This window comes from Leisingera sp. ANG1 (genome assembly GCF_000203975.2).
Taxonomy (GTDB): Bacteria; Pseudomonadota; Alphaproteobacteria; order Rhodobacterales; family Rhodobacteraceae; genus Leisingera.
Genome location: NZ_AFCF02000006.1, coordinates 111,254 through 477,709, shown reverse-complemented (window position 1 = coordinate 477,709; position 366,456 = coordinate 111,254). Strand labels below are relative to the sequence as shown.

At 62.4% G+C, this 366,456-nt stretch carries 380 protein-coding genes, 2 tRNA genes and 1 riboswitch (1 of these 383 running past the window's edge); of the genes, 168 read left to right on the top strand and 214 right to left on the bottom strand.

The window, feature by feature from the left end:
• From paaC to GC1_RS11755, 19 genes are all read left to right on the top strand, one after another.
• On the top strand, positions 1-617 hold a 617-nt coding region (paaC, locus tag GC1_RS11845), incomplete at its 5' end, for a 1,2-phenylacetyl-CoA epoxidase subunit PaaC (protein WP_039498637.1).
• 98 nt (positions 618-715) lie between these two features.
• Positions 716-1,189 (top strand): 1,2-phenylacetyl-CoA epoxidase subunit PaaD, encoded by a 474-nt coding sequence (gene paaD, locus GC1_RS11840; RefSeq protein WP_019297025.1) that lies wholly within the window; start codon positions 716-718, stop codon positions 1,187-1,189.
• 10 nt (positions 1,190-1,199) lie between these two features.
• Positions 1,200-2,273 carry a 1,2-phenylacetyl-CoA epoxidase subunit PaaE gene (gene paaE, locus GC1_RS11835; RefSeq protein WP_019297026.1) on the top strand — a complete coding sequence of 358 codons (1,074 nt, stop codon included), beginning with the start codon at positions 1,200-1,202 and terminating at the stop codon, positions 2,271-2,273.
• 24 nt (positions 2,274-2,297) lie between these two features.
• Complete coding sequence (locus GC1_RS11830; protein WP_019297027.1) at positions 2,298-3,059, top strand: Phenylacetic acid catabolic protein; 762 nt, start codon at positions 2,298-2,300, stop codon at positions 3,057-3,059.
• 200 nt (positions 3,060-3,259) lie between these two features.
• On the top strand, positions 3,260-3,754 hold the full coding sequence (locus GC1_RS11825) for a VOC family protein (RefSeq protein ID WP_036762360.1): 495 nt from the start codon (positions 3,260-3,262) through the stop codon (positions 3,752-3,754).
• A gap of 224 nt (positions 3,755-3,978) precedes the next feature.
• The gene (locus tag GC1_RS11820; RefSeq protein ID WP_019297029.1) at positions 3,979-4,842 is read left to right on the top strand and encodes a branched-chain amino acid aminotransferase; all 864 of its coding nucleotides are present in this window, start codon (positions 3,979-3,981) and stop codon (positions 4,840-4,842) included.
• Between the two features lie 139 nt (positions 4,843-4,981).
• Positions 4,982-5,437 (top strand): universal stress protein, encoded by a 456-nt coding sequence (locus GC1_RS11815; protein ID WP_019297030.1) that lies wholly within the window; start codon positions 4,982-4,984, stop codon positions 5,435-5,437.
• A 21-nt stretch (positions 5,438-5,458) separates the two neighbouring features.
• On the top strand, positions 5,459-6,058 hold the full coding sequence (locus tag GC1_RS11810; protein ID WP_019297031.1) for a 2-hydroxychromene-2-carboxylate isomerase: 600 nt from the start codon (positions 5,459-5,461) through the stop codon (positions 6,056-6,058).
• Positions 6,059-6,127: 69 nt separating this feature from the next.
• Entirely contained in the window at positions 6,128-6,694 is a 567-nt protein-coding gene (locus GC1_RS11805) for a NifU family protein (RefSeq protein WP_019297032.1), read from the top strand.
• 21 nt (positions 6,695-6,715) lie between these two features.
• Complete coding sequence (gene tsaB / locus GC1_RS11800; RefSeq protein ID WP_019297033.1) at positions 6,716-7,312, top strand: tRNA (adenosine(37)-N6)-threonylcarbamoyltransferase complex dimerization subunit type 1 TsaB; 597 nt, start codon at positions 6,716-6,718, stop codon at positions 7,310-7,312.
• Positions 7,305-7,730 (top strand): GNAT family N-acetyltransferase, encoded by a 426-nt coding sequence (locus GC1_RS11795; RefSeq protein ID WP_019297034.1) that lies wholly within the window; start codon positions 7,305-7,307, stop codon positions 7,728-7,730. The genes tsaB and GC1_RS11795 overlap by 8 nt, the downstream gene beginning before the upstream one ends.
• 156 nt (positions 7,731-7,886) lie before the next feature.
• Positions 7,887-8,882, top strand: coding sequence for a BMP family lipoprotein (locus GC1_RS11790; RefSeq protein ID WP_029204892.1), 996 nt, complete (start codon positions 7,887-7,889; stop codon positions 8,880-8,882).
• Between the two features lie 17 nt (positions 8,883-8,899).
• On the top strand, positions 8,900-9,253 hold the full coding sequence (locus GC1_RS11785) for a nuclear transport factor 2 family protein (protein WP_019297036.1): 354 nt from the start codon (positions 8,900-8,902) through the stop codon (positions 9,251-9,253).
• Positions 9,250-10,779 carry an ABC transporter ATP-binding protein gene (locus tag GC1_RS11780; RefSeq protein WP_019297037.1) on the top strand — a complete coding sequence of 510 codons (1,530 nt, stop codon included), beginning with the start codon at positions 9,250-9,252 and terminating at the stop codon, positions 10,777-10,779. Before GC1_RS11785 ends, GC1_RS11780 begins: the two co-directional genes overlap by 4 nt.
• Positions 10,780-11,874 carry an ABC transporter permease gene (locus GC1_RS11775; protein WP_019297038.1) on the top strand — a complete coding sequence of 365 codons (1,095 nt, stop codon included), beginning with the start codon at positions 10,780-10,782 and terminating at the stop codon, positions 11,872-11,874.
• Positions 11,874-12,839, top strand: coding sequence for an ABC transporter permease (locus tag GC1_RS11770; RefSeq protein WP_019297039.1), 966 nt, complete (start codon positions 11,874-11,876; stop codon positions 12,837-12,839). The genes GC1_RS11775 and GC1_RS11770 overlap by 1 nt, the downstream gene beginning before the upstream one ends.
• A gap of 378 nt (positions 12,840-13,217) precedes the next feature.
• Complete coding sequence (locus GC1_RS11765) at positions 13,218-14,141, top strand: sulfite exporter TauE/SafE family protein (RefSeq protein WP_019297040.1); 924 nt, start codon at positions 13,218-13,220, stop codon at positions 14,139-14,141.
• 110 nt (positions 14,142-14,251) lie between these two features.
• Complete coding sequence (locus GC1_RS11760; protein ID WP_019297041.1) at positions 14,252-15,175, top strand: sulfite exporter TauE/SafE family protein; 924 nt, start codon at positions 14,252-14,254, stop codon at positions 15,173-15,175.
• 1 nt (position 15,176) lies between these two features.
• On the top strand, positions 15,177-15,962 hold the full coding sequence (locus GC1_RS11755) for a TIGR02186 family protein (RefSeq protein WP_019297042.1): 786 nt from the start codon (positions 15,177-15,179) through the stop codon (positions 15,960-15,962).
• Between the two features lie 81 nt (positions 15,963-16,043).
• Here GC1_RS11755 and GC1_RS11750 read toward each other — a convergent pair whose 3' ends face one another.
• The 6 genes from GC1_RS11750 to GC1_RS11725 all read right to left on the bottom strand — a co-directional run bounded on the left by GC1_RS11750 (position 16,044) and on the right by GC1_RS11725 (position 23,011).
• Complete coding sequence (locus GC1_RS11750; RefSeq protein WP_019297043.1) at positions 16,044-16,781, bottom strand: SDR family oxidoreductase; 738 nt, start codon at positions 16,779-16,781, stop codon at positions 16,044-16,046.
• The gene (locus GC1_RS11745) at positions 16,778-18,316 is read right to left on the bottom strand and encodes an ATP-dependent DNA helicase (protein WP_019297044.1); all 1,539 of its coding nucleotides are present in this window, start codon (positions 18,314-18,316) and stop codon (positions 16,778-16,780) included. Before GC1_RS11745 ends, GC1_RS11750 begins: the two co-directional genes overlap by 4 nt.
• Before the next feature lie 63 nt (positions 18,317-18,379).
• Entirely contained in the window at positions 18,380-19,021 is a 642-nt protein-coding gene (locus tag GC1_RS11740) for an acyl-homoserine-lactone synthase (RefSeq protein ID WP_019297045.1), read from the bottom strand.
• Positions 19,022-19,114: 93 nt separating this feature from the next.
• A complete protein-coding gene (locus tag GC1_RS11735) occupies positions 19,115-19,834 on the bottom strand; it encodes a helix-turn-helix transcriptional regulator (protein ID WP_029204893.1) in 720 nt (239 codons plus the stop codon).
• Positions 19,835-20,187: 353 nt separating this feature from the next.
• The gene (ccrA, locus tag GC1_RS11730; RefSeq protein WP_029204894.1) at positions 20,188-21,468 is read right to left on the bottom strand and encodes a crotonyl-CoA carboxylase/reductase; all 1,281 of its coding nucleotides are present in this window, start codon (positions 21,466-21,468) and stop codon (positions 20,188-20,190) included.
• A gap of 112 nt (positions 21,469-21,580) precedes the next feature.
• On the bottom strand, positions 21,581-23,011 hold the full coding sequence (locus tag GC1_RS11725) for a 1-acyl-sn-glycerol-3-phosphate acyltransferase (RefSeq protein ID WP_029204895.1): 1,431 nt from the start codon (positions 23,009-23,011) through the stop codon (positions 21,581-21,583).
• A gap of 169 nt (positions 23,012-23,180) precedes the next feature.
• Between GC1_RS11725 and GC1_RS11720 the strand changes: the two genes are divergently transcribed.
• The 3 genes from GC1_RS11720 (at position 23,181) to deoD (ending at position 26,311) form a co-directional block, all read left to right on the top strand.
• Positions 23,181-25,148 (top strand): protein meaA, encoded by a 1,968-nt coding sequence (locus GC1_RS11720; protein ID WP_019297049.1) that lies wholly within the window; start codon positions 23,181-23,183, stop codon positions 25,146-25,148.
• Between the two features lie 120 nt (positions 25,149-25,268).
• Complete coding sequence (locus GC1_RS11715) at positions 25,269-25,586, top strand: H-NS histone family protein (protein WP_019297050.1); 318 nt, start codon at positions 25,269-25,271, stop codon at positions 25,584-25,586.
• Positions 25,587-25,606: 20 nt separating this feature from the next.
• Entirely contained in the window at positions 25,607-26,311 is a 705-nt protein-coding gene (gene deoD / locus GC1_RS11710; protein ID WP_019297051.1) for a purine-nucleoside phosphorylase, read from the top strand.
• Between the two features lie 152 nt (positions 26,312-26,463).
• Here the strand turns inward: deoD and GC1_RS11705 are convergent, their stop codons facing one another.
• The 13 genes from GC1_RS11705 to GC1_RS11650 all read right to left on the bottom strand — a co-directional run bounded on the left by GC1_RS11705 (position 26,464) and on the right by GC1_RS11650 (position 36,273).
• Entirely contained in the window at positions 26,464-27,321 is an 858-nt protein-coding gene (locus GC1_RS11705; protein ID WP_019297052.1) for an urea carboxylase-associated family protein, read from the bottom strand.
• A gap of 419 nt (positions 27,322-27,740) precedes the next feature.
• The gene (locus tag GC1_RS22715) at positions 27,741-27,902 is read right to left on the bottom strand and encodes a hypothetical protein (protein ID WP_019297053.1); all 162 of its coding nucleotides are present in this window, start codon (positions 27,900-27,902) and stop codon (positions 27,741-27,743) included.
• A 129-nt stretch (positions 27,903-28,031) separates the two neighbouring features.
• Positions 28,032-28,742: a ZIP family metal transporter gene (locus GC1_RS11700; RefSeq protein ID WP_019297054.1), complete on the bottom strand. Its 711-nt coding sequence runs from the start codon at positions 28,740-28,742 to the stop codon at positions 28,032-28,034.
• Positions 28,743-28,787: 45 nt separating this feature from the next.
• Positions 28,788-29,057 carry a hypothetical protein gene (locus tag GC1_RS11695; protein ID WP_019297055.1) on the bottom strand — a complete coding sequence of 90 codons (270 nt, stop codon included), beginning with the start codon at positions 29,055-29,057 and terminating at the stop codon, positions 28,788-28,790.
• A gap of 110 nt (positions 29,058-29,167) precedes the next feature.
• On the bottom strand, positions 29,168-29,947 hold the full coding sequence (locus GC1_RS11690; protein WP_019297056.1) for a succinate dehydrogenase iron-sulfur subunit: 780 nt from the start codon (positions 29,945-29,947) through the stop codon (positions 29,168-29,170).
• A gap of 11 nt (positions 29,948-29,958) precedes the next feature.
• Positions 29,959-31,764 (bottom strand): succinate dehydrogenase flavoprotein subunit, encoded by a 1,806-nt coding sequence (gene sdhA, locus GC1_RS11685; protein ID WP_019297057.1) that lies wholly within the window; start codon positions 31,762-31,764, stop codon positions 29,959-29,961.
• Between the two features lie 19 nt (positions 31,765-31,783).
• Positions 31,784-32,155, bottom strand: coding sequence for a succinate dehydrogenase, hydrophobic membrane anchor protein (sdhD, locus tag GC1_RS11680; protein ID WP_019297058.1), 372 nt, complete (start codon positions 32,153-32,155; stop codon positions 31,784-31,786).
• Positions 32,156-32,173: 18 nt separating this feature from the next.
• Positions 32,174-32,557, bottom strand: coding sequence for a succinate dehydrogenase, cytochrome b556 subunit (gene sdhC / locus GC1_RS11675; RefSeq protein WP_019297059.1), 384 nt, complete (start codon positions 32,555-32,557; stop codon positions 32,174-32,176).
• A 194-nt stretch (positions 32,558-32,751) separates the two neighbouring features.
• A complete protein-coding gene (locus GC1_RS11670) occupies positions 32,752-33,453 on the bottom strand; it encodes a DUF1194 domain-containing protein (protein WP_019297060.1) in 702 nt (233 codons plus the stop codon).
• 124 nt (positions 33,454-33,577) lie between these two features.
• Entirely contained in the window at positions 33,578-34,609 is a 1,032-nt protein-coding gene (locus GC1_RS11665) for a MaoC family dehydratase (protein WP_019297061.1), read from the bottom strand.
• Positions 34,609-34,812 carry a DUF1737 domain-containing protein gene (locus GC1_RS11660; RefSeq protein WP_019297062.1) on the bottom strand — a complete coding sequence of 68 codons (204 nt, stop codon included), beginning with the start codon at positions 34,810-34,812 and terminating at the stop codon, positions 34,609-34,611. The genes GC1_RS11665 and GC1_RS11660 overlap by 1 nt, the downstream gene beginning before the upstream one ends.
• A 23-nt stretch (positions 34,813-34,835) precedes the next feature.
• Positions 34,836-35,384, bottom strand: coding sequence for an NnrU family protein (locus tag GC1_RS11655; protein WP_019297063.1), 549 nt, complete (start codon positions 35,382-35,384; stop codon positions 34,836-34,838).
• Between the two features lie 34 nt (positions 35,385-35,418).
• Positions 35,419-36,273, bottom strand: coding sequence for an HpcH/HpaI aldolase/citrate lyase family protein (locus tag GC1_RS11650; protein ID WP_019297064.1), 855 nt, complete (start codon positions 36,271-36,273; stop codon positions 35,419-35,421).
• A gap of 350 nt (positions 36,274-36,623) precedes the next feature.
• On the opposite strand from GC1_RS11650, the gene GC1_RS11645 reads away from it, so the two are divergent.
• Positions 36,624-36,938 (top strand): hypothetical protein, encoded by a 315-nt coding sequence (locus GC1_RS11645; protein WP_019297065.1) that lies wholly within the window; start codon positions 36,624-36,626, stop codon positions 36,936-36,938.
• Between the two features lie 77 nt (positions 36,939-37,015).
• On the opposite strand, the gene GC1_RS11640 is transcribed toward GC1_RS11645, so the two are convergent.
• Positions 37,016-37,771 (bottom strand): sulfite exporter TauE/SafE family protein, encoded by a 756-nt coding sequence (locus GC1_RS11640; RefSeq protein ID WP_019297066.1) that lies wholly within the window; start codon positions 37,769-37,771, stop codon positions 37,016-37,018.
• Positions 37,772-37,930: 159 nt separating this feature from the next.
• On the opposite strand from GC1_RS11640, the gene mdh reads away from it, so the two are divergent.
• Entirely contained in the window at positions 37,931-38,893 is a 963-nt protein-coding gene (gene mdh, locus GC1_RS11635; RefSeq protein WP_019297067.1) for a malate dehydrogenase, read from the top strand.
• A gap of 57 nt (positions 38,894-38,950) precedes the next feature.
• Here mdh and GC1_RS11630 read toward each other — a convergent pair whose 3' ends face one another.
• Both GC1_RS11630 and GC1_RS11625 read right to left on the bottom strand, forming a co-directional pair.
• The gene (locus tag GC1_RS11630) at positions 38,951-39,547 is read right to left on the bottom strand and encodes a LicD family protein (protein ID WP_019297068.1); all 597 of its coding nucleotides are present in this window, start codon (positions 39,545-39,547) and stop codon (positions 38,951-38,953) included.
• Complete coding sequence (locus GC1_RS11625) at positions 39,544-40,182, bottom strand: class I SAM-dependent methyltransferase (protein ID WP_019297069.1); 639 nt, start codon at positions 40,180-40,182, stop codon at positions 39,544-39,546. The genes GC1_RS11630 and GC1_RS11625 overlap by 4 nt, the downstream gene beginning before the upstream one ends.
• Before the next feature lie 370 nt (positions 40,183-40,552).
• On the opposite strand from GC1_RS11625, the gene sucC reads away from it, so the two are divergent.
• The 13 genes from sucC to GC1_RS11560 all read left to right on the top strand — a co-directional run bounded on the left by sucC (position 40,553) and on the right by GC1_RS11560 (position 52,632).
• A complete protein-coding gene (gene sucC / locus GC1_RS11620) occupies positions 40,553-41,746 on the top strand; it encodes an ADP-forming succinate--CoA ligase subunit beta (protein WP_019297070.1) in 1,194 nt (397 codons plus the stop codon).
• A gap of 57 nt (positions 41,747-41,803) precedes the next feature.
• Positions 41,804-42,643 (top strand): glycosyltransferase family 25 protein, encoded by an 840-nt coding sequence (locus tag GC1_RS11615; RefSeq protein WP_019297071.1) that lies wholly within the window; start codon positions 41,804-41,806, stop codon positions 42,641-42,643.
• Positions 42,644-42,661: 18 nt separating this feature from the next.
• On the top strand, positions 42,662-43,546 hold the full coding sequence (sucD, locus tag GC1_RS11610) for a succinate--CoA ligase subunit alpha (RefSeq protein ID WP_019297072.1): 885 nt from the start codon (positions 42,662-42,664) through the stop codon (positions 43,544-43,546).
• 2 nt (positions 43,547-43,548) lie between these two features.
• Positions 43,549-43,977, top strand: coding sequence for a DUF805 domain-containing protein (locus GC1_RS21945; protein ID WP_019297073.1), 429 nt, complete (start codon positions 43,549-43,551; stop codon positions 43,975-43,977).
• Positions 43,974-44,249, top strand: a complete 276-nt coding sequence (locus tag GC1_RS11600; RefSeq protein ID WP_019297074.1) for a hypothetical protein — start codon at positions 43,974-43,976, stop codon at positions 44,247-44,249. The genes GC1_RS21945 and GC1_RS11600 overlap by 4 nt, the downstream gene beginning before the upstream one ends.
• Positions 44,250-44,291: 42 nt before the next feature.
• Positions 44,292-47,243 carry a 2-oxoglutarate dehydrogenase E1 component gene (locus tag GC1_RS11595; protein ID WP_019297075.1) on the top strand — a complete coding sequence of 984 codons (2,952 nt, stop codon included), beginning with the start codon at positions 44,292-44,294 and terminating at the stop codon, positions 47,241-47,243.
• 12 nt (positions 47,244-47,255) lie between these two features.
• Positions 47,256-48,770, top strand: a complete 1,515-nt coding sequence (gene odhB, locus GC1_RS11590) for a 2-oxoglutarate dehydrogenase complex dihydrolipoyllysine-residue succinyltransferase (protein WP_019297076.1) — start codon at positions 47,256-47,258, stop codon at positions 48,768-48,770.
• 80 nt (positions 48,771-48,850) lie between these two features.
• Complete coding sequence (locus tag GC1_RS11585; RefSeq protein WP_019297077.1) at positions 48,851-49,381, top strand: hypothetical protein; 531 nt, start codon at positions 48,851-48,853, stop codon at positions 49,379-49,381.
• Positions 49,378-49,770, top strand: a complete 393-nt coding sequence (locus tag GC1_RS11580; RefSeq protein ID WP_019297078.1) for an MAPEG family protein — start codon at positions 49,378-49,380, stop codon at positions 49,768-49,770. Before GC1_RS11585 ends, GC1_RS11580 begins: the two co-directional genes overlap by 4 nt.
• A 165-nt stretch (positions 49,771-49,935) precedes the next feature.
• A complete protein-coding gene (locus tag GC1_RS11575; protein ID WP_019297079.1) occupies positions 49,936-50,205 on the top strand; it encodes a hypothetical protein in 270 nt (89 codons plus the stop codon).
• Between the two features lie 70 nt (positions 50,206-50,275).
• Positions 50,276-51,667, top strand: a complete 1,392-nt coding sequence (gene lpdA, locus GC1_RS11570) for a dihydrolipoyl dehydrogenase (protein WP_019297080.1) — start codon at positions 50,276-50,278, stop codon at positions 51,665-51,667.
• A 49-nt stretch (positions 51,668-51,716) separates the two neighbouring features.
• A complete protein-coding gene (locus tag GC1_RS11565; protein WP_029204896.1) occupies positions 51,717-52,241 on the top strand; it encodes a hypothetical protein in 525 nt (174 codons plus the stop codon).
• An 82-nt stretch (positions 52,242-52,323) separates the two neighbouring features.
• Complete coding sequence (locus tag GC1_RS11560) at positions 52,324-52,632, top strand: EthD family reductase (RefSeq protein WP_019297083.1); 309 nt, start codon at positions 52,324-52,326, stop codon at positions 52,630-52,632.
• Positions 52,633-52,816: 184 nt separating this feature from the next.
• Here GC1_RS11560 and GC1_RS11555 read toward each other — a convergent pair whose 3' ends face one another.
• From GC1_RS11555 to GC1_RS11545, 3 genes are read right to left on the bottom strand one after another with little or no spacing between them, the layout of a single operon-like run.
• Complete coding sequence (locus GC1_RS11555) at positions 52,817-53,566, bottom strand: lysophospholipid acyltransferase family protein (protein WP_019297084.1); 750 nt, start codon at positions 53,564-53,566, stop codon at positions 52,817-52,819.
• Positions 53,563-54,462, bottom strand: coding sequence for a cell division protein FtsX (locus GC1_RS11550; protein ID WP_019297085.1), 900 nt, complete (start codon positions 54,460-54,462; stop codon positions 53,563-53,565). The genes GC1_RS11555 and GC1_RS11550 overlap by 4 nt, the downstream gene beginning before the upstream one ends.
• Complete coding sequence (locus tag GC1_RS11545) at positions 54,459-55,136, bottom strand: cell division ATP-binding protein FtsE (protein ID WP_029204897.1); 678 nt, start codon at positions 55,134-55,136, stop codon at positions 54,459-54,461. The genes GC1_RS11550 and GC1_RS11545 overlap by 4 nt, the downstream gene beginning before the upstream one ends.
• Before the next feature lie 203 nt (positions 55,137-55,339).
• Between GC1_RS11545 and GC1_RS11540 the strand changes: the two genes are divergently transcribed.
• Positions 55,340-56,353: a zinc-ribbon domain-containing protein gene (locus tag GC1_RS11540; RefSeq protein ID WP_019297087.1), complete on the top strand. Its 1,014-nt coding sequence runs from the start codon at positions 55,340-55,342 to the stop codon at positions 56,351-56,353.
• Between the two features lie 63 nt (positions 56,354-56,416).
• Here GC1_RS11540 and GC1_RS11535 read toward each other — a convergent pair whose 3' ends face one another.
• From GC1_RS11535 to argH, 5 genes are all read right to left on the bottom strand, one after another.
• The gene (locus tag GC1_RS11535; RefSeq protein WP_019297088.1) at positions 56,417-59,041 is read right to left on the bottom strand and encodes a TIGR02302 family protein; all 2,625 of its coding nucleotides are present in this window, start codon (positions 59,039-59,041) and stop codon (positions 56,417-56,419) included.
• 48 nt (positions 59,042-59,089) lie between these two features.
• Positions 59,090-60,355 carry a diaminopimelate decarboxylase gene (gene lysA, locus GC1_RS11530; RefSeq protein WP_019297089.1) on the bottom strand — a complete coding sequence of 422 codons (1,266 nt, stop codon included), beginning with the start codon at positions 60,353-60,355 and terminating at the stop codon, positions 59,090-59,092.
• 566 nt (positions 60,356-60,921) lie between these two features.
• The gene (locus GC1_RS22710) at positions 60,922-61,074 is read right to left on the bottom strand and encodes a hypothetical protein (protein WP_193386815.1); all 153 of its coding nucleotides are present in this window, start codon (positions 61,072-61,074) and stop codon (positions 60,922-60,924) included.
• A 92-nt stretch (positions 61,075-61,166) separates the two neighbouring features.
• Positions 61,167-61,343, bottom strand: coding sequence for a hypothetical protein (locus GC1_RS22705; RefSeq protein ID WP_019297091.1), 177 nt, complete (start codon positions 61,341-61,343; stop codon positions 61,167-61,169).
• A gap of 35 nt (positions 61,344-61,378) precedes the next feature.
• A complete protein-coding gene (argH, locus tag GC1_RS11520) occupies positions 61,379-62,773 on the bottom strand; it encodes an argininosuccinate lyase (RefSeq protein WP_019297092.1) in 1,395 nt (464 codons plus the stop codon).
• Positions 62,774-62,795: 22 nt separating this feature from the next.
• On the opposite strand from argH, the gene GC1_RS11515 reads away from it, so the two are divergent.
• Complete coding sequence (locus GC1_RS11515; protein WP_193386814.1) at positions 62,796-63,368, top strand: TlpA family protein disulfide reductase; 573 nt, start codon at positions 62,796-62,798, stop codon at positions 63,366-63,368.
• A 2-nt stretch (positions 63,369-63,370) separates the two neighbouring features.
• On the opposite strand, the gene GC1_RS11510 is transcribed toward GC1_RS11515, so the two are convergent.
• The gene (locus tag GC1_RS11510) at positions 63,371-63,661 is read right to left on the bottom strand and encodes a hypothetical protein (protein WP_019297094.1); all 291 of its coding nucleotides are present in this window, start codon (positions 63,659-63,661) and stop codon (positions 63,371-63,373) included.
• A 157-nt stretch (positions 63,662-63,818) separates the two neighbouring features.
• On the opposite strand from GC1_RS11510, the gene GC1_RS11505 reads away from it, so the two are divergent.
• The 6 genes from GC1_RS11505 (at position 63,819) to phbB (ending at position 69,003) form a co-directional block, all read left to right on the top strand.
• Positions 63,819-64,160: a hypothetical protein gene (locus GC1_RS11505; protein WP_019297095.1), complete on the top strand. Its 342-nt coding sequence runs from the start codon at positions 63,819-63,821 to the stop codon at positions 64,158-64,160.
• A gap of 124 nt (positions 64,161-64,284) precedes the next feature.
• Positions 64,285-64,683 carry a hypothetical protein gene (locus tag GC1_RS11500; RefSeq protein WP_019297096.1) on the top strand — a complete coding sequence of 133 codons (399 nt, stop codon included), beginning with the start codon at positions 64,285-64,287 and terminating at the stop codon, positions 64,681-64,683.
• Positions 64,680-65,612: a sterol desaturase family protein gene (locus tag GC1_RS11495; RefSeq protein ID WP_019297097.1), complete on the top strand. Its 933-nt coding sequence runs from the start codon at positions 64,680-64,682 to the stop codon at positions 65,610-65,612. Before GC1_RS11500 ends, GC1_RS11495 begins: the two co-directional genes overlap by 4 nt.
• A 125-nt stretch (positions 65,613-65,737) precedes the next feature.
• Entirely contained in the window at positions 65,738-66,577 is an 840-nt protein-coding gene (locus GC1_RS11490; protein WP_019297098.1) for an EAL domain-containing protein, read from the top strand.
• Between the two features lie 316 nt (positions 66,578-66,893).
• The gene (locus tag GC1_RS11485; RefSeq protein WP_019297099.1) at positions 66,894-68,069 is read left to right on the top strand and encodes an acetyl-CoA C-acetyltransferase; all 1,176 of its coding nucleotides are present in this window, start codon (positions 66,894-66,896) and stop codon (positions 68,067-68,069) included.
• A gap of 211 nt (positions 68,070-68,280) precedes the next feature.
• Positions 68,281-69,003: an acetoacetyl-CoA reductase gene (gene phbB, locus GC1_RS11480; RefSeq protein ID WP_019297100.1), complete on the top strand. Its 723-nt coding sequence runs from the start codon at positions 68,281-68,283 to the stop codon at positions 69,001-69,003.
• Positions 69,004-69,082: 79 nt separating this feature from the next.
• Here phbB and GC1_RS22700 read toward each other — a convergent pair whose 3' ends face one another.
• Positions 69,083-69,232 carry a hypothetical protein gene (locus GC1_RS22700; RefSeq protein ID WP_019297101.1) on the bottom strand — a complete coding sequence of 50 codons (150 nt, stop codon included), beginning with the start codon at positions 69,230-69,232 and terminating at the stop codon, positions 69,083-69,085.
• A 113-nt stretch (positions 69,233-69,345) separates the two neighbouring features.
• Between GC1_RS22700 and GC1_RS11475 the strand changes: the two genes are divergently transcribed.
• Complete coding sequence (locus GC1_RS11475; RefSeq protein ID WP_019297102.1) at positions 69,346-70,293, top strand: transcriptional regulator GcvA; 948 nt, start codon at positions 69,346-69,348, stop codon at positions 70,291-70,293.
• Positions 70,290-71,153 carry an aromatic amino acid exporter YddG gene (gene yddG, locus GC1_RS11470; RefSeq protein WP_019297103.1) on the top strand — a complete coding sequence of 288 codons (864 nt, stop codon included), beginning with the start codon at positions 70,290-70,292 and terminating at the stop codon, positions 71,151-71,153. Before GC1_RS11475 ends, yddG begins: the two co-directional genes overlap by 4 nt.
• Positions 71,154-71,232: 79 nt before the next feature.
• Here yddG and GC1_RS22190 read toward each other — a convergent pair whose 3' ends face one another.
• The 3 genes from GC1_RS22190 to GC1_RS11460 form a co-directional block, all read right to left on the bottom strand.
• Positions 71,233-71,406: a YdcH family protein gene (locus GC1_RS22190; RefSeq protein ID WP_019297104.1), complete on the bottom strand. Its 174-nt coding sequence runs from the start codon at positions 71,404-71,406 to the stop codon at positions 71,233-71,235.
• Between the two features lie 234 nt (positions 71,407-71,640).
• Complete coding sequence (locus tag GC1_RS11465; protein ID WP_019297106.1) at positions 71,641-72,408, bottom strand: tRNA1(Val) (adenine(37)-N6)-methyltransferase; 768 nt, start codon at positions 72,406-72,408, stop codon at positions 71,641-71,643.
• A 10-nt stretch (positions 72,409-72,418) separates the two neighbouring features.
• The gene (locus GC1_RS11460) at positions 72,419-72,634 is read right to left on the bottom strand and encodes a putative signal transducing protein (RefSeq protein ID WP_019297107.1); all 216 of its coding nucleotides are present in this window, start codon (positions 72,632-72,634) and stop codon (positions 72,419-72,421) included.
• Between the two features lie 57 nt (positions 72,635-72,691).
• On the opposite strand from GC1_RS11460, the gene GC1_RS11455 reads away from it, so the two are divergent.
• On the top strand, positions 72,692-73,690 hold the full coding sequence (locus GC1_RS11455; protein ID WP_019297108.1) for a polyprenyl synthetase family protein: 999 nt from the start codon (positions 72,692-72,694) through the stop codon (positions 73,688-73,690).
• Between the two features lie 179 nt (positions 73,691-73,869).
• Here the strand turns inward: GC1_RS11455 and GC1_RS11450 are convergent, their stop codons facing one another.
• The 5 genes from GC1_RS11450 to soxR all read right to left on the bottom strand — a co-directional run bounded on the left by GC1_RS11450 (position 73,870) and on the right by soxR (position 79,283).
• Positions 73,870-74,691, bottom strand: a complete 822-nt coding sequence (locus GC1_RS11450; RefSeq protein ID WP_019297109.1) for a 4-(cytidine 5'-diphospho)-2-C-methyl-D-erythritol kinase — start codon at positions 74,689-74,691, stop codon at positions 73,870-73,872.
• Positions 74,681-76,396, bottom strand: a complete 1,716-nt coding sequence (locus GC1_RS11445) for a tetratricopeptide repeat protein (protein WP_029204900.1) — start codon at positions 76,394-76,396, stop codon at positions 74,681-74,683. Before GC1_RS11445 ends, GC1_RS11450 begins: the two co-directional genes overlap by 11 nt.
• Positions 76,397-76,560: 164 nt before the next feature.
• Complete coding sequence (locus tag GC1_RS11440) at positions 76,561-76,986, bottom strand: DUF1493 family protein (protein WP_019297111.1); 426 nt, start codon at positions 76,984-76,986, stop codon at positions 76,561-76,563.
• Entirely contained in the window at positions 76,986-78,635 is a 1,650-nt protein-coding gene (locus GC1_RS11435) for an electron transfer flavoprotein-ubiquinone oxidoreductase (protein ID WP_019297112.1), read from the bottom strand. The genes GC1_RS11440 and GC1_RS11435 overlap by 1 nt, the downstream gene beginning before the upstream one ends.
• Before the next feature lie 168 nt (positions 78,636-78,803).
• A complete protein-coding gene (gene soxR, locus GC1_RS11430) occupies positions 78,804-79,283 on the bottom strand; it encodes a redox-sensitive transcriptional activator SoxR (RefSeq protein WP_019297113.1) in 480 nt (159 codons plus the stop codon).
• Between the two features lie 98 nt (positions 79,284-79,381).
• On the opposite strand from soxR, the gene GC1_RS11425 reads away from it, so the two are divergent.
• The 3 genes from GC1_RS11425 (at position 79,382) to GC1_RS11415 (ending at position 81,535) form a co-directional block, all read left to right on the top strand.
• The gene (locus tag GC1_RS11425) at positions 79,382-79,762 is read left to right on the top strand and encodes a VOC family protein (RefSeq protein ID WP_019297114.1); all 381 of its coding nucleotides are present in this window, start codon (positions 79,382-79,384) and stop codon (positions 79,760-79,762) included.
• 245 nt (positions 79,763-80,007) lie between these two features.
• Positions 80,008-80,478, top strand: coding sequence for a transcription elongation factor GreA (gene greA / locus GC1_RS11420; RefSeq protein ID WP_029204901.1), 471 nt, complete (start codon positions 80,008-80,010; stop codon positions 80,476-80,478).
• A 19-nt stretch (positions 80,479-80,497) separates the two neighbouring features.
• Entirely contained in the window at positions 80,498-81,535 is a 1,038-nt protein-coding gene (locus tag GC1_RS11415; protein WP_019297117.1) for a hypothetical protein, read from the top strand.
• 146 nt (positions 81,536-81,681) lie between these two features.
• Here the strand turns inward: GC1_RS11415 and GC1_RS11410 are convergent, their stop codons facing one another.
• The 4 genes from GC1_RS11410 to GC1_RS11395 form a co-directional block, all read right to left on the bottom strand.
• Positions 81,682-83,820 carry a molybdopterin-binding protein gene (locus GC1_RS11410; RefSeq protein WP_029204902.1) on the bottom strand — a complete coding sequence of 713 codons (2,139 nt, stop codon included), beginning with the start codon at positions 83,818-83,820 and terminating at the stop codon, positions 81,682-81,684.
• Entirely contained in the window at positions 83,817-84,308 is a 492-nt protein-coding gene (mobB, locus tag GC1_RS11405; RefSeq protein WP_019297118.1) for a molybdopterin-guanine dinucleotide biosynthesis protein B, read from the bottom strand. The genes GC1_RS11410 and mobB overlap by 4 nt, the downstream gene beginning before the upstream one ends.
• Positions 84,305-84,949: a molybdenum cofactor guanylyltransferase MobA gene (gene mobA / locus GC1_RS11400; protein ID WP_019297119.1), complete on the bottom strand. Its 645-nt coding sequence runs from the start codon at positions 84,947-84,949 to the stop codon at positions 84,305-84,307. Before mobA ends, mobB begins: the two co-directional genes overlap by 4 nt.
• 61 nt (positions 84,950-85,010) lie before the next feature.
• Complete coding sequence (locus GC1_RS11395) at positions 85,011-85,886, bottom strand: sulfurtransferase FdhD (RefSeq protein ID WP_019297120.1); 876 nt, start codon at positions 85,884-85,886, stop codon at positions 85,011-85,013.
• A gap of 64 nt (positions 85,887-85,950) precedes the next feature.
• Here GC1_RS11395 and GC1_RS11390 point away from each other — a divergent pair, with 64 nt between their 5' ends.
• Positions 85,951-86,679, top strand: a complete 729-nt coding sequence (locus tag GC1_RS11390) for an AzlC family ABC transporter permease (protein WP_019297121.1) — start codon at positions 85,951-85,953, stop codon at positions 86,677-86,679.
• The gene (locus GC1_RS11385; RefSeq protein ID WP_019297122.1) at positions 86,676-87,005 is read left to right on the top strand and encodes an AzlD domain-containing protein; all 330 of its coding nucleotides are present in this window, start codon (positions 86,676-86,678) and stop codon (positions 87,003-87,005) included. Before GC1_RS11390 ends, GC1_RS11385 begins: the two co-directional genes overlap by 4 nt.
• Positions 87,006-87,029: 24 nt before the next feature.
• On the opposite strand, the gene GC1_RS11380 is transcribed toward GC1_RS11385, so the two are convergent.
• The 5 genes from GC1_RS11380 to GC1_RS11360 form a co-directional block, all read right to left on the bottom strand.
• Positions 87,030-87,647, bottom strand: coding sequence for a hypothetical protein (locus GC1_RS11380; protein ID WP_019297123.1), 618 nt, complete (start codon positions 87,645-87,647; stop codon positions 87,030-87,032).
• Between the two features lie 16 nt (positions 87,648-87,663).
• The gene (locus GC1_RS11375; RefSeq protein WP_019297124.1) at positions 87,664-87,798 is read right to left on the bottom strand and encodes an aa3-type cytochrome c oxidase subunit IV; all 135 of its coding nucleotides are present in this window, start codon (positions 87,796-87,798) and stop codon (positions 87,664-87,666) included.
• A 163-nt stretch (positions 87,799-87,961) separates the two neighbouring features.
• On the bottom strand, positions 87,962-88,414 hold the full coding sequence (locus GC1_RS11370) for a DUF6173 family protein (protein WP_019297125.1): 453 nt from the start codon (positions 88,412-88,414) through the stop codon (positions 87,962-87,964).
• A gap of 26 nt (positions 88,415-88,440) precedes the next feature.
• Positions 88,441-89,487, bottom strand: a complete 1,047-nt coding sequence (locus GC1_RS11365) for an MBL fold metallo-hydrolase (protein WP_019297126.1) — start codon at positions 89,485-89,487, stop codon at positions 88,441-88,443.
• A 4-nt stretch (positions 89,488-89,491) separates the two neighbouring features.
• Positions 89,492-91,195: an acyl-CoA dehydrogenase gene (locus GC1_RS11360; RefSeq protein WP_019297127.1), complete on the bottom strand. Its 1,704-nt coding sequence runs from the start codon at positions 91,193-91,195 to the stop codon at positions 89,492-89,494.
• A gap of 141 nt (positions 91,196-91,336) precedes the next feature.
• Here GC1_RS11360 and GC1_RS11355 point away from each other — a divergent pair, with 141 nt between their 5' ends.
• Complete coding sequence (locus GC1_RS11355; RefSeq protein ID WP_019297128.1) at positions 91,337-92,287, top strand: L-threonylcarbamoyladenylate synthase; 951 nt, start codon at positions 91,337-91,339, stop codon at positions 92,285-92,287.
• Between the two features lie 124 nt (positions 92,288-92,411).
• Here the strand turns inward: GC1_RS11355 and GC1_RS11350 are convergent, their stop codons facing one another.
• Positions 92,412-92,969, bottom strand: a complete 558-nt coding sequence (locus GC1_RS11350) for a YqgE/AlgH family protein (RefSeq protein ID WP_019297129.1) — start codon at positions 92,967-92,969, stop codon at positions 92,412-92,414.
• A 191-nt stretch (positions 92,970-93,160) separates the two neighbouring features.
• Between GC1_RS11350 and GC1_RS11345 the strand changes: the two genes are divergently transcribed.
• Positions 93,161-93,970, top strand: coding sequence for a protein-disulfide reductase DsbD domain-containing protein (locus tag GC1_RS11345; protein ID WP_019297130.1), 810 nt, complete (start codon positions 93,161-93,163; stop codon positions 93,968-93,970).
• Positions 93,967-94,428 (top strand): NUDIX hydrolase, encoded by a 462-nt coding sequence (locus GC1_RS11340; protein ID WP_019297131.1) that lies wholly within the window; start codon positions 93,967-93,969, stop codon positions 94,426-94,428. Before GC1_RS11345 ends, GC1_RS11340 begins: the two co-directional genes overlap by 4 nt.
• Here the strand turns inward: GC1_RS11340 and GC1_RS11335 are convergent.
• The 6 genes from GC1_RS11335 to GC1_RS11310 all read right to left on the bottom strand — a co-directional run bounded on the left by GC1_RS11335 (position 94,398) and on the right by GC1_RS11310 (position 101,912).
• Positions 94,398-97,793, bottom strand: coding sequence for an efflux RND transporter permease subunit (locus GC1_RS11335; RefSeq protein WP_019297132.1), 3,396 nt, complete (start codon positions 97,791-97,793; stop codon positions 94,398-94,400). The genes GC1_RS11340 and GC1_RS11335 overlap by 31 nt on opposite strands.
• Before the next feature lie 5 nt (positions 97,794-97,798).
• Positions 97,799-99,253: an efflux RND transporter periplasmic adaptor subunit gene (locus tag GC1_RS11330; protein ID WP_019297133.1), complete on the bottom strand. Its 1,455-nt coding sequence runs from the start codon at positions 99,251-99,253 to the stop codon at positions 97,799-97,801.
• Between the two features lie 126 nt (positions 99,254-99,379).
• Positions 99,380-99,922: a molybdenum cofactor biosynthesis protein B gene (moaB, locus tag GC1_RS11325; protein ID WP_019297134.1), complete on the bottom strand. Its 543-nt coding sequence runs from the start codon at positions 99,920-99,922 to the stop codon at positions 99,380-99,382.
• A complete protein-coding gene (locus GC1_RS11320; protein WP_019297135.1) occupies positions 99,923-100,543 on the bottom strand; it encodes a LysE family translocator in 621 nt (206 codons plus the stop codon). It abuts the gene before it with no gap.
• A complete protein-coding gene (locus GC1_RS11315) occupies positions 100,540-101,139 on the bottom strand; it encodes a metallophosphoesterase family protein (RefSeq protein WP_019297136.1) in 600 nt (199 codons plus the stop codon). The genes GC1_RS11320 and GC1_RS11315 overlap by 4 nt, the downstream gene beginning before the upstream one ends.
• Before the next feature lie 8 nt (positions 101,140-101,147).
• A complete protein-coding gene (locus GC1_RS11310; protein ID WP_019297137.1) occupies positions 101,148-101,912 on the bottom strand; it encodes a uracil-DNA glycosylase in 765 nt (254 codons plus the stop codon).
• A gap of 154 nt (positions 101,913-102,066) precedes the next feature.
• Between GC1_RS11310 and GC1_RS11305 the strand changes: the two genes are divergently transcribed.
• From GC1_RS11305 to GC1_RS11280, 6 genes are read left to right on the top strand one after another with little or no spacing between them, the layout of a single operon-like run.
• On the top strand, positions 102,067-103,017 hold the full coding sequence (locus GC1_RS11305; RefSeq protein WP_019297138.1) for an aspartate carbamoyltransferase catalytic subunit: 951 nt from the start codon (positions 102,067-102,069) through the stop codon (positions 103,015-103,017).
• A gap of 4 nt (positions 103,018-103,021) precedes the next feature.
• Positions 103,022-103,555 carry a hypothetical protein gene (locus GC1_RS11300; protein WP_019297139.1) on the top strand — a complete coding sequence of 178 codons (534 nt, stop codon included), beginning with the start codon at positions 103,022-103,024 and terminating at the stop codon, positions 103,553-103,555.
• A complete protein-coding gene (locus GC1_RS11295; protein ID WP_029204904.1) occupies positions 103,555-103,938 on the top strand; it encodes a hypothetical protein in 384 nt (127 codons plus the stop codon). The genes GC1_RS11300 and GC1_RS11295 overlap by 1 nt, the downstream gene beginning before the upstream one ends.
• Positions 103,935-105,245 carry a dihydroorotase gene (pyrC, locus tag GC1_RS11290; RefSeq protein WP_019297141.1) on the top strand — a complete coding sequence of 437 codons (1,311 nt, stop codon included), beginning with the start codon at positions 103,935-103,937 and terminating at the stop codon, positions 105,243-105,245. The genes GC1_RS11295 and pyrC overlap by 4 nt, the downstream gene beginning before the upstream one ends.
• Complete coding sequence (plsY, locus tag GC1_RS11285; RefSeq protein WP_019297142.1) at positions 105,245-105,850, top strand: glycerol-3-phosphate 1-O-acyltransferase PlsY; 606 nt, start codon at positions 105,245-105,247, stop codon at positions 105,848-105,850. The genes pyrC and plsY overlap by 1 nt, the downstream gene beginning before the upstream one ends.
• Positions 105,847-106,119 (top strand): hypothetical protein, encoded by a 273-nt coding sequence (locus GC1_RS11280; protein ID WP_019297143.1) that lies wholly within the window; start codon positions 105,847-105,849, stop codon positions 106,117-106,119. Before plsY ends, GC1_RS11280 begins: the two co-directional genes overlap by 4 nt.
• Here GC1_RS11280 and lfb1 read toward each other — a convergent pair.
• Positions 106,109-106,459 (bottom strand): LIC10280 family protein, encoded by a 351-nt coding sequence (gene lfb1, locus GC1_RS11275; protein ID WP_019297144.1) that lies wholly within the window; start codon positions 106,457-106,459, stop codon positions 106,109-106,111. The two genes, GC1_RS11280 and lfb1, sit on opposite strands and share 11 nt — an antisense overlap.
• A 240-nt stretch (positions 106,460-106,699) precedes the next feature.
• On the opposite strand from lfb1, the gene GC1_RS11270 reads away from it, so the two are divergent.
• Complete coding sequence (locus tag GC1_RS11270) at positions 106,700-107,176, top strand: YHS domain-containing (seleno)protein (protein ID WP_019297145.1); 477 nt, start codon at positions 106,700-106,702, stop codon at positions 107,174-107,176.
• Positions 107,177-107,248: 72 nt separating this feature from the next.
• On the opposite strand, the gene GC1_RS11265 is transcribed toward GC1_RS11270, so the two are convergent.
• The 4 genes from GC1_RS11265 to GC1_RS11250 form a co-directional block, all read right to left on the bottom strand.
• Positions 107,249-107,503: a hypothetical protein gene (locus GC1_RS11265; protein ID WP_019297146.1), complete on the bottom strand. Its 255-nt coding sequence runs from the start codon at positions 107,501-107,503 to the stop codon at positions 107,249-107,251.
• Between the two features lie 194 nt (positions 107,504-107,697).
• Positions 107,698-109,068, bottom strand: coding sequence for a glutamate--cysteine ligase (locus GC1_RS11260; RefSeq protein ID WP_019297147.1), 1,371 nt, complete (start codon positions 109,066-109,068; stop codon positions 107,698-107,700).
• Positions 109,069-109,133: 65 nt separating this feature from the next.
• Complete coding sequence (locus GC1_RS11255) at positions 109,134-109,661, bottom strand: hypothetical protein (RefSeq protein ID WP_019297148.1); 528 nt, start codon at positions 109,659-109,661, stop codon at positions 109,134-109,136.
• 162 nt (positions 109,662-109,823) lie between these two features.
• On the bottom strand, positions 109,824-110,549 hold the full coding sequence (locus GC1_RS11250; protein ID WP_019297149.1) for a 16S rRNA (uracil(1498)-N(3))-methyltransferase: 726 nt from the start codon (positions 110,547-110,549) through the stop codon (positions 109,824-109,826).
• A gap of 12 nt (positions 110,550-110,561) precedes the next feature.
• On the opposite strand from GC1_RS11250, the gene ubiA reads away from it, so the two are divergent.
• From ubiA to GC1_RS11235, 3 genes are read left to right on the top strand one after another with little or no spacing between them, the layout of a single operon-like run.
• Entirely contained in the window at positions 110,562-111,524 is a 963-nt protein-coding gene (ubiA, locus tag GC1_RS11245) for a 4-hydroxybenzoate octaprenyltransferase (RefSeq protein WP_019297150.1), read from the top strand.
• A gap of 60 nt (positions 111,525-111,584) precedes the next feature.
• Positions 111,585-113,474 (top strand): OmpA family protein, encoded by a 1,890-nt coding sequence (locus GC1_RS11240; RefSeq protein ID WP_019297151.1) that lies wholly within the window; start codon positions 111,585-111,587, stop codon positions 113,472-113,474.
• Positions 113,471-113,785, top strand: coding sequence for a hypothetical protein (locus GC1_RS11235; protein ID WP_019297152.1), 315 nt, complete (start codon positions 113,471-113,473; stop codon positions 113,783-113,785). The genes GC1_RS11240 and GC1_RS11235 overlap by 4 nt, the downstream gene beginning before the upstream one ends.
• A gap of 333 nt (positions 113,786-114,118) precedes the next feature.
• Here the strand turns inward: GC1_RS11235 and GC1_RS11230 are convergent, their stop codons facing one another.
• The 12 genes from GC1_RS11230 to GC1_RS11175 all read right to left on the bottom strand — a co-directional run bounded on the left by GC1_RS11230 (position 114,119) and on the right by GC1_RS11175 (position 123,805).
• A complete protein-coding gene (locus GC1_RS11230) occupies positions 114,119-114,565 on the bottom strand; it encodes a molybdenum cofactor biosynthesis protein MoaE (RefSeq protein ID WP_019297153.1) in 447 nt (148 codons plus the stop codon).
• A 3-nt stretch (positions 114,566-114,568) separates the two neighbouring features.
• On the bottom strand, positions 114,569-114,814 hold the full coding sequence (gene moaD, locus GC1_RS11225) for a molybdopterin converting factor subunit 1 (protein WP_019297154.1): 246 nt from the start codon (positions 114,812-114,814) through the stop codon (positions 114,569-114,571).
• Positions 114,814-115,485 carry a CDP-diacylglycerol--glycerol-3-phosphate 3-phosphatidyltransferase gene (gene pgsA / locus GC1_RS11220; protein ID WP_019297155.1) on the bottom strand — a complete coding sequence of 224 codons (672 nt, stop codon included), beginning with the start codon at positions 115,483-115,485 and terminating at the stop codon, positions 114,814-114,816. Before pgsA ends, moaD begins: the two co-directional genes overlap by 1 nt.
• Before the next feature lie 129 nt (positions 115,486-115,614).
• Complete coding sequence (locus GC1_RS11215; RefSeq protein WP_019297156.1) at positions 115,615-116,226, bottom strand: DUF922 domain-containing protein; 612 nt, start codon at positions 116,224-116,226, stop codon at positions 115,615-115,617.
• A 70-nt stretch (positions 116,227-116,296) separates the two neighbouring features.
• A complete protein-coding gene (gene uvrC, locus GC1_RS11210; protein WP_019297157.1) occupies positions 116,297-118,189 on the bottom strand; it encodes an excinuclease ABC subunit UvrC in 1,893 nt (630 codons plus the stop codon).
• A 299-nt stretch (positions 118,190-118,488) separates the two neighbouring features.
• A complete protein-coding gene (locus GC1_RS11205) occupies positions 118,489-119,265 on the bottom strand; it encodes an SDR family oxidoreductase (RefSeq protein WP_019297158.1) in 777 nt (258 codons plus the stop codon).
• Positions 119,266-119,298: 33 nt separating this feature from the next.
• A complete protein-coding gene (locus GC1_RS11200) occupies positions 119,299-120,261 on the bottom strand; it encodes a calcium/sodium antiporter (protein ID WP_019297159.1) in 963 nt (320 codons plus the stop codon).
• On the bottom strand, positions 120,258-120,461 hold the full coding sequence (locus tag GC1_RS22695; RefSeq protein WP_152610542.1) for a hypothetical protein: 204 nt from the start codon (positions 120,459-120,461) through the stop codon (positions 120,258-120,260). The genes GC1_RS11200 and GC1_RS22695 overlap by 4 nt, the downstream gene beginning before the upstream one ends.
• A complete protein-coding gene (locus tag GC1_RS11190; RefSeq protein WP_029204905.1) occupies positions 120,433-121,230 on the bottom strand; it encodes a S49 family peptidase in 798 nt (265 codons plus the stop codon). The genes GC1_RS22695 and GC1_RS11190 overlap by 29 nt, the downstream gene beginning before the upstream one ends.
• A gap of 239 nt (positions 121,231-121,469) precedes the next feature.
• Complete coding sequence (locus GC1_RS11185) at positions 121,470-122,231, bottom strand: ABC transporter permease (protein WP_019297162.1); 762 nt, start codon at positions 122,229-122,231, stop codon at positions 121,470-121,472.
• Positions 122,228-123,172 (bottom strand): ABC transporter ATP-binding protein, encoded by a 945-nt coding sequence (locus GC1_RS11180; protein ID WP_019297163.1) that lies wholly within the window; start codon positions 123,170-123,172, stop codon positions 122,228-122,230. Before GC1_RS11180 ends, GC1_RS11185 begins: the two co-directional genes overlap by 4 nt.
• A gap of 111 nt (positions 123,173-123,283) precedes the next feature.
• Entirely contained in the window at positions 123,284-123,805 is a 522-nt protein-coding gene (locus tag GC1_RS11175; RefSeq protein WP_019297164.1) for a CoxG family protein, read from the bottom strand.
• Positions 123,806-123,969: 164 nt separating this feature from the next.
• On the opposite strand from GC1_RS11175, the gene GC1_RS11170 reads away from it, so the two are divergent.
• Positions 123,970-124,644, top strand: a complete 675-nt coding sequence (locus GC1_RS11170; RefSeq protein WP_019297165.1) for an NAD(P)-dependent oxidoreductase — start codon at positions 123,970-123,972, stop codon at positions 124,642-124,644.
• Positions 124,645-124,806: 162 nt separating this feature from the next.
• Here GC1_RS11170 and pobA read toward each other — a convergent pair whose 3' ends face one another.
• Entirely contained in the window at positions 124,807-125,988 is a 1,182-nt protein-coding gene (gene pobA, locus GC1_RS11165; RefSeq protein WP_029204906.1) for a 4-hydroxybenzoate 3-monooxygenase, read from the bottom strand.
• Positions 125,989-126,056: 68 nt separating this feature from the next.
• Here pobA and GC1_RS11160 point away from each other — a divergent pair, with 68 nt between their 5' ends.
• Together GC1_RS11160 and GC1_RS11155 are read left to right on the top strand one after the other, a co-directional pair.
• Positions 126,057-126,953, top strand: a complete 897-nt coding sequence (locus GC1_RS11160) for a helix-turn-helix domain-containing protein (protein ID WP_019297167.1) — start codon at positions 126,057-126,059, stop codon at positions 126,951-126,953.
• Between the two features lie 47 nt (positions 126,954-127,000).
• The gene (locus GC1_RS11155) at positions 127,001-128,098 is read left to right on the top strand and encodes a CaiB/BaiF CoA transferase family protein (RefSeq protein WP_019297168.1); all 1,098 of its coding nucleotides are present in this window, start codon (positions 127,001-127,003) and stop codon (positions 128,096-128,098) included.
• Between the two features lie 2 nt (positions 128,099-128,100).
• Here the strand turns inward: GC1_RS11155 and GC1_RS22690 are convergent, their stop codons facing one another.
• Positions 128,101-128,268: a hypothetical protein gene (locus GC1_RS22690; protein ID WP_019297169.1), complete on the bottom strand. Its 168-nt coding sequence runs from the start codon at positions 128,266-128,268 to the stop codon at positions 128,101-128,103.
• A 63-nt stretch (positions 128,269-128,331) separates the two neighbouring features.
• Positions 128,332-129,366: a uroporphyrinogen decarboxylase gene (hemE, locus tag GC1_RS11145; protein WP_029204907.1), complete on the bottom strand. Its 1,035-nt coding sequence runs from the start codon at positions 129,364-129,366 to the stop codon at positions 128,332-128,334.
• Between the two features lie 185 nt (positions 129,367-129,551).
• On the opposite strand from hemE, the gene hemC reads away from it, so the two are divergent.
• Entirely contained in the window at positions 129,552-130,511 is a 960-nt protein-coding gene (gene hemC / locus GC1_RS11140) for a hydroxymethylbilane synthase (RefSeq protein ID WP_029204908.1), read from the top strand.
• 130 nt (positions 130,512-130,641) lie between these two features.
• Here hemC and GC1_RS11135 read toward each other — a convergent pair whose 3' ends face one another.
• From GC1_RS11135 to clpS, 5 genes are all read right to left on the bottom strand, one after another.
• Complete coding sequence (locus tag GC1_RS11135; protein WP_019297172.1) at positions 130,642-131,457, bottom strand: glycoside hydrolase family 25 protein; 816 nt, start codon at positions 131,455-131,457, stop codon at positions 130,642-130,644.
• 179 nt (positions 131,458-131,636) lie between these two features.
• Positions 131,637-132,530, bottom strand: coding sequence for an oxygen-dependent coproporphyrinogen oxidase (gene hemF / locus GC1_RS11130; RefSeq protein WP_019297173.1), 894 nt, complete (start codon positions 132,528-132,530; stop codon positions 131,637-131,639).
• A 12-nt stretch (positions 132,531-132,542) separates the two neighbouring features.
• Positions 132,543-133,346 carry an SDR family NAD(P)-dependent oxidoreductase gene (locus tag GC1_RS11125; protein WP_019297174.1) on the bottom strand — a complete coding sequence of 268 codons (804 nt, stop codon included), beginning with the start codon at positions 133,344-133,346 and terminating at the stop codon, positions 132,543-132,545.
• Positions 133,347-133,431: 85 nt separating this feature from the next.
• Positions 133,432-134,421: a methyltransferase gene (locus tag GC1_RS11120; protein WP_019297175.1), complete on the bottom strand. Its 990-nt coding sequence runs from the start codon at positions 134,419-134,421 to the stop codon at positions 133,432-133,434.
• Positions 134,422-134,433: 12 nt separating this feature from the next.
• Positions 134,434-134,757 (bottom strand): ATP-dependent Clp protease adapter ClpS, encoded by a 324-nt coding sequence (gene clpS, locus GC1_RS11115; RefSeq protein ID WP_036762377.1) that lies wholly within the window; start codon positions 134,755-134,757, stop codon positions 134,434-134,436.
• 106 nt (positions 134,758-134,863) lie between these two features.
• On the opposite strand from clpS, the gene GC1_RS11110 reads away from it, so the two are divergent.
• The 3 genes from GC1_RS11110 (at position 134,864) to GC1_RS11100 (ending at position 137,857) form a co-directional block, all read left to right on the top strand.
• Positions 134,864-135,577: an HAD family hydrolase gene (locus tag GC1_RS11110; RefSeq protein ID WP_036762323.1), complete on the top strand. Its 714-nt coding sequence runs from the start codon at positions 134,864-134,866 to the stop codon at positions 135,575-135,577.
• Positions 135,578-135,620: 43 nt separating this feature from the next.
• Complete coding sequence (locus GC1_RS11105) at positions 135,621-135,947, top strand: hypothetical protein (RefSeq protein WP_019297178.1); 327 nt, start codon at positions 135,621-135,623, stop codon at positions 135,945-135,947.
• 260 nt (positions 135,948-136,207) lie between these two features.
• A complete protein-coding gene (locus GC1_RS11100) occupies positions 136,208-137,857 on the top strand; it encodes a D-alanyl-D-alanine carboxypeptidase family protein (RefSeq protein ID WP_019297179.1) in 1,650 nt (549 codons plus the stop codon).
• 91 nt (positions 137,858-137,948) lie between these two features.
• Here GC1_RS11100 and ccoS read toward each other — a convergent pair whose 3' ends face one another.
• From ccoS to ccoG, 4 genes are read right to left on the bottom strand one after another with little or no spacing between them, the layout of a single operon-like run.
• Positions 137,949-138,107 (bottom strand): cbb3-type cytochrome oxidase assembly protein CcoS, encoded by a 159-nt coding sequence (gene ccoS, locus GC1_RS11095; protein ID WP_019297180.1) that lies wholly within the window; start codon positions 138,105-138,107, stop codon positions 137,949-137,951.
• Between the two features lie 30 nt (positions 138,108-138,137).
• A complete protein-coding gene (locus GC1_RS11090; protein WP_019297181.1) occupies positions 138,138-140,315 on the bottom strand; it encodes a heavy metal translocating P-type ATPase in 2,178 nt (725 codons plus the stop codon).
• A gap of 5 nt (positions 140,316-140,320) precedes the next feature.
• Positions 140,321-140,785, bottom strand: a complete 465-nt coding sequence (locus GC1_RS11085) for a FixH family protein (RefSeq protein WP_019297182.1) — start codon at positions 140,783-140,785, stop codon at positions 140,321-140,323.
• Positions 140,786-140,788: 3 nt separating this feature from the next.
• Entirely contained in the window at positions 140,789-142,219 is a 1,431-nt protein-coding gene (gene ccoG / locus GC1_RS11080; RefSeq protein ID WP_029204910.1) for a cytochrome c oxidase accessory protein CcoG, read from the bottom strand.
• 409 nt (positions 142,220-142,628) lie between these two features.
• On the opposite strand from ccoG, the gene GC1_RS11075 reads away from it, so the two are divergent.
• Complete coding sequence (locus GC1_RS11075) at positions 142,629-143,669, top strand: radical SAM/SPASM domain-containing protein (protein ID WP_019297185.1); 1,041 nt, start codon at positions 142,629-142,631, stop codon at positions 143,667-143,669.
• Positions 143,670-143,764: 95 nt separating this feature from the next.
• Here GC1_RS11075 and GC1_RS11070 read toward each other — a convergent pair whose 3' ends face one another.
• Positions 143,765-144,562 carry a phytanoyl-CoA dioxygenase family protein gene (locus GC1_RS11070; RefSeq protein WP_019297186.1) on the bottom strand — a complete coding sequence of 266 codons (798 nt, stop codon included), beginning with the start codon at positions 144,560-144,562 and terminating at the stop codon, positions 143,765-143,767.
• A 99-nt stretch (positions 144,563-144,661) separates the two neighbouring features.
• On the opposite strand from GC1_RS11070, the gene GC1_RS11065 reads away from it, so the two are divergent.
• Complete coding sequence (locus GC1_RS11065) at positions 144,662-145,594, top strand: LysR family transcriptional regulator (protein ID WP_019297187.1); 933 nt, start codon at positions 144,662-144,664, stop codon at positions 145,592-145,594.
• On the opposite strand, the gene irrA is transcribed toward GC1_RS11065, so the two are convergent.
• Complete coding sequence (irrA, locus tag GC1_RS11060) at positions 145,559-145,975, bottom strand: iron response transcriptional regulator IrrA (protein ID WP_019297188.1); 417 nt, start codon at positions 145,973-145,975, stop codon at positions 145,559-145,561. The genes GC1_RS11065 and irrA overlap by 36 nt on opposite strands.
• A gap of 215 nt (positions 145,976-146,190) precedes the next feature.
• Between irrA and fabA the strand changes: the two genes are divergently transcribed.
• Genes fabA through GC1_RS11045 form a run of 3 tightly spaced genes read left to right on the top strand, consistent with a single transcriptional unit; the run spans position 146,191 to position 148,773 of the window.
• Positions 146,191-146,700 (top strand): bifunctional 3-hydroxydecanoyl-ACP dehydratase/trans-2-decenoyl-ACP isomerase, encoded by a 510-nt coding sequence (gene fabA / locus GC1_RS11055; protein ID WP_019297189.1) that lies wholly within the window; start codon positions 146,191-146,193, stop codon positions 146,698-146,700.
• Positions 146,701-146,745: 45 nt separating this feature from the next.
• On the top strand, positions 146,746-147,975 hold the full coding sequence (fabB, locus tag GC1_RS11050; protein ID WP_019297190.1) for a beta-ketoacyl-ACP synthase I: 1,230 nt from the start codon (positions 146,746-146,748) through the stop codon (positions 147,973-147,975).
• Positions 147,976-147,981: 6 nt separating this feature from the next.
• Positions 147,982-148,773 (top strand): enoyl-ACP reductase FabI, encoded by a 792-nt coding sequence (locus GC1_RS11045; RefSeq protein ID WP_019297191.1) that lies wholly within the window; start codon positions 147,982-147,984, stop codon positions 148,771-148,773.
• A gap of 90 nt (positions 148,774-148,863) precedes the next feature.
• Here GC1_RS11045 and GC1_RS11040 read toward each other — a convergent pair whose 3' ends face one another.
• Positions 148,864-149,292 (bottom strand): FKBP-type peptidyl-prolyl cis-trans isomerase, encoded by a 429-nt coding sequence (locus tag GC1_RS11040; RefSeq protein ID WP_019297192.1) that lies wholly within the window; start codon positions 149,290-149,292, stop codon positions 148,864-148,866.
• 137 nt (positions 149,293-149,429) lie between these two features.
• On the opposite strand from GC1_RS11040, the gene GC1_RS11035 reads away from it, so the two are divergent.
• From GC1_RS11035 to GC1_RS10995, 9 genes are all read left to right on the top strand, one after another.
• The gene (locus tag GC1_RS11035) at positions 149,430-150,116 is read left to right on the top strand and encodes a haloacid dehalogenase type II (protein ID WP_019297193.1); all 687 of its coding nucleotides are present in this window, start codon (positions 149,430-149,432) and stop codon (positions 150,114-150,116) included.
• A gap of 7 nt (positions 150,117-150,123) precedes the next feature.
• The gene (locus tag GC1_RS11030; RefSeq protein ID WP_019297194.1) at positions 150,124-150,954 is read left to right on the top strand and encodes an alpha/beta fold hydrolase; all 831 of its coding nucleotides are present in this window, start codon (positions 150,124-150,126) and stop codon (positions 150,952-150,954) included.
• Positions 150,951-151,928 (top strand): threonine ammonia-lyase, encoded by a 978-nt coding sequence (locus tag GC1_RS11025; RefSeq protein ID WP_019297195.1) that lies wholly within the window; start codon positions 150,951-150,953, stop codon positions 151,926-151,928. The genes GC1_RS11030 and GC1_RS11025 overlap by 4 nt, the downstream gene beginning before the upstream one ends.
• A gap of 45 nt (positions 151,929-151,973) precedes the next feature.
• A complete protein-coding gene (locus tag GC1_RS11020) occupies positions 151,974-153,170 on the top strand; it encodes an endonuclease/exonuclease/phosphatase family protein (protein WP_019297196.1) in 1,197 nt (398 codons plus the stop codon).
• A gap of 70 nt (positions 153,171-153,240) precedes the next feature.
• Complete coding sequence (pcaD, locus tag GC1_RS11015; RefSeq protein WP_019297197.1) at positions 153,241-154,032, top strand: 3-oxoadipate enol-lactonase; 792 nt, start codon at positions 153,241-153,243, stop codon at positions 154,030-154,032.
• Complete coding sequence (locus tag GC1_RS11010; RefSeq protein WP_019297198.1) at positions 154,025-154,735, top strand: alpha/beta fold hydrolase; 711 nt, start codon at positions 154,025-154,027, stop codon at positions 154,733-154,735. The genes pcaD and GC1_RS11010 overlap by 8 nt, the downstream gene beginning before the upstream one ends.
• Entirely contained in the window at positions 154,735-156,072 is a 1,338-nt protein-coding gene (locus tag GC1_RS11005) for a lyase family protein (protein WP_019297199.1), read from the top strand. The genes GC1_RS11010 and GC1_RS11005 overlap by 1 nt, the downstream gene beginning before the upstream one ends.
• A 124-nt stretch (positions 156,073-156,196) precedes the next feature.
• Positions 156,197-157,303 (top strand): Zn-dependent alcohol dehydrogenase, encoded by a 1,107-nt coding sequence (locus tag GC1_RS11000; protein WP_019297200.1) that lies wholly within the window; start codon positions 156,197-156,199, stop codon positions 157,301-157,303.
• 188 nt (positions 157,304-157,491) lie between these two features.
• On the top strand, positions 157,492-157,863 hold the full coding sequence (locus GC1_RS10995) for a metalloregulator ArsR/SmtB family transcription factor (protein WP_019297202.1): 372 nt from the start codon (positions 157,492-157,494) through the stop codon (positions 157,861-157,863).
• A 76-nt stretch (positions 157,864-157,939) separates the two neighbouring features.
• On the opposite strand, the gene GC1_RS10990 is transcribed toward GC1_RS10995, so the two are convergent.
• Together GC1_RS10990 and GC1_RS10985 are read right to left on the bottom strand one after the other, a co-directional pair.
• Complete coding sequence (locus GC1_RS10990; protein WP_019297203.1) at positions 157,940-158,791, bottom strand: fumarylacetoacetate hydrolase family protein; 852 nt, start codon at positions 158,789-158,791, stop codon at positions 157,940-157,942.
• 23 nt (positions 158,792-158,814) lie between these two features.
• Entirely contained in the window at positions 158,815-161,856 is a 3,042-nt protein-coding gene (locus GC1_RS10985) for an ABC transporter transmembrane domain-containing protein (protein WP_019297204.1), read from the bottom strand.
• Positions 161,857-162,007: 151 nt separating this feature from the next.
• Here GC1_RS10985 and GC1_RS10980 point away from each other — a divergent pair, with 151 nt between their 5' ends.
• Positions 162,008-162,400, top strand: a complete 393-nt coding sequence (locus tag GC1_RS10980; RefSeq protein ID WP_019297205.1) for a DUF3307 domain-containing protein — start codon at positions 162,008-162,010, stop codon at positions 162,398-162,400.
• A 161-nt stretch (positions 162,401-162,561) separates the two neighbouring features.
• Here GC1_RS10980 and GC1_RS10975 read toward each other — a convergent pair whose 3' ends face one another.
• Complete coding sequence (locus GC1_RS10975) at positions 162,562-163,020, bottom strand: Lrp/AsnC family transcriptional regulator (protein WP_019297206.1); 459 nt, start codon at positions 163,018-163,020, stop codon at positions 162,562-162,564.
• 146 nt (positions 163,021-163,166) lie between these two features.
• Here GC1_RS10975 and GC1_RS10970 point away from each other — a divergent pair, with 146 nt between their 5' ends.
• Complete coding sequence (locus GC1_RS10970) at positions 163,167-166,589, top strand: indolepyruvate ferredoxin oxidoreductase family protein (RefSeq protein WP_019297207.1); 3,423 nt, start codon at positions 163,167-163,169, stop codon at positions 166,587-166,589.
• Between the two features lie 30 nt (positions 166,590-166,619).
• On the opposite strand, the gene GC1_RS10965 is transcribed toward GC1_RS10970, so the two are convergent.
• Positions 166,620-167,285 carry a TetR/AcrR family transcriptional regulator gene (locus GC1_RS10965; protein ID WP_019297208.1) on the bottom strand — a complete coding sequence of 222 codons (666 nt, stop codon included), beginning with the start codon at positions 167,283-167,285 and terminating at the stop codon, positions 166,620-166,622.
• Between the two features lie 423 nt (positions 167,286-167,708).
• Between GC1_RS10965 and GC1_RS10960 the strand changes: the two genes are divergently transcribed.
• The 5 genes from GC1_RS10960 to GC1_RS10940 are packed head-to-tail and all read left to right on the top strand — an operon-like array spanning position 167,709 to position 174,918.
• Entirely contained in the window at positions 167,709-169,490 is a 1,782-nt protein-coding gene (locus GC1_RS10960) for an ABC transporter ATP-binding protein (protein WP_019297209.1), read from the top strand.
• Positions 169,483-171,396 carry an ABC transporter substrate-binding protein gene (locus GC1_RS10955; protein ID WP_019297210.1) on the top strand — a complete coding sequence of 638 codons (1,914 nt, stop codon included), beginning with the start codon at positions 169,483-169,485 and terminating at the stop codon, positions 171,394-171,396. Before GC1_RS10960 ends, GC1_RS10955 begins: the two co-directional genes overlap by 8 nt.
• On the top strand, positions 171,396-172,424 hold the full coding sequence (locus GC1_RS10950) for an ABC transporter permease (protein WP_019297211.1): 1,029 nt from the start codon (positions 171,396-171,398) through the stop codon (positions 172,422-172,424). Before GC1_RS10955 ends, GC1_RS10950 begins: the two co-directional genes overlap by 1 nt.
• Complete coding sequence (locus GC1_RS10945) at positions 172,421-173,575, top strand: ABC transporter permease (RefSeq protein WP_019297212.1); 1,155 nt, start codon at positions 172,421-172,423, stop codon at positions 173,573-173,575. Before GC1_RS10950 ends, GC1_RS10945 begins: the two co-directional genes overlap by 4 nt.
• Positions 173,572-174,918: a CoA transferase gene (locus GC1_RS10940; protein WP_019297213.1), complete on the top strand. Its 1,347-nt coding sequence runs from the start codon at positions 173,572-173,574 to the stop codon at positions 174,916-174,918. The genes GC1_RS10945 and GC1_RS10940 overlap by 4 nt, the downstream gene beginning before the upstream one ends.
• A gap of 59 nt (positions 174,919-174,977) precedes the next feature.
• Here the strand turns inward: GC1_RS10940 and GC1_RS10935 are convergent, their stop codons facing one another.
• Entirely contained in the window at positions 174,978-177,455 is a 2,478-nt protein-coding gene (locus GC1_RS10935) for a mechanosensitive ion channel family protein (RefSeq protein WP_019297214.1), read from the bottom strand.
• 390 nt (positions 177,456-177,845) lie between these two features.
• Here GC1_RS10935 and GC1_RS10930 point away from each other — a divergent pair, with 390 nt between their 5' ends.
• Genes GC1_RS10930 through GC1_RS10900 form a run of 7 tightly spaced genes read left to right on the top strand, consistent with a single transcriptional unit; the run spans position 177,846 to position 184,359 of the window.
• Positions 177,846-179,072 carry a glycosyltransferase gene (locus tag GC1_RS10930; RefSeq protein ID WP_019297215.1) on the top strand — a complete coding sequence of 409 codons (1,227 nt, stop codon included), beginning with the start codon at positions 177,846-177,848 and terminating at the stop codon, positions 179,070-179,072.
• Positions 179,069-180,313, top strand: a complete 1,245-nt coding sequence (locus tag GC1_RS10925) for a glycosyltransferase (protein ID WP_019297216.1) — start codon at positions 179,069-179,071, stop codon at positions 180,311-180,313. Before GC1_RS10930 ends, GC1_RS10925 begins: the two co-directional genes overlap by 4 nt.
• Positions 180,313-181,407, top strand: coding sequence for a glycosyltransferase family 4 protein (locus GC1_RS10920; RefSeq protein ID WP_029204913.1), 1,095 nt, complete (start codon positions 180,313-180,315; stop codon positions 181,405-181,407). Before GC1_RS10925 ends, GC1_RS10920 begins: the two co-directional genes overlap by 1 nt.
• Complete coding sequence (locus GC1_RS10915) at positions 181,404-181,991, top strand: histidine phosphatase family protein (protein ID WP_019297218.1); 588 nt, start codon at positions 181,404-181,406, stop codon at positions 181,989-181,991. The genes GC1_RS10920 and GC1_RS10915 overlap by 4 nt, the downstream gene beginning before the upstream one ends.
• Positions 181,988-183,124: a glycosyltransferase family protein gene (locus tag GC1_RS10910; RefSeq protein WP_019297219.1), complete on the top strand. Its 1,137-nt coding sequence runs from the start codon at positions 181,988-181,990 to the stop codon at positions 183,122-183,124. The genes GC1_RS10915 and GC1_RS10910 overlap by 4 nt, the downstream gene beginning before the upstream one ends.
• A complete protein-coding gene (locus tag GC1_RS10905; protein ID WP_019297220.1) occupies positions 183,121-183,879 on the top strand; it encodes a polysaccharide deacetylase family protein in 759 nt (252 codons plus the stop codon). Before GC1_RS10910 ends, GC1_RS10905 begins: the two co-directional genes overlap by 4 nt.
• Positions 183,880-184,359 (top strand): class I SAM-dependent methyltransferase, encoded by a 480-nt coding sequence (locus tag GC1_RS10900; RefSeq protein ID WP_019297221.1) that lies wholly within the window; start codon positions 183,880-183,882, stop codon positions 184,357-184,359. It abuts the gene before it with no gap.
• 72 nt (positions 184,360-184,431) lie between these two features.
• Here the strand turns inward: GC1_RS10900 and GC1_RS10895 are convergent, their stop codons facing one another.
• Positions 184,432-185,574, bottom strand: a complete 1,143-nt coding sequence (locus GC1_RS10895) for an alpha-D-ribose 1-methylphosphonate 5-triphosphate diphosphatase (RefSeq protein WP_019297222.1) — start codon at positions 185,572-185,574, stop codon at positions 184,432-184,434.
• Positions 185,575-185,624: 50 nt separating this feature from the next.
• On the opposite strand from GC1_RS10895, the gene GC1_RS10890 reads away from it, so the two are divergent.
• Positions 185,625-186,308, top strand: a complete 684-nt coding sequence (locus GC1_RS10890) for a DUF1045 domain-containing protein (RefSeq protein ID WP_019297223.1) — start codon at positions 185,625-185,627, stop codon at positions 186,306-186,308.
• Here the strand turns inward: GC1_RS10890 and phnN are convergent.
• The 7 genes from phnN to phnG all read right to left on the bottom strand — a co-directional run bounded on the left by phnN (position 186,290) and on the right by phnG (position 191,625).
• Entirely contained in the window at positions 186,290-186,850 is a 561-nt protein-coding gene (phnN, locus tag GC1_RS10885) for a phosphonate metabolism protein/1,5-bisphosphokinase (PRPP-forming) PhnN (RefSeq protein WP_019297224.1), read from the bottom strand. The genes GC1_RS10890 and phnN overlap by 19 nt on opposite strands.
• Positions 186,847-187,530 (bottom strand): phosphonate C-P lyase system protein PhnL, encoded by a 684-nt coding sequence (gene phnL / locus GC1_RS10880; RefSeq protein ID WP_019297225.1) that lies wholly within the window; start codon positions 187,528-187,530, stop codon positions 186,847-186,849. The genes phnN and phnL overlap by 4 nt, the downstream gene beginning before the upstream one ends.
• Positions 187,531-187,540: 10 nt before the next feature.
• The gene (gene phnK / locus GC1_RS10875; protein ID WP_019297226.1) at positions 187,541-188,311 is read right to left on the bottom strand and encodes a phosphonate C-P lyase system protein PhnK; all 771 of its coding nucleotides are present in this window, start codon (positions 188,309-188,311) and stop codon (positions 187,541-187,543) included.
• Entirely contained in the window at positions 188,311-189,168 is an 858-nt protein-coding gene (locus tag GC1_RS10870) for an alpha-D-ribose 1-methylphosphonate 5-phosphate C-P-lyase PhnJ (protein ID WP_019297227.1), read from the bottom strand. The genes phnK and GC1_RS10870 overlap by 1 nt, the downstream gene beginning before the upstream one ends.
• A 315-nt stretch (positions 189,169-189,483) precedes the next feature.
• The gene (locus GC1_RS10860) at positions 189,484-190,584 is read right to left on the bottom strand and encodes a carbon-phosphorus lyase complex subunit PhnI (RefSeq protein ID WP_019297229.1); all 1,101 of its coding nucleotides are present in this window, start codon (positions 190,582-190,584) and stop codon (positions 189,484-189,486) included.
• A gap of 4 nt (positions 190,585-190,588) precedes the next feature.
• Positions 190,589-191,173 carry a phosphonate C-P lyase system protein PhnH gene (gene phnH / locus GC1_RS10855; protein WP_019297230.1) on the bottom strand — a complete coding sequence of 195 codons (585 nt, stop codon included), beginning with the start codon at positions 191,171-191,173 and terminating at the stop codon, positions 190,589-190,591.
• Complete coding sequence (gene phnG / locus GC1_RS10850; protein ID WP_019297231.1) at positions 191,173-191,625, bottom strand: phosphonate C-P lyase system protein PhnG; 453 nt, start codon at positions 191,623-191,625, stop codon at positions 191,173-191,175. The genes phnH and phnG overlap by 1 nt, the downstream gene beginning before the upstream one ends.
• 107 nt (positions 191,626-191,732) lie before the next feature.
• Between phnG and phnF the strand changes: the two genes are divergently transcribed.
• Positions 191,733-192,446, top strand: coding sequence for a phosphonate metabolism transcriptional regulator PhnF (gene phnF / locus GC1_RS10845; RefSeq protein ID WP_019297232.1), 714 nt, complete (start codon positions 191,733-191,735; stop codon positions 192,444-192,446).
• Positions 192,447-192,518: 72 nt separating this feature from the next.
• On the opposite strand, the gene GC1_RS10840 is transcribed toward phnF, so the two are convergent.
• Genes GC1_RS10840 through GC1_RS10830 form a run of 3 tightly spaced genes read right to left on the bottom strand, consistent with a single transcriptional unit; the run spans position 192,519 to position 194,733 of the window.
• A complete protein-coding gene (locus tag GC1_RS10840) occupies positions 192,519-193,322 on the bottom strand; it encodes a substrate-binding domain-containing protein (RefSeq protein ID WP_019297233.1) in 804 nt (267 codons plus the stop codon).
• Positions 193,319-194,029, bottom strand: a complete 711-nt coding sequence (locus GC1_RS10835; protein WP_019297234.1) for an ATP-binding cassette domain-containing protein — start codon at positions 194,027-194,029, stop codon at positions 193,319-193,321. Before GC1_RS10835 ends, GC1_RS10840 begins: the two co-directional genes overlap by 4 nt.
• Entirely contained in the window at positions 194,029-194,733 is a 705-nt protein-coding gene (locus GC1_RS10830) for an ABC transporter permease (protein WP_019297235.1), read from the bottom strand. The genes GC1_RS10835 and GC1_RS10830 overlap by 1 nt, the downstream gene beginning before the upstream one ends.
• 292 nt (positions 194,734-195,025) lie before the next feature.
• On the opposite strand from GC1_RS10830, the gene nadA reads away from it, so the two are divergent.
• The 3 genes from nadA to nadC are packed head-to-tail and all read left to right on the top strand — an operon-like array spanning position 195,026 to position 198,489.
• Positions 195,026-196,078 carry a quinolinate synthase NadA gene (gene nadA / locus GC1_RS10825; protein WP_019297236.1) on the top strand — a complete coding sequence of 351 codons (1,053 nt, stop codon included), beginning with the start codon at positions 195,026-195,028 and terminating at the stop codon, positions 196,076-196,078.
• 3 nt (positions 196,079-196,081) lie between these two features.
• Positions 196,082-197,638 (top strand): L-aspartate oxidase, encoded by a 1,557-nt coding sequence (locus GC1_RS10820; protein WP_019297237.1) that lies wholly within the window; start codon positions 196,082-196,084, stop codon positions 197,636-197,638.
• Positions 197,635-198,489 (top strand): carboxylating nicotinate-nucleotide diphosphorylase, encoded by an 855-nt coding sequence (gene nadC / locus GC1_RS10815; RefSeq protein WP_019297238.1) that lies wholly within the window; start codon positions 197,635-197,637, stop codon positions 198,487-198,489. Before GC1_RS10820 ends, nadC begins: the two co-directional genes overlap by 4 nt.
• Before the next feature lie 64 nt (positions 198,490-198,553).
• On the opposite strand, the gene GC1_RS10810 is transcribed toward nadC, so the two are convergent.
• Together GC1_RS10810 and GC1_RS10805 are read right to left on the bottom strand one after the other, a co-directional pair.
• Positions 198,554-200,539 (bottom strand): CocE/NonD family hydrolase, encoded by a 1,986-nt coding sequence (locus GC1_RS10810; protein ID WP_019297239.1) that lies wholly within the window; start codon positions 200,537-200,539, stop codon positions 198,554-198,556.
• Positions 200,540-200,734: 195 nt separating this feature from the next.
• Positions 200,735-201,838 carry a CaiB/BaiF CoA transferase family protein gene (locus GC1_RS10805; protein ID WP_019297240.1) on the bottom strand — a complete coding sequence of 368 codons (1,104 nt, stop codon included), beginning with the start codon at positions 201,836-201,838 and terminating at the stop codon, positions 200,735-200,737.
• A gap of 281 nt (positions 201,839-202,119) precedes the next feature.
• Between GC1_RS10805 and zwf the strand changes: the two genes are divergently transcribed.
• From zwf to eda, 3 genes are read left to right on the top strand one after another with little or no spacing between them, the layout of a single operon-like run.
• Positions 202,120-203,580, top strand: a complete 1,461-nt coding sequence (zwf, locus tag GC1_RS10800) for a glucose-6-phosphate dehydrogenase (RefSeq protein ID WP_019297241.1) — start codon at positions 202,120-202,122, stop codon at positions 203,578-203,580.
• A 48-nt stretch (positions 203,581-203,628) separates the two neighbouring features.
• The gene (gene edd / locus GC1_RS10795; RefSeq protein ID WP_019297242.1) at positions 203,629-205,437 is read left to right on the top strand and encodes a phosphogluconate dehydratase; all 1,809 of its coding nucleotides are present in this window, start codon (positions 203,629-203,631) and stop codon (positions 205,435-205,437) included.
• A gap of 3 nt (positions 205,438-205,440) precedes the next feature.
• Positions 205,441-206,091, top strand: coding sequence for a bifunctional 4-hydroxy-2-oxoglutarate aldolase/2-dehydro-3-deoxy-phosphogluconate aldolase (gene eda / locus GC1_RS10790; RefSeq protein WP_029204915.1), 651 nt, complete (start codon positions 205,441-205,443; stop codon positions 206,089-206,091).
• 37 nt (positions 206,092-206,128) lie between these two features.
• Here the strand turns inward: eda and GC1_RS10785 are convergent, their stop codons facing one another.
• Positions 206,129-207,157 (bottom strand): D-cysteine desulfhydrase family protein, encoded by a 1,029-nt coding sequence (locus tag GC1_RS10785; protein ID WP_019297244.1) that lies wholly within the window; start codon positions 207,155-207,157, stop codon positions 206,129-206,131.
• A 196-nt stretch (positions 207,158-207,353) separates the two neighbouring features.
• Here GC1_RS10785 and GC1_RS10780 point away from each other — a divergent pair, with 196 nt between their 5' ends.
• Positions 207,354-208,022 carry a DsbA family oxidoreductase gene (locus tag GC1_RS10780; protein WP_029204916.1) on the top strand — a complete coding sequence of 223 codons (669 nt, stop codon included), beginning with the start codon at positions 207,354-207,356 and terminating at the stop codon, positions 208,020-208,022.
• Positions 208,023-208,068: 46 nt separating this feature from the next.
• On the opposite strand, the gene GC1_RS10775 is transcribed toward GC1_RS10780, so the two are convergent.
• Both GC1_RS10775 and GC1_RS10770 read right to left on the bottom strand, forming a co-directional pair.
• Positions 208,069-209,397: an aspartate aminotransferase family protein gene (locus tag GC1_RS10775; RefSeq protein WP_029204917.1), complete on the bottom strand. Its 1,329-nt coding sequence runs from the start codon at positions 209,395-209,397 to the stop codon at positions 208,069-208,071.
• Positions 209,398-209,399: 2 nt separating this feature from the next.
• Entirely contained in the window at positions 209,400-210,176 is a 777-nt protein-coding gene (locus GC1_RS10770; protein ID WP_019297247.1) for a 3-keto-5-aminohexanoate cleavage protein, read from the bottom strand.
• 295 nt (positions 210,177-210,471) lie between these two features.
• On the opposite strand from GC1_RS10770, the gene GC1_RS10765 reads away from it, so the two are divergent.
• Complete coding sequence (locus GC1_RS10765; RefSeq protein WP_019297248.1) at positions 210,472-211,869, top strand: aminotransferase family protein; 1,398 nt, start codon at positions 210,472-210,474, stop codon at positions 211,867-211,869.
• 289 nt (positions 211,870-212,158) lie between these two features.
• Here the strand turns inward: GC1_RS10765 and GC1_RS10760 are convergent, their stop codons facing one another.
• The 3 genes from GC1_RS10760 to GC1_RS10750 form a co-directional block, all read right to left on the bottom strand.
• Positions 212,159-213,190 (bottom strand): permease, encoded by a 1,032-nt coding sequence (locus GC1_RS10760; protein WP_019297249.1) that lies wholly within the window; start codon positions 213,188-213,190, stop codon positions 212,159-212,161.
• Entirely contained in the window at positions 213,183-213,494 is a 312-nt protein-coding gene (locus GC1_RS10755; protein ID WP_019297250.1) for an ArsR/SmtB family transcription factor, read from the bottom strand. The genes GC1_RS10760 and GC1_RS10755 overlap by 8 nt, the downstream gene beginning before the upstream one ends.
• A gap of 73 nt (positions 213,495-213,567) precedes the next feature.
• The gene (locus GC1_RS10750) at positions 213,568-214,320 is read right to left on the bottom strand and encodes a membrane protein (RefSeq protein WP_029204918.1); all 753 of its coding nucleotides are present in this window, start codon (positions 214,318-214,320) and stop codon (positions 213,568-213,570) included.
• A 106-nt stretch (positions 214,321-214,426) separates the two neighbouring features.
• Here GC1_RS10750 and pdxR point away from each other — a divergent pair, with 106 nt between their 5' ends.
• The 9 genes from pdxR (at position 214,427) to GC1_RS10705 (ending at position 225,773) form a co-directional block, all read left to right on the top strand.
• The gene (gene pdxR / locus GC1_RS10745) at positions 214,427-215,887 is read left to right on the top strand and encodes a MocR-like pyridoxine biosynthesis transcription factor PdxR (RefSeq protein ID WP_019297252.1); all 1,461 of its coding nucleotides are present in this window, start codon (positions 214,427-214,429) and stop codon (positions 215,885-215,887) included.
• 266 nt (positions 215,888-216,153) lie between these two features.
• On the top strand, positions 216,154-217,926 hold the full coding sequence (gene xsc, locus GC1_RS10740; protein ID WP_019297253.1) for a sulfoacetaldehyde acetyltransferase: 1,773 nt from the start codon (positions 216,154-216,156) through the stop codon (positions 217,924-217,926).
• A 4-nt stretch (positions 217,927-217,930) separates the two neighbouring features.
• Positions 217,931-218,677, top strand: coding sequence for a sulfite exporter TauE/SafE family protein (locus GC1_RS10735; RefSeq protein WP_019297254.1), 747 nt, complete (start codon positions 217,931-217,933; stop codon positions 218,675-218,677).
• A gap of 43 nt (positions 218,678-218,720) precedes the next feature.
• Complete coding sequence (pta, locus tag GC1_RS10730) at positions 218,721-219,749, top strand: phosphate acetyltransferase (protein WP_036762338.1); 1,029 nt, start codon at positions 218,721-218,723, stop codon at positions 219,747-219,749.
• A gap of 96 nt (positions 219,750-219,845) precedes the next feature.
• A complete protein-coding gene (locus GC1_RS10725; protein ID WP_019297256.1) occupies positions 219,846-222,668 on the top strand; it encodes a molybdopterin oxidoreductase family protein in 2,823 nt (940 codons plus the stop codon).
• Entirely contained in the window at positions 222,665-223,429 is a 765-nt protein-coding gene (locus tag GC1_RS10720; protein WP_019297257.1) for a 4Fe-4S dicluster domain-containing protein, read from the top strand. The genes GC1_RS10725 and GC1_RS10720 overlap by 4 nt, the downstream gene beginning before the upstream one ends.
• Positions 223,429-224,316 (top strand): dimethyl sulfoxide reductase anchor subunit family protein, encoded by an 888-nt coding sequence (locus GC1_RS10715; RefSeq protein WP_019297258.1) that lies wholly within the window; start codon positions 223,429-223,431, stop codon positions 224,314-224,316. Before GC1_RS10720 ends, GC1_RS10715 begins: the two co-directional genes overlap by 1 nt.
• Before the next feature lie 117 nt (positions 224,317-224,433).
• Positions 224,434-224,895 (top strand): carboxymuconolactone decarboxylase family protein, encoded by a 462-nt coding sequence (locus GC1_RS10710; RefSeq protein ID WP_019297259.1) that lies wholly within the window; start codon positions 224,434-224,436, stop codon positions 224,893-224,895.
• Positions 224,892-225,773 (top strand): sigma-70 family RNA polymerase sigma factor, encoded by an 882-nt coding sequence (locus tag GC1_RS10705; protein WP_019297260.1) that lies wholly within the window; start codon positions 224,892-224,894, stop codon positions 225,771-225,773. The genes GC1_RS10710 and GC1_RS10705 overlap by 4 nt, the downstream gene beginning before the upstream one ends.
• A gap of 122 nt (positions 225,774-225,895) precedes the next feature.
• Here the strand turns inward: GC1_RS10705 and dapA are convergent, their stop codons facing one another.
• Positions 225,896-226,768, bottom strand: coding sequence for a 4-hydroxy-tetrahydrodipicolinate synthase (gene dapA, locus GC1_RS10700; RefSeq protein ID WP_019297261.1), 873 nt, complete (start codon positions 226,766-226,768; stop codon positions 225,896-225,898).
• A 139-nt stretch (positions 226,769-226,907) separates the two neighbouring features.
• Here dapA and GC1_RS10695 point away from each other — a divergent pair, with 139 nt between their 5' ends.
• On the top strand, positions 226,908-228,866 hold the full coding sequence (locus GC1_RS10695; RefSeq protein WP_019297262.1) for a lytic transglycosylase domain-containing protein: 1,959 nt from the start codon (positions 226,908-226,910) through the stop codon (positions 228,864-228,866).
• Here the strand turns inward: GC1_RS10695 and GC1_RS10690 are convergent.
• Both GC1_RS10690 and mnmD read right to left on the bottom strand, forming a co-directional pair.
• Positions 228,840-229,748 (bottom strand): DMT family transporter, encoded by a 909-nt coding sequence (locus GC1_RS10690; protein WP_019297263.1) that lies wholly within the window; start codon positions 229,746-229,748, stop codon positions 228,840-228,842. The genes GC1_RS10695 and GC1_RS10690 overlap by 27 nt on opposite strands.
• The gene (gene mnmD, locus GC1_RS10685; protein ID WP_019297264.1) at positions 229,745-230,413 is read right to left on the bottom strand and encodes a tRNA (5-methylaminomethyl-2-thiouridine)(34)-methyltransferase MnmD; all 669 of its coding nucleotides are present in this window, start codon (positions 230,411-230,413) and stop codon (positions 229,745-229,747) included. The genes GC1_RS10690 and mnmD overlap by 4 nt, the downstream gene beginning before the upstream one ends.
• Before the next feature lie 58 nt (positions 230,414-230,471).
• Here mnmD and GC1_RS10680 point away from each other — a divergent pair, with 58 nt between their 5' ends.
• Positions 230,472-231,512: an NAD(P)/FAD-dependent oxidoreductase gene (locus GC1_RS10680; RefSeq protein ID WP_019297265.1), complete on the top strand. Its 1,041-nt coding sequence runs from the start codon at positions 230,472-230,474 to the stop codon at positions 231,510-231,512.
• A 146-nt stretch (positions 231,513-231,658) separates the two neighbouring features.
• Here GC1_RS10680 and GC1_RS10675 read toward each other — a convergent pair whose 3' ends face one another.
• The 4 genes from GC1_RS10675 to GC1_RS10660 form a co-directional block, all read right to left on the bottom strand.
• On the bottom strand, positions 231,659-232,201 hold the full coding sequence (locus GC1_RS10675; protein ID WP_019297266.1) for an NADPH-dependent FMN reductase: 543 nt from the start codon (positions 232,199-232,201) through the stop codon (positions 231,659-231,661).
• Between the two features lie 174 nt (positions 232,202-232,375).
• Positions 232,376-233,035: an OmpA family protein gene (locus tag GC1_RS10670; RefSeq protein ID WP_019297267.1), complete on the bottom strand. Its 660-nt coding sequence runs from the start codon at positions 233,033-233,035 to the stop codon at positions 232,376-232,378.
• 138 nt (positions 233,036-233,173) lie between these two features.
• Positions 233,174-233,863, bottom strand: a complete 690-nt coding sequence (locus tag GC1_RS10665; RefSeq protein ID WP_019297268.1) for a helix-turn-helix transcriptional regulator — start codon at positions 233,861-233,863, stop codon at positions 233,174-233,176.
• Between the two features lie 270 nt (positions 233,864-234,133).
• Positions 234,134-235,003, bottom strand: coding sequence for a methylated-DNA--[protein]-cysteine S-methyltransferase (locus GC1_RS10660; RefSeq protein ID WP_019297269.1), 870 nt, complete (start codon positions 235,001-235,003; stop codon positions 234,134-234,136).
• A gap of 157 nt (positions 235,004-235,160) precedes the next feature.
• Here GC1_RS10660 and nth point away from each other — a divergent pair, with 157 nt between their 5' ends.
• Together nth and GC1_RS10650 are read left to right on the top strand one after the other, a co-directional pair.
• Complete coding sequence (gene nth, locus GC1_RS10655; RefSeq protein ID WP_019297270.1) at positions 235,161-235,805, top strand: endonuclease III; 645 nt, start codon at positions 235,161-235,163, stop codon at positions 235,803-235,805.
• Between the two features lie 61 nt (positions 235,806-235,866).
• Positions 235,867-236,859 carry an adenosine kinase gene (locus GC1_RS10650; RefSeq protein WP_019297271.1) on the top strand — a complete coding sequence of 331 codons (993 nt, stop codon included), beginning with the start codon at positions 235,867-235,869 and terminating at the stop codon, positions 236,857-236,859.
• Positions 236,860-236,991: 132 nt separating this feature from the next.
• Here GC1_RS10650 and GC1_RS10645 read toward each other — a convergent pair whose 3' ends face one another.
• The gene (locus GC1_RS10645) at positions 236,992-237,477 is read right to left on the bottom strand and encodes a MarR family winged helix-turn-helix transcriptional regulator (protein WP_019297272.1); all 486 of its coding nucleotides are present in this window, start codon (positions 237,475-237,477) and stop codon (positions 236,992-236,994) included.
• Positions 237,478-237,552: 75 nt separating this feature from the next.
• On the opposite strand from GC1_RS10645, the gene GC1_RS10640 reads away from it, so the two are divergent.
• Positions 237,553-238,422 (top strand): EamA family transporter, encoded by an 870-nt coding sequence (locus GC1_RS10640; RefSeq protein WP_019297273.1) that lies wholly within the window; start codon positions 237,553-237,555, stop codon positions 238,420-238,422.
• 6 nt (positions 238,423-238,428) lie between these two features.
• Here GC1_RS10640 and GC1_RS10635 read toward each other — a convergent pair whose 3' ends face one another.
• Entirely contained in the window at positions 238,429-238,944 is a 516-nt protein-coding gene (locus tag GC1_RS10635; protein WP_237754587.1) for a hypothetical protein, read from the bottom strand.
• A gap of 7 nt (positions 238,945-238,951) precedes the next feature.
• Complete coding sequence (locus tag GC1_RS10630) at positions 238,952-239,434, bottom strand: RNA pyrophosphohydrolase (protein WP_019297275.1); 483 nt, start codon at positions 239,432-239,434, stop codon at positions 238,952-238,954.
• Between the two features lie 138 nt (positions 239,435-239,572).
• On the opposite strand from GC1_RS10630, the gene GC1_RS10625 reads away from it, so the two are divergent.
• The gene (locus tag GC1_RS10625; RefSeq protein WP_019297276.1) at positions 239,573-241,600 is read left to right on the top strand and encodes an NADPH-dependent 2,4-dienoyl-CoA reductase; all 2,028 of its coding nucleotides are present in this window, start codon (positions 239,573-239,575) and stop codon (positions 241,598-241,600) included.
• A gap of 136 nt (positions 241,601-241,736) precedes the next feature.
• Here the strand turns inward: GC1_RS10625 and GC1_RS10620 are convergent, their stop codons facing one another.
• The 3 genes from GC1_RS10620 to GC1_RS10610 form a co-directional block, all read right to left on the bottom strand.
• Positions 241,737-242,081 carry an antibiotic biosynthesis monooxygenase family protein gene (locus GC1_RS10620; protein ID WP_019297277.1) on the bottom strand — a complete coding sequence of 115 codons (345 nt, stop codon included), beginning with the start codon at positions 242,079-242,081 and terminating at the stop codon, positions 241,737-241,739.
• Positions 242,078-242,413 (bottom strand): NIPSNAP family protein, encoded by a 336-nt coding sequence (locus GC1_RS10615; RefSeq protein ID WP_019297278.1) that lies wholly within the window; start codon positions 242,411-242,413, stop codon positions 242,078-242,080. Before GC1_RS10615 ends, GC1_RS10620 begins: the two co-directional genes overlap by 4 nt.
• Positions 242,414-242,489: 76 nt before the next feature.
• A complete protein-coding gene (locus GC1_RS10610) occupies positions 242,490-242,933 on the bottom strand; it encodes a DUF4399 domain-containing protein (protein ID WP_019297279.1) in 444 nt (147 codons plus the stop codon).
• A gap of 196 nt (positions 242,934-243,129) precedes the next feature.
• On the opposite strand from GC1_RS10610, the gene GC1_RS10605 reads away from it, so the two are divergent.
• Both GC1_RS10605 and GC1_RS10600 read left to right on the top strand, forming a co-directional pair.
• Entirely contained in the window at positions 243,130-244,041 is a 912-nt protein-coding gene (locus GC1_RS10605) for an AEC family transporter (protein ID WP_237754586.1), read from the top strand.
• A gap of 163 nt (positions 244,042-244,204) precedes the next feature.
• Positions 244,205-245,116 carry a LysR family transcriptional regulator gene (locus tag GC1_RS10600; RefSeq protein WP_019297281.1) on the top strand — a complete coding sequence of 304 codons (912 nt, stop codon included), beginning with the start codon at positions 244,205-244,207 and terminating at the stop codon, positions 245,114-245,116.
• A gap of 286 nt (positions 245,117-245,402) precedes the next feature.
• Here the strand turns inward: GC1_RS10600 and GC1_RS10595 are convergent, their stop codons facing one another.
• Entirely contained in the window at positions 245,403-246,194 is a 792-nt protein-coding gene (locus GC1_RS10595) for a class II aldolase/adducin family protein (protein WP_019297282.1), read from the bottom strand.
• 95 nt (positions 246,195-246,289) lie between these two features.
• On the opposite strand from GC1_RS10595, the gene GC1_RS10590 reads away from it, so the two are divergent.
• Complete coding sequence (locus tag GC1_RS10590) at positions 246,290-247,213, top strand: GlxA family transcriptional regulator (RefSeq protein WP_019297283.1); 924 nt, start codon at positions 246,290-246,292, stop codon at positions 247,211-247,213.
• A gap of 147 nt (positions 247,214-247,360) precedes the next feature.
• On the opposite strand, the gene GC1_RS10585 is transcribed toward GC1_RS10590, so the two are convergent.
• The 5 genes from GC1_RS10585 to GC1_RS10565 all read right to left on the bottom strand — a co-directional run bounded on the left by GC1_RS10585 (position 247,361) and on the right by GC1_RS10565 (position 250,907).
• Complete coding sequence (locus tag GC1_RS10585; RefSeq protein WP_052260488.1) at positions 247,361-248,284, bottom strand: OmpA family protein; 924 nt, start codon at positions 248,282-248,284, stop codon at positions 247,361-247,363.
• A complete protein-coding gene (locus GC1_RS10580; RefSeq protein ID WP_019297285.1) occupies positions 248,275-248,847 on the bottom strand; it encodes a peroxidase-related enzyme in 573 nt (190 codons plus the stop codon). Before GC1_RS10580 ends, GC1_RS10585 begins: the two co-directional genes overlap by 10 nt.
• A 5-nt stretch (positions 248,848-248,852) precedes the next feature.
• Positions 248,853-249,578 (bottom strand): GNAT family N-acetyltransferase, encoded by a 726-nt coding sequence (locus tag GC1_RS10575; RefSeq protein ID WP_019297286.1) that lies wholly within the window; start codon positions 249,576-249,578, stop codon positions 248,853-248,855.
• Positions 249,575-250,306: a competence/damage-inducible protein A gene (locus GC1_RS10570; RefSeq protein WP_019297287.1), complete on the bottom strand. Its 732-nt coding sequence runs from the start codon at positions 250,304-250,306 to the stop codon at positions 249,575-249,577. Before GC1_RS10570 ends, GC1_RS10575 begins: the two co-directional genes overlap by 4 nt.
• A 64-nt stretch (positions 250,307-250,370) precedes the next feature.
• Positions 250,371-250,907 (bottom strand): TetR/AcrR family transcriptional regulator, encoded by a 537-nt coding sequence (locus GC1_RS10565; RefSeq protein WP_029204921.1) that lies wholly within the window; start codon positions 250,905-250,907, stop codon positions 250,371-250,373.
• Between the two features lie 97 nt (positions 250,908-251,004).
• Between GC1_RS10565 and GC1_RS10560 the strand changes: the two genes are divergently transcribed.
• Together GC1_RS10560 and sfsA are read left to right on the top strand one after the other, a co-directional pair.
• Positions 251,005-251,760: an SDR family NAD(P)-dependent oxidoreductase gene (locus GC1_RS10560; RefSeq protein ID WP_019297289.1), complete on the top strand. Its 756-nt coding sequence runs from the start codon at positions 251,005-251,007 to the stop codon at positions 251,758-251,760.
• A gap of 38 nt (positions 251,761-251,798) precedes the next feature.
• Positions 251,799-252,500 (top strand): DNA/RNA nuclease SfsA, encoded by a 702-nt coding sequence (gene sfsA, locus GC1_RS10555; protein WP_019297290.1) that lies wholly within the window; start codon positions 251,799-251,801, stop codon positions 252,498-252,500.
• A gap of 21 nt (positions 252,501-252,521) precedes the next feature.
• Here sfsA and GC1_RS10550 read toward each other — a convergent pair whose 3' ends face one another.
• Positions 252,522-253,418, bottom strand: coding sequence for a mechanosensitive ion channel family protein (locus GC1_RS10550; RefSeq protein ID WP_029204922.1), 897 nt, complete (start codon positions 253,416-253,418; stop codon positions 252,522-252,524).
• 144 nt (positions 253,419-253,562) lie between these two features.
• Between GC1_RS10550 and map the strand changes: the two genes are divergently transcribed.
• Positions 253,563-254,372, top strand: a complete 810-nt coding sequence (map, locus tag GC1_RS10545; RefSeq protein WP_029204923.1) for a type I methionyl aminopeptidase — start codon at positions 253,563-253,565, stop codon at positions 254,370-254,372.
• Positions 254,373-254,444: 72 nt separating this feature from the next.
• Here the strand turns inward: map and GC1_RS10540 are convergent, their stop codons facing one another.
• From GC1_RS10540 to GC1_RS10520, 5 genes are all read right to left on the bottom strand, one after another.
• Entirely contained in the window at positions 254,445-254,636 is a 192-nt protein-coding gene (locus tag GC1_RS10540) for a hypothetical protein (RefSeq protein ID WP_019297293.1), read from the bottom strand.
• A 24-nt stretch (positions 254,637-254,660) separates the two neighbouring features.
• Entirely contained in the window at positions 254,661-255,323 is a 663-nt protein-coding gene (locus GC1_RS10535) for an HAD family hydrolase (protein ID WP_019297294.1), read from the bottom strand.
• A 154-nt stretch (positions 255,324-255,477) separates the two neighbouring features.
• Positions 255,478-255,804, bottom strand: coding sequence for a hypothetical protein (locus tag GC1_RS10530; protein WP_019297295.1), 327 nt, complete (start codon positions 255,802-255,804; stop codon positions 255,478-255,480).
• A gap of 117 nt (positions 255,805-255,921) precedes the next feature.
• A complete protein-coding gene (gene rsmD, locus GC1_RS10525) occupies positions 255,922-256,488 on the bottom strand; it encodes a 16S rRNA (guanine(966)-N(2))-methyltransferase RsmD (protein ID WP_019297296.1) in 567 nt (188 codons plus the stop codon).
• Entirely contained in the window at positions 256,485-257,696 is a 1,212-nt protein-coding gene (locus GC1_RS10520; RefSeq protein WP_019297297.1) for an NAD(P)/FAD-dependent oxidoreductase, read from the bottom strand. The genes rsmD and GC1_RS10520 overlap by 4 nt, the downstream gene beginning before the upstream one ends.
• Positions 257,697-257,791: 95 nt before the next feature.
• Between GC1_RS10520 and GC1_RS10515 the strand changes: the two genes are divergently transcribed.
• Positions 257,792-258,280, top strand: a complete 489-nt coding sequence (locus GC1_RS10515; protein ID WP_019297298.1) for a peroxiredoxin — start codon at positions 257,792-257,794, stop codon at positions 258,278-258,280.
• Between the two features lie 474 nt (positions 258,281-258,754).
• On the opposite strand, the gene GC1_RS10510 is transcribed toward GC1_RS10515, so the two are convergent.
• From GC1_RS10510 to GC1_RS10485, 6 genes are all read right to left on the bottom strand, one after another.
• Positions 258,755-259,063 carry a 4a-hydroxytetrahydrobiopterin dehydratase gene (locus GC1_RS10510; protein ID WP_019297299.1) on the bottom strand — a complete coding sequence of 103 codons (309 nt, stop codon included), beginning with the start codon at positions 259,061-259,063 and terminating at the stop codon, positions 258,755-258,757.
• On the bottom strand, positions 259,060-260,247 hold the full coding sequence (locus tag GC1_RS10505) for a GNAT family N-acetyltransferase (protein ID WP_019297300.1): 1,188 nt from the start codon (positions 260,245-260,247) through the stop codon (positions 259,060-259,062). The genes GC1_RS10510 and GC1_RS10505 overlap by 4 nt, the downstream gene beginning before the upstream one ends.
• A 48-nt stretch (positions 260,248-260,295) precedes the next feature.
• Positions 260,296-261,078, bottom strand: a complete 783-nt coding sequence (locus GC1_RS10500) for a glycerophosphodiester phosphodiesterase family protein (RefSeq protein WP_019297301.1) — start codon at positions 261,076-261,078, stop codon at positions 260,296-260,298.
• Positions 261,075-261,533 (bottom strand): RidA family protein, encoded by a 459-nt coding sequence (locus GC1_RS10495; protein ID WP_019297302.1) that lies wholly within the window; start codon positions 261,531-261,533, stop codon positions 261,075-261,077. Before GC1_RS10495 ends, GC1_RS10500 begins: the two co-directional genes overlap by 4 nt.
• A gap of 103 nt (positions 261,534-261,636) precedes the next feature.
• Positions 261,637-262,941 (bottom strand): HlyD family type I secretion periplasmic adaptor subunit, encoded by a 1,305-nt coding sequence (locus GC1_RS10490; protein ID WP_019297303.1) that lies wholly within the window; start codon positions 262,939-262,941, stop codon positions 261,637-261,639.
• On the bottom strand, positions 262,938-264,671 hold the full coding sequence (locus tag GC1_RS10485; RefSeq protein WP_019297304.1) for a type I secretion system permease/ATPase: 1,734 nt from the start codon (positions 264,669-264,671) through the stop codon (positions 262,938-262,940). The genes GC1_RS10490 and GC1_RS10485 overlap by 4 nt, the downstream gene beginning before the upstream one ends.
• 171 nt (positions 264,672-264,842) lie before the next feature.
• On the opposite strand from GC1_RS10485, the gene GC1_RS10480 reads away from it, so the two are divergent.
• Together GC1_RS10480 and GC1_RS10475 are read left to right on the top strand one after the other, a co-directional pair.
• Entirely contained in the window at positions 264,843-265,595 is a 753-nt protein-coding gene (locus tag GC1_RS10480) for an MlaA family lipoprotein (RefSeq protein ID WP_019297305.1), read from the top strand.
• 2 nt (positions 265,596-265,597) lie between these two features.
• Entirely contained in the window at positions 265,598-266,194 is a 597-nt protein-coding gene (locus tag GC1_RS10475; protein ID WP_019297306.1) for an MlaC/ttg2D family ABC transporter substrate-binding protein, read from the top strand.
• A gap of 259 nt (positions 266,195-266,453) precedes the next feature.
• Here the strand turns inward: GC1_RS10475 and GC1_RS10470 are convergent, their stop codons facing one another.
• Positions 266,454-268,664 (bottom strand): transglycosylase domain-containing protein, encoded by a 2,211-nt coding sequence (locus tag GC1_RS10470; protein ID WP_019297307.1) that lies wholly within the window; start codon positions 268,662-268,664, stop codon positions 266,454-266,456.
• A 270-nt stretch (positions 268,665-268,934) separates the two neighbouring features.
• Between GC1_RS10470 and GC1_RS10465 the strand changes: the two genes are divergently transcribed.
• Positions 268,935-269,273, top strand: coding sequence for a P-II family nitrogen regulator (locus tag GC1_RS10465; RefSeq protein ID WP_029204925.1), 339 nt, complete (start codon positions 268,935-268,937; stop codon positions 269,271-269,273).
• 26 nt (positions 269,274-269,299) lie between these two features.
• Positions 269,300-270,634 (top strand): ammonium transporter, encoded by a 1,335-nt coding sequence (locus tag GC1_RS10460; RefSeq protein ID WP_019297309.1) that lies wholly within the window; start codon positions 269,300-269,302, stop codon positions 270,632-270,634.
• Between the two features lie 145 nt (positions 270,635-270,779).
• Here GC1_RS10460 and GC1_RS10455 read toward each other — a convergent pair whose 3' ends face one another.
• From GC1_RS10455 to sseA, 3 genes are all read right to left on the bottom strand, one after another.
• Entirely contained in the window at positions 270,780-271,037 is a 258-nt protein-coding gene (locus tag GC1_RS10455) for a hypothetical protein (RefSeq protein ID WP_019297310.1), read from the bottom strand.
• A gap of 230 nt (positions 271,038-271,267) precedes the next feature.
• Positions 271,268-272,452: an amino acid aminotransferase gene (locus GC1_RS10450; RefSeq protein WP_019297311.1), complete on the bottom strand. Its 1,185-nt coding sequence runs from the start codon at positions 272,450-272,452 to the stop codon at positions 271,268-271,270.
• A 3-nt stretch (positions 272,453-272,455) separates the two neighbouring features.
• Positions 272,456-273,310 carry a 3-mercaptopyruvate sulfurtransferase gene (gene sseA / locus GC1_RS10445; protein ID WP_019297312.1) on the bottom strand — a complete coding sequence of 285 codons (855 nt, stop codon included), beginning with the start codon at positions 273,308-273,310 and terminating at the stop codon, positions 272,456-272,458.
• Here sseA and GC1_RS10440 point away from each other — a divergent pair.
• Positions 273,279-274,694 (top strand): leucine-rich repeat domain-containing protein, encoded by a 1,416-nt coding sequence (locus GC1_RS10440; protein ID WP_237754585.1) that lies wholly within the window; start codon positions 273,279-273,281, stop codon positions 274,692-274,694. The genes sseA and GC1_RS10440 overlap by 32 nt on opposite strands.
• An 11-nt stretch (positions 274,695-274,705) precedes the next feature.
• Here the strand turns inward: GC1_RS10440 and smpB are convergent, their stop codons facing one another.
• From smpB to GC1_RS10425, 3 genes are all read right to left on the bottom strand, one after another.
• Entirely contained in the window at positions 274,706-275,188 is a 483-nt protein-coding gene (gene smpB / locus GC1_RS10435; RefSeq protein WP_019297314.1) for an SsrA-binding protein SmpB, read from the bottom strand.
• A 44-nt stretch (positions 275,189-275,232) separates the two neighbouring features.
• On the bottom strand, positions 275,233-276,087 hold the full coding sequence (locus tag GC1_RS10430; protein ID WP_019297315.1) for a DMT family transporter: 855 nt from the start codon (positions 276,085-276,087) through the stop codon (positions 275,233-275,235).
• Between the two features lie 78 nt (positions 276,088-276,165).
• Positions 276,166-276,726 (bottom strand): helix-turn-helix domain-containing protein, encoded by a 561-nt coding sequence (locus tag GC1_RS10425; protein WP_019297316.1) that lies wholly within the window; start codon positions 276,724-276,726, stop codon positions 276,166-276,168.
• 105 nt (positions 276,727-276,831) lie between these two features.
• On the opposite strand from GC1_RS10425, the gene GC1_RS10420 reads away from it, so the two are divergent.
• On the top strand, positions 276,832-278,010 hold the full coding sequence (locus GC1_RS10420; RefSeq protein WP_019297317.1) for a benzoate/H(+) symporter BenE family transporter: 1,179 nt from the start codon (positions 276,832-276,834) through the stop codon (positions 278,008-278,010).
• 133 nt (positions 278,011-278,143) lie between these two features.
• Positions 278,144-279,988, top strand: coding sequence for a dihydroxy-acid dehydratase (gene ilvD, locus GC1_RS10415; RefSeq protein WP_019297318.1), 1,845 nt, complete (start codon positions 278,144-278,146; stop codon positions 279,986-279,988).
• A gap of 457 nt (positions 279,989-280,445) precedes the next feature.
• Here the strand turns inward: ilvD and GC1_RS22845 are convergent, their stop codons facing one another.
• Together GC1_RS22845 and GC1_RS10405 are read right to left on the bottom strand one after the other, a co-directional pair.
• On the bottom strand, positions 280,446-280,793 hold the full coding sequence (locus tag GC1_RS22845; protein WP_036762347.1) for a DUF6678 family protein: 348 nt from the start codon (positions 280,791-280,793) through the stop codon (positions 280,446-280,448).
• 2 nt (positions 280,794-280,795) lie between these two features.
• Positions 280,796-281,614 carry a sulfotransferase family protein gene (locus GC1_RS10405; protein WP_019297320.1) on the bottom strand — a complete coding sequence of 273 codons (819 nt, stop codon included), beginning with the start codon at positions 281,612-281,614 and terminating at the stop codon, positions 280,796-280,798.
• 142 nt (positions 281,615-281,756) lie between these two features.
• Here GC1_RS10405 and GC1_RS10400 point away from each other — a divergent pair, with 142 nt between their 5' ends.
• The gene (locus GC1_RS10400) at positions 281,757-283,334 is read left to right on the top strand and encodes a DUF5928 domain-containing protein (protein WP_019297321.1); all 1,578 of its coding nucleotides are present in this window, start codon (positions 281,757-281,759) and stop codon (positions 283,332-283,334) included.
• Positions 283,335-283,375: 41 nt separating this feature from the next.
• On the opposite strand, the gene rpiB is transcribed toward GC1_RS10400, so the two are convergent.
• From rpiB to GC1_RS10385, 3 genes are all read right to left on the bottom strand, one after another.
• Positions 283,376-283,825, bottom strand: a complete 450-nt coding sequence (gene rpiB, locus GC1_RS10395) for a ribose 5-phosphate isomerase B (protein ID WP_019297322.1) — start codon at positions 283,823-283,825, stop codon at positions 283,376-283,378.
• Positions 283,826-283,965: 140 nt separating this feature from the next.
• Positions 283,966-285,051 (bottom strand): hybrid-cluster NAD(P)-dependent oxidoreductase, encoded by a 1,086-nt coding sequence (locus GC1_RS10390; RefSeq protein WP_019297323.1) that lies wholly within the window; start codon positions 285,049-285,051, stop codon positions 283,966-283,968.
• Between the two features lie 4 nt (positions 285,052-285,055).
• Complete coding sequence (locus GC1_RS10385) at positions 285,056-286,291, bottom strand: aromatic ring-hydroxylating oxygenase subunit alpha (protein WP_029204927.1); 1,236 nt, start codon at positions 286,289-286,291, stop codon at positions 285,056-285,058.
• 107 nt (positions 286,292-286,398) lie between these two features.
• A riboswitch (cobalamin riboswitch) is annotated at positions 286,399-286,597 on the bottom strand.
• Between the two features lie 271 nt (positions 286,598-286,868).
• Between GC1_RS10385 and GC1_RS10380 the strand changes: the two genes are divergently transcribed.
• Together GC1_RS10380 and GC1_RS10375 are read left to right on the top strand one after the other, a co-directional pair.
• A complete protein-coding gene (locus GC1_RS10380) occupies positions 286,869-287,405 on the top strand; it encodes a dihydrofolate reductase family protein (protein ID WP_019297326.1) in 537 nt (178 codons plus the stop codon).
• Positions 287,406-287,408: 3 nt separating this feature from the next.
• Positions 287,409-287,960: a TetR/AcrR family transcriptional regulator gene (locus GC1_RS10375; protein ID WP_082020130.1), complete on the top strand. Its 552-nt coding sequence runs from the start codon at positions 287,409-287,411 to the stop codon at positions 287,958-287,960.
• A gap of 73 nt (positions 287,961-288,033) precedes the next feature.
• On the opposite strand, the gene GC1_RS10370 is transcribed toward GC1_RS10375, so the two are convergent.
• The 11 genes from GC1_RS10370 to pssA form a co-directional block, all read right to left on the bottom strand.
• Entirely contained in the window at positions 288,034-288,678 is a 645-nt protein-coding gene (locus GC1_RS10370) for a DUF1523 family protein (protein WP_019297328.1), read from the bottom strand.
• Positions 288,679-288,689: 11 nt separating this feature from the next.
• Positions 288,690-288,956, bottom strand: a complete 267-nt coding sequence (locus GC1_RS10365) for a hypothetical protein (RefSeq protein ID WP_019297329.1) — start codon at positions 288,954-288,956, stop codon at positions 288,690-288,692.
• Between the two features lie 149 nt (positions 288,957-289,105).
• Positions 289,106-290,467 (bottom strand): DUF6638 family protein, encoded by a 1,362-nt coding sequence (locus GC1_RS10360; protein WP_019297330.1) that lies wholly within the window; start codon positions 290,465-290,467, stop codon positions 289,106-289,108.
• Positions 290,464-291,303: a hypothetical protein gene (locus GC1_RS10355; protein WP_152610545.1), complete on the bottom strand. Its 840-nt coding sequence runs from the start codon at positions 291,301-291,303 to the stop codon at positions 290,464-290,466. Before GC1_RS10355 ends, GC1_RS10360 begins: the two co-directional genes overlap by 4 nt.
• A gap of 139 nt (positions 291,304-291,442) precedes the next feature.
• A complete protein-coding gene (locus tag GC1_RS10350; RefSeq protein WP_019297332.1) occupies positions 291,443-291,802 on the bottom strand; it encodes a hypothetical protein in 360 nt (119 codons plus the stop codon).
• Between the two features lie 3 nt (positions 291,803-291,805).
• Entirely contained in the window at positions 291,806-293,740 is a 1,935-nt protein-coding gene (locus GC1_RS10345) for an AAA family ATPase (protein ID WP_019297333.1), read from the bottom strand.
• Between the two features lie 455 nt (positions 293,741-294,195).
• On the bottom strand, positions 294,196-295,317 hold the full coding sequence (locus tag GC1_RS10335; protein ID WP_019297335.1) for a hypothetical protein: 1,122 nt from the start codon (positions 295,315-295,317) through the stop codon (positions 294,196-294,198).
• Between the two features lies 1 nt (position 295,318).
• A complete protein-coding gene (locus GC1_RS10330) occupies positions 295,319-295,654 on the bottom strand; it encodes a hypothetical protein (RefSeq protein ID WP_019297336.1) in 336 nt (111 codons plus the stop codon).
• Entirely contained in the window at positions 295,654-296,736 is a 1,083-nt protein-coding gene (locus tag GC1_RS10325) for a hypothetical protein (protein ID WP_019297337.1), read from the bottom strand. The genes GC1_RS10330 and GC1_RS10325 overlap by 1 nt, the downstream gene beginning before the upstream one ends.
• Positions 296,737-296,909: 173 nt before the next feature.
• On the bottom strand, positions 296,910-297,533 hold the full coding sequence (locus GC1_RS10320) for a class I SAM-dependent methyltransferase (RefSeq protein WP_019297338.1): 624 nt from the start codon (positions 297,531-297,533) through the stop codon (positions 296,910-296,912).
• A gap of 25 nt (positions 297,534-297,558) precedes the next feature.
• The gene (gene pssA / locus GC1_RS10315) at positions 297,559-298,305 is read right to left on the bottom strand and encodes a CDP-diacylglycerol--serine O-phosphatidyltransferase (RefSeq protein WP_019297339.1); all 747 of its coding nucleotides are present in this window, start codon (positions 298,303-298,305) and stop codon (positions 297,559-297,561) included.
• Between the two features lie 322 nt (positions 298,306-298,627).
• On the opposite strand from pssA, the gene GC1_RS10310 reads away from it, so the two are divergent.
• Positions 298,628-299,857: a 50S ribosomal protein L11 methyltransferase gene (locus tag GC1_RS10310; protein ID WP_019297340.1), complete on the top strand. Its 1,230-nt coding sequence runs from the start codon at positions 298,628-298,630 to the stop codon at positions 299,855-299,857.
• A gap of 91 nt (positions 299,858-299,948) precedes the next feature.
• On the opposite strand, the gene GC1_RS10305 is transcribed toward GC1_RS10310, so the two are convergent.
• Together GC1_RS10305 and GC1_RS10300 are read right to left on the bottom strand one after the other, a co-directional pair.
• On the bottom strand, positions 299,949-301,157 hold the full coding sequence (locus GC1_RS10305) for an aminopeptidase P family protein (RefSeq protein WP_019297341.1): 1,209 nt from the start codon (positions 301,155-301,157) through the stop codon (positions 299,949-299,951).
• A 189-nt stretch (positions 301,158-301,346) separates the two neighbouring features.
• A complete protein-coding gene (locus GC1_RS10300; protein WP_019297342.1) occupies positions 301,347-302,132 on the bottom strand; it encodes an alpha/beta hydrolase in 786 nt (261 codons plus the stop codon).
• Between the two features lie 181 nt (positions 302,133-302,313).
• Here GC1_RS10300 and GC1_RS10295 point away from each other — a divergent pair, with 181 nt between their 5' ends.
• The gene (locus GC1_RS10295; protein WP_019297343.1) at positions 302,314-303,786 is read left to right on the top strand and encodes an NAD-dependent succinate-semialdehyde dehydrogenase; all 1,473 of its coding nucleotides are present in this window, start codon (positions 302,314-302,316) and stop codon (positions 303,784-303,786) included.
• 30 nt (positions 303,787-303,816) lie between these two features.
• On the opposite strand, the gene GC1_RS10290 is transcribed toward GC1_RS10295, so the two are convergent.
• The 7 genes from GC1_RS10290 to GC1_RS10260 all read right to left on the bottom strand — a co-directional run bounded on the left by GC1_RS10290 (position 303,817) and on the right by GC1_RS10260 (position 310,698).
• Positions 303,817-304,215, bottom strand: a complete 399-nt coding sequence (locus GC1_RS10290; RefSeq protein ID WP_019297344.1) for a globin domain-containing protein — start codon at positions 304,213-304,215, stop codon at positions 303,817-303,819.
• A gap of 209 nt (positions 304,216-304,424) precedes the next feature.
• Entirely contained in the window at positions 304,425-304,889 is a 465-nt protein-coding gene (locus tag GC1_RS10285) for an Hsp20 family protein (protein WP_019297345.1), read from the bottom strand.
• A gap of 134 nt (positions 304,890-305,023) precedes the next feature.
• Complete coding sequence (locus GC1_RS10280; RefSeq protein ID WP_019297346.1) at positions 305,024-305,839, bottom strand: trypsin-like serine peptidase; 816 nt, start codon at positions 305,837-305,839, stop codon at positions 305,024-305,026.
• Positions 305,836-306,594, bottom strand: a complete 759-nt coding sequence (locus tag GC1_RS10275) for a trypsin-like serine peptidase (protein ID WP_082020132.1) — start codon at positions 306,592-306,594, stop codon at positions 305,836-305,838. Before GC1_RS10275 ends, GC1_RS10280 begins: the two co-directional genes overlap by 4 nt.
• A gap of 159 nt (positions 306,595-306,753) precedes the next feature.
• Positions 306,754-308,076, bottom strand: coding sequence for a glycolate oxidase subunit GlcF (gene glcF / locus GC1_RS10270; protein WP_019297348.1), 1,323 nt, complete (start codon positions 308,074-308,076; stop codon positions 306,754-306,756).
• Between the two features lie 3 nt (positions 308,077-308,079).
• Positions 308,080-309,207, bottom strand: coding sequence for an FAD-binding protein (locus GC1_RS10265; RefSeq protein WP_019297349.1), 1,128 nt, complete (start codon positions 309,205-309,207; stop codon positions 308,080-308,082).
• Positions 309,208-309,249: 42 nt separating this feature from the next.
• Entirely contained in the window at positions 309,250-310,698 is a 1,449-nt protein-coding gene (locus tag GC1_RS10260) for an FAD-linked oxidase C-terminal domain-containing protein (RefSeq protein ID WP_019297350.1), read from the bottom strand.
• Positions 310,699-310,778: 80 nt separating this feature from the next.
• Here GC1_RS10260 and GC1_RS10255 point away from each other — a divergent pair, with 80 nt between their 5' ends.
• Positions 310,779-311,501 (top strand): DUF599 domain-containing protein, encoded by a 723-nt coding sequence (locus GC1_RS10255; protein ID WP_019297351.1) that lies wholly within the window; start codon positions 310,779-310,781, stop codon positions 311,499-311,501.
• Between the two features lie 35 nt (positions 311,502-311,536).
• On the top strand, positions 311,537-311,893 hold the full coding sequence (locus GC1_RS10250; protein ID WP_019297352.1) for a hypothetical protein: 357 nt from the start codon (positions 311,537-311,539) through the stop codon (positions 311,891-311,893).
• 85 nt (positions 311,894-311,978) lie between these two features.
• Here GC1_RS10250 and rlmH read toward each other — a convergent pair whose 3' ends face one another.
• The 3 genes from rlmH to GC1_RS10235 all read right to left on the bottom strand — a co-directional run bounded on the left by rlmH (position 311,979) and on the right by GC1_RS10235 (position 314,426).
• Complete coding sequence (gene rlmH, locus GC1_RS10245) at positions 311,979-312,449, bottom strand: 23S rRNA (pseudouridine(1915)-N(3))-methyltransferase RlmH (RefSeq protein ID WP_019297353.1); 471 nt, start codon at positions 312,447-312,449, stop codon at positions 311,979-311,981.
• A 61-nt stretch (positions 312,450-312,510) separates the two neighbouring features.
• The gene (rsfS, locus tag GC1_RS10240) at positions 312,511-312,882 is read right to left on the bottom strand and encodes a ribosome silencing factor (protein ID WP_019297354.1); all 372 of its coding nucleotides are present in this window, start codon (positions 312,880-312,882) and stop codon (positions 312,511-312,513) included.
• Between the two features lie 167 nt (positions 312,883-313,049).
• On the bottom strand, positions 313,050-314,426 hold the full coding sequence (locus tag GC1_RS10235) for a mechanosensitive ion channel family protein (RefSeq protein ID WP_029204929.1): 1,377 nt from the start codon (positions 314,424-314,426) through the stop codon (positions 313,050-313,052).
• Between the two features lie 113 nt (positions 314,427-314,539).
• Here GC1_RS10235 and GC1_RS10230 point away from each other — a divergent pair, with 113 nt between their 5' ends.
• The 9 genes from GC1_RS10230 to GC1_RS10190 all read left to right on the top strand — a co-directional run bounded on the left by GC1_RS10230 (position 314,540) and on the right by GC1_RS10190 (position 321,852).
• On the top strand, positions 314,540-315,034 hold the full coding sequence (locus tag GC1_RS10230) for a DUF3592 domain-containing protein (protein WP_019297356.1): 495 nt from the start codon (positions 314,540-314,542) through the stop codon (positions 315,032-315,034).
• Between the two features lie 84 nt (positions 315,035-315,118).
• Complete coding sequence (locus GC1_RS10225) at positions 315,119-315,217, top strand: isopropylmalate isomerase (RefSeq protein WP_226429013.1); 99 nt, start codon at positions 315,119-315,121, stop codon at positions 315,215-315,217.
• A gap of 53 nt (positions 315,218-315,270) precedes the next feature.
• On the top strand, positions 315,271-316,674 hold the full coding sequence (gene leuC / locus GC1_RS10220; protein WP_019297358.1) for a 3-isopropylmalate dehydratase large subunit: 1,404 nt from the start codon (positions 315,271-315,273) through the stop codon (positions 316,672-316,674).
• Positions 316,675-316,690: 16 nt separating this feature from the next.
• Positions 316,691-317,518 (top strand): hypothetical protein, encoded by an 828-nt coding sequence (locus GC1_RS21940; protein WP_019297359.1) that lies wholly within the window; start codon positions 316,691-316,693, stop codon positions 317,516-317,518.
• On the top strand, positions 317,518-318,123 hold the full coding sequence (gene leuD / locus GC1_RS10210) for a 3-isopropylmalate dehydratase small subunit (protein ID WP_019297360.1): 606 nt from the start codon (positions 317,518-317,520) through the stop codon (positions 318,121-318,123). The genes GC1_RS21940 and leuD overlap by 1 nt, the downstream gene beginning before the upstream one ends.
• Positions 318,124-318,496: 373 nt before the next feature.
• Positions 318,497-319,333 carry a hypothetical protein gene (locus GC1_RS10205; protein WP_029204930.1) on the top strand — a complete coding sequence of 279 codons (837 nt, stop codon included), beginning with the start codon at positions 318,497-318,499 and terminating at the stop codon, positions 319,331-319,333.
• Positions 319,330-320,373: an endonuclease/exonuclease/phosphatase family protein gene (locus tag GC1_RS10200; RefSeq protein ID WP_019297362.1), complete on the top strand. Its 1,044-nt coding sequence runs from the start codon at positions 319,330-319,332 to the stop codon at positions 320,371-320,373. The genes GC1_RS10205 and GC1_RS10200 overlap by 4 nt, the downstream gene beginning before the upstream one ends.
• Before the next feature lie 125 nt (positions 320,374-320,498).
• Positions 320,499-321,602 carry a 3-isopropylmalate dehydrogenase gene (gene leuB / locus GC1_RS10195; protein ID WP_019297363.1) on the top strand — a complete coding sequence of 368 codons (1,104 nt, stop codon included), beginning with the start codon at positions 320,499-320,501 and terminating at the stop codon, positions 321,600-321,602.
• 173 nt (positions 321,603-321,775) lie between these two features.
• Positions 321,776-321,852 (top strand) — tRNA-Pro (locus GC1_RS10190).
• 93 nt (positions 321,853-321,945) lie between these two features.
• Here GC1_RS10190 and GC1_RS21935 read toward each other — a convergent pair.
• From GC1_RS21935 to GC1_RS10155, 7 genes are all read right to left on the bottom strand, one after another.
• Positions 321,946-323,151, bottom strand: a complete 1,206-nt coding sequence (locus tag GC1_RS21935; RefSeq protein ID WP_019297364.1) for a PAS domain-containing sensor histidine kinase — start codon at positions 323,149-323,151, stop codon at positions 321,946-321,948.
• Positions 323,152-323,245: 94 nt separating this feature from the next.
• A complete protein-coding gene (locus GC1_RS10180) occupies positions 323,246-324,166 on the bottom strand; it encodes a LysR family transcriptional regulator (protein WP_019297365.1) in 921 nt (306 codons plus the stop codon).
• 14 nt (positions 324,167-324,180) lie between these two features.
• Entirely contained in the window at positions 324,181-325,224 is a 1,044-nt protein-coding gene (locus tag GC1_RS10175; RefSeq protein WP_019297366.1) for an ABC transporter ATP-binding protein, read from the bottom strand.
• On the bottom strand, positions 325,221-326,216 hold the full coding sequence (locus GC1_RS10170; RefSeq protein ID WP_029204931.1) for an ABC transporter ATP-binding protein: 996 nt from the start codon (positions 326,214-326,216) through the stop codon (positions 325,221-325,223). The genes GC1_RS10175 and GC1_RS10170 overlap by 4 nt, the downstream gene beginning before the upstream one ends.
• Before the next feature lie 4 nt (positions 326,217-326,220).
• Entirely contained in the window at positions 326,221-327,171 is a 951-nt protein-coding gene (locus GC1_RS10165; RefSeq protein ID WP_019297368.1) for an ABC transporter permease, read from the bottom strand.
• Positions 327,168-328,148, bottom strand: a complete 981-nt coding sequence (locus tag GC1_RS10160) for an ABC transporter permease (RefSeq protein ID WP_019297369.1) — start codon at positions 328,146-328,148, stop codon at positions 327,168-327,170. Before GC1_RS10160 ends, GC1_RS10165 begins: the two co-directional genes overlap by 4 nt.
• Before the next feature lie 145 nt (positions 328,149-328,293).
• Positions 328,294-329,853, bottom strand: a complete 1,560-nt coding sequence (locus GC1_RS10155; RefSeq protein WP_019297370.1) for an ABC transporter substrate-binding protein — start codon at positions 329,851-329,853, stop codon at positions 328,294-328,296.
• A 409-nt stretch (positions 329,854-330,262) separates the two neighbouring features.
• On the opposite strand from GC1_RS10155, the gene GC1_RS10150 reads away from it, so the two are divergent.
• The 3 genes from GC1_RS10150 to GC1_RS21930 are packed head-to-tail and all read left to right on the top strand — an operon-like array spanning position 330,263 to position 333,447.
• Complete coding sequence (locus GC1_RS10150) at positions 330,263-331,570, top strand: hypothetical protein (RefSeq protein WP_019297371.1); 1,308 nt, start codon at positions 330,263-330,265, stop codon at positions 331,568-331,570.
• Positions 331,571-331,618: 48 nt separating this feature from the next.
• A complete protein-coding gene (locus GC1_RS10145) occupies positions 331,619-332,707 on the top strand; it encodes a cytochrome-c peroxidase (RefSeq protein WP_237754583.1) in 1,089 nt (362 codons plus the stop codon).
• Complete coding sequence (locus GC1_RS21930) at positions 332,707-333,447, top strand: MbnP family protein (protein WP_019297373.1); 741 nt, start codon at positions 332,707-332,709, stop codon at positions 333,445-333,447. The genes GC1_RS10145 and GC1_RS21930 overlap by 1 nt, the downstream gene beginning before the upstream one ends.
• A gap of 142 nt (positions 333,448-333,589) precedes the next feature.
• On the opposite strand, the gene GC1_RS10135 is transcribed toward GC1_RS21930, so the two are convergent.
• From GC1_RS10135 to GC1_RS10090, 10 genes are all read right to left on the bottom strand, one after another.
• Positions 333,590-333,679: transfer RNA gene (locus GC1_RS10135), tRNA-Ser, on the bottom strand.
• A 202-nt stretch (positions 333,680-333,881) separates the two neighbouring features.
• On the bottom strand, positions 333,882-334,166 hold the full coding sequence (locus tag GC1_RS10130; protein ID WP_152610583.1) for a DUF6916 family protein: 285 nt from the start codon (positions 334,164-334,166) through the stop codon (positions 333,882-333,884).
• A gap of 81 nt (positions 334,167-334,247) precedes the next feature.
• Positions 334,248-334,832 (bottom strand): GNAT family N-acetyltransferase, encoded by a 585-nt coding sequence (locus GC1_RS10125; RefSeq protein ID WP_019297376.1) that lies wholly within the window; start codon positions 334,830-334,832, stop codon positions 334,248-334,250.
• Positions 334,833-334,870: 38 nt separating this feature from the next.
• Positions 334,871-335,410 carry a phage tail protein gene (locus GC1_RS10120; protein ID WP_082008996.1) on the bottom strand — a complete coding sequence of 180 codons (540 nt, stop codon included), beginning with the start codon at positions 335,408-335,410 and terminating at the stop codon, positions 334,871-334,873.
• 75 nt (positions 335,411-335,485) lie between these two features.
• Complete coding sequence (locus GC1_RS10115) at positions 335,486-336,046, bottom strand: phage tail protein (protein ID WP_019297378.1); 561 nt, start codon at positions 336,044-336,046, stop codon at positions 335,486-335,488.
• Positions 336,047-336,087: 41 nt separating this feature from the next.
• Positions 336,088-336,666, bottom strand: coding sequence for a phage tail protein (locus GC1_RS22185; RefSeq protein WP_082020129.1), 579 nt, complete (start codon positions 336,664-336,666; stop codon positions 336,088-336,090).
• 246 nt (positions 336,667-336,912) lie between these two features.
• Complete coding sequence (locus GC1_RS10105; protein WP_152612415.1) at positions 336,913-338,529, bottom strand: tetratricopeptide repeat protein; 1,617 nt, start codon at positions 338,527-338,529, stop codon at positions 336,913-336,915.
• A gap of 14 nt (positions 338,530-338,543) precedes the next feature.
• Complete coding sequence (locus tag GC1_RS10100; RefSeq protein WP_019297381.1) at positions 338,544-340,547, bottom strand: carbamoyltransferase C-terminal domain-containing protein; 2,004 nt, start codon at positions 340,545-340,547, stop codon at positions 338,544-338,546.
• Positions 340,544-341,815 (bottom strand): cytochrome P450, encoded by a 1,272-nt coding sequence (locus GC1_RS10095; protein WP_019297382.1) that lies wholly within the window; start codon positions 341,813-341,815, stop codon positions 340,544-340,546. The genes GC1_RS10100 and GC1_RS10095 overlap by 4 nt, the downstream gene beginning before the upstream one ends.
• Positions 341,812-342,912 carry a radical SAM protein gene (locus GC1_RS10090; protein WP_152612416.1) on the bottom strand — a complete coding sequence of 367 codons (1,101 nt, stop codon included), beginning with the start codon at positions 342,910-342,912 and terminating at the stop codon, positions 341,812-341,814. The genes GC1_RS10095 and GC1_RS10090 overlap by 4 nt, the downstream gene beginning before the upstream one ends.
• Positions 342,913-343,194: 282 nt before the next feature.
• On the opposite strand from GC1_RS10090, the gene GC1_RS22840 reads away from it, so the two are divergent.
• Positions 343,195-343,341 carry a hypothetical protein gene (locus tag GC1_RS22840; protein WP_193747126.1) on the top strand — a complete coding sequence of 49 codons (147 nt, stop codon included), beginning with the start codon at positions 343,195-343,197 and terminating at the stop codon, positions 343,339-343,341.
• Positions 343,342-343,506: 165 nt separating this feature from the next.
• Here the strand turns inward: GC1_RS22840 and GC1_RS10085 are convergent, their stop codons facing one another.
• From GC1_RS10085 to GC1_RS10055, 7 genes are all read right to left on the bottom strand, one after another.
• Entirely contained in the window at positions 343,507-344,427 is a 921-nt protein-coding gene (locus GC1_RS10085; RefSeq protein WP_019297386.1) for a nucleoside hydrolase, read from the bottom strand.
• 31 nt (positions 344,428-344,458) lie between these two features.
• Positions 344,459-345,136: an aminoacyl-tRNA hydrolase gene (gene pth / locus GC1_RS10080; protein ID WP_019297387.1), complete on the bottom strand. Its 678-nt coding sequence runs from the start codon at positions 345,134-345,136 to the stop codon at positions 344,459-344,461.
• Between the two features lie 76 nt (positions 345,137-345,212).
• Positions 345,213-346,454, bottom strand: a complete 1,242-nt coding sequence (locus GC1_RS10075) for an NAD(P)/FAD-dependent oxidoreductase (protein WP_019297388.1) — start codon at positions 346,452-346,454, stop codon at positions 345,213-345,215.
• A gap of 139 nt (positions 346,455-346,593) precedes the next feature.
• Positions 346,594-347,235 (bottom strand): 50S ribosomal protein L25/general stress protein Ctc, encoded by a 642-nt coding sequence (locus GC1_RS10070; RefSeq protein WP_019297389.1) that lies wholly within the window; start codon positions 347,233-347,235, stop codon positions 346,594-346,596.
• 124 nt (positions 347,236-347,359) lie between these two features.
• Positions 347,360-348,526: an alpha-hydroxy acid oxidase gene (locus GC1_RS10065; RefSeq protein WP_019297390.1), complete on the bottom strand. Its 1,167-nt coding sequence runs from the start codon at positions 348,524-348,526 to the stop codon at positions 347,360-347,362.
• Positions 348,527-348,666: 140 nt separating this feature from the next.
• Positions 348,667-349,458, bottom strand: a complete 792-nt coding sequence (gene trpA, locus GC1_RS10060) for a tryptophan synthase subunit alpha (protein ID WP_019297391.1) — start codon at positions 349,456-349,458, stop codon at positions 348,667-348,669.
• An 82-nt stretch (positions 349,459-349,540) separates the two neighbouring features.
• Entirely contained in the window at positions 349,541-350,038 is a 498-nt protein-coding gene (locus GC1_RS10055; RefSeq protein ID WP_029204933.1) for an acyloxyacyl hydrolase, read from the bottom strand.
• A 222-nt stretch (positions 350,039-350,260) separates the two neighbouring features.
• Between GC1_RS10055 and ychF the strand changes: the two genes are divergently transcribed.
• Together ychF and GC1_RS10045 are read left to right on the top strand one after the other, a co-directional pair.
• Complete coding sequence (gene ychF, locus GC1_RS10050) at positions 350,261-351,358, top strand: redox-regulated ATPase YchF (RefSeq protein WP_019297393.1); 1,098 nt, start codon at positions 350,261-350,263, stop codon at positions 351,356-351,358.
• 151 nt (positions 351,359-351,509) lie between these two features.
• Entirely contained in the window at positions 351,510-351,887 is a 378-nt protein-coding gene (locus tag GC1_RS10045; protein WP_019297394.1) for a DUF2237 family protein, read from the top strand.
• Between the two features lie 71 nt (positions 351,888-351,958).
• Here GC1_RS10045 and trpB read toward each other — a convergent pair whose 3' ends face one another.
• From trpB to ihfB, 4 genes are all read right to left on the bottom strand, one after another.
• Complete coding sequence (gene trpB, locus GC1_RS10040) at positions 351,959-353,218, bottom strand: tryptophan synthase subunit beta (RefSeq protein ID WP_019297395.1); 1,260 nt, start codon at positions 353,216-353,218, stop codon at positions 351,959-351,961.
• Between the two features lie 490 nt (positions 353,219-353,708).
• Positions 353,709-354,362: a phosphoribosylanthranilate isomerase gene (locus GC1_RS10035; protein ID WP_019298086.1), complete on the bottom strand. Its 654-nt coding sequence runs from the start codon at positions 354,360-354,362 to the stop codon at positions 353,709-353,711.
• Between the two features lie 7 nt (positions 354,363-354,369).
• Positions 354,370-354,720 (bottom strand): lipopolysaccharide assembly protein LapA domain-containing protein, encoded by a 351-nt coding sequence (locus tag GC1_RS10030; RefSeq protein WP_019298085.1) that lies wholly within the window; start codon positions 354,718-354,720, stop codon positions 354,370-354,372.
• Complete coding sequence (ihfB, locus tag GC1_RS10025; RefSeq protein WP_272946442.1) at positions 354,720-355,031, bottom strand: integration host factor subunit beta; 312 nt, start codon at positions 355,029-355,031, stop codon at positions 354,720-354,722. The genes GC1_RS10030 and ihfB overlap by 1 nt, the downstream gene beginning before the upstream one ends.
• Before the next feature lie 505 nt (positions 355,032-355,536).
• On the opposite strand from ihfB, the gene GC1_RS10020 reads away from it, so the two are divergent.
• Both GC1_RS10020 and GC1_RS10015 read left to right on the top strand, forming a co-directional pair.
• Entirely contained in the window at positions 355,537-356,898 is a 1,362-nt protein-coding gene (locus GC1_RS10020; protein WP_237754582.1) for an ammonium transporter, read from the top strand.
• Positions 356,899-357,012: 114 nt separating this feature from the next.
• Positions 357,013-357,210, top strand: coding sequence for a hypothetical protein (locus tag GC1_RS10015; RefSeq protein WP_019298082.1), 198 nt, complete (start codon positions 357,013-357,015; stop codon positions 357,208-357,210).
• A gap of 44 nt (positions 357,211-357,254) precedes the next feature.
• Here GC1_RS10015 and GC1_RS10010 read toward each other — a convergent pair whose 3' ends face one another.
• Together GC1_RS10010 and GC1_RS10005 are read right to left on the bottom strand one after the other, a co-directional pair.
• Positions 357,255-357,698: a hypothetical protein gene (locus GC1_RS10010; protein ID WP_019298081.1), complete on the bottom strand. Its 444-nt coding sequence runs from the start codon at positions 357,696-357,698 to the stop codon at positions 357,255-357,257.
• A gap of 36 nt (positions 357,699-357,734) precedes the next feature.
• Positions 357,735-358,103 (bottom strand): antibiotic biosynthesis monooxygenase family protein, encoded by a 369-nt coding sequence (locus tag GC1_RS10005; RefSeq protein ID WP_019298080.1) that lies wholly within the window; start codon positions 358,101-358,103, stop codon positions 357,735-357,737.
• Positions 358,104-358,204: 101 nt separating this feature from the next.
• Between GC1_RS10005 and GC1_RS10000 the strand changes: the two genes are divergently transcribed.
• Entirely contained in the window at positions 358,205-358,693 is a 489-nt protein-coding gene (locus GC1_RS10000) for a MarR family winged helix-turn-helix transcriptional regulator (RefSeq protein WP_019298079.1), read from the top strand.
• 97 nt (positions 358,694-358,790) lie between these two features.
• On the opposite strand, the gene rpsA is transcribed toward GC1_RS10000, so the two are convergent.
• From rpsA to GC1_RS09985, 3 genes are all read right to left on the bottom strand, one after another.
• Positions 358,791-360,470 carry a 30S ribosomal protein S1 gene (rpsA, locus tag GC1_RS09995; protein ID WP_019298078.1) on the bottom strand — a complete coding sequence of 560 codons (1,680 nt, stop codon included), beginning with the start codon at positions 360,468-360,470 and terminating at the stop codon, positions 358,791-358,793.
• Between the two features lie 288 nt (positions 360,471-360,758).
• On the bottom strand, positions 360,759-361,247 hold the full coding sequence (locus GC1_RS09990) for a hypothetical protein (RefSeq protein ID WP_019298077.1): 489 nt from the start codon (positions 361,245-361,247) through the stop codon (positions 360,759-360,761).
• A gap of 205 nt (positions 361,248-361,452) precedes the next feature.
• Positions 361,453-362,094, bottom strand: coding sequence for an NAD(P)H-dependent oxidoreductase (locus tag GC1_RS09985; RefSeq protein WP_019298076.1), 642 nt, complete (start codon positions 362,092-362,094; stop codon positions 361,453-361,455).
• Between the two features lie 123 nt (positions 362,095-362,217).
• Between GC1_RS09985 and GC1_RS09980 the strand changes: the two genes are divergently transcribed.
• A complete protein-coding gene (locus GC1_RS09980) occupies positions 362,218-362,595 on the top strand; it encodes a winged helix-turn-helix transcriptional regulator (protein ID WP_019298075.1) in 378 nt (125 codons plus the stop codon).
• A 33-nt stretch (positions 362,596-362,628) separates the two neighbouring features.
• Here the strand turns inward: GC1_RS09980 and GC1_RS09975 are convergent, their stop codons facing one another.
• Together GC1_RS09975 and GC1_RS09970 are read right to left on the bottom strand one after the other, a co-directional pair.
• Positions 362,629-362,898: a DUF6525 family protein gene (locus GC1_RS09975; RefSeq protein ID WP_019298074.1), complete on the bottom strand. Its 270-nt coding sequence runs from the start codon at positions 362,896-362,898 to the stop codon at positions 362,629-362,631.
• Positions 362,891-364,093, bottom strand: a complete 1,203-nt coding sequence (locus tag GC1_RS09970) for a GTP-binding protein (protein ID WP_036762642.1) — start codon at positions 364,091-364,093, stop codon at positions 362,891-362,893. The genes GC1_RS09975 and GC1_RS09970 overlap by 8 nt, the downstream gene beginning before the upstream one ends.
• Before the next feature lie 194 nt (positions 364,094-364,287).
• Here GC1_RS09970 and GC1_RS09965 point away from each other — a divergent pair, with 194 nt between their 5' ends.
• Positions 364,288-365,754, top strand: a complete 1,467-nt coding sequence (locus GC1_RS09965; RefSeq protein ID WP_019298072.1) for a sulfatase-like hydrolase/transferase — start codon at positions 364,288-364,290, stop codon at positions 365,752-365,754.
• A 53-nt stretch (positions 365,755-365,807) separates the two neighbouring features.
• Positions 365,808-366,200 carry a hypothetical protein gene (locus GC1_RS09960; RefSeq protein WP_019298071.1) on the top strand — a complete coding sequence of 131 codons (393 nt, stop codon included), beginning with the start codon at positions 365,808-365,810 and terminating at the stop codon, positions 366,198-366,200.
• A 92-nt stretch (positions 366,201-366,292) separates the two neighbouring features.
• Here the strand turns inward: GC1_RS09960 and GC1_RS09955 are convergent, their stop codons facing one another.
• Positions 366,293-366,456: the end of a 2Fe-2S iron-sulfur cluster-binding protein gene (locus GC1_RS09955; protein WP_019298070.1), read on the bottom strand. The gene runs 3,034 nt beyond the window's last position; only the last 164 of its 3,198 coding nucleotides appear in the window; the start codon falls outside the window, past its right edge — the gene reads right to left on this strand; its stop codon occupies positions 366,293-366,295.

Here is a 366,456-nt window from a genome sequence, read left to right as displayed (position 1 = left end):
TCGGCCAGACCCAGATGTGGCTCGGCCTCGCCGCTGAAGTGCAGGGCGACGGCAAATCCGCCGACGATCTCGCCTTCCTGCGCGACGCCTGGGACTTCCGCAATGTGCTGCTGTGCGAGGTGCCGAACGGCGACTTCGGCCGCACCCTTATGCGCCAGTTCCTGTTCGACGCCTGGCATTCGATCCAGCTGGGCCGTCTGATGAAGTCCTCGGACGAACGGGTCGCCGCGATTGCTGAGAAGGCCTCGAAAGAGGTGGCCTATCACCTGGAGCGTTCCGCCGACACCGTGGTGGGCCTGGGCGACGGCACTGAGGAAAGCCACCGCCGGATGCAGGAAGCCTTGGACTATCTTTGGCCCTACGTCGGCGAGATGTTCCAGTCCGACGATGTGGACGCCGAGATGGTGAAGGCTGGCATCGCCCCTGATCCGGTGGCCCTGCGCGAAGAATATGACGCGCTGGTCTACCGCATCCTAAGCGACGCAACGCTGACCATTCCGGAGAGCCGCTTTGCCCACAAGGGCGGGCGCACCGGTGCAATGCACACAGAGCATCTGGGCCACCTGCTGACCCAGATGCAATGGCTGCAGCGCGCCTATCCCGGCGCCAAGTGGTAAGACCACGGCCAAAGAACTGACTGCACCCCGGCTTCATGCGGGGATGAGGCCCGCTTCCGCGAGGGAGGCCGGGCGGACCAGCCAATGAGGGTAACCGCATGAGCCAAGTGACGACTCAGCCAAGCACCACCCGGATCTGGGAGTGGCTCGACGCCGTGCCCGATCCGGAGATCCCGGTGATCTCGCTGGTGGATCTCGGCATCATCCGCGATGTGGCCTGGGAAGGTACGACCCTGGTGGTCACCGTCACCCCGACCTACTCCGGCTGCCCGGCCACGTCTGTGATCGCGATGGACATCGAAACCGCCCTGCGGGACCGCGGCATCACCGATCTGAAGCTGAAGACCCAGATCTCCCCCGCCTGGACCACCGACTGGCTGACGGAGAAGGGCCGCACCAAGCTGGAGGCATACGGCATCGCCCCGCCTCAGCCCGCAGGCGGCCCGGAAAAATGCCCGCATTGCGGCAGCCCGCATGTCACCAAGGTCAGCCAGTTCGGCTCGACCCCTTGCAAGGCCCACTGGCGCTGCCAGGACTGCCTCGAACCCTTTGATTATTTCAAGTGCATCTGAGGAGACCCTGATGGCGCGCTTTCACGACCTAGAAGTCACCGACGTCCGCAAGACCATCCGCGATGCGGTGGTTGTTACCCTGAAGCCCGTGAACGGCGCGGCTGAGGAGTTCGATTTCACCCAAGGCCAGTACCTGACCTTCCGCCGCGACTTTGAAGGCGAGGAGCTGCGCCGCAGCTACTCGATCTGCGCCGGCAAGGATGAGGGTATCCTGCAGGTCGGCATCAAGCGCGTCGACGGCGGCGCGTTCTCGACCTGGGCCAACACCGAGCTGAAGGCCGGCGACACCCTGCAAGCGATGGCGCCGATGGGCACCTTCTTTACCCCGCTCGAGGCAGGCGCAGAGAAGAACTACCTGGGCTTTGCCGGCGGCTCCGGCATCACCCCGGTGCTGTCGATCCTGAAAACCACGCTGGCGGCGGAGCCCAACTCCTCCTTCACGCTGGTTTACGCCAACAAGGGCGTGAACACGATCATGTTCCGCGAGGAGCTGGAGGATCTCAAGAACCTCTACATGGGCCGCTTCAACGTGATCCATGTGCTGGAGTCCGACGCTCAGGAAATCGACCTTTTCACCGGCCTGGTCACCGAAGAGAAATGCGCCCAGCTGTTCGAGCACTGGATCGACATCCAGTCGGTCGACACCGCCTTCATCTGCGGCCCCGAACCGATGATGCTGGGCATCGCCAGCGCCCTGCGCACCGCGGGCCTCGATGACGGCCAGATCAAGTTCGAACTGTTCGCCTCTGCCCAGCCGGGCCGCGCCAAGCGCAAGGCCACCGCAACGGATACGGCCAGCAGCGCCAACCAGACCAAGGCCGCCATCACCCTGGACGGCGCCACCCAGACCATCGAGATGGGCAAGGACATGACCCTGCTGGACGCGGCGCTGGAAAACGCCATGGACGCGCCCTATGCCTGCAAGGCCGGGGTCTGCTCCACCTGCCGCTGCAAGGTGCTGGAAGGCGAGGTCGAGATGGTCGCCAACCATGCGCTGGAAGATTACGAGGTCGAAAAGGGCTATGTGCTCTCGTGCCAGGCCTATCCGGTGACCGATAACGTCGTGGTCGATTACGACCAGTAATACCTGCCCGAGGGAGGAAAGATCATGACTGACGAAATGAGTATTAGCAGCTATCTGGCCCAGGGCGGCGTGCTGTCCAACCCGTCCAACGTGCCGCCGCGCTACCGCGCCGAGCTGATGAAGATGATGGCGACCTTTGTCGACAGCGAGCTGGCGGGTGCCGCAGGCTTTGCCGACATCATCAACGAAGGGCCAGGCATCAAGGCGCGCATCGCCGCCGCAAAAATCGTGCTGGAGAAATCCGACAGCGCCGAAAAGGTGCTGCATATCATGGGCGACTTCGGTGCTGACACAGAGCGCTATGCCGACCACCACCCCTGGACCGCGCGGCTGGAACGGGATGCCGACATCGGCCAGACCCGCAGCAAGCACGACATGCGGCTGGCCGTGTTCAACTACCCGCTGGAAGGCTGGGCCGACGCGGTGGTGATGAACCTGCTGATGGGCAGCGCGGTTGCCGTGCAACTGGAGGAGCTGAGCCATGTCTCCTACCAGCCGCTGGCCGAAGCTTTCCGCACCATCCAGCCGATTGAGGCACATCACGCGGAATTGGCAGAAGAAGGCCTGATGGTGCTGGTGGAAGCACAAGGGACAGAGGCCCTGCAGGAACTGGTCAGCTACTGGTGGCCGCGGGTCGCAGCCAGCTTCGGCTCTGAGACCTCACAGAAGTTCGAAGGGCTGAAGGCGATGGGCCTGCGCCGCACTCCGAATGCAGAGTTGAAGGCACGCTGGGAACAGACTGCCTCTGCCGTTCTGGCCAAGGCCGGTCTGAAACCCGCCGCCTGATCTCCAGTGGAAGCTCTCCCGCCCGGGCTGCCGTGCATCACAGATGCGCAGGTCCGGCTGGATCCGGCGCGCCTGAAGGCGCGCTGAAGATGCTGCGCCGTCAGGCTGTGCAAATCCACAGGGAAATGGTGCAGCCTTGCGGAATGGAACCAGCGCCGCACGGCCTCCATATTGAAGAAAAAAAGCAATTGGAGACTGTCATGAGCACCGGAACTGCCCCCCTGCCCGCAGGCACCCGCATCGGCCATGTCCACCTCAAGGTTTCCGACCTTGAACAGGCAATCGGGTTTTACAGCGGTGTGCTGGGTTTTAACGTGACCCAGCGGCTCGGCAGCTCTGCTGCCTTCCTGTCGGTCGGCGGTTACCACCACCACATCGGGCTCAACACCTGGCAGTCGCGCGGCGGCCCGGCCCCGGCACCGAACATGACCGGCCTCTACCACACCGCCATCCTGCTGCCGGACCGCAAGAGCCTGGCGGCGGTGCTGCGCCGGGTGCTGGAGTCGGGCATCGCGCTCGAGGGCGCAGCCGACCACGGCGTCTCCGAGGCCATCTACCTGCGCGACCCGGACGGCAACGGGGTGGAACTCTACCGCGACCGGCCCGAACAGGACTGGCCGCGCGGGGCGGATGGCAGCCTGCAGATGGTCACTGACCCGTTGGATTTGCAAGATTTGCTCGCAGAGGTTGAGTAGGTCAGAACTGCTGCCCGAATGTTTCGCGCGCGAAACAATTGGTCAGTCACGCTGACCTATATTTCGCTGCGTCAGATTTCGCTCCAGAACGCCAGCCAACCAACTGAAACAAAACAATTAACAGCCTTCTCGCCCCTCCTTGCCTGTATCCGGCGAGGCCTAGAAAGGTCTGGACCCCTGACCTTTCTGGGCCTACCCTTGCGGCAAGCAGAGGGAGCGAGACGATGGCTGTGGGCAGAACTATCCGCACTTATTTCAACGGCAGCTGGCAGGACGGCAACGCGGCGGTGATGCGGGCTGCAGACCATGCGATGTGGCTGGGCTCCTCCGTGTTTGACGGCGCGCGTTTCTTTGACGGGCTGACCCCGGATTTGGACCTGCACTGCGCCCGCACCAATGCCTCTGCGGAGGCGCTGCTGATGACGCCAACCCATTCCGTGGAGCAGATGGTGGAGGTCATCCGCGAAGGACTGGAGGGGTTCGCCCCTAGCTCCGCGGTCTATATCCGGCCAATGTACTGGGCGGCTGATGGCGACGAGACGCTGATCGCCCCGAAGGCGGAGAGCACCCAATTCGCCGTCAGCCTGGAGGAAATCCCGATGACGGCCCCAGATGCCGCCGCCACGCTGACCCGCACCCGCTTCCGCCGCCCGGTGCTGGAAAGCGCGGTGGTGAATGCCAAGGCGGGCTGCCTCTACCCCAACAACGCCCGGATGCTGAGGGAGGCGCGCAGCAAGGGGTTCAGCAACGCACTGGTGCTGGATGCCATGGGCAATGTGGCTGAAACCGCCACCACCAATGTGTTCATGGTGCGCGACGGCGAGGTCTTCACCCCAATCCCCAACGGCACCTTCCTGGCCGGCATCACCCGCGCCCGCCATATCAGCAACCTTCGCGCCGACGGTATCACCGTGCATGAATGCGTGCTGGGCTATCAGGATTTCGAGGAAGCCGACGAGATCTTTCTGTCGGGCAACATGAGCAAGGTGACCCCGGTCACCGCCTTTGACGAGAACCGCTATCAGGCCGGCCCTGTCGCCAAACGTGTGCGGGAGCTCTATTGGGACTGGGCCGCCAGCCAGCCGTAAATCCGTAAGCTCAACCCGAACATGCCCGGCCGGCGCAAAGTCTATGGCCAGAAATACGCAGCGTTGACGGCTCTTTGGCTCTATTGCCTGATCGCCCCGCATGCGCCATGATCCGCGGTGCAACAACGAGAGAGCGAAGATGCGCAAATTCCTTGTGGTCCTGGACGACAGCCGCGAATGCCTGAACGCCATGCGCTTTGCCGCGATGCGGGCGGCGCATACCGGCGCGGGCGTCACTATCCTGTCGGTCATTCCCCCGGATGAGTTCAACCACTGGATCGGCGTCGGTGAAGTGATGCGCGAGGAAGCGCGCGAGCGCATCCATGCCCATTTCGAAGTTTTCGCCAAATGGATGCGCGACCGCCAGAATGTGGACCCGGAACTGGTGATCCGCGAAGGCGAACCGGTGCCGGAAATCCTCGACTTTATCGAGGGCGATCCGGAAATCGGCGTTCTGGTGCTGGGTGCGGGCACCGGCCGCAAAGGCCCCGGGCCGCTGGTCACCCAGCTCACCAAGAACTCCGGCGCCCTGCCGGTGCCGATCACCATCGTGCCCGGCGACCTTAGCAAGGAAAAGCTGGAAGCAATCACCTGACCAGAAGGGACTGCAGAGGCGATGACCGGCGGGATCACATTCTGGTTCGAATTCGCCTCCACCTACTCCTATCTCAGCGTGATGCGCATCGGCGAACTGGCTGCCGCCCGCGGCGTTGCCGTTACCTGGAAGCCGTTTCTGCTGGGGCCAATCTTTGCCGCTCAAGGCTGGGACACCTCGCCTTTCAACATCTATCCAGCCAAGGGCCGCTACATGTGGCGCGACATGGAACGGATTTGTGCGGCTCGCGGCCTGCCCTTTAGCCGCCCTGCGGTGTTCCCGCAGAACGGGCTGATGGCGGCGCGGCTAGCTTTAGCTGCGGCGGAACAGGACCGCATTGAGCCTTTCACCACGGCCGCGTTCCAGGCGCAGTTTGGTACGGGCAAAGATATCGCGGATGAAACTGTCTTGCAGCGTTGCCTGAGCACGGCGGGCCTTGACCGCAGTCTGATGCAGCGGGCACAGGCGCCGGATATCAAATCGGCACTCAGGACGAAGACCGATGAGGCCATTGCGGCGGGCATTTTCGGCGCGCCCAGCTTCACCAGCGGGGCGGAACTGTTCTGGGGTGATGACCGGCTGGAGCAGGCGCTGGAGCACGCCGCGGGCGGCGCAATTTAGAATCGTTCCAAATCTTGACTTGGCGGGCCGCAAGGCGCATATCGGGGACACGCTTAACGGAGACCCGACATGTTCATTCAGACTGAATCCACGCCAAACCCGGCGACGCTGAAATTCCTGCCGGGCCAGACCGTTCTTGAGGTCGGCACCGCCGACTTCCCCAACGCAGACGCTGCCGGCAAATCGCCGCTCGCCTCCCGCATCTTTGCGGTTGAGGGCGTGACCGGCGTTTTCTTCGGCAACGACTTCGTGACCGTAACCAAGGCCGACGCGGTAGAATGGGACCACATCAAGCCCGCTATCCTGGGCGCGGTGATGGAACACTACCAGTCCGGCCAGCCGGTGATGGCGGACGGCTCTGAAAGCCCGGCCTCCGGCCATGCCGAGCATTCCGGCGAGGACGCCGAGATCGTCAACCAGATCAAGGAACTGCTGGACAGCCGGGTGCGCCCGGCAGTGGCCCAGGACGGCGGCGACATCACCTTCCACGGCTTTGACCGCGGCGTGGTCTATCTGCATATGCAGGGTGCCTGCGCCGGCTGCCCATCCTCGACCCTGACCCTGAAGATGGGCATCGAGAACCTGCTGCGCCACTACATCCCGGAAGTCACCGAGGTGCGCCCGGTTGCCGTCTGACCGCGCGCGAAAGGACATCTGATGGCTTCCGAACCGCTGGTTCTGGGTTTTGACACATCGGCCGCGCATTGCGCGGCCGCTTTGCTGCGCGGGGAGACCCTGCTGGCCTCCCGGCTGGAGGAAATGACCCGCGGCCAGGCCGAACGGCTGATGCCGCTTCTGGAAGAGGTGCTGGCTGACGGCGGTGCCGCATGGCAGGATCTTGACGCCATCGGCGTCGGCATCGGTCCCGGCAACTTCACCGGCATCCGCATTGCGGTCTCCGCCGCCCGCGGGCTGGCTCTGGGGCTGGAAGTGCCAGCCGTGGGCGTGGACGGGTTTGAGGCCCGCGCCGCCGAGGGCACCTTGCCCGCCGTGCCCGCGCCGCGCAATCAGGTTTATGCCGCCCTGCCCGGGGAGGCACCGCGTCTTATGCCGCGCCAGGAGGCCGAGGACGCCGCCCGCGGTGCCGGGCTAGCGTTTGCGCCTGAGGCAAGCCCGGCAGGGATCGCCGAAGCGATTGCGCGCATCGCAGCTGCGCGGTTTGAAACCGTGACCGAGCCGCCTGCACCGCTGTACCTGCGTGCAGCCGATGCAGCGCCGTCCAGCGACGTGCCGCCTGCGCTGATTGATGAGTGATCCCCTGACACCGGCGCAGATGGCCGCCACCCATGCCGCGGGTTTCACCCAGTCGCGGCCGTGGTCTGCACTGGAGTTCGCTGCCCTTCTGGACAGCCCGCTGATCTTTGCCGCCGGGGATGCCCGCTGTTTCGCCCTGGTGCGGGTGATCGCGGATGAAGCTGAACTGCTGACCATCGCCACCGATCCCGCCCATCAGCGGCAAGGGCTGGCCCGCGCCTGCATGGCGGAATGGGAATCACTGGCCTGCGCCCGCGGCGCCGCAGAGCTGTTTCTGGAAGTGGCAGAAGACAACGCACCCGCAAAGGCGCTGTACCGCGTCTGCGGATTCGCGGCATGCGGGCGCCGGGCGGGATATTACCGCCGCAAAGATACCAATCCGGCGGACGCAATCCTGATGAGAAAGTCTTTACGCTAGGCCAGTTGCGCGGATTTCGCACCAAATGGTCAAAAAGCGGTTGACCCCCTCCCTGCCCTGCAGGCTAAATTGCCGCACCCTCTAAGGCCTGAACGGGGCCGGGCAGCGGAAATGACCCGCTGCATCCAACAAATAATGACAGTGGGAGTTAACCTGATGACCCTGATGAAACCGCTGATGGGCGCAGCCGCGACGCTGGCCCTGACCGCAGGTGCCGCACTGGCGGAACCGGCCCTGATCTTTGATCTGGGCGGCAAGTTCGACAAGAGCTTCAATGAGGCCGCACACGGCGGCGCCCAGCGCTGGACCGAAGAGACCGGTGGAACCTACCGCGAGATCGAACTGCAGTCCGAAGCCCAGCGCGAGCAGGCGCTGCGCCGCTTTGCCGAGGCCGGCGCCAACCCGATCGTGATGGTCGGCTTCGCCTTTGCTGATGCCCTGGGCCAGGTGGCTGCTGACTATCCGGACACCAAATTCACCATCATCGACATGGTGGTTGAAGGCGACAACGTGCGCTCGGTTGTCTTTAACGAACACGAAGGCTCCTACCTCGTGGGCATGATGGCGGCCATGGCGTCCAAATCGAACACCGTCGGTTTCATCGGCGGCATGGACATCCCGCTGATCCGCAAATTCGCCTGCGGCTATGCAGAAGGCGTCAAGGCAGCTAACCCGGATGCCACCGTAATCGCCAACATGACCGGCACCACCCCGGCGGCCTGGAACGACCCGGTCAAGGGTTCCGAACTGACCAAGGCACAGATCAGCCAGGGCGCGGACGTGGTCTATGCCGCGGCTGGCGGCACCGGTGTGGGCGTGCTGCAGACCGCAGCCGACGAAGGCATCCTGTCGATTGGTGTGGACAGCAACCAGAACCACCTGCACCCGGGCAAGGTGCTGACCTCGATGACCAAGAAGGTCGGCAACGCCGTGTTTGAGGCCTTCAGCGATGGCGCCGACATGGAAACCGGCTTCTCTGTCATGGGTCTGGCCAACGGCGGTGTCGGCTATGCCATGGATGAGCACAACGCGTCGCTGGTCTCGGCTGAGATGCAGGCCGCTGTGGACGACGCTGCCGCCAAGATCGCCTCGGGCGAAATTAAGGTGCATGACTACATGTCCGACGACAGCTGCCCTGTGCTGAGCTTCTAAGAAGAAAGCCCCAGGCCATGACGGATTCACTTCATATTCTGTTTGAAGCCTGGGGCGACCCATCGCCCGAAGCCCGCGCCGAAAAGACGGACGCAGCCATCGGGTCCGAATTCTATTACTCCGATCCCAACACCCCTGCCCCCATAACCACCCGCGATGCTTACCTGGAGTACATTGCGCAGTTCAGCGCGATGATGCCGGGCGCCGCGGCCAAAGTGGTTGCCGTCTCTGAACACCACGGCCACGCACGCGCCACGGTGGATTTCGAGAAGGACGGCCAGCGCATGGTGCGCGGACAGTATTTTGCCGATCTGAAGGACGGCAAGGTGGTACGGCTGATCGGATTTACAGGCATGGGAGAGCCCGATTGACCGCCCCCGCCATCGAACTCAAAGGCATTTCCAAAGCCTTTGGCCCGGTCCAGGCAAACAAGGACATTTCCATCAGCGTTGCCCCCGGCACCATTCACGGCATCATCGGTGAAAACGGTGCGGGCAAATCGACGCTGATGTCGATCCTCTATGGCTTCTACAAGGCCGACAAAGGCGAAGTCTGGATCAAGGGCAAACGCACCGCGATCCCGGACAGCCAGGCAGCCATTGCCGCAGGCATCGGCATGGTGTTCCAGCACTTTAAACTGGTGGAGAATTTCACCGTGCTGGAAAACATCGTGCTGGGGGCTGAGGACAGCGGCATGCTAATGCCCTCGCTGCGCCGCGCCCGCAAGGAGCTGAAGGCGCTGGAAGAGGAATACGAGCTGTTCGTGGACCCCGACGCCCGCATCGACGAGATCGGCGTTGGCATGCAGCAGCGGGTGGAAATCCTCAAGGCGCTTTACCGCAAGGCGGAAATCCTGATTCTGGATGAGCCCACCGGCGTGCTGACGCCCTCCGAGGCTGACCAGCTGTTCCGCATCCTCGACCGGCTGCGCGCCGAAGGGAAGACCATCATCCTGATCACCCACAAGCTGCGGGAGATCATGGAGTACACCGACACGGTCTCCGTCATGCGCCGCGGTCAGATGACCGCCACCGTCAAGACGGCTGAGACCAGCCCCGAGCATCTGGCCGAGCTGATGGTCGGCCGCAAGGTTCTGCTGCGCGTCGACAAGGTTCCGGCCCAGCCCGGCGCCCCGATCCTGGAGATCGAGAACCTGCGGGTGGTGGACAGCGTCGGCGTCGAGCGCGTCAAGGGCATCGACCTCACAGTGCGCGCAGGCGAGATCGTCGGCATCGCCGGCGTCGCGGGCAACGGCCAGTCTGAGCTGTTGGAAGTGCTGGGCGGAATGCGCCCCGGCACCGGGAGCATCAAGCTGCATGGCACGCCCCTGCCTCTGCACGGCCAAGGCTCGGATGCCGCCGCGCGGCGCGATGCCCATATCGGCCATGTGCCGGAGGACCGCCAGCGCGAAGGCCTGATCATGGACTTCCACGCCTGGGAAAACGTCGCATTCGGCTACCACCGGGACCCGGCCTACAAAAATGGCGTGCTGATGAACAACGCAGCCCTGCGCGCCGATACTGAGGCCAAGATGGAGAAATTCGACGTGCGCCCGCCCGATCCCTGGCTGGCGGCCAAGAACTTCTCCGGCGGCAACCAGCAGAAAATCGTCGTGGCGCGCGAGATAGAGCGCAACCCCGACCTGTTGCTGGTCGGCCAGCCGACCCGCGGCGTCGACATCGGCGCCATTGAATTCATTCACAAGCAGATCGTCGAGTTGCGCGACCAGGGCAAGGCGATCCTGCTGGTCTCGGTCGAGCTGGAGGAGATCCTGTCGCTCGCGGACCGGGTTGCTGTGATGTTTGACGGCATGATCATGGGCGAACGCCCGGCGGACCAAACCGATGAGAAAGAACTCGGCCTGATGATGGCCGGTGTCGCGGGGGAGGCCGCGTAAATGGACAAGATGCCGAAATGGGCCGATGTGGTCCTGATCCCGCTGATCAGCCTTTTGCTGGCCGCAGTCCTGTCGGCCCTGGTGATCCTCGGGATCGGCGAAGACCCGGTCGCCGCGGTCAAGCTGATGGTCGATGGCGCTCTAGGCTCATCCTATGGCTGGGGCTACACGCTCTACTACGCCACCAATTTCATGTTCACCGGCCTTGCGGTGGCGATTGCCGCCCACGCGGGCCTGTTCAACATCGGCGGCGAGGGCCAGGCGATGCTGGGCGGGCTTGGCGTGGCGCTGGTCTGCCTGCTGATCCCCTGGCCGCACTGGACGCTGGCCTTGGTCTTTGCCGCCTTTGGTGCGGGCCTTTTCGGTGCCGCCTGGGCCGCAATCCCCGCCTATCTGCAGGCCAAGCGCGGCAGCCATATCGTGATCACCACCATTATGTTCAACTTCATCGCTGCGGCGGTGCTGAACTATGTGCTGGTGAACCTGCTGCGGCCCGAAGGCTCCATGGACCCGGCCACCGAACGCTTCCCCGAGGCGGTTCACTTGCCGTCTTTGCACGAGCTGCTGGCGCCGATCGGGATCGAGTTTTCGAAATCCGCACCGGCCAATGTCAGCCTGCTGGTGGCCGTCGGCGCCTGCCTGTTTGTCTGGCTGCTGATCTGGCGCACGCCGCTGGGGTATGAAATCCGCTCCCTCGGCAAGTCCGAGCCGGGCGCGCGCTATGCCGGTATCTCCTCGGTCCGCACCATCATGATCGCGATGCTGATCTCCGGCGCGCTGGCGGGCATGATGGCCGTCAACAACGTGATGGGAGAGGCAGAGCGGTTGGTTCTGAACGCCACCGAAGGCGCCGGTTTCATCGGCATCGCGGTGGCGCTGATGGGGCGCAACCACCCGTTCGGCGTGTTCCTGGCGGCGATCCTCTTTGGCTTCCTCTACCAGGGCGGCGCTGAACTGGCGCTGTGGACCTCGATCCCGCGGGAACTGATCGTGGTGATCCAGGCCCTGGTGATCCTGTTCACCGGCGCGCTCGACAACATGGTGCGGATGCCGCTTGAGCGGATCTTCCTGGCGATGCGGAAGGGGCAGAACTGATGGATTTCCTGACAATCATCCAGCTGCTGGACTCCACTGTCCGCCTGGCCACGCCGCTGCTTCTGGCCTGCCTGGCGGGCCTGTTCTCCGAGCGCGCGGGCATCTTCGACATCGGCCTTGAGGGCAAGATGCTGATGGCCGCCTTCTTCTCTGCCGCCGTCGCCGCCGTCACCGGCAATGTCTGGCTGGGGCTGCTGGCCGGCATCGGCTCCTCGCTGGTGCTGGCGGGGCTGCACGGGGTGGCCTCGATCACCTTCCGCGGCAACCAGCTGATCTCCGGGGTGGCGATCAATTTCCTGGCCGCTGGCATGACGGTGCTGATTGCCCAGGACTGGTTTCAGCAGGGCGGCCGCACACCGTCGCTGATCGGCGGCGGGCGGTTCACCCCGATCAACCTCCCCTTTGCCGAAAGCCTCTCTGGCGTGCCGGTGCTGGGTCCTATCTATGCTGAGCTGCTCTCTGGCCATTCGATCCTGGTCTACATTGCCTTCCTAGCGGTGCCTGCGACCTGGTGGGTGCTGTTCCGCACCCGCTTTGGCCTGCGCCTGCGTGCTGTGGGGGAAAACCCGGCCGCAGTGGATACCGCCGGCGTTTCGGTTGTCGGCTTGCGCTATGCGGCGGTGCTGATCTGCGGCCTGCTGTGCGGCATTGCCGGCGCCTATCTGGCCACCGCGCTGCAGGCGGGTTTCGTCAAGGACATGACCGCGGGCCGCGGCTTCATCGCGCTGGCCGCGCTGATCTTTGCCAAGTGGCGGCCCTGGCATGCCATGGGTGCCTGCCTGCTGTTTGGCCTCTTGCAGGCGATTGCGCTGCGGTTCCAGAACATCGAGCTGGGCGGCATCACCATCCCGGTGCAGGCAATGGACGCGCTTCCCTACGTGCTGACGGTGGTGATCCTGGCCGGTTTCGTCGGCAAGGCAATCCCGCCGAGAGCCGGCGGCGAGCCCTACGTCAAGGAACGCTAAACGCCATTCCAGAACCAACGAAACGCCCGGCCAAAGTGCCGGGCCTTTCTCTTTTTCCTCCTTGGTCTTTTCCGGGTCAGGGGCCTCGCAGCGGCGGCGCGGAGGCGCCGTTCACCCTTGACGCGGCAAAGACGCAAACACACTCGACCAGGCCACTGAAGGGCAGTCCTGCCCCTCAGTGGCTTCTCAGCAGAACCCCTTCGCGCCGCTCGCAGAGCGGCGCCCGGCCCAAGGCTGCCGAGGCGAAGGGCTCCGCCCATCACCTGCAGGCGCGGGAGCCTCCGCCTTTAAGTCCAGATCATGCTCCGCTGTCGGTCCTGTCTGCCGCAGTGCCGCCCGGCCGGTTGACCACGCGCACCGCAGTTGCTGTAAGACCTCATGCACATCTTCCTCCCCATCGCCGAGGTCTCGGTCAACTTTCTGCTGCTCTTGGGCATTGGCGGCGCTGTCGGGGTTCTCTCGGGCATGTTCGGGGTCGGCGGCGGCTTCCTGATTACGCCGCTCTTGTTCCTGATCGGCATCCCGCCGGGGGTTGCAGTGGCCACCTCCGCCAATCAGGTGGTGGCCTCTTCCGTATCTGGCCTGATGGCGCATTTCCGGCGCCGCACCGTGGATCTGAAGATGGGCTATGTACTGCTGGGCGGCGGCCTCATGGGGGCTGCCCTGGGAATGGCCGTTTTCAACTGGCTCAAGAAGCTGGGCCAGGTCGATCTGGCGGTGCAGCTGTGCTATGTGCTGTTCCTCGGCGTGATCGGCGCGCTGATGTTTATCGAAAGCGTCAATGCAATCCGCAGGGCCCGCCAGGCTGGCGGCGCCCCCGCCTACAAACGGCGCCAGCGGTCCTGGGTGCATGCCCTGCCCTACAAGATGCGGTTCAAAGCCTCTGGTCTCTATATCTCCGTGATCCCGCCCGCGCTGGTCGGCTTTGGCGTCGGCATCCTGTCGGCAATCATGGGCGTCGGCGGCGGCTTCATCATGGTGCCTGCGATGATCTACATCCTCGGCATGCCGACCAAGGTCGTGATCGGCACCTCGCTGTTCCAGATCATCTTTGTCGCCGGGTTCACCACGGTGATGCACGCCACCACCAATTACACCGTCGACGTGGTGCTGGCGCTGTTCCTGCTGATCGGCGGCGTTGCGGGCGCCCAGCTTGGCACCGTGATCGGCGCCAAGCTGAAGGCGGAACAGCTGCGGGTGCTGCTGGCGCTGCTGGTGCTGTCAGTCTCAATCAAGATCGGCTTTGAGCTGCTGCTGGAACCCGCCGACCTGTTTTCCCTGACCGTACTTAACTTGCCGTGACCCGCAGGATCGGCAGCAATAAGTCCAGTTTGCAACGGCAAATCAGTCCTGCACGCTGCAGAGCGGCATAGATCATTGATTTTTGATATGACTGCGGTCTAACAAAGAACATGCAGATATACCTTCCCATAGCTGAGGTCTCGGTCAATGCCTTCCTTCTCCTGGGCCTTGGGGGAATGGTCGGGGTTCTCTCGGGCATGTTCGGAGTTGGCGGCGGCTTCCTGATGACGCCGCTTTTGTTTTTCATCGGCATCCCGCCTGCGGTGGCGGTGGCGACAGAGGCGAACCAGATTGTCGCCTCCTCCTTCTCCGGCGTGCTGGCGCATTTCCGAAGGCGGACGGTCGATATCAAGATGGGGCTGGTGCTGCAGGCCGGCGGTCTGATGGGCGCGGCCCTGGGGGTTGTGGTGTTCAACTACCTCAAGGCGCTCGGCCAGGTCGACCTGCTGGTCAAGCTTTGCTACGTCGTCTTCCTGGGCGTGGTCGGCGGGCTGATGTTCATCGAAAGCCTGAATGCGATCCGCAAGTCCAAGAAAGCAGGCGGCGCTGCCCCTGCCCCGCGCCGCCAGCGCGGCTGGGTACATGCGCTGCCGTTCAAGATGCGGTTCCGCACCTCGGGCCTCTATATCTCGGTGATCCCGCCCGTTCTGGTTGGCGTCTGCGTTGGTATCCTGGCTGCGATCATGGGTGTCGGCGGCGGTTTCATCATGGTGCCTGCGATGATCTATATCCTTGGAATGCCGACCAAGGTGGTTGTCGGCACCTCACTGTTCCAGATTATCCTGGTCACTGGCTTCACCACCATGCTGCATGCCACCACCAACTATACCGTGGACATCGTTCTGGCGGTTCTGCTGCTGGTCGGCGGCGTGATCGGCGCCCAGATCGGCACCCGTATCGGGGTCTACCTCAAGGCCGAACAGCTGCGCATCCTGCTGGCGCTGATGGTCATCGCCGTCTGCGCAAAATTGGGCCTCGACCTCTTGCTGCAACCGGCTGAGCTGTTCTCGCTCGGCGACGCAGGAGGCCACTGATATGCGCAAACTTTTGCTCTCAGCACTTACAGCCGCCGCGCTGGCGCTGCTGCCCCAATCCGCAGCCCAGGCCGCCAAGGAAGAGGTCGTTCTGGGCCTCAGCCAGGACCGGGTGGCGATCACCGCCACCTTTGACGGCTCTGAAATCCTGATCTTCGGCGCGGTCAAGCGCGAGGCTCCAATCCCCACCGACGAGCCGCTGGAGGTCATTGTCGCAGTTTCCGGCCCGGCGCCCTCCGTGATGGTGCGGCGCAAGGAGAAAAAGCTGGGCATCTGGGTCAACGTCGACAGCGTTCTGGTCGACTCGGCTCCTGCGTTCTACGCGGTTGCCACCAGCGCTCCATTTGCCCAGGTGCTGAACGACACCGAAGACCTGCGCTACCGGGTGTCGATCCGGCGCGCGATCCGCTCGGTGGGTGCTGCCATGCACATCCGCGGCGCCCAGGCCTTTGCCGATGCGGTAATGCGGATCCGCGAAAGGAACGGGCTCTACTCCCTGCGTGAAAACACCGTTGCGGTCGATCAGCAAACCTTGTTTCGCACCGCGATCGAGATGCCTGCAGACTTGACCGAAGGCGACTACCAGACCCGTATCTTCCTGACCCGCGGCGGCGAGGTGGTTTCGAGTTACGAGACCACCATCGACGTGCGTAAGGTGGGGCTGGAGCGGTTCCTGTTCTCGCTGTCGCGCGAGCAGCCGTTTCTTTATGGCCTGATGTCGCTGGCGATTGCGATTGCGGCCGGCTGGGGTGCCTCTGCTGCGTTCAGCCTGCTCAGGAACCGGTAAAGAGGCGCGCTGCGCGCCAGCGCAGCGCCACGCCCAATGGGAGCGGTGCATCCTGGATGCACCAGCGACGGGCGGGAGCGCTCAGCCGCGGCCGATATAGGGCATCTTGGTCGCCATCACTGTCATAAACTGAACATTGGCCTCCAGCGGCAGATTGGCCATGTGCAGCACGGATGCCGCCGCATCCTCCACCGCAAATGTATGCATCGGCTCAGCACACGGATTGGCATCGGCGTGGCGCTGGCTCAGGTCCTCAACCATCGGGGTGCGGGTATTGCCGATGTCGATCTGGCCGCAGGCGATATCAAAGGGGCGGCCATCCAGCGACAGGCTTTTGGTGAGGCCGGTAATGGCCGCCTTGGTCGCTGCATAAGGCGCCGAATGGGGCCGCGGCACGTAAGCAGCGATGGAGCCGTTATTGATGATCCGCCCGCCCTGCGGCGCCTGGTGGCGCATCTGGCGGAAGGCAGCGCGGGCAGTCAGGTACATGCCGGTGAGGTTCACGTTCACAGAGGCGAACCAGTCCTCCAGCGGGATCTCGTCGATGGTGCCAGGCGGGGTGAAGATACCCGCATTGTTGAACAGCACATCAAGCCGGCCCGCAGCCATGGCAAAGCTGTTCACCGCATGATCGACCGCCGCAGGATCAGTTACATCGGCGGGCAGGACATGAGCGTTCGTGTGGCCCATCGCCACGTCTTCAAGCCTCTCTGCCCGGCGTGCTGTCAGACCGACCTGCCAGCCCTCGGCCAGGAATAGTTCTGCAACAGCCCGGCCGATTCCGGAGCTGGCGCCGGTGATCAGGATTGATTTGCTCATGCCGGGGTCTCCTCCTGTGCTTCCAGCGTCAGCGCCGCGGCCGGCACCGCCCTGAGGTCATCCACCTGCAGCGGGCCGGAGGGTTTGGCCAGGCGGTTTCTGACCACCCAGATCAGCCGCTCCTGCGCCCGGGTGATCGCCACATAGGCCAGCCGTTTCCATAGGGGCTGGCCCGCCTCCACCCGGCCCATGCGGGCGGCGGCATAGATGTCGGGTGCAAAGACCTGGGTGGTATCCCATTGCGAGCCTTGCGCCTTGTGGATGGTCACCGCCGCGCCGTGCAGGAACGTGGCCCCCATGCGCGCGGCAAAGGGAATGAAGGGCTCTTCCTCGTCCGGTTTCTCAATTTTCACGATTGAGGCGGCAGAGACCTGCGGGTCCTCTGCGCCCATCACATGCAGGCGTGAAAACCCGGGCTTGCGGCCTGCCCCGAGGTAGATCACCTGCGCGCCCTTGATCAGCCCGCGGGCCTCCAGGTCCAGCCGCTTCTTGCGGTGTTTCATGGGCAGTTCGATACCGTCGCAGATCAGCGGCTCGCCAGCGATCAGCTGATCCTCCGGCGCACCATAGACGGTGCGGAAGGCGTTGATCAGCCGGATGCGGGTGTTGTTGCGCCAGACCAGCACCGGCGAGCGCGCCATCAGATCGACCTCTACCCGCTGGCCCCAGACCACACGCTCATCGCGGCGCGCCGTGTCCTCGATCATCCGCTCGAAATCCTCGAACCCCAGCTGCGGGTCTGCCAGCGCATGTGCCAGATCCAGGATCGGGTTGCCGGCCTCCTGCCGGTGGATGCGGTTCAGGATCAGCCGGCGCGGCTCCGGCAGCGCATCAAACACCATTGACCCCGACTGGTTCACCGGCGCCAGCTGGGCCGGATCGCCGAACAGGATCAGGTTCGGGAAAATCTCCTTCAGGTCTTCGAACTGTCGGTCGTCGAGCATCGAGGCTTCATCGACAAAACCGATGTCCAGCGGCTCCTCGCGCCGTTTCCAGCCGGTGATGAAGTCTGAGCCTCGCAAACCCGCGGCGGCCAGTGCGCCGGGAATGGATTTGTTTTTCTCGTAAAAGGCCGCCGCGCGTGCCAGCGCCTCCTCGGTCAGCCCCTCGATCTCGGGCTGTTCGCCCTGCCCCGCCAGCCATTCGGCGATCTTCTCGAACTCCGGATCATAGACCGGAGTATAGAGAATTCGGTGGATGGTGGTGGCCGGCACCCCGCGCAGGCGCAGCACGCTGGCGGCCTTGTTGGTTGGCGCCAGGATGGCCAGAGTGCGGCGGTCGTCGCCTTTCTTGCGGCTTTCGTAGTCGCCGGAGACCACCTCGACCCCCGACTGTTCCAGCGCCTTGTAAAGCTCTGCCAGAAGCAGGGTCTTGCCCGATCCTGCCTTGCCGATCACCGCCATCACCCCGGCGTCGCCGCGGGGCGGGTGCAACAGCCCGTCGTCAAGGTCCACCCCCGCCTGGCGCAGGAGCTCGGTCACGCTGTCATAAGCAGTGGCCTGGTCATCGGAAAACTGTACGGGCAGAGCTGTCATGGCGCGACCCTACAGCCGCGGGGCCGGGTCCGCCAGAGGCACCGGCCCCGGATTCCGTGTCTATCAGGCGGTAAGCGCCAAGGGTTCAGCCGCCCGCGCTCCGCCGAACGAACGATCGAACCAGAGCTGCGAAAGCTCCGGCGCGATGCCTGCCTTGGCGGCCACGTTCAGGTAGACCTCAGGCGCGTATTCCCAAAGCCCCAGGCAGATGCGCTCCCGCCCCTCTCCCTGGGTGCCGATCACCTCAGGGCTGAAGCCCAGGCTGCGGTAGATCCGCACCATGCGGCGGTCAAAGACACCGGCGAAATGCGCCACCGAGAAGTTGCGCATGATCTCCACCCCGCCCAGGGTCAGCGCCCCGGCCACGTTGCGGCCCGCCTCGCGCGACAGGCAGAACCGGGTGCATTCCCAGATCAGCGGGCTGCAAATCGGCACCCCTCCTGCCAAGTCCAGAAACACATCATTGACCATCACCGGGCCGGTGGTCGGCAGAAACCGCATGGAGCCGCCATGGCTGCCATCAGGCATTTCCCAGATCACATAAAGCGGGTCCAGCGCGTCATACTGGTCACGCTCCTCACCGTTGCAGTCAACCTGCACCTCCCAGCCCAGCCGGGTCCTGAACTGGTCTGCCCTGTCCCTGAACATCGAATGCGCCAGAAAAGCGTGGTTGTGAAGATCGCGGCCATAGACATAACGAAGCATGATTTAGTCCCCTTCTGGTTGAACAGTGAGGACAGGGTACGGCTATTAGGCACAATCTCAGAGTGTATTTGCGGTAGCTTTTTCGCCCTACCGTTAAATCACAATCAAACCGAGCGACATCGCCCGGGCAATTGCATGGGTGGTATTGATTGCGCCCAGCTTGAACCGGGCGCTTTCGATGTAGACGCGCAGCGTGTGCTCGGAGATCGACAGGGTCTTTGCCACCTGCGCACGGCTGTATCCGATCGCCAGAAAGGTCAGCGCGTCCACTTCCCTGGGCGACAGAGGCTGGGCCTGTTCCGGGGTACGCTCAGGTTCGAACTCCAGCGCTTTACGATTGAAGTAATGCGCCATCAGGATCATGTCACGGCTGTAGCGCTCAGTCAGCCTTTCCCAGGCCTCGTCATCGCAGTTGTGGCTTACGGTGAACACCGCGAATTGCCCGTTGGGGCCCCGGATCGGAATTGAGTAGCCCTGATTGCCGACCCCGTGCTCCAGCGCGTCTTTCAGAAACTCGCGCGCCGGTTTCGGCGACCAGTCCAGCCGCTTCCAGTCCACCGGGTGAAAGCGCTGGTAGCAGCCTGCGACGACCGGATCGACGCGGACATAGGCCTTTTCCTGATACCGCTCGACCCAAGTCTGCGGATAGGTGCCGAAGTAGTAGTGGTCGCCGGCGCTGTCGACCCAATGGTACATGGCATGGTCGACACCGAAGACGGTGCAGACCTGATCAATGATCTGCTGGAGACCATCCAGGGTATCTGTGGCGTCCAGCGCCTCCAGGATACGGTCCAGTTCTGCTTTGCCTGCCATGGGTCGCTTGCCGCCGTTGTTCGCTGCCTTGGTTCGGATATCTGCAATACCTGTAGCTTCAGGCATGACATATTTGCAGGGTTTTTGCAGCGCCTGCTTCCCCGAGGTCAATGGAAGCTTTTGACTTTCAGGTCAAAAAACGGATCCACGCCTGCCCGAAAGGCGCAATAACTTGCGTAAATGACGGAAATGACGCCTTTAATCTGCAGCCGGCAGCACCCCTCCCCCAAAATAGCGAGTACGCTGCAACTAAGCCGCTGAAATAGATAAATTTATAAATAAAATTTCCCGCGAATAGCCGGAGCGATTCGCGGGACCACTGTTTCATTTCAGCCGGCTGAGCCGGTCCGCCCTCAGGCGTCGAGCACATCCTGCAGGGTGCGCAGGCCGGTCGTCGGTGCCTGCACCAGCACTGACATGTTGCCAGGCAGGTGCTCGTTGCGCAGCATCTTCATGTGCGCTTCGGGCAGGTCGGCCCAGGTGAATACCTCGGACATGCAGGGGTCCAGGCGGCGCTCAACCATCAGCTTGTTGGCAGCCGCGGCCTGCTTGAGGTGGGCAAAGTGCGAGCCCTGCAGGCGCTTCTGGTGCATCCACATGTAGCGCACGTCGAAGGTCAGGTTATAGCCGGTGGTGCCAGCGCAGATCACAACCATGCCGCCCTTCTTCACCACGAAGGTGGAGACGGGGAAAGTGCTTTCGCCCGGATGCTCGAACACCATGTCGACGTTGTTGCCCTTGCCGGTGATGTCCCAGATCGCCTTGCCGAACTTGCGGGCCTCCTTGAACCACTCGGCATATTCCGGTGTGTTCACGGTGGGAAGCTGGCCCCAGCAGTTAAAGTCCTTGCGGTTCAGCACGCCCTTGGCACCCAAGCCCATGACAAAGTCGCGCTTGCTTTCGTCGGAGATCACACCGATGGCATTGGCGCCAGCGGTATTAATCAGCTGGATCGCATAAGAGCCGAGGCCTCCCGAAGCGCCCCAGACCAGCACGTTCTGGCCCGGCTTCAGGTCATGCGGCTCATGTCCGAACAGCATCCGGTAGGCAGTGGCCAGCGTCAGCGTGTAGCAGGCGCTTTCTTCCCAGGTCAGGTGCTTGGGGCGCGGCATCAGCTGCTGGGCCTGCACGTTGGTGAACTGGGCAAAGGAGCCGTCCGGGGTCTCGTAGCCCCAGATCCGCTGGCTGGGGGAGTACATCGGGTCGCCGCCGTTGCATTCCTCGTCGTCGCCATCGTCCTGGTTGCAGTGGATGACCACCTCGTCGCCAACCTTCCAGCGGGTGACCTTGGAGCCCACCGCCCAGACGATGCCCGAAGCATCGGACCCGGCAATGTGATAAGGCGCCTTGTGGCCGTCAAACGGCGAGATCGGCTTGCCCAGCGAAGCCCAGACGCCATTGTAGTTGACGCCCGCCGCCATCACCAGGACCAGCACCTCGTTGCTGTCCAGTTCCGGCACATCGACCACTTCCTGCTGCATCGCGGTGTTCGGCTCGCCGTGGCGCTCCTTGCGGATGGCCCATGCGTACATCTTCTTGGGCACAAAGCCCATCGGAGGAATTTCCCCCAGCTCATAGAGATCTTTCTCGGGCGCCTCGTACGACATGACGTCAGTCTGGGTATCCAATGCCATGATGGCCTCCTTTGCATCCTGTTCTTTGCCGCGGTGCAGAATCGCAGCGGTTACCTGATGGATAGGATCGGGAAAGTAATATTGCAACCACTTTTGCGGCGTTTGGGTAATTTTATGACCCAGCGGATGCAGCATTGTCTTTAGCAGGTGCAGAAAAATCACTGCTTCCGCCAGGCAGATCACTGTCTTCTGGCAGCAGATGACGGATCGAATTGGCGTAAAACGCCAGCAAATCCTGGCGGTCTGCTGCGGGCGCAATCTGTCCCCCGGTTTCGATGATCAGGCCCCGCCTCTGCAAAATATTCAGCGCCATGCCAGCCGCATAAGACAGGTTTTCCTTGGGGAGATGAACATGCGCCAGCGGTACCGCCGCGATCAGATCTTCCAGCCGGTGCTCGATTGCTGCGCGGCTGAGGGGACCGTGCCGCAATAGAACAGCAGCAATCATCGGCACCGGCAGCACCGGGACAATCGCACTGATCCGTTGCATCAGCTCCCGCGCCAGCGGCTTGGTGATGTCGCCCTGCCGCCCGGCGCCAAACCCGGCGAGGCTGAGAGGCCGGCCAAAGTTCACCGCCGCATAGCCCGCCCGGCGGTAGCGGCCGGTCATCCACAGCCACAACTGCCGCAAGAGCCGCAGCGCCACCAGCCCGATCCGGGCCTTGAACCGCCGATCGCCTGCCTTGGCAGCAGAGGTCAGAATGCGGTCTTCCAGCACCCGGTCGTAATTCAGCGCCACCGGCACAAAGACCACATCACGCCGGTCCGGATCATAGCCCTCAACAATGTATTTCAGCAGCCCGAGCCGCGGCGCAGCCAGGGCGCCGTCCAAGCTAAGGCCGCCCTCTGGGAACATCGCCTGCGTGGACCCGCCGAGGGTGGCCAGACGCACATAGGCTGCCAGCACTTTGCGGTAGAGGTCGTTGCGCGAACGCCGCCGGATGAAGTAAGCGCCCATCGCCCGGATCAGGCGGCTAAGCGGCCAAACACGTGCCCACTCCCCTACCGCGTAAGACAGGGCTGAGCGTTCCGCCGCCAGGTAGGTGACCAGCACGTAATCCATGTTGGACCGGTGGTTCATCACAAAGACCACAGTGGCATTGGGATCGATGGCGCGCAGCGCTTCCTCGTCCTGGTGGCCCAGCCGCACCCGGTAGACCGCATTGGACAGGAACCGCGCCGCCCGGATCGCCAGGCTGAAATAGGCAAAGGCGGAAAACCCCGGCACGATCTCACGCGCGTAGCGGCGCACCTGCTCAAACGCCACGTTCTCCGGGATGCCTTCTGCCGCGGCATGGTCCGCCGCCGCCTGCGCCACATGCGGATCATGGATCAGCCGCTGGATCATGTCATGGCGCCGCGCCAGCTTGAACGGCTCTATCGGGCGTTCCAGCCGTTTGTTCAGCCGTGCCACTGCCCGTTCCAGCCGCCGCCGGAAGAACCAGCGCACCGAGGGGAACAGAAAATGCGACGCAAAGGTCACCGCGGCAAAACCCACGATCAGCATGAATAGCCACAGCGGCAGTTCCACGGTTTGCGTCATGAGAGAACAGTTGCGCATGGCAACCGCCTTGACAAGCACCAAGCCACCCGGGCTTCCCGCCGCAGAAGCGGAATTGCCGCAACGCAGCGAATTGACATGGGTCGAAAATTGCAGTTTACATCTGCGTGACGAAATAAAATTACCGCCACACTGACTCGCGAGGCCCGACATGCCGCAGATGCAAAAAGACCGCCCCTGGCTGATCCGCACCTATGCCGGCCATTCCACGGCATCGGCATCCAATGCGCTTTACCGCGCTAACCTGGCGAAGGGGCAGACCGGCCTGTCCGTCGCCTTCGACCTGCCGACCCAGACCGGCTATGACAGCGACCATGTGCTGGCCCGCGGCGAAGTGGGCAAGGTTGGCGTGCCTGTCTGCCACCTGGGCGATATGCGGGCGCTGTTCGATCAGATCCCGCTGGAGCAGATGAACACCTCGATGACCATCAATGCGACCGCACCCTGGCTGCTGTCGCTGTATATCGCGGTGGCAGAGGAACAAGGCGCTGATGTGTCGAAACTGCAGGGCACGGTGCAGAACGACCTGATCAAGGAATACCTCAGCCGCGGCACCTATGTCTGCCCGCCCAAGCCCAGCCTCAAGATGATCGCGGATGTGGCGGAGTACTGCTACACCAACGTGCCCAAGTGGAACCCGATGAACGTCTGCTCCTACCACCTGCAGGAGGCTGGCGCGACGCCGGAGCAGGAGCTGGCCTTTGCCCTGGCGACCGCGCAGGCGGTGCTGGACGAGCTGAAACCGCGCATCGCGCCGGAGGATTTCCCGGCCATGGTCGGCCGCATCTCCTTCTTTGTGAATGCGGGCATCCGGTTCGTCACTGAAATGTGCAAGATGCGCGCCTTTGTCGATCTGTGGGATGAGATTTGCGAGAAACGCTATGGCGTCGCCGACCCCAAGTTCCGCCGCTTCCGCTATGGCGTGCAGGTGAACTCGCTGGGGCTGACAGAGCAGCAGCCGGAAAACAACGTCTACCGGATCCTGATCGAGATGCTGGCGGTGACTTTGTCCAAGAAAGCCCGTGCCCGCGCGGTGCAACTGCCCGCCTGGAACGAGGCACTTGGCCTGCCCCGCCCCTGGGACCAGCAGTGGTCGATGCGGATGCAGCAGATACTGGCGTATGAAACCGACCTTCTGGAATATGGCGACCTGTTTGACGGCAACCCTGCAGTTGATGCCAAGGTGGAGGAGCTGAAGGACGGCGCCCGCGCCGAACTGGCCAACCTGGAATCGATGGGCGGTGCCGTCGCCTCCATCGAATACATGAAGGGCCGCCTGGTCGATTCCAACGCCGAACGGCTGAACCGGATCGAAAAGAACGAGACCGTGGTGGTCGGCGTCAATAAGTGGACCGAGGGCGAACCCTCGCCGCTGCAGACCGAAGACGGCGGCATCATGGTGGTCGACCCGGCGGTGGAGCAGGAACAGATCAGCCGCCTGAACGACTGGCGCGGCGAGCGTGACAATGACGCGGTGCAGTCGGCGCTGGCCGCCCTGCGCGCCGCAGCGCAAAGCGGCGCGAATATCATGGAACCCTCGATTGCTGCCGCCAAGGCCGGCGTCACCACCGGTGAATGGGCTGAAGAAATGCGCAAGGTCCACGGCACCTACCGCGGCCCGACCGGCGTATCAGCATCGGTGTCGAACAAGACCGAAGGCCTTGACGACCTGCGCGATGCGGTCAACGCCGTCAGCGATGTCTTGGGCCGCCGCATCAAATTCGTGGTCGGCAAGCCGGGGCTGGACGGCCACTCCAACGGCGCCGAGCAGATCGCCTTCCGCGCCCGCGATTGCGGCATGGACATCACCTATGACGGCATCCGCATGACGCCCGCCGAACTGGTGGAGGCGGCGCAAACGGACGACGCCCATGTGGTTGGTCTGTCGATCCTGTCCGGCAGCCACCTGCCGCTGGTGGAGGAGATGATGCAGCGCATGCGTGACGCCGGGCTGGCTCATATTCCTGTGGTCGTGGGCGGCATCATCCCGGACGAGGACGCGCAAAAGCTGAAATCAATGGGGGTCGCACGCGTCTACACCCCCAAGGATTTTGAGCTGAATTCAATTATGAGCGATATTGTCGACCTGGCAAAACCACCGGAACTTGCAGTGAATTGATATTATTTGGGCAGTTTTCTGCAAACCGCTAAAAAAGATGCTGAAATGCGTCTGGCATTCGGTCCATAAGAAATGACATACCGGCATTTCCGGTGTGTCATTTTATAAATGGAGTTCAGAATGACCTTCGATCTTTCGGCAATGAGCAGAAAAGAGCTTCTCCAGCTGCAAAGCGATGTTGATAAAGCATTGCAGGAAGCAGAACTGCGCGAGCGTCAGGAAGCCCTGAAAGCCGCCGAAGAAGCCGCTGCCAAATACGGTTTTTCGCTGGATGAAATCGCCAATGCATCGCGTCAGGGCGCCAAGAAGACCAAGGCAGCCCCGAAATACCGCAACCCGAACAATCCCGAAGAAACCTGGACCGGCCGGGGCCGGAAGCCGCATTGGGTGCATGCCGCGCTGACCGCCGGCATGGACATTTCCGACCTGGAAATCTGAGGCGGCAGCGGAGCAAGGCCATGACCATTCATATTGGCGCCGCACCGGGCGATATTGCCGAAACCGTCCTGATGCCCGGCGACCCCTACCGGGCAAAATGGGCAGCTGAAACCTTTTTACAGGATGCCAAGCTGGTCAACGAAGTGCGGGGGATGCTGGGCTATACCGGCACTTGGAACGGCCATCGCGTCACCATCCAGGGCAGCGGCATGGGCATGCCCTCGCTGTCGATCTACGCCAATGAGCTGATCCGCGACTACGGCGCAAAAACCCTGATCCGCATCGGCTCCTGCGGCGGCATGCAGGACAAGGTAAAGGTGCGCGATGTGATCCTGGCGATGACGGCCAGCACCGTGAACAGCCCCTCCAGCGGCATTTTCCGAGAGCTGAACTTTGCCCCCTGCGCCGATTGGGGCCTGCTGCAGGCGGCTGCAACTGCGGCAGCCAAACGCGGCTCCGCGACCCATATCGGCGGCCTTTACTCCTCGGACGTGTTTTACGACGAACGCCCGGACCTGAACGAGCAGATGGTCCGCCACGGCATCCTCGGCGTTGAGATGGAAGCCGCAGAGCTCTACACGCTTGCGGCCCGTCACGGCTGCCGGGCGCTGGCGGTGCTGACGGTCTCTGACCATCTGGGCACCGGCGAAGCCCTGCCCTCCGATCAGCGGGAGCGCAGCTTTGGCGACATGGTGGAAATTGCCTTGGAGGCAGCGTTCAGCTGACGCCACGTAATTTCGATTTACGGCTTTCCCAAGGACAGCGGTTATTCCGCTGTCCTTTTCTTTTTGGGAGCTCGGGAAATTCACAAGGTGCGATTGTTCACGCCGCCCTGAATTTCAGCAAGACCTCTGGCCAAAATAACTTTTGACCGGTTTTACTTGCACCCGTGGCTGCGGTCATACCCATTTGGAGGCGGGCTTTTCCAATCGCCAAGCGCGCCCTCTGCCGGGGCAAAAACTTCGACCAGCATCGGGTAACAGGCGGCGGTATCGCTGGAATGCTCTGCTGAACAATCCCCGCCCGGACAGGCGCTAAGGCAGCCCAAAAGGTCGATCTCGGCAAAAAACTCCAGGTAATCGCCGGGCCGCACCGGGCTGGCTTTCATGAAGTACTGGCCGGTATCGCGGGTGAAACCGGTGCACATGAAGACATTCAGGACGTCATGCACATGCGGCTCCGCCTCTGCCGGGGAGACACCCAGATGATCCGCCAGCGCCCGGGTCAGGTTGGAATGGCAGCAATGGTGGTACTGGCTGCCTGCCAGCAGATTTCCGGTATAGGGGTCGCAACGGGTGCCGATCACGTCATGCACCGAACCGCCGAACTCATCAATGCCGTACCAGCCCAGCGCGTCCTCAACGATGGTTGCCATCGGCCGCAGATGCGGGAAGCTGGTCCACATCCGTTCGCCGGTGGTGATATGGGTGCCGTGCAGGGCGCGGGTCTTGCCGGAATAGAAGCGTTCGCTCAGGTCATGCCTGTTCCACAGGTTCAAATCGCCCACCTGCGGCCCATCGATTGAGGTGATACGGAAGAAATGCCCGGCGGGCACTTCGAAACAGGCGGCATCGCGGGGCGGCACCCGTACCTCGCGGGTCTTTACCGCCCCTTCCCGCGCCTGCCTGTAGAGCGCCAGATCAGGCACCGGCAGTGTCTCGTTCGGGTAGCAGATCACTGGCTTGACGGCGCGGCGGGCATCTGCGTCGGCGGGATCAGCGGGTGTGCTGGGCATTGGGGCAAACCTTCCTGTTCGTTTGCCCCATCAAGACCGCATCGCTGACTTGGCGCAAGCCCCTCTCGGCGCAGGTGCGGAATTGGGCCGTTTCATCCGGAACTGAACAGCCAAATCCACGGCGCAGCCGGTGCGCCTGCAGGCGCGGGAGTCCCGCTTAGCCTCGACGCTGCGGATTACGGCAAATGCGGGGAGCGGCGTCACCCGGTTCAACGGCCCCGCAAGAGATACAGCGCCACTGCCCCTCGGACTTCATCTGCCGCCAGCGGCAATTGCGGGTTAGATCCATCGCGCGGTGGCGCCAAAGGAAGTAGCAAAAGACTCCAACAGCAAGGACGGCAACAAGTATCATTGGGCCTGTCTAGCCCTGTCCTGCCGCCCCTTCAAACGCAAAACCCGGCACTGCAGGGCACCCCGGATCAAGCCGCCTGATAGTATTCGAACAGCTGGTCCTGACGCCATTCCTGCACTGCTGCCACCGGCGGTTCAGGGATGTAATAGGCATAGGCCTGCTCCAGCGCTTCCAGTGCAGCGCGGGCGGCCTTTGCTTGCTGCTCTTCCAGGGTTTCAACGGGTTTCATCGGGCGGTCTCCTTACTTGCGGCACCATCCTCCCTTAGGTGGCAGGGTATCCGCTGGCGCCGCCCGGCGCACCGGATGTTTTTGCAGGCTTGCCATGCAGTTGCTGCAATCCGCTGCGCTGTCCGCGGCTCAGCCGATCAGCAAGTGCCCGGCCAGCCCCAGCGCAAACCCCGCGACCGCCCCCAGCGCCGGTGCGCTGCTGCGGCTGCTGTGCGCCTTGGGCGCGATGTCCTGAAACAGCAGGTAAAGGATGCCGCCCGCGGCAAAGATCATGATCCCGCCAAGCACCGCATGAGCTTCCGCCAGCCAGAAAAGCCCCGCAAGCGCGCAGGCAGGCCCCAAGGCAGCCAGCCCCAGAAACAGCAGCAGCACGTGCCAGGCCGGGCTGTCACCGCTCCAGACTTCGCGGAAGGCGGCAAATCCCTCAGGCAGGTTCTGCAGGAAGATCATCAGCGCCAGCAGCTTGGCAGTTGCGGCATCCGCCACCAGCATCGCCCCCAGCGCCATAGCCTCCGGCAGGTAATCCAGCAGCATTGCCAGCAGCAGGGCGCCGCTGCCGCCATGGCGCTGCAAGAGGGTATCGACCAGATAGAAAACCAAACCGCCCGCAGCAAACAGGCCAACCGCCCAGGCGGCTGGCAGCGCCCCGGCCGCTTCCGGCACCAGAACCAGCGCCACGGCTGAGGCCAGCGCGCCGCCGCCAAAGGCCGCAATAGTGTGCAGCACCCGGTTGCGCAGCACCGGGTTGCTGATGTGCTCGCACCAAGCCAGAAGCCCGCCCAGCGGCATCGAAAGCCCGGCAATACCGGCAAGCAGAATGGCATAAAAATGCGGTTGCATTGCGGCAGCTTAGGGCGGCAACTGCCGCCGCTCAACCAATTAGGGTCAGGTATTGATGCAGGAGGTCGCCTGCGCCGCCTGCGCCTCTGTCACATTTGGCCCCGGCTGCACGTTTCGCAGCACCGTTGCGCCCGCACCATGGCCCAGGAACTCAGTACTGACGCGCACCTCCCCGGTGATGCCCGCGGCCTCGACACAGCCCGGAATCCGCGCATCGGTCACCGCCAGCTGGCCGCCGATCCGGTCGTGGTCCGTTGCCGTCATGCAGCCCGCCAGGAGGGTCAGCGCGCCCGCGGCACATCCAAGAAGTCTCATGCCGTAAATCCATTTCCTGCCAAAAACACACCCCCGGTTTCGCAAGAAACCGGGGGGCATGCAATTTTCAACATTTTAAGCGGCGGATCCTTGCGGGCCGCCTGCCACGGTCAAACCGCGCGTTCCACCATCATCTTCTTGATATGCGCAATCGCCTTGGCCGGGTTCAGGCCTTTGGGGCAGGTTTTGGCGCAGTTCATGATGGTGTGGCAGCGGTAGAGCTTGAACGGATCCTCCAACTGGTCCAGGCGCTCCGGCGTGGCCTCGTCCCGGCTGTCGATGATCCAGCGGTAGGCGTGCAACAGCGCGGCCGGCCCTAGGTAACGGTCACCGTTCCACCAGTAGCTGGGGCAAGAGGTCGAACAGGAGGCACACATCACGCATTCATAGAGGCCATCCAGTTTCTTGCGGTCCTCGATGGACTGCTTCCACTCTTTCGCCGGGCGGTTGGTCTTGGTCTCCAGCCATGGCATGATCGAGGCGTGCTGGGCATAGAAATGCGTCAGATCCGGGATCAGGTCCTTGACCACCGGCATATGCGGCAGCGGGTAGATGGCCACATCGCCCTTGATCTCATCCATGCCGTAGATACAGGCCAGCGTGTTGATACCGTCGATGTTCATCGCACACGACCCGCAGATCCCCTCCCTGCAGGAGCGGCGGAAGGTCAGGGTCGGGTCGATCTCGTTCTTGATCTTGATCAGCGCGTCCAGAACCATCGGGCCGCAGCTGTCCATGTCGACGAAATAGGTGTCGACCTGCGGGTTTTTCCCGTCATCGGGGTTCCAGCGGTAGATCTTGAATTTGCGCACATTGCTGGCGCCCTCCGGCTTGGGCCAGGTCTTGCCGGTGGTGATCTTGGAGTTCTTCGGGAGGCTGAATTGAACCATGGTCTGTCTCCTTAGAACGTCCGCGCCTTGGGCGCGATTTTCTTGAGGCTGATGCCGCCTTCATCCTCGGTGGTCAGCGGATCCACGATCACCGGACGGTAGGACAGATCAACCTTGTTGCCCTCCACGCGCGACACGGTGTGGACCCGCCAGTTCTCGTCGTCGCGGGTGGCGTAATCCTCATGCGCGTGCGCGCCGCGGCTTTCCTTGCGCGCCTCGGCGCCAACGATGGTGGCCAGCGCGTTCGGCATCAGGTTGGTCAGCTCCAGCGTCTCCATCAGGTCGGAGTTCCAGACCAGCGAGCGGTCGGTCACCTGCAGATCGTCGAGCTTGGCCGCAATCGCGGTCATCTTCTCGACGCCTTCCTTCAGGGTCTTGTCGGTGCGGAACACCGCCGCGTCCGCTTGCATGGTGCGCTGCATTTCCAGCCGCAGGTCCGCGGTCGGGATACCGCCCTTGGCGTTGCGCAGGGTGTCGAAGCGGTCAAACGCCTTGTCGACAGAGGCCTGGTTCAGCACCGGGTTCGCCGCATCGGCGTCCACAACCTTGCCCGCGCGAATGGCGGAGGCACGGCCAAAGACCACCAGGTCAATCAGCGAGTTGGAGCCCAGCCGGTTGGCGCCATGCACCGAGGCGCAGCCCGCCTCGCCCACGGCCATCAGGCCCGGCACCACGGCGGTCGGATCCTCGGCGGTCGGGTTCAGCACCTCGCCCCAGTAGTTGGTCGGAATACCGCCCATGTTGTAGTGCACGGTAGGCAGAACCGGGATCGGCTCCTTGGTCACGTCCACACCGGCAAAGATCTTGGCGCTCTCGGAAATACCCGGCAGCCGCTCCGCCAGCGCCTCGGCTGGCAGGTGGCTGAGGTTCAGGTGGATATGGTCGCCCTCGGCGCCCACGCCGCGGCCTTCGCGGATTTCCATGGTCATCGAGCGGCTGACATAGTCGCGCGGCGCCAGGTCCTTGTACTGGGGCGCATAGCGCTCCATGAAGCGTTCGCCTTCGGAGTTGGTGAGATAGCCGCCCTCGCCCCGCGCGCCCTCGGTAATCAGGCAGCCGGAGCCGTAGATGCCGGTCGGGTGGAACTGCACAAATTCCATGTCCTGCAGCGCCAGGCCAGCGCGCGCCACCATGCCGCCCCCGTCACCGGTGCAGGTGTGCGCCGAGGTGGCGGAGAAATAGGCGCGGCCATAGCCGCCGGTCGCCAGCACCACCATCTTGGCGTTGAAGACATGCATGGTGCCGTCATCCAGCTTCCAGCAGACAACGCCCTGGCACTGCCCGTCCTCGGACATGATCAGGTCGATGGCGAAATACTCGATGTAGAACTCGGCATTGTTCTTGAGGCTCTGACCATACAGCGTGTGCAGGATCGCGTGGCCGGTCCGGTCAGCCGCCGCACAGGTGCGCTGCACCGCGGGGCCTTCGCCGTATTCGGTGGTGTGGCCGCCGAACGGGCGCTGGTAGATCTTGCCTTCCTCGGTGCGCGAGAACGGCACGCCGTAATGCTCCAGCTCGTAAACCGCCTTGGGGGCCTCACGTGCCAGATATTCCATCGCGTCGGTGTCGCCCAGCCAATCAGAGCCCTTGACAGTGTCATACATATGCCACTGCCAGCTGTCCGGCCCCATGTTGCCCAAGCTGGCGGCAATGCCGCCCTGCGCCGCCACAGTGTGGGAGCGGGTCGGGAACACTTTGGTCACACAGGCCGTGCGCAGCCCCTGTTCCGCCATGCCCAGCGTCGCGCGGAGGCCAGCCCCGCCGGCGCCAACCACGACCACGTCATATTCATGTGTTTCGTATTCGTAAGCAGCCATTGAAAGAGACCTCGGGGAGTTACAGGGCCAGGCGGATCAGCGCATAGGCGCTGGTCGCGGCGACAGCATAAGACAGGCAATTGACCAGGATGATCGTCAGGCGGCCTTTCAGCCCATGGACGTAATCCTCAATCATGATCTGGGCGCCGGATTTGAAGTGCATCATGCCGACCCAGATGGTCAGCGCCGCCACGAGCGCCGGGAACGGGCGGGAGTAATAGGCGGTGATCTGTTCATAGGTGCCGCCCAGCGCAGAACCGAAGGTGAAGACAAACAGCGGCACCAGGATCAAGAGAGCGATTGAGCTCACCTGCATCGACCAGTGATGTTCTGTTCCGGATTTTGCAGCGCCCATGCCAACGGCGCGCTTGCGGTCAGTCAGATATCGCATTGCGTGTGCCTCCCGGGCTTAGACGATGATGATGGTCAGAACGGTCAGAACGGCAGAGCCGATCACCACGAACCAGCCCAGTTTCTCGGCCTGCTCCAGGTCCAGCATCATGCCGTTGTCCCAGATCAGATGCCGGATGCCCGCCAGCGTGTGATACCACAGGCCCAGCGCCGACAGCGTCATCACCAGATCGCCGAACCAGCTGGTCAGCAGGCCGTTGGCAATGGCGAAATACTCGGGCGAGGTTGCGGCAGCCAGGAACCACCAGGCGATCAGCAGCGCCGAGACGATCAGCGCGTTGCCGGTGATCCGTGTCAGGATCGAAGTCACGGAGGTCAGCTGCGGCCGGTAGACCTGCAAATGCGGCGAAAGCGGGCGGTTGCCCCGATTGACATCGGCCATGTTGGCTCCTTTTCAGGTTGGCTGACGACGTTTTAGCCGATTTTTACGGCGTGTCACCCGAAGGAACGGTTAAAAACGGCAGGTTTCTCGCCTGTTGGCGCTAAAACGCCACGGCTTGTGATCACAGCAAATAATTAGTGATCACAAATCCGCCGATTGAAAATTTTTTGCAGAATCAGGGCCCCTTCTGCAAATCACTGCAAAGACGCAACTGCCCTCCCCGTGCCTTCCGGCAGTGCAGCGGTCTGCCGTGCGACCTCCCTGACCAGCTTCTTGCGGATGCGCGACGGGTAGTCAGCAAAGCTCGCGGCAGAGACCACAAAGGCCCCCTCACCGCGGATCACGTTTTCAAAGAAATAGGCGGTCAGGTCCGGCTCGCTCTGCTCAATGGCGATGGCATTCACCGTCACACCCGCCGCCGCCAGCGCGCCATGCGCCTCGCGCGGCTCGATCCCTTCGTTGGAGAACCCGTCGCCGGAGACATCAATCACCCGGCGCTTGCACTGCTCCACGGCCGGAAACTGCTCCAGCGCCAGAAACAGCGCCTCCCCCACCGCGGTGGAGTAATTGCGCCAGGGCCTTGGCGCCTGCTCGATCTGCTGCGCCAGCGCTTCCACATCCCCGAACGTCCGGATCTCGGCCCATGGCAGTGTCACCTCCTGGCGCGACTCGCCCGACCATTGCAGCAGCAGCACCTGAGCGCGCGCCTTGACCAACGCCTCAGAGACCACCCCGTCGCGCAGGCCTGCCGCCAGCCCGTCCATCTGAATGCGGTATTCCTCGGCATCAACAGAGCCGGAGACATCCACCGCCAGCACCAATGCCAGATCGCAGGCCGCTGCGCGCAGCGGCCCAAGGGAGAGCATGGAGAAAACCAGAAGCTGCAAAACCCGCATGCTGCCAGCTTATGCGGCAAACCGGCTGACGGTCATCACATTTCTGCCATCCCCCTGTTCATCTGGCTGAAAATATCCTGGGGGTGAGCAGGCACCGCCTGCGAGGGGGCAAAGCCCCCTCAGATCACTTCGGCATCAACGCCCAGTAATCCAGATCCAACAGCACATCCGGCAGATACTTGCCGTCCTCGCCCTTCAGCTCAAACGGCGCACCACCCTTGGTCGCCACCAGCCGCAGCCGGATCGCGCCGACGCCGGGCGCTGCGGTGTCGGCCTTGTCCAGCACCTCGGACCACGCCCGCACAGTGAGCCCGGACAGGCAGGGGTTGGCGTGTGCGCCGCCATTCAGGCCGACAATCATCTGCGCATTTGCGAGGCCATTGAACGACAGCGTCCGCGCCATCGAAATCACATGGCCGCCATAGATCAACCGGGTGCCGTCGGGCCGCGCGGTATTGTCGAAATGCACCTTGGCGGTGTTCTGCCACAGCCGGGTCGCCATCATGTGCTCGGCTTCCTCGATGGTGACGCCATCCACATGGTCGATGGTCTCGCCGACCTCATAGTCGCCCCAGCGGTGCGGCTCGCCTGCCAGGGTGAAATCGTAATTGCTGAAATCCAGCCCCGCCGGGATCACCAGCTGGTCCGCCGGGATCACCTTGTTCAGCTCGGGGATCACGGTCTCCGGCGCCGGGGCATCCAGGTCGCGTTTGCGCACCATCACCCAGCGCACGTACTCCATCACGCATTCATCGCGCTGGTTCAGCCCGCGGGTGCGCACATAGACCACGCCGGATTTGCCATTGGAGTTCTGCTTGAGGCCGATGACCTCGGACTCCGAGCGCAGCGTGTCGCCGGGATAAACCGGCAGCAGCCAGCGCCCCTCGGCATAGCCGAGGTTCGCCAGCGCATTCAGCGAGATATCCGGCACCGTCTTGCCGAACACTACGTGGAAGGCCGCCAAATCGTCCAGCGGCGCCGAGGGCAGACCAGAGGCCCGGGCAAATTCATCCGAAGAATAGAGAGCATGGCGCGCCGGGTAGAGCGCATGGTACAACGCCCGCTCGCCGCCAGACACCGTGCGCGGCACCGCATGGCGGATCACTTCCCCAACGGTATAGTCTTCGAAAAAGCGGCCCGGATTGGTCTTGGCCATCAGTGTTCTCCCAGTTTGGTCTCAGGGGTGTAGGTTCCGTCCACCTCCTTCACCACCGCCTGACCGCAGCGCATGATCCCCTTGACGGGATCAAAGGCCTGGGTCGGGCTGCCGTGCAGCTCCCAGCCCTTGTTCAGCGCATCGGTCACCTTGTGGCAAAAGGCAGAGGTGTCGTCTTCGGACAAAAATCGGTAAAGCTTCATGGTTTCCTATCCTGGCTAAGGGCCTAGCCGCCGAACGGCGACGGGCCGACGATGCCGTGGACGTAGCCGATCACCCCCATCAGGACAATCGAGGCGGCAAGGAACATCCCGTCCTTGGCAATCGCGCCCTTCGGCCCCGGCTGCCAGCCCGGCTCTGCCCGGTTGATCACCACTTTCTCGGTGATGGACCATGCCCACAGGCCGCCGAACAGGACAAACGACGCCGGATCCCAGTTCACCAGCAGGTGCGCCAGCGCCCACAGGCCAAAGCCCGTCAGCATCGGGTGGCGCATCTTGTAGAACAGCGCGCCCTTATGCGGGCCAGGGCTCATGAAATAGATCGCAACCAGCACCAGCAGGTTGTTGATATGCTTCAGGAACGGCGGCACCAGCGCCAAATCGAAACTCTCGGCTGAGCGGTAGCCGATCACCATCAGCGCAACGCCCGCCACCAGCACCAGCGCCACCACGCCGCGCCCGCCATTGCCCATGGAGGCACGCATATCCGGTGCCAGCCGTTTGAACAGGTGGCCGCCCCACCACAGCAGAAGTCCCAGGATCAACAGTGCCATATCAGCCCCTCTTAGATGTTAAGCTGATTAACACCTACGCGGAAACCGCAGCGATTGCATCCGCTTTTGCCAGAATTTCACGCGCCGTTACAACATGCAGGTTCTCGACTATCTTGCCATCAACCACGGCAACACCCTGCCCAGCGGCCTGGGCCTCATCAAATGCGGCAATCTGGCGGCGGGAGGTGTCGATCTCGCGCTCAGTCGGGGCAAAGGCGGCATTGGCCACCTCTACCTGCGCCGGGTGGATCAGGGTCTTGCCGTCAAAGCCCATGTCGCGGCCTTGCGCGCATTCCGCGGCCAGCCCCTCCACGTCCTTGAAGGCGTTATAGACGCCGTCGACAATCACCAGCCCCTCGGCCTTGGCCGCCAGCAGGCACAGGCCCAGACCCGCCATCATCGGCATCCGGTCGGGGCGGTAGCGGGTCTGCAGTTCCTTGGCCAGGTCATTGGTGCCCATCACCATGCCCTGCAGCTTGGGGTGCGCTGCAATCGCGGCGGCATTCAGCATGCCGCGCGGGGTTTCCATCATCGCCCACAACGGGATATCGCCGGTAATTTCCGCCAGCGCGTCCAAATCCTCCGGCGCATTCACCTTGGGCAGAAGAATCGCATCCGGGTTCATCCGCGCCGCCGCCGCCGCATCACCACGGCCCCACTCGGTATCCAGCCCGTTGATCCGCACGATTTTCATCCGCGCGCCATAGCCGCCACCCTTCAGCGCCTGGGCCAAGGTCTCGCGGGCATTGGTTTTTTCATCGGCTGAGACCGCATCCTCCAGATCGAAGATCACCGCGTCCACCGGCAGGGTTTTGGCCTTCTCCAGCGCACGCGCGTTGGAGCCGGGGATATACAAAACCGAGCGGTAGGGGCGCGTGCGCGGGTCCATGAGGCCTCTCCATAAGTTATTTTGTTGCGTAAAGCGGTACAGATTCGATTGTATACTTTCAAGTACAATTCCGCCGCAGCGCAGCGTAACCTTTCGCGCATTTGCAGCAAGCGCTTGAAAAAATGTGTGAATTTTCGGCGCACGCCTGGTTAACCACTTATCAGCACCTGACCGGCACACTGAGGGGCACCAAGGCACAGGACCACTGCCGCCGCCACAGGCCGCACCTGCTGCCCGCAGGCATGGGGCCTGCATTTCGAATTGCGTCACACACCGGCCCGAACAGGGACACCGGGGGCTGCCGTCAGGCACCCTTCCCTGTCCGGCCGTTCCGGAAAGGGTAAAACGAGATGAAAAACTCAATCTTCGCACTGCCGCTGGCGCTGGCCGCGGTGACCATGGCCGCCGCACCCGCCGCTGCCCAAAGCCGCAACTGCGCCCCGCGCGATGCGGTGATCAAAAGGCTAGCCGAAAAATACGGCGAAAGCCGCCAAAGCATCGGCATGGGCCAGCAGGGCATGGTGATGGAAACCTTTGCCTCTGCCGACACCGGCAGCTGGACCATTACGGTGACCACCCCCAACGGCATGACCTGCCTGGTCGCCTCCGGCCAGTCCTACGAAGTGCTGGCAGAGGCCCTGCCGAACACCGACAGCGACGCCTGAGCAAGCATTGAGGCAGGTTTCCGGGCTGCAGGTTAGCGGCCGGGGACGCCGCGCGGGCTGGCTGATGCGAGCAGTCTTCAGGCCAGCCCGTCCCAGATCAGCTTAGCGCCGGTCACTGTCAGCAGCACATAGGTCAGCGCAAAGAACCAGCGCTCCGGGATCGAATGGTGCAGCTTCACCCCCAGCCAGGCCCCGAGCAGCGCAAAGGGCGCCAGCATCAGGTCCAGCAGCAGGGTTTCACGTGTGAACATCCCCAGCCCGGCATAAGGCACCGCCTTGGCGATATTGATGGCCCAGAAGATCAGCACCGTGCTGGCCTGGTACTCGGTCTTCCGCAACTTCAGGCTGAGAAGATAAACCGCGGCCGGCGGCCCGCCCGCATGGCTGACAAAACTGGTGAACCCCACCGCCAGCCCGGCCAGCGCACCGGCGCCCGTTGACAGCGGCGCATCTGCCGCCAGCCGCAGCCGCAGCCGCCCGCGCAGCTGCCACAGCACAAAACAGACAGAGACCAGCCCGATCAACACCCGCATCGCATCCGCATCCACCGCCGCATAAAGCCAGGCACCCAGCGCCACGCCGGGCAAGCCGCCGCCAATCAGCAGCAGCGATGCCCGCAGGTTCCAGCGTCCCCAATAGGGTTTCAGATTGGCCACGTCGATCAGCATCAGCAGGGGCAGCATCAGCGCCAGCGCCATGCCCGGCTCCAGCACCAGCGCCAGAATCGACGCCGAGGCAAAAGCTGCGCCGGACCCGAAACCGCCCTTGGACACGCCCGCAAAAACGACCGCCGGGATGGCAAAAACGAAAAACATTGCATCAAACGCCGCCATCACCCGCCCTCCGAAATGCCCAGATTACAGACGGTTTAGCGGTATCAGCACGGTATACACAAGCATACAGCGCCGAATGCCGCAGCGCAGAGCCCTTGCACGGCACGGTTTTACGCCGTAGGCATCAGGAAATTTCAACCGGACCGGAGACATTTTCCAATGGCACGACCCAAAATCGCCCTCATCGGCGCAGGTCAGATCGGCGGCACCCTCGCACATCTCGCAGCCCTCAAGGAACTGGGCGACGTTGTTCTCTTCGACATCGCCGAAGGCATCCCAGAAGGCAAGGCGCTGGACATCGCAGAATCCGGTCCCTCCGAGGGCTTCGACGCCTCCCTGAAGGGCACCCAGTCCTACGAGGACATCGCAGGCGCCGACGTCTGCATCGTGACCGCCGGCGTGCCGCGCAAGCCGGGCATGAGCCGCGACGACCTGCTGGGCATCAACCTCAAGGTGATGAAGTCCGTTGGCGAAGGCATCCGCGACCACGCGCCGAACGCCTTCGTGATCTGCATCACCAACCCGCTGGACGCGATGGTTTGGGCTCTGCGCGAATTCTCCGGCCTGCCCCACAACAAGGTTTGCGGCATGGCCGGCGTTCTGGACTCCGCCCGCTTCCGCCACTTCCTGGCTGAGGAATTCGGTGTCTCCATGAAAGACGTCACCGCGTTTGTGCTGGGCGGCCACGGCGACACCATGGTGCCCTCCGTGCGCTACTCCACCGTGGCCGGCATCCCGCTGCCCGACCTGGTCAAGATGGGCTGGACCACTCAGGAGCGCCTGGACGCGATCCTGCAGCGCACCCGTGACGGCGGCGCAGAAATCGTTGGCCTGCTGAAAACCGGCTCCGCCTTCTACGCGCCGGCCACCTCCGCCATCGAAATGGCTGAGGCCTTCCTGAAAGACCAGAAGCGCGTGCTGCCCTGCGCCGCCTATTGCGATGGTGAGCTGGGCGTCAAGGACATGTATGTGGGCGTGCCCACCGTAATCGGCGCCGGCGGCATCGAGAAGGTGGTGAACATCCAGCTGAACGAAGAAGAACAGACCATGTTCGACAATTCGGTCAACGCCGTGAAGGGCCTGGTCGAAGCCTGCAAGGGCATCGACGCCTCGCTGGCCTGATCCGGCAAAAAGACAAGATGAAAAACGGGGCCTCAGCGCCCCGTTTTTTTTGGTTCTCTAGCTGGCAGCCTTCAGTTTGAACTGAGGGCGGTTCCCGGAAATTTCCATCGTATACCCCTCCCCTTTGCGAACAGGCGTTCCCCAGGACGGACCATAGAGAAAGGCGCAGACCTCCTCAGGCCGCGCCGGAACACGGATGGGAATGCCCTGCATTTCCGCGTCCTGCAAAGGAAAAATCAGCTCCTTGGGCACATGGATCGTGGTCGCGGGGTCGCGCCACAATCCTGCGAAATTCCACCGTTCGATCAGGTAGTCCGCGGGACTGTCGTCGTAAAAGTAGAAATCGGCGTAGGTCTTGATCCCGTCCTGCATCCGCGTGGCCTGCACAACCAGCGGCTTGCGCCAGAACTTATACCACTTCGCCCGCGGATGAAGCTCCAGCTCGAAACCGCTGCTTTCAAGCGCGGCCAGCAGCTTCTTTCTGTCCCGCGCATTCACGTAGATGTCGATGTCATCGTCATGCGGAATGATGTCGCCGTCGCGCACACAGCCCAGCAGCGTGCCAAAGAAGACAAATGCCTCCACCCCTGCCAGACGGGCAAAGATATCTCTCAGATTGTTGCGGTTAAGTTCAGCGGGAACCGGATCAATCATTGGCGCTCCAGAACCATGCGCGCAACAAAGGCATCATCGGCCTTGTATTTCGCAAAACCGAAGCCTTCTGCCAGATAAGTGCATGTCAGACCGTGCCGGCCGGCGCTGGCGATCACCTGAAGCGGCTCCACATAGCGGCGGTAGTGCTCTGATGTCACCTTGGTCTGGAACTGATCCCGCGGCGTGCGGAACTCCAGGCACAGACGGCCTCTGTCACCAACCAGCCCCGCTGCAAGACGCAGCAGGTTTGCTTCGGCGTCTTCGTCAATCGCGTGCAGAAAGAAACGCGCATAGACAATCGCGTCACCCCAATCGGCGGCGTTCTGCTCCAGGAAGCTCGAACAGGCGACGGCGTCCTGCATATCCAGCTGGCTGAACCCGATATTGTCCACACCCCGGCGTTCCGCCACAGCCTGGCACAGCGAGACCGCGGAGGCAGATCCGTCGATGCCGCGGACGGACTTGCCGTGCATGGCGAAAAAGAAACTGTCCCGGCCGTCACCGCAACCGAGGTCCACGAACCTCTGCCGGTCGGAAAATTCATTCAGCACAAAGGCTGCGAATTGCGACGGCACCGCCGGTCTTTCCTTTTTGCCGTAGTAGGCATCCCAATAGTCTTTGGTGTCGATAGTCAAAACAACTCTCCTGAGTCTCGCGCCGCGGCGCTGCGGTCCATGCGCCCTAATGCCAAAAAAGCCCCCTTCAGGCAACGTGCTCAAGCCCGCTTTCCTGCCGCGGCCTGCGGGAGCTGCCTGTTCTGAGGCAACAGCAGCAAACTGCTGCCGTCCAGCACGCGCGGCACGAAAACGGCAGATCAAGCCAAGGAATCGGCGCCGGCGCCCCAAGACGGCAGCGGCGCTATGTGATCACACGGCCAAATAGTGTGATCACAAAAGTCGAAAATCTTCCGCATTTCCCCGCAGCCAGTCAAAAAAGCCTTTAACACTTGGCATTATGACGGCCTATAAATCAGCAGACAATTGCAGCCAGACGGGACAGTTTCAAATGAACATCCACGAATATCAGGCCAAAGCCCTTCTTCGCAGCTACGGTGCGCCGGTGTCCGACGGACGCGTGGTGCTGCGGGCCGAAGAAGCCAAGACAGCCGCCGGTGAACTCGACGGCCCGCTTTGGGTCGTAAAGGCACAGATCCACGCAGGCGGCCGCGGCAAGGGCTCCTTCAAGGAAGCCGATGCCGGCGAAAAAGGCGGCGTGCGCCTGACCAAATCGGTGGAGGAAGCTGCCGAGGAAGCCAAGAAGATGCTGGGCCGCACTCTTGTGACCCATCAGACCGGCCCGGCCGGCAAGCAGGTGAACCGCATCTACATCGAAGCGGGCTCCGGCATCCAGACCGAGCTGTACCTGGCACTGCTGGTCGACCGCCAGACCTCCCGCATCTCCTTTGTCTGCTCCACCGAGGGCGGCATGGACATCGAGGAAGTGGCCGCCGCCACCCCGGAAAAGATCCTGTCCTTCTCTGTCGACCCGGCCACCGGCTACCAGCCCTACCACGGCCGCCGCATCGCGTTTTCGCTTGGCCTTGAAGGCGCGCAGATCAAGCAGTGCGTCAAGCTGATGGGCCAGCTCTACAAAGCCTTCGTCGAGAAGGACATGGAGATGCTGGAGATCAACCCGCTGATCGTCGGCGACGACGGCGCGCTGAAAGTGCTGGACGCCAAGGTCGGCTTTGACGGCAACGCGGTTTACCGCCACGCCGACGTGGCTGAGCTGCGCGACACCACCGAGGAAGACCCGAAAGAGCTGGAAGCCTCCAAATACGACCTGAACTATATCGCGCTCGACGGTGAGATCGGCTGCATGGTGAACGGCGCGGGCCTGGCGATGGCCACCATGGACATCATCAAGCTGTATGGCGCGGAGCCTGCCAACTTCCTCGACGTGGGCGGCGGCGCCACCAAGGAGAAGGTGACCGAGGCCTTCAAGATCATCACTTCCGACCCGAACGTCAAAGGCATCCTGGTGAACATCTTCGGCGGCATCATGCGGTGCGACGTGATCGCCGAGGGCGTGGTTGCCGCGGTCAAGGAAGTCGGCCTCAAGGTGCCGCTGGTGGTCCGCCTCGAGGGCACCAACGTCGAGAAGGGCAAGGAGATCATCAACACCTCCGGCCTCGACGTGATCGCCGCCGACAACCTCAAGGACGGCGCCGAAAAGATCGTGAAGGCGGTGAAGGGCTGATCCTGCTCTCCCGGGCTCAGCCCGGGAGCTTTCCGGATCAAGGACAGGTTCCAGCACATGAAACTCGCAGCCTACATGATCTCGCTCGAACGGGCGGCCGGGCGGCACGCAGCAATGCGGGCAGCACTGGCGGACGCCCGCATCGAGGCCGAGTTCGTGCCTGCCGTTGACCTGCAGACAACACCTGAATCCGAACTGCTGAAGCAATGCCGCAGCTTTGGCCCCTGGGGGGCCTTTGCAGCGGGCAACATGGCGTGCACGCTGAGCCACGCCCGTGTCTGGGAAACATTTCTGGACAGTGATGCGGATATCGCTCTTGTGTTTGAGGATGACGTCTTCATCTCGCCGGAGCTGCGTCTGTGGCTGGATGATCTGAGCTGGTGGCCGGACGGTTGCGGGCTGGTGAATATCGAATTCTGGCGCAGCGACTCGCTGCGGGTGATGCTGGGCACTGGCGGCACGGCGCGTCATGGCCGCCGACTGGCACCGATGCTGTCACGCAACCCAGGCTCAGCCGGCTATCTGGTGACACGGTCCGCTGCGGAACAGCTTCTGGCGGCGCGCCCGTTCGACCTCTCGATCGACCAGTTGCTGTTCAATCCGCTGGTTTCCCGCCTGGCAGTTTCCCTCAACCCCTATCAGATCACTCCAGCGCTGGTGAAACAGGGCAATACGCCCCCCGAAGAAAGCACTTTTCTGGGGCATGGCACCCGCCGCCCTGCTTCTGCTGTTCGCTGGCGCCAAAAACGTTTGCGGGGCATGGCTGAACTCAGTGCCTTGCCCCGGTCTCTCTTCCGCCTGATCTCCGGCCGCGCACGGCTTGCCCGTGTCACCTATGCAGATCGGGCACTTACCGACGACAACGCGGCGCGTGCCGCAAAGACACAAGCCGTTTAATCGAAAGGAAAGGACAACATGGCAGTCCTCATCGACGAAAACACCAAGGTCATCTGTCAGGGCTTCACCGGCTCTCAAGGCACATTCCACTCCGAACAGGCCATCGCCTACGGCACCAAGATGGTCGGCGGCGTGACCCCGGGCAAAGGCGGCCAGACCCATCTGGAGCTGCCGGTCTTCAACTCCGTGCATGAAGCCAAGCACGTGACCGGCGCCAATGCCTCGGTGATCTACGTGCCGCCGCCGTTTGCCGCGGATTCCATCCTCGAAGCCATCGACGCCGAAATGGAAGTGATCGTCGCCATCACCGAGGGCATCCCGGTTCTCGATATGATGAAGGTGAAGCGGGCGCTGGAGAATTCCTCCTCCATCCTGATCGGCCCGAACTGCCCCGGCGTGATCACCCCGGATGCCTGCAAGATCGGCATCATGCCCGGCCACATCCACCGCCGCGGTTCTGTCGGCGTGGTGTCCCGCTCCGGCACCCTGACCTATGAGGCGGTGAAGCAGACCACTGATGTGGGCCTGGGCCAGTCGACCTGCGTCGGCATCGGCGGCGATCCGATCAAAGGCACCGAGCATATCGACGTGCTGGAATGGTTCCTGGCTGACGACGAGACCGAAAGCATCATCATGATCGGCGAAATCGGTGGCTCCGCCGAGGAAGAGGCCGCGCAGTTCCTGGCCGATGAGGCCAAGAAAGGCCGCAAGAAGCCGGTTGCAGGCTTCATTGCAGGCCGCACCGCCCCTCCGGGCCGCCGCATGGGCCACGCGGGCGCGATTGTCGCCGGCGGCAAGGGCGGCGCCGAGGACAAGATCGAAGCGATGAAATCCGCAGGCATCGTGGTCGCCGAAAGCCCGGCCGGCCTGGGCGAAGCGGTTCTGAAAGCGATCGGCAAGTAAGCATGACGACCGAGCAAGCAGTCAAAGCTTGTTATGCCAAGTGGCGCGACCTCAAAGGTCGCGCCCAGAGAAGCGAGTTTTGGCAATTCTATATGCTCGTAACTGTCATGGTAATGGTCTCAAAAGCAGCAGATGAATGGCTTTCAGAGACCGCAGGACTTCGTTTCTCTGTTTTCTACCTTGCAGTTGTTTTAGCGACCCTGCTTCCCATAATCAGCTGCGCCGTAAGACGCTACCACGACATCGGTCTTAGCGGATGGCTATTACTCATTTGGTCGGCCGCTTTTGTGGCACCTGCCTTCAGTTTTTCTGAAGAAACCGCATTTATCGTGACCTGCGTTTTATTTCTCGCTTTTCTGATTACCTTTGCACTTCCTTCCCAACCTGGCTCCAACAAATACGGCCCCAACCCGCAGGAGGCACACCAATGACCAAGAGAATTCGCTCCTCCCGCGTCCTCAGGCCAACGTCGGCAAGTGCAAGCACACTATGCCTCGCCCTCCTCACCGCCACCTCCGCCGCGGCCATCACCGCGCCGATGCAGGGCGTGCTGAACTTCGAGCCCGGCACCAGCATCGAGGACGTCCAGGCCCGTATTGAAACCGAAATCTGCAAGGGCGCCAGTTCCGTGACCATCACGTCCGGCCCGGAACAATCGCTCGACCCGACCAAGGAACAGGTCACGTTCCAGTGCGAACCCTGACCTGCCCCCACAAACCGCATACCGACTCTTCGGGAGCTTAAGATGACCGACCAATCGCCCAACGACCTCTTTCACGCCTCCTCCTTCATGCAGGGGCACAATGCGGAGTATCTGGAGCAGCTTTATGCCCGTTACGCCAATGACCCGAACGCGGTGGATGCCGCCTGGGCCGAGTTCTTCCGCCAGATGGGCGATGCCGAACTGGACGTGAAGGCAGAGGCCAAGGGCCCCTCCTGGGCGCGCGGCGACTGGCCACCGGCCCCCAATGACGATCTGACCGGCGCGCTGACCGGCGAATGGCCGGCCCCCGCCGAGGCCAAAGGCGCGGGCAAGAAGATCAAGGACAAGGCCGCCGCCAAAGGCGTTGAGCTGACCGACGATCAGGTGCAGCGCGCGGTGCTGGACTCGATCCGCGCCCTGATGCTGATCCGCGCCTACCGGATCCGCGGCCATCTGGCGGCGGATCTCGACCCGCTGGGCATGCGTGCCGCCACCCCGCACCCGGAACTGGACCCGAAATCCTACGGCTTCACCGATGCCGACATGGACCGGCCGATCTTCATCGACAACGTTCTGGGCCTGCAGGTCGCGACCATGCGCCAGATCGTGGAGATCGTGAAACGCACCTATTGCGGCACCTTCGCGCTGCAGTACATGCACATCTCCAATCCCGAAGAGGCCAGCTGGCTGAAAGAACGGATCGAGGGTTACGACAAGGAAATCACCTTCACCCGCGAGGGCCGCAAGGCGATCCTCAACAAGATGGTCGAGGCCGAGGGCTTTGAGAAGTTCCTGCACGTCAAATACACCGGTACCAAGCGGTTCGGCCTGGACGGCGGCGAGAGCCTCATCCCGGCGATGGAGCAGATCATCAAGCGCGGCGGCGCCCTGGGTGTGCGCGACATCGTGATCGGCATGCCGCACCGCGGCCGCCTCAACATCCTCGCCAACGTGATGCAGAAGCCCTACCGGGCGATCTTCAACGAATTCCAGGGCGGCAGCTTCAAGCCCGAGGATGTGGACGGCTCCGGCGACGTGAAATACCACCTCGGCGCCTCCTCCGACCGGGAGTTTGACGGCAACAACGTGCACCTCAGCCTGACCGCCAACCCCTCGCACCTGGAGGCGGTGAACCCGGTGGTTCTGGGCAAGGTCCGCGCCAAGCAGGACCAGCTGGGCGACACCGAGCGCAGCCAGGTGCTGCCGATCCTGCTGCACGGGGATGCGGCCTTTGCCGGCCAGGGCGTGGTGGCGGAATGCTTTGCGCTGTCGGGCCTGCGCGGCCACAAGGCCGGCGGCACCATGCATATCGTGGTGAACAACCAGATCGGTTTCACCACCGCACCGCATTTCTCGCGTTCCTCCCCCTATCCCACCGACAACGCGCTGGTGGTTGAGGCGCCGATTTTCCACGTGAACGGCGACGACCCGGAGGCGGTGGTGCACGCCGCCAAGGTCGCCACCGAGTTCCGCCAGAAGTTCCACAAGGACGTGGTGCTGGACATCTTCTGCTACCGCCGCTTCGGTCACAACGAAGGCGATGAGCCGATGTTCACCAACCCCTTGATGTACAAGAAGATCAAGGGCCACAAGACCACCCTCACCCTCTACACCGACCGGCTGGTCAAGGATGGCCTCATCCCCGAGGGAGAGATCGAGGACATGAAGGCCGCCTTCCAGGCGCATCTGAACGAGGAGTTCGAGACCGGCAAGAACTACAAGCCCAACAAGGCCGACTGGCTGGACGGGCGCTGGTCGCATCTGGACAAGAAGGACGCCGACTACCAGCGCGGCCGCACCGCGATCGAGCCGGACACCCTGGCCGACATCGGCCGCGCGCTGAGCCAGGTGCCCGAGGGCTTCCCGCTGCACCGCACCGTCGGCCGGGTTCTGGACGCCCGCGGCAAGATGTTCGAAACCGGCGAGGGCTTTGACTGGGCCACCGGCGAGGCGATGGCCTTTGGCTCGCTGATGCTGGAAGGCTACCCGGTACGCCTCGCGGGCCAGGACGCCACCCGCGGCACCTTCTCGCAGCGCCATTCCGGCATCGTCAACCAGGAGACCGAGGAGCGCTACTACCCGCTCAACAACATCCGCGCAGGCCAGGCCCAGTACGAGGTGATCGACTCGGCCCTGTCAGAATACGCGGTACTGGGTTTTGAATACGGCTACTCGCTGGCCGAACCGAACGCGCTGACCCTGTGGGAAGCCCAGTTTGGCGATTTCGCCAACGGCGCCCAGATCATGTTCGACCAGTTCATCTCCTCAGGTGAATCGAAGTGGCTGCGGATGTCTGGCCTCGTCTGCCTGCTGCCGCACGGGTTCGAGGGCCAGGGGCCGGAGCACTCCTCCGCCCGGCTGGAGCGCTTCCTGCAGATGTGCGGCCAGGACAACTGGATCGTTGCCAACTGCACCACGCCGGCAAACTACTTCCACATCCTGCGCCGCCAGCTGCACCGCACCTTCCGCAAGCCGCTGATCCTGGTCACGCCCAAGTCGCTGCTGCGCCACAAGCTGGCAGTCAGCAAGGCAGAGGAATTCACTACCGGCTCCAGCTTCCACCGGGTGCTGTGGGACGACGCGCAGCACGGTAACTCCGACACCCAGCTGGTGGCGGACGACAAGATCAAGCGCGTGGTGATGTGCTCGGGCAAGGTCTACTACGACCTTTTGGAAGAACGCGACGCCCGCGGCATCAATGACGTCTACCTGATGCGGATCGAGCAGTTCTACCCGTTCCCCGCCATCTCGATGGTGAAGGAGCTGGAACGCTTCAAGCAGGCGGAAATGGTCTGGTGCCAGGAAGAGCCCAAGAACCAGGGCGCCTGGACCTTCATCGAGCCCAACATCGAATGGGTGCTGACCCGCATCGGCGCCAAGCACACCCGGCCCGTCTATACAGGCCGCGCCACTTCGGCCTCGCCCGCAACCGGCCTGGCCAGCGAACACAAAGCCCAACAAGCAGCCCTCGTGAACGAAGCGCTGAGCATCTGAGGATAAAGAGACATGACAACCGAAGTCCGCGTACCCACCCTGGGCGAATCCGTGACCGAGGCCACCGTGGCCACCTGGTTCAAGAAGCCCGGCGACAGCGTCAATGCCGATGAAATGCTCTGCGAGCTGGAAACCGACAAGGTGACGGTCGAGGTACCCTCGCCCGCCGCCGGCACATTGGGCGAGATCGTCGCCGCTGAAGGCGACACCGTCGGCGTCGACGCACTGCTGGCCACCCTGACCGAGGCCAACGGTGCTGCCGCGGCCCCTGCCGCCAAAGCGGCAGCACCGGCTCCGGCTGCTGCGCCCTCCGGCGAAGACAGCGCCCCGGTGCCGGTCATGGTTCCCGCACTTGGCGAGTCGGTCTCCGAAGCGACCGTTTCCTCTTGGTTCAAGAAGGTGGGCGACACCGTCGCGCAGGATGAAATGCTGTGCGAGCTGGAAACCGACAAGGTCTCCGTCGAGGTGCCCGCGCCCGCCGCCGGCGTGCTGACGGAGATCATGGCAGCAGAAGGCGCCACCGTACAGGCCTCCTCGCAGCTGGGCGTGATTGCCTCCGGTGCCGCCGGGGCCGCCGCCGCACCTGCCGCAGCCCCTGCCCCTGCTGCCGCTGCCGGCGGCTCCAAGGACGTCGCCAACGCGCCCTCTGCGGAGAAAGCCATGGCCGAGGCCGGCATCAGCGCCGATCAGGTCACCGGCTCTGGCCGCGACGGCCGCATCATGAAGGAAGACGTCGCCGCCGCCGTGGCCGCCGCCAAGGCAGCCCCTGCCGCCGCGCCTGCGCAGGCACCGGCCCAGGTCCGTGGCCCCGTCACCGCCGATGACGCCGCGCGCGAGGAGCGGGTGAAGATGACCCGCCTGCGCCAGACCATCGCCAAGCGCCTGAAGGACAGCCAGAACACCGCTGCCATGCTGACCACCTACAACGAGGTCGACATGACCGAGGTGATGGCGCTGCGCAACGAGTACAAGGATCTGTTCCTGAAGAAGCACGGCGTGAAACTGGGCTTCATGTCCTTCTTCACCAAGGCCTGCTGCCACGCGCTGAAAGAAGTGCCGGAAGTCAACGCCGAGATCGACGGCACCGACATCGTCTACAAGAACTACGTCCACATGGGAATCGCCGCAGGCACGCCCACGGGCCTGGTGGTGCCGGTGATCCGCGACGCCGACGCGATGTCCTTTGCCTCCATCGAGAAAGCGATTGCCGAAAAAGGCGCCCGCGCCCGCGACGGCAAGCTGTCGATGGCGGAAATGCAGGGCGGCACCTTCACCATCTCCAACGGCGGCGTCTACGGCTCGCTGATGTCCTCGCCGATCCTGAACCCGCCGCAGTCCGGAATCTTAGGCATGCACAAGATCCAGGACCGCCCGATGGCGATCAACGGCAAGGTGGAGATCCGCCCGATGATGTATCTGGCGCTGTCCTACGACCACCGCATCGTCGACGGCAAAGGCGCCGTGACCTTCCTGGTCCGCGTCAAGGAAGCGCTGGAGGATCCGCGGCGTTTGCTGATGGATTTGTAAGGCTCAGTTTGCTACAGCTTTCTGACATCACTCGGAATTGGACTAGCACCTTCAATCGCCTGGCGATTGGAGGGCTGGCATTGCTTTTCCTTAACGTGGTTGGAGTGGTAAATGCATTTCCAAAGGAACCGCTCAATGACAAAGGCATTCCATTAAATCTCGAGCTTGTTTTCTTAATGATCGGCCTTCTCTTTGCTTGCCTTCTGTTAGGTATGCTTATCATACCCCTAGGCAGGCCAACTTTTGACAAGGGGCTGTTTAGCGAGCGCAGCAAGGTGATGCTAGCCGCTAGAGTTGGCGCTACTGAAAACCCACTACTTATTGCACTTTACCGTGATGCTCAGTCAAAGGCGGAACTTGCCATGGGAGCAATTGGGATAGTTATTTTTTGTGTTGCCGTGAGCATCTTCTTAGCTTTTTGGGATCTATCCGAGAATGGCGTTTCTTTCTTTGATGCACTTAAACAATCCCCATTGAGCCAGAGCTCAGCTTGGGTAGCGGGACCCATTAGTTTTTGTTTTTCGAGATGGCTAAAGAAGGTCTCATCCGACACTCTAAAGGAGCTGGACATTCTCCTGAATGAGAGTTTTTCGGAAAAGAACGAGGCATGACCCTCCCGCTCTGGGGCCTTGTCTGCCTCTCGATCCTCGCCCTGATCCACGTGAGCTGCGACAGCTTCCTGTTGAAGCTCTCGGTCGGCAACGCCTGGACCGCAGGCCCGCGCGACACATCTGTCAGCCGCGGCGCATTGGCGGGCCGGGCGCGGCGGGCCTTTACCAACTTTCTGGAAACCGCCCCGGTCTTCATCAGCCTGGCGCTGGTCGCGGAACTGGCGAGCCTGCACAGCGCGCTGATCACCACCGGGATTTACACTTATCTCGGGGGCCGCGCCCTCTACCTGCCTGCCTACCTCAGCGGCGTGCCTTACCTGCGCACCGCCATCTGGCTGATTGCCACCAGTGGCCTTGCCGCGATGCTTGCGGGGGTGCTCCTCGCATGAGCTTTCACCTTTCCGAAAATACTCAAATTGGCTCCGCCCAAGCCGGGGGCAGCGCCGCTATTCTGCGGAAACTTCTGCGGCACACGCCTTTCTTGAGTGGAATCAAAGCGCTCCTTACCCTTACCGGGGCATCCTGCCCTCAATACGGATAAAGGAGTAACCCCGATGGCAACCCATGTTCTCTGGCAGGCCGATGTGGCCGATTTCAACGCCTGGCTCACCGTGTTCCGGCAGGACAAGCGCAACCGGCAGGCCGCTGGCATCACCGATCTGAACGTCTGGAGCGATCCGGACCGCAAGAACCACGCCGTGGCGCTGTTCGCGATCACCGATCTGGAGAAGGCCCGCGCTTTCTTCGGCTCCGAAGAACTCGCCATGCACCTTGAACGCGACGGGGTCACCAATATCTCGATCAAGATGTTGACCCCGGTCTGATCATAACACCACAATCCCCTAACGCGTGTTCCGAGAAACGGAACCGGGGAGAAACGAGGAAAACCGACCCATGTCCCAATATGACGTCATCGTAATCGGCGCCGGCCCCGGCGGCTATGTCTGCGCCATCCGCTGCGCCCAGCTGGGACTGAAAACAGCTGTTGTCGAGGGCCGCGAAACCCTCGGCGGCACCTGCCTGAACGTGGGCTGCATCCCGTCCAAGGCGCTGCTGCATTCGACCCACCTGCTGCATGAGGCAGAGCACAACTTTGCCCATATGGGCCTCAAGGGCAAAAGCCCCTCGGTCGACTGGGATCAGATGAAGGCCTACAAGGACGAGGTGATCGGCCAGAACACCGGCGGCATCGAGTTCCTGTTCAAGAAGAACAAGATCGACTGGATCAAGGGCTGGGCTTCCATCCCGGCGGCCGGCAAGGTGCAGGTCGGCGACGAGGTGCACGAGGCCAAGAACATCGTGATCGCCTCCGGCTCGGTGCCTGCCTCCATTCCGGGTGTGGAGATCGACGAGAAGATCGTGGTCTCCTCCACCGGTGCGCTGGAACTGCCGAAGATCCCGAAGAAACTGGCCGTCATTGGTGCCGGCGTGATCGGTCTGGAACTGGGCTCGGTCTATGCCCGCCTCGGGTCGGAAGTGACCGTGGTCGAATACATGGACGCGGTCTGCCCCGGCATGGACAAGGACGTGCAGCGCTCCTTCAAGCGGATCCTGGAGAAACAGGGCCTCAACATCATTCTGGGCGCCGCGGTACAGGGGGTGGAAACCTCCAAGACCAAGGCCAAGGTCAAGTACCAGCCCAAGAAGGGCGGTGACGAGGTGGTGCTGGACGCCGATGTGGTGCTGGTGGCAACCGGCCGCAAACCCTACAGCGAAGGCCTGGGGCTGGACAGCCTCGGCATCAAGATGACCGAGCGCGGCCAGATCGCCACCGACAACCACTGGCGCACCAACCTGCCCGGCATCTATGCCATCGGCGATGTGATCGAAGGCCCCATGCTGGCTCACAAAGCCGAGGATGAAGGCATGGCGGTGGCCGAAGTGATCGCCGGCAAGCATGGCCATGTGAACTACGGCGTCATTCCGGGCGTCGTCTACACCACGCCCGAGGTGGCCACCGTTGGTGCGACCGAGGACGCGCTGAAGGCCGAAGGCAAGAAGGTCAAGACCGGCAAGTTCATGTTCATGGGCAACGCCCGCGCCAAGGCCGTCGGCCAGGCCGAGGGCGGTTTTGTCAAGATCATCACCGATGCGGAAACCGACCGCATCCTGGGCGCCGCGATCATCGGCCCGGCAGCGGGCGACATGATCCACGAGCTGTGCGTGGCAATGGAATTCGGCGCCTCGGCCGAGGATGTGGCGCTCACCTGCCACGCCCACCCGACCTATTCCGAAGCCGTGCGCGAAGCGGCGCTGGCCTGCGGCGACGGGCCGATCCATAGCTGATTGCAAGAGCCCGGCCCTAAGCGGGCCGGGCCTATTTCGAGGCCAATAATTGAACCCTAAGATTCTACTGACGGTCTGCGCTGCTGGTCTCGCAGCAGGCCTGCTGCTTGGCCGGGAACTGCACAGCGAGCCTAGCCGCGCAGACCGCACCGCTCAGCTGTTCACAGAAATCTGCGTTCCATTCCACTTGGGTACACTGGATGAATCTCCTGAAACGTTCGGCCTGATCAGGAAGGATTTGATTCTGCATGAACAGCGCTGGGTGGATCCTGTTTCTGCAAGCTTCCTCCACTTGCAAGAACACTCCTGCACCATTTCCACAAATGCACCGTATTCTCTTACCAAAGCCGAAGGAGAGGTGCTGGCGGCCAAAATCGAAGAAATCGTCGCAGCCATTTTTCCGGAGCTGGCCTTTGATCCCAAGGCAACTCTGGGAGACAACGTTCTGTTTCGGGCTTGGATGCATGGAAAAGTTGCCTCCCCCCAGCGTTGGGGAGTATCCGTCTATGTGCATCCGGACTTCGGTGAGAGTGCAGGCAGCTCGGTCAGTCTGATGGGCCCGCGCTCAAGCTAAGGCTATACGCTGAATTCAGGTTGGCATTGCTCCTCATTCCCGTTCTACTGCTCCCAAGATTTCCCCAGCAGGAGACATTCCCATGCCCGTTTCATTGCAAGTCATTTACCCGGCTGGCGAAGGCAAAACCTTCGACTACGCTTACTACGCCGACACCCACATGCAGATCGTGGACCAGCACATGGGGCCGCACATCCAATCGGCTGTGGTGACCAAGGGGCTGGCAGGCGGGCCGGACATCGCGCCGCCGTTCTTTGCCATCGCCACCCTCGTCTTTGCCGATCAGGCGGCGATGGACGCGGCGATGAAGGCGGCAGGCCCGGCGCTGGAGGACATTCCGAATTTCACCGATGTGCAGCCGCAGATACTGGTTGGCGATGTGATCGGCTGACAGGGTTCCGGGCTGACAGCGTAATGCGCCGCCAGCCCGGTCCGGCCAAACCGGCCGGCCACCTGTGAGTGGTGTAACAAGCGCAGGACGAGTGCGCTTGCTGACGGCATAAACGCCCGCGGAAAGAACTTCCGTCGCTGATCTGCAGAAAATTTTTGAAGGCGTCCGGGCTGCGCCCGCCGGATCAGGCCTGAGCCGGCGCCTGTTCCGGGTCGAAACCGGCGTCGCGCATCAGCGCATCGGAGCGTGCCTCGACCCGCTCCTCCAGCTGCGTCATGAAATCCTCGCGGGTGATCCCGGGCTGCATCACTTCCAGGAACTCCACCACCGCCAGGCCGGGCTTGCGGTAGATGCCTGTGCGGGGCCAGAACACGCCGGCATTGGTGGCCGCAGGCACGCAGGGCTGCTTCAGCCCTTCATACAAAACCACAGTGCCGATCTTGTAGGGTTTCTTGGCCCCCGGTGCCACGCGGGTGCCCTGCGAGTAGATGATCAGCTGGCCTGGCTCCTTGGTCTCCTTGGCGACGTCCTTGACCATCTTGGCAATCGCCGCGCCGCGCTTGCCGCGGTTCACCGGCACGCAGCCCAGCCGCTTGGCATAGACACCGATCACCGGCGTCCACATCAGCTCCCGCTTCATGATGAACCGGGCCGAGGGCACCGCGTTGAAGATGATGATGATATCGAGGAAGCTCTGGTGCTTGGCGGCGACGATCACCTCGCCATCAGGCACCTGCCCGCGCACTTCGGTGCGGATGCCGACCATCCAGCGCGCAGTCCAGATCACCCAGCGGGCATAGGCCTTGCAGGCGGTGCGCGCACCCTTGGGGGACACCAGCGCCCAGGGCGCGAACACGATGCCCAGCACCAGCATCGCCAGATACATCTGCGTGATGAACAGCAGCGAGCGCAGCCATTGGATCGGGTTTTTCACGACAGTTCCCCCAGTCGTTTGGTGGCCGCCCGGGTGGTGGCGGCAAAGGCCACCAGCGCGCCCAGCGGCGGAATCAGCAAGGGCACCAGCCAGCCCCAGCCCTGAAAGCCGAGCCCGGTCAGGAAACCGCCCTCATCAGAGGCTTCGGGCATCAGCCAGACACCGATCATGCCCAGCACCACGCCCGCCGCTGCGCCGGTCAGTGCCCGAAGGGTGAAGCGGCGGATAAAGGCCTGGGCGATATAGCTGTCAAGCGCGCCGACCAGCCGCAGCACTTCGATCACCTGGGCGTTTGCCGCCAGCGCCGCATTGGCAGCCAGGGTGATCATCGCCGCGGTGGCGCCGCCGATCAACAGGATCGACACCCAGGCAAGGCGGCGCAGCGCGTGCGCCGCATCCACCAGAGGCGCCCGCCAGCGGGTGTGGTCATCCAGCACCGCGCCCGGCACCTCTGCCTGCAGCCGCAGCCGCAGACCCTGCGCATCATAGCCCGCATCGTCGCCGGTCACCTCGATCAGCTGCGGCAGCGGCAGGTCGCCCACCGGCACACTGGCGCCGAACCAGGGCGCCAGCAGCGCCGCCTGCTCCTCGCCCGTCAGCGCCCGCGCGGTGGCCACACCGGGGGTCTGGCGCAGGATCTCCAGCGCCGCCTCGGTCTGAGCCGTGCGCTGCTCTGCCGGGGCATTGATGCGCAGGGTGGCGGCGCGGGCCAGTTCCTCGGCCCATTGGTCCGCCAGGCGGCCAGAGGCCATCGACAGTGCCAGTGCAAAGACCGCCAGAAACGCCATGGCGCCGGAGACAAACAATGTCAGCTGGGCGGTGAAGCCGCTTGGCGGCACCACCCGGTCGGCCTGGGCATCGCCCAGGATCAGCTTGCGCAGCCTGCCCTCGCTCATAGGTCCGCCCCCGCCAGCTGCAATTGCCGGTTGGAAATCCGCAGCACCCGCGCCTGCACCTGGTTCTTGGCAGCGCGGATCAGCGACAGGTCATGGGTGGCGACCAGGATGGTCTTGCCCATCCGGTTCAGCTCCACCAGCAGCTGCAGCAGCCGCTGCGACATTTCCCAGTCGACGTTGCCGGTCGGCTCATCTGCGATGATCACATCCGGCGACAGGATCACGGAACGGGCCAGCGCCGCCCGCTGGCGCTCGCCGCCCGACAGCTCCGGCGGCAGCGCATGGGCGCGCTCGCTGAGGCCCACCCAATTCAGCAGTTCCTGCAGGTTGGCTTCCTCGTGGCTCAGCTCACGCCCGGAGACCAGCAGCGGCAGCGCGATATTCTCGATCACCGGCAGGTGGTCCAGGAACCGGCAGTCCTGATGCACAACACCCACGCGGCGGCGCAGATAGGCCATCTGGTCGCGGTCCAGCCCGTGCACATCCATGTTGAAGGCGCGCACCCGGCCCGCGGTCGGGTTCAAGGCACCGTAGCAGAGCTTCAGCAGCGTGGTCTTGCCCGCACCGGACGGGCCGGTCAGGAAATGGAACGAGCCCGGCGCCAGCTGCACCGACACCGCGTTCAGCAGCTCGCCGCCGCCATAGTTGTAGCCCACATTTTCCAGCTCGATCACTGCTGCCCCCTGAACGCGCGCGTTTTGGCGCCCGGCTGTTTTGCCCCAAGGGGCCGGCAGTTTCAATGGGGGCTCTGTTGCCGGGAAACCCGGGGCCGGCAGGTTGCGGCAATTGCTGCTTTCGCTGGATGCGGCGGATGCCTATAATCCCTTAAAAAACAACCTGCCGCCAGTCAGGGCGGCGGGAAGGTGCCGAGGAGAGCATGATGCGCCTGACCTGCCCGAATTGCGCAGCCCAGTACGAAGTGCCTGAAGATGTGATCCCGCCTGAGGGCCGGGATGTGCAGTGCTCCAACTGCGGCCAGACCTGGTTCCAGGCGGCAGCGGGCGCGGATGCGGCGGAAGATGCCGCACTTGAAAATATCGGCATCGAGGAAGCCTTTGCCCGGGCAGCCGAAGCCGAGGCAAAGGAAAAGTCCGAACGGGAGCTGGCAGCAAAGGCGGAACAGGACGCCGAACCGGAACCTGAGCCGCAGCCTGAACCTGAGCCTGAGCCTGAGCCGGAGACCGGCACATCGGAGAGACCTGCACAGGAAGCGGACCCGGAAGAGGCGGAAACCGCCGCAGAGCCGCCCCAGGACAGCACCGAAGACGACGCGGCCGGGCAGCCCGGCGCGGATGAAGACATTTCGGACGAGGCGCCTGAACCTGAGGCCGAACAGGCACTGCAGCCGCCGCAGCGGGGGCGTTCGCTGGATCCGGAAATGTCCGATATCCTGCGCGAGGAAGCCGCGCGGGAAGCGGAACTGCGCGCCGCGGAAAGCCAGAGCCTGGAAACCCAGCCCGATCTGGGGCTGGAGGAAGCAGCGCCCGCCGAGGACGAAGCCGCCCGCCGCAGCCGCCAGGCCCGCGACCGGATGGCCCGCATGCGCGGCGAGGACCCGCGCCAGATCGCCGCTGCCGAAAGCGGCTCGCGCAAGGAACTGCTGCCGGACATCGAGGAAATCAACTCCACCCTGCGCTCTGCCGGCAGCGCGGCCCCTGCGCCGCAGGCGGACCCGGAGGCGCTGCCGGTACCGCGCAAGAGCAGCTTTGCCCGCGGCTTTGCGCTGTCGGTGATTGCAGCGCTGATCCTGCTGATGATCTATGACAAGGCACCGCTGATTGCCGAGAAGCTGCCGCAGGCAGATCCGGTTCTCAGCAGCTATGTGGATTGGGTCGATCAGGCGCGGCTGTGGCTGGACAACCAGGTGAAGTCCGTCACCGCCACCCAGTAACCCGGGGTCATTTCTGAGGTATTTGCGCCGCAGGTATGCCTGCAGCACCCTGTGCTGCCGGGGTCAGAACCGGTCCAGCAGCCGTTGCAGGTAGCCGCGCTCCCGCTCGTCCCGCTCCCGCTCGCCGGCCCGGCGGCGGATGTCCTCCAGCAGGTCCCAGGCGCGGCGGTAGGCCGTGCCCTCGCCCACCTTGCCGCCGTCATTGATGCTGCCGTTGTTGCGGCCCAGCGGGTCCAGCCGCTCTCCTTGCGCATTGGCTGAGGGCTGCTGCCCGTTCTGCTGCCCCGGCTGCTGCTGCTGCGCCAGCGCCTCGCCCAGGCTGCGCATGCCTTCACGCAGCGCCTCCATGGCGTCGGACTGGCGGTCGATCGCTTCGGCGTTGTCGCCGCCGCGCAGCGCGTCCTCGGCGCCTTCCATGGCACGGCCCGCGCGGTCCAGCGCTTCGCGTGCGGCCTCACCGGCCTCACCGCCCAGATAGGGCAATCCTTCGCGCTGCTGCTGCAGCTGCTGTCGCAGCGCCTGCTGGCGGTCGGCCAGCGAGCCGCCCTGCCCCGGCTGTTCGCGGTTGCTGCCGCCCTGGCCACCCTGGCCATCCGGGTTGCGGCTCTCTGCGCCCTCGCCGCCCTGACCGTCGCCTTGGTCGCCGCCCTGCCCGCCCTGGTGGCTCTGGCCGCGGCCCAGCCCGCCGTCACGGCCCTCGTTGCCCTGGCTCTCGCCGCTGCGGGCGCCGGGGTTGAACTGCTCCTGCAGGTCGCGGAAGGCCTGATCCGACAGGCCCTGCTGCTCGCGCAGGGTCTCTGCCAGACCTTCCATCGCCTCGCGGCCCTCATTGCCCTGGCCTTGCCCCTGCTGCGAACGGGTCATCCGCATGTTTTCCATCATCTCCTGGAACTCGCGCAGCGCCTGCTCGGCCTCGGCCATGCGGCCCTGCTCCATCAGTTCCTGGATGCGGTCCATCATTGCCTGCAAGTCATCCTGGCTGAGCGTCATCATGTCTTCGGGCATATCGCCCGGGTCCATCATCTCGCCATTGTTTTCAGCCATCCGGCTCAGCTGGCGCAGATAGTCCTGGGTCGCCTCGCGCAGCTCCTGCATCAGCCGGGCAATCTCCTGCTCGCTGGCGCCGTCGCGCATCGCCTGGCTCAGCCGCTCCTGCGCCCGCTGCATCCGCTCCAGCGCGTCGCCCACGTCGCCCTCTTCCAGCTGGATCGCCAGATCCCACAGCGCGGCGGCAATCTCCTCCTGCCGCGGCTCGGGGATCGTGCCGGCAACGGTATAGCTTTCCAGCCGCCGAAGGATGGTGCGCAGCCGCAGGTAATCGCCATAGTCGCGGAACAGACCCTCTGGCCGGTGCGTCAGGGTGCGGATCACCTGCGCCACCCGCACCGCATTGGCGCGCGCCCACAGCAGGTCGCGGCGCTGTTCGATCACAGCCGCTGCCAGCGGATCGAAGAAGCGGCGGGTCAGCAGTTCGGCGCCGTAACCCGCAGCGGCCGAAGACTGCCCGGCCTCGTCGGTGGCAGAGAAGGTAAAGACCACCGGCAGGTTGGCCCAGGGGTGCTGGGCAAAGTCCTCGATCAGCTTCTCGGTGAATTCCTGGCGCGACCCGCTGAGGGGCAGCGGCAGGTCCAGCACCAGCGCCTCACGCGGATCGGGATCGGCCGCCAGCCCATGCTGACGTTCCACCGCCGCCAGATCCAATGCGATGCGCACCTGCCCGGCGGCCACGCCGTAGTCATCCTGCGCTGCAAAAGCCAGGGTGGTGTAGCCATCGTTTTCCAGTTCCGGCTCGCCTGCAACCGCCACCATGGGCGGGTTGTCGGGGATCACCTCCACCTGCCAGCTGCGCCCGCCATCGCCCTCGATGGCAAAGCTGCCGCTGCGGGTGACATCGAATTCCATCGCAGCCTGCGGCGGTTCCGCTTCGCTGCCGCCCTGGCCGGACACAGTCTCCGCCAGTTCCAGCGCACCCAGTTCGCCATAAAAGCGCAGGGTGACGCGGCTGCCCTCAGGCAGCTTCAGCACCCCTGCGTCCTGGTCATTCAGATAGAGCACCGGCAGGCGGGTATAGGCGGGCGGCTCTGCCCAGCCCTCCCAAGCCGGGCCATTCAGGGCCGCGCTGCCGCCTGTGCCCAGGTCCTTGACCGTGGCGACCTGCCAGATCGAGCCGAACAGAACCGCCACCGCCAGCATCAGCCCCGCCATATAGCGCAGGCCGTAAGCGTCGGAGGAGGCAATGTTCAGATCGGGTGCCGGCGCCTTGGCCCTTGCCGCCGCCGCGGCCATCCGGCGCTGGTGCGCCTGCCATAGCGCGGCTGAGGCAGCGTCGTCTGCACCAATCGCCTGGGTATCCAGCAAGGCTGAGACGGGGCGGCCCGGCAGGGTCTGATCCAGACGGGCCAGCGCCGCGGCCTTGCTGGGCCAGCGGAAGCGCCAGAGCCCCCAGCCCAGCGCCGCCGCGGCGGCGATCAGCACCGCCATCGCACCGGTCCAGACCAGCCGCTCCGGCAGCATCTGGTGCAGCCCGAGCATCAGCGCCGCCAGCGCTGCCATCATCAATGAGGCCAGCGGCCAGAAACTGCGCAAAGCACGCTCTGCCACGAAACCGGCCCGCGTCAAGGCCAGCGGCCAGCGCAGGGGTTTCAGGGCCGGATCGGCCTGCCGGTTTCTTTGGCGGTCAAAGGGCATACGGGCCTCATCCTCATGTGGCCCGCGCCGGTTCGCGCCCGGATCGCTTCAGAGCCACTCCGGGATGGTATCGCGGTTTATCATCTCTTCATAGTCCGGGCGGCGGCGAATAACCGCGAATTGATCCCCGTGCACAAGCACTTCGGGGATCAGCGGGCGGGAATTGTACTCACTCGCCATCACCGCGCCATAGGCGCCCGCACTGCGGAAGGAGACCAGATCGCCCGCAGCCAGCGGCGGCAGGTCGCGCTGCTTGGCAAAGGTATCGCCGGTCTCGCAGACCGGGCCGACGATGTCATAAGGCTGGCTTTCCACGCCCGCTGCGGCTTCCTCGACCGGGATGATGTCGTGATACGCCTCATACATCGCCGGACGGATCAGGTCGTTCATCGCGGCATCCAGGATCAGGAAATCGCGCCCCTCGCCCGACTTCACATAGATCACCTTGCTGACCAGCTGGCCCGCATTGCCGGCAATCAGCCGGCCCGGCTCGATCTCGATCTCGCAGCCGAGGTGGCCGAGCGTCTCCTTGACCATCTGGCCGTATTCCACCGGCAGGGGCGGTGCCGAGTTGGAGCGCTCATACGGGATGCCGAGGCCGCCGCCCAGGTCCAGGCGGCGGATATCGTGGCCGTCGGCGCGCAGGGCTTCGGTCAGCTCCGCCACCTTCTGATAGGCCAGCCGGAACGGCTCCAGATCCGTGAGCTGCGAGCCAATGTGGACGTCGATCCCCACCACCTCCAGCCCCGGCAGCGCGGCGGCGCGGGCGTAAACCTCGCGGGCGCGGGCAATCGGTATGCCGAACTTGTTCTCGGATTTTCCGGTGGCGATCTTGGCGTGGGTCTTGGCATCCACATCCGGATTAACCCGGATGGTGATGGGGGCTTTGGCGCCCAATTCCTCAGCCACGGCGCTGATCACTTCCATCTCCGGCTCGGATTCCACGTTGAACTGGCGGATACCGCCGGTCAAAGCCACGCGGATTTCCTCTGCCGTCTTGCCGACGCCGGAAAACACGATCCTGTCGCCCGGCACGCCCGCCGCCTTGGCCCGCAGGTATTCGCCCTGGCTGACCACGTCCATGCCGGCACCGGCCTGTGCCAGCGTCTTGAGGATCGCCTGGTTGGAGGCGGCTTTCATCGCAAAGCAGACCAGGTGGTCGGTGCCCTCCAGCGCCTCGTCGAACAAGCGGAAATGGCGCAACAGGGTGGCGGTGGAGTAGACATAGAACGGGGTGCCCACCGCCGCGGCGATCTCGGCGATGGGAACGTCTTCGGCGTAAAGCGCGCCGTCGCGGTAGAGAAAATGGTCCATGCCCCCGCGTTTAGGGCAAAAGGGGCAGATGGATCAAATGATTCCGCCCCGCCCGCCCTGGAGGACACAAAGCGGCACTCCCGCCCGCCGCAGACGCATCAATGATGCGCCCGCATCCGTTGGGCCGTGCGCCGCGCCATGCCCCGCCGGCGTTTCGTTCCGGGCGGCGGAGTTTGAGAATTTCGGGAAAGATGAAAACACCGGGCCTGCGCCTTCATCTTTCCCTAAATACTCACAGCGAAACAGCGGCAGCAAACGCAATGCCCAGGGTGTTGCGCACCCTGCGTACGCTGGTCTCACGGGATCTTAAGCGGCGTGCGGCATAGTTCCAATTGATCGCGGTCACCGCCGGGCCTGACACCCCCGGCACTTTGGAACAGGGCCCTTTGGCAGGGGCACGCACAGACGACGTTTCGCGTGCGGGAGCAACCCTCCCGTCCCGCCTCCGCCCCTTGGCGGCGCCGCCAACCTTAACTGCTGAAGATCAGCATATCAGATACGGAACACACAGCAGCAGGCATCAACCGGACGGGACAGGAACCCGGACCGGGTATTGCCCGTGTGTGCTAGAAGCTGGTGGACACCCCAACCCGGCCATACCCGGAGACTTTCACACCGGTTGCCGCTGGTTCTTGCTTTTGCGGCGGGCTGGACGCCGGGGCGCCGGTGTCGCAGGCGGCCAGGCCCAGGACCGCGAGAACAACGAGAGCTGCTTTCATCGCAAATTCCTCAAATGAAAACCGCCCCGGCATTACGGCGGGGCGTTTCCGAGATGGTTGTTCAGCAGCGCCGCATCAAGGGCGCAGCCCTGCTAGAAACCCAGAAAGACGCTGACCGGCCCCTTGTGCAGGCCCAAAGCGCCGCCGACATGGACACCGCCGCTGCCAACGCCGACACCGGCGTTCAAGGTCGGCTGCACCGGTTCGCCGTCCACCCCGCAGGCCGCCAGCACGGCCAGCCCAAGCAAAGCAAAGATCATGTTGCGCATTGTCTGCCTCCTTGCCGCGGCCAGCCCTTGCGGGCTCAGCCTGCCAGCACCTCTTTCCAGCGGGCCACCTGCGCGCGCACCTGGGCGGGCGCGGTGCCGCCGTAAGACATGCGCGAGTTTACCGAGTTTTCGACGCCAAGCACAGAAAAGATGTCATCGGTGATGCCTTCGTGAACGCCCTGCATATCCGCGAGGCTGAGATCCGGCAGGTCGCAGCCGCGTTGTTCGGCCATCGCCACAAGCGTGCCGGTGACGTGGTGGGCATCGCGGAACGGCACCTTCAGCACCCGCACCAGCCAGTCGGCCAGGTCGGTGGCGGTGGAGAAGCCGGAGCCCGCAGCAGCCGCCAGCGACTCGCGGTTGCCGGTCATGTCCTTGACCATGCCTTCCATCGCCGCCAGCGCCAGCATCCAGTTGTCAGCAGCGTCAAAGACCTGTTCCTTGTCTTCCTGCATGTCCTTGGAATAGGCCAGCGGCAGCCCCTTCATCACCATCATCAGCGCTGTATTGGCGCCATAGATCCGGCCCACCTTGGCGCGGATCAGCTCAGCCGCGTCCGGGTTCTTCTTCTGCGGCATGATCGACGAGCCGGTGGAGAAGCGATCCGACAGGGTGACAAAACGGAACTGGGCGGAGGACCAGATCACCAGCTCCTCGGCAAAGCGGGAAAGATGCACGGCGCTGATCGACGCGGTGCTGAGGAACTCCAGCGCGAAGTCACGGTCGCTGACCGCATCCAGCGAGTTGGCTGCCGGGCGGTCAAAGCCCAGCGCCGATGCCGTCATCTCCCGGTCGATCGGGAAGGAGGTGCCGGCCAGTGCCGCCGCGCCCAAGGGCGATTCGTTCATCCGCGCGCGGGCGTCGCGCACGCGGCTGAGATCGCGGCCGAACATCTCGACATAGGCCATCATGTGGTGGCCCCAGGTCACCGGCTGCGCGGTCTGCAGGTGGGTAAAGCCCGGCATCACCCAATCAGCGCCCGCCTCAGCCTGCGACAGAAGCGCGCGGATCAGCGCCAACAGACCCGATTCCGCCGCATCCAGCTGGTCGCGCACCCAGAGTTTGAAATCGGTTGCCACCTGGTCATTGCGGCTCCGGCCCGTGTGCAGACGGCCTGCGGGCTCACCGATGATCTCTTTCAGGCGGGCCTCCACGTTCATGTGGATGTCTTCCAGTGCGGTGGAAAACTGGAAGGTTCCACCCTCAATCTCTGACAAAACGGTGAGCAGCCCTTCCCGAATGGCCTCGGCATCATTATCCGTAATGACGCCTGTGGCGGCGAGCATCGCCGCATGGGCCCTGGAGCCGGCAATGTCCTGCGCCGCCATCCGCTTGTCGAACCCGATCGAGGCGTTGATTGCCTCCATGATCGCGTCCGGGCCAGCGGCAAAGCGGCCGCCCCACATCTGGTTCGAGGATTGATCTGTCATGGTGTGGAACCCCGGAGATAATATGCGTCTGTTTCGTCAGCTTTCCCTTTATATGGCCCTGACCTTGGGTGCAAATGCCGCCTTTGCGGCGGACCCCGCGCAGCTGGAAGGCTTGCGCGACGGCTCGATGAAAAAGCTGGTCGTGCACGCCGAGCCGCGCGATGTGTCTGCCGCCGCCTTTGATCTGGCCGACGGCGCCGGCACCGCATCCCTGGGGGATTACCAGGGCAAGATTGTCCTGCTGAACTTCTGGGCCACCTGGTGCGCCCCCTGCCGCAAGGAGATGCCGCAGCTGGCGGAGCTGCAGGAGGAGTTCGGGGGGGAGGATTTCGAGGTGCTGACCATCGCAACCGGGCGCAACTCGCCGGCAGGCATCCAGAAGTTCTTTGATGAAAACGGTATTGGCAACCTGCCCCGCCATCAGGACCCGAAACAGGCGCTGGCGCGGGAGATGGCGGTGATCGGCCTGCCGATCACGGTGCTGCTGGACCGCGACGGCAAGGAAGTGGCGCGGCTCTTGGGCGATGCCGAGTGGAACTCCGAGAGCGCCAAGGAAATCATTGCAGCGATGATTGGCGAGGCTGAGGGAAGCTAACCTCAGAGTTTCAGGAGGTGCCTCAGTTTCGGCTCCAGCACCTCCACCAGCGCGGGTTCCATGTAGCTGAACTTGTCCGGCACGCTCAGAACCACAACTTTCTTTTGGGCCAAAAGATTGCCGAACTGGCTGGATAGTTTGCTTTTCTGGCGTTTTTCCATCACAGCAATCACATCCGCCCACGCAATGTGTTCAACGGAAATCCGCTCGTCCGCATCCCGGCTCAATCCGGCAAAATCGGCTTCTACACCCGCCCAGGAAGCGGCTATATCCGCTGCAGTCGGACTGCGCATCCGCGCCTTGCCGCATACAAAAAGAACTCTGACCATGACCGGCAGATAGCATGAGACACCGGGGCCGGACAGCCCCGCGTGATCCCCGCGACTTTCGCACTACTTGTAAACCGAGGGACGTCCCCAAAAGACGCCCTGGCATAGGGTGGAGAGTGAAATGAAACCTGTTGTGTTACTGATCGGAAAGCTGCCGCATGTGATCGGCAATGTGGCTGAGGAGCTGGACCATCTGCCGATCCACTGGCTGGGCGCGCATGATCAGCCCGAGGTGGTGCGCCAGCTGGAGACCGAGCCGCGCATCGAATGCGTGATCATGGGCGCAGGCCTGGATGATCAGATCCGCGGCGACCTGATCGGCATCATCGCGGCACTGCGGCCGGATGTCTGCATCCATCTGAAAGACCGGGCCTCCGGCCCCGAAGGGCTGGTGCCCTTTGTCGAGCGGGTGGTGCAGATGCAGGTGCTGCCAAAGGCGCAGCGCGCGGCTGCCGCGATGTAGACCCCGGCTTGCCAAGGCCAGCCTGCCCTGCCCCGGATCCGGGTGCCGGGGCTGATGCGCTTGACCCCACGCCACCTTTGACAGCCTTCCGCCTGCCCGCCAATCTGCCCGCAGGAGGACGTTCATGCCGCTGGAACTGCTGCTGGCCCTGGTTGCGGGCGGAATATCGGGAATCGCCGTTCTGCTGCATCTGACCGGCCGCTCCCGGCAGAGGATTCTGGGTGCCGGCAACGCCCGTTCTGCCTGGCTGCGACATTTCCCCGAAGACAGTGTTTTCAAGGTGCTGCCTGCGGCCAGCGGGCAGGCCGCGCTGGTGCTGACCAATGGCGGCCCGGGGCTGCTATGGACCTTTGGCGCCGACACCGTTGGCCGCCATCTGGCCGCGGAACAGGTCCACGAAACGGCCACCGGGTTGCGATTTGATTTCAACGACTTTGCGGCCCCCGGCCTCTCCCTGCGCCTGCCAGAACGCGAGCGGCAGCAGTGGCTGGCGCTGATCAACACCCCGGCGGAGGCTGTATGACCGGAGAAATCTCCTACCCTGACGCGACCCAGCTTGCGGTGCCTTTCTTCATCGCCGCGATCCTGGGCGAGTTCCTGTGGATCGCGCTCAAGAAACGCGGCGGGCGGTATGAGACCCGCGATGCGGTGACCTCCCTCATCATGGGCGCGGGCAGCGTCGCGGAGGGGCTGCTGCTGGGGTTCGTCGCCTGGACGCTGTTCATGTTCCTGTGGCAGCTGACGCCCTTGGACATGGGCACGTCTGTGTGGGCGCTGCTGGCCTGTTTCGTGCTCGATGACCTGCGCTATTACTGGGTGCACCGGTTCGGCCACCGGGTGCGCTGGGTCTGGGCGTCGCATGTCAATCATCACTCCAGCCAGCATTACAACCTGACCACTGCCCTGCGGCAGACCTGGACCGGCACCTTCACCTTCATGATGGTGGTGAAGGCGCCGATGGTGCTGTTGGGGTTTCACCCGGCACTGGTGCTGTTTTGCGGCGGGCTTAACCTGATCTACCAGTTCTGGATCCATACCGAGGCCGTCAGCCGCCTGCCGCGCTGGTTCGAGGCGGTGATGAACACCCCGAGCCACCACCGCGCGCACCATGGCCGCAATCCGCGCTATCTCGATTGCAACTATGCCGGGGTGTTCATCATCTGGGACAAGATGTTCGGCACCTTCGTGCCGGAACAGGACCATGACCGCCCCGACTACGGGCTGGTGCATAACATCGCCACCTTCAATCCGCTGCGGGTCGCCTTTCATGAATGGATCGGCATTTTCAAGGACATGGCCCAGCCTGGCCTGACCCTGAAGCAGCGGCTGCTTTATGCGTTTGCACCGCCCGGCTACAGCCACGACGGCAGCCGTGACACCTCTGCCGGGATCAAGGCCGCGCATCTGGCCCGCCACCCCGAGGACGCAGGCACCCCCGGCTTCGGCGGCTAACCGCCAACTGTCCACGGGACGGATCGTTCAAATTTGATCTTTAATCCTGCCTCAACCCTTTTGCGGCAACCTGCGGGGAGCATCATACTGTCCTCAACTTGCCGCAATCAGGGTTCCAGCAGCACATGACAAACCGACATGCCAAGGCAGATCTCCCCGAAGGCGCTGAAAACCCGCTGAGCGCAGCGGTAGCCGGGCGCGACCGTTCGACACTGGACATGGTCGACGAGGCGGTGCGGCACAATCAGACCGTGCTGGCCTATCAGCCTGTCATGCAGGCAATGGCGCCGCATGGTGTCGCCTTTTACGAGGGCTATATCCGGGTTCTGGATCCGACCGGCCGGGTGATTCCGGCGCGCGAATTCATGCATGTGGTCGAAGACAAGGAAATCGGCCGCGAGATGGATTGCCTGGCGCTGCAGCACGGGCTGAAGGCGCTGGAAAAATACCCGCAAATCCGCCTGTCGGTGAACATGTCCGCACGCTCCATCGGCTATCAGCGCTGGCACAAGGTTCTGGACCGGTTCCTGAAGCGCGACGGCACCCTGGGCGAACGGCTGGTGCTGGAAATCACCGAGGCCTCTGCCATGGCCGCACCGGAGCTGGTGACCGATTTCATGGGCCGGATGCAGCAGCACGGGATTGCCTTTGCGCTCGACAACTTTGGCGCCAGCACCACTGCGATCGGCCATTTCCGCCAGTTCTTCTTTGACGCGGTCAAGATTGACGGCCAGTTCGTGCGCGGCATTCACGCCAGCCACGACAACCAGTCAGTGGTCCGCGCCCTGATCGGCATTGCCAAGCAGTTCGACATGTTCGTGGTTGCGGAATCGGTGGAAAGCCAGGCGGATGCGGAGTTTCTGGTCGAAAACGGCGTCGACTGCCTGCAGGGCTACCTGTTCGGCGCCCCCTCGGTGTCGCCGCCCTGGATCGAAGATATGAAGCAAGGCAAGAAAGCGGGCTGACTTCCGCCGCCCGCCGCCGCAATCAAGCAATACCTGTCTTTTCAACGGCTTTGCTGCCCCTGCGCGACCCGGTTGCGGCCAGCGCGGTTGCTGCTTTGCAGCATCACCGCAGCCAAGTGCCGGAAATCCTGCAGCCCGGGACGTATCTCGCGGTTGACTCTGCCGCACCCCCTGAGACAGGCTGTCAATTGCTGCACGTGCAGCAATAGATTATGTCGGTACCCGGAGTGATCGGGAAAGATTCTTGCGCGTCGGAGCGAAACGCAGGCAGCAAGCTTTCCCGGAGACCTGACTTGATGGCAGAGGACCAGAAATAATGACCAATGTTGTAATCGCATCCGCCGCGCGCACCGCCGTCGGCTCCTTTGGCGGCTCGTTCGCCAACACCCCGGCCCATGACCTGGGCGCCGCGGTGCTGGAAGCTGTGGTGGAACGCGCCGGTGTGGACAAATCCGAAGTGTCCGAAACCATTCTCGGCCAGGTGCTGACCGCGGCGCAGGGCCAGAACCCGGCCCGCCAGGCACACATCAATGCCGGCCTGCCCAAGGAAAGCGCCGCCTGGGGCATCAACCAGGTCTGCGGCTCCGGCCTGCGCGCCGTGGCACTGGGCGCGCAGCACATCCAGCTGGGCGATGCCTCCATCGTGGCGGCCGGCGGCCAGGAAAACATGACCCTGTCCCCCCATGCCGCGCATCTGCGCGCGGGCCAGAAAATGGGCGACATGAAGTACATCGACACCATGATCCGCGACGGCTTGTGGGATGCCTTCAACGGCTACCACATGGGCCAGACCGCGGAGAACGTGGCCGAGCAGTGGCAGATCTCCCGCGAGATGCAGGACGAATTCGCTGTCGCCTCGCAGAACAAGGCAGAAGCGGCGCAGAAGGCGGGCAAGTTCGCCGATGAGATCACCCCGTTCATCGTCAAGCATCGCAAGGGCGATATCACAGTGGATGCGGACGAATACATCCGCCACGGCGCCACCATGGAAGCGATGCAGAAACTGCGCCCGGCCTTCACCAAGGACGGCTCTGTCACCGCAGCCAACGCCTCCGGTCTGAACGACGGCGCTGCCGCGACCCTCTTGATGAGCGCCGATGAAGCCGAACGCCGCGGCATCGAGCCGCTGGCCCGCATTGCGTCCTACGCCACTGCCGGCCTGGACCCGTCGGTCATGGGTGTCGGCCCGGTCTATGCCTCGCGCAAGGCGCTGGAGAAGGCCGGCTGGTCGGTGAATGACCTGGATCTGGTCGAAGCGAACGAAGCCTTTGCCGCCCAGGCCTGTGCGGTGAACAAGGACATGGGCTGGGATCCGTCGATTGTGAACGTGAACGGCGGCGCCATTGCCATCGGCCACCCGATCGGCGCGTCGGGCTGCCGGGTGCTGAACACGCTGCTGTTCGAAATGAAACGCCGCGGCGCCAAAAAGGGCCTGGCCACCCTTTGCATCGGTGGCGGCATGGGCGTTGCGATGTGCGTCGAACGCCCGTAATCGGCGCAAAACCGCAAAAAATGAAGGACGCCCTCGCGGCGTCCTTTTTCTTTTACATTCCAGAGCTATAATGCAACTGCAGCAAGACCGGCGCGGCGGGTGCGACAATTTATACGCGGCACCGCAGCAAATTCACCGCGCAATATTGTTGCTCCCCGGCAGTGAAAACTGTAGCAAGATTACCAAGTGACCAATACTGGAGGATTCTCGAATGGCACGTACTGCACTCGTCACCGGCGGTTCCCGCGGCATCGGCGCAGCGATTTCCCAGGCGCTGAAGGCGCAGGGCTGCAATGTGGCTGCGACCTATGCCGGCAATGACGAAGCCGCGGCAAAATTCACCGAGGAAACCGGCATCAAGACCTACAAGTGGAACGTCGGCAGCTATGAAGACAGCGCTGCGGGCATCGCCAAGGTCGAAGAGGAAGTGGGCCCGATCGACATCGTGGTGGCCAACGCCGGCATCACCCGCGACGCGCCGTTCCACAAGATGACGCCGCAGCAGTGGCAGGAAGTGATCGACACCAACCTGACCGGCGTGTTCAACACCGTGCACCCGGTCTGGCCCGGCATGCGCGAGCGCAAGTTCGGCCGCGTCATCGTGATCTCCTCGATCAACGGCCAGAAAGGCCAGTTCGCGCAGGTGAACTATGCCGCGACCAAGGCAGGCGACCTGGGCATCGTGAAATCGCTGGCCCAGGAAGGCGCCCGCGCCGGCATCACCGCCAATGCGGTCTGCCCCGGCTATATCGCCACCGAAATGGTGATGGCAGTGCCGGAGAAGGTGCGCGAGTCGATCATCGGCCAGATCCCGGCCGGCCGCCTGGGTGAGCCGGAAGAGATCGCCCGCTGCGTGGCTTTCCTGGCGTCTGACGAGTCGGGCTTCATCAACGGCTCGACCATCTCCGCCAACGGCGCGCAGTTCTTCGTCTGATCCAATTCATCAGCAGAAACGGCAAGGGCCGGTCCAGATGGACCGGCCCTTTTCCTATCCCGTAAGGACGCTTGCGCGCTCAGGCCCAGCGGGAAACCTTGGGGCGGAGGACCGGCACCGGCCGCTTGCCGAACAGCCAGGTCCAGGCCTGTTTCAGCACCTGCCCCCGCTCGGCGTGGGCACGGGCCATCGCGGCTTTGACGGCGGCATCAGCAGTATATTCCAGCATCTTCGGCCTCCTTCTCAGATCAGTATCCTTTACCTGCAACCAATATGAGGACGTTCCGTCAAACACACAAACGAGACTTTGCAGAGGTTCAGTTAAGCTGTACTTATGCGAACATGACTGACCGCCTGCCGCCCCTCACCGCTTTGCGCGCCTTTGACGCTGCTGCCCGCCACATGTCCTTTGCCAAGGCAGCGGAGGAGCTGAACGTGACCCCGGCGGCGCTGTCCTTTCAGATCAAGTCGCTGGAGGAGCATCTGGGCCAGCCGCTGTTCCGCCGCCTGAACCGGGCGGTGGAGCTGACTGAGGCGGGCGAGACACTGGCCCCCGGCGCGGCGGAGGGTTTCCGTACCTTGGGGCAGGCCTGGCAGAGCACCCGGCGGCTGCTGGATGAGACCACGCTGACGGTGACGGCGGGGCCTGCGCTGACGGCGAAATGGCTGGCACCGCGGCTGTTCGAATTTGCCCGCACCCATCCGGAGATCGAACTCCGCCTGTCGGCCTCTCTCAAGGTGGTGGACCTGCGCCGCGGCGATGTGGATGTGGCGATCCGCTTTGGCGTGTCAGACGACGTGGGGCTTGCTTCCTATGGCACCCGGCCCGACTGGCTGACACCGGTGATGACGCCTGAGATGCATGAGCAATTCCCCACCCCGGAATCGCTGATGCACGCGCCCCTGATTTTTGACGATTCCATCAGCAAGGTGGCCCCGGGCTGCGACTGGCCAACCTGGTTCCAGGCGGCAGGGGTAGGCTTCAGCCCCACCAGCGGCACCCATTTTTCCGCCCCCGATCATGCCATCGACGCCGCCTGCGCGGGCCTGGGCGTGGCGCTGGGGCGGCGGCCGCTGATCATCAAGGACGTGCGCGAGGGACGGCTGGTGGCGCCCTTTAAGATCGCCATCCAGTCCGACGCGCGTTTCCGGTTCCTGTGCCTGCCGGAAGCCAAGGACCGGCCGCAGATTGCGGCCTTCCGCGAGTGGTACTTTGCGGAGATCGAGAAAACCGCGCATATGTGGGGCGATATCAAGATTATCCCGATTCAGGATTTGCACCCCCAATGACCAAGACCCGCGCGACCGCCATTGGCTTCATCGCTGTATTGCTGTGGGCGCTGCTGGCGCTGTTGACCGTGGGGTCGGAGCCCACGCCTCCACTGTTGCTGAATGCGCTGTGTTTCACCATCGGCGGCACGCTGGGGATCATCTGGACCGCTGCCAGCGGGAAACTGGGGCAACTGCGCCATGTGCCGGTGCGGGTCTATATCTTTGGCACGATCGGCCTGTTTGGCTATCACGCGCTCTACTTCTCGGCGCTGCGGCTGGCCCCGGCGGCAGAGGCAGGGCTGATCGCCTACCTGTGGCCGTTGCTGATCGTGCTGTTCTCCGGCCTCTTGCCCGGCGAGAAGCTGAAGGCGGGGCATCTGATCGGTGCGGTCTTGGGCTTTGCCGGGGCAGCCACGATCATTTCCGGCGGCGGCGGCGGGTTTGAAGCGCAGTATCTGCCAGGCTACGGGCTGGCGCTGCTGTGTGCGCTGACCTGGTCCGGCTATTCGGTGCTGTCGCGGCTGGTGGGCGGGGCGCCGACCAGTTCGGTTGCGGTGTTTTGCCTTGCGACCGCGGTGGCCTCCTGGGGGCTGCATTTCGCGCTGGAGGAAACGGTGTGGCCCGCAGGCACTTTGGGCTGGGTCTCCACCCTGCTGCTGGGTCTCGGCCCTGTGGGGCTGGCGTTTTACGTCTGGGATATCGGCGTCAAGCAGGGCGACATTCAGATGCTTGGCACCAGTTCATATGCGGCACCCCTGCTGTCCACGCTGATCCTGGTTCTGGCGGGGATTGCCGCGGCCTCCTGGGGGCTGGCGCTGGCTGCAGCGCTGATCACTGGCGGCGCGCTGATCGCGGCGCGGGCCAGTGCCAGCAAGTAGGGCCTGAAACGAAAGGAGGGCCGCCGCTGTGGCAGGCCCTCCTGTTGACTGTGCCGGGCTATGCCCCGGCGGGAACTCTTCAGACGGCTTCAGCTGTCAGGCGTGTGATCTCTTCCTTCAGCTTCAGCTTTTGCTTTTTCATTGCTGCGATTTCCAGATCGTCGGTACTGGGCGATCGTTGGGCCTGTTCCACTTCCATGCTCAGATGCTCGTGCTTCTTCTTAAGTTCGGTCAGATGCGAGCTGAGGCTCATGGTAACCCTCCTTCTTTGAGCTAGATGTGTTTGACCTAGAGAGTGGAGCATATGTTTCCGCGTCTGTCACGCTGCAGCCGCACGATTTTTGTCATGAAATTTTCATATCGGCTATGCGCCGCGCATTTTGCCGCAGGGCAGAGCGCGTTTTTGCAGAAACCAGCAGATTTGGATTCGCCAAAGGTTGAATCCGCCAAGCACCGCTCCTAAGTTTGCGCGGCCGGAAAAAGTGCCTCAGGCGGGCCAGGGCAAGGCCGCGCCGTCGCGCAGGATGGCACTGATTTCCGCGCGGTAGCTGTCTCCATCACGGTCATGCCGGGTGCCTTGGTGTAGAATCAGCGGCGCGTGCAGCCGGAAATCCGCCCGTCCGCCCTTGCGTGCCCGCAGGATCACCAGCTCTGCCGCACGGGCCTGGCGCGGCGCCAGCGGCAGCACCTCTATGGACCCCAGAACGCCGCTGCATCCGGCCAGCATGTCCGGCAGCCGGTCGGCCCGCTGGATCATGTGCAGATAGCCTTTGGGCGCGAGGCGGCGGGCCGCAGCGGTAATCCAGTCCGCCAGCGGCGTGCCCTCCCCCAGCGCCAGCTTGCGGCCGTCGTCGTGGGCTTGGCTGTGGGCACCCGCCTTGTAGTACGGCGGATTGGCAATGACGTGGTGAAACTGGCGCTGTTTCAATGCCTCCGGCAGGGCAGAAAGGTCGGCCTCGAAGACGTCGATATCCTGACCGTTGGCCTGGGCGTTGCGGCGGGCCAGATCCGCATAGGGCGCCTGCAGCTCCACCCCCGCCAGCGACAGCCCCGGCACCCGGTAGCCCAGGCACAGAAGCGCCTGACCGGCGCCGCAGCCCAGCTCCAGCACCGCTTCCCCGCCCCGCGCGGGAGCGGCGGCTGCCAGCAGCACCGGGTCTACCCCGGCGCGGTAGCCGCGCGCCGGTTGCCACAGCTGCACCCTGCCGCCGAGGAAACCGTTGCGGGTCAGCTCATCTTCAGGGAAGACGGTCATCGTGCAGGCCTCATCGCCCGAGCGGGATTTCGTTGTCGCGCATCACCACAAGCGCGTCGTCATAGTCATCCTCGTGAACCATCAGACGGCGCGGGAAAATTCCAATCCCGCCTTCCAGGATGCTCATATTTACGTCCATTTGAAAGCAGTCTATATCCTCTCCCTCAAGGAGGGCGGAGGCAAAGGCCATGATCGTCGGATCGGTGCTGCGCAGAAGCTCTTTCATGGGGATGGATCTAAGGGCAAGGCGTCCCCCTTGTCGAGACTTGCGAGCGGGAAAGTGATGGACCAAGTGATGACCAGGAAACCGCATGAGATGCTGGCCGCAACGCTGAGCCAGGAACTGGACGCGGTGAACACGCTGATCCGCACCCGGATGGCCTCCAAACACGCGCCGCGTATCCCTGAAGTGACCGCACATCTGGTCGAGGCGGGCGGCAAGCGGCTGCGGCCGATGCTGACGCTGGCGGCGGCGCGGCTGTGCGGTTACGAGGGCGACCATCACCTGAAACTGGCGGCCACGGTGGAGTTCATCCACACCGCGACCCTGCTGCATGACGATGTGGTGGATGAAAGCGGCCAGCGGCGCGGGCGCCCCACGGCGAACCTGCTGTGGGACAACAAGAGTTCCGTGCTGGTGGGCGATTACCTGTTTGCCCGCAGCTTCCAATTGATGGTCGAGACGGAAAGCCTGCGGGTGCTGGACATTCTGGCGAACGCCTCTGCCACCATTGCCGAGGGTGAGGTGCTGCAGATGACCGCGGCGTCGAACCTGAAGACAGATGAGGACGTCTATCTGCAGGTGGTGCGCGGCAAGACCGCGGCGCTGTTCTCGGCTGCGACCGAAGTTGGCGGGGTGATTGCCGGCGCACCGGAGGAACAGGTGAAGGCGCTGTTCGACTATGGCGACGCGCTGGGGATTGCCTTCCAGATTGCTGACGACCTGCTGGATTATCAGGGTGACAGCAAAGCCACCGGCAAAAACGTCGGCGACGACTTCCGCGAGCGCAAGCTGACCCTGCCGGTGATCAAGGCGGTGGCGCAGGCGACAGAGGAGGAGCGCGCGTTCTGGACCCGCACCATCGAGAAGGGCAAGCAGGAAGACGGCGACCTGGAACAGGCGCTGGCACTGATGGCGAAATACAAGACGCTGGAAGCCACCCGTGAGGATGCCCATGGCTGGGCTGCCAAGGCGCGAGCGGCGCTGAAGGTGCTGCCCGATCACGAAATCCGCACCATGCTGAGCGATCTGGCGGACTACGTAGTGTCGCGGCTGAACTGATACGCGGGAGGGGCTTTGCCCCTCGCGCCTGCGGCGCTCACCCCAGAGTATTTTCAACCAGAAAGAAGCGGCAAGACGATGCCGCGCTGCGTGTCAGCGCAGCGCCGGGCCCAACGGCGGGCACGCATCTTCGATGCGCCGTTCCGCGGGCGGGAGAGCCCTGTCCGCAGAGTGGCGGGTCAGGTCAGGGTGACCGCACTGCACCACCACTCGGGATGTTCCGCCCCGATCTCATAGGCCGCCATATGGGCGGCCTTTTTCGTAGGATAGAGCGCAAAGCAGGTGGCGCCGGAGCCTGACATCCGGGCCAGCAAGGCCTGGCGGGAGCTGCGCAGGTCCGACAGAACCCGGCCGATTTCCGGCGCAACGGTGATCGCCGGAACCTCCAGGTCGTTGCGCTGTTCGGCTAGCCAGGCGGCGCAGTCTTCACCTGACGTGAAAGCAGGGATGTCCTGCGGCATCGGAGCGTTGTAGCGCGAAGCAAGCGCAGAGAACACGGCCCCTGTCGGGACATGTGCGCCCGGATTGACCAGCAGCGCGTGCAGGTCCGGCAGGTCCACCGGCATCACTTGTTCGCCGATGCCCCGCATCCGGGACGCCCGTGCCGCCACGCAGACTGGCACATCGGCACCCAGTTTCAGCGGCAATTCTTCGGGGATACTGCCGCCCTGGCTGGCAATTGCGCGCAAGGCCGCCGCAGCGTCGGACGAGCCGCCGCCTATGCCGGCGCCGTGGGGCAGCTGCTTGTCCAAGCTGATCTTGCCGGTCCAGCCCGCAGCAGCGGCGGCTCTCCACACCAGGTTCCGCTCATCCGCAGGCACCCCTTCCGCAAACAGGCCGGAGACCTGCAGCGACAGTTCCTGTCCCGGTTCAAGCCGCAAGCGGTCGCCGGTGTCCGCAAAGACCACCAGCGAATCCAGAAGGTGGTAGCCGTCCTCGCGGCGGCCGGTCACATGCAGGGTCAGGTTGATCTTGGCGGGTGCCGCGACCTCAGCCGCCATTGGCGACCTTCAGGGGCTGCGCGCCTTCCTCGGCCAGCACCGCGTCCAGGCCCACCTCCAGCTTGCGGCGGATGCGCTCGGGGTCCGCTTCGCCATCCGTGTCCTCAGGGTCGATGAAGGAGAGCGCGCGTTTCCACTGGAATTCCGCCTCGCGCGCGCGGCCCACGGCCCAGTAGACATCACCCAGGTGGTCGTTGACCACCGGGTCCACCGGCATCAGCTCCACGGCGCGTTCCATATGGGCGACGGCCTCGTCAAACTTGCCCATGCGGTAGAGCACCCAGCCTAAGGAGTCGACGATGAAACCGGAGTCGGGGCGTGCGGCGACGGCGCGTTCGATCATGTCCAGCGCCTCATCCAGCTTGCTGCTTTTCTCGACCAGCGAATAGCCGAGGTAGTTCAGTACCTGCGGCCGGTTTGGATCCAGTTCCAGCGAGGCGCGGAAGTCAGCCTCAGCCTGCGGCCACTGGTCCAGCCGTTCATGGCAGATGCCGCGGGCATAGAACAGGAACCAGCGGCTGGAAGAATCCTCCGGCGTCTTGTCCAGCGCCTTGTCATAAGCGCGGGCGGCAGCGGCGTAATCCTCCTGCTGGCGCAACAGGTCGCCAAGGCTGATGTAGACGCTGGGCTGTTCCGGGAAGTCGCGGGCCAGTTTCTCCAGCACTTCGATGGCGGCGTCCGGCTTGGCGGCGCGGCGCAGGGCCTCGGCGCGGCCCATTTCGGCGGCGTGATAGTCGGGGTGGCTGCTTGGCACCTGCTTGTAGGTGGCAACCGACAGCTCATACCGGCCCAGCTGGTCCAGCAGGCCCGCGCTGAGCAGGATCGCATCCACATGGTCCGGGCGCAGCGAAGCCGCCATGCGGGCATACATCAGCACATAGTCATTGGCGGTATCGCCGTTCAGCGCCGCACCAAGGGTGAAGAACACCTCGGCAATGCCGTCCTGCGGGCTGGGGGCGATGGTATAGGCCAGGGTTTCCCCAGCGGCGAGCTGTGCATCCAGCGCCTCGAGCCCTGGATCGAGGCTGCTGCCGAAGGCGGCGGCCAGCGCCTCGCGGGCGTCATCATTGCGGCCGAGCTGCGACAGGATCTGAACCCGCGCCACCGCAGCGCGGCGGCTGAGGGTGGCCAGGCGCCCGTTCTCTTCGGCAAACAGCGCTTCCGCCCCGCCGTAGTCGCCGGCGGAGGCCAGCGCCAGGGCGCGGTGATAGAGCACGAAGGGTTTCAGGCTGCCGTCCTTGGCGAGCCGGTCAAAGCTTTCCAGTGCGCTGGAGACGGAGCCCGCGCCGACATGCGCCCAGCCTTCGAGCAGGCCATCCACCAGCGGGTGAATGGCGTCCCGTTCCAGGTCGCGGTCCAGGATCGCCTGGTAGTCACCCTTGGCGGCAAGGCCGCCGGCGCTGACGATATTGGCCACCTGGCTGCGGGCGCCGGTCTGGCGCAGCCGTTCGGCCACTGGCACGGCAAGCTCCGCCTTGCCCATGGCGAGCTGGGCGAACACCACGTTCTCCATCAAGAGCGGGTTTTGCGGGTCGCGCGCCAGCGCCTGCGTGTAATAAAGCGCCGCAGCGGCAAAGTCGCTGTCATAGGTGGCGGCCCGTCCGGCCAGGTAGGATCCCGCCAGTCCTTCGGCCTGCACGGCGGGTGCGGCGGCGGCGGCCATCAGGGCCGCACAGGACAGGGTGCGAAGAATGGATACGGGCACTGGGGACCCCCTTACGGTTTACTGCTCTTGCCTGAATTGAAGCGTAGTCCCGTGGCGGTTAACGCGCAATGGGCGTTGGGTCACGCTGCTGTCAGTTTTCAAGCCTTGTGCAATAAAATAACGCGTGCGTGAAGCCGCCTCTGCCGGTTTGCGCGACCCTTCGCCTACCAGAAAACAGCCCAGCACAGGCCAAGCAGCACAGCTGCTGCAACACGCCAATCAGGTAGAAGAGCGGCAATCCCCAAGTCCTTGATCGTGTGCTCCGGGTACGCGTAGTCCCATTTGCCAGCCAGAACCGCTTTTTCGAGCAGTTCCAAAGTGATCGGCTGGTAGGGGATGACCTTGCCAGACGCATCAAGCGGCAGCACGCGCCGCCTGCCGGGCGGCTCATCAGCGTTGTAGTGGAACTCCCAGCGAAGGCCTGACAGGTCTACGCTGAACCGCTTTGAGAAAGCCTCCAGGAATTCGTCTGCATCGTCTCCTTCCAAGCCAAAGGCGCCGAACAGATCATGCTGTTCGACGCCTTTGAGTTTCCGGCATGAATACTGCGCTGCAAAGTCGAGAATTTCCTGCTGCAGCGCAGTTCCCATTACATGTTCGGGTAGTTCGGGCCGTCGCCGCCCTGCGGCGTGGTCCAGGTGATGTTCTGGGACGGGTCCTTGATGTCGCAGGTCTTGCAGTGGACGCAGTTCTGGAAGTTCACCACGAACTCCGGCTTGCCGTCCTTTTCGACCACCTCGTAGACACCGGCCGGGCAGTAGCGCTGCGCCGGTTCCGCGAATTTCGGCAGGTTGACCGAGATCGGGGTGTCCTCATTGCCCAGGCGCAGGTGGCAGGGCTGGCTTTCCTCGTGGTTGGTCATCGAGAAGCTGACGTTGGTCAGGCGGTCAAACGACAGCACGCCATCGGGCTTGGGGTAGTCGATGGGCTTGTGCTTGGAGGCTTCCTCGGTCGACTGGGCGTCGTTCTTGCCGTGGCCCAGGGTGCCGAAGAAGGAGAAGCCAAACAGGTTGTTGGTCCACATGTCCAGGCCGCCCAGCGCCAGCGACGCGGTGAGGCCCCATTTGGACCACATCGGCTTGACGTTGCGGACCATCTTGAGGTCCTTGCCAATGGCGCCGTCGCGCACGTCCGCCTCATAGGCGGTCAGCTCGTCACCCGAACGCTCAGCCTTGATCGCGTCAAAGGCGGCTTCGGCCGCGGCCTTGCCCGACAGCATCGCATTGTGGTTGCCCTTGATGCGCGGCACGTTGACCATGCCCGCGGAACAGCCCAGCAGCGCCACGCCCGGTGCGACCAGTTTCGGCATCGACTGCCAGCCGCCTTCGGTGATGGCACGGGCGCCATAGGCCACACGCTTGCCGCCCTTCAGCAGGTCGGCAACCACCGGGTGGTGCTTGAAGCGCTGGAATTCCATGTAGGGGAACAGGTGCGGGTTCTTGTAGTTCAGGTGCACCACGAAGCCCACATAAACCTGGTTGTTGTCCAGGTGGTAGATGAACGAGCCGCCGCCCGCGTTGGAGCCCAGCGGCCAACCCATGGTGTGGGTGACGGTGCCTTCCTTGTGCTTGGCCGGGTCGATCTCCCAGATCTCTTTCATGCCGACGCCGTATTTCTGCGGCTCTTTGCCGTCAGACAGGCCGTATTTGGCAATCACTTCCTTGGAGAGCGAGCCGCGCACGCCTTCGCTCAGGAAGACGTATTTGCCGTGCAGTTCCATGCCGGGCTCATAAGCCGGGCCGGGGGTGCCGTCGGGGTTCTTGCCGAATTCACCGGCAACCACGCCTTTGACTTCGCCGTTCTCGCCATAAACCAGCTCAGAGCAGGCCATGCCCGGGAAGATCTCGACGCCCATTTCCTCGGCCTGCTCCGCCATCCAGCGGCAGACGTTGCCCATGGAGACGATGTAGTTGCCGTGGTTGTTCATCAGCGGCGGCATCGGGAAGTTGGGGATGCGGACCTGGCCGGCTTCGCCCAGCATCAGGAAGTTGTCTTCCTTCACTTCGACGTTCAGCGGCGCGCCCTTTTCCTTCCAGTCGGGGATCAGCGCGTTCAGGCCGCACGGATCCAGCACCGCGCCGGACAGGATATGCGCGCCGACTTCGGAGCCTTTTTCCAGGACCACGACCTGCAGGTCGGCGTCCAGCTGTTTCAGGCGGATGGCCGCAGACAGACCAGCAGGGCCGGCCCCGACGATCACCACGTCGTATTCCATCGCTTCGCGTTCAATCTCGGCCATTTGCGGCGCTCCTTGGCTTTCTATTCGCTACCGGCCCCACAACACACTGCGGGCGCAATTTTCTTTCGCGGTGCTTATCGTTTGGCGCCCCCATGGGTCAATCCAAACTCCGCGTCAAACACCTGTAAAACAGGCAACTGAGACAAAAAGTGCGTCCATTTTCGTCACTCAAGGATCATTTTCCGCCTCAGCCTCTGTCTCAGGCCGGTCTCCCATTAGATACCGGGGTCCCTGCCCCTTCTGTGCCGCCCGGTCTTCAGGGTTGTAAAGTTTGCAATTCGGAAGCGAAAGACAGCCGCAGCCTATGCAGCCGTCCAGATTGTCGCGCAGTTTGACCAGGGTTTCGATTCGCTGGTCCAGGTGGCTGCGGAAGTCTTCCGAAATGCGGGCCCAGTCGTCCTTGGTCGGTGTGCGGCTGCCCGGCAGGCTGCGCAGGAAGCCGCGGATTTCCGGCAGCGAGAAGCCGAACTGCTGCGCAATCATGATGAAGCTGAGCCGCCGGATGTCGGCCCGGTGAAAGCGCCGCTGGCCGCCTGTGTTGCGCCAAGGCTCCACCAGGCCTTGCGCCTCGTAGTAGCGGATCGCGGACACGGCGAGGCCGGTGCGTTCGGCCAGGTAGCCGATGGAAATGCCTGCGGATTGGGGCATGGCGCACTCCCTGAAGAAATTGCTTGAGCTAAAGTTAGGTTTAGGAATTACGGTGAGTCGCATCAACAGGTTTGCTCAAGATGAGAAGGAGATTTTCAATGAGCGCAGTTTTGGAACACGCAAATGTCACCGTGGCAGACCCCAATGGCACCGCCGCCTGGATGGAAAAGATCTTTGGCTGGCATGTGCGCTGGGAGGGTGAAGCCAAAAACAGCGGCTACACCGTGCATGTGGGCGGCGAAAACAGCTACCTCGCGCTTTACACCCCGCGCACTGCAGCAGGTCAAGCGCCGGAAAGCTATGGCATCATTGGCGGGCTGAACCATCTGGCGGTGATCGTTGATGATCTGGACGCCACTGAGGCCGCGGTGAAGGCCGCGGGCTTCACGCCGATAAACCACGGCGATTATGAGCCGGGCCGCCGGTTCTACTTCCATGACGAGAACGGCATCGAATACGAGGCGGTTCAATATGATTGATCTGCTGTGGCTGGCGGCAAGGTCCGGCTCCCCTGCCCGCGGCATTTTTCCGCGCAAACCTGTGGAAAACCCGCACAATCTGCCGCGTTAGGCGGAATTGCGTGCGGCAAAGCCCTGCGGCCACTTGAATTCAGGCGCAGGATTGGGTCAGGTATTTGTCAACCGGACCGGAGGCCCCGCGGCACATGCTGCGGGGCTGCGGTTTTCATACTGACAAGAACAATAGAGCGACCTGGACCAATCACATGGAAAAGATCCCGATGACCCCCACGGGTCACGCCGCGCTGGAAAGCGAACTGAAGAACCTGAAATCCGTCGAACGCCCGGCCATCATCCAGGCGATTGCCGAAGCGCGCGAGCTGGGCGACCTGTCGGAAAACGCCGAATACCATTCCGCCCGCGAAAAGCAGTCCTTCATCGAGGGCCGCATCAAGGAGCTGGAAGGCATCCTGTCGCTGGCCGATGTGATCAACCCCGCCAAACTGTCCGGCGCCATCAAGTTCGGCGCCAAGGTCACTGTGGTGGACGAGGACACCGACGAGGAAAAGACCTGGCAGATCGTGGGCGAGCATGAGGCCAACATCGAATCCGGCCTTCTTAACATCAAATCCCCGATTGCACGCGCCTTGATCGGCAAGGACGAAGGCGACAGTGTGGAAGTGCGCACGCCCGGCGGCGAGCGCGCCTACGAGATTCTCAAGATCGTCTATTCCTGATCCGGGAGGCCGCGAGGTCATGACAGGCTCCAGCAGCAGTCCGGGCTCTGGCCAGAAACCAGGCGGCAGCCAGCCGCTGCGCCGCCTTGACGGCCCCGCTGCGGCCAATGGCCTGGGCGGTGCGGAGCTGGCCGCCATCGGGCTGGGGGCACTGTGGCTGCTGGTGGTGACCGGGGCATTTGTGCTGGCGCCCGAAGATGCCGGGCTTTCGCAGTGGGCGGATCTGATCATCAGCGTGCTGGCAGTGGTGCTGCCCTTGGCAATGCTGTGGGTTGCGGCCTCTGCCGCGCGCTCAGCCCGGGTGATGCGGGAAGAGAGCGAGCAGCTGCAGGCCGCCATTGACGGGCTGCGCCAGAGCTATCTGGCACAGTCGCAGCAGCATGCGGCAGTGGCGGAGACCTCGGTCGCGAAACGGCTGGAGGAAATCGCCGAGGCCACCCGCAAGACCGAAACCGCACTGGCGACCTTCCACACCAGCCGCCGCGCCAATCCGCTGCGCCCGGCCATCCCGGCAGAAGCGGCAGAGATGACGGCGGCTGACCAGGGCTCGCTGGCGCTAGGCACCCAGGCCGCAGACACTGCGCCGCCCTTGCCCGCCGAACAATTCATCCGGGCGCTGAATTTCCCGGAAACCGCCGAGGACGCGGAAGGCTTTGCGGCGTTGCGCGCAGCGCTGCGCGACCGCAAGGCGGCTCAGGTGATCCAGGCGGCGCAGGACGTGCTGACGCTGCTGAGCCAGGACGGCATCTATATGGACGACCTGCGCCCCGACATGGCGCGGCCCGAGATCTGGCGCCAGTTCGGCCAGGGCGCCCGCGGCCGGGCGGTGGCTGCGCTTGGCGGCGTGCGCGACCGGACCTCCCTGGCGCTGACCGCGGCGCGGATGAAGCAGGACCCGATCTTCCGCGACGCGGCGCATCATTTCCTGCGCCGGTTCGACCAGATGTTTGCGGATTTCGAGGCTGAGGCCAGCGATAGCGAGATTTCCGCGCTTGGCAATACCCGCACCGCCCGCGCCTTCATGCTGGTGGGGCGTGTGGCCGGGACCTTCGACTGAGGGGGCGGCTCCGCCGGGCCGCCGGCTGCGGCGCGGGTATTTAGGACCAGAAAGAAGCAGCATGCAGCGGCGCGCCGCGTGCCAGCGCGGCGCCTGGCCCAACGGCGGGCAAGCATCTGCGATGCGCCGGGCCGCGGGCGGGAGCGCTACGCCTGCATCGCGAAACTGCCGTAAGGGATGAAACGGACCGGATCGCCGGGCTTGATCTCAGCCGCGCCGTCGCCGAGTTCCACCAGACCTTCGGCCCAGCTGAGGCCGCTGATCCGGCCGGAGCCTTCGGACTTGAACACCTCCGCCTTGCCGTCCCGCACCCGCGCCCGCAGGTATTCGCGGCGGCCCGGTTTCTTGCGCTTTTCGAATGCCGCCGGAACTTCAAACGCTTGCGGTTCCTGCCAGCCCGCCCCCGCCATCAGCCCCATTGCGGGGCGGGCAAAGATCAATGTGCAAACCAGCGCCGCCACCGGGTTGCCCGGCAGCCCGAAAACCGGCGTGCCCTGCCACATTCCAAGCGCCAGCGGTCGGCCCGGTTTCAGCGCGATGCGCCATTCCTGCATCGCCCCCGCCTCACGCAGGAGCGCCGACATGTGGTCCTCATCCCCCGCCGAGGCGCCGCCAGAGGTCAGAATCACATCCGTTTTTGCCGCCGCACTGTCCAAATGCCGCCTCAGGGCTTCCCTGTCGTCAGCGGCCTTGCCCAGGTCCACCGGCACAAAGCCCAGCTGACGGATCAGCGCCAGCAGCATGGGGCGGTTTGCGTCAAAAATCTGGCCCTTGCCAGCAGGTTCCCCGGCCTCGACCAGCTCATCGCCGGTGGAGAGCACGCCCACCCGCAGCGGCAGCCTCACGGTCAGCTCCGCCAGCCCTGTAGCAGAGGCCAGGGCCAGATCGGCAGGGGTAATGACCCGGCCTGCGGGAAGGATGACCTCATCCGCGCAGACATCCTCGCCTGCTTTGCGGGTGTTGGCGCCCTGTTTCAGCGGGCCATTGAAAGCAATCTGCTCCCCATCGGTGTTGACGTCTTCCTCCAGGATCACCGTGTCCACGCCCTCAGGCAGCGCGGCGCCGGTCAGCACCCGGATGGCGTTGCCTTCAGCCACGGTACCGTCAAACGGCACCCCGGCAGCGGCCCGGCCCTGCACCAGCGGCAGCACATGCGGCCCCGCTGCCCGGCCACCGGCAAAGCCGTAGCCGTCCACCGCCGTATTCGGCAGCGGCGGGTTGGAGCGTTTGGCCGCCGCATCAGCTGCCAGCACCCGGCCAAGCGCGTCTGCCAGCGGCACGGTTTCCGCGCCGGTCACTGGCCCCAGCCTGTCCCGCAGCAACGCCAGCGCGTCATCGACCGGGGTCCAGTCGACGCCCGCAGGCAGGGCAAAGCAGTCGTTGCTGAGCGGCGGCGGTGTCAGCCCGCCCGGGTCTTCCGAGGCCAGCGCGTTCAAGCGGTCTTCAAAACCCGTGCCCAATATCCAGGCCTCCTCTTGTGCTTCGTCAGGTGCAGCAGCCAGCATTGCGGCCAGCTCCTGTGCTGGCAAGCGGCTGAGCGCCTGCGACAACAGCCGCATTTGCACCCGGTCGCGTATTTCATCCCGGCCGGCAACAGCCATTGCGGCCTTGACGGCCGGTTCGATCAATCCTGGCCAAATTTCTGCAAACACAATTTGCGCGTCCGCAATGTTTTGAAAAGGCCAGACAGCAACCATGTGCCGGAGCCGCAACCGCTGCAGCACCGGCAGCCCCATCAGGACCTGGCTGCCAACCGTTGGGTTGAAGAACAGCTGGAAACAGGAGGAGGACGCCTTGGCTGCCAAGTCTGCGCGGCGCCGTTCCGCGACGTCTTCATATCTTAAGCCGACCTTGCGGTAGGGAATGTCAGGCCAGGCCTTCTCGTCCGGCTTGCCCCAGAACGGACCGGCGCCGGCAAACTGCCGGTTCATTTCCGAGGCGACATCAAACCGGTTGTTGTTGCCGTTCTGTGCGTCTTCGATCCGTTCTTCCAGCCATGCCCATAAGGCAAATGGGTCATTCGATCCGGTGATCCGGCGTGCAAGTCCGCGCGGGTATCCGAAGGGGAAATCAAAGGCTGCCAGCACCCGCCGCCCTGCGGCCTGCTCCGCAGCAAGAAAGCGGCTGATCCAAGCTTCTGCCTCAATCCGGCTGCGGCAGTAAACCGGCTGCTCTGCGATGCCGCCGCGCGCCACTCCGAGCCAGATCGCGTCCTTGCTGGGGCGCCGGGGCTTGCGCTTGGCCGCGGACCAGTCGACGGCCAGGACGGTATCAAAGGGGGTCACAGCCCCAATTCCGCCTGGATGAAATCCGCGATCGCTGCCGTGTCGTTCAGATCGAACACCGGGTGGTCCAGATCCAGCGTTGTGTCGCTGGCGATAGCGCGGATGCTGGGATCCCTAGGCGCGATCAGTTCGGTGCCTGCAGCTTGCCGGAAGGCCTCGATCTTGGGGTGCGGTTCACGCTTGTAGCCCTCCACCAGCACCAGATCGACGGGGTTCAGGCGGGCCAGCAGCTCTGCCAGCAGCGGCTCTGCCGCACCGCGCAGCTCCTGCATGATCGCGACGCGGCCAGCGGAAGCCAGCACCACCTCTGACGCGCCGGCCTGGCGGTGGCGGTGGCTGTCGGTGCCGGGCTGATCCACATCAGTGGCATGGTGGGCGTGTTTGATGGTGGAGACAGAGAACCCGCGGGCACAGAATTCAGCGACCAGCCGCTCCATCAGCCCGGTCTTGCCGTTGTTCTTCCAGCCGGTGACGCCGTAAATCTTCATTTCAAGAGCTCCTCGGCTTTAGCCAGATCTTCTGGGGTATTGATGTTGAAGAACGGGTCAAAGGGATCGGCCTCAAACAGCGCCTCGCGGCCGTTGTGCTGGTCGGTCCATAGGACCACCTTGCGCAAGCCGTCATGCAACGCGGCACGCAGGTCATCGCGCAGGGCCACGGGCCAGAGGCCAAAGGCCGGGTGCCGGTTAACGCGCTTGCCGCCGCCGGATTTCAGCGCCTCGTCGCCGGTGCGCGGGGTGGTGGCGAGGACCAGCGGTTGTTCCATGTCTTCGGACGCTGCGGTCAGCCGGGTGACCAGATCCTGCGGGAAGAACGGCGTGTCGGCAGCGGCGGTCACGATGGTTTCCGCCCCCTGCTCTGCAGCCCAGTCGAGACCTGCCAGCACGCCCGCCAGCGGGCCGGCGAAGCCTTCGATCGAGTCGGCAATGACTGGCAGGCCCAGGTCAGCGAACCGCTCTGGATCTCCATTCGCATTGAGTGCGAGGCCAGAGACCTGCGGCGACAGGCGGTCCACCACGCGGGATAGGAGGCTTTGGCCGCCGACCTGCAGCCGCCCCTTGTCGCCACCGCCCATCCGGGTGGCGAGGCCGCCTGCGAGGATTACGCCCAATGGCTTCTGGTCTGTCATCTCTTCTCCTCACGCGCCGGAAAACACGTGTTTTCCGGGACGGATTTCGCGTGAAATCCAGTTAGCCTTCCGCACTCTTGCGCCGTTGTTTCTTCTCCTCAACCGGCGCGTCTCTGGGGTCCATATCGCGCACCAAACGCTCCTCGCCCGCCAGGCAGACGAACCGCTGGCCCCGCATCCGGCCGATCAGGGTGAGGCCGACCTCGCGGGCGATCTCCACGCCCCAAGCAGTGAAGCCGGAGCGTGAGGCCAGCACCGGAATGCCCATCATCGCGGTTTTGATCACCATCTCCGAGGTCAGCCGCCCGGTGGTATAAAGAATCTTGTCCGCCGCTTCCGCCTGCTCCGACAGCATCCAGCCGGCAATCTTGTCCACTGCGTTGTGGCGGCCGACGTCCTCCATATAGACCAGCGGGCGGTCCTGACGGCAGAGCACGGTGCCATGGATGGCGCCGGCCTCCAGATAGAGCGATGGCGTGCGGTTGATCTTGTGCGCCAGTGCATAAAGCCAGGAGGATTTCACTTCCACCTGCGGCAGGCGCACGTCCTCCAGCCCCTCCATCATGTCGCCAAAGACGGTGCCGACCGCGCAGCCCGACGTGCGGGTTTTCTTCTTCAGCTTTTCCTCGTGGCTGGTTTCCACCGCGGTGCGCACCACCACGGTTTCCAGGTCCTCGTCATAGTCGACGCGGGTGACTTCATCCTCGTCGCGCAGCATCCGCTGATTGCGCAGGAAGCCGAGCGCCAGATATTCCGGGTAGTCGCCGATGGTCATCGCGGTGACAATTTCCTGCGAATTCAGGAAGATGGTCAGCGGGCGTTCCTCGACCACGGCGATCTCGCTTTGCTCGCCGTTCTGGTCGACGCCGGTGACCGCGCGCGTGAGCCGCGGGTCGGAGACACCGGGGGCGATCAGGTATTCTGACGTGATATCCATACTCACCAATTGCATTCCTTCTGCGTCCGCCGTAGGGCGGGTCAAGGCAATCTAGGACGCGCAGATGGCAATCACCACCACCAAATCAGCCTTCTGGAAAGGGTTTCGCGACAGCGCGCCGTTTCTGTTCATGGCCTCGCCCTTCGGCTTCCTGTTCGGAGTGCTGGCCGCGGAGGCCGGGCTGATCGTGCCGGAGGCCTTTGCCTTCTCACTCACTGTCTTTGCCGGCGCCGCCCAGTTCACCGCGCTGCAGCTGATGCAGGAGAATGCGCCGCTGATCATCATCCTGATTTCGGCGCTGGCGGTGAACCTGCGGATGGCGATGTATTCGGCCTCGTTGACGCCCTACCTGGGCGATGCACCAATGTGGCAGCGGGCAATTGCCGCCTATTTCATCGTCGATCAGTCCTATGCGCTGTCGGTCGTGCAGTTCGAACAGGAGCCGGAAATGCCGCTGGCGCAGCGGATGGCCTATTTCTTTGGCACCAACGGGCTGATCACACCGGCCTGGGTCATCGCCACCGCGCTGGGTGCGCTGGTTGGCACCCGCATCCCGGAGAGCTGGGGCGTGGACTTCGTGCTGCCGCTGGCGTTTCTGGCGATGATCGGCCCGATGCTGCGGACCCCTGCCCATGTGGCGGCCTGTTTTGTTGCGGTGGCGGCTTCGCTGCCGGCCTCTGCCCTGCCCTATAATCTGGGTCTGATCGTGGCGGGCATTGCCGGGATGATCGCGGGCGCGCAGGCGGAACTGTGGCTGGAGCGGCAGAAGGCCAAGGCGGAGGGCGCAAAATGAGCAGCATCCCCACACCCATCTTGTGGACCGTGATCATCGGGCTGGCGCTTGGCAGCTACGGCTTGCGGTTTGCCTTCATCGGCTTCATGGGCGGCAAGCCCATCCCTGAATGGCTGATGCGTCATCTGCGCTATACCGCAGTGGCAATCATCCCGGCGCTGGTCGCGCCGCTGGTGGTCTGGCCTGCCCCCACCGGCGGCGATCCCAGCCTGATGCATTTTGCAGCCGCCGCCGCGACCTTTGCAGCGGGTTATCTGACGCGCAATGTGCTGATCGGGCTCGGCACCGGCGGGCTGTGCCTGCTGCTCCTGTATCTCGCCGCCTGAGCGCTCTGCGCCCGGGCGGAAGAATTACTCGGCAGTGCTGAGCGCAGCGTCGCTCTTGGTGATGCCCGCTTGCAAGTCGGCGCTGTCGTTTTCGTAGTAGCGTTCCGTCACCACCCCCGACAGCTGGCCGAACTGGGCGGAGAGCTTTTCCGGATAGAAGGTACGGTCGAGGCTTTCGAAGCCCGGGATCTGCTGCAGGATGCCGATGGTGGCCTGGGCGCAGTAGGCCCCCGGCACGCGGCCGTTGGTCACTGCCAGCTGATAGGCCTTCTGGGCCTGTTCCGGCGTCACCTCAACCCGCTGCACCACCACATGGAAAGTGCTGCGCGCATGGGCGCCGCGGTAGGCCTTTTCCACTGCCGGGGTGATACCATAGAGGACGTCGTTCCGCTCCGGCACGACTGAGGCGTAGAAAGAGCCTGCGGGATCGAAGATCACCCGTTCAGACGCGTTGATCATCAGCGACGCGTGGCCGCCCTTGCCGGTGCGGTTGTTGATCATCGTGTACAGGGTGAGCGTCGCGGGGCCGGGGTGGCGGTAGGCCACCTTGGCCAGGGTTTCGGCATCCGCGTTGGGCTGCTGCGGCGCCGCGCAACCCGCAAGCGCCAGCATCACCGCGCCGAGGCAGAGCAGATTGCGCATAAGTTTGGTCCCGGGATCAGGTGGCGAAAATAGCCAGGAACAGCGCGAGGAAGACCATCGCGATGCAGAAACGGGTCACGAAGGTCATGAAGCTCGAGAACATCTTCTCCTGAACGGTGATGTCCATGGTGCCGTGCTGATGATCAGCCATGTGAGTTATCCCTCAAAATTCACGTGCGTTTTCCCGGTGATTACCGGATTTGCCGGGCCCTGTCACCACGTCATTCGGGCGCATCCCTGGGAAATGCCGCCCGAAAACCACAGAAAACCGCTGCGGATCCTGCGGCTGCGGCCCGGGCGGCGAATCGTGCGGCTCACTCCTGCTGCAGGTCCGAGGCGAGGCGGAAGCCGATACGGTTGGCGGGTTCTTCCTCGCGCGCCTTGGGCACTGCGCGCAGCATCACATTGAGCTGGCTGACATGCTGCACCAGCTGAGTGCGGGAGCCATCCGGTTCGCTGCCGTAGTAGGTGATGATATCGGGATCGAAATAGCCCATGCCCTCAATCCGGAGCACGCCGGTATTGCCGCCAGTAAAGCCCATTGCGACCTCATGCTCAGCGTCCAGCTGCTGTTCGAAATTCTGGATGTAAAGGATCAGCCGCTCATAGGCCCAGCGGGCCGGGCTTTTGGCAGCATCCGGTTTCTGCAGCTTCTCCGGCACTTTGGTGAGGCCGGCGCAGGCCTCCGGATCTGCGTGGACTTCATGCACGCAGGGCAGCACCGCCGCCTCTGCCGCCTCAGCGCTGGTGGAAATCTCGTCGCTCATGGTGCCTCCCCTTTCCGGGGTGCGGATCACCCCTTGCTTTGATAGAGCCAGGCACCGTCTTCGCGTTTCCAGCGCGCCACCTGGCCGGTGTGGTACAGGTGATTTACATGGGCTACCGCCTCGACCAGTGCAAGCCCGTACTCACCTTCGCCGATTGTGCGCTTGAACAGCGGCGCAAAGCAATCAGCAGCTGTCCGCGGCACGGAAAGGTGATCCATCAGCCGCTCCAGCGCGCCGTGGTGGTTGCCGATCAGCTGCTGCATCCTGAGCGGCAGGCGCGAGAACGGCAGCTTGTGGCCGCCAAGCGCCAGATGATCCGGACGCGCCAGTTTCGCCAGCCGTTCGCAGGCTTCCAGCCATTCGCCCAGCGGGTCGGCCATCGGCTCGGTCGCGTAAACGCCGATATTGGGGCTGATGGTCGACAGGATCTGATCGCCGGTGATCACCAGGTTATCGTCGCGGCTCCAGAAAGTCGCATGTTCCGGCGCGTGGCCGTTGCCGGTGTGCACGTCCCAGTCGCGCCCGCCCATACGGATCACGTCGCCCTGCTTGATGCGGGTAAAGCCCAGCGGCATCGGATGCACGGTGTCGGCAAAGTTGAAGGGCCGGTCATTGACGCGCTTCTCATAGACCTCAGGCGCCATGCCGGCGCTGCGGTAATAGGCCAGCGTCTCCTCCGGCCACGTCTCTTGCACATCCAGCGTCAGCATCCGGGCGAACAGCCAGGCGGTGCGGGTGGTGACCAATTCGGCGCCGTGGACGCTCTGGAACCAGCCCGCCAGCCCGATGTGATCAGGGTGGTGATGGGTGACGACCACGCGGGTCACCGGCTTGCCCTTCAGGGGGCCGGCCATCAGGTTCTCCCAGATGCCGCGGCTTTTGCGGGAGTTGAAACCGGTGTCGATCACCGTCCAGCCGTCGCCCTCATCCAGCGCGTAGATGTTGACATGGTCCAGCTTCATCGGCAGCGGCTGGCGCATCCAGAGGACGCCCTCGGCCACTTCGATCGCCTCCCCCTGTGCGGGCGGTTCTTCCCAAGGTGTTCGGGGGGAGACGTCTGGGATATCGCTCATAGGATTAGCCCGCCAGCTCATCAAGACTGAGGGCAAAGGTTCCCGCCGCGCCTGCCTGCGCATGAGCCAGCAGCGCGCTGTGCTCCGGCAGCATCCGGGTAATGTAGAAGCGGGCCAGTTTCTCGCGCGGGCCGCCCTGATCCGCCATCGCGGCTGCCAGGTGATAATGGCCGCCCAGCACCCGGGCAAAGGCGCGCAGGTACGGAACCGAGCCCGCAAAACGGTCCTGCATGTCCTGCTGCGACACCAGCCATTCGGTGGCTTCGCGCAAGGATTCGCACGCCTGCCAGACGGATTCGGCCATGTTGGGATGGGTGGCGCGGGCGCGTTCAGCCTGCTCCTCAATCTCGTCGATCAGGGCAAAGGCCATTTCGCCGCCATCCATCATCTTGCGCGCCACCAGGTCCATCGACTGGATGCCGTTGGTGCCCTCGTAGATCGCGGTGACGCGCACGTCGCGGTAATATTGCGCTGCACCGGATTCCTCAATGAACCCCATGCCGCCATAGACCTGCACCCCGGTTTCCGAGACGCGCATGCCGGTGTCGGTGCCAAATGCCTTGGCAATCGGCGTCAGGAAGGCCGCGCGGGCCGACCAGTCACTGCCGCCGGTAGCGGTGTGCATGTCGATGGCACGGGCGCAGGCCATCAGGATCGCGCGGGAGGCAAAAAGATCCGCCTTCATCTCCATCAGCATCCGGCGCACGTCGGCGTGGTCGGCGATGAAGCCGCTGGCGGTCTTGCCCTGCTTGCGCTCCAGCGCATAGGCCAGCGCATGCTGATAGGCGCCCTCACCGGCGCCAACACCCTGGCCGCCGACGCCGAGGCGCGCGTTGTTCATCATGGTGAACATCGCCGCCATGCCGCCGTGCTCTGGCCCGACCAGCCAGCCGGTGGCGCCGTCGAACTGCATCACGCAGGTGGGAGAGCCGTGCAGGCCCATCTTGTGTTCAAGGCTCACGACCTTGAGATCATTGGCTTTGCCGGGGTTGCCGTCCGCATCCGGCAGGTATTTCGGCACCAGAAACAGCGAAATCCCCTTGGTTCCCGGCACCCCGTCGGGCAGCCGGGCGAGCACCAGGTGGCAGACGTTGCCGCAGAAATCGGTGTCGCCCCAGGAGATGAAGATTTTCTGGCCGGTCACCGCATAGGTGCCGTCACCGTTCGGCTCCGCCTTGGAGCTGAGTGCGCCGACATCGGAACCGGCCTGCGGTTCGGTCAGGTTCATGGTGCCGGACCATTCGCCGGAGATCAGCTTGGGCAGGTACAGCTCCTTGATGGCGTCGGAGGCGTGGTGCTCCAGCGCTTCGATCTGGCCCTGGCTCAGAAGCGGTGCCAGCTGCAGCGACAGGCAGGCACCTGCCATCATCTCGTAGACTGCGACGGCAAGTGTCTGCGGCAGCCCCATGCCGCCGAACTCCTCAGCCGCGCTGATGCCGACCCAGCCGCCTTCGCAAATGGCCTGGTATCCATCGGCAAATCCGGGCGATGTGCGCAGCACGCCGTTTTCCAGACGTCCAGGATGCAAGTCGCCATTGCGCTGCAGGGGCGCCATCACCTCGTCGCACAGCTTGCCTGCTTCTGTCAGGATCGCGCTCACTGTGTCGGTGGTTGCCTCGGCAAAGCGGTCTGTGGCCGGGATGCTGTCATAGCCCACGACGTGGTTCAGCAGAAATTCATACTCGGAAACGGGGGCGCGGAATGTCATGGGCGTCCTCTGGCGGGGGTTTCTGGGGCCTGCGGCGCGGGCAGTCTTGGCTTCCCGGCGCTGGCCCATTATGGTCTGTGGCTTGTCCGATTACCTAACCGGGCGCTTATTTCAATCAACCAAAACGCCGCGTCACCCGGAATGCCCCAGCAGAGCACTGAAATCCTTGCCGCAACGGCAAGCGGCATCGCCCGCGCCGCCCGGCTTTTGCAGGCCGGGCAGCTGGTCTCCTTCCCGACTGAGACGGTTTATGGCCTTGGCGCTGATGCCCGGCAGGGCACCGCGGTTGCGGCGATCTATGAGGCCAAGGGGCGTCCGTCGTTCAATCCGCTGATCGCCCATGTGCATTCGGCAGAGGCCGCGCGGCGCTACGTGGCATGGAATGACGTTGCGGAACAGCTGGCAGCGGCGTTCTGGCCTGGCCCGCTGACCCTGGTACTGCCGCTGCGGGAGGGCCACGGGATCTCACCGCTGGTCACGGCAGGGCTGGAGACGCTCGGCGTGCGGGTGCCTGCGCATCCGGCGGCACAAGCCCTGCTGCGGGAGCTGGACGGGCCGGTCGCAGCACCATCCGCTAACCCCTCCGGCAAGATCAGCCCGACAACGGCAGCCCATGTGATGGCCGGGCTGGACGGCCGGATTGCCGCAATCCTAGACGATGGCGCCTGCGATGTTGGGCTGGAGTCCACCATCATCGGGCTGGCGGGGCCGGAACCGTTGCTGCTGCGCCCCGGCGGGCTGGCGGCGGAAGAAATCGAGGCGGTGCTGGGCCGCAAATTGGCAGAACGCGATGTGCACGACCCGCTGACAGCACCGGGACAGCTGCTGTCGCATTATGCCCCCGGTGCGCCGGTGCGGCTGAATGCTGACGCGGCCGGCGAGGGCGAACTGTTTCTCGGCTTCGGTCCCGGGACCTGCGATCTGAACCTGTCCGAAAGCGGCGACCTGGCAGAGGCCGCCGCGAACCTGTTCGGGCATCTCCACCGGCTGGATACCCTAGGCAAACCGATTGCCGTTGCCCCGGTGCCGATGCGCGGGCTGGGCGAGGCCATCAACGACCGTTTGCGCCGCGCCGCAGCGCCGCGGGACTGAACCCGGCAAGCCGCAGGCCCCTGCGCCCATCGCAGATGGGTGCCCGGCCCAAGGGTTTTGGGGTTATCTGTGGTAATCAGAAAACGCGCGGGAGCCCTCCCGCTGTGCATCCAGATATGCGTATTCAGGCGTGGCCTGCGCTGGCCGAGAGCGTCAGCGGATCAACCCCGAGGGTCTTGAGCGCTGCGCCCCATTTGCTGTCATCCGCAAGGTCGAATACCAGCTCCGGGCTGGCTTCTGCTGTCAGCCAGCCGTTCATGGTGATTTCCGATTCCAGCTGCCCTGGTCCCCAGCCGGCATAACCCAGAAGCACCAGCAGCTGCTCCGGCCCCTGCCCCTCGGCGATGTCCTCCAGAATATCCAGCGTCGCGGTCATTGAGAAACCGCCAGGTACCTTTAGGGAACTCACATCCGATTCGTAATCCGGCGTGTGCAGCACAAAACCGCGCTGAGTCTCTACCGGGCCGCCAAAGCGCACCGGCAGCGCCGCTGCAGCGTTGCCCTCACCGCCCAGGTCCAGCTGCTCCAGCAGATCGCCCAGCGCCACGCCGTCAGCGGGCTTGTTGACGATCAGGCCCATCGCGCCTTCCTCGCCGTGCGAGCATAGGAAAATCACCGAATGCTCGAACCTCGGGTCGCCAATACCAGGCATTGCAATCAAGAGCTTGCCAGTCAGATCCATGAATTTCCGTCTTTCTGCTGCCTCCCCCCACCATGACGCGCACCCGCTTGCCGCGCAAGGGGCGCATCGGCGCAACTCCGCGCAGGCTCCGGCAAATTTGCCGCAAACACAGGAGGATGAGGGAGATATGACCGGATCGTGACTTGGCAAACCAGGCTGGCAGGCGCATGTATTCACGTATGAAACGGACAATGCTCAAAACCGCTGCTGCCGCGGCAGCTTTGCTGGCTGCTGCAAGCGGGTTGCCTGCGTTTGCCGGCGCTGCGGACGGCGATATCGTTCAGGTCGAGGTGCTGGATGGCGGGATGACCTCCCGCGGCACGCATCTGGGTGCGCTGCGGATCACCCTGCAGCCGGGATGGAAAACGTATTGGCGAGCGCCCGGTGATGCCGGCATCCCGCCCAGTTTTTCCTGGCGCGGGGCACGCAATGTCGGCGGGCTGTCGATCACCTGGCCGTCACCAGAAGTATTCCTGACCTCCGGCTACCGCACCATCGGCTATCATGACCAGCTGGTGCTGCCGGTTGAGATCACGCCTGAAACCCCCGGCAAGCCTGTACGCCTGAAGGGCCGGATGCAGCTGGGGGTGTGCAAGGACGTCTGCGTGCCGGCCGAACTGAAGTTCGACCATGAGCTGGACAGCAGCGCCGGCCGCAACCCTGCAATTGCCGCCGCGATGGCCAGCCGCCCCTGGTCGGCCAAAGAAGCGGGCGTGCGCAAGGCCACCTGCAGCCTGCGTCCGTCGCAGTACGGCATGACGGTTACCGCACGCATCTCGATGCCCTCTGCCGGCGGCGAGGAGGTTGCGGTGATCGAACCCGGCAACCCCAAGCTTTATGCAGGTGAAACCACCACCCGGCGCGATGGCGGGCAGCTGGTGGCGGAGACCGAGTTCCTGCCTGCAGACGGCAACGCCTATGCCATCGACCGCTCGCAGCTGCGGATTACGGTGCTGGGGAAAAATCACGCGGTTGATATTCAGGGCTGCAGCGCCGGATGAGCGCAGCCAGCAGCCCTGCCCGCCCGGTTCTGGGCACTATTGCCGTGGTCTGCCGCCATTCCGGCGGGCAGGACCAGGTGATCCTGGTGCAGCGCGGCAAGGAGCCGAACGCAGGCTGGTGGGGCTTTCCCGGCGGCCATGTGGAGATGGGCGAGACGGCCTTGCAGGCCGCGGCGCGCGAGCTGATGGAAGAAACCGGCGTGGCCGCCCGGCCGCTGGAATATCTCACCAACGTGGATGTGATCTCGCGCGATGCATCCGGTATGGCGCAGCGGCAGTATCTGCTGACCGTGGTGCTGTGCGAATACTTGAGCGGTGAACCGGTGCCGGATGATGACGCCGAAAAGGCCGAATGGATTCCCATTGCAGAAATCGAATCCCGCGGGCTGCAGCTTCTGGATCAGGTCGGCGACGTGGCGCGGCTGGCTCAGGCCCGCTGGCGAGCGTTGAGCCGGTAGGCAATTCCGCCCGCGGCATAGGCCAGCAGTGCCAGTGTGAAGGCCCCCACAATGAAGGCCAGCAGCCCTGCCCGCACCGGCTCCATTGCCGCCAGCGCCGGGATCATCCGCAGCGCAGGATGCAGCGCGCCGGATGCCATCGCCCAACCCAGCGTCAGCACCAGCCAGCCCAGTTGCCCCAGAGCGGCGCCCAGTACCAGCCAGCGCAGGCGCCCAGCCCCCTGCCGCAGCGCGCGGCGCAGGGATGTCAGCGGCCGCGACAGGTCGCGCTGCATGGCCACCAGCGCTGGCACCACCAGCAGCACCAGGAACATCCCGAACCCCAGGCCATAGACAAGCGTGATCACCGTGGGCTTCAGGAATTGCGCCTGCTGGGAACGTTCAAACAACAAAGGCGCGAGACCCAGCACCGTGGTCATGGTGGTCAGCATCACCGGGCGCAGCCGGTCCGCCGCCGCGTCGATGATGGAGGGGATCAAGCCGCGGTCCTGCGCATACTGGTCGATGGTAGTTACCAGCACGATGGAATCGTTGATGATAATCCCGGTCATCCCCAACAGGCCAACCACGGTGAACATGCTCAGCGGCACCTCCCAAACGTAGTGCCCCCAGATGGTGCCGACCAGACCGAAGGGAATGATCGCCATCACAACCAAAGGACGGGTCCAACTGGCGAAAATCCAGGACAGCACCAGGTAGATGCCGGTTAGGCAGAGGATAAGCCCGGTACCCGCCTCCTGCAGGAACGTCTGTTCCTGCTCTGCCAGCCCTGACAGGCGCCATTCCACCTGCCGTTCACTGGCAATGTTCGGCAGGATCTCGTTCTGCAGGGCCTGGGTCACCGCTTCGGCGCGGGCCGGATCGTCCTCGGAGATGTCGCCAGTTACACTGATCACCCGGATGCCGTTTTCGCGGCGCACGGTGGAGAACCCGGTGCGCTGGGTGACCGAGACGATATCGGCAAGCGGCACGTAGATGCCGCTGGGGGCCCGCATCAGGGTGCGCTCCAGGAAGTCGGCGGTCAGCTCGTTTCCCGGCAGCTCCACCCGGATCGTGGCGCTGCGCGGGCCGTCGGGATAGGTCGCCGCCTCGATGCCGTTGAGCCGCGCCCGGAGCGCCTGGCCCAGGCTGCCAATGGTGAAGTTCAGCGCCTGCCCCTGCGGGGTGAGGTCGAGGATCACCTCCTCCTTGTCGTAGGCGAGATTGTCCTCAACCGCTGAAACTTCCGGAAAACGCAGCAACGCGGTTTTCAGGTCTTCCGAGGCATCTTTCAGCACTTGCACGCTGGGGCCCGAGAACTGCACATCCAGCGCGTCGCCGCCAGGCCCCGACCGCCAGCTGCGGAAGGAAATCGTCTCGACCATCGGGTGGCGCACCACCCGTTCCTGCAGCTCTGCCACAAAGGCAAAGCTGGAATAGGGGCGCAGGTCGGCGTCGATCAGTTCAATCGAGATACCGCCCAGCAGGTCGGTATCCTTGGCCTCCACCCCGCTGAGGCCGCGGCCAGCATTGCCACCGGTTTCGGCCATCACGAAGTCCAGCGGGTTGCGGCCGTAGCGTTCAGCATACTCGGCACCCAGCGCCTCTGTCGCGCGCTGCATTTCCTGCATCATCGCCATTGTGTCGGCGCGGCTGGCGCCCTCCACCATGGCGAAATTACCGGTGACCGAGCCGCGCTCCGGTGCGTTGAAGAAGCGCCATTGCACATTGCCGTTTATGAACAGCGCTGCCTGGCTGGCCAGAATTGCCAGCGCCCCGGCCAGAACCGCGTAGCGCGCAGTGACGATGTAACCCATCAGCGGGCGGAAGGCATGGTCACGCAACCAGCGGAAGCCGCGATTCACCATCCGGTTCGGCCAGTCGTACCAGTGGCGCGCCTGTGCATGGGTCAGCGCGTGGGCCAAGTGGTTGGGCAGGATAAGGAAGCACTCCACCAAGGAGGCCGCCAGCACCGCGATCACGGTGAAAGGAATGTCGCGGATCAGCTCGCCGAACCGGCCGCCCACCAGGGTCAGCCCGAAGAAGGCAATGATTGTGGTGAGGGTTGCAGCGAAGACCGGCAGCGCCATGCGGCGGGCGGCGTTTTCCGCCGCCTGCATCGGGCTTTCGCCTAGCCGGCGGACCCGGAAATCGGCGTGCTCGCCGACCACGATTGCGTCATCCACAACGATGCCCAGAGTGATGATCAGGCCAAACAGGCTGACCATGTTGATGGTGATCCCGGCGGCATACATCAGCGCCACGGCAGCAAACATCGAGGCCGGGATACCCATTGCCACCCAAAAGGCGATGCGGGTGTTAAGGAACAGGAACAAGAGGCACAGCACCAGGCCAAGCCCCATCAACCCGTTGTCGACCAGAATATCCAAGCGGTCGGTGATGGACTGCGCCCGGGTGCGGATCAGCTCAGCCGTTACCCCTTGCGGCAGGCTGGCCTGAATCTCATCCACGACCTCCTGCACCCGTGCCTGCAGGCGGATGGCATTTCCCTGATCGGAGCGGTCCACCCGGATCGACATCGCCGGGTTGTCATCGACGAAGTAGGAACGGTTGCGGTCCACACCCTCGACCCGGATCTGCGCCACATCACCGAGGGTCAGCACGGAGCCGTCGGCATTGGTGCGCAGCACGATGGCTGCCAGCTCATCCGGTTTACGCTTCTCGCTGCCGGTGCGCACACGGGCGTTGGCGCCGGATACGTCGCCTGCAGGGTCGGCATCGACCTCTGCCGCGATGGCCTCCGCGATCTCGCGCATGGTGATGTCGTGGGTGATCAGCTTAGCGGTGGGCACCTCGACGATGGTTTCCGGCGCTGCCACGCCACGGATCGTGGTGCGGGTGACACCGGCCTCAAAGAGGCGCACGACCAGTTCGTCAGCAAAAAGACCCAGCTGCCCTGCCCCGACCGGCCCGGTGATCACCACATCGGTCACCCGGTCGCGCCAGGCGCCGCGGCGCACCTCAGGCTCCTCTGCCTCCTCCGGCAGGGTGGTGATGCCGTCCACCGCGGTCTGCACATCGTCGGTGGCCTGACCCATGTCGGAACCGGGCTCAAACTCCAGGGTCAGCGTCGCCAGTCCTTCGCGGGAGATGGAGGAGGTCTCCTCCACGCCGTCAACGGCCAGCAGCGCAGGCTCCAGCACCTGCACGATGGCGCTGTCCACATCTTCTGGACCGGCGCCCTCCCATTCAACGGTGACGGTAACACGTTCGACAATCACATCCGGGAAGAACTGCGCCCGCATGTTGGGCATCGCAGCCGCACCCAGCACCAGCATGATCACCAGCAGAAGGTTGGCCGCGGTGCGATGGCGAGTGAAATAGCTGAACAGCCCGCGGGCCTGCCGGGGAAGCCTGCGCGCCATCGGGTTCAGCCTCCCATCCGGGATTCAATCCGGCTTACAAGCTGGGCGGGAACTTTGACCTCTGCCAGCTGCTGCAGCATCTTTGCCTTCATCTCCGAAGGCATCCGGCTGTTGCCCTCAACCAGCGCAACCAGCTGGGCGCGGCGCTCATCCGTGAGTTCGATCAGCTCCGGCAGCGCCTGCGCTTCTGCGCCCCGACGCAGCGGGCGCACCTTGATGCCGGCCCCCAGCAAGGGCGTGCGGCCTGTCACAACTTCGCGGCCTTCCAGCCCTGAGCCGCGGATCAGCACGTCATCGCCCTGGCGGCGCACCAGCTCAACGGGCAGCGCCTCCAGCCGGTCCTCTTCACCCAGCAACAGAACGGTGCCGTCTGCACCCAGCGCGGAGGCCGGAACCCGTGCGACCGCGCGGACTTCAGGCTCTGTCACGTGAACCGTCACGAAATCTTCGGGTTTGAACCCGGGGGCTGCGTTCAGGCTGGCGTAGACCAGCCGCCCGGTCTGCCCGTCCCCCGCAGCACCGCTGGCGCGTGATATCCGCCCGGTTGCGCTGAGGCCGGCACCAGCCGCATCCAGCGTCACCCGCACTGGAGCCTCCAGCAGGCGGCCGTCACCGTCCAGCAGCCGGGCGTATTGCGCGGTGGAAACCCGGAAAGCTACCTCCAGCAAGTCCGGATCGACCAGATCAGCAAGTTTTTCATTGGCGGAGACAAGCCGGCCCTGCACCAGGCTGACCGCCTGCAGGGTGCCGTCAAAGCCCGCCTTGATGGTGGTGTCCTCCAGGTCGCGCCGCGCCTCGTCCAGCGCGATCTGCGCCCGGGCCACCCGGGTAGCAGCCTGATCCGCGCGCGCCTCTGCCTGGCTGACCGCCTGGCGGCGCGAGATCACGGTTTGGCGGGCTTGAACCGCGGCAAGCTCCGCGGTTTCCACCGTCGCTGCAGTGCCGACGCCGCGCTCCTGCAGATCCACCTGCCGCTGGAAAGCGCGTTCGCGCAGCTGCGCCTGGTCCTGGGTTGCCTGAAGCTCGTCCTGTGCCAGAATCAAGGCCCGCCCCGCATCGCGTTCCTCAGCCCGGGCGTCCATCATGTCAGCCTCGGCCCTGTCCAGCGCGGCCTGCGCATCCGCAGGATCAATCTGCACAAGCACCTCGCCCGCCCGGACCGCGCCGCCTTCCTCGAAATCTTCAGAGAGCTGCACCACCCGTCCACCGGAGGCCGTTCGCAACTCCAGTGTGCGGCGGCTTTCAACCCGGCCAAAGGCCGTCAGCTCCGGTGCAACCGTCTGCAGGTCCGCGGTCACCACGTTGACCGCAAACACCCGTTCGCGCGCGGGCGGCGCCTTGCGTTCGGCATTGAGCTGCGCCTCGATGGCGCCAAAGACCAGCTGCCCAGCATACAGCAGCAAAGCGGCCGTCAGCGACGCCAGGAAAAGCCCTATCAAACTCTGACGCAAAAAGCGCATGTCTCTCCCTTCCGGTGGCGGCTGCTGCCGGGGCCGCGCATGGGCCGCATAAGCGCAAATGCCTTGTGCCTGCTTGAAAATATAGGATTCTCCGCGCAGGTTTGCGAGGTTACACGCAGCGCTGGGTTACTTCCGGCGCAGATGTTCCTCCAATCTGGGCATGATTTCCACGAAATTGCAGGGCCGGTGGCGGTAATCGAGCTGTTTTGACAGGATTTCATCCCAGCCGTCCTTGCAGGCACCTGGGCTGCCGGGCAGCGCAAACAGGTAAGTTCCGCCCGCCACGCCGCCCGTAGCCCGCGACTGCACCGCGCTGGTGCCGATCTTCTGCATCGAGACCCAGGTGAAGACAGTGCCGAAGGCTTCAATTTCCTTTTCGTAGACGTCGCGGTGCGCTTCTACCGTCACGTCGCGGCCGGTCAGGCCGGTACCGCCGGTGGAGATCACCACATCCACCTTGGGATCAGCGATCCAGGCGCGCAGTTGAGCGGCGATCTCGGTCCGCTCATCGGGAATGATCTTACGGTCGGCCAGACTGTGGCCCGCCTCCCGCAGCCGGTCGACCAGCACCTGGCCGGAGCGGTCGTCCTCCATCTTGCGGCTGTCGGACACAGTCAGCACCGCGATGCGGACCGGGATGAATTCCATGCTTTCGTCGATACGGGACATCTACGCCCTCTCCATGATTGCCAGCCGAACGGCCAGCCCTGTGAAAATTCCGGCCGAGATCCGGCCAAGCCAGCGCGCGAAGACCGGCGAGCCTGTCAGCTGGCGCCCGGCCTGGCCTGCGAAAATCCCCACTAGCCCGTTTATGACGAACCCGCCTGCGGCCAGGATCAGCCCGAAGACCAGGAATTGCGCCAGCACCGGCCCCGCCTCAGGCCGGACGAACTGCGGCACAAAGGCCAGCACGAACAGGATTACTTTGGGATTGGTGAGATTTACGAGGAAGCCGGAGCGGAACGCCTGCCTTGCGGGCACAGAGGGCGCATCGGCCTGCACTGCCCCGCAGCGCAATGCACCCCAGGCGAGATACAGGAGATACCCCACACCGATCCAGCGGATCACATCGAACAGCCCCGGCATGGCAGAGACCACTGCCCCCAGCCCAAGCCCGGCCAATGCCACATGCACCATGCTGCCAGCCGAGATGCCTGCGCTGGCCGCCACCGCCGCGGCGCGGCCGGAGCGCAACCCTTGGCCAAGGCAGAACATCATATCCGCACCCGGCGTCAGGTTCAGCGCCAGCGCCGCCGGGATGAAGGCCAGCAGGGTAACGGGGTCGATCACAGCTCCACCTCGAACCAGCTCACTCCAGGGCCGAGATTGGCCACCTGCGTCTTCCCCAGAGTCCCCCGGAAGCCCCAGCAATCATGCACATGGCCGCAGAGCAGCAGTTGCGGCTGCACCCGTTGCGCTGCGGCGCGGACCGCGGTGGAGCCGACGGACAGCCCGCGGGAGGTCACATCGCCGAAGCCTTTGGGCGGGGAATGGGAAATCAGGATATCCGCGTGATCGCAGGCTGCCAGCATCGTGCCCGCATGTATCTCGCTCAGGTCGCAGGACCAGCCGCCAAAGGGTGTTTCCGGCACGCCGTAGCCCAGCCCGAACAGGCGAAGGCCTTCGATGTCCGTGCCATCGCCATGCAGCACCGTGGTATTGGCAAACCCTGCCGCCCGCAGTTCATCCGCGCTTTCGCCATTGCCAGGCACCGCCACCATCGGCGCCTTGAGCCCCGACAGCATGGCTACGGCACTGTCCAGCCCCATCCGCATGTTGCAGAAATCACCAGCCCCGATCACCAGATCCGCACCCGCACTGGCCGCCACGATATCCGCGGCGTGGGAGGCTGAAAGATGCAGATCGGAGAACGCCAGAATTTTCATTTGCTACCTCAGGACAGGCTCCCCAAACGGGCCTTCAGTTCCAGCAAATCCGCCCAGGCCAGCCGTTTTTGCGTGGGTTGGCGCAACAGATAGGCGGGGTGGAACATCGGTATGACCGGCTTGCCCCAGGCCTGATCCCACTGCCCGCGCAGCCTGGTGATGCCGCGTTTGCCCAGCACCGCCTGGCAGCTGATATTGCCCATCAGGACCAGCACCTCCGGCTCAGCCAGCGCCACGTGCCGTTCCAGGAAAGGTGTCAGCATGGCAATCTCGGCGGGCAGCGGGTCGCGGTTCTGCGGCGGACGCCAGGGCAGCACATTGGTGATATAGGCATTCTCAGCGCGACTGAGGCCGATCGCCTCCAGCATCTTGTCCAGGAGCTGCCCTGCGCGGCCGACAAACGGCTTGCCCTGCAGGTCCTCATCGCGGCCCGGCGCCTCGCCGATGATCATCACCCGCGCGCCGGCCTGGCCGTCGGAGAACACCAGATTGCGGGCGCCGCGTTTCAGGTCGCAGTGGCTGAACCCGTCTATCGCGTCACGCAATGCAGGCAAGGAAGCAGCTCCCTTGGCGGCCTTCTGGGCCACCTCGACCGGATCAACCTCCTTGGGCTTGGGCGGCGGCGCGGGGGCAGCACCCGGTTTCGGCTTCGGCGCGGCCTGCTCCAGCGCATAGCGGTCGACAGGGGCGTCGCACAGCGCTTCGGTTGCGCCAAGCTCCGCCTGCCACTCCAACAGCGCCCGCGCGCTCCAGTAATCCAATGCCGATTCCATGCGCCCAAGCTACTCCGCCCGCCGGACAAGCGGAACACCTCCCTGTCATCTTGCTGCAAATACTCAAATTCTCTGGCCGCACTCCGCACGCAGCCGTTGCCCGTTCCGCCCCCCCCGCCTATAAGAACCGGCAAATCAAGCGGAGCTGCCCCATATGTCCTTCGAACACCGCCATTTGCTTGGCATCGAACCGCTGAAGCCGCATGAGATCACCGCGATCCTCGATCTGGCCGACGACTATGTGGCGCTGAACCGGCGCCCGGAGAAGCACTCCGACGTGCTGGCGGGGCTTACCCAGATCAACATGTTCTTCGAGAACTCAACCCGCACCCAGGCCTCGTTCGAGCTGGCGGGCAAGCGGCTGGGCGCCGATGTGATGAACATGGCGATGCAGGCGTCCTCGATCAAAAAGGGCGAGACCCTGATCGACACCGCCATGACACTGAATGCGATGCACCCGGACCTGCTGGTCGTCCGCCACCCGCATTCCGGTGCGGTGGACCTGCTGGCGCAGAAAGTGAACTGCGCGGTGCTGAACGCAGGCGACGGCAAGCATGAGCACCCGACCCAGGCGCTGCTGGATGCGCTGACCATCCGCCGCTCCAAGGGCCGGCTGCACCGGCTGAACATCGCGATCTGCGGCGACATCGCGCATTCCCGCGTGGCGCGGTCCAACCTGATCCTTTTGGGCAAAATGGAAAACCGCATCCGCCTGATCGGCCCGCCGACCCTGGTGCCCGGCCAGTTCGCAGAGTTCGGCGCCGAGATCTATGACGACATGCGCGAGGGGCTGAAGGACGTGGACGTCGTCATGATGCTGCGTCTTCAAAAAGAGCGCATGGACGGCGGCTTCATCCCCTCGGAGCGCGAGTATTACCACCGTTATGGCCTCGACGCCGAGAAATTGGCGCTGGCCAAGCCCGACGCCATCGTCATGCACCCCGGTCCAATGAACCGCGGCGTGGAGATTGACGGAACACTTGCCGATGACATCAACCGCTCGGTCATTCAGGAACAGGTGGAAATGGGCGTCGCGGTGCGGATGGCGGCAATGGACCTCCTGGCCCGCAACCTGCGCGCCGGGCGCCAGGCCAAGGCTGGCTGACGGGATGAGCGGTGTGATCCGAATCCCGGCGGGTGAGCGCGGCGTAATCCGGCTGTTTGTCCTGGACATGCGGCCCGAACAGGCGGCCTTCCTGAAGGAACCGGGCGCGCTGGCGCAGGTGCTGGGCATCAAAACTCTGGACATGGAGCAGGTGGAAATCTTCCCGGTGTCAGACCTGGAGGAAATTGGTCTGGCCGGTTACCTTATCGAAGGCTGCGGCGTGCCGCGCGCGCTGGTCGAGGAGGACCACGAAATGCTGCAGGCGGTGGACGGCCACGTTCTGCTTATCCGCTCCCGCGCCTTCGGCGGTGAAGAGACGCGTCTGACCCCGGCAGAACAGATCGTGCTTAAGGGCACCTATGGCGAGCGGCAGACCAATTGGAGCGCAGCCCCGGCCACGTCGGAAAGCGCCAAGCCCTATTCCGCGCCCAAGCTTTCCCCGCGAGAGGCCCGCAGCCAAGCCCGCCGCATAGGCGCCGCCCTGTTTGCCATTGTCATGGTCCTGATTGCCTTGGCTGTATGGGCCATGGTGTTCTGATGACGGCGATAGAATTCAAACCCGACCGCGGCGCCTACATCCGCGCGCACGCTTGGATGGCGGCAATTGGCATGGGCGGCGCTATGGCGGTCCTGTGGTTCTTGGACAGCGCCCACATCTGGACCGGCGCCGTGGGAGGGCTGGCGGCCATTGCCTTGCGCGGCTGGTACATGGCCAGCGAGGAACTGGCGGTGGTCTGGACACTGACACAAGAGACCCTCTCCGGCCCGGCAGGGCGTTCGGTGCCGGTCTCCCAAATCGAAGCTGTCAAAACCATGGGCAGCTATGTGCAGGTCGTCACCAAAGGCGGCGACAAGCACCTGATCAAATACCAGGCCGACCCGGCCGCGACCCAAAACGCAATCGAAAGAGCCAAGGCATGAGCACTCTCTTTATCAACGCCCGCCTGATCGATCCCGAGGCAGGCACCGACACGCCGGGCGCGGTTCTCGTGCGGGACGGGCGGATCGCAGCGGTTGAAAAGGATGCTGCCGATTCCGCCCGGATGCTGCGCGCGCATGGCCTCACGCCGGAAGATGTGACCGAGGTGAATTGCGGCGGCAAATGCCTGGCGCCGGGCATTGTCGACATTGGCGTCAAGGTCTGCGAGCCGGGCGAGCGTCATAAGGAAAGCTACAAATCCGCAGGACTGGCAGCGGCGGCGGGCGGTGTCACAACCATCGTCACCCGTCCCGATACCACACCCGCGATTGACAGCCCGGAGACGCTGGAGTTTGTCACCCGGCGCGCCCAGGCAGATGCGCCGGTTAACGTGTTGCCAATGGCGGCACTGACCAAGGGACGCGAAGGCCGCGAAATGACCGAGATCGGCTTTCTGATGGATGCCGGCGCGGTGGCGTTTTCCGATTGCGACCATGTGGTCAGCAACACCAAAGTGTTCCAGCGGGCCCTGACCTATGCGCGGTCTTGCGGCGCGCTGGTCATCGCCCACCCGCAAGAACCGGTTCTGAGCAAGGGCGCTGCCGCCACCAGCGGCAAGTTCGCAGCGCTCTACGGACTGCCGGCTGTTTCCCCGATGGCGGAACGGATGGGGCTGGACCGCGATATTGCGCTCTTGGAAATGACCGGTGCGAAATACCACGCCGACCAGATCACCACCGCGCGCGCCCTGCCCGCGCTGGAGCGCGCCAAGGCCAATGGGCTGGACATCACTGCAGGTACCTCGATCCATCACTTGACGCTCAATGAGCTGGACGTGGCAGGCTACCGCAGTTTCTTCAAGGTGAAGCCGCCGTTGCGTTCCGAGGATGACCGGCTGGCAGTGGTTGAGGCGGTGCGGACCGGGCTGATCGACATCATCTCCTCCATGCACACGCCGCAGGATGAGGAAAGCAAGCGCCTGCCGTTTGAGGAAGCTGCGGCCGGCGCGGTGGCGCTGGAAACGCTGCTGCCTGCAGCGCTGCGCCTCTACCATGCGGAGCTGCTGGACCTGCCAGCCCTGTTCCGTGCAATGTCGCTGAACCCAGCCCGGCGGCTGGGGCTGGACAGCGGCCGCCTGGCGGCAGGTGCGCCTGCCGATCTGGTGCTGTTTGATGCGGACGTTCCGTTTGTGCTGGATCGCTTCAAGCTGCGCTCGAAATCGCAGAACACACCCTATGACGGCCAGCGGATGCAGGGCCGGGTCGAAGCGACATATGTGGCAGGTGAGCCTGTCTACCGGAGAGACTGATGCCAGTACTGGAAAGTTCAGCGGCGGTTCTGATCCTGTGGGCGGTAATCGGATATGGCCTCGGCTCGGTGCCCTTCGGCATGCTTGTCACCAGGGTCTTTGGCCTTGGCAACCTGCGCGAGATCGGATCGGGCAACATCGGCACCACCAACGTGCTGCGCACCGGCAGCAAGGCCGCCGCGGCACTGACACTCCTCCTGGATGGCGGCAAGGGCGCGGCGGCGGTGCTGCTGGCCCGCTCCCTGGCTGGCGAGGATGCGGCGCAGGCGGCAGGTCTGATGGCTTTCCTCGGCCACTGCTTTCCGGTCTGGCTGGGCTTCAAGGGCGGCAAAGGTGTGGCCACCTTCCTGGGGCTGATGCTGGCGCTGGCCTGGCCGGTTGGCATCGCCTGCTGCCTGACCTGGCTCGCGGCAGCCGCCGTGACCCGGATATCCTCAATGGGGGCGCTGGTTTCAGCCGCTTCAGGCGCAGTCTGGGCCATACTGCTGGGATACCAGGTGGTTGCGCTGCTCGCACTGCTGCTGGCCGCGGTGGTCTTCATCCGGCACTCCGCCAATATTGCGCGCCTGCGGGCAGGCACTGAACCGCGTATCGGCCAGAAGTGACAGCAAAGGAGCTGCAGGCGTTTCTGGCAGCTTTTGACGCCCTTCCCCTTGGTGCCTTCACCGGGACCGCGGAAGGGCGCAGATACATGGTTTGCCGCGAAAACCTGGCAAACGGAAAATCACAGAAGCTGGTGGCACGGGAACTGGGCGGCACGGATTACATCAGCCTAAATCTCTACCGGCTCAGGTCCGGAGCACGGCTGAAACCCTGCGAGATGCCGGCGGAGAAAGTGATCCGCTTTGTCCTGTCCCTGCAGGCTAAGGAATGAGCCGTTCCAGCGCGCGGCCATTCGACCAGGTGCCGTGCAGCTCTCCGCTAGGCATCCGCACGTAGACCACCGGATAGGTATCGCCCCAATCGACCCAGACCACATCGCCGTTACGTGTGCCGGTCCCGGCATAAGCCTGGGCTCCGACTTGCCAGTTCATTTCGACCACGCCGCCATTGTCGTTGATCTGAACCGTACCGGAATAGGTGCTGCCATCGGGATTGCGGCCCTCGGCGCGGTAACTGCCGCTTATGCTCTGGGCTGCAGCCGCCCCTGCAAACACAGCAGCCGCAAGAAGGCTACCCAGCACTTCGCGGCGGGTGGGGAATGGGTGTGTCATCCTGTTCTCCCGTTTTACTGTGACCAGTCTGCCTGCATCTGTGCCGCCTGTCACCCGTTCTGCGCAAAAATGCACAAGCGGTATCCGGCTTGCGCACAGTCAAATTGAGTTGTTTTGAATGTGATCGCCCGGCTCTCCACATCGGTGCCGTGACCCGCAGCATACCGCGGCACACATGGTGAAACGCCGGCTGGGCAAGCATTTGGGAACGCCGCGGCCGGGATTTGAAAGGACGGGACCATGAACAAAGTAAAAGCACTGATCAGCGGTGTGGCTCTGTCGGTTGCAATGGCAACCTCGGCACTGGCGGCGGGCGTTGAGATCAACGCATCCTCCACCGGCCTGGCCATGCAGGGCTATGACCCGGTCGCATATTTCACGGACGGTGCCCCCACCAAGGGCAGCTACAAAATCACTTCCATTTACAATGACGCAACCTACCGCTTCGCCTCGGAAGAGCACAAAGCGGCGTTTGAAAAGAATCCCGAAGCCTATGTGCCGGCATACGGCGGCTACTGCGCCTTTGGCACCGCGATGGGCTTCAAGTTCGACGGTGATCCGAACCACTGGAAGATCGTCGACAACACCCTGTACCTGAACCTGTCGCAGGACATTCAGGAACGCTGGGAAGGCGACATCCCGGGCTTCATCGAGAAAGCCAGCGTTAACTGGACCGATATTGCTGATAAGACCCCGGAAGAACTTCAGGCGCAATAAGGCCTGAAGCTGCCACTCACGAAAAACAGCCGGCGGCAGGGCAACCTGCCGCCGGTTTTCTTTACAGCAGTGTCAGCTCCGCGCCTGACGGTCCACGGCCTCAGCGGTGCGTTTGGTGTTGTGGTAGATGCCAAGGAACAGGTACAGCATTCCGCCCAGCATGATCACGTAGAGCAGCCCGCCCAGCAGCACCAAAAGGGCGGGAAGGGTACCGCCCTTGAAGGGATCGGAGTAAATTGCAGCGGCACCACCGAGCACACCGACAACCATCAGAATGACAATCAGGCCAACAAGTTTCTCGAAGGCCGAGATGAAAAAATCGCGCATAGTTCAAACCTTTGTTTCAATGAACAGCGGCTGAATATCCGTGTGCAATTTTGCCGGCAAGCCGCAAAACAACTCTGGTCAGGCAATGCCCTGACCCCGCTGAAAGCCGCAGGCTGTGCCGGGGCCGCAGAATGGAAAAACCCAGCCCTTCCCTTGCGGAATAGCTGGGTGTGCAGGTGCAAGATTGCCGGCTGTCAGTAGGCAAACTCACCGTAGATCCGGCTGAGGTCACCTTCCCAGGCGCCGTTGTACCGCTCCAGCAGCTCGTCCGCGGGCACCTTGCCGGTTTCCAGGCTGTCTTTCAGCGCGTTCAGGAAATGGGTTTCATCCGGCACCAGCCCGCCTGCGCCGGGGCGGGCGCGGGCCTTGAGGCCGCTTTCGGAGATTGCTACCACTTCGCGGGCCAGCTCGTGCATGCTGATGCCATTCACCTTGGCCTGCAGCCCCTGCTCGGAGGCGGCAACGCGCAGCGCGTCGCGGGTTTCCGCGTCCCACCCCTTGACCAGGTCCCAGGCGGCATCAAGCGCGGTTTGATCATAGGTGAGGCCAACCCAAAAGGCCGGCAGCGCGCAAAGGCGGCGCCAGGGGCCGCCGTCGGCGCCGCGCATCTCGATGAATTTCTTAATGCGGGCCTCGGGGAAGATGGTGGTCAGGTGGTCCGCCCAGTCGCTGAGCGTCGGGGTTTCGCCTGGTAGCGCGGGCAGCTCGCCCTTCAGGAAGTCGCGGAAGGACATTCCCAGCGCATTGATGTACTCGCCGTTGCGGTAGACGAAATACATCGGCACATCGAGTGCATACTGCACCCAGGCTTCAAAACCGAAGCCTTCCTCGAACACAAACGGCAGCATGCCGGTGCGGTCGGCGTCCAGCGAGCGCCAGACGCGGGCGCGCCAGGACTTGTGGCCGTTGGGCTTGCCGTCCAGGAACGGGGAATTGGAAAACAGTGCCGTGGCCACCGGCTGCAGTGCCAGCGCCACCCGGAGTTTCTGCACCATGTCGGCCTCGGACGAGAAGTCGAGGTTCACCTGCACGGTGCAGGTGCGGCGCATCATGGTGGTGCCCATGGTGCCGACTTCCTGCATGTAGCCGTCCATCAGCTTGTAGCGGCCCTTGGGCATCAGCGGCATGTCTTCATGGCGCCACACAGGGGCGGCACCCAGACCGATAAAGCCGACGCCGATCTTGTCGGCGATGTCCTTGACGTCGCGCAGGTGGGCGTTCACCTCATCGCAAGTCTCATGGATGGTTTCCAGCGGCGCGCCCGAAAGCTCGAGCTGGCCGCCCGGCTCCAGGCTGATGTTGGCGCCGTCCTTGGTCAGGCCGATGAGGTTGTCGCCTTCGGTCAGCGGCGCCCAGCCATGGCCGTCGCGCAGGCCTTCCAGCACCGCCAGGATGGAGCGTTCACCGGCATAGGGCAGCGGCTTTAGCGTGTCCTTGCAGAAGCCGAACTTCTCATGCTCGGTGCCGATGCGCCAGTCTTCCTTGGGTTTGCAGCCGTCGGCAAGATACTGGGCAAGCTGCTCGTGGCGTTCGATCGGCCCGCCGCCGGACTGGGGAATGGACATGCCTGGCACTCCGTCCTGTTAGATCTGTCTTGAAGGGTCAGTCGTGGGCGGAATCGCCGCCAGTGTCAATGCAGGCGCTGATGTTCCGGGCGGCTGGCGGCGCGCTCCCAGATCACGACCTGGTGAGGGCCGCGGCGGCGCAGCTCCGCCAGCATCCGCTCCGTCTTGAGGCCGGGAAGGGCGGCAAAGACGTCAAACAGTGCCTCGTAGCCTTCGGCATTCACCGGGATTGCCAGCGGCGGCTGGCCGGGCTGCTCCAGCAGCCAGTGCGGCGGTTTGGACGTGTGATCCAGAGCCAGCCGCTCCAGTTCCGAGGCTGCTACAGCGCCGCCGTTGAGCGGCCCGAAATAGGCAATCTGCCCCTCATCCACTTGCACCACGCCAGGACCGCCGCTGCCGCGCCGGAACCGCATCCGCTGGACGCCGATGACGGCAGCGACAAGCCCGGTGGCAACCAGCGCCCAGCCGGTGATCGCGGTGAAGCCGGCCGCGGAATACGCCCATTTCAGTCCCAGCAGGAACATCAGCGCGGCGGCAAGGACTTCGCGCCATTGCCACAGGGTTTCGCGGGCTTCGGGGCGGATGAAACTCATGTGTTTCGCCTCATTCAAACGTCTGGCAGCCGGTACAGCCTGCCGTGCCCTCCTTACTTGTGGGGCCCGGGCCGCAGATGCAATGGCCGCGGACGCCGCGGCACACTCAAAGGTTAACCGAAAATGGTTTCCAGTCTGTGACCAGAGTCACGCAGCCTCCTTCTACCAATCCCCCAGCGCCTGCTGCCAAAGGGTCATTGCCGCCACCGCAGCGGTATCGGCGCGCAGGATGCGGGGGCCGAGGCTGACCACATGGGATTGCGGCAGCGTGTGCAGCCGCTTGCGCTCTGTCTCTGAAAATCCGCCTTCGGGGCCGATCAGAATGGCCCAAGAGGCGCCCTTCTGCGTCTCTGCGGCCAGTTGCAGCGCATTGCCGACCTCCGCCTCGTCGCAGAACATCAGCTGCCGCTCAATTGGCCATTGGTCCAGCAGGCGGGACAGCTTCTGCAGGTCCGCCACTTCCGGCACATAGGTGCCGCCGCATTGCTCCGCCGCCTCCACCGCATGGGCCTGCAGCCGGTCCTGGCGGATGCGCTCGGAATTGGTGAACTCCGTCTGTACCGGCAGGATGCGCGCAGCGCCCATCTCAGCGGCCTTTTCAACGATAAAGTCAGTGCGCGCTTTCTTGATCGGCGCAAACATCAGCCACAGGTCCGGCGGCAGCTGCAAGGGCTTGGACTGCTCCTGGCAAACCAACGTGCCGCCGCGCTTGCCTGCCTCCGCAACCTCGGCAAGCCACTCGCCGTCCTTGCCGTTAAACAACGCCACATGGGCGCCCGCCGTCAGACGCATCACTCCGAACAGGTAATGCGCTTGATCACGATCCAAGGGAAGTGATTGCCCTGCCCCCAAAGGGTGCTCTACATACAGTCTGATTTTCGCACTCATGGGGTCCTACATATGCAAGGCGAGACACCAGCACCAGAGGGTCAGGTCGCGGATGCGGTCAAGGGAAACTGGGTCGACACATATGCCCCGGAGTGGGCACGCCCCTACCTGCGCCTCAGCCGCGCTGACCGGCCGATCGGCACCTGGCTGCTGCTGATCCCTTGCTGGTGGGGGCTTGCCCTGGCGATCCTGGCGGATCAAAGCCCGCGCTGGAGCGACTTGTGGATTGCCATCGGCTGCGCGGGCGGCGCATGGCTGATGCGCGGGGCGGGCTGCACCTGGAATGACATCACCGACCGCAACTTCGACGGCCAGGTGGAGCGCACCCGGTCACGCCCGATCCCCTCCGGCCAGGTCACGGTCAAGGGCGCGCTGGCCTGGATGGGTCTGCAGTGCCTTTTGGGCCTGATGATCCTGCTGACCTTCAACCAAGCCGCCATAGCCATGGGCATCCTGTCGCTGCTGCCCGTGGCAGTCTACCCGTTTGCCAAACGGTTCACCTGGTGGCCGCAGGTGTTTCTGGGCCTCGCCTTCAACTGGGGGGCGATGCTGGCCTGGGTGGCGCATACCGGCAGCATGGGCTGGCCGCCGGTGCTGCTGTATCTCGCAGGCATCGCTTGGACGCTGTTCTACGACACCATTTATGCCCACCAGGACACAGAGGACGACGCGTTGATCGGAGTGAAATCCACCGCCCGGCTGTTCGGCACGGAAACTCCGATGTGGCTGCGCCGCTTTATCGTCGCCTTTGTCTGCCTGATGGCGATGGCGGTGATCGGTGCAATGCTGGAAAGCGCCTCTGTTCTGGCGCTGGTACTGGCGTTGGCCGCCCCATGGGCAATGGGCTGGCACATGACCTGGCAGCTGCGTGCCTTTGACGCGGAAAACAATGCACGGCTGCTGCAGCTGTTCCGCCTCAACCGCGATACCGGCCTGATCCCGCTGATCTTCTTTGCCCTGGCCATGTTCGTGTGATTGAACCGCGGCCCCGCGCAGGGTAAGAGCCACTAACTGACCAAGGGAAACTGCCGCCATATGCGCTTGTCCTCTCTGCTGATCCCAGGCTTGGCCTTCACTGCTGCCGCAGGGCTGAGCCTTGTTGCTGCCGGGTTTGCTGTCACCGCGGTGGAACGCAGCACCGAAACCGGGGTGCGCGAGACACTCGACACCGCAGGCCACACCTGGGCCGAGGTTACGGCCGACGGGCTGCAGGTACTGCTCGAAGGCACCGCCCCGGACGAAGCAACCCGGTTCTCTGTGATTTCGCTTGTCGGCGGCGTCGTCGACGCGGCGCGGATCATCGACGGCATGAAGGTCCCCCCGGCCAAAGGTCTGGCGCCACCCCGGTTTTCCGCTGAAATCCTGCGTAACGACAGCGGCATTTCGATCATCGGTCTGATCCCCGCAGGCTCCGGCCGTGCTGCGATGGTCAAACAGTTGAACGCTCTCGCCGGTGAAGGCAGTGTGGCCGACCTCTTGGAAACAGCCAAATATGCCAAGCCCGAGGGCTGGCAACAGGCTTTGGATTTCGCCGTCGAAGCACTGAAGCTGCTGCCCCGCGCCAAGATTTCGGTTGAAGCCGGCGAGGTCTCCATCACCGCAATATCCGGCAGTGAAGAGGCGAAGCATCAGCTGGAAGAGCAGCTTGGCCGTCTGGCCCCCCCGGGGCTGCGGCTGGCGATGGACATTGCGGCGCCGCGTCCGGTGATCACGCCCTTTACCCTGCGGTTCCTGCTGGACAAGGACGGCGCCCAGTTCGACGCCTGCTCTGCCGAGAGCGAGGAAAGCCGCAATCGCATCCTGGAAGCCGCCCGCAAGGCCGGGCTTGAAGGCGAAGCAGACTGCGTGATCGGCATGGGGGTGCCCTCCCCCAATTGGGCCCGCGCGTCGGAACTGAGCATCGCCAGCCTGGCCGAACTGGGCGGCGGGACCGTCACCATTGCCAACGCCGACATTACGCTGGTTGCCGCGGAAGGCACTGCCAGCGGCGCATTCGACCATGTGGTGGGTGAGCTGGAAAGCGCCCTGCCCCGGGTCTTTGCCCTGCACGCAGTTCTGCCGGTGCCAGAGGCCAGCGCCACTGCCGGCCCGCCCGAATTCACCGCAACCCTCAGCCCCGAGGGCCAGGTCCAGCTGCGCGGCCGGCTGAGCGATGCGGCCCTGCGCACGGTGGCCGACAGCTATGCCAAGGCACGTTTTGGCTCCGCCAATGTGCATACCGCCACCCGTGTCGTCGCCGACCTGCCCGCGGATTGGCCGGTTCGGGTGCTGGCCGGGCTGGAGGCGCTTTCCTATCTGCAGCGCGGCTCAGTGACAGTAACCCCGGAAAACCTGGAACTGCGCGGGATGAGCTACCGCAAGGATGCACTTGCCGAGATCTCCCGTTTCCTGTCCGCCAAACTGGGCGAGGCAGAGACTTATGGCCTCGACATCACCTATGAGGAACCACCTGCGCCTGCGGATCAGCCGATCCCGCCGGAGCTTTGCGAGGCACAGCTCGCTGGAGCCCAAGCCGAGTCGAAAATTGCCTTTGAACCCGGTTCCGCCACAATTGCCGCCGAAAGCGCTGCCACCATGGACCGGATTGCGGAGGTGCTGGGCAACTGCGGCCCGGTGCGGCTGGAGATTCAGGGCCATACCGACAGCCAGGGCCGCGAAGTGATGAACCAGAACCTGAGCCAGGCACGGGCGCAATCGGTTCTGAACGAGCTGCGCGCGCGCCGGGTGGTGACTTCGACTTTCGCGGCCAAGGGCTATGGCGAAAGTGAGCCGATTGCCGACAACGGCACCGAGGAAGGCCGCGAGGCCAACCGCCGCATCGAGTTCAAACTGGTCCGCCCGGCGGAGCAGACTGAAGTAAATGACGACGACAGCGGCGCGGCCGCCGAAAGCGCAGACGGCGCACAGGAGACACCAGAGGAATGAACAGGACAGAGTTCATCATTACCACCGCGATCATCCTGTTTGCGGCCTTCGCCATGGGCTGGTTCGCCAACTGGCTGGTGCACCGCTTCACCCGCGTGCGTCAGAGCGACGTGGCCGACCTGGACCGGATGAGCCAGGAGCTGCATGAGGCGGAGGAAACCCGCGATCAGGCGATCACCTATCTGCAGCAGCGCGAGGCGGAGCTGACCAATCAGCTGACCCAGACCGAAGCAGAGCTGCGGGCGGCAATGGAGGGCCTGCGCGAGGCCCGCCGCGAAACCGAAGAGCTGCGCAGCCAGATCCCGCACTGAGCAGCTTGAAGCAGCGGGATACTCCCGCGTCTGCAGACCGCGCTGGCTGCGCCATCACAATCTGAACAGACTTGGGCCAAGCGCCGCGCTGTCGCGCGGCGCGGGCGGCTCATACTCCGGCGGGTCAAGGAGGCTGCAGGCCCCGCAAAGCGGCTTGTCCTTGAGGCGCCAGCCTTCAACCACACTCGAACTTAGCCTGACTGGGCAGGCCTGCCTCTTCAGGCCTTCTCAGCAAAATGCAAACCGCCTCGCGAAGCGCGGCGCCCGGCCCAACAGGCGGAAATCATCTATGATGATTGGTCGCATGACGGGAGCACCCGCCTCCCCGGAGCCTTACCAGCGTTTGAGGGCATCTTCGTCAGTGTCTTTGGCCGCGACCCAGTCCGCACTTCCACCGCTGAGGATTTCCTTCTTCCAAAATGGCGCACGGGACTTCAGGTAATCCATCAGATACTCCGCCGCCTCGAAGGCATCCTTCCGATGCCGCGCCGCGGTGGCAACCATCATGATGCGTTCGCCCGGAGCCAGACGGCCATGGCGGTGGATCACCAGCGCATCAGCCAGCGACCAGCGGCTCATGGCCTCCTCGGCTATCGCAGTCAGCGCCTTCTCGGTCATGCCCGGGTAATGCTCGATCTCCATCGCCTGGAGACCGCCCTGATCGGCGTCCCGTACCACACCTGTGAAGGTCACCAACGCACCAGCATTGTTCACACCTGCTGCAAAGGCATCGCTTTCTGCACCTAGTTCAAACGGGGCTTCCTGCACGGAAATCCGCATCGTTCAGCCCCCAGTCATCGGCGGGAAGAAGGCGACCTCGCGCACGCCATCAAGCGGGGCGTCGAATTCCGACAGTTCCTGGTCCAGTGCAACACGCAGCGCAGACAGATCGGCAAAAGCGGCGGCGTAGCGGTCTTCCCGGGCGCGCAGTTCTTCGACCAGGTCCGCCACCGTGGCAGCAGTGGTTTCCACCCGCTCGCGCGGCAAGCCAATGCGCTCGCGCACCCAGGCGAAATACAGGACATCCATCAATGAGCCTCCTTCAAATGCGGCATCGCCTTGCGCAAATAGTCGATCCCGGTGATGGCGGTCAGGGCGGCGGCAATCCACAGCAGCCATAGCCCGATACGGCCAGTCCAGACCATTCCGTCGAATTTCCAGCGCAGGCCCATTTCATCAGAGACCTGGCCGGTCATGATCTGTTCGATCAGCGCCTGATCCATGCCAAACGAGGACATCACCAGATAGTGCTCAAAGATACCCTGCGAGAACAGCGTAGCAATGGCGATCATTTGGGCCGTGGTCTTCCACTTGGCAAGCTTGGTCACCTTCAGCGTGCCGGCCGCTGCACCAAGGTACTCGCGCAGGCCGGACACGAACACCTCGCGGAACAGGATCACAGTGGCGGGCAGCACCAGCCATGGAGTCCAATGTTCAGCGGAATACCCCACCAGGATCATCAGTGCGATGACCACCATTGCCTTGTCAGCGATCGGATCCAGCATCGCGCCCATCTTGGTTTCCTGCTTCCAGGCGCGCGCAAGATAGCCGTCGAACCAGTCGGTCACCGCCGCAGTCACAAACAGCAGCAGGGCAAACCAGTCCGCATAGGGGCGGCTGAAATACAGGAACATCACGGCCAGGCCGGGCGCTGCGACCAGCCGCAGCAGGGTGAGGATATTGGGCAGAGTCCACTTCATGCGGCGCACATTATCCGTCTGTTTCGCAAGTGGAAAGCGGCGTTAGCCAAAATTCAGCGGCAACAGGCACAGAAGCGCAGCGGCGGGTTGAGGTCATCGAGCGAAGTTTGCACTAGGAGCGCGTCCTCTTCACCCCACCGAAGTATCCAGCAGCGCCCCCTTCTTTTCGCCGTGATGGCTGGACCGGTCGAATTTCCGGTGCATCTCGTTCAGACGGTCGCGGTCGTCGAATATGTGAATGTTGATCACCCGCATCAGGTCTTCCTGTGCCATCTTCAGTGCATCCGCTTCAGTATCCGCCAGCCCGGTACCCTTGAGCTTGTTCAATTCCTTGGCAATCTTCTCGCATTCCTTCTTGGCCTTGCTCACATGTTCCGCCTCATGCACCAGGCAGCAAGCATAGAAGCGGTACCATTCGATCAGCGCCCGCGGCGACAACCCGCTGACAGAGCGTTTGGGGCATTTGACCGTTGTGTGCAGGATCAGTTTCAGCGCTGAGACCTTGGCCGTCACCTCGAACCAGCCGGTTTTCTTGTCGATCTTAGGTTTGCCGTCAGCCACATATTTGCCCTTGGCCGTCAGGCATTCCAGTTCCGTGGTGGTCAGAAAGGCCACTTTCTTGTTGTCGTTAGGGTCTTTGGGGCCGCTTTTCTTGATGCTCTTGGCAATGTCCGGCAGCGTTTTTCCGGACACCGAATAGGTGTCATAGACAACGTTTTTCACGGTCAGGGAGACAGGCATAATTCCTCCGGGCAGTTAAGGGCTGCCCTTCAGACTTAGCACGATTGCCTCTCAGCCCAAAATCAGCAGCCTACCCCTGCGCGTGGAAGTGGTCATAGATCCGTTCAGCCAGCGCTTCGGAGATCCCATCCACGGCCTTGAGGTCGGCCAGATTGGCGCGGCTCACGGCCTTGGCGCTGCCGAAATGCGCCAGCAGCGCCCGCTTGCGCGAGGCGCCGACACCAGGGACCTCATCCAATGGCGTGGCACTGACCGCCTTGGCGCGTTTGGCGCGGTGGGTGCCAATCGCAAACCGGTGCGCCTCGTCCCGCATCCGCTGGACGAAATAGAGCACCGGGTCATTGCGCTGCAGGGCAAAGGCGCTTTCACCGGGGCGGTAAAATTCTTCTTTGCCGTGATCGCGATCCACACCTTTGGCGACGCCGACCATGGGGATGTCCTGAACCCCGTGCGCCTCCATAATCTCTGCCACGGCAGAGACCTGCCCGGCGCCGCCGTCGATCAGCAGCAAGTCCGGCCACAAGCCCTTTTCCCGGTCCGGGTCTTCTTTCAGAAGGCGCGAGAAGCGGCGGTTCAGCACTTCCTTCATCATGCCGAAGTCATCGCCCGGCACCAGGTCGTCCCCCCTGATATTGAACTTGCGGTAGGCGTTTTTCATGAAGCCCTCCGGCCCCATCACGATCATGCCGCCCACGGCATTGGTGCCTTGGATGTGGGAGTTGTCGTAGACCTCGATCCGCTGCGGCGGGCCGTTCAGCCCAAAGGCTTCGGCAATCCCGCGCAGCAGTTTGGCTTGCGTCGCGCTTTCGGCCATGCGGCGGGCCAAGCTTTCGCGCGCGTTGCGCACAGCAAAGGTGATCAGCTCGGTCTTTTCGCCGCGCTGGGGCACCAGCAGCTCGACCTTGCGCTCTGCCTTCTCGCTCAGCGCAGCCTCCATCAGGTCAGCGTTTTCGATACCGTCGGACAGGATCAACTGCCGCGGCGGCTCCTTGTTGCTGTAAAACTGGCCGAGGAAGGCTTCCATGATCTCTGCCGGACTGTTGTCCGCATCCACCCGCGGGTAGAAATCCTGGTTGCCCCAGTTCTGGTTGGCGCGGATGAAGAAGACCTGCACGCAGGCCTGGCCGCCATCCATGTGCAGGCCGACCACATCCGCCTCCGCCACCCCGCGCGGGTTGATGCCTTGCGAAGTTTGCACTTGGGTCAGCGCCTTGATCCGGTCGCGCAGCGCGGCGGCGCGCTCGAACTCCATCGCCTCGGATGCAGCCATCATCTGCTCGGCCAGTTCCTCCTGCACCTTGGTGGAGCGGCCGGACAGGAACCGTTCGGCGTCACGCACGCTGGCGGCATAATCCTCCTCGCTGATCAGCCCAGTGCAGGGCGCTGTGCAGCGCTTGATCTGGTACTGCAGGCAGGGCCGCGTGCGGGTCTCGAACATCGAATCCGAGCAGTTGCGCAACAGGAACGCCTTTTGCAGCTGGTTGAGCGTCCGGTTCACCGCGCCTGCGCTGGCGAAGGGGCCGAAATAGCTGCCCTTCTGCTTGCGGGCGCCGCGGTGCTTCTTGATCTGCGGAAAAGCATGATCCTTGGCCACCAGGATATTGGGGAAACTTTTGTCGTCGCGCAGCAGCACGTTGTACTTGGGCTTCAGCTGCTTGATCAGGTTTTGTTCCAGCAGCAACGCCTCGGTTTCCGTCCGGGTGGTCAGAAACATCATCGAGGCAGTCAGAGCGATCATCCGCTCGATCCGCGGACTGTTGCCGGGACGGGTGTAGTTCGACACCCGCGCCTTTAGATTGCGCGCCTTGCCGACATAAAGCACCCGGCTGTCCGCATCCAGCATCCGGTAGACGCCGGGCGATGCGTCCAGAGTTTTCACATAATCCTGAATCACGGCATAGCCGGTGCGGACAGGCGAATCCGGGGCAGTTTCGGAAGGCTGGTCAGTCATGCGCCAAGACATATGATTCCCCGGCGATGGCTGCAATGTTTGCGTGCCAGGATCAAGAGCGGGGAAATCCACGGAAGCTGTGGATAACTGCGGAGATATCTTTGGGCTATCCCGCCTTTTCTCTTATTTCAGAGCGGTTTTGGACAAATGCCTAAATTTTAGGCGCCCTGTTAAAGTGCTGATTTAACGCAAAATTTTTCACGCTGCCTGTCAAGGTTTTGAAAAGAAAGGCACTTTTGTAACGCTTCCGTGACGATAGGTGAGCCGGTGCAAAACTTGCAGCGAAAGGGACGGTTTTCCCGGCGTTTGCGTCACTCAAGACCGTCGCTGTCCGGGGTCTGCCAGCCCAGGTGCTGACCGCCGTCGACGCAGATCATCTGGCCCGTCACGGCCTTTGCCTGCAGCAAATAGCTAAGAGCCGCGGTAACATCCCCCGCATCCGCGCCGCGCTGCAAAATAGTGGCCTTACGCTGGCGGTCGAATTGCTCCGCGCTCTGCCGCGGCCCTTGCAGGGTCGGGCCTGGACCGATGGCGTTGACGCGGATCCGCGGAGCCAGCGCCTGCGCCGCCGTCTGCGTCAGCGTCCACAGCGCTGATTTGGCCAGGGTGTAGCTCATGAATTCAGGTGTCAGCTTGCGCACCCGCTGGTCGATCATATTGACTGCCAGGCCCCAGGCTCGCGGCTCGCCGGCAGCATCCAAGTCAACCGGAACGTCCTGCGCCGCCATCGCTTGCAGCAGCACAAACGGCGCCCGCAAATTGCTGTCCAAATGCCGGTCCCAGCTGCCGCGGGTGGCCGTGGCCAGTGTGTCATGCTCGAACACGGAGGCATTGTTGATCAGGCAGGTAACCGGACCGCCCAGCGCGTCCGCTGCCCGCGGCAGCAGCGCCTGGGCTTGGTCCTCTTCCAGCAGGTCCGCCTGCAACGCGACCGCCTGGCAGCCCTTTGCACGGATATGATTGACCGTATCCTGAGCCTCATCAGCTGAAGAGGCATAGTGGATAGCGACATCGTATCCTTGCGCCGCAAGCTCCAAAGCCATGGCACGCCCCAGCCGCCTGCCCGCTCCGGTCACCAATGCCCGCATCTGTGCCTCCCTGCTGAAAATGCAGAGAAACAGTTAAAACAGGACGGCCATATAAGCCAGATAAAGCGCAGTCAGAATTACACCCCAAATCCGGGTGATGTCCTGTTTGAAAAAGACAAAGGGGATCAGCAGCAGCGAGGCCCCCAGCATCACCCAAAGATCGAACTGCAGGAACTCCGGATCCACGCTGATCGGGCCAACAAAGGTGGCGATGCCTATGATAGCCAGCAGGTTGAACATGTTGGAGCCGATCACATTACCCAGCGCCACATCCGCCTGGCGGCGCAGCGCCGCCATCACAGTGGTGGCCAGCTCCGGAAGCGAGGTGCCGACCGCCACCAGCGTCAGGCCGATGACCGTTTCGCTGATGCCGTAGGTGCGCGCAATGATGCTGGCATTGTCCACCAGCAAGTCCGCGCCCAGCGGCAGGCCGATCAGTCCCAGCAGCAGGTAGATACAGACACGCCAATAGGGCATGTCAGGGTCGGCTTCCTCGATCTCTTCCAGATCCGCATCAGCGGCGCAGCCATTGCCTTTGCCGTTACGGCGGTGGTTGCGCGCCTCGCGGAAGGCGATACCCAGCACCACGGACAGCGCGGCCAGCAGGATCAGGCCGGACCAGATGGTGAAAGTGCCGCAAAAGGCCAGGCCGATGAACAGCACCGACGCGCCGAGCATGAAGATATAGTTCTTGCGTGTGCTGCATTCGCTGGTGTGCAATGCACGCATGAGGGCCGGTATGCCCAGCACCAGCAGGATATTGGCAGTGTTGGAGCCCACCACATTGCCCATTGCGATGCCGTCAGCACCCTCATGCACGGCACTGATGGCGATCAGCAGCTCCGGTGCCGAAGTGCCGAAGGCGACGATGGTCAGGCTGACAATCAGCGCAGGAACCCCCAGCCGCAGGCTGAGGTTCACCGCACCACGCACCAGCGCGTCTCCCGCCAGCAGCAGGATGACCAAACCAAGCGCCGAATACAGCCATGGCATCATTTGCCACGATCCCCCTTCTTACAGGCGCACGGCCCCTTGCCGATCTTGAAGCGGCCGCAGGACGGGCAGCGCCTGGAATTTATTTGCTTCTGGCCGGGAAACCGCAGCTTGCCGAACATCGCCAGCACAGCCATCACCACCAGAAAGATTGCAACGATCTTGAACAGCACGTCAGAGACCGAAACGCGCGTATTCGGCACGCTCCTCGATCCCGGCCAGCGCATCCTGCGCGACCTGCATGCCAAAGCGGCTCAGCAGCGGTTTCTTCAGGCCATAGCGGCGGAAGCGGACCTTCTCGCCAAACCGTTCCTGCATTTTGGGCTTCAAGTGGCCGATGCCGTCGATCAGCCCCAGTTCCTCGGCCCGGCGCGCCAGCCAGATTTCGCCGGTGAACAGGCTCTCTTCGCTGTGCAGCTTGGAGCCGCGGCGCTCGGTGACGTGGTCGATAAAATTGGCGTGGATGTCGTTCAGGATCACCTTGAGGCGCTTCACATCCTCAGGGTTTTCCGGGCGGAACGGGTCCAGCATCGATTTGCTCTCACCCGCGGTATAAACCCGCCGCTCCACCCCTTGGCGGGCCAGCAGCACATGCGCCCCAAATCCAGCAGAGATAACCCCGACTGAACCCAGAACGGAACTAGCGTCGGCCCAGATTTCATCCGCGGCCGCCGCCAGCCAATAGCCGCCAGAGGCGGCAACATCTTCGACAAAGGCATAGACCGGCACTTCCAGCTCTTCCGACAGCCGCCGGATGCGGGCGCCGATCAGCGAGCTTTGCACCGGCGAGCCTCCGGGCGAATTAATCTCCAGCGCCACGGCGGCGGGCTTGCCCTTGCGGAAGGCACGCTCCAATACCGGGGCCAGTGCTGCATCGCTCAGGGAGCCGCGCCCGGGCATTCCGATAGCGCCATTGAGGCGAACCACTGCCACCAGCGGCTGTCTTTTCAGGAAAGGCAGGTGAAATCTCATGGCGCCGATGTAGAGGGCCGCCCGGGGTGAAACAAGGTGCGCGGTCTTGGGAATTGGCGTGAAATGCAAAAACCGCACAGTCGCGGGCATAATTGCAACGCTGGTTTGCGCACGGCAAATAGCACGGCTGCTTGCCAGCCACTAAGGTCAGCGGCTTGCAGCTGTTGCCTCCCGCGGAGCCAGCACCGTGCTAACGCTCGGAACTGGCTACAGGCGCAACATCGTGCATCAGCGCCGGGTCACGCGCGGATGCGCCAGCCCGTTTTGAAGATCCACCAGATCACGCCCACGCAAGCGAGAGTAAACCCTCCAATGGCACAAAGGCTCAGCAGCACAGGCACATCCGCCTGGCCGAAAAAGGCCCAGCGGAAGCCGGAGACCAGGTAGACTACAGGGTTGAACAAGGTGATCGTCTGCCAGACCGGCGGCAGCATAGAGATCGAGTAGAATGACCCGCCCAGGAACACCAGCGGTGTCACCACCAGGAGCGGCACCAGCTGCAGCTGTTCGAAATTCCCGGCCCAGATTCCAATAATGAACCCCATCAGTGAGAAGCTGAGGCAGGTCAGCACCAGAAACGCCACCATCGCCAGCGGATGCTGGACCGAAAGATCCACAAACAGCGAGGCCGTGCAGAGGATCACCGTGCCGATAAACAGCGACTTAGTCGCCGCCGCGCCGACAAACCCCGCAACCACTTCCAGGAAGTTGATCGGCGCCGACAGGATCTCATAGATATTGCCGATGAATTTCGGGAAGTAGATCCCGAAAGATGCGTTGGAGATGCTCTGCGTGATCACCGACAGCATCACCAGCCCCGGCACGATGAAGGCGCCGTATTCGACCCCGTCAACCTCCTGGATGCGGCTGCCGATGGCGCTGCCGAACACCACGAAATAGAGCGAGGTGGACAGAACAGGCGAAATAAAGCTTTGCAGAAAAGTGCGCCAGAACCGCGCCATTTCCGCCTTGTAGATGGTGGCTACTGCTGTCCAGTTCATGCTGCATCCTCCGACGCCGCGCCAGCCGAAACCAGGCCGACAAAGATATCTTCCAGACTGGATTCGCGGGTCTGCACATCCGCCAGCACCAGCCCTGCCTCCGCCACGTCGTTCAAAAGCGTGGTGATACCGGTGCGCTCCGCCCGGGTGTCATAGGTATAAAGCAAGGCATCACCGCCGTTGACGATCTGCAGATTGTGCTGCGCCAGCGCCGCGGGGATAACCTCGACCGGTGCAGTCAGCTGCACCTCCAGCTGTTTCTGCCCCATTCGGGCCATCAACTGCTCCTTTTCCTCGACCAGCAGCAGCTCGCCGCCGGTGATCACACCGACCCGGTCGGCAATCGCTTCGGCTTCCTCGATGTAGTGGGTGGTCAGGATGATGGTGACCCCGTCCGCCTTCAGTTCCCAGACGATCTCCCACATGTCCTTGCGCAGCTCGACGTCAACGCCCGCGGTCGGCTCATCCAGGAACAGGATGCGCGGCTCATGCGCCAGCGCCTTGGCAATCAGCACCCGCCGCTTCATGCCCCCCGACAGGTCCATGATCCGGCTGTCCCGCTTCTCCCACAGCGACAGTTTGCGCAAGACCTCCTCCACCAGCGCAGGATCGGCAGGCTTGCCGAACAGGCCTCGGGAAAACGTGACAGTATCCAGAACCTTGGTGAAGGGCTCCAGCGTGATCTCCTGCGGCACCAGACCGATCAGGGCACGCGCCTGCCGGAACTGGCCGACATTGTCGAACCCGCCCACACTGACAACCCCGGAGGTCGCGGTGGTAATGCCGCAAATAGTTGAAATCAGCGTGGTCTTGCCCGCACCATTGGGGCCGAGCAGGGCAAGAATTTCACCCTCTTCAATTTCCAGAGAAACGCCTTTCAGCGCCTGGAAACCGCCATCGTATGTTTTGCGCAGATCGCGGATAGACAGGATCGCCGCCATGGTGCCTCCGGGATGGTCTCAAATCCCGGCCACCCTAGCGGCGGTTTGCCGCGCCTGCCAGCCCTGCCCGCAGGATCACGCCGCAGAATGAACTGTGCGCCAGTGCAGGGGTTAGCCGCGGCCTGTCACCTTGCTGAACCAGCCCTTCTTTTCCTCACCCTCTTCCGGTGCATCGCCATCCTGGTTTTCATCTTCCGGCGCCAGATGCGCCTGAAGATTGGCAAAGAACTGATCCGCCATCTTTTTGGCAAAGCCGTCAATGATCCGGCTGCCCAGCTGCGCCAGCTTGCCGCCGACCTTAGCTTCAACGTCATAAGACAACAGCGTGCCGGTTTCAGACGGCGCCAAAGTCACGACAGCACCGCCCTTGGCAAATCCAGCCGCGCCGCCTTTGCCTTCGCCGGAGATGGTCAGTTTTTCGTTTTCAATCAGATCCGACAGCGTGACCTGTCCCTTGAAAGTGGCTTTGACCGGCCCGACCTTCTGGGTGACCGTGGCCTCAAAGCCGTCTTCCGGCGTGCCGGTCACCTCCTGCGCACCGGGCACGCAGGCCTGCAGCACCTCCGGCGTCAGCAGCGCTGTATAGACAGTTGCCGGATCGGCGGCGATCTCTTTCTGGTCACTCATCTGCATAGGCTGGGCCTCCCTGGCGCTCCGTTGCGGTTCCCTTCAGACCTAGCCGCCCTGCCCCGCCCTGCCAAGCCCGCGGCGGCCATAAGCACCCAGCCGGGCAGTTTTATCTTGACGTCAAGATTTATGGCTATATATCTCGACATCAAGACAACCAGGAGAGCGTCATGAAAATCATTCTTTTCGGTGCCACCGGCGACGTAGGCAGCGCAGCCTTGAAAGCGGCAGTATCCCGTGGCCACCACGTGACCGCAGTGGCGCGCCAGCCGCAGGCGCTGGCCGCCATCAGCCCGAATGTCACACCGTTTGCATTGGATCTGCTGAAAGACCCTGACGCTGCGGCCGCAGCTGCCAAGGGGCATGACCTGGTGATCAGCGCCCTGCGCCCGTCTGCAGGACGCGAGGCAGATCTGGTACCGTTGACCCGCACCGCACTGGCTGCTGCACGGCAGGCAGGCATCCCCGCACTGGTGACCGGCGGCGCCGCGACGCTGAAGCTGGCAGATGGCAGCGGCCATACGGTGCTGACTGCACCGGGTTTCCTGCCCGATGGCGTCCGCCCAATCGCCGAGGCCTGCGCCGCACAGGACGCCCTGCTGGACGCAGAGACCGAAGCGCAATGGACCTGCCTCCGCCCGCCCGCGATGCTGGCAGAAGGGCCGCAGACCGGCAGCTACCGCTTTGGAACTGACACGCTGGTCACGGATGCTGAGGGCAACTCGCAAATCTCCTTTGCAGATTTCGGCGCAGCGTTGCTGGATCTAGCTGAGGCTCCGCGCGGAAGCAGCCGGAAGCTGACGGTCGCCTGGGGCGCTCCCGCCCCTGCCCTGGCGGCCGGCTGACGCCGGACCTTGAGCCGCGTTGGGCCAGGCAGCGCGCAAGGCGCACTGCCGCGCCGCGCTTCTGCGCGGCGCCAGACCCAAGGCTTGGCCGGGCATCTTCGATGCACTGACAAGGCACGGGAGCCCCTGCTTTCGAGTAATAAAGCGAGTCCTCCACAGCAGTCAGTAAGGAAGCCCCACATAGTTCTCAGCCAGCGAGACCTGTGCTGCTTCTGAGGAAAACAGGTAATCCAGTTCCGCCCTTTGCAGCCTCAGGTCGGTCTCCGACCCCTCCGGCGCCCTGTGCAGCAGGTTGGTCATCCACCAGCTGAACCGCTCCGCCTTCCAAACCCGCGCCAGCGCCTTTTCCGAATAGGCGTCCAGCCCGGTACTGTCACCCTTCAGGTAGTGATCCAGGAAACCGTGGTAGAGATAGTGGATGTCTGACGCCGCCAGGTTCAGCCCCTTGGCACCGGTAGGCGGCACGATATGGGCCGCGTCGCCTGCCAGGAGGAGATTGCCATAGCGCATCGGCTCGGCCACAAAGCTGCGCAGCGGCGCGATTGATTTCTCGATCGACAGGCCGGTCTGCAGGCCCGCCGCCACGTCCGCGGGCAGCCGCCGCTTCAACTCCTCCCAGAACGCCGCATCGCTCCAATCCTCCACGCGGTCGGTCAGCGGCACCTGGATGTAATAGCGGCTCAGCACCCGGCTGCGCAGCGAGCACAGGGCAAAACCGCGCTCATGCCGTGCATAAATCAGCTCTTCGGCCACTGGCGGTGTCTCTGACAGTACCCCCAGCCAGCCAAAGGGGTAGACCTTCTCATATTCCTTCAGCACCTCAGACGGGATCGACTTGCGGCTGACCCCGTGGAACCCGTCGGCGCCAACGATGAAATCGCATTCGGCCCGCTGCGCCTCTCCATTCTGCTCCCAAGTCACAAAGGGGCGCGCTTCGGTCAGGGCCTGCGGCTGCACATTCTGCGCCTCGTGAATGACCGTGCCGCCCATTGCGTCCCGCGCTTCATACAGGTCACGGGTCACTTCAGTCTGGCCGTAGACCACCACCGTGTCGCCGCCGGTGCGGCCTGCCAGGTCGATGCGGTCCAACTGTCCCTGATGGGCGATGAGAAAACCTTCGTGGATCTCCCCCTCGCGGTCCATGCGGGCGCCGCAGCCCGCCTCGCGCATGAGGTTGACGAAACCATGCTCCAGCACCCCTGCCCGGATGCGGCCCAGCACATGCTCCCGGGTATGCTTTTCCAGCACGATCGAGCCGATCCCCTTGCAGTGCAAGAGCTGCGACAGCAGCAGCCCCGAAGGCCCGCCGCCAATGATGACAACCTGCGTCTGATGCGTGGACATGCGCATTCCCCTGTTTGCTTTCTGCATTCGTGCACCAAAGATTATGCGATGGCCGCCCAGGCTTGCGAATGGACCAAGCGCGTCATTTCCTGTACATTTCGAACATGACGCCCAAACCTCGGATAGATAGCTACAACTTGTTCGGCGAAACAGCCGAACTGGCCGATGTGCTGCATATTGAGACGATCCGAGCCCGTTCTGAGCTGCACGACTGGGAATTGCGGCCGCACCGTCACGCGCGGCTGCATCAGCTTTTGCTTCTGAGCGAAGGCGGCGGCAGGGCTGAAATTGACGGAATCAGCCATTCCCTTGCCCCGCCTTGCCTGGTCAATGTGCCCCGCGGCGTGGTGCATGGCTTCAGTTTTGGCCCCTGCACCTCAGGCTGGGTCATGACCCTCGCTTCTGAGTTCCTGGATCAGAACCTGTTTCCAAGTGAGGGGCTACGCGCGCGGCTGGACCTGCCCGCTGTGCTGCCGCTGCCTGCCGGATTGCAAAACCTTGCAGAGCAGCTCTACCGTGAATACGGCTGCCGGGACTTTGGCCACGCCCAGATGCTGCGCGGGCTGGCGCTTTCACTCACCGCTGCGGCGGCGCGCGCCATTGCCGACGATCAGGATGCAGCGTCACATTCGCTGGCCAGCCCCTTATTTGCACGCTTTGAGGCACTGGTGGAGCGCGATTTCCGCCAGCGCCGCACGCTTGCGGATTATGCCGGCGAACTGGCCGTTTCCGCCACCCATCTCAATCGCATTGCCCATCAGGCAACCGGGCAGTCCGCCTCTGCGCTGATCAAGGCCCGCGTTCTGCGCGAGGCACGGCGGCTGCTGATCTACACAAACCTGACCGCCGCTCAGATCGCTTATGAGCTGGGCTTCAACGATCCCGCCCATTTCAGCCGGGTCTTTGCCAATGGTACCGGAATGCCGCCACGGAAATTCCGCCAGCAGCTTGCCCGAAACGCCTGAGCCGCCGCAGACTGGCCGGAACCGAACACCGCAAACAGGGGCACCATATGCTGCAAGGGATCCGCATTCTGGAAGTTGAAGGGCTGGGTCCTGGCCCTTTTGCCGCGATGACACTGGCGGACCTCGGGGCGGAGGTTATCTGCGTGCACCGGCCGTACACCGCCCGTACACCGGCCCGTGCACCGGGAATGCCTGAAACCTCGCTGCTGGACCGCGGCAAGCGGTCGGTAATGCTGGACCTGAAGGACCCGGACGGAGCCAAAACATTCCTGAAACTTGCCAAAAACGCACATGGCCTGATCGAGGGTTTCCGTCCTGGCGTGATGGAGCGGCTGGGGCTCGGGCCGGCAGAGTGCCATGCAGTGAACCCAGGCCTGGTCTATGGCCGGATGACGGGCTGGGGCCAGGACAGCCCGCAGGCCCATGCAGCGGGACATGACCTCAATTACATCTCGCTGTCCGGCGCGCTGTGGTACGCCTCGAACCCCGGCGATGCGCCGCTGACACCTGCCACGCTGGTGGGGGATATCGGCGGCGGCGCGATGTATCTGGTGGCGGGCATGCTGGCAGGTCTTCTCAAGGCTAAATCCACCGGCGAGGGCTGCGTGGTGGATGCCGCGATCTATGACGGGTCAGCCCATATGATGAACCTGCTGATGAGCATCCGCCAGGCCGGGAACTTTGGCGTCACACGTGGAGCAAACCTGCTAGACGGGCCGCATTGGTGCCGCACCTATGCCTGTGCCGATGGCGGCTATGTTTCCGTGCAATGCCTGGAGCCGAAGTTCTATACGCTGTTTCTGGAGAAGCTGGGGCTGTCGAAGGATCCCGAGTTCCAGCAGCAGTTCAACAAGGCGCTTTGGCCCACGCTGACCGGCCGCCTGGCCGGAATCTTTGCCAGCCAGCCGCGCGATCACTGGGCGGCGCTGTTCGAGGGATCAGATGCCTGTGTGGCCCCGGTGCTGAACCCGGAGGAGGCAATGGCGCATCCAATGAATGCGCGCGGCACCTGGGTGGAGGCAGACGGTGTGCTGCAAGCCGCCCCTGCCCCGCGGTTTTCCAGCCAGCCGGAATGGACACCGCCGGAGATCCCCCGGCGCGGCCAGCACACGGAGGAAATCCTGGCAGAACTGGCCCGGAAGTAGGGTCAGTCTTCTTTCTTGGCCTTTTCAGCCGCAGCTTTCATCCGCTTGAGCAGTTCGGTCTTGTCCGCCTGCTTGCCAAAAGGGTTCTTCTTGGTGCCCTTGGCGTTATGTTCCGCGTGGCGGGGCTTGTTGCTGCCCATGCGGGCGCCGCCCATTCTGCTGTAGTCCATCGTGAGACCTCTGGATGTATCCGAAGATGCGGCTATTGCCGCATCTTTCAGGCTAACACAAGATCAGCCGTTGCGGACGGTGTCGATCATCAGCTGCACGTTGTCCGGATTGGCATCCGGGGTGATGCCGTGGCCCAGGTTGAAGATGTGCGGGCCGTTCCTGAAGGCCTCGACGATGCGGCGGGTCTCGTCCACCAGTTCCTGCCCGCCGGTCACCATGTGGCGGGAGGCGAGGTTGCCCTGCACGCAGCCGTCCACCTGCAGATTGGCGGCAGCCCAGGCCGGATCAACCGCATTGTCGAGCGCCACGCAGTCGACGCCGGTCGCCTTGGCAAAACCCACGTATTTTTCACCCGCTTCGCGCGGGAAACCGATAACGGGGATGCCCGGGTGGCGCTCCTTCAGCGCTGCGGTGATCTGGCGGCAGGGTTCCAGCGCGTATTTCCGGAACGCCTCGCCCTTCAGCGAGCCGGCCCAGCTGTCGAATATCTTGACCACTTCGGCGCCGGCCTCGATCTGCTTGGAAAGGTAGTCGATGGTCGCCTCGGTAATGCGCGCCAGAAGTGCTTCGAACAGGGCGGTGTTTTCTTCACGCAAGGCGTGGGCGGGCCCCTGGTCCGGGGTGCCGCGGCCAGCGATCATGTAGGTTGCTACGGTCCAAGGTGCGCCGGCAAAGCCAATCAGCGTCGTTTCGGACGGCAGCTCGCGCGACAGGATGCGAATGGTTTCGTAAATCGGGTTCAGCGTCTCGTGGATGTCGGAGGCCGGACCCAGCTTGGCAAAATCCGCCTCGGTGGTGATGGTCGACAGCCGCGGGCCTTCGCCGGTCACGAACCACAGGTCGGCGCCTAGCGCCTGCGGGATCAGCAGGATGTCGGCAAACAGGATCGCCGCATCAAAGCCGTAGCGGCGGATCGGCTGCAGCGTTACTTCGGCAGCCAGATCGGAATTGTAGCAGAGCGACAGGAAATCCCCGGCCTCAGCCCGCGTGGCGCGGTATTCCGGCAGGTAGCGGCCCGCCTGGCGCATCATCCAGATAGGCGGCACATCCTGTTTCTCACCCGCCAATGCGCGCAGCAGCTTCTTTTGTCCGGCCATGGTCATCCTCTTTGTCAGCTGGCTCCTGAGGTCATGCCTGAGAGGCGGAATGTCAAGAGCAGGGGCGATGTGCCGCGCCCGGCGCGGTTGCGCCTTGTCCTATGTCAAGGCCCGCGCGCCCGGCCCGTGGGAGATGCGCAAAAACCGGTTTCCTCCGGGATGCAAACTGATTTATGGCTTTCTGCATGACACTGACCCTGCCCTCCCCCGCTTCGCCCCTGAAGATTGGCACCCGCGGATCGCCGCTGGCGCTGGCCCAGGCGTATGAGACCCGCGCGCGCCTGGCCGCGGCCTTTGATCTGCCGCAGGAGGCGTTCGAGATCGTGGTGATCAAGACCACCGGCGACAATCAGGCGCTGATTGCAGCGGACAAGCCGCTGAAGGAATTGGGCGGCAAGGGGCTGTTCACCAAGGAGATCGAAGAGGACCTGTTGTCGGGTGCCATCGACATCGCGGTGCATTCGATGAAGGACATGCCGGTCGCGCAGCCGGAGGGGCTGGCGCTGGACACCTATCTGCCGCGCGAGGACGTGCGGGATGCGTTTATTTCCCCTGCGCTGAAGTCCTTGCATGATCTGGCGGAGGGCGCGGTGGTCGGCACCTCATCGCTGCGCCGCCGGGCGCAGCTGCTCAATCGCCGCCCGGACCTGAAGGTGGTGGAGTTCCGCGGCAATGTGCAGACCCGCCTGCGCAAACTGTCCGAGGGCGTGGCGGAGTGCACCTTCCTGGCGATGGCGGGCCTGAACCGTCTGGCGATGGACGATGTGCCTGCCACCGCGATTGAGACCAGCGACATGCTGCCCGCGGTGGCGCAGGGCGCCATCGGCATCGAGCGGCGCGCGGACGACAGCCGCGCAGGCGACATGCTGGCGGCGATCCATGACCATGAGACGGGTCAGCGCCTGGCGGCGGAACGGGCGTTCCTGGCGGCGCTTGATGGTTCCTGCGAGACGCCGATTGCGGGGCTGGCGGAGCTGGACGGCACCACTCTGCGCCTGCGCGGCGAGGTGCTGCGGCCGGATGGCTCGGAAGCGATCAGTGACGACCAGACCTGTGCAGTCGAGGACGGTGCGGAGCTGGGCCGGGAGATGGCGGCCAAGCTGCTGGAGAAGGCCGGCAAGGGCTTCTTCGACTGGAAGGCCTGAAGCGAGGCGCTGCCTCGCGCTCCGGGATATTTGGGGCCAGATGAATTAAGGATCCGCTCTTCATCCGGCTGAAAATATCCAGGCGGGGTGTGCGCCCAGGGCGCGAGGGGGCAAAGCCCCCTGCCCGGCGTCAGATCTGCCCGGACCACCTCAGCCAGCTTTCGGGGCTGCCGCGGAAGGTGTTGAGATCGACGTCGCCCGCAATCCCGGGCACCTCGCCAGTACCGGAATACTGCCAGAAGCTCCAGGCCTTGCCCGGGTAGACCTTTTGCGGGTGGCCCGCGACGGAGCGCAGCCAGAACTCGGTGCCGCCAAGACTGCCGATGCCGGTGTCGCGGTAGAAATCCACCGTGGTGTAGACAACCGGGCGCTTGCCGTAGTGGCGTTCCAGGATGTTCAGGAACTTGCGCGCCTCCGCCCGCACTTTGGCACCGCCTGGCCGGGTGGTGCAGGTGCGGGAGCGGTGGTTCCACTCCATGTCCAGCACCGGCGGCAGCGCGTTTGCGTCCTTGGGCACATTGCGGATGAACCAGCGCGCCTGCTCCGCTGCCGGGCGGCAGAAGTAGTAATAGTGGTAGGCGCCGCGTTTCAGCCCCGCGGCACGCGCGGCGCGCCAGTTTTCGCGGAACTTGGCGTCTGTGTGGTCGCCGCCTTCGGTTGCCTTGATATAGGCAAAGGACACGCCAGAGCGGCGCACCTTGTTCCAGTCGATGGTACCCTGATAGCGCGAGACGTCGATGCCGTGCACCGGGTAGGACCAGGGTTTGCGCCCTTCCCAGTCATGCGGGTCGCGGTCGCCGAAGCGGGGATAGGTAGAGAGCCCGGCAAGCCGCGAATTGGCCGGTTCGGTGCGGGTGACTGCCGGGGTGCTGGTGTCCCTCTCCGGCGGCCCGCCGCAGCCCGCCGCCAATGCCAGTGCCAATGCCCCAAGAACCAGTCTGCGCATGTGATGTGCTCCCTGCCTCGCTGTGTGAATGCTGCTCTTTTCTTTGCCTGTTGCGTTTCATCTTAGTGCAGGGCGGCGCAATGTCGCGCCCCAAAGGGTTCGGATCAGCGTAAATCCGCCGCAAGAAAAATCGCGCCGCTTTTAAGCAGCGCGTTGTCAGCTTCAGGGCTGCCTGCGGTTCAGACCCATTTGGCCAGAGGCGGCAGGCTCATCAGAACCGCGTTGGCGTCATGGCCGGTTTCCAGACCGAACTTGGTCCCGCGGTCATAAACAAGGTTGTATTCCGCATAGAGGCCGCGGTGGATCAGCTGGGCGTCCTTGTCCGCCTCGTCAAAGTCCTGCACCCGGCGCTTTTCGACCAGCGGCACGAAGGCCGGCAGGAAGGCGCGGCCGATGTCCCGGGTCAGGGCAAAATCCGCGGCCCAGTCACCAGAGTTCTGGTCATCCATGAAGATGCCGCCCACCCCGCGGGCGCGCTTGCGGTGGGGGATGTAGAAATACTCATCCGCCCATTCTTTGAGCCGCGGGTAGAGCTCTGCGCCGTGCGGGTCCAAATGCTGTTTCTGGGCTCCATGAAAATGCGCTGTGTCTTCTGCGTATTCGATGCAAGGGTTCAGGTCCGAGCCGCCGCCGAACCACCAGGCGTGCGGGGTCCAGAACATGCGGGTGTTCATGTGCACGGCGGGCACATGCGGATTGCGCATATGGGCGACCAGCGAGATGCCGGAGGCCCAGAACCTAGGGTCGTCCCTCATGCCCGGAATGCCCTTGCGCGCCGCCATCGCGGCTTGGGCGCGTTCGCCCAGGATACCGTAGACCTCAGAGATGTTGACGCCGACCTTCTCGAACACCCGTCCGCCGCGCATCACGCTCATCAGCCCGCCGCCGGCGTCGGAACCGTCGTCCGAGGTCCGCTTGGTTTCCGTCACCTCGAACCGGCCCGGCTCCATATCCGCGAACGGGCCTTCGCTGTGGGTGTCCTCCAGCGCCTCAAAGGCCGCAACGATCTGGTCGCGCAATTCCCGGAACCAGGCAGCCGCCTGGGCCTTCTCGTCTTTCATTTCAGCAGTCACAGGTCTTTCCAATCAGTGCATCGGCGCGGACACCGGGTCCAGCAAAGTACGGCCGCCGTCCAGTGTCAGCACCTGCCCGGTCATGAAGCCGGAGGCGTCGGAGGCGAGATACTGGGCGGTCTGGGTGAGTTCGGTGGGAGAGGCGACCCGACCCAACGGGGTGTGCGCCTCGATATCCTGCCGGAAGCTGCGGTTTTCCTTGAGTGTCGCCTGCATCGAGGCGCTCATCACGGACCCGAAGGCGATGGAGTTCACGCGGATCCGGTGCGGCGCCAGCGCTACAGCCAGGGAGCGGGTTGCCTGATCCAGTGCGGCAGAGGCCACGGAATAGGCCATCAGCTCCGGGTGGGTGCGGCGGGCGGCGATGGAAGAAAGGTTGATGATGCTGCCCAACGGGCCGTCACCCTCGCGTTCCTCCCCCTGCTTGATCATCCGTTTTGCCACCTGCTGCGACAGGCGCACCGACGGCAGCAGGCTTTGGTTCAAAAGCTGATCAAGAGTTTCATCCTGCGGGTCCAGCGCATCGGTTGCCACAACCTGGCGGGCGCCATTGACCAGAATGTCGATATCGTCAAAGGCGTCAATGGTGGCTGACAGCAGGTTGGCAATGGTCAGACGCTCGCGCAGATCGCCGGCAAAATAGCGGATGTTGCTCTCGTCGGCCTGTTCCCCCAGTTCATCGACCAGCTGCGCCTCATGCGTATCGGCAAACATCACATTGGCGCCGGCATCGGCAAACTGCTTGCCGATCGCAAGGCCGATGCCGCTGGCGGCACCGGTCACAATGGCGGTTTTGCCGGAAATGGAAAAGGACATGAAAAGGGTACTCCCCTATAGCATTTGGCCCGCACGTTAGACCGCGCCTGCCGGTTTGGAAACCGCCATTGCGCCGGGTCCGCGGTTACTTGCGCCTGCGCTTCGGCTTGGCCGCATGCAGGATCTTGAAGCGGTTGTCGCCACCCTCCTCGCGTACCTGGGCGAACCGTTCGGCCAGTGCAGTCTCATAGGGCAGGTGCCGGTTTGCCACCATCCACAGGCTGCCGCTGGCGGCCAGCATGGAGGCGGCAGCGCCGATGAAGGCCTGCCCCAGCGACGGTTCCGCGGCGCGGCCGGTGTGGAACGGCGGGTTCATCACCACGGTGTTCACCACGCAAGGTGCCTTCCAGCTGCGGGCGTCAGACCAATGGAAATGCGCCCGCGGATCGGCGGCATTCAGGCGGGCGCAGGCCAACGCGGCATGGTCTGCCTCCACCAGATGAAGTTCCTCGACGCCCTCGCGCTTCAGCACCTGCGCTGAGAGATAGCCCCAGCCCGCCCCCAGGTCGGCGACGCAGCGGCCCAGCTTTTGCGGCAGGGCTGCAGCCAGCATCCGGGAAGCCGGGTCGATACCATCTGCGGAGAACACGCCGGGGGCGGTGATGAAGCCTTCGACCTGCTGCGGGCCGTCGGGCAGCCAATCGGACAGATCAGTGCCGCCCTCGATCCAGAAAATCTTGCCATGCGCCTTGGAGACCGGCGCCGAGGGTGTGCAGCGCTTGCGCAGGTCCTTCAGGAGCGAATCAATGCCTTCGGTCTTGGCGCCGTCGATCAGCACCTGACCATGGGTGGCGGCAGCAGCCTGCGCCACCAGCATCCGGGCCAGCGCCTTGGCCCGCGGCAGGAAGACGACGGCAGCGGCATAGTCCGCGCCGGCCTCCAGCGACGGGGCGCAGGCGTAGCCTTGGGCGGCGAAGTGATCATGGTCCGGGCGGAACGGCTGGATGACCAAGACCTGATCCTTGGGCAGGGCCGACAGATCATGCTCGCTGCGCGGATGGAAGACGGCGATGCGGCCCTCAGGCGGAACAGCAAAGCCGCCCGATTGGGCGGCCAGTGACAAGCGTACAGACATCTAAGGGCCTCTTTATTCTTCTTTTTCCATGGTGCACTGCAGCGGGTGCTGGTGGCGGCGGGCGAAATCCATCACCTGGCCGACCTTGGTTTCCGCCACCTCATGGCTGAACACGCCAACCACCGCAACGCCCTTCTTGTGCACCGTCAGCATGATTTCAAACGCCTGTGCGTGGGTCATGCCAAAGAAGCGTTCCAGCACCATCACCACGAATTCCATCGGGGTGTAGTCGTCATTCAGCAGCAGCACCTTGTAGCGCGGCGGGCGCTTGGTCTTGGGCCGCGTCTTGGTGAGGACGCCGGATTCCGTGTCGTCGTCTGAATGATCAGTCATCATCAAGGGCTGCAGCGGCATGAGCAATTTGATCCAGTGGTGCATGGAATTTCCTGTGACGCTTATATAGCCTCTTAGCTGTTCAGGAAAAGAGACTGAGACCCGCAGATTGACACCTAATTTGACAACAATCGGCTTTGATGCCGACGATACCCTCTGGCACAATGAACGGTTCTTCCGCGTCACGCAGGAACGGTTTGCCGAATTGCTGCAGGATCACACCCCCGCGGACATTGGGCCGGAGCAGCTGGAACGGCAGCTGCTGGACGCCGAAAAACGCAACCTGGGGCGCTATGGCTACGGGGTGAAGGGCTTCACCCTGTCGATGATCGAAACTGCGATCGAAGTGACCGGTGAGCGGGTGCCCGCGGCCGTGATCAAGGAGCTGATCACCGCGGGACAGATGATGCTGTCCTATCCGATCGAGCTGCTGCCGCATGCGCGGGAAGCGGTGGAGGCTGTGGCAGGGCGCTACAAGGTGGTGCTGATCACCAAGGGCGACCTGCTGGATCAGGAGCGCAAGCTGGCTCAGTCAGGCCTTGGGGAGCTGTTTGACGGGGTTGAGGTGGTGTCCGAGAAGACACCGGATGTGTACCGGGACATCTTCGCACGCCATGGCGACGGTGCAGATCGTGCGATGATGGTTGGTAACTCCATGCGCTCTGATGTGGTGGCGCCGATCGAGGCCGGAGGCTGGGGCACCTATGTGCCGCATGGGCTGGTCTGGGAGGTGGAGCATGCCGAAGCGCCAGCGCACAGCCCGCGATATACCGAAATCGCCGATCTGGGCGGGCTGGCAGATCTGGTGGACAGCCTGGGCTGAGCAGCGCTATCCCTTTGGCAAACGCCAAGGGAGCCCCGGACACATGCCGCACGCAGAACTGAAATTCTCCAGCGATCTGGATCTCGATGCAGAAGCCATCCTCGCTGAAATCGAAGCGGTGATACTGGAACACGACGGCGGTGCGGGTGCCTGCAAGGGCCGTGCCTACCCCACGGACCGGTATCACCACACCCATATCACCGTCAGCGTCGCCCTGCTGACCAAGCCGCACCGGGATGAGGCGTTTTCAAAGGCGCTGCTGGCGGATCTCGAATCCCGCATCAAGGCGCGGCTGCTTCAGCCCTGCGAATTCTCGCTTGGCCTGAGCTATTCCACCCCGTTTTATGTCACCAATTTTCACGCTGGTTGACCGGAATTCTGAACAGAAGGCCTGTCAACCCGGGCTTAAGCTGCCCGCGCCCCGATGCAACGGCAACTTTTTTTGATAACCTTTCGTTAGGACTTGCCGGATTTAGCGGTCAGGCAACGCCCACACACAACATGCCGGCACACTTCGGCCGAAGCGCCTGACTGCGTGCCGGCGCCGCTGTTTATTCCTCGTAAACCCTGTGTTACGCTTTTGCACACAGGCAAAAACGTCAGCCGGAAAACCGGCGGCACGAGGCAAACATGGCAGTGATCACGCAGGTCAAACCGGCGTCAGGCCGGTATTCCCGTACCCGGTTCCTATGGACAGCCGCGGTCTTTCTCTTGGCAGTCTTTACGCTGGCGTTGCAGCCGCAGCGGGCCGCAGCCGCGCCCTATGCAGCGATGGTCATCGACGCCCGAACCGGCGAGGTATTGCATTCACGCAATGCCGACACCCGGCTGCACCCGGCATCGCTGACCAAGATGATGACGCTCTACATTGCATTCGAAGCAGTGCGGAACGGCGAGATCACGCTGGATACCAAAGTCCGGATCAGCCGCAATGCAGCCGCCGAGCCGCCGTCGAAACTGGGGCTGAAGTCCGGTCAGAAAATTGCCTTCCGCTACCTGATCCGCGCCGCCGCGGTGAAATCCGCCAATGACGCGGCCACCGCCATCGGCGAGACCCTGTCGGGTTCCGAGGCCGCCTTTGCCCGCCGGATGAACCGCACCGCCAAGGCGCTGGGGATGAGCCGCACGACCTTCAAGAACGCCCATGGCCTGACCGCCAGCGGGCATCTGTCGACCGCCAGCGACATGACCACGCTGGGGCGGCACCTGCTGTATGACTATCCGGAGTATTACAACCTGTTCTCCCGCCGCTCCACCAATGCAGGCATCCGCGAGGTTCCCAATACCAACCGCCGCCTGCTGGCGGCCTACCGCGGTGCCGACGGGATTAAGACCGGCTACACCCGTGCTGCCGGGTTCAACCTTGTGGCCTCAGCCAAGCGCGGCAACGAACGGATCATCGCAACCGTCTTTGGCGGCAAATCCACCGTGTCGCGCAATGCCAAGGTCGCGGAGCTGCTGGACCTCGGCTTCCGCCGGGCGCCGTCGCGCGCCGCGCTGCGCAAGCCGCAACGGCCTGCCTATCAGGGTGCGGGCAATGTGGTAGTTGCCGACGCCGATGACGGCCCCTCGCACGGGGTGGCGGGCAAGACCATCCGGGTGAGCGGCCAGGTGAACACCAGCCTGCGTCCGAAAACCCGCCCGGGTGCCAGCGAGTCGCCGGTGCTGGTGGCGGCGCTGGAGGAAGCGCTGCAGACGCCGCCCGCGGAAAGAACCGCGTTGGAGGAGGCCGTTGCGCAGGCTGATGCGGCTGGCCCAGAAACCGCAGAGGCAGAGACCGCTGAGGAGCAGATCGAAAACGTGCAAACCGTCAGCGCGGACGGTGCCGTTGGCGGGGACGCGTTGCGGGAAAGCATAGCAGTTGCATTGGCGGAAGCGGAGGCGGAACCCCAGCCTGCAGTTGAGGACGCCGTTCCGGCCGTCATTGCTGCCGTGCAGAAGGTTCCCTTTACCGGATTGCGCCCGGTGGCCCGCCCGGCCAGCCTGACCGGTGCCGCACCTGAACCGGAGCCCGTCGTCGTGACCCGGCTGTCCACCTCCGGCGGGCGGTACTGGGGGGTCAACGTCGGTCTCTACACAAGCCGCTACCAGGCAGAGAAGGTTCTGCTGCGCACCGCGCTGGCGGAGCTGGAAACGCTGGACGGCACCCTGCGCAAGGTGGTCAAGACCCGCCGCGGGTTCGAGGCCAACTTCCTGGGCATGACCCAGGAGCAGGCAGAACTGGCCTGCCGCCGCCTGAACGCCCGCAACGTGACCTGCGCACCGATCGGCCCGTCCTGAGGCGGTGACACGTCACATCAGAAAAGGCGCCCGCGGAGGCGCCTTTTTTCTTGCCCGGCCGATCCTTGCCAGCAGGCCCTCCCGCCCGTCGTCAGGGCTTGGGCTTGTCGTCCCACTCGTCATTCAGGATACGGCGGGCATCACCTTCGGGGTCGTCATACTGGTTGCTCCGCACCGTGTAGAAGAAGGCTGCAAGCCCCACCGAGCCGAGGATCAGGGAAATCGGGATCAGGTAGGCAAGGACACTCATAAGCTCAGTACCAGTATTGCGGGCGCGGGCTCAGCGCAGGCGCAGCGCGTTAAGGGAAACGGTTATCGAGGAAGTAGACATCGCCAGTGCAGCGATCAAGGGCGTTGCCAGTCCGGCGATCGCCAGCGGCACGGCAATCACGTTGTAGAGCGTGGCAATGCGGAAGTTTTCGCGGATGCGGCGGGTGGCCTTCTGGGCCACACCGCAGGCCTCGGCTATGGGCTCAAGATCCTGCCCCAGCAGCACGATGTCGGAGGCGACCCGCGCCGCGTCGAGCGCCGAGGCCGGAGAGATGGAGACATGCGCCGCCGCCAGTGCCGCGGTGTCGTTGAGGCCATCACCCACCATCAGCACCTTTTGACCCTGATCCGCCAGCAACTGGACCCGGGCGGATTTATCCGCAGGCAGCGCCTCCGCCACCCATTTGGAAATGTTCAGCCGCCCGGCCAGGTCCTCCACCGCGCCGGTGGTATCGCCGGAAATCAGCAGCACATCCTTGCCGGCCGCCTTCAGCGCCGCCACAGCCTCCGCCGCGCCGGGGCGCAGGGCATCAGTGTAGAGGAAGGGCCTGGGCTCCCCTGCCCCGGTTTCGAGCCATGCTGCTGTCTGGCTGCCCTGCGCGGCGCCGACCCAGGCCGCACGGCCCAGCCGGACGCGGGCACCGCGGTACAGGCCTTCGGCGCCATAGCCGGGCACCTCGGTGATGTCCTGCACCGCAGCAGGTTTGACCCCGGCCGCCCGCGCGGCGCGGGTGAGCGCAACTGACAAGGGGTGCGAGGAGGCTTCGGCCAGCGCCAGGGCAATCTCAATATCTGCGCGGGCATGGTCGCCCAGGTTGGTGACTTCCGGGGTGCCGGCGGTCAGCGTGCCGGTCTTGTCAAAGACCACAGTGTCCACTTCTGCCAGCCGCTCCAGCGCGGTGGCGTGTTTGATCAGCATGCCCTTTTTGAACAGCCGGCCCGAGGCAGCCGTGGTTACCGCAGGCACCGCGAGGCCAAGCGCGCAGGGGCAGGTGATGATCAGCACCGCAGCGGCAATGTTCAGCGCCGTGCGGATGTCGAAGGTGTAGAGGTACCAGCCGGCAAAGGCGAGCGCCGACAGGATGTGCACGCCGGGCGCATAGAGTTTGGCAGCACCGTCGGCGAGCGACGTGTAGCGGGAACGGCCGGATTCCGCGATGGCGACCAGATCGGCCATGCGGTGCAGCGAGGTGTCCTCCCCCACCGCGGTTGCGCGGATTGTCAGCGGGCCGGTGAGGTTCACTTCACCTGCGGAAACCGCGAGGCCGGGTTCCGCAAAGACCGGCAGGGTTTCCCCGGTCAGCAAGGAACGGTCAAGCTCCGACTGGCCGGAAACGATCTCGCCATCGACTGGCATCCGCCCGCCCGGGCGCACCAGGATCAGGTCGCCGATGGCCAGGTCCGCCACCGGCACCTCGTATTCATCACCGTCCAGCAGCCGGATGGCACGGGGCACCTCGAGCGCTGCCAGTTCCTCAGCCGCGGAGCGTGCCACCGCGCGGGTGCGGTAATCGAGATAACGGCCCGCCAGCAGGAAGAACGTGAGCGTCAGCGCGGCATCAAAATAGGCGTGCTCACCCGAGAGGAAGGTCTCCCACAGGGATGTGACAAGCGCCAGCACCAGTGCCAGGACAATCGGCACATCCATGTTCAGCCGCCCGACCCGCAGCGCGGTCCAGGCATTGGCAAAGAAGGGCTGGGCCGAGAAGATGATGGCAGGGAAGGTGATCGCCGCGGAGATCCAGTGGAACATATCGCGGGTTGCATCCGACGCCCCGGACCAGACCGAGATCGATAGCAGCATCACGTTCATCGAGGCGAAGAAGGCCACAGCCAGCCGCATCAAGAGATCCCGCCCGGCCTTGTCGTTCTGAGTGGCCGCCAGCGCCGCCAGATCCAGTTCATGCGCCTCAAAGCCGGCCTTTTCCAGCACCGGGATCAGATCCGCCGCGCGCACGTCCGGGTCCGCCTCGATCAGCGCACGTTTCAGGGTCAGGTTAACCCGTGCCGTATGGATGCCCGGATGGGCGTTCAGCTCCCGCTCCACTGTCGAAATACAGGCCTGGCAGTGGATACCAGGCAGGGACAGCGCCAGCCGTGCCTCGGTTGGCGCCTGCTCTACCCCGTCATGCGGGGCGGCGACACAAGCGGGACAGGCGGCCAGCGAGGGGCGGAGCTGCGCGGTCATCGCGGTCAGCCTTTCACATGCAGGATCACCCGCTGGGTGAATTCGGTGCCATCCTTGGCCCGGGCCACCATGCGGATGTTCCAGTTGCCCGGTCCCAGGTCGGCCGGCGCCACATAGGCCTGGCCGTCAAAGATGAATTCCGGCTTCTGGTCGTCCTGCACATGGGTCGCCCGGCCCAGCGTTGCGCTCAGTTTGGCAACCTCCACCGGGGTACCGTCGGCGTCGGTGATCTCCAGCTTGACCTGATCGCCCTGCGAGGATGCATAGACCGACCAGCCCAGCGCCTCCTGTGCGGAACGGCGCTGGTCGAATTCCTGGCTGGCGACATAGGAGTTCTTTACCTCAAGCCCCGGAAAGGTTTTCACCGCATTGACCGCCAGAATGATGTTCACCCCGATGATCACTGCAAAGGCACCGCCGAACAGCAGGATGGCGTGTTTGCCGGTAAATTCGCGTTCGCGCTTAGCCATGGCTCAGTTCCCCTTGCCGTTAAAGCTGGTGTCCTTGTGGGCCCGTTCCCCGTTTATCAGATCCTCAACCCAGATGCGAACCGGAGTGCTGGAGGCCTGCGAAGGTGCCGAACCTTTGGCAGAGACGATATAGACCCGCTGCAGCAGCGCGGTATCCGCCGGCACGTTCACCGAATGATAGACGGTGCCTTCCAATTGCAAACGCATCGCCGGGTCGCCCTTGATCGACAGTTTGAACACCCGGTCCTCGCCATGCTTGTTGCGCAGGCGCACGTCATAGGTGTTGCGGATCGAGCCGTCCGACAGCGTTACAAAGGTCGGGTTGCGTTCCGGTGCAACGGTCAGCTCAATATCGGAGCGGATGAACAGCGCAAACAGCAGGCCCACACCGACCAGCGACCACAGGCTGGTATACATTATGGTGCGCGGGCGCAGGATGTGCTTCCAGATATTCTTGGGCGGGTTACCGCTGCGCTCCAGCGTCTCGTCCGACAGCGCCATATAGTCAATCAGGCCGCGCGGCTTGCCGATCTTGGCCATCACGTCGTCGCAGGCGTCGATGCACAGCGCACAAGTGATGCATTCCATCTGCTGGCCGTCGCGGATGTCGATCCCCACCGGGCAGACGTTGACACAGGCCATGCAGTCGATGCAGTCGCCCTGCCCTTCGGCCACCTGACCTTTTTTCAGCTTGCCGCGCGGCTCGCCCCGCCATTCGCGGTAGCCGACGGTCAGCGTGTCCTCATCCATCATTGCCGCCTGGATGCGCGGCCAGGGGCAGGCATAAATGCAGATCTGCTCGCGCGCGAAGCCGCCAAACAGGAAGGTGGTCGCGGTTAGGATCAGCATGGTGGAATAGGCAATGGGGTGCGCGTTCAGCGTCACCAGGTCATAGGCCAGCGTCGGTGCATCGGCGAAATAGAACACCCAGGCACCGCCGGTTGCGAGGCCGATCAGGAACCAAGCGGTCCATTTGGTGACCCGCAGGCGCGCCTTGCGGAAATCCAATTTCTTCTGCCGGTGCAGGCGCAGGCGGGCGTTACGGTCGCCCTCGATCCAGCGCTCTACCAGGATGAACAGGTCGGTCCAGACCGTCTGCGGGCAGGCATAGCCGCACCAGACCCGGCCCAGCGCCGAGGTGAACAGGAAAAGCCCAAGCCCGGCCATGATCAGAAGGCCCGCCACGAAGTAGAACTCATGCGGCCATATCTCGATCCAGAAGAAGTAGAACCGGCGGTTTGCCAGGTCCAGAAGCACCGCCTGGTCCGGCAGGGAGGGCCCCCGGTCCCAGCGGATCCAAGGGGTCAGGTAGTAGATTCCCAGCGTCACCGCCATGATGTACCATTTCAGGTTGCGGAACTTACCGGACACGCGCCGCGGGAAGATCGGCTCTCTGGCGGCGTAAAGGCTGGGGGCCGGGTTGGAATCGCTCACGGACTCTCTCCGTCTTGTGGCAGTGTTGCCGCCCTTGTCACAGATGCAAAGTCTCGGAACTTTGACGTGGATCAAAAAGCGTATCACACAATCATGTTTTCCGGCCGGCTTTTGCACCACAGAACGGCAATCCGCCACCTATGCCTGCAGTTCCAGCCTTGCCAGAGGCAAGTTGCCGCAGACGCCGTCCAGGGCGTCTGCGGCTGAGCGTGCCAGGCTGACCTTGAGGATCCTGACGCGCAAATTTGGCGTGTCCGAACCGTCTTTTGAATGGGGCGGCAAAGCTGCCAAGTGCAGCCTCTGCATGAACTCTCACGCAATACTCACGGCTTGTGACCGGTCAAACGCTTGCCACCCAGCCCATGGTCTTTAAGGTTAACCGTGCACGCACAAAACCGGAGACAGCCCTATGCAAGATCTCACCCCCGCACCGGACCTCACTCCGGTCTCTGCGCAGCCGGACCTGCCGGAAAACCCGCCCGGTCTGCATGAGCGGGCCTTGCATTTTCTGGCCCGGTTCCTGCCGCTGGCCTATTTCCGGCGCCCGCCCAAGATCATCATCATCGACGCAACAAACAGCTGCAACCTGCGCTGTCCCGTCTGCCCGGTGACCTTTGCGATGAAGCGCAAGCGCGGCATGATGAAGCCTCATGTGTTCCGCAAGATCATTGATGACTTCAAGGATCAGCGCGAAAAGCCCGCGATCTACTTCAGCTTTTCGGGTGAACCCACGCTGCACAAGGATCTGCCGGATTTCATCGCCTATGCCCATGAAAACGGCCACGATACCTATCTGTCGACCAACGCGACCCGGCTGACGCCCGAAATGAGCGAACGGCTGATCCGGTCCGGCCTCGCCCGGGTGAACCTATGCATGGACGGGTTTTCCAAGGAGGCGCAGGAGACCTACCGGGTCAATTCCGACTTTGATGACGTCAAAGCCAGCATTGAGGAATTCCTGAATATCAAGAAACAGATCGGCTCCAAGTCGCCTGTGACTGTGCTGCAGACCTTGCTGACCAGTTATTCCGAACCGCAGATGGAGGAAATGGAGGCCTGGGCGAAAGAGGCCGGTTTTGACCGGGTGCGGTTCAAGACCTTCTCGATCGGGTCTTACACCTCTGCCGACCAGAAACGCGAGTTTGCGCACTTCCTGCCGCGCCAGAAGGAGCTGCGCCGCCATCCGCGCCACACCAGCCATGCCATGTGCACGGTTCCGCTGTTCCAGTCGGTTGTGTTCTGGAATGGTGATCTGGGCCTGTGCTGCATTGACTACGACCAGGTGATTCAACTGCCCAACGTCGAACAGGACGGCTTCCTGGCCGCCTACCGCTCTGATGAGGCCGCCCGCGCCCGCAAGCGCGGCTTTCTCAAGCAGTTCGGCATTTGCAAGACCTGCTCCTTCTCGAACGCTGAGAACATGGGCATCCGCCGCGACCTGAAGAAATGAACACGCAGCCAAGGCTGCACGCTACTGCTTCTTTCTGGTCTCAAATACCCTGGGGGTGAAGGTCGTCAGGCCGAGGGGGCAACGCCCCCTCCCCTTTAGCGTTGCAGCAGGATCGGGAACCAATCCTCGCGCAGACGCTGGCCGGGCTGCATATCGTGGCCCGGAAACGGCGGCGAAGTGCGGCCCGGGCGCTCCACATAGCGGGCATCGTCGCCCACCAGCCGCAGCGAGAAGGCGCGGCGGCGCGACGTGGAGGTATTGCCGCGGGCACCATGCAGCGTCTTGTAGTTAAAGGCCACCGCATCGCCGGGCTGCATCGGGTATTCCAGCACGGTCATACCTTCGGCATCCGGGTCCGGGACCGGCATGTACTGGCCCTCATCCGGGAAGAAGTCCTCTTCAGACACCCAGCGGGTCGGCAGCACTTCCTTCTCCCATTTGTGCGAACCGGCCACACAGCGAAGGGTCGCGTCCTTCACCTCGTCCAGCGGTGACCAGAAGCTGATGGTCTGCTCTCCCTCGACAAAGTAATAGGGGCCGTCCTGGTGCCAGGGGGTCGGCATGGAGGTGCCCGGCTCCTTGACCAGCACATGGTCATGGAACATCTGCACCGAGGTGGATTTCATCAGGTCGGCTGCGACTTCAGCCACGGGCGATTGTTCAATAGCTTGCTGGAACTCAGGAATACGGGTCCAGTTGCAGTAGTCGTCAAAGAACCGCCCGGTCTGTCCCGCCTTCTCGTTGTTCGAGGCATAGGGCCCGGGGTTTTCCATATTTGCAGCCACGCCAGCACGCAGCAGGTCAACCTGGTCTGCGAACAGCCCGCGGATCAGGACCACGCCGTCGCGCTGAAATTGTTCGACATGCTCCGGGGTGATGAGGGGGGGGACCATTGCTGCCTCCGCTGCTGAATGATGCAATTCTGATGCGCCATTCCTGCCGCGGCACAGGCATAGTTTCAAATCATATCTTTCTAAGATACCCTTCGCCTCATGTTATATTTAACTCTGCGCCACTACGAATACATCTGCGCCGTGGCCCGCCATGGCAGTCTGTCCGCCGCGGCGGAGGCGGTGCATGTCAGCCAGCCTGCGCTTTCCGCAGCGCTGAGCCGGATCGAGGAGCACTTGGGCCATCCCCTGTTCCTGCGCCGCCGCGGGGCGGCACTGACGATGACGCCGCAGGGCAGGCTGTTTGCTGAAAAGGCGCAGGTGCTGCTGGAGCAGGCTGCCCTGCTGGAGGACCCCAAGGGCGCGGGCGCCGGGCAGCAGCGTCTGCTGCTGGTTTGCTTCTCCGATCTTGCCCCTTTCCTGCTGGCCCCCGCCCTGAAGGCGCTGCGTCTTGCCATGCCAGAGGTGGAAATCAGTCACCGGGCCTGCGGATTTGAGCCGCTGATTACTGCCCTGTCCGAAGGCGAGGCTGATCTGGCGATCACCTATGACCTTGGGCTGGACGCGGGTTTCAGCCGGGCGGAATTGCAGCGGCTGTCACCGCATGCGCTGGTGCCACCGGACCATCCGCTGGCGGCACGCGCCGGTATTTCTCTTGCAGAGCTGGCAGAGCACCCGCTGGTTCTGTCGCAGGAGGGCCTGTCGGTGCAGCATATGCTGGGGTTGTTCAAGGCACATGGACTGGTACCGCGGATTGCGCACCGGGCGGATTCGCTGGAGCTGTTGCGCAGCCTCGCGGCCAATGGCGAAGGCGCCGGCATCAGCTACAGTCTGCCGCCTGGCAGCATGAGTTATGATGGCAAACCCTTGTGCGCTGTACGGGTCACCGATGCGGGAGCTGAAGAGCCGGTGATTCTGGCCGCACATGCAGAGCTGCCAGAGGCCTCTGCAGCCCATCAGGCCTATCGCATCCTGCAAAGGGAACTGGGCGCCGCCGGGTCAGACCTTGCGCAGACGGATCACCACATCGACTGAGGCAATCTCCATCCCTTCCGGCGCTTCCGGCAGCTTGTGAATCACCAGTTCCTGCGCCGGCGCATCGCTGACGCGTCCCTCATCCTCCCAGAAGAAATGGGGATGGTCGTGGGTGTTGGTGTCGAAATAGCTTTTGGAGCCGTCCAGCGGGATTTCCTGCAGCACGCCGGCATCGCAGAAGGCACGCAGCGTGTTGTAGACAGTGGCCAAAGACACTGCAGCACCGTTTTTCTTGGCCGACTCGAACAGGCTTTCCGCAGTGATATGGCGGTGCTTGCCGTCGCCCACCAGCAATTCGGCAAGCGCGACCCGCTGCCGGGTGGGTCTCAGCCCGGCATCTGTCAGCCAACGTGTGGCCACTTCTTCGGTGTTTGGCGTCATGAGCAGGTCCTGCGTCGCGTTGCTGACCGTATATATAGGAGCAACACCCCGGGTTTTTCAAATGAAATTCATTCGCAGCTGGAAGGCCTTTTCCGGGGCTTCCGGGGCACAATCAGTACAGGAAGTGACGCTGGGTACCCTTGCAGGACCCTTTCACCGGGTGTTACAGGGATCCAGATATACATACACGAACCTCAGGCAGGAGATGCGCCCGGATGGCCGATTACCCCAGCAGCTTTGACAAGGACGATTTGCTGAAATGCGCGCGCGGTGAGCTGTTCGGGCCCGGCAACGCCCAGCTGCCGGCGCCGCCGATGCTGATGATGGACCGCATTACCGAAATTTCCGGTGATGGCGGCGAGCATGGCAAGGGCCATGTGATTGCTGAATTCGACATCACCCCGGACCTGTGGTTCTTTGACTGCCATTTCCCCGGCAACCCGATCATGCCGGGCTGCCTGGGCCTGGACGGCCTTTGGCAGCTGACCGGTTTCAACTTGGGCTGGCGCGGCTGGCTGGGCCGCGGCTATGCGCTGGGTGTGGGTGAAGTGAAACTCACTGGCATGGTACGCCCCGACCGCAAGATGCTGACCTACCGTGTCAACTTCACCAAGGCCGTGCAGACCCGCCGCCTGACCATGGGCGTCGCCGACGGTATCGTCGAAGCGGACGGCGAAGTGATTTATCAGGTCAAAGATATGAAAGTGGCCCTGTCCGAAAGCTGATACCCTTTCCGGCGGGACATAAGTCACAGAAACAGGAGTACGCACATGCGCCGTGTCGTCGTCACCGGTTTGGGGATTGTCTCCTCCATCGGGAACAATGCCGAGGAGGTCACCGCCTCGCTGAAAGCCGGGAAATCCGGCATCGTTGCCAGCCCGGAAATGGCTGAGCACGGCTTCCGCAGCCAGGTGGCCGGCACGCTGAAGATCGACGTGGCCGAGCATGTAGACAAGCGCACCCTGCGGTTCATGGGCCCGGGTGCGGCCTATGCCCACATCGCCATGAGCCAGGCGATTGCCGATGCGGGCCTGTCAGAGGATCAGGTGGTGAATGAGCGCACTGGCCTGGTGGCAGGCTCCGGCGGCCCGTCGACCTCTGCCATGCTGACCGCGCATCAAACCGTGCTGAAGTCCGGCGCAACCAAGCGGATCGGTCCGTTTGCGGTGCCGAAATGCATGTCCTCAACCATTTCCGCCAACTTGGCGACCGCGTTCAAGATCAAGGGCATCAACTACTCGATCACCTCGGCCTGCTCGACCTCCTTGCACTGCATCGGCAATGCTGCTGAACAGATCATGATGGGCAAGCAGGATGTGATGTTCGCCGGCGGCGGCGAGGAGCTGGACTGGACCCTCTCCTGCCTGTTCGACGCCATGGGCGCGATGTCCTCCAAGAAAAACGACGATCCGGAGAAAGCCTCCCGCGCCTTTGATCAAGACCGCGACGGTTTTGTGATCTCCGGCGGTGGCGGCATCGTGGTGCTGGAGGATCTGGAGCACGCGCTGGCCCGCGGCGCCAAGATCTATGCCGAAGTAACCGGATTTGCTGCAACTTCCGACGGCCACGACATGGTTGCACCGTCCGGTGAGGGCGGCGAGCGGGCGATGCGCCTGGCGCTGTCCACCCTGCCCGAAGGCCGCAAGGTGGATTACATCAACGCCCACGGCACCTCGACCCCGGTTGGCGATGTCGGCGAAGTCGAAGCCGCCCGCCGTGTCTTCGGCGAGGGCAGCGTTCCGCCGATTTCTTCGACCAAGTCAATGACCGGCCACGCACAGGGTGCTGCCGGCGCGCTGGAGGCGATCTTCTGCCTGCTGATGCTGGACAACGACTTCATCACCCCGTCGATCAATGTCGACACCCTCGCCGAAGGCATCCTGCCGGGTGAGATTGCCACCAGCCTGGTGGAAAACGCCGGCCTCGACTCGGTGATGACCAACAGCTTCGGCTTTGGCGGCACCAACGGCTCGATGGTTCTGAGCAAGTACAAGGGATAAGTAACGATGGCGGGACTGCTGACGGGCAAACGCGGCCTGATTATGGGCGTGGCCAATGACCGCTCCATCGCCTGGGGCATTGCCAAGGCCATGGCGGAGGCCGGGGCTGAGCTGGCATTCACCTACCAGGGCGAAGCCTTTGGTAAACGGCTGGAGCCGCTGGCGCAGAGCGTCGGATCGGATTTCATGGTCGATGTGGATGTGACCGATGATGCCTCGCTGGACGCGGCGTTTGAGCAGCTGGCAGGCCGCTGGCCCGCGATTGACTTCGTTGTCCACGCAATTGCCTATTCGGACAAGAACGAGCTGACTGGCCGTTTTCTGGACACCAGCCGGGCGAACTTCAAAAACTCGCTGGATATTTCCGCCTATTCCTTCATCGAGGTGGCGCGCCGCGCCTACCCGCTGATGAAGGACAACGGCGGCACCCTGCTGACGCTGACGTATCAAGGCTCGAACCAGGTGGTTCCGAACTACAACGTGATGGGCGTGGCCAAGGCGGCGCTGGAATCGGCGACCCGCTACCTGGCCAACGATCTGGGCCCGGAAGGCATCCGCGTGAATGCGATCTCTCCCGGACCGATGAAGACACTCGCTGGTGCCGCCATCGGCGGTGCGCGCAAGACCTTCAAGCACACCGCCCAGAACGCGCCGCTGCGTGACAACGCGACGCTGGAGGCTGTTGGCGGCACCGCTGTCTACTTGGCGTCCGATGCAGGCGCCTGCACCACTGGTGAGATCATCCGGGTCGATGGCGGCTTCCACATCCTAGGTATGCCGCAGCCGGATCACCTTTGATGTTTCGATCTATTTGAGCAAAAAGAAAAGGCGCCCTTTCGGGCGCCTTTGTTTTTTCAGCAAACCTGTCCGGCTTTCCAGCCCTCTGGTTCAGTTCACCGAAACCAGCTCAATATCGAACACCAGATCCTTGCCAGCCAGGAAGTGATTGGCGTCGAGCGTCACGGTGTCGTCGCTGACTTCCACCACCGTCACCGGCAGCACTTGGCCATCGGGGCTTTGCATCTGCAATTGAGTACCAAGGTCCAGCGGGATGTCCGCCGGGATGCCTTCACGCGGGATCTCCTGGCGGGCGGCAGGGTTGATCGGGCCGTAGGCCTCAGTGCAGGGAATTTCGAGGGTTTTCTTTTCACCCGCGGTCATGCCTTCGAGACCTGCATCCATGCCTGCGATCACCTGGCCGGTGCCGACCGTGAATTCCAACGGATCGCGCCCCTCGGAACTGTCGAAAACGGTGCCATCCGTCAGCTTGCCTGTGTAGTGAATGCGCACGGTGTCGCCGTTCTTTACCCCGGTCATGAGACCTCCAATCGGTTGCGGGTTGATAAAGGGGCGCAGCCTAGCGCCCGCGAACGTGATGTAAACCCGTATGGGTACAATTTCCCGCTTTGCCTGCTCTGCTGCTTCATGCAAGGCTCGCCGCAGGGGAGAGGACCATGCCGATTACCACCTGTATCTTCGACGCCTACGGCACGCTATTCGATGTCGCTGCCGCTGCGCGGCAAGCCGCCAGCGAGGCGGAATTTCCGCACCTCCAGGACAGTTGGGCGGAGCTTGCCAGCCATTGGCGGCTGAAACAGCTGCAATACACCTGGCTGCGTGCCATCACCGATGCACATGCCGATTTCTGGGAGGTTACACAGGACGGGCTGGACTGGGCAATGGAGGCAGCCGGGTTGAGCGGCGACGTGGCGCTGCGGCAGCGGCTGTTGGACCTGTACTGGGAATTGCAGGCTTATCCGGAAGTGCCTGCAATGCTGCAGGCACTGAAGGATGCAGGATTGAACACCGCGATCCTGTCTAACGGTTCTCCCGCGATGCTGGATGGCGCGGTGCAGTCGGCGGGGCTGGGGAGCGTTCTGGATGATGTGCTGTCGGTGGAAAGCGTCGGCATCTTCAAGCCGGACGCCCGGGTTTACGACCTGGTCGAAGAGCGGTTTGGCTGCGCCAGGGACGAGGTGCTGTTTGTCTCTTCAAATGGTTGGGACGCGGCCGGGGCCACGGGCTATGGTTTCGTGACTGCCTGGGTAAACAGGGCGGGAGAACCCGTGGACAGGCTGCCGTGGAAACCCGCGCATATCCTGCCGGACCTGACCACAATCCCGGACCTTGCCAAGGGCTGAACCGCAGATGCCATTCTTTGACACTTCGGACGGGCTGCGCCTGCACTACACAGATACCGGAAAAGGCCTGCCTCTGCTCTGTTTGGCGGGCCTGACCCGCGACAGCCGGGACTTCCGCTATTTTGCGCCGCATGCCGCGAATTTCCGGATGATCACCCTGGACGCGCGCGGACGCGGACAGTCGGATCACGATCCGGACTTCATGAACTACAACGTTCTGCGGGAGGCGCAGGATGTTCTTGAGCTGCTTGGCCACCTGGGCCTCGGCCAAGTTTCCATCCTTGGCACTTCGCGCGGCGGGCTGGTGGCAATGACGCTGGCGGCCATGGCGAAAGACAGGTTGTCAGCAGTAATCCTGAATGACGTCGGCCCGGAAATCCCGCCCGGCGGCATTTCACGGATCATGGAATATGTGGGCCGCCGTCCGGCGGCAAAGAGCTGGGACCAGGCCGCGGAGACGCTCGGCGCGCTGATGGCGCCCGCCTTTCCGGACGTCCCCCCTGCCCGCTGGCGGGAGGAGGTTGAAACCTTCTACGATGAAACGCCCGAAGGGCTTTCTTTGCGCTATGACCCGCGCCTGCGCGATGCATTGCTGGCGCAAGCCGAAGCAGGTCCGCCACCGGATCTGTGGCCGCTGTTCCTGGCGCTGGACGGCCTGCCCTGCGGCGTGATCCGCGGCGCGAATTCCGACATTCTGAGTACAGAAACCTTTGCAGAGATGCAGAACCGCCTGACCGCTTTGAAGACAGCGGAAATTGCCAACCGCGGCCATGTGCCCTTTCTGGACGAGCCGGAGGCGCTCGCCCTCATCCATTCAGTTCTGGACCGGATCAAATGACCTCAATTGCCATGATCAAAGCCGCGGCGGAGCGGCTGAAGGGCCATGCCCGCACGACCCCGCTGCTGTCCTCGCCGTTTCTGGACGAGATTGCCGGACGGCGCCTGCTGGTGAAGGCGGAATGCCTGCAGCACACCGGCTCCTTCAAGTTCCGCGGCGGCTGGTCGGCGGTCTCGGCACTGGGTGAAGAAGAACGCAAACGCGGGGTGATCGCCTATTCCAGCGGCAACCACGCGCAGGGGGTGGCCGCGGCAGCCAAGGCGCACGGCACGCCTGCGGTGATCGTGATGCCGGCTGACGCGCCTCAGCTGAAGATCCGGAACACCCGCGATCTGGGCGCGGAAGTAGTGCTTTACGACCGCGCAGGCGGGGAAAGCCGTGAGGCGGCAGGCGCCAAATACGCCGAGGAACGCGGGCTGACGCTGATCAAACCCTATGACGAACCGCTGGTGATTGCCGGCCAGGGCACCTGCGGGCTGGAGATTGCGGAGCAGGCCGCAACTGCGGGCATCGCCAAGGCGGAAGTGCTGGTCAACTGCGGCGGCGGCGGGTTGTCTTCGGGGATCGCCCTGGCGCTGGAAGCTCGTGCGCCGGGCCTGCGGGTGCGGCCGGTGGAGCCGGAGGGGTTTGACGATGTGACCCGGTCGCTGGCGGCAGGCGAGATCCGGCAGAACCCCGGTTTGTCCGGCTCCATCTGCGATGCGATCCTGACACCGCAACCAGGCGAGATCACCTTCCCCATCCTCAGCCGCCTGTGTGGGCCGGGCATTGTGATCACCGAGGACGAAGCGCTGCAGGCCATGGCGTTTGCTTTCTTGCGTCTGAAGATCGTGCTGGAGCCCGGAGGCGCGGCTTCCTTGGCGGCGGCCCTGTTCCATGCGGATCAGATCGATGGTGAGGCAGTGATTGCCGTCGCCACAGGCGGCAATGTGGATGCAGAGCTGTTCCGGGAGGCGCTCTCGCGCTATGCTTGAGCCCTGACCGCGTGATTGTCCGCGTGGCAGCCAAGGGGACACGTCATGACACGTTTCACCATCGCCTCGTTCAACGTCAAAAACCTGATCGGCCCGGAGCGGGAATACTACCGCTTTCAAACCTATACGCCGGAAGAATACGCTTGGAAGGCCGATTGGATGGCCGACCAGCTGCTGACGCTGAATGCGGATATTGTCGGGTTTCAGGAAGTTTTTGAGGAAGCGCCGCTGCGGCAGGTGATTGCGGAAACGGACCGCCGCGGGGCAGAGGCGAATGCGGCCAGTATTCCGGACACAACCAAACGCTATCACCGCAAGGCGATTTTCCGGAAGCTGGCCTATGGCTCCTATGCCGAGGCAGAGCTGGCTTTTGCCCCCAACCTCAATGACACGGACGAACCGGGCAGACGGCGCCCCGGTCTGGCGGTGCTGTCGCGTTTTGGTTTCGAGGGCGAGCCCGAAGTGATCCAGGATCTCGCGCAGCCGCTGGATATTCCGATGGCCTGCCTGGGCGAAGAAGAAGACGCGGGTTTCTATACCCTGCGCCGTTTGTCGCGCCCGATCCTCAAGGTGCGGGTGCCCGTTGGCGATCAGGTTATCAGCGTCTTCAACTGCCATCTGAAATCAAAACTGGGTGAATACATCAAACCTCAAGGCGCCCCCTACCCGCCCGAAACCGTGCTGACGGCCTATGATGCTGCCGGCCGGGCGATGGGTGCACTGCGCGCGGCCTTGCGGCGGATGGGAGAAGCCTGGGTGCTGCGCCGGGCGGTGCTGGACGAGCTGGAACAGGGTCGGCCGGTGATGGTGCTGGGGGATTTCAATGACGGCGAACATGCGGTCAGCAGCGAGATCATCTCCGGTGAGGTGCCATTCAGGAACTACACCTGGATGCTGCGCCACGATGCACAGCACCCGGGCGACCGCTACAGCGAGGCCGAGGACGCGCAGATCCGCGAGGCCATCGACCGGGTGCGCTTGCGGTCAGCTGAAAAAATGTTCCTGAAAAAATCGTTGCGCGACGTGGTCTACACCACGGCCTTTGGCGGCGTGCATGAAAGCATTGACCAGATCTACATGTCCCGCCATTTCGACCCGGACTGGCGCGGGGCGGTCGGCAAGATGCACTATTACAGCGTCTTCAACGACCATCTGACCGATGGCAGCCACCCGGAGGCGCCGTACAACAAGCTGGCCTCGGACCATGGCCAAATCATGGCCCATATGGAGCTGCACGGCTGAGCCCTGCCGATTGCTTTACCTCCCTGCCCCGGCACAGGTAGACTGCGGCGGAGCAGAAACGAGGTACCCCATGCAGATTGCAGACCTGGGCGATGTCCAGCTTCACTACCGCGTTGACGGTGACGCAGGCGGCGCCCCCATCGTGTTTGCCAACTCGCTCGGCACGGACCTGAGGGTCTGGGATGCTGTGGTAAAGCGGCTTCCGTCAGGCCTGCGCATCATCCGGTATGACAAGCGCGGGCACGGACTGTCCTCCTGCCCATCTGCACCGTACTCGATGGGTGCGCTGGTGCGAGATGCGGAGCGGCTGATGGACCACCTGGAGGTGCGCGACTGCATGTTCGTGGGCCTGTCGATCGGCGGCATGATCGCGCAGGGACTGGCGGTGAAGCGGCTGGACCAGATCCGTGCGCTAGTGCTGTCAAACACCGCCGCCAAGATCGGCACCGCCGAGATGTGGAAAGAGCGCGTCCAGGCCGTTCAAAGAGACGGCATCGAGGCGCTGGCCGATGCAGTGATGGAGCGCTGGTTTGCCCGCGGTTTCCGTGCCACGCCTGAGCTGCAATTGTGGCGCAATATGCTGGTGCAGCAATCGCGCGACGGCTACGCAGGCTGCTGCGCGGCAATTGCGGGCACCGACTTCTATACTCCCACCAGCGGGCTGAGGCTGCCCTGCCTGGGCATCGCAGGATCAGAAGACGGCTCCACCCCGCCCGACCTGGTGCGCGAGACGGTGAACCTGATCCCAGGCAGCCAATTCCACCTGATCCGGCGCGCGGGCCACATTCCCTGTGTCGAGCAGCCGGATGAATACGCTGAGCGCCTGACGGCCTTCCTGAGGGAGACCGGACACATTGGCTGAGTTTCTTCTTGTTCATGGTTCCTGCCACGGCCCCTGGTGCTGGCGCGATGTGATCCCGGCGCTGGAGGCCCGCGGCCACACGGCCCGCACCACGAGCCTGCCCGGCCATGCCGACGGGCGCGATCCCGCAGGGGTCACATTGGCCGAAACGGCAGAGGCAATTGCCGCAGCCTCCACTCCTGACACCCTGATCGTCGGGCATTCCTGGGGCGGTTTTCCCATTTCTGCGGCCGCAGAGGCGCATCCAGAGCGATTGCGCGGGCTGATCTACCTTTGCGCCTATCTGCCGGTCAGCGGCATGTCCCTTATCGGCATGCGCAAGGCAGGGCCCCGGCAGACCCTGGAAGGCGCGACCCGCAAGAACGAGGCAGGCACCGCATACAGCCTGGTGCCGGAGACCACGCCGGACCTGTTCTATCACGACTGTCCGGCCGAAGCGGTGCGCTTTGCCATGGAAAACCTCTGTGCACAGCCAATCCTGCCGCAGGACACGCCGCTCCGCCTGAGCGAACGGTTCGAGGGCATGCCCAAAACCTACATCCGCTGCACCAAAGACCGGGTCATTCCGCCGGAATACCAGGCTCAGATGGCGGCCCGCCTGCCGCCCGGGCGGGCACATGATTTGAACACATCCCATTCGCCCTTCTTCGCCGACCCAGAAGGTCTGGCAGAGCTGATGGGGCAGATTGCAAAGGACTTCTGATGGCAGGTTCTGTCTTTGACAGCCAAATCTATAGCGGCCTATTCAGCAGCGGCGAAGCCAGCCGCCTGTTTTCAGACAGTGCCGAAGTACGCGCCATGCTGCTGGTGGAGGGTGCGCTGGCCAAGGCGCAAGGCGAGGCAGGTGTGATCCCGCAGGAAAGTGCCGCCGCGATCGGACGCGCTGTGGTCGAGATCGCCGTTGACCCGGGCGTGCTTAAACGGCCCGCGGGGCAGAACGGCGTGCCGGTGCCGGGGCTGGTGGCCGCGTTTCGCGAAGAAATGAAGGCGCCCGAGCATGCTCAGTACGTGCATTGGGGCGCGACCTCGCAAGACATCATGGATAGCGCCCTGATGCTACGGCTGCGTCAAGTTCTGGCGCTGGTCGAGGCGGACGTGAAGGCCGCGGTGCTATCGCTTAGCAAACTCGCCAAGATGCATGCGGAGCTGCCGATGGCCGCCCGCACCTACGGGCAGCATGCAACCCCTACCAGCTTCGGCGCGGTGGCGGCGGCTTGGGGCACCCCGCTGCTGAACCTGCTGGAAGAGCTGCCCGGATTGCGGCAATCCTGCCTGATGGTGTCCCTGTCCGGCGCGGCGGGCACGTCCAGCGCGCTGGGAATGAAGGCGGCAGAGGTACGCGCCGCCATGGCAAGGGGGCTGGCCTTGCAGGATCCGGGGCGCAGCTGGCACACCGACCGCACACCGGTGCTGCGCATCGCGGACTGGATGCTCCGCGTGACACTGGCCTTTGGCAAAATCGGCGAAGACTGCACTGCGCTGGCGCAAAGCGGGGTTCAGGAGATTTCGCTCGGCGGAGCCGGCGCCTCTTCCACCATGCCGCAGAAGCAGAACCCGGTGTTCCCCTCGATGCTGGCGGCGCTGGCCCGGCAGGGCAGCGGCTTGTTCTCTGTCCTTCAGGGCGCCTCAATGCAGCAGCATCAGCGCGACGGTGCGGCCTGGTTCACCGAATGGATGTGCCTGCCTCAGATCGTTCTGGGTGCGGCAGCTGCCGCAAGAACCGGAAAGGAGCTGTGCGCGAGCATTGCGCCGCGCGCTGAGGCCATGGCGGCCGCGCTGTCGTCCGGGCTGGGCCTGATCCACGCCGAAGCGCTGAGCTTTATCCTGGCTGGACAAATGCCGCGGCCCGATGCCCAGGCGGCGGTCAAAACCTTGTGCCAGGAGGCTCAGGCCTCGCAAACCCCGCTGCGGGATCTTGTGGCGCGGGACTATCCGGACCTGGATTCGGATGCCTTGTTTGCCCCCGCCAGGCAGATGGGCCATGCCCCCTGGGAGGCCCTTCAGTTCAGCAAGAAAACCGGCAACCTGCGCAATCCCTGACAGGATTGCGCCCGGCAGCGCGCAGGGCGACTTCCGTGACGTTACAACGCGTCCCGCCCTGCACATTCCCGCTTGATGCAACCACCCCGGCGCGTCACCCTGACTGCAAACGGGGAGGATAATCATGCAAACCATCAAAGCCGCTGTCTGCCATGAATTCGGCGCCCCGCTGGTCATCGAGGACGTGCAGCTGGCGCCGCCCGGCACGGGTGAAGTCGAGGTCACGCTGGACGCGGTTGCAATCTGCCACAGTGACATTTCCTTTGCCGAAGGCGCCTGGGGCGGGCATCTGCCTGCGGTTTACGGCCACGAGGCCGCCGGGGTGATCTCCGGGGTCGGTGCAGGCGTGCAGGGTTTCAGCGCTGGCGATTCCGTGGTGGTCACACTGATCCGCAGCTGCGGCACCTGCCCTTCCTGCGCGGGCGGCAAGCCGGTGATCTGCGAAACCCCCTATGACACTGTGAACGGACCACTAAGAACGTCCAGCGGTGAACCGCTGGATCAAGCGATGGCTTGCGGCGCGTTTGCCGAGAAAGTTGTGGTGGACCAGCGTCAGATTGTGAAGATCCCCGCAGACATGAGCAAGGACGCGGCAGCGCTGATTTCCTGCGGGGTGATCACCGGTGTTGGGGCGGCAGTCAATGCCGCCGGGCTGCGCGCAGGCCAGGACGTGGTTGTCATCGGCGCAGGCGGCGTCGGCCTCAATGCCATACAGGGTGCCCGGATCGCCGGCGCCCGCCGCATCGTCGCTGTAGACATGAACCCGGAAAAACTTGAGGCCGCAAAGGAATTCGGCGCGACACATGGGGTTCTTGCAACCGAAGACAAACCCTGGAAGGCCGCCTGGAAAGCTCTGGGCGGGCGCGGCGCGGATGCAGTGCTGGTCACCGTCGGCGCAATACCGGCCTACGACCAGGCGCTCCGCTACCTGACTCGAGGCGGCAAGGCGGTGCTGATCGGAATGCCGCACTCGGGAGCGAAGGCCGTTTACGAACCCGTCGTGCTCGCCGCCTTGGGTCAGGGGCTGATCGGTTCCAAGATGGGCGACACAGTGATCCAACGGGACATTCCCTGGATTGTGGATTTGTATCAACAGGGGCGGCTGAAGCTGGATGAGCTGATTTCCGGCCGCTGGTCGTTGGACCAGATCAACGAAGCGATTGCCGACACGAAGACAGGAAGCGCAAAGCGCAATGTTGTTGTGTTCAGCCGTGGGAGCACCTCTGGCTGACCCCCCAGGATACGGCGGCAAAGCGCTGCAAAAGCCTTGGCACCGCAAATTGCAAGGCTTGCTTCTGCCGCCTTTCCTCATTTTGCGGAGATCGCCTCGGATGGCTTTGCCATGCCGATTGCACGGATGTCACCGGTGGCTCTCCGCCGATCATGGCATGAAACGCAACTGCTGGATGACTTGACCACATGAAGGGGGCAAGCTGCGGGAAAATAATTGCAGGAAATGAAGCAGTGTCCCCGTCAAACAATACCGGCAGCCCGCCGGAAGCAAACATGCAGGAGAGTGCTGCCGCCGCAACGGCCTTCCTCAAGACTCTTGCACATGAAGGAAGGCTAATGATCCTGTGCTACTTGAGTGCAGGGGAAAAATCGGTCAGCGAACTGGAAGCGTTATTGAATATGCGCCAGGCGGCAGTGAGCCAGATGCTGGCCCGGCTGCGGGAAGACGGGCTGGTCAAGCCACGGCGCGAAGGCAAAGCGGTTTACTACTCATTGAACAACGGCAACACGGAAGAGATGATTGCATTGCTATACAAACAGTTCTGCAGCGATACCTAAGCGTAAACTACCGATCCCTATTGAGGCCAAGCGAACAACTCCGGATTTGGTTGGCCGGGAGGTGCCTCAACGCGGTCTACTCCTCGTCAGCTCTGACCCTTTGAATTTGCACTCCTAGCCCTTCGATCTCCAGGCGCATCACATCACCGGGTTTCAGATAGTCCGGTTCGGGCTTGGCCCCCATGCCGACGCCGGGCGGGGTTCCGGTTGCGATCACATCACCCGGATGCAGCGTCATCAGCTGGCTCAGATGCGAAATGATCTGTGCCACAGTGAACACCATTCGACTGGTGCTGCCAGTCTGGCGCCTTTCGCCGTTCACATCACACGTCAGCCACAGGTTCTGCGGGTCTGGCACTTCATCCCGTGTCACAAGCCAAGGGCCTATGGGGCCGAAGGTGTCGCAGCTTTTTCCTTTGGTCCATTGCCCCGTCAGCTTGGTCTGGAAATCCCGCTCTGACACATCGTTGATCACACAATATCCAGCAACATGGTCCAGCGCCTGTTCCTCGGAAACGTACTTAGCTGCGGTGCCGATCACCACGCCCAGTTCCACTTCCCAATCCGCAGCAACTGAACCGCGTGGCAAGATCACATCGTCATTCGCCCCGGCTATCGAAGAGGCGGCCTTGAGGAAGAGGATCGGATGTTCGGGAAGCGCCATCCCCATTTCCTCTGCGTGGTCAGTATAATTAAGGCCGATACCAAGAAATTTTCCCACTTGCCCAACGCAAGACTCCAAGTCCGGTGTTCCTTCGACGACCGGCAGGGTTGCGCTGTCCAGCGCTGCCAGCCTGGCCAGTGTTGCGTCATCCAGCACAGGGCCGGTGATGTCCGGAATATGGGCTGACAGATCCCGGATGGCACCACTGCTGTCCAGAAGTCCTGGCCTTGTCCCTTCGCGCGACCGGTATCGCAGCAGCTTCATTTTTGCCTTCCTTGTTTTGAGGATCAGTTGGAGACGTAACCCGCCACCACCTGCAACAGCTTGAACGCCGTGGAGGCATCGTTTTCGACCACCGCCAGGAATTCTTCCTCACCGATCCGCAAGCAGCGCAAGTCAGTCGTTGCAGTCATGCTCAATGCCCGCGGCTCATGACGGATCAGTCCCAATTCGCCGACCAGTCTTCCCGGGCCCACGGTAGCAATCAGACGATCTTCTTCACCCTCCTGCGGCAAATGCAGCCCGGCTTCGCCCTCCAGGATCATGTAGGCGCCATCGGTTGCCTCGTCGTCTTTTAGAAAGACCACCTCGCCAGCCTTGGCCTCATACCAGCGTGCGCCGAAGGCAAGCAGGCGCAGCTGACGGCGGTTCAGGCCGGAAAACAGCTCTGTCTGCTCCAGCGCCCGCAGCTTGCGCGCCAGATCCTGGCTCGCTGCCCCGTCCGCTGTTGCGGCGGCTTGTGCTTCATCGCTGACCAGTCGGCCTTGGCGCAATTCGTAGAAGACGTCGAATACATCTGGGCTTTGGAAACTGGGTGCCAGGTAAATCAGAGTCGTGTCCGGCAATAGCTTGCGCAGGTTCTTATGAACCGCAACGCGGGTTTCCAGATCATAGCTGGCCATCGCGGAGTCGAGGATCAGGATATCCGGCCGTTTGATCGTTGCCCGGCAGAAAGCAAGCGGCTCGGCGAAACTGGCCGCCAGCCCCTGTCCGCCCACGGCGATCGGCATGTCAAAGATCAGTTCCACCACCTGGTCGCGTAAGTCCTCGCGGACCATCAGATCCGAAACAAGCTTGCGCACCTCGTCTGCCTTGGCCCCGGCCGCGTCGGAAATTTTGCCGAAAAGGGCATTTTCAAGAACTGTCAGACTGGGGGCAAAGGTTTCTTCGCTGAAAGGCACGAACCCGGCGCCCAGCGCCTTGAGCAGGCTGTCGCCGTGGCTGCGGCGGAAGCCAAGGATGCGCTCCTTCATTCCATCCTCGAAGGCCGGGCCGATCTGTTCTGCCGAGATTGTGAAAGGCACGATTAACAGTTGCGCCAATTCCTCCCGGCTGAGCTTGGCGGCATCAGTTGCACCGGGCTTATCAGCCAGCGCAAGTGCGGCCTCATAAGCGTCCACGTCCAGACCCAGCTTGCGGAAAAGCGGGTGGCCAGTGCCGTCCATGCCGAAAATCTGCCGCAGCATTTCGACCACATCGCGGGTCAGTGCTACCAGCCCCTCATCCAGCCCCAGCTGTTTAAGCTGGTCCAGGAATTCTTCCTGCCGGTGCAGCATCTCACCCGTCATAGCTTCCTGCGAAGCTGCGAACAGAAGGTTTTCGGCAACCGGCAAGGCCGGGTTATAGCTTTCCTCGTCCAGAAAATGGACATGCACGTCCAGACCGGCTTCCACGACCGCTTTGCGCACCGCCGGGCGCAGCTTGACCAGCTGCTCAGCCAGGTCCGGGTGCGCCGGCGCTTCGAAATACTGATCAATGCCGCGGCGGAACAGCGCGGTGTCCGAGCCAATGCCTTCGACGAGTTTCAGCCACCATCCGCGAAGCTCGTCCTCACTGGAGAACCCTGCCAGTTCGGGATCCAGCCATGGTGCATCAAATGGGTCCGGGCTGTTGCCGGCAAGCTTCGCGATTTCCAGCTCTTGAAGATTGCGTGCCTCACCCCGCGGGCGCATCCGCATCGGCATCATCACGTTGTCTCCAAAAGACCCCTGAAACAGAACCGGACGCGAAGTGGCGTAGCCGATGCGTGCTGCGACGGTTGCCTGGTGCAGCCCGGCGAGGCTTTCCTCTGCTACCGTCACCGTTCCGGAGGATGGCAGGATTTCACGGGTCAGCAATTCCGCCAGGGCACGCCGGTCTTCCTCGGAAGGTGCCGCAATGCCAACAACCTGCCCAGCGGGGAAAGTGGCGCTCAGCTCTTCCAAAACCAGATTGCCGTCAGTGTCCCGGACACTGACAGAGTCAAGTTTCACATCGCCTTGCAGCCGGCCCAGTTCCTCGGGCTCACCGCAGAGCAGGTTTTCATCGACCATACCCTGAGGTGCAAAGCGCTCCAGAATTACCTCCCAGCGCAGGCTCATGTCCTGGGTCTGATTGTAATAGGCCAGTAGTTCCTTCCACGGCGATGCCAGATCCTTGTAGGCCGCCAGAGCCGCCACCAGCGCGCCCAGCGACACCTTGCCCTGCAAGACCAGATAGCCGCCGACCGCATAGAAGAAAAACGGGGTCAGCTGAGTGATGAAGTTGTTGAGAAACTTCATAAAGAACTTTTTCTGGTAGATCACGAAGCGGATCTCATAAAGCCGCCCCAGCCGGGCGGTGATGATCGCCATCCGGTAGCGCCAGCCGCCGTTGATCCTGAGTGTCGACGCCCCCGCAGCGCTTTCACCGATTTCCGTGGCCAATGCCCGCACCTGCTTGATGCGTTTTTTGTTCAGCAGGTTGATCTGCCGCTGCAGCATCGGGATCAGCCACCCCTGCAGCGGAATCAGCGCAATCGCTGCCATTCCGAACCAGAAGTTCTGCAGAAACAGAAAAAACAGGATTGTCAGCATCTGGCCTGCCTGCAGCACCGGCTGGCTGACCGCATCCCCCATCAGCCCGCCCATCGGCTCTGACTCAGATGTGACCATGGACACCAACTCACCCTGGCTGACCCGTTCAAAATAGGGTTGAGGGAAGCGCAACACACGGGCGATCAACTGATACCGGAAACGGCGCAGCATCCGCTCTGCCAGCACCCCCTTCATGGTATTGATCCGCATTTTCAGCAGGCCGTGGCACAGCACCGATAGCAGGAAAGCCCCGCATAGGATCCAAAGGAAGGTCAGCTGATCGAAACTTTGCCCCAGCACCGTGATGGTTGAGCTTTCGGCGCCGATCGCGTCGTTGATGATCCGTTTGGGGAGTTCCAGCGTCAGGTAAAGCAGCGGAAACAAGCAGGCAGTCACGACAAGCAGTATCAGCTGGTCGCGTTTTGAGTATTTCCAGATGAAGCGGAATAGAGAGCGCTCGATGGGGAAAGCTCCGTAATTGGCGGCATCAGGCAAGGCTGTTCTATGGGTAGCGCGGTTTGACCGGCACAGGCAATGGGCAGAAACCGGCCTTGTCCCGTTACGGAACCTTGCAGCCGCAACATTTGCCAGACGCCAAAAAATCCGTAAGGTTCCAGCCAAGTATACTTTCAGGAGACTTATTGGTTTGCCGGAATATGTCGGATCCGTTCTGCTGCTGCTCTGCGCTTTGCAGGTGAAGCACCTGTTTGCCGACTTTTTCCTGCAGACTCCCAAGATGCTGTCTGGCCGCTGCGCTTATGCGCACATGGGCCGCGCGCAGCATGCCGGTGTTCATATTGTAGGATCCGCCTTGATATTCCTTCTTTTCGGCGCACCAGTGATGTTCATCCTGGTGCTGGCCGCGCTGGAATGGGTGGTCCATTTCCACATCGACTTTGGCAAAGCCCGCTTTTCTGAGCGCAAGAAGCTAAACCCGCAGCAACCAATGTTTTGGCAAGCCATGGGATCGGACCAGGCGCTGCACCAGCTTACCTATATCGCCATGGCCTGGGCATGGGTGAAATACGCTGCAATGTGATAGAAACTCCAGTTTAGGGCCGTACCCTGCCCTGGGTTCTTTTTGCAAAGAAGATGCCAAAAGAATTCTCTGGTGTTCTTCTTTGGAGAAACACTCCTGTCCCTCTTCTCGGCAGACGGCATATCCGCCGGGTGGATAACCATGCGCTGCTAGCGCTTTTTTCAGGGCACTATGGGCTTGTCCCGCTTGATCGTCCGCAGAACGACATTGGTCTGGGCGCTGGCGACCGCAGGCAGCCGGAACAGGAAGCTTTCCAGAAACCGGTTGTAGGCCTCCAGATCCGGGGCTAGCACCCTCAGATGATAGTCCGCCTGGCCAGTCGTGGCGTAGCATTCCTGCACCAACGGGCTGGTTTCCACCGCGCGGATGAACTCCACCAGCTTGTCCGGATCATGCCGTGTCAGATGCACATGCACGATAGCCTGGAATCCGAGCCCCATGGCTGGCGCGTTCACCACGGCACCGTAGCGTTCGATGATCCCTGCCTCTTCAAGCGCTCTCACCCGTCGCCAAAGGGCTGACGGTGACATGCCAACGGCCTCTGCCAGGTCGGCATTGGAGATGCGAGAATCTTCCTGAAGCAGCGTCAGAATCCGGCGGTCGCGGTCGTCGATCTTCATTTTCCGGTCATTTTTTCCACAAAGTAGACGAACTTTGGATAGCACAACCACAAGAGATTGCGAAACCAGTAAATCAGGCAAATCTTTTCAGCCTTCGTGGATTACTTTTCCGGAAAACACATCTTCCGCGCAAGGATTCCGCCGCGATGACCGAGCTGAGCCACGATTTCCGCAGCTACAAGCTGAACGACCGTTACGAGATGACCAAGGGCCGGGTGTTCCTGACCGGCACCCAGGCACTGGCCCGGGTGATGCTGGACCAGGCCCGCCGCGACAAGGAAGCAGGCCTGAACACCGCAGGATTTGTCTCCGGCTACCGCGGCTCGCCGCTCGGCGGGGTCGATCTGGAATTCTGGCGCGCCAAAGAGCGGATGCAGGAGAACCGTATCAAGTTCATGCCTGCCGTTAACGAAGACTTGGGCGCCACTGCCGTTCTGGGTGCTCAGCAGGCCATTCTGGACCCGCACTGCGAGGTCGAGGGCGTGTTTTCAATGTGGTACGGAAAGGGCCCGGGTGTGGACCGGTCCGGCGATGCACTGAAACACGGCAACGCATACGGCTCATCTGCCAGAGGCGGTGTCCTTGTTGTTGCCGGCGATGACCACGGCTGCGTCAGCTCCTCGATGCCACACCAATCAGACGTGGCCTTCATGTCCTGGTTCATGCCGGTACTGAACCCGGCAGATGTGTCCGAATACCTGACCTTTGGCGAATACGGCTTTGCCCTGTCCCGCTACTCAGGCACCTGGGTCGGCTTCAAGGCGGTGTCGGAAACCGTGGAGAGCGCGCGCTCGGTGGAGCTGCAGCCGGACCGAGAATTCATCTACCCGGAGCTGCCGGATTACCCAGGCGGTCTGCATATCCGCCGGGCCGACCTGCCCTCGCCTGAAATCGAAACCCGCATCCACGCCAAGCTGGACGCGGTGCGCGCCTTTGCCGAGGCCAACCCGATCGACAAACGGATCTATGACATCAAGGACGCCCGTTTCGGCTTTGTCTCCACCGGCAAGGGGCATCTGGACCTGATGGAGGCGCTGCGGCTTCTGGGTCTGGACGAGGCCGCCTGCCGCCGCCTGGGTATCGACATCTACAAGGTCGGCATGGTCTGGCCGCTGGACCGCACCGATGCGCTGAAGTTCGTGAAAGGCAAACAGGAAGTGCTGGTTGTCGAAGAAAAACGCGGCATCATCGAAAGCCAGTTCAAGGAAAACTTCTACGACTGGCCCGGCAGCAAGCCGGAGAAGATGGTCGGCAAATACGACAGCCAGGGCGAGCCGCTGATCCCGTGGACCGGTGAGCTGAGTCCGCTGCTGCTGGCGCCCATTGTGGCTGCACGCCTGGACAAGTTTTTTCCGGAAGAGAACCTGCCGGCCAAAGCCGCTGCGCTAACTGCTGAACCGCCGAAAGTGCTGAACGTTCCCGGCGCCACCCGCACGCCCTACTTCTGTTCCGGCTGTCCGCACAACACATCTACCAAGCTGCCGGAAGGATCCAAGGCTTTCTCGGGCATCGGCTGCCATGTAATGGCCAGCTGGATGGACCGCGAAACCGCCGGCTATGCCCAGATGGGCGGTGAAGGCGTGCCGTGGACCGTTACCTCGCAGTTCAATGGAAACAAGCATGTGTTTCAGAACCTCGGCGAAGGCACCTGGTATCACTCCGGCTCGCTGGCGATCCGCCAGGCGGTCGCGGCCGGCATCAACATCACCTACAAGATCCTGTATAACGACGCGGTGGCGATGACCGGCGGCCAGCCGGTGGACGGACCGGTCTCAGTCCATGGCATCGCCCAGACCTGCCGCGCAGAAGGCGTGCAGCGAATTGCCCTGATCTCAGACAACATCGGCAAGTTCAGCCAAGGGGATTTCCCGAGCGGCACCACCTTCCATGACCGTGCGGAACTGGACACGGTGCAGCGTGAGCTGCGCAACATCCCCGGCGTCACCGTACTGATCTACGAGCAGACCTGCGCCACCGAAAAACGCCGCCGCCGCAAGCGCGGCAAGATGGAGGACCCGAAACGGTTTGCCTTCATCAACGACTTGGTCTGTGAGGGTTGCGGCGATTGCTCGGTTGAATCCAACTGCCTGAGCGTGGAGCCAAAGGAGACGCCGTTCGGGCGCAAACGCAAGATCAACCTCTCCACCTGTAACAAGGATTTCTCTTGCCTCAACGGCTTCTGCCCCAGCTTCGTCACCGTCGAGGGCGCAACCCGGCGCAAGAAGAAGCCTGCCGGGCTGGACGCCGCCAAACTAGCGGCCCGGTTGCCCGCCCCGGACCTTCCCTCCCTGGCAGAGCCGTTTGATCTGCTCGTCACCGGGGTGGGCGGCACTGGCGTTGTCACGGTAGGGGCGCTGATCACCATGGCAGCGCATCTGGAGGGCAAGGGATCGAGCGTTCTGGACTTCACCGGGTTTGCGCAAAAATTCGGCACCGTGCTGAGCTACATCCGGCTGTCCAGTTCCCCGGACACGCTGAACCAGGTGCGGATTGATCAGGGCGGCGCGTCTGCCGTCATCGGCTGCGACGTTGTCGTCAGCTCTGCGCCCAAGGCTTCGGTCCACTACCGCCCCGGTACCAAGGTAGTGCTGAACCGGGCGGAAATGCCTACTGGTGATCTGGTTCTGCGCCGCGACGCCGACCTGATGGCTGGGGTCCGTGAAAAAACCATCGCAGAAGCAGTGGGGCCGCAGAACCTGTCTGGTTTCAATGCCAACGAAGCCGCTGAGGCAATGCTCGGAGACGCAGTTTTGGCCAATGTCATGATGCTTGGCTTTGCTTGGCAGAAGGGGCTGGTGCCAGTGAGCGCGGTCGCGCTGGATCAGGCAATTGAGCTGAATGGTGTAGCGATCGAAAAAAACCGCCTCGCTTTCGCCATCGGGCGTGCCATGGCAGCGGACCCGGCGCTGGTGGAGAGCATCTACAAGGAAGCTCCGGAACAGGACGAAACTCTAAAGGAGCTGGTTGACCGGCGCGCTGCCTTCCTGACCGGATATCAGGATACCGCATATGCGTCGCGGTATCAGGACACGCTGGCAAGGTTCCGCGACGCTTTGCCTGCTGAGGTGCAGGAGCAGCTGACGACAGCAGCGGCCCGGTCTTTGTTCAAATTGATGGCCTACAAAGACGAATTCGAAGTTGCGCGTCTGCTGACCAGCGAGAAGTTCCGTCATCAGATCGAAGGCGAATTCGAGGGCGACTTTAAGGTCAACTACCACCTCGCGCCGCCGCTTTTGAGCCGCAGGAAGGATACCCGCGGCCGACCGCTGAAGCGCTCATTCGGCCCCTGGCTGCGCCCAGCCCTGAACCTGCTGGTCAAAGCACGCCGCCTGCGCGGCACCGCTTTCAACGTCTTTGGCTATCATGAGGAAGCCCGCCTGCACCGTGACTTGCTGGGATGGTACGAAGAAGCCCTCCGCTCCGTTGCCACGCGCTACACCCCGAAGACGCATGACGCGTGCATGGAAATCCTGCAGGCACCGATGGAAATCCGCGGTTATGGCCCGGTACGCCTGGAGGCCGCCAAAAAGGTCCGCACAGCAGCAGATGAAGCGCTGCGCGGCCTGTAAGCAAGTCTGTCACAAGCCGGCGTTGGGCTATCAGATATCCCAGTGCTGGCGCGTGAACTCGGTAAAGGCATCCATTTCCTCAGCCAGCGGTTCCCGTCCTGTGAACACCTTAAGATATTCTGGCGTCACTTCCAGACGGTGGGCATGGCTTTCGTTCGGGTCCGCCATGTCGTAGCCCAGTTGCATGTAATACAGCACCTTTGCGCGGGTCATGGCCTCACGCTCTGGGTAGCCATAGCGGGCAAACATCGCTGTTAGCGCCTCAACCCGGCGCCGGTCGGACCGGTCCAGCAGGCTGCGCACCTTGCCGGAGCGGCGCGACCAGTCACGCACCGCAAAATCCAGCGCTGTATTGAACAAGTTGGGATTGGTGATGCAATGGAAAACGTTCAGAACCGCCCCGGTGATGGTCTTGGCCGGCGCCTCCGCCTGACGCACCATGCCCGCTGTATTGGTCTGTTCCCAGGTTTTCAGAAGCGCATCCAGAAGATCCTGGCGCGACTTGAAATACCAATAGAAGGAAGACCGCGAAACCTGCATCCGCTCCGCCAGTGCCAGCACCTTGACCTGTTCCACCCCGTCAGAGATCAGCACATCCATCGCAACGTTCAGCCAATCGTTGCGGGTAACCTTGATATTACCGACCAGCGGCTCGGCCTCCGGGTCATCCCGGTGCAGAACAGGTTTTTGCGCCATGAGCGGCCTTTCAGATCATTTGCGTTTCCGCCACTCTATGCCGGGCCGCCCGTCTGCGCCAACAGAGCAACCCGATATGCCTGAGCTTGCTACCAGGATTGAGTGGCTTCCGCGACACACGCAAAAGCGGCCGGGCTATCAGGCTGTACAGACGGCTCATGCCCGCCTGCACGCCATCGTGACAAATTTTGACCGGTCTCTGGCGCAACATCCTGAATGCCTCCTCAATCGCTTTAAAAGCACGCCTCCAAGCTTGCCGGAGCCTGCAACGCTTTTTACAGCTTGGCAAAATTCCCCTTGCGAAGCCGGCGCCAGGCCAAATGGGGTTTGACTAAACGGCCTTTGGCGCGCGAAGGTGATGAAAAAAACAGGGGAAAACACGATCTCATGAGCGCCTTGAACCAGCTCGGCGGACAAATCTGAATGCGCCCGTTGCTGTCCGTCGAAAACCTCAGCATCGGTTTTGGCAAAGGAGACTCCGTTGTCAAAGACGTGAGCTTTGCTGTCCAGCCAGGGGAAACGCTTGCCCTGGTTGGGGAGAGCGGCTCCGGCAAGACGGTTTCCTGCCGCGCAGTGCTGCGCATACTCCCGAAGGTGGCGCAACTGCGGTCCGGACGGATCCTGCTGGAAACCCGCGGCAAAAAACTGGATTTGGCTTCGCTGGCTGAACGCGAGATGCGTGATGTACGCGGCAATACCATATCGATGATTTTTCAGGAGCCGATGCGGTCCTTGTCGCCTCTGCACCGGATCGGCAACCAGGTGTCCGAGGTTTTGTGGCTGCATGGGCGCAAATCCGAACGCGAGGCGCGTGATGTAGTCCTGGAGTGCTTTGAGCGGGTTGGCTTTCCAGAGCCAGAACGCACCTACCGCTCCTATCCGTTTGAATTGTCCGGCGGCATGCGCCAGCGGGCAATGATCGCCATGGCAATGGTGGCCAAACCGGACCTGCTGATCGCCGACGAACCGACCACCGCGCTCGACGTGACTACGCAGGCTCAGGTTCTGGGACTGATGAAGGACCTGCAGCGCGAAACCGGCATGGCGATGATCCTTGTGACTCATGATCTGGGTGTAGTTGCGAACATGGCCGAGCAGGTGGTGGTCATGCACAAGGGCCGGGTCATGGAATCCGGGCGCGCCGAACCCATGCTGCGGGCACCTGCCCATCCCTACACCAAGGCATTGTTTGATGCCGCACCGGAAATTCCGGATGCCGAAGTCGTCGCAATTCCACCTTCACGTGAAGACCTGATAATGGAGATGAAATCCGTCTCCAAGACTTACACGCTGCGGGCGGGTAAGGGCTGGCAAGCGCCGACCCTGATCCATGCGTGCCGTGAAATTGATCTGCGGGTGACCCGCGGCGAGACACTGGCTATCGTCGGAGAGAGCGGGTCAGGCAAGACCACCGCCGCCCGCATAGCTTTAGGAGCAGAGCCGCCTGATCCCGGCGGTGAGGTGCTGTTCCGGCCCGACCCCAGCTTGCCGCCGGTTACAGTGCATGACATGAACCGGGAGACGCGGACTGCCTTCCAGAAACAGGCCCAGATGGTGTTCCAGGACCCGTACTCATCCCTGTCACCACGGATGCGCATTCAAGACACGCTGATGGAACCGCTGGATATCCATCGCATTGCTTCCCGGGCCGAGCGTCGCGACAAAGCTGCGGAAATGCTGCGCCTAGTAGGTCTGTCGCCCGATATGCTGAAGCGTTACCCGCATGCATTTTCCGGCGGTCAGCGCCAGCGCCTGTCGATTGCGCGCGCCTTGATGCTGGATCCTGCACTGATTGTTTGCGACGAACCGACGTCGGCACTGGATGTCTCTGTTCAGGAACAGATCCTGCGCCTGCTGGAAGAAATCCGTGACCAGCAAAATCTGTCCTATCTCTTCATCAGCCATGACCTTGCTGTCGTGGCACGTATCGCTGATGAGGTTGCGGTAATGCGGCGCGGGCTGATCGTGGAGCAGGCACCGCCGGAAACTTTGTTCTACAATCCTCAGCACCCCTATACCAAGGCGCTGATCGCCGCCCAGCCCGAGCCTGATATCGACCGGCCGATCGACCTGAAGCTGGTGGCTCAGGGGGCGGGCGCACCCGAACATTGGCCCGATGCATTCCGGTTCGACGGCGCTGAAGCCCCGCCCCTGGTGGGATTGAAACACCTGGAACCTGGCCACAAGGTGCGCTGCCATGCTTGATGCCCTGAAACCCGTGCTGGCTGCCGTCTTCTGCATTGCGCCATTGCCCGCGCTAGCGGACATCACGGTGCAGGAAAGCAGTTTCTGGCGCTCCGAGGTTAAGGCAGGGTACCTGCCGCCCGCCGCCAAACGACTGCCCGACGTGCCGCTGGTGGTGGATCTGGCTGCCAAGGGCCGGGAGTTCGGCATTCAGGGCGGAACGCTCAATACAATGGTCACGCGTTCCAAGGACATCCGGCAGATGGTGGTCTACGGATACGCGCGGCTGGCAGGCTACGACGAGAAATACCAGCTAAAGCCGGACATCCTTCTGGGATACGAAAACGAAGGGAACCGCCGCTACACGCTGAAGCTGCGGCCCGGGCATCGCTGGTCCAACGGCGACCCGTTCACTTCTGACGATTTCCGTTACTGGTGGGACGATGTTGCAAATAACGAGCTTTTGAGCCCTGCCGGCCCGCCGGATTTTCTGAGAGTGATGGGAAAGCTGCCGCGGGTGAGTTTCCCTGACGAAACAACGGTAGTCTATGAATGGGACGACCCAAACCCCAGCTTCCTGCATATGCTGGCGCAGGCCCGACCGCCATTTATCTACCGTCCGGCCAAGTACTTGAAGCAATTCCATGCGGACTATGCCGACCCAGCGGTTCTGGAAGAAGAGGTCGATTACGCACGCGTAAAAAGCTGGGCTGCTCTGCACAACAAGTACGACAACATGTACAAGTTCGACAATCACGAGCTTCCGACGCTTCAACCCTGGATCAACGCCTCACCCGGCAAAAAGATCCGCCACCAGTTTGTGCGTAACCCCTATTACCACCGGATCGACAGCCACGGCGTCCAACTGCCCTACATTGACACTGTTGAGATGGAGATCGTCACCTCCGGGCTGGTAGCCGCCAAGTCGAATGCAGGGGAAGCGGATCTGCAGGCCCGCGGGCTGGACTTTCGCGACATTCCCATTCTGCGCAAGGGTGAAAAAGACAACTCCGGCTACAAGACATACCTCTGGGGTAACGGCGCTGCTTCGCAGATCGCCATTTACCCGAACCTGAACACCCGGGACCCTCTCTGGCGTGAAATTTTGCGCGATGTGCGGGTACGGCGCGCCTTGTCCCTTGCAATTAACCGCCGCGCTATCAACCGGGCACTTTACTTCAACTTGGCCAAGCCCGGCGCCATGACGGTGCTGGAACAAAGCGAGTTGTTCGACCCCGCGCTGCGCAATGCATGGGCCGAGTTTAATCCGGAGCAGGCAAACCGCCTGCTGGACGAAGCCGGGTTAACCGAAAAGGATGGTTATGGCATCCGCTATCTTCCCGACGGGCGCCTGATGGAATTGATCGTCGAAACTGCAGGCGAGCGGCAGGAGGTGGAGAACGCTCTGCAGATTATTGCTGATGACTGGCGTGATGTCGGGGTAAAACTCATCATGCGCCCGCTGGACCGCGACATTTTGAGAAACCGGGTCTTTTCCGGCAACTCCATGGCCTCTGCCTGGTTCGGCTGGGACAACGGCCTGCCCCAGTCCTACACGTCACCAGTGTACCTTGCCCCCACAGACCAGGTCTTTTTGTCATGGCCGAAATGGGGTCAGTATTATCAGACCGGCGGCAGCGCAGGGGAGCCGCCAGACATGGAACCGGCCCAGCAGCTGCTTTCCCTCCTGCAGGACTGGGACATGGCCACGACAAAGGATGAGCGCCTCGCAGCCTGGCGCGCCATGCTGCAGATCCACGCCGATCAAGTCTACGCCATCGGTGTGGTTGCCGCCGCACCTCAGCCGGTGGTCGTAAGCAAGCGGCTGCGCAACGTGCCGGAGCAGGCGATTTGGGCCTGGGATCCCGGCGCACATTTCGGCGTCTACCGGCCGGACGAGTTCTACTTCGAGGATGGCTTGGACTGATGGAAATAGTGCGATATGCCATCTACCGCTTTGGCACCATGCTGATGACACTCCTGGTGGTGTCGGTGCTGATTTTTTTCATCATCAACCTGCCGCCCGGCGACTACTTGTCGAACCAGATCGCCGAGTTGCAAGCGACCGGACAGTCCGCGGGCGTTGCCAAGGCGGAATTCCTGCGCAAGGAATATGCGCTCGATAAGCCGCTTTGGCAGCAGTACATGATCTGGATGGGTTTCATGCCGGGGCCGCACGGGTTTTCCGGCATGATCCAGGGCAATTTCGGCTGGTCATTCGAATTTGACAGCCCCGTGGCTGATATCGTTGGCGACAGTTTGTGGCTGACGGTGCTGGTGAACCTGGCCGCGGTGGTCTTTGTCTATGCCGTTGCCCTGCCCCTGGGCGTTCTGGCGGCTGCCCGTGCCCGTACCTGGGTCGACTACACCACAGCCTTTGTCGGCTACCTCGGCCTCGCCACTCCGAACTTTCTGCTGGCCTTGATCCTGTTCTATTACGGACACCGGTGGTTTGACCTGCCGATCGGAGGGCTTATGGCCCCAGAATACGAGGGGATGCCCATGAACTGGGACAAGGTGAAATCCATTCTGGTGCACCTCATTGTTCCGACCTTCGTGATTGGTACTGCCGGCGCATCTGCGATGATGCAGCGGCTGCGCGCCAACATGCTGGATGAGCTGGGTAAGCCTTATGTGGAGACCGCAATTGCCAAGGGTATGGCGCCATCCCGCATGCTGGCAAAGTACCCGCTGCGGGTAGCCTTCAACCCCTTTGTTGCCGACATCGGCAATCTGCTGCCTTCCATGATCTCCGGTTCGGTCCTCGTTTCTGTGGTGCTGGGCCTGCAGACCATAGGCCCGACTCTGCTGACTGCGCTCAAGACCCAGGATATGTTCCTGTCTGGTTTCGTGCTGATGTTCGTCGCGCTGCTCACCCTGATCGGCACCATGATTTCGGATGTGCTGCTGGTGCTGCTTGATCCCAGAATCCGTTACGAAGGGCGCGACGCATGACACATCTGCCCGACGGACGTTTTGTCGATGACGAACCCTTCGACCCCCAGGCCTCGCTGCTGGAGCTGGAGCGCAAGGATCTGGACGCCCCGAACTGGCTGCTGGTCTGGCGCAAGTTCAAGACCCACAAGCTGGGTCTGATTTCCGGCATCTTCCTCTTTGTTGCTTATTTCCTGATCCCCTTTGCCGGCTTTATCGCGCCTTACGGACCCAACCAGCGGTTTTCAGAACACCTCTACTCACCGCCGCAATCGATCAAACTTTTCCACGAGGGCGAGTTTGTCGGCCCCTTCGTCTACCCGATGACCTCTGAGGCCAACCTCGAGACCTTCCAGTGGGAATTCAAGCCGGACACCTCGCGCCCGCTCAAGCTCAAGTTTTTCTGTGAAGGCAGCACCTATAACCTCGCAGGCTTCATAGAAAGCAACCGGCACCTGTTCTGCGCCAGCGAAGAGGCGACAATTTTCATTATGGGCTCCGACCGCCTGGGCCGCGACATCTTCAGCCGCGTTTCCTACGGCGCGCAATTATCCCTGACAGTTGGCCTGATCGGGATTACCGTATCTTTCGTTCTTGGTATCTTCTTCGGCAGTGTCGCCGGGTACTTCGGCGGCCGTGTCGACTGGGCTGTGAACCGGGTGATCGAGATCCTTAGATCGCTGCCTGAACTGCCCTTGTGGCTCGCCCTGTCCGCTGCGGTTCCCTCGAACTGGTCACCGGTTGCGGTGTTTTTCATCATCTCCATCATTCTCGGCATTCTCGACTGGCCTGGACTGGCCCGTTCCGTGCGTGCCAAATTCCTGTCGCTTCGGGAAGAGGAATACGTCCGTGCGGCGGAGATGATGGGTGCCTCTTCCGGGCGGGTGATCCGCAAGCATCTGCTTCCCAACTTCATGTCTCATCTGATCGCCTCGGCCACCTTATCGATCCCGGCAATGATCCTGGGCGAAACCGCATTGTCCTTTCTCGGGCTCGGCTTGCGTGCGCCGGCGGTCAGCTGGGGTGTGATGCTGAATGACGCCCAGAACCTCACTTCTGTCGAGATCTACCCCTGGCTGGCCATTCCGATGTTGCCTATTGTCGTTGTCGTGCTTGCTTTCAATTTCCTTGGCGACGGGCTGCGCGATAGCCTTGATCCCTATCAGCATTGAGCCTGCTAACTGCACTCCCCGCAGCGGACCAATTCCGCCTGACTGGCAGCGGCCAATGGCTCAGTGCCTTTGCGGTCACCGAACTGGCTAACGCCTCGATCGCGGCGGTTGGGCTGGAACTGGCCAGGCTGATAGAAGTGCTCAACCTTGCTCCGTCTGCGCCGGAAGTCACGGTTGATCAGCGCTTGGCCGCGCTCTGGTTCGGCTACAGTTTCCGGCCTGAGGGCTGGGAGCTGCCAAACCTTTGGGACGCAATAGCAGGCGTATACGAAACACAGGACGGTTGGATCCGCTTGCATACCAACTTGCCGCATCACCGCCAGGCCGCGCTGCAAGTGCTTGGCTGCGCAGGCACGCGGAAGGCCGTGACCGCTGCGGTTAGGCACTGGCAGGCTGACAGCCTGGAGAGCGCAACCGTGGCTGCAGGCGGCGTGGCCGCCGCAATGCGCAGCCGCTCGGAGTGGCGGCAACACCCTCAAGGCCGCGCCGTGGCGGCAGAGCCGCTGACTCACTGGATTTCCCCCCGGCCCATCCATCTGAGAGACCGGCCGCAGGCAACTGCAGAACGCCCGCTTGCCGGTTTGCGGTTGCTCGATCTGACGCGCGTTATTGCCGGGCCCGTCTCCACTCGAACTCTGGCCGGTTTTGGTGCTGATGTACTGCGCATCGACCCGCCCGGCTGGGACGAACCCGGTGTGATCACCGATGTTTCGCTAGGCAAACACATGGCCGCGCTTGACCTGACCAAAGGCGAAGACCGGCTGGTTTTCGAAACCTTGCTTGCGCAGGCTGATGTGATTGCGCACGGCTACAGGCCCGGCGCGCTGGACAACTTAGGATATGACGCAGACACACGCCGGCAGCTTGCACCCGGCGCAGTAGAGGTGTCACTGGATGCCTATGGATGGACCGGTCCTTGGTCCGCGCGGCGCGGATTTGACAGTCTGGTGCAAATGAGCGCTGGCATCGCCGATGCAGGCCGCGACTGGGCTGGGTCCGGCACCCCCCACCCTTTACCGGTACAGGCGCTGGACCATGCAACCGGATACCTTATGGCCGCTGCAGTGTTGTCCGCACTTACAGCCGCGGCGCGGGGTGCGGCAGTCCCTTCCGCCCGGCTGTCCCTTGCCCGGACGGCAGAATTGCTTGCAGGGATGGAAAAGTCTGCCAATGGCCCGGATATTGGCGGGCCGGGAGATGGAGATTATTCACAGCTTATTGAACGCAGCGGCTGGGGACCAGGACACCGGCTTGCAGCTCCGCTCAGCCTAAACGGAACGGCAATGAACTGGGACCTGCCCGCCGCCCGCTGCGGCAGCAGCCCTGCCTGCTGGCCTGACTAACAAGCTTACCGCATTGCGCGGCTGAAAGGGGGCACAAGGGCACACACGCGCACTGATGCTCAGCGGTCATCGCCGTCAGGTCCGCCCATGTCTTCCAGCATGTCTTCATCTATGGCGGCCTGCACAGCACCAAGCGCGGCGTCCTTCTGTTTAGGCGTCGCCCCTTCCGCCTGATCCGGGGCCAGACGCACCGTGACCTCACGGTGGGCAAACTTGACGCCTTCCCGCGCGAACAGCTCGCGGATTTCCTGGTACACCCGCTTGCGCACAATCCACTGATCCCCCGGCTTGGTCATGAATTTCACACGAATGATCATTGCCGAGTCTTGCATCTCGATCACACCCTGGGACTTCAGGGGCTGAATGAACGTATGCCCGACAACCGGATCATCCATTAGGGTCTGGCCCAGCTTCTTGATCAGCTTGCGGACCTTTTCCACGTCGGTGTCATAGGTAACCCGCAGCGGCAATTTCATCATCACCCAGTCACGGGAGTAATTGGTCAGAACCTTGATCTCTCCAAACGGAATTGTATGCAGCGCGCCAAGGTGATGGCGCAGCTGGAAGGAACGGACTGAAATTTTCTCAACAGTGCCTTTTACATCTCCGATGTCGATGTATTCGCCTTTGCGGAATGCATCATCGATGAGGAAAAAAGCACCGGAGAAAATGTCCCTCACAAGGGTCTGGGAACCAAAGCCTACCGCCAATCCGACCACGCCGGCACCTGCAAACAGCGGGCTGACATTGATTCCAAGTTCCAACAGCAGGATGAGAACGATGGAAACCAGAACCACGGCCAGAATTGCTCCGCGGAACAGAGGCAGCAATGTGGCCAACCGACTGGCGCCCCCCGCACCGCCTTCATCGCCGAGTTCGGCCACAGGAATGTCGCCAACCTCCTCATCAATCTTGCTGTCGATCCAAATCCGGAACAGGTGATAGACGATATACCCTATAAACAGAATGACGGTTACATCCACCATGCGCTCGGCAGCAGTAGTGCTCAGCCAGCTTGCATCAGGGCTCCAGACAATGAGCAGCGAGTAGGCACCGACAACAAAAGCCAGGATGCCCGCAACCCGGCGAGCCAAGTCTTCGTAGGTGGCAATCGGGTGTACCACCTGCTCGGAGATCTCATCTTCGTTATCGAATCCACCAGACTCATCAGGTGCAGCATCCGGCATTGCCGCAACTCGTTCTGCTCCTTCGGCGCCAAGCGGGTCTGACTGCTCCGGCGATCCATCTTCAGCAGTTGCAATCACATTAGCTGGAGCTGCAGGTCCTGTTTCTAGAACGGCAGGCTCAGGTTGCTCAGCGGTTTCCAGGGCCTCTGACATGGCATGGGTCTGGTATGCTCGGCGAAAATACCGCTCGATCAGATAGTTTATCGCTCCGTAAACAACCAGAATTGTGGTCAGGACGAAATAGCTGCCCGCCATCAGAGGGATAGAAACCTCGTGTTCCAGCACAAGGTCAAAGGCCAGCTTGAGCCAGCCAAACACCATGTAGATCATTAATCCCGGCGCCCAGGCCACAGCAAGGAAGCGCACCAGCCAAGAGCAATCTTCAGGCATCCGGCCAGCCCGGATGGCATTGGAAATCGCACGCCCATTGACCAGAACCATCAAGAGGTTGCCCAGCGTCCCGACCAGTGCAAGCACTCCATAAACAAGCGCATAAACGTTGTAGTTCAGCCCGAAATCCCCGACCCAGGTTGCAAAGAGCGTCGACGAAATGTCGTATGTCGCCAGCAAAGACGCCCAAATATACAGCCGCTTGGCGTCCCTGTCGGAGAAAACCGGGATGCGGTATTGCGCCAGAAAGGGTGAAAGAACCATCCGCCACAAGTCTGAGACGGTCCTGGCCAAAAAGTAGGCCGTGTAAATCGCTGTGACAGTGAACTCGATAGATGGATCGCCTGAGGAACCAAAGACCAGATGCGAAATCAAAGCTGCGAAGATCATTGCAAAAATCGTCGCGCCGATTCCCATCAGGAAGCGGAATACCAGAAAAGGCATCTTATCCTGGTAGCCTTCAGGAGTTGCTTGGATCCGAGCAACCACAAACCTTTTTGCAAAGCGTTTGCCATAGATCTCCACCGACAGCCAGCGGCCAACCAGCAGGAACAGCACACTCCAGCCCAGCACCTCTACATATGTCATGATGCGCCCATCCGGGCTGGTCTGGCGCAGAATGTACTGCATTTCGAACACTGAGTAAGGCAGCGCTTCCAGGCGGCTGTTCAGTTCCGCACGAAAAGCCGCAACCCTGGACTGTGCTTTCATTAGCGCGGAAGGCTGCTCCATCACATCCGTGCTGGTTTCGCCGGTTTGCGGCCCCGCTTCCGGCGGCGCATTGAGCAACCGCCCGCTGCTGTCCACAACCAGCACACTGACACCGTTTTCAGCGGCCTGCTCTATCGCCTGGGACAGTGCCTCAGCTCCGCTTGCGTCACTTTCCTGGGCGCTGGTGTGAGCTGTCAGCCCGAAACCCAGCAGCAAGCAGAGCAAAAATCGAAACAGGGCATGCAGCATCTCGGGCTATCCTTATGGAAACTTGAGCCAAATTAACCATCTGCCGGGCCGTTGCGCAAATGGCGCGCACGCAAATTACCGTGCGCCTTGCAACAATGCCGCACGATTGCATGCACCCCGGCTCCGGGCTATACAAATTCAGATATCTGCCCAACGGGCGGACAGCCGCAATGCCGCGGCCCCGGCAGCAACCAGTCTGGACCGGAAGCGGCTGAAGAAAATACTGACCACGCCCTGCTGCAAATGGACACCGGGCGTGCAAATTGAGGCGGAAGATGGCCGAGCATGAAAGCACGCGCCCGGAGACGAGCGGCAGCAACGGTTGCCGTTTTTTCTCTGCCGCTGCTCCCTGGTGCCTGACCCTGTCCGGCAATCCTTTCAGGCAATGACATGACGGAAACAGGCATCCCCCATTCCCAGGCAGAATTCACCAGGCGCGGCCCCCGTATCATGTTCTATAGCCATGACACATTCGGGCTTGGACACCTGCGCCGGTCGCGGGCGCTGGCAGGTGCGATCACCTCAGCCGACCCTGACGCCTCGGCCCTTATCCTCACAGGCTCGCCGGTGGCAGGCCGGTTTTCCTTTCCGTCCAGGGTCGACCATGTACGTTTGCCCGGCGTAATCAAGCGTGCTGACGGCTCCTATGCGTCGCGCACAATGGGAATGAGCATTGAGGAAACTGCGGAGTTGCGCGCGGCCCTGATCCGTTCGACCGTCGAACAATATGATCCGGATGTGCTGGTCGCTGACAAAGAGCCGACAGGTTTTCGCGGCGAGCTAATGCCGGCACTCGATCTGCTGAAGACACGCGGGCGTTGCAGGATGGTTCTGGGCCTGCGGGATGTGCTTGATGAACCTGAAGTGCTGGCAGCCGAATGGGAGCGTAAGCACGCGGTAGAAGCCACACGTGATTTCTATGATGAGATCTGGGTCTACGGCCCTCGTTCCGTATACGATCCGACCGCAGGGCTGCCCTTCACGCCGGAAATGCAGGCACGCATGCATTGGACCGGCTATTTGCGCCGCGATCTTGGCCAGGTTGGGGAACCGCCCGAGCAACCCTACCTTTTAGTCACGCCCGGCGGCGGCGGTGATGGCGAAATGATGGTTGATCTGGTACTGTCTGCCTATGAGGCCGACCCGGACCTCTCTCCCCGTGCGGTTCTGGTTTACGGTCCTTTCTTGTCCGGAGAGACCCGTGAGGATTTCGAAGAACGCGTTGCCCGCCTGAATGGCCGCGTCACCGCAGTTGGTTTTGAATCCCAGATTGAAACCCTGTTTGCCGGCGCAAAGGGCGTTGTTTGCATGGGAGGGTACAACACCTTTTGCGAGGTTCTTTCTTTTGACAAGCCAGCAGTGATTGTGCCCCGTACGACACCACGGCTGGAGCAATGGATACGCGCCAGCCGGGCTGAAGAGATCGGCCTCACTACAATGCTGGACGAAACCCGTGATGGATGGACAGCACCAGCATTGGCCAAGGCGATCCGTGCGCTGGCAACACAGCCTCCTCCCTCTGCCGCCGGCTCTGAAGGCTTGCTGGACGGGCTGGACTATGTGACCCGGCGCGTTGCATCGCTGCTTCAGGACACCCGCAAAGAGGCCGCCGAATGAACACTGCCCGCCCGCCGCTTGCGGTGGTGGTCAAGGGCTGGCCGCGCCTGTCCGAGACCTTCATCGCGCAGGAGCTGGTTGCCCTTGAGGCAGCTGGCCATGACTTTGAAATCTGGTCGCTGCGCCACCCGACCGACATTAAGCGCCATCCCTTGCACAGGCAGCTGAAGGCCAGGGTGAACTACCTGCCAGAGTATCTGTACGAGGAACCGGATCGGGTCTGGCGCGCCCGTGCTGCCGCACAACAAATGGTGGGTTACGAAGAGGCATACCAGATCTGGCGCGCCGACCTGCGCCGGGATGCAACCCCCAACCGCATCCGCCGGTTTGGCCAAGCCTGTGTACTGGCAGCAGAGATGCCCGATGAGGTGCTTGGCCTGTATGCGCATTTCCTGCACACGCCTTCTTCTGTCGCCCGTTACGCAGCGATCATGCGCGGTCTGCCATGGAGTTTTTCGGCCCATGCCAAGGACATCTGGACCTCGCCAAACTGGGAGATCCGCGAAAAGCTTTCCCGGACCCATCATGGTGCCGCCTTCGGCGCCACTTGCACCGGATTTGGCGCCAGACACCTGCAGGCAATGGCTGACACACCTGACCGGGTCGATCTCGTATACCACGGGCTGGACCTTACACGCTTTCCCGCTCCACCGGAACGTCAGCCGCGCTTGCCCCAGGACCCGGTTCACTTCATGTCTGTCGGACGCCTGGTCGAGAAAAAAGGTTTCGACAGGCTGATCGCTGCGCTGGCCTTGCTGCCTTCAGGCCTTGACTGGCACTGGACCCACATCGGCGGAGGCGGGCTGGGCGACTTGCTGCAGGGCATGGCCGAAGACGAAGGCATTTCCGATCGCATTACCTGGCGCGGTGCTTGCGACCAGCCTGAAGTGATAGAGGCCATGCGGTCCTCGGACCTGTTCATTCTGCCCAGCCGGGTAGCCGCAGACGGCGACCGCGACGGACTGCCCAATGTCCTGATGGAAGCGGCATCGCAAACACTTCCGATCCTTTCGACCCCTGTGTCGGCGATTCCTGAGTTCATAGACCACGGCATCCACGGTCTGCTTAGCGAAGACAGTCCGGAGGCGCTTGCCGAAGCGATGCTCTATGCTGCCCGCCAGCCGCAGAAGCTTGCTGAGATGGCGAGTGCCGCCCTTGCACGCTTGCGCACAGATTTTGGCATGGACCCCGGCATTACGCAGCTTTCCAAGCGGCTGAATGCAATGCTGCAGTGCGATTGATGGCGGTGCTGCCCGGAACGGGAAAACGGGTCGCCTTTTACGCCCCGATGAAGCCGCCTCACCACCCTGTGCCCTCCGGTGATCGTGAAATTGCCCGCAATTTGATTGATCTCATGAGCTCGAGCGGCGCCGAAGTGCAACTGGTGTCAAACATTCGGACCTATGACAAACACGGCGATACCGAGCTGCAAAGCAATCTGCGCTCACAGGCAGCAATCGAATCCAGCCGCCTAATTGAAAAAATGCAGGAGGCGGACCTCTGGGTCACTTATCACAACTACTACAAAGCGCCGGACCTGATCGGTCCTGTCGTGGCGCACGCCCGCGGCATACCCTACGTGCAAATCGAATCTACCCGCGCAAAAAAAAGGCTGACTGGCGGCTGGGAGCACTTCGCCAAGGCAGCCCATGCCGCAGCCGATGCTGCCGCCGCGATTTTCTATTTCACTGAACAGGACCGCTTCGCGCTGGAACGCGACCGGTTCGGCAATCAGACAGTGGCACCTCTCCCTCCCTTCCTACCTCTTAGCGCACTGCCTGCTGCGTCCTCTCTGGACGGGCCGATGCTGGTAGCAGGCATGATGCGCGCGGGCGATAAACTTGCCTCCTACAGCATTATTGCAGAAACGCTTGCCCATCTGCCGGGCGATTGGCGTTTGGACATTGGCGGCGACGGCCCGGCCCGGCCCGAAATCGAGGCGCTGATGTCTCCCTTTTCGGATAGAGTTCGCTTTCTTGGCCAGCTCAGCCGTGCAGAACTGGCCAAGGCCTATGAAAATGCAAGCCTTTTTCTGTGGCCTGGCGTCAATGAGGCCTTTGGAATGGTTTTTCTTGAGGCGCAAGCCCATGGCCTGCCGATCGTTGCCCAGGACCGCCCTGGCGTTCGGGATGTATTGCTCCCTGGTCACTACCCAGCTGCCGAGGAGGGAGGAGAGGCTCTTGCGTCGTTTGCTGGCCAGCTGCTTGCAAACCGCTCTCTGCGCACTCAGACTGCCCTGAAAGCCCGCACGCATATTGCAAACAGGCATCTTGCGCCTGCCGCCGCCAAGCGGTTCTGGGATACCGTTCTGCCACTGATGGAGCCTTCTGAGTGATCCGTCTTGCCCTATTACGACATGGCCACACCGCCTGGAACCGCGCTGGCCGCATCCAGGGCCGCAGCGATATCCCGCTAGATGACGCGGCCCGGGCGGAGCTGCGCGGCTATGCTCTGCCCGCGGAGTGGAAGCAAGCAATGCTCTGGTCCAGCCCGCTGATGCGCGCAGCAGAAACCGCTCTGCTTGTCGCCGGACACCCTCCCCGCACCTCACCTGAGCTGACAGAAATGAACTGGGGCGATTGGGAAGGCCTTCGTGGCGCGGACTTGAAAGCAGACCCAAGCAGCGGTTTCCGCGATATCGAGAGCTGGGGTTGGGACTATCGCCCGCCCGGCGGGGAAACTCCAGCAGAGGTCTGGTCCAGGATCGCGCCCTGGCTTAGCGGGTTGACCCAGGACGCTCTTGCCGTCTGCCACATCGGTGTCATGCGGATGATTTTGGCGCGAGCGCATGGCTGGGACTTCAACGGCCCTGCCCCATTTCGCATTAAACGCAACCGCCTGTTCGTCGTGGAAGTTGACGAGACAAACCTCATACCTTGGGCAAACCCGGTGCGGCTGCTTCGCAAGGATGACTCATGAAAGTCCTGATTGCCGTCACGCACCTGCTGGGTACCGGCCACTTGTCCCGCGCGCTGACATTGGCCCGGGCTTTCGACGCGGCAGGCCATAAAGTGCAGATTGCGTCTGGCGGGTTTCCTGCGCCGCAGCTGAGCGCCGAGGGAATCGAGCTGATCCAGCTGCCACCGCTGCGTTCGGATGGGTTGGATTTCACACGGCTTATGGCGGACGATGACGCGCAGGCAGATGAGGCATATCTGGCCCGCCGCCAATTGGCCCTTTGCACTGCGCTGCGAGACCTGCAGCCTGACGTCTTGCTCACAGAGCTCTACCCATTTGGGCGCCGCTCCCTGCGCAGGGAGTTCCTCGCCCTCCTGGAGGCCGCTCACGCGCAGCCACTGCGGCCAGTTATCCTGTCATCCATCCGCGATATCCTCGCGCCGCCCTCCAAACCGGAGAAAGCGGAAAGGGCAGATGCAGTCGTCGCAAAATATTATGATGCGGTGCTGGTCCATTCCGACCCCGCTGCCACCCGGCTCGAGGCCAGCTGGCCGGTCTCCGGTTCGCTTGCAGCCAAACTGCGCTACACCGGTTATGTGGCCCCTCCTGCCGCGGGCCCGCACCCGCAGCAGGCAGGAACTGGAGAAGTTTTGGTAAGCGCAGGCGGCGGCAATGTTGGCACACCGCTCTACCGTTGTGCCTTGGATGCTGCAAGGCTGATGCCGGACACCTCCTGGCGGCTGCTGGTAGGCGGATCAGATGCAGAGATGCGCATTGCGGAGTTTGCCAGGACCGGCTCCCCAGCCCTGCTGGAACCCGCCCGCAAAGATTTCCGCCAAATGCTTTGCCACGCGGCCGCCTCTGTCAGCATGTGCGGTTACAACACCACGCTAGATCTTTTGCAGGCAGGCACGCCTGCCGTCTTGGTGCCGTTCGACGCTGGAAACGAGACCGAACAGGGCCTGCGTGCTGCCAGCCTTGCTCCACTGGACGGCATCAAAGTACTCAAGACGGCAGAGCTCTCTCCCGAAACGCTATGCACTGCGGTCAAGGCGGCAATGCAGGCTCCGCCGCGGCTAGCAGGCGGTTTCAGGTTTGACGGAGCCGCCCGGAGCGTGGAGATTGCCGCAGAGCTTGCAGGAGGGCGAGTATGACGGCGGATTGGAGCAATCTGGACCGGGAGTTGGATCACTGGCAAGAAGCGGGAATGACGCTGCCCCTGTGGTGGCGGGACGACGATGCGATGTCACATTCCGCCGAGCTTGAACGGTTGGCAGCGCTCTCAGAAGACCTTGATCTGCCGGTGCATTTGGCCGTGATCCCGCATGGCGCTACACTTGATTTGGCCCGGTTTATCGCAGAGAACCCGTCGCTCATCCCGATCGTCCACGGCTGGGCGCACCAAAACCACGCGCCTGCAGGCGAAAAGAAGGCCGAGTTCGGTGCTCACCGCCCGCTGGAGGAGCTGCTGGACGACGCTGAGCGCGGCCTGACCGCATTGCAGAAGATGTTTGGCAGCAGCCTGCGGCCGATGTTCGTTCCACCGTGGAACCGGATTTCGCCGGACCTGCTGACTTGGCTGGCGGGTGCGGGTTTCACTGCGGTTTCGACGTTCACACCGCGCAAGGCTGCCAAACCCGCCTCTGGCCTCTTGCGGGTGAATGCACATCTGGATCCGGTTGACTGGAAAGGCAGCCGCGGACTTCTGCCACCCGAGCAGCTGATCAAGCAAGTGGTTCGCCAGCTGCGTGACCGGCGCCTTGGTGATGCAGACAATGCGGAACCTTATGGGCTCCTCACCCACCACCAGGTGCATGATGAAGCTATCTGGTCTTTCATCAGCGCACTGGCTGGAAGACTGCTGGCTGGTCCGGGAGAGGCCTGGATTTATGACGAGAGGATGTCCTGAATGAGCCGTCTCGATTCCATGCTGCGCCGCCTGACCGCCCAGCGTGACGGCCTGAACTGGGCCGCGAAGCAAATCAGTGCGATGGATGGCGATGTTCTGGACATGGGGCTCGGCAATGGGCGCACCTATGACCACCTGCGCGAAATCCTTGGCAGCCGAAGAATCTGGGTGATTGACCGGATTTTGCAATGCCACCCTTCCTGCGTGCCGCCAGAGAAGGATTTTCTGCAGGGCGAAGCAAGGCCGATGCTGGAGCGGCTCGCCACTGAAGGCCGCAAGATAGCCTTGGCGCATTATGATTTCGGTTTTGGCGTCAAGGAGAAGGACGTCGCCGAGGCCACAGCCCTGTCGCCAGCAATTGCCCGGGTCATGGTGCCGGGCGGAATCATCGTCTCAGGTCAGCCGCTATCCGGGTTCGAGAAACTAGGCGGCCCCGAAGGCATACCCGCGGGGCGCTATATGTTTTACCGCGTCAACTGACGCCAGCGCTGCCCGGCGCAGGGCCGGGAAACGCTGGGCACGCGCGCTTCAACCGCCCCTGGCGCAGTCCATTCAAGCTACCCGCAGGCCGCGCGCCCAAACCCCGCGCAAAGCCGGAGTGCCTGATTTGAGGCCGAACCGGATCAGGTCGGCACGCTTGCCAGTCTCCAACCGTCCCCGGTCGTCTAGCCCAACCGCTGCGGCAGGTGCATGGGTCACGGTGCCCATCCCCCGCGCCATATCCCCCCACAGGCTGCCCAGCTTGGCTGCCGCCATCAGCAGCGCCGCAGGCACATAGTCAGACGATAGAATGTCCAGCAGTTCCAGCTCCGCCAGTTCCTGCGCTGCCACATTGCCGGAATGCGAGCCTCCGCGGACCAGGTTCGGTGCCCCCATCACGACCCTGATGCCATAGGCGTGGCATGCTTGTGCGGCTTCTACCGTGGTCGGAAACTCGGCTAGGCGGATGCCATGTTCCGCGGAGACAGCCACCTGAGCCGCGGTGGTATCATCATGGCTTGCCAGCACAGCACCAAACCGCTTTGCAGCTTTAACAGCCTCCGCTTCGTGCAAGGCCCCATAAGTTTCTTGCAGCTCCATCAAATGCGCGATGTGGGCGTGGAATGCAGCGTCATCAAAGCCGTGTTTTCCCTTTACGTACTGCTCCAGCTTGGAGAGGTCCCGGAACTGGCGCTGCCCCGGTGTGTGATCCATAAGCGAGACCAGCCCGACACGGTCGCCTTCTCCAAAAGTATTCAGCTCCTCCACCAGGGTATCAGTGCAAACCTCTGCCCGAAGATGCAGGAAGTGGGAGATTTTCAGCGCATCAGCAGCCCGCAGCTCCAGAAGCTCCGATGCCAGCTGCCGGGCATAAGCGCCATAACGGCTTTCGCGGCGACTGATCGACCCGACGCGCATGGCGTCAAAAACTGTGGTGATGCCGGTACCAGCAAGCTCTGCGTCATGGGCAATAATTGCGCTGGCATGCGGCCAGCCCACCTTTGGGCGTGGCTGGATGTGGCGTTCCAGGTTGTCCGTGTGCAATTCCACCAAACCTGGACTGACGTAATCTCCTGCGCAGTCCACAGCACCAGCCGGCACCGACCGTCCTTCGGAAATGTCTGCAATCACACCACCAGCGATTTTCACACTGCCGGCTCGGATCTCACCCGGCAGTACCAAAGCAGCATTGGCAAGGATCATCTCTTCTGTCATCTGAACTTCACATCTTTCGAGCTATGGAAGGCCACGTTTAGGAGGCCAATGTGACATTCACGCGATACGCGATCTATTACGCCCCACCCGCGGAAATGGAGTGGAGCCGGTTTGCCGCCAGCTGGCTCGGCTGGGATATTGAATCGGGTGCTGAGCTGCCCCATCCGGCCGTGAATTATCTGGACATTGGCGAGATCACGGATGTGCCGCGCAAATACGGATTGCATGCAACGATGAAACCGCCGTTCCGTCTTGCCCCAGGCCAGTCCGCCGTTTCGCTGGAATCGGCTTGCGAAACCTTCGCCGCGGCTCAGAAACCTGTCATCCTTGATGGCCTTCATCTGGCCCGCCTTGGCCGTTTCCTGGCCTTGTGTCCAACCGGAGACCAAACGGCGCTGAAGGTCCTGGCCGCGGCCTGCGTCACGGAACTCGACGCGTTTCGAGCTCCCGCTTCCGAGGCCGAGCTGCAGCGCCGACGGGCTGCGGGCTTGACGCCCGTGCAGGACGAGAACCTCTCCCGATGGGGCTACCCTTATGTTCTGAACCAGTTCCGGTTTCACATCACCCTCACAGGTAAGCTGCCAAAACCAGAACTGCCTGCCGTCGAAACCGCGCTGGAGACGCATCTGCTTCCGTTGCTGCCTGCGCGCATTGTGATCCGCGATCTGGCGTTGGTCGGCGAGGCAAAGGACGGCAAGTTTCATCTGATCCACCGCTACGCCCTCTCTGGCTGAAGGGCTGCCAGCGCAGCGTTCACCGCAGCGCTCAGGGAACCGCTGTTGTCGATCTGATGGACACGGTTCAGTCCTGTCGGCAGCGGGCTGACGGCGCGGGCAAGACGCCGCTGCACTTCATCCCTGTCTTCCCGCCCGCGGGAAGCAAGCCGGTCTGCCAGCACCTCAGGGCGTGCGGTCACCGACAGCACAATAAAATCTCCAAATTTTTTCTGGGCCTCCAGCAGCACAGCCCGGGAAAGGTTCACCAGTACTCCGCCCGCGCCCTCACGCAAGCTTTCAATGTCGCGGGAAATGCCATAGTGCAGCCCATGCGCCCGCCAGTGCAGCGAAAAAACACTGTTTCCGGCCAGGGCGGAGAACTCTGCTTCTGATACCGCCTGATAATTCTCACCTCCCGCCTCCGGCGCACGGGTGATCACCCGGCGCATTAACCGCAGCTGTGGGCCAGAAACAGCAAGAGCGGACATGAGGCTGTCCTTGCCAACCCCCGACGGTCCAACCACAGCGATAACCGGGCCTTTCTTGGCTGATACGCTCATGCCGCTGCCCTGGGAGAAAATTCAGTGACGTCCACAAAGCGATCACAAACCTGTTCACGTGCTGCTTCATCGTGGAAGATCCCAATGATCGCCGCTCCGCGCGCTTTTGCTTCCTCAATCAGCGCCAGCACTGTGGCTCGGTTCCGGGTATCCAAACTAGCCGTTGGTTCATCCAGCAGCATTGCGGGATAGTCATAAGCAAATCCGCGCGCGATGTTCACCCTCTGCTGCTCACCGCCGGAAAACGTCGTCGGGCTCAACCCCCATAGCCGTTCCGCGATATTGAGCTGTGTGAGCAACGAAGCAGCCTTGCTGCGTGCCTGATCCACCGGTGTGCCAACGGACAGCAGCGGTTCTGCCACCACATCCAGAGCAGGTACCCGCGGCACTACCCGCAGGAACTGGCTGACATAGCCCAGCGTCTCACGCCGCAAGGCCAGGATTTCGCGAGGCTCGGCCTTGGCAACATCGACACAGCCGACCATGACACTGCCGGAAGCAGCAAGGTAGTTGCCGTAAATAACCCGCATCAGGGTTGACTTGCCGGCCCCGGACGCTCCGGTCAATCCGACACACTCTCCGGGTTTCACACTCAGCGTGGCGTGTTGCATCACTGGGATCACCGCGCTGCCTTGATTGTGCAGCGTGAAGCTCTTGCATACATTCTTCAGTTCAATCATCACCCTACCCTCAGACTTGAAGCACACTGGAAACCAGCAGCTGGGTGTAGCCATGCTGGGGGTCGTCCAGCACTTGATCTGTCAGCCCGGTTTCCACCACATGGCCGTTCTTCATCACCATCAGACGGTCTGCCAGCAGGCGCACCACCGCTAGGTCGTGCGTCACGATGATCGCGCTCAACCCCATTTCCCGCACCAGGCCACGCAGCATATCCAACAGCCGCGCCTGAACCGAAACATCGAGGCCGCCGGTCGGCTCGTCCATGAAGACAAGCCGTGGGCCGGTCACGAGATTTCTGGCTATCTGCAGCCGCTGCTGCATACCTCCGGAAAAAGCCGAAGGTCTATCGTCAATGCGGCTTTCAGAGATCTCTACCCGGCCCAACCAATCAGAGGCCTGTTCCCGGATCGTGGCGTAGTGGCGGTCCCCCACAGCCATCAGCCGCTCGCCGATGTTGCCGCCTGCGCTGACTGACATCCGCAGCCCGTCGCGGGCATGCTGATGCACAAACGCCCAGTCGGTGCGGGAAAGCATCCGCCGCTCTGGTTCGGACATGGTGACGGTATCCAGTGGCCCGTCAACTCGGGTGTTGAATATCACTTCACCCCGGTCTGGCGTTAGATCCCCCGCCAGGCAGTTCAGAAGGGTTGATTTACCGGATCCGCTTTCGCCAACGATGCCCATCACTTCGCCGGGGTGCAGATCAAAGCTCACATTTGCGCAACCGATCATTGCTCCGTAGTTTTTTGCAACGCCTTTTACTTGCAGCAAAGGTATCATCACGCTGCCTCCTCACCCAATTGGCCAACCTGACCAGCTTCGCGCCGCGAACGGCAATAGTCGGTGTCCGAGCAGACAAACATCCGGTTGCCCGCATCATCCAGGATGACCTCATCCAGATAGCTGTCTTCTGCCCCGCAGAGGCCGCATGGGTGATCTGCCTTGCTGGCCTGAAACGGATAATCCTCGAAATCCAGCGACACGACCTGCGTGTAAGGCGGAACTGCATAAATGCGTTGCTCCCGGCCGGCTCCGAAAAGTTGGATTGCTGGCATCTCCATCTTGGGATTGTCGAACTTCGGGATCGGCGATGGATCCATCACGTAACGCCCCTCCACCTTCACCGGATAGGCATAGGCTGTGGCGATGGCACCATGTTGCGAGATGTCCTCATAGAGCTTCACATGCATCAGCCCGTATTCCTGCAAGGCATGCATTTTTCGGGTTTCAGTCTCACGCGGCTCCAGAAAGCGCAGCGGCTCCGGGATCGGCACCTGGTAGACCAGGATCTGATCCTCCGTCAGCTCCGCTTCCGGAATCCGGTGCCGGGTTTGAATGATGCTGGCTTTTTTCGTCTCCTCAGTGGTCGCAATCCCCGCCGTCTTTTCGAAAAACTTGCGGATTGACACCGCGTTCGTGGTGTCGTCCGCCCCCTGGTCGATCACCTTCAGCGTATCGTCCGGAGTTAGAGTCGCGGCAGAGACCTGCACACCGCCGGTGCCCCAGCCATAGGGCATCGGCATCTCGCGGCTGGCAAAGGGCACCTGATAGCCCGGCACCGCCAGCGCCTTGAGGATCGCCCGGCGGATCATCCGCTTGGTCTGCTCGTCAAGGTATGCAAAGTTGTAGTCAGACATCTTGACCTCGAACTAGAATTTTGTGGCTCATGCCGGATAGGAGCGCTGAATTCCGATGGAAGACACTCTCGGTTATTTCTTGGCGGTTGGGCTTGGCGTCCTGCTTTGGGCTCTCGTGCGCATTTTTCGCACTTTGCGCGCAGGCGGCTATGACCACGCAGTACGCCGCCCATCTGGGCATAATCACACGAGTATTGACCCGGTTGATGCAAGCCTTGCGTCCCATGGCCCTGGCTCTGGCCGTCCTTGGAGCCAAGGCCACGACAGCGAAGGATTCTCCGGAGGTGACACAGGCGGCGGTGGAGGCGACTAAGCTCATTCTGCTGCCTCCTTTGCCGCCAGCGTCTCAGCAAGCTCTGCCGCTTCCCGGCGCAGCTTACGGACCAGTTCCAGCTCGGATTGAAAATCCACATAATGGGGCAGCTTGATGTGTTCTAGAAAGCCGGTGGCCTGAATGTTGTCGGCGTGGCTCAGGACAAATTCCTCATCCTGCGCAGGCGCGCCAGAATTGTCCTCGCCCAGTTCCTCCCAGCGCAGTGCACGGTCGACCAGCGCCATGGCGATCGACTTGCGCTCTGACTGGCCAAAGACCAGACCATAGCCGCGGGTGAACTGCGGCGGCACCGTCTTGGAACCCTTGAATTGGTTCACCGTCTCGCATTCGGTCAGCTCCACTTCGCCGATTTCGATGGCAAACCCCAGTTCCGGGATTTCCATCTCGACAGGTACAGTGCCGATACGCAGTTCGCCGACAAACGCATGGTTGCGGGCATAGCCGCGCTGGGTGGAGTAAGCCATGCCGAGCAGGAACCCCTCGTCACCCCGGGTCAGCGACTGCAGCCGCACCGCCCGGCCCGCAGGGAAGGACATCGGTTCACGTGTCAGATCACCCGGCACCGCGTTTGAGGCGGGCTCCTGTTCAATAATGCCCTCACCCTGCAAGAATCCGGTGATATGCGGCGTGGCTTGTGTGCGAGTTTCCGCAACCGGCGCCTCCGCAACGTCGCCCTCAGCCGCTAATTTGAAGTCCAACAGACGGTGAGTGTAGTCGAATGTCGGTCCCAGAACCTGCCCTCCCGGCGCATCCTTAAAGGTCGCCGAAATCCGCCGGTCGCAAGACATCTCTCCGGTCTCCACCGGCTGCGAGCACCCAAACCGCGGCAGGGTGGTGCGGTAGGCCCGGATCAGAAAGATCGCTTCGATTAGATCCCCTCGTGCCTGCTTGATCGCCAGCGCAGCCAGATCAGGGTCAAATAAAGACCCTTCTGCCATCACCCGGTTCACCGCCAGGCTCAATTGCTCGCGGATCTGGGCAATCGAAAGTTCGGACACTTCCTTGTCACCGCGGCGCTCCTCGGCCAGCCAAGTATGGGCGTTTTCGATGGCGCGCTCACCGCCTTTGACTGCAACATACATGGGCTCAGGCCTCCGCAGCGACAAAGGTTGAGCGCGGCAGCCCTGCCACCTGCGAACCCGCAGTGAAGAAAAAGTCCATTCCCAGCGGGTAAAGAGCCGCATTGTTCTGGAACGCCGCCAGTTCTGGCAATTGCATCCGGATGGCGCTCCTGATCCCGGGACCATTCAGCACCGCGTTGGGCATAGCAAAGCCAGGGGTTTCAACAATCAAAGTGGCTGAACGGTCAGGGTATTCCGGGGTGCCGATGCGGAAGCGGTTCAGCGGCAGCAGCGCGTCCCAGCTACCTAGCGCGAAATCCGCGTGCTCCGCCGGGACAACCGGCGCGCCCGTGTGAAACGTCAGCCAGCCGCGCAAGGCGTCCGTGTCTACGTCCGGCGCCAGATAGACGCCGGTTTCCGGATCGCAAAGTGTCAGCAGCAGACTGCCTGCCGCAATTGAGATCCCCTCGGGCGGTTCGGCACCAGTGATATCCTGAAGCTTACCGGGCCTGGCCATTGCATTCATCGCCGCGCGGAAGGCATGTGCCGCAGCCACCGGTGGGTTGCTGAAACCGCCCGCATAGATGGCATTGTGGGATTGAATGCTCATTAGTCCTCTCCCCGCACCATGGTGAAAAATTCGACCTTTGTCGCTGCCGCCTTGGCGGCGCGGGCGTCTTTCTGCGCCTGCCGTTCCGCGGCCAAGGGTGCCAGCACCGCTACGCGCAAGCTCGCCGCCGCATCGGTCTGCATCAGCGCATCGACCTTGGCGGCAATTTCTGCCTTGGCCTTGCTGCGGCCCTGCACGCAGCCGTGGCCAACGGTGCCGTCCTCCAGCGAAAGCGCGCAGCGAGTGACAGTCATCTCACCCAGGTTGAAGGGCGCGCCGGACCCGCCCATGCGGCCCCTCACCATAATGCCGCCGACCTCAGGCGCGCGCAGAAAAACGCAGTCGGGATCTGCCCCGCAGTCCCGCCATAGCTCAGTCAGTCGGACCTCGCTGGCAGAAGCCAGAAGGCTCATCCAGCCCTTTCGGTCCTCTGCAGAAAAAGTGGTCTTCATTTGTCCATGCCTCTTGGCTAGGTTGTCTATATTTCCTATACAACTATACAAATGTTACCTGAGTCGCCCTGACCGGCGCAATCCAGGAGTTGTGAAAGTTCCGTGACATGGCCCGCACCCCCGTTTGGAAATCCATCGCCATTGCCCTGACCGACGACATTGCGCAGGGCCGCTATGAAACCGGCGGCAAGCTGCCTGCTGAGGCGCAACTCGCAACCCGGTTCGGCGTGAACCGCCATACGGTTCGCCGGGCGCTGGCGGAGATGAGCGAACAGGGCCTCGTGCATTCCCGCCGCGGCGCGGGGGTGTTCGTGGCGGCGAAGCCGACCGATTACCCGATTGGCAGGCGTGTGCGGTTCCACCAGAACCTGACACGCGAGGGCCGCAGCCCGGCCAAACAGATCCTGACGCTGGAAACCCGTGCGGCATCCGCCCGTGAGGCCAAGGCACTGCAACTGGACCCGGGCGCCGAGGTACATGTTTATGACGGGTTATCGCTGGCGGACGGTCAGCCCATTGCCCTGTTCCAAAGCATCTTTCCCGCAGACCGCTTTCCCGGCATTCTAGACGCCCTTCAGGAGCAGCGTTCGGTCACCGCGGCGCTGCAGAAATTCGGGGTTGGGGATTACACCCGGATCGAGACCCGGATCACCGCCAAGCTTGCCACGGCCACTCAGGCGCTGCACCTCAGGATCGCCGAAGGAAGCCCAATCCTGCGCACAACAGGCGTCAATGGAGATCCGCAAGGGCGGCCAGTCGAGTTCGGCCGCACCTGGTTCGCCGGTGACCGGGTGACCCTTACGGTAGGCGGCGAAAGCTGAGGGCGCTTTCCGTCAGCAGCAAGAAAAGCCCCCGCCAAAGGCAGGGGCTCCGTTTATCCAGATCAGATCAAGTCACTGCTGGGCGTTAAAGACAAACAGCGTTTCCCCATTGATCTGGTAGCCGTTGATCAGCTCCCTGGCCTTGTCCGAGACCAGCCATTCCTCCAGTTGCACTGCCAGGCCATTCTTCACATGGCCATGCTTCTCCGGGTTCACCGGGATATAGGCATACTGGTTAAACAGCACCGGGTCACCGGCGAACAGCAGCTTCAGACCGCCCTTGTTGCCGAAGTTCAGCCAGCTGGCGCGGTCCGACATGATATAGGCGTCCATGCCCGCAGCGGTGTTCAGCGCTGCCCCCATACCCGCGCCAACAGCACGGTACCACTCACCGAAACCTTCGGGTTCCAGCCCTGCGGCCTTCCAGAGGCTTAGCTCCTTCTTGTGCGTGCCGCTGTCGTCGCCGCGGCTGACAAAAGCCGCCTCTGTCCCGGCAATCCTTTGCAAAGCACCGGCTGCATTTTCGGTGCCAGTGATCCCTGCTGCATCGCCTTCAGGCCCGATGAAAACAAAATCATTATACATGATCTCGCGGCGGTGGGTGCCGTTGCCGCCCTCCAGGAATTTCTCCTCGGCCTTCTTTGAATGCACCAGGATCGCGTCTACGTCGCCTGCCTCCCCCAGACGGATCGCCTGGCCGGTGCCGACGACCAGCAGCTGCACATCCAGCCCCAGGTCCTTCTTGATCTCCGGCAGAAGGATCTCAGCCAGCCCGGAATTGTGGAAAGAGGTGGTCACCGCCATCTTCATCTCTTCCGCCAGCGCCGCCGCAGCCCAGACCAAAGAGGCAACGGCGCCCAAAATCAGACGTTTCATTCGACAATATCTCCATTCAGAAATGCGCGCGCATGCGCTGTTTCAGGCCCGGCGAAAAACTCTGCTGCCGGGCTGAATTCGTGGATGCGGCCTTGCAGGACAAAAATCACTTCATCCGCCAGCCGCCGGGCCTGGCCCATGTTGTGGGTGGACATGATCAGCCGGGTGCCGCTGCCGGCGGCATGTGCCAGAATTTCTTCAATTTCGCGGGTGGCCCGGCCGTCCAACGCCGCGCAGGGTTCATCCAAGAACAACACCTGCGGCTCGCGTACCAGCGCGCGGGCCAGCGCCAGCTTTTGCCGCTCCCCGCCTGACAGCATGGTGGCCTGACGTTCAAGAATTTCGCCCAAGCCGACACGGACCGCCCAATCCGCAGCCCGCGAGCGGGCCTGGCGGCGGCTTAAGCCCGTCAGCCGCAGCGGGTAGGCGATATTGTCAATCACCGAACGCCGCATCATTACTGGGGTCTGAAACACAAAGGCCTGATGTTTTTGCGCCTCGTCCAGCGGGCAAGCCCAATTCAGGCTGCCGCCATTCATCCGCACGATGCCATGCAGCATCTTGAGCAGCGTGGTCTTGCCTGCGCCATTCGGACCAATGATGATTGAGGTGCCCTGCCCGCCCAGCGTCAGGTCGACCGGGCCGACCAGCACCTTGCCGCGGCGGCGCACCTGGGCGCCTGTGGCCTTCAGCGGGAACATCTGCATCACCAGCGCCCCTCGCTCTCAGTGCGGCCCAGCCAGTGGATTGCCAGGTTGACCGCAATCGCCAGCGCAATCAGCACGAAGCCCAGCCCAAGCGCCATTGCAAATTCGCCCTTGCCGGTTTCCAGCGCAATCGCCGTGGTCAGCACCCGCGTTGCGTGGTCTATGTTTCCGCCGACCACCATGATCGCGCCCACTTCGCCGATCGCGCGGCCAAAGCCTGCTAGAGCCGCGGTCAGCAGCGCCCGCCGCCCATCCCACAACAGCGCCTGGATCCGTTGGAGCTGGGTCGCGTTCATCGAGATCAGCAGGTCGTGATAGTCGCTCCACAGCTCGCGCAAGCTTTGATGCGCAACCGAAGCGACCAGCGGCACCACGATGATCACCTGGGCGATGATCATTGCAGTGGGGGTGAACAACAGGCCGAAGACACCGAACGGGCCGGCCCGGGACAGAAACACATACACGACCAGCCCGACCACAACAGGCGGCAGCCCCATCAGCGCATTCAGCACCGCAATCGTGGCGCGCCGCATCCTGAACCGGCGCACCGCAAGGAAGGCCGCCAGCGGCAGCGCAATGGCGCAGGCAATAGCCAGTGCGGTCAGCGTCACCCGCAAGGAGCGTAAGGTGATGTCCACCAGATCCGCGTCCAGCGTCACCAGCAGCCAAAAGGCCTGGCTTAGTCCTGCCCACAGATCATTCATCGCGTCCGGTCACTCACCCTTGGCCCTAAAGATACCGGCCCGGTTTAACATGGCTTTGCGCGGCTCCAAATCACAGGAGAGGACGCCGGGACAGCCAAAAACGGCAATCCGGCTGGAAAATCATGCTGCCAATACCCATCTGAGAAATAACGGCTTCCCTGAGATGCCGCCTGTTAGCGCCAAATCACCGCATTTGGCTCCGTTTCCGCTCACACGCGCTTGCGCGGATGATATGAACATGAAACAACCCCCGCCCAAAGTGTCACCCCAGACGCAACCTTGAGGATACGCCATGTTCGACCTGCAATCCATGCGGGATCAGCTCGCCAACCATTACGATCTGGCCCCCAACCCGGCCCTGGCCGAACAGATGGCAGATGTCTACGCCCGCATGGACCGCGTGGTGAACCCAATCGAATGGGCCACTCATGCACCTTATGTTGCGGCGATTCTTGAGCTGAAGAAACAGCGCAACGCGGTGATTCTGGCACATAACTACATGACGCCCGAAATCTATCACGGCATCTCGGACGTGGTCGGCGACAGCCTTCAATTGGCAATCGAAGCGACACGGGTCGAGGCTGACGTGATCGTGCAATGCGGTGTGCATTTCATGGCCGAGACCTCCAAGATCCTGAGCCCGGAGAAAACCGTGCTGATCCCGGATATGGAGGCAGGCTGTTCGCTGGCAGAAAGCATTACCGCCGAAGGTGTCGCGGAAATGCGCCGCCGCTATCCCGGCGCGCCGGTGGTCACCTATGTGAACACCACGGCTGAGGTGAAGGCCGCCTCGGATATCTGCTGCACCTCCTCCAACGCGGCGCAGATCGTTGCCGCGATGGAGGAAGACACCATCATCATGACGCCGGACCAGTACCTGGCCCAGAACATTGCCCAGCAGGTTCCGGAAAAGAACATCGTCTGGTGGGAGGGCTCCTGCATTGTGCATGAGCAGTACACCGCCAAGGATCTGCGGGATTTCCGCGAATGGAACCCGGGCACCCGGCTGATCGCCCACCCGGAATGCCCGCCGGACGTGGTGGCAGAGGCCGACTTCTCGGGCTCGACCAGTGGCATCGTCAAATACGTGACCGACGAGAAGCCGGAAAAGGCGCTCCTGATCACTGAATGCTCGATGGCCTCAAATATCGCGGACCAGCTGCCCGAAGTGGAGTTTGTCGGCCCCTGCAACATGTGCCCCTACATGAAGAAGATCACGCTGGAGAAAATCCTTTGGTCGCTGCACACCATGACCGAGCCGGTCGAAGTCGACCCGGAAGTGGCTGACAAGGCCCGTGTCGCAGTTCAGCGGATGATCGACCTTTCGCAAAAGCTAGGCATCTGATCCGTGATCGAAACCAGCCGTATCGTCATTGCCGGCGCAGGCCTTGGCGCACTTTATGCGGCACTTGAACTGGCACCGCGGCCGGTTCTGGTGATTTCCCCGGAACTGCTGGGGGAAGGCGCAAGCTCTGCTTGGGCCCAGGGCGGCGTTGCAGCTGCCATGGCCAGTCACGACACCCCAGAAGCGCACGCCGAAGACACCTTGCAGGCGGGGGCAGGCACGGTGGACCCTGAGGTGGCAGCAATGGTCACCAGGGTTGCACGCGAGCATATCATCGACCTCACCGAACTTGGCGCCCCCTTCGACCGCGACGCGCACGGTAACTACGTGATGAGCCGCGAAGCCGCACACTCCGCTGCCCGCGTGGTGCGGGTGAAGGGTGACCAGGCCGGCGGGCAAATCATGCAGACGCTGATCGCTGCCGTGCGGGCCGCTCCCTCTGTACAGGTTCTGGAAAATACTCAAGCCGTGCGCCTGGAAACCGACGGTGGTGCTGTCTCTGGCATCTGGATCAACCGTGCGGGCACGCCTTCCGCCCCAGTGCTGATCAAGGCCCCAGGCGTGCTTCTGGCGGGTGGCGGTTCAGGCGGTCTTTATGCCCACACGACCAACCCGCCCCGCATCCGCGGCCAAGTGATCGGCTTTGCCGCCCGCGCCGGCGCCAGCATTGCCGACCCTGAGTTTGTCCAGTTCCACCCCACCGCCTTTGACATCGGCGAGGACCCGGCGCCGCTGGCGACCGAAGCCCTGCGCGGCGAAGGCGCGGTGCTGGTCAATGCGGAGGGCGAGCGTTTCATGCTGTCGCAGCACCCGGATGCCGAACTGGCCCCTCGTGACATTGTCGCCCGCGCCATCTTTGCCGAAACACAAGCAGGCCGCCGCCCGATGCTCGACACCCGCGAGGCATTGGGCGCGGAGGTTCTGAGCCGCTTCCCGACGGTTGCGGAAACCTGCGCCCGCGCTGGCATCAACCCGGTGCAAGAGCCGATTCCCGTCGCCGTCGCCGCTCACTACCACATGGGCGGGGTCGATGCGGACATGAAGGGCCGCACGAGCCTGGCAAACCTCTGGGTTTGTGGTGAGGCATCTTCAACCGGGCTTCACGGTGCCAACCGGCTCGCTTCCAACGGCCTCTTGGAAGCTCTGGTCTATGCCCGCAATGCAGCCCGGGACATGGCGTCTATGTACACTCCTGCAGAGGCGGAAGAGGTCGTCCCCAGCTTCTCTGCAGGCGGCAAGGATCTGGACCCGGCCGCGCTGCAAGACTTGCGGGAAACAATGACCACCCATGCCGGCGTGCGCCGCACTGGCGATGGCCTGAAACAGGCGCTTGCCGCCATTGCCAGACTTGAGGCCGAACAGTCGGCGGACGAAAACTTCACCAACATGTGCGCAACCGCCACATTGATCGCCGCCGCCGCACTTCGGCGCGAGGAGAGCCGCGGCGGTCACTTCCGCGACGACTTTCCCGAAGCCGACCCCGAGCAGGCACACCGCACCCGCATTACCCTGAATGAGGCTCTTGCCATCCGCGCCAAGGCCGCAAAGGAGCTGTCATGAGCACTCAATTCGCCACTCTGCCCGACCTAATCCTGGAGCCGATAGTGCGCGCTGCGCTGATGGAGGACTTGGGCCAGAACGGCGATATTACCACCCGCGCGGTGATCCCGGCCTCTGCCAGCTATTCGGCCCGGCTGAACGCACGCGAGGACGGTGTGGTCTCCGGTATGCAGATTGCCCGAATCGCCTTTCACCTGGTGGATGCCGGGCTGAAGGTCGAAACGCTTCTGGCCGACGGCAGCCCTTGCCGGAAAGGCGACACGCTGATGACGATCGAAGGCTCTGCCGCCTCAATCCTGTCAGGAGAGCGTGTGGCGCTGAATTTTGCCGGCCGGCTGACGGGTATCGCCACCCTGACCGCGGCCTTTGCAGCGCAAACCAAGGGCACCGCCACCCGCATCACCTGCACTCGCAAGACCACCCCGGGCCTGCGTATTGCCGAAAAACAGGCGGTGTTGCACGGAGGCGGCTACAACCACCGCTTTGGCCTGTCAGACGCGATCCTGATCAAGGACAACCACATCGCTGCGGCGGGCGGGGTCAAGGCGGTGCTGGAAGCCGCCAAGGCCAGCGTCAGTCATATGATGAAAGTGGAAATTGAGGTCGACACCCTGGACCAGCTCTCTGAAGTGATCGCCACCGGCGGTGCCGATGTTGTGCTGCTCGACAACATGGACACGCCTACACTGGTCAAAGCAGTGGAAATGGCCAAAGATCACGTCGTGACCGAAGCTTCCGGCAACATGCGACTGGATCGCATCGCCGAGGTTGCCGCCACGGGTGTCGACTATATCTCCTCCGGCGCGCTCACTCACTCGGCACGCACGCTGGATCTGGGCCTCGATTTCTGAACGTCAGGCTTGCAGTGCAGGCGTTGCACCGCAAGCCCGCACTTGCCCCGCCGCCTGCCTGAGCCTAAAGCACTCCGCGGGGAATGACCTCACGCCATTCCTTGGTTACAACCTCTTCCTTTTTTGCACCTTCATAGGCGGTGACCCTGCGCCAAAGATAGAAATTTGCCCGGTCGCAGGTCATCCTGTTTTCGGTGTCAATTGAGACATGCCAGCCATTGCGTTCAAACTCGAAGCTCCAATCGCTGGCAAAGGCCGCTGTAGCAGGATCATCGGGATGCACCTCGTAGTGCATGGTTACATGGCTGCCCACGCACATGCCGTGATACGGGTCTACCGCCTTTCCGTAGTCGTCAAAGGTGTCCAGCACCAGCACACCATCCTCACGCGTCCAGGTTTTTGACGTGCCGGAAGCCTTGCGCTGCTGCTCCGCCTGCAACACCGGATAGTCCCGCGGCGCGCCGGGCTCTTGCGGGTCGATCTCCTCGGACACACGGCGTTCCGGCAGCACCAGCTGGCAGCCCTCAAGATGCAGGTTGACCTCCGCCGCTTCCGGCGCGGGCCAGACAATCGGCCAGTAAGACGTCGACAGCGCCAACCGCAGCTGATGCCCCGGTTTTAGGCGGTGGGCGCATTCATTCAGCTCGATCTCCGCCTCATAGCGTTTACCAGGCACCAGCTTCTCCGGCGCCTCAAAACCCTTGCGGCACGTGAGGTTCAGCGGCCGGAAACTGATCCGCTGCGAGACACCCTCTGGCGAGACATCGCAAAGCCGCGCCACCAGCTGCGCAACCGGCTTGTCAACACTGAACGCCACTTTAACCCGAGGACGGCCCAGCACTTCCAACGTCTCCTCCAAGGGCGCGGTGTCGAAACAGGCTGAAAGCTTGTCATCCTCCGCCTGATCCCCCGCCAGTTCGTTGTCAAACCGCATGCCCGGGCAGAAATAGCCGCCGGCCTGCCCCACGGTCGCCGGGCTGCGGACAGCCAAAGCTCCGCTTGCCGCCGCCTCTGCCAAAACGCCTGCGCCCAGATGCATCACCCGGTCCTGCACGTTGGGCGATGGCCACGCGGCCTCTGCCACCCAGCGCCCCTGCCGCGGCTTGTTCTGCATGGTGGGGTTGAAATGCTCCTGCATATAGACGCGATAGTCCGGCAACTCCTCCGCACCAGTCTCTTCGCCCTTCAGCCACTTACCAAACCAACGCAGCACCTCACCGTGGAAGTCTGCCGGGTCCAGTTTGGCAATATGGGCATAGCGGTGCTCCCAGGGGCCTATCATTGCCTTGGCGGGCACCGTCAGGTTGGCCGCCAACGCCGGCGGTGCGTTTACATAGGCGTCGGCCCAGCCGGTAATCGCCAGCACCGGTGCCTGAATGGCGGACCATTCCTCACAGACCGAGCCGTGTTTCCAAAAATCTCCACGCACCTGCTGACGAAGCCATTCCGCCGCCATGAAGGGCATCCCCTCGATACGTTTGATCCAGTCATCCCGCCAGTCCGACCGGAGCTCCGGATCCGCTGGGCGCGACTGGTAGGCAAACATCTGGCTGCCCCAGTTGGCATTGTCACTCAGCAGGCACCCACCCATGTAATGAATGTCATCGGCATACCTGTCGACGGTAGAGGCAACGGAAACCACCGCCTTCAGCGCCGCCGGGCGGCGGAATGCCAGCTGAAGGCCATTGAAGCCGCCCCAGCTGATGCCGATCATGCCAATTTTGCCGTCACACCAGTCCTGCGATGCAATCCATTCAAGGAGTGTCTCGCCGTCGCTCAGTTCTTGTTCCGAATACTCATCATCGAAAACTCCCTCACTGTCTCCAGTACCCGCTATGTCCACCCGTACACATGCATAGCCCTCAGCAGCAAAGACCGTATGCGTTGTTTCATCCCGGGGGGCAGTGCCGTCACGCTTTCGGTAGGGAAGGTATTCCAGAATCGCCGGAAACGGCCCCTCGCCCTTCGGCAGCCACATACGAGCAGCGAGCTTGCGACCGTCGGGCAGAGTAATCCAATTGTTTTCAATGATGCGGTATGCACCCGGCATTGCGGTGTCCTTTAGCTTTAATTCGACGTCGGCCTTGCCTGCACATTCAACTAATCTGTAATTCCGGGAAAGTTAGCACGTGTTAGCATTTGCAAGCATATGTATGCGATCCTGCTTCAATTCGCGAAAGCTTCCACTGGTCAAGCCCAATGTTTGCAGCGCCGGCGTGCAGATGTGTGAGCGAAGATAACACCGCTATTTCGGTAATTTGGGTGCAGATTTCTCAAGAGCCAAGTCAGCACCGGAAAACTTCCATGGCCCCCGCACCCCTGGCACCCCTTCCGGGGCGATTTGCATCCCTCTATGCCTAATCTGCGGGTCTTCGAACGCTTGGCCAATTGTGTTGATCGGCCCGGCAGGCACAGTTGCCGCCTCCATTGCTTCCAATAGCCCCGCTTGCGTCCATTCGGCCAGCGACGCCTCAAGGATCAAAGTCAGCTCCCTGCGGTTTGCCACTCGCAGCTGATTTGTCTGGAACCGTGCATCTGCCTTAGCCTCAGCAAGCTTCAGCACATCGCACAACCGCTGAAACTGACCGTCATTGCCCACCGCCAGGATCACATGCCCATCGCTTACGGCCATCACCTGATAGGGTGCGATATTCGGGTGGTCGTTGCCGAGCCGGGTTGGGCTTTCCCCGGTCGTCAGATAGTTCATTGCCTGGTTCGCCAGCAAAGCCGTTGCGCAATCCAGCAGCGACATGTCCAGATGCTGCCCGCGGCCCGTGGTGTGACGCTGCTCAACTGCGGCCAGAATGCCGATGGTGCCGTACAGCCCCGTGACAATATCTGTGATCGCCACACCCACTTTTTGCGGCTGGCCATTCTGCTCTCCGGTGATCGACATCAGCCCCGACATCCCCTGAAGTAAAAAATCGTAGCCTGCCCGCGCCGCATAAGGCCCGTCCTGGCCAAAACCGGTGACTGAGCAGTAAATCAGCCGCGGATTGATCTTCGACAGGCTATCGTAGTCCAGCCCGAACTTCTTCAACCCGCCAACTTTGAAATTCTCGATCAGGATGTCCGCATCCTCTATCAATTCCAATACTGTCTGCTTGCCCTCTTCGGTGCGGAAATCTGCGGTCACGCAGTCCTTTCCCCGGTTAGCAGCATAGAAGTAGGCGGCCGTCTTCTCGCCGTCCCGCTCAATGAATGGAGGGCCCCATGTACGGGTGTCATCACCATCCGGGCTTTCCACCTTGACCACTTCTGCACCTAGATCTGCCAACGACTGACCTATCCAGGGGCCGGCAAGGATGCGGGCGAGTTCAACCACTTTCAGGCCTGCAAGCGGGGTCATGGAATCTCCTTCAGAGCAGAGGTTGCTTACTTATCGACATGCTTAGCTGCTGCCAGTTGATCCGGCAAGATTTGATCAAATTTCCAACCCAGTGAAGCCCCTCACCGGTCAAACATGCTGTCTGCGAATTCTGAAGATTTTTGTAGCTCTCCACCTTAAGTCATGTTAGCGATAACGCAACTTTAACCGGCCCAATTCCTGCGGCAGGAATTGAATTGCACTGTTCCAGGCGGCACAATGGTCTGGCTTTGCGGCCCCAATGGAACAGCGATGTAAAATCAATGGCTTCCCGCGTCATTCCAGTTGCCCCTTTTGACCTCGTGCTGTTTGGCGCGACTGGCGACCTGGCGCGCCGCAAAATTTTACCGGCCTTGTTCCACCGTTTTCAAATTGGTCAGTTCAGCAGCAATTGCCGGATTATCGGCAGTTCCCGCAGCGAGCTGACGGCAGAAGAGTTCCGCAACCAAACCGCAAATGCGATCCGCGAGTTCGGCCAGGATGTAGAAACCACACCAGACGAAATCGCTGCTTTCACGGCGCTTCTTGACTATGCCGCCGTGGATGCACGTGGCGACGCAGGCTGGGATGAGATTCACGAAAAACTACGCGACGATGCAGTGCGCGCTTTCTATCTGTCTGTTGGCCCGTCTCTGTTCACAGATATTGCTCGCCGCCTTAGCGAAACAGGTATTGCTTCGCCCGAAAGCCGCATTGTTCTGGAAAAGCCCTTCGGACACGACTTGGCCTCAGCCCAAGCTCTTAACGCCGCACTGAGGGAACACTTCGAGGAGCAGCAGATCTACCGGATCGACCATTACCTGGGCAAGGAGACGGTGCAGAACCTGATGGCGCTGCGCTTCGCAAACTCGCTGTTCGAGCCGCTCTGGAATTCCTCCCACATCGACCATGTGCAAATAACCGTGGCCGAAAGCATCGGCGTCGAAGGTCGCGGCGAGTACTATGACAAATCCGGTGCCATGCGGGACATGGTACAAAACCACCTGATGCAGCTTCTCTGCCTGACCGCAATGGAACCGCCGGCGCAGTTCACCCCCAACGCGGTGCGGGATGAGAAAGTCAAAGTGATCGAGGCGCTGCGCCCGGTGCCGCAGGAGAGCATTGCCCGCGGCCAGTACCGGTGCAGGAACGGCGGCAAAGACAGCGATGGATACCGCGACCATGCCGGCAACACTGCCAGCCGCACCGAAAGCTATATCGCGCTCAAGGTGGAGGTAGCGAACTGGCGCTGGGCCGGCACACCCTTCTATCTGCGTACCGGTAAACGCCTGCGCGAGCGCGTGAGCGAGATTGCCGTCTATTTCCGCGACCCGCCGCACAACATTTTCGAAGGCTCGGGAACAGTGCACGGCAACGTGCTGGTGATCCGGCTGCAGCCGGATGAGGGTATCACCCTGAAGACCACCATCAAGGATCCCGGCCCCGGCGGCATGCGGCTTACCGGTGCCAACCTGGACATGACCTTCGCCGACGAGCTGGCCGAATCGGGACGCCCGCAAGATGCCTATGAACGCCTGATAATGGATGTGATCCGTGGGAATCAGACCCTGTTCATGCGCGGCGACGAGGTCGAGGCCGCCTGGGCCTGGGCCGACCCGATCATCGCCGGCTGGCAGGACACAGGCGACACCCCGCAATCCTATGACAGCGGCAGTTCAGGTCCCGATGACTCACTCTTGCTGATCCACCGTAACGGCCGCCGCTGGCGCAGCATCGGAGCGTAATATGGCCGCCCTCCCTTTCGCCACCGCAGTTTGCAGCAAAGGCACCACATGACCCTTCATTCCACACTGGCCGCCGTGACAGAGCGTATCATCCTCCGCAGCGAGGCGTCCCGCGCCGCCTATTTGGACAGGATGCGTGCGGCACAAGGCAAAGGCCCGGCCCGGGCCCATCTCAGCTGCTCCGGCCAGGCCCATGCCTACGCTGCCACTGGTGCGGACCAGCAGGCTTTGGCGGAAGCCTCAACTGGGCACCTGGGAATCGTCACCGCCTATAACGACATGCTGTCGGCGCATCAGCCGTTTGAGACCTATCCTGCGCTTATCCGCGACGCAGTGCGCAAGGCAGGCGGCACCGCGCAGGTGGCGGGCGGGGTGCCGGCGATGTGCGACGGTGTCACCCAGGGTGAGGCCGGCATGGAGCTGAGCCTGTTTTCCCGCGACACGATCGCCATGGCTGCGGGCGTCGCACTCAGCCACAATGTGTTCGACGCCGCGGTGTTCCTCGGTGTTTGCGACAAGATTGTGCCCGGCTTGGTTATCGGCGCCCAAGCCTTTGGCCATATCCCGGCGGTATTCCTGCCTGCAGGGCCGATGACCAGCGGCCTGGCCAATGACGAGAAGGCGCATATCCGCCAGAAATTTGCCGCTGGGGAAGTCACCCGCGAGGAGCTGCTGAAGGCAGAGATGGCGGCCTACCACGGCCCCGGCACCTGCACTTTCTACGGCACTGCCAACACCAACCAGATGCTGATGGAGTTCATGGGGCTGCATCTGCCAGGATCGTCCTTCGTGAACCCCGGCACCCCCCTTCGTGAGGCCCTTACGGTTGAGGGCGCCAAGAGGGCGCTGTCGCTCAGCGCCCTTGGCAACAACTACACCCCGGTCTGCGAGGTTCTGGACGAGAAAGCTTATGCCAATGGCATCGTCGGGCTGATGGCAACCGGCGGCTCAACCAACCTGCTGATCCACCTGATCGCCATGGCGCGGGCGGGCGGCATCCTCCTCGACTGGCAGGACTTTGCGGATCTCTCGGAATCTGTGCCGCTGCTGGCCAAGGTTTATCCCAACGGGTTGGCCGACGTGAACCATTTCCACGCCGCAGGCGGACTTGGTTACATGATCGGCGAGCTGCTGAAGGCGGGCCTTCTGCACCCGGACACCAGGACGGTCGCAGGCGAAGGGCTGGAGCACTACACACAGGAGCCGTTCTTGTCAGGGGACGGGCTCACCTACCGCCAGGGCCCAGGGCAAAGCCTGAACGACGCGGTACTGCGCCCTGCCGAAGCGCCATTCCAGATGACCGGCGGGCTCAAGCGGCTGACCGGAAATCTGGGCACCTCTGTTATCAAAGTCTCGGCAGTCGCGAAAGAGCATCAGCTGGTCGAAGCTCCGGCCCGGGTCTTTCATGATCAGGAAGAGGCCAAAGCGGCGTTCAAAGCCGGTGAACTGACCAGCGACGTGATTGTGGTGGTGCGTTTCCAAGGCCCCAAGGCCAACGGCATGCCGGAGCTTCACAGCCTGACGCCGTTCCTTGGTATCCTGCAGGGCCGCGGCCAGAAGGTGGCGCTGGTTACTGACGGGCGGATGTCCGGAGCCTCCGGCAAAATCCCGGCGGCGATCCATGTGGTGCCCGAAGCCCTGGATGGCGGGCCGATTGCCCGGATCCGGGACGGCGACGTTCTGCGGCTCGATGCCGCTCGCGGCACGCTCGAAGTCCTGACAGAAGGCGCAATGGAACGCGAACCGGCCACTGCCGACCTCAGCGCATATCAGCACGGCACCGGCCGCGAGCTGTTTTCCCTATTCCGCCGCTCGGTTGCCTCAGCCGACGAAGGCGCCAGCGTATTTGGAGTTTGAATGATGCGGATTACCCCTCAGGACGCCAGCCTACGCACCTGCGAGATTTGCGCGATGGCGCCCGTGATGCCGGTGCTGGTGGTGGAGGACGCGGCCCATGCCCGCCCGCTTGCCGAAGCACTCGTGGCAGGCGGGCTGCCCGCACTGGAAGTCACCCTGCGCACCGGCGCGGCGCTAGAGGTGATCCGCGAAATGGCAAAGGTGAAAGGCGGCATTGTCGGTGCCGGCACGTTGATCACCCCCAAGGACGCCGAGGCCGCCAAGGAGGCCGGCGCCCAATTCGGTGTCTCGCCCGGCGCCACGGATTACCTTCTGGATGCCTGCGAATCCATCGGCCTGCCGCTCCTGCCCGGCGCTGCCACCGCAACTGAGGCAATGCGGCTGCTGGCCCGCGGCTACGGTATGCTGAAGTTCTTCCCGGCCGAAGCCTCCGGCGGCGCGCTCGCACTCAAGGCAATCGGCGCACCCTTGCCGCAAATCTCCTTCTGCCCCACTGGCGGCATCACCCCTGCCAATGCCGAAAGCTACCTGAGCCTGGGCAATGTGGTCTGCGCCGGCGGCAGCTGGGTCGCTCCCAGTGACCTGGTCCAAGCACGCAATTGGAACGCAATCGAAGCCTTGGCTCACGACGCGGCCACGCTGGGTCAAACGTGAACAATTTACTCCCTGCGGCTGACCACACGGGACAGGATCAGCAGGTGTTGCCGTGCCCGAACCCAAGCTCATTCTGATAGGCAAATAGCGCCGGTAACCCTCCTGTGTGCAGCAGCAGCACTTTTTGCCCTTTGGCGATAGAACCCGTTTCCAGCAGCCCTAACAGACCGGCAAACGTCTTGGCGGAGTAAACCGGATCCAGAAGGATTCCTTCTGTTATTGCCATGCGCTGTAACGCGGCGCGCGTGGCCGGCCCGGCCCGCCCATAACCGGGGGCGAGCGCACCATCCCAAGTGAGGATGTCCTCGCTTCCAAATGGGCGCGGTGCATTCATCAGATCTGCCAGATTTTGCGTCAATTGTTCGAGCCTGTCTTTTTGCAGCTGTGCATTTCTGCGAACACAGATGCCGTAAACCGGTGCGGTGATGCCGGCACGGCGTGTTCCTATCAGAAAGCCGGCATGGGTTGCGCCGCTTCCAGAAGGTACCACAGCCGCATCAAAGCTGCCGATCTGCGCAGCAAGTTCCTCTGCCGCCAGGACATAGCCCAAGGCGCCTAGGGGTGGATGCCCAAGACCCAGAGGAATGATGTAAGGATTGCAGCCCGCCTTGCGCAGCTCTTCTGCTTGCGCCTCCAGGGCTGCATCGGCTCCGGCTTCATTCTCGCCTTCCGGATAGCTAATGCTTTCCGCACCCAGAATGTCCGACAAATAAATATTGCCGGATCTGTAATAGAGTGGGTCCATCCCTGGCACCCGCTCTTCTCGCTGAAGAATGGCCCGCATCCCAAGTTTTGCAGCAGCCGCAGCAGCTGTCCGGCAAAAGTTCGACTGAACAGCGCCGGTAATCAGGATAGTATCCGCCTGGTCCGCTAGCGCTGCCCCCAGATAAAATTCCAGCTGGCGTGTTTTGTTTCCGCCGAAACTGAGCCCTGTCAGATCGTCCCGCTTGATCCAAAGATCGATTTCTAGCTCGTGCGACAACCGGTCCAGCCTTTCCAGCGGGGTCGGCTGAACCAACAGAGGGGCACGGGGAAAGGCCCGGAAGCAGTCCTTTGTCATGCTCATTTCGGATCCTTCACTATAGCCGTAGTTCACTGCTTCCAACAGTGAAGCCGTCACCGGTTCCGTCAATAATAAATGTTAGCACTGCGACTGAGCTCAGTTTCATCAGCTCTGACTGTTTCAGTTACTGAGACGGTTGCTTTGTCGTGTTTTGCTTCCCATGTGTTCTGAATGCACTGAATCCCCAAGGACCAGCCGGATGACAGAAACAAGTACAACACCAGTCCTTCGAGTCGATATTGTCTCGGATGTCGTCTGCCCTTGGTGTGCTATCGGCTACAGCCAGCTCGCCTTTGCCGCCCGCCGCGCCGGGGTGGCATTGGATATCCATTGGCAGCCGTTTGAACTCAACCCGGACATGGCGACCGAGGGCGAGCACCTGCGCGAGCACTTGGCCGCAAAATACGGCAGCTCAGATGAACAATCCGCGCAAGTGCGCGCGAGTTTGACTGAAATGGGCGAAGCGCTGGGTTTCACCTTCCGCTTCTTTGACGGCATGCGGATCTACAACACCTTTCAGGCGCATCAGCTGATCGAATGGGCCGAGGGACAGGGCAACGGCCACGAGATGAAGCAGGCGCTGCTGAGCGCGTACTTCACTGATGGCAAGAATATCTCTGATCCAGAGGTATTGGTAATGACCGCCCAAAGCCTCGGCCTAAATGGCGCCGATGCGCGTGCGGCCCTGGAGAGCGGCAAACACGCGGACAGCGTGCGCCAGCGAGAGGCTTTCTGGGTGCAGCAAGGCATCCGCGGCGTGCCTGCGATGGTGTTCGATAGCCGCCATCTGGTGACCGGAGCGCAAGGCGTCGAGAATTACGCCAATATCCTTGAGCAGCTCGGGCACACAGTGAACCCGTTCTCCTGACCGCGGTGCCCGGTCATCGGTCAGGCCGCTCCCTAGTGCTCAAAGATCAGCCCGCAGGAAGACACTGAGCAATCGCCGTTTCCACCTTGTCCACCACCTCAGTGATCTGTTCGCCGGTGATGATAAAGGGCGGTGCAAGCAGGATGTGGTCGCCCTTCCGGCCGTCGCGGGTGCCGGACATCGGATAACAGATCAAGCCGGCCTGAAACGCTGCCTTTTTGATTTTCCCAGCCAAACCCAGCCCCGGATCAAAGGGAGCTTTGGTTTCGCGGTCAGCGACCAGCTCCACTCCGCGAAACAACCCGCGACCGCGGATGTCGCCCACGTTCGGGTGCTGGCCAAAGCGCTCCTCCAGCGCGGCTTGCAGCTTCTCTCCCATCTCGGCGCAACGCTGCACCAGCCCGCGCTCCAGCATTGCCTTGACCACAGCCAGACCCGCAGCGGTCGCCACCGGATGGCCGATGTAAGTGTGCCCGTGCTGGAAGAAGCCGGAACCGTGCTCAATCGCCTCGTAGATTCTCTTGGTGCAAAGCATGGCTCCGATCGGCTGGTAACCTGCGCCCAGACCTTTGGCGATACACAAGATATCGGGCGCCACACCGTCGGCCTCGCAGGCAAAGAGATGGCCGGTGCGGCCCATGCCGCACATCACTTCATCAAGAATCAGAAGCACACCATACTTGTCACAGATCTCGCGGATACGCTTGAAATAGCCCTCAACCGCCGGCACCGCGCCAGAGGTGGCGCCAACCACCGGCTCCGCCATGAAGGCCATAACGGTTTCCGGGCCGAGGCGGAGAATTTCCGCCTCCAGCTCATTGGCAACCCGCTGGCCATAGTCATAGCTGCTCTCGCCTTCCGCCTTGCCCACATATTCGTAGCAAGGCGAGATGTGGGAAATTTCGATCAAGAGCGGCGCAAACTGCGTGCGGCGCCACTCGTTGCCGCCTGCTGCCAAGGCACCGAGAGTGTTGCCGTGGTAGCTTTGCTTGCGGGCAATGATGTGGCGGCGCTGCGGCTCGCCGCGCTCCAGGTGGTACTGGCGGGCAAGTTTGATTGCCGCCTCGGTCGCCTCGGAACCGCCAGAGACGAAATAGACCCGATCGATATCTCCCGGCGCGTTGGCCACCAGCAAGTCCGCCAGCTCTTCCGCCGGTTCCGAGGTGAGGAAACCGGTATGGGCAAAGGCCAATTTGCCAACCTGCTCTTGCACTGCCTTGATCACATCGGCGTCGGAATGGCCCAGGCAGGAGACCGCCGCGCCACCGGAGCCGTCGAAATAGCGCTTGCCGCTGGCATCGATCAGGTAACAACCGTCGCCTGCAACAGCAGTGGGCAGGCTGGCTTTGGTGTGGCGGGGAAAGACATGACTCATGATCAGCACTCCTTGAGCGTATGGCCCTGGGCCTTTGCGGCCTGAACGAAGGCGGCGACCGAGGCTGCATTATCTGCAAGAAGCCCGCCCTCTGGTGTTTCGATGTTATTCTCAAATCCGATTCGCGCATCCCCGCCCGTAGCAATTGCAGCCAGCAGGCAGGCGCGTTCATGCCGGCCAAAAGCACAGACAGTCCAGTTGAGACGCATATCCGCCGCAGCGTCACGGAAGGCCGCGAGCCCCCTGGGCTTCGCCAGAACAGGCGGGCTGTACGTGCCCAGAACAAAGATCGCATCGCGCATGACACCCGGAACGGTGCCGTCCTGGTACCAGGCGCGCAGTTGGGCGATGCAGTCCGGACCGTACAGGATATGCTGCACTTCCGTGCCTGCTTCCGCGCACAGGGCATAGGCGCGCGCGGCAAGCTCCGCGTCCCGGGCCATTTCCCTCACCGAGACAGAGGCCGCTGCAGGGCGCAGCTTGTCCAGACAGGTGAACTGGTCCTCCACGTTGTAAAGCCCGGCGCTTTCCGTGGTGATCTGCACCGCCATTGCCGGCGCGCTTTCCCGCACTGCATCAAGGGCTTCACGGTAGCGGCCTGCGTCCAGTGAATGGCGCCCTTCAGCGTCCCGCACATGTAAATGCAAAGCCCTGGCCCCCTCGGAAAAACAAGCGGCGGCGGCCTGTGCTGTCTGTTCGGGCGTCACCGGCAGTTGCGGATGATCCGCACGTGTGCGCCGGGCGCCATTCGGTGCAACCATCAATTTGTACTCTGCCACTGTCTGCCTCCTATGCAGCAAGTCCTGCCGCGATGCAGGCCACGGCCGACGGAACCTTGGGCTATCAGCACAAGCAATCTCAACATCACAACTCCAGAACATTTGTTCTGAAGCAGAGCACATCCGGCGACGCCTTGCCGACGCAAGCTGAACATGCAACCTCTGGACCTAAGCAAGCACATGCTCTGGCCCTAACGAATTCTCGGAATCTGACGTTTCTGGTACATAATACGCCTCAGTAGCCCTGTAGGGTGCCAGGCAGCCTGATTCACTTCTAACGCCGAAAGGACATGTCATGGACGGCACGTTCAACGAAAACGATCTCTCCCGTGTGGTCGAGGCCGACAAGGCCCACATGTGGCACCACCTGTTCCAGCACAAGGCGCTGGAAAGCTCCGACCCGCGCATCATTGTCGAAGGCAAGGGCATGCGCGTTTGGGATCAGAACGGCAAGGAGTTCCTGGATGCGGTTTCCGGCGGCGTCTGGACAGTCAACGTCGGCTACGGCCGCGAGAACATTTGCAAGGCGGTATACGACCAGCTTATGAAGGTCTGCTATTTTGCGAACTCCGCGGGCTCCATCCCGGGCGCGCTGTTCGCAGAGAAGTTGATCTCCAAGATGCCGGGCATGACCCGCGTCTACTACACCAACTCCGGTTCCGAGGCCAACGAGAAGGCCTTCAAGATGGTCCGCCAGATCGCCCACAAGAAATATGGCGGCAAGAAAACCAAGATCCTGTACCGCGACCGCGATTACCACGGCTCCACCCTGGCAACTATGTCGGCAGGCGGCCAGGATGAGCGCAACGCCCAGTACGGCCCCTTTGCCCCCGACTTTGTCCGCGTGCCTCACTGCATGGAATACCGCAAGCATGAGTTGGGCCTGGAGCATCTTTCGGGCCGCGAATTCGGCATCGCCGCTGCTGACGCCATCGAAGAAGTCATCCTGCGGGAAGGCCCGGAAACCGTTGGTGCCCTGTGCCTGGAGCCGGTGACCGCGGGCGGCGGCGTGATCGAAGCGCCGGAAGGCTATTGGGAGCGTGTGCAGGAGATCTGTAAGAAGTACGATGTGCTGCTGCATATCGACGAGGTTGTCTGCGGCGTTGGCCGTACCGGAAAATGGTTCGGCTATCAGCAGTACGGCATCAAGCCCGATTTCGTGACTATGGCCAAAGGTGTGGCCTCCGGTTATGCGGCGATTGCCTGTATGGTTACCACTGAGGAAGTCTTTGAGATGTTCAAGGACGACACCTCCGATCCGATGAACTACTTCCGCGACATTTCCACCTTCGGCGGCTGCACCGCGGGCCCCGCAGCGGCGCTGGTGAACATGCAGATCATCGAGGACGAAAACCTGCTGGATAACTGCGCAGCCATGGGCGAGCGGATGCTGGACAACCTGCGCAAGCTGCAAGAGAAGCACGCCGTGATCGGCGATGTACGCGGCAAGGGTCTGTTCCTGGGTGCCGAGCTGGTGCAGGATCGCGATACCAAGGAGCCGGTGGACGAGAAGCTGGCCCAGCAGGTCGTCGCGGAATGCGGAGCGCAGGGTGTGATCATCGGCGTCACCAACCGCTCGCTCCCGGGCCGCAACAACACCCTGTGCTTCAGCCCGGCGCTGATCGCCACCGCGGACGACATCGATGCGATCTGCGATGCGGTCGACAAAGCTCTGACCAAAGTTTTCGGCTGACAACCTCTCCCTGTTGGACGAACAAACTGCGCCCCGGATTGTCCGGGGCGTTTTCTTATTTCGTGCCGCCGGTTTAGGGGGCGCGAGGTCCGGCTGCCAAACGGCCCATCCTTGACGCGATTTCTTCAAACAAAAATCGGGAGTGGCCTCTGGGCGGCACCACAGTCCACCTCAGGCTATTGAGTAATGACTATCGGCGCCGCGCGAAAGCACGGCGCCTGGCCCAACGGGCAAACTGCAGTCTTCGATTGCTTCTCAGCAGGCGGGAGAGCCCTGCCCTCCGCGCACTTCAAACCAGCTGGAACAGAATACCCGACAGCACGGCACCGCTCACGCCCAGGCTCAGATAGGCTGCAAAAACCTTCGGTTTCACCAGCGACCAGACCGCCGCCATGGCGGGAACAGAGCTGACTGCACCCGCCACCATAAATGCCATGGCCGCACCTGCGCTCATTCCCTGCTCCATCAATCCCGCCAGCAGCGGTGGCGCGACATAGGAGTTAAGGTAGGCTGGCATGCCGACCAGTGCAGCAATGGCAATCGGCAGAACACCTTCACCTCCCACCAGCCCGGCGATCACATCGGCCGGAACATAGTGGACCAGAAGCGACTCCAGAACATAGGCCAGGGCCAGCCATTTCAGCAGGAACAGCCCATTGGAGACTAACTCTTCGCGGAACTTCACCCTGCGGTCGCCCTCGGTCCAAAAGCGCCAGCTCGGCTTGGAATCCGGCTTTGGCCCGCCGCAGCCGCAGCAGCTCTGGGTCTCCTGCTTGCGCAGCGGATTGGTGAATACACCCTGCCCCCGCAGCAGCTTGATGGCAAAGCCGCCAAACAGCCCCAACGCAACGGCAGCCACCGCCTTACCGATAGCGAAGGGCCAGCCCAAAGCCCCTGCGGTGATTAAAAGCGTCGGCGGGTCGATCAGCGGCGAGGACAGCCAAAAGGCCATTACCGCCGACAAGGGCGCGCCCAGCGCCAGCAGCCCGGCAATGAACGGGATCACTTCGCAAGAGCAAAACGGCGCCAGCCCGCCAAACAGCGCGGCGAGGAATATCATCCTAGTTTCACGGCCCTCAAAGGCACGGGCAACCATCATTTCTGCGCCCGTCGCCTTGAGATAGGCGAGCAGCAGCACAGCAAACAGGATGTAGCGGGCCGTACTGCCCAACGCTGTGAGGGCAAACTCCAGAACAGAACGGAAGTTGCCCGGATCAAGGACAGCAGCGCCTGCCAGCAGAGCAATGCTCAGAGCCCAGGGCGTCTTCAGCCCGTTGCCCAACAACTTCGCGCGGCGGGGGCTTTGTGTCAGATCAGCCATCGCTTGTCCCCTTTTTGCCTGCATCCGCGCAGCATTCCTGCAAGATGAAGCCGGCCAGCGCTTCCAGCCGTTTGTAGTCGGCCCGGCAGGAGGTGCTGCGCCCCTCGCGCGCCTGTACCACCACCCCTGCTGCAGCCAGGAACTTCAGATGATGCGCCAGCGTCGAGGGCGCAATGCCGGTGCGGCTCTGGATCTCCCCAACAGTCAGCCCGTGATCGCCTGCGCGTATCAGGCATCGCAGCACTTGCAACCTTGCTTCGGACCCCATGGCCGCAAAGCCCTGTGCAGCCTCTTCCCATTCCATGAATCCAACCCCTACTTGATTCGATATAACTAGTTTTATAGTGATAAAGGCGCATTGCAAGAGGAGAACACCGCTAGCCTATCGAAAGCTGCAAATGGATGTGATCGTCATGCCGTGCTGCACGGCAGCCCTGAAAACGCAGCTTGCTGGAACGCAATCCCAGCCGCTCCTGCAGATGCGGTTCCAGAAAAACCTTCTCAACCCTGCCGTCTGCCATCAAAACCTGCAGCAGGCGGCGGGTGCGATCCGTGTCTATATACAATTCCCGCCACATCGGCTGCAGCACCTGAAGATCCCAGCGCAGAGTAAACCAGGCACCGGGACACTCCGACGGCCCCTGCTCAAAGGCAAAATAGCCGATCGGAGACCTGGTAGCCTTGGGGCTGAAACCGGTTGCATCCGCATAGAAGAAAGCGAGATCCGCCTTGCGGCCATCATGGTGGGACAAGTGCGGAAGCAGCGGAAAGCCGGCAACGAACGGAAAATTCGCATCAAGAACCTGCGTGACAGTGCCCGGATAGTCTGCGTCCACCGCTGCTGCCGTGTCCTGCAGAACCTCCGCCAATTCCGGCGACACGTAGTTCCGGTTCATCGCGCAATAGAGCCAGGACTGCACTTGCAGGGAGCTATCTTCCCAGCAACTGAGGGCAACCCGCCCGAATTGCGGCGCAGCCCAAGTGGCGGACAGGCTGAGACCCGCGTAGAGCAAAACGAACGGCACCAGCCTGCGGCGGAACAAAAGTGCCCCAAGCCAGGCAATCCCCCCGAGCTGAGTGAGAAGTGTCAAAAGAACAACGATTGCCAGATGGCCAAGGAATTTAAACATGGCGGCACGCTGGCACCGCACGCCAGCCAGAGCAAGCTGCAGATTCCTCCAAACTGGCCCTAAGTCCAGATTGCGCCCCGTTTAGGTCCACCCTAAGGTGGCCTGCATGGCCATCTCAGTTGACACCTTCTTTCTGAACCCGGACGCCCAGGGAACCTTGCAGGCCCAGATCCAGGAAATGATTGCCGAAGGCATTCTGTCCGGCCGCTTCCGGGTTGGGGAGAAACTGCCGTCCTCGCGCAAGCTGGCAGCACACCTGGGCATCAGCCGGATCACTGTCACGCTGGCCTACACTGAATTGCTGGCCAATGACTACCTCACCTCACGCGGGCGGTCCGGGTATTTTGTCTCTGACAATGCACCGGTGCCGCCCTCCTATACGCCGCAGCAGAAAACTGGCGATACGCTTGACTGGGGCAAGGTGATGGCACGCAGCTTCACCGGCGGCGACACCCCGCGCAAACCGCAGGACTGGCGCGAATACCGTTATCCCTTCATCTATGGCCAGGCAGACGCCTCGCTTTTTGACCACGCCAACTGGCGGCTTTGCGCCCTGCGTGCATTGGGACAAAAAGACTTCTCTGCACTGGCCAATGACTATTTTGACCAGGACGACCCGCTGCTGATCGAATATATCGCCCGGCACACACTGCCACGGCGCGGGATCACGGCACGTCCAGAAGAGATCCTGATCACGCTCGGCGCCCAAAATGCACTTTGGATCACCTGCCAATTGTTGCTGAACCGCGGCCGAAGGGCGGCGGTGGAAGACCCGGCCTACTACACTCTGCGCGACCAGGTAGTACAGACCCGATGCCAGGTCGATTGTATTCCAGTGGATGAGCGCGGCCTCCCTCCCGGAAGCATTCCCGACGATACAAACGTTATCTTCTGCACGCCCAGCCACCAGAGCCCGACCACCTTTACGATGCCGATGGAACGGCGCAAAGAACTGCTTCAGCGCGCCAGTGAAATTGATGCCGTTATCGTCGAGGACGATTACGAGTTTGAGATGTCCTTCCTTGGTGCGCCCTCTCCATCACTTAAGTCTCTCGATACCGAAGGCCGGGTGATTTATGCGGGCAGTTTCTCCAAGTCGCTTTTTCCGGGTCTGCGGCTTGGCTATCTGGTCGGCTCGGAGCCATTTATCCGCCAGGCCCGCGCCTTGCGGGCCAGCGTGCTCCGGCATCCGCCCGGACACGTTCAGCGTACCGTCGCATATTTCCTCTCTCTCGGCCATTACGACGCGCAGATCCGGCGCATAGCCAAGGTTTTGCACGACCGGCGCGCCGTTATAGAGGATGCGATCCGCAAGCATGGATTGACCATTGCCGGCGTCGGCAGCTTTGGCGGTTCGGCTTTGTGGATGCAGGCACCCGAGGATGTTGACGCCACTGCAGTGGCAGAGCGGCTGCGCGCGAAAAGTGTGATCATCGAACCCGGGGCCCCCTTCTTTTCTGCGGAGCACCGCAAGCAGAATTTTTACCGGCTTGGCTATTCCTCGATTCCTGCAACCAGAATTGAACCAGGTCTGGCATTGCTGGCCCAAGCGCTGAAACAGCGCTGAGCGGGTTCCCTCCCCTCGCGCACCCAAGGTAAAAAAATGATACCAGAAGTATCATCTGTCGATACCTGATATTTTTGAGCTCCAGCAGGCGTGACCGGCTGAACCTTATGTGAAAAAACCGTCCGGCTATTTTCATGAGTCCATATTTGGACCTATTCCAGTGGATCAACTGGCCCTAACCGGACACACCACTGCCCCCTAAACCAGAGTCAATTCCCGGCAGTCTGGCCCGGGCGGAATATGCGTCTCACTCAGGAGCAAAACCCATGAAAATGACCACCGAAGAAGCCTTCGTCAAAGTGCTTCAGATGCACGGCATCGAGCATGCCTTTGGTATTATCGGCTCGGCCATGATGCCGATCTCCGACATCTTCGAGCCGGCGGGCATCACCTTCTGGGATTGCGCCCACGAGGGATCCGGCGGCATGATGGCAGACGGTTATACCCGCGCCACCGGCAAGATGTCGATGATGATCGCGCAAAACGGCCCCGGCATCACCAACTTCGTCACCGCTGTCAAAACCGCTTACTGGAACCATACCCCGCTGCTGCTGGTTACCCCGCAAGCCGCAAACAAGACCATGGGTCAGGGCGGCTTCCAGGAAATGGAACAGATGCGCATGTTCGCCGACTGCGTCTGCTACCAGGAAGAAGTGCGCGACCCGTCCCGCATGGCAGAGGTCCTGAACCGCGTGATCATGCAAGCCAAGCGCAACTCTGCTCCGGCCCAGATCAACGTGCCGCGCGACTACTTCACCCAAGTCGTCGACATCGAGCTGCCGGCGGTTGTTGATTTTGAACGCCCCGCAGGCGGCACCGATGCGGTCAATGAGGCAGCCGAGCTGCTTTCGAACGCAAAGTTCCCGGTCATCCTGAACGGTGCCGGCGTTGTTATCGGCGGCGCGATCCCCTCCTCGATGGCCCTGGCCGAGCGCCTGGACGCCCCGGTCTGCGTTGGCTACCAGCACAACGACGCCTTCCCCGGCTCGCACCCGCTGTTCGCTGGCCCGCTGGGCTACAACGGCTCCAAGGCCGGCATGGAACTGATCTCCAAAGCCGACGTCGTTCTGGCCCTGGGCACCCGCCTGAACCCGTTCTCGACCCTGCCCGGCTACGGCATCGACTACTGGCCGACCGACGCGAAGATCATCCAGGTTGACATCAACCCGGACCGCATCGGCCTGACCAAGAAAGTCACCGTCGGCATCGTCGGCGACGCCAAGCAGGTTGCAGACACCATCCTGGGCAAACTGTCCGGCACCGCAGGCGACGAGGGCCGCGACGAGCGCAAGGCGCTGATCGCACACACCAAATCCTCCTGGGCGCAGGAACTGTCCTCGATGGACAGCGAGCAGGACGATCCCGGCACCACCTGGAACGAGCGTGCCCGCGCTGCCAAGCCTGACTGGCTGTCGCCGCGCCGTGCATGGCGTGCGATCCAGGCCGGGCTGCCGAAGGATGCGATCATCTCCTCCGACATCGGCAACAACTGCGCCATCGGCAACGCCTACCCGTCGTTTGAAGAAGGCCGCAAATACCTGGCCCCCGGCCTGTTCGGCCCCTGCGGCTATGGCCTGCCGGCGGTTGTCGGTGCGAAAATCGGCTGCCCAGACGTTCCGGTTGTCGGCTTCTCCGGCGACGGTGCCTTCGGTATCGCAGTGACCGAACTGACCGCAATCGGCCGCGAAGAATGGCCCGCCGTGACCCAGGTTGTCTTCCGCAACTACCAGTGGGGTGCTGAAAAGCGTAACTCCACCCTGTGGTTCGACGACAACTTTGTCGGCACCGAGCTGGACACCCAGGTGTCTTATGCCGGTATCGCCAATGCTTGCGGCCTGAAAGGTGTTGTTGCCCGCACTCAAGAAGAGTTGACCGACGCCCTGCGCCAGGCCTGCGAAGACCAGAAAAAGGGTATCACCACCCTGATTGAAGCGATGATCAACCAGGAACTGGGCGAGCCCTTCCGCCGCGACGCGATGAAGAAACCTGTTCAGGTTGCAGGCATCAGCAAGGACGACATGCGTCCGCAGAAAGTCTGAGACCATGGATCTGCCCTTTGACCTGTCCACCGGCCAAGGGGCATTTCTGGCCGCCGCGTTATTCGCGGCGGCCGTTATCCGGGGCTTCTCAGGTTTCGGATTTTCCGCGATTTTCATCATTTTGGCAGCCTTGACAACCAACCCGCTGCCGCTGATCCCGGTGGTGTTTTCCTGCGAAATTGCCATGACCGTCTTTCAGGCACGGGACATCCGCCCGCATATCGACTGGAACCGGGCCATTGCCCTGCTGGCAGGCGCCGCCATCGCCACCGTGCCCGCCATCGCTATCATGGCGCGGCTGGGGGAGCAGGAAGCCCGGCTGGCAATCTCGAGCCTGATCCTGGTCCTCAGCCTGGTTCTGCTGAGCGGCTGGCAATTGGAGCGCCCTGTCGGGCGCAACGGCAATGTAGGCGTAGGTGCCATTGCAGGCATTGCCAACAGCGCCGGCGTCGGTGGCCTGCCCGTGGCGGCCTTTCTGACCGCGCAGCCGGTTCCGCCTGCGGTGTTTCGGGCCACGATGATCGTGTTCCTGACCGGCATTGACCTGATGGCGCTTCCGGTTATGGCCGCAAACGGACTGGTCGGACCGGAAACCCTGACGGGCATCCTACTGGCCTTTCCCATTCTGGGCCTCGGCATCTGGGCCGGGTCCCATAGTTTCAAGGCGGTCTCGCAAAGGCTGTTCCGCCGCGCGGTGGTTCTGATGCTGACCGCGCTTTCGCTGATCAATATCGCGCGGCTGGCGTTCTGATACCCGCCCTGCCCCGAAACCGTTGTTACAGGACCTGACCCTCGTGACCCAAACCTTGTCCCCGCTCGAACTGCTGAAGGCCGAAGCCCCGGCGACCCGTCCAGTTGTTGCGCTGAGCGAGGGCACTGACCCCCGTGTGGTTGCAGGCGCCCTGGCCGCGCATCAGGCCGACATCGCCGATGTGATCCTGGTCGGCCCGCAGGCTGAAGTCGAAGCCGAGCTGCAAGCCGAGGGCGCCGAAGCCAGCGAAGGCGTCGCGATCCACGACCCGGCCGCCTCGGATCTGACTGCAAGCTTTGCGGCAGAGTACTATGATCTGCGCAAACACAAGGGCGTGGATGAGGCAAAAGCCCGAGCTGCAGCTGAAACCCCGCTGGTCTATGCCGCCATGCTGGTACGCTTGGGTCATGCTACCGGCACCGTCGGCGGTGCCGTGCATACAACCGGCGACGTGGTGCGCAGCGCGATCCAAGTAATCGGTATGGCGCCGGATGCAGGCATGGTCTCTTCCTTTTTCCTGATGTACCCGCCTGCAAGCGCGCCAGAGGATGCCCGCGCGATGCTCTATTCCGACTGCGGACTGGTGATTGACCCAAGTCCCAATGAAATGATGTCGATCGCCGCTGCCTCAGCACAGTCAGCCAGCACACTTATGCGGGTGGATCCTAAGCTGGCCTTTCTCAGCTTCTCCACCAAGGGCAGCGCCAAGCACCCGGCAGTGGACAAGGTGACTGAAGCCCTGGCGCTGTTCCAGGACACACACCCGGACCTGCCAGCCGATGGCGAACTGCAATTCGATGCCGCCTTCGTACCGTCGGTGGGTGAACGCAAGGCACCCGGCTCCGGCGTCGCAGGCCAGGCCAACGTGATGATCTTTCCCAACTTGGATGCCGGTAACATCGGTTACAAAATCACCCAACGGCTAGGCGGCTACTCCGCCATCGGCCCGGTTCTGCAGGGACTGGCCAAACCCGCCAACGACCTGTCGCGCGGCTGCAGTGCCGAGGATGTCACCCAGATCATCGCCGTCACCATCCTGCAGGCTACGGGCGCCAAGCGCCCGGAAATTTGAACAAATGTTCCAAAAGACTAAACCGTTGCAGAACACTATTCCCATATTGAGGCTTTCCGTCATACGGTCGCCCGAAACACCCAACAGGACCCGCCCATGACTCATCAGCAGCCAATCCTGAACACCTCGCCTAAGGTTTCGGATGAGATCCGGAAGACCACCTGCTACATGTGCGCCTGCCGCTGCGGCATTAATGTGCATATGAAGGACGGCAAGGCCGCCTACATCGAGGGCAACCGCGACCACCCGGTCAACAAGGGTGTTTTGTGCGCCAAAGGGTCTGCAGGCATCATGCAGGTCAACGCCCCCTCTCGGCTGAGGGCGCCAATGATGCGAACCGGGCCGCGGGGGTCGGGGCAATTCAAGGAAATCACCTGGGACGAGGCGCTGGCCATTGCCGTGGGCTGGCTGGAACCGATCCGCCATGAGGCACCGGAACAGCTGGCGTTTTTCACCGGGCGCGACCAGTCGCAAAGCTTCACCAGTTTCTGGGCGCAAAGCTATGGCACGCCGAACTACGCCGCGCATGGCGGCTTCTGCTCGGTCAATATGGCGACCGCTGGCATCTACACCATGGGCGGGGCGTTTTGGGAATTCGGCCAGCCCGACTGGGAACACACCAAGCTGTTCATGCTGTTCGGCGTGGCAGAGGACCACGACTCCAACCCGATCAAGATGGGCATCGGCAAGATCAAGAAGCGCGGTGCGCGGGTGATCGGCGTCAATCCGATCCGCTCCGGCTATAACGCGGTGGCGGATGACTGGGTCGGCATAACTCCCGGCACTGACGGCCTGTTTATCCTGTCGATGATCCACGTGCTGATGAAGGCTGGCAAGATCGACCTCGACTATCTCAGCCGCTTTACTAACGCGCCCGTGCTGATCAACGCGTCAGAGGGGCCGGACAAGGGCCTGTTCCTGCGCGACGACGATGGCAAGATGCTGGTCATCGACCGCAATACCGGCCACCTGACCCCGTTTGACCAGCCCGGCGTGCGCCCGGACCTGTCGGCGGTCTACGAAAAAGACGGCGCCATCCATCGCCCGGTGTTCCACTTGATGGCCGAGCGCTACCTGGCGGATGAATACGCCCCTGAAGCGGTGGCGGACAAATGCGGCATCCCGGCGAAACGCATCCGCGCCATTGCCGGCGAACTGGCCCGCGTCGCCTTTGACGAGGCGTTTGAGCTGGATGTCGAATGGACTGACTTCCGCGGTGAGAAACACTCCAAGATGACGGGCCGCCCGGTCTCCATGCACTCGATGCGCGGGGTTTCGGCACACGCGAACGGCTTCCAGACCTGCCGCGCGCTGCATGTGCTGCAGATCCTCTTGGGCACCGTCGAGGTTCCCGGCGGCTTCCGCTTCAAACCGCCCTACCCCAAGCCGGTTGAGGCGCACCCGACGCCGCACTGCAAATCTACGCCCGACACCCCTCTGGACGGCCCGCACCTGGGCTTTGTCCGCGGCCCGGAGCACCTGGCATTGAAGGAAGACGGCAGCCCCGCACGCATCGACAAGGCCTTCACCTGGGAAAACCCAATGTCGGCCCATGGCCTCATGCACATGGTGATCTCCAACGCGCATGCGGGCGATCCCTACAAAATCGACACGCTGTTCATGTACATGGCCAACATGTCGTGGAACTCCTCCATGAACACCAAGGGTGTAATGGAGATGCTGACCGACAAGGATGAAAACGGTGATTACAAGATCCCGCATATCATCTACTCGGATGCCTATTCGTCGGAGATGGTGGCCTTTGCCGATCTGATCCTGCCCGACACCACCTATCTGGAGCGCCACGACTGCATTTCGCTGCTGGACCGCCCGATCTGCGAAGCGGATGCAGCGGCAGATGCCATCCGCTGGCCGGTGATTGAGCCGGACCGGAATGTCCGCGGCTTCCAGACGGTGCTGATCCAGCTCGCCAACCGGATGAAGCTGCCGAACTTCACCAACGAGGACCGGACGCCCAAGTGGAAGGATTACGCCGACTACATCGTCAACCACGAGCGCAAGCCGGGTATCGGCCCGCTGGCAGGCTTCCGCGGTGAAAACGGCGACAAGGAAGGCCGCGGCGCAGTGAACCCTGAGCAGCTGGACAAATACATCGAAAACGGCGGTTTCTACGTCGCCCACATCCCGGACGGCGCGGACTACTACAAACCTTGGAACACCGCCTATCAGGACTGGGCGGTGGGCATGGGCATCTATGACAGCCCGCAGCCCTATCTGTTCCAGCTTTATGTGGAGCCGATGCGCAAGTTCCAGCTGGCTGCAGAGGGCCACGGCGAACGCCAGCCCCCCGAGCATCTGCGCCAGCGGGTGAAGGACGTCATGGACCCACTGCCAATCTGGTACGAGACCGACCAGCAAGGCAACGAGGGTTTTACAGTCAACGCGCTAACCCAGCGCCCGATGGCGATGTACCACTCCTGGGGCACCCAAAACGCCTGGCTGCGGCAGCTGCATGGACGCAATCCGCTATATGTCCCAACCAAGCTGATGCGCGAGCATGGGCTGCAGGACGGCGACTGGGCCAAGGTCACCTCGCCGCACGGGGAAATCACCGTGCCGGTGATGGAGATGGCGGCACTCAATGACAACACCGTCTGGACCTGGAACGCCATCGGCAAGCGCAAAGGCGCATGGGCACTGGAACAGGATGCGCCGGAGGCCACCAAGGGCTTCCTGCTCAATCACCTGATCCACGAGTTGCTGCCCGCCAAGGGCGACGGCATGCGGTGGGCGAACTCAGACCCGATCACCGGCCAGGCGGCCTGGTTCGACCTCAAAGTCAAAATCGAAAAGGCCGCGACGCCTTCTGACCTGCAGGAAAGCCAGCCGGCCTTCCCGGCGCAAGAGTCCCCGGTCGGCACCGGCCCGAAAGAACTGAAGTGGAAAGTAGGCAAATGACCGAGCTCCCCAACTCCACAGAACGCAAGATGGGCCTGGTCATCGACCTGGACACCTGCGTCGGCTGCCATGCCTGCGTGATCTCCTGCAAAGGCTGGAACACGGAAAACTACGGCGCGCCGCTCAGTGATCAGAATCCCTATGGCGGCGATCCTTCAGGCACCTTCCTGAACCGGGTTCACTCCTATGAGGTGCAGCCCGCGGACGGCCATGCGCAGCTGATTCATTTCCCCAAGTCCTGCCTGCACTGCGAGGACGCGCCTTGCGTCACCGTCTGCCCCACCGGCGCCAGCTACAAGCGCGCCGAGGACGGCATCGTGCTGGTGAACGAGGACCACTGCATCGGCTGCGGCCTTTGCGCTTGGTCCTGCCCGTATGGCGCGCGGGAACTGGACTTGGCCGAGGGCGTGATGAAGAAATGCACCCTCTGCGTTGACAGGATCTATAACGAGAACCTGCCGGAGGTGGACCGCATCCCCTCCTGCGTGCGCACCTGCCCCGCAGGCGCGCGGCATTTCGGCGATCTAGGCGACCCGGACAGTGATGTCTCTAAACTGGTGGCAGAGCGCGGCGGCATGGACCTGATGCCGGAATTGGGCACCAAACCGGTAAATAAATACCTGCCGCCCCGCCCCAAGGACCAGATAGAGGAGCAGATCGACATTCTCGCCCCGCTGCTTGCGCCGGTTGCTGAGGAGCCGCAGGGCTTCATGGGCTGGCTGGACAAGGCCCTCGACAAACTTCCGGGAGGAGCGAACTGATGCATCCTGCACCCTCAGTCATCATCTTTACCACCCTGTCGGGTCTGGGTTTTGGCCTGCTGTTCTTCCTCGGGCTCGGTCAGCCAGCTGTGACCGGCACAGTAGCCTTCGTGTTCTATGCCATTGCCTTTGGCCTGGCCTGCGGCGGCCTGTTGGCCTCGACCTTCCACCTGGGCCACCCGGAGCGCGCCTGGCGCGCCCTCACCCAGTGGAAAACCAGCTGGCTCAGCCGTGAAGGCGTCTGCGCGGTCGGAGCTCTGATCGTCATGGGCTTTTATGCGCTTGGCGCGGTCTTCATGGACAGCCAGTGGACTCTGCTGGGCTGGATCGGTGCGGCATTGAGCCTGGCCACCGTCTTCACCACCTCAATGATCTACACCCAATTGAAAACCATCCCGCGCTGGAACATGGAATTGACGCCTGCAATGTTTCTGTCTTTCAGCCTGGCAGGCGGCGCGCTGCTGGCCGGAGCGGAGTCGGTGGCGCCCTGGCTGCTGGCCATCGCAGGCGCGGTGCAGCTGGCCTATTGGACCAAGGGCGATAAGGCGCTTGAAAACTCTGGCACCAGTCTGGGCACCGCCACCGGCCTTGGCGACCGCGGCGCGGTCCGCGCCTTTGAACCGCCGCACACCGGCTCCAACTATCTCTTGCGCGAGTTTGTGCATGTGGTCGGCCGCAAGCACGCGCAGAAGCTGCGGATGATTGCCTTTATCCTCGGCTTTGCCCTGCCGCTGATGCTGATCCTTACCCCGGTTCAGGGCATCGTGATCAAGCATGTGTTTGCCGCCCTCGCGGTGCTGTCACATCTCGCAGGCGTCGCCACCTCACGCTGGCTTTTCTTTGCCCAGGCCGAACATGTGGTTGGCCTCTACTACGGCAAACGCTGATATCTACCGGGGCGCCGATGGGGCGCCTCAATTTTTTGAAGTATTTTTTACCGTAGGTGTCACAAACGCCCTGGCTGCCTCGTCCTGTTCCTGAAGCGATTAGAAAGGAACAGAACTATGACCCAACGCCTAGACTACTTCGCCATTGCTCCCGAACTGTTCCAGCCGATGCTGGAGCAGGAGAAGCTGTTCAAGGACAGCACGCTGGAGCACAGCCTGGTGGAACTGGTGAAACTGCGGGCCTCGCAGATCAACGGCTGCGCCTTCTGCATCCACATGCACAGCCACGACCTGCGCGCACATGGTGAAAGCGAGGACCGGATGCAACTGCTGAATGCATGGCGGGAATCCTCTCTCTACTCGAAGAGGGAACGTGCCGCGCTGGCCTGGTGCGAAGCGCTGACGCGGGTGGAAACAACCGGTGCCCCGGATGCGGATTACGAGGAAGCAACCAGGCTGTTCTCTCCACGTGAGCAAGTGGTGCTGACACTGTTGATCAGCGCCATCAACGCCTGGAACCGCATTGCAATCGGCTTCCGCACCCCGCATCCTGCCGCTGAGGAGGCCAACGCCGCGTGACAGCTCAGGAAAGGGACGAAGGAACCGACGCGTTCCTGACAGCGCGGCCGCGATTGTTTGCGGCCGCCTACCGGATGCTGGGCACGGTCAGCGACGCCGAAGACATCCTGCAGGATGCGTTCCTGCGCTGGCAGACTGCACCCCGGAAGGACGTGCAGGACCCTACAGGCTACCTGATGCGGATCACCACCCGGCTGTGCCTGGACCAGCTGAAATCGGCCCGGGTGCGGCGCGAGACGTATCCCGGCGAATGGCTGCCGGAGCCTCTGCTGACCGAGGACGTGGCTGATCAGTTGGATCATGACGTCTCGATTGCCCTTCTGCTGGCACTGGAAACCCTTTCACCGCTGGAACGTGCTGCCTTCCTGCTGCATGACATCTTTGACAGCTCATACGGTGACATTGCCACCGCCCTCAACCGCACCCCTGACGCTTGCCGGCAGCTCTCTGCGCGGGCGCGGCGCAAAGTGCAGAAGCTGCGGCCAGAGCGCCCCGCGGACCCGGATCAGGGGCGGGAATTGACCGAGGCCTTCTTTCGCGCGTCCAGAACCGGTGACACAGCAACGCTAACCCAGCTTCTGGCGCAGGATGTGCAGCTGATCTCTGACGGCGGCGGCAAGGCGATGGCCGCCCTCAATCCGATTTACGGCCGGGACAAAGTGCTGCGGCTCATGGAAGGTATCGCACGCAAGTTTGCCAACACGCTTCCGAAACGCTGGCGTTTTTGCCGCCTGAACGGCCTCCCGGCAGTGCTGAACCAAGCGGAGGACGGTATCCTGCAGGCGACGTCTCTGGAAATCACGAATGGCAGGATCACAAAGATCTATGTGACCCGCAATCCAGACAAAACCCGGCATCTGGCTGGTGCTCTGGACTAAAGGGGTCAACCCCTCTTGTCCTAGTAGAGCAACTCAACCCGGAGTGTTTCAAACCAGAAAGAAGCAAAAAGGGCGGCACTCCAGTGGAGGCCGCCCTGACGGGTTCGATCTTTGGAGAGGAGTTACAGCAAGCCAGCGTGCAGCATGGCTGCATCAATCGCTGCTTTGGTGCTGTCTTCCAACGTGGTCAGCGGCGAACGCACCTCTTCGCTGCACATGCCAAGCTTGGACAGACCGTATTTCGCCCCTGCAAGGCCTGGCTCGATGAAGATCGCTTCATGCAGCGGCATCAGCCTGTCCTGATACTCCAGCGCCGTGGCATAGTCGCCTGCCAGCGTGGCGGCCTGGAACTCAGCACAAAGTTTTGGCGCAACATTTGCGGTCACCGAGATACAGCCAATGCCGCCGTGCGCGTTGAAGCCCAGCGCGGTGGCGTCTTCACCGGACAGCTGCACGAAGTCCTTACCACAGGCGGCGCGCTGCTGGCTGACTCGGGCCAGGTCGCCAGTGGCGTCCTTCACCCCGATGATGCGCGGCAGCTTGGCCAGCTCGCCCATGGTCGCAGGCGTCATGTCGACAACCGAACGGCCGGGGATGTTGTAAATGATGATCGGCAGCTCGGCGCAGTCATGGGCGGCCTGGAAGTGCTGCACCATGCCGCGCTGGGTCGGCTTGTTGTAATAAGGGGTCACAACCAGCGCCGCATCGGCACCGACCTTCTTGGCGAACTCGACAAAGCGAATCATCTCAACAGTGTTGTTTGAGCCTGCACCCGCGATTACCGGCACCCGGCCGGCTGCTGCCTTTACCGTTTCTGCGATGACCATCTCATGCTCGTCATGAGTCAGGGTCGGGCTTTCACCAGTGGTGCCGACAGGCACCAGGCCGGTAGAGCCTTCGGCAATCTGCCATTCCACCAGACGTTTGAGCGCATCCAGATCCAGCTCGCCGTTCGAAAACGGGGTAACGAGTGCTGGCATAGAGCCTTTGAACATGGGCACGCTCCCTTCGCTGCAGGTGCAGGCGGCAATCCGCCGCCGTCAAGATACGGAATGCCGGTGATTTGAGTTGATACCGGCACGCCAATGAGTAACGTTCAAGCCTCTATCCCCGGACCGTTGGAAAATGCAAGAGATGACACGCATCCTGGCCCTTATTCTGCTGATTGCGGCTGCCCTGCCTGGGGCATCTGCCCAGGCGCGCGACCTGGGCAAGGCGCTGGACCTGATGCGGTCGGAGAAGTGGGCAGACGCAGCCCGCGAGGCAGGCAAGCCGAAAAGCGTGGCACACGATATCATTGAATGGCACCGGCTTCGGGCTGGGCTGGGTTCCGTCAGCGATGTGATGGCGTTTCTTCAGCGGCGCCCGGACTGGCCTGGACTGGACTACCTGCGCCGCCAGAACGAGGACGCCATTGCCGCCACCGGGCGTGAAACTATTTTGGCCTTCTATGCCAAGCAGCGTCCGCAAACCGCCGAAGGTGCGCTGAGCTTGGGTAAGGCCCTTATAACAGACGGCCGCCACGGCGAAGGTGAGGCGGAAATTGTGCTGGCTTGGCGTACCATGGCAATGGGCAGCGCTATTCAGGATCTCTATCTGCGGGACTTCAGCAAGTTGCTGAAGCCGCACCATGCCGCCCGGCTGGACCGGCTCTTGTGGGAGGATCATCTGGTCAGTTCCAAGCGGATGCTGCCGCTGGTGCCCGAGGGTGAGCGCAAACTGGCCGAAGCCCGCATTGCCTTGCAGGAGCGTGCCGCCGGCGTGGATGCAAAAATCGAAGCCATTCCCGCCAGCCTGACGGGTTCAGCTGGACTTGCTTATGACCGTTTTTCTTGGCGCGACCGCAAGCGGCTGCAGGAGAGCGCGATAGAAATGCTGTTAGATCGCAGTACCAGTGCCGATAACCTGGGTGAGCCGGAAAAATGGCTGCGCCGCCGCCGTGATCTGGCCCGCCAGGTGATGCGTGACGGCGAACATGAGCGCGCCTACCAGCTTGCGGCCTATCATTTCTCCACGCCCGATGACGGTTACGGCTATTCCGACTGTGAATGGCTGGCAGGTTACATCGCATTGCAGAAGTTGCGCGACCCGGAACTGGCTGCGGTGCACTTCCAGCGCTTTCTTTCCTCCGTCGAGACCCCAATCTCGATCGGCCGCGGCGGCTACTGGCTGGGCCGGGCCTATGCGGCAATGGGAGAGGCCGACAAAGCACACGAGGCTTATGCGAGGGGTGCAGAATATCAGACGTCTTTCTACGGACTGCTGGCCGCCGAAAAACTGGGACGCCCCTTTGATCCTGCCCTGGTGACACCCGCCCCCATGCCGGACTGGCGCGAGGCGGCATTCATGCAGTCCTCGGTGGCAGAGGCCGGGTTGCAACTGCTGAAAGCTGGCGATCTGGCGCTGGCCGAGCGCTTTCTTACTCATCTGGTCGAAACCCTGCCACCGGTACAGGCGCGCCAGCTGGGACAGATGGCAGTGGACATGGACCAGCCGCATCTGGCGGTGATGATCTCCAAACGCGCAGCCCGTGGCGGGGTAGAGCTGGAGGGCGCCTACTACCCGCTGCACCCCGTTGCCAAGCGGCAGCTTCCAATGGCCGAAGAAATGACCTTGGCTATTGCGCGGCGGGAAAGCGAATTCGACCCGGCGGTCATAAGCCATGCCGGTGCGCGCGGACTGATGCAGGTAATGCCGGCAACGGCCAAGCTGGTGGCGACCGAGCTGGGCATCCTGGCAAACCACAAGACCTCCCGCCTGACCGCGGAGTGGGACTACAACGCCAAGCTGGGGGCCAATTACCTGGCAGGCCTAGCCGGCAAGTTCCGCGGCAACGTGGTGATGATGGCGGCCGGCTACAATGCCGGCCCGCACCGCCCCATTGCCTGGATGGAACGCTATGGCGATCCCCGGGACGGTGACCCCGATATCGTTGACTGGATCGAACACATCCCCTTCAACGAGACCCGGAACTACGTGATGCGTGTGACCGAAAGCCTGCCTGTCTACCGCGCGCGGCTGGGCAAGAAGCCGCTGCCGGTGCCGTTTTCAAAGGAGCTGAAGGGGTCAACCCTTCACGCGTTCGCGCCATAGGGTGAACAGGCCTGCCGCGATGATGATGCCCGCACCGATGGCGACGTTCGTTCGGATCACTTCACCGAACACCGCCATGCCCAGCATCGCCGCCCAGATTAGGTGAAAATAGGCAAATGGCTGCACTGCGCTGGCCTCGGCCATTTCATAACACTTGATCAGCAGCCAGTGGCCGGTCACGCCCGAAACGCACAACAGCGCCATCCAGAACCAGTCGCCCTGGCTCATCGGCTCCCAGAACCAGATGCCGATTGCGGTCATGAAGACCATGCCGGCAACCCCGGTCCAGAAGAAACTGGTGGCGGTGCTGTCCTTGCGCGCGGCGTAGCGCGTCACCAGCCCGTAAACGGCAAACATCAGCGCCGAGATGAACGGTATCACCGCGGCCGGGTTGAACACGCCCATGCCCGGCTGCAGGATAACCAGCACCCCGATCAGGCCGACGCCGATCGCCGCCCAGCGCCGCCAGCCGACGCTCTCGCCTAGAACCGGGCCGCTCAGCGCTGCCACCAGCAGCGGATAGCAGATGAACACTGCCTGGCTCTCGATCAGGCCGAGCACGGTAAAGCCATAGACCGCCACGCAGATTTCCCCGACCAGCAAGACGCCGCGGAAGATTTGCAGCCACGGCTGATCCGTACGGGCTGCCTCCTTGATCCCGCCTTGGGCCCGTGCCGCAAGGAACACGACAAATGCGGCAAAGAACCAGTAGCGGACCATTACGACCATGTAGGTGTTGTAGGTGCCCGCCAGGTGGCGCGAGATACCGTCCTGCAGGGCAAAGACGATGGTGGCGCCGATCATCAGCAGAATACCCAGCGGCACGTTGTTCTGTTGCACCCGAGGCTGAGGCAGGCTTTTGGGCTGTGGAACCATGCTCATCGCAGTACCGCCTTTGTCATATGCCGCTTGCGCCCGTAGCCGGGGATGCGGGTCACTTCAAATCCTGCCGCTTCCAGCCCGCGGCGGACAAAACCTGCCGCCGTGTAGGTCGCCGCCGAGCCGCCGGGCGCGGTATGCGCCGCAACCTCCGCCATCAGCGACTCTTCCCACAGTTCGGGATTCTTGGCCGGAGAAAACCCGTCCAGAAACCAGGCATCCGCCTGCCCTGTCCACTCCGGCAGCGACATCCGCGCGTCGCCCTGGATCACCTCCAGTTGCAGACTGCCCAGATCACAAGCCCCGGTGCCCTGCCACTTGGCCAGAAACCGCTGCGCCCAGGGGGCGACCGCAGGAAACGCCTCCAGAGCCTTGGCTATGTCGGCGGGCACCATCGGAAAGGCTTCGAAACTGGTAAAGCGCAATGGTTCTTCCTGCCCTGCCGCTTCCCAGGCACGCCAGGCCGCCAGCATATTGAGACCGGTGCCGAAGCCGAGCTCGGCGATATGAAAGCCCAGCGCAAACCGCGATGGCAGATCGTTACCGGCCAGGAACACATGCTCCGTCTCCGCCAGCCCGTCCTGGATCGAAAAATAGGGATCATCAAACTGATCCGACACTGGAACAGTGCCATCGCGCCAGCTGAGGCGGGCCTGCTGGTCTGCCATGCTATAATCCCCTAAGTGAGTGTTTGGAACGGCGCGACACTGGCGAAAGGATACCGAAATGGCAATGGCAGATGTAACGGTGCGAGGGGCGGGTATTTTCGGCCTGTCGATCGCCTGGCTCTGCGCCCGCCGCGGCGCGCATGTGCAGGTGGTGGACCCATTCGGCGCAGGTGCCGGCTCCAGCGGCGGCCTGGTCGGCGCCCTGGCCCCGCATGTGCCGGAGAACTGGAATCCCAAGAAACAATTCCAGCTAGAAAGCCTGCTGATGGCAGAAGGCTTCTGGCAGGAAGTTGAGGCCACCGGCGGTGTTTCTCCCGGCTATGGCCGCACCGGGCGCTTGCAGCCCATCAACGACGAGCGCTCCCTGGAGCTCGCCCGCAGCCGCGAAATCTCAGCCCGCGAACTGTGGAGGGACGAGGCCGAATGGACTGTCTGCAAGGCAGACAGCCTGGGGCCCTGGGTACCACCCAGCGCCACCGGCTATGTCATTCACGATACCCTCAGCGCCCGCATGCACCCCCGCCGCGCCTGCGAAGCGCTGGTCTCCGCCCTTGCGGTTATGGGTGTGGAGATACAGGCCGAGGCTCCGGACCAAGGCAAGGTAGTCCACGCCAAGGGTTACGCGGGCCTCTTGGAACTGAATGAAAGCTTCGGCAAAACCGTCGGCGGCGGCGTCAAGGGCCAGGCGGCACTTCTGCGCTTCCACGAAGGCGAAGTGCCGCAGCTTTATGCGGACAGCCTGCACATCATCCCGCATGCAGACGGCACCCTGGCGATCGGCTCCACCAGCGAGCGGGAATTTGACGACGGAAAAGCTACCGACGCTCAACTGGACGACGTGATTGAGCGCGCCCGCGCAGCGGTGCCGGTGCTGCACGGGGCTGAGGTGATCGAACGCTGGGCAGGTGTCCGCCCCCGTGCCAAGTCACGTGCCCCGATGCTCGGAGCCTGGCCTGGGCGGAACGGCCATTACATCACCAATGGAGGTTTCAAGATCGGTTTTGGTATGGCTCCCAAGGCCGCCCATGTGATGGCGGACTTGCTGCTGGAGGAAAAAGACAGCATCCCAGTGGGATTCCGGGTGGAAAACAACTTCTAACACCCGTTTTGATGAGCAAACCTGTTCCTTGAAAGGTTTTCAGCGGGTTCCCGGCGCCGCGCTGGCGGCGCCGCATCCAAGCCGCCAATCGGCCCCAAGGGAAGCTTCAATCGCGGGAGCATGCAACCTGCCTGCCCCCTTCACTTTCAACGAGACGCTTCGGCCCGCAGCTTCTGCATAAGCTTGGTTAGTGTGGCTTCATACTGCTCACTTGTCAGCCGCCCCTGTTCGTCGAATTGCTTTCCAGACGCCGCTAGGTGCACCTCTGGTCCGGTAATCAGCCTCGGCTGAAACGGCACCAGAAAACCGCGCAGGATCATCTGCGCCCGCTCGCCCCCGGCCCGGCCTGCCGCCGCCGACATCACTGCCACAGGTTTGTCCGTCCAAGGGCTGCCCTCGGTGCGGCTGACCCAGTCGAGGGCATTCTTCAGCACTCCCGACGGCCCCTTGTTGTATTCAGGTGTCGAAATCGCCACCGCATCCGCAGCCGCGATTTGATTCGCAAGTGCCTGCACCGCAGGCGGGATCCCCTCTGCCGCTTCCGCATCACCATCATAGAGCGGCAGATTCAGATCGGCTTCCACGACAGTAGCCGGGCCGAACACCCGTGCGGCTTCGGCCAGAAGCTTGCGGTTGGTGGCCTCTCGCCGCAGCGAGCCGGAAATGGTCAGCAGGACAGGGTCGGCCATGGAGAGTTCCTTCTGTTAGCGTCTCGTGTTGCACCATCATGTAAGAGGGCGCCTCCAGCATGAAACAGCCATACCCGCGCAAGCAATGTGCAGCGTTGCGTAAAGCCGCTACACCGGAACGAAAACAGCCCATCCCTTGCGGGACGGGCTGCAATTCGTGCCGCCAGGGCCAGGTCAGGCGGCTTGCGGGATCACCACCACCTCGACGCGGCGGTTGCGGGCCTTGCCTTCCGGTGTCAGGTTCGAGGCCACCGGCTGTTCCTCGCCGCGGCCGATGATGCGCATGCGGTGATAGGGCACACCGCCAGCTGCAATTTCACTGGCGACTGCATTTGCCCGGCGCTCAGAAAGGCCCTGGTTGTAACCTGCATCACCATCGCTGTCGGTATGGCCGATAACCTGGATGGTGCTGTTGGGGTATCGCACGAGGCTGTTCGCCACGCGGCGCAAATCGCCCTGCACGGCCGGCGAAACCGCGGCACTGTCAGTGGCAAATGTCAGATCGTTCGGGAATGACAAGATCAGCCGGTCGCCAGTATTGACGATGGTGATATCATCGTTCGACAGGTTCTGGCGCAGCTCGCGCTCCTGCGCATCGAGCTGATTGCCAATCACGCTGCCGGCGGTCGCACCAACCAGCGCACCGGTCACCGCACCTAGGCCGCGATCGGAATCATTGGCAATCGCACCAACGCCAGCGCCGATGATACCGCCAAGAACCGCACCCTTTTGAGTGTTGCTGCCCGGAGTGCCGACAGTTGCGGGATCGGTACAAGCGCCAAGTGTCAGGGTTGCGGCGACAATACCAGCCGTGGTGAGTTTCATCTGCATCATAAAATTGCCTTCTGCTTTCTAAGCTCCGGGCAGCGCCCGGCAGTCTGCTCGAATATCGGGATGTCGCGCCACGTTCTCAAGGCAAAGCGTTTTCATTTAGGCGGATTACCGCGCAAAAAACGAAAAACACATGCATTTTCAGGGCGCAAAAGCAAAGTTCCAGCCCTCCTGTTCCATCCACAGTTTACGCAAGGCAGCAGCCTCGGCGGCGAAATCCACTTCCCGCAATTCCGCGGCCAGCATCCGGTCAGTACGGAAATGCCTGAAACCGCCACGCAGCTCGCACCAGGCAGCCAGCATGGTGCACTCGATGTGATAAATCAGGGCAAGCGGCCGCAAGGTGCGGCGGCTTTCACCCCTTTCAGGGCTAAGATACGTCAGATGCAGTTTGCGGCTTTCCCGCACTGCCTGGCGCAGCAGGGCCTTGGAGACGCAACCCTGCTGCGGGTCATCCAGCGGTGCACCCCAAGGGGCAACCTGCAGCCAGTCGGCGGTCGCATGCACATCCTTGATCTTGTGGCTCACCCGCTCCGCTGCTTTCTGCAAGGCTCCATCGCCCGTGCGCATCAGCATCGCCAATCCCACATGCAGCGCCTCCAGCTCCTCCTCATCGAAATTGAGCGGCGGCAGATCATAGCCCTTGCGCAGCATGTAGCCGATCCCTGCTTCCCCCTCCACCGGAGTGCGCATTGCCTGGAGGGCAACGATGTCCCGGTAGATGGTGCGTTTGGACACTTCCAGCTGTGCCGCAAGATCCTCTGCCCGCACCGGTGCTGAGGCGGAACGCAGGATTTGGATGATCTCGAACAAACGGCCGGTGCGGGGCATTGGCGGGGCTCCAGTGACATTCTGCTGACACACTAACACACACCACTGACAACAGCATGTCAGCAGGGGTCTGATTTTCTGGCCACTGGAAAAGGAGGAACCCTATGCTGAGCTACGATTGGATTGTGATGATTACCCTGGGTCTAGACCGCTGGGACAGCAGGCAACGTGCTTTTACTCCGCATGAGATTGAGCGTGAGGAAGCGCGAAAGCGCCACGAAGCCCGACAGACCTTTAAGCCCGCAGCACCTAGCCTGCTGCAGCGCCAATTCAGCCGGCAGCGCGCATATCACCTGCCGCAGCCTCCTCATCCCGCGCAGCCTCAAAGGCGAGCATCGCGCGTTTGACCGGAAGCCCCCAGTGATAGCCGCCCAGTGCGCCGGATTTCCGCAAGGCGCGGTGACAGGGGATCAGCCAGCTGACAGGGTTGCGTCCGACTGCTGTGCCAACTGCGCGCACGGCCTTGGGGGCGCCGATGGCATGGGCCAGTTCTGAATAAGTGGTAACATGGCCTGACGGGATGCGCAGCAGCGCTTCCCATACCTTGATCTGCAAAGGTGCACCGATCATGTGCAGCGCAGTTTCCCCCTTTTGGGCAAAGGCGGCCTCCGCCAAAGGGCGCAGGGCAGACGGGTCCTCAATGAACTCAGCCTGAGGCCAGCGGGCGCGCATATCGGCCATGGCAGGTTCGGCGCCAGTCTCGGCAGCAAATGCCAGTCCGCAAATACCCTTTTCCGTGCCCATCACCAGAGCAAGCCCAAAGGGGCTGTCAAACCAGCCCCAGAAAATCTGCAGGCCGTCCCCTTTGCGGGCATATTCGCCAGGGCTCATCGCCTCCCAGCGCAGAAACAGATCATGCAAGCGCCCGGAGCCAGACAGCCCTACTGCATGTGACGCCTCCAGCGTGGTGAACCGGTCCCGCAGTAGTGCTTTGGCATGGCCCAGCCGCAAGTATTGCTGATAACGCTTTGGGGAAACACCCACCCAGGCCGAAAACACCCGCTGAAAATGCGTGGGGCTCATATCCATGCGAACCGCCAGCTGCTCCAGTGTCAGATCCTCGCCGCCATCGTCGATCAGCTCAATCGCCCGGCGCATGACACCATAGTGATAGGAGTTTTCCCGCGCTTCGATATTCATCGGTCCAGCCTGTTTCGTGGTTGTGTATTCAACATACTCCGGCCCAACACTGCAATCGACCCGGAACTTGCGGGTTTTCCTACTAGACAGGAGCCCGCAGCAGGAAAGGCGCAATTTCAATTGCTCTTTGACACCCGCTCTGTACATATGGCGCGCGATGGCAAAGCAACTCGATTATCATACGCTGCGCGAGATCTTCACGCGCTTTCAGGCAGCCGAGCCCGAACCCAAGGGTGAACTGGAACACGTCAACGCCTACACGCTGGTCGTTGCGGTTGCACTGTCGGCACAGGCAACCGATGCAGGGGTCAACAAGGCGACCCGTGAGCTGTTCAAGATTGCCGACACCCCGCAAAAGATGCTGGATCTGGGCGAGGAACGCCTGATCGAGCATATCAAAACAATTGGCCTCTACCGCAACAAGGCCAAGAATGTGATCAAGCTGTCCAGGATCCTGGTCGAGGACTACGGCGGCGAAGTCCCGAATTCCCGCGCTGCGTTGCAATCCTTGCCCGGCGTGGGGCGTAAAACGGCCAATGTTGTATTGAACATGTGGTGGAAACAGCCTGCGCAGGCGGTGGACACCCACATCTTCCGAGTCGGCAACCGCTCAGGCATTGCGCCGGGCAAGGATGTGGATGCCGTGGAACGCGCGGTGGAGGATAACATCCCCGCGGATTTCCAGCAGCATGCCCATCACTGGCTGATCCTGCACGGCCGCTATCACTGCAAGGCGCGAAAACCGATGTGCGGAACCTGCATCATCCGCGATCTCTGCATGTTTGAAGACAAGAACCTGTAAACTTTTTGAGCGGCATAGTCGCCTGAAATGACACCGCTTTGGAATTCCCCGAGGAGGGACCATGACCAAGACCTACCAGCTCGTCGGCATTGGCAATGCCGTGGTGGATGTGATTGCGCAATGCGAGGACAGCTTCCTGGCTGAACAAGGCATTGAAAAAGGCATCATGCAGCTGATCGAGCGCGACCGCTGCGAAGAGCTTTATGCGGCAATGGGCAACCGGGTTCTAACCCCTGGCGGCTCGGTCGCCAATACCATCGCTGGCGCCGGCGCGCTGGGGCTGCAGTCAGCCTTCATCGGCCGCGTCCGTGACGACGCGCTTGGAAAATTCTACGCCGATGCAATGAACAACGAGGGCGTCAGCTTTGTGAATGCGCCGGTAGCGGACGGCGAGATGCCGACCTCGCGGTCGATGATCTTTGTCTCGCCGGACGGTGAGCGTTCAATGAACACCTACCTTGGCATTTCGTCGGAACTGAGTTCCGACGACGTGCCCCAGGACGTGGCCGGCAACGCCCAGATCATGTTCCTGGAAGGCTATCTGTTCGACAAGGACAAGGGCAAGACCGCCTTTCTGGAAGCGGCCCGCGACTGCCGTGAGGGCGGCGGCAAAGTTGGCATTTCGATCTCCGACCCGTTCTGCGTCGAGCGCCACCGGGCCGACTTCCTGAACCTGATCAGCAACGAGCTGGATTTCGTGATCGGAAACCAGGACGAAATCTGCGCCCTGTTCGAAACCAGCGACCTGGAAGAAGCAATGGCCAGGACCGCCGCGATCTGCGCGCTGGTGGTTTGCACCCGTTCTGGCGACGGTGTGACTGTGTTGAATGATGGCGTGCGTGTCGACGTGCCGGTCGAAACGATCACACCGGTTGACGCGACTGGTGCAGGCGACCAGTTCGCTGCCGGTTTCCTGTTCGGTCTCGCCACCGGCCGCAGCATGGAAGTCTGCGCTCGAATGGGCTGCATCTGTGCAGGCGAAGTCATCTGCCATATCGGCCCGCGCCCTGAAACCAACGTGCGGCACCTGCTGGAAGAAGCCGGGCTGGTTTAATCCCGCCGGACACTCCCGCCCGCCGGAACTGCACCTCGCGGTGCATTTTCGGCCCTTGGGCGTAGCGCGGCGCGGCTTTGCCGCCCCGCGCAGCCTGCCTGCGGCAGGCACACGGGCCTACCGGTTCCAGCCTCAGCTGTCAGCCGACAGCTGCGCCTTGCTCAAAAGCACTTTGAAGGTCTCAACGTCCTGCCCGCTCATTGCGCTCAGCAACCGTGTCTGGGTCTCAACATGGGCTGTGACGGCCCGATCGATCAGGGCAAAGCCTTCTTCTGTCAGCCCAACCAGAAAACTGCGGCTGTCCTCCGGGTTCACCTCGCGCTTGACCAGCCCGTCTGCCTCCAGCCGGTCGATGCGGTTGGTCATAGTGCCGGACGCCACCATTGTCGCCTTCAGCAGATCGCCTGGTGACAGCGTGTAAGGCGCACCCGACCGGCGCAAGGTGGCCAGCACGTCGAACTTGGCCGCATTCAGCCCGAACTCCGCGAAGGTTTTATGCATCTCACGCTGATAGGCCAGATACAGCCGCGCGACCCGGCCAATGATGCCCATAGCCGTCACATCCAGGTCCGGCCGCTCCTGCCCCCATTGCTGGGTAATAAAATCTACATGGTCCATGCCACCGGTTTAGGTATTTACATCTTGACGTCAAGATAAAATCCATTATCTCGATATCAAGATAAGGAGAAACACATGCCGATCCGGACCCTTCTGCTGACAGCGCTGGCCCCTGCCATCTGGGGCAGCAGCTACATTGTGACGACAACTTTTCTGCCCGGCCACTCACCGCTGGTGGTGGCGCTTCTCAGGGCGCTGCCCGCGGGCCTGCTGCTGCTGCTGCTGGTGCGCCAGTTGCCGCCGCTCAGCTGGCTGCCGCGGCTGATGGTGCTTGGAGCGCTGAATTTCTCGCTGTTCTGGGTGCTGTTGTTCCTCTCCGCCTACCGCCTGCCCGGCGGGGTCGCCGCGACGCTGGGCGCCGTGCAGCCGCTGATCGTGGTGTTCCTGTCCGCCTTGCTGCTGCAGACGCAGATCCGCCCTGCTGCCGTTGCCGCCGCGCTTCTAAGCATGGCAGGTGTTGCCTTGCTGGTGCTGACCCCGGCCGCCAAGCTGGACACGCTGGGTGTCCTGGCCGGTCTCGGCGGCGCCTTGTCGATGGCCGCCGGCGTTGTTCTGACCCGGAAGTGGCAGCCGCCGGTGCCGCCGCTCACCTTCACCGCCTGGCAGCTGACCGCGGGCGGGCTGCTGCTGGTGCCTCTTGCGCTGTGGATGGTGCCGGAGATGCCGGTCTTCACGGCTGCCAATATCCTGGGCCTTGCCTACATGAGCCTCATCGGCGGCGCGCTGACCTATATCCTGTGGTTCCGCGGCCTCGCCCGGATCGACCCGTCGCAAGTCTCGCTGCTCGGCGTCCTGAGCCCGCTGTCTGCCGTGATCCTGGGCTGGCTTCTGCTGGGGGAAACCCTGACGCCCAACCAGGTGCTGGGCGCCACTCTGGCCCTGTTCAGCCTCTGGCTCGGCCAGGTGCGGCTGCGGTCCCGGCCCTCCGCAACGGCAGCTGAATAACCAGTATCACCGCGGCACGGCCGGTTCACAGGCCTTGCCGCGGTGGCAACCCAGAACCTGCCGCCGCACGTTGGAGGTGTCGTCAAACGCAAACCCGCCGCAGGCGTTGGCCCGGACCACCAGCTCCTGCCCGCGCTGCTCGGCAAAGACTACATAGCCTGCACCGGACTTCATGCCGCCGCACCATGGTCCGAGGCACTCCACCTCAATAACCGCAGGCACACTAACCCGGGTTGAGAAATACTTTCCGTCCAGCAGCTTGCCTGAGAGCTGTGCCGGGATGCGGGTCAGCGGCGGGGTGTCATTGGGATTGCCCGAATGGGACTTAGGCAGCTGGCTTTCGTCAAACCGCAGTTCACCCGCAATGACATTAAAGACGCTGTCCGAATTCGCGGCATGCAAATAGGCGTCCGCAGGGCCCCAGGGCAGGCAGCTGAGGGCAGCAGCGGGGCCGACGGCAACAGCCAGAATACACGCGGTCAGGGCAGCACCGGTTCCGGCAGGTCGAAAACAGGCTCGCATATCCATCTCACAGATACTCCCGGAACTCTGCCACCACCCGCGCATAGACCTCGCGCTTGAACGGCACGATCTTCTCCACAAGGCTCTCCACCGGCTGCCAGCACCAGGCCGAGAACTCCGGATCATCCGTCTCGATATTGACCTGATCATCCGTGCCGAGAAATCGCATCAGATACCATTTCTGCTCCTGCCCGCGGTATTTACCACCCCAGAAGCTGGGCACCACATCATGCGGCAGGTCATAGGGCAGCCAGCCGTTGCTTTCGGCGATGATCTCTACCAGATCAGGCGCCACACCGGTTTCTTCCTCCAGCTCGCGCAGCGCCGCAATCCGCGGGTCCTCGCCCGCGTCAATCCCGCCCTGCGGCATCTGCCAGGCATCCTTGTAGCGGTCCTTGCGCTGGCCGACGAACACCGCCCCCTCGGCATTGATCAGCATCACTCCGACGTTGGGGCGGTAGGGCAGCTTGGCAATCTCTTCCGGCGTCATCAGGCTCTCCTCAACATGGGTTTTCTCAACCTTAGACCGCTTGCCGCCGGGGCACGCAAGGGGGTGACGCGGCGTTTGCCCGTGACAAGGCGGCCCGCGCCCTTGATCCTAGGGGCAACTGCCAGGGAGAGTTTCAAGATGACTGCGTACCCCAACCTGCTTGCCCCGCTGGATCTGGGCTTTACCACGCTGAAGAACCGGGTGCTGATGGGCTCGATGCACACGGGGCTGGAGGAAACCGGCGACTGGAACCGCGTTGCTGAATTCTATGCCGCGCGCGCCCGCGGCGGCGTGGCGCTGATGGTGACTGGCGGGATCGGCCCGAACCTGGAGGGCTCAGTGCTGCCGGGCGCCTCGATGATGACCTCACCCAAAGACGTCGAAAACCACCGCGTGGTGACCGACCGTGTGCATGAGGCCGGCGGCCGGATCGCCATGCAGATCCTGCACGCAGGGCGCTATGCCTACGGCCCCAAATGCGTGGCCCCCAGCCCGGTGAAATCGCCGATCTCCCCCTTCCCCCCGCATGAACTGGAAGAGGACGGCATCGAAAAGCAGATTGCCGACATCGTGAACGCCGCCCGGCTGGCACAGGAGACAGGCTATGACGGCGTCGAGATCATGGGCAGCGAGGGTTACTTCCTCAACCAGTTCCTAGTCACCCACACCAACAAGCGCTCCGACCGCTGGGGCGGTTCCTATGAAAACCGGATGCGGCTGCCGATTGAGGTGGTGCGCCGCACGCGCGAGGCCGTGGGCCGCGATTTCATCATCATCTACCGCCTGTCGATGATCGACCTGGTGCCCAATGGCTCCACCCACGAGGAGGTGGTGCAGCTGGCGCAGGAGATAGAGAAGGCCGGCGCCACAATTCTCAACACCGGCATCGGCTGGCACGAGGCACGCATTCCCACCATCGCTACCTCGGTTCCCCGCGCGGCTTTTGCCTGGGTGACCAAGAAGCTGATGGGCAAGGTCGGCATCCCGGTGATCACCTCCAACCGCATCAACACGCCTGAAGTGGCCGAGCAGGTGCTCTCCGACGGCTGCGCCGACATGGTGTCGATGGCCCGGCCGATGCTGGCAGACGCGGATTTCGTCGCCAAGGCCGAAGCAGGACAGGCGGACCAAATTGCCCCCTGCATCGCCTGCAACCAGGCTTGTCTCGACCATACCTTCAGCGGCAAGCTCACCACCTGTCTGGTCAACCCGCGCGCCTGCCACGAAACCGAACTGGTGATCGAACCTGCCTCAACTTCCAAGACTGTCGCCATCGTCGGCGCCGGTCCGGCGGGCCTTGCCACTGCCCTCACGGCTGCCCAGCGTGGCCACCAAGTGACGCTGTTTGACCGTGCCGATGAAATTGGCGGCCAGCTCAACATGGCCAAACAGGTGCCGGGCAAAGAGGAATTCTGGGGGCTGGTCGACTGGTACCGGACCATGGTTGCAGACGCCGGTGTAACCCTGGAGCTGGGTCGCGAAGTTGCAGCAGAGGATTTGACCGCCTTCGACGAGGTGGTGATTGCCACCGGCGTCACCCCGCGCGATCCCGCCATTCCCGGCCAGGACCAGGACAATGTGCTCAGCTACATCGACGTGCTGCGCCACAAGAAACCGGTGGGTCAGCGGGTCGCCGTGGTCGGTGCCGGCGGCATCGGCTTTGACGTCTCCGAATACCTGCTGGAAGAGGGCCACAGCCCCACCACCGATCTGCCCGCCTGGATGAAGGAATGGGGCGTCGCCGACCCGGCAGAGCACCGCGCGGGCCTTGCCCCCGAAGGCCCGCAGCCCGCCGCCCCTGCCCGGCAGGTTACCCTGCTGCAGCGCAAGGCCGAACGCCACGGCAAGCGGCTGGGCAAGACCACCGGCTGGATCCACCGGGCAACGCTCAAGATGAAGGAGGTGGAATTCGTCGGTGGCGTCAATTACGAGTGCATCGACGCGGAAGGCCTGCATGTGAGCTTTGGTGAGGCTCGCGAAAACCCGCGGTTGATCCCGGCGGACACCATCGTGCTCTGCGCGGGCCAGGTCTCTGAGCGGTCGCTGGCAGATCAGCTTGCGGAACGCGGTATCACCGCCCATGTGATCGGCGGTGCAGATGTGGCCGCGGAACTGGATGCCAAGCGTGCCATCAATCAGGGCACCCGGCTGGCCGCCAGCCTTTGAGAAGACATAGGCCTCCCGCCTGCGGCAGCCGGACTAGTCAGGCCCTGCCCGCTGTTGGACCCGGCGCACTTTCAAGGCGCCGAAGCCGGGCTGCAGTGTCCCCGCGCGCCCTTCAGGCGCCGGGCCCGCAAAGCGCTCAGCCGTGGGCCGCAATACTGTCTGCCGGGGCCTCATGCCGCGCCATCATGCCATAATCCCGGATCACCCCAGCAACCCTCAGCCTGTAGTCGGCAAAGATTCCAGCCCGGCCCTTACCTTGTGCCACGCGGTGCTCCGCCAGATGACGCCAGCGCTGCACCGCCGCCTCATCCTGCCAAAAGGACAGCGACAACAGCTTGTCCGGTGCGCTCAGGCTTTGAAACCGCTCAACGGAGATAAACCCCTCCATCTCCTCAAGCAGCCCCCGCAGCTCCGCTGCAATTTCCAGATAGGCATCCTTCCGCCCTGCGGCGATCTCCACCTCAAAAATAACGGCAATCATCTGCGCTCCCCTCCTCCGTTCCCATGCGGCGACGAAGCCAGCTTGAGCCATGTCCGGTCCTCGCGCAGCAGGAACCGCTCCTTCTGGGCGAACTCGTAATTTTCGCGCCCCAAGGGGTCTGCCGCCAGCCGCGTCCGGTAGGCCTCATACGCCGCCAGGCTGTCCACGTTGTAGATTCCGTAGGCCAGGGTCGTGGAGCCTTCATGCGGCGCATAGTAGCCGATCAGTTCAGCCCCGCAACGTGGGATCGCCTGGCCCCAATTGAGGGCGTATTGTTCGAACTGCGCCTTTTTGGCGGGATCAATGTGATAACGGATAATGCAGGTCAGCATGAGAGGCCCTTCGTTGGTTCAAGGCCTCCTGCCTAGCTTGCGCCAGCCAGCAAATGCTTCGCCGCAGACCGAACTGTCACTCGACGTTGATGGTGATTACTTCAGACACCACAGGCGATTCGTGCGGCACATGGCTGGCGTCGCCCAGCACCAGCTGAAGGGTGTGGCGGCCCGGAGACAGCTCAATTGATGTCTCGGTTTGCCCGCCGCCAAAATGCACATGGTGCTCATCCGCAGGCAATCCGTACAGCAGCTCATCCGCGCCATCTTCACCCTCGCCGATTGCTGGGCGGTCAATCAGCAGATGGTGATGGCCGGTGTGCTCCTTCTCCGTACCCGCCGGGGCAACCCCCATCGCCGAAAGGCCAAAGACCACAGTCACCGGAGACGTGACAGTATCGCCATCCTTCAGGTTGACAAAATAGACCTTGGCATCCGGGTGCGACGGCGTGCGCTCCTGAGCCCCAAGCGGAGCAGCCAGGCACAGGGCGGCGGCAGTGGCGGCAAGCAAAACTTTCATAGCGGGTCCTCCAGCAATTTGTTCAACAAACAAAGTAAAGCTAGGCGTCCGGCAAGCAGCAGCAAACCCTTCGGCCGCAGCAAACGCACAATTTTGCGTCATCTTCACAGAAGCCCACTGTGCCGGCCCCCATTCCTCTTGCCCGCGTTAACCGAGGGCGGCAGTGTCACACCTGAACCGCAAGACGAGGGCATACGTGGTATTTGCAGTTATCCTGATGGGCCTGACCCCCAGCTTCCTGATGGTGGCTCTTGGCGGGCTGGTTCGCAGGCGGCTGTCACCGCAAGCTTGGCAAGGCCTGGACAAGTTGAACTTCGAGGTACTGTTTCCAGCGCTGCTGTTCTTTGCCGCCAGTGGCCGCCCTATTGCCATTGCAGACCTCGGCCGGATCGGGCCCGCAGTCTGGAGCATCCTCGCCCTGGCACTCGCCTTTGGTCTTCTGGCGCGCAGGGCCGGGCCGGAAAAATTCCTCGACTTTGCAGGCGCCTGGCAAACTGCCTGGCGTTTCAATACGGCCATTGCCTTTGTCGCCCTGCCTTCGATCGGCACGGAACTGACCGGCCAGATGGCGGTTGCCATCGGCATGGCCGTGCCAGTGGCCAATGTAATGGCTGTCTGCGCGCTGTCACGCGGCGGCAGCCTTTCGTTGCGCGAGACGGCAGTGAAAATCGCACTCAATCCCTTTCTGCTGGCCTCCGTTGCAGGTGTTTCTGTGGGACTTTCGGGTTACAAGATTCCTGCACCGATCCTGGCCCCAGCCGAGATGCTGGCCCATGCAGCGATCCCGATTGCGCTTCTGTCCATCGGCGCCACCATGAATTGGCGGGCGCTGGCGCGGCTCGACCTGTTCAACGGCTATCTCTGCCTGGTGCGTCTGGTGCTGGTGCCCGCCATTGTCCTGGCGGCTTGCCTGCTGCTGGGCAGCGATCCCGGCTTTGCCGCCGTGCTGGTGCTGTTTGCTGCCCTGCCCACCGCATCAGCGGCGCATGTGCTGGCCTCGGCCTTTGGTGCTGACCGCACACTGGCTGCCACACTTATTGCGCAATCCACCTTGCTCAGTGCGGTGACCCTGCCGCTATGGATTCTGACGATCAGGCTTGCCCTTTAAGGTTTCATTAACCCTCAGCCTTCGCCGCCCGCCGGCCAAGGGCAGCCGTTTCCACAGCGCAAACGATCCCGGCGAAACCTCGCAATTATCCCACCTCCGCCCCGATCTTGCCCGATTTCCCCGTCAGCTTCGGGGCAACACGGCTTTACGAGGATGGGTGAATATGGACCGACTGATGGAAATGGAGGCCTTTGCCAATGTGGTGGACCAAGGCGGCTTCACCGATGCGGCACGGAAAATGGGGATTTCCAAATCGGCCGTCTCCAAACATGTCTCCAGCCTGGAAGCCCGTCTCGGCGCGCGCCTGCTGAACCGCACCACGCGCCGGGTGTCGCCGACCGAGATCGGCCTTGCCTATTATGACCGTGCCCGCCGGGTTCTCAACGATGCAGGCGAGGCGGATGCGCTTGTCACCTCGATGCAATCGGCCCCCTCCGGTTTGCTGCGGATTTCCGTTGCCACCGACTTCGGCGTCAACCACCTGTCGCCGGTGCTGTCGGATTTCCTGCGCGACTTCCCGGATATCACTGTCAACATGGTTCTAAACAACCGCTATGTGGAGCTGATCTCCGAAGGCTTCGACATGGCCGTGCGGATCGGCGAGCTGGAGGACAGCTCTCTGCGGGCCCGCAAGCTGACAGAGACCACCAAGCGGATGATTGCCTCGCCGGAATACCTGGAAAAATACGGCCGCCCGCAGAAGATCGACGAGCTGAACAACCACAAACTGCTGCACTACTCCAGCCAGTCCAGCGGCAATGTCTGGAAAATCACCGCACCTTCCGGCGAAAAACGCCAGGTACGCACTTCCGGCTGGCTGTCGGTGAATGATGGGCAATCGCTGCTGAATGCCGCAATCTCCGGCCTCGGCATCGCCTATCTGCCCAGCTACCTTTACTCCGAGGCGCTGGAAGAAGGGCTGGTTGAGGACGTGATGCCCAGCCTGCCGGTTGAGACCCAGGGTATCTACGCGGTCTACCCGCCCGGTAAATTCACCCAGCCCAAGGTGCGGGCCTTCATCGATTTCCTGGTGGCAGCCTTTGCCGACCGCGACCCGTCCGAATGGAAAACCTGAACCGGTTCTAAGGAAAACCGGAACAAGACATCCCTCGAAGACCTGCCCCCGCGCCACTCGCGGGGGCTTTTTTAAGACCTGCACCTCAGGTCGGCCTGGCAGGATCAATCAGGCAGGCTCCCGCCCTTCCCGGATCAATCAAAGATTGATCTGCTCCCGTTGGGTCCAGCGCCGCTGCGCGTCGCACGCCGGACTCCAGCACGGCGCCGGACCGAAGGCTTGCTGAGGCATCTCTGATGTCGTGGCCAAGGCCCGGGAATCTCCGGACTGCAGCCCGTCGGCCCGTTCAGCCTTTGTAATGCGGCGCCTCCGCATCCAGGCGGCGCCGGATGGCATGCCATTCCAATTCTCCCTCGTAACCGTACCAGTCGCTGGCCGCCATGTCACTCAGGTGGCGCTTCTGCTCGCTTTCCGGAATGGTGCGGATCTCAACCCCGGGGCAGGCTGCCGCCTGCTGCACCTCCAGCTGAACCGCACAGGCCTGATCCAGGTAAAAGGACCGGAAAAACGCCTCCCCTGCCGTCCCCCCGAACACAAAGGCACCGTGCCATGCCTCGACCACGGCCTTCTTGCCGCGGCCCGCATCCAGCAGCCCGGCCAGGAAATCATCAGTGCATTCGAATTCATAGTCGGTGTATCCCAGCACATCGCCGCCACCGATCATCAGATAGGCCTGGCTGTAAGGGCCGACGCCATCCCTCTGCGCCGACACACCCATAATCGCCTTGGTGTGGATGTGCATGATGCAGTTCTTTTCCGGCTCTGCCTCAAAAAACAGCTTGCCGATCTCTGTGGCCGAGGGGTTCGGCTCGCCATTTTCAGGATTATGGTTTTTCCGGTCAAAGCCGACCTTGATCAGATTGGAGGCGGTCACCTCCTCATGCATCCAGCCGTAATGGTGGGTGATCAGCGCGTCCTCGCCGGGAACCCGGATCGCGTGCCACTGATTGGTCTGATCCGTCAGCCGGTATTTCACCAGCGCATTGTAAATCGCAGCCAGCTCGCAACGGGCCTCCCATTCGGCATCCGAGCAATTGGCCGGACGGCCCTGCAACGGGGTCGGGGTCATGACGGTCATTGGCGTTTCCTTTCCTGTGACTGCAAGAACCCTAGCGGCCTGGACCTCGTCAAAATTGCATGGAAACGCCCGGTACTTGCATATAACTTCCTGATATGCCGAAGGTGAGCTTCATCCTGTTTCCTGAATTTCAGATGCTGGCCTATGTGCTGGCTTCCGAAACTCTGCGCATTGCCAACAAGAATGCCGGCCGCCGACTATACACATGGGAGACGCTCAGCGCCACTCAGACACCGGTGCCAGCCTCCAGCGGACGGCTGGCCGCGCCGGACCGCAGTGGATGGGACCTCGGCGATACGCCCGATCTTGTGCTGCTTTGCGCCGGCTACGATCCGTTGCGCCACCTGCCGCAGGGGCTGCGTGCCTATCTGGCACGGGCCGCGCGCGCCGGCGCCGTGCTGGGCGGCATCGATACCGGCACCGTTGTACTGGCCCAGCTGGGCTATCTGGACGGCCATGAGGCGGTGCTGCACCACGAGGCCGAAGCGGGGTTCCGCGAGCGCTGGCCCGAAATCGAGGTCAGCGACCGTATTTACTGCTACGGCCGCCGCAGGCTGAGCGCCGTGGGCGGAACCGCTACCGGCGACGCAATGCTTGCCTGGATCTCGGCCACCGCCCCGGAAGGGCTGGCGGCGGCGACCGCCGAAGACATGGCCCATGGCTCTATCCGCCCCCCGGATGTGCGCCAGCGGCTGCAGCCTTCAGCCGACCCGGTTCTGGGGCAGATGCATCAGATAATGCTGGAAAGTCTGCAAGCTCCTTTGGCATTGACTGAGATTGCAGGGCGGCTCGGGCTCAGCCTGAAAGCGATGCGCCTGCGCTGCAAACGCGGGCTGGGCATGACACCGCAACAGGCCTATCTTCAGATTCGCCTGCAGCGGGCGCGCGAGCTGCTTCTAAGCACCGCAATGCCAGTCACAGAAGTGGCTCTGGCGACGGGGTTTGTCTCGCTGCCGGGGTTCTCGCGCCAGTTCAAGGCCATGTACCAGCGCAGCCCGCGCGGTATGCGCCGCTGCTGAGGCCCACCTGGACAATCCTCATTGCAACCGTTCTGCCAGCCGCCGGTGCAGAAAATCTGCGCCAAGCCTGCCCCCTCCAAGAAGGCTTGCAATCACTAAGACACCTGCGGGGGCGGGAGTGAATAGCAGCGTTCAGGGTACCGGCGCTCAATTGGCGAGAAGGACAGCCTCCACCCGCCGGTTGGCCTCTCGACCCTCCGGGACCAGATTGCTGGCGATGGGGGCCAGATATCCGGCACCAGCCACGTCAATGCGCGTTCCATCAGCCTCATAGGCCTCAACCAGCCGCTCTTTCACAGACTGCGCCCGGCGTTCGGAAATGCGGGTGTTTTGCGCCAGCGAGCCCACCGAGTCAGTATGGCCCACCAGCAGCAGCCGATGCTGCGGATTCGCGGCCAGATAGCCAGCCAATTCCTTCAGGCTGCCATACTGCCCCTCGCGCAGACGGGTAGAACCGCTCTCGAATACCAGATCTGTCAGCACCGCATGGCCGCGCACTTCCAGCACCTTGGCCAATTCTACCGGCCGCACCGGATCCGGTTCCGCCGGCGCTTGGACCACGGGTTTCGATAGGACTGGCACTGCGTCCGGCGGCCGCACACTGATCATTTGAACAAAGGCCGCACCGCCTGCCCGCGACACGAGAACAGAAACCGCTTCTCTTCCCTTGGCGGCCGACAGGAAGTGAAAACGGGAAATATCCACCATCATATCCGGCGTTGGCACCACTTCGATCCCGAACCGGAAGCCAAAACCGCCGCAATCACGCGCCGCGCAGTCTAGCCGCACTTCATAACCCTGCTCCACCAGCTGCTCCCGCAGCGGCGCCAGGATCTGCAGCACCGTGCCGCTGCCTTCCACGCGCCAGGTCCGGCGGGTAATCTGCCCCTCGAACCGCTCCGAAGGCACCTTGTCCGCGTCTTCCGGGCCAATGGGCAGCTGATAGACGCCAAGCGCAGTCGCCCGTTCAGAAATGGCAGTCGCATCAGCGGGCAAGGTGAGTTCCGCCGCATTCAGAATTCCGGGCAGGAACGCTGCTGCCGCCGCTGCAATCAGACGTCTTAACGGCACTGGCTGTGATATTCCGAATTGGGCGCCATCGCGGTAGCACTGGCCACCCGGTTCGACATGTTGAAAAAGCCCGCGACATTGGCGATATCCCAGATATCCCGGTCGCTAAATCCCGCATCCCGCAGGGTCTGGCGGTCCGCCTCCTCGATCTCCGCGCTCGCCGTCGTCATCCTGGCCGCAAAATCCAGCATCGCCCGCTGGCGCGCATCCAGCGGCGCCACCCGGTAGTTCATCACCAGCATCTCGCCCAGCTGCGGATCGCCGGACAACTGCCGCACGGCAGCGCCATGGGCCACTAGGCAATAGAAGCAGCGGTTGATCGCAGAGACCACCACCGCAATCATCTCCCGCTCCAGCTTGCTCAGGCCGCTGTCCGCCAGCATCAAATCGTTGTACATGGCGGTGAAGGCGTTGAGCTTGGCGATATCAAAGGCATTTGCCTTCAGCACATTCGGCACAAAGCCCAGTTTTTCGACGCAGATATCGAAATATTTCTGCGTCTCCGGCGGCAGCGGGTCCATTATCGGCAGGTCGAGGGCTGTGGGCTGGGTCTGGTCACTCATCGCGGTCAATCGCCTTGTTGCAAAATCCGGTAGTGGTACTGTCCAACACAGTCCATGCCGAGGGAAGCGTAAAGCCCGTTTGCACCCTCGTTACGTTTCGTACAGAGCACCGCCAGTTCGCTGGCGCCGTTTTCAAGAGCCCAGAAGGCGGCCTGACGCATCATCCAGGCGCCCATGCCGGCGCGGCGTTGATGCGGCAGGATTTCCAGCGCGTGAACCATCGCCACCCCGTCGTGAATGGCAACGAACCCTGCGCCCGCCGGTTTGTCCTTGTGGCGGCCCAGCAGCCCGGTTTTCGGACCTTGCACCCGCTGCATCACCGCCAGCCGCTCCGGCCCGATGCCCCCTTGCACCCAGATCTCGCGCTGGATCGCCAGCGGTTCCCAGACGCAAAAGGCGGTAACACGGGGCACCGGGATATCTGTCAGCCGCTCCGCCGGGCAGGCCCACAGGTTAACCGGATCCTTCACCGCATAGCCGCGCGCCTCCAGCTGCGCGTCCAGCTCTGTCTCACCGTCGCGGATCATGAACAGGCAGTCCTGACCCATAGCGCGCATCGCGTCCTCAGCCGCTGCAATCTCCACGTCAGACGCTGCACCGTTCACCGTCGTTGCCGACACACGGCTGCCGCCGCCCTGCCCTTCGCGCAGGGTGACAGGCCCAAGTTCGCGCAGCGATGCCGGCGGCCATGTCGCCTCGGTCACGCCATAGTAACGGGGATCGGTGGTCACTGCTCCAGCTCCTTTGCCAGTTCGGTCATCGCCGCATCGACACGTGCGCCGTCAGTGCCGCGGATCACGACATTGGCGCCGAACGCGCCGTCCTTCTGGAACGGGTAGCAGCCCACCGATAGATCGCTATAGGCCTCTGCCAGAGAGCGCAGCGGAGCCGCGATTTCGCCCTCTCCGCGCAGCACCCGCAAGGTCTGCGACAGCATCGGCCGGCCGCCGGTCAGGGTCGGCATCACGCTTGCCACCATTGCCTGAAAGATCATCGGCACACCGGCCATCACATGCACATTGCCGATGGTGAATCCGGGCGCCGCCGAGACAGGGTTGTCAATCAGCACCGCACCGTCCGGAATGCGGGCCATCCGCAGCCGCGCCGCGTTCATCTCCAGCCCTTGGGTATCGTAATGCGCCTGCAGGATCGCGCGGGCATCGTCGCGCACATCCAGATGCGCTTCAAACGCCTTGGCAATGCAATCGGCGGTAATGTCATCATGGGTCGGCCCGATACCGCCGCTGGTGAACACATGGTCAAAAGCGCGTGACAGCGCCCGCACCGCGGCAATGATCGCCGCCTCATCGTCGCTCACCACCCGCACTTCCTTCAGATCGATGCCATGTTTGGTCAGCTCTCCCGCCAGGTAATGCATATTGGCATCGCGGGTGCGGCCGGACAGGATCTCATCGCCGATAACCAGCATGGCGGCAGTTGGGTTCGGCGTTGCAGGCATGAGCATCTCCCTTGGCTGAGTGCAAAAATACTCCGCCAGCAGAGCGGCACAAGGGCCAAAGCGACTAGGAAAGCCTCGCAACCGCAGCGTCGAACAGCGCCGCATCCTCCATGGCACGGGCCAGAATCATCGCGCCTTCCAGCGTGGCAATCATATGTGCCGCAGCCCGGTCCGCTGCATCCCGCTGCAACCCTTGTCGCTGGTAAACCTGCCCCAGCCATTCCAGGTTGCGGGCGAAAAATGCCCGGGTCGCGCTTGCGACCGGCGGCGGCAAATCGGCAATCTCGGCCCCGAAAACACCGCACAGGCACATCAGCCCGTCCTGTTTCAGAGCCGTGCCATACGCTGCAACATAGCGCTTGAGCAACTCCGCAGGCTCCGCCCCCTGGGGATCACCCAAGGCTATGAAAAAGTTGTCAGAATAGCGTTCAGCCAGAGCCTCCCCCAAGGCATCCTTGGTTGGAAAATGATAGTGGACAGAGGCTGATTTGATACCGATTTCCGCAGCGATTTCACGGAAGCTGAAGGCGTTGTAGCCACCTGTGCGCGCGGCCTTCTCCGCAATGTCCAGGATGCGTTCCGCTGTGTCCGGCTTTGCCATGCTCAACCCCTCGCTCATCTACCTACCTACAGATAGGTCTTGACGGAATGGAGCACAACTCACATCTATCTACCTACTGATAGATAGGAGAATCACAATGAGTACTGAGACCGCATTGATCATCGGCGGATCGTCGGGAATGGGTCTGGAAACTGCCCGCCAGCTGGTAGAGGAGGGACATCATGTCACCCTCTTGGGTTCGTCTGCTGCCAAGTTAGAAGCTGCCAAAGCAGAACTTGGCTCCCTCGCAGAAGTCCGGAAAGTTGATCTGATGGACTTCGCAGCCGTTCAGACGCTGGCAGACGAGCTTAAGGCCGGCAGCAACCATATCAGCAAACTGGTCAACGCCGCCGGTGTCTTTGCCCCAAAACCATTTTTGGAGCATGGCCCCGAAGATTATGACCGTTACATGGGCCTGAACCGCGCCACCTTCTTTCTGACACAAGCCGCCGCAACCAACATGTCACGCAACGGCGGCGGCGCCATTGTCAACATCGGCTCGATGTGGGCAAAACAAGCGATCAAGGCGACCCCCAGCTCAGCCTACTCCATGGCCAAGGCGGGCTTGCACGCCCTGACTCAGCACCTGGCGATGGAGCTGGCAGACCATGGCATCCGGGTGAACGCGGTGGCCCCTGCGGTGGTGGTCACTCCGATCTACGGCGCATTCATACCCCCCGCACAGATCGAGGACGCACTGACCAGCGGCTTTGACACCTTCCACCCGATTGGACGCGTTGGCCGCCCGGCTGACATAGCCGCAACCGTGGTGCACCTGCTGTCAAATCAGACTGCATGGGTGACCGGCGCCATCTGGGATGTCGACGGCGGCGTCATGGCCGGCCGCAACTAGGGCTTTGCCGCCGGGCGGGGCTGGGATAGTCATCTGGCATGAACTTTGCCCAGCCCCTGATCCCCGCCACCCTGATCCGCCGCTACAAACGCTTCCTCGCCGATTGCCGGCTGGTAGACGGGCAGGAAATCACCGCCCATTGCGCCAACCCCGGCAGCATGATGGGGCTGGCGGATCCGGGCATGAAGGTCTGGCTGGAGCCCAACGACGATCCGAAGAAGAAGCTGAAATACGGCTGGCGGCTGGTGGAACACGCAGACGGCCATTTCACCGGCGTCGACACCTCGGTTCCCAACCGCGCCCTGCGGGCCGCGCTGGAGGCTGGGGAGGTTGCGGAGCTCGCCGCTTACAAGACTGTGCGAGCCGAGGTGAAATACGGCGCAAACAGCCGCATCGATTTCCTGCTGCAACAGGACGGCCTGCCCGACTGCTATGTCGAGGTGAAAAGCGTGACCTTGTCGCGCCAGCCCGGCCTGGCCGAGTTTCCCGATAGCGTAACCGCCCGCGGCACCAAGCATCTGGGGGAGCTGGCAAACATGGTGGAACAGGGCCACCGGGCAGTTATGCTCTACCTGGTGCAGCGCACCGACTGCGAACGCTTCCAGCTGGCCGCCGATATCGACCCTGCCTACGCAGATGCCTTTGCCAGTGCCTATGCCGCCGGGGTGGAGAAGCTGGTTCTGGGTACCCGGATTACCCCGCAGGGTGTTGAGGTCGCCGGACCGCTCTCAAGAGAGTAACGGCCCGGACCGGGCGGTCGCTCAGGCTGCCTGATCCACTTGCTTCGCGTTCCCGCCTTCCTGTTCCGCTTCGGCCTGAACGATGGTCCTTGTCGGGAACGGAATGTCGACTCCAGCCGCATCCAGTGCTTCCTTCACCTTGCGTTTCATGTCGGCCTGGTACTGGAAGTATTCCTCTGCATCGACCCAGACCCGCACCAGAAAGTCGACCGAACTGCTGTTCAGTGCATTCACCTGGATGAAGGGCTCAGGATCGCTGTGCGACCGGCTGTCACCCATGATGGCATCCCTGATTGCCTTTTCGGCGGTTGCCAGGTTCGCCCCGTAGCCAACCCCAAAAACCCATTCAGCCCGGCGTGTGTCGAAGGACGAGTAATTGGTGATCGTGTTACCCCAGACTTCCGAATTGGGAATGATCACCTTGAGGTTGGACAGGCTGGCAATCACGGTGTTGTTCAGAGTGATTTCATGCACCGTGCCCATTTCGCCGTCCACTTCGATGAAATCACCCAGTTTGAACGGGCGGAAAAGGATGATCATGACGCCGGCCGCCACATTGGACAGTGCGCCCTGCATGGCCAGACCGATTGCAAGGCCAGCCGCACCGATCGCTGCAACGATGGACGTGGTCTTGACGCCGAAGGTGTTCAGAACAGACAGCACGGCAAAGGCAAGGATGACGTAGCGGGCCAGGTTGCCCAGGAAATGGAACAAAGTCACATCCAGCTTGGCATTGCTGTCACCCAGCTGCACGATCCGCCGCTTGACCCAGCCCGCAACGATGAAGCCGGCCAGCAAAATGACCACTGCTGCCACCACACTGCCCAAAGCCTGCGCCAGAAATTCCAGCGTGACCAGATCCGCCAGCGACTTCCCGTCGTAAATTTCAGTTTGCATAAGGCTATTGACGCTGTCCATTCTGCTGCATTCCCCTCGTTGTCCAAGTAAAGGTTCAACTGAGAAAACGCATAGCTGCTGAAAAAGTTCCCGCACCCCCGGTCTGGCCCTTTCGCCCGGAACCCCTTACATAGCTACGCAACAAACGTGATGGAGCTCTGCGCGATGAGATCGAAAGACGGCCGCACCACCAAGGACGGCATCCGCATTCATGAACCCGGCGACTATGCCGGCATGCACAAAGCGGGGGCGCTTGCCGCGCGCATTCTGGACGATATCGCAGCCCATGTGTTCCCCGGCCAGAGCACCGGCGAAATCGACCGTCTCATTACCCAAATGGTCGAAGACGCGGGCGCCAAATCCGCTACCATCGGCTACAAGGGCTATCAGCACGCCAGCTGTATCTCGGTGAACCATGTGGTCTGCCACGGCATCCCCGGCGACAAGAAGCTGAAGGACGGCGATATCCTGAACATCGACGTGACCGTGATCGTCGACGGCTGGTTCGGCGACACCTCGCGGATGTTCGTTGCAGGCAAGCTCAGCCGTAAGGCGGAGCGGCTTATTCAGGTCACCCACGATTCGCTGATGAAAGGGATTGAGGCCGTGAAGCCCGGCAACACCTTCGGCGACATCGGCCATGCGATCCAGACCTATGCAGAGGCGCAGCGTATGAGCGTTGTGCGCGACTTCTGCGGCCATGGCCTGGGCACAGTGTTCCACGCCCCGCCCAATGTGCTGCACTACGGCCGCCCCGGCACCGGACCGGTGCTGGAGGAAGGCATGTTCTTCACCATCGAGCCAATGATCAACCTGGGCCGCCCGGAAACCAAGATCCTGGCGGATGAATGGACTGCAGTAACCCGCGACAAGTCTCTGTCGGCGCAGTTCGAGCATTCGATCGGCGTAACCGCAGACGGAGCCGAAATTTTCACCCTGTCGCCGGCCGGAAAATTTCACCCGACCTACGGCTGACCTGCCAAGACGCACCAGGGGCCGCCCCCCGGTGCTCCGGATTTCTTTCAGCCAGGTGCAGGACGGATACGGTCAGGACTTTGCGTCGTCCTGCCCATCAGCTTCCTGAAACCGCCAGAGCGCCAGCAATAACGTACCATCGCCAAACGGTGTCACCGCATCCTGAATGAACAGCGGTGCCCGCAGCGGTTTTGACGCAGGCAGTTTCTGCGTTTCCGCTTCTTTTGAATACCGCAGGAACGGTAGGCGCAAGGTCTGTTCCATGCGCGGAACAGTACCACAACGGCCTCAGATCGACAAAAGCGCAGGCACCTCTGCCATGTCGCGGAACACCTCTGCACCCAATGCTGCCAGTTTCCTGCCACTGTCCTGCGGCGCATATCCAAGACAGCGCATGCCTGCACGCACGGCTGCGGTCACACCGTTGCAGCTGTCCTCGATCACCAGGCAGTCGCGCGCTTGCACTCCGAAATGGCTGGCTGCCGCCAGAAACAGCCCCGGTTCGGGCTTGGCGACCCTCAAAGCATGCGCCGAGAATATTGCGTGCGGATGGAAGCGCCCCCAAAGACCGTTCTGGCCCAAGGTAACGCGCATTTTCTCCTCGCTGCCGTTGGAAGCCACACAGACTGGTATCTCCTGCGCATCCAGCCGCGCCAGCAATTCTGGAATGCCTGGCGTCAGCGGCACGCCCTGCCTCAGACGGGCAATGGTTTCCGCGTAGACTTCATCAATCCACCTGTCTGGCAGATCTGCACCCAGTCCGCGGGCCTTCTCCATAACTCCGGCCATGGTACAGCCAACGAAGTGCGCCATCGACTGTTCCATCGTCAGTGCCAGCCCGTGGCACGCCAAATTGTCGATCAGCGCCTGGTTCGACGCCGGCTCGCTGTCCACCAGCACTCCGTCGCAATCAAAAATCACCAGTTTTGGGGTTGGAAATGTCTTGGGCATTTGTGCCGCCAATCGAGGGATGCATCCGGGTTACCCCGCAAGAGTTAGACAGCTTTCTCTGCCACCGCAATTACGCAGCGGCCAAGCACCTGCTCTCAAATGCAAAAATGCAGGGGATCCCCCCTGCATTATCCAATCAAAAATCTGGCAAGGCTCAGAACTTGCAGCGCTTCTTCTTTGCCAAAGCAACCAGAACCTCGTGGCGCTTGTTGGCCGCTTCCAGCGCCTCGTTGGCGTTGGCGTAGTTGCCGATCACCGCCGGCCAGAACAGGATCGCCGCGGCCACATTCGTGCCGGAGGCGGTCTTGCCTTTCTTGGCTTCAGCGCGAATCTCATCCAATTGACCCAACTGGGTTTTAATTTCCTCGCAAGTCAGCGAAGCGTCATCAACGTTGTTGGTGGTCACGACTTCCGGCGAAACACAACCGGACAGAAACAGAGAACCTGCTGCCAGCAGGCCAAGAAACTTTGCAGTTTTCATATTGGGTCCTTTGAAACCGCCGGAATGGGCGGATATTTGCTTAAATCACAGGCTGGCTACGCTCCTAAAGTTGAGTTTGCAAATAGAAATTCAAACATTCGAAGAGCGGAGCGGAACTTACGCAGGACTGTTCTCCTGACGCCACAACAAGGTGACGTAGGTATCGCCATACTTCCGGCTGCTTTCCAGCTCAAACCCGTTTGGTGCGCTCATAGGTGCGCTTTCCTCCCAGACCACCAGCGCATCTTCCGCCAACCAGCCGCCAGCCACGGCAGCAGCCAGCGCCTTCTCTCCCAGCGCCTTTCCATAAGGCGGGTCGAGGAAGATCAGATCAAAAGGCGCATCCGGGTTCTGTCCCAGCTTCAGCGCGTCACGGCGCGCAAGGGTGCAGCGGTCTTCGGCCTTGCAGATCGTGATGTTCTTTTTGATCAGGCCGCCGGACACACGCCCATCATCGACAAACAAAACCTCCGCCGCACCGCGCGACAGCGCCTCCAGCCCCAGCGCGCCGGTGCCTGCAAACAGGTCAAGCACACGGGCACCCGGAATGGCGCCCGTGTGGGTCAGTACACTGAACAGGCTTTCCCGCACCCGGTCGGTGGTTGGGCGCAGATGGGCACCTGCATCCCCCTTGCCCACCGCGGCCAGTGCCCGGCCGCGGAAGTCTCCGGCGATGATCCTCACGCTTTCAGCAGCGGTTTCAGATCGGCAGCAGGGTCGGCGGCAACTGCCTTGTCCGCTGTCTTGCCTGCATCAATGAGCCGCTTGGCCACCATATAGGCGCGCGGGTCGTTCATCGCGTCCACCGCCACCAGCTGGTCACCCTTGTAGTACCAGAAAGAAACCTGACTGCCCTCACCCTGGCGGGTGACCACATTGTCATAGCCGGTGTTGAGGCCCGCAATCTGCAGTTTGACGTCGTACTGATCCGACCAGAACCAAGGGGTCGCGATGTAGTCCTTGTCCGCGCCCAGCATGTTCTGCGCCACAACTTCGGCTTGGTCGATGGCATTGGGCACGCTTTCCAGGCGGATGCGGTTGCCCTGGAACGGGAAGGAGGCGCAATCGCCTGCCGCCCAGACCGACGCATCGGAGGTCCGGCCCTTGGCATCCACCTTGATGCCATTGTCCAGCTCCAGCCCGGCCATCTCCGCCAGTTGCGACGACGGGGTGATGCCCACGCCTACCACGACGAAATCCACGTCCAGCACCTCTCCGCCGCTCAGCACAGCGCGGGTGACCTTGCCGTCTTCGCCTTCCAGACGCTCCAGCCCAACGCCCTCGCGGATGTCCACGCCGTGGCCGCTGTGCAGATTGCGGAAGAAATCAGAGGTTTCCGGCGCCGCTACCCGCTGAAGGATACGATCAGCCATTTCCACCAGCTTCACCTGCACACCGCGCTTGGCGCAGACTGCAGCAGCCTCCAGCCCGATGTAGCCGCCGCCGACAATCAGCGCGCGCTTGCCCTCGGTCACGTTGGGCGCCATAGCGTCCACGTCGGTCAGCCCTCGCACCACGTAAACGCCGTCCAGATCACCGCCAATGGCGGCAGGCAGGCGGCGCGGGTCGGACCCAGTGGTCAGCGCCAGCTGGTCGTAGCTGATCACCTCATCCTCCAGCGACACCGTTTTGGCGGCCGGATCAATCGCGGTGACGCGCTGTCCCAGCTTCAGGGTGATGTTGTTTTCGGAGTAAAAACTCTCGGGCCGCAAGAACAGCCGTTCCAGCTCCATTTCCCCCAGCAGATAGGCCTTTGACAGCGGCGGCCGCTGATAGGGCAGCGCTGCTTCTGCGCCGATCAGGGTGATCTCCCCGTCAAACCCGTCCTTGCGCAGCTTTGCCACCAGCGAGGACCCCGCCTGCCCTGCTCCAATCACGACGATGTGGGACATATCCCCTTGCCTCCCGCAATAGTTCCCGTCACGCTTTCACCGGACCCTATATACCCGGGGCCCCAAAACGCAATCAGGAGAAAGAGGAACGTGCAATGATTTCTGTTGGAGACCAACTGCCGGACGCGACACTGACACGGATTGGGGACAACGGCCCAGAACAAGTGCAACTGTCGGACAAGCTGAAAGGGCGCAAAGTGGTGATCTTCGCGGTTCCGGGTGCCTTTACCAGCACCTGCCATTCCGCGCATGTGCCCAGCTTTATCCGCACCAAGGACCAATTCGTCGCCAAAGGTGTCGATGAAATCATCTGTCTGGCCGGCAACGACCCTTTCGTAATGTCGATCTGGGGTGACAACACCGGCGCCACTGAGGCCGGGATCACCATGCTCTCGGACGCCGAATGCACATTCACCTCGGCAATCGAGATGCGGCTGGACGTGCCCTCTGCGGGCCTGATCGGCCGCTCGCTGCGCTATGCCATGCTGGTGGAAGACGGCGAGGTGAAGATCCTCAACAAGGAAGAGAACCCGGGCCAGTGTGAGCTGTCGGCCGGCGAGGGCCTGCTGGAAGCGATGGGCTGATTCTGGAACTGCAGTGGCCGCCAAGGCAGGCGGCCACCCTTCAACCTCTTAATAATTCGTAAAAAATAGGGTCAGCGTTTCTGTCCGAATGTTTCGCGCGCGAAACATTAAGACAACATTGCTGACCTATTCAGGTCAAGCTGTAAGACACAGTCCGCCAAGGCTGCAGGACAAGGAAAAAACAATAACATTCAAGATTTTAGAACTTTCGAGCGGCCGTCTCTCGCTAGAATTCAGCGCGTCTGACCTGACGGCTGTCAGAGAAGCTATCGAAAGCATCTACGGTGTACCGGAGATAACCGCGTATCCGGCCTGCTCGAGTGTAAACTTTGCAGGCTGCATGTTCGTCTTTCAGAATGAGTGGAATGACCCTTGCCTCATTTCTCAGTCAGAGGAAGGCAATCGGATTCTGAAAGACCTTTTTGAATCCCTAAGGGCGGAAACCGGCTAGAGCCCGCCTGAATTTGCCTCTCGTCACTCCTGCGGTTCGCCAAACAGCCCGTCCATTTTACGCGCCAGTTTGGCGTCCTGGGCGCTGATCCCATCGACATCATGGGTGGTCAGAACCACCGTCACCCGGTTGTAGACATTGCTCCATTCCGGGTGGTGGTTCCACTTCTCGGCCCAGATCGCGGCGCGGGTCATCCAGCCGAAGGCATCAGCGAAATTGTTGAACTTGAAGGTCTTGGTGATGGCATCACGCCCATCCACCATCTCCCAGCCGGTGGCGAACAGCGGCTCCAGCAGCGGGCCGCGGGTGGCGTCGGACAGTTTCTCCGTCATTCTTGCTCCTCCACATGGGCTTTGCGGAACGGGCCGTAATCGGTCAGGATTTCAATCTCTTCCTCGGTGGCAGCCCGCTCAGCCTCGAGGTAGCGTCCGACGGCCCCGGCAAACCCGGGATCGCCGATCCAGTGCAAGCTGTGTGTCTGGCATGGCATGTAGCCACGCGCAAGCTTGTGTTCACCCTGTGCGCCGGCTTCCGCCCGGTCAAGTCCCAGGGCAATCGCCAGCTCTATAGCCTGATAATAGCACAGCTCGAAATGCAGGCAGGGGTGCTGTTCGACACAGCCCCAGTACCGGCCGTAAAGTGTTTCACGGCCAATGAAATTCAGCGCGCCCGCCACATAGCGCCCGTTGCGTTCCGCCAGAATCAGCGCCATGTCGTCTGCCATCGTGCGGTGCGCGATATCAAAGAACTGCCGGGTCAGATAAGGCGACCCCCACTTGCGCGCGCCAGTGTCCTGATAGAATTCCCAGAAGGCATCCCAATGCTCCGGGCGCAGGTCATCGCCCTGAACGACACGGATATCGCCGCCAAAGCATTGCGCCTGCATCCGTTCCTTGCGGATGTTCTTGCGCTTGCGCGATGACAGCGCCCGCATGAAGGTCTCGAAATCGGCGTAACCATCGTTCTGCCAGTGGAACTGCTGCGTTGTGCGCAGCATCAGCCCCATCTCCTCACCCAGCCGCGCCTCGTCCTGGGTGCAAAACGTCACATGCAGGGATGACAGATTGTTGTCCGCCGCCAGCTGCACAGCACCCTGCAACAACGCCGAGTGGCCAATGCCGTCAAAACCCGGGCGAACCAGAAACCGGCGCCCGGTGGCCGGGGTAAAGGGCACCGCAATCTGCAGCTTGGGGTAATAATGCCCGCCCGCCTGCTCATAGGCGTGCGCCCAATTGTGGTCGAAGATGTATTCGCCCTGGCTGTGCCCCTTGGCATAAAGCGGCGCGCAGGCGATCAGGCGCCCCTCCTGATAGGCGGTCAGATACTGCGGCTGCCAGCCGGTACCCGGCCCGACAGAACCGCTGTCCTCCAGTGCGCTCAGGAACCTGTGGGTGGTGAACGGATCGAGCGCACGGCCGCCTGCCGCAGCCTCCGGGCAGGCGCAGGCGTCCCACTCGCCTGCCGTGATCTGCGACAGCGACGCCAGCACTCGGATTTCGATTCGCGCCTGAGACATGCAATTCCTCCGCACCGCTTCAAAGATGTGGGGTGCGGTCCAGAGCGATCAAGATGTTAGCGGCGAAAGGTACTGCTCAAATGTGACATTGTCAGCGATCGCCCGCGCAGCTTCTTCCTGGGCAAGCGATTTGATTGTCCAGCACAGCACCGGGACGCCTGCCTCTTTCAAACGGGCAACAGCAGGGTTGCCCAGATTGTGCGCCCCGTGGCTGATGAAGCTGGCGGCCACCCTGTCAAAATCTGCGATCTTCCGCAGGTGTTTGCGCTCTTCCGGCGTCAGCTCCGGCCAATTTTTAGGTTTAAAGGCGCCCGTTACCAGGCCAAGCGCCAAGTCGCTGCGGTGCTTGGCGAATTCCGCAACGGCATCCGGATTGAAGGACATCACCGCAACATCGCCTGAGTATCCTTCCAGGCACTGCGCAGCCGCTGCTTCGAGCCTGCCGCATCCGGTGCCATCTGGCCGCCGGCTCCAAACCTGATCCTTGATCTCAATCAGCAGAGGCACCTTCCCCCCCACCAGCTCCAATACTTCCGCAAAGTCCGGAATGCCCTCCCCGTCGCCGCCTTTCAGCGGGATGGCGCGCAGGTCTTCGCGGGTCCGGTCCCTGACCAGACCGGAGCCTTCGGCCAGCCGGTCCAGGTCATAATCGTGAAACACCATGGCGCAGCCATCCTTCGACAGCTGCAAATCAATCTCGATCCCGTAGCCTGCCGCAATTGCTGCGCGGATGGCAGCGCGGCTGTTCTCCGGGCGCCCGTCCTCAACATCATGCAATGCGCGGTGGGCCAGAGGGACAGTCAGAAAGGCGGCAGGCAGGGACGGCGTCATTTGATCTGGAACACACCGTCGATTTCAACTGCGACGCCCAGCGGCAGCGAGGGCGAGCTGACTGCGGAACGCGCGTGGCGGCCAATGTCGCCCAGCGCTTCAACCAGGAAGTCGGAGGCGCCGTTCACCACCTGCGGCTGCTGGGTAAAATCCGCGGTCGAGTTGACAAAGGCGCCCAGTTTCACAACGCGGACCAGACGCTCCAGATCGCCGCCGCAGGCTGCCTTGAGCTGAGCCAGCAGCGCAATCGCGCAGCGCTTGGCCGCTGCCTGGCCTGCGTCGACATCCATGTCCGCGCCCAAGGTGCCGGTGATCAAACCGTTTTCATCCGCCGAAATCTGGCCGGAAATATAGACCATGTCGCCTGCAACGACATAAGGCACATAGTTGGCCGCAGGTGCCGGCGCGTCAGGCAGGGTCACACCCAGCTCTTTCAGTTTTGCTTCGATGCTCATGGCGCATTCCTTCCGAGTCTTTGCTGGCCGGGACGCTACCCGCAGCAGCAGGTTTCGGAAAGAGAAAATGCGAAACCCCGGCGCGGGAATCCGCCCTCCGCAGTCAGCTTTCGCGGAAAGCCTTGTTGAAGTAGTCCGCCAGCGGCTTGACCAGATAGGCCAGCGGCGAACGGTCGGCGGTACGGATGTAGCTTTCCACCGGCATTCCTGGGATCAGCACCGTGCCCGCCGGCAGGCGGCCCTGCTCGCCCGGGTTCAGCTCGATCTCCGCCCGGTAATAGGATATGCCGCTGCCCTGGTCCTCAAACGCATCAGCCGAGACCTGGGTGACATGGCCAAAAAGTTCCGGCGTCGAGCGCTGATCCAGAGCCGAGAACCGCAGGGTGACCTCCTGACCGGTATAAAGCTGGTCAATGTCGGTCGGCGCCACTTGTGCCGCGATCACGAGCGGCCGGTCCTGCGGCACCAGATACAACACCGGGTCGGCCGGCCGGATCACCGAGCGCGGGGTCTGCACCTGCAGCCCGTAGACAATGCCCGAGACCGGCGCGGTGATATCCAGCCGCGCCAGCCGCCCCTGCAAGGACCGGCGGGTCTCAGCCAGCTCCAGCTCTTGATAGCGCAGATCGCGCAGGCGGGTAATCGCCTCTTCTCGCTGGCCGCTGCCCAGTTTCAGGATTTCGATATCAATCTCGGTGATGCGCCCCTCAGCCTGCGCCTCCGACGCCACCAGCTCACCCAGCTGGCCGTCCAGGCTGGCCTGGGTGCGCCGCAAATTCAGCACCGTTGCCGCCTGCGCCAGGCCGCGGTCCAGCAGCGACTGCTGGTTGCCCAGTTCCTCACCGATCAAGTCCAGTTGCACCGACATGGATTTCTGCTGCGCCTGAATACCGCGAATCTGCTCCTCGATTTGCGCCCGGCGCTTCTCGAGCTGTTCGATCTCGCGCGCGGTGGAATCTCTCCGGGCCAAGAACAGGCGCCGCTGGCCCTCGACCAGGTCCATGACATCCGGCTGGGCTTCCGCGGCCTGCAGCAATTCCGGGTCAAAGGTGACATCAGCCGCCTCGTCCCGTTCCGCCTCCAGCCGGCCGCGCCGCGCCATCAGCTCGAACAGCTGGCCTTCGGTGATCACCAGCTGGGAGGTCAGCTCATTGGCGTCAAGCCGGATCAGCGTCGCGCCCTCAGCCACGGTGTCGCCTTCATCCACCAGGATCTCAGCAACGATGCCGCCGTCCAGATGCTGCACCACCTGCCGGTTGCGGTCGACCTCAATACGGCCCGTGGCCACCACCGCACCGGAAATCGAGGACAGCACCGACCAGGAGCCGAAGCCCCCCACCAGCACTGCAAGAGCAATCAGGCCGATAATCAGCGGGCGGCGCGCGGGCCAGTTGTTCTCCACACTCATCGCACACCTCCCGCGCCGGTCGCCTGGCGGATGTTCTGATGGTTGGCAACCATTTCCTGCAGCACCTTGTCCTTGGGGCCAAAGGCGGTCTGGGTGCCCTTGTCAATCACCAGCAGCGTGTCGCATTCCTGGATCGCCGCCGGGCGGTGCGCCATGATCAGCACCGAGCGGCCCTCAGCCTTGATCTGCTTGATCGCCTGGTTCAGTGCCATCGAGCCTTCATTATCGAGGTTCGAGTTCGGCTCATCCAGGATCACGATCACCGGATCGTCGAACAGTGCCCGGGCCAGCCCGACCCGCTGCATCTGCCCGCCCGACAGCCGTCCGCCGGTGGCGTTGACGCGCGTGTCATAGCCGTCGGGCAGTTTCAGGATCATCTCATGCGCTGCAGCCTTACGGGCGGCCTCCACCACCTTTTCGGCGTCGGGCTGCTGATTAAGGCGGGCGATGTTCTGGGCAATGGTGCCATCAAACACCTGCACCCGCTGCGGCAAGTAACCTATGTGGCCGCCCAGCACATCCGGTGCGTACTGATCCAGTGACGCACCGTCGAGCCGGACGGAACCGGCCGCAGGCCGCCAAACACCTGTCAGCGCCCGCGCGAGGGTTGACTTGCCGGATCCCGAAGGCCCTATCACGCCGATTGCCTGTCCCGGCTGCACCCGGAAATTCACATTGCGCAAGAGCGGCGTATTGCTGCCAGGCGGCACCACCGCCAGCCCCTGGACCTCCAGCAGCGCCTTCGGCTTGGGCAGGGCGGTGCGTGTCTCTTCCTCCGGAACCTTGTCCAGCAGCTCCGCCAGATTGTGCCAGCCCTTCATCGCCCGCTGCACCAGCGCCCACTGCCCCAGCCCCAGTTCGATCGGCGCCAGGGCGCGGCCCATCAGGATGGAACCTGCGATCATCGCGCCTGGCGTCACCTCGTTTTGCAGCACCAGATATGCGCCCAAACCCAGCATCGCCGATTGCAGGAAAAGACGCAGCGTCTTGGTCAGCGTGGTGAACCCGCCGCCGGTGTCATTGGCCGTGACACTGTCGGTCAAGGCCGCGTCCCGGGCCTGTTTCCAGCGCTCGAAAGATGCCCCGCGCATGCCCATTGACTGGATCATTTCCGCTTCGTTGCGGATTTCCTCGGACATCAGATTGGCCTTGTGGCCGGTCATGCTTGCCTTCTGCTGCGGCAACCGGGTGAACATCTGGTTCAAGAACGCAATCAGCACCAATACCGCACCGCCGCCAAGGGCCAGCAGGCCCAGCCAGGGGTGGAACAGCGCAATGCCCGCCAGAAACACTGGCGTCCAGGGCAGGTCGAAAGCCGCGGTCAGCACCGGCGAGGCGATCAGCCGCTGCACCGACTCCAGGTCTGAGAGACCGGTCTGCGCTACCGGGTCCTGTGCCACCGCAGAACGGCGGATCATCGCGTCAAACACCCGCTTGTCCAGCGCCGCCTGCAGCCGGGCCCCAACCCGCGCCATGATCCGGCCGCGGGCATAGTCCAAGAGCCCCATCATCCCGTAAAGGAAAACCACCAGCAGCGACAGCGCCAAAAGGGTCGCCTCTGACCGGCTGCCCAGCACCCGGTCGTAGACCTGCATCATGTATAAGGGACCGGTCAGCATTAGCAGGTTCACGAAAAAGCTGAAGATCCCGGTGAACCAGTACAGGCCGCGGCTCTGCCGCCGCACCTGGCGCAGTTCATCATACCCGTTTTTGTAAAGGCTTTTATTCATGGTCAGACTGCAATAGTGGTTCGTTGGCTTCAGGTCAGGGCTGGAATTGTACCAGTTGTGGCACAAGCCGGTAAAAAAATGTAATCAGACTGGAAATTGGCAAGAGAACACTTATTTGCCCCCCGACGCGCCCATTCCAGTACCAATTGGACACTTATCCGAATGCCCTTGATGTTGCGACCGCTTAAATTTGTACCTGCGCTGATTTTGGCCGCTTTTGCCGCTGGCTGCGCCACCCAGGACCCGGTTGCGCGTGCCTCCGGTGAGGTATTCGACCCCTATGAGCGGACCAACCGCACCATTCACGCCTTCAACCGCGGCGTTGACCGGCTGGCCTTCCGCCCCGCCTCCAAAGGCTACGTGGCAATTGTGCCGGCGCCGATGGTGACCAGTTTCTCCTATTTTGCTGAGAACCTGTCGATGCCCGGCCAGATGGTCAATGCACTGCTGCAGGGCGACCTGAAGACGGCCGGCAATGCGTTTTCGCGCTTCGTGATCAACTCGACCGTGGGTTTTGCGGGCCTCGCAGACCCCGCAACTGAGTTCAAAGTGCCGCAGGTCGATACCGACTTCGGCGAGACATTGCATAAATGGGGCGTCGGCGAAGGCGCCTATGTCGAACTGCCGCTGCTCGGCCCTTCCACCAGCCGTGACGCGGTGGGGGTTGCCGTCGACTTCTTCACCAACCCGCTGGGATATGCCGAGCAGAATACTGCCGACAACATCACCATCTACGCCGAGATCGTGCGCCGCATGGGTGATCGTGGCAACTATTCCGACACGATCGACTCGATTCTCTACGAGAGCGCCGACAGCTATGCGCAGTCGCGGCTGATCTACCTGCAGAACCGCCGGTTCGAGCTGGGGGATGGCGAAGAGATCCAGGAAATCGACCCGTTCGAACTGAACACTGAAGGATTTTGAATATGGACCGCCGCAATTTCGTGACTGGCCTGTGCGCCGGCGCCGCTGCTTTGGTTGCAGCTCCGCAAACCCTTTGGGCGCTGACCGAAAACAGCGCCAGCAAGCTGATCAACAGCCTGGTTGCCGACATCAACCGTGTGATCGACTCTGGCAAGGGTGAAAGCGCCATGTTCCGCGAGTTCGAGCGGATCTTCCAGCGCTACAGCGACACCTCGTATATCGCGGCCTATGCGCTCGGGGTGGATGGGCGCCGCGCCTCGGCCAGCCAGAAGAAGGCCTTCTCCAAGGCATTTCAGGGCTACATCTCGCGCAAGTACGGCAAACGCTTCCGCGAGTTCATCGGCGGCAAGCTGGAGGTGAAGGGCGTCAAGAAAGTCAAGAAATGGTATGAGGTGAGCACTATTGCCTACCTCAAGGGCCAGTCGCCGTTTGAAGTGACCTTCCTGGTGTCGGACCGCTCCGGCCGCGACCTGTTTTTCAACATGTTCATCGAAGGCGTGAACCTGCTGCTGACCGAGCGCACCGAAATCGGCGCGATCCTGGACAGCAAGAAAGGTGACATCGACGCGCTGATTGCCGAGCTGGACCGGCTGAGCTGATCCGGTTTTTCCTGACGGACACGAGCAAGGCTCCCTGCGGGGAGCCTTTTTCTTTGCCTGCTTCAGGCCACCCGCTTGCGGGGCAGAAGCCTCCCGCCCGTCGCCGCAGCATCCTGGATGCCGTGCGCCCGTTGGGCGTGGCGCCCCAGGCCCTGTGGGACAGGCGCGCGCCGCACCTTCAAGGTGCGGCGCCGGGCCCAACTGGCGATGCCTCCGCATGGAGGCCAGAGACGGGCGGGAGCACCGCCTATCCGTATTTTCAGTTGCCCAGAATATCCCGCAGGATGTTGTCCACCGCGCGGCCCAGTTCCTGGCCCAGTTTTGGCCCCTGACGGCGGCGCTCGCGGCGGGTTGGCTGCGGCGGCGGTGCGATCGGTGCCGGTTCCAGCATCGGCAGTGGCTTCGGTTCCAGCCCCTCATGCACCCGCACCATGGTCTCGCGCCAGATCTCGGCGGGCAGACCGCCGCCGGTCACACCGGACAGGGGCGTATTGTCGTCATATCCCATCCAGACGCCGGCCACATAGTCAGCCGTGAAGCCGATAAACCAGGCATCCTTGGCGGCTGATGTGGTGCCGGATTTGCCCGCCGCCTGCCAGCCCGGGATCTGCGCCCGCTGGCCGGTGCCACCGGCAATCACTTTCTCCATCATCCAGACCAGCTGCTGCGCGGCCTCCGGGCGGATCACCCGCTCGCCCATGCCGCCGCTGGCCCCCATCAGCGCCTCATTGTCCTCCACCAGCTTCAGCTCCGTTACACCATAAGGTGTCACTGAGGAGCCGCCGTTGAGGATACCCGCATAAGCGCCGGTCATTTCCAGCAGAGTGCTTTCCGACGCCCCCAGCGCCAGCGCAGGGCCCGCGGCCAGATCGCTGTCGATGCCAAAGTCCTTGGCCACAAGGCTCACCTTGTCGCGGCCCACGGCCTCGGACACTTTCACCGCCGGCACGTTCAGCGAGTCGCGCAGCGCCCGCGCCAATGTCACTTCACCATAGAACTTGCGGGTGTAGTTATCCGGGCACCACTGGCCGGATCCTGGAATGTTCAGGCAGTATTTTGCATCCAGCACCCGGTCATAGGGCGAATAACCCAGCTCCAGCGCGGTGGCATAGACAAAGGGTTTGAACGCAGAACCGGTCTGCCGCTTGGCCTGGGTCGCCCGGTTGAAAACGCCCGAGACCTTGGTCTTGCGCCCGCCCACCATGGCGCGCACTGCGCCGTCGGCGCTCATCACCACAATGGCGGCCTGCGCCTTGGAGCCCTGACGCACCTTGTTTTCGAAGATGTATTTCAGCGCTTCCTCAGCCGCGCGCTGCAAGCGCTGGTCCATGGTGGAGCGGATCACCACGTCCTCTGTGGTCTGGTCGCCCAGGAAGTCCGGGATGCTGTCCATCACCCAATCGGCGAAATAGCCGCCGGCCCGCGCTGCCGCAGCCTCGCTCAGCTCTGCCGGGCTGTTCTGGTACTTTTGCATCTCCGCCGTGGTCAGGTAGCCCTGCTCCTGCATCAGCCGCAGCACGGTAGCTGCCCGGTCCTGCGAGCGCTGCAGGTTGTTTGTGGGGGCCAGCGTCGACGGCGCGGTCAGCAACCCTGCCAGCATTGCACCCTCCGCCGGGTTCAGCTGGTTTGCGGATTTACCAAAATAGCGCTGCGCCGCGGCCTCTGCGCCATAGGCGCCGCCGCCCATATAGGCGCGGTTCATGTAGATCGAAAGGATCTCGTCCTTGGTGTACTTGGCCTCCATCGCCAGGGCAAAGATCGCCTCGGTCCCTTTGCGCCAGAGCGATCCCTTGCGGCAGTCGGCCTCATAGGCGCTTTCACTCTTCCATTCGGTGGGATCATAGACCTTGCCCAAGCACAGGAGTTTCGCTGCCTGCTGGGTGATGGTGGAGCCGCCATGGCCCGACAGCGGCCCGCGCCCTTCGCTCAGGTTGATGCGCACGGCGCTGGCTATGCCGCGCGGCGACAGGCCAAGGTGGCGGTAAAACCGCTTGTCTTCTGTCGCAACGATGGCGTTTTTCAGATGCGGCGACACCGTGTCCGCGGTCACCACGCCGCCGAACTGGTCGCCGCGCCAGGCAAAGACCTCGCCCTCACGGTCCAGAATGGTGACGGAGCCACGGGCGCGCCCGTCCAGGTAGGCAGAAACCTCCGGCAGTTTTGCATACTGGAACGCCACCGCCAGGCCGACCAGCCCGCAGACCACCATGCCAACCCGCCAGGTGAACCCCCAAGCCAGCCGGAACACAAAGGCAAACGGCGCCAGCAGCCAGCCGATGAGGCCGCGTTTCTTGCGTACCGGCCTGGCGCGGGACTTCTTGCGGCCAAACAGCCGTGCCAGCAGTCCAGGCTTTTTGGCCTTGGGCGCCGGCTTCCTGCGCGCAGGCTTCTTAGCGGGTGGTTTGCCCTTGCCGCCCGCGGAATAGCGTTTCTCTGCCACCAGAGGCTTGCGCCCGGATCCTTGTGCCATCGTCTGTTCCTGCCCGGTTTGCCCGTTGTCCGGCGACAATACCCTGCCGGCGCCGGATTGTAGAGGGGGCAGAATCCGGACCTTTCCCCTTTTCCAGATGGCCGGTTTTTAAGCGAAGCGATCAAAAGGCGCAAAATTATTGTGCGCTCGCAGAAAGACGCGCGGAAACTTGCTGCCCTTGGCTTTGCACGACTCGGGGCGGCGGCTTTGCTGCAGGTGCACAATGCATCGGCATGGGGCCGGGGCAGCGCGAAACAAAGGGATGCAAAGATGAAAATGATCGTTGCCGCCATCAAGCCCTTCAAGCTGGACGAGGTCCGCGAGGCGCTGACCGGTCTTGGCGTGAGCGGGCTGATGGTCACCGAAATCAAGGGCTTTGGCGCCCAGGCGGGCCACACCGAGATTTACCGCGGCGCCGAGTACGAAGTGAATTTCGTGCCCAAGTTGAAGCTGGAATTGGTTGTGCCTGCCGATCAGGCCGAACAGGCCGTCAGCGCAATTTCCGAGACCGCCCGCACCGGCAAGATCGGCGACGGCAAGATTTTTGTTTTGGATGTGGAACAGGCCCTGCGGGTGCGCACCGGCGAAACCAATCTCGAGGCGCTGTAAGCGCGCCCGGCATGGAGGAAAGACTTATGAAGACCCTGAAACTCCCCCTTGCGGCTCTGGCGCTGAGCGCGCTGCCGGGCCTGGCGCTGGCCCAGGACGGCCCGGCCCCGGGCGTGAACCCCGCAACCGACACCGTGTTCATCCTGAACTCGCTGCTGTTCCTGATCGGCGGCTGCCTGGTGTTCTGGATGGCAGCGGGTTTTGCCATGCTCGAGGCGGGCCTGGTCCGCTCCAAAAACGTTACTATGCAGCTGACCAAGAACATGGCGCTATTCTCATTGGCAGCCGTGTTTTACTGGCTGATCGGCTACAACCTGATGTATCCGCTGGGCAACTGGGCCGTCGACGGCGTCCTGTCCGGCGTCTTTGGCCCCGGCGTGCTGGAGGCGGTTGGGATCACCGCGGAAGGCGCGGATGATTATTCCTATGCCGCCACCGGCTCGGACTTCTTCTTTCAGCTGATGTTCTGCGCCGCCACCGCCTCGATCGTGTCGGGCACCCTGGCGGAACGCATCAAGCTGTGGCCGTTTCTGATCTTCACCATCATCCTGACTGCCGTGATCTACCCGTTCCAGGCCAGCTGGAAATGGGGCGGCGGCTTCCTCGAGGAGATGGGCTTCCTGGATTTCGCCGGCTCCACCGTGGTGCACTCCGTGGGCGGCTGGGCCGCACTGACCGGCGCGCTGATCCTCGGGCCCCGCATCGGCAAGTATAAGGACGGCAAGACCATTCCGATGCCCGGCTCCAACCTGGCGCTGGCAACCCTCGGCACCTTCATCCTGTGGATGGGCTGGTTCGGCTTCAACGGCGGCTCGCAGCTGGCGATGGGCTCGATCGGCGACGTGGCTGACATCAGCCGCATCTTCTCCAACACCAATGCTGCCGCGGCTGGCGGCGCGGTGGCAGCTCTGATCCTGACGCAGCTCCTGTTCAAGAAACCGGACCTGACCATGATCCTGAACGGCGCGCTGGCCGGCCTGGTGGCTATCACTGCCGAGCCGCTGACCCCGGGCCTGGGCCTGGCCACCCTGATCGGTGCCATCGGCGGTGTGATCGTAGTCTTCGCCGTGCCGTTCCTGGACAAGCTGCAGATCGACGACGTGGTTGGCGCCATCCCGGTGCACCTGCTCTGCGGCATCTGGGGCACTGTGGCCGTGGTGCTGTCGAACCCCGAAGCCAGCCTGCTGACTCAGCTGACCGGCATCGCCGTGGTGGGTGTGTTCACCGTTGCAGCCTCTGCCGTGGTCTGGATCATCCTGCGTGCCACCACTGGCATCCGGGTGGAGGAAGAGGATGAGGTCAACGGGCTCGACATGGCGGAGCTAGGCATGGAGGCGTACCCGGAGTTCTCGCCGAGCTAAGTCCAGCCCTGCTGACAAAATTACGCGGCGCCTGTTTCAGGCGCCGCGTTTGTGTTTCGGCGGAGGGCTCCCGCCAGTTGCAGGATCATCAAGAAATGACCCTTCGCTTTTGGGCCGGGCGCCGCTGGCGCGGGGCGGAACGGGGTCAGCCCTGCGGGACAACAATCACTTTGGGCGCCTTCTGGTCGCGGTAGTCGCGGCGGTCTTCGGCGCGGTCAAGATGATCCTCCACCACGTCCCAGACACCCGTGTCGACGGCTTCATCCCGGCGGTTCTCGCGGCGGTCGGCACGGTTTTCCACCCGGTCGATAACTTCGCCGTTTGCAGCAAAAGCCGGGGCGGCCAGCGGCAGGGCAACGGCCGCGGACAGGATCACGGCGAGGGCGGATTTTGCGAGGGTCATTTCGGTCTCCTAGGCTGTGTTGCGTATGACTTCCGCAAGCACAAACGCGAAGCCTTGGTGCTTCCGTCGCCCAATTGCAAATGACCTAACGTCAAGCGTCGTCCCGCCTTCGCAAAGCCGTCAATCACTGCCCCTGCGCGCAAAATTTTTCTGAAAAGTCTTAGGCGCCAACCCCCAAAAAACGCGCCCCGCACAAGGGCGCGTTTCTAAAATTTCAAAGTGGCTCAGGCTCAGACGCCGGCGTCAACAATCGCCTTGGCCAGCACCGGCACGGTCTGCGCGTTAAGGCCCGCGATATTCAGGCGGCTGTCGCCAACCATGTAGATGCCGTTGTCGACCCGCATTTTCTCGACCAGCTCCGGCGTGGTTCCCAAGAGCGAGAACATGCCGCGGTGCTGGGCGATGAAGCTGAACCGGTCGGAGCCGGTCAGGCGCTGCAGTTCATCCGCGAGGCTCTGGCGCAGGCCCAGCATGCCAAGACGCACCTCTTCCAGCTCGGCCGCCCAGTCGGCGCGCAGAGCATCGTCGTTGAGGATCATGGTCACCAGACGCGCGCCGTGATCCGGCGGGAAGGAGTAGTTCTGCCGGTTCAAAAACGCCAGGGTGCCCTGGTTCAGCGCTTGTGCGCCCGCGTCGTTGGAGACAGCCATCAGCAGGCCGGTGCGCTCGCGGTAGATGCCGAAGTTCTTGGAGCAGCTGGCGGCAATCAGCGTCTCTGGGCAGCTGGAGGCCACAAGGCGCACGCCCAGCGCGTCCTCTTCCAGGCCGTCGCCAAAGCCCTGATAGGCAATGTCGATCATCGGGATCAGGCCGCGCTCGTTCAGCAGCGCAATGACCTCTTTCCACTGCACCTCGTTGAGGTTGGCGCCGGTCGGGTTGTGGCAGCAGCCGTGCAGCAGCACCACGTCGCCCTTCCGCGCGCCTTTCAGGTCTTCCATCATGCCGTCGAAGTTCACACCGCGGGTGTCGCGGTCGAAATAGCGGTAAACGACGGTTTCGATGCCGACATAGTTCAGGATCGACACGTGGTTCGGCCAGGTCGGATCCGACACAAAGACGCGCGCCTTGGGGTTGGCCATCTTGATCAGCTCAAACGCCTGGCGCACCGCGCCGGTGCCGCCGGGCGTGGCCGCTGCCGCGATGTTCTCACGCGCAACCGCATCGCCCAGGATCAGCTTGATCATCGCATCCGAGTAAGCCGGATCGCCGGCCAGACCGACATAGGACTTGCTGGTCTGCTCTTCCCACAGCTTGTGCTCCGCCGCCTTGATCGCGCGCATCACCGGGGTGACGCCCTCGGCGTTCTTGTAGACGCCGACGCCAAGGTCGATCTTGTCCGCGCGCGGGTCGTCGCGGTACATCTGCATCAGCGCCAGGATCTTGTCGGCGGGCTGGGGTTTCAGGGTTTCGAACATTGCTCAGTTCTCTCCGGTAGCAACGGGAAGGGTCGGGAAGGCACCCCATTCCACCCAGGACCCGTCATAAAGCGAATGATCGGTCTTGCCGATGCGCTCCAGGGCGAGGCTGAGGATGGCAGCGGTAACGCCCGATCCGCAGGAAGTAATCGCAGGTTTGTTCAGGTCGACGCCAGCGGCCTCAAAGGCAGCGCGGATGCCATCGGCGTCTTTCATGGTGCCATCGGCCTTCAGCACCTGGCCAAAGGGCACATTGCGGGAGCCGGGAATGTGGCCGGCCCGCAGCCCCTCGCGCGGCTCCGGCGCGTCACCGCGGTACCGCTCGGCGGAGCGGGCGTCGATGATTTCATGATCGCCCAGCTTGGCGGCGGCAGAGACCTGGGTCACATCGCGCACCATATGGTTCTGCACCCGCACGGTCATATGGCGGTCGCGGATCACCGGCGGCAGGTCCTCCACCGGATGGCCCTCGGCCTGCCATTTCGGAAAGCCGCCGTCCAGCACCGCAACATTGGTCTGCCCCATCAGCCGGAACAGCCACCAGACGCGGGCCGCCGAAAACAGCCCGGCACCGTCATACACCACCACCTGATGGCCGTCGCCGACGCCCATGGCACGCAGCTTGGACATGAATTTCTCAACCGGCGGCACCATATGCGGCAGGTCGGAGCGGTTGTCGGAGATCTCGTCGATATCGAAGAACCGCGCGCCGGGGATATGGGCAGCCTCATACTCCGCCTTGGCGTCCCGCCCCTGCTGCGGCAGATACCAGGACGCGTCCAAAACCCGCAGATCCGGGTCCTTCAGATGGGCGGCAAGCCAGTCCGTGGAAACCAGCGTCTTCGGATCGTCCTGCATCAAAGCGTCTCCCTATCTGCATTTAGCGCCATGGGTACATCCCGTGGCAGGGCGGTGCAAGCTGTCCTGTCCCCCTCACAAGCCTTTACGGGCCTTATGCGTGTGTTTTACGGAGCAGAAACATCTTGCCTGCATTATTGCGGCAGGTGTCGGAAAAGGTAATCACATGCCCGGTTTGCGCAGCTTTTTTGCATTCATCCTTCTGGCCGCCTGGCTGTCCCTGCCGTTTCCTGCGCAGGCCAGCTGTGCGGCCTTTGGAAGTACATGCATAAAAGACAATAACTTAGAGGCGAGCATCAGGCTTGGCGCAAGGCAGTCGGACTTGCAGGAACTGGTACAGTTTCAGCAATTGACCAGCCTGTCGCTGATAGCAGAACCAGGATTTGAAGACCCCGTAGACCTGTCACCGCTGGCTCAGCTTCCCAATCTGGAGAAACTGGCGCTAGTGGGGCTGGGCGTTTCCGGCCTGGAGCCTTTGACGCGGCTGCCGGAACTGCGGCGGCTGAGCCTTGATTCTGTCCGGACCCGCGATTTCACTCCGCTGGCGCAATTGACCCGGCTTGAGCATCTTTCCGTCTGGGGCATCAGGGAGCTGACAGATCTCTCCTTTTTGCGCGGTTACAACCGTCTGCAAAGCCTCAATATTGCCGATTCAGGCGTCACGGACCTGGAACCGCTGGCGGGAATGGCCACGCTGGAAAATCTGCTGGCCTTCAACACCGGCATCTCCGATTTGGCACCGCTGGCCGCGGCGAACCTGCGCGTGGTCTGGATCTCCGGTTGCCCGGTCCAAAGCCTGGCACCGCTGGCGGCCTCCAGCAGTCTGGAAATGCTGCGCGCAGACGGAAGCCGCCTGCAAAGCCTGGAAGGGCTGCAGAATAAACCCGCCCTTCATACCGTGGTCCTGACAGGCAGCAGCGTTGCCGACCTGTCGCCCTTGGCAAGCGCAGGCAGACTGGCAGAACTGAACCTGGCACACACGCGTGTCCAAGACCTCGCGCCCCTGTCAAACCTTTCCGCGCTTCAAACTGTGGTATTGGACGGCACCACTGTCAGCAACCTTAAGCCGCTTGCAGGGCCAAGCCTCCGTGAGCTTTCAGCAATTGGCACTGCGGTGATCAGTCTGGCGCCTGTCCGGCAGATGCCAGGTCTGAAGGAACTTGGAATATCCGGCACAGCCGTCCGGGATCTGCAACCGCTCGAAGGCCTGAAAAATCTGTCTATCCTGCGGGCCATCGGCTTGCCTCAGGAAACTCTCCTGCCGTTGCTCAGAACCGAAAACCTCAAGATCCTCTACGCCGGCCCGGAAGGCGGGCCGCACAGGCGCCTGCTGGGGCGGAAGCAGATTGCCAGATACGTTACCGGCGCAAGCCAGAAAGACTGATAGGCCGAAACCTACCGCGCGTCCTTCAGCAGGCGCTGTTTCTGGCGGCCCCAATCCCGTTTGGCCTGGGTTTCGCGCTTGTCGTGCAGTTTTTTGCCCTTGGCGATGCCCAGCTTGATCTTGGCGCGGCCCTTGTGGTTGAAATAGATCACCAGCGGCACCAGGGTCATGCCCTTGCGCTGGGTGAGGTTCCACAGGTCCGACAGTTCCTTGCGCGACACCAGCAGCTTGCGGCGTCGGCGTTCCTCATGCTTGAACACCTTGGCCTGCGCGTATGGCGGAATGTAGGAGTTCACCAGCCACAACTCGCCCTCTTCCACCGCAGCATAGCTGTCCGCGATATTGGTGCCGTTGCCGCGCAGCGCCTTGACCTCGGACCCCTCCAGCACGATGCCGCATTCGATATCGTCCTCGATTGCATAATCGAAACGTGCCCGCCGGTTCTCGGCGATCACCTTGTAGTTCGGGTCTGATGTCTGCTTCTTCTTGGCCATGGGCGGCAGATGTAAGGCCGCACCGCGGCGGGCGCAAGATACGGTTACGCTTTGCGGCTGCGCAGCAGCGTGAAAACACCACTGACGACGATCACCGCGCTGCCAATGAGGGTCAGCGTGTCGGGGCGCTCGCCGAACACCAGCACCCCCAGCACCATGGCAAAGACCAGCCTTGTGTAGCGGAACGGTGCAATGACCGAAATTTCCCCTGCCCGCATCGCGCCCGACAAAGCATTATAGGCAATCACTCCGATCACCGTGGCCGCAGCGATGTCCAGCCAATTACGCGGGGCAGGCCAGACCGCACCGCCAGTCCAGCCCAGCGCAATGATCCCGGCAACCACCAGCATGGCAAAGCCCAGGAACCCCAACTGGTTGTTGCTCATATCCTTGGGCGCCGCGCGGGTGGCCAGATCGCGGCCCGCGAACCCCAGCGTGCCTGCCACCGCAAACAGCGAGGCCGGTTCGAAACCGCTCAGCCCCGGCCGCAGGATCATGAACACCCCGGCAAACCCCAGCCCGATCGCCAGCCAGCGCCGCCAGCCGACGGTCTCGCCAAAGAACACAACCGCCCCTGCAGCCACCACCAGCGGTGTCGCCTGCAAAATGGCCGAGGCCGAGGACAAAGGCGTCAGCGCAATTGCCAGGGTGAAGCACAGCCGCCCGACAACTTCCGCCAAGGAGCGCCACAGCATCGGGCGCGTGCCAAAGCCCGGGTGCCAGGGGGCGTGACCCTGCGCACGCGCCATCGCGGCAAAGACCGCCATGCCGCCCAGCCCGAACAGGATCAGTATCTGCCCCACCGGCAGCGCAAGAGCCGCGGATTTGATGAACATGTCCTCCAGCGCAAAGGCGGCCATGGCCAGCACCATCAGAAGGCTTCCGCGCAGCGTGTCCATTCCCGGCTCCAAATCCTGAAAACTCAATCACTTGCGCAAGTGGTAGGCAGCCCCGAAAAAATACACAAGTGAAGCAGATCAATCCCGCTGCGTCAGAACCGCCTGCCGGTAGTGATGCATGTTGAGAAACGCCGCGCCGGTCTCAAGGCTGCGGTAGCCATGCGGCTGGTCGGCGGCAAAGCGCAGCCCCTGCCCCGGCTCCAGCGCCACCCATTCGCCATCCCGCAGCACTTCCATGGAGCCATGCAGCACATAGACCTCCTCGGTCACACCGGTGTCATGCGGCTGCGACTGGTGGCTCTGCCCCGGCTGCAGCGTCACCTGAAAAGTCTCCGCCCCCAGCAGCGGATCAAAAGGAAAGACGATCTTGACCCCGATGCTGCCGGGAAACTGCACCGTTTCATAGACGCCGGTGGCCGCGCTCACCGGCCGCGCGGCCTCGCCCAATAGGGCGGTCAGCGGCAGATGGAAACCCTTGGCGATTTTCCACAGGGTCGCAATCGTCGGGCTTGATTCGCCGCGCTCGATCTGCCCCAGCATCGCCTTGCTGACACCTGTGGCCTCCGCCGCTTTGGACAGGCTAAGTCCCGCCGCCGTACGTATTTCCCGCAGGTTCAGGGTGATGCTGTCATTGCTCATGGTCTCTGCCCGTCAAGAAAACGCTTGTGCGTTATAGCGCACGAATTGTAGTGTGCGCTATAACGCACGCCACCCTACCCTGCCCGGCCGCCAAGGAAAAGCCGCATGCTCAAAGATCTGAAGCTTTCGCATCTCGTTTCTGGCGCTGTTGCCGTGCTGGTCGGCTACACCGGATCAGTCGCCATTATCTTTCAGGCAATTGAGGCCGTGGGCGCCACACAGGCACAGGCCAACAGCTGGATGCTGGTGCTGGGGCTCGGCATGGGGATCACCTGCCTGATCCTTTCTCTGATGTACCGGATGCCGGTCCTGACGGCCTGGTCGACACCGGGCGCGGCGCTGCTGGCGGTCAGCCTCAATGGCGTGCCGCTGGCAGAGGCGGTGGGCGCCTTCCTCCTCTGCGCGGCGCTCCTGACGCTCACGGGTATTACCGGCTGGTTCGCCGCCCTCTCCCGTCTGATCCCGGACAGCCTGGCCAGCGCGATGCTGGCGGGCATCCTGTTCCAGTTCGGTCTCTCTGCCTTCACCTCGCTGCAGACCGACACAGCGCTGGTGGCGGTGATGGGCCTGACCTTTCTGGCCGGGCGCAAGCTGTTCCCCCGCTACACCATTCCCGCGGTGCTGGCCGCAGGTGTGGCATGGTGCGCGAGTACAGGTGCCTTCGGCAGCCTGGAGGCGCTGGACCTGACACTGGCCCGCCCCGAGTTCGTGATGCCCGCCTTCTCGCTGCCGGTGCTGATCGGCATCGGCCTGCCGCTCTACATCGTCACCATGTCCTCGCAAAACATGCCCGGCGTAGTGGCGCTGAAGGCCTGCGGCTATGAGCCGCCGGTTTCCGCCAGCCTGACCATCACCGGCCTGGCCTCGCTGATCCTCGCCCCCTTCGGCGGCTTTGCCTTCAACCTTGCCGCCATTACCGCCGCCATCTGCGCCGGCCCGGAAGCGGACGAGAACCCCGAAACCCGCTATCTGGCAGGCGTAATGACGGGCGTTGTCTACATCCTGGTGGGACTGGGCGGCGCCACTGTGATCAGCCTCTTTCTGATCGCCCCCAAGGCGCTGGTTGCCACCGTCGCAGGCCTGGCGCTGCTGGCCACCATCGGCAACAGCCTGTCTGCCGCGCTGGCTCAGCCGCAAGGGCGCGAGGCCGCGCTCATCACCTTCATGACCACGGTCTCCGGCATCAGTTTCTTTGGAATCGGCGCGCCGTTCTGGGCGCTGGTGCTGGGCCTTCTGGTGAAACACTGGCTGAAAAGCCCCGAACCTGCCCCCGCCCGCGCCTGAGAAACAGCCCGAGAGACATTTCGCCACTGAAATCCGGCGCAAACTGCGCCAAAATTACCGAACAGCCCCCCGGCCGGTTGCCTTTGTTGCGCAAATCGTGTCCCTGAGGGCAAAGACTAAGGGAACCAGCCTGATGCCAAAGTACCGATCCAGAACCTCCACCCATGGCCGCAACATGGCGGGCGCGCGCGGATTGTGGCGCGCCACCGGCATGAAAGACGATGATTTCGGCAAGCCGATCATCGCCATTGTCAACTCCTTCACCCAGTTCGTGCCCGGCCACGTCCACCTCAAGGACCTGGGCCAGATGGTCGCCCGCGAGGTCGAGGCGGCCGGCGGCGTCGCCAAGGAGTTCAACACCATCGCGGTGGATGACGGCATCGCCATGGGCCATGACGGCATGCTCTACTCGCTGCCCTCGCGCGAGGTGATCGCCGACAGCGTCGAATACATGGTCAACGCACACTGCGCGGATGCCATGGTTTGCATCTCCAATTGCGACAAGATCACTCCGGGCATGCTGATGGCCGCCATGCGTCTCAACATCCCGGCGATCTTCGTCTCCGGCGGCCCGATGGAGGCAGGTAAGATCGACATCGCCGATCTGGACATGAAAAAGATCGACCTGGTGGATGCCATGGTCGCGGCGGCGGATGACAAGTTCACCGACGACCAGGTGAAGCATATCGAGGAAAACGCCTGCCCGACCTGCGGGTCGTGCTCGGGCATGTTCACCGCCAACTCAATGAACTGCCTGGCCGAGGCCCTGGGCCTGGCGCTGCCGGGCAACGGCTCGACGCTGGCGACGCACGCCGACCGCAAGGGCCTCTTCCTGGAGGCCGGGCGCAAGATCGTCGAGATCACTAAGCGTCACTACCAGGACGAGGAAAAAGGCCTGCTGCCGCGCGAAATTGCCACGTTTGAGGCGTTTGAGAACGCGATGAGCCTCGATATCGCCATGGGCGGCTCCACCAACACTGTGCTGCACCTCCTGGCCATCGCCAACGAAGGCAAGGTGGATTTCAACATGTCACACATGGACCAGTTGAGCCGCAAAGTGCCCTGCCTGTGCAAGGTCGCGCCGAACATCCACAACGTCCACATGGAGGACGTGCACCGCGCCGGCGGCATCTTCTCGATCCTGGGCGAGCTGAGCCGCGCAGGCCTTTTGCACAACGACTGCCACACCGTGCATTCCTCATCCATGGGCGAGGCGATTGCCAAATGGGACATCAAGGTCGCCAACAACCCGGAGGCCGAAGAGCTGTTCAAGGCCGCCCCTGGCGGCGTCCGCACCACCCAGGCCTTTTCCCAGGCCAACCGCTACAAGGAACTGGACACCGACCGTGAAAACGGTGTGATCCGCGCCAAGGAGCACGCCTTCAGCCAGGACGGCGGCCTTGCGGTGCTCTTCGGCAATATCGCTCTGGACGGCTGCATCGTGAAGACCGCGGGCGTGGATGAAAACATCCTGAAATTCACCGGCTCGGCCTATGTCTGCGAAAGCCAGGACGCCGCCGTGAACGACATCCTTACCGGCAAGGTCAAGGAAGGCGACGTGGTGGTGATCCGCTACGAAGGCCCGCGCGGTGGTCCGGGGATGCAGGAAATGCTCTACCCGACCTCCTACCTCAAGTCGAAGGGCCTGGGCAAAGCCTGCGCGCTGCTGACTGACGGCCGCTTCTCCGGCGGCACCTCCGGCCTGTCGATTGGCCATGTCTCGCCCGAGGCAGCCGAGGGCGGCACCATCGGCCTGGTGCGCCAGGGCGACAGGATCGAGATCGACATCCCCAACCGCTCGATCCATCTGGCTGTCTCCGACGAGGACCTGGCCGCGCGCCGCGAGGAACAGGACACCAAGGGCTGGAAACCCGCCGAACCGCGCAAGCGCAAGGTCTCCAAGGCGCTGAAGGCCTACGCGCTGCTGGCAACCTCCGCCGCCAAAGGCGCGGTGCGCGCGTTGCCCGACGAGGACTGATACCGCTCAGACTTGGAGCACACAGAACCCGCCGCCTCTACGCGGCGGGTTTTCTTTTGGCTCCCGCGCCTGAAGCCGGGTCAAGGGCCGCGCGAACGCGCGGCGGCGCAGCCGCTTGCCCTTGAGGCGGTTTCAGGTGCTTTACCATGGGGAAAGCGCGTTCAGGGCAGCCCTGCCCCTGAACCGCTTCTCAGAAAATTTTCTGCATCCGCCAATCTCTCCCGCCCCCGCTGCGGCCCTCTGGCTCACGCCAGTGCACCGAGCGGCGTTGGGCTTTGCGCCGTGCAGGCGCACGGCGCGCCTCCGGCGGGGGGTATTTTGAACCAGAAAGAAGCGGGACCACCGCGCTTTGAACGCAACCGCGCCGCGCCAGCGGAGCCCGGCCCAAGTCTTATGCTGCTGCATCTATGATGCGGCAGCATGGCGCGGGAGCCCCTCGCTTCGGCACTCAAGAAATCTAGGCGAAGGACAGTTTATCTGCTGTCTCGCCGCATGTCACAAAGCCAAAAATGCGCACTGCATTTCCTTCGGCTTTCCCAGCCAATCCAATCTGCGCAAGCCGTTTTTGAAATTCGGCATCAGCCAGGCAGCTGCCACGCAGTTCGACCCATTCCAGATCCGCAAAACCGCCGTCGCAGAAATGGTAAAACCACTCGCGTTCCCAACCACTCACGTTTCCGCTAGCAATACAACGGGACCGGAAGTCAGACCTTTCATCCGCGCCCAGAGACAGAACCAGGGCCCTGAGCTCCATCCATTTGGTATGGTTGCAAACCGCATAGAAACCCTCAAACGCCCGCGTCACGGTTACTCCCCCAGCTTGGCGTGCACCTCGTCCAGGTCGATCTCGCCCACCGGCATCTTGTTGGCCGGGTTTTCGAAATCGTATTTGAACAGCTCGAAATCGCGCTTGTAGATCTCGTAGACTAGATGCATCGACAGGTCGTCGAAGTAATCCTCCACCGGATGGGCGCGCTTGGGGCCGTGGCCCTCGCTTTCGTTGAAGCGCGGGATTGCGGTCAGGTCCACGGGATGCGGCGTCTCGATCGCGTCCAGCACCCCCTGCATCCCGTCATTGAACGCCTCGGTCCAGAAGATCTGGTTGTAGCGCCCGCCGTTCAGGATGAAAGTCGACACATGCCCCGACATCGCCGACCAGTGGATGTCCGGGTCCATCGGGCGGCGCCAGCGGATGGTGTCGCGCGCAAACAGCAGAAACCGGCGGAAGCTGGCGATCTGGTCGAACTCCTGCTTGCCGTCGTCGCCACCGACCTCGATCCCGTACTCATAGGCCAGCTTGGGCACCAGGTTGCCGCGGTAGCGCTTGCCGTTGCGCTGGATGCCGCAGATCTTGTCGAAGAACGATGACAGGATCCGGGTATAGGGGTTGCGCACACAGGTGAAAGCATAGGACCTCTGCCCCTGCACATTTCGCGTGATCGGCCCCTGGCTGTGCTCCAGCGCCCATTTGTGCAGACCGTCCTTGGCGTCGTGAATGTCACCGTCAAAGAACCGTCCGTGGTCCGAGTAATAGAGGATCTGCCCAATCGTCGAGCAGGCGCATTTCGGCACCACCCGGTAGACCACACTCTCACTTTCCGTCATCCAGGTGCCGGGAAACCCCATTTGCCGCCCTCTTGTCCGTCTTTGCCTGTTCCCAGCAGTAATCGCATATGTTTACCGAAACGGGAACTATCTGGTTTATTCGTGCGTACAGCGCGCTTATCAAGGTAAACAATCAGGCAGAACAAGGCAGTCCGTCCCCCCAATGGCAAAAATCGCATATATTCTGCTCTGCCATAAAGACCCCGAGGCGATCATCCAGCAGGCTGAGCGGCTGACGGCGGCCGGCGACTGCATGGCGATCCACTTTGACGGGCGGGCAGCGCCGGAGGATTACCAGCTGATCCGGTCGGAGCTTGCAGACAACCCCAACGTTACCTTTGCCAAGAAGCGCATCAAATGCGGCTGGGGCGAGTGGTCGCTGGTCGAGGCGACACTGCATGCGCTGCGCAGCGCCGTGGAGGAGTTTCCGCGCGCCACCCATTTCTACATGCTGTCGGGCGATTGCATGGCGGTGAAAACGGCGGAATACGCCCACCAGTTCCTGGATGCGCACGACAAGGATTTCATCGAGAGCTTCGACTTCTTCGAAAGCGACTGGATCAAGACCGGCATGAAGGAGGAGCGGCTGATCTACCGGCACTTCTTCAACGAGCGCAAGCACAAGCAACTGTTTTACTGGAGCCACGGCCTGCAAAAACGCCTGGGGCTGCAGCGGGAGATTCCCGCCGACATCCAGGTGCAGATCGGCAGCCAGTGGTGGTGCCTGCGCCGCCGCACGGTCGAATGGATCCTGGGTTTCATCCGCAAGCGCCGCGACGTGATGCGCTTTTTCCGCACCACATGGATTCCGGACGAGACCTTCTTTCAAACCCTGGTGCGCCACTTGATCCCGGAAGCGGAGATCGAAACCCGCACCCTCACCTTCCTGATGTTCACCGACTACGGGATGCCGGTGAACTTCTACAATGATCACTATGACCTGCTGCTCAGCCAGGACTTTCTGTTTGCCCGCAAAATCAGCCCCGAGGCCAAGGAGCTGAAGTCGCGGCTCGGGCGGCTCTATGCGGCGCAGGGGGTGGACTTCCAGATCTCCAACGAGGGCAGAAGCCTCTACAAGTTCCTGGCCCAGCGCGGGCGCGACGGCCGCCGCTTTGCGCCCAGGTTCTGGGAAACCGAAAGCACCCTGGGCCGTGAACGCGAGCTGCTGATCGTGGTCTGCAAGAAATGGCATGTCGCCAAGCGGCTGCTGGAACAGATCCGGCAGGTCACCAACATCCCGGCAATCGAATACCTGTTCAACGAGGAAGACACCCCGCTGCCCGACCTCGGCGGCATTCAGGCGGCGCTGATGAAACGCACCCGTCACCGCCGGGCGCTAATGCGGATGCTGTTCGAATACTATGAATCCGATCAGCTGATCATCTGCCTGGACCCCGGCGCCATCGACCTGATGAACGATTTCCATTCAGACCGGTCATCGACCCGCTTTCTGCACATCGAATGCGATTTCAGCGACGACTACCTGATCGGCCATGCCCGCCGGGTCGGACTGGCAGGCGAACGCACGCCGCAGCTGACGCTCGAACGGCTGCTGCCAACGATCCGCAACGACATCCTGCATGAAAACGACCGCATCCGCGATGCAGGCTTCGGCCAGCTCTACGAGATACGGGAAAGCAGCAGCGTGGAGGAAAACGCAGACCAGCTCAGCGGCTTTCTGAACCTGTCCGGCGATCAGTCCCGGCAAATTGCCGGGACCAGTTATCTTTTTGCAGACTGAGCGGGACGCGGCCCTGCGCTGCCGGGCGAGAGGGCCAGGTCTCAGTCTTCCAGCGCGTTGATCATGTCGACGCGGGTGCCGTGGCGGCCGCCTTCGAATTCCGTGCCCAGGAAGGCATCGACGATTTCCAGCGCCAGCCCTTCACCAACCACGCGGGCGCCGATCGACAGCATGTTGGCATTGTTATGGGCACGGATCATCTTGGCTGAAAACGTGTCGGAGCAGACACCGCAGCGGATGCCCTTCACCTTGTTCGCCGCCATCATGATGCCCTGGCCGGTGCCGCACAGGACAATGCCCAGAGTGCAGTCGCCAGAGGCCACCAGCTGTGCCGCGGCGGCGCCGTGCTTGGGATAATGGGTGCTTTCCGGGGTTTGCGGGCCGATGTCCTCGACCTCCCAGCCCTGCGCTTCGATATGGGCGGCAACGGCCTTGCGCAGCTCGATGGCGGCGTGGTCGCTGGAAAGGGCAATGCGTTTGCTGGCAGTCATGGTCTGATGGTCCTGTGTCGCAACGGGGGTATGAGGCTTGGCCCCGTGTTGACCAAGGGACGGGCGCGGCGTCAATCCCTTTATCGCCGCAGGCCCGGACCAGAAGGGAGCGGAGGGCCCGCGGGAGGCCCTCCGACAGATCAGATTTCCACTTCGACCCGGCCAATCGGGTTGGAGCAGCAGGCCAGGATATACCCTGCCTCCACGTCCTCTTCCGAGATGCCGCCGTTGTGGACCATATGCACGTCGCCTGCGGTCTTCTTGACCTTGCAGGTGCCGCAAATGCCGAAGGTGCATCCCGACGGGATGTTGAGGCCCGACGCCTTGGCCACTGCCAGCACGGTGTCGGTCTCGGTGCAGGTTGCGGTGACGCCCGACGCTGCAAAAGTGATCTCGGCGGCAGCGGTTTCTGCCGGAACAACATCGTCCAGCTCCGGCGCATCTGCCTCTGTCTCCACCGGCGCGCCAAAGCTTTCCTGGTTGTAGTTCTCCATGTCGAAGCCCAGACCGTTCAGCATGTCGCGCACCGCCTGCATGAACGGCTCCGGCCCGCAGCAATAGACCTCGCGCTCCAGGTAGTCACCGGCGATCAGGCCCAGCATGATCTGGTTCAGCTGTCCGCGGTAGCCGGTCCAGACCTGATAGGGGTCGTCCTCCTCCACAACGAAGTGCAGCTTGATGCCCGGCACCCGCGCCGCCATGCCCTCAAGCTGGCGCCGCGCGATAATCTCGCTGGGGCGCTTGGCGCAGTTGATGAAACAGACGTCCGGCGATTGGCCGCGGTCGAACAGGTACTGGGTCATCGACAGGCTGGGTGTGATCCCGGAGCCCGCAGAGATGAACAGGAACTTGCCGTTCGGGCGCTTGGGCAGGGTGAACACGCCCGCCGGGCCGGAGGCCTTGAGGAACATACCCGGTTTCAGGCTGTCCAGCATCCAGCGGGTGCCGATGCTGTCTCCTTGCGCCTTCACCGTCACTGAGATCGACAAGGGCCGCGACGGCGAGGAGCTGATCGTATAGGTCCGCCAGACTGCCTCCCCCGGCACCGGCAGCTCCAGGGTCAGGAACTGGCCCGGCTGGTATTTGAACCACGCGCCCGAAGGCGCGCGGAAGCTGAAGGTGGCGGTGTTCGGCGCTTCCGGCACGACAGAGACGCATTCCAGCTTCTCGTCGTCCTTCCACGCCAGGGTTTCGTCCAGCGTCTCGAAGTTGGCCTGCAGTCCCATACGCTTACTCCGCCGCGATCAGGTGGCGGCCGGTCAGCGCGCGGGTCAGGTGGTCGGCGTACCAGTTGGAGAACTGGATGACGCCGCTCTCCTGCACTTCCGAATAGGGACCGGGCTCATAAGCGGGCGAGTTGATGCCGCGCTGGTTGTCCTCTACCACGATGCGGTCCTCGTCGTTGGTGGCAACCCAGACCTCGGTCAGCCGCTTCAGGTCATAGTCCTGACCTTCCACCGCGTCCTTGTGCACCAGCCACTTGGTGGTGACTTCGGTTTCGGTCGGGCTAATCGGGGTCACCCGGAACACGATGGAATGATCTGGCAGGAAGTGGTTCCAGGTGGTCGGGTAATGGAACTTCAGCAGCGTGCCCGCATCGGCAAACGGCACCCGGCCCAGCTGCTTGGCGACAGCTGCCTTGCCGTCCATGGTATAGCTCTCGGCACCCTCGTTCAGTGGCATCCGCGCCACCCGGTACTGGCCGCGCGCATCGATCTGGAACTGCGCCGGCACGCCCGCCGCTTCGATCCGGTCGAAATGCTTTTGCAGATGCGGCGGGGTCTCACCGCCCTCGACGCCGGTCACCGACGGATCTTCTGGGAAGGTCCGGCACAGCGACGGGTGGTTGCCGCCGCAGTGATAGCACTCGCGGTTGTTCTCCCAGACCAGCTTCCAGTTGCCGTTCTCGATGATCGAGCTTTCATAGGCGACCTTAGCGTTACCCAGGTCATGCGGCTCCAGATAGGGGCGCGCAACTGCGGCAAAAGCGTCGAAGTCCGGCGCCTCATCCGCCAGGCAGATGTAGATCAAGCCGGCCAGGTCACGGCAATGCACCGGCTTCAGCCCGTGTTTGGAGGCATCGAAGTCCGGCCCCATATCGCGCGCCCACAGCAGTGAGCCGTCCAGCTCGTAGGTCCACTGGTGGTAGGGGCAGACCAGCTTGGGCGAGTTGCCCTTCTTGGCCTTGCACACAACAGAACCGCGGTGGCGGCAGGCGTTGTGGAAGGCACGCACCTCGCCATCGGTGCCGCGCACGATGATGACGTTGTAGGCGCCGACCTGATGGGTCACGAAGTTGCCCGCCTTCGGGATCTCGCAGGCGGGAATGGCAAACAGCCATTCGCGGTAGAAGATCTGGCGCATGTCCAGATCCAGCACGCCCGGGTCGGTGTAAAACGCCTGCTCCAGGGAATAGTTTTTCTGACGGGCGACCAGTTTGGCCAGAATTTCGCTGTCGTGAAGCATCTGCTTCTCTCCTTTGCCGCATCCCCGCGGCAGGTTGGCTTGGCTGCGGGCATAGATAGAGAGATTGCAGGCCACGCGCCTGCAACCGCCCCGCCGCCGCCCGCGGTTGACGTTTTCGGGGCAAGGCTGGTTTCCGGACTGTCCCGGGGCCATTCGGCGGCGGGGCCTGGCACCTTCCCGAAGCCGTTGCTTCAGTGGTTATTGCCATGCCTTGCCCGGGGTCACCGTTGCGGGGGCAGTGCCGGAATTTCACCAGCTTCCCAATTCTCCACCCCTAGGGGCGGCACCTTGCTGAAGCGGAAAATGCCCGAATCCCGCGCCGCCGGCGGAGACAAATCCGACCCGCCAAAACCGGAAAAAGACATGCATGTTTGCCATGCCTGCAGGGACAGGGATGTCCAGAATCTCAAACCGGCATCCGCCAGCCCGTTTGCGGCAAGCGCTTATCTTTCATGCGGTTAGGCGCTGCCAGCCGCTGCAGATCGATTCGCAAACAGCGAATCTTGCGCTGGCCCCCTGGAACACGAATTGCACTTAATTATATTTCGTATAGTTAAATGATGCACAGGAGAATCCGATGACCACCGGCCACGTCTTCATCGCCACCAGCCTCGACGGCTTCGTGGCCCGGCAGGACCATTCGCTGGACTGGCTGCTCAAACAGCCCGACGCCGAAGATGACGATGGCGGTTTTGCCGCCTTCATGGACAGTGTCGACGGGCTGATCATGGGGACGGGCTCATTCCGCACCGTGCTGGGGTTCGGCCAATGGCCCTACACCAAACCGGTTGTGGTCCTCAGCAACAGCCTGAGTGAACAGGACATTCCCGAAGAGCTGAAGGACAAGGTGCGCCTCAGCACCGCCGCGCCCGCAGACCTCATGCAGGAACTGCAAGAACAGGGCTGGACCCGCGCCTATGTCGACGGCGGCCGGATGGTGCAGTCCTTCCTGCGCCAGGGGCTGATCGCCGATTTGACCATCACAACGGTTCCGATCCTGATCGGCAGCGGCATCCCCTTGTTCGGCAGCCTGGACCGGGACATCGACCTCCAGGTGGCAAGCTCCCGCATCCTGCCCACCGGCATGGTCCAGACCACGTTCCAGGTGGCCTGACCAATGCCCCCGCGCATGGGTCGCCCGCCCAGAGGAAGCCGCACCCTCAGCAAGGATGATGTGCTGCAGAAAGCCTTGGAGCTGCTTGACGAAGGTGGCAGCAAGGCCCTCACGTTCAAGGCACTGGCTGCGGCGCTTGGCGTCACCCCTATGGCCGTTGCCCATCACGCCGGAACCAGGGACGAGATGATCGCATCCCTCGTCGCCATTGCGTTTGAAGGTGCGGATGCACCGTCAGAAGCGGCAACGCCCAAATTGCGGCTGCGTGACCTGATGACCCGCTATTGCACCCAGGTGACCCGGCACCCGGAACTTGCGAAATGCATCCTGGAGGACCCGTCCCTGATCGGTCCTGCCCTGACCGGGCTGACCCGGCTGATCGAGGCGGAAATCACCGCCGCAGGCGTATCCGGCTCAGAGGCCCGCACCCTTCTCTGCCTGCTGGTGGATTACACACACGGCTTCGCCTTTGCCGCCGCCGCGGCACCACGCGGAGCGCTGTCACCTGACGGCTTCACCCCCGCGCTGGTCTGGGTGCTGGACCGGATCGAATAAACAAACGCGGGCCGCTTCAGGCCCGCGCATCCGTTTGTGTCTTTCAGAGCCGCCCATCCGGCGGCCCCTCCCGTCACTTCGATTTCCAGGTATCCAGCCAGCGCCGGAACCGGCCCTTGCGCTCAGCAATGGCATCGCCTGCCGCATAGAGGCTGTCCTCGGCGCTTTCGATCATCGGGTCGATCCGCGCCTGCCGGAACCGGCGCCAACGCACATATATGGCCCACAACAGCGCCGCGAGCAGCACCAGGAAGATGATCGAGAACCAGTTGGTTGGCTTGTCCTCCGGCCCCGCCACCGGCTTGATCGTCACCGCATTGGGGAAGATCGACAGGAACTCGTTGCGCCAGCCGTAATGCATCACCGCCACCCACTCCGGGTTCGCCTTGGTCGAGATGCTGTCATTGGCGTCTGTGTACAGGTTCGCGGTGTCGAACTTGAAATAGGGCGGCCAGTTCCAGCCGGTGTCCTCGTTGCGGTAGACCATATTGCGGCCGTTGGCGCGCACTGCCTGGATGAACTGCACATCGCGGTTGATCAGCTGCGCCGACTGGTCGTCGGGCTTGGACCAGAATACCCGCGTCCAGTCGTTCAGCTCCTGCCGTTCCTCGTAGGTGTTGACGATCCGCACCACGTCATACTGCGGCAGCGTGTAATGCAGAAAGGCGCCGAACAGCACCCAGAAGGTAATCAGGAAAGCCCATTTGATGAAACGCATGGGGGTGGACCTCACATGAAGTTAATGACGTAGATCAGGAGCGCCAGCGCCCCCAGCGGAATGATATAGACCAGAAGGATTAGCTTGCGCCGGAACGAGTTGTCGTATTGTTTCAGCCCCCGCTGGATGAAGGCCGCGCGGTCGCCGGTCAACCCCTTCTCTTTCCAGCGCCGCTTAAGCTTCAGCCGCCGCATCTCGCGCGAATAGAGCGACACTGCGGCATAGACCACGGTCAGCACCACCAAGAGGATCAGGATCAGGCGGATAAAGCCGAACATCTCAGCACGCCTCCTGAGCTTTTGCACGTAACATAGGTTCGCGCCCGTCCCGGGGTGGGCGCACTTCGCGCCCGCCCATGGGGGCGGGTCGGGCGCGAACCGGATCGCAAGCGATCCGGGAAGAATTAAGTTTCTCCAATAGGACCATCCTATCGCCCCCTCACCCGGTTCACCGCGCCCCAGGGGCCGACCCGGTCAACCACCGCCTTGCGCCGGTTCCGCGGCAGCTTGGGCATCCGCCCCTCCATGTCCGGCTCATGCCCGAACAGCGCGGCGCGCGCGCCGGCCTTGTCCACCGCATATTCCCGCGCCAGGAACTCCGCCGCATAGGCTTTCTTGGTCTCCGGCCAGCCGCGGTACCGGCGGTAGAACTCTTCCTTGTGGCAGATGAACATCTGGCGGAAATCATGCGGGCACAGCTCTGCCAGCAGCATGTTGACCAGATCGCGGCAGGGCGTGTCCGACGCCCTGAGGCTATAGAAATAGGCCGGATGGTCCGAGGTGATCTTTGGCCACTTGCCGCCGCCCTCGGCCCAGCGCACCAGCGCCGCCAGCCCCTCAAACTCTTCCGGCAGCTCCTCCGCATGCCGCGCTGCCAGCCGCCGCAGATCCGACCGTGACAGGCCGGTCAAATCCCTGCCCTTCTCTGTCAGAACGCTGACCGCCAGGAACCCCATCTTCTGCCGCAGGATCGCCGCGCCGTCGACGCCGCGGGCCCGGATCACCGGCTCGGCCAGCCCGTTCAGCTCCAGAAACTTGGCAATGGCATTGCGCTGGGTCAGGTCAAACACATGGCGCAACGGTACGCCTTCGGGCTTTGCCCCGCTGGCAATCACCGCCGGATGCTCCACGTCCTGAAACACATAGAGGCCGCCGAAATGCGCGGTCCAGAAGTTGCCCTGCTCAAAAACCTCATGCTCCAGATGCACCGGATTGCGGGTCACATCGCCGGTCTTCTCTGCGGTCGCAATCATCTCTCCGATCAGACCGTCATCAAACCAGGCATCCTCCCCGGTCTTGAACCGCTCCACCAGCTCCGCCAATTGGTCCGCATGGCGCAGCGTGCCGCGGGTGGTATCCGCCTCGATCCGCACCTGCCGGATGTCGAACAGCTTGGCCGGAGAGGACACCTCAAACACCGAATTCACCAGTTCGCCGGCCACCGCATCGGTCGCGGTCAGCGCAAACAGCTGGCGTTCATTGACCTCGATGAACCGGCGCAGAATGTCCCGGCTGGTGGAGAATTTCACGTGAAGCAGCGGGCAGCGCCTCTGCTCGGTCGACAGCAGAATGAACTGCCGGTTCACGCCTGCATGGTTCAGATAGTGATCATCCCCCAGCTCATCGCCGATTTCGGGCGAAAAGCCCGAGATATCGACGTGGAAATCCGTGAGGGCGGTGGTCTTGCCGGTCAGATGCTTCAGCGCGCGCCTATACCGCTCCACCAGCGCGGGCGAGGCCACATGGAAGAGATTGCCGAACATCAGACCATGCTGGATGAGGCGTTTCATGTTGCTTCACTTTCCAACCAGATGTTCATTTCAAGTAGCGCTCTCAAGTTTTCACTTAGTTGCGTCAAACCTAGAAAATCGAAGCGCAATTTCTGATCTGGGCCCAGATCATCATACAGGCCCATCACATCCTTTACGAACGCAAGACAGGCAATATAGGCATCCATTTTACCAGACTTCGAGAACGGCGTTTGAGAAGCAAAGTACCCATCTAGTGTTTCGTGACAGTGTTGAGAGGACGAAACTGCCTGTTTTATCGCTTCATCGACACTTTGAGGATCCTTCAAATTGAAAACGCTAGTTCCAAGATTCAGCATATGAGGACGCGTGGTGCTTGGAACCCATGGTTCGCCCCACTCCCTTTCATTTCCCACCAAGTCTGCAAGGGCTCTTAGCATTTGATCAAATTGATCCTTCGCGCGTTTTTCAGCTCTATCCTTCTGTTCAATTTCGTAGATAGAAGCCTGTTTCTCCAAGATGTTGACCTGCTTTTGGTGAGCTTCTCGTGTCAGCTTCAGCTCATCTCTTGTAGCTGACAGCTCTTTCCGTTGTTCTGCCAATTCCTGACTCTGCAACCATACGGTTACGATAATCCAGAGAAAGGCGAGAACACCGGCAACCCCAGCAAAGGTGTCGCCAATTTCATTCGGGGGCGAAGTGATAAGAGCATAGGCTCGAAGCTGCCATCCGCCATCGGCTGTGTGTTGTGGCAAGATAGCCAGAGCAGCGACGATTGCCAGAAAGGCTTTAGTAAGAGCTCTTCCCACTTCCATAGGCCGGTCGCTTTTCAAACCGGTTCGAATAGAACGCCAGTGGTTCGTAGCCCAGTCAATCAAACTAGGCCCTCCTGATTACTATGGAAAGCGTTCCCGCCCGAGACGCTTGCGGCTCGGGCAGCGCCCGTCCGCCCCCCTGGGCGGGCGCTCCACTTCCGCCCGCGGACAGGCTCTGCCCTCGTGTTGTGCGAGACAGTCATCATAGCCCCCTTTGAGAGTTTTGCCGGCGCAGCCTTGCGACAATCAAGGCAATCGAAAAAACAGCGGCTGTAAGCGGCATCAGAAAGGACATTGAGAGCCGCTCCATAAAGAAGGCCGCGCCAAGAATACCGGAAAGGGTGACTACGCCCTGCCCCATTTCGCCAACGTGGAAAGCTGCAACGATCAGATAAATCACCATTGGCACCAGAAGAACGGGAAGGAAGGTCACGGAGAGCGCCGACTTCAACGGCACCTCATTCTTCCCAAGCCTGTGTCCCATCACGATCCCGGCAATAACAGCGTAGATCGCAGTGAAGCCCGAAACCACAAGGGCAACATATCCAAAGACGATCCCCAACGGTCACTTCCCCTCCAGATACCGCCGCTTGGCCTCTTCCTGCCGCCCGAAGTCGCGCACCATGTTTTCAATCGCCACCTCATCCGACTTGTCGGCATAGCGGAACTCGCTGTCGGCGTAGCGGTTGATCTCCTGCACCACCATGTCGACCGTGATCGGAACCCGCAGCTCCGCAATCATCGCGGATTTGGTGTCGTAATCCTTGAACAGGAACAGCTCCGGGTTCTCCATCCATTCATCCGGCAGCTCGAAATCCATCGCCCGCACCTTGACCGCATCGGTGATGTTCTTGATGGCTCGGCCGGTGAACCGCTCATCCGCGGCTTGGATCGCCTTGAGGTACGTCCCCAGCTTGGCCAAATCATCTAGTTCCCCGATCTGGTCGTGCACCCGGCCAAAGACCTCCATCAGCCCCGGCTCCTGCGGGCGGTTGTGCGCCTCAAACGAGCGCGCGACCGCCTTCTTGATCTCCTGCGCGCCATAGAGGTCGTGCTCTCCCAGCGGGATCGCATGGTTCTTGCCCATCAAGAGCGTCAGGATGTCGATGTAATCCTCCCGCGTCTGCGGCCCGTCCACCAGGAACCGCGCCCCGGCCCGCTGGCGCAGGGCATCGTCCACATTCTCCGGGTAGTTGGAGAACATGCCGAAGGTGCAGTTGCCGCGCACCACGGTGTTGGCGCCGGCAAAGGCCTCCATGAACACCGCCGTCACCTCCTGCTGGCCCGCGCTGGACTGCCGGTCGCCGCGCTTGCCCGCGATTTGGTCGATGTCGTCGATGGTGCCAAAGCCGATCACGCCCGGGTCGATCACGTTCTGGATGAACGACTTGGCGTTCTGCCCCGACTTGCCCTGATAGCTGTCGATATTGTCGATGCCGAAGTTCTGGTAGCGGAAGGCGTAGCCCGCATTCTGGCAATAATCATGGATCAGCCCCGCCATCATCTGAATGAGGGTGGTCTTACCCGTCCCCGGCTTGCCGTCACCCATGAAGGTGAAGATGAAGCCGCCCATCTCGGCAAACGGGTTCAGGCGGCGGTCGAAGTCATAGGCCATCAGCATCTTGGACAGCCTCAAGGCCTGGTACTTGGCGATATGGTTGCCAACCACCTCATGCGGCTTCTTGAACGCCATGGTGAGCGTTGTGGACTTCGCCTTCGCCGCCGGTTCGAAACTGCTGATGGTCAGGTCATCCGCCTCGACCCGCCAGGCCGCAGCAGTGAACGCCTCCAGCCGCGGCGCAGTCTGGGCGCGCAAGGCCGCCTTTTCCATCAGCTGCTCGGCATAACCCGCCGCAGCCGCAATCAGATGCGCATCATCGGGCGCGTGCAGCGCCAGCTTCTGGTCCAGCTCCCACAGCGCCCCGTGCAGCGCCAGCGGTGCGTTGTCGGTCAGCAGCTCCTCCACCTCGCCCACCTCGGCCTGCGCCTCGGACCCGTGCGGCGCCAGCAGATAGGCCGCGGCATTGGCAAACACATGCGCCGCAATTAGCGCCTCGGCGGCCAGAAGTTCGGTGAACTCCCCCTTGCGCGCCGCATCCAGGGACCCGGCCAGATTGGCCCGCTTCAGATCCGCCAGTCCGGACACATCCGCATAAGCCTCCCCCATCGCCAAGGAGACCGCCAAGGCGCGGCGCAAGGCATGCTGCAGGGTCGCCTGCAAGGGCGAGGTCAGAGGATCATCCTCATCCGCCGCCTCGATGCGGGCAATCAGATGCACGCCTTCGGGCCGCGCAGTGGAGCGTGTGACCAGCCCGGGCGTGGTGGAGCGGAAGCGGCGGGTGCGGGCAATCCCGGGCGAACGTTCCGGCGCCTTGCCCTCCACAGCAGGCTTGGCAATGCGCGGGGTGTGGTCAAACCCCTCCAGCATCGCCGCCGCAGCCGCGTAATGCTTGCGGATATCCTCTTCCCGCAGCTCCATCTGATTGCCTGAAATGCTCATCTCTCTCTCCTTCAGAGGCCCGCGACCAACTGATAAATTTCAATTTCTTCTATCCGGCCTGCTTCTTCGCGGTAGCACACCCAACGATTGCCACCTCCCCAAAAGCCGTAAACCAGTGACTTCCGCATGCAATGCGGCAGTGGCACGGGCCGATGCGGAGTAGACCTGAAAGCCGGGCCGCTTTCTTTGAACCCGCGCCATCCGAGATCGCGCTGCAAGTCCTCAACGGTGCTCCCAACAGGATAGCGGCTCAAAGTCTCCGCTTTGAACGCATTCAGATCCTGAGCCAGGTACCCGCTGCAACCTCCCGTCAAAGCTATCAGCATCAATACTCCCGCAATCCGCATTGGCCCTCCAACTTAAACAATCTTCATCTGGCTAAAAATATCCCCGTCCCGCTGCCCGGCAGGCGGCTTTGCCGCCGAGAGGGGAGGCTCCCGCCGCACGCCAGCCGCTCAATACCGCAGCACCTGCCCGGCATTGCTCACCACGAACTTCTGCACATCGCCGAACCCGGGCGGGTCCAGCTCTGCCAGCACCTGGAACGGGCGCTGCGGCAGGATAATGGCGCGCTGGGTCCGGGTTGCCCCGGTATCAGCGCCGCGCCCGCCAAAGGGGTCGAGCGCAAAGATCTCCCGCTCCACGGTGCCGAACCAGCCTGCGCGCTCCTCGCGCACGTCTTCGCTTTCCAGCTCCTCCAGCGTCCAGGCCAGCGCCCAGTCCTGGCCCGCGGGCGCCTCCGCCTCCTCCAGCACCCGGTGCAGCGGGCCGGACTGCTCTGTATAGGCAGAGGAATACATCGGCCCCACATGGTAGCGGCGCAGATGCTTGGGGTGGAGGTCGTCGAAATCCTCGTCAAACCCCTTGGCAATCGTCACCAGCTTGAGCCCCGCCAGCGCCTGCGCCATCAGATGCGCCTGCACTTCGGGCCAGCGCCGCTCGTCCTTGGGAAGCGCCACCTTGCCGCTGTCCTCCAGCTCCATCAGGTAGATCACCGGCAGGTTCACCTGGCTGTCATAGGCCGCCCAATGCAGCAGGAAGCGCCGCCGCCTCTCGCCGATGTTTTCCAGCCATTCGCAGACCGGATCGTTCTGGGTCCAGAACAGCTGCCCCTTCAACAGTTCCTGATAATAATGCCGCTGCGACAGGGCGAATTGCAGTTTCGAGGGCACCGTGCGGTCCGAGATGATGGTGCGCACCATATCGTCCTTCAACTGCGCCTCACTCGCCATATTGGCCAGATGCCGCTCCGCCTGCTGGGCGTCGTTGGCCATGGTCATGAGTTCCGCGGCAACCGGAAAGCCGCTGTCGCGTTTGTCCATCGCCAGGCTGCCGAAGAACCGCCCGGTATCGCGCCCGGCCATCAGGTATTTCATGCTGAGCGCGCGGAAGGTGAAATTCAGCCGCATCAGGTAAGCGGTCAGCACCTTCACATCGGACTTCGAAAGCCGCCCCTCCGCCTGCATCGCCGCCGCCACCCGGGTCAGATGCCGGATGATGGTCTCAAACTTCTTGAAATACCGGCGCGAGGCGAAGGTATCGCTGAGGCCCGCGTGGTCCTTGCAAGGATCAGTCATTTTAGTTGCCCCAGTCCAAGTCGCGCTCAAGCCAACTATCCAATTGCGCCGCTTTCAGACCCACCCAGGGCCACCAGTACCCGACAAACCTCATGCCCCTCGGAACCACTGACAAGGCGATCAACGCAAACATCACAAAGTGAAAAACCGCAACTCCCAGCCAAATTAGTAGTGAAACCTTCAACACGCTGCCAGCCACTATCACTGGCATTGACAAAAAGCCCATCAGGATCAAGCGAAACGAAATTCGGAACCACCGGGGCTTAAAACCAGGCTCAAGCTCCTTCAGGCTTTTGATCTTAATAGGCTGGTGTTGTTGCTCGAAAAAGCGAAACATCACCCACCATACAGGTTCTTGTCGTGCTTCTCGACAATCGCGGCAAACCGGCGGGCAAAGCGTTCATCCGCCTTGGCCTTCTTCTCCAGCACGTCGCGGGCAAACACCATGTTGCCTTCATGCGCTTCCAGCATGTCGGCCATCTTCTGGTTGGTCGCGGTGCCGATCGCCGCCATTGCGGTCTGGGCTTCCTTGTCGGTCTGCACGCCGATCTCGTTGATCCGGTGCGCCACATCCTGCTGCTGCGCGGTCTTCAGCGATTTGGTCAGCGCATCATACAGCACCACCCGCTGCTGCGTGTCCGTCTGCAGCTTGTTGATCAGCACCATCTGCGTCGCCGCCTGGTTCTGCAGGCTGTCGACCCAGGTTTTGCCCTTCTCGATATAGCGCTCCAGCGTCTGGGACTTGGCAAGCTTCACCTGCTCCTCCTGCACCAGCGCGTTGTATTTGGCGTTGATGTCGGCCAGTTCGGTCTCCAGCTTGGTGCGTGCCGCCGCGTCTTGCTCGACCGCGATCTTGTTCTCCAGCTCGATGATCTGCGGGTCCAGCGCCACGATCTGGGCGCGCACGCCCTCCAGCTCCTGCACCGTGAACTCGCGGTCGTCCAGGGTTGCGGACAGATTGGTCTGCACCTTCTCGCGCTGTTCTTCCAGGGTGGCCAGCTGGCCTTCCAGCAGCTTCACGATCACATCCGACTTGGCAATCAGGTCCTGCAGCTTGTCGTCGATATTTGCCGTGCGCATCCGCTCCTGGCGCATCGAGTCCGACTTGCCGCGGCTGAAGAAGCCGACAAAGCTCTCCCAGCCGGTCTTGTTGCGCATCTCGTCAAAATCCTTGGAAAACGCCGCCGTCACATCATCGAGCCCCATGATCAGCTCGGCAATATTGGCGTTCATCACCTCGGTATGCGCATGCACGTCTTCCAGGGTGGCGTTTTCGATGTCGATGCTGGCGTCCTCACCGGCCTCGATCTTGCTGCGCGCCGCTTCGATACGCGAGGTCAGCGCCTCGATCCTGGACTGCGACTCGCGCACCTTGTCCTGGCTGTCCGCCACCATTTTCTCAAATTGGGACACACTCATCGCATCCGCTCCTTCCCTGTCAAATACCTGATCCTGATATGGGGATGTAAAAGAATTTTACATCCCCTGAGGCGGCGCAATTCCACCCGTTTCAAATGCACTGTTGCAGACAGGCCGCACAAAGAAAAGCCCCGGAGGATCCCCCCGGGGCTGCATTGCGGAAACTGGCTGTTTCACATTGTCTGCTGCTTGCCCAGCACCAGGAATGTCATCATCCCGAAGGGCGGAATGCTTTCCTGCACCTCGACCTGCAGCCGGTCCTCCTGCAGCACCGTTTCCAGCGCAAAGTCCGAATGCCAGCCGATCACATTGGCCAGGGGGGCTGACAGCTTCTCCAGCGAGGCCCGCACCCCTTTGCCGCTCTTGAAATGGTTGGTGATCACGACCTTGCCGCCTGGTTTCAGAACCCGCGCAATCTCATGCATCACCTTGTCCGGGTCCGGCACCACCGACAGCACATGCATCGCCGCCACCGTGTCAAACGAGTTGTCCGGGAAATCCAGCTGCCGGGCATCCATCTGCCGCAGCGCCTCCACCTGTTTCAGCCCCAGCTCCTGCACCTTTCCTTGGGCCTTCTTCAGCATGTCATGGCTGAAATCGATCCCCGTCACCTGCAGATGCGGTGCGTAATGCTGCAGCGACAGCCCGGTACCGACCCCGACCTCCAGCACACTGCCCTCGCGGGAATTGATGTAGCGGGTCGCCCTGCGGCGGCCAGAGCGCGTCACCGCGCCAAATGTCCTGTCATACACCGGCGCCCAGCGCGCGTATGACTCCTCAACTGCTTTGATATCCAATTCGTCCCTCCCCGGACGTCTTGGGCTAGTCTTTTGGCTTGGAAACCAGCCCCCAAATCACCATCGCAACGTAGCCAAGGCATAGCACAACCAGCACGGTCCATGCATAGGTCAGTAATGCCGCAGCCATGAAGGCAAAGCCCACAAGCAGGTACTTAACATTCTCACGTGAAATTTTAACTGCTTTCGGCGACCAGGTCGGAATGTGGCTGATCATTGCCAGCCCCACCAGCACCATGGTGAGACAGATCAGCAGCTCATGCAGCACCGGTTCGCGGCTGCCATAGGCAAAGGAGGCAAACATCGGCAGCAGCGCCAGCAGCGCTCCGGCAGGCGAAGGGATGCCCTCAAAGTACCCCTTGCGCAGCTTCGGCGCGTCTTCCTCCGACTTGGCAGACACATTGAACCGCGCCAGCCGCACCACACAGCAGACCGAGAACACCAGCACTGAAATCCAGCCGATCCCGCGCATGTCCTGCAGCGCCCAGAAATAGATCACCAGTGGCGTCGCCACGCCGAAGTTCAGGAAGTCAGCCAGCGAATCCAGCTCCGCTCCCATCTTGCTGACGCTGCGCAGCGCCCGTGCCAGCCGCCCGTCCAGCCCGTCCAGCACCGCCGCCAGCAGGATCAGCATCACCGCCAGCCCGTAATTGCCGTAAACCGCAGACCGGATCGCCGACAGGCCCGCACAGATGGCACCGATGGTCATCAGGTTCGGCATCAGCTGGATCAGCGCAAATTCCGATTTCTTCTTTTCCGGGGCGTCATACATGGCGGTGGCTCTTTCTTCCTCGCGGCGGCATGCAACCGTGCTGCAGCAAGAGGGTATCATATCGGCGGGCTATTCGGCGGGCGATGCCGTGGCGCACATATGCCCCAAGACCCGCCCCGGCGCAACGTCCGTGCCCCCCTTGCCGGAACAGCTCTCGCCCGGCCGGCAGATCTGCGGACCAGCCCCTCCGGCAGCCTTGGCACCGGTCTTCTCAGAAGTGCCGGCAGAAACGTCCCGCAGCACGTGCCTTTCCTTCATCATTTATTAGATAGGCATGAGGGATAAGCAGGTCAGTGGCATTTGCAATAAATGAGGACAAAATTTGCCTGGAAGTCATTCGCCTGCCCCTTCGCAAAAACACCAGAACCAGCCTGCACAGGACGCAGAATCCCTCTTACAATCCGCAAAATCTGAACCCCTGACCGACGGCGGCATCCGGACTTCGCAGCTCTTATCAGAGGCTCTCAGGATTGACCCCGGCCACCACGAGGCGCAGATCTTGCAGGAACGGCTGCATCAGACATTTGTGCCCCGCTGGCACTTCCCGATGCTGTCGGACACCGCCCGCAACAAGGCCTATGCCAAGGCCATCGCAGCCAAGGTGAAGCCCGGCGACGTGGTTCTGGACATCGGCTGCGGCGCTGGTTTGACCGCCATGCTGGCGGCACGTGCGGGCGCGAAACATGTCTACACGTGCGAACAGCAGCCCCTGATCGCCCAGGCTGCGAAGCAGGTCATCGCGGACAACGGTCTCAGCAGCCGCATCACCGTCATCCCGAAATGGTCGCACGACATCGTGGTCGGTGAAGACATTCCAGAGCAGGCAGATGTCGTGATCTCGGAAATCGTCGATACGGTTCTGCTTGGCGAAGGTGCGCTTGCAACTCTCACCCACGCCATGGCCGCACTTGCCAAGCCGGATGCCCGCGCGATCCCCGAACGCGGAACGCTCATGGCGCAGCCGGTCGAAAGCGATGGGCTTCTGAACCTCTGGCGCCCGCATGAGGCAGAAGGTTTCGACCTCAGCGCCTTTCACAATTTTGCCCGCGTGGCGCAGCTCACACCGAACGACTTTGAGGCCTGCAGCCTGCGGCCCCTTGGCCCGGCAACAGATCTGTTTGAATTCGACTTCACCCGGCCAAACATCAATCCGGCGCACGCTGCAAAAGACCTCGCCTGTTCCGAAACGGGCCGCATCCACGCGGTGCTTGTCAGCTTCAAAATGGACCTGGCCCCGGGGGTGCAAGTGGCAAACGGGCTGAAATCCGGCGGCCATTGGGGCCGCACCGCCTTTCTGCTCGACCAACCGGAAACGGCCAAGGCCGGGGACCGCCTGAGCGTAACCGCGCAGCACGACGCGTCTCAGCTGAGCCTGTCGGTGCGGGAACTCTTGCAAGCTGAGGAACAACCTGCTGCTGCGCTGTGGATGACCCAAGGTTGGAACGGGCACCGCCAGCTGCTGGCCGCCAGCGGTCCGTCGGTTCCGCAGACCCCGGTTTTCCCGCCGTCAGAGGCCGCGCGCACCCAGTCTCTGGGGCAAGCGCATTACTAGGATCAAGTCCGCCTGACGCCCTCCCCGGTGCACAGGCGGTGCACAGGGGGTGCACGCATGGCACCCCCTGCATTTTTTGTGTTCGCGCGCCTCAGCCGACGACGTTGAACTCCGGCCCATAGGGGTATTTGGTGATGTTCTCGTTGCCATCCTCGTGGATGATCAGGATGTCATGCTCACGGTAGCCGCCGGCACCCGGCTGACCATCGGCGATGGTCAGCATCGGCTCCATCGAGATCACCATGCCCGGCTCCAGCACCGTGTCGATGTCCTCGCGCAGTTCCAGCCCCGCCTCGCGGCCATAGTAGTGCGACAGAACGCCGAACGAGTGGCCATAGCCGAAGGTCCGGTACTGCAGCAGATCCTGCTCTTCGAAGAAGGCGTTGATCTTATGGGTGATTTCCGCGCAGCTCGCGCCCGGCTTCAGCAGCGAGATACCCAGCTCATGGGCCGCCACATTGGCCTCCCAGATGCGCAGGGAGTCGGCATCCACTTCCTTCACGAACATAGTCCGCTCCAGCGCGGTGTAATACCCTGAAATCATGGGGAAAGTATTCAGGGACAGGATGTCGCCGCGCTGCAGGGTGCGGCCCGTTACCGGGTTGTGGGCGCCATCGGTGTTGATGCCCGACTGAAACCAGACCCAGGTGTCGCGGTACTCCGCATCCGGAAACCGCTTGGCAATCTCCAGCTCCATCGCATCGCGGCCCGCCATCGCCACATCAATCTCCCGCGCGCCTTCCTTGACCGCGTCGCGGATCGCAAAGCCGCCCACATCGGCAACGGCGGCACCGGCCCGGATCATGTCCAGTTCAGCGGCGGATTTGCCCATCCGCTGGCGCATGGTCGGTTCATACAGGTCAACCAGCTGCGAGGGCTTCAGGAACCCCTCCAGCTTGGCCTTCTGCAGCAGCGTCAGGTGATCGCTCTCATAGCCGACCACCGCGCCCTCGCCCGATACCGACTTGATTGCACGCCAGAAATTGTCGCGCTGCCAGTCGGTGTAGGTGATGTTGTCGCAGAAAGAGCGGCGCCAGGGCTGGCCCGCGTCGATGCCGGCCGAGATGGTCACGGCTTCGCTTGCGGTCACCACCAGGCCGTAAGGGCGGCCAAAGGCGCAGTAGGTGAAGCCCGAGTAGTAGGAGATGTTGTGCATCGAGGTGAAGACAGCAGCGCTCACCCCTGTTTCAGCCATGATTTTGCGCAGGCCCGCGATCCGCGCCTCGTACTCGGAGACAGCAAATTGCAGCGGCGCCTTCTCACCATTGTGAAAACGGTACATTTCAGGACGTGCAGTCATATCAGACCCTTCCTTCTTACAAGAAAGGTCCCGGCGTTCAGGACAGTTTTGGAATGCGGGGGCTGGCATGTATTCCATGCGGCGACGCCATCGCCTGGCCCTTGAGCCGGAAGATGCGGCGGAAAGGGGATTCTGGCAAGAACTATTTTCGCCCTGTTCAGAGAGGGCGTTTCTGCCCCCTCCAAGCCCTCAATTCACGATCAGCGCCACCAGATCGCTGTCCGGGTCGGCCAGCGGGTCGATCACGTTGAAATGATGCTTGCCAAAGGCAATCACATGATCCGCACCCCAGGCTTCCACCAGCCAGACCGCCTGATCCAAAAACGCCGGGCGTTCCTCGCCGCCGACCCAGACGGTGACCTCTGCCTCATAGCGGTCTTGCATCTCCACCGGGCTTTCTGCCACCGCAGCAGCCGAATCCATCTTGAACTTCTGGTTCATCGTGGTGCGCAGCAAGGGCAGCAGATCCGACAGCGGCGAGATTGGGATCACTGTTTTGATCCGCGCGCCCACATCCGCCGGCAGCAGCGCTTTGTCCAGCATCCGCGCCACAAGGTGACCACCCGCCGAATGGCCCGCCAGTGCAATTGGTCCATCAACTTCGGCCGCAGCTTTCTTGACGGCAGCCGTGACCTGCCGGGTAATATCGGCAATCCGCACCTCCGGGCACAGGTCGTAGGACGGCATCGCCACCGCCCAGCCATGTGCCAGCGCGCCGCGCGCCAGATGCGACCAGGAACTTTTATCGAAAGCCAGCCAATAGCCGCCGTGGACAAAAACAAACAGTCCCTTGGCGGTGCCTTCAGGCAGGAACAGGTCAAAGGTCTGCCGCTCCCCCTCGCCATAAGGAATGTTCAGCCGGGCGCGCTCATGCAGGCTGTTGCGGAAATCCTCCGCCGAGGCCGCCCAGCGCGGCGGGTACTTGTCGGCATTCTCGATATAGGCCCCGTTGGCATAGGCATCATCCAATTCCATGCCCAATCTCCCCTGTTCTTATTCTTTGCGGCTACCAGACAGTCTGGCACAGCACATGTCAAATTGCTTGGCTCAAAATCTTTGCCCGGAATTTGATCAAATTCTGGACTCATCAATCCTTCTGGACATATCAAGGCACAACTGCTTTGCATTCCGCAACAGAACACCCGGGAGGCCCGCCATGCTTGACGCAACCACTGACCTGAAATCCCTTCTCAAAGACCCCAGCCTGCTGGAAACCCGCGCTTATATCGGCGGCCAGTTTACCGACGGCGAAGGCACCTTTGACGTATCCAACCCGGCCCGTGGCGACGTGATCGCCCAGGTCGCTGACACGAGCCGCGCCCAGGTGGCAGGTGCCATCGCGCAGGCCGATGCCGCGCAAAAGGACTGGGCCAAGTGGACCGGCAAGGAGCGCGCCAATGTGATGCGCAAGTGGTTCGAGCTGATGATGGAAAACCAGGAGGATCTGGCAGTGATCCTGACCGCCGAGATGGGCAAGCCGCTGGCGGAATCCCGCGGCGAGATCGCCTATGGCGCATCTTTCATCGAGTTCTTCGCGGAAGAGGCCAAGCGGATCTACGGCGAGACCATCCCCGGCCACCAGCGCGACAAGCGCATCACCGTGCTGAAGCAGCCGATTGGTGTTGCCGCCTCGATCACTCCCTGGAACTTCCCCAACGCGATGATCACCCGCAAGGCAGGCCCGGCGCTGGCCGCCGGCTGTTCCTTTGTCGCCCGTCCCGCCGCGGAAACCCCGCTGTCGGCGATTGTGCTGGCAGTTCTGGCCGACCGGGCCGGCATTCCGGCGGGCGTGTTCAGCGTTGTGCCGTCGTCGCGCGCTTCCGACATCGGCAAGGAGTTCTGCGAGAACGACGCGGTGCGCAAGCTGACCTTCACCGGCTCCACCGAGGTCGGCCGCATCCTGCTGCGCCAGGCAGCAGACACGGTGATGAAATGCTCGATGGAGCTGGGCGGCAACGCGCCGTTCATCGTGTTTGACGACGCCGATCTGGACGCCGCCGTCGAAGGCGCCATCATGTGCAAGTTCCGCAACAACGGCCAGACCTGCGTCTGCGCCAACCGGATCTATGTGCAGTCAGGCGTTTACGATGCCTTTGCGGAGAAGCTGAAAGCCGCGGTCGAGAAAATGAACGTCGGCGACGGTCTCAAGGACGGCATCCACTTCGGCCCGCTGATCAACAAGGAAGCGGTCGAGAAGGTGCAGGAGCATATCGCCGATGCTACCTCCAAGGGCGGCGAAGTGATCCTGGGCGGCAACCCGTCGGAACTGGGCGGCAGCTTCTTCCAGCCGACCATCGTCAAGGGCGCAACCCAGGAGATGGCCTTTGCCACCGACGAGACCTTTGGCCCGCTGGCCCCGCTGTTCAAGTTCGAGGACGAGGATGAGGTGATCGCTATGGCCAATGACACCATCTTTGGCCTTGCGTCCTATTTCTACGCCAAGGACCTCTCCCGCGTATACAAGGTGGCCGAGGCACTGGAATACGGGATCGTCGGGGTCAACACCGGCATCATCTCCACCGAGGTGGCCCCATTCGGCGGCGTCAAGCAGTCCGGCCTGGGCCGCGAAGGCAGCCACCACGGCATCGAAGATTACCTGGAGATGAAATACATCTGCATGGCGGTCTGAACCGCCCTGCGGATATGCGCAGCCGGATGATCAGTGCCGGGTCAGCGTCCCGGCCACCCGGCTGATGGCACTGGCCCAGGCAAACTCGGTCTCCGGGTCCAGTTCCGCCCCCAGAACATCGCGCAAAGCGGCGATCAGCGCCCGCTTTGCCGCCTCCGCCTCCCGCGGGCCAAGGTCCAGATGGGCGTGTTCCTGCGCCAGCTGCACGCCGATGTCCTCCAGCGTGCGCGGGTCATCCAAATTGCGCACACAGGACGTGATCATCGCCGTCAGCATCGTTTTCTGCTTCACGAAATTGCCGCGGAACATCCCCCGCGCCTCCGGCAGTCGGGTGAAGAGATGCACATAGAACCGTTCTGCCAGATCCGCCTTGCGGGCAAATATGCCTGCGAAGCTCTGCTGAACATGCTGTATCTCTTGTGGTCCCATATGGTTCACCCTGACCGCGTATTGACAGCACCGGCGGGCGGTCGGACACCGGCGCAACAACCATTCACCACCTCAGTGTGGCGCCAAAATCCTAACATCTGATTGCGCCGCACAACCCTGGGCTGTCCCCGCGGGGACAGCCCGGCAAAACAAAAAAGCCCCCTGGCAAAGCCAGGGGGCGTCTTGTGCGCGAACCGGGAACCGAAGGATCAGTTGACCGCTTTGGCCTCGATCTCCGGTCGGTTCGGGCGGGAGGAGGAGATTTCGATCCGGCGCGGTTTCAGCGCCTCCGGCACCTCGCGGTGCAGATCGATATGCAGCATGCCGTTTTCATGGCTGGCGCCGGTCACGTGGACGTGGTCGGCCAGGGTGAAACGGCGTTCGAAGGCCCGGGTGGCAATACCGCGGTGCAGGAAGGTGCGGCCGTCGCCGTCCTCTGCTTTCTTCGCGGACACGACCAGCGCGTTTTCCTTCACTTCGACGTTCAGGTCTTCGTCAGAGAAACCGGCAACAGCGATTGAGATGCGGTAGCTGTCAGCATCGGTCTTCTCGATGTTGTAGGGCGGGTAGCTGGACTGTGCGGCGTCGGCGCTCAGGGCGCGGTCCATCAGGCTGGCGATCTGGTCAAAACCGATGGTGGCACGGTGCAGCGGTGCAAAATCAAAAGTACGCATTTTCCATCCTCATTCATGAGCGATTTCAGGATGCCTTCCCCGCGGGGACAGGCTGATTTTTCTCCGGGCCCCAATCAGCGGCTGCCCGGACAATCCTGAGATAGGAAGCGGAAATTGCGGCTTCAAGAGGTCTGTCAGTCGCCCACGCTGACAAATTTTGCACCACCTGCGGAAGCACCGCTGCCCACCCGGACCCGCTTGATCCGCCGGTCAGGTGCTGCCACCGGATTGCGGCGCAGCTGCGCCTTCAGCTCTGCCACCCGCTGGGGTAGCTTCATACCGAATGCGATCTTCTTGCCCTGATAACTGCCACCGCCCGAAACCAGCGCCAGGATGCGTCCACGGCCGCCAACCTGTGAGAACACCGGCGCCCCGGAAGAGCCGAAGGTGACATTGCAATCGATCATCAGCACGTCCCCATGCTCCCCCAACAGGTTGCATTCACGCTGGCGCGACAGCGCCTCAGCCCGGCCCATGCCGTAAGAGGTTACCGAAATGTTAACGCCGTAATCCTGGCCAGAATGCAGCGCAAAGGCATCTGCCTGACCGCTGAGGACCGGCTCCGCCAACCGGATCAGCGCCACGTCGCGGCGGATATTTTCCATATTCAGACGGCTGCGCGGGTTGTAGCCGGGGTGGGCTGCGATCTGCAGCGCCTGGCGTTCGGCAATTGCTACCCCGTCGCGCAGGCCTGCACGGAACACGATCTGCTCTGCCGGGCGCAACTCGCCCTTTCTGTTATAGACGCAATGGGCTGCTGTCAGAACCAGCTCCGGGGCAATCAATGTACCGGTGCAGAAGCCCTGCCCGTTCAGCTCCAGCCGGCCCACGGCCTCCCAGCCGAACAGATCATCGCGGTCGGTCAGCCGCCGCAGGCCAGTTTCCTGAGCCGCCGCACCGCCGGCATAGGCCAGAACCGCAGCCGCCAGTATCAGCGCCCGCCGGATCATTGCTTGATGAACTTTGCACCGGAGGAGCTGGCGCGCTCCCCCGCCTTTACCCGGCCCACGCCAGGGGGCAGCTGGCCGCCAGTCGCAACTGCTGTCAGTTGCGCCTGCAGCAGAGTCAGTTCTTCGGCCAGGGCAGATCCCAGCGACACCTGCTTGCCGCTCACCTCTGCCTTGGCAGAAACCACCGAGACGATGCGCGGCACGCCACCGTCAAAGGAAAACACCGGCGCACCGGAGGAGCCGAAATCCACGTCACAAGACATTACCAGCACCCCCTGCTGCCGCGCCATCACCACGCAGACCTCTTGCAGGGACGGCGCCTCGGAGCGGTCATGGGCATAAGAGACGACACCGATCTTGGCTCCTTTGCGCGGGCGCGCTTCGGTTTCAAACGGCGTGACCTTGGTATTGCGGATCGGGCGCTGCAATTGCAGCAGAGCGATGTCATTGCGCACCCGGCCGGTCGAAAGCTCCCCGTCATAGACATATGAGGGATGCTGCACTGCCCGGCGCACAGAGCGGTAGGCAGAGGCGCGGCCGTTGCGCCAGCCGGCCAGGAATTCGATGGTGGCGGGGTCGATCGGCGCCTTGGTGCGGCTGTCATAGAGGCAATGCGCGGCCGTCAGCACCAGGTCAGGAGCAATCAGCGCACCGGTGCAGAACCCCTCGCCATTGACGTCGAGCCGCCCGACAGCTTCCCACTTGCGGCCCGCATCCAGGGTATCCATCCGCTGTAGTCTGCTGTCCTGCGCCATCGCCGCGGCTGGCAGCAGCAGCGCCGCAACCGCAAGAATCCACTGCCTCACATGCGTCTCCTCTTATCCACCGGGTGGGAGATTATTTGTCTGTTCAGGCAAAATTACGGCAAATGCGCGGTTTGTGCAGCCCGATTCTTTCCGCTTTTCAAACACCGTTCAGCGCAAGATGGGTACCTCCGGCGCGCGTATGCCCGGTGCCGTCAGCGCAGGCGGCTGCGGGCCGCCCGTGGCCCAGTCCAGCAGCTCGACCGTATGCACGATGGGCAATTCGGTGCCCCCGCCGATCTGCATCATGCAGCCGATATTGCCAGCAGCGATCAGATCGGGCTCTTTGGCCTCCAGCGTCTTGACCTTGCGCGCCTTCAGCTGGGCCGAGATTTCCGGCTGCATCAAATTGTAGGTACCGGCCGATCCGCAGCAGAGATGGCTGTCGGCAGGCTCCACCACCGTGAAACCGGCCTGTTTCAGCAGCGTCTTGGGGTGGGTCTTGATTTGCTGGCCGTGCTGCAGCGAGCAGGCGGCGTGATAAGCCACTGTCAGCCCCTTGTCCTCCCCCTCAGGCAGATCCAGCTGCATCAGCAATTCGGAGATATCCATCGCAATGCCTGACACCCGCGCCGCATCCGCCGCCAGTTCGCTGTTTCGGAACACATGCCCGTAGTCCTTGACCGTGGTGCCGCAGCCGGAGGTATTGATGACAATCGCATCCAACCCCTGCCCGTCGATCTCTGCCGCCCAGGCGCGGATGTTTTTTGCCGCCGCAGTGCGGCTCTCATCCTCGCGCCCCATGTGGTGGGTCAGCGCCCCGCAGCAGCCCGCCCCCCTGGCGACCACCACTTCGCAGCCGAGCCGGGTCAGCAGGCGGATGGTGGCGTCGTTGATATCGGTGTTCAGAGCCTTCTGCGCACAGCCGGTCATCAGCGCCACGCGTTTCCTGCGCGGAACCTCGGGCGCAAAGCTCTGCGGATCGTCATTGCGGCTGACCGGCGGAATGGTTTTCGGCGCCATATCCAGCATCGCGCGCAGCCGGGGATCCGGCAGCAGACCCTTGAACGGTTTCGCCAGCTTGGCCCCCAGCAGCGCCAGCCGGAACCGGCCCGGATAAGGCAGGATCCGCGCTAGGAGCCAGCGCAGGGCCTTATCGCTCCATGGCCTGTCGTAGTGCTTTTCGATGTAGGCGCGGGCATGGTCCACCAGATGCATGTAGTGCACGCCTGACGGACAGGTGGTCATGCAGGCCAGGCACGACAGGCAGCGGTCGATGTGCTTGACGGTCTTTTCGTCCGGCACCCGTTCGTTTTCCAGCATGTCCTTGATCAGGTAGATCCGACCGCGCGGTGAATCCAGCTCATCGCCCAGCACCTGATAGGTCGGGCACGTCGCGGTGCAAAACCCGCAGTGGACGCAAGAGCGCAGGATTTCATTCGCGCGTTTGGTGCCGGGGTCCAGCAGCTGTTTCTCGGTGAATGTTGTCTGCATGTGTTACCCCATCAAGCCCGGATTGAGGATGCCGCGCGGGTCGAACTGCCGCCGCAGACCTTCGGAGATGGCTGCCAGCGGTGCGGGCTGCGGCTGGAACACGCCGAGCCGCGCGCGCGTGTCTGCACAGGCCCGCACCAGCGTGGCATGGCCCGGCACATCTGCCAGTTTCTGCCTTAAATCCTCCCCTTCCGGCACAAGGCTCCAGATCAACCCGCCGCCCCAATCGACAACATGCTCGAAATCCCTCTGCCCTGTTACTTTAAGCATGTCAGTCGGCTTTACCGAGGTTCGCCACACGTCTCCGGCTTTGCCGTGAAACGGTTCTGCGTCGCGCAAGGACTGCCAAATTTGGGCATTTTCTTCTGCGTCGATGTTCAGCTCATCAGGTTTCAAATCTGAAAAGAGCCTCCGCAGTTCTGTCAGGCGGTATTTGACGGAATCTTCGAACCCCTCCACCCGAATGTACGTCATCGATTTTCCAGCGGCACCCTGCGGAACCCTGCCTGCACCAGTCACGTCATAGGGTGACTTCAAAGCTTCACAGAAGACTTTCAGCGACGCGACCCATCCAAGCCCGTGCCAGACCAACGTGCCACTGCACTCAGGCTTTGGCAGCACTTTCAAAGACACCTCCGTCAGCACTCCCAAGGTGCCGTGGGCGCCGCACATCAGCTTGACCAGATCATAGCCGGTCACATTCTTCATCACCCGGCCGCCGTTCTTCACCGCTTGGCCGGACCCATCCACTAACCGCACCCCCAACAGGTGATCGCGCGCCGCCCCCGCCTGGATTCGCCGGGGGCCGGAGACATTGGCGGCAATCACTCCGCCAACGGTCGGCTCGCCATCGGTGCCCAGCAGGCCGCGGTGATCCATCGGTTCAAACGCTAGCCGCTGGTTTTCCGCGGCCAGCAGCGCCTCCACCTCAGCCACTGGGGTGCCCGACTTGACCACCAGCGTCAGCGCGCCGGGCTCATAAAGTTCAATACCGGATAGCCCGCGCGTGCTCAGCACGTCCCCTTCCACACCCAGCCCGCGGCTGGCGCCGCCCTGAATGCACAGCGGCCCGCTTGCGCCTGCAATGGCCTCGGCCAGCTCTGCCTCGCTCCCTGGTGTCATCATATTCATCTTTCCCGAAAATACTCTGGGGGTTTGGGGGCTAGCCCCCAATCATTCAGCAGCCAGCGCCACGGCCCGGCGGCTTTCAGTTACAGACAGCGGGAACACCTTGGCCGGGTTCAAAAGCCATTTGGGATCAAACACATCCTTAACTTTCAGCTGCGCTTCCAGATCCGCCGCGCTGTACTGATGAAGCATCAGGTCGCGTTTCTCGATCCCGACCCCATGCTCGCCGGTCAGGCAGCCGCCCGCCTCGACACAGAGCTTCAGGATCTCGGCACCAAAGGCCTCGCAGGTTTCCAGATCGCCCGGTTTGTTGGCATCGAACAGGATCAGCGGGTGCATGTTGCCATCACCTGCGTGGAACACATTGGCCACATCCAGCCCGAATTCCTTGCTCATCTCACCGATGCGGCGCAGCACGAAGGGAAGCGAGGACACCGGGATCGTTCCGTCCAGGCACATGTAATCGTTGAGCTGCCCCATGGCGCCAAAGGCCGACTTGCGGCCCAGCCAGATGCGGGCGGCCTCATCCGCATCCCCCGCCTCGCGCAGCTCCACCGGGTTGTGGGAGCGGGCAATCTCTGTGATCAGCCCCAGCTGGTGCGCGATCTCGGCCTCGCTGCCCTCGACCTCGATGATCAGCAGCGCCTCGCACATCGGATAACCCGCCTTGGCAAAGGCCTCGCAAGCCTCGATGCAGGGGCGGTCCATGAATTCGATGGCCACCGGCAGCACACCCGCCTTGATGATGTCGCTGACGCAGGCGCCGGCCACCTCGTTGCTGTCATAGCCGATCAGAACCGGGCGGGCGCCCTCAGGCTTGCGCAGGATCCGCAGGGTGGCCTCAGTCACCACCCCCAGCTGCCCTTCGCTGCCGCAGATCACGCCCAAGAGGTCCAGCCCGCCCGCATCCAGATGCGCACCGCCGATTTCCGCCACGGTGCCGTCCATCATCACCATAGTGATGCCCAGCAGGTTGTTGGTCGTGACCCCGTATTTCAGGCAATGCGCCCCGCCGGAATTCATCGCGATATTGCCGGCAATGGCACAGGCCAGCTGCGAAGACGGGTCGGGGGCGTAGAAGAATTCCTCTTCCTCCACCGCGCCGGAGACGCTGAGATTGGTGCGCCCGGTCTGCACCCGGATAATGCGGTTGTCGTAATCGGTCTCCAGCACCTCATTCATCCGCGCCACGCCCAGGATCACGCAATCCGCCGTCGGAAGCGCCCCGCCCGCCAACGAGGTTCCTGCACCGCGCGGCACCACCGGCACGCCTTCCTCGTGGCAGATCCGCAGCACGGCTGAGACCTCTTGCGTGCTCCGCGGCAGCACCGCCAGCAGCGGCGGGCATCTGTAGGCAGTGAGCGCATCGCATTCATAGACGCGGGTTTCCGCCTCGTCCTGGATCACCGCATCCGCGGGCAGCACGGCACGCAGGCGCTCGGCAAGCCGCGCCTTGCGGGCCAGAATGGCGGGGTTCGGGGATGGCATGTCCATCGGGCTCTCCTATTTGGTAAAATGATATTACCAATTCTTCCCATCTGGCAAGGGACGGATTGCCACGCTACGGTCAGGCCATGATCTGGACCACCCGCCTTGCGCAATTCACCCTCTTTGACCTCGCCGCACTGACCCTGCTGATCGCAGGCTGGCTGTGGATCGGCTGGAGGATTGAGAATCCGCCTGCCGGGCGGCCCTCTGTCTCACTGCTGATGGAGGATTTCCGGCGCGACTGGATGAAACGGATGGTGGAACGCGACCCGCGGATATTTGACGCGCAGCTGGTCGGCAACCTGCGGCAGGCCACCGCGTTTTTTGCTTCTGCTGCGATGATCGCGATCGGCGGCGGGCTGGCACTGATCGGCAATACTGAACAGCTGGCAGGGGTTGCAGAAGACCTGATCCAGGACAGCGCTCCGGCCTTTGTCTGGGAAGTGAAGATCCTTGTTGTGCTGCTGCTTCTGTCCAATGCGTTTTTGAAGTTTGTCTGGTCGCACCGGCTGTTCGGCTATTGCGCGGTGCTGATGGCGGCGGTGCCGAATGATCCGGCCCATGAGCTTGCCTATCCGCGCGCCGCACAGGCGGCCGAAATCAGCATCACTGCCGCGCGCAGTTTCAACCGCGGCATGCGGTCGACCTATTTCGCGCTGGCCGCCGTGGCCTGGCTGGCGGGCGCCCTGCCGCTGGGCGGGGCCGTGTTGATTACTGTTGCGGTGCTGTACCGGCGCGAATTTGTCTCGCACTCCCGCCGGATCCTGCTGCGCATCCCGTCTGATAGCAAAGGGGACACGGTTTCGTGACTGCACAGCGGGCTCCCCAAGGCTAAGGTGCGGGCATGAAACACTTGCTTCTGACCTGTGCGCTCAGCGCCGCCGCCCTGCCCGCCCTTGCAGATGAACCGGTGATCGAGGACGCCACCGCCCGCGCCTCTGGCGGCAGCTGGTCCTTCAGCGTCACCCTTTCCCACCCGGACACCGGCTGGGAGCATTACGCCGACGGCTGGCGAGTGCTGGATATGGACGGAAACGAACTGGGCCAGCGGGTGCTGGCGCATCCGCACGAGCACGAGCAGCCCTTTACCCGGTCACTCAGCGGTGTGCAGATCCCGGAGGGAATAACCAGGGTGCAGATTCAGGCCCGCTGCCTGGTGGATGGCTGGGGCAAGGAAACTTACGTGCTCACCCTGCCCTGATCTTCTTCTGGCTAAAAAATTCCCGTCCCGCTGCCCGGCAGGCGGCTATGCCGCCGGGAGGGGAGGCATGCGCCCCAAGGCACCTTCACACCCGGTGGTACGGGCTGCCCGCCAGAATGGTTGCGGCGCGGTAGATCTGCTCCGCCAGCATTACCCGCACCAGCATATGCGGCCAGACCATCTTACCGAAGGAAATGGAGAAATCGGCCTCGGCCCGCAAGGAAGGGTCGATCCCGTCCGCGCCGCCGATGATTAGCGCCAGGTCCTGGCGGCCGCTGTCGCGCCAGCCAGCCAGCCTGTCCGCAAAATCGGGGGAAGACATCACCTTGCCGCGCTCATCCAGGGTGCAGATCACCGCGCCCTTGGGCAGCGCCTTGCGCAGCAGCGCAGCCTCCGCCGCCATGCCTGCGTTTTTCTTATCCTCAATCTCCACTACCCGCGCAGGACCCAGACCCAGCGCGCGGCCAGTCCGGTCGAACCGGGTGAGATAATCGTCGATGAGGGATTTTTCCGGGCCAGAGCGAAGACGCCCGGCCGCACAGATATGCAGACGCATGAATTTCCTGCAGCAATCCGGCCCGCACGCCTGTGCGGGCCTGCCTCAAATCAGCCTTGGATCAGCCCTCGGCGGCCGGTGCTGCCGCGGTGCCTGCGGGCATCCACATCTTCTCAAGCTGGTAGAACTCGCGCACTTCCGGGCGGAAGATATGGACGATCACATCACCGGAGTCGATCAGCACCCAGTCGCCGGCATCCTTGCCTTCGACCTTACAGGTGATCCGGTACTCCTGCTTGAGCCGGTCAGTGAGCTTTTCTGCCATCGCAGCGACCTGACGGGTGGAGCGGCCGGAGGCCAGCACCATGTAATCGCCGATCGACGTCTTGCCGCGCAGATCGATCTGCACAACATCTTCGGCTTTGTCATCGCTGAGTGAGGAGAGAATCCGCTCCAGCAGCTGTTCGCTGTTGGGCTGGGACTGGGCGGCCATCACGGCTGCCCCATTAACAGCGGCATCTGCCGCTTGAGGTACGGGTGACAGGACATAGTCCTCCTTGCAACGCGCCGCCAAGCCCCGGCGCCGGGCCTGTTAATAATGTAGCAACCGGAGGGTAACTTTTCAATAAAACCACGCCCCGGCGATGCAAGCCCTGTGCTTTATCCGTCATTGTCCGAAGGTGCAACCCTGACCGGCAAAGGGTCGTTCAGCATCCGCACTTCGCGCTGCGGGAACGGGATCGAAATGTCTTCTTCCTGGAACGCGTCCCACAGCGCCAGATAGACGTTGCCGCGGATGTTGGTGAGGCCGCCGGTGGGGTCGTCGATCCAGAACCGCAACACATAATCAACGCTGCTGTCGCCAAAACCGGTGATATGGCAAACCGGCTTCTTGCTGCCATACTGCAGCACCCGCTTGACGCCACAGGCGGCCTCAATCGCGATCTTGCGCACCTTGTGGGGATCGTCGCCGTAGCCGGTGCCGAAATGCAGGTCCAGCCGCACGTATTTGTCGGAATGCGACCAATTCACCACCTGGGTGGTGATCAGATCTTCGTTCGGAATCAGGTATTCCCGCCCGTCGCGGGTCACGACTGAGACATACCGCGCGCCCAGCGCATTGATCCAGCCGAAGGTGTCGCCCAGCGAGATCACATCGCCCGGTTTGATTGATTTGTCCAACAGGATGATCAGGCCCGACACCAGGTTCGACACAACCTTCTGCAGGCCAAAACCCAGGCCCACGCCGATGGCGCCGGACAGCACCGCCAGGCCGGTCAGGTCGATGCCGATCGCCTTGAGCCCGATAAAGAATGCACCGCCGAACAGCAGGATCTGCGCCAGTTTGGCCCCCAGAACCTGCATCGACGGGGAAATATCGGAATTGGCACGGATCCGGTTGGCCGCCACCGAGGAGATCACCCGCGCCAGCGTCAGCATCACGCCCAGGATCACAACCGCCTGCACCACCAGGAACAGCGAGATCCTGAGATCGCCGAAATTGATGGCGACGCCGTCCAGCAGATGTATCGCGTCTTCGGTGATGCCCAGGATGCGCAAGGTGATCCAGGCCCAGGCGCCGTATTTCACGAGGTTCCGGAGCAGCGGATTGCCCACCAGCCGGGTGGCAAAGGAGACAATCAGCCAGGCCAGCGACAGGTTGGCGATGACGGTCAGCAGGCGGGACCGGCTGGGCCAGGTCATTTCCTGCATGATCAGGACCACCATCCAGATCAGCAGCACAAACAAGATGCCGCGGATCCGCTTGTGCACCACCAGCCCGGCCCGGATCCGCCAGCGCGGCCAGCCCTCGCGCGCCCGCAGCCAGTTGTGGAATGCGTTCTTCAGCGGACGAGCAATCAAGGTTGCCAGCACAAAGACCGCAACAACGATCCCGGCCTGGTACGCGTTCCAGGGCCGCAGCAGCAGCTCGAGCCCTTCTGATGCCAGTTCCCACAGCCGCTGGCCAAGCTCCAGCGCCTCGGCGGTGCTTTCGGCAATCGCGTCCCTGGGTGGTGTCTGCTCTTCCGGCTCCATTGCGCCCCCGTTTTCTGCCACTGTGCCGTTCCGCTGGGTTTCGATCAAGCCAATGCGAAGTTCTCGCCACCATTGCCGCCGTTTGCTAGGCTGCCGGAAAACCGGAGGGGCAGATGGCAGAAACCGTAAAACAACCGCTGTGGATGCGTTTTCTGATGTTTCTGGTGCCGGGGATTTTCATTCTGTTCGGCCTCATAGCCTTTCTCGACAACTGGCGGTTTGTGCGCCATGCGCAGCCCGCCGAAGCAGAAATTCTGTCAATTCGCTATGTTCACGGGACCCGCACGGATTCCGTCACCAAACGCACGGTCGACGACGGCGACTACTACCCCACAGTGCGCTACAGGGATGCGGCCGGCGATTGGTGGCAAGCGGAAACTTTTCTGCCAGTGTTCTTCACGCCGGAGGTGGGCCAGAAATTCGAGATCCTCTACCACGAGGAAAACCGCGGCTGGGTGCAGGAGCGGCATGGGTTCTTCACCACCTGGATGATGCCGCTGGTCATGGCCGGGCTGGGCATAGCCGGCGCCTTTGGCATGCGGTTTGCCCTGCGGTCAATGTCGCGGGCAGACGCCAGACGGCTGGCACAGAAGAACAGCAACGGCTGATGACTGCTTTGGCGCAGGACAGGCTTGGGCCGCCGTCTGCGAACGAATCTTGATTGCCGGCCTTTGCGGATGTATCTGACAGCCATGACCCTCGTATTGGCGCAAAAGATCGAACTGCAAGACCGCGCGCGGCTGCGCGAACGGTTCTTTGGCGCCGCCCGCACGGTCCTGGCGCGCCTATAAGGTGCTTGCCCAGCCCAAAGCCAGCATACCCAATACATCACGGGAGAGGACCCATGTCCCCCAAGACACTCTATGACAAGATCTGGGATGCGCATGTAGCGCATGAAGCAGAGGACGGCACCAGCCTGCTCTATATCGACCGCCACCTGGTCCACGAAGTGACCAGCCCGCAGGCGTTCGAAGGCCTGCGCATGGCCGGCCGCAAGGTGCACGCGCCCGAAAAGACCATCGCGGTGCCGGACCACAACGTGCCGACCACACTCGACCGCGCCAAAGGCATCGAGAACGAGGAAAGCCGCATTCAGGTCGAGGCGCTCGACAAGAACGCCAAGGAATTCGGCGTGCATTACTACCCGGTGGATGACGTCCGCCAGGGCATCGTGCACATCGTCGGCCCGGAACAGGGCTGGACCCTGCCCGGCATGACCGTGGTTTGCGGCGACAGCCACACCGCCACCCACGGCGCCTTCGGCGCGCTGGCGCATGGCATCGGCACCTCCGAAGTGGAGCACGTGCTGGCCACCCAGACGCTGATCCAGAAGAAGTCCAAGAACATGAAGGTGGAGATCACCGGCAAGCTGAAGCCGGGCGTCACCGCCAAGGACATCACCCTGGCCGTGATCGGCGAGACCGGCACCGCCGGCGGCACCGGTTATGTCATCGAATACTGCGGCGAAGCAATCCGCGATCTGTCGATGGAAGGCCGCATGACCGTCTGCAACATGGCGATCGAAGGCGGCGCCCGCGCGGGCCTGATTGCGCCGGACGAGACCACCTTTGAATACGTCAAAGGCCGCCCGCACGCCCCGAAAGGCGCCCAGTGGGAAGCCGCGTTGAACTGGTGGAAGACCCTCTACACCGACGAGGGAGCGCATTTCGACAAGGTCGTCACCCTGAAGGGCGAGGAGATTGAGCCGGTCGTGACCTGGGGTACCTCCCCTGAGGACGTGCTGCCGATCACCGGTGTGGTGCCAAACCCCGAGGACTTCTCCGGCGGCAAGGTCGAAGCGGCCCGCCGCTCGATCGAGTACATGGGCCTGACCCCCGGCCAGAAGCTCACCGACATCGAGATCGATACCGTGTTCATCGGCTCCTGCACCAACGGCCGTATCGAAGACCTGCGCGCCGTGGCTGACGTGGTGAAGGGCAAGAAGATCAAGGACGGCATGCGCGCCATGATCGTTCCGGGCTCCGGCCTGGTCCGCGCCCAGGCTGAGGAAGAAGGCCTGGCCGAGATCTTTGAGGCCGCCGGTTTCGAATGGCGCCTTGCGGGCTGCTCGATGTGCCTGGCGATGAACCCCGACCAGCTGGCACCGGAAGAGCGCTGCGCCGCAACCTCGAACCGGAACTTCGAAGGCCGTCAGGGCTACAAGGGCCGCACCCATCTGGTGTCGCCTGCCATGGCCGCCGCTGCCGCGCTGACCGGGCGGCTGACGGATGTGCGTGAGCTGATCTGAACCTGAGGGGCCAACGATGCCGTCCAGCCCTTCCCTTCCCGCGGTTGCAAGCCTGTGGATCGGTGACAGCCTGAACTGGCTGCACGAACTGTCTCTGGCCAGTTTCGTGCAGCGCGGCCACGAGGTTGTGCTGTTCCACACCGGGCCTGCGGCACCGCCGGTTCCTGCAGGTGTCCGCACCTGCCCGGCGGCGGAAATCTGGGACCCCGCCAAGGCAGGGCACGGGGAGGCGCCGGCCTCGATGCTGTCGGATCTGTTCCGTCTTTACCTGCTGAAGCAAACGGACATGATCTGGATCGACACCGATATGCTCTGCTGCCGGCCGTTGCCGGACGCGGACTATCACGTCGGCTATGAGCCGACACGGTCGATCAATGGCGCAGTCCTGCGGCTGCCGAAAGGCTCCGCAACGCTGAACCATCTGCTGGACTGGTTCGAGGACCCTGAGTTCGTGCCGCCCTGGCTGGCCCGCAAGATCCGCAAGGAAGTGGAAGCCGCGCCGCCCGGCAAGCGCCTGCTGACAGCCTTTGAGCTGCAGCGCCCGTCGCTTGGCCCCCGGGCGCTGGACTACACGCTGAACCTGACCGGTGAGGTCGAGCACGTGCGCGAGCCGGACGTGTTCTACCCGATCCGCGGCGTTCTGACCGATGTGCTGTTCAGCGGCAGCTGCCAGGAAGACGGCTGGCTTACGGACAACACGCTGGCCGTTCATCTTTATGCATCCATGGTGCGCCGCTACCACAAGGCGCACCGGCCCGAAAAACACAGCTTCATCGCACGCCACGCGCAGGAGATCGGCTTCGATCTCAGCGGTTTGAAGCACCAGAAACAAGGAAACGAGTAATGGAAAAGTTCCAGAAACTGCAGGGTATCGCCGCCCCGATGCCGCTGGTGAACATCGACACCGACATGATCATCCCCAAGGTGTTCCTGAAATCCATCCAGCGCACCGGCTTTGGCAAGAACCTGTTTGACGAGATGCGCTATAACCGCGACGGCACCGAGATCGAGGATTTCGTGCTGAACAAGCCGCAGTACCGCAACGCAGAAATCCTGGTGGCGGGCGACAACTTCGGCTGCGGCTCCAGCCGTGAGCACGCGCCCTGGGCAATCGCCGACTTTGGCATCAAGTGCATCGTGTCGACCTCTTTCGCCGACATCTTCTTCAACAACAGCTTCAAGAACGGCATCCTGCCGATCGTGCTGCCGCAGGAGCAGGTCGATGTGCTGATGGCCGACGCGGAAAAGGGCCAAAATGCCCGCATGACCGTGGACCTGGAAGCGCAGGAGATCACCACCTCCGACGGTGAAGTGATCCCGTTCGAAGTGGACGCATTCAAGAAGCACTGCCTGCTGAACGGTCTCGATGACATCGGCCTGACCATGGAAAAGGCCGACTCGATCAAGTCGTTCGAGGACAAGGCCGCGCAGGAACGCCCCTGGGTCTGATCCTGCAGCCGCAGCTGAAACACCTGGAAACCGCCCTGTCCCTGGGCGGTTTTCTTTTTGCCCGCCAGATTCGCGCCGCATTTCCGCCGCAATTGCGGATTGATGACCCGCTTGTGCGCCGGACGGCCAGACACACAGCATCTGGTAGCACACCCGCCAAGACCCTCAATTTCCACCAAAACCCTGATGCAATCCAGCACCAGTGCTGCTGTGAAAGTGGCCGCTCACCTGCTGCAGCCTCTTGAGCGGAAAGCCGCCCGCCTGCCACAATGGGGCAAAAATGAGGCAGAGCACCCCGGAGCACTTTGCGGGGGGCTTCAAATCCGGACCCAAGAGGCAAAACGCCCGTGCCGGTTTGAAGGGAATGAATAACGTGTTTGCACGCATCACAGGCGCGGCGTTCCGCGGCATACTGGTGGCCATGCTGTTTGCGATGCCGACGCTGATTCTGCCGGCAGCCGCCACCCAGTCGCCGGAGATCATCCTGTTCATCGCGCTTCTGGGCTCAGCCTTGGCGTTCAGCGAATACGCCTCGCATTTCCCCAGCTTCGTCGAATTCCGCAATGCCCCGCCCATCAACCGGATGCGTTTTGCAGCGGCAGCGGCCACCGTTGGCGCGCTCAGCCTGCTGGCGGCCCATCCGCAGGCCCCGACCGGACTGACGGCGCTGGTGCAGCGGCTGGGCAGCTGGCTCGGCGGCCAGCTCGATTTTGCCTATTCCCCGGTGCAGCTGACAGTGCTGATGATGCCGCCGCAAGTGCCGGAGGCCGTGGTGCTGATGGTGCGGGATGCCGCTGGGTTGGCCAGCGCGGTTGCGGCAACTGCCATCGTTCTCTTTGCGCTGGTGATCCGGGTCGGTCACTGGCCGGTCGGCAGCGGCGCCTTCAACGTCTGGGTCAACCTGCCGCTGTTCGATCCCACTACCGGCGGCGACGTGGTGCAGCGGCTGCAGCGCGACGGCCGCGTCAACATCATCGGCGGCGTGCTGCTGCCCTTTGCCTTGCCTGCGGCGGTCAAGCTGGCCTCTGGCCTGGTGGACCCTGGCATGCTGGCCGCGCCGCATATGCTTATCTGGGTGATCAGCGCCTGGGCGCTGGTGCCTGCCTCAATGATCATGCGCGGCATGGCGATGCTGCGGATCGCCGGGCTGATCGCACAGAAGCGGCGTGCTGCCTGCGCTGATCCCGACGAGGCGCTGCAGACCGCATGAGGCGGCTGGCGGCGGGTCTCCTCCTGATCCTTGCCGCCGGGACGGGCTGGGCAGACACCCTGCGCATTGCCACCTTCAACACAGAATTGTCGCGTGACGGACCTGGCCTGTTGCTGCGCGATATCCTTCGCGGCAGCGACCCGCAGGTTGCTGCGGTGGTGAAGGTCATCGCCGCCGCGCAACCGGATGTGCTGGCGCTGCAAGGCATCGACTGGGACTACGAAGGCCAGGCACTGGCGGCGCTGTCCGCGCGGCTGGCGGATCATGGGCTGGATTACCCCTACCGCATTGCGCTGCAGCCTAATTCCGGCCTGCCGCCCCCTGCCCCGCTGGACATGGATGGCAACGGCAAGGCTGGTGAACCGCGCGACAATCAGGGCTATGGCCGGTTCCGCGGCCAGGGAGGCATTGCGCTGCTGTCCCGGCTGCCGGTAAATCATGACGGCATCCGCGACTTTTCTTCTCTGCTGTGGAAGGATCTGGCGGGTGCCCTGCTGCCGCAGCATCCGGATGGCAGCCCCTTTCCCTCCGCCGAGGCGCAGGCCGTGCAACGATTGTCCGCGACTGGTCATTGGCTGGTGCCGCTGATGCCACCGGATGGCTCCCGCCTGAATGTGATGACTTTCCACGCCACCCCGCCGCTGTTCGATGGGCCGGAAGACCGCAACGGGCTGCGCAACCGCGATGAAATCCGCCTATGGCAACTGCTGCTGGATGGCCAGCTTGGGCCGGCGCCAGACGGTGCTTTTGTCATTGCAGGCGACGCCAATCTCGATCCCGGGCGCGGGGAAGGCCGCAGAGACGCGATCCGCAGCCTGCTGTCGGATCCGCGCCTGCAGGATCCGCTCCCGCAGAGCCCGGAAGCAGGCACAGACACCGTCGAATGGCAAAACGCGGGCCGCATGCGGGTCGACTATGTGCTGCCTTCTGCCGGTCTGACCGTGACCGCCAGCGGTGTGGTGTGGCCAGACGGTCCGGATGACCCCGCAGCAGCCGCCAGCCGCCACCGGCTGGTCTGGGTTGATTTGTTGCTGGACTGACCCGGCCGGCGGCACCTTCATTGCGCAGGTAATCCCCCTTAATCCCCTTTATTTCCAAGGGGTGTTATTGACCCTGCCCCGCTGTCCCGCTACGCCCTTGCCAGCTGTTATTTTGGAGGATCCCCATGCCCAACCCATCGATTCTGATTCTGCCCGGCGACGGCATCGGCCCAGAGGTCATGGCCGAAGTGCGCAAGATCATCTCCTGGTTCGGAGACAAGCGCGGCCTGCAGTTCGATGTGAGCGAGGATCTGGTCGGCGGCGCGGCTTATGACAAGCACGGCAAGCCGCTGGCGGATGAGACCATGGCCAAGGCGCAGGACGTCGACGCAGTGCTGCTCGGCGCGGTGGGCGGCCCGGCCTATGACGATCTGGACTTCTCCGTGAAACCCGAGCGCGGCCTGCTGCGCTTGCGCAAGGAGATGGACCTTTACTCCAACCTGCGCCCGGCGCAGTGCTTTGACGCGCTGGCGGATTTCTCCTCGCTGAAGAAGGACATCGTTGCCGGTCTGGACATCATGATCGTGCGCGAGCTGACCTCCGGCGTTTACTTCGGCGAGCCGCGCGGCATCTTCGAAGAGGGCAACGAGCGCGTCGGCATCAACACCCAGCGCTACACCGAAAGCGAGATCGAGCGCGCCGCCCGTTCCGCGTTCGAACTGGCGATGCGCCGGGGCAAGAAGGTCTGCTCGATGGAGAAGGCCAACGTGATGGAATCCGGCATCCTGTGGCGCGAGGTTGTGACCCGCGTGGCAGCTGATTACCCCGAGGTCGAGCTGTCCCACATGTACGCCGACAACGGTGCAATGCAGCTGGTGCGCGCACCCAAGCAGTTCGACGTCATCCTGACCGACAACCTGTTCGGCGATATCCTGTCCGACTGCGCCGCGATGCTGACCGGCTCGCTGGGCATGCTGCCCTCCGCTAGCTTGGGCGCGCCTATGGAAAACGGCCGCCCCAAGGCACTTTATGAACCCGTGCACGGCTCTGCGCCCGACATCGCAGGCCAAGGCAAGGCCAACCCGATCGCCTGCATCCTGAGCTTTGCCATGGCGCTGCGCTACAGCTTCGACCAAGGCGCCGAGGCCGACCGGCTGGAAGCCGCGGTCGAGAAGGTTCTGGCCGACGGCGTGCGCACCGCGGACCTGCTGGCAAGCGAAGGCGTGGAGCCTGTCTCCACTAGCCAGATGGGGGACGCAGTGATCGCAGCGCTGGACGCAAGCCTCTGATTTCCAGTCGCTAATCTGGAACTAACAAAGCCCCGCCCGGCCGCCGGAGCGGGGCTTTTTCGTGGCTGAGAAGCCGCAGCCTGCAGTGCCAAAAAGAATTCCCGAAAACCGCATCTTTCTGTGGAATCGCCCTTGTCAAACCCCGCGCCCTGAGCTATTTCGCCCTCCACGGTCGGAGTGTAGCTCAGCCTGGTAGAGCACTGTCTTCGGGAGGCAGGGGTCGGAGGTTCGAATCCTCTCACTCCGACCAATAAAACAAGGCGCCTTCGGGCGCCTTTTTTGTTGGCCGGCTCTCTTGGCCGCAAGGGACAATCAGGCTCAGCACGGATGCCAGCCCAAGCAGTCAGCCTGCTGCCATGCCACTATCCGGTTCGGGCAGTTGCAACCGGATGCCCAGGCTGAACCCATCGGGCGGATTTTTCAGAATGGCGATGCTGCCGCCCATAAGCTCCGCCAATTCGTCGCAGATCGACAGGCCCAGGCCGGACCCGCCCTTGTGCTGGGAAACCGCATTTTCGAGCTGAGTGAACCGCTCGAAAGCCCTGCCGCTGTCCTCTGCCGCTATGCCGGGACCAGTGTCGAGCACAGTGATGCTGATCGGACAGGCCGCCGCATTGTCACGCTCCAGCGCTATGGAGACGCTCCCCTTGGGAGTGAATTTCACCGCATTGTCGATCAGGTTGTTCACGATCTGGGTGACCTTCGGGAGATCAAGAAGCAGCTGTTCCGGCACATTAGCTGCCGTAGACACCCAGGTGCGCAACGGCTTGCCGTAACGGCTGGCGCTGGCTTCAAGCGCGTCCTGCCATTGGACAACCAGACCCGCTGTTTCCACAGGTTTTGGACTGAATTCCACCGCATCGGAATCAATCCGTGCGGTCTCCAGCACGTTGACCAGCTGAGTCATCAGCATCTCAGCAGCCCGGTGCCCGACATCCGCCCGCTCTCGGGTCTTGTCCGAGGCGGTTTCATCGCTCTTGATCAGGTGCAGCAGACCAAGGATCACATTCAGCGGTGTGCGGATCTCGTGGCTCATCGTAGCCAGAAAGGCAGTGCGGGCTTCGACGGCAGAATTTGCACGCGTCACCTCCGCAGCCAAGCCGGTAATGGCCGCCGCCAGTTCGGCTTCCCGCGCCTTCAGCTCTGTCAAATCGTTGTGCGCACCCAGCATCCGCACCGGCCGTCCGTTTTCATCCCTGATCGCCAGGCCGCGGCAGCGCACCGTAACCATATGACCGTCGGCATGGCGGTAGCGGACGATCTGGTCATAGGGGTGCTCCGGGTCCTCCAGGTGCTTGTGGAAATTCTCAAGCGCCAGCGCCAGATCGTCGGGGTGAATCAGATCCTGCCACTCTGACGCAAAGTGCTGCTTTGTCTGCGGGTCCAGCCCGAACAGGCGCCAGAATTCCGGGCTCATCCATTCGTGTTCCGGCTTTTCCAGGTCCCAGTACCAGAGGCCGTCCAGCGACCCGATTTGAAGGAAGTCAAAGATGGCATCATCGCTTTTAACCAGATCATACAGCTCACGCTTGAGATAATGCATATCCATCTGCCTTTGCTCGTGTCCGGCCCGCAACTAGCAATGTCAGATTTATTGCACGACGGCCAGCGCAATCAATGGGCGACTGCCTTCTGCTGGCCGCTCAGGCCGCTTTCATCGCCGAGCGCTTCAGCTGCTTCCACAGCACATCCAGAGTCTGTTTGGTGCTGCGCGGATCGCGGTAAAGGCGGATTTCGAGGTCGGTGCCCAGCCGCTCGTCCACAATTGCGAACCGGCCGGAGGCGATTTCTTCGCGGCACAGGCTCAGCGGCAGCCAGCCGATGCCGAACCCCTCCTGGATCATCGCCTTGACGCTGTTGGCCAGTGCGTTCTGGTTGACGACAAACACTTTCTGCCCAGGCAATAGCTGGGTCAACGCAAATTCCTGCACCGAGCGCAGCGCCGACACCGCACCATAAGAGAGCAGCGGCACTGCGTCCTTGCTGCCGGGTTTGAAAGCGAACTCCGCCGCGCCGTCCGTGGCTGTGCGGGACACCGGCACATAACGGTCGGTCGAGAGCGTCAGATACTCGAAATTGGCGACCTCCAATGGGCCCAGAAAATCCATTGACGGGTGCCAGTAGGTCAGGATCACATCGCAATAGCCCTGCTGCAGCGCGCTAACGAACTGGTCGGCGGCCCAAGAGGTGGAGTTGAGATCGGTATCCACCCCGCCCTCGCTGGCCAAGGGCGCAATCAGGGTCTTGTAGTGGGTCATATAGAGCGACTGCGAGGCGGCGAAGCGGATCACGTTTTCGCCGGCCGCGTCGATGGTCTGGCAGCGCTCTATGGTTTCCTCATAGGTGCGCAGCATGATGCGGGACTGCGACAGGAACACCTCGCCGGCCGGGGTCAGCGTCAGCGGCAGCGTCTCGCGGTTGATCAGCCGCACGCCGATCTCATTCTCCAGTGCCCGGATCCGGCGCGAAAAGGCCGGCTGGCTGACATTACGCTCTTCGGCCGCGCGCGAGAAATTCTTGCACGCGACCAAAGCCTCGAAGTCCTTGAGCCAGATGATATCCAACTGGGCGTCCCGTCTTAACCGGCGGCCACCGCATCCAGCCTGTCTTCTTCGACGGCATGGCACGCAACCATGCTGCCGTCGGGCTGGTGAATGGCCTTGGGCTTTTCACTCTTGCATCGTGCGTCCGCAAAGGCGCAGCGGCTTTGGAACGGGCAGCCTGTGGGCAGGTTGATCGGCGTCGGAATCTCACCCTTGAGGCGGATGTGGTTCGGCCGGTCGTCCTTCAGCTGCGGCACCGCGGACAGCAAGGCCCGAGTATAGGGGTGTTTGGGGCTGGAGAACAATGTCCGGGTGTCGGCAACCTCGCAAACAGACCCAAGGTAAAGAACCGCAACACGGGTGCCGAAATGCTCCACCACGCTCAGATCGTGGGTGATGAACAGATAGGTGAGGCCGCGGCTTTCCTTGGCTTCCAGCATCAGGTTCAGCACCTGCGCCTGGATCGACACGTCCAGCGCGCTGATCGGCTCATCGGCGATGATGAATTCCGGGTCCACCGTCAGGGCGCGGGCAATGGCGATCCGCTGGCGCTGGCCGCCGGAAAATTCATGCGGGTAACGCTTGGCCCAGCTGGGGTCGACGCCGACCGACAGCATCACCTCGGTCACCTTGTCGCGCACCTCCGCTGCCGAGGCGTTGGGATAATGGTGGCGCACCGGTTCTTCCAGCGCCTGCCGGATTGTCATGCGCGGGTTCAGCGAGGCATAGGGGTTCTGGAAGATCATCTGGATCTTCTTGCGCAGCGGCTGCATGCCGGCCCGCGACAGGTTGTCGATACGCTGGCCGCCATAGTGGATCTCACCTGCGGATGGGGTCAGCAGGCCCGCCACCAGCCTCGCCACGGTGGATTTACCGCAGCCGGACTCGCCCACCACGCACAGCGCCTCGCCCTTGCGGGCCTCCAGCGAGATGTTGTTTACGGCATGGACAGACCGGCTCTCGCGCACGATCTTGCCCTGCTTGAACTTGAGCGTTTCCAGGAAGCCCTGATCGAGATCGAACCGTTTTTCCAGGTTCTTGATCTCCAAGAGCGGGCGGTCAGTATTTGCGTCGCTCATGCCCGTGCCTCCTGACGGTCTTCATCGCTGTTCAGGCGCTGCACCTCGTGGCAGGCCACTTCGACCTCGCCATAGTGCACGATTTCCGGAACCCGGCTGCGGCAGAGATCAGTGGCGTATTTGCAGCGCGGATTGAAGGCGCAGCCGGCGGGGATGCTGGCCAGCCCCGGCATGTTGCCCGGTATCTGTTTCAGCCGCTGGCCCGGCAGTGTCTGCTGCGGCAGCGCGTTGATCAAACCTTGGGTATAGGGATGCTGCGGGTCATTGATGATCTCGCGGGTGCGGCCTGCTTCGATGATCCGGCCGGCATACATCACCAGCGTACGCTCAGTCATCTGGCTGACCACGCCCAGGTCGTGGGTGATCAGGATCAGACCCACCTGGTTGGACTGGCACAGCTCCAGCATCAGCTCCATGATGTCGGCTTGAATGGTCACGTCCAGCGCCGTCGTCGGCTCATCCGCGATGATCAGCTGCGGGTCCAGCAGCAGCGCAATCGCAATGATGATCCGCTGGCGCATGCCGCCCGACAGCTCGTGCGGGTATTGCTCCAGTCGCTCTTCCGGCGACGGGATGTAGACCTCCCGCAGTTTGACGATGGCGATCTGGCGCGCTTCCTCATGGCTCAGCTTTCGGTGCGCCATCAGGGTCTCGATCATTTGCTGGCCAATCGTCAGCACCGGATTGAGCGTCACCATCGGGTCCTGGAAGATCATCGCCATCCGGTTGCCGCGCAGGTTGCGCAGGCGCTTGTCGTTCATCTGAACGACGTCCTCGCCCTCAAACAGGATCTTGCCGGTGTCGATATAGCCCGGGCGGCTAAGCAGGTTCATCAGCGAAAACCCGGTGATCGACTTGCCGGCGCCGCTTTCGCCGACGATGCCCAGACGCTCGCCCTTGGCCAGATCGAAGGAGATGCCGTTGAGGGCCGTGACCGTCTGGTCGCGCATGGCGAATTTGACGGTGAGGTCGCGAACGGAAAGAAGGCTCATCGCGTTACCCCTTGTAGAGTTTCGGGTTCAGGACGTCGCGCATCCAGTCGCCCAGCAGGTTGATGACAAGAACCAGCACCACCAGCACCACGCCGGGAATGGCGGTGATCCACCAGCTGCCGGAGAAGATGTAGTCGAAGCCGGAAGAGATCAGCGAGCCCAGCGACGGCTGGCTCGGCGGCATACCGAGGCCCAGGAAGCTGAGCGAGGCCTCGGAGATGATCGCGTTGGCGACCTGCACGGTGGAGATCACAAAGATCGGCGACAGCGAGTTCGGCAGGATGTGCCGCACCATGATCCGCATGGGGCCGAAACCCAGCACCCGGGCGCTGTCGACATATTCCTTCTTCTTTTCGGCCAGCACAGTGGCGCGGACAGTGCGGGCGTATTGCGGCCACTCCGCCACCCCGATCACTGCGATCAGGAACACCACCGCATATTTGTTGAAGGTGTCGGTTCCGAACATCGCCTGCGTCACCGCCAGGAAGATGATCGCCACCATCAGGGTCGAGAACGACAGCTGGATATCAGCAAGCCGCATCAGCAGGCTGTCCAGGCGGCCGCCCACGTAACCAGCGATCAGACCGATGGAGATGCCCAGGAAGGCTTGCAGCGCGACTGCGCAGATGCCGATCAGCAGCGACAGGCGGGTCCCGTAGAGGATAGTGGACCACAGGTCGCGGCCCTGGTCGTCGGTGCCCAGCACAAACTCCGGCAGCGAGCCGCTGACCCAGGCAGGCGGGTATTCCGAGTTCATGATGTCGATCTGCGCTGGATCATAAGGGTCATAGGGCGCGATCACCGGCGCCAGGAAGGACGCAATGGCGATCAGCAGGAACACGATCATGCTCACCACCGCCACCGGATTGCGGCGGAAGCTGTAGCCCATGTTGGAGTTCCAGATCTTGGACCAGCGCGAGGGTTCGGATTTCGGGTTCAGCGTTTCGGTGCTCATGCGCCCATCCTCGCAATGTTCACGGTCGGGTTCACCAGGCCATAGATCAAGTCGACGATGGTATTGGTGACCACGAAGATGAAGCCGACAACAATCAGATAGGCCACGATCAGCGGGGTATCGACGCGGTTCACCGCCTCAAGGAACATGAAGCCCATGCCCGGCCACTGAAACACCGTCTCAGTCAGGATGGTGTAGGCGACCATGGTGCCGATCTGCACGCCGCCCACGGTGATCACCGGCAGCAGCGTGTTCTTCAGCGCGTGCACAAAGTAGATGCGCCAGGGATTGATGCCCTTGGCCTTGGCGTATTTCACGTATTCAGATTGCAGCACTTCCATCATCTCGGCACGGATCAGGCGGACAAACAGCGGCAGCATGATGGAGGCCAGCGCAATCGAAGGCAGGATGATGTGCAGCCAGCCATCGGCAGTGGCGAAATTCGTCTGCCAATACCCCCAGACCTGCACGGTGTCGCCGCGCCCGTAGGAAGGGAACCAGCCGTATTCCACCGAGAATACAAAGATCATCAGGATGGCGGTCAGGAACACCGGGATTGAGATGCCGACAATCGACAGGCCCATGATGATGCGGCTCAGGATGCTGTCCGGCTTGATCGCGGTATAGACGCCCAGCGGCACCGAGAAGCCGACGATGATCAGCGTCGCGCCGAATACCAGCTCCAGCGTCGCGGGCAGCTTCTTCAGGATCACGTCCAGCGCCGGCTCCTTGAAGAAATAGGAGGTGCCAAGGTCGCCCTGCAGCGCATTGCCCGCAAACCGCAGGTATTGCGTGACGAAGCTGTCGTTCAGCCCCATCTCGTCGCGCAGCTGCTGGCGCACTTCTTCGGAAACCGACTGCCCGACCAATTCGCGCAGCGGATCGCCCAGGTTGCCCTGGATGGCAAAGGCAATCAGCGAGATGACGAACATCACGGCAACCGCCTGAATCACTCGCTTGGCGAGATAGGCAAACATCGTCCTGACCTTTGTAGAGTTTGGTTACAGCGCAGGTCGCAGTGTCCGATGGAACCGCGGGTCCTGCAAGCACAGCCTTGGCGGCCGCTTGTTGTTTAAAAGGTCCGGGCCGGCCGGGGGAGACCGGCCCGGAAGTATTCAGTGATTAGCTGCCGGTTTCGACAACCAGGTCACCGAAGTAGGGGAAGTTAAGCGCGTTCACGATGTCGGCCGAGTTCATGCCGGACTTGGAACCCCATGCCAGGTTCTGCCAGTGCAGCGGAATGAAGGCGGCCTCGTCGTACAGAATACCTTCCAGCTTCTGCAGCATTTCCGCACGTTTGGCCGGATCGGTTTCCGCGTTGGCAGCATCCATCAGCGCATCGGCTTCCTCGTTGCAGTAGTTGCCCGAGTTGTACTGGCCGTTGCCGTTGTCCGGGTTCGGGCAGGCAGTCAGGAACTGGTGGAAGTTGGCAGAATCCTCGGTGTCCGCATGCCAGCCGATCATCATCATGTCTGCTGCGCGCTCGTCAAAGGTCGGCCAGTACTGCGCCTTGGGCATGGTCTGCAGGTCAACTTTGATGTTGATCTGTGCCAGCATCGAAGCCACGGCTTGCGCGATCTTGTCGTCGTTCACATAGCGGTTGTTCGGCGCCATCATGGTGATCGAGAAGCCGTCAGCATAGCCTGCCTCAGCCATCAGCGCCTTGGCTTTTTCCAGGTCAAAGCGCGGTGCCAGGGCTTCGTTGTAGCCTAGGTAGCCCGCCGGGCTGGCCTGCGCGCCCACAGTGCCGAAGCCGCGCATGATGCGGTCAACGATGCCTGCGTTGTTGACAGCATAGTCGATTGCCTGGCGGACACGGGCGTCCTTGAAGGCCTCGACACGGTTCTGGTTCATCTGGAAGGTGATGATACGGGTGCCGGGCATGGTGATCAGGTCAACGCCCTCAGCCTCTTCCACACGCTTCAGGTCGGTCGGCGGAACCGGCGCGATGAAGTCCACGTCGCCGGACAGCAGGGCTGCCACGCGGGTCGGGTCTTCTTTGATCGGGGTCAGAACGATCTTGTCGACATTACCCGCATCAGCGTCCCAGTAGCCGTCGAAGCGGTCAAACACGACGCGCACGCCCTGCTCACGCTCGGAAACCACAAACGGGCCGGTGCCGGAAACGTTGCGCGAAGCAAAGCTGTCGCCGTGCTTGACGATTTCGCCCTTGTCTTTGCCGTCATCGGTGGTGCCGGTGTAATACGCGCTGTCCATCGGGAAGATGTAAGTCGCGGTATGCAGCACCAGCGGATAGGGCTCAGAGGTCTTGAGGTCGAAGGTCATGTCGTCGACGACTTCGACATCGGTGAAGGGGGCGAAAATCGCCTTGAAGTCGTCGCTCGCCTTCAGGCGGTCAAAGGTCCAGTCGACGTCCTTGGCGGTCAGCGCATTGCCGCTGTGGAAGGTAACACCGCTGCGCAGCTTAAAGCGCATGGTGGTTTCGTCGATCTGTTCCCAGCTTTCGGCCAGGCGCGGTTCGAACTGCAGGTCCTTGGTCCAGCGCACCAGCGGGTCAAAGACCATGTGCGACAGCTGCAGCGTGCCGCCGGACAGCTGTTCATGCGGATCCAGCGAAACCGGGTCAGCGTCATAGGCAACGCGCACGGTGGTTTCGGCATAGGCAACCGGTGCCATCGCCACCACCGCAGCAGCCGCCAGGCTTCTGACAAATTTCGTCATTAGGCATACTCCCCTGTGATTATGCCGCAAACGCTATCCTGCGCTGCGCAAACTGTGAAATGCCGATATCGCATAGGGTATGCAGGATGCACATCGGAGCTATGCGATTATTGAATATCTCTTTACTGCTATAGACTTAGGTGCCTGCAACATTGCTCAGCCTCACCCGCCCCTTTTGCATGAAGCACCCAAAACTGCCCCTCCTTCAGTTACTCAGCGGACCGCCGGAGGCACGGGTCAACCTGGCAGCAAGTGCTTCGCCGAAGGCTTTCTCCGACTGTTTATTAGCGGCGGACAATGGGGAGGCGCTGCAGCTTGGGGGGTAAGCCCTGATGTGGTATTGTTCGTCAGAAGTTACGTTGAGGCTGGCTCGAGCAGGGTCATTTTCTCGGGAGGGGACGTAGCTGCCATGAAGGTTAATAACGAGTTCAAGGGCCTGTTGCCCGCATTGTTTACTGCTGCACTCATTTCAATGCTGCCGGCTCAACCTGGCGCCCAAGTGCGCGAGGAAAGCCACGGAGTTGTTCTCCTGCGAGGGCTGCCAACGCTGGAAACGGCTCACAGCATCGCCATCGTCGAGCTGGATCCAGAGCAGGAAAATTTCGGTGAAATCCTGAGCGAAGTCACGCAACCGGACATGACGCATCCGCTGCATCACCTGTATTACAGCCCAGCCGGGCGGCTGTATGCAACCGGTTTGGACCCGGTCTGCAGCCTGGCGGAGATCGGCCTGGAGCGGGACGCAACCGGAGCGCCGCAGGTCACCGGTTTCGAATGCCTCGACACCCAAGGCCAGATGGTGGGCGAAGACATCATGTGGCATTCCTCCAATGGCACGGAGTACATGTTTGTCACCTTCATGGGCGGCACCGGCGGCGATGACGGCGGAACGCTGGGCGTGTTCGACCCGCAGACAAACGCGGTTGTGAAAGTCATCGAAGCGCGGCCAAGCCAAGTCGGCGCGGACAAGCCCTACATCATGTATCCACATGGCATCTCCGCCTATCAGGACCGGATGATCATCACTTCCACGGTGCACCCCGACCTGGCCACGGGTGTGGGAAATGCGCTGACCGTGATTGATCTCAACACGCTGGAGCCCATCCAGAACATTGTCGTGGAAAACGAAAAGCCGCTGGGTTTCCCGTCGTCACCTGTGGAAGTCCTGTTTGCCCGGCCGTCCATGAACGAAAACATCAAACCGGCCGTGCTGGTGAATACGATGTTCGGATTCGAAACCTGGAAAGTGCCTTATGACGAAGCCTCCAAGACATTCGGAGATCCCGAGGTGCTTTATAGCGGTGCCGCAAACAATACCGCTGTGCCGCTGGAGTTCTATGGCACCGATACCGAACTGTTCATCAGCCATGCCCTGCCCGGCGTGGTGAAGCGCTACGATCTCGCCAAGCTGCCCGACCTGGTGTCTTCCGGGCCGGATATTCAGGCAGCGCCCGGCGCGCACCACATGATCTTCTTCACATCCAAGTCCGGCCGTGACCTGATCGCGGTCCAGAACAACCTGCTGAACCTTGGCAACGCAGCTGATAATGACCCGACAGATGTGGATTTCATCGCCGCGCTGAACGCTCACACGATCACCGTGCATGATCTCGCCACCGGCGAGCAGCTGGGATCAGTGAACTTCAGGGAAAAGTACAGCAAGGGCGTAGACAACCTGGAAGGGCTGTTCGGGTCCGGGTTTGTGCATCACCACTGAGGAAGCAGCAGGATGGCTCGCCAGCGCTGGATCGCAACCGCCGCTGCGGTGGTGGCCATCGGTACGGGAGCGTCCTACGTCATCAGGGCGCTGCCACCCGATCCGACGCCGGTTGCGGATTTTTCCGCCCCTTTTGTATTCGGGCGCTTCTCTGTCCCGCAGGACAATCCCCTGACCGAAGAGGCGTTCGCCCTCGGGCGGAGGCTGTTTTACGATCCCGCCCTATCCGGCGGCAATGACCGGTCCTGCGCGACCTGCCATATCCAGCGGCTGGCTTTCACCGACGGCCTGCCAACTGCTGCCGGGCTGAATGGGGAAAGCCTGGAATTCAGCAGTATGAGCCTGGTGAATCTTCTGTGGGGGCAGGAGCGGTTTTTCTGGGACGGCCGGGCCCTGTCCCTTGAGCAGCAGGCCCTGCTCCCGATCGAGAACCCCCAGGAAATGGCACAGGATCTGGAAGAGCTGGTCCGCGAACTGAAAGGGTCCCGGCAGTACCGGCGCATGTTCCGGCAGGCCTATGGCGAAGTGTCATCCGAGAATATCGCGCGGGCGCTGGCCACGTTCATGCGCATGCTCATCTCTGCTGGTTCCAAGTATGACCGTTTCCTGCGCGGCGAGGCGGTGCTGACCGAGCAGGAGGAACTGGGCCGCAAGCTCTTCATGGCCCACCCGGACACCAAGGTCTCTTTGCGCGGCGGCAACTGCATTGATTGCCACAGCCAGTTTCTGACCTCAGGCTTCCGGGATGGGCTGGACGGTTTTTCCAACAACGGGCTGGACAAGGACGTGGATTTGCCCGCGGGTCTCATGGCTGTAACAGGCAACCCGGCACACAAGGGCTTCTTCAAAGTGCCAACGCTGCGCAACATCGCCGTCACGGCCCCTTACATGCATGACGGGCGCCTGCAGACGCTTGAAGACGTGATGGACCACTACAACGGCGGAGTGGTGGTCAGCCCCACTTTGAGCCCGCTCATACTTGAAGCTGACAACGCCGCCTCACCTCCCGGTTCCTTTGTTGGATTACGTCTGACGGACAGCGAGAAAGCCGCAATCATCGCATTTCTGCACACCCTGACGGATGAAGCATTCCTGTCGGATGCCCGATTTTCCAATCCTCTTGAAGGAGAGTTGTGATGTCAGGAATGAAGCCGATCCACATCAATGTCTTGCTGGCCTTCCTGCTGGCGCTTACCGTTTGGCACGCGTTCCGGAAAACGGATCCGCCCGCCAGCCAGCTGCGCCTCGTCTTCCAGGCAGAGGCCAATGGGCAGAAGCTGGTTTTTGACCAGTTCCATTACAAGAACCCAAACGGTCCCGGGCAGTTCAGGGTTCAGAATTTTCGTTTCTACATCAGCAATATCAAGCTGTCGGGCGAAGATGGCACCTATTTGGAGCCGGACAGCTACCATCTGGTCCGGTTCGGTGCTGGAAATGAGAGTTTTGCAGTAGAACTGAACAACATACCGCTGAGGTCCTATTCCGGCCTCTCCTTTTCAATCGGCATAGACGAGCAGGCGAACGCTTCCATCGAACCGCGCGGCGATCTGGACCCGAACAGCCAAATGGCCTGGAACTGGGAAGTGGGCTACAAGTTTGTCGTGTTCGAAGGCAGCCTGATTTTGGATGATGCCATCCTGCCCCTGGTCTATCACCTGGGCTTTGATGAGAACCGGCGCGACTTACAGTTCTCTTTGCCCGCCGAAGAACAATTGAGCAGCACGAGCGCAAAAAACTTCAAAGTTGACGTCATGGAACTGTTCAGCGGCGCATCTGCATTCAACATGGCACAAACCCAGTCAGTAAAATTTGACCGTCAGGACGCCCGGAGGCTGGCGGAAAACTACGCCGGGATGATCTCAATCGCAGGTAACTGATTGCACAGGGGCGAATGCGCTCGTTTTCCAGAACGCAACAGCCGCGACCAACAGATCCACTCTCCGGCACATCTGCGAAGGCCACGCAGGCAGCCGGGCTGCAGCCGCACGCAATCTGAAACGATCAATTACCAATGTATGATGGCGGAGACGATGGGATTCGAACCCACGAGACGGTTTCCCGCCTACTCCCTTAGCAGGGGAGCGCCTTCGACCACTCGGCCACGTCTCCGCTGACCCGTATATGTGCCGCAACCCAGAGAAACAAGGCGTTTTTTCAATTTTCTTCCAGCCCCTGGAAAATATGGAATTTCAGGCCGCTTCCCGGATTTTTGGCAGGGCTGCACGCGATTCGCGTGCAAAATCCCTGCAGTCGCATGCCCTGTTTGATGGCAAGTTCCCGCGAGTGAACTAACCCGCCGCAAGCCAAACCTTCAATTGAACACGACCTGAAGGTTTGGCTTGCCGTTGCCGCCCATCACCTTTGAGATAAAGACAGAATGGGAACCGATTTTTTCATGGGAAAGCGCCAGCGTTTCGTGGTCGCCAACAAAATCTTCCGGGCATTCAAACAGCAGCGAGAACTGCGCTCTGAATTCGGCGGGTGTTTCCGGCCCCATGTCAATCGAAGTGAGTTTGGCCTCAAGATGTCCGATATTAAAGGCCTCGCCAACCAGACCTGCAAAATCATTGTGTTCCAATTCCTTGATCGCTTTCATGATAACCTCCATGGGTGGTGCTTTCGCGCATCGGCCTGAAGCCAATGCAATGGATGCCAGGCAATTCCGGCTTGGCCGCGGTCAAACTAGTCCTGACCTGGCTGTGAGGGGCTGCAGCCGCCGAATGGTTACATCTGGCGGCACGAAACAGCCGCTGGCCAACTGCTCATAGTCGGGGTGGAACCAGCGCATCAGAACATGGCGGTGGTTGGAGCTCTGCGCTTCAAATCCGAGCCTGTAGTAGAAGCGGTAGGCCGCGGCGTTCAGACTATGCACATGCAGTGTGACCGGCAGATGCTTTCTAGCGGCGGCGGCACATACACCATGCATGACAATGGAGCCAATGCTGCGCCCGCGGTATTGCGGCAGCAGAGCAATGTCCAAAATCCGGAATTCGCTGTCCCGTTCGTCCAGGTACAGCCGGCCGATCGGCGTGCCGCAAAGCAGGATGATCCCGTATTTCGCAACGGAATAGCTGTTGAAGTAAACGTCGTGGTGGGCGTCGTACTGCTGCGCAAGCACCTTGTGGTAGCTTTCTTCATCTCCTGCATTGAGAAGCGGAGCAAACTCCCAATGCCGCTCAGCCGCATGCACCTGCTGGAGAAACGCTTCATCTCCTGCCCGGGCGGGCCTGATTTTCACATCTAAGGGATTCACTGCGGTCATCAGAATTCCTTTTGCTTCTCAGGATGGTGGGGCAAAAGCTAGGATCTTGAAGGGTATGCACCCCTAAGCGAAATCTCGTAGCTCATGCACATGAACGGATCCATAATAGAAAAAGGGGTGCTTTGCCCTGAACTGACAGTCCGGCTACCGCTGTTGCCGAGAGTAACCTCGCTGCCATCCGGGGCAGCATAGCCGCGGCCAGCCACATCCCCCACCTTGGGAATGGACAATACAGTGCCCGGCCCCGGGTTTTCGCTTCCGTCATCCTCGGCTACTGCAAAAAACACGTTGCCGTGCGTGTGCGGAGGAAGATTGCCCGTGGTCAGCTTCTGATTTTCGGATCCTGCCATTTGGCCCAGCGGATAAGTCCCATTTGTGTTGCGGTGAACCGCCACACGGCCGCGCATTTCCGGAAGGCCAAAAGTAGAAACCCCGTTTCCGCCAAACCTGCTTCCGACAAGCGAAAAGAGGGCATTATACTGGGCGATCGCAAGAATCTGGCCGTCGCAAAAAGCCCAGTCCCTGACAGCATAGGTCAAAGGGAATATTGAAATCTGCGACATAAATGGTTCTGACATTTCCTGCCTCCACTCGTTTGAAACACCCGCTCAGGGCGGTGGCTGGGTTGGATAGGTGGGTGAGACACCGGGTGGCTAGCTGCGCGGCGGATAGGCCCCGAAAAGGGCCATTTCATACATGACAACCTGGTAGGGAGAGATTGTTTGAATGGCGGCACTGTTCCCACTCGGCGCTGTTGCCGGAGAGCCCAGCGAAGACAGGTCCGTCAGGTTTGACGCTTCGGCGTACCAATCGGCAATGATTGAAGCTCCGGAGTAGGTGCCCTCGGGTATCGCGGTTACCGACCCTGAAGACGGTGTCAGGCTGGTGCCTGGTTCCGGCTTCGCTTTTTGAGAAATCGGATGCGCATGGGCAGGCATCTCCCACGAAGTGAGGCTTCTGTCCCGGAGACTGTTGAAGGACCCGATCTGGCGCGGGGTCAAACCCGGACCCGATCCCGAATGCAGGACTGTGCGCCCTTTCAGATTGGGCACCCCCATGGAATTGATGCCATCGCCTCCATAGATATCGCCGATCAGTGAATACAGCGCTTGGTTCTGAGAGATTGCCAAGAGTTGTCCCTGGCATTGCACCCAGTCTCTGATGGTGAATCCAAGCCCGAATGCGGAAATTTGGGAGATAAAGGGCTCAGCCATAATGTACTCCTTGAAACAAGGTTGGATTGACAAGGGAAATTCTAGGCCCGGGCCGGAAAGATCCCTTCAATGGCAATTTCGTAGCTCACCGCCAGATACGGGCTGCGGACGGAGAAAGGAGTGCCCGAACCAATGCTTCCGGTCTCAGGCAGCCCGCTGCTCACTGCCGCGCTGACGTAGCTTTGATCGGAGAATGAACTGCCCACCGCGGTGGTCCCACCGCGTGTCACCGAAGGCTTGGCCATGACCAAGCCGCTCGCCGGCCCGCTGGTACCTGCCGTATCTGCCACCGTGAGTATGGTGCCCGGGTGGTTGTGCTGCGGCATGGTGGCTGCGTTGAGCGTTACGGTCTCTGAGCCTCCGGTTGAGCCGCGGTCCTCGCCAGGATTTCCAAGGCCGCAGGCCATGCGCCCCTTAAGATTGGGCAGTCCGAATGTCGTGCGGGCATCACCGCCGTAGCGGGCTCCGAGCAAAGCAAAGAGCGCTGTATTCTGAGCGATAGGAATGTCTTGACCGTCGCAATATGCCCAGTCCCTTACCGCAAAATCCAAGCCCCACAACGATATCTGGGAAAGAAAAGGTTGTCCCATTGTGTCCTCGCCAAAAGTTACCGGAAACATTTTCCGCTCGGAGCGGTAGAAAGCTGGCAGTCCCCACGAAATGCCACGCCTGAATGACAACTCCTTTTTGTTGCATGAAGTCGCCTTAAACAACCTGAGATATATTTATCTTTATAATCAACACTCAAAGATTGAACGCACCACAGCGCAGACGGCAGCAGGGAACAGCCCGCCGCACCTGCCGCAGCGGGCGGTGAACAGGTACAAAGCTGAGCCAACCGGCCAGGTCAGCCCAGAGGGGATCACTCAGCCCCTCTCCCGGAATCTCCGGTGCCCATCGTAAAATGCAGGCAGCCGGTTCTTCAGAAGCTCTACCGTATGCATCAGGTATGATCTGCCCCATCTTTGCACGAAGGCCTCCCTGCCCTCGCCGGCGCGAGGGCAAGGCATTGGCCGGAAACCAAAGCGGATTTCACCGTCCTGCCAATACGCCTCGGCCCAGACGCAGGATGCCCCGCTGGCGTACTGGGCGCGTGCATAAAGAGTTTGCAGGGCGACAGGCCCGAACTCACTGTCAAAGAAACGTTTCGGATCGGTCGGCCAAATACCATCGGGCGCACAGCATAAGATGGCATTCCGTTTCAGGCACATGGCGATTTCGCGAAAGCTTCGTCCGGGGTTCAAACGAACGGAGATATCATTTTGGCCTTCAGCAGAGCGGTGCCGGCGAAGGTCACTAATGACACCCACACTGTCTAAGCGGTCTTCCAGAAACGGCGGCAGGGCCCGGATAGGCCCCAAGTGGGATCCGGCCACAAGACAGCCCTTTCCGCGGGACCGCTGCTGCGCAAGCAGGGCGAAGTCCGGCTGTGCGCATAGAGCGTTCAGCTGCTTCATCACCTCCGCACGGTTGCCACGGTGCGGGCCCAGGTACCGTGCCAGCGCAGCTGTGGCCTCCCGGTTCCACAATGCCCTGGCAGCCCACGCCGCAAAACTGCCGCAAGGCTGGCCGCATAGGTGCCAGAATTCCAGGTTTTCCGGTTTGGCCGCTGTTTCCGGCGCTGGCGGCTCCAGCCGCTTCAGCAGGCCGCAGATATCACCATTCGACGTGTCGGCTATGGCAGCATGCGAAATTTCCAACCCGCGGGTATCTTCAATTTCGCCAGCCAGGCTTGCTTGAATAAAGAACGCATTGAATGCACGCGTGTCGCCTGCGTTGTTTTCATAGAGCTCCCTGAAAAAGGAAAACGGGAAACTGGCTCCAAGGTCCGCTGGCGGCAGTTTGCACAGGCGCACGGCAATGCGGATCTTGTCATCGTCGTCCTTGACGTGCCCGTCACAGAGCGCCCGCAGCGCAGGGAAATCCTTCAAGGTAATATACAGGTCCGCCAGCCGCCGCACTGCGTTCTGCCGCTGCGGTGTCTCCAAGCCGTCATCGAGAAGCCCGCGCAGAATAGCCACGGCATCACCGTAAGCCCGCCTGCTGATCAGAATGCCGGCGTGGACAAGAGAAACCCTGGCGTCCGTACCACCCGCCTGATGGAAACCAGCTACAACTGCCATCGCGCGCTCGGCAGCATCCCCTTTCACATAGTGGCGAGCCAGCGCTGCAGCCGCCCCCGCGTGAACCGGATTCAACGCAAGCACCTGACGGCAGCATGCTTCGCTTTGCCCGGATTGCCCCAGCTTGTTGTGGCAGCGTGCCCTTATCCACCACCCATCCAGGTTCCTTGGAAGCAGTTTGCCCGCCGCCTCGGCAGCATCAAGCGCTTCCTCAATCCGACCGAGCTGCTCAAGCGCGCGCGCTTTTCCCAGATAGGCTCTTCCCGGCGTTCCGGTTTTCTCCGCCCAACTCTCGTAAAGCGACAGGGCGCCCTGGTAGTTCCCGGATTGCATCAAACTGCGTGCGTGCTGCTCATTCATGCCGCGGCCCTCTGTCAAACCGGGCCGGGGCCAAAACCGGCTGCCCGGTCTGCACTGGCTCTCTGGTCTGAATGCCAGTCCGACGTGAAATCGAGCGCCAGTGTTCTGTCCAGTCTTTTCCCGAGCAGGAAAGCTCGCCGCCTGAGGCGTTCAACGCGTTGCTGGTCTTGCAGGTCCACCCCGTCAATCAGACCGACTGAAGAGAGCACGATCAGGTCTTTCCTGGATATTCCAAAGGGGTTCAACAGCTTTCCTGAGGTTGTCTTTTCCGCCTTCGAACGCACGAGCGCACCGGCACCGGCGCGCGGCAGCGGTCCGGTCGCAGAATAATTTGAGTGGTCCTGCAGCCGGATACGGCAGCCATCGGAATAGATAACCGGCAGACCTTTGCGCAGGGCAAAGTTCATCGCTTCAGCAAGGCTGTCGATGATCGGTTCGTCCTTGTCATTCAAAGAGGTATTGCAAAGCATCGGAATGCCGGTTCGCTCTTTGAAAGCCGTCAGAAAAGCATGCAGCTCGGCATTCTGCTTCCGTGAGACCGTCTGCACGCGAGCGCTTGCGTCCAGATGCCGGATGGCCGGCACGAGATGCGCCTTACCGGCGCGGATCTGGAAGGTCCGCAGCATGTATGGCGAGCAGGCCGCATTCTCGAAAAAGTCGCCGGCGTCCTCTTCCAGCACAATCGGCGCAACAGGGCGCCACCACTGTCGCTGTTTGATGCGGTTCAGGACACCAAGCGTCTTTTCCGACCGCGGGTCTGCCAGCAGGCTGCGGTTGCCAAGAGCCCTCGGACCGATTTCCGCCGGGCCGCTTATCCGGACAACCGGGCCCTGCAGTATATCATCCACAAATCTTTCAGGGCCGGCCGGCCGGCTGGATTTGATGAACGGAGAAAATTGAGCCTTGGCTCCGCAGCCGGCGGCCGGGACAGGCCCGCGCCCGTAAAAGGCATGCCCAAAGGAGAAGGTGAAGCCAGGATCATTCTCGAAGAACTGGTGCAGCCCGATCCCCAGCGACAAGCCGGAATCGTTGACCGGCGGCGATTGCAGGACACCGCGAAACCCGAAACTTTGGGTCAGGTAGGCGGTTGCAGGGCAGTTCAGAGCAAATCCGCCCGAAACCGACAACACCGTTTCCCTGGGGTCAATCTGGAAGCGGTCGACAGCCCGGGCCACGTTCCGGTGCATCATCAGGTTCGAAACTTCCTGGACCAGCTTTGCTGCCATGCTGATCCTGTTCTCCTCAAAGGAAAAGCGCGGATCAAGGCAAGTGAAGCCCGTTCCTTCATCCTTAGGCTCAAGAGCATCTATTCTGCCTGCCAATTCCTTGAGCCAACGCCCGGCGGCGGCCGTTTCAGCGGCGTCGCGTATCTCGATGAGCTGCCCGGCCTCTATTTTCGCCCGTGCTGTCGCGGCATTGGCCAGGGCCATCAGGGAGCCTTCAGCCATGCGGTAGTGGCTTTTCAAAAAGGCCCACAGCACTGCCGGCGAAGAAACCGGAAAGAACTCTGGCTGCCCCAGGTCACAGAAGGCCGCAGCGTAGTAGGGTTTCCGGCGGGCTTCGCGTTCAAACAGCAGATCCGGTGCTCCATCCACTGCCATGGCAAGCACCTTTTGGCTCTGGAAAACGCTTGTGTCGCTCAGCATACCGGAAAAAAGATGCGCGATGCTGTGGTAGGGGTAGCTCTGCGCTTCAGGGCTGATACGCAGGCCACCTATTTGTTCCAAACCCGGAGTGCCCCAAATCTCGATAAGATCTGCGCTGCTCATCCCCAGGTCGGCCAGTTGCGCATCAATGAATGCGATTGCGTCCCGCCTGCTGGCGAAGGAGAGGCTGTGGTGCTTGATGCCGGAAATCCGTTCAAATTCCCAGTAGCGGATCAGCTCGACCGTCCGCCCGCTCTTTTTCCACAGCGCCATGCTCTGGTCGTGCCGCAAGTAAATGTCATGAGCCGCCGAAACAGGGTCGATTGCGGAGTAAATAGAAAGGTAGTGCCCGTCGGCCAAAGCGTGTTTCATTTTACTCCTGAAATTTTTGCCTGCAGCGGGCGGTCGGGATAAATGCAGGTTCCGGCTTCCAGCCCGACTTCCGCAGCTGACGCAGGTTCAACTTCGATCGTGCATCGCCTCAGCAAGGTTTCACTTGCTGCAATCAGCTCCTGCCATGCCAGCGACATGCCAGGGCACCGGTATTCTCCCCCTGAAAACGGCTGAAAGGCCCCTTTGGGAATATTTGCCAGGTTCGCCCGGCTGAAACGCGTTATGTCGAACTTGTTCGGCTCGGCCCAAAGACCGGAGCGCCGGTGCATGGCGTAATAGGAGACCAGAATGAGGGACTTGGGCGGGATCGTTGTCCCTTCCACCGAAACCGGAACCAGGTTCTCCCGCATGGTTTCGGCTGCTGGCGTCCAGAGCCGCATCGCTTCGCTGAACAATGCGATCAGTTCGGGCCGGATACTTCCCTCGCGTTCCAGCTTGTCCCGCAGCTCTGCCTGATATGCGGGCATTTGCCCCAGCACCCACAGGCCCCAGCCAAGGGTCAGGCCAGTTGTCACATGCCCCGACGCTGCCAGCACCGCCGCATTCGCCCGTACCTCCGGCTGGCTTAACCCGGGAGAGCCGCTGTAGCCTGCAGCGCAGGCGATCTTAGACATTGGGTTTTCATCATCAACGGACAGATAGCGGCCCGTATCAACGTAGGTATCTACCAGCTCCCGGACAACGGATGCCGCCTCCACGAAATCCTGTTTCGGAAGCCGTGCAATCTTTTCAATGGCTTCGCGCACACTTGGCGCTGCCCCCTCATACTCGCCATTGCCGAGAAAGATACTCCAGGCCACATCCAGGGCCAGCCGGCTGGATTCCTTGTGCAGATCAACGACACGCGTGCCTGTCCAGCGGTGCGCAGCATCAGCCGCCGCAAGCCGCGCCGCTTCCGCGGCCCTGCGCAGATTCGCACCTTCGAAAAGAGGGGCGAGTGCCTTTCGCTGGCGCAGGTTCGTCTCTCCAATCGTCCCGCTGATACCCGGGCCGAACGCCTTATACCCGACCCTGTACTGCGGGGTTGCTTTGGGAAACTGCTTGCTGTCCCGCCTTAGAATGCGATCTGCAGTGCCGGGATCCGAAATGAGAAAAATGTTCCGCCTGCCGGCCGGCACTGGAACAACCCCCTGCGACAACAATTCCCTGGGCCGGGTGTGCGGGCGAAAACGAATGGCGTCCGCAGCAGAGGTCCAGCGGATTTCGGCCAACGGCGGCAAGGACAGTGCCGGAACCTGCAAGCTCATGCGACTGCCTTTGCGGCGCCTGCGTCAGCCGGAGAATAGAGGAAAATCCGGCCAAGCGTTTCAAGCGAATCCAGCCAGCCTTCAAAGGCTTCCGGGCTGGCTGTATCCCTGGGCTTCGGGATGAACTGGGAGGACCAGCCTCCAGAGTACATGCGGCAGGTTCTGCAATCGACATCCGGCGTGCCGCACTTCACAGGGTTGGGTCTGAGGGAGACATCAAAATACCGCATGGGTTCGCGAATGCGGGATTGGCAGTCCATTGCAATGCCCGTTTCCGGATCAAGTTCGTAACGCGCACCCGGCTGGCAAATATAGTCATTATACGATTTTGAGTAGATTACAGTCTCCGGGAAATCTTCAATCGCCTGATTCATTGCGCGCCGAAGCCGCTCCAGCGCAGCATCATCCAGTTTCGGAGATGAAAGCGGCGAGCTGACCCGGAAAAAATCACTGTCGTTCGGCGCTGAGATAGACAGCTTTCGGTTGAATTCATGGGTTGGAGAAAAAATATTGAATGTCAACGGGAGTCCGTGATCCTTGCACAGTTCAGCGACACGCGGGATCTGATCTACTGTCCAGCTGGACACAGTGAGCAGTATGATAGCACGCGGGTCGCCCGCATAATTCCTGAGGGCTTTCCGAAAAACACTCCCCCCACGCAGCTGCTTGTCGGATTCGTCGTCGCCAGCCCAAACCGAAACACCAATGCGGTATTGCACACTTGGGTCTATCCTGATCGTGCCGTTGGTTCCGATGTTTCCATAAGGGAAGTGCTCAGCCGCTGCCATGAGCCGGTCCGGCGCCATAGCAGGCTCTGCCCCGACAAAATAGGCCATGCTGACACCGCGTGCTGCTTCATCGGCGAAGAACTTCTTCCAGTCGTCAATACGATCTCTGGCAGGGATCGACGCAGTCTTCCCGCCTTCGAAATAGTAGCAGCCTTCACACTTCAGATTGCACTTGGTGGTGACTTCATAAAATGCGGGCGACTTGAAGGCCCGGACGACTTTTCTGGCACGAGAGTACTTTTCCCGCAGGTGCGGGTGCTCTGCCTGAATCTGCCGGCATGCTGCCAGCACCGACAACCTATCAACCAAACCTTCGCCTCACAATCTGAACATGTATCTTAGAAAAGCTAAAATCAGCTGGCGCAAGCAAAAATCAAAGATGTCTGCCAGCAAATCCAAACTACCGCACATGAAGAATGCCATAGCACTCCGATATCACAATCGGATTCTGAAATAATACTCGTCAAAGCTGAAAAAAACGTGACGCAACTGCAGCGAAAGGCCATCGCCTCGACACTGATGATGTGACCGCGCCGCTGGCGCAACGGCCTGCCAAGGCGAGTCAGCAACGGTCCGCAGAGCAGAGCAAGCATGGCAGGTTTATCACCGTTGCGCATGATCCAGCGGGTTCAGGCTCTGGAGATCTTTGCTCAGCTGCCATCCAGCGCGACCGCCATGGAAGCCTGCCGCGGTACCCATTCCCGGGCACGCAAGGCGGGCAAGCCGCACAGCACCTGACAATGCGTTTCGGCGAATGAAAAGCGAAGGGATGCAGGGCGCGGCGATGCAGACCGGCTGCGCGAGATCTTGCCCCGGCAGCGAACGCAGACGGCTAATGCTCAGCGCGGTCAGCTAACCGGGTGCGGCTGCCCGGAAAACAACCGGGCCGCCCGGCCACCCCCCTTATGGCAGCAGGGCCAAGCGCTTGAGAAACAAGGCTTTCACCGCGTCCGATTCAACCGTCATGCAGACCTTAACCGGGTCGCGGGTGCTGTCTGGCGCAGCGACCGTGGCGCCGGAAGTCTCGCCCTCGCAGGACACCTCAAGCGCCACATCGCGCATCCCGAACAGATCCGGGTTGGTGCAGGCAATCACTGCCGCCGGGTCATGCAGCGAGCAGCCGTTGAGGCCCGCAACCTCCCGGTAGAACTTGATATAGAAATGCGACATCTCCTGCAGCATGCCGCCCAGCTCCGGCGATTTAGCGGCGATGGCCTCGAAATCCTCCGGCCGGCACAGGATGCGGTGGGTAACGTCCAGCCCCACAAACACCACCTTGGAACCGCCCTGGCAGACCACATCCGCTGCGTGCGGGTCGTGATAGATATTGGCCTCAGCATGGGGCGTGATGTTACCACCCTCCTCCAAAGAGCCGCCCATCACCACGATGGCCTTCACGTTTGCAATGAACTCTGCATCACGCTGCATCGCCAGGGCGATATTGGTCAGCGGGCCGATCGGGCAAACCACCAGCTCGCCCTTGTGCTCGCGTGCCATGCGGCAAAGGAAGTCCGCAGCGTCCTCCTGCAGCGGTTTGCCCTTGGGCTCAGCCGCCGGGATGTCGCCAAAACCTTCGTCACCATGCACATAGGCCGAGGGTTTGAACGGCGGCAGCACCAGGGGAGTGGTGGCACCAGCCGCCACCGGCACGTCCAGATCCGCCGCTTCCAGCAGGCGCAGCGCGTTACGGGTGGCCGTTGCGGTGGTCACATTGCCGAAGATCGTGGTCAGGCCCAACAGGTCGATGTCCGGGGCCGCGGCGGCATAGAAGATCGCCATGGCATCGTCGATGCCCGGATCGGTGTCGATAATCAGTTTCACCATCTGCCTGTCTCTTTCTGTCTTCAGCCTGAGCTTACTTGAACTTGTCCATCAGTTTCTCCAGCGGCGAGCGTGTATCCGGCGCCACCTCCTCCTTGGCGGGCAGTTTCGCCTCCGCCTTGGGCTTGGTGGTGGAGCTGCGCGGCGGTGCAACGCGCAGCGCAACCGCGTTCATGAACTTGCCGCCATCGCCGCGCGCCAGTTCAGCCGCGCCGTCGGAAATACCGCGCATCAGATCGTCCAGCCAGCCCTCGTCCGCCTTGGGGAAGTCGCGCAGCACATACCCCGCCACCGCATCCTTGTGGCCCGGATGGCCGATCCCCAGCCGCACCCGCGGGTAGTCCGCGCCGATGTGCGAATGGATCGAGCGCAGCCCGTTGTGGCCGGCATGGCCGCCACCCTGCTTCATGCGTGCCTTGCCCGGCGCCAGGTCCAGCTCGTCATGCAGCACCACCACATCAGCCGGAGTCAGCTTGTAGAACCGCATCGCTTCCCCCACCGACTGGCCGGACAGGTTCATGAAGGTCTGCGGCTTCAAAAGCAGCACCTTCTCGCCGCCCAGATTGCCCTCGCAGATCAGCGCCTGGAATTTTGACTTCCAGGGGGAAAACCCGTGATCACCGGCAATCCGGTCCAGCGCCATGAAGCCGATGTTATGGCGGTTGCGCTCATATTTCGGGCCGGGATTGCCAAGGCCGACAAAGAGTTTCATGGGGTCTGCCCGATCTGCGTTTCAAGGAAACCGAGTGATGCCCTATTTGGGCTGCGGAATCCAGAGCCGCGCGGCGTCAGGCAAAGCTGCGGTCCGCTGCAAAAGGCGCCAGATCGACATTCGGCTGGCGGCCTTCCGCCAGATCGGTGATCAACCGCCCTGTAATGCCGCCCAGGGTCAGCCCGATATGCTGGTGGCCAAAGGCGTAAAGCACCCGGTCCGATTGCGGGCTGCGGCCAATGACCGGCAGCGAATCCGGCATCGTCGGGCGGTAGCCCAGCCACTCGCTGCTGGGTGCGGGCAGCTGCCCCAGCATCTCCGCGCCCTTGCGGGCAATATAGGCCAGACGGCGCATGTTCATGGGCGCATCCAGCGCCGCGATCTCCACCGCTCCGGTCAGCCGAAGGCCTTTTGCATGGGGAACAGCGTAAAACCCGGCCTCGCCCCAGCCCACGGGCCGCGTCACCCTATGCGCCTCACCTTCATACATCACGTGGTAGCCGCGCTCGGTGCCCAGGGGCAGACGCTCCGCCCCTGCCCCCGCGATCCGCTTGGAAAACGCGCCGCTGGCTATCACTGCATGGCCCGCGGTGAGACTCTGGCCGCCGGCCTGCACTTCCACACCCGTATCCGAAGCCCTGACCGCCTCTGCCTCCGCGCGCAGGGTGGTGCCGCCCAATTCGGTATAGGCCCGGTGCATCCGGGTGATGAATTCCAGCGGATCACGCAGGCTGCGGGCCGCGTGGAAGTGCACCGCACGCCTGACCGGCAGCTGCAGCCCCGGCTCCATCTCCAGCGCTTCTTCGGGGTCCACCTCCCGCCACAGAACCCCCAAGGCGCGGCGGCGCTCCAGACCAGCCGTTGCGGCCTTGGCGGCTTTCTCCGTCGACCACACAGACAGCTGGCCGCGCTCCACCACCAGATCCTGCGCACCTGCGGCCTCGATCAGCGGATTGATCCCGGCATCCGCGTGCGACAGCAAATCAGCCAGATGACCCGCGATCCGCTGCGACGGGGCCGGGCGGCAATTGGCAAGGAAGGACAGCATCCAGCCCGGATTGCGCAGCGCATGGGCGTAGGACAGCGACAGCGGGCTGTCCTTGGAAAACATCAGGCCGGGCAGCGAGGTCAGCACCGAGGGGTCATTGACCGGCAGGCAGGCATAGGTCGCCAGCGTGCAGGCATTGCCGTAACTGGTGCCCGATCCCGGATCCTCCGGGTCGATCAGCAGCACCTTGTGGCCGCGCATCTGTGCCCACAGCGCGCAGCTCACCCCCACGGCCCCAGCGCCTGCAATGGCAATATCGTAATCCGCCATGCCCGTTCCTCCCAATCCTCAGGCGGAAATGGGACAGCGGTGCGGGCAAAAGTCAATCACCGGCAAACGGCCTGCCGCACAAAAGAAAACGGGCCCCCGGATGGGAGCCCGTGAAACCGTTGCCCGATGGGCGCCGGTTTTATTCTTCTGCAGCTGCTTCCACTGCTTCGCCTTCTTCGCCTTCACCTTCTTCGTCATCGGAAGAGGACAGGCCGCCGGGCGACGCGATGTTGGCAATCACGAAGTCACGGTCGATGGTCGGCTTGGCGCCGGACGGCAGCTCGATCGACGAGATGGTGACAACGTCACCGATGTTCAGGCCAGCCATGTCGACAACCAGCTTCTCGGGGATATCGCCGGCGGTCACAACCAGCTCAACCTCGGGGCGGGTCACGTTCAGCATGCCGCCCTTCTTGATGCCGGGGGCCTGGTCTTCGTTGATGAACTCAACCGGGATGAACAGGTTGATCTTCGAGGTGCGGCGCAGGCGCATCAGGTCGAGGTGGGTCGGCAGGTCCTTCACCACATCGCGCTGAACGTCGCGGCAGATCACGCGCACGTCGTCGTGGCCTTCCACTTTCAGGTTCCACAGGGTGGACTTGAACTGGCCGGCTTTCAGCTTTTTCAGCAGTTCGTTGAACGGGATCTGGATCGCAACCGGATCCACGTCGCCGCCATAAACCACACCCGGAACCATGCCTGCGCGGCGCGCAGCGCGAGCGGCGCCCTTGCCCGTCCCCGCACGTTCCTGGGCTACGAGATCAGGAATCTCTTTTGCCATCTTAATTCTCCATATGTCTAACCGGGGTGCCTCCAAGGCTGTCACCCCGCGTGAAGCCGTGCCTATAGACCGGAATGTGCAGCATGGGAAGGGGCAAAGGCCCCTGCCCGGCCGCCTCAGTGCACTATTCCTGCCAGCGGCCGCCGAAATCCTCCGGGATCAGCAGATTGTGGCGCCCCAGCCCCTCGACAGAGCGTTCGCCGCAGAGCGCCATGGTGGTGTCCAGCTCCTTGCGAATCACCTCCAGCGCCGCGGTGACGCCCTTCTGCCCCATCGCACCCAGGCCATAGACAAAGGCGCGCCCGATCATGGTGCCCTTGGCCCCCAGCGCCAGCGCTTTCAGCACGTCCTGGCCGGAGCGGATGCCGCTGTCCAGATGCACCTCAACATCGCTGCCCACCGCATCCATGATTTCCGGCAGCATCCGGATCGAACTCAGCGCCCCGTCCAGCTGCCGTCCGCCGTGGTTCGACACCACGATGGCATCAGCGCCCAGTTTGGCGGCCATCCTGGCGTCCTCGGCGTCCAGGATCCCCTTCAGGATCACCTTGCCGCCCCACATCTCCATCAGCTTTTCGACCTTGCCCCAGTCCAGCGCCGGGTCGAACTGCTCCGCCGTCCAGGCGCCCAGCTGCGAGGTGTCGGAGACCCCCTGCACATGGCCCACGATATTGCCGAAATTGCGCCGCTTGGCGCCCAGCATCTGCAGGCCCCAGGTCCATTTGGTCATCAGGTTGGCAATGGTGGCGGGAGTCAGCTTGGGCGGCGCGGACAACCCGTTCTTCAGATCCTTGTGGCGCTGGCCCAGGATCTGCAGATCCAGTGTGATCACCAGGGCGGAGCACTTGGCATCCTTGGCGCGCTGAATCAGGTGGCGGATATAGTCCTCGTCCTTCATCGTATAAAGCTGGAACCAGAAGGGTTTGGAGGTTGCTTCCGCCACCTCCTCGATCGAGTTGATCGACATGGTCGACAGGGTGAACGGCACGCCGAATTCCTCCGCCGCGCGGGCTGCCTTGATCTCGCCGTCGGCGTGCTGCATCCCCGTCAGCCCCACCGGTGCCAGCGCCACCGGCATCGCCACGTCCTGGCCGATCATTTGGGCCGCGGTCGTGCGCCCGGTCATGTCCACCGCCACACGCTGGCGCAGGCGGATCTGTTCGAAGTCCGACGTGTTCTCGCGGAAGGTCTGTTCCGTCCAGCTGCCGCTTTCGGCGTAGTCATAGAACATCCGCGGCACACGGCGTTCATAGATGCGCTTCAGGTCGTTGATATTGGTGATCACCGGCACTGGATTCTCTCCCGATCTCATTTGGTAAAATTTCTTTACCAATTCAAGCCAGCAAAAGCAACGCCCGGTTTGCCGCACCCCTGAAACGCAAAAAACCGCGCCCCAAGGCGCGGTTTTCCAAACCTGTTGGTGTCCGTGTGTCAGCCCTTGTGGGCGCCATCCGCCAGTGACTTCACAAATGCCAGCACCTCTGCCGGGGATTTGCCCGCGCCGATCTGGCTGACGATGGCACTGCCCACAACCGCACCGTCCGAAATAGACGCGATGTTCTGCGCCTTCTCCGGCGTGTTGATGCCAAAACCCACGATGACCGGCAGATCGGTGGCCGCCTTGATGCGGGCAACCTCAGGGCCAACATCGCCGGCCTCAGCCTCAGCGGCGCCGGTGATGCCGGTGATCGAGACGTAATAGACAAAGCCGGAGGTGTTCTGCAGCACCTTGGGCAGGCGCGCGTCGTCGGTGGTTGGGGTCGCCAGGCGAATGAAGTTCAGCCCCGCCTTCTGCGCCGGGATGCACAGCTCGTCATCCTCTTCCGGTGGCAGGTCGACCACGATCAGCCCGTCGATGCCCGCGGCCTTGGCGTCTTCCAGGAAGGTGTCCACGCCGCGGCTGTAGATCGGGTTGTAATAGCCCATCAGCACGATCGGAGTGGTGTCGTCGCCCTTGCGGAAATCGGCAGCCAGCTGCAGCGTCTTTTCCAGGGTCATGCCGCCGTCCAGCGCGCGCTGACCGGCCAGCTGGATGGTCGGGCCGTCAGCCATCGGATCGGTGAACGGCAGGCCCAGCTCGATGATGTCCACGCCTGCGTCCGGCAACCCCTTCACCACCTCCAAAGAGGTCTCGTAGTCGGGGTCGCCCGCCATCACATAGGTGACAAAGGCTTTCTTGCCGGCGGCATTCAGTTCGGCGAATTTGGCATCAATACGGGTCATGGGCGGGCCTTTTGAAAACTGTCCGCCCCGGTGTGCCGAATGTTGCGCGGGAAATCAATCCCGCGCAGTTTTGCAGCCCGGCTCAGCCGCCGAGCGGAATGTGCCAGCGCAGCGTCAGCGAGTTCACGCCCGGGTTCTCATCCGCGGTGGAGGCGTTGGACTTGTGGCTGATCGCCAGCGACACCGCCTTGCCGTTCTGGAACCGCTTGCCCACCGCCAGCAGGCTGCGGATCTCGAAAGCGGAGCCGAGATCGTTCTCCGGAGAGCTTTCGTGATAGGCGCCAGGCATCACGCTGGTTTCGATGAACCAGTCGTTGTTCAGATCAATCACGCCGCTGATGCCGACACCTGCAAAAATGTCGCCCGCATCCTGCACCTCCAGCGCGGCACCGAACCGCGCCGACAGACGGCCGCGCTCATGGAACGGCGCATGCAGGTAATCCAGCGTAAATACCGCCCCGTCGTCCGCAGTCTCGCGGTGGTAATCGGAATACCCCAGCCCCAGCGCGACTTCCTGCGCCGCAGCGGGCAGTGCCATGGCCGCTGAAACCGCGGCCGCCAGCAACGTTGTCTTTTTCATTTCCAGCCCCTCGGAAAAATTACGGCTTTTGGCCAAGCCTTTTTCAACCTTGTTCTAAAACTCTCTAAATCTTTGCCAAGGGCGTTATGAAAAATCAGTGTGCATACTGTCTGTGAAGCGGAACACAGATCGCAACTGTGGCAGTTCTGCCAGCCAGACTTGGCTTGCACGGGACCCCAATGCTGCCTAGAAGCAGCTCCCAAGTGGTATCAGGAGGCCGGAATGGGCTTTAAAATGGGAATCGTCGGCCTGCCCAACGTGGGTAAATCGACACTGTTCAACGCGCTGACCAAGACCGCCTCTGCACAGGCGGCCAACTTTCCGTTTTGCACCATCGAACCCAATGTGGGTGAGGTCGGCGTGCCGGACGCGCGGCTGGACAAGCTGGCGGCGATTGCCGGCTCCAAGCAGATCATCCCGACCCGGATGACCTTTGTCGACATCGCGGGCCTTGTCAAAGGCGCCTCCAAGGGTGAAGGCCTGGGCAACCAGTTCCTGGCCAACATCCGCGAAACCGACGCCATCGCCCATGTGCTGCGCTGCTTTGAAGACGGCGACGTGACCCATGTGGACGGCCGCGTCGACCCGGTGACCGATGCCGAGGTGATCGAGACCGAGCTGATGCTGGCGGATCTCGAAAGCATCGAAAAACGCCGCGCCAACCTGGTGCGCAAGCTGAAGGGCAACGACAAGGAGGCCCAGCAGCAGGACCGCCTGCTGGCCGCCGCGCAGGCGATGCTGGAAGACGGCAAGCCTGCCCGCCTGGTCGAGGTCGACGCCGAGGACGCCAAGGCCTGGAAGATGCTGCAGCTGCTGACCACCAAGCCGGTCCTGTACGTGTGCAACGTCGGCGAGTCGGAATCGGTCGAAGGCAACGAACATTCCGCCAAGGTCGCCGAAATGGCCGCGGCGCAGGGCAACAGCCATGTGATCATCTCCGCCCAGATCGAGGAAGAGATCAGCCAGCTGGAAGCAGAAGAAGCCCAAATGTTCCTGGAGGAAATGGGTCTGGAAGAAGCCGGCCTCGACCGTCTGATCCGCGCGGGCTACGAACTTCTGCACCTGGAAACCTACTTTACCGTCGGCCCCAAGGAAGCACGCGCCTGGACTATCCGCACCGGCACCGCAGCGCCGCAGGCGGCAGGCGTCATCCACGGCGATTTCGAGAAGGGCTTCATCCGGGCCGAAACCATCGCCTATGACGATTTCATCGCCTGCAATGGTGAACAGGGCGCCAAGGAAGCCGGTAAGATGCGGGCCGAAGGCAAAAGCTATGTCGTCAAGGACGGCGACGTGCTGCACTTCCTGTTCAACACCTGATCCGGCGTTCAGGTAAGCTATTCAGCCGCCCGTCAGCCCCCCCTGACGGGCGGCTTGCGTTTGACAGACCTGCTCTGGCACGGGAAATACCGGGACGGGCGGTGGATTTGCCCTATCATTACACTGAACCATATCCGGGACGGGGCACCCCATGGACAAAGACGACAGCATCAACGTATTGGGCGGCCCGCTTGCGCTCTGCTCCAATGGACCGGTAACCGGGTTCTTCCGCGACGGCCATTGCAACACCTGCGCCGAAGATCAGGGCAGCCACACTGTCTGCGTGGTCACCACGGCAGAGTTTCTGGCGTTTTCCAAATATGTCGGCAACGACCTGTCGACGCCGCGGCCCGAGTTCAGCTTTACGGGCCTGCAGCCCGGCGACCGCTGGTGCCTCTGCGCCGCGCGCTTCCTGCAGGCCGCCGATGAGGGCTGCGCGCCCAAGGTCATCCTGGAGGCCACTCATGTGCGCGCGCTCGACATTGTGCCGCTGAGCGTGCTGCAAAGCTACGCCGCCGATCCGGCCTGAACAGCGCGCCAAAGGGCGGCAAGAAAAAGGCGCCCCGCGGGGCGCCTAATATTCTACCGTGCTGTCCGGCCTCACTCCTCGAAGGTGCGCCCTTCTTCGGTGTCGGACATGTCAAAGCCCAGGTGCTTGGCGACGGTGAACACGTCCTTGTCGCCGCGGCCGCACATGTTCATCACGATGATGTGGTCCTTCGGCAGGTCCGGCGCGATCTTCATCACATGGGCCAGCGCGTGGCTGGGCTCCAGCGCCGGAATGATGCCCTCGGTACGGCAGCTGACCTGGAACGCCTCCAGCGCTTCCTTGTCGGTGATCGAGACATACTGGGCGCGGCCCGTGTCGTGCAGCCAGGAATGCTCCGGCCCGATGCCCGGGTAGTCGAGGCCCGCGGAGATCGAGAAGCCCTCCTGGATCTGGCCATCCTCATCCTGCAGCAGGTAGGTGCGGTTGCCATGCAGCACGCCGGGGCGCCCGCCAGTGAGGGACGCGCAGTGCTGCATCCGGTCATCAACGCCTTTGCCGCCTGCCTCGACGCCAATGATATTGACGGAAGCATCATCAAGGAACGGGTAGAACAGACCAATGGCGTTGGAGCCGCCGCCGATCGCGGCAATCACGGTGTCCGGCAGGCGGCCTTCGCCTTCCTGCTCAGCCAGCTGCCAGCGGACTTCCTTGCCGATAACCGACTGGAAGTCGCGCACCATCGCCGGATAGGGGTGCGGGCCGGCTGCGGTGCCGATGCAATAGAATGTGTCGCGCACGTTGGTTACCCAGTCGCGCAGCGCGTCGTTCATTGCATCCTTCAGGGTGCCGCGGCCCGACGTCACCGGGATCACCTCAGCACCCAGCAGGCGCATGCGGAACACGTTGGGCGCCTGCCGCTTCACGTCGTGCGCGCCCATGTAGACGATGCACTTGAGCCCGAACTTGGCGCAGACGGTGGCAGTCGCCACTCCGTGCTGCCCGGCGCCGGTTTCAGCGATGATGCGGGTCTTGCCCATGCGGCGTGCCAGCAGGATCTGGCCCAGCACGTTGTTCACCTTATGCGCGCCGGTGTGATTGAGCTCGTCGCGCTTCATGTAGATCTTGGCACCGCCCAGTTCCGCGGTCAGGCGTTCGGCGAAGTACAGCGGGCTTGGACGGCCAACGTAGTGTTTCCACAGGTCTTCCATCTCGGCCCAGAAGGAGGGGTCGTCCTTGGCTTTGTTGTATTCTTCCTCAAGGCTCAGGATCAGCGGCATCAGGGTTTCGGAGACGAAACGCCCGCCAAAGATGCCAAAACGGCCCTGTTCATCCGGACCGTTCATGAAGCTGTTGAAAAGATCGTCGGCCATGGTTCTTCCCTCACTTTCGCAGCGCCCGCCATGACTATAGCGCGCCAGCGCCTTGGTAAAGGGAGATTGCGCAAGCGGCTGCATCCGGCCAAGGCGCCTGCCCTGCCGGTGTGCTGCTGGTTTCTGCTGTGATCTGCCTGTCAAAAGGCCGGAAGTTTAAGTTTGGCGGCGCCGCCAAGGGGCGGAGGCGGGACGGGAGTTTCCTCCCGCACGCGAAACGTCGTCTGTGCGTGCCCCTGCCAAAGGGCCCTGTTCCAAAGTGCCGGGGGTGTCAGGCCCGGCGGTGACCGCGATCAGGAAAGATCGTGGCATATGGGACTTAAGATCGCGTGTGACCAGCGTACGCCGGGGGCGCAACACCCTGGGCGCTGCGGTTGCGCTGTGAGTATTTATGAAAAGATGAAGGCGCAGGCCCAGTGTTTTCATCTTTCTCCAAATACTCAAATCCCTCTCATTGCGGCATATCCTGAAACCCGCGGCGGGGAGGCCGTCAGCCGCGGGCGGCGTGGGCCGCCTTTGTAAATGCCTCGATCAGACCTGCATCCTTTTCGCCCGGCGCGCTTTCGACACCCGAGGAGACATCAACTTGCCGGGCTCCGGTCATGCGGATGGCCTCCGCCACGTTTTCAGGTGTCAGCCCGCCGGCCAGCATCCAAGGTTTCTGCCAGTATTTCCGCCCCGCTAGCAGCCGCCAGTCAAAGGCGAGGCCGTTGCCGCCGGGCAGCTCGGCCTCCTTGGGCGGCTTGGCGTCGATCAACAGCTGGTCGGCCACTTGTTCATAAAGCGCGATCTGGGGAATGTCGGCGGCATCCGCAATGCCCACCGCCTTCATAACCGGCAGCCCGTAGCGGGCGCGCACCTCTGCCACCCGTTCCGGGGTTTCACGCCCATGGAGCTGCAGCATGTCGAGCGGCACCGCACCGGTGATGGCATCCAGTTCATCATCAGAGGCATTCACCGTCAGTGCAACCTTGCACAGACCAATAGGCGCCTCGATCGCCAGCGCGGCGGCCTGGGCGATGGAAACATTGCGCGGCGATTTCGGGAAGAACACGAAACCCGCATAGGCCGCACCGGCAGCGGCAACGGCAGCCACATCCTGCGGGACGCTGAGCCCGCAGATCTTGACCCGGATATTGCTCATGGCTGGCTCAGTTTGCGTCTTCGAGAAGCGCCAGGACCTCGTCCTTGCCTTGGTTCTTCTGCTTCTTGAGCCGGGTCACTTCGCGGTTCAGCTTGCGCGCCTCGCGGGCCTTCTGCGCGGCCTCGCTGCGGTGCTTGTGCTCGCGGATCCATTCCCACAGGAAGCCGATCACCAGCCCGGCGCCGACCCCGCCCAGCACCACCACGAACAGCGGCAGCGAAATGCTGTAGTTAAAGCCGAACAGCTCCGCCAGCGCAGCGGGCATCAGTTTCAGCTCAACCACCGTGCTGTTGGCCAGACAGACGGACACCAGCACGATGGCCAGGGCCCCAAGAACCGCGTAGCGAATGTAACGCATCAGGCTTTCCCGTTCAGGCGGTCCCTCAAGAGTTTACCCGTCTTGAAGAACGGCACATGTTTCTCTTCGACTTCGACCGTCTCGCCGGTGCGCGGGTTGCGGCCGGTGCGCGCGTCCCGCTTCTTGACCGAAAAGGCCCCGAAGCCGCGCAGCTCGACCCGGTCGCCGCGGGCCATGGCATCGGTCACTTCCTCGAACACCGTGTTCACGATCCTCTCCACATCCCGCTGATACAGGTGCGGGTTTTCGTCTGCAATCTTCTGAATCAACTCAGAGCGGATCATGTTCTTTTTCCTCCCAGGTGCCGGTATGTTTTGGCTATTATTCTGAGAGTATAGGAAAAATTCGCGCGCGGGGGAACAAAATGCCGCAGGTTTGACGGCCAAATCAGCGGCACTTTACCCCCTTTTCAGGCCGCCGGGCCCCAATCGCGGGCGGCAAACCGCCGCCGCAGCGCGGCATCGGCGTCAACTGCGCAGGCCGGGGTCCGATTGATTCGGGGGGGCTGCCGGCAGCTCTCTTCATTGCCCGGATTCCGTCACCTTGCCGGTCAGGCAGCGCGGGATGCGGCATCAGCCCGCCCCGCGTGCCGCATATGAAACTATATTTCCGCAAAGTAAAATTTTTCATTGTAAAGCGCCCCGCATCGCCCATCCTTTTCCTAACCAGGCGCGTCAGCAAACTGACCGGATCTGGTGCCAAACGAACCGGCGCGCCCGCCTCATGGCGGCACCGGGCGCCGGACTGCCGAAGCTGGTGGCGAACAACCGGCAGGCAGCCAAACCAACTTGGAGAGAACTGGAAATGCCATTGGACATGAGCACGATACATGTGCAGCAAGTTACCCTGAACTCCCTGGTGCAGAACATTCTGTACGCATCGGGCATCGTCGGGGCCATCCTGGTCGTTGTCGGCCTGCTGCTGATCGACGCGGGCACCGCGCGGCGCAGGAACCTGTTCAACTCGACCATTGAAAAGACGCTGGGGTTCTTCCTCGGCTTTGCCACCTATTACGTCATCGGTTTCGGCCTGTGGGCCGGGCAGTATTACATCATGGAAGGCGCGACCATGATGGATTCGATCAAGGACTGGTGGCTGGGCGGCGCCATGACCAATGCGCTGGCGCATCACACCGACCCGGCAACGTTTCCGGGGCTGAACACGTTCCAGATCTTCATCTTTTTCCTGGCGGTGTTTGCCGGCATCATCAACATCCTGCTGCATTTCGCGGTGTCGGAGCGGATGAAGGCCTCGGCCTATTTCATCACCTGCATCGTCGCTGCGGTGGTCTCCTCGGCGCTCAGCTGGGCAACCTGGGGCTCTGTCGGGCCGCTGACCAATGCGGGTTTCCATGACTTCTTCGGCGTCGGTTTTGTCTACCTGTTCCCGGCAGGCATGGCGCTGGTGTTCACCCCCAAGCTGGGCGCCCGCCCCGGCATGATGGCGCCGCATCCGCGGATCTCGGCCTATCTGGCTCCCAGCATCGGCCTGTGTGCGCCGGGCTTGCTGCTGATTTTTGCGGGCCTGCCGATGGTGATCCTGTCGTGCCTGTTCTTCTTTGATCCCGAAGCGCTGGCCGTCAGCGTCACCATGGCCGACACCAGCGTCGGCATCGCCATCAACAACTATGCCATGGTCTGGGCCGGCGGCGCCATCACCGGGCTGCTGATCGCCTATGCCACCGGCAAATATGCCTATACGCTGCTGGGCCCGCTGGCGGGCTATGTCGCCGGCGCATCCGGCTTTGATGTCTATCTGCCCTGGCAGGCCTTCATCGTGGGCCTGGTGGCGCCTTTCGCGGCCTATGCGGTCTATGAGTTCACGCTGAAGCGCGGCATTGACGAGCACAAGCTGTTCCCGCTGTTCCTGGGCTGCGGCACCCTCGGCATGGTTCTGCTGGGCCTGTTCAAGGCGGGCACCCCGCGCGGCGGCTACTTCGGCATCGAGGAAGGCGCCTATGCGTTCCAGCACGGCGAGATTTCGCTGGTGATGCAGCTGGCGGGTACTGCCGTCTGCATCGGAACCGGGGTGGTCACGGCGTTGATCCTGTCCTTCCTCCTGGAGCGCACCGTGGGCTTGAAGGTGTCCGAGGACGACCAGATCGACGGTCTGGACGGCAAGAACTGGGACCTGGAGCCGGATGTTGTCACCCACGCGGACAGCACCCAGCACGCCTGATCCATCACGAACCGCATCAGGCCCCGGCAATAGCCGGGGCCTTTTTTGTGCCGTTCAGGCCGGCACCGCCAAGAATCGGCTATAGTCAAACCCATCAACAATGAGGAGACGACCATGCTGTACCCGCTTGCCTCGCTTGAGGCTGACAAACTGGACGCGATCAAGAGCCTCGAAAAAGACATCGGCAGCCCGGTGGTGGCGCTGGCAGGTGTTGAGACAACCACCGCCGCCCTGCCTGACGAGAAGCTGAAGAAGCTGCAGGAACTGGAAGAGGAACTAGGCGTCGTGCTGGTGGCGGTGCGGCCGAACTAGGGGCATCCTGGGCACCGCGGCAGCCTGATCGTGCCGCGGCGCCCTTAGCGGGAACGCCGGAGCCGCCCGGTCATCTTCAGACCATCGCGGAAATTCAAGCCCATCATGAACAGGTTTCCGGCGCCGGCGATCAGCTCGACCGTTTGGACCGCGTAAAACGTGCCGTCAAATTCGCCGGCAGCAGCTTTCCCGGCCAGAAACCAGGCGGCAGGGACGAGAACCAGCAAACCATTCAGTGCAATAACCGGCATGCGCTTCTTCTTGGCCCTCGCCGGCGCGTCTTTGCGCCGCCGGCCCATCGCCATCCCGGACCCGCCAACTATGATCATGGCCGGTATAAGGACGAGCATACCCTTCAGGATCGATGCTTTGACCGCCGCGACCGTCTCGTGGCCGGCAAACAATTCACTTAGGGCCGTCGATGTCCAGAACACCAGGATCATCAGAAAACCGATGGCGCCTGCAATGGCGTGAATCTTCGTCTTCATTTTACTTCCCAATTAGTAGATCCGCAGAACAGGCCGTCAGGACGTGCAGCAGTTCGGCACGGCAATCTTTTCGAACAGATGCGGAGCCGTTACGGCACTGGAGGGATAGTGGCTGAGCTGCTGCTGGAACTCCGGATTGGAAAACGCCGCACGGAAGTCAGCCACGGAATCCCAGACCGCATAGTTCAGATACATGCTGCCATCGCCGATGGCCTTGTGGAGCTGGGTGCTGATGTAGCCCGGCTGTTTCTTCATCCACAGGGCATCACTCCTCCACGCTTCGACCAATGCGTCCTGTTCAGCGGGATCAACCGTAAAAAGATTGACCAGAACAACAGGCCCTGCCTCGACCGCCAGTTGATGATCAATAGGGAACTCAGGGTCCAGAGGTTTGAAATTGACCATCGCAGGGTGCTCCTTGTATGCCGCTTAAACTTGGTGTCATGTTGTCATATAGGAACCACAAACCACAATGACAACACATTGTCAAAAATTCAGGGGGCGTCATGCCTGAAGTGCAACGAAGCGAGGCGGGAGAAGCGGTAACGGAGCTGATCCTGGATGTGTTCCGGCTGAATGGCCGGTTGCAGATTGCTGGTGACCGCCTGGTTTCCGGGCTGGGGCTGACCAGCGCGCGATGGCAGATACTTGGCGCCATTGCCTATGCGGAAAAGGCGGAAACTGTCGCCTGGCACGCCCGTGCCATGGGTGTTCACAGGCAGGGCATTCAAAGGATCGTCAATGAGCTCAAGCGCGAAGGGGTCCTGGAGTTCCAGCCCAACCCTCAGCACAAACGCGCGCAGCTGGTCGTCATGACGCCCAAAGGAAAGGACCTGTACGATGCCGCCATTGCAAAGCAGATCCCCTGGGTAAACGCGCTTGCCAGCGGCCTGCTGCCGGAGGAAATTGCAGCCGCGCAGCAAGTTATTGGCCGTCTCAAAGCGCGGCTGGAGGAAGCGGCTCTGCCCCAGGAAGACAGCAGCAGCGCAAGCTGACGCTGTGGCTGCCGAGAACTAACGCTCTTTCGCCAAACAAAAAGCCCCGCAGATATCTGCGGGGCTTTCCGTTTTTTAAGCCGTGAGGCCGGGGAGATTAGTCGCCCGACTTCAGTGCGGCGCCCAGGATGTCGCCCAGCGATGCGCCGGAGTCCGAGGAGCCATACTGTTCCACTGCTTCTTTCTCTTCCGCGATCTCGCGCGCCTTGATGGACAGGCCCAGGCGGCGGGTCTTGGAGTCGACGTTGGTGACGCGCACATCAACCTTGTCGCCCACCGAGAAACGCTCGGGACGCTGGTCGGCACGGTCGCGGGACAGGTCGGAGCGGCGGATGAAGGACTTCATGCCTTCGTATTCCACTTCGATGCCGCCGTCTTCGATCGCGGTCACTTCCACGGTCACGATCGAGCCGCGCTTCACGCCGCCCACGGCTTCAGCGAACTTGTCACCGCCCAGGGCTTTGATCGACAGCGAGATACGCTCTTTGTCGACATCCACTTCGGAGACAACGGCCGAAACCATGTCGCCTTTGCGGTAGTTCTGGATCGCGTCTTCGCCGCGCTCGTCCCAGGAAAGGTCGGACAGGTGAACCATGCCGTCGATGTCGCCGTCGAGGCCGATGAACAGACCGAATTCGGTGATGTTCTTGACTTCGCCTTCGACCTGAGTGCCCTCGGGGTTGTTCTCGGAGAACACTTCCCACGGGTTGCGCATGGTCTGCTTGAGGCCCAGGGACACGCGGCGCTTGGCACCGTCGATTTCCAGAACCATGACGTCGACTTCCTGGGAAGTGGAGACGATTTTGCCCGGGTGGACGTTTTTCTTGGTCCAGGACATCTCGGAGACGTGGACCAGACCTTCGACGCCCGGCTCCAGCTCAACAAATGCACCGTAATCGGTGATGTTGGTGACGCGGCCCTTGTGCACGGAGGACAGCGGGTACTTGGCGCCAACCAGATCCCACGGATCTTCCTGCAGCTGCTTCATGCCGAGGGAGATGCGGTGGGTCTCTTTGTTGATCTTGATGACCTGAACCTTGACGGTTTCGCCGATCGACAGGATCTCGGAGGGGTGGTTCACACGGCGCCATGCCATGTCGGTGACGTGCAGCAGGCCGTCAACGCCGCCCAGGTCAACAAACGCACCGTATTCGGTGATGTTCTTGACGACACCGTCCACGGCCTGGCCTTCGGACAGGTTGCCGATGACTTCGGCGCGCTGCTCGGCGCGGGACTCTTCGAGGATCGCACGGCGCGAAACCACGATGTTGCCGCGGCGGCGGTCCATCTTCAGGATCTGGAACGGCTGCTTCAGACCCATCAGCGGGCCGGCATCGCGCACGGGGCGGACGTCAACTTGCGAGCCGGGCAGGAAGGCAACAGCGCCGCCCAGGTCGACAGTGAAGCCGCCCTTGACGCGGCCGAAGATCGCGCCTTCGACGCGCTGATCGTCTGCGTATGCTTTTTCCAGGCGGTCCCAGGCTTCTTCGCGGCGGGCCATCTCACGGGAGATGACGGCTTCGCCACGGGCGTTTTCTGCCGAACGCAGGAAGACTTCCACTTCGTCGCCGACTGCGATTTCAGCGGCTTCGCCGGGGTTTGCGAATTCTTTCAGATCAACGCGGCCTTCCATCTTGTAGCCGACGTCGATGATGGCCTGGCCGGCTTCGATTGCCAGCACTTTGCCTTTGACAACCGAACCTTCGTCCGGGGTGTCCATTTCGAAGCTTTCGTTCAGGAGGGCTTCGAATTCCTCCATCGATGCGTTTTGAGCCATGAGGTCTCAGGTTTCCTTTACTAGTGTTTCTGGCCGGGCGGTTGTCTCCGCCGGTCTTGGTTAAGCCAGTCCAGAACGTGGCCCGGAGCACATCTGATCAAACAAACACAAAGGGCCGAGGTAGTCCTCAGCCCTGCTCAGATATGCCGTCCGGACGTTGGCCGCCCGTGTTCTGACAGCGCGCGATATAAGCGGATTCCCGGGGGCGCGCAAGGGAAAAGCCCTGCATGGCAAGGGGAAGAGGGTTTTACGGCGGCTGGCTGCCCGCTGCCGCTCTCTGCGGACGGTTCAGGGTGCCTTGTGGCTGTATTCCTGTTCCAGCAGGACGACACCCACAAACACGTAGTCAACCGACACCCCCTCCCCCCGCAACGGCAGGTAGAGTTCGGAGGTGCTGCGGTATTCCGGCAGCGGTCCGACATAGGGCAGTGCAGCGAGCGATGGCCGGGAGGTGGATGCCACTTCGTGAAAACAGCTCCAGATCATCGATCCGGGTCCAAAGCCGGGATGTTCGGACAGCCGGGTGCCGACGTACTTGCGACTCAGCGTGTTGATGATCTTGTTGCGGATATACAGCGCCTTGAAGTCAGCAGGTTCACCGGTTTGTGTCCGTTCTATTTCAAACACTGACAGGATGTTCGGTGCCGGATGGGCATTTGGCAGTTCGAATTGGGTGAGCCGCGGGAATTTCCCGTCTTCAGCAGCGTTCCGCCAGTGGAAGAAGACCTGCTTCAGCTCCGGCTGCAATTCGCCTGCAGAGAAATCAGAAGTAAACACGCTTGGGCAGCCCCGGCAAAATCACACCACTCTGCGGCCCTTTGGAAGCGGCAAGAGCCGTACCTTAATCAATAACACTCAGCTGTTAATGTAGCCTGAAATCAGCGCATTAAAGGATTCAATTCGAATTGATTGCCTTTCGTGTTCCGCACGGAGGGCAGCAGGCGGCCGGAAATGCCGCCTGCTGCCCTCATGCGGGGAATGCTCAGGCGATCTCTGTCACGATGGTTTCACGGGATTTGCGCACTTTTTTCATTGGCAGCAGCCAATCGCCGTCCTCCTGGCGGTAGCCCAGCGGCAGCAACAGCACGGAGCGCAGGCCCTTCTCGCGCAGGTTCAGGATCTCGTCGATTTTGTCAGGCGTGAAACCTTCCATCGGGGTGCTGTCCACTTCCAGCTCAGCCGCGGCGGCCAGCGCAAAGCCCAGCGCGATATAAGCCTGGCGGGCGGCGTGGTCGTGGTTGGTGCGCGACTCGCGCGGCAGGTAGGTCGCCTTGAGGTTATCGTAATACTGGTTCAGCATCGGGATCTCGCCCCGCTCCTCGGTCATCTGGCGGGTGACGGCGTCGATGCGGTCTTCGGAGTAGTTGTCCCAGGCGGCAAAAACGATCAGGTGCGAGCCGTCAGTGATCTGGGCCTGGTCCCAGGCGTGCGGACGGATCTGCGCGCGGATTTCCGGGTTGGTGATCACGAAGACCTCAAACGGCTGGGTGCCGGAGGAGGTCGGCGCCATGCGGATCGCCTCGATGATCTGGTCGACCTTCTCCTGCGGAACCGCCTTGGCGGGGTCCATCTTCTTGGTGGCGTAGCGCCAGTTCAGCTTCTCGATCAGGGTGCTCTTGCTCATGTGTCCGGTCCTTTCGGGGCCTTATGTGATGGTGGTATAAATTTGTAACCGGCTATATAAGCGGTACCGGAAAGGGCACAAGAAGGCACATTCTTTAGCCCCGGTAACACGGAAGGAACCGCCATGGCGGAGGGTCAATGCCCGGAATGCGGGCGCATCAACGAAGTGCTGTCGCGGGTCGGCGACCGCTGGAGCGTGCTGATCGTGATTTCATTGGCGCAATACGGTGTGCTGCGGTTCAACGCGCTGAAGCGGCATCTGGGGATTTCCCAGCGGATGCTGAGCCTGACCCTGCGCGAGCTGGAGCGGGACGGGCTGGTGAGCCGCACCTATCACCCGACGATCCCGCCCAAGGTGGAATATGCGCTGACGCCCCTGGGCGAGTCGTTCCGCGAGCCGGTCAGGGCGCTGGGGCTGTGGGCGCTGGAGCATCTGCCGGTAATCGATGCGGCCCGGGCAGAGTTCGACGCTGCAGCCGAAGCGGACAAGAAGACCGCCTGAGGCGGCGGTCTTCTTGTCTAGGAGCAGGACCCATTAATACCGCAACGTCCAGACACGGGCGTCCCGTTTCAGCATAGCCTGTTCAGCGGCGTCCAGCCGTGCGGCCGCGGCAGCTGGATCGCGGCTGCCGCCCGCCCTGGTCCAGATCCTGAGCGCTGAGGCCGGGCTCCAGGGCAGGCAGGCGGAGGCCAACCACTGCCGCAGCCCCGGCGGCAAGGCATCATAGGCCTGCATCGGATCCCCTGCCCTGCGCCGCCGCTTCAGGCGGGAGTTCAGGTTGCGGCGCGCCCTGCGGTCAGCCATTGCGGCGCCAGCTTGGGAATGGGTCCTCCAGGGAGGCCCAGGCCGGGTCGAAGCCATTCGCCGGTTCCGGCATCAGGCAGGCGTCGAGGCGGGCGGTGGTGGCTTCCTTGTCGAGGCCTGCACCGATGAACACCAGTTCCTGCCGCCGGTCGCCCCAGGTCTCGTCCCAGTTCTGCAGGAATTCCCGCCGGGCCTCAGGATGCGTGGGCCAGCGTTCCGTTGGCACCGCCGCCCACCACAAGCCCAGAGGGCGGACCGAAGAGATGGCTCCGGCCAGCGAGAATTCAGCGGCCCATTCCGGGCGGGTGGCCAACCAGAAGTGACCCTTGGCGCGGATCACACCGGGCAGGTCGCCATTCAGCAGCGCATGGATCTTGGCAGGATCAAAGGGGCGTTTGGCGCGGTAGACAAAGGAGGAGATGCCGTATTCCTCGGTTTCCGGCACATGGTGCTCAAACCCGTAGAGCTCCTTGGCCCAGAGGGGGTGCTCGTGGGCCTTGTCAAAGTCAAAGCGCCCGGTGTCGAAGATGCGTTCCCCGTCCACCTCGGAGAAGTCGGTCTGGATCACCTCGGCATCCGGGTTCAGCGCCTTGATCACCAGCATCGCCGCTTCTGTTTGGGCCGGCCCCGCTTCAGTTACCTTGTTCAGGATGATGACGTTGGAAAATTCGATCTGGTCGGTCAGCAGATTGACCAGAGTGCGGTCGTCCTCGGCGCCCAGGCTTTCGCCGCGGTCGCTGAGGAAATCATGGCTGGAGAAGTCCTTGAGCAGGTTCACCGCATCCACCACAGTCACCATGGTATCGAGGCGGGCGACGTCCGACAGGCTTGCGCCCTGCTCATCCCGGAAATCGAAAGTTGCGGCCACCGGGAGCGGCTCAGCAATGCCGGTGCTTTCGATCAGCAGATAGTCGAACCGCCCTTCAGCCGCGAGGCGGCGCACCTCCTGCAGCAAGTCGTCGCGCAAAGTGCAGCAGATGCAGCCGTTGGTCATTTCCACCAGCTTCTCATCCTGCCGCGACAGTTCCGTTCCGCCGCGCACCAGGTCCGCGTCGATGTTCACCTCGCTCATGTCGTTGACAATCACCGCAACCCGGCGGCCCGCGCGGTTGTTCAGGACGTGGTTCAAAAGCGTGGTTTTGCCCGCCCCAAGGAAGCCCGAGAGCACAGTTACCGGCAGTCTGTTGTTCGTCATTTGCGAATCCAATTATGTTATATCATAACAGTACCGTCTGCGAGATAGCACCCGGCTGCTCAGCTCACAACCCAGAAAGCCAGGAAACGGCAAGCATCCGGTGGAGCAATCCGCCGCCCGAGTGCCGCAAACTGACGTTCAGGCGCCGCCTTTCGCCTTCAGTCTAGGGAGAAGGACAAAATTGGGAGGGAAGGATGGCGCAGCAACCGAACTTACTGGTGATCATCTCGGACGAGCACCGCAAGGATGCGATGGGCTGCGCAGGACATCCCATCGTGAAGACCCCGAACCTGGATGCATTGGCGGCGCGCGGCACGATGTTCACCGCGGCCTATACGCCCTCTCCCATGTGCGTGCCGACCCGCGCGGCGCTGGCCACCGGCAACTGGGTGCACAAGACCGGCCACTGGGACAGCGCGACACCCTACGCCGGAGCCCCGCGCAGCTGGATGCACGCACTGCGGGAGGCGGGCCGCGAGGTGGTCTCGATCGGCAAGCTGCATTTCCGGTCTGCGGAGGACGACAATGGGTTTACCGAGGAAATCCTGCCGATGCATGTGGTCGGCGGCGTCGGCTGGGCGATTGGCCTGCTGCGGGAAAACCCGCCGCCCTATGACTCGGCAGCGGAGCTGGCGGGTGATGTGGGCACCGGGTCGAGCACCTATACCGACTATGATCTCGCCATCACCGGGGCGGCGGAGGCCTGGCTGGCGGATCCCAAGCGGCAGCAGCAGCCCTGGGCGGCCTTTGTGTCCTTGGTCAGCCCGCATTACCCCCTCACCTGCCCAGAGGAGTGGTACAGCCTGTATGACCCGGCAGAGATGGACCTGCCCGTGGGCTATGGCGAAGGGCTGCCGGAGCATGAGGAGCTGCGCAACATCGCAGGTTTCTTCAACTACGATGATTACTTCGACGAGCAGAAGATGCGCGAGGCCAAGGCGGCCTATTACGGGCTCACCTCCTTTATGGATGATTGCGCGGGCCGGGTGATCCGCGCGCTGGAGGCCAGCGGCCAGCTGGAGAACACGGTGATCCTCTATGTGTCGGATCATGGCGACATGATGGGGGATCAGGGGTTCTGGACCAAGCAGGTGATGTATGAGCAATCCGCCGGGGTGCCGATGATCGCCGCCGGGCCGGGGATTCCGGCGGGGCAAAGGGTGGCGACCTGCACCAGCCTGACCGACATCGCCGCCACCGCGCGCGAGGTTTGCGGCGTGGCGGAGGATGCGGAGCTGCCGGGCGTGTCGCTGCGCGCGATTGCCAATGCCCCCTATGACGAGAGCCGCACCGGCTTTAGCGAATACCACGACGGCGGCTCGAAAACCGGCGCCTTCATGGTGCGCTGGGGTAAGTGGAAGTACGTCTACTACGCCGGGGTACAGCCGCAGTTGTTCGATCTGGAAGGCGACCCGCATGAACTCGTGAACCGGGCGATGGACGGGGCGAATGACCCAGAAATCAGGGCGGCGCTTAGCGAAGGCGAACGGCGGCTGCACGCAATTTGCGACCCGGAGGAGGTGAACGCCCGCGCCTTTGCCGATCAGCGCCGCAGGATCGAGGAACTGGGCGGTGAGGAGGCCTGCCGCACCGCCTATGTCTTCAACCATACGCCGACTCCTTCGGAGCAGGACAAGATGCGCGAAGGCTCTCCATTGTAGCTCTTGCCGCCCGCCCTGCCCTTGCCTAGGGTCGCCGGCAGGAGGGCCGTGCCATGACACTGGAAGAGGCAATTGCAACCCAGCCGCTGTGGGTGCAGGTCTGGGTCAACATCCTGTTTCTGGGTGCCTTTGTGCTGCCGCTGGCACTGCTGATCTGGAAGCCCAGCCGGATCGCCGGTCTGGTGACCGTGGCAGCCAGTGTGCTGGCGGCTGGTGGAGTCTACTGGATCTACGGGCAGCTGGGATATGTGCGGCTTTTGGGGGTGCCGCATGTGATCCTGTGGACGCCACTCGTGGTCTGGCTGTGGCGCCAGCAGGCGCGCCCGGATATGCCCGTCTGGCCGCGGCGGATCATTCTGACGGTGTGCGCGGTGATCGTGGTCTCGCTGGTATTCGATTACGCGGATGCAGCGCGCTATTTGCTGGGAGAGCGGCAAGCGTACTGAACCGCCGCTGCCCCGCGCGCAAAAGTTTTCAGCAAAACTTTTGGCAATTTTCTTTCACAAGAAAATTGTGCCGCCCCTTCCAGCCCCGCGGCTCAGAGATCGATTTCCAGCACCCCGTCCGGCGCCTGCGCCCGGGACTGGCACAGGATGATGGCGCCCTCGCGCTGCTTATTCGACAGCACAAAGTCGCGGTGCTCGGCGTCGCCGGAGATCAGCCCGCACTTGCAGACGCCGCAGATACCGTCAGAGCATTTCA

What these genes read in the sequence shown, in the direction of transcription:
- paaD (WP_019297025.1), top strand. Translation starts at nt 716, where the DNA reads ATGAGCCAAGTGACGACTCAGCCAAGCACCACCCGGATCTGGGAGTGG.
- paaE (WP_019297026.1), top strand. Translation starts at nt 1,200, where the DNA reads ATGGCGCGCTTTCACGACCTAGAAGTCACCGACGTCCGCAAGACCATC.
- GC1_RS11830 (WP_019297027.1), top strand. Translation starts at nt 2,298, where the DNA reads ATGACTGACGAAATGAGTATTAGCAGCTATCTGGCCCAGGGCGGCGTG.
- GC1_RS11825 (WP_036762360.1), top strand. Translation starts at nt 3,260, where the DNA reads ATGAGCACCGGAACTGCCCCCCTGCCCGCAGGCACCCGCATCGGCCAT.
- GC1_RS11820 (WP_019297029.1), top strand. Translation starts at nt 3,979, where the DNA reads ATGGCTGTGGGCAGAACTATCCGCACTTATTTCAACGGCAGCTGGCAG.
- GC1_RS11815 (WP_019297030.1), top strand. Translation starts at nt 4,982, where the DNA reads ATGCGCAAATTCCTTGTGGTCCTGGACGACAGCCGCGAATGCCTGAAC.
- GC1_RS11810 (WP_019297031.1), top strand. Translation starts at nt 5,459, where the DNA reads ATGACCGGCGGGATCACATTCTGGTTCGAATTCGCCTCCACCTACTCC.
- GC1_RS11805 (WP_019297032.1), top strand. Translation starts at nt 6,128, where the DNA reads ATGTTCATTCAGACTGAATCCACGCCAAACCCGGCGACGCTGAAATTC.
- tsaB (WP_019297033.1), top strand. Translation starts at nt 6,716, where the DNA reads ATGGCTTCCGAACCGCTGGTTCTGGGTTTTGACACATCGGCCGCGCAT.
- GC1_RS11795 (WP_019297034.1), top strand. Translation starts at nt 7,305, where the DNA reads ATGAGTGATCCCCTGACACCGGCGCAGATGGCCGCCACCCATGCCGCG.
- GC1_RS11790 (WP_029204892.1), top strand. Translation starts at nt 7,887, where the DNA reads ATGACCCTGATGAAACCGCTGATGGGCGCAGCCGCGACGCTGGCCCTG.
- GC1_RS11785 (WP_019297036.1), top strand. Translation starts at nt 8,900, where the DNA reads ATGACGGATTCACTTCATATTCTGTTTGAAGCCTGGGGCGACCCATCG.
- GC1_RS11775 (WP_019297038.1), top strand. Translation starts at nt 10,780, where the DNA reads ATGGACAAGATGCCGAAATGGGCCGATGTGGTCCTGATCCCGCTGATC.
- GC1_RS11770 (WP_019297039.1), top strand. Translation starts at nt 11,874, where the DNA reads ATGGATTTCCTGACAATCATCCAGCTGCTGGACTCCACTGTCCGCCTG.
- GC1_RS11765 (WP_019297040.1), top strand. Translation starts at nt 13,218, where the DNA reads ATGCACATCTTCCTCCCCATCGCCGAGGTCTCGGTCAACTTTCTGCTG.
- GC1_RS11760 (WP_019297041.1), top strand. Translation starts at nt 14,252, where the DNA reads ATGCAGATATACCTTCCCATAGCTGAGGTCTCGGTCAATGCCTTCCTT.
- GC1_RS11755 (WP_019297042.1), top strand. Translation starts at nt 15,177, where the DNA reads ATGCGCAAACTTTTGCTCTCAGCACTTACAGCCGCCGCGCTGGCGCTG.
- GC1_RS11750 (WP_019297043.1), bottom strand. Translation starts at nt 16,781, where the DNA reads ATGAGCAAATCAATCCTGATCACCGGCGCCAGCTCCGGAATCGGCCGG.
- GC1_RS11745 (WP_019297044.1), bottom strand. Translation starts at nt 18,316, where the DNA reads ATGACAGCTCTGCCCGTACAGTTTTCCGATGACCAGGCCACTGCTTAT.
- GC1_RS11740 (WP_019297045.1), bottom strand. Translation starts at nt 19,021, where the DNA reads ATGCTTCGTTATGTCTATGGCCGCGATCTTCACAACCACGCTTTTCTG.
- GC1_RS11735 (WP_029204893.1), bottom strand. Translation starts at nt 19,834, where the DNA reads ATGGCAGGCAAAGCAGAACTGGACCGTATCCTGGAGGCGCTGGACGCC.
- ccrA (WP_029204894.1), bottom strand. Translation starts at nt 21,468, where the DNA reads ATGGCATTGGATACCCAGACTGACGTCATGTCGTACGAGGCGCCCGAG.
- GC1_RS11725 (WP_029204895.1), bottom strand. Translation starts at nt 23,011, where the DNA reads ATGACGCAAACCGTGGAACTGCCGCTGTGGCTATTCATGCTGATCGTG.
- GC1_RS11720 (WP_019297049.1), top strand. Translation starts at nt 23,181, where the DNA reads ATGCCGCAGATGCAAAAAGACCGCCCCTGGCTGATCCGCACCTATGCC.
- GC1_RS11715 (WP_019297050.1), top strand. Translation starts at nt 25,269, where the DNA reads ATGACCTTCGATCTTTCGGCAATGAGCAGAAAAGAGCTTCTCCAGCTG.
- deoD (WP_019297051.1), top strand. Translation starts at nt 25,607, where the DNA reads ATGACCATTCATATTGGCGCCGCACCGGGCGATATTGCCGAAACCGTC.
- GC1_RS11705 (WP_019297052.1), bottom strand. Translation starts at nt 27,321, where the DNA reads ATGCCCAGCACACCCGCTGATCCCGCCGACGCAGATGCCCGCCGCGCC.
- GC1_RS22715 (WP_019297053.1), bottom strand. Translation starts at nt 27,902, where the DNA reads ATGAAACCCGTTGAAACCCTGGAAGAGCAGCAAGCAAAGGCCGCCCGC.
- GC1_RS11700 (WP_019297054.1), bottom strand. Translation starts at nt 28,742, where the DNA reads ATGCAACCGCATTTTTATGCCATTCTGCTTGCCGGTATTGCCGGGCTT.
- GC1_RS11695 (WP_019297055.1), bottom strand. Translation starts at nt 29,057, where the DNA reads ATGAGACTTCTTGGATGTGCCGCGGGCGCGCTGACCCTCCTGGCGGGC.
- GC1_RS11690 (WP_019297056.1), bottom strand. Translation starts at nt 29,947, where the DNA reads ATGGTTCAATTCAGCCTCCCGAAGAACTCCAAGATCACCACCGGCAAG.
- sdhA (WP_019297057.1), bottom strand. Translation starts at nt 31,764, where the DNA reads ATGGCTGCTTACGAATACGAAACACATGAATATGACGTGGTCGTGGTT.
- sdhD (WP_019297058.1), bottom strand. Translation starts at nt 32,155, where the DNA reads ATGCGATATCTGACTGACCGCAAGCGCGCCGTTGGCATGGGCGCTGCA.
- sdhC (WP_019297059.1), bottom strand. Translation starts at nt 32,557, where the DNA reads ATGGCCGATGTCAATCGGGGCAACCGCCCGCTTTCGCCGCATTTGCAG.
- GC1_RS11670 (WP_019297060.1), bottom strand. Translation starts at nt 33,453, where the DNA reads ATGCGGGTTTTGCAGCTTCTGGTTTTCTCCATGCTCTCCCTTGGGCCG.
- GC1_RS11665 (WP_019297061.1), bottom strand. Translation starts at nt 34,609, where the DNA reads ATGGCCAAGACCAATCCGGGCCGCTTTTTCGAAGACTATACCGTTGGG.
- GC1_RS11660 (WP_019297062.1), bottom strand. Translation starts at nt 34,812, where the DNA reads ATGAAGCTTTACCGATTTTTGTCCGAAGACGACACCTCTGCCTTTTGC.
- GC1_RS11655 (WP_019297063.1), bottom strand. Translation starts at nt 35,384, where the DNA reads ATGGCACTGTTGATCCTGGGACTTCTGCTGTGGTGGGGCGGCCACCTG.
- GC1_RS11650 (WP_019297064.1), bottom strand. Translation starts at nt 36,273, where the DNA reads ATGGACCCGCGCACGCGCCCCTACCGCTCGGTTTTGTATATCCCCGGC.
- GC1_RS11645 (WP_019297065.1), top strand. Translation starts at nt 36,624, where the DNA reads ATGAAAAACTCAATCTTCGCACTGCCGCTGGCGCTGGCCGCGGTGACC.
- GC1_RS11640 (WP_019297066.1), bottom strand. Translation starts at nt 37,771, where the DNA reads ATGGCGGCGTTTGATGCAATGTTTTTCGTTTTTGCCATCCCGGCGGTC.
- mdh (WP_019297067.1), top strand. Translation starts at nt 37,931, where the DNA reads ATGGCACGACCCAAAATCGCCCTCATCGGCGCAGGTCAGATCGGCGGC.
- GC1_RS11630 (WP_019297068.1), bottom strand. Translation starts at nt 39,547, where the DNA reads ATGATTGATCCGGTTCCCGCTGAACTTAACCGCAACAATCTGAGAGAT.
- sucC (WP_019297070.1), top strand. Translation starts at nt 40,553, where the DNA reads ATGAACATCCACGAATATCAGGCCAAAGCCCTTCTTCGCAGCTACGGT.
- GC1_RS11615 (WP_019297071.1), top strand. Translation starts at nt 41,804, where the DNA reads ATGAAACTCGCAGCCTACATGATCTCGCTCGAACGGGCGGCCGGGCGG.
- sucD (WP_019297072.1), top strand. Translation starts at nt 42,662, where the DNA reads ATGGCAGTCCTCATCGACGAAAACACCAAGGTCATCTGTCAGGGCTTC.
- GC1_RS21945 (WP_019297073.1), top strand. Translation starts at nt 43,549, where the DNA reads ATGACGACCGAGCAAGCAGTCAAAGCTTGTTATGCCAAGTGGCGCGAC.
- GC1_RS11600 (WP_019297074.1), top strand. Translation starts at nt 43,974, where the DNA reads ATGACCAAGAGAATTCGCTCCTCCCGCGTCCTCAGGCCAACGTCGGCA.
- GC1_RS11595 (WP_019297075.1), top strand. Translation starts at nt 44,292, where the DNA reads ATGACCGACCAATCGCCCAACGACCTCTTTCACGCCTCCTCCTTCATG.
- odhB (WP_019297076.1), top strand. Translation starts at nt 47,256, where the DNA reads ATGACAACCGAAGTCCGCGTACCCACCCTGGGCGAATCCGTGACCGAG.
- GC1_RS11580 (WP_019297078.1), top strand. Translation starts at nt 49,378, where the DNA reads ATGACCCTCCCGCTCTGGGGCCTTGTCTGCCTCTCGATCCTCGCCCTG.
- GC1_RS11575 (WP_019297079.1), top strand. Translation starts at nt 49,936, where the DNA reads ATGGCAACCCATGTTCTCTGGCAGGCCGATGTGGCCGATTTCAACGCC.
- lpdA (WP_019297080.1), top strand. Translation starts at nt 50,276, where the DNA reads ATGTCCCAATATGACGTCATCGTAATCGGCGCCGGCCCCGGCGGCTAT.
- GC1_RS11560 (WP_019297083.1), top strand. Translation starts at nt 52,324, where the DNA reads ATGCCCGTTTCATTGCAAGTCATTTACCCGGCTGGCGAAGGCAAAACC.
- GC1_RS11550 (WP_019297085.1), bottom strand. Translation starts at nt 54,462, where the DNA reads ATGAGCGAGGGCAGGCTGCGCAAGCTGATCCTGGGCGATGCCCAGGCC.
- GC1_RS11540 (WP_019297087.1), top strand. Translation starts at nt 55,340, where the DNA reads ATGATGCGCCTGACCTGCCCGAATTGCGCAGCCCAGTACGAAGTGCCT.
- GC1_RS11535 (WP_019297088.1), bottom strand. Translation starts at nt 59,041, where the DNA reads ATGCCCTTTGACCGCCAAAGAAACCGGCAGGCCGATCCGGCCCTGAAA.
- lysA (WP_019297089.1), bottom strand. Translation starts at nt 60,355, where the DNA reads ATGGACCATTTTCTCTACCGCGACGGCGCGCTTTACGCCGAAGACGTT.
- GC1_RS22710 (WP_193386815.1), bottom strand. Translation starts at nt 61,074, where the DNA reads ATGAAAGCAGCTCTCGTTGTTCTCGCGGTCCTGGGCCTGGCCGCCTGC.
- GC1_RS22705 (WP_019297091.1), bottom strand. Translation starts at nt 61,343, where the DNA reads ATGCGCAACATGATCTTTGCTTTGCTTGGGCTGGCCGTGCTGGCGGCC.
- argH (WP_019297092.1), bottom strand. Translation starts at nt 62,773, where the DNA reads ATGACAGATCAATCCTCGAACCAGATGTGGGGCGGCCGCTTTGCCGCT.
- GC1_RS11515 (WP_193386814.1), top strand. Translation starts at nt 62,796, where the DNA reads ATGCGTCTGTTTCGTCAGCTTTCCCTTTATATGGCCCTGACCTTGGGT.
- GC1_RS11510 (WP_019297094.1), bottom strand. Translation starts at nt 63,661, where the DNA reads ATGCGCAGTCCGACTGCAGCGGATATAGCCGCTTCCTGGGCGGGTGTA.
- GC1_RS11505 (WP_019297095.1), top strand. Translation starts at nt 63,819, where the DNA reads ATGAAACCTGTTGTGTTACTGATCGGAAAGCTGCCGCATGTGATCGGC.
- GC1_RS11500 (WP_019297096.1), top strand. Translation starts at nt 64,285, where the DNA reads ATGCCGCTGGAACTGCTGCTGGCCCTGGTTGCGGGCGGAATATCGGGA.
- GC1_RS11495 (WP_019297097.1), top strand. Translation starts at nt 64,680, where the DNA reads ATGACCGGAGAAATCTCCTACCCTGACGCGACCCAGCTTGCGGTGCCT.
- GC1_RS11490 (WP_019297098.1), top strand. Translation starts at nt 65,738, where the DNA reads ATGACAAACCGACATGCCAAGGCAGATCTCCCCGAAGGCGCTGAAAAC.
- GC1_RS11485 (WP_019297099.1), top strand. Translation starts at nt 66,894, where the DNA reads ATGACCAATGTTGTAATCGCATCCGCCGCGCGCACCGCCGTCGGCTCC.
- phbB (WP_019297100.1), top strand. Translation starts at nt 68,281, where the DNA reads ATGGCACGTACTGCACTCGTCACCGGCGGTTCCCGCGGCATCGGCGCA.
- GC1_RS22700 (WP_019297101.1), bottom strand. Translation starts at nt 69,232, where the DNA reads ATGCTGGAATATACTGCTGATGCCGCCGTCAAAGCCGCGATGGCCCGT.
- GC1_RS11475 (WP_019297102.1), top strand. Translation starts at nt 69,346, where the DNA reads ATGACTGACCGCCTGCCGCCCCTCACCGCTTTGCGCGCCTTTGACGCT.
- yddG (WP_019297103.1), top strand. Translation starts at nt 70,290, where the DNA reads ATGACCAAGACCCGCGCGACCGCCATTGGCTTCATCGCTGTATTGCTG.
- GC1_RS22190 (WP_019297104.1), bottom strand. Translation starts at nt 71,406, where the DNA reads ATGAGCCTCAGCTCGCATCTGACCGAACTTAAGAAGAAGCACGAGCAT.
- GC1_RS11465 (WP_019297106.1), bottom strand. Translation starts at nt 72,408, where the DNA reads ATGACCGTCTTCCCTGAAGATGAGCTGACCCGCAACGGTTTCCTCGGC.
- GC1_RS11460 (WP_019297107.1), bottom strand. Translation starts at nt 72,634, where the DNA reads ATGAAAGAGCTTCTGCGCAGCACCGATCCGACGATCATGGCCTTTGCC.
- GC1_RS11455 (WP_019297108.1), top strand. Translation starts at nt 72,692, where the DNA reads ATGGACCAAGTGATGACCAGGAAACCGCATGAGATGCTGGCCGCAACG.
- GC1_RS11450 (WP_019297109.1), bottom strand. Translation starts at nt 74,691, where the DNA reads ATGGCGGCTGAGGTCGCGGCACCCGCCAAGATCAACCTGACCCTGCAT.
- GC1_RS11440 (WP_019297111.1), bottom strand. Translation starts at nt 76,986, where the DNA reads ATGGGAACTGCGCTGCAGCAGGAAATTCTCGACTTTGCAGCGCAGTAT.
- GC1_RS11435 (WP_019297112.1), bottom strand. Translation starts at nt 78,635, where the DNA reads ATGGCCGAGATTGAACGCGAAGCGATGGAATACGACGTGGTGATCGTC.
- soxR (WP_019297113.1), bottom strand. Translation starts at nt 79,283, where the DNA reads ATGCCCCAATCCGCAGGCATTTCCATCGGCTACCTGGCCGAACGCACC.
- GC1_RS11425 (WP_019297114.1), top strand. Translation starts at nt 79,382, where the DNA reads ATGAGCGCAGTTTTGGAACACGCAAATGTCACCGTGGCAGACCCCAAT.
- greA (WP_029204901.1), top strand. Translation starts at nt 80,008, where the DNA reads ATGGAAAAGATCCCGATGACCCCCACGGGTCACGCCGCGCTGGAAAGC.
- GC1_RS11415 (WP_019297117.1), top strand. Translation starts at nt 80,498, where the DNA reads ATGACAGGCTCCAGCAGCAGTCCGGGCTCTGGCCAGAAACCAGGCGGC.
- mobB (WP_019297118.1), bottom strand. Translation starts at nt 84,308, where the DNA reads ATGAAGATTTACGGCGTCACCGGCTGGAAGAACAACGGCAAGACCGGG.
- mobA (WP_019297119.1), bottom strand. Translation starts at nt 84,949, where the DNA reads ATGACAGACCAGAAGCCATTGGGCGTAATCCTCGCAGGCGGCCTCGCC.
- GC1_RS11395 (WP_019297120.1), bottom strand. Translation starts at nt 85,886, where the DNA reads ATGGATATCACGTCAGAATACCTGATCGCCCCCGGTGTCTCCGACCCG.
- GC1_RS11390 (WP_019297121.1), top strand. Translation starts at nt 85,951, where the DNA reads ATGGCAATCACCACCACCAAATCAGCCTTCTGGAAAGGGTTTCGCGAC.
- GC1_RS11385 (WP_019297122.1), top strand. Translation starts at nt 86,676, where the DNA reads ATGAGCAGCATCCCCACACCCATCTTGTGGACCGTGATCATCGGGCTG.
- GC1_RS11380 (WP_019297123.1), bottom strand. Translation starts at nt 87,647, where the DNA reads ATGCGCAATCTGCTCTGCCTCGGCGCGGTGATGCTGGCGCTTGCGGGT.
- GC1_RS11375 (WP_019297124.1), bottom strand. Translation starts at nt 87,798, where the DNA reads ATGGCTGATCATCAGCACGGCACCATGGACATCACCGTTCAGGAGAAG.
- GC1_RS11370 (WP_019297125.1), bottom strand. Translation starts at nt 88,414, where the DNA reads ATGAGCGACGAGATTTCCACCAGCGCTGAGGCGGCAGAGGCGGCGGTG.
- GC1_RS11365 (WP_019297126.1), bottom strand. Translation starts at nt 89,487, where the DNA reads ATGAGCGATATCCCAGACGTCTCCCCCCGAACACCTTGGGAAGAACCG.
- GC1_RS11360 (WP_019297127.1), bottom strand. Translation starts at nt 91,195, where the DNA reads ATGACATTCCGCGCCCCCGTTTCCGAGTATGAATTTCTGCTGAACCAC.
- GC1_RS11355 (WP_019297128.1), top strand. Translation starts at nt 91,337, where the DNA reads ATGCCCCAGCAGAGCACTGAAATCCTTGCCGCAACGGCAAGCGGCATC.
- GC1_RS11350 (WP_019297129.1), bottom strand. Translation starts at nt 92,969, where the DNA reads ATGGATCTGACTGGCAAGCTCTTGATTGCAATGCCTGGTATTGGCGAC.
- GC1_RS11345 (WP_019297130.1), top strand. Translation starts at nt 93,161, where the DNA reads ATGCTCAAAACCGCTGCTGCCGCGGCAGCTTTGCTGGCTGCTGCAAGC.
- GC1_RS11340 (WP_019297131.1), top strand. Translation starts at nt 93,967, where the DNA reads ATGAGCGCAGCCAGCAGCCCTGCCCGCCCGGTTCTGGGCACTATTGCC.
- GC1_RS11335 (WP_019297132.1), bottom strand. Translation starts at nt 97,793, where the DNA reads ATGGCGCGCAGGCTTCCCCGGCAGGCCCGCGGGCTGTTCAGCTATTTC.
- GC1_RS11330 (WP_019297133.1), bottom strand. Translation starts at nt 99,253, where the DNA reads ATGCGCTTTTTGCGTCAGAGTTTGATAGGGCTTTTCCTGGCGTCGCTG.
- moaB (WP_019297134.1), bottom strand. Translation starts at nt 99,922, where the DNA reads ATGTCCCGTATCGACGAAAGCATGGAATTCATCCCGGTCCGCATCGCG.
- GC1_RS11315 (WP_019297136.1), bottom strand. Translation starts at nt 101,139, where the DNA reads ATGAAAATTCTGGCGTTCTCCGATCTGCATCTTTCAGCCTCCCACGCC.
- GC1_RS11310 (WP_019297137.1), bottom strand. Translation starts at nt 101,912, where the DNA reads ATGGAATCGGCATTGGATTACTGGAGCGCGCGGGCGCTGTTGGAGTGG.
- GC1_RS11305 (WP_019297138.1), top strand. Translation starts at nt 102,067, where the DNA reads ATGTCCTTCGAACACCGCCATTTGCTTGGCATCGAACCGCTGAAGCCG.
- GC1_RS11300 (WP_019297139.1), top strand. Translation starts at nt 103,022, where the DNA reads ATGAGCGGTGTGATCCGAATCCCGGCGGGTGAGCGCGGCGTAATCCGG.
- GC1_RS11295 (WP_029204904.1), top strand. Translation starts at nt 103,555, where the DNA reads ATGACGGCGATAGAATTCAAACCCGACCGCGGCGCCTACATCCGCGCG.
- pyrC (WP_019297141.1), top strand. Translation starts at nt 103,935, where the DNA reads ATGAGCACTCTCTTTATCAACGCCCGCCTGATCGATCCCGAGGCAGGC.
- plsY (WP_019297142.1), top strand. Translation starts at nt 105,245, where the DNA reads ATGCCAGTACTGGAAAGTTCAGCGGCGGTTCTGATCCTGTGGGCGGTA.
- lfb1 (WP_019297144.1), bottom strand. Translation starts at nt 106,459, where the DNA reads ATGACACACCCATTCCCCACCCGCCGCGAAGTGCTGGGTAGCCTTCTT.
- GC1_RS11270 (WP_019297145.1), top strand. Translation starts at nt 106,700, where the DNA reads ATGAACAAAGTAAAAGCACTGATCAGCGGTGTGGCTCTGTCGGTTGCA.
- GC1_RS11265 (WP_019297146.1), bottom strand. Translation starts at nt 107,503, where the DNA reads ATGCGCGATTTTTTCATCTCGGCCTTCGAGAAACTTGTTGGCCTGATT.
- GC1_RS11260 (WP_019297147.1), bottom strand. Translation starts at nt 109,068, where the DNA reads ATGTCCATTCCCCAGTCCGGCGGCGGGCCGATCGAACGCCACGAGCAG.
- GC1_RS11255 (WP_019297148.1), bottom strand. Translation starts at nt 109,661, where the DNA reads ATGAGTTTCATCCGCCCCGAAGCCCGCGAAACCCTGTGGCAATGGCGC.
- GC1_RS11250 (WP_019297149.1), bottom strand. Translation starts at nt 110,549, where the DNA reads ATGAGTGCGAAAATCAGACTGTATGTAGAGCACCCTTTGGGGGCAGGG.
- ubiA (WP_019297150.1), top strand. Translation starts at nt 110,562, where the DNA reads ATGCAAGGCGAGACACCAGCACCAGAGGGTCAGGTCGCGGATGCGGTC.
- GC1_RS11240 (WP_019297151.1), top strand. Translation starts at nt 111,585, where the DNA reads ATGCGCTTGTCCTCTCTGCTGATCCCAGGCTTGGCCTTCACTGCTGCC.
- GC1_RS11235 (WP_019297152.1), top strand. Translation starts at nt 113,471, where the DNA reads ATGAACAGGACAGAGTTCATCATTACCACCGCGATCATCCTGTTTGCG.
- GC1_RS11230 (WP_019297153.1), bottom strand. Translation starts at nt 114,565, where the DNA reads ATGCGGATTTCCGTGCAGGAAGCCCCGTTTGAACTAGGTGCAGAAAGC.
- moaD (WP_019297154.1), bottom strand. Translation starts at nt 114,814, where the DNA reads ATGGATGTCCTGTATTTCGCCTGGGTGCGCGAGCGCATTGGCTTGCCG.
- pgsA (WP_019297155.1), bottom strand. Translation starts at nt 115,485, where the DNA reads ATGAAGTGGACTCTGCCCAATATCCTCACCCTGCTGCGGCTGGTCGCA.
- GC1_RS11215 (WP_019297156.1), bottom strand. Translation starts at nt 116,226, where the DNA reads ATGCCTGTCTCCCTGACCGTGAAAAACGTTGTCTATGACACCTATTCG.
- uvrC (WP_019297157.1), bottom strand. Translation starts at nt 118,189, where the DNA reads ATGTCTTGGCGCATGACTGACCAGCCTTCCGAAACTGCCCCGGATTCG.
- GC1_RS11205 (WP_019297158.1), bottom strand. Translation starts at nt 119,265, where the DNA reads ATGCGGGCATTGGTGACCGGAGCGGGCAGGCGGCTGGGGCGTGCCATG.
- GC1_RS11200 (WP_019297159.1), bottom strand. Translation starts at nt 120,261, where the DNA reads ATGATGCCATGGCTGTATTCGGCGCTTGGTTTGGTCATCCTGCTGCTG.
- GC1_RS11190 (WP_029204905.1), bottom strand. Translation starts at nt 121,230, where the DNA reads ATGAGATTTCACCTGCCTTTCCTGAAAAGACAGCCGCTGGTGGCAGTG.
- GC1_RS11185 (WP_019297162.1), bottom strand. Translation starts at nt 122,231, where the DNA reads ATGAACTGGACAGCAGTAGCCACCATCTACAAGGCGGAAATGGCGCGG.
- GC1_RS11180 (WP_019297163.1), bottom strand. Translation starts at nt 123,172, where the DNA reads ATGGCGGCGATCCTGTCTATCCGCGATCTGCGCAAAACATACGATGGC.
- GC1_RS11175 (WP_019297164.1), bottom strand. Translation starts at nt 123,805, where the DNA reads ATGCAGATGAGTGACCAGAAAGAGATCGCCGCCGATCCGGCAACTGTC.
- GC1_RS11170 (WP_019297165.1), top strand. Translation starts at nt 123,970, where the DNA reads ATGAAAATCATTCTTTTCGGTGCCACCGGCGACGTAGGCAGCGCAGCC.
- pobA (WP_029204906.1), bottom strand. Translation starts at nt 125,988, where the DNA reads ATGTCCACGCATCAGACGCAGGTTGTCATCATTGGCGGCGGGCCTTCG.
- GC1_RS11160 (WP_019297167.1), top strand. Translation starts at nt 126,057, where the DNA reads ATGGACCAAGCGCGTCATTTCCTGTACATTTCGAACATGACGCCCAAA.
- GC1_RS11155 (WP_019297168.1), top strand. Translation starts at nt 127,001, where the DNA reads ATGCTGCAAGGGATCCGCATTCTGGAAGTTGAAGGGCTGGGTCCTGGC.
- GC1_RS22690 (WP_019297169.1), bottom strand. Translation starts at nt 128,268, where the DNA reads ATGGACTACAGCAGAATGGGCGGCGCCCGCATGGGCAGCAACAAGCCC.
- hemE (WP_029204907.1), bottom strand. Translation starts at nt 129,366, where the DNA reads ATGGCCGGACAAAAGAAGCTGCTGCGCGCATTGGCGGGTGAGAAACAG.
- hemC (WP_029204908.1), top strand. Translation starts at nt 129,552, where the DNA reads ATGACACTGACCCTGCCCTCCCCCGCTTCGCCCCTGAAGATTGGCACC.
- GC1_RS11135 (WP_019297172.1), bottom strand. Translation starts at nt 131,457, where the DNA reads ATGCGCAGACTGGTTCTTGGGGCATTGGCACTGGCATTGGCGGCGGGC.
- GC1_RS11125 (WP_019297174.1), bottom strand. Translation starts at nt 133,346, where the DNA reads ATGTCCTTTTCCATTTCCGGCAAAACCGCCATTGTGACCGGTGCCGCC.
- GC1_RS11120 (WP_019297175.1), bottom strand. Translation starts at nt 134,421, where the DNA reads ATGTCTGTACGCTTGTCACTGGCCGCCCAATCGGGCGGCTTTGCTGTT.
- clpS (WP_036762377.1), bottom strand. Translation starts at nt 134,757, where the DNA reads ATGATGACTGATCATTCAGACGACGACACGGAATCCGGCGTCCTCACC.
- GC1_RS11105 (WP_019297178.1), top strand. Translation starts at nt 135,621, where the DNA reads ATGCCGCACGCAGAACTGAAATTCTCCAGCGATCTGGATCTCGATGCA.
- GC1_RS11100 (WP_019297179.1), top strand. Translation starts at nt 136,208, where the DNA reads ATGGCAGTGATCACGCAGGTCAAACCGGCGTCAGGCCGGTATTCCCGT.
- ccoS (WP_019297180.1), bottom strand. Translation starts at nt 138,107, where the DNA reads ATGAGTGTCCTTGCCTACCTGATCCCGATTTCCCTGATCCTCGGCTCG.
- GC1_RS11090 (WP_019297181.1), bottom strand. Translation starts at nt 140,315, where the DNA reads ATGACCGCGCAGCTCCGCCCCTCGCTGGCCGCCTGTCCCGCTTGTGTC.
- GC1_RS11085 (WP_019297182.1), bottom strand. Translation starts at nt 140,785, where the DNA reads ATGGCTAAGCGCGAACGCGAATTTACCGGCAAACACGCCATCCTGCTG.
- GC1_RS11075 (WP_019297185.1), top strand. Translation starts at nt 142,629, where the DNA reads ATGCAAGATCTCACCCCCGCACCGGACCTCACTCCGGTCTCTGCGCAG.
- GC1_RS11070 (WP_019297186.1), bottom strand. Translation starts at nt 144,562, where the DNA reads ATGGTCCCCCCCCTCATCACCCCGGAGCATGTCGAACAATTTCAGCGC.
- GC1_RS11065 (WP_019297187.1), top strand. Translation starts at nt 144,662, where the DNA reads ATGTTATATTTAACTCTGCGCCACTACGAATACATCTGCGCCGTGGCC.
- irrA (WP_019297188.1), bottom strand. Translation starts at nt 145,975, where the DNA reads ATGACGCCAAACACCGAAGAAGTGGCCACACGTTGGCTGACAGATGCC.
- fabA (WP_019297189.1), top strand. Translation starts at nt 146,191, where the DNA reads ATGGCCGATTACCCCAGCAGCTTTGACAAGGACGATTTGCTGAAATGC.
- fabB (WP_019297190.1), top strand. Translation starts at nt 146,746, where the DNA reads ATGCGCCGTGTCGTCGTCACCGGTTTGGGGATTGTCTCCTCCATCGGG.
- GC1_RS11045 (WP_019297191.1), top strand. Translation starts at nt 147,982, where the DNA reads ATGGCGGGACTGCTGACGGGCAAACGCGGCCTGATTATGGGCGTGGCC.
- GC1_RS11040 (WP_019297192.1), bottom strand. Translation starts at nt 149,292, where the DNA reads ATGACCGGGGTAAAGAACGGCGACACCGTGCGCATTCACTACACAGGC.
- GC1_RS11035 (WP_019297193.1), top strand. Translation starts at nt 149,430, where the DNA reads ATGCCGATTACCACCTGTATCTTCGACGCCTACGGCACGCTATTCGAT.
- GC1_RS11030 (WP_019297194.1), top strand. Translation starts at nt 150,124, where the DNA reads ATGCCATTCTTTGACACTTCGGACGGGCTGCGCCTGCACTACACAGAT.
- GC1_RS11025 (WP_019297195.1), top strand. Translation starts at nt 150,951, where the DNA reads ATGACCTCAATTGCCATGATCAAAGCCGCGGCGGAGCGGCTGAAGGGC.
- GC1_RS11020 (WP_019297196.1), top strand. Translation starts at nt 151,974, where the DNA reads ATGACACGTTTCACCATCGCCTCGTTCAACGTCAAAAACCTGATCGGC.
- pcaD (WP_019297197.1), top strand. Translation starts at nt 153,241, where the DNA reads ATGCAGATTGCAGACCTGGGCGATGTCCAGCTTCACTACCGCGTTGAC.
- GC1_RS11005 (WP_019297199.1), top strand. Translation starts at nt 154,735, where the DNA reads ATGGCAGGTTCTGTCTTTGACAGCCAAATCTATAGCGGCCTATTCAGC.
- GC1_RS11000 (WP_019297200.1), top strand. Translation starts at nt 156,197, where the DNA reads ATGCAAACCATCAAAGCCGCTGTCTGCCATGAATTCGGCGCCCCGCTG.
- GC1_RS10995 (WP_019297202.1), top strand. Translation starts at nt 157,492, where the DNA reads ATGAAGGGGGCAAGCTGCGGGAAAATAATTGCAGGAAATGAAGCAGTG.
- GC1_RS10990 (WP_019297203.1), bottom strand. Translation starts at nt 158,791, where the DNA reads ATGAAGCTGCTGCGATACCGGTCGCGCGAAGGGACAAGGCCAGGACTT.
- GC1_RS10975 (WP_019297206.1), bottom strand. Translation starts at nt 163,020, where the DNA reads ATGAAGATCGACGACCGCGACCGCCGGATTCTGACGCTGCTTCAGGAA.
- GC1_RS10970 (WP_019297207.1), top strand. Translation starts at nt 163,167, where the DNA reads ATGACCGAGCTGAGCCACGATTTCCGCAGCTACAAGCTGAACGACCGT.
- GC1_RS10965 (WP_019297208.1), bottom strand. Translation starts at nt 167,285, where the DNA reads ATGGCGCAAAAACCTGTTCTGCACCGGGATGACCCGGAGGCCGAGCCG.
- GC1_RS10960 (WP_019297209.1), top strand. Translation starts at nt 167,709, where the DNA reads ATGCGCCCGTTGCTGTCCGTCGAAAACCTCAGCATCGGTTTTGGCAAA.
- GC1_RS10955 (WP_019297210.1), top strand. Translation starts at nt 169,483, where the DNA reads ATGCTTGATGCCCTGAAACCCGTGCTGGCTGCCGTCTTCTGCATTGCG.
- GC1_RS10950 (WP_019297211.1), top strand. Translation starts at nt 171,396, where the DNA reads ATGGAAATAGTGCGATATGCCATCTACCGCTTTGGCACCATGCTGATG.
- GC1_RS10945 (WP_019297212.1), top strand. Translation starts at nt 172,421, where the DNA reads ATGACACATCTGCCCGACGGACGTTTTGTCGATGACGAACCCTTCGAC.
- GC1_RS10935 (WP_019297214.1), bottom strand. Translation starts at nt 177,455, where the DNA reads ATGCTGCATGCCCTGTTTCGATTTTTGCTCTGCTTGCTGCTGGGTTTC.
- GC1_RS10930 (WP_019297215.1), top strand. Translation starts at nt 177,846, where the DNA reads ATGACGGAAACAGGCATCCCCCATTCCCAGGCAGAATTCACCAGGCGC.
- GC1_RS10925 (WP_019297216.1), top strand. Translation starts at nt 179,069, where the DNA reads ATGAACACTGCCCGCCCGCCGCTTGCGGTGGTGGTCAAGGGCTGGCCG.
- GC1_RS10920 (WP_029204913.1), top strand. Translation starts at nt 180,313, where the DNA reads ATGGCGGTGCTGCCCGGAACGGGAAAACGGGTCGCCTTTTACGCCCCG.
- GC1_RS10910 (WP_019297219.1), top strand. Translation starts at nt 181,988, where the DNA reads ATGAAAGTCCTGATTGCCGTCACGCACCTGCTGGGTACCGGCCACTTG.
- GC1_RS10905 (WP_019297220.1), top strand. Translation starts at nt 183,121, where the DNA reads ATGACGGCGGATTGGAGCAATCTGGACCGGGAGTTGGATCACTGGCAA.
- GC1_RS10900 (WP_019297221.1), top strand. Translation starts at nt 183,880, where the DNA reads ATGAGCCGTCTCGATTCCATGCTGCGCCGCCTGACCGCCCAGCGTGAC.
- GC1_RS10895 (WP_019297222.1), bottom strand. Translation starts at nt 185,574, where the DNA reads ATGACAGAAGAGATGATCCTTGCCAATGCTGCTTTGGTACTGCCGGGT.
- phnN (WP_019297224.1), bottom strand. Translation starts at nt 186,850, where the DNA reads ATGAGCGTATCAGCCAAGAAAGGCCCGGTTATCGCTGTGGTTGGACCG.
- phnL (WP_019297225.1), bottom strand. Translation starts at nt 187,530, where the DNA reads ATGATTGAACTGAAGAATGTATGCAAGAGCTTCACGCTGCACAATCAA.
- phnK (WP_019297226.1), bottom strand. Translation starts at nt 188,311, where the DNA reads ATGATACCTTTGCTGCAAGTAAAAGGCGTTGCAAAAAACTACGGAGCA.
- GC1_RS10870 (WP_019297227.1), bottom strand. Translation starts at nt 189,168, where the DNA reads ATGTCTGACTACAACTTTGCATACCTTGACGAGCAGACCAAGCGGATG.
- GC1_RS10860 (WP_019297229.1), bottom strand. Translation starts at nt 190,584, where the DNA reads ATGTATGTTGCAGTCAAAGGCGGTGAGCGCGCCATCGAAAACGCCCAT.
- phnH (WP_019297230.1), bottom strand. Translation starts at nt 191,173, where the DNA reads ATGAGCATTCAATCCCACAATGCCATCTATGCGGGCGGTTTCAGCAAC.
- phnG (WP_019297231.1), bottom strand. Translation starts at nt 191,625, where the DNA reads ATGAAGACCACTTTTTCTGCAGAGGACCGAAAGGGCTGGATGAGCCTT.
- phnF (WP_019297232.1), top strand. Translation starts at nt 191,733, where the DNA reads ATGGCCCGCACCCCCGTTTGGAAATCCATCGCCATTGCCCTGACCGAC.
- GC1_RS10840 (WP_019297233.1), bottom strand. Translation starts at nt 193,322, where the DNA reads ATGAAACGTCTGATTTTGGGCGCCGTTGCCTCTTTGGTCTGGGCTGCG.
- GC1_RS10835 (WP_019297234.1), bottom strand. Translation starts at nt 194,029, where the DNA reads ATGCAGATGTTCCCGCTGAAGGCCACAGGCGCCCAGGTGCGCCGCCGC.
- GC1_RS10830 (WP_019297235.1), bottom strand. Translation starts at nt 194,733, where the DNA reads ATGAATGATCTGTGGGCAGGACTAAGCCAGGCCTTTTGGCTGCTGGTG.
- nadA (WP_019297236.1), top strand. Translation starts at nt 195,026, where the DNA reads ATGTTCGACCTGCAATCCATGCGGGATCAGCTCGCCAACCATTACGAT.
- nadC (WP_019297238.1), top strand. Translation starts at nt 197,635, where the DNA reads ATGAGCACTCAATTCGCCACTCTGCCCGACCTAATCCTGGAGCCGATA.
- GC1_RS10810 (WP_019297239.1), bottom strand. Translation starts at nt 200,539, where the DNA reads ATGCCGGGTGCATACCGCATCATTGAAAACAATTGGATTACTCTGCCC.
- GC1_RS10805 (WP_019297240.1), bottom strand. Translation starts at nt 201,838, where the DNA reads ATGACCCCGCTTGCAGGCCTGAAAGTGGTTGAACTCGCCCGCATCCTT.
- zwf (WP_019297241.1), top strand. Translation starts at nt 202,120, where the DNA reads ATGGCTTCCCGCGTCATTCCAGTTGCCCCTTTTGACCTCGTGCTGTTT.
- edd (WP_019297242.1), top strand. Translation starts at nt 203,629, where the DNA reads ATGACCCTTCATTCCACACTGGCCGCCGTGACAGAGCGTATCATCCTC.
- eda (WP_029204915.1), top strand. Translation starts at nt 205,441, where the DNA reads ATGCGGATTACCCCTCAGGACGCCAGCCTACGCACCTGCGAGATTTGC.
- GC1_RS10785 (WP_019297244.1), bottom strand. Translation starts at nt 207,157, where the DNA reads ATGAGCATGACAAAGGACTGCTTCCGGGCCTTTCCCCGTGCCCCTCTG.
- GC1_RS10780 (WP_029204916.1), top strand. Translation starts at nt 207,354, where the DNA reads ATGACAGAAACAAGTACAACACCAGTCCTTCGAGTCGATATTGTCTCG.
- GC1_RS10775 (WP_029204917.1), bottom strand. Translation starts at nt 209,397, where the DNA reads ATGAGTCATGTCTTTCCCCGCCACACCAAAGCCAGCCTGCCCACTGCT.
- GC1_RS10765 (WP_019297248.1), top strand. Translation starts at nt 210,472, where the DNA reads ATGGACGGCACGTTCAACGAAAACGATCTCTCCCGTGTGGTCGAGGCC.
- GC1_RS10760 (WP_019297249.1), bottom strand. Translation starts at nt 213,190, where the DNA reads ATGGCTGATCTGACACAAAGCCCCCGCCGCGCGAAGTTGTTGGGCAAC.
- GC1_RS10755 (WP_019297250.1), bottom strand. Translation starts at nt 213,494, where the DNA reads ATGGAATGGGAAGAGGCTGCACAGGGCTTTGCGGCCATGGGGTCCGAA.
- GC1_RS10750 (WP_029204918.1), bottom strand. Translation starts at nt 214,320, where the DNA reads ATGTTTAAATTCCTTGGCCATCTGGCAATCGTTGTTCTTTTGACACTT.
- pdxR (WP_019297252.1), top strand. Translation starts at nt 214,427, where the DNA reads ATGGCCATCTCAGTTGACACCTTCTTTCTGAACCCGGACGCCCAGGGA.
- xsc (WP_019297253.1), top strand. Translation starts at nt 216,154, where the DNA reads ATGAAAATGACCACCGAAGAAGCCTTCGTCAAAGTGCTTCAGATGCAC.
- GC1_RS10735 (WP_019297254.1), top strand. Translation starts at nt 217,931, where the DNA reads ATGGATCTGCCCTTTGACCTGTCCACCGGCCAAGGGGCATTTCTGGCC.
- GC1_RS10725 (WP_019297256.1), top strand. Translation starts at nt 219,846, where the DNA reads ATGACTCATCAGCAGCCAATCCTGAACACCTCGCCTAAGGTTTCGGAT.
- GC1_RS10720 (WP_019297257.1), top strand. Translation starts at nt 222,665, where the DNA reads ATGACCGAGCTCCCCAACTCCACAGAACGCAAGATGGGCCTGGTCATC.
- GC1_RS10715 (WP_019297258.1), top strand. Translation starts at nt 223,429, where the DNA reads ATGCATCCTGCACCCTCAGTCATCATCTTTACCACCCTGTCGGGTCTG.
- GC1_RS10710 (WP_019297259.1), top strand. Translation starts at nt 224,434, where the DNA reads ATGACCCAACGCCTAGACTACTTCGCCATTGCTCCCGAACTGTTCCAG.
- dapA (WP_019297261.1), bottom strand. Translation starts at nt 226,768, where the DNA reads ATGTTCAAAGGCTCTATGCCAGCACTCGTTACCCCGTTTTCGAACGGC.
- GC1_RS10695 (WP_019297262.1), top strand. Translation starts at nt 226,908, where the DNA reads ATGACACGCATCCTGGCCCTTATTCTGCTGATTGCGGCTGCCCTGCCT.
- GC1_RS10690 (WP_019297263.1), bottom strand. Translation starts at nt 229,748, where the DNA reads ATGAGCATGGTTCCACAGCCCAAAAGCCTGCCTCAGCCTCGGGTGCAA.
- mnmD (WP_019297264.1), bottom strand. Translation starts at nt 230,413, where the DNA reads ATGGCAGACCAGCAGGCCCGCCTCAGCTGGCGCGATGGCACTGTTCCA.
- GC1_RS10680 (WP_019297265.1), top strand. Translation starts at nt 230,472, where the DNA reads ATGGCAATGGCAGATGTAACGGTGCGAGGGGCGGGTATTTTCGGCCTG.
- GC1_RS10675 (WP_019297266.1), bottom strand. Translation starts at nt 232,201, where the DNA reads ATGGCCGACCCTGTCCTGCTGACCATTTCCGGCTCGCTGCGGCGAGAG.
- GC1_RS10670 (WP_019297267.1), bottom strand. Translation starts at nt 233,035, where the DNA reads ATGATGCAGATGAAACTCACCACGGCTGGTATTGTCGCCGCAACCCTG.
- GC1_RS10665 (WP_019297268.1), bottom strand. Translation starts at nt 233,863, where the DNA reads ATGCCCCGCACCGGCCGTTTGTTCGAGATCATCCAAATCCTGCGTTCC.
- GC1_RS10660 (WP_019297269.1), bottom strand. Translation starts at nt 235,003, where the DNA reads ATGAATATCGAAGCGCGGGAAAACTCCTATCACTATGGTGTCATGCGC.
- nth (WP_019297270.1), top strand. Translation starts at nt 235,161, where the DNA reads ATGGCAAAGCAACTCGATTATCATACGCTGCGCGAGATCTTCACGCGC.
- GC1_RS10650 (WP_019297271.1), top strand. Translation starts at nt 235,867, where the DNA reads ATGACCAAGACCTACCAGCTCGTCGGCATTGGCAATGCCGTGGTGGAT.
- GC1_RS10645 (WP_019297272.1), bottom strand. Translation starts at nt 237,477, where the DNA reads ATGGACCATGTAGATTTTATTACCCAGCAATGGGGGCAGGAGCGGCCG.
- GC1_RS10640 (WP_019297273.1), top strand. Translation starts at nt 237,553, where the DNA reads ATGCCGATCCGGACCCTTCTGCTGACAGCGCTGGCCCCTGCCATCTGG.
- GC1_RS10635 (WP_237754587.1), bottom strand. Translation starts at nt 238,944, where the DNA reads ATGCGAGCCTGTTTTCGACCTGCCGGAACCGGTGCTGCCCTGACCGCG.
- GC1_RS10630 (WP_019297275.1), bottom strand. Translation starts at nt 239,434, where the DNA reads ATGACGCCGGAAGAGATTGCCAAGCTGCCCTACCGCCCCAACGTCGGA.
- GC1_RS10625 (WP_019297276.1), top strand. Translation starts at nt 239,573, where the DNA reads ATGACTGCGTACCCCAACCTGCTTGCCCCGCTGGATCTGGGCTTTACC.
- GC1_RS10620 (WP_019297277.1), bottom strand. Translation starts at nt 242,081, where the DNA reads ATGATTGCCGTTATTTTTGAGGTGGAGATCGCCGCAGGGCGGAAGGAT.
- GC1_RS10615 (WP_019297278.1), bottom strand. Translation starts at nt 242,413, where the DNA reads ATGCTGACCTGCATTATCCGTTATCACATTGATCCCGCCAAAAAGGCG.
- GC1_RS10610 (WP_019297279.1), bottom strand. Translation starts at nt 242,933, where the DNA reads ATGAAAGTTTTGCTTGCCGCCACTGCCGCCGCCCTGTGCCTGGCTGCT.
- GC1_RS10600 (WP_019297281.1), top strand. Translation starts at nt 244,205, where the DNA reads ATGGACCGACTGATGGAAATGGAGGCCTTTGCCAATGTGGTGGACCAA.
- GC1_RS10595 (WP_019297282.1), bottom strand. Translation starts at nt 246,194, where the DNA reads ATGACCGTCATGACCCCGACCCCGTTGCAGGGCCGTCCGGCCAATTGC.
- GC1_RS10590 (WP_019297283.1), top strand. Translation starts at nt 246,290, where the DNA reads ATGCCGAAGGTGAGCTTCATCCTGTTTCCTGAATTTCAGATGCTGGCC.
- GC1_RS10580 (WP_019297285.1), bottom strand. Translation starts at nt 248,847, where the DNA reads ATGAGTGACCAGACCCAGCCCACAGCCCTCGACCTGCCGATAATGGAC.
- GC1_RS10570 (WP_019297287.1), bottom strand. Translation starts at nt 250,306, where the DNA reads ATGCCTGCAACGCCGAACCCAACTGCCGCCATGCTGGTTATCGGCGAT.
- GC1_RS10565 (WP_029204921.1), bottom strand. Translation starts at nt 250,907, where the DNA reads ATGGCAAAGCCGGACACAGCGGAACGCATCCTGGACATTGCGGAGAAG.
- GC1_RS10560 (WP_019297289.1), top strand. Translation starts at nt 251,005, where the DNA reads ATGAGTACTGAGACCGCATTGATCATCGGCGGATCGTCGGGAATGGGT.
- sfsA (WP_019297290.1), top strand. Translation starts at nt 251,799, where the DNA reads ATGAACTTTGCCCAGCCCCTGATCCCCGCCACCCTGATCCGCCGCTAC.
- GC1_RS10550 (WP_029204922.1), bottom strand. Translation starts at nt 253,418, where the DNA reads ATGGACAGCGTCAATAGCCTTATGCAAACTGAAATTTACGACGGGAAG.
- map (WP_029204923.1), top strand. Translation starts at nt 253,563, where the DNA reads ATGAGATCGAAAGACGGCCGCACCACCAAGGACGGCATCCGCATTCAT.
- GC1_RS10540 (WP_019297293.1), bottom strand. Translation starts at nt 254,636, where the DNA reads ATGGAACAGACCTTGCGCCTACCGTTCCTGCGGTATTCAAAAGAAGCG.
- GC1_RS10535 (WP_019297294.1), bottom strand. Translation starts at nt 255,323, where the DNA reads ATGCCCAAGACATTTCCAACCCCAAAACTGGTGATTTTTGATTGCGAC.
- GC1_RS10530 (WP_019297295.1), bottom strand. Translation starts at nt 255,804, where the DNA reads ATGAAAACTGCAAAGTTTCTTGGCCTGCTGGCAGCAGGTTCTCTGTTT.
- GC1_RS10520 (WP_019297297.1), bottom strand. Translation starts at nt 257,696, where the DNA reads ATGTCCCACATCGTCGTGATTGGAGCAGGGCAGGCGGGGTCCTCGCTG.
- GC1_RS10515 (WP_019297298.1), top strand. Translation starts at nt 257,792, where the DNA reads ATGATTTCTGTTGGAGACCAACTGCCGGACGCGACACTGACACGGATT.
- GC1_RS10510 (WP_019297299.1), bottom strand. Translation starts at nt 259,063, where the DNA reads ATGACGGAGAAACTGTCCGACGCCACCCGCGGCCCGCTGCTGGAGCCG.
- GC1_RS10505 (WP_019297300.1), bottom strand. Translation starts at nt 260,247, where the DNA reads ATGTCTCAGGCGCGAATCGAAATCCGAGTGCTGGCGTCGCTGTCGCAG.
- GC1_RS10500 (WP_019297301.1), bottom strand. Translation starts at nt 261,078, where the DNA reads ATGACGCCGTCCCTGCCTGCCGCCTTTCTGACTGTCCCTCTGGCCCAC.
- GC1_RS10495 (WP_019297302.1), bottom strand. Translation starts at nt 261,533, where the DNA reads ATGAGCATCGAAGCAAAACTGAAAGAGCTGGGTGTGACCCTGCCTGAC.
- GC1_RS10490 (WP_019297303.1), bottom strand. Translation starts at nt 262,941, where the DNA reads ATGAGTGTGGAGAACAACTGGCCCGCGCGCCGCCCGCTGATTATCGGC.
- GC1_RS10485 (WP_019297304.1), bottom strand. Translation starts at nt 264,671, where the DNA reads ATGAATAAAAGCCTTTACAAAAACGGGTATGATGAACTGCGCCAGGTG.
- GC1_RS10480 (WP_019297305.1), top strand. Translation starts at nt 264,843, where the DNA reads ATGTTGCGACCGCTTAAATTTGTACCTGCGCTGATTTTGGCCGCTTTT.
- GC1_RS10475 (WP_019297306.1), top strand. Translation starts at nt 265,598, where the DNA reads ATGGACCGCCGCAATTTCGTGACTGGCCTGTGCGCCGGCGCCGCTGCT.
- GC1_RS10470 (WP_019297307.1), bottom strand. Translation starts at nt 268,664, where the DNA reads ATGGCACAAGGATCCGGGCGCAAGCCTCTGGTGGCAGAGAAACGCTAT.
- GC1_RS10465 (WP_029204925.1), top strand. Translation starts at nt 268,935, where the DNA reads ATGAAAATGATCGTTGCCGCCATCAAGCCCTTCAAGCTGGACGAGGTC.
- GC1_RS10460 (WP_019297309.1), top strand. Translation starts at nt 269,300, where the DNA reads ATGAAGACCCTGAAACTCCCCCTTGCGGCTCTGGCGCTGAGCGCGCTG.
- GC1_RS10455 (WP_019297310.1), bottom strand. Translation starts at nt 271,037, where the DNA reads ATGACCCTCGCAAAATCCGCCCTCGCCGTGATCCTGTCCGCGGCCGTT.
- GC1_RS10450 (WP_019297311.1), bottom strand. Translation starts at nt 272,452, where the DNA reads ATGTTCGAAACCCTGAAACCCCAGCCCGCCGACAAGATCCTGGCGCTG.
- sseA (WP_019297312.1), bottom strand. Translation starts at nt 273,310, where the DNA reads ATGCAGGACGATCCGAAGACGCTGGTTTCCACGGACTGGCTTGCCGCC.
- smpB (WP_019297314.1), bottom strand. Translation starts at nt 275,188, where the DNA reads ATGGCCAAGAAGAAGCAGACATCAGACCCGAACTACAAGGTGATCGCC.
- GC1_RS10430 (WP_019297315.1), bottom strand. Translation starts at nt 276,087, where the DNA reads ATGGACACGCTGCGCGGAAGCCTTCTGATGGTGCTGGCCATGGCCGCC.
- GC1_RS10425 (WP_019297316.1), bottom strand. Translation starts at nt 276,726, where the DNA reads ATGAGCAATGACAGCATCACCCTGAACCTGCGGGAAATACGTACGGCG.
- GC1_RS10420 (WP_019297317.1), top strand. Translation starts at nt 276,832, where the DNA reads ATGCTCAAAGATCTGAAGCTTTCGCATCTCGTTTCTGGCGCTGTTGCC.
- ilvD (WP_019297318.1), top strand. Translation starts at nt 278,144, where the DNA reads ATGCCAAAGTACCGATCCAGAACCTCCACCCATGGCCGCAACATGGCG.
- GC1_RS10405 (WP_019297320.1), bottom strand. Translation starts at nt 281,614, where the DNA reads ATGGGGTTTCCCGGCACCTGGATGACGGAAAGTGAGAGTGTGGTCTAC.
- GC1_RS10400 (WP_019297321.1), top strand. Translation starts at nt 281,757, where the DNA reads ATGGCAAAAATCGCATATATTCTGCTCTGCCATAAAGACCCCGAGGCG.
- rpiB (WP_019297322.1), bottom strand. Translation starts at nt 283,825, where the DNA reads ATGACTGCCAGCAAACGCATTGCCCTTTCCAGCGACCACGCCGCCATC.
- GC1_RS10390 (WP_019297323.1), bottom strand. Translation starts at nt 285,051, where the DNA reads ATGGGACTGCAGGCCAACTTCGAGACGCTGGACGAAACCCTGGCGTGG.
- GC1_RS10385 (WP_029204927.1), bottom strand. Translation starts at nt 286,291, where the DNA reads ATGCTTCACGACAGCGAAATTCTGGCCAAACTGGTCGCCCGTCAGAAA.
- GC1_RS10380 (WP_019297326.1), top strand. Translation starts at nt 286,869, where the DNA reads ATGACCACCGGCCACGTCTTCATCGCCACCAGCCTCGACGGCTTCGTG.
- GC1_RS10375 (WP_082020130.1), top strand. Translation starts at nt 287,409, where the DNA reads ATGCCCCCGCGCATGGGTCGCCCGCCCAGAGGAAGCCGCACCCTCAGC.
- GC1_RS10370 (WP_019297328.1), bottom strand. Translation starts at nt 288,678, where the DNA reads ATGCGTTTCATCAAATGGGCTTTCCTGATTACCTTCTGGGTGCTGTTC.
- GC1_RS10365 (WP_019297329.1), bottom strand. Translation starts at nt 288,956, where the DNA reads ATGTTCGGCTTTATCCGCCTGATCCTGATCCTCTTGGTGGTGCTGACC.
- GC1_RS10360 (WP_019297330.1), bottom strand. Translation starts at nt 290,467, where the DNA reads ATGAAACGCCTCATCCAGCATGGTCTGATGTTCGGCAATCTCTTCCAT.
- GC1_RS10345 (WP_019297333.1), bottom strand. Translation starts at nt 293,740, where the DNA reads ATGAGCATTTCAGGCAATCAGATGGAGCTGCGGGAAGAGGATATCCGC.
- GC1_RS10335 (WP_019297335.1), bottom strand. Translation starts at nt 295,317, where the DNA reads ATGACTGATCCTTGCAAGGACCACGCGGGCCTCAGCGATACCTTCGCC.
- GC1_RS10330 (WP_019297336.1), bottom strand. Translation starts at nt 295,654, where the DNA reads ATGTTTCGCTTTTTCGAGCAACAACACCAGCCTATTAAGATCAAAAGC.
- GC1_RS10325 (WP_019297337.1), bottom strand. Translation starts at nt 296,736, where the DNA reads ATGAGTGTGTCCCAATTTGAGAAAATGGTGGCGGACAGCCAGGACAAG.
- pssA (WP_019297339.1), bottom strand. Translation starts at nt 298,305, where the DNA reads ATGTATGACGCCCCGGAAAAGAAGAAATCGGAATTTGCGCTGATCCAG.
- GC1_RS10305 (WP_019297341.1), bottom strand. Translation starts at nt 301,157, where the DNA reads ATGACTGCACGTCCTGAAATGTACCGTTTTCACAATGGTGAGAAGGCG.
- GC1_RS10300 (WP_019297342.1), bottom strand. Translation starts at nt 302,132, where the DNA reads ATGGAATTGGATGATGCCTATGCCAACGGGGCCTATATCGAGAATGCC.
- GC1_RS10295 (WP_019297343.1), top strand. Translation starts at nt 302,314, where the DNA reads ATGCTTGACGCAACCACTGACCTGAAATCCCTTCTCAAAGACCCCAGC.
- GC1_RS10290 (WP_019297344.1), bottom strand. Translation starts at nt 304,215, where the DNA reads ATGGGACCACAAGAGATACAGCATGTTCAGCAGAGCTTCGCAGGCATA.
- GC1_RS10285 (WP_019297345.1), bottom strand. Translation starts at nt 304,889, where the DNA reads ATGCGTACTTTTGATTTTGCACCGCTGCACCGTGCCACCATCGGTTTT.
- GC1_RS10280 (WP_019297346.1), bottom strand. Translation starts at nt 305,839, where the DNA reads ATGATCCGGCGGGCGCTGATACTGGCGGCTGCGGTTCTGGCCTATGCC.
- GC1_RS10275 (WP_082020132.1), bottom strand. Translation starts at nt 306,594, where the DNA reads ATGGCGCAGGACAGCAGACTACAGCGGATGGATACCCTGGATGCGGGC.
- glcF (WP_019297348.1), bottom strand. Translation starts at nt 308,076, where the DNA reads ATGCAGACAACATTCACCGAGAAACAGCTGCTGGACCCCGGCACCAAA.
- GC1_RS10265 (WP_019297349.1), bottom strand. Translation starts at nt 309,207, where the DNA reads ATGAATATGATGACACCAGGGAGCGAGGCAGAGCTGGCCGAGGCCATT.
- GC1_RS10260 (WP_019297350.1), bottom strand. Translation starts at nt 310,698, where the DNA reads ATGGACATGCCATCCCCGAACCCCGCCATTCTGGCCCGCAAGGCGCGG.
- GC1_RS10255 (WP_019297351.1), top strand. Translation starts at nt 310,779, where the DNA reads ATGATCTGGACCACCCGCCTTGCGCAATTCACCCTCTTTGACCTCGCC.
- GC1_RS10250 (WP_019297352.1), top strand. Translation starts at nt 311,537, where the DNA reads ATGAAACACTTGCTTCTGACCTGTGCGCTCAGCGCCGCCGCCCTGCCC.
- rlmH (WP_019297353.1), bottom strand. Translation starts at nt 312,449, where the DNA reads ATGCGTCTGCATATCTGTGCGGCCGGGCGTCTTCGCTCTGGCCCGGAA.
- rsfS (WP_019297354.1), bottom strand. Translation starts at nt 312,882, where the DNA reads ATGGCCGCCCAGTCCCAGCCCAACAGCGAACAGCTGCTGGAGCGGATT.
- GC1_RS10235 (WP_029204929.1), bottom strand. Translation starts at nt 314,426, where the DNA reads ATGGAGCCGGAAGAGCAGACACCACCCAGGGACGCGATTGCCGAAAGC.
- GC1_RS10230 (WP_019297356.1), top strand. Translation starts at nt 314,540, where the DNA reads ATGGCAGAAACCGTAAAACAACCGCTGTGGATGCGTTTTCTGATGTTT.
- GC1_RS10225 (WP_226429013.1), top strand. Translation starts at nt 315,119, where the DNA reads ATGACCCTCGTATTGGCGCAAAAGATCGAACTGCAAGACCGCGCGCGG.
- leuC (WP_019297358.1), top strand. Translation starts at nt 315,271, where the DNA reads ATGTCCCCCAAGACACTCTATGACAAGATCTGGGATGCGCATGTAGCG.
- GC1_RS21940 (WP_019297359.1), top strand. Translation starts at nt 316,691, where the DNA reads ATGCCGTCCAGCCCTTCCCTTCCCGCGGTTGCAAGCCTGTGGATCGGT.
- leuD (WP_019297360.1), top strand. Translation starts at nt 317,518, where the DNA reads ATGGAAAAGTTCCAGAAACTGCAGGGTATCGCCGCCCCGATGCCGCTG.
- GC1_RS10200 (WP_019297362.1), top strand. Translation starts at nt 319,330, where the DNA reads ATGAGGCGGCTGGCGGCGGGTCTCCTCCTGATCCTTGCCGCCGGGACG.
- leuB (WP_019297363.1), top strand. Translation starts at nt 320,499, where the DNA reads ATGCCCAACCCATCGATTCTGATTCTGCCCGGCGACGGCATCGGCCCA.
- GC1_RS21935 (WP_019297364.1), bottom strand. Translation starts at nt 323,151, where the DNA reads ATGGATATGCATTATCTCAAGCGTGAGCTGTATGATCTGGTTAAAAGC.
- GC1_RS10175 (WP_019297366.1), bottom strand. Translation starts at nt 325,224, where the DNA reads ATGAGCGACGCAAATACTGACCGCCCGCTCTTGGAGATCAAGAACCTG.
- GC1_RS10170 (WP_029204931.1), bottom strand. Translation starts at nt 326,216, where the DNA reads ATGAGCCTTCTTTCCGTTCGCGACCTCACCGTCAAATTCGCCATGCGC.
- GC1_RS10165 (WP_019297368.1), bottom strand. Translation starts at nt 327,171, where the DNA reads ATGAGCACCGAAACGCTGAACCCGAAATCCGAACCCTCGCGCTGGTCC.
- GC1_RS10160 (WP_019297369.1), bottom strand. Translation starts at nt 328,148, where the DNA reads ATGTTTGCCTATCTCGCCAAGCGAGTGATTCAGGCGGTTGCCGTGATG.
- GC1_RS10155 (WP_019297370.1), bottom strand. Translation starts at nt 329,853, where the DNA reads ATGACGAAATTTGTCAGAAGCCTGGCGGCTGCTGCGGTGGTGGCGATG.
- GC1_RS10150 (WP_019297371.1), top strand. Translation starts at nt 330,263, where the DNA reads ATGAAGGTTAATAACGAGTTCAAGGGCCTGTTGCCCGCATTGTTTACT.
- GC1_RS21930 (WP_019297373.1), top strand. Translation starts at nt 332,707, where the DNA reads ATGTCAGGAATGAAGCCGATCCACATCAATGTCTTGCTGGCCTTCCTG.
- GC1_RS10130 (WP_152610583.1), bottom strand. Translation starts at nt 334,166, where the DNA reads ATGAAAGCGATCAAGGAATTGGAACACAATGATTTTGCAGGTCTGGTT.
- GC1_RS10125 (WP_019297376.1), bottom strand. Translation starts at nt 334,832, where the DNA reads ATGACCGCAGTGAATCCCTTAGATGTGAAAATCAGGCCCGCCCGGGCA.
- GC1_RS10120 (WP_082008996.1), bottom strand. Translation starts at nt 335,410, where the DNA reads ATGTCAGAACCATTTATGTCGCAGATTTCAATATTCCCTTTGACCTAT.
- GC1_RS10115 (WP_019297378.1), bottom strand. Translation starts at nt 336,046, where the DNA reads ATGGCTGAGCCCTTTATCTCCCAAATTTCCGCATTCGGGCTTGGATTC.
- GC1_RS22185 (WP_082020129.1), bottom strand. Translation starts at nt 336,666, where the DNA reads ATGTTTCCGGTAACTTTTGGCGAGGACACAATGGGACAACCTTTTCTT.
- GC1_RS10105 (WP_152612415.1), bottom strand. Translation starts at nt 338,529, where the DNA reads ATGAATGAGCAGCACGCACGCAGTTTGATGCAATCCGGGAACTACCAG.
- GC1_RS10100 (WP_019297381.1), bottom strand. Translation starts at nt 340,547, where the DNA reads ATGAAACACGCTTTGGCCGACGGGCACTACCTTTCTATTTACTCCGCA.
- GC1_RS10095 (WP_019297382.1), bottom strand. Translation starts at nt 341,815, where the DNA reads ATGAGCTTGCAGGTTCCGGCACTGTCCTTGCCGCCGTTGGCCGAAATC.
- GC1_RS22840 (WP_193747126.1), top strand. Translation starts at nt 343,195, where the DNA reads ATGGCAGGTTTATCACCGTTGCGCATGATCCAGCGGGTTCAGGCTCTG.
- GC1_RS10085 (WP_019297386.1), bottom strand. Translation starts at nt 344,427, where the DNA reads ATGGTGAAACTGATTATCGACACCGATCCGGGCATCGACGATGCCATG.
- pth (WP_019297387.1), bottom strand. Translation starts at nt 345,136, where the DNA reads ATGAAACTCTTTGTCGGCCTTGGCAATCCCGGCCCGAAATATGAGCGC.
- GC1_RS10075 (WP_019297388.1), bottom strand. Translation starts at nt 346,454, where the DNA reads ATGGCGGATTACGATATTGCCATTGCAGGCGCTGGGGCCGTGGGGGTG.
- GC1_RS10070 (WP_019297389.1), bottom strand. Translation starts at nt 347,235, where the DNA reads ATGGCAAAAGAGATTCCTGATCTCGTAGCCCAGGAACGTGCGGGGACG.
- trpA (WP_019297391.1), bottom strand. Translation starts at nt 349,458, where the DNA reads ATGACCCGTATTGATGCCAAATTCGCCGAACTGAATGCCGCCGGCAAG.
- GC1_RS10055 (WP_029204933.1), bottom strand. Translation starts at nt 350,038, where the DNA reads ATGAAAAAGACAACGTTGCTGGCGGCCGCGGTTTCAGCGGCCATGGCA.
- ychF (WP_019297393.1), top strand. Translation starts at nt 350,261, where the DNA reads ATGGGCTTTAAAATGGGAATCGTCGGCCTGCCCAACGTGGGTAAATCG.
- GC1_RS10045 (WP_019297394.1), top strand. Translation starts at nt 351,510, where the DNA reads ATGGACAAAGACGACAGCATCAACGTATTGGGCGGCCCGCTTGCGCTC.
- trpB (WP_019297395.1), bottom strand. Translation starts at nt 353,218, where the DNA reads ATGGCCGACGATCTTTTCAACAGCTTCATGAACGGTCCGGATGAACAG.
- GC1_RS10035 (WP_019298086.1), bottom strand. Translation starts at nt 354,362, where the DNA reads ATGAGCAATATCCGGGTCAAGATCTGCGGGCTCAGCGTCCCGCAGGAT.
- GC1_RS10030 (WP_019298085.1), bottom strand. Translation starts at nt 354,720, where the DNA reads ATGCGTTACATTCGCTACGCGGTTCTTGGGGCCCTGGCCATCGTGCTG.
- GC1_RS10020 (WP_237754582.1), top strand. Translation starts at nt 355,537, where the DNA reads ATGAGCACGATACATGTGCAGCAAGTTACCCTGAACTCCCTGGTGCAG.
- GC1_RS10015 (WP_019298082.1), top strand. Translation starts at nt 357,013, where the DNA reads ATGCTGTACCCGCTTGCCTCGCTTGAGGCTGACAAACTGGACGCGATC.
- GC1_RS10010 (WP_019298081.1), bottom strand. Translation starts at nt 357,698, where the DNA reads ATGAAGACGAAGATTCACGCCATTGCAGGCGCCATCGGTTTTCTGATG.
- GC1_RS10005 (WP_019298080.1), bottom strand. Translation starts at nt 358,103, where the DNA reads ATGGTCAATTTCAAACCTCTGGACCCTGAGTTCCCTATTGATCATCAA.
- GC1_RS10000 (WP_019298079.1), top strand. Translation starts at nt 358,205, where the DNA reads ATGCCTGAAGTGCAACGAAGCGAGGCGGGAGAAGCGGTAACGGAGCTG.
- rpsA (WP_019298078.1), bottom strand. Translation starts at nt 360,470, where the DNA reads ATGGCTCAAAACGCATCGATGGAGGAATTCGAAGCCCTCCTGAACGAA.
- GC1_RS09985 (WP_019298076.1), bottom strand. Translation starts at nt 362,094, where the DNA reads ATGAGCAAGAGCACCCTGATCGAGAAGCTGAACTGGCGCTACGCCACC.
- GC1_RS09980 (WP_019298075.1), top strand. Translation starts at nt 362,218, where the DNA reads ATGGCGGAGGGTCAATGCCCGGAATGCGGGCGCATCAACGAAGTGCTG.
- GC1_RS09975 (WP_019298074.1), bottom strand. Translation starts at nt 362,898, where the DNA reads ATGGCTGACCGCAGGGCGCGCCGCAACCTGAACTCCCGCCTGAAGCGG.
- GC1_RS09970 (WP_036762642.1), bottom strand. Translation starts at nt 364,093, where the DNA reads ATGACGAACAACAGACTGCCGGTAACTGTGCTCTCGGGCTTCCTTGGG.
- GC1_RS09965 (WP_019298072.1), top strand. Translation starts at nt 364,288, where the DNA reads ATGGCGCAGCAACCGAACTTACTGGTGATCATCTCGGACGAGCACCGC.
- GC1_RS09960 (WP_019298071.1), top strand. Translation starts at nt 365,808, where the DNA reads ATGACACTGGAAGAGGCAATTGCAACCCAGCCGCTGTGGGTGCAGGTC.